The sequence below is a fragment of the Enterovirga aerilata genome, assembly GCF_013044135.1.
Classification (GTDB): domain Bacteria; phylum Pseudomonadota; class Alphaproteobacteria; order Rhizobiales; family Beijerinckiaceae; genus Enterovirga; species Enterovirga aerilata.
This window is the reverse complement of the sequence record NZ_JABEPP010000002.1, coordinates 336,679-778,232: the sequence shown is the minus strand read 5'-3', so window position 1 is coordinate 778,232 and position 441,554 is coordinate 336,679. Positions and strand designations below refer to the sequence as shown.

Annotated in this window: 435 protein-coding genes, 9 tRNA genes, 7 pseudogenes and 1 riboswitch (2 of these 452 only partly in view); of the genes and pseudogenes, 252 read left to right on the top strand and 199 right to left on the bottom strand. The window is 68.8% G+C overall.

The window, feature by feature from the left end:
• Together ettA and HJG44_RS09040 are read left to right on the top strand one after the other, a co-directional pair.
• On the top strand, positions 1-359 hold the end of the coding sequence (gene ettA / locus HJG44_RS09045; protein WP_171217993.1) for an energy-dependent translational throttle protein EttA. The gene continues 1,294 nt to the left of window position 1, outside the view; the window shows 359 of its 1,653 coding nt (coding positions 1,295-1,653); the start codon falls outside the window, past its left edge; it ends in the stop codon at positions 357-359.
• Positions 360-486: 127 nt separating this feature from the next.
• Positions 487-1,449, top strand: coding sequence for an adenylate/guanylate cyclase domain-containing protein (locus HJG44_RS09040; RefSeq protein WP_171217992.1), 963 nt, complete (start codon positions 487-489; stop codon positions 1,447-1,449).
• Between the two features lie 9 nt (positions 1,450-1,458).
• Here the strand turns inward: HJG44_RS09040 and HJG44_RS09035 are convergent, their stop codons facing one another.
• The 6 genes from HJG44_RS09035 to gltX (HJG44_RS09010) form a co-directional block, all read right to left on the bottom strand.
• Positions 1,459-2,736 (bottom strand): M16 family metallopeptidase, encoded by a 1,278-nt coding sequence (locus tag HJG44_RS09035; protein WP_171217991.1) that lies wholly within the window; start codon positions 2,734-2,736, stop codon positions 1,459-1,461.
• 28 nt (positions 2,737-2,764) lie between these two features.
• Complete coding sequence (locus HJG44_RS09030; RefSeq protein ID WP_171217990.1) at positions 2,765-4,099, bottom strand: M16 family metallopeptidase; 1,335 nt, start codon at positions 4,097-4,099, stop codon at positions 2,765-2,767.
• Between the two features lie 32 nt (positions 4,100-4,131).
• On the bottom strand, positions 4,132-4,785 hold the full coding sequence (locus HJG44_RS09025; RefSeq protein WP_171217989.1) for a hypothetical protein: 654 nt from the start codon (positions 4,783-4,785) through the stop codon (positions 4,132-4,134).
• A 28-nt stretch (positions 4,786-4,813) separates the two neighbouring features.
• Positions 4,814-5,347 carry a signal peptidase II gene (gene lspA, locus HJG44_RS09020; RefSeq protein ID WP_171217988.1) on the bottom strand — a complete coding sequence of 178 codons (534 nt, stop codon included), beginning with the start codon at positions 5,345-5,347 and terminating at the stop codon, positions 4,814-4,816.
• A gap of 121 nt (positions 5,348-5,468) precedes the next feature.
• Positions 5,469-6,755 (bottom strand): citrate synthase, encoded by a 1,287-nt coding sequence (gene gltA, locus HJG44_RS09015; RefSeq protein ID WP_171217987.1) that lies wholly within the window; start codon positions 6,753-6,755, stop codon positions 5,469-5,471.
• A gap of 134 nt (positions 6,756-6,889) precedes the next feature.
• Positions 6,890-8,350 (bottom strand): glutamate--tRNA ligase, encoded by a 1,461-nt coding sequence (gene gltX / locus HJG44_RS09010; protein ID WP_171218218.1) that lies wholly within the window; start codon positions 8,348-8,350, stop codon positions 6,890-6,892.
• A gap of 183 nt (positions 8,351-8,533) precedes the next feature.
• On the opposite strand from gltX (HJG44_RS09010), the gene HJG44_RS09005 reads away from it, so the two are divergent.
• Positions 8,534-10,864 carry a ComEC/Rec2 family competence protein gene (locus HJG44_RS09005; protein WP_171217986.1) on the top strand — a complete coding sequence of 777 codons (2,331 nt, stop codon included), beginning with the start codon at positions 8,534-8,536 and terminating at the stop codon, positions 10,862-10,864.
• On the opposite strand, the gene lexA is transcribed toward HJG44_RS09005, so the two are convergent.
• On the bottom strand, positions 10,865-11,560 hold the full coding sequence (gene lexA, locus HJG44_RS09000) for a transcriptional repressor LexA (protein ID WP_171217985.1): 696 nt from the start codon (positions 11,558-11,560) through the stop codon (positions 10,865-10,867).
• Positions 11,561-11,702: 142 nt separating this feature from the next.
• Here lexA and HJG44_RS08995 point away from each other — a divergent pair, with 142 nt between their 5' ends.
• On the top strand, positions 11,703-12,341 hold the full coding sequence (locus HJG44_RS08995) for a DUF1007 family protein (RefSeq protein WP_171217984.1): 639 nt from the start codon (positions 11,703-11,705) through the stop codon (positions 12,339-12,341).
• On the top strand, positions 12,332-13,426 hold the full coding sequence (locus HJG44_RS08990; protein WP_171217983.1) for a nickel/cobalt transporter: 1,095 nt from the start codon (positions 12,332-12,334) through the stop codon (positions 13,424-13,426). The genes HJG44_RS08995 and HJG44_RS08990 overlap by 10 nt, the downstream gene beginning before the upstream one ends.
• A 1-nt stretch (position 13,427) precedes the next feature.
• On the opposite strand, the gene HJG44_RS08985 is transcribed toward HJG44_RS08990, so the two are convergent.
• From HJG44_RS08985 to HJG44_RS08965, 5 genes are all read right to left on the bottom strand, one after another.
• Positions 13,428-14,645, bottom strand: coding sequence for an MFS transporter (locus tag HJG44_RS08985; RefSeq protein WP_171217982.1), 1,218 nt, complete (start codon positions 14,643-14,645; stop codon positions 13,428-13,430).
• 75 nt (positions 14,646-14,720) lie between these two features.
• Entirely contained in the window at positions 14,721-15,797 is a 1,077-nt protein-coding gene (locus tag HJG44_RS08980; RefSeq protein ID WP_171217981.1) for an AI-2E family transporter, read from the bottom strand.
• Positions 15,798-15,864: 67 nt separating this feature from the next.
• Positions 15,865-16,722: a carbohydrate ABC transporter permease gene (locus tag HJG44_RS08975; protein ID WP_430395053.1), complete on the bottom strand. Its 858-nt coding sequence runs from the start codon at positions 16,720-16,722 to the stop codon at positions 15,865-15,867.
• A 56-nt stretch (positions 16,723-16,778) separates the two neighbouring features.
• On the bottom strand, positions 16,779-17,714 hold the full coding sequence (locus tag HJG44_RS08970; protein ID WP_171217979.1) for a carbohydrate ABC transporter permease: 936 nt from the start codon (positions 17,712-17,714) through the stop codon (positions 16,779-16,781).
• A 123-nt stretch (positions 17,715-17,837) separates the two neighbouring features.
• Positions 17,838-19,175: an ABC transporter substrate-binding protein gene (locus tag HJG44_RS08965; protein WP_171217978.1), complete on the bottom strand. Its 1,338-nt coding sequence runs from the start codon at positions 19,173-19,175 to the stop codon at positions 17,838-17,840.
• A 312-nt stretch (positions 19,176-19,487) separates the two neighbouring features.
• On the opposite strand from HJG44_RS08965, the gene HJG44_RS08960 reads away from it, so the two are divergent.
• The gene (locus HJG44_RS08960; RefSeq protein ID WP_246736119.1) at positions 19,488-20,255 is read left to right on the top strand and encodes a VOC family protein; all 768 of its coding nucleotides are present in this window, start codon (positions 19,488-19,490) and stop codon (positions 20,253-20,255) included.
• A 54-nt stretch (positions 20,256-20,309) separates the two neighbouring features.
• Here the strand turns inward: HJG44_RS08960 and HJG44_RS08955 are convergent, their stop codons facing one another.
• Positions 20,310-21,536, bottom strand: coding sequence for a pilus assembly protein TadG-related protein (locus HJG44_RS08955; RefSeq protein WP_171217977.1), 1,227 nt, complete (start codon positions 21,534-21,536; stop codon positions 20,310-20,312).
• Between the two features lie 193 nt (positions 21,537-21,729).
• Here HJG44_RS08955 and HJG44_RS08950 point away from each other — a divergent pair, with 193 nt between their 5' ends.
• From HJG44_RS08950 to HJG44_RS24375, 7 genes and pseudogenes are all read left to right on the top strand, one after another.
• Positions 21,730-22,632, top strand: coding sequence for a dihydrodipicolinate synthase family protein (locus HJG44_RS08950; RefSeq protein WP_171217976.1), 903 nt, complete (start codon positions 21,730-21,732; stop codon positions 22,630-22,632).
• An 83-nt stretch (positions 22,633-22,715) separates the two neighbouring features.
• Positions 22,716-23,735, top strand: a complete 1,020-nt coding sequence (locus HJG44_RS08945) for a zinc-binding alcohol dehydrogenase family protein (protein ID WP_171217975.1) — start codon at positions 22,716-22,718, stop codon at positions 23,733-23,735.
• A 155-nt stretch (positions 23,736-23,890) separates the two neighbouring features.
• Positions 23,891-26,977, top strand: a complete 3,087-nt coding sequence (gene uvrA, locus HJG44_RS08940) for an excinuclease ABC subunit UvrA (RefSeq protein ID WP_171217974.1) — start codon at positions 23,891-23,893, stop codon at positions 26,975-26,977.
• A 138-nt stretch (positions 26,978-27,115) separates the two neighbouring features.
• On the top strand, positions 27,116-27,448 hold the full coding sequence (locus HJG44_RS08935; protein ID WP_171217973.1) for a hypothetical protein: 333 nt from the start codon (positions 27,116-27,118) through the stop codon (positions 27,446-27,448).
• Positions 27,420-27,758 (top strand): DUF4258 domain-containing protein, encoded by a 339-nt coding sequence (locus HJG44_RS24380; protein ID WP_430395052.1) that lies wholly within the window; start codon positions 27,420-27,422, stop codon positions 27,756-27,758. The genes HJG44_RS08935 and HJG44_RS24380 overlap by 29 nt, the downstream gene beginning before the upstream one ends.
• Before the next feature lie 13 nt (positions 27,759-27,771).
• Positions 27,772-27,987 carry a hypothetical protein gene (locus tag HJG44_RS08930; protein ID WP_171217972.1) on the top strand — a complete coding sequence of 72 codons (216 nt, stop codon included), beginning with the start codon at positions 27,772-27,774 and terminating at the stop codon, positions 27,985-27,987.
• Positions 27,988-27,991: 4 nt separating this feature from the next.
• Positions 27,992-28,228, top strand: a pseudogene (locus HJG44_RS24375) (hypothetical protein); the annotation flags it as partial.
• A gap of 7 nt (positions 28,229-28,235) precedes the next feature.
• On the opposite strand, the gene HJG44_RS08925 reads toward HJG44_RS24375, so the two are convergent.
• A complete protein-coding gene (locus HJG44_RS08925) occupies positions 28,236-28,559 on the bottom strand; it encodes a hypothetical protein (protein ID WP_171217971.1) in 324 nt (107 codons plus the stop codon).
• A 17-nt stretch (positions 28,560-28,576) separates the two neighbouring features.
• On the opposite strand from HJG44_RS08925, the pseudogene HJG44_RS23300 reads away from it, so the two are divergent.
• Positions 28,577-28,848, top strand: a pseudogene (locus HJG44_RS23300) (hypothetical protein); the annotation flags it as partial.
• Positions 28,849-28,876: 28 nt separating this feature from the next.
• Here the strand turns inward: HJG44_RS23300 and HJG44_RS08915 are convergent.
• Together HJG44_RS08915 and HJG44_RS08910 are read right to left on the bottom strand one after the other, a co-directional pair.
• Entirely contained in the window at positions 28,877-30,604 is a 1,728-nt protein-coding gene (locus HJG44_RS08915) for a retron Ec67 family RNA-directed DNA polymerase/endonuclease (protein ID WP_210260990.1), read from the bottom strand.
• A 381-nt stretch (positions 30,605-30,985) separates the two neighbouring features.
• A tRNA-Leu gene (locus tag HJG44_RS08910) sits at positions 30,986-31,055 on the bottom strand.
• A 407-nt stretch (positions 31,056-31,462) separates the two neighbouring features.
• Between HJG44_RS08910 and HJG44_RS08905 the strand changes: the two genes are divergently transcribed.
• The 18 genes from HJG44_RS08905 to lpxB all read left to right on the top strand — a co-directional run bounded on the left by HJG44_RS08905 (position 31,463) and on the right by lpxB (position 48,669).
• Positions 31,463-31,663: a hypothetical protein gene (locus HJG44_RS08905; protein WP_171217969.1), complete on the top strand. Its 201-nt coding sequence runs from the start codon at positions 31,463-31,465 to the stop codon at positions 31,661-31,663.
• Positions 31,660-31,914, top strand: a complete 255-nt coding sequence (locus tag HJG44_RS08900) for a ParE family toxin-like protein (RefSeq protein WP_171217968.1) — start codon at positions 31,660-31,662, stop codon at positions 31,912-31,914. The genes HJG44_RS08905 and HJG44_RS08900 overlap by 4 nt, the downstream gene beginning before the upstream one ends.
• A 680-nt stretch (positions 31,915-32,594) precedes the next feature.
• The gene (locus tag HJG44_RS08895) at positions 32,595-33,059 is read left to right on the top strand and encodes a hypothetical protein (protein ID WP_171217967.1); all 465 of its coding nucleotides are present in this window, start codon (positions 32,595-32,597) and stop codon (positions 33,057-33,059) included.
• Positions 33,060-33,149: 90 nt separating this feature from the next.
• A complete protein-coding gene (locus HJG44_RS08890; protein ID WP_171217966.1) occupies positions 33,150-33,887 on the top strand; it encodes a DUF4336 domain-containing protein in 738 nt (245 codons plus the stop codon).
• 154 nt (positions 33,888-34,041) lie between these two features.
• A complete protein-coding gene (locus HJG44_RS08885; protein ID WP_171217965.1) occupies positions 34,042-35,061 on the top strand; it encodes a 30S ribosomal protein S2 in 1,020 nt (339 codons plus the stop codon).
• Positions 35,062-35,144: 83 nt separating this feature from the next.
• Positions 35,145-36,098 (top strand): translation elongation factor Ts, encoded by a 954-nt coding sequence (gene tsf, locus HJG44_RS08880; RefSeq protein WP_171217964.1) that lies wholly within the window; start codon positions 35,145-35,147, stop codon positions 36,096-36,098.
• Positions 36,099-36,173: 75 nt separating this feature from the next.
• Complete coding sequence (gene pyrH, locus HJG44_RS08875; protein ID WP_171217963.1) at positions 36,174-36,899, top strand: UMP kinase; 726 nt, start codon at positions 36,174-36,176, stop codon at positions 36,897-36,899.
• Positions 36,900-36,951: 52 nt separating this feature from the next.
• Positions 36,952-37,515, top strand: coding sequence for a ribosome recycling factor (gene frr / locus HJG44_RS08870; RefSeq protein ID WP_171217962.1), 564 nt, complete (start codon positions 36,952-36,954; stop codon positions 37,513-37,515).
• Positions 37,516-37,545: 30 nt separating this feature from the next.
• Positions 37,546-38,310 carry an isoprenyl transferase gene (locus HJG44_RS08865; protein ID WP_171217961.1) on the top strand — a complete coding sequence of 255 codons (765 nt, stop codon included), beginning with the start codon at positions 37,546-37,548 and terminating at the stop codon, positions 38,308-38,310.
• A 1-nt stretch (position 38,311) separates the two neighbouring features.
• Complete coding sequence (locus HJG44_RS08860) at positions 38,312-39,166, top strand: phosphatidate cytidylyltransferase (RefSeq protein ID WP_171217960.1); 855 nt, start codon at positions 38,312-38,314, stop codon at positions 39,164-39,166.
• 11 nt (positions 39,167-39,177) lie between these two features.
• A complete protein-coding gene (dxr, locus tag HJG44_RS08855; RefSeq protein ID WP_171217959.1) occupies positions 39,178-40,365 on the top strand; it encodes a 1-deoxy-D-xylulose-5-phosphate reductoisomerase in 1,188 nt (395 codons plus the stop codon).
• Positions 40,366-40,375: 10 nt separating this feature from the next.
• On the top strand, positions 40,376-41,542 hold the full coding sequence (gene rseP / locus HJG44_RS08850; protein ID WP_171218216.1) for an RIP metalloprotease RseP: 1,167 nt from the start codon (positions 40,376-40,378) through the stop codon (positions 41,540-41,542).
• A 159-nt stretch (positions 41,543-41,701) separates the two neighbouring features.
• Positions 41,702-44,215 carry an outer membrane protein assembly factor BamA gene (gene bamA / locus HJG44_RS08845; protein ID WP_171217958.1) on the top strand — a complete coding sequence of 838 codons (2,514 nt, stop codon included), beginning with the start codon at positions 41,702-41,704 and terminating at the stop codon, positions 44,213-44,215.
• Positions 44,216-44,267: 52 nt separating this feature from the next.
• Positions 44,268-45,335: a UDP-3-O-(3-hydroxymyristoyl)glucosamine N-acyltransferase gene (lpxD, locus tag HJG44_RS08840; protein ID WP_171217957.1), complete on the top strand. Its 1,068-nt coding sequence runs from the start codon at positions 44,268-44,270 to the stop codon at positions 45,333-45,335.
• 28 nt (positions 45,336-45,363) lie between these two features.
• Complete coding sequence (fabZ, locus tag HJG44_RS08835; protein WP_171217956.1) at positions 45,364-45,831, top strand: 3-hydroxyacyl-ACP dehydratase FabZ; 468 nt, start codon at positions 45,364-45,366, stop codon at positions 45,829-45,831.
• Positions 45,828-46,643: an acyl-ACP--UDP-N-acetylglucosamine O-acyltransferase gene (gene lpxA / locus HJG44_RS08830; protein WP_171217955.1), complete on the top strand. Its 816-nt coding sequence runs from the start codon at positions 45,828-45,830 to the stop codon at positions 46,641-46,643. The genes fabZ and lpxA overlap by 4 nt, the downstream gene beginning before the upstream one ends.
• Positions 46,643-47,500, top strand: coding sequence for an LpxI family protein (locus tag HJG44_RS08825; protein ID WP_171217954.1), 858 nt, complete (start codon positions 46,643-46,645; stop codon positions 47,498-47,500). Before lpxA ends, HJG44_RS08825 begins: the two co-directional genes overlap by 1 nt.
• Positions 47,497-48,669, top strand: coding sequence for a lipid-A-disaccharide synthase (gene lpxB, locus HJG44_RS08820; RefSeq protein WP_346767124.1), 1,173 nt, complete (start codon positions 47,497-47,499; stop codon positions 48,667-48,669). The genes HJG44_RS08825 and lpxB overlap by 4 nt, the downstream gene beginning before the upstream one ends.
• 12 nt (positions 48,670-48,681) lie before the next feature.
• Here lpxB and ileS read toward each other — a convergent pair whose 3' ends face one another.
• Positions 48,682-51,651: an isoleucine--tRNA ligase gene (ileS, locus tag HJG44_RS08815; RefSeq protein WP_171217953.1), complete on the bottom strand. Its 2,970-nt coding sequence runs from the start codon at positions 51,649-51,651 to the stop codon at positions 48,682-48,684.
• Between the two features lie 199 nt (positions 51,652-51,850).
• Positions 51,851-52,843 carry a bifunctional riboflavin kinase/FAD synthetase gene (locus tag HJG44_RS08810; protein ID WP_171217952.1) on the bottom strand — a complete coding sequence of 331 codons (993 nt, stop codon included), beginning with the start codon at positions 52,841-52,843 and terminating at the stop codon, positions 51,851-51,853.
• A gap of 164 nt (positions 52,844-53,007) precedes the next feature.
• Here HJG44_RS08810 and HJG44_RS08805 point away from each other — a divergent pair, with 164 nt between their 5' ends.
• Entirely contained in the window at positions 53,008-53,391 is a 384-nt protein-coding gene (locus tag HJG44_RS08805; RefSeq protein WP_171217951.1) for a response regulator, read from the top strand.
• A complete protein-coding gene (locus HJG44_RS08800) occupies positions 53,379-54,011 on the top strand; it encodes a chemotaxis protein (RefSeq protein ID WP_171217950.1) in 633 nt (210 codons plus the stop codon). Before HJG44_RS08805 ends, HJG44_RS08800 begins: the two co-directional genes overlap by 13 nt.
• A 22-nt stretch (positions 54,012-54,033) precedes the next feature.
• Here the strand turns inward: HJG44_RS08800 and HJG44_RS08795 are convergent, their stop codons facing one another.
• Both HJG44_RS08795 and HJG44_RS08790 read right to left on the bottom strand, forming a co-directional pair.
• Positions 54,034-54,933 carry a TIGR01459 family HAD-type hydrolase gene (locus HJG44_RS08795; RefSeq protein ID WP_171217949.1) on the bottom strand — a complete coding sequence of 300 codons (900 nt, stop codon included), beginning with the start codon at positions 54,931-54,933 and terminating at the stop codon, positions 54,034-54,036.
• Positions 54,934-54,975: 42 nt separating this feature from the next.
• Positions 54,976-56,424, bottom strand: a complete 1,449-nt coding sequence (locus tag HJG44_RS08790) for an EAL domain-containing protein (RefSeq protein WP_171217948.1) — start codon at positions 56,422-56,424, stop codon at positions 54,976-54,978.
• A 202-nt stretch (positions 56,425-56,626) separates the two neighbouring features.
• On the opposite strand from HJG44_RS08790, the gene HJG44_RS08785 reads away from it, so the two are divergent.
• Positions 56,627-56,848: a heavy metal transporter gene (locus HJG44_RS08785; RefSeq protein WP_171217947.1), complete on the top strand. Its 222-nt coding sequence runs from the start codon at positions 56,627-56,629 to the stop codon at positions 56,846-56,848.
• Positions 56,849-56,933: 85 nt separating this feature from the next.
• Positions 56,934-58,286 carry an omega-aminotransferase AptA gene (gene aptA, locus HJG44_RS08780; RefSeq protein WP_171217946.1) on the top strand — a complete coding sequence of 451 codons (1,353 nt, stop codon included), beginning with the start codon at positions 56,934-56,936 and terminating at the stop codon, positions 58,284-58,286.
• 82 nt (positions 58,287-58,368) lie between these two features.
• Here the strand turns inward: aptA and HJG44_RS08775 are convergent, their stop codons facing one another.
• The 8 genes from HJG44_RS08775 to HJG44_RS08745 all read right to left on the bottom strand — a co-directional run bounded on the left by HJG44_RS08775 (position 58,369) and on the right by HJG44_RS08745 (position 67,337).
• The gene (locus HJG44_RS08775; RefSeq protein ID WP_171217945.1) at positions 58,369-58,827 is read right to left on the bottom strand and encodes a hypothetical protein; all 459 of its coding nucleotides are present in this window, start codon (positions 58,825-58,827) and stop codon (positions 58,369-58,371) included.
• A 292-nt stretch (positions 58,828-59,119) separates the two neighbouring features.
• Positions 59,120-62,590: an error-prone DNA polymerase gene (locus HJG44_RS08770; RefSeq protein WP_171217944.1), complete on the bottom strand. Its 3,471-nt coding sequence runs from the start codon at positions 62,588-62,590 to the stop codon at positions 59,120-59,122.
• Between the two features lie 25 nt (positions 62,591-62,615).
• A complete protein-coding gene (locus HJG44_RS24370; RefSeq protein ID WP_430395051.1) occupies positions 62,616-62,807 on the bottom strand; it encodes a PIN domain-containing protein in 192 nt (63 codons plus the stop codon).
• Between the two features lie 69 nt (positions 62,808-62,876).
• Positions 62,877-63,032, bottom strand: coding sequence for a PIN domain-containing protein (locus HJG44_RS23360; RefSeq protein ID WP_210260989.1), 156 nt, complete (start codon positions 63,030-63,032; stop codon positions 62,877-62,879).
• On the bottom strand, positions 63,029-63,271 hold the full coding sequence (locus HJG44_RS08760) for a FitA-like ribbon-helix-helix domain-containing protein (RefSeq protein WP_171217943.1): 243 nt from the start codon (positions 63,269-63,271) through the stop codon (positions 63,029-63,031). Before HJG44_RS08760 ends, HJG44_RS23360 begins: the two co-directional genes overlap by 4 nt.
• Before the next feature lie 49 nt (positions 63,272-63,320).
• The gene (locus HJG44_RS08755; protein ID WP_346767136.1) at positions 63,321-64,739 is read right to left on the bottom strand and encodes a Y-family DNA polymerase; all 1,419 of its coding nucleotides are present in this window, start codon (positions 64,737-64,739) and stop codon (positions 63,321-63,323) included.
• Positions 64,690-65,532 carry an ImuA family protein gene (locus tag HJG44_RS08750; protein WP_246736117.1) on the bottom strand — a complete coding sequence of 281 codons (843 nt, stop codon included), beginning with the start codon at positions 65,530-65,532 and terminating at the stop codon, positions 64,690-64,692. Before HJG44_RS08750 ends, HJG44_RS08755 begins: the two co-directional genes overlap by 50 nt.
• 98 nt (positions 65,533-65,630) lie before the next feature.
• Entirely contained in the window at positions 65,631-67,337 is a 1,707-nt protein-coding gene (locus HJG44_RS08745; protein WP_171217941.1) for a SulP family inorganic anion transporter, read from the bottom strand.
• 219 nt (positions 67,338-67,556) lie between these two features.
• Here HJG44_RS08745 and HJG44_RS08740 point away from each other — a divergent pair, with 219 nt between their 5' ends.
• A complete protein-coding gene (locus HJG44_RS08740) occupies positions 67,557-67,796 on the top strand; it encodes a hypothetical protein (protein WP_171217940.1) in 240 nt (79 codons plus the stop codon).
• Between the two features lie 22 nt (positions 67,797-67,818).
• Here HJG44_RS08740 and HJG44_RS08735 read toward each other — a convergent pair whose 3' ends face one another.
• From HJG44_RS08735 to HJG44_RS08725, 3 genes are all read right to left on the bottom strand, one after another.
• Positions 67,819-69,450 (bottom strand): B12-binding domain-containing radical SAM protein, encoded by a 1,632-nt coding sequence (locus HJG44_RS08735; RefSeq protein ID WP_171217939.1) that lies wholly within the window; start codon positions 69,448-69,450, stop codon positions 67,819-67,821.
• Positions 69,451-69,514: 64 nt separating this feature from the next.
• Positions 69,515-72,172, bottom strand: coding sequence for an MMPL family transporter (locus tag HJG44_RS08730; protein ID WP_246736116.1), 2,658 nt, complete (start codon positions 72,170-72,172; stop codon positions 69,515-69,517).
• 123 nt (positions 72,173-72,295) lie between these two features.
• A complete protein-coding gene (locus HJG44_RS08725; RefSeq protein WP_171217938.1) occupies positions 72,296-72,889 on the bottom strand; it encodes a DUF2147 domain-containing protein in 594 nt (197 codons plus the stop codon).
• Between the two features lie 446 nt (positions 72,890-73,335).
• Here HJG44_RS08725 and HJG44_RS08720 point away from each other — a divergent pair, with 446 nt between their 5' ends.
• Entirely contained in the window at positions 73,336-74,388 is a 1,053-nt protein-coding gene (locus HJG44_RS08720; protein ID WP_171217937.1) for an alcohol dehydrogenase, read from the top strand.
• A gap of 42 nt (positions 74,389-74,430) precedes the next feature.
• On the opposite strand, the gene HJG44_RS08715 is transcribed toward HJG44_RS08720, so the two are convergent.
• On the bottom strand, positions 74,431-75,009 hold the full coding sequence (locus tag HJG44_RS08715; RefSeq protein WP_171217936.1) for a L,D-transpeptidase: 579 nt from the start codon (positions 75,007-75,009) through the stop codon (positions 74,431-74,433).
• A gap of 193 nt (positions 75,010-75,202) precedes the next feature.
• Between HJG44_RS08715 and HJG44_RS08710 the strand changes: the two genes are divergently transcribed.
• Positions 75,203-75,277 (top strand) — tRNA-Val (locus tag HJG44_RS08710).
• 6 nt (positions 75,278-75,283) lie between these two features.
• On the opposite strand, the gene gph is transcribed toward HJG44_RS08710, so the two are convergent.
• Positions 75,284-75,964 carry a phosphoglycolate phosphatase gene (gene gph, locus HJG44_RS08705; RefSeq protein WP_171217935.1) on the bottom strand — a complete coding sequence of 227 codons (681 nt, stop codon included), beginning with the start codon at positions 75,962-75,964 and terminating at the stop codon, positions 75,284-75,286.
• 81 nt (positions 75,965-76,045) lie between these two features.
• On the opposite strand from gph, the gene HJG44_RS08700 reads away from it, so the two are divergent.
• Genes HJG44_RS08700 through HJG44_RS08690 form a run of 3 tightly spaced genes read left to right on the top strand, consistent with a single transcriptional unit; the run spans position 76,046 to position 77,700 of the window.
• The gene (locus HJG44_RS08700) at positions 76,046-76,474 is read left to right on the top strand and encodes a hypothetical protein (protein ID WP_171217934.1); all 429 of its coding nucleotides are present in this window, start codon (positions 76,046-76,048) and stop codon (positions 76,472-76,474) included.
• Between the two features lie 10 nt (positions 76,475-76,484).
• Entirely contained in the window at positions 76,485-77,174 is a 690-nt protein-coding gene (gene rpiA, locus HJG44_RS08695; RefSeq protein WP_171217933.1) for a ribose-5-phosphate isomerase RpiA, read from the top strand.
• Positions 77,175-77,202: 28 nt separating this feature from the next.
• Positions 77,203-77,700 (top strand): DUF2059 domain-containing protein, encoded by a 498-nt coding sequence (locus HJG44_RS08690; RefSeq protein ID WP_171217932.1) that lies wholly within the window; start codon positions 77,203-77,205, stop codon positions 77,698-77,700.
• Positions 77,701-77,712: 12 nt separating this feature from the next.
• Here the strand turns inward: HJG44_RS08690 and HJG44_RS08685 are convergent, their stop codons facing one another.
• Positions 77,713-78,675, bottom strand: coding sequence for a Bug family tripartite tricarboxylate transporter substrate binding protein (locus HJG44_RS08685; protein WP_171217931.1), 963 nt, complete (start codon positions 78,673-78,675; stop codon positions 77,713-77,715).
• 199 nt (positions 78,676-78,874) lie between these two features.
• Here HJG44_RS08685 and HJG44_RS08680 point away from each other — a divergent pair.
• From HJG44_RS08680 to HJG44_RS24365, 4 genes and pseudogenes are all read left to right on the top strand, one after another.
• Positions 78,875-78,950: transfer RNA gene (locus HJG44_RS08680), tRNA-Glu, on the top strand.
• Positions 78,951-79,814: 864 nt separating this feature from the next.
• Complete coding sequence (locus tag HJG44_RS08675; RefSeq protein ID WP_171217930.1) at positions 79,815-80,225, top strand: hypothetical protein; 411 nt, start codon at positions 79,815-79,817, stop codon at positions 80,223-80,225.
• A gap of 24 nt (positions 80,226-80,249) precedes the next feature.
• On the top strand, positions 80,250-80,555 hold the full coding sequence (locus HJG44_RS08670) for a hypothetical protein (protein ID WP_171217929.1): 306 nt from the start codon (positions 80,250-80,252) through the stop codon (positions 80,553-80,555).
• Positions 80,536-80,892, top strand: a pseudogene (locus HJG44_RS24365) (DNA polymerase); the annotation flags it as partial. The gene HJG44_RS08670 and the pseudogene HJG44_RS24365, both read left to right, overlap by 20 nt.
• Before the next feature lie 55 nt (positions 80,893-80,947).
• On the opposite strand, the gene HJG44_RS23640 reads toward HJG44_RS24365, so the two are convergent.
• Complete coding sequence (locus tag HJG44_RS23640; RefSeq protein WP_246736115.1) at positions 80,948-81,730, bottom strand: hypothetical protein; 783 nt, start codon at positions 81,728-81,730, stop codon at positions 80,948-80,950.
• A 52-nt stretch (positions 81,731-81,782) separates the two neighbouring features.
• A complete protein-coding gene (locus HJG44_RS24360) occupies positions 81,783-82,055 on the bottom strand; it encodes an excisionase family DNA-binding protein (RefSeq protein ID WP_171217926.1) in 273 nt (90 codons plus the stop codon).
• Positions 82,056-82,351: 296 nt separating this feature from the next.
• Here HJG44_RS24360 and HJG44_RS08650 point away from each other — a divergent pair, with 296 nt between their 5' ends.
• The 6 genes from HJG44_RS08650 to HJG44_RS08625 all read left to right on the top strand — a co-directional run bounded on the left by HJG44_RS08650 (position 82,352) and on the right by HJG44_RS08625 (position 86,998).
• Complete coding sequence (locus tag HJG44_RS08650) at positions 82,352-82,906, top strand: recombinase family protein (RefSeq protein ID WP_171217925.1); 555 nt, start codon at positions 82,352-82,354, stop codon at positions 82,904-82,906.
• A gap of 230 nt (positions 82,907-83,136) precedes the next feature.
• A complete protein-coding gene (locus tag HJG44_RS08645) occupies positions 83,137-83,604 on the top strand; it encodes a hypothetical protein (RefSeq protein WP_171217924.1) in 468 nt (155 codons plus the stop codon).
• A gap of 368 nt (positions 83,605-83,972) precedes the next feature.
• Complete coding sequence (locus HJG44_RS08640) at positions 83,973-84,179, top strand: TOBE domain-containing protein (protein WP_171217923.1); 207 nt, start codon at positions 83,973-83,975, stop codon at positions 84,177-84,179.
• Positions 84,180-84,189: 10 nt separating this feature from the next.
• Positions 84,190-85,221, top strand: coding sequence for an iron ABC transporter substrate-binding protein (locus HJG44_RS08635; RefSeq protein ID WP_171218213.1), 1,032 nt, complete (start codon positions 84,190-84,192; stop codon positions 85,219-85,221).
• On the top strand, positions 85,218-86,234 hold the full coding sequence (locus HJG44_RS08630) for a FecCD family ABC transporter permease (RefSeq protein ID WP_171217922.1): 1,017 nt from the start codon (positions 85,218-85,220) through the stop codon (positions 86,232-86,234). The genes HJG44_RS08635 and HJG44_RS08630 overlap by 4 nt, the downstream gene beginning before the upstream one ends.
• Complete coding sequence (locus HJG44_RS08625) at positions 86,231-86,998, top strand: ATP-binding cassette domain-containing protein (protein ID WP_171217921.1); 768 nt, start codon at positions 86,231-86,233, stop codon at positions 86,996-86,998. The genes HJG44_RS08630 and HJG44_RS08625 overlap by 4 nt, the downstream gene beginning before the upstream one ends.
• A 49-nt stretch (positions 86,999-87,047) precedes the next feature.
• On the opposite strand, the gene HJG44_RS08620 is transcribed toward HJG44_RS08625, so the two are convergent.
• The 6 genes from HJG44_RS08620 to HJG44_RS08595 form a co-directional block, all read right to left on the bottom strand.
• A complete protein-coding gene (locus HJG44_RS08620) occupies positions 87,048-88,043 on the bottom strand; it encodes a substrate-binding domain-containing protein (RefSeq protein WP_171217920.1) in 996 nt (331 codons plus the stop codon).
• Positions 88,044-88,141: 98 nt separating this feature from the next.
• Positions 88,142-88,447, bottom strand: coding sequence for a hypothetical protein (locus HJG44_RS08615; RefSeq protein ID WP_171217919.1), 306 nt, complete (start codon positions 88,445-88,447; stop codon positions 88,142-88,144).
• A gap of 58 nt (positions 88,448-88,505) precedes the next feature.
• Positions 88,506-89,549 carry a selenide, water dikinase SelD gene (gene selD, locus HJG44_RS08610; protein ID WP_171217918.1) on the bottom strand — a complete coding sequence of 348 codons (1,044 nt, stop codon included), beginning with the start codon at positions 89,547-89,549 and terminating at the stop codon, positions 88,506-88,508.
• 11 nt (positions 89,550-89,560) lie between these two features.
• Positions 89,561-90,712, bottom strand: a complete 1,152-nt coding sequence (locus HJG44_RS08605; protein ID WP_171217917.1) for a cysteine desulfurase family protein — start codon at positions 90,710-90,712, stop codon at positions 89,561-89,563.
• A gap of 46 nt (positions 90,713-90,758) precedes the next feature.
• Complete coding sequence (locus tag HJG44_RS08600) at positions 90,759-91,853, bottom strand: transglutaminase domain-containing protein (protein ID WP_171218212.1); 1,095 nt, start codon at positions 91,851-91,853, stop codon at positions 90,759-90,761.
• A complete protein-coding gene (locus HJG44_RS08595; RefSeq protein ID WP_171217916.1) occupies positions 91,853-92,395 on the bottom strand; it encodes a TlpA family protein disulfide reductase in 543 nt (180 codons plus the stop codon). The genes HJG44_RS08600 and HJG44_RS08595 overlap by 1 nt, the downstream gene beginning before the upstream one ends.
• A 214-nt stretch (positions 92,396-92,609) precedes the next feature.
• On the opposite strand from HJG44_RS08595, the gene fdnG reads away from it, so the two are divergent.
• From fdnG to HJG44_RS08520, 15 genes and pseudogenes are all read left to right on the top strand, one after another.
• A complete protein-coding gene (gene fdnG / locus HJG44_RS08590) occupies positions 92,610-95,693 on the top strand; it encodes a formate dehydrogenase-N subunit alpha (protein ID WP_171217915.1) in 3,084 nt (1,027 codons plus the stop codon).
• Between the two features lie 11 nt (positions 95,694-95,704).
• On the top strand, positions 95,705-96,658 hold the full coding sequence (gene fdxH / locus HJG44_RS08585) for a formate dehydrogenase subunit beta (RefSeq protein WP_171217914.1): 954 nt from the start codon (positions 95,705-95,707) through the stop codon (positions 96,656-96,658).
• The gene (locus HJG44_RS08580) at positions 96,655-97,347 is read left to right on the top strand and encodes a formate dehydrogenase subunit gamma (RefSeq protein WP_171217913.1); all 693 of its coding nucleotides are present in this window, start codon (positions 96,655-96,657) and stop codon (positions 97,345-97,347) included. The genes fdxH and HJG44_RS08580 overlap by 4 nt, the downstream gene beginning before the upstream one ends.
• 72 nt (positions 97,348-97,419) lie before the next feature.
• Positions 97,420-98,337, top strand: a complete 918-nt coding sequence (gene fdhE, locus HJG44_RS08575) for a formate dehydrogenase accessory protein FdhE (RefSeq protein WP_171217912.1) — start codon at positions 97,420-97,422, stop codon at positions 98,335-98,337.
• An 8-nt stretch (positions 98,338-98,345) separates the two neighbouring features.
• Complete coding sequence (gene selA / locus HJG44_RS08570) at positions 98,346-99,749, top strand: L-seryl-tRNA(Sec) selenium transferase (RefSeq protein ID WP_171217911.1); 1,404 nt, start codon at positions 98,346-98,348, stop codon at positions 99,747-99,749.
• Positions 99,749-100,543 (top strand): tetratricopeptide repeat protein, encoded by a 795-nt coding sequence (locus HJG44_RS08565; RefSeq protein WP_171217910.1) that lies wholly within the window; start codon positions 99,749-99,751, stop codon positions 100,541-100,543. Before selA ends, HJG44_RS08565 begins: the two co-directional genes overlap by 1 nt.
• A pseudogene (gene selB / locus HJG44_RS08560) lies at positions 100,540-102,372 on the top strand (selenocysteine-specific translation elongation factor); the annotation flags it as partial. The gene HJG44_RS08565 and the pseudogene selB, both read left to right, overlap by 4 nt.
• 117 nt (positions 102,373-102,489) lie before the next feature.
• Positions 102,490-102,585: transfer RNA gene (locus HJG44_RS08555), tRNA-Sec, on the top strand.
• A 53-nt stretch (positions 102,586-102,638) separates the two neighbouring features.
• Positions 102,639-103,055: a hypothetical protein gene (locus tag HJG44_RS08550; protein WP_171217909.1), complete on the top strand. Its 417-nt coding sequence runs from the start codon at positions 102,639-102,641 to the stop codon at positions 103,053-103,055.
• Positions 103,042-103,440, top strand: a complete 399-nt coding sequence (locus HJG44_RS08545) for a hypothetical protein (protein WP_171217908.1) — start codon at positions 103,042-103,044, stop codon at positions 103,438-103,440. Before HJG44_RS08550 ends, HJG44_RS08545 begins: the two co-directional genes overlap by 14 nt.
• A 7-nt stretch (positions 103,441-103,447) precedes the next feature.
• Positions 103,448-104,347, top strand: coding sequence for a LysR substrate-binding domain-containing protein (locus tag HJG44_RS08540; protein WP_171217907.1), 900 nt, complete (start codon positions 103,448-103,450; stop codon positions 104,345-104,347).
• 97 nt (positions 104,348-104,444) lie between these two features.
• Positions 104,445-104,915, top strand: coding sequence for a formate dehydrogenase subunit gamma (locus HJG44_RS08535; protein WP_171217906.1), 471 nt, complete (start codon positions 104,445-104,447; stop codon positions 104,913-104,915).
• On the top strand, positions 104,912-106,480 hold the full coding sequence (locus HJG44_RS08530) for a formate dehydrogenase beta subunit (RefSeq protein ID WP_171217905.1): 1,569 nt from the start codon (positions 104,912-104,914) through the stop codon (positions 106,478-106,480). Before HJG44_RS08535 ends, HJG44_RS08530 begins: the two co-directional genes overlap by 4 nt.
• Positions 106,481-106,490: 10 nt before the next feature.
• Positions 106,491-109,334, top strand: coding sequence for a formate dehydrogenase subunit alpha (gene fdhF / locus HJG44_RS08525; RefSeq protein ID WP_171217904.1), 2,844 nt, complete (start codon positions 106,491-106,493; stop codon positions 109,332-109,334).
• 5 nt (positions 109,335-109,339) lie between these two features.
• On the top strand, positions 109,340-109,639 hold the full coding sequence (locus HJG44_RS08520) for a formate dehydrogenase subunit delta (protein WP_171217903.1): 300 nt from the start codon (positions 109,340-109,342) through the stop codon (positions 109,637-109,639).
• A gap of 627 nt (positions 109,640-110,266) precedes the next feature.
• Here the strand turns inward: HJG44_RS08520 and HJG44_RS08515 are convergent.
• From HJG44_RS08515 to HJG44_RS08485, 7 genes are all read right to left on the bottom strand, one after another.
• On the bottom strand, positions 110,267-112,774 hold the full coding sequence (locus tag HJG44_RS08515) for an ATP-binding protein (protein WP_171217902.1): 2,508 nt from the start codon (positions 112,772-112,774) through the stop codon (positions 110,267-110,269).
• A 146-nt stretch (positions 112,775-112,920) separates the two neighbouring features.
• Positions 112,921-114,147, bottom strand: a complete 1,227-nt coding sequence (locus HJG44_RS08510; RefSeq protein ID WP_171217901.1) for a tyrosine-type recombinase/integrase — start codon at positions 114,145-114,147, stop codon at positions 112,921-112,923.
• Positions 114,148-114,623: 476 nt separating this feature from the next.
• Positions 114,624-115,595, bottom strand: a complete 972-nt coding sequence (locus HJG44_RS08505) for a Bug family tripartite tricarboxylate transporter substrate binding protein (protein ID WP_171217900.1) — start codon at positions 115,593-115,595, stop codon at positions 114,624-114,626.
• Positions 115,596-115,688: 93 nt separating this feature from the next.
• On the bottom strand, positions 115,689-117,029 hold the full coding sequence (locus tag HJG44_RS08500; protein WP_171217899.1) for a UbiD family decarboxylase: 1,341 nt from the start codon (positions 117,027-117,029) through the stop codon (positions 115,689-115,691).
• A 123-nt stretch (positions 117,030-117,152) separates the two neighbouring features.
• Entirely contained in the window at positions 117,153-117,524 is a 372-nt protein-coding gene (locus HJG44_RS08495; RefSeq protein ID WP_171218211.1) for a Rid family hydrolase, read from the bottom strand.
• A 27-nt stretch (positions 117,525-117,551) separates the two neighbouring features.
• Positions 117,552-118,571, bottom strand: a complete 1,020-nt coding sequence (locus HJG44_RS08490; protein ID WP_246736114.1) for an AMP-binding enzyme — start codon at positions 118,569-118,571, stop codon at positions 117,552-117,554.
• A 409-nt stretch (positions 118,572-118,980) separates the two neighbouring features.
• Entirely contained in the window at positions 118,981-122,727 is a 3,747-nt protein-coding gene (locus tag HJG44_RS08485) for a vitamin B12-dependent ribonucleotide reductase (protein ID WP_171218209.1), read from the bottom strand.
• A gap of 536 nt (positions 122,728-123,263) precedes the next feature.
• Here HJG44_RS08485 and HJG44_RS08480 point away from each other — a divergent pair.
• The 3 genes and pseudogenes from HJG44_RS08480 to HJG44_RS08470 all read left to right on the top strand — a co-directional run.
• Positions 123,264-123,671 (top strand): annotated as a pseudogene (locus tag HJG44_RS08480) (NADH:ubiquinone oxidoreductase subunit NDUFA12); the annotation flags it as partial.
• 159 nt (positions 123,672-123,830) lie between these two features.
• Positions 123,831-124,097: a cupin domain-containing protein gene (locus tag HJG44_RS08475; RefSeq protein WP_171218208.1), complete on the top strand. Its 267-nt coding sequence runs from the start codon at positions 123,831-123,833 to the stop codon at positions 124,095-124,097.
• An 8-nt stretch (positions 124,098-124,105) separates the two neighbouring features.
• Positions 124,106-124,759 (top strand): DUF2155 domain-containing protein, encoded by a 654-nt coding sequence (locus HJG44_RS08470; RefSeq protein WP_171217897.1) that lies wholly within the window; start codon positions 124,106-124,108, stop codon positions 124,757-124,759.
• 92 nt (positions 124,760-124,851) lie between these two features.
• On the opposite strand, the gene HJG44_RS08465 is transcribed toward HJG44_RS08470, so the two are convergent.
• The 4 genes from HJG44_RS08465 to gyrB all read right to left on the bottom strand — a co-directional run bounded on the left by HJG44_RS08465 (position 124,852) and on the right by gyrB (position 133,602).
• Positions 124,852-128,103 carry a CusA/CzcA family heavy metal efflux RND transporter gene (locus tag HJG44_RS08465; protein ID WP_171217896.1) on the bottom strand — a complete coding sequence of 1,084 codons (3,252 nt, stop codon included), beginning with the start codon at positions 128,101-128,103 and terminating at the stop codon, positions 124,852-124,854.
• 10 nt (positions 128,104-128,113) lie between these two features.
• On the bottom strand, positions 128,114-129,424 hold the full coding sequence (locus HJG44_RS08460) for an efflux RND transporter periplasmic adaptor subunit (protein ID WP_171217895.1): 1,311 nt from the start codon (positions 129,422-129,424) through the stop codon (positions 128,114-128,116).
• Between the two features lie 475 nt (positions 129,425-129,899).
• The gene (locus HJG44_RS08455; RefSeq protein ID WP_171217894.1) at positions 129,900-130,403 is read right to left on the bottom strand and encodes a hypothetical protein; all 504 of its coding nucleotides are present in this window, start codon (positions 130,401-130,403) and stop codon (positions 129,900-129,902) included.
• A 721-nt stretch (positions 130,404-131,124) separates the two neighbouring features.
• Positions 131,125-133,602 carry a DNA topoisomerase (ATP-hydrolyzing) subunit B gene (gene gyrB / locus HJG44_RS08450; RefSeq protein ID WP_171217893.1) on the bottom strand — a complete coding sequence of 826 codons (2,478 nt, stop codon included), beginning with the start codon at positions 133,600-133,602 and terminating at the stop codon, positions 131,125-131,127.
• Positions 133,603-133,940: 338 nt separating this feature from the next.
• Here gyrB and HJG44_RS08445 point away from each other — a divergent pair, with 338 nt between their 5' ends.
• From HJG44_RS08445 to HJG44_RS08430, 4 genes are all read left to right on the top strand, one after another.
• Positions 133,941-134,105 (top strand): hypothetical protein, encoded by a 165-nt coding sequence (locus tag HJG44_RS08445; protein ID WP_246736113.1) that lies wholly within the window; start codon positions 133,941-133,943, stop codon positions 134,103-134,105.
• A 67-nt stretch (positions 134,106-134,172) separates the two neighbouring features.
• Positions 134,173-134,257: transfer RNA gene (locus tag HJG44_RS08440), tRNA-Leu, on the top strand.
• Positions 134,258-134,353: 96 nt separating this feature from the next.
• Positions 134,354-136,012: a site-specific integrase gene (locus tag HJG44_RS08435; protein WP_171217892.1), complete on the top strand. Its 1,659-nt coding sequence runs from the start codon at positions 134,354-134,356 to the stop codon at positions 136,010-136,012.
• Between the two features lie 264 nt (positions 136,013-136,276).
• A complete protein-coding gene (locus HJG44_RS08430) occupies positions 136,277-136,492 on the top strand; it encodes a hypothetical protein (protein ID WP_171217891.1) in 216 nt (71 codons plus the stop codon).
• Between the two features lie 42 nt (positions 136,493-136,534).
• On the opposite strand, the gene HJG44_RS08425 is transcribed toward HJG44_RS08430, so the two are convergent.
• Positions 136,535-137,215 (bottom strand): recombinase family protein, encoded by a 681-nt coding sequence (locus tag HJG44_RS08425; RefSeq protein WP_171217890.1) that lies wholly within the window; start codon positions 137,213-137,215, stop codon positions 136,535-136,537.
• Between the two features lie 89 nt (positions 137,216-137,304).
• Positions 137,305-137,481: a hypothetical protein gene (locus HJG44_RS08420; protein ID WP_171217889.1), complete on the bottom strand. Its 177-nt coding sequence runs from the start codon at positions 137,479-137,481 to the stop codon at positions 137,305-137,307.
• Between the two features lie 381 nt (positions 137,482-137,862).
• Between HJG44_RS08420 and HJG44_RS08415 the strand changes: the two genes are divergently transcribed.
• The 7 genes from HJG44_RS08415 to HJG44_RS08385 all read left to right on the top strand — a co-directional run bounded on the left by HJG44_RS08415 (position 137,863) and on the right by HJG44_RS08385 (position 146,103).
• Positions 137,863-141,186, top strand: a complete 3,324-nt coding sequence (locus HJG44_RS08415; protein ID WP_171217888.1) for a phage tail tape measure protein — start codon at positions 137,863-137,865, stop codon at positions 141,184-141,186.
• A 356-nt stretch (positions 141,187-141,542) separates the two neighbouring features.
• On the top strand, positions 141,543-142,460 hold the full coding sequence (locus HJG44_RS08410) for a hypothetical protein (RefSeq protein ID WP_171217887.1): 918 nt from the start codon (positions 141,543-141,545) through the stop codon (positions 142,458-142,460).
• Positions 142,461-142,733: 273 nt separating this feature from the next.
• A complete protein-coding gene (locus HJG44_RS08405; RefSeq protein WP_171217886.1) occupies positions 142,734-142,925 on the top strand; it encodes a ribbon-helix-helix domain-containing protein in 192 nt (63 codons plus the stop codon).
• Complete coding sequence (locus HJG44_RS08400; protein ID WP_171217885.1) at positions 142,922-143,431, top strand: hypothetical protein; 510 nt, start codon at positions 142,922-142,924, stop codon at positions 143,429-143,431. The genes HJG44_RS08405 and HJG44_RS08400 overlap by 4 nt, the downstream gene beginning before the upstream one ends.
• Positions 143,428-143,919, top strand: coding sequence for a hypothetical protein (locus HJG44_RS08395; RefSeq protein ID WP_171217884.1), 492 nt, complete (start codon positions 143,428-143,430; stop codon positions 143,917-143,919). The genes HJG44_RS08400 and HJG44_RS08395 overlap by 4 nt, the downstream gene beginning before the upstream one ends.
• 918 nt (positions 143,920-144,837) lie before the next feature.
• Positions 144,838-145,332 carry a hypothetical protein gene (locus HJG44_RS08390; RefSeq protein ID WP_171217883.1) on the top strand — a complete coding sequence of 165 codons (495 nt, stop codon included), beginning with the start codon at positions 144,838-144,840 and terminating at the stop codon, positions 145,330-145,332.
• Between the two features lie 123 nt (positions 145,333-145,455).
• Positions 145,456-146,103, top strand: a complete 648-nt coding sequence (locus tag HJG44_RS08385; RefSeq protein ID WP_171217882.1) for a DUF4142 domain-containing protein — start codon at positions 145,456-145,458, stop codon at positions 146,101-146,103.
• 59 nt (positions 146,104-146,162) lie between these two features.
• On the opposite strand, the gene purU is transcribed toward HJG44_RS08385, so the two are convergent.
• Both purU and msrB read right to left on the bottom strand, forming a co-directional pair.
• A complete protein-coding gene (gene purU, locus HJG44_RS08380; RefSeq protein WP_171217881.1) occupies positions 146,163-147,026 on the bottom strand; it encodes a formyltetrahydrofolate deformylase in 864 nt (287 codons plus the stop codon).
• Positions 147,027-147,128: 102 nt separating this feature from the next.
• The gene (msrB, locus tag HJG44_RS08375) at positions 147,129-147,659 is read right to left on the bottom strand and encodes a peptide-methionine (R)-S-oxide reductase MsrB (RefSeq protein WP_171217880.1); all 531 of its coding nucleotides are present in this window, start codon (positions 147,657-147,659) and stop codon (positions 147,129-147,131) included.
• A gap of 231 nt (positions 147,660-147,890) precedes the next feature.
• Between msrB and HJG44_RS08370 the strand changes: the two genes are divergently transcribed.
• The 4 genes from HJG44_RS08370 to trhA all read left to right on the top strand — a co-directional run bounded on the left by HJG44_RS08370 (position 147,891) and on the right by trhA (position 152,119).
• Positions 147,891-148,385 carry a (2Fe-2S)-binding protein gene (locus HJG44_RS08370; protein WP_171217879.1) on the top strand — a complete coding sequence of 165 codons (495 nt, stop codon included), beginning with the start codon at positions 147,891-147,893 and terminating at the stop codon, positions 148,383-148,385.
• 104 nt (positions 148,386-148,489) lie between these two features.
• Positions 148,490-150,886, top strand: a complete 2,397-nt coding sequence (locus HJG44_RS08365; RefSeq protein ID WP_171217878.1) for a xanthine dehydrogenase family protein molybdopterin-binding subunit — start codon at positions 148,490-148,492, stop codon at positions 150,884-150,886.
• A 300-nt stretch (positions 150,887-151,186) separates the two neighbouring features.
• A complete protein-coding gene (locus HJG44_RS08355; protein WP_171217877.1) occupies positions 151,187-151,444 on the top strand; it encodes a CopG family antitoxin in 258 nt (85 codons plus the stop codon).
• Positions 151,445-152,119: a PAQR family membrane homeostasis protein TrhA gene (trhA, locus tag HJG44_RS08350; RefSeq protein ID WP_171217876.1), complete on the top strand. Its 675-nt coding sequence runs from the start codon at positions 151,445-151,447 to the stop codon at positions 152,117-152,119.
• Here the strand turns inward: trhA and HJG44_RS08345 are convergent.
• The 8 genes from HJG44_RS08345 to HJG44_RS08310 all read right to left on the bottom strand — a co-directional run bounded on the left by HJG44_RS08345 (position 152,077) and on the right by HJG44_RS08310 (position 158,257).
• Entirely contained in the window at positions 152,077-152,691 is a 615-nt protein-coding gene (locus HJG44_RS08345) for a nucleotidyltransferase family protein (RefSeq protein ID WP_171217875.1), read from the bottom strand. The genes trhA and HJG44_RS08345 overlap by 43 nt on opposite strands.
• A gap of 118 nt (positions 152,692-152,809) precedes the next feature.
• Entirely contained in the window at positions 152,810-153,829 is a 1,020-nt protein-coding gene (locus HJG44_RS08340) for a molybdopterin-binding domain-containing protein (RefSeq protein WP_171217874.1), read from the bottom strand.
• Positions 153,826-154,521, bottom strand: a complete 696-nt coding sequence (locus tag HJG44_RS08335) for an XdhC family protein (RefSeq protein WP_171217873.1) — start codon at positions 154,519-154,521, stop codon at positions 153,826-153,828. The genes HJG44_RS08340 and HJG44_RS08335 overlap by 4 nt, the downstream gene beginning before the upstream one ends.
• 6 nt (positions 154,522-154,527) lie before the next feature.
• The gene (locus HJG44_RS08330; protein WP_171217872.1) at positions 154,528-154,851 is read right to left on the bottom strand and encodes an XdhC family protein; all 324 of its coding nucleotides are present in this window, start codon (positions 154,849-154,851) and stop codon (positions 154,528-154,530) included.
• Positions 154,852-154,860: 9 nt separating this feature from the next.
• A complete protein-coding gene (locus tag HJG44_RS08325) occupies positions 154,861-155,190 on the bottom strand; it encodes a YnfA family protein (protein ID WP_171217871.1) in 330 nt (109 codons plus the stop codon).
• Positions 155,187-156,419 (bottom strand): vWA domain-containing protein, encoded by a 1,233-nt coding sequence (locus HJG44_RS08320; RefSeq protein ID WP_171217870.1) that lies wholly within the window; start codon positions 156,417-156,419, stop codon positions 155,187-155,189. The genes HJG44_RS08325 and HJG44_RS08320 overlap by 4 nt, the downstream gene beginning before the upstream one ends.
• A gap of 7 nt (positions 156,420-156,426) precedes the next feature.
• Positions 156,427-157,350: an AAA family ATPase gene (locus tag HJG44_RS08315; protein ID WP_171217869.1), complete on the bottom strand. Its 924-nt coding sequence runs from the start codon at positions 157,348-157,350 to the stop codon at positions 156,427-156,429.
• Positions 157,351-157,456: 106 nt separating this feature from the next.
• Complete coding sequence (locus HJG44_RS08310) at positions 157,457-158,257, bottom strand: FAD binding domain-containing protein (protein WP_171217868.1); 801 nt, start codon at positions 158,255-158,257, stop codon at positions 157,457-157,459.
• 289 nt (positions 158,258-158,546) lie between these two features.
• Between HJG44_RS08310 and HJG44_RS08305 the strand changes: the two genes are divergently transcribed.
• Positions 158,547-159,149, top strand: a complete 603-nt coding sequence (locus HJG44_RS08305) for a DUF1345 domain-containing protein (RefSeq protein WP_430395050.1) — start codon at positions 158,547-158,549, stop codon at positions 159,147-159,149.
• Here the strand turns inward: HJG44_RS08305 and tsaA are convergent, their stop codons facing one another.
• Entirely contained in the window at positions 159,150-159,632 is a 483-nt protein-coding gene (tsaA, locus tag HJG44_RS08300) for a tRNA (N6-threonylcarbamoyladenosine(37)-N6)-methyltransferase TrmO (RefSeq protein ID WP_171217866.1), read from the bottom strand.
• A gap of 65 nt (positions 159,633-159,697) precedes the next feature.
• On the opposite strand from tsaA, the gene HJG44_RS08295 reads away from it, so the two are divergent.
• From HJG44_RS08295 to metH, 4 genes are read left to right on the top strand one after another with little or no spacing between them, the layout of a single operon-like run.
• A complete protein-coding gene (locus HJG44_RS08295; protein ID WP_171217865.1) occupies positions 159,698-160,726 on the top strand; it encodes an ArsR/SmtB family transcription factor in 1,029 nt (342 codons plus the stop codon).
• On the top strand, positions 160,726-161,643 hold the full coding sequence (metF, locus tag HJG44_RS08290; RefSeq protein WP_171217864.1) for a methylenetetrahydrofolate reductase [NAD(P)H]: 918 nt from the start codon (positions 160,726-160,728) through the stop codon (positions 161,641-161,643). The genes HJG44_RS08295 and metF overlap by 1 nt, the downstream gene beginning before the upstream one ends.
• 16 nt (positions 161,644-161,659) lie before the next feature.
• On the top strand, positions 161,660-161,914 hold the full coding sequence (locus HJG44_RS08285) for a hypothetical protein (protein WP_171217863.1): 255 nt from the start codon (positions 161,660-161,662) through the stop codon (positions 161,912-161,914).
• A gap of 54 nt (positions 161,915-161,968) precedes the next feature.
• On the top strand, positions 161,969-165,706 hold the full coding sequence (gene metH, locus HJG44_RS08280) for a methionine synthase (protein ID WP_171217862.1): 3,738 nt from the start codon (positions 161,969-161,971) through the stop codon (positions 165,704-165,706).
• Positions 165,707-165,710: 4 nt separating this feature from the next.
• Here metH and HJG44_RS08275 read toward each other — a convergent pair whose 3' ends face one another.
• From HJG44_RS08275 to HJG44_RS08245, 7 genes are all read right to left on the bottom strand, one after another.
• Positions 165,711-166,142, bottom strand: a complete 432-nt coding sequence (locus HJG44_RS08275; protein WP_171217861.1) for a response regulator — start codon at positions 166,140-166,142, stop codon at positions 165,711-165,713.
• Between the two features lie 147 nt (positions 166,143-166,289).
• Positions 166,290-166,673: a septal ring lytic transglycosylase RlpA family protein gene (locus tag HJG44_RS08270; protein ID WP_171218207.1), complete on the bottom strand. Its 384-nt coding sequence runs from the start codon at positions 166,671-166,673 to the stop codon at positions 166,290-166,292.
• Positions 166,674-166,979: 306 nt separating this feature from the next.
• Entirely contained in the window at positions 166,980-167,588 is a 609-nt protein-coding gene (locus tag HJG44_RS08265; protein ID WP_171217860.1) for a thiamine phosphate synthase, read from the bottom strand.
• Positions 167,588-168,367: a thiazole synthase gene (locus HJG44_RS08260; RefSeq protein ID WP_171217859.1), complete on the bottom strand. Its 780-nt coding sequence runs from the start codon at positions 168,365-168,367 to the stop codon at positions 167,588-167,590. The genes HJG44_RS08265 and HJG44_RS08260 overlap by 1 nt, the downstream gene beginning before the upstream one ends.
• A 13-nt stretch (positions 168,368-168,380) precedes the next feature.
• Positions 168,381-168,578, bottom strand: a complete 198-nt coding sequence (gene thiS, locus HJG44_RS08255) for a sulfur carrier protein ThiS (RefSeq protein WP_171217858.1) — start codon at positions 168,576-168,578, stop codon at positions 168,381-168,383.
• Positions 168,569-169,606 (bottom strand): FAD-dependent oxidoreductase, encoded by a 1,038-nt coding sequence (locus tag HJG44_RS08250; RefSeq protein WP_246736112.1) that lies wholly within the window; start codon positions 169,604-169,606, stop codon positions 168,569-168,571. Before HJG44_RS08250 ends, thiS begins: the two co-directional genes overlap by 10 nt.
• A riboswitch (TPP riboswitch) is annotated at positions 169,595-169,696 on the bottom strand. Its footprint overlaps the gene before it by 12 nt.
• Positions 169,697-169,760: 64 nt before the next feature.
• Entirely contained in the window at positions 169,761-169,958 is a 198-nt protein-coding gene (locus HJG44_RS08245) for a hypothetical protein (RefSeq protein WP_171217857.1), read from the bottom strand.
• Positions 169,959-170,176: 218 nt separating this feature from the next.
• Here HJG44_RS08245 and HJG44_RS08240 point away from each other — a divergent pair, with 218 nt between their 5' ends.
• The 5 genes from HJG44_RS08240 to HJG44_RS08220 all read left to right on the top strand — a co-directional run bounded on the left by HJG44_RS08240 (position 170,177) and on the right by HJG44_RS08220 (position 174,961).
• Positions 170,177-170,692, top strand: a complete 516-nt coding sequence (locus HJG44_RS08240) for a (2Fe-2S)-binding protein (RefSeq protein ID WP_210260984.1) — start codon at positions 170,177-170,179, stop codon at positions 170,690-170,692.
• The gene (locus HJG44_RS08235; protein WP_171217856.1) at positions 170,689-171,705 is read left to right on the top strand and encodes an FAD binding domain-containing protein; all 1,017 of its coding nucleotides are present in this window, start codon (positions 170,689-170,691) and stop codon (positions 171,703-171,705) included. The genes HJG44_RS08240 and HJG44_RS08235 overlap by 4 nt, the downstream gene beginning before the upstream one ends.
• An 8-nt stretch (positions 171,706-171,713) precedes the next feature.
• Complete coding sequence (locus HJG44_RS08230) at positions 171,714-173,948, top strand: xanthine dehydrogenase family protein molybdopterin-binding subunit (protein ID WP_171217855.1); 2,235 nt, start codon at positions 171,714-171,716, stop codon at positions 173,946-173,948.
• Between the two features lie 62 nt (positions 173,949-174,010).
• Positions 174,011-174,259 (top strand): hypothetical protein, encoded by a 249-nt coding sequence (locus tag HJG44_RS08225; RefSeq protein ID WP_246736111.1) that lies wholly within the window; start codon positions 174,011-174,013, stop codon positions 174,257-174,259.
• Positions 174,260-174,352: 93 nt separating this feature from the next.
• The gene (locus HJG44_RS08220) at positions 174,353-174,961 is read left to right on the top strand and encodes a glutathione S-transferase family protein (protein WP_171217854.1); all 609 of its coding nucleotides are present in this window, start codon (positions 174,353-174,355) and stop codon (positions 174,959-174,961) included.
• 12 nt (positions 174,962-174,973) lie between these two features.
• On the opposite strand, the gene serA is transcribed toward HJG44_RS08220, so the two are convergent.
• Positions 174,974-176,227, bottom strand: coding sequence for a phosphoglycerate dehydrogenase (gene serA / locus HJG44_RS08215; protein WP_171217853.1), 1,254 nt, complete (start codon positions 176,225-176,227; stop codon positions 174,974-174,976).
• Between the two features lie 183 nt (positions 176,228-176,410).
• Between serA and HJG44_RS08210 the strand changes: the two genes are divergently transcribed.
• Positions 176,411-177,643: an MFS transporter gene (locus tag HJG44_RS08210; RefSeq protein WP_246736110.1), complete on the top strand. Its 1,233-nt coding sequence runs from the start codon at positions 176,411-176,413 to the stop codon at positions 177,641-177,643.
• Between the two features lie 139 nt (positions 177,644-177,782).
• Here HJG44_RS08210 and HJG44_RS08205 read toward each other — a convergent pair whose 3' ends face one another.
• Positions 177,783-178,712, bottom strand: a complete 930-nt coding sequence (locus HJG44_RS08205; protein ID WP_171217851.1) for a cupin-like domain-containing protein — start codon at positions 178,710-178,712, stop codon at positions 177,783-177,785.
• 71 nt (positions 178,713-178,783) lie between these two features.
• Positions 178,784-181,378, bottom strand: a complete 2,595-nt coding sequence (locus tag HJG44_RS08200) for a GNAT family N-acetyltransferase (protein ID WP_171217850.1) — start codon at positions 181,376-181,378, stop codon at positions 178,784-178,786.
• A gap of 214 nt (positions 181,379-181,592) precedes the next feature.
• Between HJG44_RS08200 and HJG44_RS08195 the strand changes: the two genes are divergently transcribed.
• A complete protein-coding gene (locus HJG44_RS08195) occupies positions 181,593-181,802 on the top strand; it encodes a hypothetical protein (RefSeq protein ID WP_171217335.1) in 210 nt (69 codons plus the stop codon).
• Positions 181,803-181,814: 12 nt separating this feature from the next.
• Here the strand turns inward: HJG44_RS08195 and nth are convergent, their stop codons facing one another.
• Entirely contained in the window at positions 181,815-182,549 is a 735-nt protein-coding gene (gene nth, locus HJG44_RS08190; RefSeq protein ID WP_171217849.1) for an endonuclease III, read from the bottom strand.
• A gap of 20 nt (positions 182,550-182,569) precedes the next feature.
• On the opposite strand from nth, the gene HJG44_RS08185 reads away from it, so the two are divergent.
• The gene (locus tag HJG44_RS08185) at positions 182,570-183,073 is read left to right on the top strand and encodes a DUF2244 domain-containing protein (protein ID WP_171217848.1); all 504 of its coding nucleotides are present in this window, start codon (positions 182,570-182,572) and stop codon (positions 183,071-183,073) included.
• Positions 183,074-183,094: 21 nt separating this feature from the next.
• Here the strand turns inward: HJG44_RS08185 and HJG44_RS08180 are convergent, their stop codons facing one another.
• Positions 183,095-183,781: a hypothetical protein gene (locus HJG44_RS08180; RefSeq protein WP_171217847.1), complete on the bottom strand. Its 687-nt coding sequence runs from the start codon at positions 183,779-183,781 to the stop codon at positions 183,095-183,097.
• A gap of 151 nt (positions 183,782-183,932) precedes the next feature.
• Positions 183,933-185,135, bottom strand: coding sequence for an acyl-CoA dehydrogenase family protein (locus tag HJG44_RS08175; RefSeq protein ID WP_171217846.1), 1,203 nt, complete (start codon positions 185,133-185,135; stop codon positions 183,933-183,935).
• Positions 185,136-185,303: 168 nt separating this feature from the next.
• Between HJG44_RS08175 and HJG44_RS08170 the strand changes: the two genes are divergently transcribed.
• Both HJG44_RS08170 and HJG44_RS08165 read left to right on the top strand, forming a co-directional pair.
• Complete coding sequence (locus HJG44_RS08170) at positions 185,304-186,422, top strand: Ppx/GppA phosphatase family protein (protein ID WP_346767122.1); 1,119 nt, start codon at positions 185,304-185,306, stop codon at positions 186,420-186,422.
• On the top strand, positions 186,419-187,123 hold the full coding sequence (locus HJG44_RS08165) for an RlmE family RNA methyltransferase (protein WP_171217844.1): 705 nt from the start codon (positions 186,419-186,421) through the stop codon (positions 187,121-187,123). Before HJG44_RS08170 ends, HJG44_RS08165 begins: the two co-directional genes overlap by 4 nt.
• Here the strand turns inward: HJG44_RS08165 and HJG44_RS08160 are convergent, their stop codons facing one another.
• On the bottom strand, positions 187,124-188,539 hold the full coding sequence (locus HJG44_RS08160; RefSeq protein ID WP_171217843.1) for an MFS transporter: 1,416 nt from the start codon (positions 188,537-188,539) through the stop codon (positions 187,124-187,126). It lies immediately after the preceding gene.
• Positions 188,540-188,642: 103 nt separating this feature from the next.
• On the bottom strand, positions 188,643-188,990 hold the full coding sequence (locus HJG44_RS08155) for a hypothetical protein (protein WP_171217842.1): 348 nt from the start codon (positions 188,988-188,990) through the stop codon (positions 188,643-188,645).
• Between the two features lie 169 nt (positions 188,991-189,159).
• Between HJG44_RS08155 and guaB the strand changes: the two genes are divergently transcribed.
• Together guaB and HJG44_RS08145 are read left to right on the top strand one after the other, a co-directional pair.
• Positions 189,160-190,656: an IMP dehydrogenase gene (guaB, locus tag HJG44_RS08150; protein ID WP_171217841.1), complete on the top strand. Its 1,497-nt coding sequence runs from the start codon at positions 189,160-189,162 to the stop codon at positions 190,654-190,656.
• A gap of 8 nt (positions 190,657-190,664) precedes the next feature.
• Complete coding sequence (locus tag HJG44_RS08145) at positions 190,665-191,096, top strand: MAPEG family protein (protein ID WP_171217840.1); 432 nt, start codon at positions 190,665-190,667, stop codon at positions 191,094-191,096.
• Between the two features lie 29 nt (positions 191,097-191,125).
• Here the strand turns inward: HJG44_RS08145 and HJG44_RS08140 are convergent, their stop codons facing one another.
• A complete protein-coding gene (locus tag HJG44_RS08140; RefSeq protein WP_171217839.1) occupies positions 191,126-191,278 on the bottom strand; it encodes a hypothetical protein in 153 nt (50 codons plus the stop codon).
• A 108-nt stretch (positions 191,279-191,386) separates the two neighbouring features.
• Between HJG44_RS08140 and HJG44_RS08135 the strand changes: the two genes are divergently transcribed.
• The 3 genes from HJG44_RS08135 to HJG44_RS08125 all read left to right on the top strand — a co-directional run bounded on the left by HJG44_RS08135 (position 191,387) and on the right by HJG44_RS08125 (position 194,510).
• Complete coding sequence (locus tag HJG44_RS08135) at positions 191,387-192,682, top strand: RsmB/NOP family class I SAM-dependent RNA methyltransferase (protein ID WP_171217838.1); 1,296 nt, start codon at positions 191,387-191,389, stop codon at positions 192,680-192,682.
• 73 nt (positions 192,683-192,755) lie between these two features.
• The gene (gene guaA, locus HJG44_RS08130; RefSeq protein ID WP_171217837.1) at positions 192,756-194,315 is read left to right on the top strand and encodes a glutamine-hydrolyzing GMP synthase; all 1,560 of its coding nucleotides are present in this window, start codon (positions 192,756-192,758) and stop codon (positions 194,313-194,315) included.
• Between the two features lie 118 nt (positions 194,316-194,433).
• Positions 194,434-194,510: transfer RNA gene (locus tag HJG44_RS08125), tRNA-Asp, on the top strand.
• Positions 194,511-194,545: 35 nt separating this feature from the next.
• Here HJG44_RS08125 and HJG44_RS08120 read toward each other — a convergent pair.
• A complete protein-coding gene (locus tag HJG44_RS08120) occupies positions 194,546-194,776 on the bottom strand; it encodes a hypothetical protein (protein ID WP_171217836.1) in 231 nt (76 codons plus the stop codon).
• Positions 194,777-195,062: 286 nt separating this feature from the next.
• Between HJG44_RS08120 and HJG44_RS08115 the strand changes: the two genes are divergently transcribed.
• The 26 genes from HJG44_RS08115 (at position 195,063) to dnaE (ending at position 222,464) form a co-directional block, all read left to right on the top strand.
• Positions 195,063-195,563 (top strand): low affinity iron permease family protein, encoded by a 501-nt coding sequence (locus HJG44_RS08115; RefSeq protein WP_171217835.1) that lies wholly within the window; start codon positions 195,063-195,065, stop codon positions 195,561-195,563.
• Between the two features lie 122 nt (positions 195,564-195,685).
• The gene (locus HJG44_RS08110; RefSeq protein WP_171217834.1) at positions 195,686-196,051 is read left to right on the top strand and encodes an NADH-quinone oxidoreductase subunit A; all 366 of its coding nucleotides are present in this window, start codon (positions 195,686-195,688) and stop codon (positions 196,049-196,051) included.
• Positions 196,042-196,620 carry a NuoB/complex I 20 kDa subunit family protein gene (locus tag HJG44_RS08105; protein ID WP_171217833.1) on the top strand — a complete coding sequence of 193 codons (579 nt, stop codon included), beginning with the start codon at positions 196,042-196,044 and terminating at the stop codon, positions 196,618-196,620. Before HJG44_RS08110 ends, HJG44_RS08105 begins: the two co-directional genes overlap by 10 nt.
• Before the next feature lie 2 nt (positions 196,621-196,622).
• Positions 196,623-197,228, top strand: a complete 606-nt coding sequence (locus tag HJG44_RS08100) for an NADH-quinone oxidoreductase subunit C (RefSeq protein ID WP_171217832.1) — start codon at positions 196,623-196,625, stop codon at positions 197,226-197,228.
• A 1-nt stretch (position 197,229) separates the two neighbouring features.
• The gene (locus HJG44_RS08095) at positions 197,230-198,534 is read left to right on the top strand and encodes an NADH-quinone oxidoreductase subunit D (RefSeq protein WP_171217831.1); all 1,305 of its coding nucleotides are present in this window, start codon (positions 197,230-197,232) and stop codon (positions 198,532-198,534) included.
• Positions 198,531-199,112 (top strand): Uma2 family endonuclease, encoded by a 582-nt coding sequence (locus HJG44_RS08090; RefSeq protein WP_346767121.1) that lies wholly within the window; start codon positions 198,531-198,533, stop codon positions 199,110-199,112. Before HJG44_RS08095 ends, HJG44_RS08090 begins: the two co-directional genes overlap by 4 nt.
• Positions 199,112-200,200 carry an NADH-quinone oxidoreductase subunit NuoE gene (gene nuoE / locus HJG44_RS08085; RefSeq protein ID WP_171217830.1) on the top strand — a complete coding sequence of 363 codons (1,089 nt, stop codon included), beginning with the start codon at positions 199,112-199,114 and terminating at the stop codon, positions 200,198-200,200. Before HJG44_RS08090 ends, nuoE begins: the two co-directional genes overlap by 1 nt.
• Positions 200,201-200,205: 5 nt before the next feature.
• Positions 200,206-200,436: a hypothetical protein gene (locus HJG44_RS08080; protein ID WP_171217829.1), complete on the top strand. Its 231-nt coding sequence runs from the start codon at positions 200,206-200,208 to the stop codon at positions 200,434-200,436.
• An 8-nt stretch (positions 200,437-200,444) separates the two neighbouring features.
• Positions 200,445-201,749 carry an NADH-quinone oxidoreductase subunit NuoF gene (gene nuoF, locus HJG44_RS08075; protein ID WP_171217828.1) on the top strand — a complete coding sequence of 435 codons (1,305 nt, stop codon included), beginning with the start codon at positions 200,445-200,447 and terminating at the stop codon, positions 201,747-201,749.
• Positions 201,750-201,753: 4 nt separating this feature from the next.
• Positions 201,754-202,005: a hypothetical protein gene (locus HJG44_RS08070; RefSeq protein ID WP_171217827.1), complete on the top strand. Its 252-nt coding sequence runs from the start codon at positions 201,754-201,756 to the stop codon at positions 202,003-202,005.
• A complete protein-coding gene (nuoG, locus tag HJG44_RS08065; protein WP_171217826.1) occupies positions 202,002-204,083 on the top strand; it encodes an NADH-quinone oxidoreductase subunit NuoG in 2,082 nt (693 codons plus the stop codon). The genes HJG44_RS08070 and nuoG overlap by 4 nt, the downstream gene beginning before the upstream one ends.
• A 9-nt stretch (positions 204,084-204,092) precedes the next feature.
• Positions 204,093-205,157, top strand: coding sequence for an NADH-quinone oxidoreductase subunit NuoH (nuoH, locus tag HJG44_RS08060; protein WP_171217825.1), 1,065 nt, complete (start codon positions 204,093-204,095; stop codon positions 205,155-205,157).
• Positions 205,154-205,642 (top strand): NADH-quinone oxidoreductase subunit NuoI, encoded by a 489-nt coding sequence (gene nuoI / locus HJG44_RS08055; RefSeq protein WP_171217824.1) that lies wholly within the window; start codon positions 205,154-205,156, stop codon positions 205,640-205,642. Before nuoH ends, nuoI begins: the two co-directional genes overlap by 4 nt.
• 126 nt (positions 205,643-205,768) lie before the next feature.
• Positions 205,769-206,392 (top strand): NADH-quinone oxidoreductase subunit J, encoded by a 624-nt coding sequence (locus HJG44_RS08050; RefSeq protein ID WP_171217823.1) that lies wholly within the window; start codon positions 205,769-205,771, stop codon positions 206,390-206,392.
• Positions 206,389-206,697: an NADH-quinone oxidoreductase subunit NuoK gene (gene nuoK / locus HJG44_RS08045; protein ID WP_171217822.1), complete on the top strand. Its 309-nt coding sequence runs from the start codon at positions 206,389-206,391 to the stop codon at positions 206,695-206,697. The genes HJG44_RS08050 and nuoK overlap by 4 nt, the downstream gene beginning before the upstream one ends.
• A gap of 9 nt (positions 206,698-206,706) precedes the next feature.
• Positions 206,707-208,797 (top strand): NADH-quinone oxidoreductase subunit L, encoded by a 2,091-nt coding sequence (gene nuoL / locus HJG44_RS08040; RefSeq protein ID WP_171217821.1) that lies wholly within the window; start codon positions 206,707-206,709, stop codon positions 208,795-208,797.
• Entirely contained in the window at positions 208,797-210,308 is a 1,512-nt protein-coding gene (locus HJG44_RS08035; protein ID WP_171217820.1) for an NADH-quinone oxidoreductase subunit M, read from the top strand. The genes nuoL and HJG44_RS08035 overlap by 1 nt, the downstream gene beginning before the upstream one ends.
• A gap of 5 nt (positions 210,309-210,313) precedes the next feature.
• On the top strand, positions 210,314-211,750 hold the full coding sequence (gene nuoN, locus HJG44_RS08030) for an NADH-quinone oxidoreductase subunit NuoN (RefSeq protein WP_171217819.1): 1,437 nt from the start codon (positions 210,314-210,316) through the stop codon (positions 211,748-211,750).
• Positions 211,751-211,755: 5 nt separating this feature from the next.
• A complete protein-coding gene (locus HJG44_RS08025; protein WP_171217818.1) occupies positions 211,756-212,676 on the top strand; it encodes a biotin--[acetyl-CoA-carboxylase] ligase in 921 nt (306 codons plus the stop codon).
• 53 nt (positions 212,677-212,729) lie between these two features.
• The gene (locus HJG44_RS08020) at positions 212,730-214,343 is read left to right on the top strand and encodes a ribonuclease J (protein ID WP_171218202.1); all 1,614 of its coding nucleotides are present in this window, start codon (positions 212,730-212,732) and stop codon (positions 214,341-214,343) included.
• Between the two features lie 37 nt (positions 214,344-214,380).
• Positions 214,381-214,785, top strand: coding sequence for a methylmalonyl-CoA epimerase (gene mce, locus HJG44_RS08015; protein WP_171217817.1), 405 nt, complete (start codon positions 214,381-214,383; stop codon positions 214,783-214,785).
• Positions 214,786-214,788: 3 nt separating this feature from the next.
• Complete coding sequence (locus HJG44_RS08010) at positions 214,789-215,118, top strand: DUF1467 family protein (RefSeq protein ID WP_171217816.1); 330 nt, start codon at positions 214,789-214,791, stop codon at positions 215,116-215,118.
• Between the two features lie 387 nt (positions 215,119-215,505).
• Positions 215,506-216,828 (top strand): proline--tRNA ligase, encoded by a 1,323-nt coding sequence (proS, locus tag HJG44_RS08005; protein WP_171217815.1) that lies wholly within the window; start codon positions 215,506-215,508, stop codon positions 216,826-216,828.
• Positions 216,829-216,833: 5 nt separating this feature from the next.
• Positions 216,834-218,087: a lipoprotein-releasing ABC transporter permease subunit gene (locus tag HJG44_RS08000; protein WP_171217814.1), complete on the top strand. Its 1,254-nt coding sequence runs from the start codon at positions 216,834-216,836 to the stop codon at positions 218,085-218,087.
• Positions 218,088-218,092: 5 nt separating this feature from the next.
• Positions 218,093-218,785: an ABC transporter ATP-binding protein gene (locus HJG44_RS07995; RefSeq protein ID WP_171217813.1), complete on the top strand. Its 693-nt coding sequence runs from the start codon at positions 218,093-218,095 to the stop codon at positions 218,783-218,785.
• A gap of 184 nt (positions 218,786-218,969) precedes the next feature.
• Positions 218,970-222,464 carry a DNA polymerase III subunit alpha gene (gene dnaE, locus HJG44_RS07990; protein WP_171217812.1) on the top strand — a complete coding sequence of 1,165 codons (3,495 nt, stop codon included), beginning with the start codon at positions 218,970-218,972 and terminating at the stop codon, positions 222,462-222,464.
• A 75-nt stretch (positions 222,465-222,539) separates the two neighbouring features.
• On the opposite strand, the gene HJG44_RS07985 is transcribed toward dnaE, so the two are convergent.
• Both HJG44_RS07985 and HJG44_RS07980 read right to left on the bottom strand, forming a co-directional pair.
• On the bottom strand, positions 222,540-222,968 hold the full coding sequence (locus tag HJG44_RS07985; protein ID WP_171217811.1) for a hypothetical protein: 429 nt from the start codon (positions 222,966-222,968) through the stop codon (positions 222,540-222,542).
• A gap of 127 nt (positions 222,969-223,095) precedes the next feature.
• Positions 223,096-223,740, bottom strand: coding sequence for an LOG family protein (locus HJG44_RS07980; protein ID WP_171217810.1), 645 nt, complete (start codon positions 223,738-223,740; stop codon positions 223,096-223,098).
• 86 nt (positions 223,741-223,826) lie between these two features.
• Between HJG44_RS07980 and HJG44_RS23635 the strand changes: the two genes are divergently transcribed.
• The 4 genes from HJG44_RS23635 to pssA all read left to right on the top strand — a co-directional run bounded on the left by HJG44_RS23635 (position 223,827) and on the right by pssA (position 228,945).
• Positions 223,827-225,278, top strand: a complete 1,452-nt coding sequence (locus HJG44_RS23635; protein WP_246736109.1) for a LysM peptidoglycan-binding domain-containing protein — start codon at positions 223,827-223,829, stop codon at positions 225,276-225,278.
• 77 nt (positions 225,279-225,355) lie between these two features.
• Entirely contained in the window at positions 225,356-227,281 is a 1,926-nt protein-coding gene (locus HJG44_RS07970; RefSeq protein ID WP_171217809.1) for an ABCB family ABC transporter ATP-binding protein/permease, read from the top strand.
• A 58-nt stretch (positions 227,282-227,339) separates the two neighbouring features.
• Entirely contained in the window at positions 227,340-228,041 is a 702-nt protein-coding gene (locus HJG44_RS07965) for a phosphatidylserine decarboxylase (RefSeq protein WP_171217808.1), read from the top strand.
• Positions 228,042-228,102: 61 nt separating this feature from the next.
• Positions 228,103-228,945 (top strand): CDP-diacylglycerol--serine O-phosphatidyltransferase, encoded by an 843-nt coding sequence (gene pssA / locus HJG44_RS07960; protein WP_171217807.1) that lies wholly within the window; start codon positions 228,103-228,105, stop codon positions 228,943-228,945.
• Here the strand turns inward: pssA and HJG44_RS07955 are convergent, their stop codons facing one another.
• Complete coding sequence (locus HJG44_RS07955; protein WP_171217806.1) at positions 228,946-229,299, bottom strand: hypothetical protein; 354 nt, start codon at positions 229,297-229,299, stop codon at positions 228,946-228,948. It lies immediately after the preceding gene.
• A 104-nt stretch (positions 229,300-229,403) separates the two neighbouring features.
• Here HJG44_RS07955 and HJG44_RS07950 point away from each other — a divergent pair, with 104 nt between their 5' ends.
• Positions 229,404-230,045: a Maf family nucleotide pyrophosphatase gene (locus HJG44_RS07950; RefSeq protein ID WP_171217805.1), complete on the top strand. Its 642-nt coding sequence runs from the start codon at positions 229,404-229,406 to the stop codon at positions 230,043-230,045.
• A gap of 18 nt (positions 230,046-230,063) precedes the next feature.
• Here HJG44_RS07950 and HJG44_RS07945 read toward each other — a convergent pair whose 3' ends face one another.
• Entirely contained in the window at positions 230,064-230,495 is a 432-nt protein-coding gene (locus HJG44_RS07945; protein WP_171217804.1) for a hypothetical protein, read from the bottom strand.
• 168 nt (positions 230,496-230,663) lie between these two features.
• On the opposite strand from HJG44_RS07945, the gene HJG44_RS23630 reads away from it, so the two are divergent.
• The 9 genes from HJG44_RS23630 (at position 230,664) to HJG44_RS07900 (ending at position 238,633) form a co-directional block, all read left to right on the top strand.
• Positions 230,664-230,876, top strand: coding sequence for a DNA gyrase inhibitor YacG (locus HJG44_RS23630; RefSeq protein ID WP_246736108.1), 213 nt, complete (start codon positions 230,664-230,666; stop codon positions 230,874-230,876).
• A gap of 37 nt (positions 230,877-230,913) precedes the next feature.
• Positions 230,914-230,989: transfer RNA gene (locus HJG44_RS07935), tRNA-Phe, on the top strand.
• Between the two features lie 116 nt (positions 230,990-231,105).
• Complete coding sequence (gene pcaH / locus HJG44_RS07930) at positions 231,106-231,819, top strand: protocatechuate 3,4-dioxygenase subunit beta (protein WP_171217802.1); 714 nt, start codon at positions 231,106-231,108, stop codon at positions 231,817-231,819.
• Positions 231,812-232,435, top strand: coding sequence for a protocatechuate 3,4-dioxygenase subunit alpha (gene pcaG, locus HJG44_RS07925; RefSeq protein ID WP_171217801.1), 624 nt, complete (start codon positions 231,812-231,814; stop codon positions 232,433-232,435). Before pcaH ends, pcaG begins: the two co-directional genes overlap by 8 nt.
• A gap of 32 nt (positions 232,436-232,467) precedes the next feature.
• On the top strand, positions 232,468-233,316 hold the full coding sequence (locus tag HJG44_RS07920) for a 3-oxoadipate:acetyl-CoA acetyltransferase (RefSeq protein WP_171217800.1): 849 nt from the start codon (positions 232,468-232,470) through the stop codon (positions 233,314-233,316).
• Between the two features lie 34 nt (positions 233,317-233,350).
• Entirely contained in the window at positions 233,351-234,142 is a 792-nt protein-coding gene (locus HJG44_RS07915; protein WP_171217334.1) for a glycosyltransferase, read from the top strand.
• A 518-nt stretch (positions 234,143-234,660) separates the two neighbouring features.
• Positions 234,661-234,753: transfer RNA gene (locus tag HJG44_RS07910), tRNA-Ser, on the top strand.
• Positions 234,754-235,185: 432 nt separating this feature from the next.
• Positions 235,186-237,006, top strand: a complete 1,821-nt coding sequence (locus HJG44_RS07905; protein ID WP_246736107.1) for an SLC13 family permease — start codon at positions 235,186-235,188, stop codon at positions 237,004-237,006.
• Between the two features lie 145 nt (positions 237,007-237,151).
• Entirely contained in the window at positions 237,152-238,633 is a 1,482-nt protein-coding gene (locus HJG44_RS07900) for a phospholipase D-like domain-containing protein (RefSeq protein ID WP_171217798.1), read from the top strand.
• Here HJG44_RS07900 and HJG44_RS07895 read toward each other — a convergent pair.
• The 3 genes from HJG44_RS07895 to HJG44_RS07885 all read right to left on the bottom strand — a co-directional run bounded on the left by HJG44_RS07895 (position 238,541) and on the right by HJG44_RS07885 (position 240,645).
• On the bottom strand, positions 238,541-239,566 hold the full coding sequence (locus HJG44_RS07895) for a lysylphosphatidylglycerol synthase domain-containing protein (protein ID WP_246736106.1): 1,026 nt from the start codon (positions 239,564-239,566) through the stop codon (positions 238,541-238,543). The genes HJG44_RS07900 and HJG44_RS07895 overlap by 93 nt on opposite strands.
• Positions 239,563-240,321 carry an endonuclease/exonuclease/phosphatase family protein gene (locus HJG44_RS07890; RefSeq protein ID WP_171217797.1) on the bottom strand — a complete coding sequence of 253 codons (759 nt, stop codon included), beginning with the start codon at positions 240,319-240,321 and terminating at the stop codon, positions 239,563-239,565. The genes HJG44_RS07895 and HJG44_RS07890 overlap by 4 nt, the downstream gene beginning before the upstream one ends.
• Positions 240,322-240,441: 120 nt before the next feature.
• Positions 240,442-240,645 (bottom strand): hypothetical protein, encoded by a 204-nt coding sequence (locus HJG44_RS07885; RefSeq protein ID WP_171217796.1) that lies wholly within the window; start codon positions 240,643-240,645, stop codon positions 240,442-240,444.
• A 158-nt stretch (positions 240,646-240,803) separates the two neighbouring features.
• Between HJG44_RS07885 and gor the strand changes: the two genes are divergently transcribed.
• Positions 240,804-242,195 carry a glutathione-disulfide reductase gene (gor, locus tag HJG44_RS07880; protein WP_171217795.1) on the top strand — a complete coding sequence of 464 codons (1,392 nt, stop codon included), beginning with the start codon at positions 240,804-240,806 and terminating at the stop codon, positions 242,193-242,195.
• A gap of 21 nt (positions 242,196-242,216) precedes the next feature.
• Complete coding sequence (locus HJG44_RS07875) at positions 242,217-243,347, top strand: iron-containing alcohol dehydrogenase (RefSeq protein ID WP_171217794.1); 1,131 nt, start codon at positions 242,217-242,219, stop codon at positions 243,345-243,347.
• Between the two features lie 21 nt (positions 243,348-243,368).
• Here the strand turns inward: HJG44_RS07875 and HJG44_RS07870 are convergent, their stop codons facing one another.
• Positions 243,369-244,121: an SDR family oxidoreductase gene (locus tag HJG44_RS07870; protein WP_171217793.1), complete on the bottom strand. Its 753-nt coding sequence runs from the start codon at positions 244,119-244,121 to the stop codon at positions 243,369-243,371.
• 162 nt (positions 244,122-244,283) lie between these two features.
• On the opposite strand from HJG44_RS07870, the gene HJG44_RS07865 reads away from it, so the two are divergent.
• The 3 genes from HJG44_RS07865 to HJG44_RS07855 all read left to right on the top strand — a co-directional run bounded on the left by HJG44_RS07865 (position 244,284) and on the right by HJG44_RS07855 (position 247,893).
• Complete coding sequence (locus HJG44_RS07865; RefSeq protein ID WP_171217792.1) at positions 244,284-245,669, top strand: class II 3-deoxy-7-phosphoheptulonate synthase; 1,386 nt, start codon at positions 244,284-244,286, stop codon at positions 245,667-245,669.
• A gap of 308 nt (positions 245,670-245,977) precedes the next feature.
• Entirely contained in the window at positions 245,978-247,324 is a 1,347-nt protein-coding gene (gene gltX, locus HJG44_RS07860) for a glutamate--tRNA ligase (protein ID WP_246736105.1), read from the top strand.
• A gap of 53 nt (positions 247,325-247,377) precedes the next feature.
• On the top strand, positions 247,378-247,893 hold the full coding sequence (locus tag HJG44_RS07855) for a CreA family protein (RefSeq protein ID WP_171217791.1): 516 nt from the start codon (positions 247,378-247,380) through the stop codon (positions 247,891-247,893).
• Positions 247,894-247,918: 25 nt separating this feature from the next.
• Here HJG44_RS07855 and HJG44_RS07850 read toward each other — a convergent pair whose 3' ends face one another.
• Positions 247,919-248,245, bottom strand: a complete 327-nt coding sequence (locus HJG44_RS07850) for a hypothetical protein (protein ID WP_171217790.1) — start codon at positions 248,243-248,245, stop codon at positions 247,919-247,921.
• 267 nt (positions 248,246-248,512) lie between these two features.
• Here HJG44_RS07850 and cysS point away from each other — a divergent pair, with 267 nt between their 5' ends.
• The 11 genes from cysS to HJG44_RS07795 all read left to right on the top strand — a co-directional run bounded on the left by cysS (position 248,513) and on the right by HJG44_RS07795 (position 259,615).
• Entirely contained in the window at positions 248,513-249,892 is a 1,380-nt protein-coding gene (cysS, locus tag HJG44_RS07845; protein WP_171217789.1) for a cysteine--tRNA ligase, read from the top strand.
• Between the two features lie 339 nt (positions 249,893-250,231).
• Complete coding sequence (gene ssb, locus HJG44_RS07840; protein WP_171217788.1) at positions 250,232-250,759, top strand: single-stranded DNA-binding protein; 528 nt, start codon at positions 250,232-250,234, stop codon at positions 250,757-250,759.
• 16 nt (positions 250,760-250,775) lie between these two features.
• Positions 250,776-251,900 carry a M20 family metallopeptidase gene (locus HJG44_RS07835; protein ID WP_246736104.1) on the top strand — a complete coding sequence of 375 codons (1,125 nt, stop codon included), beginning with the start codon at positions 250,776-250,778 and terminating at the stop codon, positions 251,898-251,900.
• A 185-nt stretch (positions 251,901-252,085) separates the two neighbouring features.
• Positions 252,086-254,884: a DNA gyrase subunit A gene (gene gyrA / locus HJG44_RS07830; protein WP_171217787.1), complete on the top strand. Its 2,799-nt coding sequence runs from the start codon at positions 252,086-252,088 to the stop codon at positions 254,882-254,884.
• 64 nt (positions 254,885-254,948) lie between these two features.
• Positions 254,949-255,452 (top strand): pantetheine-phosphate adenylyltransferase, encoded by a 504-nt coding sequence (gene coaD, locus HJG44_RS07825; protein ID WP_171217786.1) that lies wholly within the window; start codon positions 254,949-254,951, stop codon positions 255,450-255,452.
• Between the two features lie 29 nt (positions 255,453-255,481).
• Positions 255,482-256,042 (top strand): peptidylprolyl isomerase, encoded by a 561-nt coding sequence (locus HJG44_RS07820; RefSeq protein WP_171217785.1) that lies wholly within the window; start codon positions 255,482-255,484, stop codon positions 256,040-256,042.
• Positions 256,043-256,055: 13 nt separating this feature from the next.
• On the top strand, positions 256,056-256,523 hold the full coding sequence (locus tag HJG44_RS07815; RefSeq protein ID WP_171217784.1) for a peptidylprolyl isomerase: 468 nt from the start codon (positions 256,056-256,058) through the stop codon (positions 256,521-256,523).
• A 51-nt stretch (positions 256,524-256,574) separates the two neighbouring features.
• Positions 256,575-257,654, top strand: coding sequence for a tRNA preQ1(34) S-adenosylmethionine ribosyltransferase-isomerase QueA (gene queA / locus HJG44_RS07810; protein WP_171217783.1), 1,080 nt, complete (start codon positions 256,575-256,577; stop codon positions 257,652-257,654).
• Positions 257,651-258,859: a tRNA guanosine(34) transglycosylase Tgt gene (tgt, locus tag HJG44_RS07805; protein WP_346767120.1), complete on the top strand. Its 1,209-nt coding sequence runs from the start codon at positions 257,651-257,653 to the stop codon at positions 258,857-258,859. Before queA ends, tgt begins: the two co-directional genes overlap by 4 nt.
• Positions 258,860-258,893: 34 nt before the next feature.
• Positions 258,894-258,969: transfer RNA gene (locus HJG44_RS07800), tRNA-Lys, on the top strand.
• A 46-nt stretch (positions 258,970-259,015) separates the two neighbouring features.
• Positions 259,016-259,615 carry a hypothetical protein gene (locus HJG44_RS07795; RefSeq protein WP_171217781.1) on the top strand — a complete coding sequence of 200 codons (600 nt, stop codon included), beginning with the start codon at positions 259,016-259,018 and terminating at the stop codon, positions 259,613-259,615.
• On the opposite strand, the gene HJG44_RS07790 is transcribed toward HJG44_RS07795, so the two are convergent.
• Both HJG44_RS07790 and HJG44_RS07785 read right to left on the bottom strand, forming a co-directional pair.
• Positions 259,606-260,322, bottom strand: coding sequence for a histidine phosphatase family protein (locus HJG44_RS07790; RefSeq protein WP_171217780.1), 717 nt, complete (start codon positions 260,320-260,322; stop codon positions 259,606-259,608). The genes HJG44_RS07795 and HJG44_RS07790 overlap by 10 nt on opposite strands.
• Before the next feature lie 69 nt (positions 260,323-260,391).
• The gene (locus tag HJG44_RS07785) at positions 260,392-261,183 is read right to left on the bottom strand and encodes a helix-turn-helix domain-containing protein (RefSeq protein WP_171217779.1); all 792 of its coding nucleotides are present in this window, start codon (positions 261,181-261,183) and stop codon (positions 260,392-260,394) included.
• A 107-nt stretch (positions 261,184-261,290) separates the two neighbouring features.
• Here HJG44_RS07785 and HJG44_RS07780 point away from each other — a divergent pair, with 107 nt between their 5' ends.
• Together HJG44_RS07780 and HJG44_RS07775 are read left to right on the top strand one after the other, a co-directional pair.
• Positions 261,291-261,698: a hypothetical protein gene (locus HJG44_RS07780; protein WP_171217778.1), complete on the top strand. Its 408-nt coding sequence runs from the start codon at positions 261,291-261,293 to the stop codon at positions 261,696-261,698.
• 54 nt (positions 261,699-261,752) lie between these two features.
• Entirely contained in the window at positions 261,753-263,102 is a 1,350-nt protein-coding gene (locus HJG44_RS07775; RefSeq protein ID WP_171217777.1) for a replication-associated recombination protein A, read from the top strand.
• Here the strand turns inward: HJG44_RS07775 and HJG44_RS07770 are convergent.
• On the bottom strand, positions 263,099-264,640 hold the full coding sequence (locus HJG44_RS07770; RefSeq protein ID WP_171217776.1) for a methyl-accepting chemotaxis protein: 1,542 nt from the start codon (positions 264,638-264,640) through the stop codon (positions 263,099-263,101). The two genes, HJG44_RS07775 and HJG44_RS07770, sit on opposite strands and share 4 nt — an antisense overlap.
• Positions 264,641-264,776: 136 nt before the next feature.
• Between HJG44_RS07770 and HJG44_RS07765 the strand changes: the two genes are divergently transcribed.
• Together HJG44_RS07765 and HJG44_RS07760 are read left to right on the top strand one after the other, a co-directional pair.
• Positions 264,777-265,331: an ankyrin repeat domain-containing protein gene (locus HJG44_RS07765; protein WP_171217775.1), complete on the top strand. Its 555-nt coding sequence runs from the start codon at positions 264,777-264,779 to the stop codon at positions 265,329-265,331.
• A gap of 40 nt (positions 265,332-265,371) precedes the next feature.
• On the top strand, positions 265,372-266,448 hold the full coding sequence (locus HJG44_RS07760) for an alpha/beta fold hydrolase (protein WP_171217774.1): 1,077 nt from the start codon (positions 265,372-265,374) through the stop codon (positions 266,446-266,448).
• Between the two features lie 12 nt (positions 266,449-266,460).
• On the opposite strand, the gene HJG44_RS07755 is transcribed toward HJG44_RS07760, so the two are convergent.
• The 4 genes from HJG44_RS07755 to HJG44_RS24180 all read right to left on the bottom strand — a co-directional run bounded on the left by HJG44_RS07755 (position 266,461) and on the right by HJG44_RS24180 (position 269,535).
• Positions 266,461-268,233 carry a methyl-accepting chemotaxis protein gene (locus tag HJG44_RS07755; RefSeq protein ID WP_171217773.1) on the bottom strand — a complete coding sequence of 591 codons (1,773 nt, stop codon included), beginning with the start codon at positions 268,231-268,233 and terminating at the stop codon, positions 266,461-266,463.
• Between the two features lie 89 nt (positions 268,234-268,322).
• A complete protein-coding gene (locus HJG44_RS07750; protein WP_171217772.1) occupies positions 268,323-268,937 on the bottom strand; it encodes a nitrile hydratase subunit alpha in 615 nt (204 codons plus the stop codon).
• The gene (locus tag HJG44_RS24185) at positions 268,934-269,215 is read right to left on the bottom strand and encodes an SH3-like domain-containing protein (RefSeq protein WP_210260982.1); all 282 of its coding nucleotides are present in this window, start codon (positions 269,213-269,215) and stop codon (positions 268,934-268,936) included. The genes HJG44_RS07750 and HJG44_RS24185 overlap by 4 nt, the downstream gene beginning before the upstream one ends.
• Positions 269,212-269,535, bottom strand: a complete 324-nt coding sequence (locus HJG44_RS24180; protein ID WP_171217771.1) for an SH3-like domain-containing protein — start codon at positions 269,533-269,535, stop codon at positions 269,212-269,214. The genes HJG44_RS24185 and HJG44_RS24180 overlap by 4 nt, the downstream gene beginning before the upstream one ends.
• 95 nt (positions 269,536-269,630) lie before the next feature.
• Between HJG44_RS24180 and crcB the strand changes: the two genes are divergently transcribed.
• Positions 269,631-270,014: a fluoride efflux transporter CrcB gene (gene crcB, locus HJG44_RS07735; RefSeq protein ID WP_171218196.1), complete on the top strand. Its 384-nt coding sequence runs from the start codon at positions 269,631-269,633 to the stop codon at positions 270,012-270,014.
• 43 nt (positions 270,015-270,057) lie between these two features.
• Positions 270,058-271,287 carry an RluA family pseudouridine synthase gene (locus HJG44_RS07730; protein ID WP_171217770.1) on the top strand — a complete coding sequence of 410 codons (1,230 nt, stop codon included), beginning with the start codon at positions 270,058-270,060 and terminating at the stop codon, positions 271,285-271,287.
• Positions 271,288-271,342: 55 nt separating this feature from the next.
• Here the strand turns inward: HJG44_RS07730 and map are convergent, their stop codons facing one another.
• Complete coding sequence (gene map / locus HJG44_RS07725) at positions 271,343-272,095, bottom strand: type I methionyl aminopeptidase (protein ID WP_171217769.1); 753 nt, start codon at positions 272,093-272,095, stop codon at positions 271,343-271,345.
• A gap of 106 nt (positions 272,096-272,201) precedes the next feature.
• Between map and HJG44_RS07720 the strand changes: the two are divergent.
• The 4 genes and pseudogenes from HJG44_RS07720 to HJG44_RS07705 all read left to right on the top strand — a co-directional run.
• A pseudogene (locus HJG44_RS07720) lies at positions 272,202-272,354 on the top strand (RluA family pseudouridine synthase); the annotation flags it as partial.
• Between the two features lie 79 nt (positions 272,355-272,433).
• Entirely contained in the window at positions 272,434-273,099 is a 666-nt protein-coding gene (locus HJG44_RS07715; RefSeq protein ID WP_171217768.1) for a class I SAM-dependent methyltransferase, read from the top strand.
• 52 nt (positions 273,100-273,151) lie between these two features.
• A complete protein-coding gene (locus HJG44_RS07710; protein WP_171217767.1) occupies positions 273,152-273,814 on the top strand; it encodes an HAD-IA family hydrolase in 663 nt (220 codons plus the stop codon).
• 1 nt (position 273,815) lies between these two features.
• On the top strand, positions 273,816-274,544 hold the full coding sequence (locus HJG44_RS07705) for an ATP12 family chaperone protein (protein WP_171217766.1): 729 nt from the start codon (positions 273,816-273,818) through the stop codon (positions 274,542-274,544).
• Positions 274,545-274,557: 13 nt separating this feature from the next.
• On the opposite strand, the gene HJG44_RS07700 is transcribed toward HJG44_RS07705, so the two are convergent.
• On the bottom strand, positions 274,558-274,710 hold the full coding sequence (locus tag HJG44_RS07700) for a hypothetical protein (RefSeq protein WP_171217765.1): 153 nt from the start codon (positions 274,708-274,710) through the stop codon (positions 274,558-274,560).
• A 106-nt stretch (positions 274,711-274,816) separates the two neighbouring features.
• Complete coding sequence (locus HJG44_RS07695; RefSeq protein WP_171217764.1) at positions 274,817-274,975, bottom strand: hypothetical protein; 159 nt, start codon at positions 274,973-274,975, stop codon at positions 274,817-274,819.
• 154 nt (positions 274,976-275,129) lie between these two features.
• Here HJG44_RS07695 and HJG44_RS07690 point away from each other — a divergent pair, with 154 nt between their 5' ends.
• The 3 genes from HJG44_RS07690 to HJG44_RS07680 all read left to right on the top strand — a co-directional run bounded on the left by HJG44_RS07690 (position 275,130) and on the right by HJG44_RS07680 (position 278,061).
• Positions 275,130-276,656 (top strand): acyl-CoA carboxylase subunit beta, encoded by a 1,527-nt coding sequence (locus HJG44_RS07690; RefSeq protein WP_171217763.1) that lies wholly within the window; start codon positions 275,130-275,132, stop codon positions 276,654-276,656.
• Between the two features lie 191 nt (positions 276,657-276,847).
• Positions 276,848-277,231, top strand: a complete 384-nt coding sequence (locus HJG44_RS07685) for an endonuclease domain-containing protein (RefSeq protein ID WP_171217762.1) — start codon at positions 276,848-276,850, stop codon at positions 277,229-277,231.
• A gap of 152 nt (positions 277,232-277,383) precedes the next feature.
• A complete protein-coding gene (locus HJG44_RS07680; RefSeq protein WP_171217761.1) occupies positions 277,384-278,061 on the top strand; it encodes a hypothetical protein in 678 nt (225 codons plus the stop codon).
• Here the strand turns inward: HJG44_RS07680 and HJG44_RS07675 are convergent.
• Together HJG44_RS07675 and xth are read right to left on the bottom strand one after the other, a co-directional pair.
• Positions 278,028-278,402 (bottom strand): hypothetical protein, encoded by a 375-nt coding sequence (locus tag HJG44_RS07675; RefSeq protein ID WP_171217760.1) that lies wholly within the window; start codon positions 278,400-278,402, stop codon positions 278,028-278,030. The genes HJG44_RS07680 and HJG44_RS07675 overlap by 34 nt on opposite strands.
• 67 nt (positions 278,403-278,469) lie before the next feature.
• Positions 278,470-279,264: an exodeoxyribonuclease III gene (xth, locus tag HJG44_RS07670; protein WP_171217759.1), complete on the bottom strand. Its 795-nt coding sequence runs from the start codon at positions 279,262-279,264 to the stop codon at positions 278,470-278,472.
• 208 nt (positions 279,265-279,472) lie between these two features.
• On the opposite strand from xth, the gene HJG44_RS07665 reads away from it, so the two are divergent.
• Positions 279,473-279,712, top strand: a complete 240-nt coding sequence (locus tag HJG44_RS07665; RefSeq protein WP_171217758.1) for an META domain-containing protein — start codon at positions 279,473-279,475, stop codon at positions 279,710-279,712.
• Positions 279,713-279,745: 33 nt separating this feature from the next.
• Here the strand turns inward: HJG44_RS07665 and HJG44_RS07660 are convergent, their stop codons facing one another.
• From HJG44_RS07660 to HJG44_RS23985, 3 genes are all read right to left on the bottom strand, one after another.
• Entirely contained in the window at positions 279,746-280,846 is a 1,101-nt protein-coding gene (locus tag HJG44_RS07660) for an alkene reductase (protein WP_171217757.1), read from the bottom strand.
• Positions 280,847-280,942: 96 nt separating this feature from the next.
• On the bottom strand, positions 280,943-281,410 hold the full coding sequence (locus HJG44_RS07655) for an NUDIX hydrolase (RefSeq protein WP_171217756.1): 468 nt from the start codon (positions 281,408-281,410) through the stop codon (positions 280,943-280,945).
• A 92-nt stretch (positions 281,411-281,502) separates the two neighbouring features.
• Positions 281,503-282,297 carry a cold shock domain-containing protein gene (locus tag HJG44_RS23985; RefSeq protein ID WP_171217755.1) on the bottom strand — a complete coding sequence of 265 codons (795 nt, stop codon included), beginning with the start codon at positions 282,295-282,297 and terminating at the stop codon, positions 281,503-281,505.
• 342 nt (positions 282,298-282,639) lie between these two features.
• Between HJG44_RS23985 and HJG44_RS07645 the strand changes: the two genes are divergently transcribed.
• Positions 282,640-282,834 carry a hypothetical protein gene (locus HJG44_RS07645; protein WP_171217754.1) on the top strand — a complete coding sequence of 65 codons (195 nt, stop codon included), beginning with the start codon at positions 282,640-282,642 and terminating at the stop codon, positions 282,832-282,834.
• A gap of 2 nt (positions 282,835-282,836) precedes the next feature.
• On the opposite strand, the gene HJG44_RS07640 is transcribed toward HJG44_RS07645, so the two are convergent.
• From HJG44_RS07640 to HJG44_RS07625, 4 genes are read right to left on the bottom strand one after another with little or no spacing between them, the layout of a single operon-like run.
• Positions 282,837-284,135 carry an O-antigen ligase family protein gene (locus tag HJG44_RS07640; protein ID WP_174873176.1) on the bottom strand — a complete coding sequence of 433 codons (1,299 nt, stop codon included), beginning with the start codon at positions 284,133-284,135 and terminating at the stop codon, positions 282,837-282,839.
• A complete protein-coding gene (locus HJG44_RS07635) occupies positions 284,135-285,655 on the bottom strand; it encodes an undecaprenyl-phosphate glucose phosphotransferase (RefSeq protein WP_171217753.1) in 1,521 nt (506 codons plus the stop codon). Before HJG44_RS07635 ends, HJG44_RS07640 begins: the two co-directional genes overlap by 1 nt.
• A gap of 52 nt (positions 285,656-285,707) precedes the next feature.
• Entirely contained in the window at positions 285,708-286,895 is a 1,188-nt protein-coding gene (locus HJG44_RS07630; protein ID WP_171217752.1) for a glycosyltransferase, read from the bottom strand.
• A gap of 28 nt (positions 286,896-286,923) precedes the next feature.
• Positions 286,924-287,490 (bottom strand): polysaccharide biosynthesis/export family protein, encoded by a 567-nt coding sequence (locus HJG44_RS07625; RefSeq protein WP_171217751.1) that lies wholly within the window; start codon positions 287,488-287,490, stop codon positions 286,924-286,926.
• A gap of 201 nt (positions 287,491-287,691) precedes the next feature.
• Between HJG44_RS07625 and HJG44_RS07620 the strand changes: the two genes are divergently transcribed.
• The gene (locus tag HJG44_RS07620; protein ID WP_246736103.1) at positions 287,692-289,857 is read left to right on the top strand and encodes a GumC family protein; all 2,166 of its coding nucleotides are present in this window, start codon (positions 287,692-287,694) and stop codon (positions 289,855-289,857) included.
• 6 nt (positions 289,858-289,863) lie between these two features.
• On the opposite strand, the gene HJG44_RS07615 is transcribed toward HJG44_RS07620, so the two are convergent.
• Complete coding sequence (locus HJG44_RS07615; protein WP_171217750.1) at positions 289,864-291,045, bottom strand: GNAT family N-acetyltransferase; 1,182 nt, start codon at positions 291,043-291,045, stop codon at positions 289,864-289,866.
• A 117-nt stretch (positions 291,046-291,162) separates the two neighbouring features.
• Between HJG44_RS07615 and HJG44_RS07610 the strand changes: the two genes are divergently transcribed.
• Positions 291,163-292,209, top strand: a complete 1,047-nt coding sequence (locus HJG44_RS07610; protein WP_171217749.1) for a polysaccharide deacetylase family protein — start codon at positions 291,163-291,165, stop codon at positions 292,207-292,209.
• Between the two features lie 10 nt (positions 292,210-292,219).
• Here the strand turns inward: HJG44_RS07610 and HJG44_RS07605 are convergent, their stop codons facing one another.
• Positions 292,220-292,429 (bottom strand): DUF2842 domain-containing protein, encoded by a 210-nt coding sequence (locus HJG44_RS07605; RefSeq protein WP_171217748.1) that lies wholly within the window; start codon positions 292,427-292,429, stop codon positions 292,220-292,222.
• A 122-nt stretch (positions 292,430-292,551) separates the two neighbouring features.
• Here HJG44_RS07605 and HJG44_RS07600 point away from each other — a divergent pair, with 122 nt between their 5' ends.
• On the top strand, positions 292,552-293,673 hold the full coding sequence (locus tag HJG44_RS07600) for a COX15/CtaA family protein (protein ID WP_430395049.1): 1,122 nt from the start codon (positions 292,552-292,554) through the stop codon (positions 293,671-293,673).
• On the opposite strand, the gene HJG44_RS07595 is transcribed toward HJG44_RS07600, so the two are convergent.
• From HJG44_RS07595 to HJG44_RS07575, 5 genes are all read right to left on the bottom strand, one after another.
• Positions 293,579-295,438, bottom strand: coding sequence for a glycoside hydrolase family 15 protein (locus HJG44_RS07595; protein ID WP_171217746.1), 1,860 nt, complete (start codon positions 295,436-295,438; stop codon positions 293,579-293,581). The two genes, HJG44_RS07600 and HJG44_RS07595, sit on opposite strands and share 95 nt — an antisense overlap.
• Before the next feature lie 95 nt (positions 295,439-295,533).
• Positions 295,534-296,820 (bottom strand): O-acetylhomoserine aminocarboxypropyltransferase, encoded by a 1,287-nt coding sequence (locus HJG44_RS07590; RefSeq protein ID WP_171217745.1) that lies wholly within the window; start codon positions 296,818-296,820, stop codon positions 295,534-295,536.
• Between the two features lie 170 nt (positions 296,821-296,990).
• Positions 296,991-297,632: a PRC-barrel domain-containing protein gene (locus HJG44_RS07585; protein WP_171217744.1), complete on the bottom strand. Its 642-nt coding sequence runs from the start codon at positions 297,630-297,632 to the stop codon at positions 296,991-296,993.
• A 113-nt stretch (positions 297,633-297,745) separates the two neighbouring features.
• The gene (locus HJG44_RS07580) at positions 297,746-298,069 is read right to left on the bottom strand and encodes a hypothetical protein (protein ID WP_171217743.1); all 324 of its coding nucleotides are present in this window, start codon (positions 298,067-298,069) and stop codon (positions 297,746-297,748) included.
• An 87-nt stretch (positions 298,070-298,156) separates the two neighbouring features.
• Positions 298,157-299,332, bottom strand: a complete 1,176-nt coding sequence (locus HJG44_RS07575) for a hypothetical protein (RefSeq protein WP_430395039.1) — start codon at positions 299,330-299,332, stop codon at positions 298,157-298,159.
• A 79-nt stretch (positions 299,333-299,411) separates the two neighbouring features.
• Here HJG44_RS07575 and HJG44_RS07570 point away from each other — a divergent pair, with 79 nt between their 5' ends.
• The 3 genes from HJG44_RS07570 (at position 299,412) to der (ending at position 302,257) form a co-directional block, all read left to right on the top strand.
• A complete protein-coding gene (locus HJG44_RS07570; protein WP_171217742.1) occupies positions 299,412-300,005 on the top strand; it encodes an NnrU family protein in 594 nt (197 codons plus the stop codon).
• A 231-nt stretch (positions 300,006-300,236) separates the two neighbouring features.
• Complete coding sequence (locus HJG44_RS07565; RefSeq protein WP_171217741.1) at positions 300,237-300,896, top strand: tetratricopeptide repeat protein; 660 nt, start codon at positions 300,237-300,239, stop codon at positions 300,894-300,896.
• 11 nt (positions 300,897-300,907) lie between these two features.
• Positions 300,908-302,257: a ribosome biogenesis GTPase Der gene (gene der / locus HJG44_RS07560; RefSeq protein ID WP_171217740.1), complete on the top strand. Its 1,350-nt coding sequence runs from the start codon at positions 300,908-300,910 to the stop codon at positions 302,255-302,257.
• Positions 302,258-302,260: 3 nt separating this feature from the next.
• Here the strand turns inward: der and HJG44_RS07555 are convergent, their stop codons facing one another.
• The 8 genes from HJG44_RS07555 to HJG44_RS07520 form a co-directional block, all read right to left on the bottom strand.
• A complete protein-coding gene (locus HJG44_RS07555; RefSeq protein ID WP_171217739.1) occupies positions 302,261-303,094 on the bottom strand; it encodes a nucleotidyltransferase domain-containing protein in 834 nt (277 codons plus the stop codon).
• A 33-nt stretch (positions 303,095-303,127) separates the two neighbouring features.
• Entirely contained in the window at positions 303,128-303,871 is a 744-nt protein-coding gene (locus HJG44_RS07550) for an SDR family NAD(P)-dependent oxidoreductase (protein WP_171217738.1), read from the bottom strand.
• A gap of 15 nt (positions 303,872-303,886) precedes the next feature.
• The gene (gene purF, locus HJG44_RS07545; RefSeq protein ID WP_171217737.1) at positions 303,887-305,401 is read right to left on the bottom strand and encodes an amidophosphoribosyltransferase; all 1,515 of its coding nucleotides are present in this window, start codon (positions 305,399-305,401) and stop codon (positions 303,887-303,889) included.
• 97 nt (positions 305,402-305,498) lie between these two features.
• Positions 305,499-306,053 (bottom strand): CvpA family protein, encoded by a 555-nt coding sequence (locus HJG44_RS07540; RefSeq protein ID WP_171218193.1) that lies wholly within the window; start codon positions 306,051-306,053, stop codon positions 305,499-305,501.
• Positions 306,054-306,200: 147 nt separating this feature from the next.
• Positions 306,201-307,595, bottom strand: a complete 1,395-nt coding sequence (gene radA, locus HJG44_RS07535) for a DNA repair protein RadA (RefSeq protein ID WP_171217736.1) — start codon at positions 307,593-307,595, stop codon at positions 306,201-306,203.
• Between the two features lie 11 nt (positions 307,596-307,606).
• Positions 307,607-308,083, bottom strand: a complete 477-nt coding sequence (locus HJG44_RS07530; RefSeq protein ID WP_171217735.1) for a DUF29 domain-containing protein — start codon at positions 308,081-308,083, stop codon at positions 307,607-307,609.
• A 12-nt stretch (positions 308,084-308,095) separates the two neighbouring features.
• Positions 308,096-309,235, bottom strand: coding sequence for an alanine racemase (gene alr, locus HJG44_RS07525; protein WP_171218192.1), 1,140 nt, complete (start codon positions 309,233-309,235; stop codon positions 308,096-308,098).
• Complete coding sequence (locus HJG44_RS07520; RefSeq protein WP_171217734.1) at positions 309,222-310,709, bottom strand: replicative DNA helicase; 1,488 nt, start codon at positions 310,707-310,709, stop codon at positions 309,222-309,224. Before HJG44_RS07520 ends, alr begins: the two co-directional genes overlap by 14 nt.
• Before the next feature lie 226 nt (positions 310,710-310,935).
• Between HJG44_RS07520 and HJG44_RS07515 the strand changes: the two genes are divergently transcribed.
• Positions 310,936-311,151 (top strand): hypothetical protein, encoded by a 216-nt coding sequence (locus HJG44_RS07515; protein ID WP_246736101.1) that lies wholly within the window; start codon positions 310,936-310,938, stop codon positions 311,149-311,151.
• 44 nt (positions 311,152-311,195) lie between these two features.
• On the opposite strand, the gene rplI is transcribed toward HJG44_RS07515, so the two are convergent.
• The 4 genes from rplI to rpsF form a co-directional block, all read right to left on the bottom strand.
• Positions 311,196-311,762, bottom strand: a complete 567-nt coding sequence (rplI, locus tag HJG44_RS07510) for a 50S ribosomal protein L9 (protein ID WP_171217733.1) — start codon at positions 311,760-311,762, stop codon at positions 311,196-311,198.
• A 20-nt stretch (positions 311,763-311,782) separates the two neighbouring features.
• On the bottom strand, positions 311,783-312,772 hold the full coding sequence (locus tag HJG44_RS07505) for a DUF2232 domain-containing protein (RefSeq protein WP_171217732.1): 990 nt from the start codon (positions 312,770-312,772) through the stop codon (positions 311,783-311,785).
• 118 nt (positions 312,773-312,890) lie between these two features.
• Positions 312,891-313,148 (bottom strand): 30S ribosomal protein S18, encoded by a 258-nt coding sequence (rpsR, locus tag HJG44_RS07500; RefSeq protein WP_171217731.1) that lies wholly within the window; start codon positions 313,146-313,148, stop codon positions 312,891-312,893.
• 3 nt (positions 313,149-313,151) lie between these two features.
• Positions 313,152-313,559, bottom strand: a complete 408-nt coding sequence (rpsF, locus tag HJG44_RS07495) for a 30S ribosomal protein S6 (protein WP_171217730.1) — start codon at positions 313,557-313,559, stop codon at positions 313,152-313,154.
• Between the two features lie 320 nt (positions 313,560-313,879).
• Between rpsF and HJG44_RS07490 the strand changes: the two genes are divergently transcribed.
• The 7 genes from HJG44_RS07490 (at position 313,880) to era (ending at position 318,763) form a co-directional block, all read left to right on the top strand.
• Positions 313,880-314,086 carry a hypothetical protein gene (locus HJG44_RS07490; protein WP_171217729.1) on the top strand — a complete coding sequence of 69 codons (207 nt, stop codon included), beginning with the start codon at positions 313,880-313,882 and terminating at the stop codon, positions 314,084-314,086.
• 11 nt (positions 314,087-314,097) lie between these two features.
• On the top strand, positions 314,098-315,036 hold the full coding sequence (locus tag HJG44_RS07485) for an arginase family protein (RefSeq protein WP_171217728.1): 939 nt from the start codon (positions 314,098-314,100) through the stop codon (positions 315,034-315,036).
• 22 nt (positions 315,037-315,058) lie between these two features.
• On the top strand, positions 315,059-315,808 hold the full coding sequence (locus tag HJG44_RS07480) for a pyridoxine 5'-phosphate synthase (protein WP_171217727.1): 750 nt from the start codon (positions 315,059-315,061) through the stop codon (positions 315,806-315,808).
• 81 nt (positions 315,809-315,889) lie between these two features.
• Entirely contained in the window at positions 315,890-316,291 is a 402-nt protein-coding gene (gene acpS, locus HJG44_RS07475; RefSeq protein ID WP_171217726.1) for a holo-ACP synthase, read from the top strand.
• Positions 316,292-316,367: 76 nt separating this feature from the next.
• The gene (gene lepB, locus HJG44_RS07470) at positions 316,368-317,138 is read left to right on the top strand and encodes a signal peptidase I (protein ID WP_171217725.1); all 771 of its coding nucleotides are present in this window, start codon (positions 316,368-316,370) and stop codon (positions 317,136-317,138) included.
• Positions 317,139-317,145: 7 nt separating this feature from the next.
• Entirely contained in the window at positions 317,146-317,856 is a 711-nt protein-coding gene (gene rnc, locus HJG44_RS07465; RefSeq protein ID WP_171217724.1) for a ribonuclease III, read from the top strand.
• Positions 317,846-318,763: a GTPase Era gene (gene era / locus HJG44_RS07460; protein WP_171217723.1), complete on the top strand. Its 918-nt coding sequence runs from the start codon at positions 317,846-317,848 to the stop codon at positions 318,761-318,763. The genes rnc and era overlap by 11 nt, the downstream gene beginning before the upstream one ends.
• A 3-nt stretch (positions 318,764-318,766) precedes the next feature.
• On the opposite strand, the gene HJG44_RS23355 is transcribed toward era, so the two are convergent.
• Entirely contained in the window at positions 318,767-319,681 is a 915-nt protein-coding gene (locus HJG44_RS23355) for a hypothetical protein (protein WP_210260981.1), read from the bottom strand.
• A gap of 153 nt (positions 319,682-319,834) precedes the next feature.
• Here HJG44_RS23355 and HJG44_RS07450 point away from each other — a divergent pair, with 153 nt between their 5' ends.
• Positions 319,835-320,734 (top strand): methylated-DNA--[protein]-cysteine S-methyltransferase, encoded by a 900-nt coding sequence (locus tag HJG44_RS07450; protein ID WP_171217721.1) that lies wholly within the window; start codon positions 319,835-319,837, stop codon positions 320,732-320,734.
• A gap of 3 nt (positions 320,735-320,737) precedes the next feature.
• Here the strand turns inward: HJG44_RS07450 and HJG44_RS07445 are convergent, their stop codons facing one another.
• Positions 320,738-321,694, bottom strand: coding sequence for a hypothetical protein (locus tag HJG44_RS07445; RefSeq protein ID WP_174873174.1), 957 nt, complete (start codon positions 321,692-321,694; stop codon positions 320,738-320,740).
• A 93-nt stretch (positions 321,695-321,787) separates the two neighbouring features.
• Complete coding sequence (locus tag HJG44_RS07440) at positions 321,788-322,981, bottom strand: cell wall hydrolase (RefSeq protein ID WP_171217720.1); 1,194 nt, start codon at positions 322,979-322,981, stop codon at positions 321,788-321,790.
• Positions 322,982-323,079: 98 nt separating this feature from the next.
• On the opposite strand from HJG44_RS07440, the gene mobA reads away from it, so the two are divergent.
• Positions 323,080-323,703, top strand: a complete 624-nt coding sequence (gene mobA, locus HJG44_RS07435; protein ID WP_171217719.1) for a molybdenum cofactor guanylyltransferase MobA — start codon at positions 323,080-323,082, stop codon at positions 323,701-323,703.
• Here the strand turns inward: mobA and HJG44_RS07430 are convergent.
• Genes HJG44_RS07430 through HJG44_RS07415 form a run of 4 tightly spaced genes read right to left on the bottom strand, consistent with a single transcriptional unit; the run spans position 323,697 to position 328,537 of the window.
• Positions 323,697-324,950, bottom strand: coding sequence for a molybdopterin molybdotransferase MoeA (locus HJG44_RS07430; protein ID WP_171217718.1), 1,254 nt, complete (start codon positions 324,948-324,950; stop codon positions 323,697-323,699). The two genes, mobA and HJG44_RS07430, sit on opposite strands and share 7 nt — an antisense overlap.
• 2 nt (positions 324,951-324,952) lie before the next feature.
• A complete protein-coding gene (gene mobB / locus HJG44_RS07425) occupies positions 324,953-325,495 on the bottom strand; it encodes a molybdopterin-guanine dinucleotide biosynthesis protein B (protein ID WP_171217717.1) in 543 nt (180 codons plus the stop codon).
• A 1-nt stretch (position 325,496) separates the two neighbouring features.
• The gene (locus HJG44_RS07420) at positions 325,497-327,452 is read right to left on the bottom strand and encodes a molybdopterin biosynthesis protein (RefSeq protein ID WP_346767119.1); all 1,956 of its coding nucleotides are present in this window, start codon (positions 327,450-327,452) and stop codon (positions 325,497-325,499) included.
• A complete protein-coding gene (locus HJG44_RS07415; RefSeq protein ID WP_171217715.1) occupies positions 327,449-328,537 on the bottom strand; it encodes a MoeA family protein in 1,089 nt (362 codons plus the stop codon). The genes HJG44_RS07420 and HJG44_RS07415 overlap by 4 nt, the downstream gene beginning before the upstream one ends.
• Positions 328,538-328,556: 19 nt before the next feature.
• Between HJG44_RS07415 and HJG44_RS07410 the strand changes: the two genes are divergently transcribed.
• Positions 328,557-328,865, top strand: coding sequence for a sulfurtransferase TusA family protein (locus HJG44_RS07410; protein WP_346767118.1), 309 nt, complete (start codon positions 328,557-328,559; stop codon positions 328,863-328,865).
• Here the strand turns inward: HJG44_RS07410 and HJG44_RS07405 are convergent.
• Positions 328,840-329,439 (bottom strand): DNA-3-methyladenine glycosylase, encoded by a 600-nt coding sequence (locus HJG44_RS07405; RefSeq protein ID WP_171217714.1) that lies wholly within the window; start codon positions 329,437-329,439, stop codon positions 328,840-328,842. The two genes, HJG44_RS07410 and HJG44_RS07405, sit on opposite strands and share 26 nt — an antisense overlap.
• Before the next feature lie 79 nt (positions 329,440-329,518).
• Between HJG44_RS07405 and HJG44_RS07400 the strand changes: the two genes are divergently transcribed.
• Both HJG44_RS07400 and HJG44_RS07395 read left to right on the top strand, forming a co-directional pair.
• Positions 329,519-330,688: a mandelate racemase/muconate lactonizing enzyme family protein gene (locus HJG44_RS07400; protein WP_171217713.1), complete on the top strand. Its 1,170-nt coding sequence runs from the start codon at positions 329,519-329,521 to the stop codon at positions 330,686-330,688.
• 144 nt (positions 330,689-330,832) lie between these two features.
• A complete protein-coding gene (locus HJG44_RS07395) occupies positions 330,833-331,918 on the top strand; it encodes a UDP-glucuronic acid decarboxylase family protein (RefSeq protein ID WP_171217712.1) in 1,086 nt (361 codons plus the stop codon).
• Between the two features lie 2 nt (positions 331,919-331,920).
• Here the strand turns inward: HJG44_RS07395 and hemN are convergent, their stop codons facing one another.
• Entirely contained in the window at positions 331,921-333,273 is a 1,353-nt protein-coding gene (gene hemN / locus HJG44_RS07390) for an oxygen-independent coproporphyrinogen III oxidase (RefSeq protein WP_171217711.1), read from the bottom strand.
• A 186-nt stretch (positions 333,274-333,459) separates the two neighbouring features.
• On the opposite strand from hemN, the gene HJG44_RS07385 reads away from it, so the two are divergent.
• On the top strand, positions 333,460-333,852 hold the full coding sequence (locus tag HJG44_RS07385; protein ID WP_171217710.1) for a hypothetical protein: 393 nt from the start codon (positions 333,460-333,462) through the stop codon (positions 333,850-333,852).
• Here the strand turns inward: HJG44_RS07385 and HJG44_RS07380 are convergent.
• From HJG44_RS07380 to HJG44_RS07350, 7 genes are all read right to left on the bottom strand, one after another.
• Entirely contained in the window at positions 333,849-334,262 is a 414-nt protein-coding gene (locus tag HJG44_RS07380; protein WP_171217709.1) for a hypothetical protein, read from the bottom strand. The two genes, HJG44_RS07385 and HJG44_RS07380, sit on opposite strands and share 4 nt — an antisense overlap.
• Before the next feature lie 132 nt (positions 334,263-334,394).
• The gene (locus HJG44_RS07375; RefSeq protein ID WP_171217708.1) at positions 334,395-335,522 is read right to left on the bottom strand and encodes a 5-methyltetrahydropteroyltriglutamate--homocysteine S-methyltransferase; all 1,128 of its coding nucleotides are present in this window, start codon (positions 335,520-335,522) and stop codon (positions 334,395-334,397) included.
• A 90-nt stretch (positions 335,523-335,612) separates the two neighbouring features.
• Positions 335,613-336,632 (bottom strand): LLM class flavin-dependent oxidoreductase, encoded by a 1,020-nt coding sequence (locus HJG44_RS07370; RefSeq protein WP_171217707.1) that lies wholly within the window; start codon positions 336,630-336,632, stop codon positions 335,613-335,615.
• A gap of 113 nt (positions 336,633-336,745) precedes the next feature.
• Positions 336,746-337,276 (bottom strand): Ros/MucR family transcriptional regulator, encoded by a 531-nt coding sequence (locus HJG44_RS07365; RefSeq protein ID WP_171217706.1) that lies wholly within the window; start codon positions 337,274-337,276, stop codon positions 336,746-336,748.
• Between the two features lie 196 nt (positions 337,277-337,472).
• Positions 337,473-337,898 (bottom strand): acyl-CoA thioesterase, encoded by a 426-nt coding sequence (locus HJG44_RS07360; protein ID WP_346767117.1) that lies wholly within the window; start codon positions 337,896-337,898, stop codon positions 337,473-337,475.
• 4 nt (positions 337,899-337,902) lie between these two features.
• Positions 337,903-339,783, bottom strand: a complete 1,881-nt coding sequence (locus tag HJG44_RS07355; protein WP_171217704.1) for an AMP-binding protein — start codon at positions 339,781-339,783, stop codon at positions 337,903-337,905.
• A 14-nt stretch (positions 339,784-339,797) separates the two neighbouring features.
• Positions 339,798-341,000, bottom strand: coding sequence for an ABC transporter substrate-binding protein (locus tag HJG44_RS07350; protein ID WP_171217703.1), 1,203 nt, complete (start codon positions 340,998-341,000; stop codon positions 339,798-339,800).
• 173 nt (positions 341,001-341,173) lie between these two features.
• Between HJG44_RS07350 and HJG44_RS07345 the strand changes: the two genes are divergently transcribed.
• Together HJG44_RS07345 and HJG44_RS07340 are read left to right on the top strand one after the other, a co-directional pair.
• Positions 341,174-342,118: a 3-hydroxyacyl-CoA dehydrogenase NAD-binding domain-containing protein gene (locus HJG44_RS07345; protein ID WP_171217702.1), complete on the top strand. Its 945-nt coding sequence runs from the start codon at positions 341,174-341,176 to the stop codon at positions 342,116-342,118.
• 31 nt (positions 342,119-342,149) lie between these two features.
• Positions 342,150-343,037 (top strand): beta-keto acid cleavage family enzyme, encoded by an 888-nt coding sequence (locus HJG44_RS07340; protein ID WP_171217701.1) that lies wholly within the window; start codon positions 342,150-342,152, stop codon positions 343,035-343,037.
• A 308-nt stretch (positions 343,038-343,345) separates the two neighbouring features.
• Here the strand turns inward: HJG44_RS07340 and HJG44_RS07335 are convergent, their stop codons facing one another.
• Positions 343,346-344,005 (bottom strand): MarC family protein, encoded by a 660-nt coding sequence (locus tag HJG44_RS07335; RefSeq protein ID WP_171217700.1) that lies wholly within the window; start codon positions 344,003-344,005, stop codon positions 343,346-343,348.
• 264 nt (positions 344,006-344,269) lie between these two features.
• Here HJG44_RS07335 and HJG44_RS07330 point away from each other — a divergent pair, with 264 nt between their 5' ends.
• The 6 genes from HJG44_RS07330 to HJG44_RS07305 all read left to right on the top strand — a co-directional run bounded on the left by HJG44_RS07330 (position 344,270) and on the right by HJG44_RS07305 (position 349,632).
• Positions 344,270-345,358, top strand: coding sequence for a mandelate racemase/muconate lactonizing enzyme family protein (locus HJG44_RS07330; protein ID WP_171217699.1), 1,089 nt, complete (start codon positions 344,270-344,272; stop codon positions 345,356-345,358).
• A 102-nt stretch (positions 345,359-345,460) separates the two neighbouring features.
• A complete protein-coding gene (locus tag HJG44_RS07325; RefSeq protein WP_171217698.1) occupies positions 345,461-346,837 on the top strand; it encodes an ABC transporter substrate-binding protein in 1,377 nt (458 codons plus the stop codon).
• Between the two features lie 88 nt (positions 346,838-346,925).
• Positions 346,926-347,807 carry a carbohydrate ABC transporter permease gene (locus HJG44_RS07320; RefSeq protein WP_171217697.1) on the top strand — a complete coding sequence of 294 codons (882 nt, stop codon included), beginning with the start codon at positions 346,926-346,928 and terminating at the stop codon, positions 347,805-347,807.
• Positions 347,804-348,718, top strand: coding sequence for a carbohydrate ABC transporter permease (locus tag HJG44_RS07315; protein WP_171217696.1), 915 nt, complete (start codon positions 347,804-347,806; stop codon positions 348,716-348,718). The genes HJG44_RS07320 and HJG44_RS07315 overlap by 4 nt, the downstream gene beginning before the upstream one ends.
• Before the next feature lie 77 nt (positions 348,719-348,795).
• On the top strand, positions 348,796-349,122 hold the full coding sequence (locus HJG44_RS07310; protein ID WP_171217695.1) for a type II toxin-antitoxin system TacA family antitoxin: 327 nt from the start codon (positions 348,796-348,798) through the stop codon (positions 349,120-349,122).
• Positions 349,123-349,632 carry a GNAT family N-acetyltransferase gene (locus tag HJG44_RS07305; RefSeq protein ID WP_171217694.1) on the top strand — a complete coding sequence of 170 codons (510 nt, stop codon included), beginning with the start codon at positions 349,123-349,125 and terminating at the stop codon, positions 349,630-349,632. It begins immediately after the preceding gene.
• A gap of 36 nt (positions 349,633-349,668) precedes the next feature.
• Here the strand turns inward: HJG44_RS07305 and HJG44_RS07300 are convergent, their stop codons facing one another.
• The 13 genes from HJG44_RS07300 to HJG44_RS07235 all read right to left on the bottom strand — a co-directional run bounded on the left by HJG44_RS07300 (position 349,669) and on the right by HJG44_RS07235 (position 365,940).
• The gene (locus HJG44_RS07300; protein WP_171217693.1) at positions 349,669-350,667 is read right to left on the bottom strand and encodes a Bug family tripartite tricarboxylate transporter substrate binding protein; all 999 of its coding nucleotides are present in this window, start codon (positions 350,665-350,667) and stop codon (positions 349,669-349,671) included.
• Positions 350,668-350,696: 29 nt separating this feature from the next.
• Positions 350,697-352,448 (bottom strand): IlvD/Edd family dehydratase, encoded by a 1,752-nt coding sequence (locus tag HJG44_RS07295; protein WP_171217692.1) that lies wholly within the window; start codon positions 352,446-352,448, stop codon positions 350,697-350,699.
• A 96-nt stretch (positions 352,449-352,544) separates the two neighbouring features.
• Positions 352,545-353,075, bottom strand: coding sequence for a YidB family protein (locus HJG44_RS07290; RefSeq protein ID WP_171217691.1), 531 nt, complete (start codon positions 353,073-353,075; stop codon positions 352,545-352,547).
• Positions 353,076-353,137: 62 nt separating this feature from the next.
• Positions 353,138-354,106: an SMP-30/gluconolactonase/LRE family protein gene (locus HJG44_RS07285; RefSeq protein ID WP_430395038.1), complete on the bottom strand. Its 969-nt coding sequence runs from the start codon at positions 354,104-354,106 to the stop codon at positions 353,138-353,140.
• 115 nt (positions 354,107-354,221) lie between these two features.
• On the bottom strand, positions 354,222-354,926 hold the full coding sequence (locus tag HJG44_RS07280; RefSeq protein WP_171217690.1) for an ABC transporter ATP-binding protein: 705 nt from the start codon (positions 354,924-354,926) through the stop codon (positions 354,222-354,224).
• Complete coding sequence (locus HJG44_RS07275; RefSeq protein WP_171217689.1) at positions 354,923-355,696, bottom strand: ABC transporter ATP-binding protein; 774 nt, start codon at positions 355,694-355,696, stop codon at positions 354,923-354,925. Before HJG44_RS07275 ends, HJG44_RS07280 begins: the two co-directional genes overlap by 4 nt.
• Positions 355,693-357,576 (bottom strand): ABC transporter permease subunit, encoded by a 1,884-nt coding sequence (locus tag HJG44_RS07270; protein WP_171217688.1) that lies wholly within the window; start codon positions 357,574-357,576, stop codon positions 355,693-355,695. The genes HJG44_RS07275 and HJG44_RS07270 overlap by 4 nt, the downstream gene beginning before the upstream one ends.
• A gap of 105 nt (positions 357,577-357,681) precedes the next feature.
• Positions 357,682-358,893, bottom strand: a complete 1,212-nt coding sequence (locus HJG44_RS07265) for an ABC transporter substrate-binding protein (protein ID WP_171217687.1) — start codon at positions 358,891-358,893, stop codon at positions 357,682-357,684.
• Positions 358,894-358,940: 47 nt separating this feature from the next.
• The gene (locus tag HJG44_RS07260) at positions 358,941-359,525 is read right to left on the bottom strand and encodes an amino acid synthesis family protein (RefSeq protein WP_171217686.1); all 585 of its coding nucleotides are present in this window, start codon (positions 359,523-359,525) and stop codon (positions 358,941-358,943) included.
• Entirely contained in the window at positions 359,522-360,529 is a 1,008-nt protein-coding gene (locus HJG44_RS07255) for a UPF0280 family protein (protein ID WP_171217685.1), read from the bottom strand. The genes HJG44_RS07260 and HJG44_RS07255 overlap by 4 nt, the downstream gene beginning before the upstream one ends.
• A complete protein-coding gene (locus HJG44_RS07250) occupies positions 360,526-362,028 on the bottom strand; it encodes a 6-hydroxynicotinate reductase (RefSeq protein ID WP_171217684.1) in 1,503 nt (500 codons plus the stop codon). The genes HJG44_RS07255 and HJG44_RS07250 overlap by 4 nt, the downstream gene beginning before the upstream one ends.
• The gene (locus tag HJG44_RS23610) at positions 362,025-365,078 is read right to left on the bottom strand and encodes a molybdopterin-dependent oxidoreductase (RefSeq protein ID WP_246736099.1); all 3,054 of its coding nucleotides are present in this window, start codon (positions 365,076-365,078) and stop codon (positions 362,025-362,027) included. The genes HJG44_RS07250 and HJG44_RS23610 overlap by 4 nt, the downstream gene beginning before the upstream one ends.
• Complete coding sequence (locus tag HJG44_RS07235; RefSeq protein ID WP_246736098.1) at positions 365,068-365,940, bottom strand: FAD binding domain-containing protein; 873 nt, start codon at positions 365,938-365,940, stop codon at positions 365,068-365,070. The genes HJG44_RS23610 and HJG44_RS07235 overlap by 11 nt, the downstream gene beginning before the upstream one ends.
• A gap of 212 nt (positions 365,941-366,152) precedes the next feature.
• On the opposite strand from HJG44_RS07235, the gene HJG44_RS07230 reads away from it, so the two are divergent.
• The 4 genes from HJG44_RS07230 (at position 366,153) to HJG44_RS07215 (ending at position 370,280) form a co-directional block, all read left to right on the top strand.
• Positions 366,153-366,458: a hypothetical protein gene (locus tag HJG44_RS07230; RefSeq protein ID WP_171217683.1), complete on the top strand. Its 306-nt coding sequence runs from the start codon at positions 366,153-366,155 to the stop codon at positions 366,456-366,458.
• A gap of 171 nt (positions 366,459-366,629) precedes the next feature.
• Positions 366,630-367,757: a TRAP transporter substrate-binding protein gene (locus tag HJG44_RS07225; RefSeq protein WP_171217682.1), complete on the top strand. Its 1,128-nt coding sequence runs from the start codon at positions 366,630-366,632 to the stop codon at positions 367,755-367,757.
• 112 nt (positions 367,758-367,869) lie between these two features.
• Complete coding sequence (locus HJG44_RS07220; protein ID WP_171217681.1) at positions 367,870-368,538, top strand: TRAP transporter small permease subunit; 669 nt, start codon at positions 367,870-367,872, stop codon at positions 368,536-368,538.
• Positions 368,535-370,280: a TRAP transporter large permease gene (locus HJG44_RS07215; protein ID WP_171217680.1), complete on the top strand. Its 1,746-nt coding sequence runs from the start codon at positions 368,535-368,537 to the stop codon at positions 370,278-370,280. Before HJG44_RS07220 ends, HJG44_RS07215 begins: the two co-directional genes overlap by 4 nt.
• 20 nt (positions 370,281-370,300) lie before the next feature.
• Here the strand turns inward: HJG44_RS07215 and HJG44_RS07210 are convergent, their stop codons facing one another.
• The 4 genes from HJG44_RS07210 to HJG44_RS07195 form a co-directional block, all read right to left on the bottom strand.
• Entirely contained in the window at positions 370,301-371,032 is a 732-nt protein-coding gene (locus HJG44_RS07210) for an arginyltransferase (RefSeq protein ID WP_171217679.1), read from the bottom strand.
• A 104-nt stretch (positions 371,033-371,136) separates the two neighbouring features.
• On the bottom strand, positions 371,137-372,264 hold the full coding sequence (locus HJG44_RS23605; protein WP_246736097.1) for a lytic transglycosylase domain-containing protein: 1,128 nt from the start codon (positions 372,262-372,264) through the stop codon (positions 371,137-371,139).
• 157 nt (positions 372,265-372,421) lie between these two features.
• Positions 372,422-372,991: an NUDIX domain-containing protein gene (locus tag HJG44_RS07200; protein ID WP_171217678.1), complete on the bottom strand. Its 570-nt coding sequence runs from the start codon at positions 372,989-372,991 to the stop codon at positions 372,422-372,424.
• 29 nt (positions 372,992-373,020) lie between these two features.
• Positions 373,021-373,827, bottom strand: coding sequence for a PPK2 family polyphosphate kinase (locus HJG44_RS07195; protein WP_171217677.1), 807 nt, complete (start codon positions 373,825-373,827; stop codon positions 373,021-373,023).
• 221 nt (positions 373,828-374,048) lie between these two features.
• Between HJG44_RS07195 and HJG44_RS07190 the strand changes: the two genes are divergently transcribed.
• The 3 genes from HJG44_RS07190 (at position 374,049) to HJG44_RS07180 (ending at position 376,967) form a co-directional block, all read left to right on the top strand.
• Positions 374,049-374,909 carry a DMT family transporter gene (locus HJG44_RS07190; RefSeq protein ID WP_171217676.1) on the top strand — a complete coding sequence of 287 codons (861 nt, stop codon included), beginning with the start codon at positions 374,049-374,051 and terminating at the stop codon, positions 374,907-374,909.
• Between the two features lie 181 nt (positions 374,910-375,090).
• A complete protein-coding gene (locus HJG44_RS07185) occupies positions 375,091-376,206 on the top strand; it encodes an OpgC family protein (RefSeq protein ID WP_171217675.1) in 1,116 nt (371 codons plus the stop codon).
• Complete coding sequence (locus tag HJG44_RS07180; protein ID WP_171217674.1) at positions 376,134-376,967, top strand: SGNH/GDSL hydrolase family protein; 834 nt, start codon at positions 376,134-376,136, stop codon at positions 376,965-376,967. The genes HJG44_RS07185 and HJG44_RS07180 overlap by 73 nt, the downstream gene beginning before the upstream one ends.
• A gap of 20 nt (positions 376,968-376,987) precedes the next feature.
• Here the strand turns inward: HJG44_RS07180 and HJG44_RS07175 are convergent, their stop codons facing one another.
• Entirely contained in the window at positions 376,988-377,389 is a 402-nt protein-coding gene (locus HJG44_RS07175; RefSeq protein WP_171217673.1) for a response regulator, read from the bottom strand.
• A 276-nt stretch (positions 377,390-377,665) separates the two neighbouring features.
• A complete protein-coding gene (locus HJG44_RS07170; RefSeq protein ID WP_171217672.1) occupies positions 377,666-378,073 on the bottom strand; it encodes a response regulator in 408 nt (135 codons plus the stop codon).
• A gap of 249 nt (positions 378,074-378,322) precedes the next feature.
• Here HJG44_RS07170 and HJG44_RS07165 point away from each other — a divergent pair, with 249 nt between their 5' ends.
• The 5 genes from HJG44_RS07165 to pcaF are packed head-to-tail and all read left to right on the top strand — an operon-like array spanning position 378,323 to position 383,266.
• On the top strand, positions 378,323-379,771 hold the full coding sequence (locus tag HJG44_RS07165; protein ID WP_246736149.1) for an aldehyde dehydrogenase family protein: 1,449 nt from the start codon (positions 378,323-378,325) through the stop codon (positions 379,769-379,771).
• Positions 379,772-379,798: 27 nt separating this feature from the next.
• Entirely contained in the window at positions 379,799-380,545 is a 747-nt protein-coding gene (locus HJG44_RS07160; RefSeq protein ID WP_171217670.1) for a glucose 1-dehydrogenase, read from the top strand.
• A 16-nt stretch (positions 380,546-380,561) separates the two neighbouring features.
• On the top strand, positions 380,562-381,692 hold the full coding sequence (locus tag HJG44_RS07155; RefSeq protein WP_171217669.1) for an NADH:flavin oxidoreductase/NADH oxidase: 1,131 nt from the start codon (positions 380,562-380,564) through the stop codon (positions 381,690-381,692).
• A 52-nt stretch (positions 381,693-381,744) separates the two neighbouring features.
• On the top strand, positions 381,745-382,041 hold the full coding sequence (locus HJG44_RS07150) for a hypothetical protein (protein ID WP_171217668.1): 297 nt from the start codon (positions 381,745-381,747) through the stop codon (positions 382,039-382,041).
• Between the two features lie 22 nt (positions 382,042-382,063).
• Positions 382,064-383,266 carry a 3-oxoadipyl-CoA thiolase gene (gene pcaF, locus HJG44_RS07145; RefSeq protein WP_171217667.1) on the top strand — a complete coding sequence of 401 codons (1,203 nt, stop codon included), beginning with the start codon at positions 382,064-382,066 and terminating at the stop codon, positions 383,264-383,266.
• 18 nt (positions 383,267-383,284) lie between these two features.
• Here the strand turns inward: pcaF and HJG44_RS07140 are convergent, their stop codons facing one another.
• Positions 383,285-384,256: a S1C family serine protease gene (locus tag HJG44_RS07140; RefSeq protein ID WP_171217666.1), complete on the bottom strand. Its 972-nt coding sequence runs from the start codon at positions 384,254-384,256 to the stop codon at positions 383,285-383,287.
• Positions 384,257-384,369: 113 nt separating this feature from the next.
• A complete protein-coding gene (locus tag HJG44_RS07135) occupies positions 384,370-384,825 on the bottom strand; it encodes an outer membrane protein assembly factor BamE (protein ID WP_171217665.1) in 456 nt (151 codons plus the stop codon).
• Between the two features lie 102 nt (positions 384,826-384,927).
• Between HJG44_RS07135 and HJG44_RS07130 the strand changes: the two genes are divergently transcribed.
• Positions 384,928-385,470: a ubiquinol-cytochrome C chaperone family protein gene (locus HJG44_RS07130; RefSeq protein WP_171217664.1), complete on the top strand. Its 543-nt coding sequence runs from the start codon at positions 384,928-384,930 to the stop codon at positions 385,468-385,470.
• Entirely contained in the window at positions 385,467-386,006 is a 540-nt protein-coding gene (locus HJG44_RS07125; RefSeq protein ID WP_171217663.1) for a YceD family protein, read from the top strand. The genes HJG44_RS07130 and HJG44_RS07125 overlap by 4 nt, the downstream gene beginning before the upstream one ends.
• Here HJG44_RS07125 and sufA read toward each other — a convergent pair.
• The gene (gene sufA, locus HJG44_RS07120; RefSeq protein WP_171217662.1) at positions 386,003-386,386 is read right to left on the bottom strand and encodes a Fe-S cluster assembly scaffold SufA; all 384 of its coding nucleotides are present in this window, start codon (positions 386,384-386,386) and stop codon (positions 386,003-386,005) included. The genes HJG44_RS07125 and sufA overlap by 4 nt on opposite strands.
• Before the next feature lie 685 nt (positions 386,387-387,071).
• On the opposite strand from sufA, the gene hisS reads away from it, so the two are divergent.
• From hisS to HJG44_RS07085, 7 genes are all read left to right on the top strand, one after another.
• Positions 387,072-388,649: a histidine--tRNA ligase gene (gene hisS / locus HJG44_RS07115; protein WP_171217661.1), complete on the top strand. Its 1,578-nt coding sequence runs from the start codon at positions 387,072-387,074 to the stop codon at positions 388,647-388,649.
• Between the two features lie 92 nt (positions 388,650-388,741).
• Entirely contained in the window at positions 388,742-389,647 is a 906-nt protein-coding gene (locus HJG44_RS07110) for a hypothetical protein (protein WP_171217660.1), read from the top strand.
• Positions 389,648-389,796: 149 nt separating this feature from the next.
• The gene (locus HJG44_RS07105) at positions 389,797-391,236 is read left to right on the top strand and encodes a carbohydrate porin (protein ID WP_171217659.1); all 1,440 of its coding nucleotides are present in this window, start codon (positions 389,797-389,799) and stop codon (positions 391,234-391,236) included.
• 88 nt (positions 391,237-391,324) lie between these two features.
• On the top strand, positions 391,325-391,567 hold the full coding sequence (locus HJG44_RS07100; RefSeq protein WP_171217658.1) for a hypothetical protein: 243 nt from the start codon (positions 391,325-391,327) through the stop codon (positions 391,565-391,567).
• A gap of 84 nt (positions 391,568-391,651) precedes the next feature.
• Complete coding sequence (locus HJG44_RS07095) at positions 391,652-392,755, top strand: ATP phosphoribosyltransferase regulatory subunit (RefSeq protein ID WP_171217657.1); 1,104 nt, start codon at positions 391,652-391,654, stop codon at positions 392,753-392,755.
• Positions 392,752-393,768 carry an ATP phosphoribosyltransferase gene (hisG, locus tag HJG44_RS07090; RefSeq protein WP_171217656.1) on the top strand — a complete coding sequence of 339 codons (1,017 nt, stop codon included), beginning with the start codon at positions 392,752-392,754 and terminating at the stop codon, positions 393,766-393,768. Before HJG44_RS07095 ends, hisG begins: the two co-directional genes overlap by 4 nt.
• 32 nt (positions 393,769-393,800) lie before the next feature.
• Positions 393,801-394,280 carry an META domain-containing protein gene (locus HJG44_RS07085; RefSeq protein WP_171217655.1) on the top strand — a complete coding sequence of 160 codons (480 nt, stop codon included), beginning with the start codon at positions 393,801-393,803 and terminating at the stop codon, positions 394,278-394,280.
• 15 nt (positions 394,281-394,295) lie between these two features.
• Here the strand turns inward: HJG44_RS07085 and HJG44_RS07080 are convergent, their stop codons facing one another.
• The 3 genes from HJG44_RS07080 to HJG44_RS07070 form a co-directional block, all read right to left on the bottom strand.
• A complete protein-coding gene (locus tag HJG44_RS07080) occupies positions 394,296-396,083 on the bottom strand; it encodes an ABC transporter ATP-binding protein/permease (RefSeq protein WP_171217654.1) in 1,788 nt (595 codons plus the stop codon).
• A gap of 115 nt (positions 396,084-396,198) precedes the next feature.
• The gene (locus tag HJG44_RS07075; RefSeq protein WP_171217653.1) at positions 396,199-396,642 is read right to left on the bottom strand and encodes a MarR family transcriptional regulator; all 444 of its coding nucleotides are present in this window, start codon (positions 396,640-396,642) and stop codon (positions 396,199-396,201) included.
• Entirely contained in the window at positions 396,639-397,412 is a 774-nt protein-coding gene (locus HJG44_RS07070; protein ID WP_171217652.1) for a ferredoxin--NADP reductase, read from the bottom strand. Before HJG44_RS07070 ends, HJG44_RS07075 begins: the two co-directional genes overlap by 4 nt.
• A 170-nt stretch (positions 397,413-397,582) precedes the next feature.
• On the opposite strand from HJG44_RS07070, the gene HJG44_RS07065 reads away from it, so the two are divergent.
• The 3 genes from HJG44_RS07065 to HJG44_RS07055 all read left to right on the top strand — a co-directional run bounded on the left by HJG44_RS07065 (position 397,583) and on the right by HJG44_RS07055 (position 399,829).
• A complete protein-coding gene (locus HJG44_RS07065; RefSeq protein ID WP_171217651.1) occupies positions 397,583-398,782 on the top strand; it encodes an amidohydrolase family protein in 1,200 nt (399 codons plus the stop codon).
• Positions 398,783-398,803: 21 nt separating this feature from the next.
• Entirely contained in the window at positions 398,804-399,031 is a 228-nt protein-coding gene (locus HJG44_RS07060; protein WP_171217650.1) for a hypothetical protein, read from the top strand.
• A 165-nt stretch (positions 399,032-399,196) separates the two neighbouring features.
• The gene (locus HJG44_RS07055) at positions 399,197-399,829 is read left to right on the top strand and encodes an SGNH/GDSL hydrolase family protein (RefSeq protein ID WP_171217649.1); all 633 of its coding nucleotides are present in this window, start codon (positions 399,197-399,199) and stop codon (positions 399,827-399,829) included.
• Between the two features lie 10 nt (positions 399,830-399,839).
• Here HJG44_RS07055 and HJG44_RS07050 read toward each other — a convergent pair whose 3' ends face one another.
• Positions 399,840-400,715 carry an ATP-binding protein gene (locus HJG44_RS07050; RefSeq protein ID WP_171217648.1) on the bottom strand — a complete coding sequence of 292 codons (876 nt, stop codon included), beginning with the start codon at positions 400,713-400,715 and terminating at the stop codon, positions 399,840-399,842.
• Positions 400,716-401,007: 292 nt separating this feature from the next.
• Between HJG44_RS07050 and HJG44_RS07045 the strand changes: the two genes are divergently transcribed.
• Together HJG44_RS07045 and trmFO are read left to right on the top strand one after the other, a co-directional pair.
• The gene (locus HJG44_RS07045; RefSeq protein WP_171217647.1) at positions 401,008-401,160 is read left to right on the top strand and encodes a DUF1127 domain-containing protein; all 153 of its coding nucleotides are present in this window, start codon (positions 401,008-401,010) and stop codon (positions 401,158-401,160) included.
• A gap of 118 nt (positions 401,161-401,278) precedes the next feature.
• A complete protein-coding gene (gene trmFO, locus HJG44_RS07040; protein ID WP_171217646.1) occupies positions 401,279-402,712 on the top strand; it encodes a methylenetetrahydrofolate--tRNA-(uracil(54)-C(5))-methyltransferase (FADH(2)-oxidizing) TrmFO in 1,434 nt (477 codons plus the stop codon).
• Position 402,713: 1 nt separating this feature from the next.
• Here trmFO and HJG44_RS07035 read toward each other — a convergent pair whose 3' ends face one another.
• From HJG44_RS07035 to HJG44_RS07010, 6 genes are all read right to left on the bottom strand, one after another.
• The gene (locus HJG44_RS07035; RefSeq protein WP_171217645.1) at positions 402,714-403,547 is read right to left on the bottom strand and encodes a phytoene/squalene synthase family protein; all 834 of its coding nucleotides are present in this window, start codon (positions 403,545-403,547) and stop codon (positions 402,714-402,716) included.
• Entirely contained in the window at positions 403,547-403,933 is a 387-nt protein-coding gene (locus tag HJG44_RS07030) for an MTH938/NDUFAF3 family protein (RefSeq protein WP_171217644.1), read from the bottom strand. The genes HJG44_RS07035 and HJG44_RS07030 overlap by 1 nt, the downstream gene beginning before the upstream one ends.
• Complete coding sequence (gene secF / locus HJG44_RS07025; protein WP_171217643.1) at positions 403,933-404,874, bottom strand: protein translocase subunit SecF; 942 nt, start codon at positions 404,872-404,874, stop codon at positions 403,933-403,935. The genes HJG44_RS07030 and secF overlap by 1 nt, the downstream gene beginning before the upstream one ends.
• 11 nt (positions 404,875-404,885) lie before the next feature.
• Positions 404,886-406,493: a protein translocase subunit SecD gene (gene secD / locus HJG44_RS07020; RefSeq protein ID WP_171217642.1), complete on the bottom strand. Its 1,608-nt coding sequence runs from the start codon at positions 406,491-406,493 to the stop codon at positions 404,886-404,888.
• Between the two features lie 26 nt (positions 406,494-406,519).
• Positions 406,520-406,843 (bottom strand): preprotein translocase subunit YajC, encoded by a 324-nt coding sequence (yajC, locus tag HJG44_RS07015; RefSeq protein ID WP_171217641.1) that lies wholly within the window; start codon positions 406,841-406,843, stop codon positions 406,520-406,522.
• 120 nt (positions 406,844-406,963) lie between these two features.
• On the bottom strand, positions 406,964-408,154 hold the full coding sequence (locus HJG44_RS07010; protein WP_171217640.1) for a glycosyltransferase family 4 protein: 1,191 nt from the start codon (positions 408,152-408,154) through the stop codon (positions 406,964-406,966).
• Between the two features lie 109 nt (positions 408,155-408,263).
• Here HJG44_RS07010 and HJG44_RS07005 point away from each other — a divergent pair, with 109 nt between their 5' ends.
• The 5 genes from HJG44_RS07005 to HJG44_RS06985 are packed head-to-tail and all read left to right on the top strand — an operon-like array spanning position 408,264 to position 412,418.
• The gene (locus HJG44_RS07005) at positions 408,264-408,884 is read left to right on the top strand and encodes an anthranilate synthase component II (RefSeq protein ID WP_171218186.1); all 621 of its coding nucleotides are present in this window, start codon (positions 408,264-408,266) and stop codon (positions 408,882-408,884) included.
• 6 nt (positions 408,885-408,890) lie between these two features.
• Positions 408,891-409,913 (top strand): anthranilate phosphoribosyltransferase, encoded by a 1,023-nt coding sequence (gene trpD / locus HJG44_RS07000; protein ID WP_171217639.1) that lies wholly within the window; start codon positions 408,891-408,893, stop codon positions 409,911-409,913.
• The gene (gene trpC, locus HJG44_RS06995; RefSeq protein WP_171217638.1) at positions 409,910-410,719 is read left to right on the top strand and encodes an indole-3-glycerol phosphate synthase TrpC; all 810 of its coding nucleotides are present in this window, start codon (positions 409,910-409,912) and stop codon (positions 410,717-410,719) included. The genes trpD and trpC overlap by 4 nt, the downstream gene beginning before the upstream one ends.
• Positions 410,716-411,195, top strand: coding sequence for a cyclic pyranopterin monophosphate synthase MoaC (gene moaC / locus HJG44_RS06990; RefSeq protein ID WP_171217637.1), 480 nt, complete (start codon positions 410,716-410,718; stop codon positions 411,193-411,195). Before trpC ends, moaC begins: the two co-directional genes overlap by 4 nt.
• Positions 411,192-412,418 carry a molybdopterin-binding protein gene (locus HJG44_RS06985; protein ID WP_171217636.1) on the top strand — a complete coding sequence of 409 codons (1,227 nt, stop codon included), beginning with the start codon at positions 411,192-411,194 and terminating at the stop codon, positions 412,416-412,418. The genes moaC and HJG44_RS06985 overlap by 4 nt, the downstream gene beginning before the upstream one ends.
• Here the strand turns inward: HJG44_RS06985 and HJG44_RS06980 are convergent.
• The 4 genes from HJG44_RS06980 to HJG44_RS06965 all read right to left on the bottom strand — a co-directional run bounded on the left by HJG44_RS06980 (position 412,415) and on the right by HJG44_RS06965 (position 415,412).
• Positions 412,415-412,840 (bottom strand): HIT family protein, encoded by a 426-nt coding sequence (locus HJG44_RS06980; protein WP_171217635.1) that lies wholly within the window; start codon positions 412,838-412,840, stop codon positions 412,415-412,417. The genes HJG44_RS06985 and HJG44_RS06980 overlap by 4 nt on opposite strands.
• Before the next feature lie 100 nt (positions 412,841-412,940).
• Positions 412,941-414,140 (bottom strand): GNAT family N-acetyltransferase, encoded by a 1,200-nt coding sequence (locus tag HJG44_RS06975; protein ID WP_171217634.1) that lies wholly within the window; start codon positions 414,138-414,140, stop codon positions 412,941-412,943.
• Positions 414,141-414,195: 55 nt separating this feature from the next.
• Entirely contained in the window at positions 414,196-414,942 is a 747-nt protein-coding gene (locus HJG44_RS06970) for a glycerophosphodiester phosphodiesterase family protein (protein WP_171217633.1), read from the bottom strand.
• Positions 414,939-415,412: a RidA family protein gene (locus HJG44_RS06965; protein ID WP_346767116.1), complete on the bottom strand. Its 474-nt coding sequence runs from the start codon at positions 415,410-415,412 to the stop codon at positions 414,939-414,941. The genes HJG44_RS06970 and HJG44_RS06965 overlap by 4 nt, the downstream gene beginning before the upstream one ends.
• A gap of 115 nt (positions 415,413-415,527) precedes the next feature.
• Between HJG44_RS06965 and HJG44_RS06960 the strand changes: the two genes are divergently transcribed.
• Positions 415,528-416,364 (top strand): cell envelope integrity EipB family protein, encoded by an 837-nt coding sequence (locus tag HJG44_RS06960; RefSeq protein ID WP_171217632.1) that lies wholly within the window; start codon positions 415,528-415,530, stop codon positions 416,362-416,364.
• Here HJG44_RS06960 and HJG44_RS06955 read toward each other — a convergent pair.
• On the bottom strand, positions 416,270-417,622 hold the full coding sequence (locus HJG44_RS06955) for a DNA polymerase IV (protein ID WP_346767135.1): 1,353 nt from the start codon (positions 417,620-417,622) through the stop codon (positions 416,270-416,272). The genes HJG44_RS06960 and HJG44_RS06955 overlap by 95 nt on opposite strands.
• 11 nt (positions 417,623-417,633) lie before the next feature.
• Complete coding sequence (locus HJG44_RS06950; RefSeq protein ID WP_171217631.1) at positions 417,634-417,951, bottom strand: DUF3572 domain-containing protein; 318 nt, start codon at positions 417,949-417,951, stop codon at positions 417,634-417,636.
• 87 nt (positions 417,952-418,038) lie between these two features.
• Between HJG44_RS06950 and HJG44_RS06945 the strand changes: the two genes are divergently transcribed.
• A complete protein-coding gene (locus HJG44_RS06945) occupies positions 418,039-418,410 on the top strand; it encodes a response regulator (RefSeq protein ID WP_171217630.1) in 372 nt (123 codons plus the stop codon).
• A 15-nt stretch (positions 418,411-418,425) separates the two neighbouring features.
• Positions 418,426-419,796 (top strand): PleD family two-component system response regulator, encoded by a 1,371-nt coding sequence (locus HJG44_RS06940; protein WP_171217629.1) that lies wholly within the window; start codon positions 418,426-418,428, stop codon positions 419,794-419,796.
• Positions 419,797-420,037: 241 nt separating this feature from the next.
• Here HJG44_RS06940 and HJG44_RS06935 read toward each other — a convergent pair whose 3' ends face one another.
• The 7 genes from HJG44_RS06935 to HJG44_RS06905 all read right to left on the bottom strand — a co-directional run bounded on the left by HJG44_RS06935 (position 420,038) and on the right by HJG44_RS06905 (position 426,127).
• Positions 420,038-420,667, bottom strand: coding sequence for a hypothetical protein (locus HJG44_RS06935; protein ID WP_171217628.1), 630 nt, complete (start codon positions 420,665-420,667; stop codon positions 420,038-420,040).
• Between the two features lie 99 nt (positions 420,668-420,766).
• Complete coding sequence (locus HJG44_RS06930) at positions 420,767-421,030, bottom strand: hypothetical protein (RefSeq protein ID WP_171217627.1); 264 nt, start codon at positions 421,028-421,030, stop codon at positions 420,767-420,769.
• Between the two features lie 104 nt (positions 421,031-421,134).
• A complete protein-coding gene (gene rpmG / locus HJG44_RS06925; protein ID WP_171217626.1) occupies positions 421,135-421,302 on the bottom strand; it encodes a 50S ribosomal protein L33 in 168 nt (55 codons plus the stop codon).
• 117 nt (positions 421,303-421,419) lie between these two features.
• On the bottom strand, positions 421,420-422,178 hold the full coding sequence (locus HJG44_RS06920) for an NUDIX hydrolase (RefSeq protein ID WP_346767115.1): 759 nt from the start codon (positions 422,176-422,178) through the stop codon (positions 421,420-421,422).
• Entirely contained in the window at positions 422,159-422,614 is a 456-nt protein-coding gene (locus tag HJG44_RS06915) for a DUF983 domain-containing protein (protein WP_430395037.1), read from the bottom strand. The genes HJG44_RS06920 and HJG44_RS06915 overlap by 20 nt, the downstream gene beginning before the upstream one ends.
• Complete coding sequence (gene rnr / locus HJG44_RS06910; RefSeq protein ID WP_346767114.1) at positions 422,611-424,908, bottom strand: ribonuclease R; 2,298 nt, start codon at positions 424,906-424,908, stop codon at positions 422,611-422,613. The genes HJG44_RS06915 and rnr overlap by 4 nt, the downstream gene beginning before the upstream one ends.
• A gap of 43 nt (positions 424,909-424,951) precedes the next feature.
• On the bottom strand, positions 424,952-426,127 hold the full coding sequence (locus HJG44_RS06905) for a vWA domain-containing protein (RefSeq protein WP_171217624.1): 1,176 nt from the start codon (positions 426,125-426,127) through the stop codon (positions 424,952-424,954).
• Between the two features lie 112 nt (positions 426,128-426,239).
• On the opposite strand from HJG44_RS06905, the pseudogene purS reads away from it, so the two are divergent.
• The 3 genes and pseudogenes from purS to purQ all read left to right on the top strand — a co-directional run.
• Positions 426,240-426,473, top strand: a pseudogene (purS, locus tag HJG44_RS06900) (phosphoribosylformylglycinamidine synthase subunit PurS); the annotation flags it as partial.
• A gap of 189 nt (positions 426,474-426,662) precedes the next feature.
• A complete protein-coding gene (locus HJG44_RS06895; protein WP_171217622.1) occupies positions 426,663-427,133 on the top strand; it encodes a hypothetical protein in 471 nt (156 codons plus the stop codon).
• Positions 427,134-427,142: 9 nt separating this feature from the next.
• Positions 427,143-427,841 carry a phosphoribosylformylglycinamidine synthase subunit PurQ gene (purQ, locus tag HJG44_RS06890; protein WP_171217621.1) on the top strand — a complete coding sequence of 233 codons (699 nt, stop codon included), beginning with the start codon at positions 427,143-427,145 and terminating at the stop codon, positions 427,839-427,841.
• Here the strand turns inward: purQ and HJG44_RS06885 are convergent, their stop codons facing one another.
• Together HJG44_RS06885 and HJG44_RS06880 are read right to left on the bottom strand one after the other, a co-directional pair.
• On the bottom strand, positions 427,842-429,656 hold the full coding sequence (locus tag HJG44_RS06885) for a cation:proton antiporter domain-containing protein (RefSeq protein ID WP_171217620.1): 1,815 nt from the start codon (positions 429,654-429,656) through the stop codon (positions 427,842-427,844).
• A gap of 135 nt (positions 429,657-429,791) precedes the next feature.
• Positions 429,792-430,322, bottom strand: coding sequence for a phospholipase A2 family protein (locus HJG44_RS06880; RefSeq protein WP_171217619.1), 531 nt, complete (start codon positions 430,320-430,322; stop codon positions 429,792-429,794).
• 147 nt (positions 430,323-430,469) lie between these two features.
• Between HJG44_RS06880 and HJG44_RS06875 the strand changes: the two genes are divergently transcribed.
• Complete coding sequence (locus tag HJG44_RS06875; protein WP_171217618.1) at positions 430,470-431,315, top strand: AAA family ATPase; 846 nt, start codon at positions 430,470-430,472, stop codon at positions 431,313-431,315.
• The gene (locus HJG44_RS06870; RefSeq protein ID WP_171217617.1) at positions 431,315-431,506 is read left to right on the top strand and encodes a DUF6494 family protein; all 192 of its coding nucleotides are present in this window, start codon (positions 431,315-431,317) and stop codon (positions 431,504-431,506) included. Before HJG44_RS06875 ends, HJG44_RS06870 begins: the two co-directional genes overlap by 1 nt.
• A gap of 129 nt (positions 431,507-431,635) precedes the next feature.
• On the opposite strand, the gene HJG44_RS06865 is transcribed toward HJG44_RS06870, so the two are convergent.
• The 3 genes from HJG44_RS06865 to HJG44_RS06855 all read right to left on the bottom strand — a co-directional run bounded on the left by HJG44_RS06865 (position 431,636) and on the right by HJG44_RS06855 (position 432,769).
• Entirely contained in the window at positions 431,636-431,860 is a 225-nt protein-coding gene (locus HJG44_RS06865) for a hypothetical protein (protein ID WP_171217616.1), read from the bottom strand.
• A 187-nt stretch (positions 431,861-432,047) separates the two neighbouring features.
• Positions 432,048-432,287, bottom strand: coding sequence for a hypothetical protein (locus HJG44_RS06860; protein WP_171217615.1), 240 nt, complete (start codon positions 432,285-432,287; stop codon positions 432,048-432,050).
• Between the two features lie 89 nt (positions 432,288-432,376).
• A complete protein-coding gene (locus HJG44_RS06855) occupies positions 432,377-432,769 on the bottom strand; it encodes a hypothetical protein (RefSeq protein ID WP_171217614.1) in 393 nt (130 codons plus the stop codon).
• A gap of 228 nt (positions 432,770-432,997) precedes the next feature.
• On the opposite strand from HJG44_RS06855, the gene HJG44_RS06850 reads away from it, so the two are divergent.
• The 9 genes from HJG44_RS06850 (at position 432,998) to HJG44_RS06810 (ending at position 440,787) form a co-directional block, all read left to right on the top strand.
• The gene (locus tag HJG44_RS06850) at positions 432,998-433,252 is read left to right on the top strand and encodes a twin-arginine translocase TatA/TatE family subunit (RefSeq protein WP_171217613.1); all 255 of its coding nucleotides are present in this window, start codon (positions 432,998-433,000) and stop codon (positions 433,250-433,252) included.
• A gap of 105 nt (positions 433,253-433,357) precedes the next feature.
• Positions 433,358-433,888, top strand: a complete 531-nt coding sequence (gene tatB, locus HJG44_RS06845) for a Sec-independent protein translocase protein TatB (RefSeq protein ID WP_171217612.1) — start codon at positions 433,358-433,360, stop codon at positions 433,886-433,888.
• Positions 433,885-434,688, top strand: a complete 804-nt coding sequence (gene tatC, locus HJG44_RS06840) for a twin-arginine translocase subunit TatC (RefSeq protein WP_171217611.1) — start codon at positions 433,885-433,887, stop codon at positions 434,686-434,688. The genes tatB and tatC overlap by 4 nt, the downstream gene beginning before the upstream one ends.
• Positions 434,689-434,824: 136 nt before the next feature.
• Positions 434,825-436,318, top strand: coding sequence for a serine--tRNA ligase (gene serS, locus HJG44_RS06835; protein WP_171217610.1), 1,494 nt, complete (start codon positions 434,825-434,827; stop codon positions 436,316-436,318).
• Between the two features lie 106 nt (positions 436,319-436,424).
• Positions 436,425-437,201, top strand: coding sequence for a 5'/3'-nucleotidase SurE (gene surE, locus HJG44_RS06830; RefSeq protein WP_171217609.1), 777 nt, complete (start codon positions 436,425-436,427; stop codon positions 437,199-437,201).
• Between the two features lie 28 nt (positions 437,202-437,229).
• Positions 437,230-437,619: a GNAT family N-acetyltransferase gene (locus tag HJG44_RS06825; protein WP_171217608.1), complete on the top strand. Its 390-nt coding sequence runs from the start codon at positions 437,230-437,232 to the stop codon at positions 437,617-437,619.
• A gap of 130 nt (positions 437,620-437,749) precedes the next feature.
• A complete protein-coding gene (gene lpdA / locus HJG44_RS06820) occupies positions 437,750-439,192 on the top strand; it encodes a dihydrolipoyl dehydrogenase (protein WP_171217607.1) in 1,443 nt (480 codons plus the stop codon).
• Positions 439,193-439,277: 85 nt separating this feature from the next.
• On the top strand, positions 439,278-440,240 hold the full coding sequence (gene lipA, locus HJG44_RS06815; protein ID WP_171217606.1) for a lipoyl synthase: 963 nt from the start codon (positions 439,278-439,280) through the stop codon (positions 440,238-440,240).
• Positions 440,241-440,310: 70 nt separating this feature from the next.
• The gene (locus HJG44_RS06810; protein WP_171217605.1) at positions 440,311-440,787 is read left to right on the top strand and encodes a type II toxin-antitoxin system RatA family toxin; all 477 of its coding nucleotides are present in this window, start codon (positions 440,311-440,313) and stop codon (positions 440,785-440,787) included.
• Here HJG44_RS06810 and HJG44_RS06805 read toward each other — a convergent pair whose 3' ends face one another.
• Positions 440,788-441,285 (bottom strand): CinA family protein, encoded by a 498-nt coding sequence (locus HJG44_RS06805; protein WP_171217604.1) that lies wholly within the window; start codon positions 441,283-441,285, stop codon positions 440,788-440,790. It lies immediately after the preceding gene.
• Positions 441,282-441,554, bottom strand: partial view of a bifunctional 2-C-methyl-D-erythritol 4-phosphate cytidylyltransferase/2-C-methyl-D-erythritol 2,4-cyclodiphosphate synthase gene (locus HJG44_RS06800; protein ID WP_171217603.1) — the 3' end only. It continues 924 nt past the right edge of the window; 273 of the gene's 1,197 nt are visible here — the last part of the coding sequence; the start codon falls outside the window, past its right edge; it ends in the stop codon at positions 441,282-441,284. The genes HJG44_RS06805 and HJG44_RS06800 overlap by 4 nt, the downstream gene beginning before the upstream one ends.

Below are 441,554 nucleotides of genomic sequence, written 5' to 3'. Positions count from 1 at the left end.
ACCAGCAGAAGAAGGTCGGCCAGCTCTCGGGCGGTGAGCGCAACCGCGTCCATCTCGCCAAGATCCTGAAGAGCGGCGCCAACGTCCTGCTCCTCGACGAGCCGACCAACGACCTGGACGTCGAGACCCTGCGTGCGCTCGAGGAGGCTCTGGAGGATTACGCCGGCTGCGCCGTGATCATCAGCCACGACCGCTGGTTCCTCGACCGCATCGCGACGCACATGCTCGCCTATGAGGGAGACGGGCATGTCGAGTGGTTCGAGGGGAACTTCCACGATTACGAGGAGGACAAGAAGCGCCGCCTCGGGGTCGAGGAGCTCACGCCGACCCGGACCAAGCACAAGAAGCTGACCCGCTGAGGCGCCGGCCGGGCTCGGCCCGGGAGAGCCGCAGGCCGGCCATGGTCTCGCCCGCAGGGCTTTCACCCGTCCGTCTTCACGGAGTACAAGGTGGTGGCAGTCCGCAAGCTTGGGTGCAGACGTCCTCATGGCCAGGGATGTGACTCGGCTTCGCGTTCACGGCGAGTTGGGCGCGCGCCAGGCTCGTAACGTCGGCATTCTGTTCGCCGACATCGCCGGGAGCATGCGGCTCTACGAGGCCTTCGGCAATCGCGGCGCGCTCGCCGCGATCGAGATGTGCCTCGGGCTGATCTCGAACGTCGTCAACCAGAACGGCGGCTTCGTCGTGAAGACGATCGGGGACGAGATCATGGCGGCCTTTCCCGAGCCCGGGGCGACCTGGCTCGCGGCCGTCGAGATGCAGCGCAAGATCGATGCTCTCGCGCCGCTCAAGGGACCGCAGGGGCCGCTCCAGCACGGGCTGCGCGTCGGCTTCAACTTCGGGCCGGCGATCGAGAACAACGGCGATTTCTTCGGGACCACCGTGAATGTCGCGGCCCGCATGGTCCAGCTCGCCAAGCGCGGCCAGATCATCACGACCGGGGAGGGCGAGGCGCTCCTTCCTCCCAATCTCCGCTTCCAGACGCGCGGATACGACTGGGTCGCCGTCAAGGGCAAGCCGGACGGCGTCCCCGTCGTGGAGGTGATCTGGAAGGACCCGGGGGGCCGCACCACCGTGCTCGGCACGCAGCCCGCGCCCGGCATCCATGAGCGCATGACGGAGCTGCGCCTCTTCCTCGCCGGCAGATCCTGGATCTTCGATTCCGGCCGTGAGGCCGTGACGCTCGGGCGGGAGCCGATGAACGACGTCGTGCTTCCCGGCTCCGCCGCCTCGCGCAACCACGCGACGATCGAGCGGCGGCGCGACCGCTGGGTCCTGATCGACCACTCCTCGAACGGCACCTTCATCGCCTCGCCCGGCGACAACGTCATCCACCTGCGGCGCGAGGAGCTGATCCTGAGCCGCGAGGGGAGGATGGGCTTCGGGCAGCCGATCGACGTGAACCCTGCGGAGGCGGCAAGCTTCCTGGTCCGGACGGAGGACGCCTGAGCGGCCAGGTCAGATCCCGACAGGCCGCCCTGCGATGATGACGAGCGCCTCGGCCGCCCCGATGGTTCGGGCCGCCGCTCGTCGGACGTCCTCCTCGGTGACGGCCGCGATGAGCCGGTTCCGGCGGCGGATATAGTCGATCCCGAGCTCCTCGAAGGCGATCTGCGCGAGCTGGTGGGCGATCTTGGTCGAGGTGTCGAAGCCGAGCGCATAGGACCCGATCAGGTAGTCCTTCGCCTTGGCAAGCTCGTCGTCGCTCGGGCCTTCCTCGCTCAGCCGCCGCGTTTCGGCCGCGATCACGTCGAGGCACTCGACGACGCGCTCGTTCTTCGTCGCCGTGTAGCCCCAGGTCATGGCCGTGCGCCGGTAGCTCGCGAGCGAGGTTCCGACCCCGTAGGCCAGCCCGCGCTTCTCGCGCACCTCCTGGAACAGCCGCGACGTGAACGCGCCGCCGCCGAGGATGTGGTTCAGCACATAGGCCGGGATGAAATCCGGGTCGCGCCAGGACAAGCCGGGCACGCCGAAGCGGATGACGGATTGCGGTACGTCGAGATCGACGACGACCCTCTTGCCGCAGCCCTGCAGCTCGATGTCGGGCACCGGATCGAGCCGCGATTCCTCCGGCAGCGCGCCGAAGACATGGTCCAGCCGCAGGGCGAGCTCGTCAGCCTTCATGTCGCCCACGACCGCGATCTTCACGCGGCCGCGGCTCAGGATGCGGCTATGCAGATCGACGAGGTCGTCCCGCGTGATGGCCGCGACGCTCTCGACCGTTCCGGAAACCGGGCGTCCGTAGGGGTGGCCGGGGAAGGCTTCGGCGAAGAAGCGCTTCGTCGCGACCGTCCCGGGATCGTTCGCCTGGTAGCGCAGGCCTGCGATCGTCTGCGCCCGCACGCGCTCGACCGCATCCTCGTCGAAGCGCGGCTCGGCGAGCGCGAGCCGCAGCAGCTCGAAGGCCTCGTCGGCATGGGCGGTCAGGCTCTTCAGCGAGCCGCCGATCGCGTCGGGTCCGGTCGTGAAGCCGAGCTCGATCGCCTGGTTCGCGAGGCGTTCCTGGAAGGCATCGGAGCGGTAGGGACCGGCGCCCTCGTCGAGAAGGCGCGACAGCATCTGCGCCGCCCCGGCCTTGCCGGGGGGATCCTGCGCGGCGCCGCCCTCGAACGTGAAGGCGACCGCGACCAGCGGCACGAAGTCCGACTCGACCCGCCATGCCTCGATCCCACCGGGCGAGATGAGGGAACCGACATCGGCCGGCGAGGCGCCGGCCTCAGCGAGAGCCGCCGACATCAGGCGCCTTGTGCGGCGCGCAGCCTGCTCAGCATGACGTGTCTTTCAGGAGATAGCCGGTCACCGACCGGCGCGGCACCAGATAGCGCTCCGCGACTTCGGCGAGCTGGTCGCGGGTGACGGCTCGGATGTCGTCGGGCCAGCGGCGGACATCCTCGAGCGTCTCGCCCACCGCCAGCGCCGAGCCGTAGATCCGGGCGAGCGAGCTCTGGCTGTCGAGCGAGTAGATCGTCTCGGCGATGAGCCGCGTCTTGGCTCGCTCGATCGCGTCGTCCGTCACGCTGGCCACGCAGGTTGCGATCGCCTGGTTGAGCTCCGGCTCGATATCGGTGGGCGAGAGGCCCTCGGCGGGCACCGCGTAGACCGAGAAGCGCGACTCGTCGATCGCCGAGCCCATGTACCAGGCGCCCGCATTCACGGCGCGGCCGCTCTCGAGCACCAGCGTGCGGTAGAGGTGGGAGGTCGGCCCGCCGCCCAGCAGCTCCGCCAGGACTTCGAGCGCATGCGCCTCTCCGCCACTTGCCGTGCGCGTGGAGGGAACGAGGTAGAGACGTTGCAGCGTCGGCTGCTCCACTTTCGGATCGGCCACGCTGAGATGCCGCGACGCGCGCGGCTCCGGCTCGCGGGGCCGCTGACGCGCACCGGGGCCGCCATGCGGGGCATTGCGGCCGTAGGTGCCTTCCGCGAGGCGCACGACCTCCGAGGCCTCCACGTCCCCGGCCACGACCAGGATGGCGTTGTCCGGCGAGTAGAAGCGTCGGTAGTAGTCGAGCGCGTGGGTGCGGTTCAGCCCTTCGATCTCGTGCATCCAGCCGATGATCGGGATGCCGTAGGGGTGATGGACGAAGAGCGCGGCCGCCATCGCCTCGGAGAGCTGCGCGGAGGGGTCCGTCTCCACCCGCATCCGGCGCTCCTCGAGCACCACATCCCGCTCCGGCGCGACGACGGAATCGTCGAAATTCAGGCCGCTCATGCGGTCGGCTTCGAATTCCATCATCCGGCCGAGATGCGGGGGCGCGACGCGCTGGAAATAGGCCGTGTAGTCGAAGGACGTGAAGGCGTTCTCCTGCCCGCCGAGAGCCGAGACCACCTTGCTGAACTCGCCCGCCGGATGCCGCTCCGTCCCCTTGAACATCAGATGCTCGAGGAAATGCGCGATCCCCGACTGGCCGAGCGGATCGTCGGCCGAGCCGTTCCGGTACCAAACCATGTGGGTCACGACCGGGACGCGACGGTCCGGAATGACGACGATCTCCAGCCCATTGTCGAGGCGCGAGCGGGACAGTTCGGGCCCGCTGCGGTCGCGCGAGCCGAGCACCGCGGAATCGCGCCTCAATCCCGCAGCGCGGATGGTCTGGTCCATGTAGGTACTGATCCGGGCGGGCCGCGGCGGGTCTATTCGTCGTCGTTCGACTTGAAGGCGCGCGTCAGCCAGTTGATCGGATTGGCATCCTGCTCCTGCTGGTCGATCTTGCCCTGGAAGTCGCGGCTGACCTCCCCGCCGCGTGCGGGTTGCCGCAGGGTGGAGGGCGGATCGGTCAAGGTCCGCCGCATGGGTGCGGACGCGATCTTGTCGCCCTCGCCGGACGGACGGTTGCCGCCGAGCTCCGTCGGCGAGATCCAGACCCCGTCGCGGTCGCTGCGGTGGCTGCCGGGGCCGGGCCCGTTCGGATTGCGGCCGCTGCGAATCTCGTCGATGGAAAGGCGCGGATTGTTCTCCGACATGCGCCGAACCTCGCTCTCCGTGACCGGACGGCGCTCCTCGGCCGCGCGGCGGTTGCGCGCCACCACGTCCGGATCCTTCGGCCATTGCGGATTGTTCGAGGCATAGCTCTCGGACCCGGCCGGGGCGCGGAGCTCCATCTTGGGCGGCAGCACGAGCGGGGCGCGCTCGCGGTAGCGGATCGGGTCCTTCTCGGGGCTGATGATCCCCATCGTCCCGAGCAGATTCTTGATCGCCACGCCCTCCTGGGCATGAGCCGCGGACCCGAAGGCCAGCGTGGCGGCAACGGCGCATAGCCCGAGCCGGGCCGGATGATGTCTCGTCATGGCTGGTTCCAAGTCCCCATCGCTGCCGTCAGCCTTCAATCCGGCTTTCGTGTGACGGCTTGGCCATACCTGCATCCCGGCCCGGCCTCGCGCGCCGCCGATCCAAGATGACGGAATCATAGATGAGCCCGACCACCCCGGCAACGATGGCCATGTCGGCGATGTTGAACACGTACCAGGAATAGCCGGCAGCGTGCAGCTGCACGAAATCGAACACGGCGCCGTAGGCCGCCCGGTCGATGGCGTTGCCGAGAGCGCCTCCGGCAAGAAGGCCGAGCGCCAGCGCGAGGAAGCGCCCGCCCGCGCGCGAGACCCAGACGAGGAGGCCTATCGTGGCGACGACGGACAGGACGACGAGACTCCATCGCCCGAACTCCGTGCCCTGCTGGAACAGGCCGTACGAGATGCCCCGGTTCCAGACGACGATCAGGTTGACGAAGGGCCCGAGCGCGACCGGCTCGCGCATCGGCAGGTCGTAGCCGAAGAGCAGGTAGAGCTTGGAGGCCTGGTCGGCCGCGAAGGTCAGGATGGAGGCCGCGTAGCCGAGCCGGGCAGGGGACATGGCAGGCACCGTGCCGGAGGTCAGCGGAAGGGACGGACCGGACGGCCCGTCCGCCTGCGCGCGATCGATGCCATCCGGCTTCCCTGCTCGGTGCCGTTGCTCGCGGAAGCCGGCCGCAGCGTCAGTTCCTCTGGCCGATCGGCATGTAGTCGCGCCGGGTCGGGCCCACATAGAGCTGCCGCGGGCGCCCGATCTTCTGGGACGGATCCTCGATCATCTCCATCCACTGCGCGATCCAGCCGACCGTCCGCGCGAGCGCGAAGAGGACGGTGAACATCGAGGTCGGGAAGCCCATCGCCTTCAGGGTGATCCCGGAATAGAAATCGATGTTCGGATAGAGCTTCTTCTCGATGAAGTACTCGTCCTTCAGCGCGATCTGCTCGAGCTCCAGGGCGACGTCGAGCAGCGGATCGTCCTTGATGCCGAGCTCGTTCAGCACCTCGTGCGTGGTCCGCTGCATGATGCGGGCGCGCGGGTCGTAGTTCTTGTAGACGCGGTGGCCGAAGCCCATCAGGCGGAACGGATCGTTCTTGTCCTTGGCGCGGGCGACATACTTGCCGACATTCTCGGGCGTGCCGATCTCGGCGAGCATCTTGAGAGCCGCCTCGTTCGCGCCGCCATGGGCCGGGCCCCACAGGCAGGCGATGCCGGCCGCGATGCAGGCGAAGGGGTTCGCGCCGGAGGAGCCCGCGAGCCGCACCGTCGAGGTCGAGGCGTTCTGCTCGTGATCCGCGTGGAGGATGAAGATCCGGTCGAGCGCGCGCGACAGGACGGGGTTGACCTTGTACTCCTCGCATGGGACCGCGAAGCACATCTTCAGGAAGTTCGACGTGTAGTCGAGCGAGTTGTCCGGATACACGAAGGGCTGGCCGATCGAATACTTGTAGGCCATGGCCGCGAGCGTCGGCATCTTCGCGATCATGCGGATCTGCGCGATCATCCGCTGGGTCTCGTCCGAGATGTCGGTCGAGTCGTGATAGAAGGCCGAGAGCGCGCCGACGGAGGCGACCATGATCGCCATCGGATGCGCATCGCGGCGGAATCCGTTGAAGAAGCGCGTCATCTGGTCGTGCACCATCGTGTGGCGCGTGACGCGGTAGACGAAATCCTCCTTCTGGTTCGCGGTCGGCAGCTCCCCGTAGAGGAGAAGGTAGCAGGTCTCCAGGAAGTCGCCGTGCTCGGCGAGCTGCTCGATCGGGTAGCCGCGATAGAGCAGGATTCCCTGGTCGCCATCGATGAAGGTGATCTTCGATTCGCAGCTCGCCGTGGACGTGAAGCCCGGATCGTACGTGAAGGCGCCGGTCTGCGCGTAGAGCTTCGAAATGTCGATCACGGACGGCCCCAGCGTGCCTTCCTTGACCGGAAACTCGACCGTCTTGTCGTCAAGCGTGACCGTGCTGGTGCTCATCGAGCTCGCCTCTTCATGGGGTCCGGCCTGGAAGAGGCGACGCATCTTCCAGGCCGGGCTAGGCTCTCCGGACGCCGCCTGCTGCGCCGCCGAAGTTCAGGTGACACGCTCGGTATCGGATCGCTCTTGAGCGTTCAAGCAGCCCCTGACGCAACCTGAACGCCCGGTGAAGCGGCCGTGCTCTGGGCATCGAGGCGGGCAAGGCATTCCTCGCGGCCGAGCACCGCCATCACGTCGAAGAGACCGGGGGAGGTCGAGCGGCCGGTGAGCGCCGCGCGGAGGGGCTGCGCCACCTGGCCGAGCTTGCACCCGGTCTCCTCCGCGAAGGCCCGAACGACCTCTTCGAGCCGCGCCTGGCTCCACTCCGCCGCAGCGGCGAGGCGAGGGCGTAGCGCCGCGAGCCGCGCGCGGGCTGCATCGTCGAGCAGCGCCGACGCCTTGGCGTCCAGGGTCAGGGGCGCCGCCGCATAGAGGTAGTAGGCTGCGTCGAGCAGCTCGACGAGGGTCTTCGCCCGCTCCTTCAGGCCGTCCATGGCGGCTTCGAGCTTCGCCCGGACCTCGGGTGCGAAGCGGGGCGGGAGGCCGCGCGCCGGCCCGAGCGACGGCAGGAGATCCTCGAGGCGCTGCACGAGCTCGGCGTTCGAGGCCTGGCGCATGTAGTGACCGTTGAGATTCTCCAGCTTGGCGAAGTCGAACCGGGCGGGGGAACGTCCGATCTGACCGAGGTCGAAGGCTGCGACCATCTCCTCGTCCGAGAAGATCTCCTGGTTGCCGTGGCTCCAGCCGAGGCGGACGAGATAGTTGCGCAGCGCGACCGGCAGGAAGCCGAGATCGCGATAGGCGTCGATCCCGAGCGCGCCGTGGCGCTTGGACAGCTTCGCCCCGTCCGGGCCGTGGATGAGCGGGATATGCGCCCATTGCGGCACGGCCCAGCCCATAGCCTGGTAGATCTGGGTCTGGCGCGCGGCGTTGGTCAGGTGGTCGTCGCCCCGGATGACATGGGTCACGCCCATGTCGTGGTCGTCCACCACGACCGCCAGCATGTAGGTCGGCGTGCCGTCGGACCGCAGCAGGACGAGGTCGTCGAGATCCTTGTTCTGCCAGACGACCCGGCCCTGGACGTGATCCTCGACCACCGTCTCGCCCTCGATCGGGGCCCGCAGGCGGATCACGGGCTTCGCGTCCGCCGGCGCGCTCGCCGGATCCCGGTCGCGCCAGCGCCCGTCGTAGCGCAGCGGCCGGCCCTCGCGGCGCGCCGTCTCCCGCATCTCCTCGAGCTCGGCCTGCGTCGCGAAGCAGCGATAGGCTCGGCCCGAGGCGAGCATGCTCTCGGCGACCTCGCGATGCCGCGCGGCGCGCGCGAACTGGTAGACGACCTCGCCGTCCCAGCTGAGCCCGAGCCAGGACAGGCCGTCGATGATCGCGCGGATCGCGGCCTCCGTGGAGCGCTCGCGGTCGGTGTCCTCGATGCGGAGCAGCATCTTCCCGCCGAAGCGCCGCGCATAGAGCCAGTTGAACAGCGCCGTGCGGGCGCCTCCGATATGCAGGAAGCCCGTGGGGGAAGGCGCGAAACGGGTGACCACCGGATCGGGCATGGCGCTCATCTGTGATGCGGGAGGACGTGCGGCGGCCTCGCCGGGCCGGCGCGAAGGCGGCTCCCTAGCACCGGCGCGCCCCGACGTTAAGCCCGGACGGCTCGCGGTCGACCGCCGCGGCCGCGGGTGGCGCGGCGGGCGGGATCGGCTAGGCTCACGCCGGTCGTTGCCTCAGGTCGCGCGATGCGGGCAGGACGCCAGGAGGACGGTGGAGGTCGGGGCGCCCGCGCCGCTGCCCTGCCGCTCGGCCTTGCGGCGGCCTGGCAGGCGGGGTCGCTGCGGCGCGCCTTCGCGGCCGGCCCGGGTTGGGCGGCGGCGTCCCTCGCCAGGGAAGCGGAAGCCCGCAGGCTCTTCCCCTGGATCGCGGTCGCCTACGGCGCCGGCATAGCGCTCGCCTTCGCGGCCGACGGCCCGCTCTCCGTCTGGCCGCCGCTGGCCGCCGGAGCGGCCTGCGCGGCGGCCGCCGCGCTCTGCCGGTCGCGGCCGGTGGCGCTCGCCGTCCTGATCGGCCTCGCCGCGACCTTCCTCGGCTTCGCCGCCGCGGTGATCCGGACGAACTCCGTCGCGGCCCCGGTTCTGGCTCGGGTCCTTCCGGCCGGCTTCGAGGGTTTCGTCGAGAGCGTGGAGGAGCGGCAGGAGGGGGCGCGGCTCGTCGTCAGGCTGACGAAGCTCGACGCGGCCGAGCAGGCGACCTGGCCGGCGCGGATCCGGGTCGGAACGCGCAAGCGGGAAGCGCTTGCCTCGGGCGATTACGTCGCCGGCGCCGCCCGCCTGCTGCCGCCGCCCGAGGCGGCGCGGCCGGGAGGCTACGATTTCGCCCGCGACGCCTATTTCCGCGGGATCGGCGCGGTCGGTTCCGTGTCGGGAACCTTGCGCCGGATCGAGCCCGCACCGGTCCCGCCTCCGCTCGATCTGCGGCTCGCCGCTGCGGTCGACCATGCCCGGAACCTGCTCACGGCCCGCATCGCCGGCGCGATCGGCGGCCAGGCGGGCGCGGTGGCGGCCGCGCTCGTGACCGGCAAGCGCGGCCTGATCGACGAGCGGACGAACGACGTCCTGCGCGCGGCGGGGATCTACCACGTCGTCTCGATCTCCGGCCTGCACATGATGCTGGCGGCGGGCGTCTTCTTCTCCCTCGCGCGGGCGCTCCTCGCGCTGTCCCCGACCCTCGCGCTGACCTGGCCGATCAAGAAGATCGCCGCGCTCGTCGGGATGGCCGGGGCGACGGCCTATTGCGTGTTCTCGGGTTCGGAGGTCGCGGCCGAGCGCTCGCTCATCATGATCCTCGTGATGCAGGGCGCCATCCTCATCGACCGGCCGGCACTCTCCATGCGCAACCTCGCCATCTCGGCGCTGGTCGTCCTGACGCTCCAGCCGGAAACGCTGCTCGGCCCGAGCCTGCAGATGTCCTACGCGGCCGTGGCCGGGCTCATCGCGCTGGCCGAGTGGAGCCGCCTGCGCAGCGGGAGCGGTGAGGGGACCGATCCTGTCGGCCGGGCGCTCGCCTGGGCCGGAACGCTCGCCGTCGCCACGGTCGCCACCACGCTTGTCGCGACGCTCGCGACCGCACCCTTCTCCGGGTTCCATTTCCAGAACCTGCAGCCCTACGGGCTCCTCGGCAACGCGGCGACGCTGCCGCTCGTCTCCTTCGTGGTGATGCCCTGCGCGGTGCTCGGCACGCTCCTCTACCCGTTCGGCCTCGACCGCCCCGTCTGGGAGGCGATGGGACTGGGCGTGCGGGCCGTCCTGGCGCTGTCGGAGTGGGTCGCCTCGCTCGGCGGCTCGACCGTGACCGTGCCGGCCTTCGGCGAGGGAGCGCTCGTCCTCCTCGTCGTCGCGCTTCTCTGCGCGACGCTCTTCGGCACGGGCCTCCGCTGGCTTGCCCTTGCGCCGGCGGCGTTCGGCCTTCTCGCGGCCTGGAATGCGCCGCGGCAGGATGTCTATGTCGCCCGCGACGGGTCGGGCGCGGCGATCCGCGGCCGCGACGGCCGGCTCGTCGTCGTCGGGCGGATTCCGCCCTTCACGGCCGAGCAATGGCTGAAGGCCGACGGCGATCCCCGCCGCGGCACCGATCCGGGGATCCGCGCCGGCGCCCGCTGCGATCCGATCGGCTGCACCGTTCCTCTGCCGGACGGGCGCGTCGTGTCCTACCTGGAGGACCGGCGCGGCTTCGCCGAGGATTGCCGCCGCGCCGCGATCGTCCTGTCGCGCCTGACGGCCCCCAAGGACTGCGCCGCCGCCCTCGTCATCGACCGCGTGTTCCTGGCCGGCCATGGCGCGACCGCGATCCGGGCAGCCTCCCCGTCCTTCTCCCCGTCCTTCGCCGTCGCGACCTCGCGGCGTCCGGACGAGATCCGGCCCTGGCTGCCGGCGCCGCGCGCCGTCGCGGCACCCGCAGCACGCTCCCCCGGATCCCCGCCGGCTCGTCCTCCTCCGCCCGCTTCGGGCGCGGATCCGGCTCCGGAGCCCGAACTCCCGCCCGCCGAGGCCCCGGACGGCGATCCCGGCCCGTGATCAGTAGCGCCGCACGAGGCTCACGAGCTTGCCCTGGATCTTCACCCGGTCGGGCCCGAGGACGCGCGTCTCGTAGGCCGGGTTCGCGGCTTCGAGCGCGATCGAGGAGCCGCGGCGGCGGAAGCGCTTCAGCGTCGCCTCGTCGTCATCGATCAGCGCGACCACGATGTCTCCGGTATTCGCCGTGTCCTGCCGCTTGATCACCACCGTGTCGCCGTCGAGGATCCCGGCATCGACCATGGAATCCCCCCGCACCTCGAGCGCGTAATGCTCCCCGCCGCCCAGGAATTCGGGCGAGACCGTGATGGAATGCGAGCGGTTCTGGATGGCGCTGATCGGCGTGCCTGCCGCGATCCGGCCCATGACGGGGATCTGCATGGCGCGGCTGTCGGCGATCGGCACGGGCGGGGGTGCGGGAATCCCCTTCTGCTTGCCGAAGCCGCCCTCGACGACGCTCGGGCTGAATTTCGGCCGCGCCATCGGCTCGGGGAGCTTGATCACCTCCAGCGCCCGCGCCCGGTTCGGCAGGCGGCGGATGAAGCCCCGCTCCTCCAGCGCGGTGATGAGCCGATGGATGCCGGACTTCGATTTCAGGTCGAGCGCCTCCTTCATCTCGTCGAAGGAGGGCGGGACCCCGGTCTCGCGGACGCGCTCGTGGATGAAGCGAAGCAGCTCGTTCTGCTTGCGGGTCAGCATCGTCACCTCCGCGCGGGCGCGACTTGCGCTCGAAACAAATCGGGAACAAGGTAGCCGTTCCCGCTGTGTTCCACAAGCGTCGCTTTTCGGCCGATTTCGGTCCTTAACCGGTCGGATCGAGACTGCCCGTCATCCTCGGTCCATGCGATTCGTGACTCATCTCGGCGCCGCTCTGGCGGTCGCCCTTGCGGCTTCCCCGGCCGTCGCCCATCCGCATGTGTGGGTGAAGTCGAAGGCGACGATCCTCTACGACGCGAACGGCCGCATCACCGGCATTCGCCACGGCTGGAGCTTCGACGAAGCCTATTCCGCCTATGCCGTCCAGGGCTTTCCGAAGGGGCCCGACGGCAGGCCCGCGCCGGACAAGATGGCCGAGCTCGCCAAGATCAACATCGAGTCGCTCGCCGAACAGGGCTTCTTCACCAGCGCCAAGGCCAACGGCCAGAAGCTCGGCTTCGCCGAGCCCGTGAACTACGCGACGTCCTTCGACGGCAACGTCCTCACGCTGACCTTCGAGCTGCCGCTGCGCAGCCCGGCCAAGGCGGATCGCGCCTTCACGCTGGAGGTCTACGATCCGACCTTCTTCGTCGACTTCGCGATACCCGAAGGCGAGGACGCGGTGCGGCTCGAGGGCGCGCCGAAGGGCTGCGCGCTGAACGTGACGCGACCGAAGCCGCCCGAGCAGCCGCAATCGGTCTCCGAATCCTTCTTCAACGCGCTCAGCGCCGCCTCGCAATACGGCGCGCAGTTCGCCTCCCGGGTGCTCGTGGCATGTCCGTGAATTCGGCCGCCGCCCCGGCCGCCCCGCCCGTGCTTCCCCGGGCGGCCCGCCGCCTTCTTGTCGCCGCGGTGGCGGTCGCAGCGGTGGCCGCGCTCATCGGCCTCCTCGGACTTCTCGTCGGAGGCGATGCGCCTGCCGCGCCGCCGCCCAAGAACCCGTTCGGGACGGGCATTCGCGAGCCTGCGCCTGCCGCGACGGGCCTCGGCGGCTGGATCCTGGCGGTGCAATCGGAGTTCTACCGCTCCCTCACGGGCGCGCTGTCGGCCATGAAGCGCGACGGCGCGGCGTTCTGGAGCCTCGCGTTCGTGGGCTTCCTCTACGGCGTCTTCCACGCCGCCGGCCCGGGCCACGGCAAGGGCGTCATCTCCGGCTACATTCTGGCCACGAAGCGCACCCTCCTTCGCGGCGTCGGGCTCAGCTTCGCCGCCGCCTTCGTGCAGGCGGCGGTCGCGATCGGGCTGGTCGCGGTGATGGCGGCGGTGCTGCAGGCGAGCTCGGCCTCCATCAACGCGGCGGCGAGCGTCGTCGAGATCGCGAGCTTTGCGGCGCTTCTGCTCGTCGGGCTTGCGCTGCTGTGGCGGAAGACGGCCGGAATCGTTGCCGCACCGGAGCCTGCGCATGCGGGGCATGGGCACCATCACCACCTTGGCGGACACGAGCACCATGCCCACGCTCACCACCATCAGCATGGCGAAACCTGCGGCTGCGGGCATTCGCATGGTCCCTCCGCAGCCCAGGTCGAGAAGCTGACCGGCTGGCGCGAAAGCGCCGGAATCGTGCTGGCGGCCGGCATCCGGCCCTGCTCGGGCGCGATCATCCTCCTCGTTTTCGCGCTGTCGCAGGGATTGTTCTGGGCTGGGATCGCGGCCACGCTCGCCATGGCGCTCGGTACCGCGATCACCACCGGCGCGCTTGCCGCGCTCGCGGTCCTGGCCAAGGGCGTCGCGCTTCGGCTCGCCGGCGGGCGAGGGGAGGCGGGCGCGCGGGCGGTCGCCTGGCTCGAGGTGCTCGCGGCGGCCTTCGTCGCCGTGCTCGGCGGCGCTCTGCTGCTCGGGATGTGGGGCGCAGCCGCCGTCGCGAGCTGACTTACTCGGCCGGGACCGCCTTTGCGTCCCAGAGTTCGGGCCGCAACTCCTCCGGGCGGTGCGGGAAGAGCAGGGCGCAGCCAAGCGTGACCAGCGCCACCGCCGCGAGGACGAGCGTGACGGCCGTGAGGTTCCCGGTCCGCTCGTGCAGGAAGGCGACGAGCGGCGCCGCCGCCGCGGCGCCGAGGAAGCCCACGAAGAAGCGCACCGAATACATCTTGGCGCGCAGCGCAGGCGAAATGTAGCGCGCCGTCATCGTTTCGTTGACGGTCACCTGGCCGAAGATCGTCGCCGCACAGAGCGCAGCAAGCGGCAGGACGAGCCAACCTTGCGCGAACGAAAGCGCTGCGAGCGCCGGGCCGAGGAGCAGCGCCATCGGCATGAAGAGGCGGCGGAGCGTCGTCCGGTCGATGAGGCGGCCGACGCTGAACTGCGTGGCCGCGCCGCAGATTGTGACCAGGAAGGCGAGCGTCCCGATGAGCGGCAGCAGCGTCGCGTCGCCCGCGAGCCGCTCCTCCATCAGCTTCGGCAGGAGGAGCGTGAAGGCGTTGAAGACCAGGCCCGATACGACCGCGACCGAGAGCAGCACGACGACGGCCCGCCGCACCAGAAAGGGCGGAATGGCCGGGAAAGGCCGGGAGGCGAAATGCGCCGCCTGGTCGGGCGCCTTCTCGCGCCACCAGAGCAGCCCGAGCACGATGCCGAACAGGCCCGGCACGATGAAGGCGCTGCGCCAGCCGTAATGGCCGGCGAGGAAGGCCGTGACGATCGGCGCGGAGGCGACGCCGAAATTCCCGAAGACGCCGTTCACCCCGATCGACTTGCCGGGCGTGGCGCCCGCCGCCTCGACGAGCATGGCGGTTCCGATCGGGTGGTAGATCGCCGCGAACAGGCCCGCGCAGCCGAGCGCGGTCGCGAGCCCGACCGGCGACGAGACGAGCCCGGCCGCGATCAGCGAGGCTCCGGTGCCGAGGCAGAAGGCGATCATCAGCGCCTTGCGGCCGATCCGGGCGGCGAGCCAGCCCTGCGGCAGCGACCCGACGCCGTAGAGGACGAACATCGCGGTCGCGAGCGCCAGGACCGGACCGTATTCCGAGCCGAACTCGCCGCCCGGCCGCGCCATCACGAGGACCGCCGTCGGCAGGATCAGCAGGCTGTAATGGGTCAGGAAATGCGCCGCGTTGATGAAGGCGATCTGCCGGCCTGCTTGCGAGGACATCGGATGCGCTTCCTCCGGGCGGCCAAGGCCGCTTTCCGGCCCGTCTAGCCTGTCCGGCGACGTCGCGCCACGCGCTCAGATGCGGGGCGGCTCTGCATCGCCCTCCGTCCGGCCCTCGAGGATGCGCTCGACATAGACCCGGCGCACGACGACGATGGCGACCGCGAGCAGCGGGGTCGCGACGAGCACGCCCGGCACGCCGAAGAGCTGGCCCATCCCGAACAGGACCACGATGAGCAGGACCGGCGGGATCTCGACCTGCGACTTCTGGATGAGCGGCTGGAGGATGTTGTTCTCGCTCTGCTGGACCACGATGAAGAGGCCGATCGTCCAGAGCACGAGGGTCGGGTCGGTCCCGAGCGCCACGAGGATGGCGGTCCCGGCCGACAGGATCGGGCCGAGATAGGGGATGAACTCGACGAGCCCGGCGAAGAGGCCGAGCGCCAGCGCATAGGGGACGCCGATCGCCCAGAGCCCGACGCCGACCGCGACGCCGATCACGAGCATGAGGATGAGCTGGGCGCCGAGCCAGTTCAGGATCGTCCGGTCCAGCTCGTCGAGCAGGCGCTCGGTGAAGGGCCGGTGCCGGAGCGGAACCAGGCGGACGAAGCCGCGCCTGTACAGGCCCGGATCCAGCGCGAGGAACAGCGCGCCGACGAGCGCCAGGCCCGCATAGCCCAGCGCGGCCGAGATCGCCCCGACGATGCGGCCCGCCTGGCCGACCGTGTCGCCCGGGCTCGGCAGGCTGAGCCCGGAGCTCACCTGCTGCCAGAGCGATTGCAGCCACGGGGTCTGGCCGATGCGCTGCTCGAGTGCCTGCGCGGCTGCCGGAAGGCGCTGCACGAGCTGTCGCGCCTGGTCGGCGATCGTGGGCGCGACGAGCACCGCGGCGCCGACCGCGAGCAGGACGAGCAGGGCCGCGACGAGAAGAACGCCCCAATGCGGGGCCATGCCGGTCCAGCGATGCACGATGTCGCCGAGCGAGCGCAGCACAATCGCGAGGAGGACGGCCAGGAAGGTGATCAGCAGGAGCGTCCGGAGCGCCCAGGCGGCCGCGAAAAGCGCGGCCATGCCGAGCACCACGAAGGCAGCGAAGGCAACATGGCGGCGGAAGCCGCCCTGGCTGGGGATCGGGTCTGGGAGCTCGGCCATGGCGCTGCAATTCGCACGGGGGAAGAGCGTTCCACTACTCCGCCTATCCGAATGTTGCGCCGCGATCTCAGCCCTTGGTGGCCCCGGCCGTGAGCCCCGCGATGTAGTAGTCCATGAGGAAGGCGTAGATCACGAGCGGCGGCGCGGCGCCGAGCAGCGCGCCCGCCATGATCTGCCCCCAGTTGAACACGTCCGCCTTGATCAGGGTCGTCGCGATCCCGACCGAAAGGACGAGCTGGTCCTGGGAGGTCGTGAAGGCGAGAGGATAGAGGAACTGCGCCCAGGACACCGTGAAGGCGAAGATCGTGGCCGCGATGATGCCCGGCAGCGCGACGGGTACGAAGATCCTGAGCAGCGTCTGCGTCCAGGACGCGCCGTCGATCAGGGCCGCCTCGTCGAGCTCCTTCGGGATGGAGGCGAAGTACCCGATCATGATCCAGGTGCAGAAGGGCACGGTCAGCGTCGGATAGACGAGGAGCAGCACGTACCAGTGGTTGATGAGCTCGATCCCGGTCCAGTCGCGGAAGGTCGCGAACATCTTGAAGAGCGGGATGAAGAGCAGCGTCTCGGGGACGAGATAGGTCAGGAAGACGCCCGTCGCGAGGACGGAGGAGCCCCAGAACTTCATGCGCGAGAGCGCGAAGGCGGCCGGCACGCTGATGAGCATCGTGATGATGACGACCAGCACCGACACGATCGCGGAGTTCTTGAAGAAGGTGAGGAAGAGCGGCGAGGAGAGGAGTTCGGCGAAGTTCGCCAGCGTCGGGTTGAACACCCACCAGGGGTTCGTGGCCGCCGAGATCTCGTTGGAATGCTTCAGCGAGGTCAGCAGCATGTAGAAGGGCGGGACGAGCGCGAAGACGACGAACAGGCAGAGGAAGAAATAGGCCCAGCGCACCGCCCAGCGCCGGTCCTGGCCGGCCATGTGGGACGACGAGGTGTCGATCGCGGGAGGGGCCGGGAGCGCTGCTGCCGTCGCCATCACATCCGCTCCGCGCGCTTGTTGACGTCCCGCAGGATGAACACCGCCGCGACCGCCAGGATCGGCAGCATGAAGAGCGATACCGAGGCGCCGAGCGGGATGTCGCCGCCCTGGATGCCGAGGCGGAACGCCCAGGTCGCGAAGACATGCGTCCTGTCGATGGGCCCGCCGGCGGTCAGGATCCAGACGATGTCGAAATTGGCGAAGGTGACGATCAGCGAGAACAGGGTCGTGATCGCGATGATGTTGCGCATCATCGGCAGCGTGATGAACCAGAGCCGCTGCCAGAAGGTCGCCCCGTCGATGGCCGCGACCTCGTAGAGCTCCGCCGGGACCGATTTCAGCGCCGCCAGGTACATGATCATGAAGAAGGGCGCGCCGTACCAGATATTGACCAGGATCACCGAGAAGCGCGCCCACATGGCGTCGCCCGTCCAGGGGATCGGGCCGATCCCGAGCCCGCCCAGCACGTAGTTGAAGGCGCTGTAGGAGGGGTCGAAGAGCCAGAGCCAGGCGAGCGTCGAGAGAGCCGGCGGGATGACCCAGGGCACGAGCAGCATGCCGCGCCACTTCCGCTGCCCCTTCTCCGGGATGGCATGCACCAGATGGGCGACGACGAACCCGATCAGCGCCTTGAAGATGACGGCGCTGACCGCGAAGATGCAGGACTGCTTCACCACCATCCAGAAGGTTTCGCGGGTGAAGAGGAAGGTGAAGTTCGACAGTCCGATGAAGCGGTCCATCCGCTTGTTCAGCGTGGCGAGATGCATCGCGTAGAAGGCGGGATAGACCACCATCACGCTGACCAGGATCAGGAGCGGCAGCGTGAACAGGAAGGCGACCGTCGAACGCTGGCGCATGAAGACGCGGAGCCGCGAGCGGCTCCGCGCAGGGGCGGCGAACGTGGCCGGTTGTCGTACCGCGATCTCGGACATTGAACGATCCAGCTGCCGCCGACGGCACGGCGGTTCAGACATCCGCTCACCCCGGCGCAAGCCGGGGTCCACACACAGGGTCGAGGCTGGGTCCCGGCTTCCGCCGGGATGACCGAGGGGGTGCTATCCCCGCATGAAGCCCTCGACCTCGTTCTCGGCCCAGGCGAGCGTCGCCTCGAGCCTCTCGCCGCCGAGATTGCGGGCGACCATCTTGGTCATGACCGCCTGGTTGTAGATCTGGTTGGCGATGTTCGGCGGGGCGGGGGCCGCCGCGATCGAGAGCGTCTGGTGGTTGTGCGGGTTCGGGTAGTGGTAGAGCGTGCCCCTGGGCGGCTCGGCCTCGGCCCAGGTCTTGAGCGTGGTGAGCTTCTCCCAGGCCGGCAGGTCGTAGCCCGCGCTCACCTCGACCATCTTGGCGATGGCCTCGTGCGTGGAGAGGGCGACGAGCAGGCTCTTCGCCGCGCTCTTGTTCCGCGAGAAGGACCAGATGCCCCAGAGATAGGGAAGGTAGGGCGCGAAGCGGCCTTTCGGTCCGGCCGGCATGCCGTGCGTCCAGCACTGCCTGGCGATGTCCGGCGCGTCGCGCTTGGCCACCGCCCAGGCGCTCGGCGGGTTGCAGACCAGGGCGCCGCGGCCGGAGACGAGCCACTTGTTGTTCGAGGCGTCGTCCCAGGCGGGCGCGTCCGGCGGCAGGAAGGCCGCGAGCTTGCGCAGGTATTCCATCGTCTGCCGCACGGCATCCGACTTCACGGTGATCTTCCCGTCCTTGTCGACGAGCTCGGCCCCGAAGGACTGGAAGAACGCCCCGATCGTGTCCACCGAATCGGTCGTCTGGCCGAGCCCGATCCCGAAGGGCACGCCCGCCTTGTGGCACGCCTCCGCCGCCTTGAGGAACGTGTCCATGTTCCAGTTCTCGGCCTTGGGCGGCTGCCCGGCCGGGTACATGGCGACCACGTCGATGCCGGCATGCTGCTTCATCAGGTCGATGCGCGAGCAGGGGCCCTTGATCTGGCTGCCCGGCGTCGAAGGCACGGCCATCCAGCGGCCCTTCACCTTCGCCAGGTAGTCGACCGTGCCGTTCACGTTGCCGTTCTGCCTGATGAGCTCGGGCATGATGTCGTCGACGGCTTCGAGCTGGCCCGCATGCTCGTGGACGTACCAGGTCGGGAAGGCGAAGATGTCGTGCCCGGATTTCGCCTGCGCCTCGGCCGCGATCGTCAGCAGGTTCTTGTTCCCCTGCGACGTGATGAAATCCATCTTGAGGTCGACCTTCTCCTTCTCGGCCCAGGCCCGTGCCACCTCCTCGGTGGCCTTGTTGGCGCCCGGCACCCAGTGATCCCAGAAGGCGACCGACAGGCTGCCCGCCGCATGCGCGCCGCGCACGAAGGGCGCCGCCACGAAGGCGGCGGAGGCCGCGCTCGTCTCGAGGAACCGTCGCCGCGTGACCTTTCCATTCGCCATTGGTGTCCCTCCCGAAATCGTTGTGATCGTTGGCTGATCGGACGTTCCCGCAGCGCCGGTCGGGCGTGATCGGCGCGTGTTCCGGCTTCCCGCAAGACCTCCGGCTGTTCCGCACCGTCAATCTTGTGACGATATTTCGGCATACGCAACAGAGACTTCGGTTAAGTCAGCATTGCTGACCGATGATGCCGTGCAGCAATGCATTTCGCCAGAAATCGCGACAATCTATGCTGCGTTTGCGAAGCGCTGGTCCAGCCGCTACGCTCGCAGCCGGCGCCCGCGGCCGGGGCGGCAGCAAGAGGGGAGGGCGTGATGGCGGCTCATGAAGGCGAGTTCACCTGGTATGAGCTGATGACGACCGATCTCCCGGCCGCGCAGCGATTCTATACGGCGGCGATGGGCTGGGAGGTTCAGGACGTCTCCCGGCCGGAGATGGCCTACATCCTGTTCAGCGCGTCGGGCGTGCCCGCCTGCGGGCTCATGGACGTGCCAGAGCCCGGCATCCCGCCCGGCTTCTTCGGCTATGTCGCGACGGACGACGTCGAGCGTACGACGGAAAAGGCCAGGGCGCTCGGGGCCACGATCCACAAGGAGCCGACGGACGTCCCGGGCGTGGGCAGCTTCGCCGTCCTGAGCGACCCTCAGGGCGCCGCCTTCGGCCTGCATCAATGGTCGGATGCCGCGACGGCGCCCGGCCCGGCCCTGATGAGTCCCGGCCGGATGAGCTGGCACGAGATCATGACGACCGACTGGGAGGCCGCTTTCGGCTTCTACGGCGAGCTGTTCGGCTGGCAGAAGTCCGACGCGATCGACATGGGCCCGATGGGCACCTACCAGCTCTTCACCGGCCCGGGCGGGGGCGACGCCGTCGGCGGGATGTTCAACAAGCCCCCGCAGATCCCGCAGCCTTTCTGGCTCTACTATGTCGCCGTCCCGGCGATCGCCCCTGCCGTCGAGAGGATCCGCGCCGGGGGCGGGCAGATCATCAACGGACCCATGGAGGTGCCGGGCGGCGCCTGGATCGTGCAGGGAATCGACCCGCAGGGGGCGATGTTCGCGCTGGTCGGTATGCGCCCGTAGCCGTGCCCGGACCTCCGGGCCCGGGCCTGCCGAGGCTGGACGTTGGCGACGGAGCTAGGATTTCAGGCGCGCCGTCGAGGACGCGCTCTGGGCGCCGCCGCCGGACGCGGAGGGGATCGTCTTCGGCCCCTTGTCGAAGCTCCACTTCGTCCCGTTCAGTATCAACTTGTTGAAGACGAGCGTGACATTGCCGCTCGAGACCTGAGAGGACGAATTGAAGGTGACGTTCCGGCTCGGCAGATAGACGAGCCCGGTCCAGTCGAAGCCCTGCGACTGGTTGAAGATGAAGTCGCTCTTGGAGAGGTTCGGAGCCTCGAAGAACAGGATCCCGGCATAGGTCCCCGTCGTCGGCGCCGTGAGGGTGGTCTTCACGCCCGAATTGAACTGGAACTTCGAGCCCGAATCCGCGAAGTAGAACGTGACGCCGGCCCCGCCCGTGCAGGTGGGGCATGCCCAGACGCCGCCATTGGCGTTCCAGGTACCGTTCCGGATGATATAGAGACCCGGCAAGAAATTCACGTTCGTCGTGCTGTTGAACGTGATGTTGCAGTAAATTCCCGGGGACAGAGAGACCGTACCGCCGTTGTAGTTGGTCGATATGCAATTTCCCGAGGTATTTGGCACCGGCAGCTTGCCCGCGAACGGGTCGGACGCGGTCGCGCAATTCGTCTGCAGGTTCGGAATGGTGATCGAGTTCTGGGTCACCCTGGCGCCCTGGACGCAGACTTTCTCGAAATTGAAGGTGCTTCCCGAGTTGAACATCGCGGCCGGGTTGGCGGTCGACTTGATGTCGATCTGACAGTTGGGCGCATTGATGTTGGCCCCGCTGTTCAAGGTCAGGCCCTGCTCGTTGGACGCCAGCACGAGGACGCAGACCGCACCCGGGGCGGGTTCCGCCTTCACGGCCGTCGCCGAGACCTCGACCGGGATTGCCGACCGCCCGACCACCTGCAGGAACTGGGCCGAGACCAGGCCTTGGACCGTTCCGGTGAAGCTTCCGTCGGCGTTGGTGGAGAAGTTCGGCACAGGCGTGGCCTGACCGTAGATGTCGGCGAAGATCTTGGTCGCGAGCGCCGTTCGCGATCCTGCCTCGGCCTCAACGCCCCTCAGAACGGCGGCATCGATCGCGGCCTGAAGCCGCGTCTGTTCGGACGCGGCTCGCGAGTAGTCGACCGCGGAGCCAACGGCGGCAAGCGTGGGAAGCAGCGCCAGAGCGAAAATGACGGCTATGTTGCCGCGGGCGTCGCCCAGGAATCTTACGATGTTCGAAGCAAGCCGCATCTGCTGGCCCTCCTGCCTGCCCGGTTTACGTAGGTCATGTTGAGATCTGGTCTCCGGTTTGATTAAAATTGCGCGCTTTTCGCTGCGCCCGCTCGGTCGTTGCGGCCCGCTCCGCCCTTCCGCCTCCGCGAAAGCGGCGCCGGGACCTTCTGGCGCGCTGCTTCGCTCCGTCTTCTCTCCAGGACGACTCCGCATGAAATCCCGGCGTAGCTTCCGCGGCCTGTCCGCCTTCCCGATCACGCCCATGGACGCGGGCGGACGCGTGCTGGCCGAGGACCTCGCCAGGCTGCTCGAGCGGCTCGCCGCCGCGAGCGTCGACTCGATCGGCTTTCTCGGCAGCACGGGCTCCTACATGTACCTGTCGCGCGGGGAGCGCCGGCGCGCGGTCGAGATTGCGGCCGAGGTGCTGCGAGGCCGCGTCCCGCTGATCGCGAGCGTCGGGGCGATGCGCACCGACGAGGCGCAGGCCCTTGCCCGGGACGCCGAGGCGGCCGGAGCCGACGGGCTCCTGCTCGCGCCCGTCTCCTATACGCCGCTGAGGGACGAGGAGGTCTTCCGCCACTACGAGGCGGTCGCCGGCTGCACTGGGCTGCCGCTCTGCATCTACAACAACCCGTCGACCACCCACTTCACCTTCTCGAACGAGCTGATCGCGCGGCTCGCGCGCGTGCCGGGCATCGTCGCGGTGAAGAACACGGGATTGCCGGCTGCCGACATGCCGGCCGCGCATTCGGCATTGCGGGCGCTCGTCCCGGCGGATTTCGCCCTCGGCTATAGCGGCGACTGGAATGCGGGCGGCGCGGTGCTGGCGGGCGGCATCGCCTGGTACAGCGTGATCGGCGGGCTGCTGCCCGAGCCCTCGCTCAAGCTGATGCGGGCGGCCGAGGCCGGGGACGCGGCCGAGGTGGCGCGGCTGAACGGCCTCTTCGAGCCGCTCTGGGCGCTGTTCCGCGAGCTGTCGAGCTATCGCGTCGTCCATGCCGGCGCGAAGGCGCTCGGCCTGACCCGGGCCGACCCGCCGCTGCCCATCCTGCCGCTCTCCGCGGCCGACGAAGCCCGCGCGATGGGCGCGATCGAGGCCGTCCGGACGATCTGAGGCCGGGGCCGCCGTGCGCGGTCGAGCTTGCGCGGGCCCAGGGCAGGGCGCATCTGGCCGGCAATCCTGGTCAGGAGCCTCCCATGCGTGCGGTCGGATACCAGCAATCGAAGCCCATCGCGGACGAGACGTCACTCGTCGATATCGAGCTGCCCGATCCCACCCCCTCCGGCCGCGACCTCCTGGTCGAGGTCCGGGCGGTCTCGGTGAATCCGGTCGACACCAAGGTGCGGATGCGCGCCGCGGCCGAGCCGGACCAGTGGAAGGTCTTGGGCTGGGACGCCGCCGGCATCGTCCGGGCCGTCGGGCCGGACGCAACCCTGTTCAAACCGGGGGACGAAGTATTCTATGCCGGCGCGATCAATCGCCAGGGCACGAATTCCGAGCTTCACCTCGTCGACGAGCGCATCGTGGGCCGCAAGCCGGCGACACTCTCCTGGGCGGAGGCGGCGGCGCTGCCGCTGACCTCGATCACGGCCTGGGAGATGCTGTTCGATCAGCTCGACATTCGCCGTCCCGTTGCGGGCGCTGCGACGCCGCTCCTCATCATCGGCGGGGCGGGGGGCGTGAGCTCCATGGCCGTCCAGCTCGCCCGCAAGCTGACCGACGTCACCGTGATCGGCACCGCCTCGCGGCCGGAATCGCGGGCATGGGTGCAGGACCTCGGCGCGCATCGCGTGATCGATCATTCGAAGCCGCTCGCGGCCGAGGTCGAGGCCCTCGGGATCGGCGCGCCAGGCTACGTCTTCTCGACCACGCAGACCGGCAAGCACCTCCCTGAGATCCCGAAGCTCATCGCCCCGTTCGGTCGCTTCGGATTGATCGACGATCCCGGCCCGCTCGACGTGAGCATCTTCAAGCAGAAATGCGTCTCGACGCATTGGGAGTTCATGTTCACCCGGCCGGTGTTCCAGACGCCGGACATGGCCGAGCAGGGCCGGCTGCTGAACGAGGTCTCGCGGCTGGTCGATGCCGGGACCCTGCGCACCACGCTCGGCGAGACCTACGGCCCGATCAACGCCGCCAATCTCCGCCGCGCGCATGCGCTGATCGAGAGCGGCACCGCCAAGGGCAAGATCGTGCTCGAGGGCTTTAGCGTCTGAGTTCCATGCGCCTGGAGCAGCGCAGGCCGGCGCCGTTGTCTACGTACCCTGTTTGTTCTAGTCTCGAAGCGCCGGCCTCCTTTGTGCTCGGGCGCCGGACGCACTAGATCAGGGCTTCTCTCGGACATCGCGGGCCCTGGCCCGCCGGACCTTTCATGGCCAAGCTCGACGACCTTTTCGACCGCGCGCGCCCCGCCTTGGGCGGGCAGGACCGCGTCATCGCGGTCCGGGGCGCGCGCGAGCACAATCTCAAGAACGTCGACCTGACGATCCCGAAGGACAGGCTGGTCGTCTTCACGGGCCTGTCCGGGAGCGGCAAGTCCTCGCTCGCCTTCGACACGATCTATGCCGAAGGCCAGCGCCGCTATGTCGAGTCGCTCTCGGCCTATGCGCGCCAGTTCCTGGAGATGATGCAGAAGCCGGATGTCGACCAGATCGACGGGCTCTCGCCGGCCATCTCCATCGAGCAGAAGACCACCTCGAAGAACCCGCGCTCGACCGTCGGCACCGTGACGGAGATCTACGACTACATGCGCCTTCTCTGGGCGCGGGTCGGCGTGCCGTATTCGCCGGCCACGGGGCTGCCGATCGAGAGCCAGACGGTCAGCCAGATGGTCGACCGGATCCTGGCGCTGCCGGCCAAGACTCGCTTCTACCTTCTGGCTCCCGTCGTGCGCGACCGCAAGGGAGAGTACAGGAAGGAGATCGCCGAGTTCCAGAAGAAGGGCTACCAGCGCCTGAAGGTCGATGGCACGATCTACATGATCGACGAGGTCCCGCCGCTCGACAAGAAGTTCAAGCACGACATCGACGTGGTGGTCGACCGGCTTGCGGTCGCGCCCGACATCGCCGCCCGCCTTGCCGAGTCGCTCGAGGCCGCGCTCGAGATGGCGGACGGCATCGCGGTGATCGAGTTCGTGGATGGGGTTCCTGCACTGTCATCCCCGGCGGCGCGGAGCGCCGGGAAGGGGATCCAGGAGCGAGCGGCTGAGCGTGGATTCCCTTCCCGGGCTGCTGGGCAGCCCGCCGGGGATGACACCGTCCCCCAGCGCATCACCTTCTCGTCCAAGTTCGCCTGCCCGGTCTCGGGCTTCACCATCCCGGAGATCGAGCCGCGCCTCTTCTCCTTCAACTCCCCGACCGGCGCCTGCCCGGCCTGCGCCGGCATCGGCTCGGAGATGCGGATCGATCCCGGCCTCGTCGTGCCGAACGGCGAGATCTCGCTGAAGCGCGGCGCCATCGCGCCCTGGGCCAAGTCGACCTCGCCCTATTACGGCCAGACGCTGGACGCGCTGGCGAAGCATTACGGCTTCTCGGTCGCGTCCAAGTGGAACGCGCTGCCCGAGACGGTGCGCGAGGTGATCCTCTATGGCTCGAAGGGCGAGCCGATCCGCATGGCCTATAACGACGGCCTGCGCTCCTACGAGGTGAACAAGCCCTTCGAGGGCGTCGTGACGAACCTCGAGCGCCGCTACAAGGAGACGGAGTCGGACTGGGCGCGCGACGAGATCTCGCGCTTCATGTCCGAGACGCCGTGTCAGGTCTGCGGCGGCAAGCGCCTCAAGCCCGAGGCGCTCGCCGTGAAGGTGGACGGGCGCGACATCGCCGAGGCGACCGCGCTCTCGATCAAGGAGGCGGTCGGCTGGGTGCAGGGCCTGCCCGACCGGCTGACGCCGAAGCAGAACGAGATTGCCTACCGCATCCTCAAGGAGATCCGCGAGCGGCTGACCTTCCTGCAGGATGTCGGCCTCGACTACCTGACGCTCTCCCGCAATTCCGGCACGCTGTCGGGCGGCGAGAGCCAGCGCATCCGCCTCGCCTCGCAGATCGGCTCCGGCCTCTCGGGCGTGCTCTATGTGCTCGACGAGCCGTCGATCGGCCTGCACCAGCGCGACAACGAGCGCCTGCTCGGAACCCTCAAGCGTCTGCGCGACCTCGGCAACACCGTCATCGTCGTCGAGCATGACGAGGACGCGATCCGCGAGGCGGATTACGTAGTCGATGTCGGGCCCGGCGCCGGCATCCATGGCGGCGAGATCGTCGCCGAGGGCACGCCCGCCCACATCATGGCCGACCCGGCCTCGCTCACGGGAAAATACCTGACGGGCGAGCTCTCCGTGCCCGTGCCGCCGAAGCGCCGGCGCTACGACAGGGCGCGCACGATCAAGGTCGTCGGCGCCCGCGGCAACAACCTGAAGGACGTGACGGCGGAAATCCCGCTCGGCACCTTCACGGTGGTGGCCGGCGTCTCGGGCGGCGGCAAGTCGACCCTCGTCATCGACACGCTCTACCGGGCCGTCGCGCGCCGCATCAGCAACGCGGCCGAGCACCCGGCCCCGCACGACCGCATCGAGGGGCTGGAGCATATCGACAAGGTCATCGACATCGACCAGTCGCCGATCGGCCGCACGCCGCGCTCGAACCCCGCCACTTATATCGGCGCCTTCACGCCCATCCGCGACTGGTATGCCGGCCTGCCCGAGGCCAAGGCGCGCGGCTACGGTCCTGGTAGGTTCAGCTTCAACGTCAAGGGCGGCCGCTGCGAGGCCTGCGCGGGCGACGGCCTGATCAAGATCGAGATGCACTTTCTGCCGGACGTCTACGTCACCTGCGACGTCTGCAAGGGCAAGCGCTACGACCGCGAGACGCTGGAGGTGAAGTTCCGCGAGAAGTCCATCGCCGACGTGCTCGACATGACGGTCGAGGAGGCGACGGAGCTGTTCCGTGCCGTCCCGACCATCCGCGAGAAGCTGGCGACGCTCTGCCGGGTCGGCCTCGGCTATGTCCATGTCGGGCAGCAGGCGACGACTTTGTCCGGCGGCGAGGCGCAGCGGGTCAAACTCGCCAAGGAGCTGTCCAAGCGCTCCACCGGCCGCACGCTCTACATCCTGGACGAGCCGACCACGGGCCTGCACTTCCACGACGTCGCCAAGCTCATGGAGCTGCTGCACGAGCTCGCCGACCAGGGCAACACGGTCGTCGTGATCGAGCACAACCTCGAGGTCATCAAGACGGCCGACTGGGTCATCGACATGGGCCCGGAGGGCGGCGACGGCGGCGGCACCATCGTCGCGGAGGGCACGCCGGAGGAGATCGCCAAGAACCCCGCGAGCCATACGGGGCGCTTCCTGGCCGAGGTCTTGGCCCGCCGTCCGGTGAAGCGGGCGGGGGAGGGGGCGGAGGGGGCGGCCAAGCCGAAGAAGGCGCGGGCGAAGGCGGCCGTGCGGCAGGCGGCCGAATAAACTACTGCCGTCATGGCCGGGCTTGGCCCGGCCATCCACGTGCGGACGTTCTACGATCATTTGGATCCGTCATCCTCGGGCTCGACCCGAGGATCTCGGGCCGGTGCTGAGACGCTCACGAGCGCTCAGGGACAAGCTATGCCGAGCGCGACGTATGAGGTCTTTCGCCAGGCCATTCTCCAGCAGAAGCAGGTCGTCTGCGACTACGACGGCCACCCCCGCGAACTCTGCCCGGTGATCCTGGGGCACACCTCCGGGGAGGAGCGGGTGTTTGCCTACCAAGTCGGCGGGTCGGGCAGCAAAGGACTTCCGCCCGGCGGCGCCTGGAGATGTTTGACCCTCGCGCGCGTTGGCCGGGCGGCTCTGCGCGACGGTCCGTGGCGCGAGGGCAGCAGCCACATGAGGGAGCAGACCTGCGTGACCGAGGTCGAGCTCGACATCAATATCCACGTTCGAGGACGGCGCTTGTGAGCGACACGCTCGATCGGGTGAAGGCCTGCATCGCGCGTCGGGCGGTGCGCGCATCTCGGATCATGGCGAGGAACAAGCGACGGCGCACGTCATCTCCCCGAGAGAGATCATGGCGAGCGCCGAAGGCGCCCTCCTGGTCGAAGATCATACGGACGCCGTCAGGGGCCCGAGCGTCCTGGCACTTCATCGGTTGCACGACGGCCGACCGGTCCATGTGGTATGGACCACCTTTCGGCAGGGACGACGGAACCGGCGGTGCTGGTCACGGCCTGGAGGCCGGACCCGGCCCTCCGGTCCGCCGACTTCTTGAAGCGGAGGCGATCATGAGGCGCCGAACCACGACGAAGCTGATCCGCGACGGCCGCTACGTGGCCGAGGTCGATATCGAGCTGGAGTACAGCGACGAGCCCTGGTCGCCGACCATGTCCCTCGACGATGCCGAGAAGCTGGAGCGGGTCCGGACGGCTCTCCGCCGCGGCGACATCTCCGAGGCCGCGAAGGAGGCAAAGGTGTTCGAACTCCTGCCGCTGGCGGGATGAGATGGCCGACTGGGTCATCGACATGGGCCCGGAGGGCGGCAAGGGCGGCGGCACCATCGTGGCCTAAGGCACCCCGGAGGAGATCGCCAAAAACCCCGCGAGCCATACGGGGCGCTTCCTGGCCGAGGTCCTGGCCCGCCGCCCGGTGAAACGGGCCGCGCCGGCGGCCGAGGGGGCGGCGAAGCCGAAGAAGGGGCGGGCGAAGGCGGCCGGCGCTGGGGGGAGGCAGGCGGCGGAGTGACCCTCAACTAAGCGGATGTGGGATTCTGTCTATCGAGTTCGGTGATGTAACGTTGGATCGAACGGGCCGTTGCCTCGGCGCGCGCTTCCTGGCCGGGGCCAGGGCCTAAGCCCATGTGCTCGCGCTCGACCTCCAACAGATAACGAACCGCGTCCTCCAATGCGCCGCCGCGGCGAAGATCGCCAGCCGCTTTGAGGAGGTACCTGTCATACTCGTCGGCGAAAGGTTCTTCGTCCCAGTGCCTGTCCGGAGGAAGAAGGCCGATCGGGTCCCACTCCCTCCAGCCGATGTCGCGTAGACTCGACAACTTGATCGCCGGATCAGCGCCCATCGATCCACCCCAACTGACATGCTGTCCTGATGCTCGGACACAACCTCGAGGCCTTCAAGACGGCCGATTGGGTCATCGAGTGGGCCCGGAGGGCGGCGACGGCGGCGGCACCATCGTCGCCCAGGGCACCCCGGAGGAGATCGCCCGAAATCCCGCGAGCCATACGGGCCGGTTCCTGGCCGAAGTCCTGGCACGGCGGCCGGTGAAGCGGGCGGCGGAGACGGCTCCCGAGCCGAAGCCGGCGAAGAAGGGCCGGGCGAAGGCGGCTTTGCGGCAGGCGGCGGAGTGACGGACTTCCCTCGACCTAATTCGAAGGATTACGCAGCCGCGGCGATAGGAGCCGGCGATTTGACCGATGTTGAGGTCAGCGTCTTATAGTGAGACTTAACATCCTCGAAAGCCCGCAGGAGAGGCTCAAATCGAGCAAAATTGATTGTTGACCTGTTTGGCCACACGACCCGTGTCGCAAAAACATGCTTTCCGTAGAATTTAGTTCCGTCTTTTTCCTTGTTGGTTCTGTCAAACGACTTTCCATCGACCTTTTCGTTGAGCAAAGTGTCGTCAAATAAGTCTTCAATCGCTGTCTCTGGGTGTTTAATTTTCGGAACAGGCACAACATACAAGTTCTTAATGAGGTGATAGAACGGATCAGCGCCTGCCACCGTAGTCCCAAGGATCGCCGACACAGCTTTGAAGAATTCGGTAGAACCTTTGTCGACATCTGTCACAAGGATGAGTGGATGTGACGGCGTTGTTTTGAACATCTGAGTCCGATTGGCGTATTCTCGGACGAGTTTCTTCAGCTGATCCGTCCCTCCAGCTAGATCCTGTATGGTCGAGGTGATCTTTGTGTACTTGAACAATCGGACAGTCAATTTCTTTTCGCTATCCAGCAGGCCAGGAACTTTCGACGATAAGGCCTCTATCGCGCTGCGTATGTAGACGTTGTCCGTCTTCCCTTCGCAGATTATAGTTGGGCGATCGACGTCGTACAAATTGCAATAATCTAGGAATTGCGAATACAGCCGATAGTATCCAGGTTGATCTTTCTTCTGTAGCTTGCGATGTGACGTTTCCTGACCACGGATGTGATAGATGAACGCTAATTTGCCCTGAAGGTGACTCCTGCTCACAGGCTCGATTTTATTCTTGTCCTGTCGGAAGGCTATACCAGAAGCGAAAAGACGATCACACATGGCTCGAACAAGCTTATAGTAATCAACCGAGACATTTATTTTTCGGTTCACAACTAATCCGGTTGTCTCCTGACGCGAGTCGCGATACTGCATACGCGTTTTGCTGTGATTGATCTTGTGTCCGGAGAGATACACTGACGCTAACAGATCATTGCCGGCCGACCACTTGTTTGGGTCCCCTGGCGAAGTTGCGCCGATCACTTCCGGGAAATCTTTCTTGTTCGTTGAGAACGTCAGATCATCAGCGTAACGCGTGTACGTGCATTTGTGCCTCCTGGCGATCTTATTCAGACGCAAGTCAAGCATATGAGCAAGAAGGTTTGAAATTACTGGTGAGCATGGACTGCCCTGCGGCAGGTGGTTGTTGTGGCACGCGATCTGAGCAAGGACGGTTGCAGCCGCCGGGTGGAGCTGAAAATTCTGATCTCTCATGAAGAAGCCTCTCACCCGACCAAAATTGAAGGTCGGAAAGAAGTCTTCAAGATCGAGGTTGAAGACAAACCTCTTATTCCGGTGATTTCGAGCGTTTGTCAGAATTGAGAGTTCTCTCTTGAATCCGTGCGAGAGGATGCATGCCTTCTTTGTTCGAGACCTCTCTTGTTCAGTTTGAATCTGAAGCAATACGCTTGCCAGGCGTCTTTGCACCATTTTGAGACGTTCATTGGGGGCCATAATAGCCCGACTGCCACCGGCCCTCTTAGCAATAGAGAAGGTTCGATATCGAGCCTGAGTAGGTATCTTATACAAAACAAAAGACAGCACCGCTGGCGTAAGCCCAAGGACGCGTGCGACACTGGAGAGGTCAGTGCACGCTCGTAGTCGGAGGAGGAGCAGTGACTCGACGCTCATGAGAAGTGGCTTGCGGATACTCGTACGCGTATTCGCATTCTATGCATTGTCATTCGCCTGTTCGAAAGGCAGTTCAAAGGCTGGAGCATCGCCCAGACATTGACTTCAACGACGCCGAAGCAGCGCCGCAAAATCTATCCGCAAGCCGGGGGCAGTTAATCACATGAGCCAGAGTGCTCGCAAGACCGCGGAACGATGTTCCACAATTTGATTTCGGCGCGTGCGACGGCCTCCGTTTGAGACTACCGCCGCCGGAGCTGAAGGTGCTTGAGAATCGTTCGGCCTGAGGGTTGGCCGTGCATCTATGAGGACAACGCCGAGGACCAGCCAGGAGCGGAGGCTGACAATCCCATCTTCGCGTGATTAGGAGCGGCCAACTCACGGAGCCAGTGGGAGTCGAACCCACCCAGCGAGTTTCTAAGGCCCGCCCCCCCTCCAGGGGGATGGCCCCGTGAGACACCTCAGATGGTAAGTGACTGCCTCACAATTCAAGAGGTGGCCGAGACCAATCCTGAGACAAGATCCCGCGGGAGAGGAAAGCTGCTCCTCCGGCGGAGCGTGGCCGCCGCACCTACTCCCCCGCCCTCCGCGGCACCCCCGCCAGGCAAGCCCTCAGCGCCAGCCCGCCGCTTCCATGTCCGCGGCTGTGCAGGCTCGCCGGGATAAGGCGCGCGAACCCTCTCCCCTGGAGAGAGAGGGTGGTCGGCGGAGCCGACCGGGAGAGGGGAGTGCGAGCGGGCCAGGGATCTTCCCCCCTCATCCGCCGTCGCCATGCGACGATACCCTTCGCGGGGGCGGGCTCTTCGTTTCCTGAGCGAAGGATAGGCCGCCTCGCCGGGCATGTGCTATTCTCGCCCCATGACGAGCGTGGCCGAGATCGAGGACGCGGTTTCCCGCCTCCCCCCCGAAGACCTCGCGGCCTTTCGAGCCTGGTTCGAGGCGTTCGAGGCCGAGCGCTTCGATCGTCGGATCACGGAGGACGCCGCGTCCGGGAAGCTGGACCGGCTTGCGGAGGAAGCGTTGGCCGATCTGCGCCGGGGTGACGTTCGCGAGCTGTGAGGCATCTCGCAAGTCGGCGTTTCTGGACGGCTTACGAGCGGCTGCCACCATCCGTCCGCGAACTGGCCGATCGCAACTACAACCTCCTCAAGCGCGACCCGCAGCATCCATCCCTGCACTTCAAGAAAGTCGGTCGCTTCTGGTCCGTGCGGGTCGGACTTCGCTATCGCGCACTCGCGGTCGAACAGGATGGCGATCTCGTCTGGTTCTGGATCGGCAGCCACGCGGATTATGACAGGCTGACTGGATAAGTTCTGAGTCGGCGCCGATAGGACTATCTTGACATCCTATCCGAATTAGGATTATAAGCCCCTCGTCCTCTTCGCCGAGGGGCGCTCTCGCGAGGCGTCAACAGAGCGGAAGGGGATGCGGCGCCTGCGGGCGGGGTTCGCAGCCTCGCACTCGGGGAGCCGGACCAGCGCCGCCCTCCGGGTAATACGGCCCGGGCGCCAGTGCAGCATGGCTAGTGTTCTCTCGTCCGGCAACGAGCGAGGGGGCGGAAGAGCGGCAGGTCCGGTCCAAAATCGCCGCGCGCGCCGGGGCAACCCGGACGCGGTTGGTGACGCTGGATCCCCTTCCCGGTCCTTCGGGCCGCCGGGGATGACGGCGGAGCCGATCGCGGGGACGCCGCAAGGCGCTCTCAAACAACAAACGATCGAGTGCCCGGCGTCCCGCGCCCCCTCGATTGCTCTTTGAAGAGGTTGCGAATGGAGCCCCGCGCACCGGGACGGACGGCGCGTGCGCGCTCCGCCGCGAAGCGACGACGGATGAGGGGTTCGAACGGTGCCACCCCTCAATCCGACCCCGGCCGACGCCGGGGCCGCCCCGGATCAAGTCCGGGGCAGGCTCTTCCCCCGCAAGGGGAGAAGGAAAGGCGCCCGCTCCTCAGCATGACGACCGAAGCAGACCGCGAGCCGACGAAGGAGACCGCATGCCCGAAGCTCCCTATCTGCGCGAATACGACACGCGCATTCCGGCCTACGACCGCACGCCGGAATACCGCAGGATCCGCGCCTCCACGGTCAAGTTTTGCGACGCGGTCGGCACCCACCTGATCTGCCCGCGGCGGGCCTGCAAGCGGGAAGGCGGCTGCGCCGACCGGGACATGCGCGGGCTTCCGTTCTGCTGGGAGCACTATCGCGGCATGCTCCGCTTCCTCCTCTGCGTCGCGGCGCGGCTGCTCGGGGCCGACGGGCGCCCCGGCGCCGCCGGGAACGAGCCCCGCATGCCGCCGCTGTTCGGGGGCCAGCCGCTCCTGGCGGAACTGGCCGAGGCGGGGCTCGATCTCGGCGCCCTCGCGCGTCCGGTCGCGGACGGGCCCGACGATTGGGACTGGGAGGCGATCCCCGAGATGCGGGAGCTGTTCCGCGAACTGACCGGGGACGGGACGGCCTGAGCTCCCTGCGCGGACGCGGCCGGGTGACGGCGGGACGGAACCAGGGACGATCCCTCCGGCTTGCCGCGGCGGCAGAACCGAGGACCGCCGATGGCCAGCGCGTCAGACGTCACCTACCCGCCGCTCGACACCCTCAAGCCGCTGGCGGAGAACGTCTGGCTCGTCGATAGCGGGCCGATCCGGGCGATGGGCCTCTCCCTGCCGGTCCGGATGACCGTCGTCCGGCTCGCCTCCGGCGGCATGTGGCTCCACTCGCCGACCCGGTTCGACGAGGACCTGCGGCGCGAGATCGAGGCGATCGGGCCGATCCAGCATCTCGTGGCGCCGAACATCGCGCATTGGAGCTTCCTCAAGGAGTGGCAGGAGCATTGCCCGGGCGCGACGACCTCCGCCGCGCCGCACCTGCGCGAGCGCGCCCAGGTGAAGGCGGCCGGCGTCAGGCTCGACCGCGACCTCGGCGAGACGCCGCCGGCGGACTGGGCCGGGGAGATCGGGCAGGCGGTCGTGCCCGGCGCCCTCGGCTTCCGCGAGGTCGCCTTCTTCCACCGGCCCTCGCGCACGCTCGTCCTCACCGATCTCGTCGAAAACCTCGAGACGGCCAGGCTGCCCCTCGGCACGAAGCTCTTCGCGCTCGTCATGGGCGCGAACAGGGGAACGAGCCCGGCGCAGATCCGGCTCGCGCTCCGGCTCCGCCGCAGGGAGGCCGCCGAAGCCGTCCGCCGCATCCTCGCCTGGGCGCCCGAGCGGGTGATCTTCGCCCATGGCCGCGTCTTCGAGCGCGACGGCACGCGCGAGCTGAAACGGGCGATGGCCTGGCTGGTCGGCTGACCGCGGCCGGCCCGCCGCCTTGCCTTCCGCCCGGCCGCATTCTATATGCGCGCGCATTCCACACGCGGCAGCGGCCTCATGATTCAATGAGGCGTCCCGGTGTCCGGCACCCGCCGGACCTCATCGCTCCGCGGCGGCATAACCGGAGAGAACCTTGGCACTTCCCGATTTTTCGATGCGTCAGCTCCTCGAGGCGGGCGCGCATTTCGGCCATCAGGCCCATCGCTGGAACCCGAAGATGTCGACCTACATCTTCGGCACCCGCAACAACATCCACATCATCGACCTCGCCCAGACGGTGCCCATGCTGCACCGCGCCCTGCAGGCGGTGAGCGACACGGTGGCGAAGGGCGGGCGCGTCCTCTTCGTCGGCACCAAGCGGCAGGCCTCGGACGCGGTCGCGGAGGCGGCCAAGCGCTCGGCCCAGTACTACGTGAATTCGCGCTGGCTCGGCGGCATGCTGACGAACTGGAAGACCATTTCCGGCTCGATCAACCGGCTGCGCCAGCTCGACGAGACGCTGTCCGTCGGCGGCCCGGGCCTTACCAAGAAGGAGCGCCTGATGCTCTCCCGCGAGAAGGAGAAGCTGGAGAAGGCGCTCGGCGGCATCAAGGACATGGGCGGCGTGCCCGACCTGCTCTTCGTGATCGACACGAACAAGGAGCAGCTCGCCATCAAGGAGGCCGGCCGCCTCGGCATCCCGGTCGCGGCGATCGTCGACACCAATTGCGATCCGGACGGCATCGCCTATCCGGTCCCGGCCAATGACGATGCCGGCCGCGCGATCGCGCTCTATTGCGACCTCGTCGCCCGCGCCGCGGTCGACGGCATCGGCCGCAGCCAGGGGGATCTCGGGGTCGATCTCGGCGCCGAGGAGGCGCCGATCATCGACGACCTGCCGGCCGCCAACGCCAACGAGCCCGCCGAGCCGACGGAGGTGTTCGAGCTGCTCGCCGCCCCGCGCGGCGCGCCGGACGACCTGACCAAGCTCACGGGCGTCGGCCCGCAACTCGCCAACAAGCTCAACGATGCCGGCATCTTCCACTACTGGCAGCTCGCCGCGATGCAGCCCGAGGACGTCGCGAAGCTGGACGCGGACCTGAAGCTCAACGGCCGCATCACCCGGGACGACTGGATCGGCCAGGCCCGGAACCTGATCGAGGCCGCGGCCTGACCGGCCGCTCCGACCCGATCAGCATCTCCCATTCGAAGCCGGCTCCGAGCCGGCTTCGCCACAATTGAAGAAGGATAACGACGATGGCGACCGTCACCGCCGCAATGGTGAAGGACCTGCGCGAGAAGACCGGCGCGGGCATGATGGACTGCAAGGCGGCCCTGGGCGAGACCGGGGGCGACATCGAGGCGGCCGTGGACTGGCTGCGCAAGAAGGGGCTCGCGAAGGCGGCGAAGAAGGCCGGCCGGACGGCGGCGGAAGGCCTCATCGGCGTGGAGAGCCCCGGCCGCTCGGCCGCGATGGTCGAGGTCAATTCGGAGACCGACTTCGTCGCGCGCAACGATTCCTTCCAGGCCTTCGTGCGCGAGGCGACCAAGGTCGCCCTGATGACGCCCGCCTCGGTCGAGGCGCTGGAGGCCGCGCATATGCCGGGCTCCAAGACGACGCTGAAGGAGAAGATCCAGGAGCTCGTGGCGACCATCGGCGAGAACATGACGATCCGCCGCGTCGCCAAGCTCGAGGTGAAGGAGGGCGTGGTCGCGAGCTACGTCCACAACCAGGTCTCGGAGGGTCTCGGCAAGATCGGCGTGATCGTGGCGCTCGAGTCGGCCGGCGATGTCGGCGAGCTCTCGACGCTCGGCCGCCAGATCGCGGCCCATATCGCGGCCATGAATCCGGTCGCGGTCGACGCGTCCGGCGTCGACCCGGCCGTGGTGGAGCGCGAGTCGGCGATCCTGCGCGAGAAGAACGCCGGCAAGCCGGACAACGTCCTCGCCAAGATCGTCGAGAGCGGGCTGAAGAGCTTCTACAAGGAGAACACCCTCCTCGATCAGGCCTTCGTCTACGACCCCTCGAAGTCGGTCGGGCAGATGCTCAAGGAGGCTTCCGCCAAGGCCGGCAAGCCGGTCGAGCTGAAGGGCTTCGTCCGCTTCGCGCTCGGCGAGGGCATCGAGAAGGAAGAGACCGATTTCGCGGCCGAGGTGGCGGCGCAATCGGGAATCGGAAAGAAGCCCGACGGCGACCGCACGTCGGCCTGATCGAGCGGGGCGGCCTGAGGGCCGCCCTTTTCGTATGGGCAAGGGCAGGCCGCGCCGGTTCCCGTTCCCGAGGAGATGTGTTCCGTGACAAGGCCGTATCGGCGCGTTCTGGTGAAGCTGTCGGGGGAGGCCTTCGCGGCTCCCGACGGGTACTGGCTGTCGGCGCAGATCCTGGCGGAGCTCGCGGCCGACATCGCGGCGACCGCCGAAGCGGGGACGCAGCTCGCGATCGTGATCGGGGGCGGGAACATCATCCGCGGCGCCCGCATGACTCAGGCCGGCTGGATCGACCGCCCGACCGCAGACTCGATGGGGATGCTGGCGACGGTCATGAACTCGCTCGCGCTCGAGACGGCGCTCAACGCCGCCGGCGTCTCGGCCCGAACGATGTCCGCCGTCTCCATGCCGAGCATCTGCGAGACCTATGCGCGCCAGCCCGCGCTGCACTATCTCGATCGCGGACAGGTCGTGGTGCTGGCGGGCGGGACGGGAAATCCCTTCTTCACGACGGACACCGCGGCGGTGCTGCGCGCGGCCGAGCTCCGCTGCCAGGCGGTGCTCAAGGCGACCCAGGTCGACGGCGTCTACTCGGCCGATCCGAAGTCGAACCCGGGCGCGGTCCGCTACGACAGGCTGACGCATGACGAGGCGATCCAGCGCGACCTGAAGGTGATGGACACGGCCGCTTTCGCGCTCGCGCGGGAGTCGCGGCTCACCGTCATCGTGGGCTCCGTCCATGCCCCGAGCTCGGTCCGGGCCATCCTCCAAGGGGGCGCGCCATCCACCGTCGTCGCCCCTTGATGCGGGCCGCCCCGGCGCGTAATCCCTTAGAAATCAAGAGAGAACTTGCCCCATGGCCGTCACGACCTTCGACGTCAGCGATCTCAAGCGCCGCATGCAGGGCGCCATCAATTCGCTGAAGCACGATCTTGGCAGCCTGCGCACCGGCCGCGCGACGCCCAGCCTGGTCGAGCCGATCCAGGTCGAAGCCTATGGCGCCACGATGCCCATCACCCAGGTGGCGACGGTGAGCGTCCCGGAGCCGCGCCTTCTGTCGATCCAGGTCTGGGACCGCGGCATGGTCGCGGCCGTCGAGAAGGCGATCCGGCAATCCGATCTCGGCCTCAATCCCCAGACGGAAGGCCAGGTGATCCGGCTGCGCATCCCCGAGATGAACGAGCAGCGCCGCAAGGAGATGGTCAAGGTCGCGCACAAATATGCGGAAGAGGCCCGGATCGCGGTCCGCCACGTCCGCCGCGACGGGCTCGACACGCTGAAGAAGCTCGAGAAGGACGGCGAGATCAGCGAGGACGACGGCAAGCGGCAGGCCGAGCAGGTCCAGAAGGCGACGGACCAGGCGATCGCCGACATCGACAGCGTCGTCGCTGCTAAAGAAAAGGAAATCATGCACGTCTAATCTGAGCGAGCTCGGCCAGCAGGAGCCCGCATGCCGCCCGAATCCACGGCCTTGAACCTCGCGGTCGCCGAGCCTGCGCTCGGCCCCCTGCCGCGCCACGTCGCCATCATCATGGATGGGAACGGCCGCTGGGCGGCGAAGCGCGGCCTGCCGCGGCTCGAGGGCCATCGCCGGGGCGTCGAGGCCGTGCGCCGCACGGTGCGGGCGGCGATCGGGCTCGGGATCGAGCACCTGACCGTCTATGGCTTTTCGGCGGAGAACTGGCGCCGTCCGGCGGACGAGGTGGCGGACCTATTCGGCCTGCTGAAGCGCTTCATCCGGGTGGATCTCGCTCAGCTCCACGCCAACAACGTGCGGGTCAGCGTCATCGGCGACCGGCCGGCCCTGGCCGAGGATATCCGGCTGCTTCTCGACGAGGCGGAGGAGATCACCTGCCGCAACTCGGGCCTGAACCTCGTCGTGGCGTTCAATTACGGCGGCCGGCAGGAGATCGTGCAGGCCGTGCGGCGCCTCGCCCGGCAGGTCCGGGCGGGCGAGCTAGATCCGGAGGCGATCGACATGGGCACGATCGCGGCCGCGCTCGACACGCGCGGGATTCCCGATCCCGACCTCGTCATCCGGACCTCGGGCGAGATGCGGGTGTCGAACTTCCTCCCCTGGCAGACGGCTTATTCCGAGTTCGTCTTCCTGCCGGATCTCTGGCCGGATTTCGACGAGGACACCTTCCGTCAGGCGATCGATCAGTTCCGCGGACGCGACCGCCGCTTCGGCGGGCGGAGCGCGAAGGCGCTCTGAGGTGAGCGATCCGGGCCGCAGCGGCGGTCAGACGCGGACCTCTCCGACCCGCAGCGAGGTCGGGCGCAGAGTCGCGTCGGGCATCGTGCTCGCCGCCGTCGCGCTCGCGGCGGCCTGGCTCGGCGGGCCGGTCTTCGCCCTCTTCTGGCTTGCGGCCGGCATTGCGATCGCCTTCGAATGGATCGCCATGACCAGGGCGGAGCCGCGCGCCATCCTGGCCGCCCTTTGCGCGGCTGGGCTCGCCGGCTTGATCGTCGGCCATAAGCTCGACACGAGCCCGGCGGCGGAGGCCGGGATCCTGCTCCTTGCGCTCGGCGCCCTGGCCTTTGCTGCCGAGAGCGGCCGGGACCGCGCCTGGGCGCTCGCCGGCTTCGCCTATGCGGCGCTCGTGGCGCTCGTCCCGGTCGTGATCCGCGACCGGCCCGATCTGGGCCTCGTACCCATCCTGTGGCTCTTCGCGGTGGTCTGGACCACCGATGTGGCTGCCTATTTCGCCGGGCGGGCGATCGGCGGGCCCAAGCTCGCGCCCTCCGTTAGCCCGAAGAAGACCTGGTCCGGCTTTCTCGGCGGCCTTGCCGGGGCGACGCTCGTCGGCACGCTCGTCGTCGATCTCGGCCGGCGGTTCGGCGCGGAGTTGCCCGTCGGCCTCGTAGCGGTGGCGCTGGGCTCGGCCGTCGCGTCGGTCGCCAGCCAGATCGGAGATCTCGGCGAATCCGCCCTGAAGCGACGCTTCGGCGCCAAGGATTCGGGGCGTCTCATCCCGGGCCATGGCGGCGTCATGGACCGGCTCGACGGCTTTGCGGCGGTTGCGCTCCTCTGCGGTGTCGCGCTGGCAGGCTCGCGCCTGGCGCGCTGAGGAGAGATCGCTTGACGCATCGGATCACCATCCTCGGGGCGACCGGCTCGATCGGGAAATCGACGGCCGAAGTGCTCGCCCAGCATCCGGACCGCTTCCGCGTGACGGCTCTGGTCTCGGGCAGCGACGTACGCGGACTGGCCGAGATGGCGCATCGGCTCGAGGCCGAGTTCGTGGCGCTCGCCGACGCCTCCAAGCAGAAGCCGCTGCGTGAGGCGCTCGCCGGCAGCGGCATCGCGAGCGGGGCCGGACCCTCGGCCGTCATCGAGGCCGTGGAACGCGAGGCCGAAACCATCGTGGCAGCAATCTCCGGGGTGGCGGGGCTGGCACCGACGCACGCGGCGTTGAAGAAGGGACGGCGGATCGGGCTCGCCAACAAGGAGAGCCTGGTCTGCGCGGGCGCCGCCTTCATGCGCGATGCCGCCCGGACCGGGGCCGCGATCCTGCCGATGGATTCGGAGCACAACGCGCTCGCCCAGGCGCTCGCTTCCGGCCATCCGGACGACGTGGTCACGATGACGCTGACCGCCTCCGGCGGGCCTTTCCGGACCTGGGACGAGGCGCGGATCGCCGCCGCCACCCCGGCCCAGACCGCAAAGCACCCGACCTATTCCATGGGCGCCAAGATCAACGTCGATTCGGCGAGCCTCATGAACAAGGGGCTGGAACTGATCGAGGCTCATCACCTCTTCGGCCTTCGCCCGGACCAACTCGACGTCGTGGTCCATCCCCAGTCGATCATCCACGGCCTGGTCCACTGGCGGGACGGCGCGGTCACTGCCGGGCTCGCCAATCCGGACATGAAGATTCCGATCGCGAACTGCCTTGCGGCGGAGCGGCGGCTCACGATGAGCGTGCCGCGTCTCGATCTTGCCGCGATCGGAGGATTTACGTTCGAAGCTCCGGACGAGGCGCGTTTCCCGTGCCTGCGGCTGGCGCGGGCGGCGCTTGCCGCGGGAGGCGGCATGCCGGCGGTGCTGAACGGGGCGAACGAGGTCGCGGTGGAGGCCTTCCTGTCCGGCCGGGCCGGCTTCGGCGACATTCCGAGGGTCGTGGAGGAGACCTGCGCGGCCTTTGCCGGGCAGGCCGGATACGAGCCTGCCACCGTCGAGGATGCGCTCGCGCTCGATCGGGAAGCAAGGCGGATCGCGGCCGGGTTCCTCCCGGCCGTGTCCAGGCCCGCCGTGGCGCGGGTGTAGGGAGAGGATGATGGAATTCGTCGCGGCGGCGCTGGGCAAGACCGGAGCGTTCCTGGTCTACCCCGTCGCGTTCCTGTTCGTGCTGACCATCGTCGTCTTCGTGCATGAATACGGGCATTTCTGGGTCGGCCGGCGCTGCGGCGTCGGCGTGAAGGCCTTCTCCATCGGCTTCGGGCGCGAGCTCTTCGGCTGGGACGACAGGCACGGCACGCGCTGGAAGATCTCCGCCATCCCGCTCGGCGGCTACGTCAAGTTCGTCGGCGACATGAACGGCGCCAGCGTGCCGGACGATGCCGCCCTCGCCCGTATGCCGCCGGCCGAGCGCGCGATCAGCTTCCACACGCAATCGCTGCCGAAACGTGCGGCCATCGTGGCGGCGGGCCCGGCGGCCAACTTCCTGCTCGCGATTCTCGTCTTCGCGGGCATGGCCTATTTCGCCGGCCGTCAGGTCCTCGCGCCGCGGATCGAGACGGTGCAGCCCGGCAGCGCGGCCGAGCTCGCGGGCTTCCGGCCGGACGATCTGGTCATCTCCATCAACGGCCGGGCCATCTCGAGCTTCGCCGACATGCAGCGCCTCGTCTCGACCAGCGCCGGCGACGCGCTCGAAATCGTCGTCGAGCGCGAGGGCCGCCGCCTGACGCTTCAGGCCACTCCGACCGTCCGAGAGGTCGAGGTGCCGGGCTTCGGCAAGCAGAAGATGGGCCTCCTGGGCGTGCAGGGGTCGAAGGACCCCGCCGACCTGCGCTTCGTCCGCTACGGCCCGCTCGAATCGCTGGCCATCGGCGCGCAGGAGACCTGGAGCGTCGTCGACCGCACCTTCAACTACCTGGGCAAGCTGGTGAGCGGGCGCGAATCGGCCCAGCAGCTCTCCGGCCCGATCGGGATCATGCGGGTCTCGGGCGAGGTCGCCTCCATGGGCGGGGTCGGCCCGCTCATCTCGCTGGTCGCGATTCTCTCCGTGTCGATCGGCCTCATCAACCTGTTCCCGATCCCGCTGCTCGACGGCGGGCATCTTCTCTTCTACGCCGTGGAGGCGGTGCGCGGCCGGCCGCTCAGCGACCGCGCCCAGGAGATCGGGTTCCGCATCGGGCTGGCGATCGTCGTGATGCTGATGCTCTTCGCCACCTGGAATGACATTGTTCACCTTGGCGCGTCTTTTGCCGGCCGCGGGACGTGACAGGAAGGCAACGCGCACAGAGAATGACGCGACATTAAGCTTAACTGGGTGTCCATCGGATCGGGCACCCGCTAGAAGCGGACCCTCTCGCGGCTTGGTGAGGGGAAGCCGCCGAATTGGGCCTCGCTTCGAGAGAAGCAAGAGCGAGACGGGCAGTAGATGATGCTGATGAAGACGGTCCGACGGTTCAAGTCGGCAAGCCTTGCCGCGGCGGTCCTCGCGATGGCGGTCCTGGGTGGGGGCGTGGCCTTCGCGCAGGAGATCGTCGTCCAGGGCAACGGCCGCGTCGATGCGGAGACGGTGCGGTCCTATGTGACCGGCTCTGGCTCGCTCGAAGAGGCCCGCCGCAACATGATCCAGAGCGGCATGTTCTCGGACGTGCGCCTGTCGCGGCAGGGCAACCGCATCGTCGTGAATGTGCGCGAGGCCGTCACGGTCAACCGCGTGGTGGTCGAGGGCAATCGCAAGCTCAACAAGGACGCGCTTGAGGGCGATCTCCAGACCAAGGCCCGCCGTCCCTTCAATCAGGCGACCGTCGATGCCGACGTCGCGCGCCTGAAGGAGATCTATGCCCGCATCGGCCGCGCTGCTGCCAAGGTCTCGGCCCGCACGGTCGATCTGCCGAACGGCCGGGTCGACGTCGTGTTCACGGTCGACGAGGGCGGCAAGACCGGCGTCGCCGAGATCAACTTCGTCGGCAACGAGGCCTTTTCGTCGCGTCGCCTGCGCGAGCTGATGAACACGACGGAGATGAACTTTCTCTCGTTCCTGAAGACGAACGACGTCTACGATCCGGAAAAGATCGCGCAGGACGCGGAGATCATCCGCCGTCACTACCTGAAGAACGGTTATGCCGACTTCCAGCTCGTCTCCACGGACGTGCGCTACGACGAGGCGAAGGAAGGCTACGTCATCACGTTCACGGTCAGCGAGGGCCAGCAGTACCGCGTGGGCTCGGTCGGGTTCGACAGCCGCGTCGAGCAGGTGAGCCCGGACATATTGAAGGACGAGATCGAGACGCAGGTCGGCGAGGTCTACAACGCTGAAGACGTCGAGAAGACGCTGTCGAACATGACGAATGCCGCCGTGCGCCGCGGTCAGCCCTTCGTCATCGTGCGGCCGACCGGCGCCCGCAATCCGGCCACCCACACGGTCGATATCGGCTTCGTGGTCGAGGAGGGTCCGCGCGTCTACATTGAGCGCATCAACGTGCGCGGCAACACCCGCACGCGCGACTACGTCGTGCGGCGCGAGCTCGACATCGGCGAAGGCGACCCCTTCAACAAGGTCCTGATGGACCGCGCGGAGCGGCGCCTCAACGGCCTCGGCTATTTCAAGAAGGTCCGCATCACGACGGAGCCGGGCAGCTCGGCCGACCGCGTGGTCGTGAACATCGATGTCGAGGATCAGCCGACCGGCGCCTTCTCGATCTCGGGCGGCTACTCCACCTCGGACGGCGCCATCGGCGAGGTCGCGGTCTCGGAATCGAACTTCCTCGGCCGCGGCCAGTTCGTCCGCCTGGCCGGGCAGATCGGCCAGCGCTCGAACGGTGTCGATTTCAGCTTCACCGAGCCCTACTTCCTCGGCTACCGCTTCGCGGCCGGTTTCGACCTCTTCTCGAAGTACTCGGACCAGACGCAGTACTCGCGCTACGAGAACCGCACCACCGGCGGCCAGATCCGCATCGGCCTGCCGCTCACGGAAGAGTCCGGCGTCACGCTGCGCTACTCGCTCTACGAGCAGAGCCTGAAGATCCCGAACACGACGCGGCGCCCGTTCAACGACTGCTCCGTGCCGATCCCGGGCTACACGACCTTGAATCCAAACGGCACGGCCGCTTACCCGGCCTGCGCCTATGACGGCGAAGCTTCGATCGCGGTGAAGGAGTCCCAGGGCTCGACGCTCACCTCGCTCGCCGGCCTGACGCTCGCCTACAACACGGTCAACGACCTGCGGAACCCGCGGAACGGTCTCTATGCCGAGGCGAAGCCGGAATTCGCGGGCCTGGGCGGCGATTCCAACTTCTTCCGCATCTCCGGCGAGGCGCGGTATTACCACGAGATCTACGAGGACATTGTCGGCCTCGTGAAGATCCAGGGCGGCCACATCGAGGCCACCGGGCGGAACCGCTCCTCGAACGGCCTCCTCACCTTCGGCGGCGACCTCCGGCTCGTGGACCATTTCTTCCTCGGCCCGACGCTCGTGCGCGGCTTCGCGCCGTCCGGCATCGGACCCCGGGACATCTCGACCCCGGATTCGGCCCAGAACGCGCTCGGCGGCACGACCTATATCGGCGGCACGCTCGAGGCCCAGTTCCCGATCCCGCTCATTCCCCGGGATCTCGGCCTGAAGGGCGCGGTCTTCGCCGATGCCGGCACGCTCTTCGGCTATCGTGGCCCGCGCGGCTTCGACGTGACGCGGGACGGCCTGATCACCTGTGGCGTCGCGACGATCCAGCCGGAATGCGTGGACGTCCGCGACCGGATGGTCATCCGCTCCTCGGTGGGCGCCTCGATCCTCTGGAACTCGCCGCTCGGCCCGATCCGCTTCGACTACGCCTACGCGCTGTCGAAGGACGAGGGCGTGATCCGGACCTATCCGGGCGTCGGCCCGGTCCGGGTCGGGCAGGACCAGACGCAGGCTTTCCGGTTCTCGGGCGGCACGCGCTTCTGATCGGTACGACTTGAGGGAAGAAGGCCGGCCGCCACGCGCGGCCGGCTCCGCCATGTCCGAACCCATCTTCTTTGCGCCGGAGGCGAGCCTCTCGCTCGGCGATGTCGCGCAGATCGCCGGCGTGCCGCTGCCGGAAGGCGCGCCGGCCCTCACGCTGCGGGCGGTCGCCTCCCTCGAAGAGGCCGGCCCGTCCGACCTCGCTTATATGGACAACCCGCTCTACGTGGAGGCGCTTCGCCTGACGCGCGCCGGGGCCTGCCTCATCTCGAGTCGCTTCGCCGCCGCGGTGCCGCCCGGCACCTACCCCCTCGTGGTGCCGGCGCCCTATCGTGCCTACGCCGCCGTGCTGGCCCATCTGCATCCCTCGGCCCTCCGGCCGCGATCCCCCTTCGGCGCAAGCGGCGTCACGCCGGGGAGCTTCGTCCATCCGACGGCGCGGCTCGAGCCCGAGGTGGTGGTCGATCCGGCCGCGGTGGTCGGCCCCGGCGTCGAGATCGGCCGCGGCACCGTGATCGGGGCGGGCGCCGTGATCGGAGCCGGCTCGCGCATCGGCCGGGATTGCTCGGTCGGGCCAGGGGCAAGCGTTATGTACGCGCTTCTCGGCAACCGGGTGATCGTCCATCCGGGCGCCAGGATCGGCCAGGACGGGTTCGGCTTCGCGTTCGTGGCCGGCCGGCACCAGAAGGTGCCGCAGGTCGGCCGCGTGATCATCCAGGACGATGTGGAGATCGGCGCGGGCACGACGATCGACCGGGGCGCCACGCGCGACACGATCATCGGCGAGGGCACCAAGATCGACAACCTCGTCCAGATCGCCCACAACGTGGTGATCGGCCGCCATTGCATCATCGTCGCCCAGACCGGGATTTCCGGCTCGGCGCGCCTCGACGACTACGTGGTGCTGGGCGGGCAGGTGGGCGTGGTCGGCCATGTCCGGATCGGGGAGGGCGCCCAGATCGCGGCCTCGTCCAACGTGAATGCGGATGTGCCGCCCGGCGTGCGCTGGGGTGGCACGCCGGCGAAGCCGGTGCGGGAGTGGTTCCGGGAACTCCACACCCTCAAAAGGCTTGCATCCCGACCCGTTAACGCGAAAGAGGGCGGCGATGGCGACGCTGCTTGATTTGCCCGCTTCCGGCGGGGAGACATCGATGGCGCAGGATACCGGAGGGACGCTGGGCAGCGCCGACATCGTGCAACTGCTCGACCTCCTGCCGCACCGCTACCCCTTCCTGCTCGTGGACCGCATCGTCGAGATGCGCGGCGACGAGTCCTGCGTCGGGATCAAGAACGTCAGCTTCAACGAGCCCCAGTTCCAGGGCCACTTCCCCGGCAAGCCCGTCTTCCCCGGCGTCCTCATCATCGAGGGCATGGCGCAGACTGCGGGCGCGCTCTGCGTCTGGTCCCAGCTCGCGAACAAGAAGCCGCCGAGCAAGGTATTCTTCATGACCATCGACAATGCCAAGTTCCGCAAGCCGGTCGAGCCTGGCGATGTCCTCCGCTACCGCATGACGAAGCTGCGCAGCCGACGGAACATGTGGTGGTTTCGCGGCGAGGCCACCGTCGACGGTGCGCTCGTCGCCGAGGCCGAGGTCAGCGCCATGCTGGTAACCGAATGAGCTTCCACGGAACGATCCATCCGGCGGCGATCGTCGATCCGGCCGCCAAGATCGGGGACGATGTGCGCATCGGCCCCTATTGCATGGTGGGGCCGGATGTCGAGCTCGGGGACGGGGTGGAGCTGATCAGCCACGTCGTGGTGACAGGGCACACCAGGGTCGGCGCGCGCACCCGCATCTTTCCCTTCGCGTCGATCGGCCACGCTCCGCAGGACCTTCGCTACCGCGGCGAGCCGACAACCCTGACGATCGGCGAGGATTGCATCATCCGCGAGGGCGTGACGATGAATCCCGGCACCCCGAACGGGACCGGCAAGACCACTGTCGGCAGCAGGTGCTTCTTCCTCGCCCATTCGCATGTCGCCCATGATTGCCGCGTCGGCGACAACGTCATCCTGACCAACAACGTCATGCTCGCGGGCCACTGCAAGATCGGCGACTATGCCATCATCGGCGGGGGGGCGGGCATCCATCAGTTCGTGCGCATCGGCCCGCACGCCTTCGTGGGCGGCCTCTCGGGGGTCGAGAACGACGTCATCCCCTACGGCATGGTGCTTGGCAATCGCGCCTATCTGGCCGGGCTGAATATCGTGGGGCTGCGCCGCCGCGGCTTCTCGCGCGAGCAGATCCACGACCTCCGCCGCGCCTACCGCCTCCTCTTCGCGGACGAGGGTACGCTCGCCGAACGGGTGGACGACGTGGCCGAGGAGTTCACGGTGCATCCGACGGTGCACGAGATTCTCGACTTCATCCGCGGTGGCGGCGACCGCGCGCTCTGCACGCCGCGCGAGGCGGTCACCGCGCGGCCGTGATGGGCGCGGAGGGGAGCTCCGGGCCGGTCGCGATCCTGGCGGGTTCGGGCGAGTTTCCCCTGCTCCTTGCGGACCGTCTCGCCGCCGCCGGGCGCGAGACCCGCATCCTGGCCTTCCGCGGCTTCGCCTCCCGCGCGGTGCGCGCCAGGGCCGATGCCTCGGTCGGCCTTCTGGATGCCAAGGGCACGCTGTCCTGGCTCGAGCGCTGCGGTCCGGACTGCGTGACGCTCGCCGGCGGCTTGAGACGGCCCGATCCCGGCGCCCTCCTCGATGCCTATTCGGCGCTGCGCAGCCGGGCGGAGCTGCGCGCCATCCTGGCCCGGGGAGACGACAACCTCCTTCGAGCCGCCATCGGGCTCCTGGAGGAGCGCGGCTTTCGCCTCGTCGGCCTTACAGACCTCGCACCCGAGCTCCTCGCGCCGGCAGGCGCCTTGGGCACGCGCGTACCGGACGAGGCATCCCTAGGCTCGGTCCGGATCGGAATGGAGCTGCTGCGGAAGCTCTCGTCCTTCGATGTCGGGCAGGCTGCCGTCCTGGCCGGCGACCGCGTGCTCGCCATCGAGGGACCCGAGGGGACGGACCGCATGCTGGCCCGGGCTCGCGCGCTCCGCAGGCGCGGTTTCCTCCGCCGCCCGGAACGCGGCGGCGTGCTCGTGAAGGCGCCGAAGGAAGGGCAGGACCTGCGCGTCGACCTGCCCGCGATCGGGCCGCGGACAATGGTCAATGCGGCGCGAGCCGGCCTCTCCGGCGTGGCGGTCGCGAGCGGCCTCTCCGTCGTGCTCGACCGTGCGGAGACGGTTCGGATGGCGGACCGGCTCGGCCTCTTCCTCTTCGGCGCGGCGGGACGGGGCACGTGAGGCAAGCGAAGGTCTTCCTCATCGCCGGCGAGGAATCGGGGGACCAGCTCGGCGCCGGGCTCATGCGGGCGCTGAAGGCCGGCATCGGGGACGTGGCCTTCGAGGGGGTGGGCGGTCGCGCCATGGAGGGGGAAGGGCTGAAGAGCCTCTTCCCGCTTTCGGATATCGCGGTCATGGGGATCACGGCCGTCCTGGCCCGGCTGCCGTCGATCTATCGGCGTGGGCTGGAGGCCGTGGAGGCGGTGGTGCGCTTCCGGCCCGACGTGCTGGTCGTGATCGACAGCCCCGAATTCACCCACGCCGTGGCGCGCCGGGTCCGGCGCCGTCTGCCGGACCTGCCGATCGTCAACTATGTCAGCCCGAGCGTCTGGGCCTGGCGGCCGGGCCGCGCCCCGCGCATGCGGGCCTATATCGACCATGTGCTCGCGCTGAAGCCCTTCGAGCCTGCCGCCCATAGCCGGCTTGGCGGGCCGCCCTGCACCTATGTCGGCCACCCGCTGGTCGAGCAGCTCCACGAGCTGCGACCTGCGCCGGGAGAACGGCGGCCCATCGCCGACGATCCGCTGACCCTGCTCGTTCTTCCCGGGAGCCGCCGATCCGAGATTTCCCGCCTGATGGAGCCGTTCGGCGCAGCGCTTGCGCTGCTCCAGGAATTGGCCGGGCGGCGCTTTGAACTGCTCCTGCCCGCGGTTCCCCATCTCGTCGAGGACATCCGCGCACGCGCCGCCGGCTGGACGATGCGACCGACCATCGTGGAGGGTGAGCAGGCGAAGCGCGCGGCCTTCAGGCGGGCGAACGCGGCGCTCGCGGCTTCGGGCACGGTGACGCTCGAGCTCGCGCTTTCCGGCGTGCCGATGGTCGTCGCCTACAAGGTGTCGAAACTGGAGGAGCAGCTGAAGCACATCATCAAGGTGCCCTCGATCGTGCTGGCGAACCTGATCCTCGGGGAGAACGTGGTGCCTGAGCGCGTGCAATGGGATTGCACGCCCGAGAAGCTCGCCGGGGCGCTCCTGCCGCTGCTGGGCTCCTCGCCCGAGCGGCAGCGGCAGATCGAGGCCTTCGGGCGCCTCGACCGGATCATGGAAGCAGGCGGCATCAGCACGCCGTCGGAGCGCGCAGCCGGGATCGTCGTGGCCGAGATCGAGCGGGCGCAGCGTCGGTCGAGCTGAGCCCGCTCGCATTCATGCCGCGCGGGCGGTGTCCCACTCCCGAAGGGCGGCGGCGTCGCGCGGGGTGACGTCCGGATAGTCCGGATCGGACCCGACCTCCGGCGTGATCTTCCACGAGCGCGCGCACTTGCGGCCTTCCGCACGCTCCGGCACGACCGCGACTCCCCTGACGTCCTCCAGTCGGAACGCGTCGGCCGGCGGCTCGCCGGCGACGATCCTGATGCCGGAGGTGATGCAGACCTCGGCCAGGTCCACACCCTCCAGCGCCGCCATGATCCCCGGGTCGGAGACATAGACCAGCGGTGCAGCCTCCAGGCTCGCGCCGATGCGCTTGGCCGCGCGCTCGATTTCGAGCGCGCCGGTCACGACGCGGCGGACGCGCCGGACCTCCGCCCATTTCCGGGCGAGTTCGGGCGAGAGCCATTCCTCGGGCACCGCCGGGAAGGTCTCCAGATGCACCGATCCGCTCTCGGACGGATAGCGCTCCAGCCATGCCTCCTCGGCCGTGAAGGCGAGGATCGGCGCGATCCACACCACCACGCAGCGGAACACCTCGTCGATCACCGTGAGCGCCGCCTTGCGGGTGCGGCTCGAGATCGGGTCGCAATAGAGCGCGTCCTTTCGGACGTCGAAGTAGAAGGCGGAGAGATCGCCCGTCATGAAGGCCGACAGGAGCGCGACGACGCGGCTGTACTCGAATTCCGCATAGGCCTTGCGGATCTCGCGATCGAGCTCGGAGAGCCGGTGCAGGACGAGGCGCTCGAGCTCGGGCATCTCGCTTAGTGCGACGCGGTCCTCCTCCCGGTGATGCGCCAGCGAGCCCAGCATCCAGCGGATCGTGTTGCGCAGCTTCCGGTAGGTCTCGACGAAGGTCTTCAGGATCTCCGGGCCGATGCGCAGGTCGTCCGAATAGTCGGACGCCGCCACCCAGAGGCGCAGGATGTCGGCTCCTGACGAGGCGATCACCTCCTGCGGGGCCGTCACGTTCCCGCGCGACTTCGACATCTTCTCCCCGCGCTCGTCGAGTACGAAACCGTGCGTCAGCACATAGTCGAAGGGAGCGCGGCCGCGCGTGCCGCAGGATTCGAGCAGCGAGGAGTGAAACCAGCCGCGATGCTGGTCCGAGCCCTCCAGGTACATCACGCTGTCCTGCCCGCCGTCCATCTTGCGGCGGATGCCGGCAAGACCCGGGAAATGTACCGGATCCTCGAGCACGAAGGCGTGCGTCGAGCCGGAATCGAACCAGACATCGAGGATGTCGTCCACCTTCTCGTACTGGTCCGCAGAGTGCCCGCCGGCTGCGAGGAAGCGCGCGGCCGCTCCCTCCTCGAACCAGGCATCCGCGCCTTCGGCGGCGAACGCCGCCGCGATCGCCCCGTCGACCTTGTCGTCGCGCAGGATCTCGTCCGTGCCCCGGCGGACGAAGACGGCGATCGGTACTCCCCAGGCGCGCTGGCGCGAGACGACCCAATCCGGCCGGTTCTCGATCATGCCGGTGATGCGGTTCTCGCCGATCGCCGGGATCCAGCGGACATGGTGCTTGATCTGATCGAGCGCGCGCGAGCGGAGCGTGGTGTCGTCGCCAAGGTCCCGGTCCATGGCGATGAACCACTGCGCGGTGTTGCGGAAGAGGAGCGGCGCCTTGGAGCGCCAGGAATGCGGGTACTGATGCTTCAGCCGGCCGCGCGCCACGAGCGCTCCGACCTCCGTGAGCTTGCGGATGACCGCATCGTTCGCGCCCCCGTCCTTGCCCTTGGCGTCATAGACGCGCTCGCCGGCAAAGAAGGGCACGGTCGGAAAATACGCGGAATCCTCGTCGACCGTGTGAGGAACCTCCGGCGTGCCGCAGGCCGCGAAGGTCTCGCGATGCTTGAGGAAGGTGCCGTAATCGTCGATGCCGTGCCCGGGCGCGGTGTGGACGAAGCCGGTGCCCGCATCTTCCGTGACGTAGTCGGCGGGCAGCACCGGGACGTCGAAATCCCAGTAGCCGCCGCCCCCGACCAGGCCGCGGAACGGATGGGCGCAGCGCACGATCATGACCGGAAGGACGTCCTTCAGGCGGCGATAGCCGGCAACCCGCGCGGCCCCGAGCACCTCGCCGGCGAGCTTGTCCGCGATGACGTAGCGGGACCCTGCCCGAGCCCAGTTGTCAGGCGCAGCCTCGGTGACCTCGTAGAGCCCATAGGAGATCTCCGACCCGAAGACTATCGCCCGGTTCGCCGGGATGGTCCAAGGCGTGGTCGTCCAGATCAGGACGGCGGCGCCTTCAAGGTCGGCGTCGAGCGTCTGCGTGATCGGGAAGGCGACCCAGATCATCTGAGAGGTCTTCTCGTGGTACTCGACCTCGGCTTCCGCCAGCGCAGTCTTCTCCACGGAGGACCACATGACCGGCTTCGAGCCGCGATAGAGCTGGCCGGTGCGGGCGAAGGCCATGATCTCGCGGGCGATCTGCGCCTCGGCCGGGTAGGCCATGGTCGTATAGGGATGCGCCCAGTCGCCCTCGACGCCGAGGCGCTTGAACTCCTCGCGCTGCACGTCGATCCACTTCTCGGCGAAGGCGCGGCATTCCCGCCGGAAATCGACGATCGGCACCTCGTCCTTGTTCTTGCCCCGAGCCCGATATTCCTCTTCGATTTTCCACTCGATCGGCAGTCCGTGGCAGTCCCAGCCCGGCACGTAGTTCGAGTCGAAGCCGAGCATCTGCTGCGAGCGGGTCACGAGGTCCTTGAGGATCTTGTTCAGCGCATGCCCGATATGGATGTTGCCGTTCGCGTAGGGCGGTCCGTCATGCAGGATGAAGCGGGGCCGCCCGGCGGCCTTGCGCCGAAGCTGGCCGTAGAGGTCGATCTCCCGCCAGCGCTTCAGGAGGAGCGGCTCGCGCTGCGGCAGACCGGCCCGCATCGGAAACTCGGTCTTGGGGAGGAACAGGGTTTCGGAATAGTCGCGGATCGCCGTCGGCGTCCTCGCAAGCTGCTCGTTCATAGAAGATTGACCATAAAGGCGGCCGCCGCTGAGGCGGAGGAGGGCGGAACGGAGCGCGACCCGACCGTCGCGATCACGCGAGGGTCGGGCAGGTAATTCGCCGAATGATGACGCCGATGAACCGCATCGAGCCGGTCGTCCGCCTTCTGAGAATGCGCGCTTCTACCAGTCTGAAAGGCGCTAAGGAAGCAGAGCCCTGTCACCCGATGAAGGACCGGAGGTCGGACGAGCTGCCCCGGGCGAGCAGCTCCCGGGCTGCCGCCTCGTCCCGCTTCATCTGCGCGACGAGCGCCTCCGCGTCGGCGAAGCGCTCTTCCGATCGGATCCGGCCGACGAGCTCGATTTCGATCTCGCGACCGTAGAGATCTTCTGCGAAGTCGAAGATGTAGGTTTCGAGGAGCGGCGCCCCGTTGTCGAAGGTGGGCCGCCGGCCGAAGCTCGCGACCCCCTCCCGCACTTCGCCGGGGGCGGTCGCCGCGCGCACCGCATAGATCCCGTGGGCGAGGCGGCAGCCCGGATCGAGGCTCATGTTCGCTGTCGGATAGCCGAGGGTCCGTCCACGCTTGTCGCCGTGTCCGATCTCCCGGCGCACGAACCAGCGGTAGCCGAGAAGCGCGTTGGCGTGGGCGATGTCCCCGGCCTCCAGCGCGGCGCGGATGCGGCTCGACGAGACGGGCGCACCGTCCGCCTCAACGGTGCCGACCATGGTGAGCCCGATACCGTTCTCCCGCGCGAGCTCGGCCAGCACCGCCGGCGTTCCCTCCCGTCCCCGCCCGAAGTGGAAATCGCCGCCGACCACCAGAGCGCTGGCGGCAAGCTCCCCCCGCAGCAGGGCTGACACGAAGTCGCGCGCCGCCGTCGCCGCGAGGCTGGCGTCGAAGCGCCGGATGAACGCGACGTCGAGCCCGAGCGCGCGGAGGATCTTCAGCTTTACCGCCTCCGGCGTCAGGCGGAAATGGGCCGCGCCCGGGGCGAAGAAGGCGCGCGGATGGGGATCGAAGGTGAGGATGGCGGCCGGACGTCCCTCTCGATGCGCTCCTTCGATGGCGGTGGTGACCAGCGCCTGATGACCGCGATGCAGCCCGTCGAAATTGCCGATGGCGATCACGGCGCCTTGCAGGTGCGGCGGAACGGCGTCGCCGTCGCGGCAGACGGTCAGGTCGCGCGCAGGCTGTGTGGATGTCGTGATCATTGCCGGGTCGTCGGGAGAGGGCGAGACGCTTGGCGAATGCTGGGCCTCCGGTCAATCCCGACTGCAGGCTCGGCGATCGACTTAACGCCTCTGCAACCTACGGGCGCCTAAATGGAGCGGAACGCCGCGGTCGATCAGCGGCGACCGTTCTATGGGGCGCCAGGATGGCTTTGGACTACGGCACTCCGATCCTTGTCGTCGACGACTACGACACGATGCTCCGGATCATCCGTAACCTCCTGAAGCAACTCGGCTTCGAGGATATCGACGAGGCATCCGACGGAAAGGCCGCGCTGGAGAAGCTGAGTCGGAAGCCGTACGGGCTGGTCATCTCCGACTGGAACATGGAGCCGATGACCGGCTACGAACTCCTGCGCCACGTGCGGGCGGACGAGCGCCTCAAATCCACGCCCTTCATCATGGTGACGGCCGAGTCCAAGACCGAGAACGTGATCGCGGCCAAGAAGGCGGGGGCCAGCAACTACATCGTCAAGCCCTTCAACGCGCAGACGCTGAAGAACAAGATCGAGGCCGTGTGCGGCGCATAGCCGACATCCTCCGCCGCGCCTTCCGGCATCCCGCGACGCTCGATCTGACCCCGTCCGACATGCGCCCGGCGATGCCGGATCCGGCGGGGGAGGGACGGGGCTGCCAGCCGTCGGAGCGGCGCAAGCTCGAGCTCATCGCGCGCGAGATCGGGCAGGTGGCCGACTACGTGACCCGGCTCAAGCGGGAGATCCGGGCGCTGAAGGCCGGCGAGGTTTCCGCCAAGCGCATGCCTGCGACCATCACCGATCTGCGCGGCGTCCACGAGGCGACGAGAAGCGCGGCCGAGACGATCATGGCGGCCGCCGAGGCCATCCTGGCGCGGGACAGCAGGGACGCCGATTACCGCGCTTTCGTGGCCGACCGCGTAACCGAGATCATGCAGGCCTGCTCGTTCGAGGACCTTGCCGGTCAGCGCCTCGACCGTGCAATGGAGACCCTGCAGGACGTCGAGCGCCGGCTCGGGCGCTTCGCCAAAGCGGTCAAGATCGCCGACGCGGCGGACCGTTTCGATCGGCGGACGATCATGCGCGAAGCTCGGCGCGAGGTGCTTCTCGTCGAGGGACCTCAGAACGGCGGCGCCGCGATCAAGCAGGCCGATATCGACGAGATATTCCGATAGCGCCGGCACCGTAAGGTCGAAGTCACCAGACGAGTTCAGGGGCGAGCGCGGTCGGCTGGAAATCCTGCGCGGCGAGCCAGGCAAGTGCCTGGCTCTCGTCCACCTTGCCCGGTCGATAGCCGATATCGGCGGCATGGATCCCGCGTGCGACGAGTAGCACGTCGACGCCGAAGGAGCGTCCGCCGGCGACGTCCGTCCGGATCGCGTCCCCGATGGCGAGGATGCGTGACGCGGAGGGATCGCGGCCGATCAGCTTCGCCCCGAGAGCCGCCGCCTCCTCGTAGATCGGCCGGTGCGGCTTGCCGCCCGTATAGGTCTCGCCGCCAAGCGCCTCGTAGGCCGCGGCCAAGGCGCCGGCGCAGAGGACGAGCTGGTGTCCGCGCTCGACGACGATGTCGGGATTCGCACAGACCATCCAGAGCCCGCGCTCGCGCATCCTGCGCAGCGTTGGCGCGTAATCGGCGACGGTCTCGTGTTCGTCGTCGAAGAGGCCGGTGCAGACGACGTAGTCCGCCTCCTCCAGCGAGGCGAAGCGCACCGGTAGCCCGTCGAAGAGCGGCAGGTCGCGCTCGGGCCCAATATGGTGGAGCGGGTCGTCGCCGCGGCGGATCACGGCGGCGCGCGTCAGGTCGCCTGAGGTGACGATGGCGTCGTAGGCGGCGCGCGGAACGCCGAGCCCGTCCAGCTGCGCTGCGACCGAGGAGCCCGGACGCGGCGCGTTCGAGACCAGGATCACGCGGCCGCCACCCTCCCGATACCGCTGCAACGCCGAGCCGGCGTCCGGGAAAGCCCGCAGGCCGTCATGGAGAACGCCCCAGACATCGCACAGGAGAAGGTCGTAGCGAGGGGCAAGCGCCTCGAAACGCGTGACGAACTCGACGGAGGGGAGCTCCGCCTGGCGAGCTTGAGGCTGTGTGGACACAAGGCCGCGCTAGGAGAGGGCGGTGTCCAAGTCAACAGCGGCTCAACCTGCGCGGCGCAGGAAGTCGCGCAGCGACCCTTGAGACGGGCCGGATCCGTCCGGCTTCGGCGGCTCGGGCTCGGCGGACACCTTCGCCGGCCGGCTTGTCCGCCGCGGCTGGTCGAGGACCGCTTCGGCGGGCGTCGGAAGCCCCAGGGCGAGCCCCTGTGCGAGCGGTACGCCGACATCGATCAGTTCCGGGACGATCACCTCGTCCTCGACGCCCGCCGCCACCACCTCGATTCCACTCCTGGAGAGCGCCGCGACGAGCGTCACGATGTCGGCTTCCGGCCCCTCCGCCGCGATCGCGGCCATCAGCCGCTCGGCCGCGAGCTTCACGTAGCGCACGCCGAGACGTGCGAGCGCGGGCGGGTTCAGGTTCTCGTCGGTGATCCCGGAGAGCGCGAAGCCGACGCCGCTGCGGCGGATGCGGGCGAAGACGTCGAGCTCGGCCGCGACCTCGCGCCAGACGCCCTGGTCGATCTCGATGACAAGTCGGCGGCCGACGGCCTGGTGATCCTCGACGAGCGCCTCGAGGCGGCGGAGGAAACCCTGATCGGATAGGGAGGCGCCGGACAGGGCGACGCTCACGCGGCCATCCCCGTCCATCGTGGCGAGCCGATGCGCGAAGACGAGAGCGCGAGCGACGAGCCCGGCCTCGAAGTCCGGCAGGCGTCCGGCGCGCTGGAGCACCGGGAGGTATTCCGCAGGCAGGAAGGGCTCGCCGCTCCCCGATTGCAGGAGCGGATACAATTCGTGGATTCTCTCCCGGCGCTGCGGCAGGTTCACGACCGGGCGGACATGGAGATCGATCTCGCCGGCTGCGGCGGCGGCGAGCATGGCTGCCTTACTATCCGAGCGTGTGCCGGCAAGCGGCCCTGGCGGGGGAGGAGGCGGAACGAGGCTCTCGGACAGCGCCGCCGTAGCTGCTTCCCTGGCCGGGATGAACGAGGGCAGCATCGAGGGCGGCGAGGCCCCGGGCACGGAATACGCCTCGGGTCCGGACAGGCCGCGGTAGCTCAGGGGCGTCTCGGGCTGGTTCCGCAGCTTCAGGGCGCCGAGTTCGCGGTCCTGGGCCGCCATGGCTTCGGCAAGGCTCTTCACCACTTGGCTGAGCGAATGGACGTCCCCGGCGACGTCGTTCAGGGTCGATTTCGCCTTCGTCTCGGAGCCGTCGAGCGCGGCGAGGCTCGCCTCGATCCGGAGAAGCGTATGGGAGAGGAGATCGAGCTCTTCCGAGACCTTTTCCTGCTGCCCGCGGCTGTGGGCGGCATGCCGCTGCACCGAGGCCAGCCCGATCAGCGCCGCGGCCGCGGCGGCGAGGGCGAGCGCGCCTGCATCGACCTCCACCGGTGTCGCGACATGCAGCGCCAACCCCACGATGCAGACAAGCGCCAGACCCCCGGCCGCCGCTGCGCCGAGCGAACCGGCTCCGTCCGCCGTTCCCCGCATTCTCCCCCGAACCCCCGCCCGCTCGGGCCCCGAATCGTGGCCCCCTTCCGTTCATCGGCGAGCGCCGGGAAGCGGTAAAGAGTCCGTTCTGCAACGGTCGGGCGAAAAGGGCCGATCCCCGAAGTCCGGCGCGAATCCCGGCCTCGTGCGTTGTCCTGCGGGACCTCGCCTTACGGCGCGGCCAGGACGGCGAGGAGACGCGATGAGCGACGAACTGCGCGAGATCGAGACGAGGGTGGACGGCGTGACGCGGCCTGACTGCCTTGCCCCGATCGAGGCGGCGATCCGGAGCCTCGATCCCGAGGCGCGCGTGCGGTTCGATCCGGCGACGGGGATCGTGCACGCACTCACGCGGCGGGATACGCTCGAGATTGTCGCCGCGTTGTCCGGCGCAGGCATCGAGGCGAAGGCGATGACCCTCTGACCCTCCGGCCGTCATGCCCTGAGGACATTGGTGCCCCACGGCGAACCTGTTAGGCTCGATCGTCTTCCTATCGAGGTGGAGAGCGATGTCCCCTGCGCAGGGCCTGCGGGCCGCAAACGACGTGACCAACCCGAACGACCTCGATTCGTGGTGGCTGCCGTTCACGGCCAACCGGTCCTTCAAGGCACGTCCGCGCATCGTCGCCCGCGCCAAGGACATGTACTATTACACGGCGGACGGGCGCCAGGTGATGGACGGTTCGGCGGGTCTGTGGTGCGTCAACGCCGGCCACAATCGCGACCCGATCGTCTCCGCGATTCAGGCCCAGGCCGCCGAGCTCGACTTCGCCCCGGCCTTCCAGTTCGCGCACCCGAAGGGCTTCACGGTCGCGAGCCGGCTGGCGGAGCTCGCGCCTGGCGACCTGGACCAGGTCTTCTTCTGCAATTCCGGCTCGGAGGCCGGCGATACGGCGCTCAAGATCGCGATCGCCTATTGGCACACACAGGGGCAGGGCCAGCGCAGCCGCCTGATCGGGCGCGAGCGCGGCTATCATGGCGTCGGGTTCGGCGGCATCTCGGTCGGCGGCATCGTGGCGAACCGCAAGCTCTTCGGCTCGCTGCTGGCCGGCGTCGACCACCTACCGCACACCTATAACCGTGCCGAGCAGGCCTTCTCCCGCGGCGAGCCGGAATGGGGCGCGCATCTGGCCGACGATCTCGAGCGCATCGTCGCCCTGCACGACGCCTCCACCATCGCGGCCGTCATCGTCGAGCCCATGGCCGGTTCGACGGGCGTGCTGCCGCCCCCCAAGGGCTATCTGAAGCGCCTTCGCCAGATCTGCGACAAGTTCGGGATCCTCCTGATCTTCGACGAGGTCATCACCGGCTTCGGCCGCACAGGCTTCGCCTTCGCGGCCGAGCGCTACGGGGTCGTTCCGGACATGATCACCTTCGCCAAGGGCGTGACCTCGGGCACCGTGCCGATGGCGGGCGTCATCGTCCGCCGCGGCATCTACGACGCCTTCATGAAGGGCCCGGAGCACGTCATCGAGCTCTTCCACGGCTACACCTATTCGGGCCATCCGCTCGCCTGCGCGGCGGCGCTTGCGACCCTCGACGTGTACCGGGACGAGAAGCTGTTCGAGCGGGCCCGCTCGCTCGAGGACAAGTGGGCGGATGCGATCTTCTCGCTGAAGGGGCTGCCGAACGTGCTCGACATCCGCACCATTGGCCTTGTCGGAGCGGTCGACCTCGCCTCGCGGCCCGACGCGGTGGGCCAGCGCGGCTACGAGGCGATGGACCGCGCCTTCCAGGAATATGGGCTGATGTTCCGGGTGACCGGGGATACCATCGCGCTCTCGCCGCCGCTCATCGTCACCGAGGACCAGATCGGCGAGATCGCCGACAAGGTTGGCAAGGTGATCCGCGCGGTCGCCTGACCTGCAGGCGGGACCGTCCGGCAGCGTCCGGGCGTCTCCGCGAGCCGGGCAGGCCCGGCTCGCTTCGTTTCGGGCGCGGGGGTCAGCGGCGCTTCGGGGCGGGCTGCTGCGCCGGCGGGCCGGCACCCTCGGCGCCGAGCTGGGCCTTGATGCTGAGCGATACGAGAGGGCTCGCGACCTCCACGACCTCACCCTTGATGCCGGTCTTCGGATCGTAGGTGCCCGCCACCATCACGACCCGGCCCGCATGGGGAGCGAGATCGGCCTTCGCGCCGTCGGCGCCGAGGACGTCCACCGGCTTCGCATCGAGGCCCGCTGCGTTCTCGGCGTTGGTGTAGATCACGGCGAGCTGGGAGCCGATCACGATCCCGAGGAAGCAGGTCTCCGCCTCCGTCCGGCAGGGGAAGATCGGCGGCGGCGCCGGCGGCTGAGGCTGTGCAGCGGGCGGCCGTCCCGGCTGCGGCCGTCCGGCGGGCTGGGCCAGGGCGGCGCCTGCGGAAAGGGCGAGAACGAGTGTCGCGGCGAGGATCGAGCGGACCATTGCGTCTCCGTCAGGTTCTGGTCGGGCTTCCCCTATGCCGGCCCAAGGCGGCCGGAAGAGGGCTCCCGGGGGACGGATCGAGCGTTGCCTACGGCGGACCCTCCTCGTTGCGGGTTTCGGGCGTGCCGGCTTTCCGGCTGAACACCCGGGCACGTGCAGTCCTTCCCGCTCTGCCTCAGTCCCAGGTCCCTGGGCCTTGGCGGAGATCGCGTCTGCACCCCGGACCGGCCACGTTTGCCTCGGCCCGGCTGCAAGAGGGACCGGGCGCAAGCAATTGCGCTCGATGTCGCCGTCACCGGAAATCGCGCGTCGGGATCTTGATGCCGGAGCCGAGCCGCAGGTCCGGGATGTAGATGTCGCGTGCCTTGCGGCCGAAGGCAGATTCGGGCGAAGCCGAGTCGGGGACGGGAGGGCGCGGTCGTGCATTCCCGTCCCTCTGGTCGGGCGAGCCGCCATGCCTGGCCTCGTCGCCACGGCCGGTGCGGAGCGGGAAGGCCTCCTCGTCCTGTCGATCGCCGAGGCCGCGCAGCATGTCCGACAGATCGACGAGGTGGTCGGCCACGACATGGATCACCTCACCCTCGCGCTGTACCTTGCCGCGGACCGCGATCATGCCGGCCGACAGGATGAGCCGGCGCTGGCGCTCGAAGAGCGAGGGCCAGATGACGAGATTCGCGACCTCCGTCTCGTCCTCGATGGTGATGAACATGACACCCTTGGCCGAGCCCGGCTTCTGCCGCACGAGGACGAGCCCCGCGACCGTGACATGCCGGCCTGTCCGCATGGTCCTTAGCGCCGCGCAGGGCACGGCTCCCCTCCGGGCGAGGTCGTCACGCATGAATCCGAGCGGATGCCGCCGGAGCGACAGGCCGCGCGAGCGGTAATCCTCCACGACGTTGCGGGCTTCGCTCATGGGGGTGAGCGCGACCGGGCTCTCGACGATCTCCGGCGTGAGCCGGTTTTCGCGCGCATCCGCGGCCGCGAAGAGGGGGAGAGGCTCGTCCGCAAGACCCTTGATGGCCCAGAGGGCGTCGCGCCGGTTGAGCTTCAGCGAGCCATAGGCGTCCGCCTCGGCAAGGCGCGTCAGCGCGGTGATCGGCACCCCGGCGCGCCGCCACAGCTCCTCGATCGACGAATAGGGATGCTCGCCGCGCGCCGCGACAATCCGGGCGCCGTCCGCATTGGAGAGGCCCTTCGCCAGCCGCAGGCCGAGTCGGACGGGGATGAGAGGACGCTTGTCATCCCCGGCCGGAGCGGCGCGCCAGCGCTGCGGAGGGGAAGGGGATCCAGCCTCGGCTATGTCTTCTGGATCCCCTTCCCGGTCGCTGCGCGACCGCCGAGGATGACACGGAGCCTCCAGCCGCGTATCCCAGCCGGACAAATTCACGTCCGGCGGCAGCACCTCGACGCCATGGTTGCGGGCGTCGCGGACGAGCTGGGCGGGTGCGTAGAAACCCATCGGCTGCGAGTTGAGGATCGCGGCGAGGAAGACGTCAGGGTGGTGGCGTTTCACCCAGGCTGAAGCGTAGGCGATGAGCGCGAAGGACGCCGCATGGCTCTCGGGAAAACCGTACGAGCCGAAGCCCTCGATCTGCTTGAACGTCCTTTCCGCGAAGTCGCGCGTATAGCCGCGGTCGGTCATGCCGGCGATCAGCTTGTCGCGGAACAGCGAGACCTTGCCGGTGAGCTTGAAGGTCGCCATGGCGCGCCGGAGCTGGTCGGCCTCGCCCGGCGTGAAGCCGGCACATTCGATCGCGACCCGCATTGCCTGTTCCTGGAAGAGCGGCACGCCGAGAGTTTTCCAGAGCACGCGTTCGAGCTCCGGCGTGGGATACGTCACCAGCTCAGGATTCTCCCGCCGACGCAGATAGGGATGGACCATGTCGCCCTGGATCGGGCCCGGGCGGACGATCGCGACCTGGATGACGAGGTCGTAGAGGCACTTGGGCTTCATCCGCGGCAGCATGGCCATCTGCGCGCGGCTTTCGATCTGGAATGTGCCGAGCGTGTCGGCCTTCCGGATCATCGCGTAGGTCGCTTTGTCTCCTTGGGGAACGGTCGAAAGATCGTGCCGGACTCCTTCGACCTCCTCGATCAGGTCGAAGGCGCGGCGCATGCAGCCGAGCATGCCGAGGCCGAGCACGTCGACCTTCATGAAGGTGAGCGCGTCGATGTCGTCCTTGTCCCATTCGATGACCTGCCGGTCCTTCATGGCGGCGGGCTCGATCGGGACGAGATCGTCGAGGCGCGTCTCGGTCAGCACGAAGCCGCCGGGATGCTGCGAAAGGTGGCGCGGCGTGTCGATGAGCTGCTGGGCTAGCTCCAGCGTGAGGCGCAGGTGCCGGTCGGCGAGATTTAGGCCGAGCTCCGTCGCCTCCTTCTGGCCGACGCCCTCGCGGCTCCAGCCCCAGACGAGCCCGGCGAGCGCCGCCGTCACATCCTCCGGCAGGCCCAAAACCTTGCCGACCTCGCGCACGGCGCTGCGGGCGCCGTAGCGGATCACGGTGGCGCAGAGCGCGGCGCGATGGCGGCCATAGGTCTTGTAGACCCACTGGATCACCTCCTCGCGGCGCTCGTGCTCGAAATCGACATCGATGTCGGGCGGCTCGCGCCGCTCCATCGAGACGAAGCGCTCGAAGAGCAGGTCCTTCTCCATCGGGTCGATGGAGGTGAGCCCGAGCACGAAGCAGACGAGGGAATTCGCGGCCGAGCCGCGACCCTGGCAGAGGATCGGCGGGTCCATGCTGCGAGCCGCCTGCACGATCGCATGCACGGTGAGGAAATAGGGCGCGTAGTCGAGTTCCCGGATGAGCTTCAGCTCGTGCCGGAGCTGGCTGCTCTCCTTCTTGGGGACCTCTCCCTTATAGCGGCCGGCGGCGGCCGCCCAGGTCAGCCGCTCGAGCGTCTCCTGCGCCGAGAGGCCTGGCTCGACCACCTCGGACGGGTATTGGTAGCGCAGCTCGCCGAGATCGAAGCGGCAGGCGTCGGCGATCTCGACCGCGCGGGCGAGGGCCTCGGGATAGCGCTCGAAGAGCCGCTCGGTCTCGGCCGGGCTCCGCAGGTGCCGGTCGGCATGGTGCTCGAGCGCGAAACCGGCCTCGTCGATCTTCAGGCCGAGCCGGATGCAGGTGACGACATCCTGCAGGATGCGCCGCTCCGGGCAATGATAGAGGATGTCGCCGGTTGCCACCATCCTCACCCGCGCCGCGGCAGCCATGGCCGCGACCCCGTCGAGATGAAGCTGGTCGTCCGGGCGGAAGCGGCGGGTCAGGGCGCAGGAGGCGCGCCGTCCGAAGGTCTCGCGCAGCCGCGCGAGGTCGGCTTCCAGCGCCGCGTTCGGGCGGTCCGTCAGCAGGATCGCGTGGAGGCCCTCGCTCCATGCGGGCAGGTCGTCCCAGGTGAGATGGCACCTGCCCTTGCCCGCGCGTGCTTTGCCGACGGAGAGCAGCCGCGTCAGACGCGAATAGGCCGCGAGGTCGGTCGGATAGACGAGAAGCGAGGCGTCCCGCTCGGCCGGCGGCACCTCGTCGCCCGGCTTCAACCGCCCGGGATCTCGCACGAGATCGAGCCGCGTGCCGGCGACCATGCGCACGCCCGTCGTCTTCGCCGCCTCCCAGCAGCGCACGATCCCGGCGAGCGAGCCGCGATCGACGATCCCGAGCGCCGGGATGCCGAGGAGCGCGGCCGCCGCGAACAGCTCCTCCGGGGAGGACGCCCCGCGCAGGAAGGAGAAATGCGTGGTGACCTGGAGCTCGGGGATCATGGCCGCCGAGCCGTGCGACGTCTGTTTAGATGGTCTCGGTCCAGGGATTGCGGACCACAGTCCCGCAATCCGCAAAGTCCTTTACGTCGCGGGTTGCGATGGCGGCGCCGTGCAGGCGTGTGATCGCGGCGATCATGGCATCCGCAATCTTGTCGTGGCCACGGCGCGCTGTGATAACGGCTGCGAAATGTGGAGCTGCCTGTTCGTTGAAAGGCAGAATGTCGGTTAGAAAGGCGTGCGCAAATGCACGGCTGGCACTCGCTTCCAGCTCTCTCCGCCGCTTTCCCTACGGCAGGACGGCTATGCCGGCCAGTATCTCGGCTTTCGTTATTGCGGTCGTGGAGAGGCCTTCGTTCCCATGACGAGCCAGCCACTCGATAACTTTCGGCTCGGGGCTGACCCGCATCAGCTCCGAAATAACGTTCGTGTCGAGGATGATCACTCGAAAACCGGCGGCTTCCAACCGGACTGACGCGGTGGCAGCTCGAGATCCACTCCGCCCAGCCGTCCGAATTCCTCTCGGAACACGCGAACAAGTCTCTCGCCAGGATTTTCCTGGTCAAGTGTGACCTTGAGAATCGCCGCAGCCTCCTCCTCGACGGAGGTGCCGTGCGCGTCCGCCCGCGCCCGCAGGCGCGAGAGGAGGCTGTCCTCGAGGTTGTCGATGGTGAGGGATGCCATGCCGTCCCCTCCTGCGATGTCCAACGAACACTAACATAGGGAGGCGGCCTCACGTGAAGCGCCCGTGCAGCCACCAGCGCGTGCCCTCGGGCGTCGGCGCGTTGCGGAACAGCCAGAAGCGGCGGCCTTTCTCGTCCTCCACGCGGTAATAGTCTCGCAGCTCCGCCATCTTGGCGTCGGAGATCCACCATTCGCCGTGCACCCGCTCGGGGCCGTCGGCCGAGGCCACATTGTAGCGCACGCGCCGCCACACGAACGATTTCGGCGGGTAATCCGGCAGCAGCGCCGTCGCGCGCACCTCCTCCGGCGGGTCGATGATACGGGAGGGCCGCGGCAAAGCTTCCGGCCACGAGATGCCGGTTACCGGCGCGAGCGCGGGTACGCGCTTGACCGACCGTTCCGGCACCCTGCTCTCGACGGGCGCCGCTCGGAACACGCGCTCGGTCCCGAGCCGGACACCGAGCCTGTCGACCAGGGGCGCGAGCGCCGCCGCATCGCGGGTTTCCGCCTCGAGCGTCGCGACCGCCTCTTCCTGCCGGGCGCGGAGCGGTTCCACGCGGGCGGCGAGAAGCGCCATCTCGTCGATGCCGAAGCCCGGATCGACCGTCTGCAGACGCTCGCCGACGAGGCGAACGCAATGGGCCGGATCGCGGGTCGGCAGCGAGGCGCCGACCCGCAACGACACCGGCTGGCCGTCGACGCGGCGGAGGATCGTGTCGAGCAGGCGCAGGCCCTCGCCGCGCCGCTCCAGCTCGCGGCAGAGCTCCCCGGTCAACCGCTCCAGCGCGGCCGCGAGCGCGTCGAGATGGCCGAGCGGCTCGGGGAAGGCGCGCCGGACGCAGGGGGCCTCGCGCGGCACGATCGGCGCCAGCGGGTCCGGGGCGAGGCCGGTCACCCGTTCGTAGCGCTCGAACAGGGTACGGACGAAGCGCCGGGTCAGCTGCGCCCGGGGCAGGGCGGCGAGCTGGCCGACCCGCTCCACCCCGAGCAGCGCCAGCGCGCGGCAGGTCTCGCCCTCGAGCCGCAGGGCCGCGACCGGCAGCGGCGCGACGGCCTTCGCGGCCCCTCCCGTCGGCACGATGCCGCCCCCGCCGAACCTCGCCACGGCCCAGGCGGCACCGGGCGTGTCGGCGAGGCTGGCATGGGCCGAATAGCCGGATCGCCGGACGCGGCGCAGGAGGTCGCGCACGGCTCCCGTCTCGCCGCCGAAGAGATGGGACGAGCCCGCGATGTCGATCAGCACGCCGTCCGGTGGGTCGGCCTGGACCACGGGCGAATAGCGCCCGCACCAGCGGGCGAGCTCGCCGAGCGCCAGGAGGTCGGCCTCCGGCTCCGCCTCGACCACGACAAGGCCCGGGACGGAGGCCTGGGCATGCGCGATCGTCTGTCCAGGCCTGAGCCCGATCGCGAGCGCCGCCTCATCCGCCGCGGCGACGAGCCGCCGCGACCCGTCGCGGGCCGCGGTCACCGTCGGCCGCGACGGGGAGGGGGCGTCCGCCTCCGCCGCCCTGCGCTGCCGCCGGGCGAGGCGCGCGATCCGGTCGGTCGGGAAGCACGGCAGGAAGAGCGAGACGACCCTTGGCATCGCAGGCCTCAACGATCCAGGAATGCGGCTCGGCGCCGCGGCAGCGGAGGAGATCCACGCGCCAGCGGGCGCGGGCGAGGCCGGGCACGGGGGGCGGCGGGGAGGGGGCCGGCGCGATGCGCCAGCGGGTAAAGGCGGCGTTCGGCTCGCTTGCCGAGGCGCGCTCGGCATCGGTGTGCCAGCGCCGGAGCGCGAAGGCCGGCACGCCCGAGCTCTCGGCCGCGAGCTGCAGCCGGCGCGAGGCGACGAGCGATAGATGCGCCACCTCGCCCACGACCCCGGCGAGCCCGCCATGCCGGAGCGCCTCCTCCATGGCGGGCAGGACCTCGGCGTCCTTCCAGGTCTCGACATAGATGACCCGGTCGGGATGCAGCCCGACTGAAGCGAGGGCGGGCGCGAAGAGATCGCGCCCGCGGAGGCACCACAGGATCGTGCCCTTCGTGCGCGCCAGGCACCCCCCGATGAAGAGCGTCGCGGCCGCGACATGCTCGGACTCGAGACCGCTTTCGGCGAATTCGTGCAGGGTGCCGAGCGGCAGCCCGCGCCAGGGAAGGTGGTTGTCGATCCCCTCGATCCCGAAGGCGAGCGCCGACCTCTTCGCCCGGGCGGAGCGGTCGAGCCCGACGATCCGGCGGCGCAGATCGGACAAAGCGGCATTGTGCCCGGCATGCTCCATGCCTTGCTCGAGAAGAGGTCCCGGATAAGTGTTGTTCCTATTTTGTTCTAAATCGCTCTCCCGAGTCAATCGGCCGCGGGAGGCGAGAATCGAACGCACTACTCGGCGCCGTCTCCGTCCCGCAGGGCGCGGGCGGCTTCCATCCCTTCTTCCAAGGTGGTGCGGTAGCGCGTGACCGGCGGCCGCAGGCCGTGCGTCAGCAGCATGCGGCGGGCGGCCGGCGTCGCGCCCGTAACGTAGAGGGCTGCGCCGCTCCGCGCCGCCTTCCGGGCGAAGCCGTGCAGGGCCATGGCGGCGGTGCTGTCGAGCCAGGGCACGGCCGAGAGGTCGAGCACATAGGCGCGCGGATGCTCGCCGATCCGGTCCAGCACGGCGGAGACGGCCGCAGCGGAGCCGAAGAAGAAGGCGCCCGAGATGCGGAAGACGAGGATATCCCGGTCCGCGCCGGCGATCTCGTCGTCGCGCCGTGCTTCCGTACGCTGCCTGTCCGGCCGGTCGGGCGCGGCGATCGGCGCCGCCTTGATCTCCAACGCGCCGGACATCCGGTGGAGGAAGAGGAGGGCCCCGAGGCCGAAGCCGACGAGGATGCCTTCGGTGAGATCGCGGAAGATCACGACCAGGAAGGTTGCGACCATCACGACCGCCTCGCCGCGATGCGCGCGCAGGAGTGCCGCGATCTCGTGCTTCTCCGCCATGTTCCAGGCGACGATCGCAAGGACGGCCGCGAGGGCCGAGAGCGGGATGAAGGAGGCGAGCGGTGCGGCGACCAGCATGAAGGCGAGCAGGAAGAGGGAGTGGAGCATGCCGGCGACCGGCCCGCGCGCGCCGCTGCGCACGTTGGTCGCCGTGCGGGCGATGGTGCCGGTGACGCAGATGCCCCCGAACAGGGACGAGGCGACGTTCGCCGCGCCCTGGGCCACCAACTCGCAGTTCGACCGGTGCCGGCCGCCGCTCATGCTGTCGGCCACCACCGCCGACAGGAGGCTCTCGATCCCGCCTAGCAGCGCGAAGGAGGCCGCTGCGGGCAGGATCTCGACGATGCGGTCCAGGGAGAACGCGGGAAGCTGCGGCATCGGCAGGGAGCGCGGGATCCCACCGAACCGCGTCCCGATCGTCTCCACCGGCAGGCCGGCGAGGGCCGCGAGCACGGTCGCGAGGGCCACCGCGACGAGGAGTCCCGGCCAGTGCGGCCGGACCCGGCGCAGCGTGAGGATCGTCGCGATCGTCAGGACGGCGATGCCGAGAGCCGGGAGGCTGAGGCTCGGCAGGGCGCTCCAGATCGCCGCGAGCTTCGGCAGGAGCGGCCCCGGCTCCCTGTCGAGCCGAAGGCCGAGCAGGTCCTTGAGCTGGCTCGCGAAGATGATGACCGCGATGCCGGCCGTGAAGCCGATCGTGACCGGGTAGGGGATGTACTTGATGAAGGTGCCGAGCCGGAGGAGGCCGATCGCGGTGAGGATGAGGCCGGACAGAAAGGTCGCGAGGATCAGGCCATCGACGCCGTGGCGCTCGACCGTCGCGGCGACCAGCACGATGAAGGCGCCCGCGGGCCCGCCGATCTGGAACCGGCTGCCGCCGAGCGCGGAGACGACGAAGCCGCCGACGATCGCGGCATAGAGACCGCGGTCCGGCGTGACGCCCGAGGCGATGGCGATCGCCATGGACAGGGGGAGGGCGACGATGGCGACCGTCAGGCCGGCGACCGCATCGGCCCGCAGGTCGGCAAGGCCGTAAGGTCCGCGCAGGACGGTGACGAGCTTCGGCGTGAAGAGCTCGGTGAAGGTCGGGCGGGCGAGGGCGGCGTGCATCAGGCTCCCCGCATCTCGTCGTGGGGACAGGCCTCGGACCTCGTCTTCATCTCGAACCCGACCTCCTGCGTTCGTTCAGCCCAGACCGGGGATACGCGACATCAGGCCGAAACAGGACGGCCCCACGCAGCGCCCGAACCTTACGGTTCCCATCGGGTTAGCGTATGAACGCGCCGAGATACGAAGCAAGGTGAGTGCATGTCTTTGACCCGGATCAGAATGGCCGCTCTGGCGGTCGCGGCCGGCGTGGCGACCTCGGCCACTGCCATGAGCCCGCAGGAGGAGGCGACCTTCCGGCAGTACTGCACGAACGACTACATGCGGTTCTGCTCGATGTTCGACCCGAACACGCCGCAGGTGGAGCAGTGCTTCCAGCAGCGGCTGAAGGAGCTGTCGCCGCGCTGCCAGTCCGCCATCGCATCGTTCTCGAAGAAGAACCCGGAAGGCCGGCGCCGCTGACGCGCCGGGCCGCTCCTGGCGGCTACGCCGCGCGCCTGAAGCTTAGGGCCGCCTTCAGGCCGTGTCGTTTGGCCTGCCGGCCGGGCGCTTCGGTGCGGACGGCATAGAAGGAGGCGTTCTGCTCTCCGGCCAGTGCCTCCTGGGTGAAGCGGATCATGTGGTGGGCGACGAAGCCCATGTTGAAGACGGCCTCGACCTGCCCGCGGCGGATCGCCTCGCGGGCAGCGCGCCAGAACGCCCGGCGGTAGTCGGACAGGAGCCCGACCCGAAGCGCTATGTTGAAGCCGAGAACGAGCGCGCGCCGAAGATTGGCAAGGGTCAGCTGGCTCCGGACCGGGACCTTCACGCGGTGGGCGTAGGTCGCCTCCATCTGGTGGATGAAGCGCGCGAACAGGCGCTCCGGCGTGTAGGCGTGCGCGATGCAGCGCCGCCAGGCCGCGATCACCTCGTCGTAGGGCATCAGAAAGCGCACGTTCGATTCGCGTGAAGGGTCCGGATCGAGCCGCCCCGCCTTCTCGAGGCGGTCCCACAGCGGCGTCTTCGGCAGCGCCTGGAGCAGGTTGATGGTCAGCACGGGCACGTGCGAGGCGTCGACGAAGTCCCGCAGCCGGGCCTCGCTCTCCGGGCTGTCCGTGTCGAGCCCCATGATGATGCCCGACGTGACCTCCATGCCGTAGCTGTTGATCGTGTCGATCGATTCCAGGATCGGCAGCTTGGCGTTGTGGCCCTTGTCGATGCGCCGGAGCGCGTCCGCATCGGGGGTCTCGATCCCGACGAAGACCGTGATGAAGTTCGCCTCCCGCATCATCGCCAGGATCTCGGGCTGCTGGGCGAGATTCAGGGTCGCCTCGCAGGCGAACTGGAGCGGATAGCCGTTCGCCTTCTGCCACGCGACGAGATGCGGCAGCATGTCCCGCGTCGCCTTGCGGTTGCCGATGAAATTGTCGTCGACGAAGTAGACGACGGCCGGCCGGACCGGCTGGCGGAGGATGAGGTCGAGCTCGGCGAGAAGCTGCTCGGGCGTCTTGAGCCGCGGCTGCCGGCCGTAGAGCGCCGGGATGTCGCAGAATTCGCAGCGATAGGGGCAGCCGCTCGAGAATTGCAGGCTCCCAATCAGGTAGCGCTTGAGCGGCACCCTGTCATAGGCGGGCTGCGGGAAGTCGCAGAGCGGCAGACGCTCCTGCGTCTCGAGCCGGACCTGGCGCGGCGGGCGCGCGACGCTCTCGTCCAGGAGTGCCACGAGCTGATCGGTCGCGTCCCCCATCTCGCCAAGGTGGAGATAGTCGAACTTGCCGTACCATTCGGGCGCGCCCGATGCCGAGGGGCCGCCGAGGACGGCCACCTTACCGGCGGCCTGGGCGCGCCGCCGGATGTCGTTGATCTGCTCGACCTGGACATGCATCCCGCTCACCAGGACCACGTCGGCCCAGGCGAAGTCGCGCTCGCTGGCGGGCGCGATGTTCTCGTCGATGAAACGGACGGGCCAGCCCTCCGGGAGGTAGGCGGCGATCAGGAGAAGCCCCTGCGGCGGCATGAAGGCCTTCACCCCGCCCATCAGGGGATATGCATGCGCGAAGGTTCCGAAGGACGGCGTATAGGCGGGGAAGACGCAGAGTATCCGCCGCGTGCTCCTGACCTGGACCTGACAGCGCAATCGATCGCTCCTCTCGGATATGCGAGTCTAGCCCGGTCGGCGTGGCCGCGTCGAGGCGGCTTCGTCAGGCCTTCCGGTCAGGCTCCTGCGCGTCGGGATGCGTACGCGGCGGCCCGAGGAAGGCCGGCACCATGATGAAGGCCGCGAGCAGCGTGAAGAAGAGCGAGATCGTGAGAAGCTTGCCCATGCTCGCCGTGCCGGGATGGTTCGAGAGCCACAGGCTGCCGAAGGCGATGCCCGTCGTCAGCGAGGAGAAGAAGATGGCGCGCGTCAGGCTGGAGGCCAGCATGTCGGCGAGCCCGTCCCGCCAGGCGACCATGTAGTAGATGTGGAAGGCGACCCCGACCGCGAGCATCAGCGGCAGCGCGATGACGTTGGCGAGGTTCAGCGGCATGCCGATGAGCTGGGCCGTCTCGAGCGTCATGATGGTGGCGACCACAAGGGGACCGAGCGTCAGCGCCACGTCCCGTGGGTGACGGAGCGCGAGCGTCAGGATCCCGAACACGCCGATCAGGGCGAGGATGGCCGCGATCATGAAGGCGCGCGCGATCACCTTGCCGGATTCGACGATGTCCACGGGACCGCCGGACAGGTTCGGCGCGACCCGCTCCACGGCGGCGGTGAACTGCTCGAGCACGGCGTTGTCGTTCGCGTCGCCCTTCGGGGAAACCTCGATTCGCGCGCGGCCGTCGCGGGAGATCCAGTCGTCCCGCAGGTGCTGGGGCAGTTCCGCGAGCGTGACGCGATCCGGCGTCAGGGCGGTGCGCAGGCCGGCGAGCAGAGGCGGAAGTCCTCCCGCGATGGCCTCCTGAGCCGCCGTCCGGCGATCGGGTGGCGCCTCCGCGAGCCGCGCGAAGCTCTGCCCCAACCTGCGCAGCACCTCCCCCTGAGGGCCGGACGAGGCGGCCGGCGCCTGCAGGCTGTCTGCGGCTCGGCGGAGCGCCTGGACGAGCTCGGCATCGGTCGGCGGCGGCGCGGGCGGGCGATCGCCGATGACGTCGGCCAGCTCTTCCGCGGTCTCCCGGACCAGGCGGAGCTTCTCGTCCTGGTTGTCCGGGACGAAGGTGAGCACGGTTGCGACCCGAGCGACCTCCGGCAGCGCGGCGAGCCTCGCCGCGAGCGGGCGCGCCGTCTCCAGCGACGGCGCGAGCACGCTGATCGTGTTCGGCGTCATGCCTGGGGTGCGGGTGAGATCGAGGAAGGTCGCGACGGCCTCCGTCTTCTCGCTCCGCAGGTGCATCGGGTTCGCGTCGAATTCGAGCTTCAACAGGAAAGGCAGGCCGAGCACCACGATCGCGGTCGACGCGATGATGACGAGCTTGCGGTTCGCGAGGATCCAATGATCGATCCTGGCGAGCGCCGGTATCTCGATCGTCTCCGGCTCGGGCGGCGGCGGCAGGAGCGCGATGAGCGCAGGCAGCAGCGTCAGGCTCGCCACGAAGGCGATGATCATGCCGACGCCCGTGATCAGACCCAGCTCTGAGACGCCCGTGAAGGCGGTCGGCAGGAAGGAGAAGAAGCCGACGAGCAATGACATGGCCGCGAGCGTCAGGGACCAGCCCATCCCCCGGGCGGTGGCAAGGATCGCGGTCCTGAGCTCGTGCAGCTTGTGGCGCTCGTCGCGGTAGCGGACCGCGACCTGGATGCTGAAATCGACGCCCAGGCCGAGGAAGAGCGCGGCCACCGCAACGGAGATGACGTTGAATCGCCCGACCAGCAGCAGGCCGGCGCCCACGGTGATGATGAGCCCGGCCATCGTGGTCGCGAGCACGGCGAAGATCAGGCGCCCCGATCGCAGCGCCAGGTAGAGGATCACGGCGATCGCGACGATCGTCAGCCCGAGATGGACCGGCGCGCCGTCACGGACGGTTCCGAACTCCTCGTCCGCCAGGGGCGGCTGGCCCGTCAGCCTGACCCGCACCCCGTTCTGCTGCGCAAGGCCGAGCTCGGCCGCCGCCTGCCTGATCCGGGTGGTCGCGGCCTCGCCCGGCTGCAGCGCCTCGTAGTCGAGGATCGGCTCGACGAGGACGAACTTGCGCAGCTGGTGCGGGTCCGGCGCCCGTCCGCCTGACATGAGCTGCCGCCAGGACAGGCGGGCGGGCTGCCCGGCGAGGACGCGCTCGACGACGCCGTTGAGCTGGTCCACGAGGGACGCGTTCTCGCCGAGCGCACCTTGCCCGGCCCCGAGCTGGATCAGCCGCGCGAGACCCCGCAGGGTCGGATCGCCGGCCAGTGCCGACAGTACCGGCGCCTGCTCGCCGATCTGGGCAAGGGTCCGCTTCAGGTCCTCCAGGGGGAGGAGCAGGAGGCCGTTCTTCTCGAAATAGGGGCCACCGTCGGGCCGCCACACCTTCCTGATATTGGGGCCGGGCTTTTCGGCGAGCGCGGCGGTCAGCCGCGCGGCTGCGCTTTCGGCGAGCTCGGGCGTCTCGCCGTCGACGACGGCCAGGATGACCTTCGAGAGGTGCGGGAAGGCGGCCTGGAACTCGCTCTTGTCGCGGCTCCACGCGGCGTCCGATTGCAGCAGCTGGTCCGTCTCGGTCGTGATCGCGAAGCGGGTGACCGAGACGTAGAGGCCGATCAGCGTGAGGATCGTGGCTGCGACCACCACGATCCAGGGCTGGCGGATCGAGCCGTGGACGAGGAGCTCCGCCAGGAAGCTCGGGTCGCGCCGCTTCGCGCCAAGCGGATCCGGCTTGCCGCGTGTCGGTTGCGCTTTCAATGTCTGCCTTTCCGCGCCTTCCAGTCGCCGCGCCCCTTTCAGGGTGGAGGCCTGCGCGAAGTCAAGCGCGTCCGGGGATGAGCGCCCGCAGGCCGCGGGCGCCGGTCGCGCGATGGTTGGGGATCAGGGCTTCGGCCGCGGCTGTTCGCGGCGCTGGGCCGGCGCGGCGCTCGCCGGCGTGACCGGCGGACGGGAAGCCCATTCGGGATCGGGCGTCGGCCCGCCGGGGGTGCCCGTCGCTCCGGCGAGCTGGCCGGGAAGCACGCTGTTGGTGCGCGTCCAGATCTGCGTGCTGCACAGGAACGCGATGAGGCAGCCGCGGACGTTCAGGGTGCCCGGCTGCTCCGACCAGACCGTCACGTCGTAGCTCTTGCCGTCCTCGTTGTTGTAGATCTTGCCGACATACCGGCCCTCGTCGTTCAGGGTCAGGCCCATCATCAACTGGTGGCCCAGAACGGGGCGGTTCCGCTTGCGCGGATCCGGATTCTTGCTGTCGCGCTTCGCGGACGGGTCCTCGCCCTCCTGGGGCTTCATCCAGACGACGTACCCGCACAGGTTCTCCTGGGTCGGGCCGCATTTCTCGACGCGGATCCGCGCCCGCTCGTCCTCCGTCAGCCAGGTACCGCTCGGGTCGCGGGCAGGCGCGGCAGAAGACGGGCAGGCCGCGAGGAGACCGGCGGCGAGCCCGAACAGGGCGGCTGGGGTTTTGACCATCATGTGTTGGCTGACCCTCTTCGTCGAAACGCGGCGATGTGCCCGGCAGGGGCGCGGTTCAGAATGGCTGGGGCGGATCATCGGTTTCGCCCGCGTCCTCTCCGTCCGCTATGCGTCGATACTATGGCCGGATGTTCCGGTCCCGCCAGCAAACGTCTCCCGGGCTAGGGACGGTCCGGGCGGAGCGCGTTGCGCAAGCTCGGCGACGTGCTCCCCAGTTCCGCCGCAAGGGGCCGGAGCATACCATCTGGGCCCCAGGCCCTGCCTCTGCGGTCCGCCGGAAAGCTTAACGACGGGCCGGGAGCCCCCAAGCGGCATCGGGTCTGGCCCGCTCGGCGGGGATGAGGGTCGCGGCATCCCGGCGCTTGACTCCCGATTCTCCCCGGGAACCATCGCGCGGTCCGGCCGCAGAGCCGCGACGCGGCCTGCGGGCCGCCATGGGAGGACAGATGAAGAGCTACCAGATCACCGCCTTCGGCCGACCGCTCGAGCTCCGCTGCACGGCGGAACCGGAGCCGCAGGGCACGGAGGTGCTGGTGCGGATCGAGCGGGCCGGGGTCTGCCATTCCGATCTCCATATCTGGCACGGCTATTTCGATCTGGGGGGCGGCAAACGTTTCGAGATGACGCAGCGTATGACGCTCCCTTTCACGCTCGGCCACGAGATCGTGGGCGAGGTGATCGCGGTCGGCCCGGACGGCGATCGCGCCGCCATCGGCCGGAAGGGCATCGTGCATCCCTGGATCGGTTGCGGCTCCTGCCCGGCCTGCGATGCGGGCGAGGAGCTGCGCTGCCCGAAGCCGCGCACCATCGGCACGCGGCGGGACGGCGGCTACAGCGACCATGTCCTGGTGCCGCATGGCCGCTACATCGTGCCCTACGGCGATCTCGAGCCCGGGCTCGCCGCCACCTGCGCCTGTTCGGGGCTGACCGCCTATAGCGCGCTGAAGAAGCTGCCCCGCATGACGGCGGAGGACAGCCTGCTCGTGATCGGGGCGGGCGGTGTCGGGCTCGCCTGCGTGGGCCTGGCTGGGGCTGTCACGCCTGCCCGGGTGATCGTATCCGATGTCGGAGCGGCGAAGCGGGAGGCGGCGCTGGCGCAGGGCGCGCATGCGGCGCTCGACGCCTCCGGGCCGGAGGGCCGGGCGGAGATCCTGGAGACCGCAGGCGGGCGTCCGCCCCGGGCCGCGATCGACTTCGTCGGTTCCCCCGAGACGCTGCGCCTCGCCATGGAGGCGGTCGACCTCGGCGGGACGGTGGTCTCGGTCGGCCTCTATGGCGGCGAGCTGCCGATCTCGACCGCTTTGCTGCCGCTGCGGCAGATCACGATCCGCGGCTCCTATGTCGGCTCGCTCGAGGAGCTGCGCGAGCTCGTGGGGATCATGCAGGCGCGCAAAGTCAGGAGCGTGCCCGTGCGCACCCGGCCGATGGCCGAGGTGAACGCGATCCTGGCCGATCTCGAAGCCGGCCGGATCGTCGGGCGCACCGTCATGGCCCCGTGAGGCGGCCCGCCGCCGGAGCGGAGCGGGCCGAGGCGGTCATGCTCAGCGGACCACCACCACGCGCGTGCCGACCCGGACGCGCTGGTAGAGGTCGACCACGTCCTCGTTCAGCATGCGGATGCAGCCCGACGAGACGGCCTGGCCGATGGATTCGGGCTCGTTCGACCCGTGGATCCGGTAGAGCGACCCGCCGAGATAGAGCGCGCGGGCGCCGAGCGGGTTGTCGAGCCCGCCCTTCATATAGCGCGGCAGGTCGGGACGGCGGCGCAGCATCTGCGCCGGCGGGCGCCAATCCGGCCATTCGCGCTTCATGGTGACCGCCTTCGTGCCGGCCCAGGTGAAGCCCGGCCTGCCGACGCCGACGCCGTAGCGGATTGCCTGGCCGTTGCCGAGCACGTAGTAGAGCCGGCGCTCGGAGGTCGAGACCACCACCGTGCCGGGCGCATAGCGGCTGCGGAACGCGACCACCTCGCGCGGGATCGCCGCGGCCTGCGGAACCATGCCATGCGCGGGGCCGACCGGCTGGCGGGTGAAGGGGTCGATATCCCAGGCGGCGAGCGCCGAGGTGGAGAGCGCGGCGGCGCAGGCGAGCCCCGCCACGGACACGGATAAGCGACGCATGTGATCCTCTTCGGGACGCTCTATCGGCCGAAAGCCGTACACCGTTCCACCAAGGCATAGAGCGGGCCACCGATCTAGTGCGCCGCAAAATTGACGTTAATCCGCCACCATTCCGGACGGCCGCATTTTTTCCCCGCGAGCTGCCATTCCTTGACGCCGCTCGCATGGCGACCTAGGAAGCCGCCTCGGGTTCGGGCGCGTAGCTCAGCGGGAGAGCATTCGCTTCACACGCGAAGGGTCACAGGTTCAATCCCTGTCGCGCCCACCACCCGGATCAGCGCCAGCCGGCCGCGATGGCCGCAACTGCCGCGGGCAGCTCCTCGAAACGGTCGATCACTGCATCCGGTCCGAGTTCGCGCACCGGCGTGTCCGTGTAGCCGAAGGTCACGCCGACGACCGGAATCCCGGCCGCCTTGGCGGTCGAGATGTCGGTCTGGGAATCCCCAACCATGACGGCGCGGGCCGGATCGCCGCCTGCCTGCTCGATCGTCAGCGTCAGATGCCGCGGGTCCGGCTTGAAGTAGGGGAAGGTGTCGCGGCCGCAGATCGCGACGAAGCGCTCCGCCGCACCCAGTCCCTCCAGCAGCCGGCGCGACAGCAGCTCGACCTTGTTGGTGCAGACCGCGAGCCGGAATCCCTCCGCCGCGAGCCGCTCCAGGGCGTCGGACACGCCGGGGAAGAGCCGGCTCTCGACGCAGAGATTCTCGGCGTAATGCGCGAGGAAGTCCCGATAGAGCGCGTCCGACTTGGCCGGCGCGAGCTCGAGCCCGGCCGCCTCGAAGCCGCGCTCCACGAGCGCGCGGGCGCCGGCGCCGATCAGATCCCGGGCCGCTTCGAGCGGCACCGGCGGCACGCCTTCCCGCGCCAGGATGGCGTTGAGCGTGGCGATCAGGTCCGGCGCGGTGTCGGCGAGCGTGCCGTCGAGATCGAAGACGGCGATAGGGGGGCGAGGCATGGCGTGTGGCTAGCGGTCGCCCCCGACGCGATCAAGGCGGCCGCTATGCTAATCTCGCCTCCGATTCGAGCGGAGACGTGGATGGCCGGGCATCACAGACGGGTTCTCGCTGCGGCGGCGCTCGCGCTGGCGTTCGCCGCGCCTGCCATGTCCGCGACGTACGAGTTCGTTCCGGCGCCCCAGACCGACCTCAACCGGATCTACCGGGTCGACAAGTACTCGGGCGAGGTCAGCTCCTGCCAGTACGGGCTGCAGGAGGGCACGGTCGGCGTGACGCTCTGCTTCGGTGCGGGGGAGGGCGCGGGCCCGCAGCCGCCCGGCGAATATGGCATCGTGTCCTCGCGGCACGAGCGCGAGGGCGGCGTGTTCCGGGTCAATTACCGCACGGGCGAGATGAGCGTCTGCTACGTGTTCGACGAGAAGGTCGTGTGCACGCCGCAGACGAACCCGCCGCCGCCGGCCCGGCCCGCAGGCGCGCCCTCGGCGACCTCGGCCGTGCAGCGGCCCTGACCTTGCAGGGATGACCTCCGACGACGCCAAGCGGCGCGCGGCCGAGCGGGCCTGCGATCTCGTGCAGAGCGGGATGAAGCTCGGCCTGGGAACCGGCTCCACGGCCGCGCTGTTCGTCGCCGAGCTCGGGCGCCGGCGCATAGACATCCTCGGCGTGCCGACCTCGGAAGCGACGCGGCGGCAGGCCGAAGCGCTCGGGATTCGGCTCGCGACGCTGGACGACGAGCCCGAGCTCGACCTGACCGTGGATGGCGCGGACGAGCTCGATCCGGTGCTCAACCTGATCAAGGGGGGAGGGGGAGCGCTCCTGCGGGAAAAGCTCGTGGCGGCCGCGAGCCGCCGGATGGTGGTGATCGCGGACTCGTCCAAGCGCGTCCCACAGCTCGGGCGCTTCCCGCTTCCGGTCGAGGTGGTGTCTTTCGGGCTGGAGACCACCCGCCGGCGCATCGCGGCCTGCCTGCGCGAGCTCGAGCTTCCGGCAGATATCCGCCTCAGGCGCTCCGCCGACGACCAGCCCTTCCGGACGGATGGCGGCAACGTGATACTGGACCTGCGGCTCGGGGAGATCCCCGACCCGCACGGCCTTGCCGCGGTTCTGAAATCGACCCTCGGGGTCGTGGAGCACGGCCTCTTCGTCGCGATGGCCTCGCTCGCCTTGATCGGCGGGCCCGAGGGCGTCATTGAGATGGCCGGAAACTGACAGGCGCAGGTCAAGGAGAGCCCGTCACATGGTTTGTGCATTTCTTCGCGCGCCGGCAGCCCTGCTGGCGCTGGCGGTCTTTCTCGCCCCGGCGCGCGCGCAGGAGCCCTCCGCGAGCCATCTCGCGGCCGCGCGCGAATTCATGGATACGATCGGCGTGCTGAACCCGGTCAACGAGCTCATCCCGACCTTCACGGACCAGGTGCGCAAGCAGAACGTCGCGCGCCCGGAACTGTCCAAGGATCTGGAGGACGTCTTGAAGAGCCTGCAGCCCGAGATGCAGCTCCAGCGCCAGCAGGTCACGAATATCGTGTCGCGCACCTATGCGAAGTGGCTCACCGAGCCCGAGCTGAAGGAGCTTACGGTCTTCTTCAAGACGCCGCTCGGCGCCAAGTACAACAAGATCCAGCCGGAGCTGGTCGAGGATGTCGTGAACGACGTCCAGGTCTGGACGCAGCAGGCCTCGGAATACGTGATGGTGCGTGTGCGCGCCGAAATGGCCAAGAAGGGCCATCAGCTCCAGTAGCCGCAGCGGGCATCACTCCGCCGGCCCGCGCTTCAGCAGGCCGGCCGCTCTGAGCGCTTCCTTCACCCGCTGATGCTCCTGCCGGACGAAGGCCTGGAAGGGCTCGGGCGGAAGGAAGGCGCTCTGCCACTTGCGGGCGTTCAGGGTTTCCTGCCAGCTGGGGGAGGCCAGCGCCGCCTGGATCAGCGCCGTGAGCCTGTGCTGCTGGTCGCGGCCGAGGCCCGGCCGCGCGGCAAGGCCGCGCCAGTTCGCGAAATCGAGCGGGATGCCGGATTCCGTGAGCGTCGGAGCATCGAAGCCCGGCAGCCGGTCGGGCGAGCTCACGGCCAGCAGCCGCAATCGGCCGGATACGAGCTCGGCATGGACCTCGCTCAGGGCCAGCATGGCGGCACCGACCTTCTCCTCGGCCGCAGCCAGGCCCGCTTCGGCGCTCGTCAGGAACGGCACGTAGTTGAGGTGCTGCGCCGGGACACCCAGCGCCCGGGCGAGCAGGATCGCGGCCACATGATCAACGCCGCCGTTAGGCCCGCCCGCCCAGGCGAGCTTCGTCGGATCGGCGAGAAGCGCGGCGCCGATCTCGTGGATCGCCCTGAAGGTCGAGTTCGCCGGCACGACGATGCCGAAATAATCCGAGCTGAGCCGGGCGATGGGGGTCAGTCGGTCGAAATCGGCCGCGGAGCGGCTGAGCAGGCTCGCATCCAGCATGGTCAGGCCGGTGACGAGGAGGTCCGTTTCCGATTCGGTGGTGAGGAAGCGCGCGAGGCCAGTCAGCCCGCCGCCGCCGGGTATGTTGCTGACGGCTGCCGCGAGGCCGCCGCGCTCCGCGAGCGCAATCCGCAAGGTCTGCGCGACCTGGTCCCAGCCGGTCCCCGGCGCGGAAGGGGCGATGATGCGGATATCGGTGCCCTGCGCCGGGGCCTCGCAGGCGGTGCGGAGGAGGCCGCATAGAATGAGCGCCAGCGCTCTCGCTCTCATGCCTGTCTTCGTCACGGTCGCACGGGCAGACGCTAGACGGAGCGCGGGCAACGGACAAGGCGTGCGAATGCGCCATGCGACGCCGCGCCCTCCGGCCCGCCGTCCCGCGCCGCCCGGTCCCATATGACCTGACCCCGGACACAAGCTTGTCGTGAGACGGCGGGCGCTCTATAGGTCCGCCCTCTGCGCAAGCAGCGCCGCGCCCATCGTCTAGCGGTCCAGGACGTCGCCCTTTCACGGCGAAAACACGGGTTCGAGTCCCGTTGGGCGCGCCAGCAAGCTCAAGCACTTAGCGGTGTGAGGGCGAGCCGTGTCCCGTTTGTGTCCAGTTCTCTCATGAAGTCGCCCAGCTCTCAGGCCCGACAGAATGCGAAGCGAGGGCGTCCTAAAGCTACGGGCAAGCACTCGAAGGCTGACGAGCTAAGGCTCCTCGGAATGCGCTCTCTGCTGACGGAGGGCCAATCCACCTCGATCAGCGAGGCTGCCTGGGCCGTGCTCGACGAGGAGCCTGTAGGACCTGGCACCAGCAAGGAGGACCTCGACGCCGAGAGGAGGAGAGCGCAGGATCGTCTTCGCAAAAAGTACCCGGAGTGGATCGCAGAGCAGATTGCGAAAGACGGGCTGTCCGCCCCGGTGCGCCCTGAACCGTGCCAAGCTGTGCAACCGGGTTCAATTCCGCTGCCGGAGGTGAACCTGGCAGTTCAGGCGGTCGCGTCGCTTCCGGGAGACATTCACGAACGGGTGCGGCAGGCCCGAGACGCTGCCTTGGGTGCTGGAGGCCGGCTCGCTCAGGCCGCCGTAGCCGAATATCTGAAGCTAGCAAAGTCTCGCTAAAGCCCGAGACTTTGATTGGCGGCGCTCACGCGGAGCCGCTCAACTCGTGGTCGGCTGATCGCAGATCGTTGAACGCGTGTTGCCGGGCGAGCCGCGCGAACGACCATGAGCCGAAAGTGTCAGGGCTGCCCGCAGTTCGATCAGATGCCGGGCGGCCCGAACGCATCTTTATCGCGGCCGCGAGTATCCGGAGCGGCACCGGGCTGGTTCCGACGTCCATGCCGGGAGTTCGTCGTAGTATGTTCGCCCAAGCCTGAGAAGCTCCTGAAGCTGCCAAGACTTCTGCACAACGGCTACAGGGGTGGATGCACGACACCCAGCTCATGCTCGCGTTCGCCGACGAGAACATGATGGACAAGATGCTGGCGACCGGCGTGCGGGTCTACGTGCCCGAAATGTCCGGCTACAGCGACGAGTTCGACCGGATGATCAACAAGGACGACATGATGTCCGTCCCGCCGGACGACGTAATTGACCCGCTCACGGGCGAGCTGACCATGCCCGGTATGAAGAACTACGGCGGCGGCGACGTGGATGCCACGTACCGGCTGGCGAAGGCGCTCGACCCGATCCTGCGCCGGGACCAGAAGCAGTACCAGTGCTACCGCAAAATCCAGTTCCCGGCGCTCCTGACCTTCGCCCGCGTGGCGGAGCGGTACGGGATCATGATCGACCAGGACCACCTGGACGCGCTGGGCGTCGAGATCGCCCGCTAAATCCGCGAGAACTACCGCACCCTCATGCGGCTCATCCCGCCGAAGGTGAAGCGCGAGTGCATCGCGGCCGGCGAAGATATGTCCCTGACCCGGCCCGCCTTCCTCCAGAAGGTGCTCTTCCCGAAGGACGGCTTCGGCCTGAAGCCCCGCGTCTTCACGAAGTCCACGGCGGAGCTGGACAAGGGGCAGCGTGTCCCCTCCGTCTCGGTCAAGGATCACCTGCCCTATTTCTTCGACGAGCCCGGCGATGACGGCGTGTTCTGCCGGGCGCTCAAGGAATACATCCAGGCCGAGAAGCTGCTGAGCACGTATGTCGACACGCGCGAGTAGGGGAACGGCTTCTGGGAGTACATCGCCCCGGACGGCGCGATCTATCCGAGCTACAAGCTGCACTCGGTCGTCACCCTCCGTTCGGCCTCGGAAGCGCCCAACGGGCAGAACTTCCCCAAGCGCGGTCGGTTCGCCAAGTCCTACAACAAGGTCTTCAAGGCGCGGCCGGGCCACAAGATCATCTCGGCCGGACTTGTCCCAGATCGAGCTGCGGATCGCTGCCTGGATGGCGATGGACCCGACCATGCTCGGCATCTATCGCAACGACGGCGACATCCACACGGCTACGGCCGCCGTGTCCATGGGCGTGTCCGACGGCCAGTTCGCCCAAGCAGATGCAAGCACACGCAAACTAAATCGCTTCAAAGCGAAGGCCGGGATTGCAACCCCCGTTATCCAGGTTCTAGTGCCCCGTTCTCGTGCCGGTAGCGATCCACGATGCAAGTGTCCGCCTGGTACCGCGGCGTGCCCCCGGCGCTTGCGCGCGTCCGGGAACGTTCGACCAGCTCGTCGACTGTCAGGCCGGATCTCAGCAGTTTCGTGGTCCAGTCCCGACCGTAGCTGAAATCGGGGACATCGGTGACAATGAGGTGCCAAACGTGCCAGTGGACTACTTCGATCCCACGGTACAGGACTGGCCGGTTCCTCCGTGTGTTGGTCAAATTGCCAGTCGCATCAACGAGCCGGAGATTGCCGGGCTCATAGTGACCGTCATTATTCACTCGATCAATCTGAAGCCCTCGGTAGCTCTCAGCCGGCAGCTCTTTCAAAACGTACTCAATGAATGAGCGTCTCGAAGAGAAGCGAAGCTCGATCCCGCGACCGCCATAGTCCCGATAGGAGGGGCAATTCGGATTACGGGTACGTTGCTTGATTGCGTCGTAACGTTCCCCGATGTTCTGTCCCTTCTCGCAGTAAAGTGTCTTGCCGCGGCTGCCCTGGGTTTTGCCAGCGAGGAGGTTGTCCACCGAGATTAGTTTCTCTCTCTCTGTCGCGGAGCAACGGCACAGGACGTAGCGGTAACCCGAGCGTCTGATGATCTCTGTGCCTATCACCTCCCATGTGCCTGGTTGGGCTGCCTGGAGCCTGGCGAATATCGTCTCGTCTGAGACGTGTTTCGGATGAGCTGCGCCGGATTGAAAGCCGCCGCGCTTCTTGCTGGGTTCGATGGACATATCGGGTCTTCCGGAGGATCGATCTTGGGGGGGGGCTAAAGGGTAGGTTTCGCTAAGAGGGAACAAAGGCTTGGGGGCGTGGGCGTATCCGGTAAGGGCGCGCGTCCGTGTTGGGTTGCGAGGCAGGCCCAGAGTGGGCCTCGTTGCCGCTGAGACGCCGGAGCCAGGCATTGAGTTCGGTCGCTGGGATTAAGGTCTTGCGGCCAACCTTCAGTACGTTGATCCGCCCAGCCTTGACTTCTTCGTAGAAAAGGCTCCGGCCAATAGACGCTAAAAAACAGAACTCGCGTATAGACAGTGCAATCTTGGCTTGGTTGGGTGGCATAACAACTCTCCAGGCTCGTCCGAAGACAGCCGGAGACGTATGCCGCGACCCGCCGAAGTCCAAATGGATCTAATGGCGTTGTCGCCGGAATTAATGGCGAGGTATTCTGATTTCCTCGGATACTATGGCTTTTCCATTCCGCCCCAGGAAGGTGCCCCCCGCTGCGTCATGTTCCGAAAGAGCCTGGCCTAGCGGAACGATGAAGCACCCTCCCAAGGCTGTTCCGATAACATGGTTCTTGTATTTTGGAACGGATGTTCCTAAGGTTCTATGGACCTAATGGAACGGTTCAGACAATGCTCGTTGGTTACGCAAGGACAAGCACTCTGGAGCAAGCGGCAGGCCTAGAGGCCCAGCTTAGGGAACTTGAGGTCCTCGGCTGCGAAAAGGTATTCCAGGAGCAGGCGAGCTCGGTTGGCCCGCGCAGGGCTCTGGAGCGTGCTCTGGAGTTCACGCGCGAGGGCGACACGCTAGTCGTGACGAAGCTCGACCGTCTCGCCCGTTCCGTTCCACACATGTGGGACATCATCCGCAAGCTCCAAGCCAAGGGGGTAGGCATCCGCATCGTCAACATGGGGATCGATACAAACACCCCTACGGGCAAGCTCATGCTGAATGTGCTTGGAGGCGTTGCCGAGTTCGAGCGCGAGATGATGCTGGAGCGGCAGCGGGAAGGGATTGCCAAGGCGAAAGCCGAAGGGAAATACCGCGGTCGCAAGCCGACGGCGCGAGCCAAAGCAGAACAGATTGCGGAGCTGCACGCCGGAGGTATCAGCCTATCTGAGATCGCGCGCCGGCTGAAGATTGGGAAGACGTCCGTGCACCGGGTGCTGCAATCCGACCGTTCGTGATCTGGTCAGATTGCAGCGCGTTCAACTAGCGTCGAGCACGGGGAGCGCTGAAGCAGGAACGTAGATGGGCGACGTGTATCGTGGGTCGTCTAAATGCGCCCGGCCCTCTTCTAGGCGTGAGTGAAAATAATCGCGATCAACAAATCATTTTGTATTGATTTTGCTTGTGTTGAGACTGTATTTTGGCGCTGATTACATTGACTGCTCGGGTGCGATCGAAGGGCAATTGAGTGAAACGCGCTGATCAATCGATCCGTCCGCTTTCCGAGCAAGCGGAGACGACGCGGAAGCGATGGAACGGGGCCGGTAGGAACCCCAGCATCACGGTTCGGCAAGTCGAGGTAGCGGCGGAAGTCGCCGTTGGAGCGCAGCTCCGCTTTCCCGAGCTGACCGAAGAGGAAATCCTGGCGTTTGTAGCCGGGAACCCATGGCGCTTCGCTAGGACGATGCCCCAGTACCCGCACTGGTACTGCCTGATCGAGAAGGTGGCAGAGGAGGATCGGCTGACCTTCTGTCGCTTCGCTCGGCAAATCCGACGCCGCGGATATCGGCAGCGGTTCCGCAAGAGATGGCAGACTTACTACGACGTCGGTCCCGACAAATTCTGGGTCATAGGGTACGGCAAGCTCGACGACCCCCGCGACGTCGATGACGTGATCCTGATCAATCGCGCTCCTAAGGGGGATGCCTATCCCTGATCTGTGCGATTGACCGTGGGCTGCGCCCCGGCAGTAACCTTCGGGTCAATCTGAAGACGCTGAACCTCCCATCCTGATCCGTCGAGCGTGCAACGCGTTTCACAAAAACGGGTCTCGGACCGGCTTATTCGGGCGGTGTTGGCTTCACCCACGCCGTTACCGCCATGCCGCTTGCGGCTTCCGGTAAGCCGCGAGCGGCAGCGTGCCCGGAACCGGGCATTCGGGTTTGCGCCCAAGCCGGTCAGTCCCGGCCCAAAGAGCTTGGCTCCAAAGCGGGCAAACGCGTGCGATCAGCGATATGCACGTGAGTTCCTATTGAACTTGCAAGCTGCGGGTTGTGACATCCCCCGACGGAGATGGAGTGGGTCATGAGGCTGAGCGCGCGCAACAGGCTGAAGGGCAAGATCGTCGAGGTCACGAAGGGCCAGACCACCGCCCATGTCCGGATCGACGTGAACGGCACGATCGTCACGGCCGCGATCACCAATGAGTCCGTCGATGAGCTCGGGCTTAAGGTCGGGATGGGGGCCTATGCCGTCGTGAAGGCGTCCGACGTCATGGTGGGCGTCGACTAGGCCCGTGAAGATGTTTCCTGATCGCCGGATCGTGCTCGGCGGCTTGGCGTCCGCGCTAGCTGCCGTCGGTGGGGAAGCCGCCGAAACCGCTGTCGAGGACGCCGCTCGGCGCAGCGTAGCCCGGCCGGCTACGATCAAGCGCGTCTTTCCAGCCGGACCGCCGGCCGCGATCCTGCTCTACACGCTCGCACCCGACCTGCTGCTCGGCTGGCCGCGCGCGAACCGGGCGGAAGAGCGCGAGTTCCTGCTGCCGGATGTCGGGGGCCGGCCCGAGATCGGCCGCATAACGGGCCGGAGCAACAGCGCGAACCTGGAAGCCGTGCTCGCGGCAAAGCCCGATCTGATCATCGACGTCGGCTCGACCGGCCCGACCTATGTATCCCTGGCCGAGCGGGTCCAGAGCCAGACCGGCATCCCCTATGCGCTGCTCGACGGCACGCTCGCCCGGACTGCCGAGACCTATCGCACGCTCGGCCGGCTCCTCGGCCGGGAACGCGACGCGGAGGAGAAGGCGACCTATGCCGAAGCGCTGCTGGCCCACATAGCGCAGCGGGTCGCGACGGTGCCGGCGGACCGCCGCCCCCGCGTGTACTACGCCCGGGGACCCCGCGGCCTTGAGACCGGCCGCGGCGGCTCCATCAATGTCGAGAGCCTCGACATGCTCGGGGCCGTGAACGTCGCCGGCGGGACCGGCGGCGGGCTCGCGACCGTGTCGCTCGAGCAGGTCCTCGCCTGGGATCCGGAGGTCATCGTCACAATCGACCGCGACTTCGCGGCCTTCGTCCGCCAGGATCCGGCCTGGGCCTCGGTCAGGGCCGTTCGCGACGGGCGGGTGCATCTGTCGCCGAAGCTGCCCTTCGGCTGGGTGGATTTCCCGCCCTCGGTCAATCGCCTCATCGGGCTCATCTGGCTCGGCAAGCTCCTGTATCCCGCGCTCTTTCCCGAGGACCTCGTGGCCGAGACGCGGGCGTTCTACCGGCTCTTCTATCACGTGACGCCATCCGACGAGGGGATCGCCCGGGTTCTGGCCGGACGCGGATGAAGCACCGCTCGCCCCTTCTCGGCCCGGCGCTGGCGCTCGCTCTGCTGCTCGCCGGGATCGCGCTCGCCTTCTCGCTTGGACGCTATCCAGTGCCGCCGGGTGACCTCCTTCGCATCCTCGTCGCCCGGCTGACGAACACGCCCTCCGGCCTTCCCGCCGCGAGCGAAGCGGTGGTGCTGCAGATCCGGGGCCCGCGCGTGCTCGCCGCGATCCTGATCGGCAGTGCGCTCGCCAGCGCCGGCACGGCGTTCCAGGGATTGTTCCGGAACCCGCTCGTCTCGCCCGACATCCTCGGCGCATCATCCGGCGCAGCACTCGGCGCGGTGATCGGCATCTTCTTCTCCCTGCCGATCCTCGGCATCGAGCTTCTCAGTTTCGCGGGTGGGCTCCTCGCCGTCGGGCTCGTCTACGTGATCGGCTCCGGCCTCCGCGGCGGTGACACGGTTCTCACCATGGTCCTGACCGGCGTCGTCGTGGGCGCGCTGCTCGGGGCGGGGATCGGCCTGATCAAGTACCTGGCCGATCCCTACAACCAACTGCCGGCCATGACATTCTGGCTGCTCGGCAGCCTCGCCGGGATCGCGCCGGCGGACATCCTCACCCTGCTTGTCCCGATCCTCGGCGGCACGGCGGTCCTTCTGCTCCTGCGCTGGCGCATGAACGTGATGTCGCTGCCCGAGGAGGAGGCGCGTGCGCTCGGCGTCGCGACCGGCCCTCTGCGGGCAGCGATCGTGGCGGCGGCGACGCTCGTGACCTCGGCAAGCGTCGCGGCATCGGGCGTGGTCGGCTGGGTCGGGCTGGTGGTGCCGCATCTCGCGCGCTTCCTCGTCGGCCCGAGCTTTCCGCGCCTCCTTCCCACGGCTGCCATCCTCGGCGGCGCCTACCTTCTTCTCATCGACACCGTCGCCCGCACGGCCGCCTCGGTGGAGATCCCCCTCGGCATCCTCACGGCCGTGATCGGGACGCCCTTCTTCATCGCGCTTCTCGCGCGCATGCGGGGCGGCTGGTCGTGATCCTCCAGGCGCGACAGCTCGCCTTCGGCTATCCGGGCCGGGAGGTCGGGCGAGACGTCGATCTCGCGTTGACGCCTGGCCGGGCGCTCGCCCTTCTGGGGCCGAACGGCGGCGGCAAGACCACGCTGCTGAAGACGCTGCTCGGGCTGCTCCCCCCGCTTGGCGGAGAGGTGCTCCTAGACGGCAGGCCGCTCGGCAGCACGCCCGTGCGGGACCGGGCGCGGCTGATCGGCTACGTGCCGCAGGTCCATCTCGGCACCTTCGCGTTCTCCGTCGCGGATGTCGTCCTCATGGGGCGGACCGCCCATCACGGCCCCTTCACCCAGCCGTCCGCTCGTGACCGCGAGGTCGCAGCAGGAGCCATCGACCGCTTCGGCCTGACCGGCCTCGCGGAGCGGCCCTACACCATGATCTCCGGAGGCGAGCGCCAACTCGTGCTGATCGCCCGCGCGCTGGCGCAGGAGCCGCGCCTCGTCGTCCTCGACGAGCCGACAGCCAGCCTCGATTTCGGCAACCAGGGCCGGGTGCTCGGGGAGATCAGGTCTCTCACGCGCGCCGGCCTCGCCGTTCTCTTCACGACCCACGACCCGAACCACGCCTTGCGCGTCGCGGACGAGGTCGCGACGCTCCGGGCCGGCCGGCTCCTCGCGCACGGGCCCGCAGCCGAGGTGGTGACGCGAGCGCATCTCGAAAACCTCTACGACGCACCTGTGCGGGAGGTCGGGTCGGCTCCGAACCTCGCATTCGTACCGGACCACTCTTGACGAGCCCCGGCCGCGCATTGTGGCCCGGAGGTGAAGTGGTGTCCGCAGATCAGTCGCCGGATGTCGGCCTGAAGTAACCCGGACGGCCGTCGGTCAGGCCCACCGCCGTGACTATCGTGTCTAGTGCCGGATGAGCGAAGTCGGTTCGCCAGGCCAGGAAGTACGTCTCGCGGCCGATCGGCACGAAGCCGAGTCCGAACCGCTCGGCAACCGACCTCACGCCCATGCCGACATCCGCCTCGCCGGAGGCGACGAGCGCTCCCACGGCCTGATGGGTGAACTCTTCGTTCTCGTAGCCCGGGATATCTGATCCGGTCAGGCCGGCCTTCTCCAAGAGCTGGTCGAACCAGAGGCGGGTGCCGGAACCGCGCTGGCGGTTGACGAAGCGAAGCCCTTTCCTTGCCAGGTCCGGAATCGACCGGACCTTTTGAGGGTTCCCCGTGGCGACAAGCAGGCCCTGCCCCCTGTCGAAGAGCGCCCGCACCTGGAACTCGGGGCTCTGCAGGATCGCGGCGAACTCCCCCGCCTCGCTCCGGTCCGTCGAACCGAAATGGAAGCCGGCCGCATCCGCAGTGCCGTCCAGGAGGCTACGGGCGGCGAGCGTGCTTCCGGCGACCAGCCTGTCTACGTCCCTCATCGTGGACAGGATTTCGGCGAGCCATGGGTCGTGGCTCATGGCGATCCGCAGCGGCGATATCTGGGCGACGGCCATCGACAGGTCGTGGTCGAGTTCGGCGCTCTCTTTCGCGAGGAGCGGTGAGAAATGATCGATCGTCTGGGTGAGCCGTGCCCGAAGCGCCTCGCCATAGGCGGTCAGCGCACTGCCGTGTCCCTTGGTGCGCAGCACCAGCGGCTGACAGAGACCCTCTTCGATTTGGCTGAGGAGACGCCAAGCGGCCCGGTATGATAGGCCGAGCCGGGCCGCTGCGGCCTGGAACGTTCGCTCCTGGACGATGCCGTCGAGGAGGGCCACGACATCGTCCAGCGCTACTCGCTCGGGGAGCTTCTCGACGGAGCCGCTGAGGCTAAGCGTGAAATGAGGCATCGGCTCAGCTGTACATGATCCCTCGGTGAGAGAAACCGAGGTGTCAGCTGATCTGCACGAACCGGGCCGGAGGGTGTGAGCGCACCCTGAACCGGAGTCTAGCAGGCGGCGTTGCTCTTGCCGGAGGTCGGATCGAGCCCCTGGGCGGTGGCCGGCTGGGAGGACGAGCCGGAGGCGGACCCTTGCGGGTTGGTCCCGACATAGGCGCCGCCGAGCCCGCCGGTCCAGCCGCTCGTGCCCATACCACCCGGCGCCGTTCCGGCGTCCTTGCCCTGGCTGGGCGGGGTCGCGGGCTGAGCCGGGGCGGCCGTCGTGCAGCCCGGCTTGCTGTTCTGGGCGAAAGCTGCGGCAGGGGCGAATGCAAGACCTGCTGCCGCCAACGCGAAGACCAAACCTGCCCGCATGTTCATTTCCTCCGTGATCGGTCAAGAAACGCCAAGTTGTGGCAGGTGTTCCGGCCAGCTACGACACGCCGATACCGGCAGCCCCTTCTTTCACATGGCCGATCCGTGCGGCGAGGCCGTATCCCGCGGCCCGGATCATCGCGACGAGGTCTGCGGCCCGGTTCGCGGCGCATGCGACGAGAAGGCCGCCCGAGGTCTGCGGGTCGGTTAGGATGTGCCGCCGCCATTCAGGGAGATCGGACGGAAGCTCCACCTCCCCGCCATAGCTCGCCCAGTTGCGGTTCGATGCGCCGGTCACGAAACCACCTTCCGCCAGCGCCGCCGCCTGCTGCAACAGCGGGACTCTGTCGGCTTCGACGATGAGGCGAGCGCCCGATCCGCGCGCCATCTCCAGCCCGTGGCCGAGAAGCCCGAACCCCGTCACGTCCGTCACCGCATGCACGTCGGGGTCGCGCGCGAGTTCGAAGCCGATGCGGTTGAGGAGCGTGGTCGTGCCGATCAGCTCGTCGTAACCGGCTGGCGACAGCTCGCCCTTCTTGAAGGCGGCGGAATAGAGGCCGACACCGAGCCCCTTTGTCAGGATCAGGGCGTCGCCCGGCTTCGCGCCGGAATTCCTGCGCACGTCTTCCGGCCGGCAGGTGCCTATGACTGCAAGGCCATAGATCGGCTCGGGCGAGTCGATCGAATGACCGCCCGCAACCGGGATCCCCGCATCCGAACAGACCGAGCGCCCACCCTCCAGGATGCGCCGAACGGTTTCGGGCGCGATCTTGTCGACCGGGATGCCGAGGATCGCGAGCGCCATGACGGGCTTTCCGCCCATCGCGTAGACATCGGAGATGGCGTTAGTCGCGGCGATGCGGCCGAAATCGAAGGGATCGTCCACGACCGGCATGAAGAAGTCGGTGGTGGCGATGATGCAGGTGTTGTCGTCCACTTGCCAAACGGCGGCGTCGTCGCCGGTCTCCGTCCCTACCAGAAGCTGGCGGAAGGGCTGCGTCTCCGCCTTTCCGAGCAGTTCCTGCAAAACGGACGGGGCGAGCTTGCAGCCGCAGCCGCCGCCATGGGCAAGGCTCGTAAGGCGGACATCGTGGTGACCCATGCGTGTTTCCTTCAGGCGACCGCCACGGCGGGATGCGCGGCAAGGCGCGACCAGGTGGAGGCGAGCGCTGCCGCGGCGGCCGCGACCTCCTCGGGGCTCGACGTGCGGCCGAGCGAGAGCCGCACTGCCCCGAGCGCTTGGTCGGATGGCAACCCGAGCGCCGTGAGAATGGCCGAGGGCGTCTCGTCGCCCGCATGGCAGGCCGAGCCGTTCGAGGCGATGACGGCCGGGCAGCTTTCCAGAAGTTGTCGGCCGGAGACGTTCGGGAAGATGACGTTCAGGGTGTTCGGAAGCCGCTCCGCGGCCTCACCGACCAGCAACAGATCCGGCACTGCCTGGCGGAGTGCGTCCAGCAGCGCTTGCGCAAGCCTGCGCATCCGCTCGGCATCCTCCGATAAGCGCGACATCGCGATGCGGCAGGCCTCACCGAGGCCCGCGATGAAGGCGACGTTCTCCGTGCCGGGGCGCCGGCCGCGCTCCTGGCCTGCACCGACCAGAAGCGGCGGAAGCTCGATCCCAGCGCGCGTGTAGAGCGCACCGATGCCTTTCGGAGCGTAGAGCTTGTGCCCGGCGATCGACAGGAGATCGACCCCGAGCGCTCTGACATCGACCGGCACCTTGCCGACCGACTGCGCCGTGTCGGCATGGACCAGAGCGCCGACGGCGTGAGCACCGCGCGCGACCTCCGCCACCGGCTGAAGCGTGCCGATCTCGTTCTGGGCATGGATGATCGTGACGAGCGCCGTCTCCGGCCCGATGGCGGAGGTCATAGCTTCCGCCGCTACCCGGCCATCCGAGGAGGCCCTCGCCCGCGTCACCCGGCGCCCGCCCCGTTCGAGCAGGCTGCAGCATTCCTCGGTCGCGGGATGTTCGATGGCCGTCGTGACGATGCCGGAGCGCTCCGGCCGGAGCGCGGCCGCGCCGCGGATCGCCATGTTGCTGGCTTCCGTGCCGCCACTCGTGAAGACGACCTCGCCGGGCTCGGCCCCGATCAGGGACGCGACCTGCTCGCGCGCCCTCTCCACCGCACGCCTTGCCCGCTGGCCGAGCGGATGCGTGGTGGAGGCGTTGCCGTATTCCGCGCGGAGATACGGCAGCATCGCCTCCAGCACCTCCGGATCGACCGGCGTCGTGCCGTTATGGTCGAGATAGATCGGCCGCATGGCATCGAGCCCGGGCGGATTTCGAGGAGGTCCGCCGTTAGCCTTCCTAGACGGCCACCTCACTGGCGCGGATGACGTATCTGAAGCTATCCGGGTCGAGGCAGTCGAGCCGGGCAGTCTTGATCTCGGCCTGCGGGTACATGAGGAACTCGAGCTTCGGCCCCGCCGCTCCGGGCAGCGCGAGGTCGTGCGCGAAGTTGTAGGCGAGCCAGTTCCCCTCCCAGGCGCCGAACAGGGCCTTGCGTGCCGCCAGCACTTTCTCGTCGGAGAGCGACAGCTTGCCCGGAGGCTCCTCCAGGGCGACCTTGCGCACGTCCGCTGGATCCGCCGGAACCCAGCCGAAGCCGGACAGGAACACCTCGGCCCGGCAATGCTGCGCCTTTGTGACGATCTCGCTTCCGGCTCCCAGGCTCTTGTAGCCGAACTTCGACGGCGCGAGCCTGAGGCCATAGACATCGCGCGCCGGCAGTCCGGCGGCGCGGGCTAGGCCGACGAAGAGCGCGTTGAGGTCGGCGCATTTGCCGCCGAGATCGCCGCTCTTCAGCATGGCCGCGATATCACCGATGCCGCAGCCGCGCGTCGCGGCGTTGCGGAACGTGTTCTCGACGACCCACTCGTAGATCGCGCGCGCCTTCTCCAACTCGCCATCCTTGCCGGCGACGATCTTGTCGGCGGTTTCCTTCACGATCCCGCCGGTCGGGATGAGGTCGGTAGCTTCCAGGTAGAGCTTCCGGTCCGCATCGGAGAGGGGCCGGACGGCCGGGTCCGCCTTGCCGAGGTCGACAAGCCGGTCGCGGGTCTGCACCCGGCTCGCCACCTCGACGAACGGCGACGCCACCGAGCCCGGGAAGGTCACATGGACGAACTCGGCGCCATATTTCGGATCCTTCTTCAGGGCGGCATCGGCCCCGTTGGTGGTCCAGGTGCTTGCCATTGAGCGGAACCAGTCCGACTCGTTCACGGATGGGACTGGCACCCAGGCCTGGGACTCGCCCGAGGCGAGTTCGATGCGGGTCTTCACCTCGAAAGTGCGCCACGCGCCAGGCTTCGGTGCGAAGACGGCTCCGCTGGCACGAGCGCTGCCAAGGGCTCCGAGGACAGCCGCGGCGGCCGTTGTGCCGAGAAAATGTCTGCGATGGATCATGTTCCCCCTCCTTCATTGTTCTGACAGGTTGGTGATCGGAGCGGCGCGCCGGCCGCGACACGCTCCAACTCGTCCCGAACGGGCGCGCTTCCCCAGTCGAGTTCTCCGCGCACTTGAAGGACCGGGCGAAGCTCGCGGTCGAGCACGAAGGTTGCCGGAAGCGCGTGGACGGACCAGGCGCGCGCGACAGCGCGGCTCTCGTCCAGCAGGATCTCGAAACGAGGGGCGAAGCCGTCGAAATAGCGCTTCAACCGCATCGCGGGCTCGGCCACGCTGATCGACAGGACCCGTAACCTGTCCGGGTCCTGCGCCGCGAGCGTGTTCAGGCTCTCCAACTCCGGACGGCAGGACACGCACCAGGTCGCGAAGAAATGAACGATGGTGGCCCGCTCAGGCTTCGCGGCCAGCGCGACCGTGTCGCCCGCCACGTTCGGAAGCGAGAAGCCGTCAACCTTCGCCGCCCGGCTCATGCAGAAGCCGGGCTCGGCGCGCGCCGGAGCGGACAGGCACAGGGCAGCCACGACGGGGAGGCTGGCCAAGAAGGCCGAGAATGCACAGCCCCGCGACGCGGGAGCCCAGCTGATGGACACGTCCCGAGCTACTCAGAATCCGCCGGTCGGGTCAAGCATGTACCAAAGTCGCATATTCAAGATGTCGCTGCGGCATTTATCTTTGACCTAGAGCGATTCCGAACTAGGATCGCCGTGGGATCACAGTCTCCGTCGAGAGACGTTTCTGGGAGGACCTCCTGAGATGAACATGGAGCTCTCACGGCGCGCGTTCCTGCGCTCCGCGGGAGCAGGCGTCGCCGGGACGGCAATCGGAGCCTTCGGCTTTGGCGGGATCGAGGCAGCGCATGCCTCCTCCATCCGAGCCTTCAAGCTCACCACGATGGTCGAGACCCGCAACACCTGCCCCTACTGCTCGGTTGCCTGCGGGATCATCACTTACTCGAAGGGCGATCTCCGGAAAGGCGAGAAGGCGGAACTGGTCCACATCGAGGGCGATGTCGATCACCCGACCAACCGCGGCACGCTCTGCCCGAAGGGCGCGGCGCTGCTCGATTTCGCGAAGGCCGAGACGCGGCTGAAGTACCCGATGATCCGCAAGCCGGGTTCGGACAAGTTCGAGCGGGTCTCCTGGGACCAGGCGCTGGACCGCATCGCCCGCCTCATGAAGGACGACCGCGACCAGAACTTCGTCGCCAAGAACAACGACGGCGTCACGGTCAACCGGTGGACGACGACCGGCTTCCTCGCCGCCTCTGCCACCACGAACGAGACGGCCTTCGTCACCTACAAGGTGGTCCGAAGCGCCGGAATGCTGGTCTTCGACAACCAAGCGAGAGTTTGACACGGCCCCACGGTGTCCAGTTTGGGCCCGACTTTTGGCCGTGGCGCGATGACGAATTCCTGGACCGACATCCAGAACACGGATCTCGTCGTCATCATGGGTGGAAACGCCGCCGAGGCGCACCCGTGTGGTTTCAAGTGGGTCACGGAGGCGAAAGCCAACCGGGGCGCGAAGCTGATCGTCGTCGATCCGCGGTTCACCCGCTCGGCTTCGGTGGCGGATTTCTATGCCCCGATCCGGCAGGGCACGGACATCGCCTTCCTGCTCGGCGTGATCAAGTATTGCATCGATAACGACAAGGTGCAGTGGGACTACGTGAAGGCCTTCACCAACGCGAGCTACCTTGTGAAGGACGGCTTCTCGTATTCCGACGGCCTTTTCGTCGGCTATGACGAGAGCAAGCGCGATTACAACCGCAGCGAGTGGGACTACCAAATCGGGCCGGACGGCTACGCGCTGGTGGACGAGACGCTGCAGAACCCGCGCTGCGTCTGGAACCTGCTGAAGCAGCACGTCGCCCAGTACACGCCCGAGATGGTCGAGCGGATTTGCGGTACCCCGAAGGACAAGTTCCTGAAGGTAGCGCAGATGATTTCGGAGACGTCCTCGCCCCAAAAGGCGATGACGTCGATGTACGCGCTCGGCTGGACGCAGCACTCGAAGGGCTCGCAGAACATCCGCTCGATGGCGATGCTCCAGCTCATCCTGGGAAACATCGGCATCCGCGGCGGCGGCATGAACGCCCTGCGCGGCCACTCGAACATCCAGGGCCTGACCGATGTCGGGCTAATGTCCAACCTCATCCCGGGATACCTCACGATCCCGACTGAAAGGGAGGTCGACTTCCAGACCTACATGGGCTCGCGCGGCTTCAAGCCGCTCCGGCCCAACCAGATGAGCTACTGGCAGAACTACGGCAAGTTCTTCGTCAGCTTCCAGAAGGCCATGTGGGGCTCCGCCGCCACGAAGGACAACAACTGGGCTTTCGAATACCTGCCGAAGCTCGACGTCCCAGCCTACGACATGCTCCGCGCCTTCGAGCTGATGCACGAAGGCAAGATGAACGGGTATGTCTGCCAGGGCTTCAACCCGCTCCAGTCGATGCCGAACAAGGCGAAGCTGATCCGGGGCCTGTCCAAGCTGAAGTACCTCATCACGATGGATCCGCTGGAGACGGAGACGTCGCGGTTCTGGGAGAAGCACGGCGAGATTAACGACGTCGATCCGAAGTCGATCCAGACGGAGGTGATCCAGCTCCCGACGACGTGCTTCGCGGAGGACGAGGGTGCCCTCGTCAATTCCGGCCGCTGGCTGCAGTGGCACTGGCCGGGCGCGACCCCGCCGGGCGAGGCGAAGCACGATACCTGGATCATGGCGCAGATCCACCTTCGGCTGAAGGCGCTCTATGCCAAGGAAGGCGGCGCCTTCCCGGATCCGATCGCCAACCTGCACTGGCCCTACAAGGATCAAGGCGAGCCGCATCCCGTCGAGATCGCCAAGGAGCTCAACGGCTACGTCCTCGAGACGGTCTACGATCCGGCCGACCCGACAAAGGTCGTGTTGGAAAAAGGCAAGCAGGTCGCCGGGTTCGGCGTCCTGCGCGATGACGGCACCACGGCCTGCGGCTGCTGGATCTATTCCGGTTGCTACACGGAGGCGGGCAACATGATGGCGCGGCGGGACAACACCGACCGCGACAACACCGGCGCCCACCCGAACTGGGCCTTCTCCTGGCCGGCGAACCGCCGCATCCTGTACAACAGGGCGTCGGCGGACCTCGACGGCAAGGCCTGGGATCCGTCCCGCAAGCTCATCGAGTGGGACGGGACACGGTGGTCTGGCTACGACGTGCCGGATATCGCCCCGACCGCGAAGCCGCGGGAGGTCGGACCCTTCATCATGAACCCGGAGGGCGTCTCGCGCCTCTTCACCCGGGGCATGATGCGGGAAGGGCCTTTCCCGGTGCACTACGAGCCGTTCGAGGCGCCGATCGCGAACGTGATCGCGCCGAAGATCCGGGGCAATCCGGTCGCCCGCGTCTTCAAGAACGACATGACCCAGTTCGGCGACGCTACGGAATTCCCCTACGCGGCGACGTCCTACCGGCTCACCGAGCACTTCCACTTCTGGACGAAGCACGTCTGGGTGAACGCGGTTCTACAGCCCGAATTCTTCGTCGAGATCTCGGAGGAGCTCGCAAGGGAGAAAAGCATTCAGCCCGGCGGCTGGGTGCGGGTCTGGTCGAAACGCGGTTCCATCAAGGCCAAGGCCGTGGTGACGAAGCGCATCCGGCCGCTGATCTGCGACGGCAAGCCCGTCCATGTGGTGGGCATTCCCCTCCACTGGGGCTTCACCGGAGCCGCGAAGGAGGGGTTCGGTCCGAACGCGCTCACCCCCTTCGTGGGTGACGCCAATATCGAGACGCCGGAGTTCAAGGCGTTCCTCGTGAACATCGAACCCACCACGCCGCCGGCGGTCGCATAGGGAGGATGGCCATGGCAATCACGACCAACCCTCCCGTCGCGCCGACGCCAGCGTCCTACGGCGACAAGGACCTGCTGCGGCGCTCCGCGTCGGGGCCGCAGCACCCGGACCGGCAGCTCACGCCGGTCGCAAAGCTGATCGACGTCTCGAAATGCATCGGCTGCAAGGCGTGCCAATCGGCATGCCTTGAGTGGAACAACCTCCGCGAGGAGGTTGGGGTCAATACGGGGGTCTACGAGAACCCGCACGATCTCACGCCAGCTTCTTGGACATTGATGCGGTTCACCGAGTGGGTGAATCCCGAGACTGACAATCTCGAGTGGCTCATCCGCAAGGACGGCTGCATGCATTGCGCCGATCCGGGCTGCCTCAAGGCCTGCCCGGCCCCGGGCGCCATCGTGCAGTACACGAACGGCATCGTCGATTTCGATCGCAACCACTGCATCGGCTGCGGCTATTGCGTGAAGGGCTGCCCCTTCAACATCCCGCGCATCTCCAAGGTCGACCACAAGGCCTACAAGTGCTCGCTCTGCTCGGACCGGGTGGCCGTTGGCCAAGGACCGGCCTGCGCCAAGGCGTGCCCGACCCAGGCGATCGTGTTCGGCACCAAGGAGGAGATGAAGCAGCACGCCGACAAGCGCATCGCCGACCTGAAGTCGCGCGGCTTCAAGAATGCGGGGCTCTACGACCCGCCGGGCGTCGGCGGCACGCATGTCATGTACGTGCTGCACCACAACGACAAGCCGTCGCTCTATGCGGGCCTACCGGACAATCCCCGCATCAGCCCCCTCGTGGAGGCCTGGAAGGGGATGACCAAGTATGCCGGCCTTGCCCTGATCGGGCTCACGGCGGCGGCGGGCTTCGTCCACCATCTCGTGGCCGGCCCCAACAAGGTGACCGAGCACGACGAGGAGGAAGCCGCCCGCTTCGCTGAGGGCAAGGCGACTGACGGGAGGGTCGCATGAGCGCCTCGATCCGGGAGGCCCCCTCGCGGGCGGAGCCGAAGGTGACCGTCAGCCGCTACTCGGCGCTGACGCGCCTCAACCACTGGACGCTCGCGGGGAGCTTCGTCCTTCTGGCGCTGACCGGGCTCGCCCTGTTCCACCCCAGCCTGTACTGGCTCACGGCCCTCTTCGGCGGCGGCCAGACCACGCGCTGGCTCCATCCCTGGGTCGGGGTGGTGCTCATGCTGGCGTGGCTCGTGATGTTCCTCCGGTTCCTGCCCTACAACCTGCCGGACAGGACCGACATCGCCTGGCTGAAGGAAGGCAAGGCCATCCTCAGCGGCGACGAAGGCAACGTGCCGGAGGTCGGGCGCTACAATGCCGGCCAGAAATTCGTCTTCTGGTCCTTCGGGCTGCTCGTTCCGGCCCTGTTCCTGACCGGCCTCGTGATCTGGGACCAGTATTTCTACGGGTGGACCACGATCCCGCAGAAGCGCGCCGCGATACTCGCCCACGCGCTGCTGGCGGTCGGTATGATCTCGATCTGGATCCTGCACGCCTACGCGGCCGTCTGGGTGCGCGGAACCCTTCGGGCGATGACCCGCGGCTATGTCACGGGCGGCTGGGCCTGGCGGCATCATCGCAAGTGGCTGCGCGACATGGTGACAGGTCGCGAGAGGCGCAGAGAGGGCGTGACGCCCGCACAATGAGGTCAGGCGGGCCGGCACTCCGGCCCGTGGAGCGGTGTCCCACGTGGCCCGTGTGGTTCGTGAGGTCTTTCAATGTCGCAAGTCTATGGGCCGGCCACCAGTCCGGTGATGTCCGGCGGGGTCTCGACCCCGCCGCCCGTCCGCCTTCCGGATCCGGCAAGCCTGTTTCGGCGCCGCGCCGAGCGGTTACGTGCGCTGTCCGCAGGCCACCAGCTCGAACCCTACCTGGCCTTCCTGGCGGATCTCGCGGCCGCCCAGGATCGAGTTAAACCTGTCCAGCCCGCTCCTGTCTTGCCCGCGGCCGACGAGCTTCGCCGCTCGCGCGAGTTCCGCATGCCCGCGCTCGACAGGAGCCGGCTGGCGCGCGAGCCGGCCGTGAGCGATACGGTCGATGGCATCGTCGCGCGGCTGGAGAGCGCAACCATGCCCGAGGCGGCGCGCGCAGCGCTTGCCGTCGTGAGCGCCACCGGCCCTGTCGAGCGCGCCCAAATGGCCCAGGCAGTCCTCGACAACGCGGTGCCCTTCGAAGAAGTCGCCGAGCACGTCCTGGTCGCCGCAGCGCTCCAGGTGGTCGCGGCCTGTGTCGCCGGCGCACTCCCGGTCGGCGCCCTGACCACTCTGGAAGAATGCCTCTGTCCGGTCTGCGGCAGCGCGCCGGTCAGCTCCAGCGTGGTCGGCTGGCACGGCGCTCACGGTGCGCGCTACTGCACGTGCTCGCTCTGCAGCACGTCGTGGAACTACGTCCGCGTCCGCTGCACGGCCTGCGGCGGGACGGAGGGCATCGCCTACCAGGAGATCGAGGGCGGTCCGGACACGATCAAGGCCGAGTCCTGCGACACCTGCCGCAGCTATCTGAAGGTCTTCCACGAGGTGAAGGACCCGGCGCTCGACCCCGTTGCGGACGATGTCGGCTCGCTTGCGCTCGATCTCCTGGTTGCGGAGGCCGGCTATCGCCGGTCGGGCGTGAACCCGCTCCTCACGGGCTATTGACCGCCGCGATGGACGAGACGGCACGCCTGCGGGCGCTTCCATCCGTGGACGAGGTGCTTCGCTCGCCCGCCGGCGCCGGCGCGGTCGGGCAGTTCGGCCGACAGGCTGCACTCACGGCAGCACGGCGCTCGGTCGATTCGGCTCGTCGGGCGATCCGGGGCGGAGCTGGAATCCAGCCCAGTGCGGAGGATCTCGGGGCGGCCATGGTGGCCCAACTGGCGGACGCCGCGACCCCACGGATCCGGACCATCTACAACCTTACCGGGACGGTGCTGCACACCAATCTCGGCCGGGCTGTTCTTGCCGAGGCGGCAATCGAGGCTGCGACGCAGGCCATGCGCGAGGTGGTCGCGCTCGAGTTCGATCTGGCGAGCGGCAAGCGGGGCGAGCGCGACGATCTCGTCCGCGACCTGCTGGTCGAGCTGACCGGCGCCGAGGACGCGACGCTCGTCAACAACAATGCCGGCGCGCTGATGATCGTCCTGAGCGCGCTCGCCGCAGGACGGGAAGTCATCGTATCCCGGGGCGAGATGATCGAGATCGGCGGGGCCTTTCGCCTTCCCGACATCATGGCGCGGTCCGGCGTGAAGTTGCGCGAGATCGGCACCACCAACCGGACGCATCCTCGCGATTATCGCGACGCGGCGGGCGGGGAGACGGGCCTGATCCTCAAGGTCCACACCTCCAACTACCGGGTCGAGGGCTTCACGGCCGAAGTCACCGGGCGCGAACTCGCGCCAATCGCGCGCGAAACCGGGCTCCCGCTCGTCAACGATCTCGGCTCAGGCACCCTCGTCGACCTGACCCGGTTCGGCCTGGGCCACGAGCCGACCGTCGCCGACGCCGTGCGGGACGGGGCCGATATCGTCACCTTCTCGGGCGACAAGCTCCTCGGCGGCCCGCAGGCCGGCTTCATCGTCGGGCGGCGCGAGCTGATCGCCCGGATCAACAAGAACCCGATGAAGCGCGCGCTGCGGGCGGACAAGATCCGGCTCGCCGCGATCGAGGCGACGCTGCGCCTCTATCGCAACCCGGACAGCCTTGCCGAGCATCTTCCCACCCTCCGGCACCTCGCGCGGTCGCAGGCCGACATCCGGAGCATGGCCGACGCGATGCTTCCGCAGGCTCAGGCCGCACTCGGCCCGAGCTTCACGGTCGAGGTCCGAGACTGCATGAGCCAGATCGGCTCGGGCGCGCTGCCGCTTTCGACGATCCCGAGTGCGGGCCTCAGGATCACGGCAGCCGTATCCCGCTCCGGGCGAGTCCCCGAAGAGCTAGCGGCATCGTTCCGTGCGCTGCCGGTGCCGGTGATTGGGCGGATCGAGGACGGAGCGTTCTGGCTCGACCTGCGCTGCCTGGAGGCGCCCAAGCCGTTCCTGGCCAATCTCGCCTTCTTCGGCGGGAGCGCCTGATGAGCATCTTTGACCGCCTACTCCGACGCGAGCCGAAGCCGGAAGCGGATGCGGACGCCGTCATGGCCGAGGCGCTCGCAGTCGGGCAGGCCGGCAACTACGAAGCCGCGCTCGCGCTGTGGGGGCCGCTCGCCCATGCGGGCGTGCCGCGGGCGCAGAACAATGTCGGCGCCTGCTTTGCCGAGGGCCTTGGCGTCGCCCAGGACCTCGGACTTGCCGTTCGCTGGCTCACCCTTGCGGCCGAGGCCGGCGATCCCGTCGGACAGCGGAACCTCGCGGCTTTGTATTTCCGGGGCGACGGTGTCGAGCAGGACACCATACGAGCGGCGAGCCTCTACCGGTCGGCCGCGGAACAGGGCGACGGGCCGGCGCAGGACATGCTGAGCTGGCTTCTGCTCGAAGGAGAGGAGATCCAGCCCGATCCCGTCGAGGCACGGCGCTGGGCGGAAGCTGCCGCCGCGCAGGGCATCGCGTCGTCGATGACCCGCATCGGCATGCTCCACCACAACGCGCTCGGAACGGAGCGCAATTCCGCCGAAGCCGCCCGCTGGTGGCGGATGGGCGCGGAGCGGGGCGACGCGGACGGGCAGGCCATGCTCGGCGCGGCGCTTGTGCTCGGGTCGGGGGTCGAGCGCGACCCGGCGGCCGGGCTCGAATGGCTGCTGCGCGCCCAGGCCGGCGCGAGCGCGCTCTGCGCCCCGTTCTTCGCAGCGGCGCGGGCGGCCCTCTCGCCCGAGGAGGCGCTTGAGGCCGAGCACCGCGCCTCCCTGCCGCTGCCGGAGCCGGCGCCATGATCGTCGGCACGGCCGGGCATATCGATCACGGCAAGACGTCGCTCGTGCGCGCCCTCACCGGGGTGGAGACGGACCGCCTGAAGGAGGAGAAGGCGCGCGGCATCTCCATCGATCTCGGCTTCGCCTACCTGCCGACCCCGGACGGCGATCGGCTCGGCTTCGTCGACGTGCCGGGCCATGAGAAGTTCGTCCGCACCATGCTGGCGGGCGCGAGCGGCATCGATTTCGCGCTGCTCGTCGTCGCGGCCGATGACGGCCCGATGCCCCAGACCCTGGAGCATCTCGCTATCGTGGACCTTCTCGGCATTCGGAAGGGGTTGGTCGCCCTTACGAAGGCCGACCTCGTGGACGAATTGCAGTTGCTCGAAGCCGAAGAGGCCGTGCGGGCCGTGCTCGCCGGGACCGCGCTCTCCGGTGCCGACATCCTGCCCGTGTCCTCTGCCACGGGCCTCGGTGTGGACGCGCTCCGCGCGCGGCTCTTCGAGGAGGCGGCTGCGCACGCAGCCCGCGACGATGCCGGCCTGTTCCGGCTCGCCGTCGACCGCAGCTTCACGCTGTCCGGCGCCGGGACGGTGGTTACCGGAACGGTCATGTCCGGCCAGGTCGCGGTGGGTGACCGCGTCGTGATCAGCCCGGCCGGGACACCGGCTCGCATACGTGCCATCCACGCGCAGAACGAGCCGGCGGAGCGGGGCCGGGCCGGCGACCGCTGCGCCCTCAACCTTGCTGGCGACGGGATCGGGAAGGAGTCCGCTCGGCGGGGCGACGTCGTCTGTGCGCCCGGGCTGCACGCGCCGACGATGCGCATCGACGCGGAACTGCGACTTCTCCCGGGAGAGCCGAAGCCCATCGGCACCTGGACCCCGGTCTTCCTCCACCACGCGGCCTGCGAGGTTGGCGCGCGGGTCGTCCCGCTCGGGACGGCCCGGCTGGGGCCCGGCGAGGCAGGGCTTGTCCAGATCGTCCTTGATACCCCCATCGCCGCTGCCGCAGGCGACCGCTTCGTCCTCCGGGACACGTCCCAGCAGCGCACGATCGGCGGCGGCCGCTTCCTGGACCTGCGCCCGCCCTCGCGGAAGCGGCAGACGCCGGAGCGGCTGGCCCAGCTCGCCGCTCATGCGCTTCGCGATCCGGGCGAGAGCCTGGAGGCGCTGCTCGACCTCCCGCCCTGCTATGTCGATCTGACGGCATTCGCTCGTGACCGGCTCCTCGGCGAAGAGGCTCTCCGCGCCATCGCCGCCCGACTCGAAGTCGTGCCGCTCACCCTTTCCGGCACGACCATCGGCATCGGGGCAGGCGGCTTCTACCGGCTGCGGACGGCGAGCTCGGCCACCCTTGCGGACCACCATGCCGCCAATCCCGACCTGATGGGCCTGGGTATCGAGCGGCTCCGGACGAGCGTCGAGCCGCGCCTGCCGGCCCCAATCTTTCGCGCAGCATTGAGCCAACTAGCGGCCTCAGGTGCGGTTGTATTGGAGGGCGCCTGGGCCCGCCTGCCGGGGCATACGGTCAGCCTGTCGCCCGAGGATGAGCGCCGATGGGAGCGGATCTCGGCGCTTCTCGGCGGTACTGAGCGGTTTCGCCCGCCGCGGGTGCGCGACATCGCCGGGACGCTGGCGCTTCCCGAGCCCGACATCCGCCGCCTCCTGAAGCTCACCGGCAGGCTTGGGCGCGTCGACGAGGTGGCGCATGACCACTTCTTCCTGCGCGAGACCGTTGCCGAGATGGTGGACATCATCTCCCGCCTGTCAGGCGCGGCGCCGAAGGGTGAGTTCACGGCCGCCGCCTTCCGCGACCAGGTCGAGAACGGCCGCAAGGTTGCGATCCAGATCCTGGAATTCTACGACCGCCACGGCGTCACGCTCAGGCGTGGCGACCTGCGGCGCGTCAATCCGCACAGGCTCGACCTCTTCCGCACCTTAGGGGCGGAGGAGGCCGGTGAGCCCGAAAGAGAAGCGTCCCCGGTGGGGCGTCCGGACTTCAAATCCGGGAGGGGCCGCGAGCCGGTCTCTGGTGGGTTCGACTCCCACTCTCTTTCGCCAACATCTACGGTGGCGCTTTGAACAGGGCGGCAGCTTTCGTCGAGGAGCTCCGGATGGCTGCGACCGGCGCGAACGGCGCCGAAGCCGCCTTGCGGGAGGATTTCGCTCGGCGTATCGCGGCTCTTGCAGAGGAGCGCGCCTTCGCCTTCCGGCGCTTGAACCTGCTCACCGCGATCACCGATAGCGTCACCCGGGCCGACGACGAGGACATGGCGGCGGTCTACGGGCTCAGCCATCTCCGCCACCGCCTCGGCTGGAGCGAGACGGAGGGCGTGCGGGACGAGGTCCTGGAGCGGTTTGCTCCGGTCTGCCGGGCTCTGCACGCCGCGAGCCGTCCCGAGCCCGACCCGGAAGCTGATCCGGGCGCGGAGCTCGCCCGGTTCGAGGCCTGGTACCGCGAGCGGGTCGGCTCCTCCTTCTGGGTGCTGTTCGAGAACCCGATGCCGGAGACGCCGCTTGTCGACTTCTAGACAGAAGCGCACCGTTCCCGAATTCGAGACATGGCTGCGCAAGGAATTCGCCGAGGACGGCTCGTTCACTGCGCTGACAGTGCTTGTCGAGATCGGCGAGACGCAGGTCACGCCCGTGTCGTCGACATTCTTCAATGTCATCGGGCCTGACGTGTCCTGGGCGGAACTCGTCGCGCTCTTCGCCGGCTCGGGACAGAAATGGGACGGCGCGGCGTTCTTCCCGGCAAGGGACGGCGACGGCGACCCGCTCGACAACACGATGGCGCGCATCCGATTGCGCGAGGTCGAACTGCGCCTCGGCGAGGACCGCCTCGTGCTGAACGAGGGCCACTTCTTCGACAAATGGGGCCGCCGACTCCAGGTCGAGGAGATGACTCGCCAGTGACGGCTCGGTGATCGACAAGCTCGAATTCCTCCTGGCGCTGGCGCGGGAGCGTCACTTCGGCAAGGCCGCAGAGGCTTGCAGGGTGACGCAGCCGACGCTCTCGGCCGGTATCAAGTCGCTGGAGGACCAGATGGGCGTGCTGATCGTGCAGCGCTCCTCGCGCTTCCAGGGGTTCACCCCGGAGGGGGAGCGCATCCTGGACTGGGCGCGCCGCATTGTCGGCGACGCCAAGGCCATGAAGCAGGATGTCGACGCCCTGAAGCGCGGCCTGCATGGCCATGTCCGCATCGCCGTGATCCCGACGGCCCTGCCGATGGTCGCGCGGCTCACCACGCCCTTCCGGGAAAAGCATCCGGGCGTGCGCTTTACGATCCTGTCCAGCACCTCCATCGAAATCCTGACGCTGCTGGAGAACCTCGAGATCGATGCCGGGCTGAGCTATCTCGACAACGAGCCGCTGGGCCAGGTGCGGACCGTCCCGCTCTATGACGAGCGCTATCGCCTGCTCACCGCACGCACCGCCGAGTTCGGGGACCGGAGCAGCGTGACCTGGGCGGAGGTCGGCCGGCTTCCGCTCTGCCTGCTGACGCCGGACATGCAGAACCGGCGCATCATCGACCAGATGCTGCGCAATGCCGGGATCGAGCCCGAGCCGACGCTGGTCTCGAACTCCACAATCGTGATGGTGTCCCATGTGCGGACGGGCCGCTGGTCGAGCGTGCTGCCGCCCATCCTGGCGGAGAGTATCGGCCTGCCGGACACTGTTGCATCCATCCCGATCGTCGAGCCGGACGTGACCCATTCCGTCGGCCTGATCGTTCCGCACCGCGAGCCGACGACCCCAATGGTGGCAGCGCTGGTGCGGGAGGCGCGTCAGCTGGCGCGTCAGCTCGAAGCTGAGCGCTGATAGAGATGTTCTATCGCACAACGGAACAGCTGCATTGATCTGACGCCGCTTCGCCCGTCTCCTCAGCAGATCAGAGCCATTCTGATCAGGACGGGACATGAAGTACGAGCCCTGGGATCCCGCGCTCGCAGCGGAGATCATCGGCAGGCACGCCTCGCTGGACGGGGCGACGCTGCCGATCCTGCACGCCCTTCAGGAGACCTTCGGCTACGTCGACCGGGAAGCCGTCCCGATGATCGCGGAAGCCCTAAATCTCTCCCGCGCCGAGATCCACGGCGTCGTTACGTTTTATCATGATTTTCGATCGGCCCCGGCCGGCCGCCATGTCGTGAAGCTCTGTCGGGCCGAGGCGTGCCAGTCCGTGGGCGCGGTCGAGCTGGCCGATCACGCCAAGCGCAGGCTCGGCGTCGACTGGCACGGCACGACGTTCGACAGCCGCATCACCTTGGAGCCCGTCTTCTGCCTCGGCCTTTGCGCCTGCGGGCCGGCGGCCCTGATCGACGGCGAGCCGGTCTCGGGGCTCGATGCGGCAGCCTTCGACGCCGCCGTGGCGGAGCTTCGGGCATGATCCGCATCTTCGTCCCGAAGGATGCTCAGGCGGTCGCGCTCGGAGCGGACAAAGTCGCACGCGAGGTCGAGCGCGTCGCCGCGGAGCGCGGCGAGACGGTGACGATTGTCCGAACCGGCTCGCGCGGGCTGTTCTGGCTGGAGCCGATGGTCGAGATCGAGACTGCGGACGCCCGCATCGCCTACGGGCCCGTGAAGCCGACCGATGTCGTCTCGCTCTTCAATGCAGGCTGGCTCGCGGCCGGCGAGCACCCGATCCGAGTCGGTCGCCCCGAGGAGATCCCCTATCTCGCCCGCCAGACGCGCCTCACCTTCGCGCGCTGCGGCCTCGTCGATCCGCTCTCGCCCGACGATTACGTGGCCCATGGCGGCTATGCCGGCCTGAAGCGCACGCTGGAGATGCTCGGCCGCCCAGAGGGTCAGACCGCAATCGTCGACGAGGTAAAGGCCTCCGGCCTTCGTGGCCGCGGCGGCGCGGGCTTTCCGACCGGCATTAAGTGGTCAACCGTGCTCCTCGCGGAGGCCGACCAGAAATACGTCGTCTGCAACGCCGACGAGGGCGACAGCGGCACCTTCGCCGACCGCATGCTGATGGAGGGCGATCCCTTCTCCCTGATCGAGGGCATGACGATTGCGGGCCTGGCGGTCGGGGCCACGAAGGGTTTCATCTACATCCGGTCCGAATACCCGCACGCCTTCCGCACGATGACGGACGCGATCGCGGCGGCCACGAAGGCCGGCTATCTCGGATCCTCCGTCATGGGCTCGGGCCGGGCCTTCACGCTGGAGACGCGGCTCGGCGCTGGCGCCTATATCTGCGGCGAGGAGACCTCGCTGCTCGACAGCCTCGAAGGCAAACGCGGCATGGTGCGGGCCAAGCCGCCGCTGCCCGCCATCAAGGGCCTCTTCGGCAAGCCGACGATCGTCAACAACGTGCTCTCGCTCGCGACCGTGCCCTGGATCATGGCGAACGGCGCCAAGGCCTATGCGGATTTCGGCATCGGTCGCTCACGCGGCACGCTCGCCTTCCAGCTCGCCGGCAACATCGCGCGCGGCGGGCTGGTGGAACTGCCCTTCGGGCCTCCTCTCAGGGAGCTGATCGAGGAGTTCGGCGGCGGCACCCGCTCAGGGCGCCCGCTCCGGGCCGTGCAGGTCGGCGGACCGCTCGGCGCCTATTTTCCGCAGGAGCTGCTCGATACGCCGCTCGACTACGAGGCTTTCGCCGCCAAGGGCGGCATGGTTGGGCATGGCGGCATCGTCGTGTTTGACGATGCCGTCGACATGGCCGCGCAGGCTCGCTTTGCCTTCGAGTTCTGCGCAGCCGAAAGCTGCGGCAAGTGCACGCCTTGCCGCATTGGCTCGACCCGCGGCGTCGAGACGATCGACAAGGTTACGGCCGGGATCGAACCGGAGAAGAACCTGACGCTCGTCCGCGACCTCTGCGAGGTCATGACCGACGGCTCGCTCTGTGCCATGGGCGGCCTCACGCCACTGCCCGTGCTGAGCGCGCTGAACCACTTTCCCGAGGATTTCCGTCGAGCGCCCGCGCTCATGGCCGCGGAGTAGGAGCACGCCCATGGCTCTGATCAAGGAGCTCGACACCGGCACGCCGATCCGGCTTGCGGCGACCACCGTGACGCTCACGATCGACGGCCAGGAGGTCACAGTGCCGATTGGCACCTCCGTGATGGCCGCTGCGGCCACGATGGGCACGCAAATCCCAAAACTCTGTGCCACCGACATGCTGGAGCCGTTCGGCTCCTGCCGGCTCTGCCTGATCGAGGTCGAGGGGCGGCGCGGCACGCCCGCCTCCTGCACGACCATCGCGGAGGACGGCATGGTGGTCCGCACCCAGACGCCGAAACTGGCGAAGCTCCGGCGCGGCGTGATGGAGCTCTACATCTCCGACCACCCGCTCACCTGCCTGACCTGCTCGGCGAACGGCGATTGCGAGCTGCAGACGCAGGCGGGTGCGGTCGGCTTGCGCGACGTGCGCTACGGCTACGAGGGCGAGAACCATCTGGACGCGCCGACCGACGCGTCAAACCCTTACTTCGCCTTCGAGAGTTCGAAGTGCATCGTCTGCAACCGCTGCGTCCGGGCCTGCGAGGAGGTGCAGGGCACGTTCGCGCTTACGATCCAAGGGCGCGGCTTCGGCTCGAAGGTCTCGCCCGGCGGGACAGACTTCTTCTCGTCGGAATGCGTCTCCTGCGGCGCCTGCGTGCAGGCCTGCCCGACCGCGACGCTGAACGAAAAATCCGTGATCGAGATGGGGGTGCCGGAGCACTCGGCGGTGACGACCTGCGCCTATTGCGGAGTCGGCTGTTCGTTCAAGGCCGAGATGCAGGGCGACAAGGTCGTCCGCATGGTGCCCTACAAGGACGGCAAGGCCAACGAGGGCCATTCCTGCGTGAAGGGCCGCTTCGCCTATGGCTACGCGACCCATAAGGACCGGATCACCAAGCCGATGATCCGCGAGACGATTACCGACCCCTGGCGGGAGGTGACCTGGGCGGAAGCGATCGACCGCGCGGCCTCCGAGTTCAGGCGCATCCAGGCGAGCTACGGGCGTGACGCGATCGGCGGCATCACGTCATCCCGCTGCACCAACGAGGAGACCTACCTCGTCCAGAAGCTGATCCGGGCAGGGTTCGGCAACAACAACGTCGATACCTGCGCCCGCGTCTGCCATTCGCCGACCGGCTACGGCCTGAAGGTCACGCTTGGCACCTCGGCCGGCACCCAGGATTTCCGCTCCGTCGCGCAAGCCGATGTGATCCTGGTGATCGGGGCCAACCCGACCGACGGCCACCCGGTCTTCGGCTCGCGCATGAAGAAGCGCCTTCGGGAGGGTGCGCGCCTCATCGTGGCGGATCCCCGCCGCATCGACCTCGTGAAGTCGCCGCACGTGCGGGCCGACTACCACCTGCAGCTCAAGCCCGGCGCGAATGTCGCCCTCATCAACGCAATCGCGCATGTTGTTGTCACGGAAGGCCTCGTGGATGAGAACTACGTCCGGACGCGCTGCGACCTGAACGATTTCGAGACCTGGGCACGCTTCATCGCCGAGGTGCGCAACTCACCGGAAGCCGTGGAGGAGATCACAGGAGTTCCGGCTGCCGATGTCCGGGCCGCCGCGCGCCTCTACGCGACCGGCGGCAATGCCGCGATCTATTACGGCCTCGGCGTCACCGAGCACTCGCAGGGCTCGACCATGGTGATGGGCATGGCGAATCTGGCCATGGCGACGGGCAATATCGGCCGCGAGGGCGTCGGCGTAAACCCGTTGCGCGGCCAGAACAACGTCCAGGGCTCCTGCGACATGGGCTCGTTCCCGCACGAGCTCCCCGGCTACCGACACGTCTCGGACGACGCGACGCGTGAGATGTTCGAGGGGCTCTGGGGCGTGAAGCTGCAGAGCGAGCCGGGCCTCCGCATTCCCAACATGCTGGACGAGGCCGTGCAGGGCCGCTTCAAGGGCATCTACATCCAGGGCGAGGACCCGGCGCAGTCCGACCCCGACACGCAGCATGTCACGGCAGGCCTGCGCGCCATGGAATGCGTGGTCGTGCAGGACATCTTCCTGAACGAGACCGCCAAATACGCCCACGTCTTCCTGCCCGGCTCGTCGTTCCTGGAGAAGGACGGCACCTTCACCAATGCCGAGCGCCGCATCTCGCGCGTCAGGAAGGTCATGTCGCCGATGGCGGGCTATGCGGACTGGGAGGTGACGCAGCTCCTCTCGAATGCGCTCGGCTATCCGATGAGCTACCGCCACCCGAGCGAGATCATGGACGAGATCGCGGCGCTCACGCCGACCTTCTCGGGCGTCTCCTTCGCCAAGCTCGACCAGGTCGGCTCGATCCAGTGGCCCTGCAACGAGGCGGCACCGAACGGCACGCCCATGATGCATGTCGACCGTTTCGTGCGCGGGCTCGGCAAGTTCATGATCACCGAGTTCGTGCCGACGGAGGAGCGGACGGGCGCGAAGTTCCCGCTGATCCTCACCACCGGCCGGATCCTCAGTCAGTACAATGTCGGCGCGCAGACCCGCCGCACGGAGAACTCGCGCTGGCACGAGGAGGACGTGCTCGAGATCCACCCCTTCGATGCGGAGCTGCGCGGTATCGCGGACGGCGACCTCGTTGCGCTGGAGAGCCGCTCGGGCGACATCGCGATCAAAGCGCGCATCTCCGAGCGCATGCAGCCGGGCGTCGTCTACACGACCTTCCACCACGCCAAGACCGGCGCGAACGTGATCACGACTGATTACTCGGACTGGGCAACCAACTGCCCCGAATACAAGGTGACGGCAGTGCAGGTCCGGAGGACGAACCGACCCTCTGACTGGCAGGCGAAGTTCTACGACGAGGAATTCTCCCTCAAGCGCATCGGCGGCTACCTGGACGCGGCGGAGTGAGCGGGATGGACCACGCTCCCACGGACCCCGCCACGAAGCTCGTGCGGATGGCCAACCAGATCGCCTCGTTTTTCCGCTCCTACCCGGACGAGGAAGCCGCCGCAGGCGTGCACGACCACATCGTGGCCTTCTGGTCTCCCGTGATGCGGCGTGACCTCCTTGCCTATGTCGACGCAGACGGAAGTGGCCTCGACCCGCTTGTCGAGCGAGCTATGCACCGGATCGGCAAGGGCCCGAGCCCGACGGCGCGCGAAGCGGCGGGACCAGACGAAGTCGGACAACTCGGCGCCGGCGACGCTGGATAGTCAACGTCGTGGACCAATTCGCCACGGCCGAATGGAGAGCTATCATTTCTTGCGCTCAGGTCCGCTTCCCCCGGGTGCCTCTCCGAAGCAGACGGACCGCTCTCGGCCAGGATGGGTCGCGAACGCGGGAGCAGGTTGCCAGTTAGCGATGTTCTGACCGAGTTGGGTCGAGAGCGGTCGCCTTCCTGACGTCCGCTCTGATACCTTGCCTGCCTCACAGCTGACGCTACTTAAGCGAGGAATTGGCGCTGCGGCGGTTGGGGCGCTGCACCGATCCAGGTTGGGTGCGAAAGTGCCTCGGCGGGCGTTTGCGGTTTCGGGACGCCTGCGGCAGATTGCAGACTTGGTACACAACACCGGCACCAACGCCTCAGTCTGTACCTGCTCATGTGATTGATGTTGTTGACGTTCTGCCGGCGCGGTTCTCCTCCCCTCAGCTCTACCAAGTTGCAACTGGTTTCAAAACCAACCGTTGAGTGACAGGAACTCGCCAGGATCGAATTGCGCGGGGAGCGGACGAAAGCTCCGAACGAACGATCCTGCTCAGTGGAGTGGCGCACTGCCTGCGGGCTCAGGCAAGCCTGCCGACAACTCTCCTTGCCAAACGGAGGGCCCTATGGGGTGAGCCTAATGAGCCTCTCCTGGACGCTGTGTGGTGCTGTGAGGCCTCCGCCGGTGGTCGTCGCGCGGGAAGGCCCGACGTGGGTGAGGGCGGTCGCCCGCGCAAAGCCCACGGATGTTCCTGCGAGCTTCAGCGAGTTGCCCGTACAGTGCTCCTTCAGGGATCGTCAAACGCGCTGCATCCACCTTGAGCAGGTACCGAAGGAACACGTCCCGAAGCTCGATGAACGCCGTACTGTTCTTCGTGTAGGAACGTCGCCGGATGGCATCGCGGGTCGAGAGCTCATTCACACCGGCCGTGAGCGCCATCTGCTCGATGTAGACGGTCGATGACAGGACGAGCTCAATGTGAGCCAGTCCGCTCTCCTTAATCGCGATCTTGTCCGCCATCCCAAGATCCTGGAGATTGGGATCTAGAGCTTCGACAAGCCGCCGCTCGTACAATCGCCGCACGCAGTGAAGGACTAGCTCTTCGGCGACGCCGCACGCCTCGAAGTACTCGCAGAGATCCGTGATCAACCAGTGCCGCTCCTCGACGCTGTCGCTCCGGATGCTGTTCATGCGTTGGCGAAGGATCCAGAGCACGTAGAAGGAGAGGAGAGGGGACCCAGGGCGCTGAGGGTTACTGTAGAAGAGGTTTGAGACGAACTCGTTCTCAGTCTCCGAGAAGCGGTCATACTCACCCTTAATGAGCGCACGATGGGTGCGGAACTTGTCCGTCGTGACGGTTGGGCCGCCGAACTTGGATCGTATAATGTCGTCGATCTTGATCTCTGGCGAGAGGAAGATCCGCTCTGCGAGCTTAAGCATGCGGCGGATGTCGAAATTACCCAGGCGCCCGATCAGGCCCGATACGAAATCGTTCTCAACGAACACTTTCTCAACTGCCTCGGCGAGCATCTGAAGGTTGTTAACTTCGACCTGGAACCCTTTAGACGAGAAGTACGCCCGCGCAGCGTTTGGCTCCTTCCGGAGCTTCCCTTTCAGGAAGCTGACGCGGCGAGAGATGATCTCCTTCGCCTCGGGGACGGGGAGGTAGAAGCTCTTAGCCGCATAGCTTTGGAGGGCTCCAGCCTTTGACAGGCGCCAGACCGTCCGGTCCGTGATAGGGACGATGTTGAACACCGGCGCTGCGCTCTCGAGCGAATGAGCTAGCTGGTAGACCGCATCCTGCACTTCGACCGGAAACTGGTCCGTGTTGTCGAAAATCAGGCAGGGCAGCTTGCCTTGACCTCGGGTCGCCCAGTCGAGCAGGAGCCGGACATACTCGTCCGGCTCCTTCTCTCGCCGTTTTTCCATGTGCTCACCGAACTGGATTTTGAACTCGTCCTTGTCCTTCTGGTAAAGCGGCCGACGAGCGCCGTTCCGCCACCGCTGGTATTCCTTAAAGAAGATGCCTTGAAGGTCCTCGTAATGGGGTGGGGTATTGGCGCACACCCCGGCCTCAAGCGTCTCGCGCAGCTTGAGGATTGCCCAAACTACGATCTTGTCAGGGTCGCCGTGGTAGTCTCCAAGGTCGACCCGCGCGACGACACATCTCTCGCGCACGCTGGAAGGTAGGATCTGGTCGAAGAACCTGTCGATGAAGGTCGATTTGCCGGACCCTTTGTTGCCGATCAGCAGCACGGTTTCAGACCGGCGCGAAGTCATGGTCCGCTCTAGTTCTGCCTGAAGGGCACCTCCGTGCTCCGTGTTCAGTGACGAGATGTTGTTCAGGACCTTCTGGATGATTTTCTGGAGTTCTAGGTCGGCCTTCCGGCTTTCCCCTGTCTCGACGAAGCAGTCGCGAAGCATCTCTCGATCCTGCTCGTCAGAGAGGCGAGAGAAGAACTGTGAAAATAGAAGCGAAGCGTCGTGCGCCAATGGGTCGCGCGGACGCATGCGAGCCTCGGCGGGGTCGAAGGCGAAGAACTGCTGCTCGGCATCTCCGACCGCCAGGCCTTCCGCATCCTTCAGGTGAGCCAAGTGCCGACGGTCGAGAACAGGTCTGGGCCCAAGCAATTCGGCAAAGCGCCCAAAAGTCTCAATGACAGACGTAAGGGTTGGAAACAGAATACCCTTGCCCTCCAGAGGAGGCCTGCCGTCGGTTCGCGAGGCGCGGAAGAAGAGCCAAGTCTCGCCATCGGTGACCGCCGCGACGGCAACACCCTTCTCCGTAGCGTAACCGAGCGCCTGGCGTATCCCAGGTACGAGCGGCTTCACCACGGGACCGGAAAGGCTGACGAACGAGACCTCATTAGACTTCGTGGCGGGTGCCAAGAGGCCGGCCTTCTTCGCCTCGATGACCATCGCACCGCGGCGATCTCCGACCGTGAGCAGGTAATCGATGAAGCCGGACTCGGTGTGAGGCTCCGTGAACACCGCTTCGCGCTTCCAGCCCATGACCTCGAAAAGAATTCTGTCGAGAGCCTTGAGGCGGGTATCAGCCTCATTGGGGTGTTCCGCCAAAGCCGCCCGTATGTCCGGCTCGAGCGTTCGAAGGGTTAGAAAAGCCCGGTCCGTTTCTGCCGACATCAAGCCCCGTCGCATCTGTGCTCGGAAGAGCGAGGCGGACTACAGCTACGCTCACCGCCTAGTGGTGAACCGAAGATGATCATCTTGGCGGCGTGGCGCAATGGGGCGCTCCACTGCTCGCCGCCATGTCCAGGGCAGTCGGGTTGCTACTGGTTTGGAAGGTGGTCAGCTTCACCCATGTCGAGGAGCGCCGAACGAGCAATAGCATCCGCATGGTCCGCGAGCATGGCAGAGTAGTTCCTTTCGATCATCTGGACTGAGGTATCGTGGTGAACCGCGACAACCCGCACTGGAGTTCCTCGCAGAAGTTGGCGGGTGATGCTTGAATGGCGGAGCGCGTACATAGTGACGTCCTCCAACTTTATGGGTCGCACATCCTCATCGGTCAGCTCAGCGAACCGTATCGCTCTCGCGAACAGGCGCGTGTGGTCTGAGCGGCGCCAAGAACTTCTAGCGTGTTTAAGGAGCAGAGGCTCTTCACCCTCTCGACCGCTCGCGTGAGCCGCGAGCCGGCGGGCGAGCGAGCTTGCAATTGGAACGGGGCGATGTCGCACTTTCTTTACGCCCCGACCTTTCTTAGCACTTGGCATCATGAGGCGCGGCGCCGTGGTATCTCCCTGCAGATCCTGTACCCGCAGCCCTGCGATTTGAGAGTAGCGCGCTCCCGTTATCTCCGCGACCTCAACGAGCAGTCCGAACGGTTCGCTCACGCGATAGGATGCATCGACGATCTTGCGGATGACATTATCGGGAACCACGACGTTTCGGGGTACACTCGCATCTGGGAGCGCCTTCAGCCCTCGGTCCCATTCCTCCGCGTTTGCGAGCCCTTGCTCCCGCCCAGCCATGAAATTTAGGGCCGCCTTAAGTGCGGTGCTCACCCTGTTCACCGTAGAGGGCTGTCGCTTCCCGGCGAGTTCATCGCGCCACCTGCTCAGGTCCCGCGCCGTGAGCTTCGCGATCGGCATATCTAGAAGCTCAGGGGAGAGGTGGCCGCGTAACCGCGCTACGTTAGCGACGTCGGCATTTCTGATGCGAAGGTCCGCCTCGTATCCCTGGAGCGCAGCCCCCAACGTCACCGATCTGCTTCTTCCTGGAGCCGCCGCGACACTAAGAGCGCGGGCTTGAGCTTGGGCGAACGTCATCACGTGTTCGCCATCAGCCGCCTGGTAGTCGTCGGCTAAGCCGACGCGTTCCTGCCTAGAACCGCCGCGGCCATCCGACTTGCGGGCAATCCAAGTGCCGGCCCCCTGATTGCGTCGGTACCCTAAGCTGATCCCGTCGCCGAGGCTCTCGAACCGCGGCTTCTTCGATACGGCCCATGCAAGACGCTTCGCCTTGATTGCCAGTTCGGAAGCCTTCGCCCGCGCCATCCTTCGGTCCTGTGTCCTGCCGAGTGTCCAGTCGACGTTGGTAGATTGTCACGAGCGACAATGGACGTGAGCGGACTGTGTGTCTAGGACTGTCAGGACGTTAGCGGAAGATAGCGTACCTCTAGGAGCAACGGTCGGCGCCCTTTCACGGCGAAAACACGGGTTCGAGTCCCGTTGGGCGCGCCAGCTACGCCAGTCAGTTTCCAGCGATCGTACGGGAACTTCACGGAAAAGCTGCTGCCGTACGAGGAGGTTCGTGCGCGTTCGCGGAGATGGAGCGTCGAGCTTGCGGTCCGAGTTACATGGCTGGTTGGCCTACCTCCGTCTGTTTTCGGATGGGACGATGATTCTCGGCCTGAAACTGAGCGGGTTCGCACCAACCACCCCGGCTTGCTCGAGCGGAGCGCGGATGGGTGCGCGAGTGTCCGGGTTTGGGGATGCGGCAACCGCGCTCGAGACAGCGAGAGCTGATCCGCTCATTCGGACTTGATTGCCGCTTTGCCGATGATGTCGCGCCACTTGATGATCTCGGCCGAGACGAAGGCCTTGAACTCGTCCGACGTGCTGCTTCCCGGCTCGGTGCCGATCTCGACGAGCCGCGCCTGAACCGCAGGATCCGCAACCGCGGCCGCCGTCTCCCGCTGGAGCCGTTCGATGATAGCGGCCGGGGTTCCCTTCGGCACCGCTAGACCGAACCAGCCGTAGGATTCGTAGTTTGCGACGCCCGCCTCCTCCATCGTGGGAACATCCGGCAGCGAGCGGCTCCGCTTCTTGGTGGTGACGGCCAGCGCCTTCAGCTGGCCGGCCGCAAGCTGCCCCACGACGTTCGGGATGAGCTGGAAACTCGCCGGCACGTCGCCCGACACGAGATCGACGGCGATTTGGCTCCCCGAGCGATATGGCACGTGGACCATCCGGGTCCCGGCCACGACGTCGAAATACGCGCCGGCAAGATGCTGGGACGAGCCGCGGCCGACTGAAGCGTAGCCGATCTGGCCTGGGCGAGCCTTCACGAAGGCAATGAACTCTTGGACGTTCGCCACGGGGATTTTCGTGGGGTTCACGACAAGCACGTTCACGAGCTGGGCAACCAGCGAGATGAACTCGAAATCCCGCTCGGGATCGTATGGCAGGGTGTCGAGCGTTCTATTGATCACGAACGGGCCGGGGGCCGCAAAGACCAGCGTATAGCCATCCGGCTCGGACTTCGCGACTGCGTCGGTCCCGATATTGCCGCCTGCTCCCGCCTTGTTCTCGACAAGGACGCGCTGTCCGAGTTGGGCGGACAGCTTCTCGGCCACGATCCGGGCGATCGTGTCGCTGGCGCTTCCAGGGCCGAACGGCATGACAAGCCGAATCGGGCGTGACGGGTAGGTGTCGGCCGCGGTGGGCCCGGCGAATGCCGCGACCGCGAGCCCTATCCAGGCGGATGTCAGCAACGACCTCATTGAGCGGCGCATTCCCTAGTCCCTCTTGTTTGCGTTACTTGCCGATCGGGCAGCTTGGTCGGCGATGGCTGGATCGCCGCTGTCCTCTCAGTGTTAGTCGGCCAGACGCTCGCGCCAGGCCTGCACGGCGGAGACGTCGTCCAGGACGGACGCGAGCTCCAGCTCGCGCTCGCCCGGAACGCGAATGCGCTTGAAGCGGAATTCGGGCGCCTCCAGCGGCACGGTGGCGTCGAGACCCATCTTGGCCCCGACGCCGTCGCGGGTGGACGGGTCGAGCTTCGAGCCCTGGGAATGCCCAATGAGGACGAGATCGCGATCGGCCTGGAAGCGGGTCGCGACCACCCATTCGACCTCGGTCGGATTGTGGATGTCGACGTCCTCGTCGACCACGACCACGTGCTTGATGTCGTAATGGCCCGCGAAGGCGCCCAGGATGACGTTCTTCGCCTCGCCTTCCGAGCGCTTCTTCATCTTGACGTAGAGGTGGTAGCGGCACACGCCGCCGCGGGCGAGATGCACGTCGAGCACGCTCGGAAAGCTCCGCTGCAGATGGGCCAGCATGGTGGCCTCGCGCGGGATCGCGCCAAGCAGCAGATGCTCGAGCCCGCCGCCCACGATCGTGTGGAAGACGGGGTTATTGCGGTGGGTGACCGCGTCGATCTCGATCACGTGCCGCTTGGCGCGCTCGCCGTAATATTGCGGGAACTCGCCGAACGGACCTTCGAGCTCCCGGTCATGCGCGAGGATGCGGCCCTCGAGCACGAACTCGGACTCGGCCGGCACGCGCACGTTGTTTGTGACGCATTTGACGACATCGAGCGGCTTTCCGTGCAGCGCGCCGGCGACTTCGAGCTCGTCGGCATCCAGCGATAGGATAGCCTGCGAGGCGAGCAACGTGAGCGGATCGACCCCAACGACGATCGCGACCTCCAGGTCGTGACCGGCCGCGACCGCCATGTGGTAGAACGCCATGGTATGGCGGGGCAGGAGCAGCACGCCGAGCCGGTTCGGCTCGATCAGCTGCAGCCGATGGATCGCGACGTTCTGCACCCCGGTCTGCGGGTTGCGCGTGATGAGCAGGCCGGCCGTGATGTAGGGGCCGCTGTCGTGCTCGTTGTGGGTCGGCATCGGCATGAGGCGCTTCAGATCGACATGGCGATGCACGACGTCCTGGGCGGGCCCGGTCTCCACTTCCTTCCATGCGACCGGGGCGAGCGCCGCGGCCTGGAAGGTGCCGATCACCTCGTCGGGTCCGACTCCCATCGCTTCCGCCATCCAACCGCGATCGGAAATGAGGCCGGACACGACCGGGACGGGATGCTGGTCCGGGCTCGGAAACAGGGTCGCCTTGTTGCCGTCGAGCCTCTTGGCGATCGCGGCCACCTCGAAGGTCAGAGCGGAACCCGGGCGGGCCACGGCGAGGCGGTTCGCCATCGCCGAAATGAACGACGCCCGTCCCCCTTGTTGATGAGGACGAAGCCGAGTGCGATCAGGCCATAGACAGCTCCGGCCGTGACCGAGCCGACGAGGATCTGGGCGAGCACCGGCGCGTCTCTGTCAGAGGGCGGCGATGCCCTTCATCTCGATGAGGGCGTCCGGGCGAACCAGCCCGCTCACGACCACCCCGGTCGCCGCCGGCCAGGGCGGGTCTTGGAAAAGCTCGCGGCGCAATTGCGCGGTCGTCTTGTAGTCCTCGAGCGAGAGCACGTACTCGGTTGTCTCGACGATGTTGGCGAGGGATCCTCCGACGCTCGCGAGTACGGCCTCGAACTTTCTGAAGATCTGCCGGGTCTGGGCCACGATGTCGCCGGGCCCGACGATGTTGCCCTTCTCGTCGGTCGCCGTCGTTCCGGACAGGAAGATGAGATTCCCCACCCGGACGGCCGGCGAGAAGGTGAAGCCTTTCGGCCAGGTCGGGTTCGGGAGGATCGGTTCTAGATTGGCATACTTGCCCCTTCAAGCTCGCTCGCGCAGCGTGAAGTGTTGGATCTTTCCGGTTTCGGTTTTCGGCAGGCTCTGCACGATTTCGAGCTCGCGCGGATATTGGTGCCGCCCGAGATTGGTCTTCACGAGCTCGACCAGGGTCGCCGCGAGCTCATCGGACCCGACATAGCCGTCGCGCAGCGTGACGAAGGCCTTGACGATCTGGCCGCGTGCCTCGTCGGGCTTGCCGACCACCGCCGCCTCAGCGACGGCAGGGTGCTTGAGCAGCGCGCTCTCGATCTCGAAGGGGCCGATGCGGTAGCCGGCGCTCTTGATCATGTCGCCGACCCGCCCCTCGAACCAGAAGTAACCCTCCTCGTCCATGCGCCCGAGATCGCCGGCCACGATCCAGCCGCTCTGGACTAGCGCTTCCGACGCGGCGGGGTCGTTCCAGTAGCGCAGCCAGTAGCGGCAATCGGGAACCACCTTTCCGTTCAGGGGCTCGCCGCAGCTCGAGATCGCCCGGACGGCGATCGGTGCGGCCCGAACCGCCTCCTCTCCGAACGCCATCAGGCTCCGGAGGAGCGTCGGCGTAGTTGCGAGGTTGGTGACCCGGTAGCGCGCCAGGACCGAGAGGCACGTCTCGGCAGTGGGGTTCGCCTCGAGACAGACGAGGGTCGCGCCGGCGGCCAGCCCGCCCAGGTAGCACACGAACCCATGGCCCCAGCCCGGATCGCCCGTCGGCCACAGGATATCGCCTTCGCGGAGATCGAGCCCGTACCGGATGTATGGCCGGACGGCGGCAAGGAAGTTGACGGCGATGAGGCCCCCTTTCGGCGGCCCCGTCGAGCCCGACGTGTAGATGATGGCGGCCGGGTCCTCCCGGTCGCGGTATTGGGCCGGGGCTGGAATCGGCTCCGCCGCGAGCAGACCCTCGGTCGAAATGTCTTCGTCGAGGTGATCCCAGCGCAGGCCATAATGCCCGATTTCCACTTTTGTGCGGTCCCCGGGGCGGCGGTCAGCAGGCGCGGGAATCAGGGCGTCTCTCGTCAAAGCGAGCCACCGCTTCGATGAGAGCTGGGTAGATCCTCCACGTCCATCCTGCCGGACCGCACTCTCCTTCAGCCAGCGCGGACGTCCAGAGGTTCCCCTTGGAATACCTTGCGGGCTGAATATCGAGGAGGTCGGCTACCTTATGGCCGAGGGAACCATATTTGCTGTTCACCTGCCGCCAACTCTGGAGACCGGCAAGTGCCGCCAACGCTTTCGTGGAGGTCAAGCCTCCGGGAGCGTTGGCGTGCGACCGGAGCAGCCGCCAATGGTCTGCTTGAACAAAAGGCTGCCCAAGGGCAAAGGCGTACGCGTCAGAATCAGGCACAAGGGCCGCTCGGTATACGGACATAAGACCTCTTGATGCTACCGCGCCCGCCGCGCCGCCGCCGCCCCCGCCCCTATGCGTCCCTCAACTGCACCCCGTCGTTGATCCACACGTATCGCACTTCAGGCACGTCCCGTTCCGCACGAGCGTGAAGTTCGCGCATTCGGGGCAGGCTTCGCCCTCGTAGCCCTTCATGCGCGCCTCGGTCCGGCGGTCGGCGGTCTTGGCCTGCGCGGTCGCGGCGGCACGGATGGCCGGGGCCGCCTCGGGATTCGCCAGGAAGCCGACCTGCGGCTGATCGAGGAGCGGCAGCTCGGGCTCGGCTTTGAGCGCGGTCGCACCCTGGACCATGCCGCCCGCCCCGCGCCCGCCGGCGAGAACCTGGAAGCGGTCGGTCCGGCCGCGCACGAAGCCGGTCGAGATCGGCGCCGCGACGGCCGCGGGCGCCGCGACCTCGCCCGGGCCGGCGGGCGCCGGGCGGCCTCCGGCGGGACGCCCCTCGCTCTCGCCCGAGCCCAGCACGTCGTGGCCGATCTCCTCAGGGTTCACATGGCCGAGATCGGTCCGGCCGAGATAGGAGATCGCGAGCTCGCGGAAGACGTAGTCGAGGATCGAGGTCGCGTTCTTGATGCGCTCGTTGCCCTGGACGAAGCCGGCCGGCTCGAAGCGCGTGAAGGTGAAGGCCTCCACGTATTCCTCGAGCGGCACGCCGTACTGGAGCCCCAGGGAGATCGCGATGGCGAAATTGTTCATCATCGCCCGGAAGGCCGCGCCCTCCTTGTGCATGTCGATGAAGATCTCGCCGAGGCGCCCGTCCTGGTACTCGCCGGTGTGGATATAGACCTTGTGGCCGCCGACGACCGCCTTCTGGATGTAGCCGGTGCGGCGGTCCGGCATCTTTTCGCGCGTGCGGACCGGCACTTCCACCCGCTCGACCCGCTCGATCACCTTCTCGACGATGCGCTCGGCGACCGCCGCGGTGCGGGCGGCCGAGGGCTGCGCGAGGAGGGCCTCGACGGCCTCGTCGACGTCGTCCTCGTCATCCGCGACCAGGGCCGAGTTCAGCGGCTGCGACAGCTTCGAGCCGTCGCGGTAGAGGGCGTTGGCCTTGAGCGCCAGGCGCCAGGAGAGGCGGTAGGCGTTCTTGCAATCCTCGACCGTGGCGTCGTTCGGCATGTTGATGGTCTTGGAGATCGCGCCCGAGATGAAGGGCTGCGCCGCCGCCATCATGCGGATGTGGCTCTCGACCGAGAGATAGCGCTTCCCCAGCCGCCCGCAGGGATTGGCGCAGTCGAAGACCGGGTAGTGCTCCGGCTTCAGATGCGGGGCGCCTTCCAGGGTCATCGCCCCGCAGACATGGATGTTGGCGGCCTCGATGTCGGCCTTCGAGAAGCCGAGGAAGCGGAGCAGCTCGAAGGACGGGTCGTCCAACTTCTCGGCGGGCACGTTCAACGTCCCGGTGAGGAAGTCCGCGCCGAGCGACCACTTGTTGAACACGAACTTGATGTCGAAGGCGCTCTTCAGCCCGGCCTCGACCGCCTCGATCTTCTCGTCCGTGAAGCCCTTTGCGCGGAGCGTCGTCGGGTTGATCGCCGGCGCCTGCTTCATGGAGCCGTGGCCGACCGCATAGGCCTCGATCTCGGCGATCTCGTGCTCGCGGTAGCCGAGGGCCCGGAGCGCATCCGGCACGGCGCGGTTGATGATCTTGAAATAGCCGCCGCCGGCGAGCTTCTTGAACTTCACGAGCGCGAAGTCCGGCTCGATCCCGGTCGTGTCGCAATCCATCACGAGGCCGATCGTGCCCGTCGGGGCGATCACGGTCGCCTGCGCGTTGCGGAACCCGTTCTTCTTGCCGAGCACGAGGGCGCGGTCCCAGGCGGCGGCGGCGCGCTGGACGAGATCGGCCTGCGGGCAGTTGGCGCGGTCGAGCGGGACCGGGTTCTGGTTCAGGAACTCGTAGCCGAGCTCCTCGCCATGGGCTGCGCGGCGGTGGTTGCGGATGACGCGCAGCATCGAATCCGCGTTCTCGGCGTAGCGCGGGAAGGGCCCGAGCTCGCCTGCCATCTCGGCCGAGGTGGCGTAGCTCACGCCCGTCATGATCGCGGTGAGCGCGCCGCAGAGCGAGCGGCCCTCCGGCGAATCGTAGGGCAGGCCCATGGTCATCAGCAGGCCGCCGATATTGGCGTAGCCGAGGCCCAGCGTGCGGTACTCGTAGGAAAGCTGCGCGATCTCCTTGGACGGGAACTGCGCCATGGTGACGGAGATCTCGAGCACGATCGTCCAGAGCCGGACGAGGTGCTCGTAGGAATCGACGTCGAAGCGGCGGGTCTCGCGATCGTAGAAGGTCAGAAGATTAGCCGAGGCTAAGTTACAGGCCGTGTCGTCCAGGAACATGTATTCGGAGCACGGATTGGACGCCCGGATCCGCCCGCCCGCCGGGCAGGTGTGCCAGTCGTTCATCGTCGTGTTGAAGTGCAGCCCCGGATCGGCCGAGGCCCAGGCCGCGTAGCCGATCTTCTCCCACAGGTCGCGTGCCTTTACGGTCTTGGCGATCTTCCCGTCCGTGCGGCGGATCAGCTTCCAGTCCGCGTCAGCTTCCACCGCGCGCAGAAAGTCGTCGGTGAGCGAGACGGAGTTGTTGGAGTTCTGGCCGGAGACGGTGAGGTAGGCCTCCGAATCCCAGTCGGTATCGAAGACCGGGAAGTCGAGATTCGTATGGCCCATCCTGGCCATCTGGATCACGCGGCGGATGTAGTTGTCCGGAACCTGGGCGCGGCGGGCGAGCTTGATCTCGCGCTTCAGCGCCGGGTTCTTCTCGGGATCGTAGCAGCTGTCGCCCTCGCCCTCGCAGTTGACGCAGGCCTTCATCACGGCCTTGAGGTGCTTGGAGGCGATCTTGGAGCCGGTGACGAGGGCGGCGACCTTCTGCTCCTCGCGCACCTTCCAGTCGATATAGGTCTCGATATCGGGGTGATCGATGTCGACCACGACCATCTTCGCCGCGCGGCGGGTCGTGCCGCCCGACTTGATGGCGCCGGCGGCCCGGTCGCCGATCTTAAGGAAGGACATGAGGCCGGAGGACTTGCCGCCGCCGGACAGCCTCTCGCCCTCGCCGCGCAGGCGGGAGAAGTTGGAACCGGTGCCCGAGCCGTACTTGAACAGGCGCGCCTCGCGCACCCACAGGTCCATGATGCCGCCCTCGTTCACCAGGTCGTCCTCGACGCCCTGGATGAAGCAGGCATGCGGCTGAGGGTGCTCGTAGGCCGAGTCGGACTGCTTCAGCTTGCCCGTGAACGGGTCGACGTAGAAATGGCCCTGGCCGGGTCCGTCGATGCCGTAGGCCCAGTGCAGGCCGGTATTGAACCATTGCGGCGAGTTCGGCGCGCACATCTGCGCTGCGAGCATGAAGCGCAGCTCGTCGTAAAAGGCGCGCGCATCCTCCTCGGCCGTGAAGTAGCGGCCTTTCCAGCCCCAATAGGTCCAGCAGCCGGCAAGGCGGTCGAAGACCTGGGTGGCCGAGATCTCCGAGCCGTACCGTTCGGCCTCGGGCAGTTCTGCCAGGGCGACCTCGTCCGGCACGGAGCGCCATAGCCAGGACGGGACGGCGTTCTCTTCCACCTTCTTGAGCCGCGCCGGGACTCCGGCCTTGCGGAAGTACTTCTGGGCGAGCACGTCGGCGGCGACCTGAGACCAGGCTTCCGGGACCTCGATGCCTTCCAGTCGGAAGACGACCGAGCCGTCCGGGTTCTTGATCTCGCTGACGGCTTTTCGGAACGGGATCGCCGCGTAGGGCGAGGTGTTGGCCGTGGTGTGTCGCCGCTCGATCCGCATCCCAAATCCCCTGAACACGTCCGGTCCGCTCGGGCCGGAAACGTGGAACTGCCCCGCTCAGAGCCTTCTGCCGGCGGGCAGGATCCCGCGATCCCCGGCGCGGGCCGGGACCGGGTCGTCCGTGACGAGAAGACTGAAGGTTGCCTGCCGGCCGGCCCCGCGCCGTCCTGTAGACGGTGATGAGCTAGCCCGAGTCGCGACCGAGCGACAAGATGCAAACATGACACTGATCCCCAAATGTGGGGTCCGTCCACCCACGCAACCTACGACATATAGTGATTTCTGGCCCTGTTAACAAAACCCTAAGAAGCTGAGATTCGTCGCGTTTCCAGCCCGGAGAGCTTGTGGACAAGAGCTTTCGCGGTGTGGGGCAGGCCGGACAGATCGGAGTCGGATTCGCCTGGGAAGCCCATTCGGCGGTGCGACTCGGAGCGGGCGCGAGGCCGGGGAGGCGTTCCGCGCATGGGCAGCGTCATCGCCTGTCCTGGACAGGGCGGGCATCGGCCGTCATATGTCGCGAAACCCGCGACCGGCACATGACGCTCAAAGAATTCCTGACCCGCACCTTTACGTGGTGGAACGGCCAGACCTGGGGCACCTGGCTCTATACCCGCCGGAAGGGCGAACTCGTTGGCACCGACCAGTTCGGAAACCAGTACTACCGCGCCACCGACCATGTCATCGACCCCTCGATCGGGCCGGAGCGGCGCTGGGTGATCTATAACGGCGAGGCGGAGGCCTCGCGGGTGCCGCCCGGCTGGCGCGGATGGCTCGCGCATACGCACGACATCCCGCCGACCGAGCAGGGCTGGGTGCCGCGCGAATGGGAGAAGCCCTACGTGCCGAACGCGACCGGCACCCCGGGCGCGTACCGGCCGCAGGGTTCGACGCTCGCAGCTGGCGAGCGCCCGCCGGCGACCGGCGACTATGTGGCGTGGTCGCCCGATGGATGGACGCCGTTCGGACATGACGCGGACGGCAAGTCCCCGGACGGACGCGACGTGCCGCGACCCGAGGCCCATCCCGGCACACATGGCGTCGGCATGCGCCAACCGCATGCAGGGTGATCAGCCGTGACGCGCGAGAAGGCCGTTCCCGAAGTGATGGTCGACAACGACAGGGTCGTCGTCACCAAATGGAGCTTCGCAGAGGGTGCCGAGACCGGCTGGCATCGGCACGGGCACGACTATGTCGTCGTGCCGCTCGACGACGGGAAGCTGATCCTGGAGGAGCCGGGGGACGTGGTGCGCGAGGCCCCCCTCGGCTTCGCCAAGCCTTACTTTCGTCCCGAGGGGGTGGAACACAACGTGGTGAACGGGTCGGGGAAGCCCTTCGCGTTCCTCGAGATCGAGATCAAGCGGCAGAGCTGAACCTTTCGATGCGGCACCTCAGAATCGCGACGGCAGGCTTGGCCGCGCTCGTCGGCGCCCTTGCGGCCGCGCCAGCCTCGGCGGACAAGATCAAGAACCCCACCGCCGTCTTTAACGGCCTCGACAAGATCACCGGCCGCATCATCTCCTTCGAGGTAGCGGTCGACGAGACCGTGCAGTTCGGGGCGCTGCAGATCACGCCGCGCGTCTGCTATTCGCGCCCGCCCACAGAGCCGCCCCTGACGGACGCCTTCATCGAAGTGGACGAGGTCACGCTCGAGAACACCTACCGGCGTATCTTCACCGGCTGGATGTTCGCCGCGAGCCCCGGCCTGCACGCAATCGAGCACGCAGTCTACGACGTGTGGCTGACGGACTGCAAAGGCGGAACCGCGATCATTGCCGAGCAGAAGGAGGGCGAGGACGCGCCCGTCGTCGCCTCACGGCCGGAGCGCGAGCAGGGCCGGCGTGGGCGGAGCGAGGCGGTCCGCGAGTCGCGCCGCACCAACGCGTCCGGTCAGATCGACGTCGCTGAGCCGCAAGGGCGCGAGGTCCGGCCCGCCCAGGCGCCGAGCCGGCGCTTCTTCCCGACCAACCAGCCCTCCGCGCCGCCGCCTCCGTCGCCAATGCAGGGGTATGGCGGGTTCAACCCGGGCCGTTAGCTCCCGTTCTCGACAAGGGCCGCGTCGGCAAGTAGTTGCGGACCTGAAACCAATCCCAAACCGGTCACCTCCGTCGGTCATGAGCCGCTACGTTACTCAGCGGCTTCACGGAGCGAGCGGTGCTCGCGCTCCGGCCCAGCCTGGATGTGCTTTCCCGTTTCCGCCGTCCCGAACAGGGCGTAGAGCGCCGGCAGGACGAGGAGCGTCAGCAGCGTCGCGCTGATCAGCCCGCCGATGACGACGGTCGCGAGCGGCTTCTGCACCTCGGCGCCGGTTCCGGTCGCGAGCGCCATCGGTACGAAGCCGAGCGACGCGACGAGAGCTGTCATGGCAACGGGGCGCAGGCGGGTCATCGCGCCTTCGAGGATGGCGTCGAGCTTGGGCCGGCCTTCCTCCACGAGTTGCCGGACGTAGGTCAGCATGACGAGGCCGTTCAGGACGGCGACGCCGGACAGGGCGATGAACCCGACAGCCGCCGACACAGAGAACGGCATCCCGCGGAGCCACAGGGCTGCGATTCCTCCCGTCAGGGCGAGCGGCACCGCACTGAAGACGAGTAATGCGTCCTTGGGCGAGCCGAGCGCCTGGTAGAGCAGCAGGAAGATCAGGAAGAAGCAGCCCGGGACCACAATGGCGAGGCGTTGGCGCGCGGCCGCGAGGTTCTCGAACTGCCCGCCCCAGGTGATCCAGGCTCCAGGAGGTAGCTGAACCGAGGACGTGACCTTGGCCTGCGCCTCTGCGACAACCGAGGCAATGTCGCGCCCGCGCACGTTGGCGGTGACCACGATCCGGCGCTTTCCGTTCTCGCGGCTGATCTGATTCGGGCCTTCAGAGAACGAGAAGGACGCGACCTGCTTCAGCGGCACGGAGGCGGCCTTGCCGGACGCTCCGGCCGGCAGCGGCACGGGCAGGTTCTTCAGAGCCTCCAGGTCGTCGCGAACGGCATCGGGTAACCGGACGACGATCTCGAAGCGCCGGTCGCCCTCGAAGAGCACGCCCGCCTCACGCCCGCCGATGGCGGCCCCGACCACGTCCTGCACGGCGAAATGGCTGAGCCCGAGCCGCGCGATCTCGGCCTTGTCGATGCCGATCTCCAGGAACGGCAGGCCAGTCACCTGCTCGACCCGAACGTCCTGTGCCCCCTGCACCGAGCGAAGGGCCGTCGCGACCTGGTTCGCGGCCGGCAGCATGGTCCCGAACTCCTCGCCGAAGACCTTGACGGCGAGGTCGCCGCGCGTCCCCGCGAGGAGCTCGTTGAAACGCATCTGGATGGGCTGCGTGAACTCGTAGTTGTTGCCCGCGAGCTTGCCGACCTTCGCCTGGATCTCGGCGATAAGCGCGTCCTTGGACAACGACGGGTCTGGCCATTCTTCCTGCGGCTTGAGGATGATGAAGGTGTCCGAGACGTTCACCGGCATCGGATCCGCCGCGACTTCGGCCGTGCCGGTCTTGGCGAACACGAACGCGACCTGCGGGAACGAACTCACGGCCTTCTCGACCGCGAGCTGCATGTCCTGCGACTGCGTCAGGGAAGTCGACGGGATGCGCATCGCGTGCATGGCGATGTTCTTCTCGTCGAGTTGCGGGATGAACTCCTGGCCGAGGCGCATGAACAGGAGCCCGCTGGCCAGGAAGAGCAGGACGGCGCCCGTCACCACGAGGGTGGGGTGCCGCACGGCGCCATGGAGCGCCGGCCGGTAGGCGGCCTTGAGCCAGCGGACGAGGAAGACGTCCTTCTCCTGCACCTTGCCCGTGATCACGATGGCGATGAGCGCGGGCACGAAGGTGAGGGAGAGGACGAAGGCCGCCGCGAGCGCGATGATCACGGTCAGCGCCATGGGGGCAAACATCTTGCCCTCGACGCCCGTGAAGGTGAGGAGCGGCACGTAGACGAGGATGATGATGGCCTGCCCGTAGACGGAGGGCTTCACCATTTCCTCTGCCGAGCGCCGCACAGTCGCGAGTCGCTCCTCCAGGCTCAGCTTGCGGCCGAGCTCGTGCTGCTTCTCGGCGAGATGGCGCAGCGAGTTCTCGGCGATGATCACCGCCCCGTCGACGATGAGCCCGAAGTCGAGCGCGCCGAGCGACATCAGATTGGCGCTGATCCGGCCCTGCACCATCCCGGTTACGGTCATGAGCATGGCGACCGGGATGACGAGCGCGGTGATCACGGCCGCACGGATGTTGCCGAGCAGCAGGAAGAGGACAGCGATGACGAGGAGCGCGCCCTCGGCCAGGTTCTTCGCCACCGTCCGGACTGTCGCCTCGACCAGCTGCGTTCGGTTCAACACCGTCTTGGCTTCGACGCTCGGCGGCAGCGAGCGCGCGATCTCCCTCATGCGGGCGTCCACGGCGGCCGCGACCTCGCGGCTGTTGCCGCCGATGAGCATCAGCGCGGTCCCGACGACGGCTTCCTTGCCGTTCTCGGAGGCCGAGCCGGTGCGGAGCTCGCGCCCGACGGAGACGCTCGCGACATCCTTGACGCGGACCGGCACGCCGGCGCGCGTCGCGACGACGACATTGCCGATCTCGTCGACGCTCTCCAGGCGTCCGGCCGAGCGCACGACATAGCCTTCGCCGTTGCGCTCCAGATATCCGGCGCCGCGGTTCTGGTTGTTGGTCTCGACCGCCTCGGCGACGTCCTTGAACGATAGGCCGAGGCCGATGAGCTTCGCCGGGTCGGGCTGGACGTGGTACTGCTTCTTGTACCCGCCTATGACGTCCACCCCGGCGACGCCCCGGACCGTCCGCAGCTGCGGACCGATGATCCAGTCCTGTACCGTCCGGAGATAGGCCGCGCGCTCGATATCGGACCGGAGCCGCTGGCCCTCGGGCGTCAGATAGCTGCCGTCCGATTGCCAGCCGGGCTGTCCGTCCTTCACGGGCCGTTCGTCGCCTGGCTCCTTGAAGTGGACGGTCCACATGTAGATCTCGCCGAGCCCGGTCGAGATCGGCCCCATATGGACCTCGGCGCCGGGCGGGAGGCTCGCCTTGGCCTCGGACAGGCGCTCGTTAACCTGCTGTCGCGCGAAGTAGAGGTCGGTGCGCTCGCTGAACACGGCCGTGACCTGGGCGAAGCCGTTGCGGGAGAGCGAGCGCGTGTATTCGAGGCCCGGGATGCCGGCGAGCGCCGTCTCGATCGGGTAGGTGACCTGTTTCTCGACGTCATACGGCGAGAGGGACGGCACGACCGCGTTGATCTGGACCTGGTTGTTGGTGATGTCCGGAACGGCGTCGATGGGCAGCTTGGTCAGCGACCACACGCCGACCGCACAGGCGACGAGCGAGACGAGGAGCACCAGCCAGCGCTGGCGCACCGAGAAGTCGAGGATGCGGCTGATCACTGTCCCGCCCTCAGTGCACGTGCTCGGCCTCGGCCTTGCCGAGTTCCGCCTTGAGGACGAACGAGTTCGCGGCCGCGATCTTCTCGCCCGGGTCGAGCCCGAAGACGATCTCGACCGAGACATCGTCGCCCTTCCCGAGCACCACCTCCCGTTTCTCGAACCCCTTCTCGTTCCGGACGAACACGACCTGCTCGCCGCCGATGGCCTGCAGGGCGCTCCGCGGCACCTTCATGTCGACCGGCTCCTCCGATACGAGGACCTGTGCGGTCACGTAGGAGCCCGGCCGCCAAGCCATGTCCTTGTTGTCGACCGCCGCAATGACGCGGGCCGAGCGCGTCTCCTGGTTCAGGATCGGGCTGACAAAGACGATCTTGCCGTGGGACGGCTCGGAGCCGTTGCCGGCCGAAATCGCCACCTCTTGACCCTCGCGGATCAGCGCGAGATCGCCGCTCGGGACAGAGAGGTCGATCCAAACGGACGAGAGGTCGGCTACGACGTAGAGTTCCTTCTCCTCGCTCTCGCCACCGATGGGCGCACCGAGGTCGACCCGACGTTCGATCACGCGGCCCGTGATGGGCGAGCGGATCTCATATTTCTGCAGTCCCGAGAGCCGCGAGACGGTTCGCCTCAAAGGAGCGTCCGGTGCGGCCGACACGGTCTGGACCGGGCCGAAGCGGCGGGCCAATTCGGCCACGTCCGCCTCGGAAAAGCCGAGCGCCTGGAGCTTCTGGGAGGCGAGCTCGATCCTGAGCTGCGCCTCCGTGAAGGTCTGGCGAGCGCGCAGATATTGCTGCTCGGCCGAGATGCGCTTGTCCCAGAGCGCCTGCTCGCGCTCGAACAGCGTCTGCTGCAGCTCGAGATTGGTCCGGGCGGCAAAGAACTCGCTACGCGCCTCGGCAACCTCGCGGCTGTCAAGGACGGCCACCACCTCGCCTCTCGTGACGGTCTCGCCCAGGCGCTTACGCATTTCGGCAACCGTGCCGACGACCCTGCCGGCGATGCGGGCGACGCGGTCGGCATCCGTCGTGACGGTCCCCGGGACGGAGATCTTCCGCGTGAGGGTGCCGGCGCTGACCTCCTCGACGGCGATCTTCGCGCTCTCGATCTGCTCGGCCGTTAAGACGACGTGGCCTTCGGGAGCCTCATCGTCCTCGTGCCCGTCCCCGTGCCCGTGGCTGTGACCGTGACCATGATTGCTGGCTGGCGGGGGTGGGAGGAGAATCCCGGCAAGCTGCCGGACAGGAGCGGAGACGCTTGGCACGAAGGTGCCGACAACGAGCCCCAGCCCGACAAGGGCGAAGCACAGCAGAACATTTTTCATGAGATCCTGACCCGATAGCGCGGCAAGGTGTCGGCGCGGACCGCCGATGCGGGCCGCGTCGCGCAGGGGGCCGGCTCAGCCGGCCCGGGTCAGGTTCGAGGTGGCCTTGGTGGCGGGTTCGTTGGCCAAGTTGGCCGCGTGGACGCGACGACCACGAACGGCGCCGCACCTATGACAGAGACTGAAGCGAGCGCCCTCAAGGTGAGGGTCGCCGGCTGGTGATGGCAGGCGCAGCAATGGCCGCGAGCCTCGGCACCTTGGTCTCCGCACGGGTCCGGAGGGGCGTCGGACAGAGCGGCGATGCCGGCTTGCTCCGCGGCGGCCGGCAGGCCCGCAAAGGCCGGGTGGACGGCCGCGAGCAGGAAAGCGGCGCAGAGCAGCAAGGCGAGCGCCCGCCGCCAGGAGGCGGCTGCCTCCCGGAGCGACCTGCTCCACCCATGTTGTCCGAACCGGCTCATGCTCGCGGCTTATATGACTACTTCGTATCGAGATTGTAGCGGGCTTTGCCGACTTCGGCTGGACCCTTCTTCAGCGTGAGCGACGCGCGGAACTTGCCATCCACGGGAAAGTCGATCTTCGCCGCGAGCTTGTTGTCCCCTGCCGGCTTGAGCTCGACCGTCTTCTGCTGGTTGCCCCTGGCCAGGACCGTCGCTGTCGCGGCGTAGGACGATGCGTCGATCTTCCGCTCCTGCTCGTCCACGAGGAAGAGCGTCACATCCGAGCCCTTCACCAGGAGCTCGCCCTCGACGGGCCCGATCTGCTGGATCTGGCCGCCGTTCGGGGCGGCGTGGGAGTGACCGTGGCCGCCTTGCGCGAAGGCGTAGTCGCCGATCGCGAGCAAGCAAGCGGCGAGGAAGCCGGTGCGGAGGAGGTGGCGGGTGCGTGACTTCTCCGAGCGGATGGTCAGGTCTGTGCCGGCAAGAGATGCGGGCGAGCTTTTCCGGTTTCTTGAAGGTGTGGCGAGCGAGCCAGGCGTCATCGGACGATCCTTGAAGCTGGTGCGCCTCTCCGGCCGGAGGGCGCGCGCGAAGGGGAGACTTCAGGCGGGACCTTGTCCCGCAAGCGAGGTCAGGCCCGCGGTGGCTTCAAGGGTGGCGAGGGCCGTAGACCGGGATCGAGCCGCTCTCGACCAAGATCGAAAGCCGAGCCGGTGGCATGCCGGACAGGCGCCCCTGCCTGCTCCGATACCCGGCCTGCTTTCAGGCAGTGACACTGGGCTTCGGAAGGGCCGTGTTCGGCCGTATCGGGATCAAGCGGGACGGAAAGGCTTCCGAGCGCTGGCGCGACGGTAGCGGCATAGCTGGGCGACGAGCCGAGAAGCGCGAGCACGGCTGACAACACGAGAACGAGACGGAGCGCGGCAGCGCTGAAGCGCGTACGGGTCGCCCTCCTTGTCCGTCCCGGAATCATCCGGCCAAGATAGGGTGGGGCGCCCGAAGCATCAATGTGGCCGCGCTGTCCCGGTCGCGCCCGCCACCGCGCGACCCCGGACCCTGGACACGCGAGAAGCATTGTGCGGCAGGCTTGGCGGAACCGGGGCCCACGGCGACCGCACCTCCCGGGGGCCATCGCGTTGCTGGCCGGCAACCGCAACGTAGCTACCTGCCAAAGCAGGATTGAGGGCTAGGCCTTTGCCAGCGCAGGCACGTTCGTGCGCGTTCTCCTAGCGACCAAATCGAACCGGACGATGCCGGTCCGCCTCAGACGTCCAGGTTCGCAACCGAAAGCGCGTTCTCCTGGATGAACTCGCGGCGCGGCTCGACGACGTCGCCCATGAGCTTGGTAAAGAGATCGCCGGCGTCCTCGGCGTCCCTCACCCTGACCTGGAGGAGCGTCCGCACCTCCCGGTCGAGCGTCGTCTCCCAGAGCTGCTGAGCGGTCATCTCGCCCAGGCCTTTGTAGCGCTGCAGGGTGATGCCCTTCCGGCCGAAGGCCATCACGGCATCGAAGAGCGAGAGCGGGCCGAAGATGGGCGTGTCCTCGCCCTTGCGGACGAGCATTGCGGGCCGCCCATAGAGTTCCGCCAGCGCGGTCGCCCGCTCGCTCAGCTTCCGGGCTTCCTGCGAGGCGACCAGCGACTGATCCAGGTGCAGCGCCTGCTTCACGCCCCTGACGATCCGCGTGAGAACGTAGCCTCCGCCGACCGCCTCGCCCGTCCAGCCGCGTTCCAACTCGTCCGACTTGAGGTCGAGCCGGGCAGCGAGGGCCTGCGCCGCCGCGGCGCCCCGCTCCGGGTCGTCGGCGATCTCGGGGCGCAGCGCGCCCGCGATCGCCGCCTGCTCGACCGCGCCGCGGTCGTAGCGGCTGTGCAGCGACGAGATCACCGTCCGGACCCCGCGCGCCTCCTCGATCAGCGAGCGGAGCTGGGCGCCGCCGAATTCGTGGCCGCTCTCCAGCCTGAGTACCGCGCCCTCGATCCCGCCGTCGATGAGGTACTCCTCGAGCGCACGTTCGTCCTTCAGGTAGATGTGGCTTTTCCCCCGCGACGCCTTGTAGAGCGGCGGCTGCGCGATGTAGAGATGACCGCGCTCGATGAGATCGGGCATCTGGCGATAGAAGAAGGTCAGAAGAAGCGTGCGGATATGCGCGCCGTCGACATCCGCATCGGTCATGATGATGATGCGGTGATAGCGCAAGCTGTCGATGTTGAAGCTGACCCCACGCGTGGTCCCGCGATCGTCGTCCTTCTTGCCGGCTACGTCGATGCCGACGCCGAGCGCGGTGATGAGCGTGCCGATCTGGTCGGACGAGAGCATGCGCCCGGGCTGGACGCGCTCGACATTCAGGATCTTGCCGCGGAGGGGCAGGACCGCCTGGAAGGAGCGATCGCGGCCCTGCTTGGCCGAGCCGCCTGCGGAATCGCCCTCCACGAGGAGCAGCTCGGACTTCGCCGGATCGCGCTCCTGACAATCGGCGAGCTTTCCGGGCAGCGAAGCGAGGCCAAGCGGGTCCTTGCGGATCGTCTCGCGCGCTTTGCGGGCGGCTTCGCGCGCCTGCGCGGCGCGCACGACCTTCCCCACCACTTTCTGCGCTTCGGAAGGATGCTCCTCGAGCCAGGTCGAGAGGCCCTCGTTCAGGATGCTCTCCACGACGGGCCGGACCTCGGAGGAGACGAGGCGGTCCTTCGTCTGCGACGAGAATTTGGGATCCGGCACCTTCACCGAGACGACGGCGGTCAGGCCCTCGCGGCAATCGTCGCCGGTAAGCGTGACCTTCTCCTTCTTCGTCAGGCCGGAGGATTCGGCATAGCCGTTCACCTGGCGGGTGAGGGCGCCGCGGAAGCCGGTCAGGTGCGAACCGCCGTCGCGCTGCGGGATGTTGTTCGTGAAGCAGAGCACCGTTTCGTAGAACGAGTCGTTCCACCAGAGCGCGACCTCGGCCGTGATGCCGTCGCGCTCGGCCCTGACCACGATCGGCCTGTCGAGGAGCGGCGTCTTCGAGCGGTCGAGATAGCGCACGAAGGCCTCGATCCCGCCCTCGTACAGCAGCTCCTCGCGCCTGACGTCGGCATGGCGCGCATCCGTCAGCACGATCCGGACGCCGGAATTCAGGAAGGCGAGCTCGCGCAGGCGCTTTTCGAGCGTCGGGAAGTCGAACTCCACGATGCTGAAGGTCTCGGGCGAGGGGAGGAAGGTCACCTCGGTGCCGCGCTTCCCGTTCGCGGGCCCGACCACCTTGAGCGGCGCAACGGGATTGCCGTTGCGGAACTCCATGGAATGCTCCTCGTCGCCGCGCCAGATGCGCAGGCGCAGCCATTCGGACAGTGCGTTGACGACCGACACGCCGACGCCGTGCAGGCCGCCGGAGACCTTGTAGGCGTTCCCGCTCTCGGCCGTGTTGTTGAACTTACCGCCGGCATGGAGCTGGGTCATGATGACCTCGGCCGCCGAGACGCCCTCCTCCGGATGGATCCCGGTCGGAATGCCGCGGCCATTGTCCGACACCGTGCAGGAGCCGTCCGGGTTGAGCGTCACGGTGATCAGGTCGGCATGTCCCGCGAGCGCCTCGTCGATCGCGTTGTCGACGACCTCGTAGACCATGTGATGGAGGCCGGAGCCGTCGTCGGTATCGCCGATATACATGCCGGGCCGCTTGCGGACGGCATCCAGGCCCTTGAGGACCTTGATGGATTCGGCGCCGTACTCGGCGTCGGGCAGCTTGCGGGCGGGTTCGGCCATGATGATCCTTCGCGCCCCGGTCGGACGGGGCGCGCGCGGCGGGTCGCGTGTCTCGATTCGATGTGCCCTATGTAATCGCTCGAACGAAGTTTTTCACCCAGTACGCGCGTGCGCGCACCCGTACAGGCACCCGCGCGGGAAGCGCGGGAACTGACGGGCTTGGAGCTGTCGGGATGGTCACGGCTTCGTGTGCTCCCGCGCGGGACCATGCGCCCGGGCCGGCGTTGGCCTCCCGAGACGGTTCGGGACGGGATCATGGCAGGCCTCAGCGATCGCGCGCTCGCGGTCTTCGCCTTCGCGGCGTACCATCAGCTCGAGAACGGCCAAGCCGTGACAAGGTGATCCGCAGGGACGGGAGCGGGCACAAGGCGGACGACCGGGCGGTGAGCGAGCTCGAGCGCCTGGGTCTCGCCCGCCCGGACGGCAACGACATCGTCTTCACCGAGAGCGGGCTCGCCATGCTCGCCGACGCCGTGAAGGGATTGCGGTCAGCCTCGGCCTGACGAGACCGGGAGCCATTGACGCTGGGCCTCCGGGACCCTAAACGACCCAAAGTCGCTTCGGCGGCTGGCCCAGGTGGCGGAATTGGTAGACGCGCTGGTTTCAGGTACCAGTGGTGCAAGCCGTGGAGGTTCGAGTCCTCTCCTGGGCACCAACCACTCTCTAAGTGGTTGATTTCGCTCTCTCAGACGTGAGATCGCATCGCGACCGGTATACATGACCGGGATACGCGACGCGAATGAGCCTGAGGATGACGCGACCGACGCGGCGATCTGACTCCAGCTACTTCCAGTTCCAGCACAGGGTACCGCTCGATGTCGTCCAGAAGGCGCGCGGGCGAAGCATCACCTTCAACTTCCCTGCGATGGGGCTCGATGACGAGCACACGACGACTGCCAAGTTGGGCGTGCACGTCAAGTTCTCTCTGAAGACCCGTGATCCCGACGTGTCGAAGGCAAGGAGCGGCCTAGCCGAGGAGCAACTTCGGCGCGTTTACGATGCACTTCGACAAGGGCCGAGGCGCCAGACGAACAAGAACCTCGTAGCGCTGTCGGGCGCCGCCTACAGGCTGTTGATAACTAAGTTCGGCGACGATCCAGGCCTGCCAGACGGCTGGATTGCCTTCAAGGGCATCAACCGAGCCGTGTTCGAGGGCAGAGTCCCTGGCGCCCCACCGATCGATCTGCTGAACCTGCCGGACCGCGACCTGAAGTTAGCGAGGGAGGCCTTCGGTCGCGATCTCACCACTGCCATCAACTCCCTGCCTGACAACACCTTTGCAGGGCTGGAGAGCCGCTTCGGACAGGTCGCTGACGACATCCTCGCGATGCATGGTGTTGAGCTTGTGGAGGACGACCGACCGCGCCTCTTGTACCTGATCGGAACGGCCGCATACGACGCTGGCAGGCGCCTGCGACAACACGCGCGGGGCGACTACAGCGAAGACCCGAGCGAGAAGCGCTTTCCGCCCTACGAGGCTGCGCCGCCAGCGATCGCGCTCACAGACCTGTTCAATCGGTGGAAGGCTGAAAGGCAGCCGCCAGCGTCGACCCTGGCGACTTGGAGAGGGGTCGTACGCTCGCTTGAGACCTTCGTCGGCAACAAGGCCGCCGGAGCGATCGACGAGAACGACATCCTTCGATGGAAGGACGATCTTCTCACGGGCGATCGCCCGAAGTCGGCGAAGACCGTGAAGGACAGCTACCTCGTCGCGATCAAGACGGTGTTCAACTTTGGGGTGAGTAACCGGCTCGTGCCACAGAACCCGGCCAAGGACGTCAGGGTTCTACATCGGCGCCGGGCAGGTGAAACGAAGCTGCCCTACGATGACGATGAGGTGAGGGCGCTTCTGCAATTGGCCGCAGGCGAGCGTCACCCTTCGAGGCGATGGCTGCCGTACCTGGCGGCATTCAGCGGCTCACGGATCGGAGAGGTCGCGCAGCTTTGGGGACGTCGGATCATCGAGCGAGACAGCATAGTGATCATGCAAATCCGTCCGGCAGAAGACGGCGGGCGCCTGAAGAACCTCGACTCCGAACGTGACGTTCCGATCCACCACAGCCTGCTCGACGCAGGCTTCATGGGCTTCGTCCGAGACCGAGGGGAAGGGCCACTCTTCTACGAACGCAGCTCCGGCAATCGCGAGAAGGAGCACGCTACGGCCGGAGTAACGAACCGGCTAGGCCAGTGGATCAGGGCGTCAGGTTTCGATGATCCACGGAAGCAGCCTAGCCACGCCCTGAGGCATTGGTTCAATTCGGCCGGCCAGCGTGTCGGCTTGTCCGACGCATTAGTGGACGCGATCTCCGGTCACGCTCCGAAGACCGTCGCCGATCGCCACTACCGGCATGCCGACATGGCCATGAAGCTCAATGCGGTGAACCGGATCGCGGCGCTGGTGTGGCCGTGACGGCGTTCTTTCAGGGACGGGTGCCGAAGTGTTTCATATCGATCGCAGAGCTGAGGTCGTTGAGCGACTCGCGGGCGCGGTCGAAGTCAAGGAGGAGACACCGGCCGGCTTCAAACCTGTAAGCAGACCGTGTGACACGGTCCGGCTTGCACCATTGATGAACAACCGGTCGCGAACTTCCTGCGCGGTCAGAGAGGGGAGCGTTGAGCGCGTGCGGCCCCGGATGTACGGACCTGTGCTCCGCTCCCCGAGTTATCACCGATCATGATCATGCGTGCCATCGCCATTCTCGTCATCGCGACCCTGATGTTCGCTCCGGCATCCGCGAGTGATCGTGATCAGGATCGCGCGCTTCAGCGCCAGGCCGACAGCCTGGAGAGGATCGAGCGCGTTCAGCGTGAGCGTGCCCGTGATGAGGATCGCGTCAGGCGCAACGCCGCCCGTGACGCCCGATCCCTTCGCCGCTTCGATCAGCGCTAAGTCACTGATTTCAAAGGATGCAAAATTGCGTTGCCCGACAGCTCAGGCCCCGAGGCGGTCGATGACCCGCTGAACCTGCACCGCTGACCATTCCCCACCGCGCGCGGTGGGGATGCCGCGCTTGTTCAGCTCGACGGCCATCTGCCGGAGCGAGGTTGTTCCGTTCGCCTTGATGTCGGCGAGGGTGTCCCGGAGATCGGCGGCACGGTGAGCTGCCTTCGCCTGGCGGGCGATGATGCTGTTCTCCCGGCCGGTCGCGCTCACGCTGGCCAGGTTGCCACGGTCGCCCCCGAGCTGGCGCCCCCTGGCCTTCGCGGCGGCGAGGGCCGCCCTGGTCCGGTCGGAGATCGCCTTGGCCTCGTGCTCGGCCACGGCGGCCAGGATATGGACGGTGAGGCGGTTCGCCTGGGGGAAGTCGACGGCGGTGAACTCGACACCCGACTCCATCAGGTTGGAGACGAACGCGACGTTGCGCGCCAGCCTGTCGAGCTTCGCGATGATCAGCGTGGCCTTGTGCAGGCGGCAGAGGCGGATGGCCTCTTGCAACTTGGGGCGGTCGGAGCGCTTGCCGCTCTCGATCTCGACCACTTCGTCCACGAGCTGCCAGGAGCCGCCGTTGAGGTAGTTCCTGACCGCTTCCTTCTGCGCATCGAGCCCGAGGCCTGACGCGCCCTGCCGCGCGGTGCTGACCCGGTAGTACGCCACGAATTTCCCGTTGGCCATCTGGCGCTCCGAACCCGAAACGTAACGTTCTACGTTCGTTGCACCAAACGTAACGGCATCCTCGATCGTGATGCAACAGGTATGAAGTCCTAGTGCATCGTCTCGGGGTCGTGGACCGGCGCCGCCAGCGCGAGTCGGTCAAGGAGATCGAGAAGGGCGTCGGCGCCCGCCTTCAGGGCGAGGCCAACCAACTCGTCTGTCGCATGCGGGTAAGCCCGCAGGAGCATTACCGCCACCGTTTCAATCCACCGCTCGAATTCGTTCACGTCATCGTCTCCAAAACGATGTCGCATGTACCATGAGCATCCACAAACACAAGAGAAGATGTAGAATTGCATTTATGAAGACAAGTGCAAACACATCCGCTTGCCTTTCTCCTTGTCTGATCAAGTACATGGCATCACTTCAGCATCCGATTTGCATTTGTCTTTGTGCAAGTCGGATTTTTTTATCGCGAGCACCCGGTGGGCATGGGTGAGGGGCGTACCTGTCCGATGCCCCAGGCGACGGTAATACGGAAGAGCAGAAGGGGGTACGTCACAGAAAGAGGCCGGGTATTTCGAAAACGTTTTCACACGCGAGCACCTAAAAGGCTCGTATACCTCACGCTCGATCGAGATGACGAGCACAACGAATGATCGATCTACATGACAACGACTGACGTGAAGATCATCCTGGAGGCCGAAGATCGCGCCTCCGCGGTGGTCGACGGCCTGCGAAGACAGTTCCGGGCCTTGCAGCGCGACCTTGCGCGATCCTTCAAGCCGAACGTGGACGCCATCCGGCGCAGCTTCGCGGTACACGCTGACCGGCAAGTACGCCGTGACGCCGCCGCCGCGTTCAGCTCGGTCGCGGCGAAGATTCGGCTGCAACAGAGGATGTACCGACAGAGGGCGGCCGAGGAGAAGGCGGCCGAGCGAGCCCGTCGCCAGGCCTTCACGGCCGATCTCCGCACCTTCCGGCAGCGGATGGCCTTTAGTACCCGCATCGCCAGACAGCGGGCCGAGGAAGAGCGCCAGGGCGAGCGCGAGCACCTGGCCAGGGTTCGGCGCCTGGAACGTGAGCACGGCCTGGCTCGCAGGTACGCCGTGGGCCGGGCCGGTGATGCCTTAGGGTACGGTCGGGGCACGGTAGATCGCCTGACGCGCGGTCCTGCGATCGCAGCCGGGATCGGAGCTGCCGGCGCCGGCCTCGCCGCCCGTCGCATCCTGACCACGGAGGCCGATGTTGATAGCGCGCAGATCAACGCGCAGATCTACGGCGGGTTGACCCGGGAAGCGGTTCGCGAGCTGCGCAACCAATGGGCCGCACCGCTGGCGGAACAGCTCGGTTCCACCACTGCGGGCCTACTGAAGGCGTTCACAGACGCCCAGAAGGTGGGAGTTGAGGCTGAAGGCGCCCGCGCCTTCGCGGAGCTGTCGACCAAAACGAGCGAAGCCTGGGAACTACCTTTCGAGACGGTCACGGATGTGCTCGGCACGATCAACTCGATCCTCACGAGCGGAGGTGCGGCCTTCAGCTTCGATCGGTTGAAGAGCGTGGCGAACGCCATGCAGCACCTGGCGGCGAAGATGTCGACGACGCCGGAGAAGATGATTTCGTTCATGCAGCGGGGCGCTGGCGCATCGCAGCTCCTCGGCATGTCCCAGGAAGCAGGTCTGGCCTTCGGCGCTGCAAGTACATCGCTCGGCAACGAGGCCGGATCGTCTGGGCGGATGTTCGACTACATCGCCGGCAGGATCACGTCGCTGCCTCGGATCATGCGCGGCAAAGGCGAGGACGCGAAGGATGCGAACAAGCTCCTGCGGTCGCTCGGCTACGGCGGCATTGCCGGGCTCCGGGCGAAGCAGCGTGAGAACCCGGACGAGTTCGTCTTCGACTTCATCGAGCGCTTCAACAAGATCCAGGACACGACCAAGCGCAACGAGGCTATCCGGTTCTTCGCGGGCCAGGAGTGGCTGGGCGAGTTCGGCCGCATGGTCACGGGCTCCGCCAAGGTCAGGGAGGCTCAGAAGCTCGCCAAAGAGTCGAAGAACCTCGACGCCATCGGCGATGTCTGGTCCCTGCACCAGACCAAGCTGGCCTTCGTCTTCAAGCAGTTCCGCGCGGGGTTCCTGAACATCTTGGGCGAGTTCGGGACGGTGCTATCGCCGATCGCGCGCCAGGTTGGTGATTATTTCCTCCGTTGGTCGCAAGAGCTGCGCGGCGGCGGCCTCCAGGCGCGCTTCAAGGCAGCCATGGACGGCTTCGTGGAGGGCCTGGGGTTCCGGGACGTGCCGGACCTCCTCAAGGGCATCTTCGGGGAGCCGGGCAAGGGCGATGCCGGATCGATCGCGTCCTGGGGCAAGTTCGCCAAGGGCTTCGCCGCCGGCATCCGCGATGTCGGGGAGGCCATCGTGGCCAGCCTGAAGGCGATCTCCGGCGGCAGCTCGGACCCCGAGGTGCTGGGGCGCTGGGCAGCTCGCATCATGGGCTTCAGCGTAGCGTTGCGCGCCGCGAGCCCCGCAATCGACATCCTGAAGGGCCTCGGCGCTGGCATCCTTGCGGTGGCGCAAACCATCCTGGCCGCCTGGGGCACCTTGAAGGTCGTGCGTGCAATCGGGGCCCTGGGCGCTGTCGGCGGCGCTGGCGCGGCCGTCGCCGGCACGGTGGGGCTCCCCATCGTCATCGCAGGCCTGGCGGGGATCGCGGCCCTGGCCGTGACCATCATGAACTGGGATGCGATCCGGAGTTGGTTCAAGGGCGCGTTCAGCAGCGGCACGCCCGATGCGGACAAGAGCCCCATCGAGAAGCCGAAGGCGGACCTGAAATGGTGGGAGATGGACCCGCTGTTGCATCGCCAGAGCTACGATGCTGGCGGCGACTACCGGGCGATGATCCGCAAGGCGGCGTTCGGTGACCTGGCGGACTCCGTCGAGCGTCTCGGCAGCAATGTCGGCCGTCTCGGGGCCTCGATCCAGATGGCGTCTGTCGGGACCGCGAAGGCGTTCACCGGCTCCTCTTTCGGATCGGCATCGCCCTCGATCTCCGGATCGATGTCGCCGACCGGGGCCGGCGATCCCGCCAGGCAGTTCGGGCGGAGCTTCTTCACGCCCGGCTTCTCGCCGCCCGCGTGGATGGGCACGCCCCGGCCGGGAACGGGCCGGGATGCAGCTCGCCGCGCTTCCGGGGGCACCCTGCCGCCGGACAGCCCGGTCGCACCGTTCAAGGGCTCGCAGACCTTCGACTCCATGTCGCCGCGCATCATGGGCGATCTCCAGCGCGACTTCGGCCTCGGCAAGGAAGATGCCGCCGCGATCCTCGGCAACCTCGGCCACGAGTCGGGCGGTTTCCGCTTCCTCCAGGAGCTGAAACCCATGGTCCCCGGGTCGCGGGGCGGTTGGGGCTGGGCACAGTGGACCGGACCGCGCCGTCGCGCATTTGAGCGCTATGCGGCCGAGCGCGGTCTCGATCCGAAGTCGTACGAGGCGAACTACGGGTTCCTTCGGCACGAGCTGAAGGGCGACTATGCCAAGACGCTGGAGCGGATGAAGAGCACGCCGGGGCTGGGGGCGAAGACGAGGGTCTTCGAGAACGGTTTCGAGCGCGCCGGCATCAAGCACTACGCCAGCCGGGAGAAGTGGGCCAGGCGGGCCATGACGATCTCACCAGAGACGGTCGCTGGCCTGAAACCTCCACAAATCGCGCAGGACGGCCGTTCTGGCCTTGGGGGCAGCGATTTACAGCCGCCAGCCTCTCGCGGGCCGTGCCGACGCCCCAGGGCATCGCGGCTGGGCATCCCACGCCACCGTCCAGGCCTGCCGATGTCGGTGGAGCTGCCGGTGGGCAGGGATCGTCCTCGCCGGCCCCGGTCTTCCACATCACGAACACCTTCAACGGGGCGCAGAACCCTGAGGAGCTGGCGAATGCCGTGCAGCGTCGGATCTCGGAAGCCTGGCACTACAGGGCGCACGATCTCGAGGCGGACATGACGTGATCGGGGCTAAGTCCTTGATTTCGTTCGGCTGAATTTTCAGCTGCCTGCGATGGCGGGTGCTTCGGCCCTCGTCCACCCGGTGACGTACGAGAAGCTGGAGTCGACGGCCGTGATCGGTCAGGATAGGGGGTTGAGCTTGTCGCATTGCGACGTACCCCACGAAAAGAAACCCCATTTCGGGAATGTAGAATAGGGAGGAAAGACGAATTCGCGTGTGATTTCAGGCAGTTACATGGGTGCCGATTTTCGCGAAATGCGGCCTGCAGGGGCCGAAGAAATCAGGAAAATAAGCCCCGCTGCGCGTGATCCCTGGCAGGAGACGCAGCGGGGCCGGAAAGGCTCATAATCAGCGTGTTCAGCTATAGCACATCCACGCCGAAAGGCAACCCATCCGTTGCGTTTTCGACCTCGATCCTGACCGGAATCGGGGCCGGAAATGTGCCAATAATCGGTACAGAAAACGAAGGCCTTCAGGTTGAAGCGCGGGGCACCTCCGCAACCGAAATCTTGCTGGCCGGGCAGGTACTTGACCCGTTCACGACGGGCAGCGACCACGACCCGGCCGCCAACGATCCCTATATAGGTCTTGGTCTCTCCCCGACTCCACGCCCCAAATCCAAGCGCCGGAAGCGCCGTTCCCGCCGGGTCAGGACCAGGGACAACAAGCGCATCCGGAAGGTGTCGCTGGAGATGTCGAAGGACGATGCTGTAGCCGTCGAAGACGGGTTCGAGCACGCCACCCGGATCGGGAGACCGTTGAACGCCTTCCTGACCATTCGCCCGGCGGCAAACGACAACCTGACCGTTGAAGATCGCTTCAGGAGTTGGAAGTCGACCTACAACGCCTTGTGCCAGTGCTGCCGCGATGGCGGCTTCAAGCTCACCGCGATCTACGCGAGGGAGTCGAAGCCGGACACCGATGGCCAGGGGGATCATTGGCACCTGCAAATGCACATCCCCGACGATGAGGCGTGGCAGCGGGTCGAGCTGGCGATGGGCCGGCGCTTCCCTGGGGTCAACGAGGTTGATCTACGGCCAATCGATCAAGAGGTTCGATGGTCGGAAATCGGCGCGATCCCCTACAAGGCTTGCACCTACCTGACGAAGGCTTGCAGCAAGCGGAAGCGGCAGCTCGGCCACTTCTACCAGCGCAGCGGTCCCGTCTACGGCGCTCGATCCGGCATGACCACGGACATCAACGCCAAGGCGATTCGGGCCTGGGATGCGCGGCGCGAGCGCTTGCGGGACGAAATGCCGATGGCGGCTTGATCGAGGCGGCGCAAAATTGCACCCAATGTTTTCAATGACTTAGCTCATGCGTCAACAAACCGCAGGGAATACAATTTGACACCTCCCCTCTAATGAGGTATACGGAAGCAGTCATACTGGCGGAAGTGCAGCCAGAACGATGAGGCCCCTTGTCGGGGCTTTTTTCATGCCCGGATTCCGGGCCTCCATCACCGACAAGCCGACGTTGCGGCACCCTGGGCAGCTCTCTGCATTGGGGCGCTTTCGCATGTCCACGCCATAGGAACAAATACCATGAAGATCTACGAGGACGCGCCCGTCAGCGCGAAGGTCCCGTGCGGACTCATCCCCATCATCGACAACCTCGCCGCGCGGCTCCGCATCCGCCGATCCGACCTCATCCGGAAGGCGCTCGCCGACTACTTGTCCGCTGCCGGCGCTCCCTTGCCGTCGCAAATGCGCCTCGCCCTGCGAGGTGCGCGATGACGACGGAAAGCACCCGATGGGAGCTGCCGAACTCCGCTGAGATCGTCGCGGCGGAGCTGGGATATCAAGACTTCAGGCTCTCGGCGGTCGGAGAAGCCGCCGCGGCCGCCATCCGCCTGGAGTTCGATGCCGAGGCCCGGAAGGTCCGCGTGCTCGATGACGCCGGGCACCCGATCGTCGCTGTCGAGAACGGCGTCACCCGAGAACTGGAATTGCATGAACACCTCAAGGGCCTCGCGCGGACGAAGCCAGAGTGGTTCGAGAAGCACGTTACCGGCGCCACGGCCACAAACCCTTGGTCGAAGTCGACCTGGAACGTCACCAAGCAGGCGATGATGACGCGAGCCGATCCGGAGGCGGCAAAGCGGATGAAGGCGCAAGCGGCCGAGGCCGATGGCACTTCCAACCCCTGGACTCCGCAAGGTCGGAACCTGACGGCGCAGATGAAGATCACCCTCTCGAACCCCGCGCTGGCCGCGAAGCTGAAGCAGGAGGCCGGCCAATGACAACACCACGCGACCCCATCACCATCCGCGCGGACATCGCCCGCCAGCTCGCCGCCTCACGCGATCTCGATCCGGAGCGCTACGTCGCCAGCCCGAGGCTCCGCCGCGAGGCCGAAGAGCTGATCTCCGATTTTCGGCGAGCCCCTGTCGCACCATCGAGCCGGCTGGAGGAGTTGTGCGCGGAAGCGCTCGCGGCCGAGAAGACCGAAGACGATGCCCGACGCGCCCGCTTCGCCGCCAGGCAGGCCATAGAGGACGCCAAGAAGGCAGCGGAGCCCAAGCCGGACCCGACTTTGCGGCGCTTGCTCGTTGCCGACATCGCCACCGGCCGTCCGTTCTGGATCACGCTACCTGTCGAGCACGTCGAAGTCGTCGGCGACGCCCCGGTTGCGAACCAACACAGAAGCGTTCCGAGGGGAAGACCGATCACGGCAGATGACCGCTTCGGGATCGTGCTCGCCAAGACGGCCGAGGCTGCATCCCAGTAGGCGTGCTGCCGGTTGTGTTCGGGTAGCGCGACCGGTATACACGCTGCCGGTCGTGAGGCTCAGCCGCAGAGCGAAATCAGTACCTTGGGAGGGGATCGATACGAGTCCTCTCCTGGGCACCAACGATCTCGTCTTGCTCGGAATCGTTGTGCCGCTCTGATGCGCCGCCCGACGCGGTGGTTTGGGACGATGCCGCCATGACTGCGTGGTTGAGGGCGGCGGGCCGCCACCCCGGCTTCCGTTCACTGTCTGATCTGACCAGGGATGCCGGGCAGGGCCGCCGGCCGCCGGCACGGATTCTGGTTTCTGGCGTAGGCGCGGCGCGGTTGCGCGCGTCACCCGCGGTTTCTCCCCAGGCCTCAGCTCGCCCGGCCTGCCGTAGGCGCCGGGACCTACCGCGGTGGTGCCGGTCCGCTGCCTGCTCCGGCGCGAGGCTCTTGTCGTGATCGGCTTCTGGCCCGGCGCCAGTTCCCAGGGCCGGCCATAGGCTCCGGGCCCTCCGGCCGTCGTGCCGCTACGTTGAGTGTTCTGCGCGAGTGCCGAGGCTGCTAGCACCGACGACAGGCCGAGGGCGGCGAGGGTCCGGGCCATGTGTCTCATCGCTTTTCCTCCCATGAGGCCGAAACGAAGCTGCTCCGTCCGCAGGCGGAACGGTGCCGGGCGCGACAGGTTGCCTCATTCTTGATGCGGTACCCCGAACGGACGGGGCATGGGGAGGGGAGGCGTATTCGCGCTGGAATGCCCTGTCCGTAAGCCTGCGGGAAGGGTGCACGCGCGCGGAAACCACATCCGGTCTGCGCCATTGACCTTGCGGAACGGCTAAGCTTCAAGCGACGTTCTGGATGCGGGGCCTGCGAGTCCGGGGCGGTCATGCACAGGTATCGGCGCTCACGCGCGGTCTGGTACGGAGCGGCGCTCATGGCGTCGGTCTGCCTTTCGCCCGCTGCCCAGGCGGCGAGCCTCTTCGATGCCATAGGAGCGATCTTCGGAGCCGATCCGGAGCCGCCGCGCGCATACCAGCCGAGGCAGCGCGGCTGGTACGACGAGGGCGAGGCGCTCGATGTCACCGTCCGCCCGCGGCGGCATCAGCCGCGGCGCGAGCGCCGCGTGATACGCAAGGAGAAGCCGGTCTCCGTGCCGGCCGCCAATCTCGATCCCGCCAAGAACCCGAACTGGTATCTGGAGGACCCGACCCTCAGGCGCGGCGACATCGTCGTTCTCGCGGGCGAGGTGCTGGTCTTCGAAGGCAGCGGACGCGGCCCACATGCGCGGGAGGACTTCACGTCGCTCGACCGCTCGCGGCTGTCCAAGGCCGAGCGGGAGCGGGTCGGCGCCATGGCGGGTCTTCCGCCTGTCCCGGCGCCGCTCGCCGGAGCGCGCAACAAGACCGCCACGGTTGCAGACGAGCGCTGACGCGCGTGCGTTTTCGAACGCGCGCTCGCAACTACTGGGCCGGGGGAACTCGCGGCCAAGACGACGATTGGCTGGTCACGCAACATCTGTGTCGTGACACAGTCGATCGGAGCAAATCCCACAATGAATCGCCGTCAGTTCATCGCGGGCCTGATGCTCGCAACCTCGCCGCTCGCCATCACCCACACTGTCGCGCAGCCGGCGCCGCCACCAGGCGCCATCCCGGCCCCGACCTATCTGGCTATGGCCGCAAAGGGCGGGATGCTCCTGGAGGAGACGGCGCGCGATGCCTTCGCCAAGACGCAGGATGCGCGCGTAAAGAGGTTTGCGCGGGCCGAGGTCGTGGAGCAGGTGAACCTGACCGACAAGCTGACCGCGAACACGCCTTCCGGCCTGATGGCGGGCGCGGCCGCGGGCACGCCTCCCGGCGGCGTGGTCGGCGGCCTCGTTGCGGCGCCCTTCGTGGTGGCGGGCGCTGCGGTCGGAGCTGCCGGGACATTGCTCGGCCTCGGCGGCCAGCCGGTTCCGATGACCGGCGATGCCCAGAAGGCGGACATGATTGCCCGCATCCAGAGCACCGCGGCCGGTCCGCAATACGATGCGCTGTTCGTGCAGACGCAGCTGATGGGCCATCACGAGGCCTATGCCGTCCACAGCAGTTACGCGCAGAACGGCGACGATCCGGCGCTCCGCAGGGTCGCGCGCGGTGCGCTTCCGCTTCTTCGCCTGCACATCGCGCAACTTACCCGGATGCAGGGCCCGCAGGGCTGAGGGGCGCGCCGGGTCATTCCGGCCGAGGCCGCCGGCGCGATCCGGCGGCCTTTCGCTTCTCAGCCGGTGAAGACGACCGTCTTGCGCCCGTTCAGGAGCACGCGATCCTCGAGATGGTTCCGTACCGCCCGGGCGAGCACGCGCCGCTCGATATCGCGGCCTTTCCGGATCAGGTCCTCCGGCGTGTCGCGGTGGCTGATCCGCTCCACGTCCTGCTCGATGATCGGACCCTCGTCGAGGTCGCTCGTGACGTAATGGGCGGTCGCGCCGATGAGCTTCACGCCGCGTTCGTGCGCTTGATGATAGGGCTTCGCTCCCTTGAAGCCCGGCAGGAACGAGTGGTGGATGTTGATGCAGCGGCCGGCGAGCTTGGCCGCTAGACCGTCCGATAGGATCTGCATGTAGCGGGCGAGCACTACGAGGTCCGTCCCCGTCTGGCGGACGAGATCCCAGATCTGGGTCTCCTGCTCCATCTTCGTGTCGCGCCGGACCGGCAGGTAGTGAAAGGCGATGTCGCCGAAATCGAGATGCGCGTAGGTCTCGCGCGGATAGTTGGCGACGATCCCCGTGATTTCCGCCGGCAGCTCACCGATGCGCCAGCGGTAGAGCAGGTCGGCGAGGCAATGATCGAAGCGCGAGACGAGGATCATGACTCTCCGCTTCGCCTGGGCGTCGCGCAGCGACCACGTCATGCCGAATTCGTCGGCGACGCGGGCGAACGCCGCCTTGAGCTCGCCCGGCGCGGCGCTGCCGGCCGGGTTGAACACCACGCGCATGAAGAAGAGGCCCGTCTCGACGTCGTCGAACTGCTGGGCGTCGAGGATGTTGTAGCCGGCCTCGAATAGCCGCGCCGAGACGGCGGCCACGATGCCGGGCCGGTTGCGGCAGGACAGAGTCAGGACGGACGTGGTCGCCTCGCTCACGGGGCGGCGCTCCTCGGGCACGGTGAAGGGGAGAGCGCCCCTGTGCGGCCGCGGCAGGCTGCCGTCAAGCGCCGGCTGCGCGGGCGGTCATGCGCGCGCGGGTCAGGCGGTGATCCGGTCGCCTCGCCCGAGCGGGTCGCGGAGCGGCTGCCCGTCGGGCACGAATTCCAGGGAGACCGAGTTGATGCAGTAGCGCAGGCGCGTCGGCGCCGGCCCGTCCGGGAAGACATGGCCCTGGTGGCTGTCGCAGCGGGCGCAGCGCGTCTCGATGCGCACCATGCCGTAGCTCCTGTCCTCGATCGCGAGGACATGGGTTTGGTCGAAAGGGGCATAGAAGCTCGGCCAGCCGGTCCCGCTCTCGAACTTGGTTTCGGCCTTGAAGAGCGGCAGCCCGCATTCGCGGCAGCAATAGACGCCCTTCTCCTTGTTGTTCAGCAGCCCGCCGCAGAACGGGGCTTCGGTGCCGTGATGGAGAAGAACGCGCTTCTCCTCGGGCGAGAGATCGGCCTCGAGCCGGGCGCGCTCCTTGGGCGAGGGTGGACGGAGATCGAACCCGGAAGGCGAGCGCTCCGGGACCGCGCTTCGGTCCGTCTCGGGCGGGTTCTCGCGGCGGAACAGGTCGAGCACGCTCATTAGGCCTCTCCGGCGGGGATCAGGTGGGAGGAGCGAAGATGGTGCCGGGCAGCCATCGTGACAAGCGGGCCGGCTTCGGCCCGAGCCCTGCGACGATCGTCGGCCAAGTCTGCAGGCGAGGCGGCTTGACCGTGCCGCTCCGCCTCCGCAATGTCGGATCGGAACAGTTCGCAAGAGCCGGGCCCGTGCGGAAGCCGGCCGGAAGCCGCAGGCGGCTCTGGGGAGAGACACATGGCGTCCGTATCGATGACGGTGAACGGCAAGGCGGTCACGGCTGACGTCGACCCGCGCACGCTGCTCGTCCAGTTCCTTCGCGAGAACCTGCGGCTGACCGGCACGCATGTCGGCTGCGATACGAGCCAGTGCGGCGCCTGCGTCGTCCATCTCGACGGCGAGGCCGTGAAGGCTTGCACGGTTCTCGCGCTGCAATGCGAGGGCGCCGACATCCTCACGATCGAGGGGCTTGCGAAGGGGTCCGAGCTGCATCCGATGCAGGCGGCCTTCCGCGAGCATCACGGGCTGCAATGCGGCTTCTGCACGCCGGGCATGATCATGACCGCCGTGGACATGGTGAACCGGCTTGGCCACGAGCTCGACGACCACACCATCCGCGAGGAGCTCGAGGGCAATCTCTGCCGCTGCACGGGCTACCACAATATCGTGAAGGCGATCGGGGCCGGCGCCCGTGCCATGGGCAGCCAGCCGCTGCAACAGGCGGCCGAGTAGCGCGGTGGCGTTCCCTCTCCCGATCGGGAGAGGATCGGGTCCGGGGTGCGCAAGGTACGAACCAACCTCCCGGAGAGGAGGGGACGAGATGATCGGAGGAGACAATGGCCGGAACAGGCGTCGGCGCGCGGGTGCAGCGCCTTGAGGACAAGCGCTTCATCACCGGGCGCGGGCGCTATACGGACGACATCAACCGGGACGGCCAGCTCTACGCCTGCTTCCTTCGCTCCCCGCACGCGCATGCCCGCATACTCTCGATCGATACCTCCGAGGCGCTAGGCGCGCCGGGCGTCGAGGCGATCTATACGGGTAAGGACCTGCGCAAGTTCGTGCCGACCTCCGACGATCTTCTCGAGGACGAGGTCGGCGGCCTAATCTGCGGCTGGATGATCCACTCGAAGGACGGCTCGCCCATGAAGGCCGGCGCACATCCGGCGCTCGCCAAGGATTACGTGCGGTATGTCGGCGACCATGTCGCCGTCGTGATCGCGACCACGCTTCGGCAGGCACAGGACGCGGCAGAGAAGATCCGCGTCGACTACGAGGTGCTCCCTGCCGTGGTCGACGCCGGCGAGGCCCAGAAGCCAGGGGCACCCGAAGTCCATGCGGGAATCGAGCGCAACACGGTTTTCGAGTGGGAGCTCGGCGACAAGGCGAAGACCGAAGCGGCCTTCGCATCGGCCGCCCATGTCACCAGGCTCGACATCGTCAACAACCGGCTCGTCCCGAACCCGATGGAGCCGCGTGCCGCGATCGGAGAATACGATCCCGGCGAGGATTCCTTCACGCTCCACGTCACCAGCCAGAACCCGCATGTGGCCCGGCTCGTGCTCTCGGCCTTCGTGGGCCTCGCGCCCGAGCACAAGCTTCGTGTCGTCGCCCCCGATGTTGGCGGCGGCTTCGGCTCGAAGATCTTCATCTACGCCGAGGAGGTCGTCTGCCTCTGGGCCGCTCGGCGGCTCAAGCGGCCGGTGAAGTGGACCTCGGACCGGACGGAGGCCTTCCTCGCGGACGCGCATGGGCGCGACCACGTCACCCGGGCCGAACTCGCGACCGACGGGGACGGCCGGATCACCGGGCTCAGGGTCAAGACGATCGCCAATATGGGCGCATATCTCTCTACCTTCGCGTCGTCGGTGCCGACCTATCTCTACGCGACGCTGCTGTCCGGCCAGTACGCCATTCCTGCGATTTATGCGGAGGTGGACGCGGTCTACACGAACACCGCACCCGTCGACGCCTATCGGGGGGCGGGACGGCCGGAGGCGACCTTCGTGGTCGAGCGCTTGGTCGAGGTGACCGCGCGCGAGCTCGGCATGGATCCGGTCGAGTTCCGGCGGCGGAACTTCGTCAAGAGCTTCCCGCACCAGACGCCCGTGATCATGATGTACGACGCGGGCGATTATGACGCGGCTCTCACGAAGGCGCTGCAGATCGCCGACGTCTCCGGCTTCCCAGCGCGGAAGAGCGAGAGCGAGCGGCGCGGCAAGCTCCGGGGGCTCGGCTATTCCGCCTATATCGAGGCCTGCGGCATCGCTCCCTCCCAGGCGGTCGGTTCGCTCGGGGCCGGCGTCGGACTCTGGGAATCGGCCGAGGTGCGGGTGAACCCGACCGGCAATATCGAGGTGCTCACCGGCTCGCATAGCCACGGCCAGGGCCACGAGACCACCTTCGCGCAGCTCGTCTCCGACAGACTCGGGGTGCCGATCGAGACCGTGAAGGTCGTGCATGGCGATACGGACAAGGTGCAGTTCGGGATGGGCACCTATGGGTCGCGTTCCGGTGCGGTCGGCATGTCCGCGATCTCGAAGGCGCTCGACAAGGTCATAGCCAAGGGCAAGAAGGTCGCCGCGCATGTGCTCGAGGCGTCGGAGGACGACATCGAGTTCAAGGACGGCAAGTTCGGCGTTGCCGGCACCGACAAGGCGATCGACTTCGCCTCCACCGCGCTTCAGGCCTATATCGCGCACAAGTTCAATGGCGCGGAGCTCGAGCCCGGGCTGAAGGAAGGGGCGTTCTACGATCCGACGAACTTCACCTTCCCGGCTGGTGTGCATGTCTGTGAGGTGGAGATCGACCCGGATACGGGCGTCACGACGATCGAGCGGTTCACGGCCGTCGACGATTTCGGCAATGTCATCAACCCGATGATCGTCGAGGGCCAGGTGCATGGCGGGATCGCCCAGGGCGTGGGCCAGGCGCTCCTTGAAGGTGCGCGCTACGATGCGGACGGCCAGCTCGTGACGGCGAGCTTCATGGACTACACGATGCCGCGCGCCGCCGACCTGCCGCCGCTCAAGGTCGGCATGACGGTGACGCCGGCTCCGTCCAACCCGCTCGGCATGAAGGGCTGCGGCGAAGCGGGCGCGATCGCCGCGCCGCCCGCGGTCATCAACGCGATCACGGATGCGCTCGGGCACGAGGACGTCACGATGCCCGCGACGCCGGCGGTGGTCTGGCGGGCCGCGCAGCGGGCCAGGATGCCGATGGCGGCGGAGTAGGGCACGCCGGGCCGCTTGACGTATGATGACGACGGGGCTCTCGGTTTCGACTGGGACGCCGGCAACATCGCGAAATGCATGAAGCACGGCGTCTCCCTCCAAGAGATCGAGGAAGTGCTGCACAGCCCTCGTCTGCGAAGGCGGCGTGACCATATTCATTCCGGACGCGAGGAACGCTGCAGGGTTTCGCCGCGACCGCGGAGGGACGTCACATCTTCGTCGTCTTCACGCGGCGTCATAGGCAGGGCATGATGCTGATCAGGCCGATCAGCGCACGCTACATGCACAGGTCAGAGGTCGATGCACTCCAAAAGGAAGATTCCGGATTTCGCGACCGACGAGGAAGCTGAGGAGTTCGTCGCCACGGCGGACCTGACGGAGTATGACCTTTCTGAATTCGTTGTAGCGCCCATCAAGTTTGTGCGGCCCGCGCCGAACACCTTCGTGCCCGACGACCTGCTGGAGAAGGTCAGGAAGCGCGCCGACCAGCAGGGTGTGTCGCCGGATTACTTCATCGAGCGAGCGCTCGAAGAAGCCGTCGAGGACACGCACTGCTAGATGATCGACCACGACGGACGCCCGCTTCACCTCACCTGGGACTATACCCGGGCGGAGATGATCGCCGACGCGGTCGTGCATGGGATCGGCATCGCCTTCGGCGTGATCGGCGGGGTTGCGATCATCATCCTTGCCGCCGTGTTCGCGGGCTGGGCGCAACTCGCGGCCGTGACGGTCTACGCCGTGGGGCTTGTTGCGCTGCTGTCGGTCTCGGCGGCGTACAATCTCTGGCCCGTTTCCCGGACGAAGTGGCTCCTGCGCCGCTTCGACCACGCCCTGATCTACGTCCTGATAGCTGCGACCTACACGCCCTTCATCACCCGCTTTCCCCATGGCTTCGACCGCTACGCGCTGCTGTTCGGGGTGTGGGCCGTCGCGATCGCCGGTGCGGTCCTGAAAATCGCGCTTCCTGGCCGGTTCGATCGGCTGTCGATCGTGCTCTGCATCCTGCTGGGGCTCTCAGGCGGGCTCGCCTGGAACACGGTCTCGTCGGCTCTGCCGCCCTCGACCGTCTGGCTGATGGTGGCCGGCGGGACCGTCTACATTGCGGGTGTGATCTTCCACGTCTGGGATGGGCTTCGATTCCAGAACGCGGTCTGGCACGCCTTCGTGCTCGTCGCGAGCATCCTGTTCTATTCGGCTGTGCTGGACGGGGTCGTGTTCGCGCAAGCCTGAAGGCGCGCGAGCGCTTCCCGCGTATCGACGTCGAGCGTGGTGGCGTCGGATTCGGCCGGGAGTTCCACCACGTCGGGAAGACGCCGGAGCAGCGGTCCGGCGCCTCTGTCCCCGGTGAGCCCCGCGATCTCGCCGGCGAGCGCCGCGGAGAGAAGGACAGGATTGCCGCGCCGTCCGGCCGCAACCGGGACGGCCGCGCTGGGGCGACCCGACCTCTCCCAGGTTTCCGCCAACTCCCGGAGGAGGAGAGGTGTAACCTTCGGCATGTCCCCGAGGAGCACGAGGGCCGCTGCGGCGTCTGGCGGCAGCGCCGCGAAGCCGGCCTTCAGCGAGGTCGAAAGCCCCTCCGCGTAGGCGGCGTTCGGGACGAAGGTGACCGGAAGGTCGGCCAAGACGGCGCGGATCTCCGATTCGCGATGGCCGACGACCACGAGGGTCGGAAATCCTGCCAAGAGCGCCGCCTCGACGGCGTGTCGGACGAGAGGTTTGCCGTCGAGCTCGGCGAGCAGTTTCGGGCTTTCGCCGAACCGGGTGCCGCGTCCCGCAGCTAAAACGATCGCCGCGACGCTCATCCAGACGGGCCGTCATTCCGAGGCCGCCAAGCGGAATCCGGAACCCGCGACGTCGATCCGGAGCCCCTCCGCGGGTTCCAGGCCCGGCACGTTGCGCCGACCCGGAATGACAGGCGACTCACGCCTCCTCCTCCCTCTCGCCGCCTTCCCGTGGCTGGCCGCGCGAGACGATCTCCATGAGAAGCCCCCCGACACCGAGCTTCGTGATGTCCGCCCGAGTGACCGGGATCCCGGCGAGAAGCCGCTGCAGCACCCAGTCGAAGCCGTTCTCCTTGGGGGAGCGTGCGCAGCCGGGTGCGCCGATGACGGGCTTCTCGCCGATGCGGCCGATGAGGAGGAGGTTGCCGGGATCGACCGGCATGCCGAAATGCTCGACGGCACCGCCTGCCGCCTCGATGGCGGAGGGGATCACGTCGGCCCGGTCGGCGATGGCCGAGGCGCCGAACACGACCACCATCTCGGCATCGCTCCCGATCTGGCGCCGCAGCTCCTCGGCCAGCGGCTCGGCCGCATGCGGGGTCGACGCTTCCGCCACCACCGTCGCGCCGGCCGGCGCGAGCCGATTCCGCAGCGCGCCCAGGGTCTTCACGACGACGCTCGGCTTCAGCCCCGGCAGCATCGTCGAGATCGCGCCGACCTTGGTCAGCCGATAGGGCGCGACATCGATCGCGCCGGGCGACGCTGCCCGGAGCGCCGCGTCGAGAACCCGGCCCGGAACCGCATAGGGGATGATTTTCACCGTCCCGACCATCTCGCCCTCGACCACGGGCTTGTAGGCCTGGAGGGTCGCGAGCGTGACGCTCTCGTCCACGGCATTGATGCGGTCGACCGCCGGCACGTCGACGGTGAGCACCCCGGCGCGCGCGGCATAGAGATTCGCGCGTCCGGTGAAAGGGCGCTCGACGCGCAGGTTCTCGCCGGCGACGGCTTCCGCCAGCCGCAGCGCAGCCGCATCCTCGCCGATGTCGTCCGGATCGAGGCGGACCGCGACGACCGTGGCATGCCCGGCGGCCTTCAGCGCGGCGGCCTGTTCGGCCGAGATCGTCGCTCCTTTCCGGATCACCAGTCCGGGCAGTCTCAGGCTGTGGGCGGAGATCGAGCCGGCCGCCTCTTCGACCGGGACGGGTCCGAACTTCACGGCGTGCGGCGCCGGTCGCGCCTGAGCTCGGAGACGAGCTCGGCCAGGATCGAGACCGCGATCTCGGCCGGCGATACGGCCCCGATATCGAGCCCGATCGGCGCATGGATACGGGCGATATCGGCCTCGCCGAACCCGGCCGCCTGGAGCCGCTCGACGCGCTTGGCATGCGTCCGGCGCGAGCCGAGCGCGCCGATATAGAAGCACTCCGCGCGGAGTGCCGCCTCAAGAGCCGGGTCGTCGATCTTGGGATCGTGCGTCAGGCAGGCCAGGGCCGTGTAGCGGTCGAGCCCGCCGAGCTTCGGCAAAGCCTCGGACGGCCATTCGGCGAGCACAGGCACGTCCGGGAAGCGCTCCGGCGTGGCGAAGGCCGTACGGGGATCGACGATCGTCACGTCGAGATCGAGCCCCTTCGCCATAGGGGCGAGCGCCTGGCTGATATGGACCGCGCCGATCGCGACGAGCCGCACGGGCGGCATCTGCACGGTCAGGAAGAAGCTTCTGCCGTCGACCTCGATCGTCCCGCTCCTGCCGGTGCGGAAGCGCTCGGCGAGTTCCTGGGCGAGCGGGTCGGAGGCGGCCTCGTACTCCCGGACAAGCCGCGCCTCGCCGGTTGCGACGTCGGTGACCAGGATCGCAGCACGGCGCGCCGCGCGCTCGGCGTTCAGCGCCGAGAGGAGCGAGAGATCCATGAGCGGCTACGCGACCTTCTCCACATAGACTTTGATCCGGCCGCCGCAGGAGAGGCCGGCGCGCCAGGCGGTCTCGTCCGCCACCCCGAATTCGAGCATGCGAGGCTTGCCGTCGCCGATCACGTCCATGGCTTCCGTGATGACGTCGCCCTCGACGCAGCCCCCCGAGACGGAGCCGAGGAAGTTGCCGTCTCCGTCGATCACGAGATGGCTGCCGACCGGGCGGGGCGCCGAGCCCCAGGTCTCGACCACGGTCGCAAGCGCCACCTCGCGCCCGGCCCGCTTCCAGGCCTCGGCCTCGTTCAGGATATCGCTGTCGCTGGAGAGCATGGGCAAACCTCAGGCAGGTCTTGGTCCGAAGATAATGATCGCGGCGCCCGCGAGCGAGAGGCCCGCACCGATGAGGTCCCAGCGGTCGGGCGCGAAACCCTCGACGGTCCGCAGCCAGATAAGCGAGGCCGCGATGTAGACGCCCCCGTAAGCGGCGAAGGCGCGACCTGCCGCGTCGGCCTCGACCAGGGTCAGGAGATAGGCGAAGGCTGCGAGCGCCGCAAAGCCGGGCAGGAGCCACCAGGAGGGCGCCGAAAGGCGGAGCACCGCCCAGACCGAGAAACAGCCTGCGATCTCGGCGAGCGCCGCGGTCCCGTAGATCGCGATCGTGCGGATCATGCAGCCGCTGCGGCGCGGAGCCAGCGGGCGGGGTCGGCCGCGCGTTCGCGTTCGCGGCCGAGCGCCCGCACCAGCCCCTCCATCGAGCCCAGATTGTGGATGGGCCTGAACTCGTCGACATGCGGCAGCATCGCCCGGATCCCGCCGGCCCGCGCCTGGAACGCGTCGAAGCGCAGTAGCGGGTTCAGCCAGATCAGGCGCCCGCAGGACCGGTGAAGCCGGTCCATCTCGAAGGCGAGGTCGTCGCCGACCTCCCGTTCCAGTCCGTCGGTGAAGAGCATCACGACCGCGCCCTGGCCGAGGACGCGGCGGGACCAGAGCCGGTTGAACTCATGCAGGGCGGGCGCGATCCGCGTGCCGCCCTCCCAGTCCTTCACCCGGGCGGAGGCCCGGGCGAGCGCGTCGTCCGGGTCGCGATGGGCGAGTTCGCGGGAGATGTTGGTAAGCCGGGTGGCGAAGACGAAGGAATGGACCCGCCGCCGCTTCTCCGTGAGCGCATGGAGGAAGTGGAGGAACAGCCGGGAATACTCGGCCATGGAGCCGGAGATATCGACGAGGGCGACGAGCGGCGGCGGGCGCTCGGCCGGCGACCGGAAGGCGAGGTCGATCGAGTGGCCTCCCGTCCGGAGCGAGCGACGCAGCGTGCGGCGAAGGTCGACGACGCGTCCGCGCGGGTCGGCCGTGTGGCGGCGGGTGCGGCGGCGATCCTCCGGTAGAAGCAGCGCCTCGATCAGCCGCTTCGCCTTCGCGATCTCGGCCGCGCTCATCTGGGCGAAGTCCTTGGAACGGACGACGTCGCGGTCGGATGCGGTGAGCCTGGCCGAGACCTCGCGCTCCTGCCGTTCCTCCGGGACCGCGCGTCCTTGGGGGCGGATCGCCTCCATCACCCGCGTTTCGCCCGGCTTCGGCTTGTCCGTACGCTTCTCCGCCGGGGCGACCGGCGACATCTCGGCGATCAGCTTCTCGACGAGACCGCGCCGGCGCCAGAACACCCGGAAGGCGGCATCGAAGACGGGACTCTGCTCGTGCCGTGTCACGAAGACGGCGTGCAGGGTCCAGTAGAGATCCTGCCGCCCGCCGAGGCCGGCCGCCTCGACCGCCTCGATCGCGGCGACCACGTCGCGCGGGCCGACGGGCAGGCCGGCCGCCCGAAGCGCGCGCCCGAAATGCGCGACGTTCTCGGCCATCCGGCCGCCGGGGGCGATAGCCTCCACCCTCACTCCCCTCATCCAGCCCTCAACGGGCGGATGCCAGCTCCGCGCGCAGGTCGTCGATGACCTTGCGGATCTCGGAGCTCTGCATGCGCTGGATGTCGTCCTGGTACTTCAGCAGCACGCCGAGCGTATCGGCGACGATGTCCGGATCGAGCGCGACCGTGTCGAGCTCGATCAGGGCTTGGGCCCAGTCGAGGGTCTCGGCGACGCCGGGCGCCTTGAACAGCTCCTTGCCGCGGAGCTTGCCCACGAAGGCGACGATCTCGCGGGACAGCCGTTCGGGCGCGTTCGGAACGCGGGCATGTAGGATCGCGAGCTCGCGCGCCGCGTCCGGGTAATCGACCCAATGGTAGAGGCACCGCCGCTTCAGCGCATCGTGGATCTCGCGGGTGCGGTTGGACGTGATGACGACGATCGGCGGTTCGGCCGCCCGCACGGTGCCGAGTTCCGGCACCGTGACCTGGAAGTCGGACAGGATCTCCAGGAGATACGCCTCGAAGGCCTCGTCGGTCCGGTCGAGCTCGTCGATGAGGAGGACCGGCGGGCCGCCCTCGTGCGGCTCCAGCGCATCGAGGAGCGGACGGCGCACCAGGTACCGCTCGGAGAAGAGATCGGATTCGAGCGTGGCGCGGTCGACGCTGCCGCCCGCCTCCGCGAGCCGGATCGCCATCATCTGCCCGGCGTAGTTCCACTCGTAGACCGCGGAAGCCACGTCCAGCCCCTCGTAGCATTGCAGCCGGATGAGCTTCCGCCCGAGCACATGCGAGAGGACCTTGGCGATCTCCGTCTTGCCGACCCCCGCCTCGCCTTCGAGGAAAAGCGGGCGCTTCAGCCTGAGCGCCAGGAAGAGGACGGTGGCGAGCGCGCGGTCGGCCACGTAGCCGCCGCGTTCGAGAACCGTGAGCGTGTCGTCGATCGAGGAGGGGAGGGAGGCGCGATCACTCATCCGCTGTCATGCCCGGACTCGTCCCGGGCATCCCGGTCGGAGAGATGCCTCCGCCTCACAGGTCGGAATGGCCGGGTCAAGCCCGGCCAGGACAAGGCCGGCAGGCCTATTTCGCCGCGGCGACCGCGCGGCGGGCCATGACGCCCACGAGATGCGCCCGGTATTCCTGGTCGGCGTGGATGTCCGACGCCATGCCGTCGGTCGGGACCTTGATGTCCTTGATCGCGTCGGGCGAGAAGTTCCCCTTCAGCGCGTTCTCCATCTCGGCCATGCGGAACACGCCGTCCGCGCCCGCCCCGATCACTGCGACGCGGACCTCGCCCGCCGCGGTTTCGGCCACCGCCACTCCGCACAGCGCGTAGCGCGAGGCGGGATTGCGGAACTTCTGGTAGCCCATCCGCCTCGGGATCGGGAACTCGACCGCGGTCACGATCTCCCCGTCCTCCAGGGCGGTGGAGAAGAGACCGGTGAAGAACTCGTCGGCCGGGATGCGACGGGAATCGGTCACGATCGTCGCAGCAAGCGCCATCGCGGCGGCCGCGTAATCGGCCGAGGGATCGTTGTTGGCGATCGAGCCGCCGATCGTGCCCCGGTGGCGCACGGCCGGATCGCCGATCGTGCCGACCATCTCGGCGAGCGTCGGGATGGCGGCCTTGACCACGTCCGAACCGGCCACCTCGCGGTGCTTCATGAAGGCGCCGATCACCAGGGTGTCGCCCTTGCGCTCGATCCCCCGCATGCCCTCGACGCCCGAGAGATCGATCAGGGCGGCCGGGCCGGCCAGGCGCAGCTTCATGGCAGGAAGAAGCGTATGTCCGCCGGACAGGAACTTGCCGTCGGGATGCTCGGCCAGCATGGCCTTGGCTTCCTTGAGGCTCGTCGGCTTCAGATATTCGAAAGCGTACATCGCTCCTCCCGCCCGTGACGCGGCGCCCCGGATAACCCGCAGCATGCCATGATCGCAGGCCGCGCTCCAGAGGCGCTGCCGTTCGCCATACGAGGTGACAGCGCTCATGGTCCTCTGCCGCGAGGGGCCGATTGACGGCTCCCATGCCTCCGCAGGAAAGGTGCGAGAGCCGGCTGCATGGCGCGTCGGGAGCGAGTGACAGCGGATGACGAACGCAGCCGCGCGGCCTTCCCGTTCGCACGGGCAGCTCCGGCGAGCGCTCCGGATCTTCACCGGCCGGCCGCGGCTGATGGCGGCGATCGGGGCGGCTGTCCTTGCCGGCTGCTTCCTTCCCGAGCTTCGAACCTCGACGAGAATCCTGATGGCCTACGACATCGGCGTCGGACTTCACGTCATGCTCGTCTGGTCGATGATGGCGCTCTCGAGCCACGCCGACCTGCAGCGCCGTGCCGACAAGGAGGATGTCGGTGCGGTGATCGTGCTGGCGCTCACGATGATAGCGGCGATCGCCAGCTTCGTCGCGATCGGCGTCGAACTCCACAGCGTGAAGGATTTGCAGGAGGGAAGGGCGCCGCCGCGCCTTGCCCTCGCCGCCGGCACGATCCTCCTGTCTTGGCTGTTCGTGCACACGACCTTCGCGCTGCACTATGCCCATGACTACTACGCAGGGGCGGACGATCGCCAGGGGCTCAGGTTTCCCGGCGAGCACAGACCAGACTATTGGGACTTCCTCTATTTCTCCTTCAATCTCGGCGCCGCCTCCCAGACCTCCGACGTGGTGATCGAGGCGCCTCGCATGCGCCGCTTCGTGCTCGCCCACACGATCCTGTCGTTCCTCTTCAACACGACGATCCTGGCCCTCGCCATCAATGTCGGGGCGAGCCTGCTCTGATCATAGGGCAGGGGGAGCCATCATCGCCTCCGGCCGCGAATCGACGGAGGGCAGGTAGGGCTTGATGTCGAGGAGGGGCGTGCCGTCCAGGCAGTCGAGCCCGACCACCTTCAGGCTCGTTCCGTCCCGGCCGATCAGCTGCACGACCGAGAGCGCGACCGGGTTCGGCCGGACGGGCGAACGGACCGAGAATGTGCCGCGCGGCCGCTCGTGATGACGCGGCACCTGGATCGCGAGATCGCGCCGCGCCCTGTCCATCCAATAGAGCAGGATGAGATGCGAGGCCGCTTCCACTCCGGTCAGCGCCTCGGCGTAGCGCGGCTCGACCTCCACGGTGCAGACCGCGTCCGAGCCCCTGGCGTTCTTCGGGCACTCCGACCGGTCCCGCCAGGGTGTCCGGATCCGGCCGATGAAGTAGAGCCCGGCGTCGAAGCCGGAAGGCAGCGCCAATGGTCTCTCGCCCGGGCGAAGCTCGTCCCTCATCGCCCGGCGCATGCTCCGCGGCCGACCGCTTGCCGAGGATCTGGATTAGATATAAACATATCTTTATGTCTCCTCAGAGCATTCCGCCCCGCCGGCTCAGACTTGACAGCGCGCTCGGCGCGCTGCGCGCCGCTGCCGAGGATACCCGCATCCGCATCCTCGCGCTCCTGGCGGAGGGCGAGCTCTCCGTCTCGGATCTCACCGACATCCTCGGCCAGTCGCAGCCGCGCATCTCGCGGCATCTCAAGCTGCTCGTCGAGGCGGGCCTGCTGGAGCGGCACCGCGAAGGAGCCTGGGCCTTCTTCCGGCTGGCCGAGCGCCCGGAAACGGCGTTTCTGCTCCGGCCGATCCTGGAGGCTCTCGATCCCGCGGATGCCCAGCTTTCGCAGGACCGCGAGCGCCTGGCCACCGTCCGCGAGCAGCGCGCGGTGGCCGCCCAGAGCTTCTTCGCCCGGCTGGCGCCACGTTGGGATACGCTCCGCTCCCTCCATGCCGCCGAGGAGGCGGTCGAGGCGGCTATCCTCGATGCAGTCGGCCCCAAACACATCCGGTCGCTCCTCGATCTCGGGACCGGCACGGGCCGGATGCTCCAGCTCCTCGGGCCGAGGGCGGCGCGCGTCGTCGGGCTGGATGCGAGCCACGCGATGCTCTCGGTCGCCCGCGCGAATCTGGAGCGGGCGGGACTCGCCGGTGTGGAGCTCAGGCAGGGCGACATCTACGCACCTCCGCTCGTGCGGGAGAGCTTCGACCTGGTCATCATCCACCAGGTGCTGCACTACCTCGACGATCCGGCCCGCGCGGTCGCTCAGGCGGCCCGGCTGCTCGCGCCGGGGGGACGCCTTCTCATCGTGGATTTCGCGCCGCACAGGCTCGAGTTTCTGCGCGACACGGAAGGTCATCGCCGCCTCGGCTTCACGCCTGCCCAGATGGCGGGATGGATGGAGGAAGCCGGGCTGGCTCCCGCTCTCGTCCGCGACCTGCCTCCGCCGGCGGGCGGAGGCGCCGACAAGCTCACCGTTTCCATCTGGCTCGGCGAGGATTGCCGGGCCGTGTCCGACTGGCCGCTCGCGGCCGACGCCAAAGAGGTGGCCTGATGTCCGCGCTCGCCTTCCGCCCGAGCCGCCATTCGACGAGGCCGGTGAAGGTCTCGTTCGAGTTCTTCCCGCCGAAGACGGCCGAGATGGAAGCTTCGCTCTGGTCGGCGATCGAGCGGCTCGCACCGCTTCGCCCGAGCTTCGTCTCGGTTACCTATGGCGCCGGCGGGTCGACGCGCGAGCGGACCCACAACACGCTCGCACGCCTCGTGACCGAGACGAGCCTCAGGCCGGCGGCCCATCTCACCTGCGTGGCGGCGACCAAGGACGAGGTGGATGACGTCGTGCGCTCCTATTGGGCCGCCGGGGTACGCCACATCGTGGCGCTGCGCGGCGATCCGGTGAGCGGCCCGGGGACGCGCTACCAGGTCCACCCCGGCGGCTACGAGCAGACCTGCGACCTGGTGGCGGGAATCCGCCGCATCGGCGATTTCGAGGTCTCCGTCTCGGCCTATCCGGAGAAGCACCCAGAGGCGGCCTCGCTTGAGGCGGATATCGATGCACTCAAGGCCAAGGTCGATTGCGGCGCGACGCGCGCCATCACGCAGTTCTTCTTCGATAACGACCTCTATCTGCGCTATCTCGACCGGGTCCGGGCGCGTGGGATCGACATTCCGATCGTGCCGGGCATCCTGCCCGTGCAGAACTTCAAGCAGGCCGCGAACTTCGCGGCCCGGACGGGCGCTAGTGTGCCCGATTGGCTCGCCGCACGCTTCGAGGGGCTGGAGAACGACGTCGAGACGCGAAAGCTCATCGCCGCCGCCGTCGCGGCCGAGCAGGTGCTCGACCTGGTCGATCGCGGCGTGACCGATTTCCACTTCTACACCATGAACCGCGCGGATCTCGTCTTCGCGATCTGCCACTTGCTGGGTCTCCGGGCGCAAGCGGCCCCGGAACCCGCGCGAGCGGCCGCGTAGCATAGGAGGGGCCACCATGGACGACGACATCCGGGCCGAGCTGATTGCCGAGATCGAGAGCTTTCGGGCGGAGCTGAAGCTGCGGGCTGAAGCCCATGCGCGTCGACTGAATGCGGTTGGAGCTCTCGATTTGCCGGCGCCCGAACTTGCGCGCCTTGATCTTCCTGAAGCGCGGACGCTGATCGCAAAGCGCTACGCCGAGGTGAAGTACGAGCATCGCCTCGCAGAGGTCGAACGGCGCCTGGCGGAGCTCGAGGCGCGAGATGGCTGATCCCGATAACCTCGATGCGCTCGAAAAGCGGGCCTGAGCCCGCGGAGTCACAACGTGAAGCTTCATCCTGAACACGACATCGCTCAGGCGATCCGCGATGCCGCGCGCGAGCGCATCCTCGTGCTGGACGGCGCGATGGGAACCGAGATCCAGGCGCTCAAGCTCTCGGAAGGCGATTTCCGGGGCGAGCGCTTTCGCGACCATCCGCACGACCAGAAGGGAAACAACGACCTTCTGATTCTGACCCAACCCGATGCCGTGCGCGACATCCACCTCGCCTATTTCCTGGCCGGGGCGGACATCGTCGAGACGAACACCTTCTCGTCCACCCGCATCGCCCAGGCCGATTACGGGCTCGAAAGCGCCGTTCACGACCTCAATGTCGAGGGCGCGCGCCTCGCCCGGCAGGCGGCCGATCTCGCGCAGGCCAAGGACGGCCGCCGCCGCTTCGTCGCCGGCGCGCTCGGCCCGACCAACCGCACGCTCTCCATCTCGCCGGACGTGAACAATCCGGGCTTCCGGGCCGTCACCTTCGACGAGGTGCGCGAAGCCTACGAGGAACAGGTGCGGGGCCTTATCGAAGGCGGGGCGGACCTGATCCTCATCGAAACGATCTTCGATACGCTGAACGCCAAGGCCGCGATCGTGGCCTGCCGGCGCGTCTTCGAGGAGATCGGCGCGACGCTGCCGATCATGATCTCGGGCACGATCACGGACCTGTCCGGCCGCACGCTCTCCGGCCAGACGCCGACCGCATTCTGGCACTCGATCCGGCATGCGAACCCGCTGACGGTCGGCTTGAACTGCGCCCTAGGCGCGCGCGAGATGCGGGCCCATATCCAGGAGATCGGGCGCGTCGCCGATACGCTCGTCTGCGCCTATCCGAATGCCGGGCTGCCGAACGAGTTCGGCCTCTACGACGAGAGTCCGGACGCCACGGCGGGCTTCATTCGCGAGTTCGCCGAAGCCGGCCTGGTCAATGTCGTCGGCGGCTGCTGTGGCACGACGCCAGCCCATATCCGGGCGATCGCGGAGGCGGTCGCGGGCGTGGCGCCGCGTCTCGTCCCGAGCTTCGAGCCCGCGATGAGGCTCTCCGGCCTCGAGCCGTTCACGCTCACGAGGGAGATCCCCTTCGTGAATGTCGGCGAGCGCACGAACGTCACTGGCTCCGCCAAGTTCAGGAAGCTGATCACCAACGGCGACTACGCGGCGGCGCTCGACGTCGCACGCGACCAGGTGGCGGGCGGCGCCCAGGTGATCGACGTCAACATGGACGAGGGCCTGCTCGATTCCGAGAAGGCTATGGTCGAGTTCCTGAACCTCGTGGCGGCCGAGCCAGACATCGCCCGCGTCCCGGTGATGATCGACTCCTCGAAGTTCCACATCATCGAGGCAGGCCTGAAATGCGTTCAGGGCAAGCCCATCGTGAACTCGATCTCGATGAAGGAGGGTGTCGAGAAGTTCAAGGCCGAGGCCCGGATCTGCCGCGATTACGGCGCAGCCGTGGTCGTCATGGCCTTCGACGAGCAGGGTCAGGCCGACACGAAGGCGCGCAAGGTGGAGATCTGCACGCGCGCCTACCGGATCCTCGTCGACGAGGTCGGCTTCCCGCCCGAGGACATCATCTTCGACCCGAACATCTTCGCCGTCGCGACAGGCATCGAGGAACACAACAACTACGGCGTCGACTTCATCGAGGCGACGCGCGAGATTACGAGGACGCTTCCACACGTCCATATCTCGGGTGGCGTGTCGAACCTCTCCTTCTCCTTCCGCGGCAACGAGCCGGTGCGGGAGGCGATGCACGCCGTGTTCCTGTACCACGCGATCCAGGCCGGCATGGATATGGGCATCGTCAATGCCGGCCAACTCGCCGTCTACGAGAACATCGATCCGGAGCTGCGCGAGCTCTGCGAGGATGTCGTCCTCAACCGTCGTCCGGACGCGACCGAGCGCCTGCTCGAGGCGGCGGAGCGTTTCAAATCGGGCGGCTCCGGTCAGGCGAAGGTGCAGGACCTCGCCTGGCGCGAATGGCCGGTCGAGAAGCGGCTCGAGCACGCGCTGGTCAACGGCATCACGGATTTCATCGCGGAGGACGTCGAGGAAGCGCGCCTATCCGTTGCGCGGCCGCTCCACGTGATCGAGGGGCCGCTGATGAGCGGCATGAACGTCGTCGGCGACCTCTTTGGTGCGGGTAAGATGTTCCTGCCGCAGGTGGTGAAATCCGCCCGCGTGATGAAGCAGGCCGTTGCCTATCTGATGCCCTTCATGGAGAAGGAGAAGGAGGAGACCGGGCTGTCGCAATCCTCTGCGGCCGGCAAGGTGCTGATGGCCACCGTGAAGGGGGACGTCCACGACATCGGCAAGAACATCGTCGGCGTCGTCCTCCAGTGCAACAATTACGAGGTCATCGACCTCGGCGTGATGGTGCCGGCGCAGAAGATCCTTGACACGGCCAAGGCCGAGAAGGTCGACATCGTCGGCCTCTCCGGCCTCATCACGCCATCGCTCGACGAGATGGCCCATGTCGCGGCCGAGATGGAGCGGGAAGGCTTCGACATCCCGCTCCTCATCGGCGGGGCGACGACGAGCAGGGTCCATACCGCGGTGAAGATCCACCCGAACTACAAGGCCGGGCAGGCGGTCCACGTGAACGACGCGAGCCGGGCCGTCGGGGTTGTCTCGGCGCTGCTCTCGGACGACCAGAAGGTCTCGTATATCGACAACGTCCGGGCCGAGTATCGCAAGGTCGCCGAGGCGCATGCCCGCTCCGAAGCGGACAAGCAGCGCGTGCCGATCGCGACGGCACGCGCCAACCGCCCGAAGATCGACTGGTCCGCATACCGGCCGACTAGGCCGAGCTTCATGGGCACGCGCGTGTTCCGGACCTACGATGTCGGCGAACTCGTGCCCTATATCGACTGGACGCCCTTCTTCCAGACCTGGGACCTGAAGGGTCGCTTTCCGGCGATCCTGGAAGACGAGGAGCAGGGGGCGTCGGCGCGCCAGCTCTACGAGGACGCGCAGGGCATGCTCTCCCGCATCGTCACGGAGCGCTGGTTCAACCCCAAGGCGGTGATCGGCTTCTGGCCTGCGAATGCCGTCGGCGACGACATCCGCCTCTACACGGGCGAGAGCCGGAGCGAGACGCTCGCGACCCTGCACGGCCTGCGCCAGCAGCTTCAGCGCCGGGACGGCCGGCCGAACCTCTGCGTCTCCGACTTCGTGGCCCGCGAGGGGACGGTCGGCGACTATGTCGGCGCCTTCGTGGTGACGGCAGGGATCGAGGAGGGCCGGATCGCGGAGCGGTTCGAGCGCGCCAACGACGACTACCGCTCGATCCTGGTCAAGGCGCTCGCCGACCGCATTGCGGAGGCCTTCGCCGAACGCATGCACGAGCGCGTCAGGCGGGAATTCTGGGGCTATGCGCCCGACGAGAACCTATCCTTCGAAGACCTGATCCGGGAGGAGTACCGGGGCATCCGACCGGCGCCGGGCTATCCTGCGCAGCCCGATCATACCGAGAAGGCGACGCTGTTCGATCTCCTCCAGGCCGAGCGCCGCATCGGCGTGAAGCTGACGGAAAGCTTCGCGATGTGGCCGGGCTCCTCCGTCTCGGGCCTCTACATCGCGCATCCCGAGGCGCATTATTTCGGGGTGGCGAAGGTCGAGCGCGACCAGGTCGAGGATTATGCGGCCCGCAAGGGAATGAGCGTCGTCGAGGTCGAGCGCTGGCTCTCGCCGATCCTGAACTACGATCCAGCTGCCTACCGGCTCGAGGCCGCCGAGTAGCTGTTCACGAGTCGCCCGCGAGCCGTGCGATCGCGGCGATCACTTCCGACGGCCGGTACGGCTTGGCGATGTACAGGCTGTTCGGGACGCGTCGCGGACGTTCCTCGCTGTAGCCCGTCGTGTAGAGCACCTTCAGCGCCGGGTTGCGCCGGTGCGCCTCTTCCGCGAGGGCCCAGCCGTCCATGCGGCCGGGCATGCGGATATCCGTGAAGAGGATGCCGACGAGATACCGGTCGAGGATCTCGATCGCCTCCTCGGCCGAGCCCGCTTCAAGGACGATGAAACCGGCTTCATCGAGTTCTCCGACGATCATCTCCCGGATAAGCGCCTCGTCCTCGACGACGAGAACCGTCCGTGCTCCGAGGTCGATGGAGGCTCCAGGCGGCGAGGCGTGCAGGGTGCCCCCGCTCACCCGCAAGGCAGGCTCGGTTCTCATCGCACGCGGGTTCCCGTAGGGTTCGGGTCGTCGCTCATACTACCCCCAGTATCCGGGATGGCCGGCCCAGGGCAATCCCCCCGGGACCGATCCTAAGCAGCCCGCTGCGAGCGGACCGGCCTGGAATGGCGGGCCGGCCGGTACCGGTCAGAGCGCGACGAGCTGCACGCGAGTGGTGCCCCCCATTCCGATCGCGGCCGCCGAGGCGCGCGACAGGTCGATGACGCGGCCACGGTGGAAGGGGCCCCGGTCGTTGATGCGCACCACGACCGAGCGTCCGGTCGCTTGGTTCACGACCTTCACCCGCGTGCCGAACGGCAGAAAGCGATGTGCGGCCGTGAGGTCGTTCGTGTTGAAGCGTTCTCCGCTGGCGGTCTTGCGGCCATGAAAGCCGGGCCCGTACCAGCTCGCCATCCCGCTCTGGAGGGTACCCCCATCCCTAACATGGGCGTCGTGCCGCGCCTCGACGGCCGGCCTTCTGTGGATGGTGTGTCTCTTCTTCCTATACCCGGCCTCGGCATCTGAAGCCATCATCGTACCGACCGTAGCAAAAGTTACCGAGCAGGCAACAAGCAAATCAACCTTCTTCAACACCACGTCCTTCGTTGTTTCGGAGGGCGCGGAGGATCAAGATTGGATTGGCGAGAAAAAGGCAGGCAGAAACGAGCCCGAAAAGCCCTGAAATGGCCTGGGTTTAAACGAGCTATGTTGATGATGATCTACATGGATCGGGGGAGAATTTGAACAGATTGTGTCATGCCGCGGTGCAGCATCATGTGCCACTTCAACGAAGACACTGAACTCGGGTTCCAACGCCGACGCGGCGAGGACGCGCGCTCAGGACCGGGCCAGGTCGAGCCAGGCCCGGACGCGCGCGTCCGGATCGGGGTGCTGGGTCACGTCGCTCACCACCGCGATCGTATCGGCCCCGGCCGCGAACACGCCTGGGCCGCGTTCCAGCGTGATGCCGCCGATCGCGACGAGCGGTATCCTGCCCAGGCGCCGCTTCCATTCGCCGATCCGGGCGAGTCCCTGGGGGGCGAAGCGCATCGCCTTGAGCGTCGTCGGGTAGATCGGCCCGAGCGCGACGTAATCCGGATCGTGGCGCAGCGCCGTCTCCAGCTCCTCGTGGTCGTGGGTGGACAGCCCGAGCGTCAGCCCGGCCTTGCGGATCGCCGCGACGTCGGCCTCGGCTAGGTCCTCCTGGCCGAGATGCACGTGCTCGGCCCCTGCCGCGATCGCCGCTTCCCAATAGTCGTTCACGACGACGCGGGTCGGCGTGCCGCGCGTGATCGCGAGCGCGTCGCGGACGATGGCGAGAGCCGCCTCCGGGCCGAGGTCCTTGGCCCGGAGCTGCACCGTGCCGACACCCAGCGCCGCGAGCCGGCGAACCCAGTCCAGGGTGTCGACGACCGGGTAGAAGCGGTCTGGATACCGCTGCGCCATCAGCCGGCCGCGTGCCAGAAGGGCGTCCCCACGACGGGCGTCGAGGGAGACGCGAAGTCGCGCGGCGGCATGAGGCCTGCCTCGTATCCCGCCCGGCCGGCTTCGACCGCGAGCGCAAAGGCGCGCGCCATGCCGACCGGGTCGTCGGCCTTGGCGATCGCCGTGTTGAGCAGCACGCCGTCATAGCCGAGTTCCAGGGCCGCGGCCGCGTGGGACGGTGCGCCGAGCCCCGCATCGACAATGAGAGTGATGTCGGGCAGCCGCGCACGGAGCGTCTGGAGGGCCGCCCGGTTCGTGATGCCCTGGCCGCTGCCGATCGGCGAGGCCCAGGGCATCACGACGCGGCAGCCCGCATCGACGAGGCGGTTGGCGACCGTCGCGTCCTCCGTCGTGTAGGGGAACACCTCGAAGCCGTCCCGGATGAGGATGCCGGCGGCTTCCACGAGCGCCACGACGTCCGGCTGCAGGGTCTCGTCGTCGCCGATCACCTCCAGCTTGATCCAGGGCGTCCCGAAAAGCTCGCGCGCGAGCTCGGCCGTGGTCACCGCCTCCTTGACGGTGCGGCAGCCGGCCGTGTTCGGCAGAACCTTCACGCCGAGCGACTGGATGATGCGCCAGAAGGAATCGCCAGCACGGCCGCCGCCCGCCTCCCGCCGCAGCGATACGGTCACGATCTCGGCGCCGGAGGCCTTGAGCGCCGCCTCCATCACGGCGGGGGAGGGATAGAGGGCGGTTCCGATGAGGAGGCGCGAGGCGACCTCCTGGCCGTAGAGATTCACGTCCGTCCGTCTCCTATCCGCCCTGACGCGGGGTCAGGATCTCGACGCTGTCGCCCTCGGCGAGCGGCGTGTCTGCCCATTTCGCGCGCCGAACCACCTCCTGGTTCACGGCAACCGCGAAGAACGAGCCTTCGTAGCCGAGCGCCTCCAGCAGAGCAGCGACGTTGCCGGCCTCCACCTCCCGTCGCTCGCCGTTGACCGTCAGGACCACCGCATCACCTCGTTGTCGCGCGTGCCGTGCGCGACATAGTTCGCAACGATCTCGCCCAGGGCGGGCGCGATCAGGAAGCCGTGCCGGTAGAGGCCGTTGACCGCGATCCGCCGACCCGTCACCACGATGCGTGGGGCGTGATCGGGGAAGGCGGGACGGAGCGCGGCGCCGAGCTCGATGATTCGCGCCTCGCCGAAGGCCGGGTGGAGCGTATAGGCGGCCGTCATCAGCTCGAGCGCCGAGCGGACGCTCACCCCGGACGCATCCTCGCTCTCGATCGTCGTCGCCCCGATGAGGAAGCGGTTGCCGGTCCGGGGAATGACGTAGATCGGCCAGCGCGGATGCATGAGGCGGACAGGCCGGGAGAGGGCGATCTCGGCCGTCTCGATCAGGACGGTCTCGCCCTTCACGCCCCGGAGCTCCGGCTGGGCATCACGCGCCCCGAGCCCGCGGCAATCGACGATCGTCCCGTCGAGCTCGGCCGGTCGGACCGGCGAACCGAAGCGGATCTCGGCGCCGAGCCCGCGCAGCCGGGCATGCAGGGCCGGCAGGACGACGCGCGGCTCGACATGGCCTTCCCCGCGGAAGAACAGGCCCTCGCGGAAGCGGCCGGCGAGAGCGGGCTCCATCTCGGCGATGCGCTCTGCGCCGACACGTTCGTAGCCGGCGGTCTGTCGGGCCAGTCGCTCGAGATCGGCCCGGTCGCGCGGATGACAGACGACGAGCGACCCATTCAGCGGCGTATTGGGCAGGACAGAGCGCCACAGGTCGATAGAGCGATGGCCCAGCCGCACGACCGCCGGTTCAGCGCCGTCGCTCTCGCAATCCGGCGCCAGCATGCCGCCCGCCCAGTGGCTTGCGGCCCCAACCATCTCGGCCGTTCCGGCCTCGTGGATCGTGACCGGATGGCCGGCCTCGGCGAGAAGCAGCGCCGCCCAGGCGCCGGCGATGCCGGCGCCGACGACGGTCACGGGCTCGCCCGGCCGGGGCGGCCGCGGCATGAGATGGGTTCCGGTCGTGTCAGGCATCTCCGTCCCTCCGCCGATGCGAGTCGGATCAGGTTCAAAGGGTTCGGCACCGCCGTCTCAGCCCCGCGCGGGGCACCCCTCGGATGGCCGCAATGTGCGCCTTCGGGCCGTCTTTCACAAGCCCGTCACGAACCGCGTCGTCCGGACGCGGCGCCTAAGACCCGTGCTGGGCGCCCAGTCGTTCGAGCAGCTCGGCCACATCGACGTCGTCCAGCTTCTCGCCGTAGTGGAACGCCATGCCGGCCGCGACCGCCACGGGCCCATGTGCCGTCTGCACCGTAACGGGCTCCAGGCAGATCCAGGTGCCGTCGGGCTGCTTCTCGAAGCGGTTCAGGATTTCGTAGCTGTCCATGAGCGCGGTGCCGTCCTCCCTGGCGGGTGAGGAACGCCCGAACCGCGTCGTCCGTTGCCTGTCGCCGGAAGCGGCGGGGCCGAGATCGCGGCCGCCGTGCCGGCTGACGACGTTCCAGGACCCTGCGGGAACGTCGGGCAGTTTGGAGTCTTTATGAGGTGCGCGGTCGAGCCGCTCTCGGCGACCCCGCCCTGCCGCCCGCACCCAGGAGCTCAGCATTGTCGCCCTCGCAGGAAGCTTCGGCCGACGCGGCCGGGATTCCGGTCACCCTGACGGTGAACGGCACGACCCACCGACTGACGGTGCAGCCGACCGCCGTGCTCCTCGACGTCCTGCGCGAGCGGCTCCAACTCACCGGGACGAAGAAGGGCTGCGACCACGGCCAGTGCGGCGCCTGCACGGTGATCCTCGACGGCCGCCGTGTGAATTCCTGCATGGTCCTCGCCGCCATGAAGGACGGCTCGAGCGTGACCACGATCGAGGGTCTCGCCGAGGATGGCCGGCTCCATCCGATGCAGCAGGCCTTCATCGAGCACGACGCGTTCCAGTGCGGGTACTGCACGCCCGGACAGATTATGTCGGCTGTCGCGCTTCTCGAGGAGGGCAGGGCCAACACCGTGGAAGAGATCCGCGAGTACATGAGCGGCAATCTCTGCCGCTGCGGCGCCTATGTGAACATCGTCGCGGCGATCCAGCAGGTGCTCGCCACCGGGCGCCGGAGCGCGACACCATGAACAACTTCGAATATCTCCGGGCGGAGACGCTGGACCAGGCGGTCGCGGCGGCAGCCGCGAATCCAGCCGCCAAGTTCATCGCCGGCGGGACGAACCTCGTCGATCTCATGAAGTACAATGTCGAGCGCCCCGAGCGGGTGATCGACATCACGCGCCTGCCGCTGCGGGAGATCGCCCCGACCGAGGAGGGCGGGCTCCTGATCGGGGCGCTCGTGCCGAACAGCGACCTCGCCTATGACGAGCGCATCCAGGCTTGCTATCCGCTGCTCGCGAGCGCGATCCTGGCGGGCGCCTCGCCTCAGCTGAGAAACTCGGCGACGACGGGCGGCAACCTGCTCCAGCGCACCCGCTGCTACTACTTCTACGACCCGGGCACGCCCTGCAACAAGCGCGAGCCCGGGACAGGCTGCCCGGCGATCGAGGGTCAGAACCGCATCCATGCCATCCTGGGCACGAGCGAGCACTGCATCGCGACGCATCCCTCGGACATGTGCGTCGGGCTCGCCGCGCTGGAAGCGGTGATCCACGTCCAAGGTCAGGGCGGGGCACGCCGGATCCCCATCGGCGAGTTCCACCGCCTGCCCGGGGACACGCCGCATATCGACACGACGCTCCGGCACGACGAGGTCGTCACGGGCGTGGAACTACCCCCGTCGGATTACGGCTCGAACCACACCTACCTGAAGCTCCGCGACCGGCTGTCCTACGCCTTCGCGCTGGTCTCGGTCGCAGCGGCTCTCAAGATCGAGGACGGCGTGGTCGCGAAGGCGCGGCTCGCGCTCGGGGGCGTTGCCCACAAGCCGTGGCGAGATACTGCCGCCGAGGCGCTCTTGGTCGGCAATCCGCCTGGTCGCGAGCGCTTCGCGGCCGCCGCCGAAGAGGTGCTCCGGGACGCCCGGGGCTATGCGCACAATTCCTTCAAGATCGAGCTCGCGCGCCGCGCGATCATCCGCGCGCTGGAGCAGGCCGCCGCCGGCACCCCGCAATCGCAGACCGACAAGCGCATCCGCTGAGACCGACCATGCCGAACCCAGAAGCCTATGTCGGCCGGCCGACAAGCCGGGTGGACGGCCCCGCCAAGGTCACCGGCGCGGCCCGTTACGCCGCCGAATACTTCGCACCGGACCTCGCCTATGGGGTCGTCGTGTCGAGCGCGATCGCGCGCGGCAGGATCACGGCGATCGATACCGCCGCCGCGCTCGCGGTTCCGGGCGTGATCCACGTCTTCACCCACGAGAACCGGCCGCGGACGGCCTGGCTCGACTACAATTACCGCGACGAGGTCGCCCCGCCCGGATCGCCCTTCCGCCCGCTGCACGGCCCTGAGATCCAATTCAGCGGCCAGCCCGTCGCGCTCGTCGTGGCGGAGAGCTTCGAGGCGGCGGGCTATGCCGCCTCGCTCGTCAAGGTGGAGTACGAGGCGGCCGGGCATGTCACCGATCTCGAGGTGAAGCGCCACGAGGCCTATGTGCCCAAAAAGAAGCGCGCGGGCGTGAAGCCTCCGCCGGAGCCGCGCGGCGATCCCGAAGGCGCCTTCGGCGCGGCGCCCGTCCATGTCGACGGGGACTACACCCATGCCATCGAGCACCATAACCCGATGGAGCCGCACGCCTCGACGGTGGTCTGGGAGGGCGACGGCAAGCTCACGATCTACGACAAGGTCCAGGGCTCGCAGAACAGCCAGAAATACGTGGCGAGCGTCTTCGGCCTGAACGCCGACGACGTCCGGGTCGTGAACGCCTATGTCGGCGGGGCCTTCGGCAGCGGCCTCAGGCCGCAATACCAGCTCTTCCTCGCCGTGATGGCGGCCCTGGAGCTGAAGCGCTCGGTGCGCGTGGTCCTCACGCGCGACCAGATGTTCACCTTCACGCACCGGCCGCATGCGCTGCAGACGATCCGCCTCGGCGCGGACGAGGAGGGCCGGCTCATGTCGGTCCGCCACGACGTGGTGCAATCGACCTCGCAGTTCGAGGACTACCAGGAGAACATCGTCAACTGGTCGGGCCTGATGTACCGCTGCGACAACGTCGCGCTCACTCACAAGCTCGCCCAGATCGACACCTACACGCCGGGCGACATGCGGGCGCCGGGAGCGACGACGGGCGTCTTTGCGCTCGAGATCGCCATGGACGAGCTCGCCGAGAGGGTCGGAATCGACCCGGTCGAGCTGCGGCTCCGCAACTATGCCGAGAAGGACCAGGACGAGAACAAGGAGTTCACGTCCAAGGAGCTGCGCGAGTGCTACCGGATCGGGGCGGAGCGCTTCGGCTGGTCGCGCCGGAATCCGGCGCCGCGTTCCATGAGGGATGGGCGTGAGCTCGTCGGCTGGGGAATGGCGACGGGCTGCTGGGAGGCGTATTTCCAGAAGACGAGCGCCCGCGCCAGGCTGGCGGCCGGCGGCGAGCTCGAGATCGCCACGGCTTCGAGCGACATCGGCACCGGTACCTACACGATCCTGGCCCAGCTCGCGGCGGACGACCTCGGCGTGCCGATCGAACGGGTGGCGGTGCGGATCGGCGATTCCTCCCTGCCCGCCTCGCCGATCGAGGGCGGATCATGGACCGCGGCTTCGGCCGGCGCCGCCGTCCAGGCAGCCTGCGGTGCAGTCCGGGAGAAGCTCCTCGGCCTTGCCCGGTCGATCGACGGCTCGCCCCTGGCGAATGCCGGCATCGAGCATGTCGCCTTCCGTGACGGGCGGATCGAGCTTGCGGGCGACCCCGAGAGGTTCGTCACCCTGGCGGATGCCATGCAGGCAGGCGGGGTCGAGCACGTGGAGGCGGAGGAGACGGTCTCGCCCGACATCCTCACGAGCATGCGCTATTCCATGTACACGCATTCGGCGATCTTCGCCGAGGTGAAGGTCGACGAAGAGCTCGGCATTATCCGGGTGACGCGCATCGTGAATGCGGTCGCGGCCGGCAGGATCCTCAATCCGAAAACGGCCCGCTCGCAGGTTCTGGGCGGGATCGTGATGGGAGTCGGGATGGCGCTCGAGGAGGAATCCATGCTGGATCACAATCTCGGCCGCTTCATGAACCACAACTTCGCCGAGTACCACGTGCCCGTGAACGCCGACATCCACGACATCGACGTAATCTTCGTGCCGGAGCACGACGACAAGGCGAATCCGCTCGGCGTGAAGGGGCTTGGCGAAATCGGCATCGTCGGCACGGCTGCCGCGATCGCGAACGCGATCTACCACGCGACCGGCAAGCGCATCCGCGCGCTGCCGATCACACCCGACAAGCTCCTGTAGCACGGCCTGGCCGGGAACGCGGCGGCGCAGCATCCGTTGCCTATCAGCTAAGGAGGGGGTTGATGACGAACGACGGGCCGACCAGCGCACCTGCGGCTCTGAAGACGTGGCTCGAGGGTCTTTCCTCGGAGGAGCGGGAAGCCCTGCGCCGGACCGGGCAGGCGCTTGCGGATCTCGCCGCGGCGGATGCGCCCGGCGACCGCAAGCCGGGCGAGGATCTGCGCGAACGGCAGGACAAGCTCCTGGACGAGGCCGTCGAGGAGACCTTTCCGGCGAGCGACCCGATCGCGCCGACGCGCATCACCAGATAGGCGCGACGAAATAGGGGCGAAACAGCCCCCCGGCTATCCGCCCCGAAATGTGCCGCAGGGCCTAACGAACCCCGGCCGGGAGGGCGGATTTCGATGATCACGGTCTATGGCGCGCCGCCGACGCGTGCCCTGCGCGTCGTGTGGATGCTCGAGGAGATGGAGCTGCCCTACGAACTGCGCGCGGTCGACTTCGCCAGGCGTCTGGAGGATTCCGAGTTCATGGCGGCAAGCCCGACCGGCGCCTTCCCGGCGCTCCGCGACGGCGACACCCGCCTGATGGAATCCTGCGCGATCCTCGAATATCTCGGCGCGAAATTCGGTCCCACGCCGCTCGCCCCGGGCATCAATGCTCCGAACTACCCAGCCTACATCTCCTTCCTTCACTTCGGCGAGACGTCGCTTGCGGCGCCGCTGAACGTGACGGTCGGCTCGCGCTTCTTCGGCCCCGAGGCGGAGAGGGAAAACTTCGGCGCACGGCTCGCGGTCGCCAAGTCGGCGGCCTTGCTCGGCCCTCTGAGCCGAGGCCCCTACCTCGCCGGCGACTTCACGGCCGCGGACATATCCTGCGGCTGGGCGCTCGGGCTCGGCCACTGGCTCGGCTTCCACGACCGGCTCGCCCCACCGCTCCAGGCCTATGTGGCGCGGCTGGCGGAGCGTCCCGCCTACCAGCGGGCGATGAGCAGGGCGCAGCCGCTCGTCTGACGGCGGCCGATCTTACCGGCGCTCGTATAGGAGGCGGGCGCGGATCGTGCCCTCCAGCGCGCGGATCTCCTCGAGGATCTCCGTCGCCTCCTCGTGGCCCGTACCATCGGATTCGATGACGACGTATCCGACCTCGCCGTCCGTCTGGTAGTATTGCGCCGCGATATTGATGCCGCGCCTCGCGAACACGTCGTTGAGGCGCCCGAGCATGCCGGGCAGGTTGCGCTGGACCTGCATGAAGCGCGTGCCGATCGGCCGCGTCGGAAGCTGGACCTGCGGGAAATTCACCGCGCCGACGGTCGAGCCGACATCCGAGTAATCCACGAGCTTGCGGGCGACCTCGGCCCCGATCCGCTCCTGCGCCTCCTCGGTCGAGCCGCCGATATGCGGGGTGAGGATGACGTTGTCCAAGCCCTGGAGCGGCGTCGTGAAGGGGTCGTTGTTCGACGCGGGCTCGACCGGGAAGACGTCGATCGCCGCTCCGCGCAGGTGCCCGTCCTTGAGGGCGGCTGCGAGCGCGTCGAGATCGACGACCGTCCCGCGCGAGTTGTTGATGAGGTAGGCGCCCTTCTTCATCGCACGGATCTGCGCTGCGCCGATCATCCCGTGCGTCTGCGGCGTCTCGGGCACGTGGAGGCTCACGACGTCGCTCGCCGCGAGGAGCTCCTCGAGGCTTCCGACCGGCTCCGTGTTGCCGTGCCGGAGCTTGTCGGTCAGGTCGTAGAAGATCACCCGCATGCCCATCGCCTCGGCGAGGTTGGAGAGCTGCGAGCCGATATTGCCGTAGCCGACGATGCCGAGGGTCTTGCCGCGGACCTCGTGCGAATTGGCCGCCGACTTGTCCCAGCGCCCCTCATGCGCAGCCCGCGAGCGGGGCGCGATGCGGCGCAGCAGCATCACGATTTCGCCGATGACGAGTTCCGCCACACTGCGGGTATTGGAGAACGGGGCGTTGAAGACCGGAATGCCCCGGCGGGCGGCGGCCGGAAGATCGACCTGGTTCGTCCCGACCGAGAAGCAGCCGACCGCGATCAGCCGCGGCGCGGCTGCGAAGATCTCCTCCGTCAGGTGCGTGCGCGACCGGATGCCCAGGATATGGACACGGGCGAGCTGCTCCTTCAGTGCCGCGGGATCGAGCGCCCGGCTGGTGCGGACGACGTTGGTGTAACCGGCGTTCCGCATGATCTCGAGGGCCGAGTCGTTGACGCCCTCCAGCAGGAGCACGTGGATCCGGTCTTTCGGCAGGGAAAGGCGTTCGATGGTCATGACAGGGCTCGGGGGGAGGGGTCGCGGCTTAGACGTTGCACCGCCGGCCGTCCAGTCTGGCGGGCACGGGGCAGGCATCGCGCGAGCGGGCTGCCTCGCCGCATCTTCGACGCGCAGAAAACGGGATGTCGGGCCGACCCCGGGATGCGAACTGGACGGCCGCCGCAATCCGGATTTCGCCTTTTGCCGAGCTACGCCTCTCCCACACTGCCGGCCGCCTTCCGGCGCCTCGCCTGGTCGAATCTCGCCGCGCAATCGGCCGAGCAGATCGCCCTTGCCGCTTCGCCGATCATCGCCGTCCTGGCCTTCGGGGCGGACGAGGGCGAAGCAGGTCTGCTCCAGGTCGCCCAGACGCTGCCCTTCGTGCTCTTCGCGATTCCCATCGGGCTGCTTGCCGACCGCGTGTCGCGGCCCGGCCTGATGGCGGGCGCGGAAGCGCTCCGCGTCGTCTCGCTCGTCGCGATCATCGCCTGCGCCGCAGGCGGCTGGCTGAACCTGCCGGTCCTGGCCCTTCTCGGTTTCGTCGGTGCCTGCGGCACGGTCGGCTACAGCGTCGCGGCCCCCGCCCTCGTGCCCGCCCTCGTGCGGCCGCAGCAGCTTCCGGCCGCGAACAGCCGCATCGAGCTCGCCCGGACCGTCGCCTTCATGGCGGGTCCGGCACTCGGCGGCGCGCTCGTCGGCTGGGCCGGAGTGTCCTTCGCCTTCGGCTGCGCGGCGGCACTCTCGGTCGCCGCGGTGCTCCTGCTCCTCGGCGTCCGGGAGCCCGGCCGTCCGGCGGCGGTGCTCGGGAGGCAGCCGCTCAGAGATATCGCGGAGGGGGCCCGCTTCGTCTTCACGCACCCGCTGCTGCGCCCGATCTTCGTCACCCAGATCGTGTTCAACACCGCCTTCTTCGTCGTGCTGGCCGTCTTCGTGCCCTACGCGGTCCGGCATCTCGGGCTGTCGGCGGCCGGCATCGGGATCGTGCTCGCGGCCTACGGGGCGGGCATGATCGCGGGCGCGCTTCTTTCGCCCCGCCTCGTGCACGGGCTGCGTTTCGGCACCGTGCTGGGCCTCGGCCCCGTCGCCGGCTTCGCCGCCTCCGCCGTGCTTGCGCTGACCATCTGGCTCCCCTGGCCGTGGCTCGCGGGCTTCGGCTGGCTCCTGCTCGGAATCGGCCCGATCCAGTGGACGATTTCGACGACGACGCTGCGGCAACTCGTGACGCCGGCGGACCTTCTCGGCCGCGTCTCGGCCATCAACATCACGAGCTACGGCGCCCGGCCGCTCGGGGCGGCGATCGGCGCCGGCGTCGGTGCGGTCGCCGGGGCCGAGACGGCGCTGCTGCTGGCCGCCTTCCTGTTTCTCGCCCAGGCCGCCATGGTCTGGGTCTCGCCGCTCGTCAGGCTCAAGGAGCGGCCCGCGATGGCCGCTTGAGCGGGCCGATGAGGCGGTGGTGACGCGGGCAATCGCATCGGGAGCCTGAGATCAGGTGCAGGGCGATGACCCGCACCCGGTTGAGTCCCCTGACGAGAGTTCGCCGCTTCCTAGCAGACGATTGCGAGACCGCCGGCCCTCAGCCCTTGCGGCCGGCGAGGTAGTAGTTGGCGTTTCGTCCGAAGAGCGCGCCGCGGATGAGGTTGCGCAGCGCCTCGCTCCCCCGCAGCGGCTCGATCGGCGCGCGCAGGGCCGTGTAGGCGGCCGCCTTCAGGCTGTCGAGGGCCGGGTTGGTCCCGAGCGGCTTCTGCGGAAATCCCCACTTCCGGAGCAGCCCGTTCATGAACAGCACCTTGTTCGAGCGGCGCACCTCGGCCGACTTCCAGGTCATCGCCATCGAGATGGAATAGCTGTCGCCCGTGCGGACCCAGTGCGGCCAGAGATAGGGAACGAAGCAGCCGTCGCCCGCCTTCATGCTGAACACCGTCGCGCGGCTCTCGAATTCCTCGCGGTAGGGCAGGTTGCGGTGCATGGAGGGCGTGATCTCGAAGGCTTGGGGCGGCACGACGGTGCCGTCCCGGTTGTCGATCACGTGGAAGAACTTGTCCCCGTGGATCTGGACGAAGAAGTTGTCCTCCGGATCGGAGTGGAAGGGCGTCGTCGCGTTTGGCGACGAGACGAAGACGAAGCCTTCGAGGTTCGTGAAGCCGGCATCGCCGGCGTCGCGGTGGCCCATGTCGCGCGCGACGCCGTCCAGAACCTCCTGCAGGAGAGCCTTGTATTCCGGGAAGCGCTCGACCCGCTTCAGCACCATCCAGGCGTTCGCCTCGCGGATGCGGCGGACGACTTCCGTCGGGGGAAGGTCGACGAGCGGCGTCTCCTCCGGCTTCTGGTCGATCCCGACCTTGCCCGAATTGTACTCGACCCCGTCCGACGGCATGCGGCCCGCCACCTCCACGAGCTTCTCCAGCGAGAAGAGCGGATGGCCGGCGAGGCGGTGGCGCAGCGCGAAGGGCCGGTGCGGAAAGGCGCCGCGGCCTTCGGCGGCAAGCTCGATCAGAGAACCCATCTTGATGCTCCCGTCCATGGCCGTCCGCCATGTTCGCGCACCGGAGATAGCCCGCTCGCCTCGCGTGCGGCTTAAGCTCCCGCTTCCGTCGCGCTCTTGTTGTGATCGTCCTTTCCCGCCGATTGCCGCGATCGACGCAATTTGAGCCGAATCCGCTTCAGGCGGCTGACGGCCTGCTCGCGGCGGCGCTCCATCGCGACGGCCGCGCGGAAGGCGGCGCCGCCCCCCGGCCGGGTCGCCACCACAATCGAGGTCACGGCGAAGCGCTCCGTCCAGATCCGGTCGATCATCGGATGGTCGGCGACCGCAATGGAATCCGCATCCGCGATGCCGTGATCATCGAGGAGGTGCGCGGTCAGGTCGAGCGTGAGGAGAAGGCCGGGCGAGAAGCGGGCGAAGTTCTCGTCGTATGCCGTCTTGACGTAGAAGGCGCGCCGGCCATGCTCGGCGAGAAGTCCGACCGCGACCGGCAGACCGTCCAGCGAGAGGGTGCCGATACGAAATTCGCCGCGTAGCGACAGGGCGAGGGCGGCCTCGCGGAAGAACGCCTCCGCGCCTGGCGCATGGACCAGGGCCGTGCCGGCCCGGCCCTTCCAGCCGGCCGCCTCGATCCGGATGAAGGCGCCAAAGGCTGCGGCGATCTCGTCCGGCCCTCGGGCGACCCGGAAGACCAATTCCCCCTCTTCGGCGAGGCGCCGGCGCTGCCGGTCGGCTTCCTTGCGCCGCCGCGTCTCCAGCGTCGCCCGGATGTACTGGCCGCCCGGAAGGGGGCTGCGGAGCATGGCGCGCTGATGGGTCCCGAGGATCGCCCGCTGCAGCCCGTCGCGGGCGCAGATTTCGTCGAGCGTGGCCGCGACCGTCCCGTCCGGGTGGAGGAAGGGCAGGACGAGGCCGACTTGGCCGTGCCGCGCAAGCGCCCGGAGCATGGCCCGCAGCGTCTCGCCGGGTCGATCTGGGTCGACGAGCGGCGTCGAGAGCGTGCCGTAGAAGCCGGCCGCGCGCCGGACGGGCAGCACGTTCAGATAGCGCCTGCGCGCGGGAAGGATCGGCAGGGCACCGACCAGGCGGCGGCCGGTGCCGGTGCCGCGCCAAACGGCCACGAGCCGCACCCCGCCGCCGCCCGGAAGATGACGCATGCCGGCAAGCGCCAGTTCGGGCGTGTAGAAGACGTTCGGCTCGAGCGCCCGGTCGGCAAGGTCGCGCCATTCGGCGGCGATCCGCTCCGCCTCCTCGGGCCGCAGGATCTCGGCGGAGAGAGCGTCCGCATTCCCGTCCGCCGCTGCCGTCCGGAGCCGGGCCGGCGAGAGGACGAACATGTCGAGCCCGAGCCGGCTGCGGGCCGCGCCATAGAGCATCGCCGCCCGAAGGCCGGTCGCGAGGGCTGTCGCGAGGGCGGCGCCGGACAGCCCGAGCGGGGGGATCAGAAGCAGCGCGAGGAACAGGTTCGCGACGAAGGATGCGCCGTAGATCCAGGCCGTGACCCGGCCGTGATCGGCCATGGCGAGGGCGCGGTCGGCGGGGCCGACCGCGGCGCCGAGGACGAGACCGAGCCCGAGGATGGCGACGATCGGATACCCGGCCGAGAAATGGGTGCCGAACAGGGAGAGAAGCGGGGCGCCGAGAAGCGCGAGGACGAGCGCGACGCCGAGCGTCGGCCAGAAGGTCCAGCGGACGGTCTGGGCGGCGAGATCGGCCATGCCGGCCCGGTCGGCCAGCGCCATGTGTTCGGCGAAGCGATGGGCGCTCGTGTTCGACACGCCGTAGGAGACGAAGGAGGCGATCGCCACGATCTTGGTCGCGGCGAAGTAGAGCGCGATCTCCTCCGGCCCGACGAACAGCTTCAGCACCAGGATGTCGGTCGACCCCAGCAGGAGCGTGAAGCTCGTCACGATGAGCAGCGGCCAGGAGACCTCCATCCAGCGCCGGAGGTCGAGCCGCTGCGGGCCGGGCGGAATTCGGACAAGAAGCCGGCGCTGCAGCACGATTCCCTGGACCAGCGCGGTGACGGCCACGGAGGCGAGCGTCGCCGCCATGACGTTCACGGCCGTGCCGCCGAGCCCGGAGAGCCAGACGAGGCCGGAGAAGGCGAGGAGCAGGGCTGGACGGAGGAGATAGTCCGCCGCCAGTCCGAGATCGACGTAGTCGTAGGCGCGCGCGATGCCCGTCTGGATGTCCATCAGGACATAGACGGGCAGGACGGCCAGTCCGATCAGCGCGACCGGGAGATAGGCCGTCCCCTCGCCATGGGTGACGATGGCCAGCACCAGGCCGGCGAGAAGCGCTCCCCCCATGCAGGGCAGGAGTGCGAGGCTTCGCGCCGCCCGGAGAAAGCCGCGCAGCCCCGCCATGTCGCCGCGGGCCGTGTAGTCGGGGATGAACTTCAGCGCCGCGACCGGCAGGCCGAGCGACCCGATCCCGCCCGCGAGCAGGAGCCACACCCAGACATAGGCGTAGATGCCGTAATCCCTGTCGCCCATCCAGCGGGCGAGCAGGATCTGGGTCGCGAAGCCGATCCCGGCATTGAAGACGCGGGCAAGGAAGGCGGAGGCCGCGAGCCGCCGCGCCGCGCCCGCCTCGCTTCCGTCCGTCACGAACGCGAAGGTCCGCCGGACGGCATGCGATGCGGCGCCGGCCGGCCCGACCAGGCTTTCGCTCCTGAAGCTCATAAGTCCGGATCGTAGGCGAGCGGCCTAAACGTTCCGTCGCCGCGACCCGCGAGAAGATGCATGTGGCGCGAGGGCCGTTAACAGGCCGTTGCCGCGCCATGCCTTGCTGGCATGCCAGAGCCCGCGGCACGGCACTTGCTGCATTGCAGCATAACCCTATCTTGTTGGGGTCAAGGGGGAACGCCCATCGGCAAACCTTGAGAGGTCAGATCCGATGGCTACAACAACCATGAATTCCTCCGTTCTCGGGTCGGCTGCCGCTGGCGGCCGGAGCTTCGGGACGATCCGCACCTTCCTCGAGATCGCCGGGGCGGCCATCCGCTGCGCCTCCGCGGTCGAGGCCGGCCGCCGGCCGAACAGCCGCGACCTGAAGACGCTCGGGATCGGCGAGGCGCTTCCGCACACGCAGCTTTTCGGGCGCTGATCCGGATCGGGCTCAGGGCAGCGTCTTCGCCGGATAGCGGCAGAGATCGTTGATCAGGCAGCGCGGGCACTCGGGCGTGCGCGCCTTGCAGACGTAGCGGCCGTGCAGGATGAGCCAGTGATGCGCATGCGCCAGGAAGCGGTGCGGGATGCGCTTCTCCAGCCGCGCCTGCACCTCGTCCGGCGTCCTGCCGATCACGATCGGGATGCGATGCGACACGCGGAAGACATGCGTGTCGACCGCGATCGTGGGCTCGCCGAAGGCGACGTTCAGGACCACTGACGCGGTCTTCCGGCCCACCCCGGGAAGGGCTTCCAGCACGGCGCGCGCCGGCGGAACGACGCTGCCATGCTCCTCCAGGAGGATGCGCGAGAGTGCGATGACGTTCTTCGCCTTGGTCCGGTACAGCCCGATCTTGCGGATGTACTCGGCGAGCCGTTCCTCGCCGAGAGCGACCATCTCGGCCGGCGTCCTCGCGACCTTGAACAACTCGGCCGTGGCCAGGTTCACGCTCTTGTCGGTCGCCTGGGCCGACAGCACCACGGCCACCAGCAGCGTATAGGGATCGGTGTGTTCGAGCTCGCCCCGCGGGCTCGGGTTTGCCGTCTCGAACCGCGTCAGGATCTCGATCAGCGTCGCGTCGTCGACGGGGTTGGCGACCTTCAGCCGCCGCCCCGGCGCTGCGGCCACGGGGGCGGCGCTGCGGCCGCGGATCTTCGGCGTCGTCGACGGCTTCCGGTCGGCCATGGGCCGGTTATATTTCGGCCATGGAGAGCGGCAAGCCCGGCCGGGCTCACGACGATCCGAAGCCCGTTTTCGCGGCCGTCATCCGGCCGCATCGTTCGCTCGGGCGGAACGGCTTCCGCGTCATGATGATTCTCTGCGCCGGGGTGGCCGGCGCGACGGCGATCCGCTTTGCGACGCTCGGCTTCTGGCCGGTCGGCGGTTTCCTGATGCTCGACCTTGTCGGCCTCTACCTCGCCTTCAGGATCAGCTACCGGCGCGGCCGCGCCTTCGAGGAGGTCGTGCTGACGCCTATCGAGCTGATGTTCCGGCGCGTCACCCATCGCGGCGACGCACGCGAATGGCGGCTGAACCCGCTCTGGACCCGGCTGCACCGGGAGACGGACGAGGATTACGGGCTGCAGAGGCTCGCGCTCGTCTCACGCGGGGAGCGCATCACGATCGCGGGCGAGCTGTCCCCGCCCGAGCGAGAGCATTTCGCCGACGAGTTCGGCAACGCCCTCGCGCAGGTGAAGCGCGGGTACTGAGCCCCGCGCTCAGGGCGGTTCTCAATTCGCCGCGTCGAGGCTCGCGCGGAGCTTGCGGGCATCCTCGGCGCTGCGGGCATATTGCTCCCAGGCCGATTTGACCCACAGGAAATCCGCAAAGAGGGTGACCGCGACCTTCTCGAGCTCGTCCAGCGCGCGGCCGTTGAGCATGAAGAGCCGGTGCATCTTGGCCGGATCCTCGTCGAGCTTGCGCGCGTCGAGCGCCTCGCGGAGCGCCTGCGCGGTCTCCTGGACGACCGGCACGATGCGGGCGAACTTCTCGTAGGCCGCGTCGCGCTCGCGCTCGGCGGTCTGGAGCTGGTAGCGGTGCTGCTCGAGAAGACGTGCCATGGTCGCGGATTGCCGGCTGCGCCGCTCGAGGTCCTCCCCGACGGCCATGAAGGTGTCCCACACGGTATCGGCCGGCTCCGGATCCTCCTCCGTGCCGGTGATGGCCTTCACCTCTTCGAGGTAGTCGACCTCGCGTTCGGCCGGCTCGCTCTCCGATGCCGCCGCCACGGCGCCCGCGGGGGACACGGCGTTCTCGCCCCCCTCCTTCCTCCGCTTCGGGCGAAGCAGAGGCCGGAGCGCGTCCAGGACCGAACTCTCCATCTCGGCCTGAGGACCTTCGCCGGATACCTCCTCCGGCGAGACCGGACCGGAGCTCTCGGCCTCCGATGGCGAGCTACCGTAGAGCTCAGCGTTCATTGATGACTCCTCCAAGTTACCGTTGCCGGACACTTGTCGGCGGAGTCGAAAACTTCAACCAATGACGCGAGTTAGGGTAAAAGATGGTGGTAGATTTTGTTGCTTAATGCCCGGGTCGCGGCAGCTTCTTGGAGGAGCTGTCCGAGCCCCGCTAGAGCAGTCCGGGCGCCATGCGCTTGGCGACTTCCTCCAGCATGACCTCGGTCGCGCCGCCCCCGATCGCCTGTACGCGGGCATCCCGGGCCATGCGCTCGATCGCCGATTCCCGCATGAAGCCCAGCCCGCCGTGGAACTGCAGGCATGCATACATCACCTCGTTGACGAGCTCGCCGCAATAGGCCTTGACCATGGAGACCTCGCGGGTGGCATCGGCCCCCTGCGCGTCGAGCCAGGCCGCATGGTAGACGAGTTGCCGGCCCGCCTCGACCTTCGCCTGCAGCATGGCGAGCCTCTGCCGGATGGCCTGCTTGTCCCAGAGCACGCCGCCAAAGGCCTTTCGGCTCATTACCCATTCGAGGGTGAGGTCGATCGCGGCCTGGGCCTCCCCCATGGCCATGGCGCCGATCACGGTGCGCTCGTTCTGGAAGTTGCGCATGATCGCGTAGAAGCCCTGGCCCTCGGCGCCGAGCAGGCTGGACGCCGGGACGCGGCAATCCTCGAAGAAGAGCTCGGCCGTATCGGAGGAGCGCCAGCCGTGCTTGTCGAGCGCGCGACCGACGCGCAGCCCGGGCGTGCCCTTCTCCACGAGGAACATCGAGACGCTGCGCGAGGGCCGCTCCTCCTCGCCGCCCGTCTTCGCGGCGACGCAATAGAGATCGGCATACACCCCGTTGGTGATGTAGATCTTCGAGCCGTCGATCACATAGTCGCCGCCTTCCCGGCGCGCCCGGGTGCGGATGCCTTTCACGTCCGAGCCGGCGCCCGGCTCGGTGATGGCCACCGCGCAGATCTTCCGTCCGGCTACGATGTCGGCCATGTGCGCGCGCTGCTGTTCGGGCGAGCCGGCATTCGCGACGTGGACCGACGCCATGTCGGTATGGACCAGGACCGTGATGGCGAAGCCCGAGAAGGTGGAGCGTCCGAGTTCCTCGGCGAGAACTACGGTTGCGAGCGTGTCGAGTTCGGAGCCGCCGAACTCCGCCGGGTACCGAATGCCCAGGAAGCCGAGCTCGCCCATCCGCCGCAGCACCTCCCGCGGCACGAAGCCCTGCTCCTCCCATAGATGGCCGTTCGGCTTCACCTCGTCCTCGACGAAGCGCCGAACCTGTGCGCGCAGCATCTCGTGCTCCTCGCGAAAGTAGGGCGAACGGCGCGACGAGGTTTCGGGGGCGGCGATACGGGCGTGGGCGGTCATGGCGTAGCTCCGATGGGAGGCGTCATAGACCTTCGGGCCGGTCCCGCAAGGGGAGCGGCTCCGCCACACCCCCTGGGAGTTTCGGCTTGGCATGATCACATTCCCATTGATACAGTGACTTCAAGTCACAGGCGCGGGCATCCGTCCGCGCATCCGGGAATCGCAACCGTGCAGGATGGAGGCGGACAGCTCGCCCACGCCGGTGCCGCCGAGCGGGCACATCGTACCGCCGACGATCATACGCCGGCGCAGCGGCGCCCTTCTTCCCGTACCGGACCGCACTCCCATGTCCGCCGCGCAGCCCGGGCCTATGCGGCGCTGGATCTCGGCACGAACAACTGCCGGCTTCTCATCGCAGAGCCGTCCTATCACGAGTTCCGGGTCGTCGACGCATTCTCGCGCATCGTGCGCCTGGGCGAGGGGCTCGGCATCGGCGACAGGCTGAACGAGGAGGCGATCGACCGTACGATCGCGGCGCTCCGGATCTGCCGGGCCAAGATCGACGCCCGCAACGTCGTCCGCTCGCGCCTGATCGCCACCGAGGCCTGCCGGCTTGCCTCGAACGGGCCGGCCTTCATCCAGCGCGTCCGCAGCGAGGTCGGGATCGAGATCGAGGTCGTCGACCGGCAGACGGAGGCGACTCTCGCCGTGATGGGCTGCGCCTCGCTGGCGCACCCCAAGGCCGGCGCCGTTATCATCTTCGACATCGGTGGCGGTTCGACGGAGGTCGCCTGGCTCGACGGCCAGACCGGCTCCTCGCTCCTCTGTCCCAGCGAGCGCATCCGCGCCTGGGATTCGCTCCCGGTCGGGGTGGTGACGCTGGCCGAGCGGCACGGCGGACAGCGCGTCACGCCCGAGATCTTCGAGGACATGGTGGACGAGGTGTCCGGCCGGCTCCTTCCGTTCGCGCTGAAGGCCGGTGCGGCGGCCGCCGCGCCGAACTTCCACCTGCTGGGCACGTCCGGGACGGTGACGACGGTCGGCGGCATCCATCTCGGGCTCGATCGCTACGACCGGCGCCGGGTTGACGGCATGTGGATGCGGGACGACGAGATCTCGGCCGTCATCGACCGGCTGCTCGCGACCAATATCGACGAGCGCGCGCAGAATCCCTGCATCGGCCGCGATCGCGCTGACCTGGTCCTTGCGGGCTGTGCGATCCTCGAAGCAATCCGCCGCGCCTTTCCGGCGCCATATCTGCGGATCGCCGATCGCGGCCTGCGCGAGGGCATCCTCATGAGCATGATGCGCGAGGACAAGGTCTGGTCGCGCCGGGGCTCGGCTTGAGCGCGGACAAGGGCGGTTCGCGGGCTCCGGGTCGGCAGAGGGTCAGGAAAGGCGGGAACCGTACGCCGGCCCAGCGCGCCTGGCTCGAGCGGCAGCTCAACGACCCCTATGTCGCGCGCGCGAAGCGCGAGGGCTATCGCTCCCGCGCGGCCTACAAGCTCCTGGAGATCGACGACAAGTTCCGCCTGTTCAAGCCGGGCGGGCGCGTGGTCGATCTCGGCGCAGCTCCCGGCGGCTGGTCGCAGGTCGCGGCCCAGCGCGTGAGCCGGGCGGGGGGCAAGGGGAGGGTGGTCGGAATCGACCTCCTCGACATGGACGCTCTCCCCGGCGTCGATTTCGAGAAGCTCGACTTCATGGACGAGCGCGCCCCCGAGCGCCTGAAGGAGATGCTCGGCGGGGGCGCCGACGTCGTGATGTCCGACATGGCCGCCAACGCCACCGGCCACAAGAAGACGGACCACCTCAAGATCATGGGGCTTGCGGAGGCGGCGGCCGAGTTCGCCCGCGCGGTGCTGCAGCCTGGCGGCGCGTTCCTGGCCAAGGTCCTGCAGGGCGGGACGGAGAACGCGCTCCTCGCCGACCTGAAGCGCGACTTCGCGCAGGTCCGGCACGTGAAGCCGGCCGCGAGCCGCTCCGATTCGGCCGAGCTCTACGTTCTGGCGACCGGCTTTCGCGGCGGCGGGACGGATGGCGACCCGTAGCTAGGCGCTGTCGGCCATCGGCTTTGCCGCGATGGCGGCCCGGCCGGCCATCTCGGCCCCGGCATCGGGATCGAGCCTCGCGAAGAACAGCGCCGACGAGGCCGAGATCAGGCCGACGGCCAGAAAAGCCGGCCAGAAATCGGCCGCCGCGAGCTCGCTTCCATGCCCGACCTGGATTGCGAACTGGAGCACGCCCGCCCCGACGGCGATCCCGGCGCTCAGCGCCACCTGCTGCGTGACGCTGACGAGGCTCGTCGCCGCGCTCATCCGGTCGGTCGGGACATCCGCATAGACGATCGTGTTCAGGGCCGTGAACTGGAGGGACCGGAAGCAGCCGCCGACCAGGAGGATCGCCAGGATCAGGACGGCGGGGGTTGCCGGCGTGAACAGGCCGTTGGCGGCGATGAAGGCCGACGCGACCATCGCGTTCCAGACGAGGACCTGACGGAAGCCGAAGCGTCTCAGGATACGGGCCGCGAGCCCCTTCATCACCATCGCGCCCGCGGCCGACGCGAAGGTGAGGAGGCCCGAATGAACCGGGCTCAGTCCGAATCCGAGCTGCACCATGAGCGGAAGCAGGAAGGGAATCGCCCCGACCCCGATCCGGAACAGGACCCCGCCGATCAAGCCGTTGCGCATGGTGGGCAGCCTGAGCAGCGCGAGATCGACCAGCGGCGCAGGGGCGCGCAGCGCATGCCGGACATAGAGGGCGACCAGCGCTCCCCCGAGTAGCCCCGCAGCGATCGAAGCCCCGATCGGGATCAGATGGCGCCCGCCGGTCGAGAAGCCGAGCATCAGAAGCGCGAGGCCGAAGCCGAAGGTCAGGAACCCGAACCGGTCGAGCGGGCGCCGCTCCTCCTCGCGGACGTCCTGCATGAAGCGCGTCGCGAGCAGTATCCCGACCAGTCCGACGGGCAGGTTGATGATGAAGATCCAGCGCCAGTCGAAATAGGTGGTGATGAAGCCGCCGAGCGGCGGTCCGAGGACGGGGCCGATGAGCGCCGGCATCGTTACCCAGGCCATCGCATTGACCAGTTCGCCGCGCGGAACGCTGCGCAGGAGGACCAGCCGGCCGACCGGCACCATCATGGCTCCCCCCATCCCCTGGAGGAATCGGGCCGCCACGAACCCGGCCAGCGAGCCTGCGGCCGCGCAGGCAAGCGAGCCGGCCATGAAGACGCCGAGCGCCGCCCGGAAGACGTTGCGGGCTCCGTACCGGTCCGCCATCCAGCCCGAGACCGGGATGAAGACGGCGAGGCTGACGAGATAGGAGGTGAGGGCGAGCTTCAGCGCGATCGGGTCCTGCCGGAGGTCGGCCGCGATCGCCGGGAGCGCCGTGGAGAGCACCGTGGAATCGGTGTTCTCCATGAACAGCGCGGTCGCGACGATGATCGGGATGAGGCGTTCGCGACGCATTTGGTCGAGGCGCTTCTCGGCGCGCGGAAAGCACGCGGGCGGACCGGCTCTGCCAGATCCGGCCGAGCCGGGCGTAACCTAACCGTCCCGGCGGCCGCCGCTGCTATTGTTGCGTGAAGAAGGTGAGGAGTACCTTTCCCTTCTCGCCGATGAGGCAGACGAAGCGGTGCGGCTTCTCGGTTCTGTTCTTCTCCAGATAAGCCTCGCCCATGATCACGCCCTTGACGGGCGTGTCCTCGACCTTGGTGTCGGCCTTGGCGATGGTTACCGCGTCCGGGTCGATCAGGACGTCCGTCACGGCCGGGCTGCGTTCCTTGAGGGCGAGGAGGCCAGTCGTCTTGCACGCCTCGAGCTCGGCGTTGGGCGGCGTGCGAGGCACCTCCTGCGCCTGCGCGGCGCCCGTCATGGCAAGGGCGAAGAGCCCGGCACGGAAAGCTTGGATCGACGTCATGTGAGTTCCGGCGAGGTTGACCCGGAACAAGCCGGGCCGTTCCGTCCGGTTCCGATCGACCGAGTCGCTGGCGCAGCCGTCATCGGCATGCTACGGACCCGCGCCAACTCTCGGACCGGATGCTGCGGCGCGCAACGCGGCGCCCCGGCCGAGCCGATGAGGGTTGGCGATGATCGAGAACGGCGCTTCCAACGGGTTTGTCGAAGGTCTCACCTTCGACGACGTGCTCCTGCGGCCGGGCCGTTCCGAGGTGCTGCCGGCCGATACGGATGTCCGGACGCGGCTGACCCGCTCGATCGGCCTCAACATCCCGATCATCTCCTCCGCCATGGACACGGTCACCGAGGCGAACATGGCCATCGCCATGGCGCAGAACGGCGGGCTCGGCGTCATCCACCGCAATCTCGAGGCCCCGGACCAGGCCGAGCAGGTCAGGCTCGTCAAGAAGTACGAGTCGGGCATGGTGATGAACCCGATCACCGTCTTCCCGGACGAGACGCTGGCGGAGGCATTGGCGACCATGAAGCGCCACCGCATCTCCGGCATCCCGGTCGTCGAGCGCGGGCCCAATGGGTCCAAGGGCCGGCTCGCCGGCATCCTGACGAACCGGGACGTCCGCTTCGCCAACGATCCCGGCCAGCCAGTCTCCGAGCTGATGACGAAGGACCGGCTGATCACGGTGCGCGAGGGCGTGAGCCAGGACGAGGCGAAGCGCCTCCTGCACCAGTTCCGGATCGAGAAGCTGCTCGTGGTCGATGACCACTTCCGCTGCATCGGCCTGATCACCGTGAAGGATATCGAGAAGCAGGTCGCCTATCCGAACGCAGCCAAGGACGAGCAGGGCCGGCTTCGCGTCGCCGCGGCGACCACGACCGGGGAGGGTGGGTTCGAGCGCTCCGAGCGGCTGATCGATGCGGGCGTGGACGTGATCGTGGTGGACACGGCCCACGGGCATTCGGTGTCCGTCCTGAACGCCGTGACGCGGGTGAAGAAGCTGTCCAACTCCGTCCAGGTCATCGCCGGCAACGTGGCGACCCGAGAGGGCGCCCGGGCGCTGATCGACGCCGGGGCGGATGCCGTGAAGGTAGGTATCGGCCCGGGCTCCATCTGCACGACCCGCATGGTGGCGGGCGTCGGCGTGCCCCAGCTCACGGCCATCCTGGAGGCCGTCGAGGCGGCTTCGGCGGCGGATGTGCCGGTCATCGCCGACGGCGGCATCAAGTTCTCGGGCGATCTCGCCAAGGCGCTCGCCGCCGGCGCCTCCTGCGCCATGATCGGCTCGCTGCTGGCCGGGACCGACGAGGCGCCGGGCGAAACCTTCCTGTACCAGGGCCGCTCCTACAAGTCGTATCGCGGCATGGGCTCGGTCGGCGCGATGGCGCGCGGCTCGGCCGACCGTTACTTCCAGGCGGAGGTCCGCGACACGCTGAAGCTCGTGCCCGAAGGGGTCGAGGGGCAAGTCGCCTACAAGGGGCCGGTCGCGAATGTCCTCCACCAGCTGTCGGGCGGGCTGCGCGCCGCGATGGGCTATGTCGGGGCGGCCGATCTGGCCGAGTTCCGCGAGAAGGCGCGCTTCGTCCGCATCACCAATGCGGGTCTTCGCGAGAGCCACGTCCACGACGTGACGATCACGCGCGAAAGCCCGAACTATCCGACGCGGGTCTGACAACGGGTATGAGCATCCCGGCCATCCTCCTGCCGGTCTTCGTCCAGGTCGCGCTGACATTCGCGCTCCTGCTGTGGACCGGCTCGCGGCGGCTGCACGCGCTGCGGGGCCAAGAGGTGCGCCCTCCCGATGTCGCGCTGAGCCAGAAGGCCTGGCCTGCGCCGGCGCAGCAGGCTGCGAACGCCTTCGGGAACCAGTTCGAGCTTCCCGTCCTCTTCTACGTGCTCGTCGTCCTGGCCATTTTCGCCCGGAAGGCCGACCTGCTCTTCGTCGTCCTGAGCTGGATCTTCGTTGCGACCCGCTTCGTCCATGCGGGCATCTACCTGACGACGAACTACATCCCCCATCGCTTCGGCGCCTTCCTTGCCGGAGCAGTGGTGCTGATGATCATGTGGATCGTCTTCGCGGTCCGGATCCTGGCCGGACCCTGGCCCGCGTGAGGCTCGACCCCACGCGGGGCGGGCGCGGCTCAGTATCGGCGGCCGGTCTCGAGCTGCGTCTTGGCGTCGAGCTGCGGCTTGCCGGGCGGGGGATAATCCGGCGCGGGCGGCGGGTTCGAGGCGCAGGCCGCGATGGCGAGGGTCAGGGCGGCCGCAACCGAGAGCCGCAACAAGGTGATCATGACGAAACGTACTCCGGAAGTCCGGAACGAGCGCTGGCAACGGCTCCTCCGGACGGCGAGCGAGCTTTGCCCCCAAATGGTGAGTCTGTCCTTACCGGAGCGCGGCCGGTGACGCCCGCGGCACGGATTTCCGCCGCGATCGAGGTCCTGGCCGAGATCGAGACGAGGCGCCGCCCGGCGGCCGATGCGCTCAAGGACTGGGGCATGTCGCACCGCTTCGCCGGTTCCGGCGACCGCGCCGCGATCGCGGGCCTCGTCTATGACGCGCTCCGCCGGAAGGCATCTGCTTCCTGGCTGATGGGTAGCGAGGGGGCGCGGGCGGTGGTGCTCGGGACGCTCCGGCTCGAGCGCGGGATCGCTGCCGCCGAGATCGGGCGGCTCTTCTCCGGCGAGCGCTTCGCGCCGGCGCCGCTGTCGGACGAAGAGCGCGGCAGGCTCGAAACCGGGAGCCTGGAGCGAGCGCCGCCCCATGTCGCGGGCGACTTCCCCGAATGGCTGACCTCGTCTCTCGCGGCCGTCTTCGGCGAGGAGCTCGCGTCCGAGATGGGCGCGCTCGCCCGGCGCGCGCCCCTGGACCTGCGGGTCAACACGCTCAAGGGCTCGCGTGAGCTGGTCGGGGCGGAACTCGCCCATCTCTCGCCGGTTCCGACGCCGCATTCCCCGCTCGGCCTGCGGATCGCGCATGGTCCGGGCGAGAGGGCGCCCTCCATCCAGTCCGATCCCGTTTTCCTGAAGGGGCAGGTGGAGATTCAGGACGAAGGCTCGCAGCTCGCTGCGCTCCTTGCGGCGCCGCGGCCGCGCGACCAGGTCGTCGATCTCTGCGCGGGCGGGGGCGGCAAGACGCTCGCGCTGGCGGCCGCGATGGACAATCACGGCCAGATCTACGCCACCGATGCCGACCAGCGCCGGCTCGCGCCAATCCATGCCCGTCTCGAGCGGGCCGGCGTGCGCAACGTCCAGGTCAGGACACCCCGCGGCAAGGCGGATGCCGTGCAGGACCTCGCTGGACGGGCGGATCTCGTCCTCGTCGATGCGCCGTGCACGGGCACGGGCACCTGGCGCCGCAATCCGGATTCGAAATGGCGGGTCCGCCCCGGCAGCCTGGAGGTGCGCCTCAAGGAGCAGGCGGCGGTGCTCGACCGGGCCGCCGCGCTGGTCCGGCCCGGCGGCAGGATCGTCTACGTCACCTGCTCCGTCCTGCCGGAGGAGAACGACGGGGCCGTCGCGGGCCTGCTGGAGCGCCGGCCCGGCCTCGCCGCGATCTCCGCGGCGGAGACGCTGACGGCCGCCGGCTTCGGGCAGATGGCAGACGCCCTCCGCTTCACCCGATACGGGCTCCAGATGTCGCCGTTGCGGACGGGGACGGACGGGTTCTATGTCGCCGTGATCCAGCGCACGGCATGACCGGCATCTCGGCGCCGGGATCCATTGCTCCGGCCGGATTGCCTCGCTCCTCGCGACCTCCTAGGTGCTCGGGATGACTGAACCCAGCCACGACAAGATCCTCATCGTCGATTTCGGCTCGCAGGTGACGCAGCTGATCGCGCGCCGTGTCCGCGAGGAGGGCGTCTATTGCGAGATCGTCCCGTTCCAGAAGGCGGCCGAGGCCTTCCGTGAGCTGAAGCCCAAGGGCGTGATTCTCTCCGGCGGGCCGGAATCGGTGACGCTCGAGACGAGCCCGCGGGCGCCCCAAGAAATCTTCGCGAGCGGCACGCCCGTCTTCGGCATCTGCTACGGCCAGCAGGCCATGGCGGCGCAGCTCGGCGGGGAGGTCGAGGGGGGCCACCACGCCGAGTTCGGCCGGGCCGAGATCGAGATCATGGCGGACAGTCCGCTGTTCCGGGGCGTCTGGCACGTGGGGCGCAAGTACCCGGTCTGGATGAGCCACGGCGACCGCGTCACCAAGCTTCCGGACGGCTTCGAGCCGCTCGCCTTTTCCGAGAACGCGCCCTTCGCCGTCGTCGCCGACGAGGCCCGCAAGTTCTACGCGGTCCAGTTCCATCCCGAGGTGGCCCATACGCCGCAGGGCGAGCTCCTCATCCGCAACTTCGTGCGCGACATCGCGGGCTGTTCAGGCGACTGGACCATGGCGGCCTTCCGCGAGGAGGCGATCGGGCGCATCCGCGAGCAGGTCGGAACGGGCCGGGTGATCTGCGGCCTGTCGGGCGGCGTCGATTCGGCGGTCGCGGCCGTGCTGATCCATGAGGCCATCGGCGAGCAGCTGACCTGCGTCTTCGTCGACCACGGGCTGCTCCGGCAGGGCGAGGCCGAGGAGGTCGTGGGCCTCTTCCGCGACCATTACAACATCCCGCTCGTTCATGTCCGGGCGGAGGAGACCTTTCTGAAGGCTCTGGAGGGCGTCACCGACCCGGAGGCGAAGCGGAAGACCATCGGCCGGCTCTTCATCGAGACCTTCGAGGCCGAGGCGAAGAAGATCGGCGGAGCGGAATTCCTGGCGCAGGGCACGCTGTATCCGGACGTCATCGAGAGCGTATCCTTCACGGGCGGGCCCTCGGTCACCATCAAGAGCCACCACAATGTGGGCGGGCTGCCCGAGCGCATGAACATGAAGCTCGTGGAACCGTTGCGCGAGCTGTTCAAGGACGAGGTGCGTGCGCTCGGGCGGGAGCTGGGACTGCCGGACGCCTTCGTCGGCCGGCATCCCTTCCCGGGGCCGGGGCTCGCCATCCGCTGCCCCGGGGAGATCACGCGCGAGAAGCTCGAGATCCTGCGCAAGGCGGACGCGGTGTACCTCGACGAGATCCGCCGGGCCGGGCTCTACGATCAGATCTGGCAGGCCTTCGCGGTGCTGCTGCCGGTCCGCACCGTCGGCGTCATGGGCGACGGGCGCACCTACGACTACGTCTGCGCGCTTCGCGCGGTCACGTCCGTGGACGGCATGACGGCCGATTTCTTCCCCTTCGACATGGCCTTCCTCGGCCGGGCGGCGAACCGGATCGTCAACGAGGTGAAGGGCATCAACCGGGTCACCTACGACGTCACGTCGAAGCCGCCCGGCACGATCGAGTGGGAGTGAGGGAGCGCCCGCGGCCGAGTTGCTGACGTCGCAGCGCGGATGGTGCCGATCCGCTTGACAATGGGGTCGTGGGCCACCTAAACGGCGGGCCTCCCCGAACGGGGACCAGCTACCCCGCGCGGGCGTAGCTCAGTTGGTTAGAGTGCCGGCCTGTCACGCCGGAGGTCGCGGGTTCGAGCCCCGTCGCCCGCGCCATATCGTCTTTCATAGCTTCCGGCGCATTCGCGCGATCAGCCAACGCGGGTCCGAACCTGTGCGTCCGCGAAGGCGCTGGGCAGCGCGCCGCGAACGCGGCGGACGACTTCGGCCTGGTCCGCCCCGCTCTCGATCGCGACCTCGACGGACGGGGTGCCGCTCGCCATGCTCGTGCTGTAGCTCAGGATCGTGCCCTCGCGGACGAGGCCGTTCAGGGCGATGTTCAGTTCGCCCCAGCCAGTTGGCGCCTTGGTCTTGCGGCTCATTCCTGTTCTCTGGTTGTGGCCGGGCCGTGCCCGGACGGAGAGACGAAAACGCCCGCGCGAGACAGGTCCCGGCGGGCGCATCATCCTGGTTCACAGCGCCGGACCATCTGCCGGGACGGGCGAAGACAGGTTGCCGGGACGGGCTCAAGCGTGGCGCGAGCTGCGCCCCGGACAGTACCGATATGGGGTGTGGCCAGCCTTTCGCAAGGGTCGTTTCGGCGCGTGCCGCTTCCAGCTTGGTGCGGAATCGGCCAGACAGCGCTCCACCGCAGCCGAGGCGCAGCCGATGACGAGCTTCAACCAGCATTTCGTCCGGTTCTCGAGCTTCATCGCCCACGCCACGGGTAGGCCGCTCACCTTCGCGCTGGCCGTGCTGCTCATCGTCGTCTGGGCCGTCACGGGACCGATCTTCGGTTACTCCGACGCATGGCAGCTGGTCGTGAATACCGGCACGACGATCGTCACATTCCTCATGGTCTTCCTCATCCAGAACACGCAGAACCGGGACGGAGCGGCGATCCAGACCAAGCTCGACGAGCTCATCAGGGCGAGCGCGGCGCAGAACGTCTATATCGGGATCGAGCATCTGACCGACGAGGAGCTCGACGAGCTCCGTGCCAAATGCGAGGCCCGGGCGAAGGCGGAGGTCGCCGGCGAGCGGGCGACCCGGGCCGTCTCCAGGAGAAGGCGGAGCGCGCCGTCGCGAAGGCCACGGGAGCGGGTTAGGGCCCGGCTGGCAGGCTGCCGGAACGCGCTTGTGCGGCGCAGCGGCGGCTTGTCACTTTAGAACCGCTGCGATAATCGACCGCCTGCCTTTGCGGACGGTCGGGCTCACGGCCATATCTGCCTCGAAGACAAGCAACCCAACGCGTTCCGGCCCCTCGACCTGTCCGCGTTCGCAGGTGGCGAATGAACGCAGTCGTATCGGACTACCTCCCGCTCATCATCTTCATCGGCGTGTCGCTCGCGATCGCCGCGGCGCTCCTGGTCGCCCCGTTCCTCCTGGCCTACAAGCGGCCCGACCCGGAGAAACTCTCCGCCTACGAATGCGGCTTCAATGCGTTCGACGACGCCCGCATGAAGTTCGACATCCGATTCTACCTGGTCGCCATCCTGTTCATCATCTTCGACCTGGAGGTCGCGTTCCTGTTCCCCTGGGCGATCACGTTCGGCGATCTCGGCTGGTACGGCTTCTGGTCCATGATGATTTTCCTTGCCGTCCTGACGGTCGGCTTCGTCTACGAATGGAAGAAGGGAGCGCTGGAATGGGACTGACCGCCTCCCAGACTGCCATCGCGCCGGCGCCGCGCGGCATCATCGATCCCTCGACGGGCAAGCCGGTCGGGCAGACCGACCCGTTCTTCCGGGAGGTCAACGCGGAACTTGCGGACAAGGGCTTCGTCGTCACGACCGCGGAGGACCTGATCACTTGGGCGCGCACGGGCTCGCTCATGTGGATGACGTTCGGCCTCGCCTGCTGCGCGGTCGAGATGATGCAGATGTCGATGCCCCGCTACGACGCCGAGCGCTTCGGTTTCGCGCCGCGGGCGACACCGCGGCAATCCGACGTGATCATCGTCGCAGGGACGCTGACCAACAAGATGGCGCCGGCCTTCCGCAAGGTCTACGACCAGATGCCGGAGCCGCGCTACGTCATCTCGATGGGCTCGTGCGCCAATGGCGGCGGCTACTACCACTATTCCTACTCGGTGGTGCGCGGCTGCGACCGCATCGTACCGGTGGACATCTACGTACCGGGCTGCCCGCCGACCGCCGAGGCGCTGCTCTACGGCGTGCTGCTGCTGCAGCGGAAGATCCGCCGCGTCGGCACGATCGAGCGCTGACCATGGCACAGGACCTCGCTCAGCTCGGGCACCACATCGCCGACCGGCTCGGCCCGGTCGTGACCGGGCACGCCGTCTCCTATGGCGAGCTGACGATCGTGGTCGAGCGCGCGGCCATCGTGGAGGCGATCACCTTCCTGCGGGACGATCCGGCCTGCCGGTTCATCTGCTTCATCGACCTGTGCGGCGCCGATTATCCCGGCCGCGAGCGCCGGTTCGACGTCGTCTATCACCTGCTGTCGCCGCATCTGAACCAGCGCATCCGGATCAAGGTCGAGACGGACGAGGTCTCTCCTGTCCCGTCGATCATCGGCGTCTTCCCCGCCGCGGACTGGTACGAGCGGGAGGCCTACGACCTCTACGGCATCCTGTTCACCGGCCATCCGGACCTGCGCCGCATCCTCACCGATTACGGCTTCGAGGGACATCCGCTGCGCAAGGACTTCCCGATGACGGGCTTCGTGGAGGTTCGCTACGACGATACCGAAGGCCGGGTGGTCTACGAGCCTGTGAAGCTGCAGCAGGAATTCCGCAGCTTCGATTTCCTCTCGCCCTGGGAGGGCACGGACTACGTCCTGCCGGGCGACGAGAAGGCGAAGGCTGGCTGACATGGCGCTTGATGACAACGGGCTTGCGGCTCGACGGGACGAACTGCTCGACACGCGCCCGCATCCCGAGACGAGTGTCGCGCTCCGCGACAACGGCGCGCAGCTTCCGGGCGCGGGCAAAGAGCACGAGATCCGCAACTTCTCGATCAATTTCGGCCCGCAGCACCCCGCCGCGCACGGCGTGCTGCGTCTCGTCCTCGAGCTCGATGGCGAGGTCGTCGAGCGGGTCGATCCGCATATCGGGCTGCTTCACCGCGGCACCGAGAAGCTGATCGAGTACAAGACCTACGTTCAGGCCAACCCTTATTTCGATCGGCTCGACTATGTCGCGCCGATGAGCCAGGAACACGCCTATTGTCTGGCCATCGAGAAGCTGCTCGGCATCGAGGTGCCGAAGCGCGGCCAGCTCGTGCGCGTGCTGTTCCTCGAGATCAGCCGCATCCTCTCGCACCTCCTGAACGTGACCACGCAGGCGATGGATGTCGGCGCGCTCACGCCCCCCCTCTGGGGCTTCGAGGAGCGCGAGAAGCTGATGGTGTTCTACGAGCGCGCCTCGGGCTCGCGCATGCACGCAAACTACTTCCGCCCCGGCGGGGTGCACCAGGACCTGCCGCCCGAGCTGATCGACGACATCTGGGACTGGTGCGACCCGTTCCTGAAGGTCTGCGACGACCTCGATGCGCTCTTCATCGGCAACCGCATCTTCAAGCAGCGCAACGTCGATATCGGCGTGGTCTCGCTGGAGGATTGCTGGCGGCTCGGCTTCTCGGGCGTGATGGTCCGCGGTTCCGGCGCGGCCTGGGACCTGCGCAAGGCCCAGCCCTACGAGTGCTACGAGGAACTCGAATTCGACATCCCCGTCGGCACGAACGGCGACAATTACGACCGGCAGGTGATCCGGATGCTGGAGATGCGGGAATCGGTCCGCATCATGAAGCAGTGCCTGCATAAGCTCCGCTCGCCCGAGGGTGGCGGGCCGGTTACCTCGGTCGACGGCAAGGTCGCGCCGCCGAAGCGCGGCGAGATGAAGCGCTCGATGGAGGCGCTCATCCACCACTTCAAGCTCTATACCGAGGGCTTCCACGTCCCGGCTGGCGAGGTCTACGCCGCGGTCGAGGCGCCCAAGGGCGAGTTCGGCGTCTATCTGGTCGCGGACGGCACGAACAAGCCGTATCGCTGCCGGATCCGGGCCCCGGGCTTCGCCCATCTCCAGGCGATGGACTTCATGTGCCGCGGCCACATGCTGGCCGACGTCTCCGCCGTGCTCGGCTCCCTCGACATCGTGTTCGGCGAGGTGGACCGGTGAGCGCGCGCATCGTGTCCGGCGATCGCATGACCGTCGAGCAGTACCTCGAATGGGCCGAGCGCCAGCCCGAGGGGCGATACGAGCTTGTGGACGGAGTGCCGCACAGGATGTCACCCGAGGCCAACCGTCATCTTCTCGTGAAGGGGGCGGCGTTCGAGTGCTTCCGTGAGGCTGTCAGGAAGGCTCGCCTCGATTGCAAGGTGCTGCCGGACGGCGGCACGGTCGTCATTCACACTCACAAGGCGCGCGAGCCCGACCTCTTGGTCGTCTGCGGATCGGCGCTCGATCTCGATTCGATGATCGTCGGCGAGCCCGTGATCCTCGTGGAGGTCACGTCGCCCTCGACTGTCCGGACCGATACGGGCGACAAGCTGATCGAGTACTTCTCGCTGGAGACAGTGCAGCACTACCTGCTGGTTCACCCTTCCGAACGGAAGGTCGTTCACCATCGCAGGACCGACACCGGCAAGATCGAGACCGCGATTGTCAGTGCCGGGCCGGTGCGATTCGACCCTCCGGGTTTCGAGGTCGAGGTCGAGCGCTTCTTCGAAGACCTGCCTCCCGCAAAGGCACATTGATGGCCATCCGTCGTCTCGCTCCCGCCGAAATCCAGCCCGCGACCTTCGCCTTCACGGAGGAGAACGAACGCTGGCTCGAGAAGCAGGTCGCCAAGTATCCGGACGGCCGCCAGGCTTCCGCTGTGATCCCGGCGCTCTGGCAGGCCCAGAAGCAGAACGGGGGCTGGCTGCCGCAGAAGGCGATCGAGGCCGTCGCCGCCCGCCTCGGCATGCCGCTCATCCGCGTGCTGGAGGTCGCGACCTTCTACACGATGTTCAACCTGGAGCCGGTCGGGCGCTACTTCATCCAGCTCTGCGGCACCGTACCTTGCCACGTGAAGGGTGCGCTCGACTTGAAGCAGGTCCTGCTCGACCGGGTCGGCGACCCGCATCACGTGACGACGGACGGGTACTTCTCCTGGATCGAGGTCGAGTGCCTGGGCGCCTGCTGCAACGCTCCCATGGTCCAGATCAATGACGACTATTTCGAGGACCTGACGCCCGATCTGCTGATCAAGCTTCTGGACGACCTGAAGGCCGGGCGCGAGGTGAAGCCCGGCCCGCAGAACGGCCGGGTCTCATCCGAGCCCAAGGACGAGGTGAAGACGCTCACGGATCCGGCGCTCTACGACGGCTCGGTCGTGGGCAGCTGGCGTGCGCGCTTCAAGGACGAGCTGTCGGGTGCGCCGAGCGTGGCGACCACCGGCGAGCATCAGGCCGCCACCGCGACCGGGCCGGGCGATCCCAAGGCGGCGAAGCCGGATGCCGGGCGCCCGATCGAACGGCCCGTGGCGGACACGCCTGCCTCGCGTTCGGCTGCAGGCGAGACCCCGGTCAAGCCCGCCGACCAGGCCGATGCGGCCCGATCGGATTCGACGGGTGCCGTCTACCCGGGCCCGGAGACCTCGACCCGCCCGCAGCAGAGCGACAAGTCCTACACGGTGACGCCGTCCAAGCCGGAGGAGGGCAGGGTGGCCGCGGACGCAAAAGGCACGACGCCCGTCGCAGGCACGCCCCCATCCGAAACGGCCGACCGCCGGGACGGCTCGGACACCAAGCCCGTCGGATCCAGCCCGGACGTGTCTCCGGGCGTGGCGCCGAAGGAGTGACGCGTATGGCCGAAGTCACGAACGAGCCGATCTACGAGGTCCTGAAGAGCATCCAGACTCGGCTCGGGAATTTGGAGGACGGGCAGCGCGAGATAAAAACCGAACTGCAGGCGTTGCGTGGCCACATGCTCGCGATGCAGACGGACATCTCCAACCTCTATGCCGGGCAGGCGAAGGTCGAGCTTCGGCTCGGACGTATCGAGCGTTGCCTCGAACTCTCCGACGCGACCGTCTAGGGACAATCATGGCGCTCGCCGACAAAGACCGCATCTTCACCAACCTCTACGGCTTCCACTCGCCGGGGCTCGAGGCCGCGCGCCGGCGCGGGGCGTGGGACGGAACCAAGTTCTTCCTCGACAAGGGGGTGGACTGGATCATCGAGGAGATGAAGTCCTCCGGGCTGCGCGGCCGCGGCGGCGCGGGCTTCCCGACCGGGCTCAAGTGGTCGTTCATGCCGAAGCAGTCGGACGGGCGGCCGCACTACCTGGTCGTGAACGCGGACGAGTCGGAGCCCGGAACCTGCAAGGACCGGGAGATCATGCGGCACGACCCGCATCTCCTGATCGAGGGCTGCCTGATCGCATCCTTCGCGATGCGTGCGCATGCCTGCTACATCTATGTGCGCGGAGAATACATCGCCGAGCGGCAGGCATTGCAGCGGGCGGTGGACGAGGCCTACGAGGCCCGCCTGATCGGCAAGGACAACGTCCACGGCTACCCGTTCGACCTCTACGTCCACCACGGCGCGGGCGCCTATATCTGCGGCGAGGAGACGGCGCTGCTCGAGAGCCTCGAGGGCAAGAAGGGGATGCCGCGGCTGAAGCCGCCGTTCCCGGCCAATATGGGCCTCTACGGCTGCCCGACGACCGTAAACAACGTCGAGTCGATCGCGGTCGCAGGCACGATCCTGCGCCGCGGCGGCGCGTGGTTCGCCGGGCTCGGCACGAAGAACAACACCGGCACCAAGCTCTTCTGCGTCTCGGGGCACGTCAACAAGCCCTGCAACGTGGAAGAGGAGATGGGCATCACCTTCCGCGAGCTCATCGACCGCCATTGCGGCGGCATGCGGGGCGGCTGGGACAACCTTCTCTGCTCGATCCCCGGCGGCTCGTCGGTTCCCCTGGTGCCGGCCGAGCAGATCATCGACGCGCCGATGGATTTCGACACGCTCCGGAACCTGAAGTCGGGCCTCGGCACGGCGGCCGTGATCGTGCTCGACAAGTCGACCGACATCGTCCGGGCGATCGCGCGCATCTCCTATTTCTACAAGCACGAGAGCTGCGGCCAGTGCACGCCGTGCCGCGAGGGCACGGGCTGGATGTGGCGCGTCCTCTCGCGCATGGCCGAAGGCCGGGCGCAGAAGCGCGAGATCGACATGCTGCTCGAGGTCACGACGCAGATCGAGGGCCACACGATCTGCGCCCTAGGCGACGCCGCGGCCTGGCCGATCCAGGGCCTCATCCGGCACTTCCGGGGCGAGATCGAGAAGCGCATCGATCTCTACTCGAACAATCCCCATTCCGAGCCCGTCCTCATGGCGGCGGAGTAGTTCGATGGCGGACGAGCCCGAGAACATCGTGCTCCGTCTCCTGCGGGAGATCAGGGACACGCAGGACAAGCACTCTGCACTGCTTGAGGACCACAGCAGGCAGTTCAAGGAGATCAGGCGCGAGCTGCACGATTGGCAGGAAACAACCGCGACCACACTCGGTTTCGCTGGTCACGCCAACGTTCGGATCGAGTCTTTGCAGAAGCAGGTTGATGAGCTGACGGCTCGTCTCGACCGGCTCGAGAGGCAGCATTGACCAAGATCGTCGTCGACGGCACCGAGGTTGAGGTTCCGCCGGAATACACATTACTGCAGGCCTGCGAGGCGGCGGGCGCCGAGATTCCGCGCTTCTGCTTCCACGAGCGGTTGTCCATCGCCGGCAACTGCCGCATGTGCCTCGTCGAGCTGAAGGGCGCGCCGAAGCCCGTCGCGTCCTGCGCCTGGGGCGTGCGCGACTGCCGGCCGGGCCCGAACGGCGAGCCGCCGACCGTCCTCACCAAGTCGCCGCTGGTGAAGAAGGCGCGCGAGGGGGTGATGGAGTTCCTCCTCATCAACCACCCGCTCGACTGCCCGATCTGCGACCAGGGCGGCGAATGCGACCTCCAGGACCAGGCCATGGCCTACGGGGTCGACACCTCGCGCTTCCACGAGAACAAGCGCGCGGTGCACGACAAGTATATCGGCCCGCTGGTCAAGACCTCGATGAACCGCTGCATCCATTGCACGCGGTGCATCCGCTTCGTCGCGGAGGTGGCGGGCGTGCCGGATCTCGGCGCGACCGGCCGCGGCGAGGACATGGAGATCACGACCTATCTCGAACACGCCATGGGTTCGGAGCTGCAGGCGAACGTGGCCGATCTCTGCCCGGTCGGCGCGCTCACGCACAAGCCGCAGGCCTTCAACGTCCGTCCGTGGGAGCTCGCGAAAACCCCGTCCGTGGACGTGATGGATGCGGTCGGCTCGAATATCCGGATCGACTCCCGCGGCAAGGAGGTGATGCGGGTCCTCCCGCGCGTGAACGAGGACATCAACGAGGAGTGGATATCGGACAAGACGCGCCAGCACGTGGATGGGCTGCGCCTCCAGCGCCTCGACCGCCCCTTCGTGCGCGAGAACGGTCGCCTGAGGCCGGCCTCATGGAACGAGGCCTTTGCGGCGATCGCCGCCCGGGTGAAAGGGACCGACCCGAGCCGCATCGGCGCCATTGCGGGCGATCTCGCCGGCGTCGAGGAGATGTTCGCGCTGAAACTCCTCATGGAGAGCCTCGGGTCGAAGAACATCGACTGCCGGCAGGACGGCTCGGTTCTGTCGCCCGCACATGGCCGCGGCTCGTACCTGTTCAACCCGACGATCGCGGGCATCGACGATGCGGATTCGATCCTCATCATCGGCGCGAACCCGCGCCTTGAGGCTTCGATCATCAACCAGCGCATCCGCAAGCGCTGGCGGACATCGCCGCTTCCCATCGCGCTGATCGGCCCGAAGGTCGATTTGACCTATCCCTATGAATATCTCGGGGCCGGGCCGGATACGCTCGTCGAACTCGTCGGCGGGCGGCACAGCTTCAACCAGGCGCTGTCGAAGGCCGAGCGGCCGCTGATCGTCGTCGGGGCGGGCGCGACCTCGCGGGCGGACGGGGCGGCGATCCTGGCCGCCGTCGCGCAGCTCGCCTCAGCGATCGGCGCCGTCAAGGAAGGCTGGAACGGCCTCGCGATCCTGCACAATGCCGCCGCCCGCGTCGGCGGACTCGATCTCGGCTTCGTCCCGGGGGAGGGCGGCCTGGCCGCGCCGGCCATGGCGAGCGGGGGCGTGGACGTGCTCTTCAACCTCGGCGCGGACGAGATCGACATCGCGCCCGGAGCCTTCGTGATCTACCAGGGCACGCATGGCGATCGCGGCGCGCACCGGGCCGACGTGATCCTGCCGGGTGCCGCCTATAGCGAGAAGTCCGCGACCTTCGTGAACACGGAGGGTCGCGTGCAGATGACGAACCGCGCCGTCTTCCCGCCGGGCGACGCGCGCGAGGATTGGGCGATCCTGCGTGCGCTGTCGGACGTGCTCGGGAAGCGCCTGCCCTTCGACAGCCTCGCCGTGCTCCGCCGCACCCTCTATGCGCAGCATCCGCATCTGGCGCGGATCGAGGAGATCGCCCCGGCCGATGGCGGGTCCGTGCTGAAATATCTCTCGGCTCTCGGGGGCTGGCCCGGCCGCGATCCATTCGCGCCCGCCATCCGCGACTTCTACCTGACCAATCCCATCGCCCGCGCCTCGCGGGTCATGGCCGAGTGCTCGGCCCTCTTGGGCGCGCCCTCCGCGCTCCAGGCGGCCGAGTAGGATCGCCCCATGAGCGTCACCGACATCCTCCTCACGGTCCTGCTGATCGCGCTCAAGAGCGTCGTCCTTCTGGTCGCGCTCCTCGTCTTCATCGCCTTCGCGCTCTATGCCGACCGGAAGATCTGGGCCGCCGTGCAGCTCCGCCGCGGCCCGAATGTCGTGGGGCCTTTCGGCCTGCTGCAGAGCTTCGCGGACCTCACCAAGTTCTTCTTCAAGGAGCCGGTGATCCCGGCCTCGGCGAACAAGGGCATCTTCCTCCTCGCGCCGCTCGTCTTCGCCACGATCTCGCTCGCGGCCTGGGCCGTCATCCCGCTGAATGCGGGCTGGGCGATCGCCGACATCAATGTCGGCATCCTCTATCTCTTCGCGGTCTCGTCGCTCGGCGTCTACGGCGTCATCATGGGGGGCTGGGCGTCGAACTCGAAATATCCGTTCCTCGGCGCGCTCCGCTCGACGGCCCAGATGGTCTCCTACGAGGTCTCGATCGGCTTCGTGATCATCACGGTGCTGATGTGCGCCGGCTCGCTGAACCTGACCCGGATCGTCGAGGCTCAGAACACGTCCCTCGGCATCTTCGGCTGGTACTGGCTCTGGCTCTTCCCGATGTTCGTGGTCTTCTTTATCTCGGCGATGGCCGAGACGAACCGGCCGCCATTCGACCTGCCGGAGGCCGAATCCGAGCTCGTGGCCGGCTACATGGTCGAATATTCCTCGACGCCGTTCCTCATGTTCATGCTCGGCGAGTACGTGGCGATCATGACCATGTGCGCCCTGGGAACGATCCTCTTCCTCGGCGGCTGGTTGTCGCCGATCCCGTTCCCGCCCTTCACCTGGATCCCGGGCGTGATCTGGTTCGTGCTGAAGGCAAGCTTCCTGTTCTTCCTCATCGCGATGGTGAAGGCCTTCGTGCCGCGCTACCGCTACGACCAGCTCATGCGCCTCGGCTGGAAGGTCTTTCTTCCCCTCTCGCTCGTGATGGTGGTCGTCGTTGCGGGCGTTCTTAAGCTGACCGACCTAGCCCCGCGCAGCCCTGTCGTGCCCGAGCCGGTTGCGACGAGAGGAGTCGAACAATGAACGTCGCCCAGGCGGCAACGTCCCTCCTCCTGAAGGAGTTCGTCGTGGCCTTCGTGCTGTCGATGAAGTACTTCTTCAAGCCGAAGGCGACGATCAACTATCCCTTCGAAAAGAATTATTACTCGCCCCGTTTCCGCGGCGAACACGCGCTGCGCCGCTATCCGAACGGCGAGGAGCGCTGCATCGCCTGCAAGCTCTGCGAGGCGATCTGCCCCGCCCAGGCCATCACGATCGAGGCCGGCCCGCGCCGGAACGACGGCACGCGCCGCACGACGCGCTACGACATCGATATGGTGAAGTGCATCTATTGCGGCATGTGCCAGGAGGCCTGCCCGGTGGACGCCATCGTGGAGGGGCCGAACATGGAGTTCTCCGTCGAGACGCGGGAGGAGCTTCTCTACGACAAGCGGAAGCTGCTCGAGAACGGCGACCGCTGGGAACGCGAGATCCAGCGCAACATCCGCATGGACGCGCCTTACCGCTGAGGCGATTGGCGAGCAGCGAATAGTGAGTGGTGGGATGAAGACTCCTCAGATATGGACGCGCAGGGCGGCTAGGCCCCGCGCCCGAGCCATTCGCCATTCGCCATTCGCCATTCGCGGCGTCCACCCATGACAGCCTTCTTCTTCTACATCTTCGCGACGATCACCGTCGCGTCGGCCGTGATGGTGGTCGCCTCGCGCAACCCCGTCCAATCGGTGCTGTTCCTGATTCTCGCCTTCGTGAACGCGGCCGGGCTGTTCGTGCTGCTGCACGCGGAGTTCCTGGCGATGATCCTGGTCGTCGTCTATGTCGGCGCGGTCGCGGTGCTGTTCCTGTTCGTCGTCATGATGCTCGACGTCGACTTCGCCGAGCTGCGCCAGGGCTTCCAGCAGTACCTGCCGGTCGGCGGCCTGATCGGCCTCATCTTCTTGGTCGAGATCCTGCTCGTCGTCTCCACCTGGGCGGTCAGTCCCGAGGCATTGCGCGTGCCGATCGCCGCGAACCCGCCGGCCGAGGCCGTCACCAACACCGAGGCGATCGGGCGCGTCCTCTACACGCGCTATTCCTACTTCTTCCAGGCGGCCGGGCTGATCCTGCTCGTCGCGATGATCGGCGCGATCGTGCTGACGCTGCGCGAGCGGGTCGGCGTCAGGCGGCAGGACATCGCCAGGCAGGTGGCGCGGACGCCCGAGGAGGCCGTGCAACTGCACAAGGTGCCCTCGCGCCAGGGGCTCGGGGAGGTCACGCGATGACGATCGGGCTTGGGCATTTCCTGACGGTCGCGGCGATCCTCTTCACGATCGGCGTGCTCGGCATCTTCATCAACCGCAAGAACGTGATCGTCATCCTGATGTCGGTCGAGCTCATCCTGCTCGCGGTCAATATCAACCTCGTCGCCTTCTCGTCGCACCTGAACGACGTGGTGGGCCAGGTCTTCGCGCTTTTCGTGCTGACGGTGGCCGCCGCCGAGGCCGCGATCGGCCTTGCGATCCTCGTCACCTTCTACCGCAATCGGGGTTCGATCGCGGTGGAGGATATCAACATGATGCGGGGCTGATACCGCCCGATGTACCACGCGATCGTCTTTCTTCCGCTCGTCGGCTTCCTCGTCGCGGGCATCTTCGGCCGGGTGATCGGGCCGCGGCCGAGCGAGATCGTCACGACGGCGCTCCTCGCCGTCTCGGCCTTCCTGTCCTGGATCGCCTTCGTCTCCGTCGGCTTCGGCTCGGGTGCGACACGCGTCCAGGTCGCGACCTGGATGGTGTCGGGCGACCTCGTGGTCGACTGGGCGTTCCGTATCGACACGCTGACGGCCGTGATGCTCGTCGTGGTGACGACGGTCTCAGCCCTCGTGCACCTTTATTCGATCGGCTACATGCACGAGGATCCGCACCGGCCGCGGTTCTTCGCCTATCTGTCGCTCTTCACCTTCGCCATGCTGATGCTGGTGACGGCCGACAACCTCGTGCAGATGTTCTTCGGCTGGGAGGGCGTCGGCCTCGCGAGCTACCTGCTGATCGGCTTCTGGTACGAGAAGCCGTCCGCCAACGCTGCGGCGATGAAGGCCTTCATCGTCAACCGGGTTGGCGATTTCGGCTTCGCGCTCGGCATCTTCCTCGTCTTCGTGCTGTTCAACTCGGTCTCGTTCGACCAGATCCTGCCCCGCGCAGGCGAGCTGAAGGAGGCGACATTCCGCTTCCTCGGCCATGACTGGAACGCGATCACGCTCGCCTGCCTGCTCCTCTTCATGGGCGCGATGGGCAAGTCGGCGCAGTTCCTGCTGCACACCTGGCTGCCGGACGCGATGGAGGGTCCGACCCCCGTCTCGGCCCTGATCCACGCAGCGACCATGGTCACGGCTGGTGTCTTCATGGTGGCGCGGCTCTCGCCGCTCTTCGAGCTCTCCCCCGACGCGATGACCGTCGTGACCGTCATCGGGGCGATCACGGCCTTTTTCGCTGCGACGGTCGGGCTGGTGCAGAACGACATCAAGCGGGTCATCGCCTATTCGACCTGCTCGCAGCTCGGCTACATGTTCGTCGCCCTCGGGGTCGGCGCCTTCGGGGCCGGCATCTTCCACCTCTTCACGCACGCCTTCTTCAAGGCGCTGCTGTTCCTCGGGGCCGGCTCGGTCATCCACGCGATGCACCACGAGCAGGACATGCGGAACATGGGGGCGCTCCGCCGCTACATCCCCTTCACGGCCGCCATGATGGCGATCGGCACGCTCGCGCTCACCGGCTTCCCGTTCACGGCCGGCTACTACTCGAAGGACGCGATCATCGAGGCGGCCTACACGTCGCATGGCGGCGGCGCGGCGCTCGCCTTCATGGCGACGGTCATCGCCGCCTTCATGACCTCGTTCTATTCCTGGCGCCTCTTCTTCATGACCTTCGAGCAGGCGCCGCGCTGGGGCGGCTCGCACGACGCGCATGCCCATGCGTCAGGTCATGCCGGCTCGCACCATGCGGATGGTGCGCCGGGACATCACGAGGGCGTCGCCCACGACAACAAGGGGCACGACGTCGAGCCGGCCTCGCATTCCGACCTCGAGCCCGGCCATCATGCCGACCACGCGCATCATCACCGGCCGCACGAGAGCCCGCTCGTGATGCTGATTCCGCTCGGCGTGCTCGCCTTCGGGGCGATCTTCGCCGGCATGATCTTCTCGCGCTTCTTCATCGGCCACGATGCCGAGCATTTCTGGCGCGGATCGCTCGGGGCAAGCCAGTACAAGGTCCTGGAGGAGATGCATCACGCCCCGCTCTGGGTCGTGCTGTCGCCCGCTGTCATGATGATCGGCGGCTTCCTGCTCGCCTTCCTGATGTATATCAGGCGTCCGGACCTGCCGGCTCGGGCCGCGGCCCAGAACCCGATCCTGTACCGGTTCCTGCTCAACAAGTGGTATTTCGACGAGATCTATGACTTCGTCTTCGTGCGCGGCGCCAAGGCGCTTGGGCGCTTCCTCTGGAAGCAGGGCGACGGCGCGGTGATCGACCGGCTCGGGCCTGACGGCATCTCGGCCCGCGTCGTCGACGTGACGCGCGGGGTCGTGCGGCTGCAGACCGGCTATGTCTACCACTACGCCTTCGTCATGCTGATCGGGGTCGCGGCCCTGATCACCTGGTACCTTCTCACCGGCGCGGGGGCGCATTGATGTTCGGCCTCGGCATCCTCGCCGGTCTCCTGATCGTTCCGCTCGTCGGCGCGGCGATCATCCTGTCGCTGCGGGGCGACGACGCGGATGTGCGCTCGAACGCACGCTGGATCGCGCTCTTTGCGACGGTCGCCACCTTCCTGCTGTCGCTCGTTGCCTGGGGCCGCTTCGACCCGTCGACCTCGGCCTTTCAGCTGACCGAGACGCATGCCTGGCTGGCGGAGACGATCCGCTTCAAGCTGACCGTCGACGGCTTCGCGATGCCGTTCATCCTGCTCACGACCTTCCTGATGCCGTTCTGCATCCTGGCCTCCTGGGAGGCGATCGAGCATCGGGTGAAGGCGTATTACGTCTGCTTCCTCGTCCTCGAGACGACGATGATCGGCGTCTTCGCGGCGGGCGACCTGGTCCTGTTCTACCTGATGTTCGAGGCCGGCCTCATGCCGATGTTCCTCATCATCGGGATCTGGGGGGGCAAGCGGCGCATCTACGCCTCGTTCAAGTTCTTCCTCTACACGCTGCTCGGCTCGGTGCTGATGCTGCTCGCGATCATCGCGATGTACTGGCACGCCGGCACGACGGACATCCAGGCGCTGCTCCAGCATCGTTTTCCGGCCTCGATGCAGACCTGGCTCTGGCTGGCCTTCTTCGCATCCTTCGCGGTGAAGATGCCGATGTGGCCGGTCCATACCTGGTTGCCGGATGCGCATGTGGAGGCACCCACCGCGGGCTCGGTGATCCTGGCCGGCATCCTCCTGAAGATGGGCGGCTACGGGTTCATCCGCTTCTCGCTGCCGATGTTCCCGGACGCGTCGCTGTACTTCCAGCCGCTCGTCTACGCGCTCTCGATCGTGGCAATCATCTACGCCTCGCTCGTCGCGCTGATGCAGGAGGACATGAAGAAGCTCGTTGCCTACTCGTCCGTGGCGCATATGGGCTTCGTGACCATGGGCCTGTTCTCCCTAAACCCGCAGGGGGTCCAGGGCGCCATGTTCCAGATGATCTCGCACGGCCTCGTCTCGGGCGCGCTCTTCCTCTGCGTCGGCGTCGTCTACGACCGGATCCATACCCGCGAGATCGCGGCCTATGGCGGCCTCGTGAACCGGATGCCGCTCTATGCGGTCGTCTTCCTCATCTTCACGATGGCGAATGTCGGTTTGCCGGGCACGTCCGGGTTCGTCGGCGAGTTCCTGACCATGATGGGCGCCTTCCGGTCCAACCCGTGGGTGGGGTTCTTCTCGGCCTTTGGCGTGATCCTGTCGGCTGGCTACGCCCTCTGGCTTTACGCCCGCGTCGTCTACGGCCCGCTCGAGAAGCCGGCGCTCCGTGGGATCCTCGACCTCAACCGGCGCGAGATGATCACCTTCGCGCCGCTCGTGCTGCTCACGATCTATTACGGCGTGCAGCCAGGCCCCATCCTCGACACCTTCGCGCCCCCAACCGAGGCCCTGATCAGGGGCGTCGAGACCGCCATGTCGGCGGTCAAGACCGCGGCGCTCTCTGGTAACTGACGAACATGCAGAGCTTCGCGGCATCGAGCTTCGGCCTCGCCACGCCCGAGATCATCGTGGCGGTGGGCGCCCTCGTGCTCCTCATGGTCGGCGCGTTCTCGGGGCGGCGCGCGACCAACATCGTCGGCACCGGGGCCTTCGTTGTGCTGCTTCTGGCGCTGATCGCCGTGGCTTTCTTGCCGCCTTCGAAGAACGCGATCCTGGGCGGAGCCTTCATCGCGGACGGCTTCGCCAAGTACATGAAGGTGCTGGTGCTGATCGGGTCGGCCGCGGCGCTCGCCCTCTCCTCCGACTACATGGAGCGCGAGGGCTTCATCCGCTTCGAGTTCCCGGTCCTCATCCTGCTGTCGACGGTCGGGATGATGATGATGGTGTCGGCGAACGACCTCATCTCGCTCTATCTCGGCCTCGAGCTCCAGAGCCTCGCGGCCTATGTGGTCGCCGCGATCCATCGCGACGATGCGCGCTCGACCGAGGCGGGGCTCAAGTACTTCGTCCTCGGGGCGCTGTCCTCGGGCATGCTGCTCTACGGCGCCTCTCTCATCTACGGCTTCACCGGCACGGTCTCCTTCCCCGCCATCGCGGAGGTGGTGCGCGGCGAGGCCGCGATCGGGCTGATCCTCGGCATCGTCTTCGTGGCCGCGGGCGTGTGCTTCAAGATTTCGGCCGTGCCGTTCCACATGTGGACGCCCGACGTCTACGAGGGCGCGCCGACGCCGGTGACGGCCTTCTTCGCGTCCGCGCCCAAGGTTGCGGCCATGGCGATGGCGGTGCGCGTCTTCGTCGGCGCCTTCCCGGAGATCATCCATTCCTGGCAGCAGATCATCGTCTTCGTCGCCATTCTGTCGATGGCGCTCGGTTCCTTCGCGGCTATCGGCCAGCGCAACATCAAGCGCCTGATGGCCTATTCCTCCATCGGCAATGTCGGCTACGCGCTGATCGGGCTTGCGGCCGGTACGCCGGAGGGCATCCAGGGGGTCATCGTCTACATGGCGATCTATCTCGCCATGACGCTCGGGGCCTTCGCGGTGATCATCGGCATGCGCCGCGGCGACCGCTACCTTGAGACCATCGACGAGCTCGCGGGCGCCGCGACGACGCATCCGTGGCGCGCCTTCGCGCTCGCCATGATGCTGTTTTCGCTGGCCGGAATCCCACCTCTCGCCGGCTTCTTCTCAAAGTTTTACGTCTTCGCGGCCGCCGTGCAAGCCGGGCTCTATACCCTCGCCGTCATCGGAGTCGTGACGAGCGTCATCGGCGCCTACTACTATATCCGGGTCGTGAAGGTGATGTATTTCGACGAGCCGCGTCCTGCTTTCGAGCGCATGGCGCCGGGCGCCGAGGCCGTGCTCATCGCCTGTAGCGTGGTGGTGACGCTGTTCTGGATCGTGCCTGCGCCGCTCGTGAATTCGGCGGCAGCGGCCGCCCGGTCGCTGTTCTGAGCCGGATGGCGTTCGCGCTTGCGCCGGAGGCTGCCGCCTCGGGCTATGGCCTCGTCGCGCACGAGACGATCGGGTCCACGAACGTGGATGCGATGGCGCGGCTCCACGCCGGCGCACCGGCTCCGTTCTGGGTCGTGTCGCGCCATCAGAACCAGGGCAGGGGTCGTCGTGGCGCCGCCTGGGAGACGCAGGCCGGCAATCTCGCCGCGAGTCTGGCACTCACCACCCGCGCAGAGCCGGCCGTGGTCGCGACGCTCGGATTCGTGGCGGGGTTGGCGCTGGTGCGAGCGCTGGACGCCGTGTGCGCCCTTCCTTCTCCCCTTGCGGGAGAAGGTGGCCCCGGCGTCAGCCGGGGTCGGATGAGGGGTGAGGACGGAGCGGGCGACCCCTCATCCGTCGTCCCTTCGGGCCGACACCTTCTCCCGCAAGGGGAGAAGGAAGGGCGGCGGTTCCGCCTCAAATGGCCGAACGACGTCCTGGCGGATGGCGCGAAGCTGGCCGGCATCCTGCTCGAGACCGAAACTCTCGGGGAGGCCAGGGCGGTCGTGATCGGAATCGGGGTCAATGTCGCGCATTCCCCAAAGGGGCTGCCCTATCCTGTGGCCTCGCTCCGCTCGCTTGGCCATGCGGTCGGGCCGGAGGAACTCTTCACAAGACTCAGCGCCGAGTGGGTCGAGACCGCCGGGATCTGGGACGAGGGGCGGGATTTCGATGCGATCCGTGATCTGTGGCTCGCGCGTGCGGCCGGGCTCGGCGAGCCGATCTTCGTGCGGTCAGGGACGATCGTGACGTCCGGCACCTTCGAGACCATCGATGGCCACGGCCAGCTCGTGCTGCGGACCGCCGAAGGCGAGATCCGGACGATCAGCGCCGGCGAAGTCCATTTCGGTACGGCCGCGACCGCGCGTCCGGAGGTAGCAGCGTGAACCCGAACGACGAACTCGTCTTCCTGCCGCTCGGAGGGGTCGGCGAGATCGGCATGAACGCCGCGCTCTACGGCTTCGGCCCGGAGCGGCGGCGGAAATGGATCCTGGTCGATTGCGGGATGGGCTTCGCGAGCGAGGAGCACATGCCGGGCGTCGACCTGATGTACCCGGACCTCTCCTTCATCGAGGCGCGGAAGCAGGATCTCCTCGGCATCCTGATCACGCACGCGCACGAGGACCATATCGGGGCCCTCGTGGAGATGTGGCCGCGTCTGCGCGCACCGGTCTACGCGACGCGCTTCGCGGTCGGGCTGATCGAGACGCGCAAGCTCAACGAGCCCGGCGCGCCGAAGATCGACCTGAACGAGATCGCGCCCGGAGGCAGGCTGCAGCTCGGGCCCTTCTCGATCGAGTATGTCCCGGTCTCCCACTCGATCCCCGAATCGAATGCGCTCGCGATCCGCACGCCGGCGGGGCTCGTCGTCCATACGGGCGACTGGAAGATCGATCCGACGCCCTATCTCGGCGGTACGACCGAGGAATCCGCCTTCCGCGCCCTCGGCGACGAGGGCGTGCTCGCGCTCGTCTGCGATTCGACGAACATCGTTCGGGACGGCGTCAGCCCGAGCGAATCGGAGGTCGCAGCTTCCCTGAAGCAGCTGATCGCCGGTGCTCCGCACCGGGTGGCGATCACGACCTTCGCGTCGAACGTGGCACGCATGCGCGCGGTCGCCGAGGCCGCCCAGGCCTGCGGCCGCGAGGTGGTGGTGGTGGGCCGCGCGATGGACCGGGTCGTCGATGTGGCGGAGGAATGCGGCTATCTCGCCGGCCTGAACGAGTTCAGCCCGCCCCAGGCCTACGGCTATCTCGACCGCAGCCGGGTGGTGGCGCTCCTCACGGGCTCTCAGGGCGAGCCGCGCGCGGCGCTCGCCCGCATCGCGGAAGACGAGCACCCCGACATCGCGCTCTCGGCCGGCGACCGCGTGATCTTCTCCTCGCGCACCATCCCGGGCAACGAGAGCGCGGTGAACGCCATCATCAACAATCTCGTCCGGCGAGGCATCGAGGTGCTGACGGACCGCACGCATCTCGTCCACGTCTCCGGCCATCCCCGGAAGGGCGAGGTTGCCCGGATGTACGAGTGGACGCGGCCGCGGATCGCCGTCCCCGTCCACGGCGAGGATCTCCATCTCGGCGTCCATGCCGATTTCGCGCGGCGCCAGGGCGTGCCGCACGTCGTCAAGGCGCGGAACGGCACCGTCGTGAAGCTCGCGCCGGGCGAGCCCGAGATCGTCGAGCATGTCTCGGCCGGCCGCCTTTACCGCGACGGCGACGTGATCGTCGGCCAGCTCGACAAGGCGATTCCGGAGCGGCGCAAGCTCTCCTTCGCGGGCATCGTGTCCGTCGCGATCGCGATCGACGAGCGCGGCGAACTCGCGGGCGATCCGGCTGTGGAGCATATGGGCATCCCCGAGCGGACGCGCTCGGGCGACACCTTCGCCGAGCTCATCGACGATGCGATCGCCGAGACGCTGAACGGCATGCCTCGGGCGCGCCGGCGCGACTCGCAAGCGGTCGAGGAGGCCGTCTCGCGCGCCGTCCGCGGCGTCGTGCGCGCGCATTGGGGCAAGAAGCCTGCCTGCCACGTCCTCGTCGTCGAGGTATAAGGCTCCTGCAAAGCTTGGGACCGGAGGCGGAGGGGCGATGATCGGGCGGCTCAACCATGTGGCGATCGCCGTGCGGGATCTCGCCGCGGCGACCCGCATCTATCGCGACACGCTCGGCGCCGAGGTCTCCGCGCCGGTGCCGCAGCCGGAGCACGGCGTGACGGTCGTCTTCGTGAACCTGCCGAACACGAAGATCGAGTTCCTGGAGCCGCTGGGTGAGAACTCGCCCATCCGGGCCTTCCTCGATCGCAACCCGGACGGGGCGATCCATCACCTCTGCTACGAGGTCGAAGACATCCATGCCGCCCGCGACAAGCTGGTCGGGCAGGGCGCGCGCGTGCTCGGCGGCGGCGAGCCGAAGATCGGCGCGCACGGCAAGCCCGTGCTCTTCCTCCACCCGAAGGATTTCTGCGGCACGCTGACCGAGCTCGAGCAGGCCTGAACGATGATGCCGGTCGGCTGGGCCGCACGCTCCCTTCTCACGACTATCCTTGCCGTCGTGGCGCTGGCCGGGCTCGGGATCTATGCCGGCGTGCTGCTGAAGCTCACGGTGACCGGCGCTCTGGGCCTCTATTTCGTGGTCTGGTGGACCATCGTCTTCGCCATTCTGCCTGTCCGCATGCGGACCCAGGCGGAGATCGGTGAGGTCACGGCCGGCACGGAGCCCGGCGCGCCGGCGGATCCCGCGCTCCGCGAGCGCGCGATCTGGACCACGATCGCGGCGGACGTCGTATTCGTGCTGGTGGCGGCCCTCTTCCCCCTGGCGGGCCTCTGAGGATCGCGTCGCGCCCAAAACAAAAGAGCAAGGCTGTAGAAGCCCTGCTCTTGGCCTTGCGGCAGATCGACGATGACCTCGGTCTCTCATAAAGCCGCTTGTCGGGCGGCGGGACCGAAGCTTGGCTTCCTCCCAGGACTTGGACCCGGCGCACGCTCTTGTCCGGGTGCGGCCGATGCGCTCTTGTCTATGGCACCCGGATGACGCTGTCACCCTGAATCTACTCCAGCTCGACGAAAGTTTAGGTCTGTCCGCTCCCGAAGCTTGGCTTTTCCGGTGCTTTCTTTCCCGTCTTGCATTCCCGGACGGATGGTCTGATAGCGAAGCGCACGAGCGCCGCTGACGCGCTTAAGCCGGCGTTTCCGCTCGATCCTCCATCTCTCTCCCATGCGCCTGTCCCGCTTCCTCCTGCCGATCCTGCGCGATGCGCCCCGCGAGGCGGAGATCGCCTCGCACCGCCTGATGCTGCGTGCGGGCATGATCCGCCAGCAATCGGCCGGCATCTATTCCTGGCTCCCGCTCGGTTATCGTGTGCTGCGCAAGATCGAGGCGATCGTCAGGGAGGAGCAGAACCGCTCCGGCGCCCTCGAGCTCCTCATGCCGACCATCCAGTCGGCCGATCTGTGGCGCGAATCCGGCCGCTACGACGCCTATGGCAAGGAGATGTTGCGCATCCAGGATCGCCATGAGCGCGACATGCTGTTCGGGCCGACCAACGAGGAGATGATCACCGACATCTTCCGCGCCTACGTGAAGTCCTATCGCGACCTGCCGATGAACCTCTACCATATCCAGTGGAAGTTCCGGGACGAGGTCAGGCCGCGCTTCGGCGTGATGCGCTCGCGCGAGTTCCTGATGAAGGACGCCTATTCCTTCGATCTGGACCAGGCGGGGGCCCGCCATTCCTACAACAAGATGTTCGTCGCCTATCTGCGCACCTTCGCGCGGCTCGGGCTCAAGTCGATCCCGATGCGTGCGGAATCGGGCCCGATCGGGGGCGACATGAGCCACGAATTCATCATCCTGGCCTCGACCGGCGAGAGCGAGGTGTTCTGCCACAGGGACTATCTCGGCTTCGACACCCCGCCGGCGGATACCGACTTCGACAGCCGGGAGGGGCTGCAGGCCATCGTCGACCGCTGGACCTCCCTCTATGCGGCAACCTCCGAGATGCATGATGCCGGCGAGTTCGCAAATCTCGCCGAGAGCGACCGCATGTCCGCCCGCGGCATCGAGGTCGGCCATATCTTCTATTTCGGCACCAAGTATTCCGCCCCAATGGGCGCGCGCGTCACGGGCCCGGACGGCACCGAGCACGATGTCCACATGGGTTCCTACGGCATCGGCCCGAGCCGGCTCGTCGCCGCCATCATCGAGGCGAGCCACGACGATGCCGGGATCGTCTGGCCGGACGCGGTGGCGCCTTTCCAGGTCGGACTCCTGAACCTGCGGGTCGGCGATTCGGCCACGGACGCGGCCTGCGCCGACCTCTATCGGGGGCTCGTCGCGGCCGGCTTCGACGTGCTCTACGACGACCGCGACGACCGGCCCGGCGCCAAGTTCGCGACGGCCGATCTCATCGGCCTACCCTGGCAGCTGATCGTCGGGCCGAAGGGTCTGGCCGAAGGCAAGGTCGAGCTCAAGCGCCGTGCAACCGGCGAGCGCGAGACATTGTCCCCGGCCGATGCGCTGCGGCGGATCACCGGCTGACCCGGATGGCGGACCCGAGACGGACCGCGACCCTGCCTTTCGCGCCCTACGAATGGCTTCTGGCGGGGCGCTATCTCAAGACGCGGCTCATCGCGCTCCTGTCGTTCCTCGGCATCATGCTCGGGGTCGCGACCCTCATCATCGTGCTCTCGGTGATGAACGGCTTCCGGAAGGAGCTTCTGGAGAAGCTCGTCGGCATCAACGGCCACATCTTCGTGGCTCCCATCGACAGCCCGCTCACCGACTATCCCGAGGTCGCCGAGCGCCTCTCCAAGGTCTACGGCGTGCGCCGCGCGGTGCCCTTCGTCGAGGGACAGGTCTTCGCCTCCTCCCCCTATAACGGCTCAGGCGCGCTCGTCCGGGGGGTGCGTGGCGAGGACATGCCGAAGATCACGGCGGTCGCCGAGAACCTGCGCCAGGGAACGCTGGAGAACTTCGACGCTTCCGGAGGCGTGGCGGTCGGCCGGCGGCTCGCCGAAGCTTTGGGGCTTCAGGCCGGCGACAGCATCTCGCTCCTGACCCCGCGCGGGGCATCGACGCCATTCGGGACGACGCCGCGCATCAAGGCCTTCCCGATCGTCGCCGTCTTCGAGATCGGCATGTCGGAGTTCGACGCGACCTTCATCTATATGCCGATGGTGGAGGCTCAGGCCTTCTTCAACCGGGAAGGCGACGCGACGCTGATCGAGGTCTTCCTCGACGATGCCGACCGGGTCGACGAGGCCCGCTATGCCATCGAGCAGGCGGCGGAACGGCCGGTGCTCCTTACCGATTGGCGCCAGCGCAACCGCACCTTCTTCTCGGCCCTCGAGGTCGAGCGCAACGTGATGTTCCTGATCCTCACGCTCATCGTCCTCGTGGCGGCCCTGAACATCATCGCCGGCCTCGTGATGCTCGTGAAGGACAAGTCGAGCGACATCGCGATCCTGCGCACCATGGGGGCGACCCGCTCGGCCGTGATGCGCATCTTCGTCGTCACGGGCGCCTCGATCGGCATCGTCGGGACGCTGGCCGGCGTGGCGCTGGGCCTCCTCGTCTCGCTCAACATCGAATCCCTTCGGCAATTCATCTCCGGCCTCACGGGCGCGAACCTGTTTCCGGCTGAGCTCTATTTCCTGTCGCGGCTGCCCGCGGTGGTGGACCCGACGGAGGTCACCACCGTTGTCGTGCTCGCGATGGCGCTCTCCCTTCTCGCCACCATGTACCCGTCCTGGCGCGCGGCGCGGCTCGATCCCGTCGAGGCGCTGCGTTACGGCTGACCGGCATGGCGGAGGAGGCAATCCCGGCGCTGCGCCTCGCGCGGGTCGAGCGCCGCTATCCCGAGGGCGAAGGATTTCTCGAGATCCTGCGCGGAGTGGAACTGGCGTTGATGCCGGGCGAGATGGTCGCGCTGGTTGCGCCCTCCGGAGCGGGAAAATCGACCCTGCTGCACGTCGCGGGCCTTCTGGAGAAGCCCGACGGCGGCGATGTCGTGATCGGCGGTCGCTCGACCGCGGCGATGAGCGATGCCGAGCGCACCCGCACGCGGCGGGAGGAGATCGGCTTCGTCTATCAGTTCCACCATCTCCTGCCCGAATTCACGGCGCTCGAGAACGTGGTCATGCCGCAGATGATCCGGGGCCTGTCCCGCAAGGAGGCGAAGGGGAGGGCGGCCGAGCTTCTGGCCTTTCTCGGTCTCGGCGAGCGGCTGACGCACCGGCCGGCGAAGCTTTCGGGAGGCGAGCAGCAGCGGGTGGCGATCGCAAGAGCCGTGGCCAATGCGCCGCGCCTGCTTCTGGCGGACGAGCCCACGGGCAACCTCGATCCGCAGACCTCGCGGCACGTCTTCTCGACGCTGGTCTCGCTCGTGCGCGCCTCCGGCCTCGCGGCGCTGGTGGCGACCCACAATCTCGAGCTTGCCGAGCGGATGGATCGCCGGCTCACCTTGCGGGACGGCCTGCTCGTCGAGCTCGACTGACCGCAACCCGGCCAGGCGAGCGGATGCTCCGCGGGCACGCGGTCGGCGGTCAGGAACTGCAGCGCTCTCGGCCAGCATGGCGCCAGCCTGAACCGGCCGCCGAATCTGGGGACGCCCGGCCCGGCGGGATCGACTCGCCGCGGCGCACGGGCGAAAGATGCCGGCCCGCTCCGAATCCGAGACCATGGCGCGCATTCTCCGAGACGTCGGCTTCGTCCATCTGCACCTCCACTCGTCCTATTCGCTGCTGGAAGGCGCGCTGAAGATCGCCGACCTGCAGAAGCTCGCAGAGAAGGACCGGCAGCCGGCGCTGGCCCTCACCGACACCAACAATCTCTTCGGCGCGCTCGAATTCTCCGAAAAGCTCGCCGGAAAGGGCATCCAGCCCATCGCGGGCATCCAGCTCTCGGTATGCTTCGAGGATCCGGAGCCGAATGCCCGCCAGCCCGGGGTCAGGACGTCGAACATCGTGCTGCTTGCGGCCACGGAGGAGGGCTACGGCAACCTGATGAAGCTCGCGAGCCGGGCGCAGTTCGACGTTCCGCTCGGCGATCCCCCGCATGTCCGGGCGGATCGCCTGAAGGAGCATGCGGCCGGGCTCTTCGCGCTGACCGGCGGCTTCACGGGCCCGCTCGATACGGCGCTCCGCGACGGGGGCAGGGCGGATCTCGCCGCACGCCGGCTCGGGCTGCTGCAGGATGCGTTCCGGGACGCCCTCTATGTCGAGATCGGGCGTCACGGCCTCGACGCGGAGCGGATGGTCGAGGGCCAGCTCATCGATATGGCGGATGCGCGCGGCATCCCGATCGTGGCGACGAACGAGCCCTTCTTCGCCTCCGCCTCCGATTTCGAGGCCCAGGATGCGCTCCTCGCGATCGCCGAGGGCCGGCTCGTTTCCGACGACAACCGCCGCCGGCTCACGCCCGAGCACCGCTTCCGCACCCGGGCCGAGATGGCGGAACTCTTCGCCGACCTGCCGGATGCGCTGCAGGCGAGCGTCGAGATCGCGATGCGCTGCCATTTCCGCGTCAGGACCCGGAAGCCGATCCTGCCGAGCTTCGGCACGGGGGAGGGGACGGAGCCATTCGACGAGGCGGCCGAACTCGCCCGGCAGGCCGAGGAGGGACTCGAGGCGCGGCTTGCCGCGCATGGACCGGCGCCCGGCTACACGGCCGCGGATTATCGCGAGCGCCTCGGCTACGAGCTCGGCGTCATTACCCGGATGAAGTTCCCGGGCTACTTCCTGATCGTCGCCGACTTCATCAAATGGGCGAAGGAGCACGACATTCCGGTCGGGCCCGGCCGCGGCTCGGGGGCGGGCTCGCTCGTGGCCTACGCGCTGACCATCACCGATCTCGATCCGATCCGCTTCGGCCTGCTCTTCGAGCGCTTCCTGAACCCCGAGCGCGTCTCGATGCCGGATTTCGACATCGACTTCTGCGTCGACGGGCGCGAGCGCGTGATCGAATACGTCCAGCATCGATACGGCGAGCGGCAGGTCGCGCAGATCATCACCTTCGGCACCCTGCTCGCCCGCGGTGTCATGCGCGATGTCGGCCGCGTGCTGGAAATGCCCTACGGGCAGGTCGACAAGCTGACCAAGCTCGTCCCCAACAATCCGGCAAATCCCGTCACGCTCGACCAGGCGATCGCGGGCGAGCCGAAGCTGCAGGCGGCGGCCCGGGAGGAACCTGTCGTCGGCCGCATGCTCGAGATCGCGAAGAAGCTGGAGGGCTTGCATCGCCACGCCTCGACGCACGCCGCGGGCGTCGTGATCGGCGACCGGCCTCTCGAAGAGCTGGTGCCGCTCTACCGCGACCCGAAGACGGGCATGCGGGTGACCCAGTTCAACATGAAATGGGTCGAGCAGGCGGGGCTCGTGAAGTTCGACTTCCTCGGGCTCAAGACCCTGACCGTGCTGAAGAAGGCGGTTGAGCTGATCCGGGCGAAAGGCGTCGATATCGATCTCGCGACGATCCCGCTCGACGACAGGAAGACCTACGAGCAGCTCGGGCGTGGCGAGACGGTGGGCGTGTTCCAGGTGGAATCGGCCGGCATGCGCAAGGCGCTCTGCGAGATGGAGGCCGACCGCATCGAGGACCTGATCGCGCTCGTCGCGCTCTACCGCCCGGGCCCGATGGCCAACATCCCGGTCTATTGCGCGCGAAAGCTCGGGCGCGACCCGGACCCGGAGGAGACCTGGTACCCGCATCCGAAACTCGCGCCGATCCTGCGCGAGACCTTCGGCATCATCGTCTACCAGGAGCAGGTGATGGAGGTCGCCAAGCTCCTCGCCGGCTATTCGCTCGGCGGCGCGGACATGCTGCGCCGCGCGATGGGCAAGAAGATCAAGGCGGAGATGGATGCCCAGCGCGACATTTTCGTGCGGGGCTGCACCGAGCGCGGGCTGGAACGCGAGACCGCGGACACCATCTTCGACCTGCTCGCCAAGTTCGCCGATTACGGCTTCAACAAAAGCCACGCGGCAGCCTACGCGCTCGTCGCCTACCAGACCGCGTACCTGAAGGCGAACTATCCGGTCGAGTTCCTGGCGGCCTCCATGACCATGGATATCGACAACACCGACAAGCTGGGCGAATTCCGGCGCGAGGCGCAGCGCCTCGGGATCAAGGTCGAGCCGCCCTCCATCAATCGCTCTGGCGTGGTGTTCCAGGTGGAGCGCGGCGGCGAAGGCCAGGGCGGCATCCGCTACGCGCTCGCGGCCATCAAGGGGGTCGGCCGGGGCGCGGTGGAGGCCCTGGTCGAGGCGCGCGGCGACAAGCCGTTCAGAACCCTCACCGATCTCGCGCAGCGCATCAACCCGCGCGTCCTGAACAAGCGCACGCTAGAGAACCTCATCGCGGCCGGCGCCCTTGACGAGCTCGAACCGGACCGCGCCCGGGCGACGGCGGCGGTCGATGCGATGATGGGCTTGGCGCAGCGCGCGGAAGACATGCGCACGGGCGGCGCGCTCGACATGTTCGGCGGCGTTGCGGATCCCGGAATCGAGCTCAGGGTGCCGCTCCATCAGGCCTGGCCCGCCGCCGAGCGGCTGCGCAAGGAATACGAGGCGGTCGGCTTCTTCCTGTCCGGCCATCCGCTCGACGAATACGGTGAGCTTCTGAAGAAGCTGCGCGTCCAGAGCTGGGCCGAGTTCTGCCGCACGGCCAAGGCGAATGGCGGCTCCGTCGGCCGCGTCGCGGCGAGCGTGCTCGACCGGCAGGAGCGCCGCACCAAGAGCGGCTCGAAGATGGGTATCGTGAACCTGTCGGACCAGACGGGCCACTACGAGGCGATCATCTTCTCGGAGGGGCTGACGACATATCGCGATCTGCTCGAGCCAGGCCGCGCCGTCCTGCTGGTCCTGCAGGCTGGCGTCGAGGGCGAGGACGTCCGCGCCCGCATCCAGTCTGCGGAGCCGCTCGACGATGCGCTCGCCCGGCACCGCAACGACATGCGCATCTTCTTACGCGACCCGCGGCCGATATCGAGCGTGCAGGACCGGTTGCGGGCCCGCGGCGGCGATGTCCGCGGCGAGGGCGAGGTGTCCCTCATCCTCATCCTCGACGAGGGCGAGCGCGAGGTCGAGGTGAAGCTGAAGGGCCGCTACCCTGCCTCCCCGGCCATCGCGGGTGCGTTGCGGGCGGTGCCGGGCGTGGTCGACGTCCAGATCGCGTAGGGGAGGGAGGGGGGCGCAGCCCTCTCCGGCCCATCGCTGGAAGGCGAGGCGACGGAGCTGGTCTGGTCGGTCCCGTCAGTTCACGAATCGGACCTTCCGGTCCTTGCAGATGTCCTGCTCGTGCAGGTCGGCCTCGCCGGCCCGCTGGAACGTCGCCGAGATCGTCACTGTGCAGGACTTGAGTGCCGGCAGGCGCAGTGTCACGGTCTGCCCCGATCCGAGTTCTTTCGCCAAACGTGCCGTCTTGCCCTCCGCCGAGACTTCGAGCGCGGTGAGCGCCGAGCCGCTGTCGTTCGTGATGCTGAGCGCACGCGCCGGCGTGGGTCCTTTAGGCTTCACCTTCGCCCGCGGCCTCGCCGCGGGAGCCGCCTCCTCGGCCGGCGGGGTCAGCGGTGCAGCCCCGCTCCCGGATGCCGGCGGCTCGAAGAGCGAGGTTTGCGCCTGCACGCCTCCCGCGATCAGCAGGCAGCCGCAGGCGATTGCGAGCGATTTCCATCCCGACATGTCTTCAACCCCCTCGGCGGAACCCAAATAAGCAGAGCCCCCGCCCGGCCAAGGTGACCATAACCGTCCGGTGCGGTCCAGACCGGCCGGAACGCTGTCCAGCGCCGATCCTGCGGTGCGCAGCGGGTCAGAAATGCTCCTCGATGAAGGCTGCGTTCTCCTGCCCGCCCCGGCGGCGATAGCTCGCCTCCATCATCGGGATGAGATCCTCGACCTTCTCGGCTACCCCGTAATTCAGCTCCAGACCAGCTCGGATGAACCCGTTCAGCCGCATATGGGCGAGGAGATCGATCAGCGGACGCCAGAAGCCGTTCACGTCGAGGAGGAGGATCGGCTTGGTGTGACGCCCGAGCTGCGACCAGGTCATCTGCTCCACCAGCTCCTCGAGGGTCCCGACGCCGCCCGGCAGAGCGACGAAGGCGTCCGAGCGGTCGAACATGAGCTGCTTGCGCGTATGCATGTCCGGGACGATGATCGTCTCCTGCGCTGCGTCCAGCATGTTCTCGCGCCGGCGCAGGAAGTCCGGGATGATGCCCGTGACATGCCCGCCGTGACGCAGCACTGATCTGGCCGTGATGCCCATCAGGCCGACGTCCCCGCCGCCATAGACGAGCCCCAGCCCGGCTTCGGCGAGGAGCCGGCCGAGTTCCTCTGCGGCTTTGGCGAAGGCCGGATCCGCGCCCGGGCTCGACCCGCAATAGACGCAGACGTTGCGCAGCGCGCTTCCGCCGCCATTCGGCAAGCCTTCGCGGGCCGCGTCGTGATCGGGCATGCTATCTCCTTGTTGCCGCTCGTTTCCGGTCGTAACTTGTAGACGAGAGTGCAAGCTTCCAAGCCGAACGTGCGATTGGGAACGACATGAGCGTGGGTCCCGCCAGGACGATTATCTCGGTCCTGGCGATTCTGGCATTCGCCGCGGGGCTGGGCTGGCACTTTTCCCGCGAGCGCACGGCCGCGCCGCCACCCCAGATCGCCGGTCGGACCGTGGAGCAGGCGCCCCGGACGGATCCTCCGGGTAGCCGGCCGTCCGGGGCGGTCACCGCTCCGGCGGCGCCGGCGCAGCAATCCGCGGCTCTCCCGCCTCAACCGGCCCCGGGGCAGGCCGCTCCGGTCGGTGCCGGGCAAGCGGAGGGTCCGAAGCTAGGCGAGGCGGCGAAACCCGCGGAGGCGGCCGCGTCCGAGCCCAAGCTTCCTTCGTTCGACGTCGTCCGGGTGGAGCCCACAGGCGAGAGCGTGATCGCGGGGCGCGCCGCGCCGAGTGCGACCGTCGAGCTCCTCCGCAACGGCCAGCCTTTCGCGCGCGTGGTCGCGGACGCGTCGGGACTTTTCGCCTTCGTGCCCCCGCCTCTTCCGGCCGGCTCGCATGAGATCGTACTCCAGGCGACCTCGTCGGAGGGCGGCCGCATGCGGTCCGCGCAGAGTGTGACCGTCGTGATCGCACCCGACCGGAAGCAGACGCCGCTCGTGACGGTTACGGCGCCCGACCAGCCGACCATCGTGCTGTCGAAGCCGGACGAACCGGCCGCCTCGACTCCGGCCGTCGCCGCCGCGGGAAACTCCGCTGCGCCAGCTGTTCCCGCGGGAGCGCCATCCGCTCCGGCCAAACGGCCCGAGATCCGCATCGCCACGGTGGAGACGGAAGGGACGGGTCGGCTCTTCATCTCCGGCCAAGCCGCACCCGGCGCGACGATCCGTCTTTATCTGAACGATGCCTTCGTGGCGCCGAGCGGGACGGGCCCGGACGGGCGCCTGTCCTTCTCCATCGAGCGCGGTATCAAGCCGGGCGACTATCGCATCCGCCTGGACGATGTGGATCCCGTGACAGGCGCCGTGAAATCGCGCGCCGAAGTCCCCTTCACCGTGCCGGCTCCGCCGCCGGTCGCGGTCGCCGGCGCCCCCGTGGGCCGGGCCACGGATTCTGCCGGCTCCACGGCACCGGGCTCGCCGCACACCGGCGACCTCACGGGACGGCAGCCGGAGCGCGCCCCTGCCCCGGGTTCCGTGGTCGCGGGGCTCCAGCCCGGGACCGGGCGGGGAGGATCCTCCTCGGGTTCGGCAGCGCCCCAGGCGGCCGCCTCTCCGAACGCGATCGCCCTCGCCGATCCCGGCCAGGTCGTCGTACCCGAGGTCAATACGGCCATCGTCGCGCGCGGCGACAATCTCTGGCGCATCTCCAAGCGCGTCTACGGACGCGGCCTCCGCTACACCGTCATCTACGGAGCGAACTCGCCGCAGATCCGCAATCCCGATCTGATCTATCCGGGCCAGGTCTTCGTGCTTCCGGCCGACGAGGCGGCGAAGACGCGCTGATGGTCACCCTGGGTGGGGGGCGGCAGGTGCAAGGCGGCGCGCCCTGACCTATATCCCGGGCCTACCGGACAGGACGAATGCTCGCACCACCCTCGGCCATCGAGGCGCCGCAACCGCGCCCGGGCCTCGTCGCCACGCTCTTCAGATTGTGGCCCTATCTCTGGCCGACGGGCCGGCCGGAGCTGCAGCGGCGCGTATTCCTCGCCTTCGGCCTCCTGCTGATCGCGAAGGGCGTGACCATGGTCACGCCCTTCGCCTTCAAATGGGCCACGGACGCGCTCGTGCTCGCGACGGGGAAGGGGGGACCCGGAGAGGCCGCGAGCCTGCCGGACTGGATCGCCGGGCTGCCCTGGGGCGCCTGGGGGGCGCCGCTTGCGCTGACCGTCGTCTACGGCGTCTCCCGCGCGCTTCAGGCGCTGCTGACGCAGGTGCGCGACGGTCTCTTCGCCAAGGTCGCGATGCATGCCGTGCGGCGGCTCGCCCAGAAGACCTTCGAGCACATGCATGCGCTCTCGCTCCGCTTCCACCTGGAGCGCAAGACGGGCGGGCTTACGCGGGTGCTGGAGCGCGGGAGGAACGGCATCGAGGAACTCTCGCGCCTCTTCGTGCTCCAGCTCATCCCGACGATCGTCGAGTTCGCGCTCGTGATCGGAATCCTCGCCTGGGAGTTCGATTGGCTCTATTCGGCCGTCGTCGTCGTGATGGTCGCCGTCTATCTCGCCTATACCTACAAGGCGACCGAGTGGCGGATCTCCATCCGCAAGCAGATGAACGACTCCGATACCGACGCCAATGTGCGGGCCGTCGACTCGCTTCTGAACTACGAGACGGTGAAGTATTTCGGTGCGGAGCGCCGCGAGGCCGAGCGCTACGACCGCTCCATGCAGCGCTACGAACGGGCATCCACCCAGACCTACACGTCCCTCGCCGTCTTGAATTCGGGACAGGCCGTGATCTTCTCGGCCGGAATGACGGTGGTGATGCTGCTCGCTGCGCGCGACATCATGGCGGGGAGGGCGTCGGTCGGCAGCTTCGTGCTGGTGAATGCGATGCTGGTCCAGCTCTACATCCCGCTCAACTTCATGGGCATGCTGTACCGCGAGATCAAGCAGGCGCTCATCGACATCGACGACATGTTCCGGATCATCGAGCAACATCCCGAGATCCAGGACCGGCCGGGCGCGCAGCCCCTCGTGGTGAGGGAGGGCGAGGTCCGGTTCGAGGACGTGCATTTCGCCTACACGTCCGCCCGGCCGATCCTGAAGGGGATCAGCTTCGCGGTGCCGGCCGGGCGCACGGTGGCTATCGTGGGCCCCTCGGGAGCCGGCAAGTCGACGATCTCGCGCCTCCTGTTCAGGTTCTACGAGCCGACGAGCGGGGGCATCCTCATCGATGGGCAGGACATTTCGGAGGTGCAGCAGGCAAGCCTGCGCGCGGCGATCGGCATGGTCCCCCAGGACACCGTGCTGTTCAACGACACGATCGGGTACAACATCGCCTATGGTCGCGACGGCGCCCGTCCGGAGGATATCGCGGAGGCCGCCCGGCTCGCGCAGATCGACGGCTTCGTGCGCGCGCTGCCGGAAGGCTACGACACGCCGGTCGGCGAGCGCGGGCTCAAGCTATCGGGCGGCGAGAAGCAGCGCGTCGCGATTGCCCGAACGATCCTCAAGGCCCCGCCGATCCTGATCCTCGACGAGGCGACCTCGGCGCTCGATTCGTTCACCGAGAAGGAGATCCAGGACGCCCTCGAGCGCGTCTCCCGGGACCGCACGACCATCGTCATTGCGCACCGGCTTTCGACCGTCGTCGGAGCCGACGAGATCATCGTCCTGGATGGCGGCGTGATCGTCGAGCGCGGCACCCATGCCGATCTCCTGGCCAGGGATGGCGTCTATGCCGCGATGTGGGACCGGCAGCGCAAGGCGGCCGAGGCCATGGAAACGCTGCAGCAGACGCAGGCGCAAGAGGCGCCTTCGCTGCGCGTGAGCGTGGCCGGTTGATTCTGGAGAGGAGGCCTGCGATCCGCGGGCCGGCAGGACGGCACCAGCAAAGGGCGACATGACCGATATCTACGAATCGATCCGGCGGCTTTTCGTGCCGATCCGCCGCGAGGGCTATCCCTTCATCGCCATCGCGTTTGCGGCCGCGGTGCTGCTCGGGTTCGTCTGGGCGCCGCTGTTCTGGATCCTGCTGATCGTCACGCTGTGGGTCTGCTACTTCTTTCGCGATCCCGAACGGGTGACGCCAGTTCGTGAGGGCCTGGTGGTCTCGCCGGCGGATGGACGCATTAGCATGATCACCAACGCGGCTCCGCCGCCCGAGATGGGGCTGCCGGAGGCCCCGATGCTCCGCATCTCGGTGTTCATGAACGTGTTCGACTGCCACGTGAACCGCTCGCCCGTGACGGGACGCATCATCCGCGTCGCGTACACGCCCGGGCTCTTCCTCAACGCCGATCTCGACAAGGCGAGCGAGGACAACGAGCGCAACGCCCTTGTGATCGAGACCGGGGGCGTGTCGGTGGGCGTGGTGCAGATCGCGGGGCTCGTTGCCCGACGCATCGTGGACTGGGTCAAGGAGGGTGACAGCATCACGACGGGCCAGCGCTTCGGCCTGATCCGGTTCGGCTCGCGGGTAGACGTCTACCTCCCGCCGACCGCGCAGGTGCTCGTCGGCGTGGGCCAGAAGGCGATCGCCGGCGAGACGGTGCTCGCCGACATCCTGGGCAACGAGGCCCCGCGGACCTATCTCGCGTCATGAGCCTGCCCCCTCGCTTGTCCGAGGGTCCCCGCGCCCCTAGCCTGCGCCCGAGCCAAGCCGCATGAGCGACATCTTCCAGCCCTTCGTCCCGGATCCGGTCGAGCCCCGGCGGCGCCTGTTCAACCGGCCGGTACCTTTCCGGGTGATCGCGCCGAACCTCATCACGCTCGTCGCGCTCTGCCTCGGGCTGACCGCCATCCGGCTTGCCTACGAAGGCAAGCTCGAGCCTTCGGTCCTGGCCATCGTGGTCGCGGCGTTGCTGGATGGCGTGGACGGGCGCGTGGCACGCCTCCTCAAGGGAACCTCCCGGTTCGGGGCGGAACTCGATTCGCTTGCCGATTTTGTCAATTTCGGCGTGGCGCCCGCGCTCGTGCTCTACAGCTTCGTCCTCCACGACGCGAAGGCATTCGGCTGGATCGTCGCGCTCATCTTCGCGATCGCGACCGGGCTGCGTCTCGCCCGCTTCAACGTCATGATCGAGGATCCGGACCGACCCGAATGGAAGAAGGACTTCTTCGTCGGCATGCCCGCTCCGGCGGGCGCAGGGACGGTGCTCCTGCCGATCTATCTCCACTTCCTCGGCTGGCCGGCCGAGTGGCAGTTCCTGCCGGTCGTCCTCGGCTACGTGCTGGTGATCGCGCTCCTCATGGTCTCGACCATCCCGACCTATTCGGGGAAGACGATGGGCAAACGCATTCCGCGCGATTGGGTGCTGCCCATCTTCGTGATGACGGTCGCGGTGTTCGGTCTCGTCGTGAGCTTCCCCTTCGAGGCGCTCGTCATCATCACGATCTTCTATCTCGCGACCATCCCGCTCGGGGTGGTGCATTACCAGCGGCTCCGGCGGCAGCATGCGGCGCCGGCCGCCGTCCTCCCTGCCGAAGGGGACCGCGTCGAGATCTGATCAGTACCGCCCGAGGCGCGCCGCGTTCGCCCGGACGCGCGCGTGACCGGGCCTCGAGGCCGCCCGGACCAGCACGAGGGCCTCGTGCGCCATCCCGGCCGGGGTGACCGGGGCCGCAAGCGCGCGCCACATCATCGCATTCCAGGCCATGCAGGCTTCCATCGCGCCTTCCCAGGCCGCCACGACCTTCTCGGAGGTGGCGCCATGCCATTCCGCGAGACCGTCCGCGCTGGGTCTCACGAGGCAATGCGCTAGGATCGGCAGGCGCGCGGCGATCGTGACCGCGCTGTTCGCGGCCGCCTCGCCGGCCTCCAGCGCCGTCTCCACGAGGGCGTGCGTGAGATTGCGGGACATGGGGCCTCCGTGCCGTTCGGCCGTGCCGGCCGTCGCGAGTTCACAAGCGCGCCGGGGCTCTCTAAGTTCCGGGCCGAAGCGAGGTGCAGGGACGTCGAGCGGGAATGGTTTCCGAAAGGGCTGCGGCCGATCCGGAAGGCGGCAGCCTGCCGCCCCGTCTCGTCCTCGCGTCCGCCTCGCCGCGACGGCTGGCGCTGCTCGCCCAGATCGGTCTCGTTCCGGACGAGGTGCGTCCGACCGATCTCGACGAGGCGCCGCTGAAAGGCGAACTGCCTCGCCACCATGCGCGCCGGCTCGCCCGCGCGAAGGCCGAGGCTGCGGCCGGAAGCGGGGAGGGCTCCTTCCTCCTTGCGGCCGATACCGTCGTCGCGGTCGGGCGGCGGATCCTCCCGAAGGCGGAAACGGCCGAGGAGGCGCGCCGCTGCCTGGAACTCCTTTCAGGCCGGGCGCACCGCGTCTTTACGGGCATCTGCCTGCGCACGCCTGCTGGACGCGTTCGCGAGCGGCTCGTGGAGACGCGGGTCAGGTTCAAACGCCTCTCCGCGCCCGAGCTTGCCGCCTATCTCGCGTCCGGCGAATGGCGCGGCAAGGCCGGCGGCTACGCCATCCAGGGGCTCGCCGGCGCCTTCGTGCTGGGCATAGTAGGGTCCTACGGCGCGGTGGTGGGGCTGCCTCTCTACGAGACGGCCTGCCTCCTGGAGGGCGAGGGTTATCCCGTGCGTCGCGCCTGGGCCCAGGGCGAATAGGCCGCGGCCGCGCAGCGCTCAGAGCCGCTGCGGCCAGGTCCGCTGGCAGGTTCCGACGACCTTCTCCAGAACGACGTCGTCCCCGGCCTCGCCGGCCGCGCGTTCCTCGGCCGTCTTGCCGCGCAGGATCGTGGTCTCGAACTCGCTCGTGATCCGGTTCACGACGAAGCTCTGGCGCTCGGCTTCCTTGGGCCAGCCGGCAATGCGCGTCGTGAGCTCGCCGAGGACCTGGTAATCGTCCGATCGGAGCACCCGCAGGTCGTAGATGTTGGCGGTCGTGATCCACTTCACGCTCGGCGGCGGGAACGGCAGGTAGGGCAGAGACGGTCGCACCATCAGAAGGTATCGCCCCGTCGGCGTCGTGCAGTTGAGCGAGAACTCGCTGCTGCAGCCCGCGAGCGGCAGGACGATCGCAAGGAGAAAAGCCGTTCGCTTCAGAGCATCGATCATGGACCGCCCGGATTGCCGCGGCGCGAACCTAGCGGGATCGGCCGCCCCATGCCTAGATATCGGAGGGGACCGGAGAGAGTAGGCGGGGCTTTCGGCCCGTCCGCCGCCTCTGGTGCATCCGGTCGGAAGAGACCGGGTCAGCGGGACCATCCGAAGGACAACCTCGCCTTGACGAAGCCCAGGACCGAACCAGCCTGCCCGATCTGCGGCGCGCCGCGCTCGCCGCGCTTCCGCCCCTTCTGCTCGGCCCGCTGTGCCGATGCGGACCTGCAGCGCTGGCTCAGCGATGCCTATGTGATCCCGGTGGCCGAGGACGAGGAGCAAGCTGCCGCGAACGAGGCCGATGACCTCGCTGGACAGAGCGAGCGAGGCCGCCTATAAGCCCGGCCTCCGCTTCGGACGCGCGCCGGGGCCGGACGCCCAGGTAGCTCAGTTGGTAGAGCATGCGACTGAAAATCGCAGTGTCGGTGGTTCGATTCCGCCCCTGGGCACCATCTCTTCCTGACCTCGCTCGTTTCGCTACGATTGCCTGAGCCCCTCGGTGACGAGGCTTGCGTCCGCCTCTGTAAGGGGCGAAAGCAGCCTCGAACGCGGGACCAGGGAGGCGGGGTTGAGCCGGACGATCTATCCGAGGGAGAGCCTGTCGGGCGATCCCCCCTATCTGCATGCGGACTACGCCTCCACGAGGAAGCGCTCGCCCTCCAAGCCCCTCGTCATCATCCCGCACACGCTCTCGGAACTGACCGGTCCCGTCTACGGCCACGAGACCGTGCAGGAGGGGGATAACGACCTGACGCGTCAGCATCTCGGCGAGCCCCTCGGCGAGCGCATCGTCGTGACCGGCCGCGTGCTCGACGAGGACGGGCGGCCGGTCCCGAATACGCTGATCGAGCTCTGGCAGGCCAACGCGGCGGGGCGCTACATCCATGTGCGGGACCAGCATCCTGCGCCGCTCGATCCGAACTTCACCGGAGCGGGGCGGGTGGTGACGGATTCGGAAGGCCGCTACCGCTTCACCAGCATCAAGCCCGGCGCCTATCCCTGGCGCAACCATCCGAATGCCTGGCGGCCGGCCCATATCCACTTCTCGCTTTTCGGGCCCAGTTTCCTGACGCGGCTCGTGACCCAGATGTACTTCCCGGGCGATCCGCTCTTCCCGTTCGACCCAATCTTCAACTCGATCGCGGACGAGCGCGCGCGGAACCGCCTGATCGCCCGCTTCGACATCGAGACCACGGAGCCCGAATGGGCGCTCGGCTACCAGTTCGACTTCGTCCTGCGCGGGCGGAACGCGACCCCGCTCGAGGATCCGCACGATGACTGAGGCGCGCCGCTACGGCGTCCAGCCAGGGAACCCGGACGGCGTCACGCCGTCCCAGACCGTCGGGCCGTTCTTCGCCTATGTGCTGACACCGCACGAATACGGGACGCGGGAGATCTTCTCCAAGGACATCGTGACGCCCGACGCGGTCGGGCATCCGATCCGGATCGAGGGCTACGTCATCGACGGAGACGGCGAGCCGATCATCGATGCCATGCTGGAGATCTGGCAGGCGGACGGGGACGGCCGCTACGCCGGGGCGGCTCCGCAGCATGGGGCGAACACGGCCTTCAAGGGCTTCGGCCGCAGCGACGTCGACTCGAACGGCTTCTTCGCCTTCCGCACCGTCAAGCCGGGCCAGGTGCCGGGGCCGGACGGGACGACGCAGGCGCCGCACATCAATGTCGGGGTCTTCGCGCGCGGCCTCCTGAAGCGGCTCTTTACCCGCATCTATTTCCAGGGCGAGCCCGCCAACGCGACCGATCCCATTCTCGCTCTCGTCCCCAAGGAGCGGCGGCACACGCTCATCGCGGCCCGCCGCAGCCGGGGGGACGATACGGTCTACACCTTCAACATCCGCCTCCAGGGCGAGGACGAGACCGTCTTCTTCGAGGCGTGAGCGCGCCCAGGCATCCATTCCAGGAGATAGCCATGAACCCCGTCGTCATCGCGGTCGCGATCACCGGCTCGGTGCCGCGCAAGAAGGACAACCCGGCCGTCCCGACCACGCCGGCCGAGCAGATCGAATCCACCCACCAGGCCTACGAGGCCGGGGCGACGCTCGTGCATATCCACGTCCGGAACGATGACGAGACGCCATCCTCCGATCCGGCGCGCTTCCAGGCCGTGCAGGAAGGGGTTCTCAAGCATTGCCCGGGGATGATCATCCAGTTCTCGACCGGCGGGCGCGGGCGGGACCAGGCCGCGCGCGGCTCGTCGCTCTACCTGAAGCCCGACATGGCCTCGCTCTCCACCGGATCGGTCAACTTCCCGACCATCATCTATGAGAACCACCCGACCCTGGTGGAGGACCTCGCGACCAGGATGCGGGACAACGGCATCCTGCCCGAGATCGAGATATTCGACCTCTCCCACATCCATGCCGCGCGGCGGCTGGTCGATGCCGGACTGATGAACGACCGCCCCCATGTCCAGTTCGTCATGGGGGTGAAGAACGCGATGCCTGCGGAGGAGCACCTCCTCGACATCCTGCTCGGCGAGACCAGGCGCATCCTGCCGCATGCGACCTGGACGGCTGCCGGGATCGGCCGCAACCAGTCGGTCGTGATGGACTGGGCGCTGGCGCGCGGCGCCGACGCGGTCCGCACCGGGCTCGAGGACAATGTCCGGGTCAGCAAGGAGCGGCTTGCGGCGAGCAATGCCGAGCTCGTGGGCATCGCTGCCGACGCCGTGCGCCGGCACGGCCGCCGGGTCGCCACGCCGGAGGAGGCACGGCGGATCCTGGGGCTCCGCCCCGCCGAGGCGGCGCGCGCGGCCTGACCGCTCCGCTCAGAGCATCACGGAGGTCGAGGGCGTGAGCGGCGGCCTGCCGCTGTCGGTCTTCGTCATCGCCCGGAACGAGGCGGACCGGATCGGGGACACGCTGCGGGCTGTCCGTGATCTCACGGACGATCTCGTGGTGGTCGATTCGGGCTCGACGGACGGAACAGTGGCGATCGCGCGTTCGCTCGGCGCGCGCGTCATCCACAACGACTGGCCCGGCTACGGGCCGCAGAAGCGCTTCGCCGAAGAGCAATGCCGACACGACTGGCTGCTCAACCTCGATGCCGACGAGGTTGCCCCGCCCGAGCTGAGGGCCGAGATCCGGGCGCTCTTCGCAAGGCCGGGCGGACCTGACCGGGACGCCTACCGGATCGGGATCCCGGAAATCTTTCCGGGCGAGACGAGGCCGCACCCGCTCGCCTACACGCTCTGGCCCGTGCGGCTCTATCGCCGCAGTCGCGGCCGCTACGCTGCCTCGACGGTGCATGACCGGGTGGAGCTTGCGCCGGAGGCGACGATCGGGCGACTCCATCACAAGCTGCACCACTTCTCGGTGCGCTCTCTGGGCGACCAGCTCGACAAGCTTAACCGCTATTCCGACCAGCAGGCCGCCGACCTGCACGCGCGCGGCGTGACGATTCCGACCTGGCGGATCTTCGTCGAATTCCCCGCTGCTTTCCTCAAGGCCTATCTCGGGCGCCGTCACTTCGTCCGCGGCACTTACGGCTTTCTCACCGCGACTAACTACGCAATCTCCCGGCACCTTCGCCTCGCAAAGTACTACGAGCGGCGCCGACTCGCTCGCCGCAGGCTGTCCGACTGATTCGACCTGCAGGTCCGAAGCCTTCGAACAGGCTCGACGTTCCCGGAATGGGGTATGCCAAATACCAGACCATGACAGAGGAGGGGCTTCGAGAACCTCGTCCGAGTGACGCCTACGTAGCCCGTTAGGTGCGGGCCACGCGAGATGCTCCGCGCCGACATCCCAGGACATTCGGGGCGCAAAAGCCCCGACCGGCATGCCTAAACCGCGGGTGTGCCTGGGAGAGACAACAAGGCCCGGAAACGCTGAGGATACATGGCTACAGTCGCTGCTGCCCGCCACGCGCGGGTGCGAATGCCCAAGGGGCGTAGCGGCCCTTCCTGCCCTGTTCGTCCTCTGGCCCATGCTGCGCAGAACGCGGTGGCTGCGGAGTGCGGAGCGGGCCGCGGTTGCGATGCCCATCGCGCCGGAATGGGGCTGCGGCGGACCTGAGCGCCGGAGAAGTCGCGAGAGGGCGAAGGCGGCCGGCCGCCTTCGTTGACGCGAGGGCGGCCGGCATGCGAGGAACGCCGCCCGACGGAGACGTGGCCGAGAGGCTGAAGGCGGCGGTTTGCTAAACCGTTATACGGCCAAAAGCCGTATCGAGGGTTCGAATCCCTCCGTCTCCGCCACACGCACGGGAGATTTCGGCCGAAGTCGCCCGCCCGCATCCTCAAAGCAGTACGCTCATCTCGGAGCCGTGGCGGCCGATCCGCGCGGAGGGCTCTACGCCGTCCGCTTCATCACGACGCTCGGGGCCGGCTCCGGACCATGCTTAGACGTGCAGATCGCTACCAGCCCGAAGCTTGCCTCGATTCGGCTTGGAGACGTTCAGCCTCGCGCTGCATGCAACGTCGCCGAGAACCCGCCGACGCCGATCGGCATCCCGCCGCACGCCACAAGATCGAATGCCGCGCCACGCGCGGATGCTGGTAGAGCCTGAGCCGGCGCTGCGGTAGGCGAGCAGACATCTTGAAATCGGGTTTCCCACCTTTCCCGCCGCGATGAGCCGTGCCGGTCCGAACGCCCGCTCCTACGCGGCATCCTGCGGGAGTGCGTGATTGATGTCGCAGCTCGCGCAAGTCCTGCTGCTGCTCGGCGCGGCCGTCATCATGTTCGCGCTGAACCGCCCGCGCATGGATGTGGTCGGGCTCATCGTGATGACGGCGCTCCCGCTCACCGGCGTGCTCACGATGAGCGAGGCGCTGGCCGGTTTCGGGGACCCGAACGTGGTTCTGATCGCGGCCTTGTTCGTCGTCGGCGAGGCGCTCGTGCGGACGGGAGTCACGCAGCGGCTCGGCGACTGGCTGACCGTCCGGGCACGGGCCAGCGAAGGACGGCTCGTCGCGCTTCTGATGGCCGCCGCCGCCGGGATCGGCTCGTTCATGTCCTCGACCGGCGTGGTCGCGATCTTCATCCCGATCGTGCTGCGGATCGCACGCACCGCCCGCATTCCACCGGGACGTCTGATGATGCCCTTGTCGGTTGCGGCGCTGGTGAGCGGCATGATGACCCTCGTGGCCACGCCCCCGAATCTCGTCGTCCACGCGGAGCTGACGCGTCAGGGCTATCCGGGCTTCGGCTTCTTCAGCTTCACGCCTTTCGGCATGCCGATCCTGATCCTTGCCATCCTCTACATGCTGTTTGCACGCCGCTTTCTGGCCCCGGGCGGGGCAGCCGACATCCCCGCGTGTGTCGCGCTGCGGAACTGGGTGGAGGAGTACAGCCTGGCGGGCCGCGAGCGGCGCCTGCGCGTAAAGGCCGGGTCGCCGCTGGCCGGAACCCGTCTCGATGCGCTTGATCTCCGCGCAAGCGCGGGCATCAACATCATCGCGATCGAGCGTGACACCCGCTTCCGGCGCAAGCTCATCCAGCCGCAAGCCGATACCGTTCTCGCCGAAGGCGATGTCCTCCTCCTGGACCTCCGCAAGGGAAGTCTCGACCTCCGCGATTTCGCACGGACCCACGCCCTGGAGGAGCTTCCGGTCTCCGGGGAATGGTTCACCGACGTGGCACAGGAGATCGGAATGGCGCAGCTTGTCGTTCCGCCCACCTCCCGCCTGATTGGCAAGACGGTGGTCGAGGCGCGGTTCAGGACGACCTACGACCTTGCCGTGATCGGGATGAAGCATGGACCGCGGCCCGTCACCACTGCTCCCCTGAGCGAGCCGATTCGGGCCGGCGACACGTTGCTTGTTGTCGGTCGCTGGAAGGCCATCCGGCGCATCCAGGCCGAGCGCAGCGATCTCCTGCTGCTGGATCTCCCGGCGGAAGCGGAGGAGGCGCTGCCCGACCGTCACCGGGCTCCGCTGGCCCTTGCCGTTCTGGCGCTTGTCGTCATCCTGATGGTCTGGGGCGTGGTGCCGAACGTCCAGGCAGCCCTTCTCGGGTGCCTCCTCCTCGGCCTGTTCCGCTGCATTGACATGGCCGGGGCGTACCGGTCCATTCACTGGCAGAGCCTGATCCTGATCGTGGGAATGCTGCCGTTCTCGCTGGCCCTGCAGCGCACCGGCGGGGTGGAGATGGCCGCTCGGGCGCTGCTGGACGTGGTCGGTGGCTCCGATCCGCGGCTGCTCCTTGCTGCGCTCTTCGCCGCGACGGCAGGGCTCGGGCTCTTCATCTCGAACACGGCGACGGCGGTGCTGATGGCGCCCGTCGCCCTCGCCATTGCGGCCGATCTCGACCTCTCGCCGCAGCCCTTCGCGATGACGGTCGCGCTCGCGGCCTCGACGGCCTTCATGACCCCGGTTTCGTCTCCCGTGAACACGCTGGTCCTCGGCCCTGGGAACTATCGTTTCGGGGATTTCGTGCGCATCGGGGTGCCGCTCGCGCTCATGACCATGATCGTCAGCGTCGTTCTCGTCCCGCTGCTCCTGCCGTTCTGAGCCGCGCCTACTGCGGCGTGGGGCCGCCTTCGTTACGCCTCTGCGCTTCAGCCATGGTTCCCGCGGTGCTCGGGAACGGTCGCGCCGCTCGCCGCTTGTTCTGGCGACGAATAGTCAAGCTCGGGCCGATGCCGGCGCGGAGATCATGGAAACCCACATCTCGCCTTCTCGATCCGAACCGCCCATCCTCCAGCCGGGCCGCAATTGCTGGCGCATCGCCGAGGCCGAGCGGGCCGCGATCCTGATCGACGCGGCCGCCTATTTCGGGCGGCTGGAGGAGGCACTGCTGCGGGCGCAGCGGTCCGTCGTGATCATCGGCTGGGACTTCGACGGCCGCATCCTGCTCAGGCCGGACAGGGGGCAGGACGCGCAGCCGCTCGGGCCCTTCCTCCGCGCCCTCGTGGAGGCGAAGCCCGAACTCGAGATCCACATCCTCGTCTGGAGCGTCGCGGTCCTGCATGCGCCGGGCTCGCCAGTCGAGCTCCTCGTCGGGGCGGAGTGGCAGAACCATCCGCGCATCCACCTGAAGCTCGACACCGAGCACCCGCTCTATGCCGCGCATCATCAGAAGATCGTCACGGTGGACGACCGTCTCGCCTTCGTGGGCGGCATGGACCTCACCGTCTCCCGCTGGGACACCCCGGAGCATGATCCGGAAAATCCTCTGCGGAGGGATCCGGACGGCAAGGCCTTCCCGCCAGTCCACGACGTCCAGATGGTGGTCGACGGCGAGGCGGCCCGGGCTGTGGTGCAGGTCGCGCACGCCCGCTGGCTGTATGCGACCGGGCAACATCTGCCGGTCGTCGAGGCGGAGCACGACGTCTGGCCAGATGCGATCGCGCCGCATTTTCGCCAGTGCTGCGTCGGGATCGCCCGCACGGCCCCGGGCTGGGGTGAGGCGCCGGCCTATGCGGAGGGCGCGGTCCTCACGGTGGACACGCTGAAGGCCGCGAAACGGTGCATCTATATCGAGGCGCAGTATCTCACGGCCGACTTCCTTGGCGACATCCTCGAGGAGCAACTCCGGCGACCCGCGGGCCCGGAGATCGTGGTCGTGCTGACGCGCGTCTCCCACGGCCTCGCCGAGCGCTGGGTGATGGGCCACAACCGCGACCACCTGCTGCGCCGACTGCGGCGCGCCGATCGCCACGACCGGCTCAGGGTCTACTATCCGGTCGTTCCCTCGAAAACGGGCGGGAGGGACGTTCTCGTCCATGCGAAGGTGGCCATCGTCGATAACCGGCTGCTGCGGGTCGGCTCCTCCAACCTGAACAACCGCTCGGTGGCGCTCGACACGGAATGCGACCTCGCTATCGAGGCGCGGAGCGAACTCGTGCGGGAGCGGATCGCCGATTTCCGGAACGCTCTGCTTGCGGAGCATCTCGGCGTGTCGCCGGAGGCGGTGCGCGACGCCGTGCGGCAGGAGGATTCGCTCGTCCGCGCCATCGACCGGCTGAATGGCGGGCCACGCCGCCTGTGCCCCTTCGAAGTCGACCAAAGTCAGGCTCCGGCGCGGCAGGTCTTCGGGACCGCCTTATTCGACCCGAAGCGCCCCTTCCGCCTGCTGCAGCCGGTGGTCCGGCTTCTCTCGTCTCTCCGGGCGCCGGCGATCAGACGCCGCGCCTGAGCGGCGGAACGCCACCTCCGCGATCACGAAGACCAGCGAACCGATCGCGAGCGGGACGAGGAAGTAGATCACCCGGAATGCGATCAGCGGTCCGATCAGGCTCGTGCCTGGCAGGAGATACATGACGGCTGTCTCGATGACGCCGAGACCGCCGGGCACATGCGTCAGCAGCGTCATCACGTTGCCTGTCACATAGGCCGTGGCGACATCGAGATAGCGCGCCTCCGAGGCTGCCGAGACGGCCGCGCCGAGGCAGGCCGCGACGAGCGCGAAATTGACGGTGCCCAGAGCCGTCTGCGCGAGCGCCAGGCGTAGCGGGGGCATCTCCACCCGCCATCCCCGGATCACGATCCCGCGCCGGAACTTCGCTGCAAGCAGGAGGTAGAGGCAGGCGAGCGCGAGGCAGCCTGCTCCGACCAGGCGCACCGTCCCGTGCGCGAGGCCCGTGAAGGAGGCCGGGATGTCGGGCTTCAGGAGCAGCGCGGCTGCCCCGAGCACCAGGAGGCCGGTCCCGACGGTCGCGCCGCAGAAGATGACGACCTTGGCGACATCACCCGCCGACAGTCCCCAGCGCGAATAGTAGCGATAGCGGAAGGCGCCGCTGCTGAGTCCCGCAAAGCCGATCGAGTGTCCGAGCGATAGGCTGACGAAGGATGCGAGCGCCGCCCGCGGATAGGGCAGGGGTTTGCCGACATAGCGTAGGGCGAGCCAGTCGAAGCCCGTCAGGCACAGATAGCTCGCTGCGGCGAAGAGGGCTGCAAGCGCGAGGTTCGAGACAGGAATCGCGCGCAGCGAAGCGGTTATGTCCTCGACCGTGTAGCGGCTCAATCCGCGATGGATCAGGTAGCCGGCGAGCGCGAGCCCGGCGAGGGCGAGGACATAGCTCAGGATACGTCGCTTGCGGCCGGATGCAGGTGGAGGCGACGGGCTCAATGGACCGTCCCCGGGTTGCGGCTCGCGCCGGGGACGAGCCCGAATTCGACGAAGAGCGGCAGGTGGTCGGACGCCACCCGGGCGAGCGGCGTTCGGATCGTTTCCACCCTGAGGACCTCGACCCAGCCATTCACGAAGACATGGTCCAGCCGTAGGAATGGCAGCCTGCTCGGGAAGGTCGGCCGGGGCCGACCGGCCGAGAGCGACTGGGCGTCCCGCAGCCGCTGTGCGATGCGCCGATACGCGCGGGAGGAAGGGACGGCATTGAGGTCGCCGACCAGCATGAGCGGGGCAGAGGGCAGCGCGGAGCCGATCCAGTCCGGGCCGAGCAGCGCATCCACCTGGATCAAGCGCTCCATCCCGCGCAGGCCGAGATGCGTGTTGACGATCTCGCAAGGCCGCCCGCCGATCTGGGCCGTCACCCACAGGGCGCCCCGCGGCTCCAGCTCCTGGTGCAGGGGCGCCGGAAGTGGACCTGCCTTCACCAGGCGGGAGGGCCGGGTGGTCAGGATGGCATCGCCATACTCCTCCTCGAAGACCCGGAGCGCCGGGTGGAAATGCAGTTCCATGCCGAGCGCCGCGGCGATCGCCTCCGCCTGGTCGATGCGGCCCGTCCGGGCGCGCCGGACATCGAGCTCCTGCAGGGCGACGACATGCGGATCACAGGAGGCGATCACCTCCGCGATGCGCTTCGGCTCGACCCTGCCATCCGTCCCGAGGCAGCGGCGGACGTTGTAGGTGACGATGCGATACACACGGCTCCTCTTGCGGCGCAGCGCGCGGGGCCGCGTCGCCCGCTTTCAACCGGAGCAGGGGCGCCGCGTTCCTTGCACGAGGCCCGGCTCAGATTCCGAAAGCCTCGCTCGGGAGGAGGGTCAGCGGAACCGGAGGAGCCGGTCGGCGATCTCGGAGAGATGCGGGCATGGCGGCAGGGTGCCGGCTTGGCTGGCCCGGCTGCAGCGCTGGGGCGCGTCGCGCACGTCGTACATGTAGGGGCTGTTCGATCGCGTCTGGTGCGCGCGCGGCGCGTACCCGCATTCGGGGCAGATCCAGGGGAGCTCTTTCGGCCTGCGTGGCACGGTGCCTCACGGTTTCGCTGCCCGGGCAAACAGATACGGCGTTCCGGGGGTTCCAGCCTTGCCGCAACCCGCCAGGGGTGCTTGCCCTCGTGAGCCATCGCCACTAGCCATCGCGCCGCAGAACGGCCGGCTCGAGATGCCCGGCCGCAAGGTGGTCCATGGCTGATCTGGAGGTCGATCTTTTCGTCATCGGGGCGGGCTCCGGGGGCGTACGCGCTGCGCGCATCGCGGCCGGCTACGGCGCCAAGGTTGCAATCGCCGAGGAATACCGGGTCGGCGGGACCTGCGTGATCCGCGGCTGCGTGCCGAAGAAGCTGATGGTCTATGCCGGCCGGTTCCGCGACGAATTCGAGGACGCGGCCGGGTTCGGCTGGGAGGTGGGCGAGACGCGCTTCGATTGGGCGAGGCTGAAGGCGAACCGCGATGCGGAGATAGCGCGCCTGGAGCGGATCTACCACTCGCTGCTCCAGGGCTCGAATGTCGAGACCATCTCCGAGCGCGCCGTCGTCGAGGACGCGAACACGGTGCGGCTCGTCCAGTCGGGCCGGACGGTGCGGGCCGGCCATATTCTGATCGCCGTCGGGGCGCATCCGACCATGGAGCCGCCCATTCCCGGAGGCGAGCTCGGCATAACCTCGAACGAGGTCTTCGAACTCGAGGCCCTGCCGCCCCGCATCCTGGTCGTGGGCGGCGGATATATCGCGGTCGAATTCGCGGGGGTGTTCGACGGGTTGGGCTCGCGCACATCCCTTCTCCACCGCGGCGACAAGCTGCTGCGCGGCTTCGATGAGGATGTGCGCGATGCGCTTGGCAAGGCCTATGCGGAGCGCGGCATCGATCTTCGGCTTGGGACGACCATCAGCCGGATGGACCGGCGCGGCGGCTGCATCGCGGTCACGCTGTCGGACGGGACGGTGATCGAGGCGGACCAGGTGCTCGTCGCGACCGGGCGGCGGCCGAACACGAAGGGGCTGGGCCTGGAGAAGGTCGGGATCGAACTCGATCCGGTCGGAGCGATACCGGTCGACGGCTATTCGCGCACGGCCGTGCCGACGATCTCCGCCGTCGGCGACGTGACGAACCGGGCAAACCTGACGCCGGTGGCCATCCGCGAAGGCCATGCCTTCGCGGACACGCTCTTCGGCGGCAAGCCGACGCTGGTCGAGCACGATCTCATCCCGACCGCCGTGTTCTCGACGCCCGAGATCGGCACCGTCGGCCACGGCGAAGACGCAGCGCGCCGCCTCTACGGCGAGGACAAGGTCGTGATCTACAAGGCCGCCTTCCGACCCATGAAGGCAACGCTGTCGGGCCGGAGCGAGCAGGTGCTGATGAAGCTCGTCGTCCATGCCGAGACGGACAAGGTGCTCGGCGTCCATGTCGTCGGCGAGCATGCGGGCGAGATGATCCAGCTTGCGGGCGTCGCCATGTCCATGGGCGCGACCAAGGCCGATTTCGACCGCACGGTCGCGGTCCATCCGACCGCGGCCGAGGAGCTCGTCACCATGCGCACGCCGTTCGTCACCAAGCGGCCGGTCGCGGTCGGGTAGCTCTCTTCCAAGGACAAGTTGATGGCGCTGATCACCTATCTGACCACGATCCGCTTCGGAGACGGGGTCCTGGAGGAGTTGCCCGAAGACTTCGCCGCACTCGGCATCGCGCGGCCGCTGATCGTGACGGACAGGGGCGTCGCCGCAACGGGGCTCCTGGAGCGGCTTTTCGCGGTCCTGCCGGCCGGCATGCCACGCATCGTCTTCGACGAGGTGCCGTCGAACCCGACGGAGGCGGCGACGCTCGCCGCGCTCGATCGGTACAGGGCAGAGGCCTGCGACGGCCTGATCGGCTTCGGCGGCGGCTCGCCCATCGACCTTGCCAAGGCGGTTTCCATCCTGGCGACCCATCCCGGCCCGCTCGCCCGCTACGCGGCGATCGACGGCGGCATTCCGCTGATCACGCCCACGGTCGCGCCGGTCATCGCAATTCCGACGACGTCCGGGACCGGCAGCGAGGTCGGCCGCGCCGCTCTCATGAACCTGGAGGACGGCCGCAAGGTCGGGCTCATCAGCCCGCATCTCATCCCGAAGCGGGCCGTCTGCGAGCCGGACCTGACGCTCGGGCTTCCACCGAGGCTGACGGCTGCGACCGGCATGGACGCCCTCTCGCACTGCATCGAGACCTTCCTGTCGCCGCGCTTCAACCCGCCTGCGGACGCGATCGCGCTGGACGGCGCAGGACGGATCGTTCGCAACCTGGAGAAGGCGGTCGCGGATGGTCAGGACCGCGAGGCCCGGTCGGAGCTGATGATGGGCGCGCTTCAGGGTGGCATGTGCTTCCAGAAGGGTCTTGGCGCGATCCACGGCCTTTCGCATGCGCTCGGCTCGCTGAAGAACCCGCCCCTGCACCATGGCACCCTGAACGCTGTGCTGTTGCCGCCGGTCCTGCGCTTCAATGCCGGGTCCGCGGACGACAAGTATCGCCGCCTCGCGCTCGCGATGGGACTGGCGGCTGACGCCGACCTCGCGGAGTACATCGACGGGCTGAACGCCCGCATCGGCATGCCCAAGACCTTAGGGGAGATGGGTGTCCCCGAGGCGGTGCTGCCCGAGATGGCCGAGAAGGCCGAGCGGGACCACTCGACCCCGACCAATCCGCGACCTGTCGCGGCCGCCGATTACCTGCGGATCATGCGCGAGACGATGTGATTCCCCGAAATTGGCGGGGCTTCAACCCCGCCCGACAAAGGGCATCTTGGTCGCCATCACGGTCATGAACTGCACGTTGGCCTCGATCGGCAAAGACGCCATGTAGGCGACTGCGCTTCCGACATGTTCGGGGTCCATGACCGGCTCGGGGCGCACGGAGCCGTCGGCCTGCGGCACGCCGGCCTTCATGCGCCCGCCCATCGCCGTATCGGCGTTGCCGATATCGATCTGTCCGCAGGCGATGTCGTAGGCGCGGCCGTCGAGCGAGGTCGACTTCGTCAGGCCTGTCACGGCATGCTTCGTCGCCGTGTAGGCAATGGAGAACGGCCGCGGCGCATGCGCCGAGATCGACCCGTTGTTGATGATGCGCCCGCCGCGCGGGCTCTGATCCTTCATGATCCGGAACGCGTGCTGCGTGCACAGGAACATGCCGGTCAGGTTCGTGTCGACGACGGCCCGCCAGGTCTCGAGCGGCAGGTCCTCGATCGGCACGGCCGGCGCACCGCGGCCGGCATTGTTGAAGAGGAGATCGAGCCGGCCGAACGTCTCGCGGACTTGCCGGAACAGGTTCTCCACGTCGTCCGGCAGCGTCACGTCGCTCGGGACCACGAGCGTGCGGCCAGGTTCTGCCTGGCCGGCAACCTCATCGAGCGGCTCGCGGCGGCGGCCCGAGAGGACGACGGACCACCCGTCCTTCAGCAGCGCCAGCGACGCCGCCTTCCCGACGCCGGTTCCCGCGCCCGTGACGAGGGCGATCTTCCCCGATCCGTTCATGCCCGATACCTCACGCCTTGCCCCGAGCGGCTCTTAGGCTCTCCCGGCGCCCCGCGACAGAGCCTTTAGAACGTCCCGAGCCTCGCTATCGCCGCCTTGTGCTGTATAAGCGCCTGTCTTCCACGAGCGGCGAGCCGCCCAGGAGATGAACGGGAGAAAGTGATGAGCGAGCGGTGGGCACCTGACAGCTGGCGGCAGCGTCCGATCCAGCAGGTGCCGTTCTATGCGGACGAGGAGGCGCTCGGAGCCGTGGAGGCCCAGCTCGCCGGCTTTCCGCCGCTCGTTTTTGCAGGCGAGGCGCGCAAGCTCAAGCGGGCCTTGGGCAAGGTGGCGGCCGGCGAGGCTTTCCTGCTCCAGGGCGGCGATTGCGCCGAGAGCTTCGCCGAGCATTCGGCGGACAACATCCGCGACTTCTTCCGCGTGTTCCTGCAGATGGCGGTCGTCCTGACCTTCGCGGGCGCCTCGCCCGTCGTGAAGGTCGGCCGCATCGCTGGCCAGTTCGCCAAGCCGCGCTCGGCGCCGACGGAGACGATCGACGGGATGGAACTGCCGAGCTATCGCGGCGACATCATCAACGACAACGCCTTCACGGAGGAGGCGCGCCGCCCCGATCCGCGCCGGCAGATCGAGGCCTACCGGCAGTCGGCCGCGACGCTGAACCTGCTGCGCGCCTTCGCAACGGGCGGCTACGCCAATCTCGACAACGTCGACCGCTGGATGTTGGGCTTCGCGAAGGACTCGGCGCAATCGTCCCGATACCGTGAGCTGGCGGACCGCATCTCCGAGACGCTTGCCTTCATGCGGGCCATCGGCATCGACCCGGAGGTTCATCCGGAGATGCGAACGACTGACTTCTACACCAGCCACGAGGCCCTGCTTCTCGGCTACGAGCAGGCCCTGACGCGTGTCGATTCGACCACCGGGGACTACTACGCCACCTCCGGCCACATGCTCTGGATCGGCGATCGCACGCGGCAGCCGGACCATGCGCATGTGGAATATGCGCGCGGGATCAGGAACCCGATCGGGCTGAAATGCGGGCCCTCGCTCACCGCGGACGGGCTCCTGCGGCTTGCGGACATCCTCGATCCGGAGCGGGAGCCCGGCCGTCTGACGCTCATCTGCCGCTTCGGCGCCAGCAAGGTCTTCGAGCACCTGCCCGGTCTGATCCGGGCCATGAAGCGCGAAGGCCGCATGCCGATCTGGTCCTGCGATCCGATGCACGGCAACACGGTGAAGTCCGGAAACGGCTACAAGACCCGGCCCTTCGAGCTGATCGTGGGCGAGATCCGGTCCTTTTTCGCCGTCCATCAGGCGGAGGGGACGCATGCCGGCGGGGTGCATCTGGAGATGACGGGCAAGAACGTTACGGAATGCACGGGCGGGGCGCGCGCCGTCACGGACCAGGATCTCGGCGACCGCTATCATACCTTCTGCGACCCGCGACTGAATGCCGAGCAGGCGCTGGAGATAGCCTTCATGACGGCCGAGCTGATCAAGCAGGAGCGGCTCGCCCGGGGCGTCCAGATCCCGGTCGCGGCCGAGTAGCGCCTAAGAAAAAGGGGCGGTTCGGCACCGCCCCTTTTCCCGTTCCGGTGCCCTGCCGAGAATAGCGGTTCAGCTGAGCCAGTTCGTGAACAGCGCGATCAGGATGATGATCGGCAGCGGGATGCCGATCAGCCAGAGAAGGCCGCCCTTGAGCATGTCAGTCTCCCATTCGAAGATGCCGGAACAACTGCGGCAAGCTTGACCGGTTCCGCGCGACCCGGGGCAGTGCCCGGCCTTCCGCGCCTTCCCAACTCGGACCACCGCCGTCGGCGGTCGCGGCGGGAGACATCGCCGCCCCAAGCGGCTACATGCCGGCCATGGCTCCCGTCCTGCGTTTCGCCCCGTCCCCGACGGGCCTCATCCACATCGGCAATGCCCGCACGGCCCTTCTCAACGCCCTCGTGGCGCGGCGCGAGGGCGGCATCTTCGTGCTCCGCTTCGACGACACGGACGCCGAACGCTCCCGGACCGAGTACGCCGAGCAGACCGAGGCCGATCTCGCCTGGCTCGGCATCCGTCCCAACCTCGTCGTACGTCAGTCGGAGCGGATGGAACTGTATGCGGAGGCGTCCGAGCGCCTGAAGGCGGCGGGCCGGCTCTATTCCTGCTACGAGACCGCGGAGGAGCTCGATCGTCGCCGCCGCATCCAGCTCGCCCGCGGCCAGCCGCCGATCTACGACCGCGCCGCGCTCTCTTTGACGGACGAGGACAGGCGAGCGTTGGAGGAACAGGGCCGGCGGCCGCATTGGCGCTTCCGCCTCGAGCCGCGCGTGGCCGGGTGGGAGGATCGCGTGCGCGGTCCGTCGCATGTGGACTGCGCTTCGCTCTCCGACCCGGTGCTGGTGCGCGAAGACGGCACCTACCTCTACACCCTGCCGTCCGTCGTGGATGACATCGCGCTCGGCATCACGGATGTGGTCCGGGGCGAGGACCACGTGACCAATACGGGCGTGCAGATCCAGCTCTTCGAAGCGCTCGGGGCGAGGCCGCCCGCCTTCGGCCACCACAACCTGTTGACCACGATGAGCGGGGAGGGGCTCTCGAAGCGCTCGGGCGCGCTCTCGCTGCGGCAACTCGCCGAGGACGGCTACGAACCGCTTGCGGTGGCCGCGCTCGCAGTGCTCGTCGGCTCCTCCGAGGCCGTGCGGCCCGTCGCCGATCTCGACGAGCTCGCGTCCCTCGTCGACCTGGCGCACATCTCGCGCGGCCCGGCCAAGTTCGACGAATCCGAGCTCGACGCGCTGAACGCGCGCTTCGTGCATGCCATGCCGTACGAGACCGCCCGGCCGCGGCTCGAGGACCTCCATATCGGCGGCGGCGAGGAGTTCTGGAACGCGGTGCGCGCCAACCTCTCCCGCTTCGGCGATGCGCTACGCTGGTGGGGGATCGTGGAGGGGCCGGTCTCACCCCAGATCGAGGATCCGGCGCTGATCGCGGCCGCCCTCCGCCTCCTCCCGCCCGAGCCCTGGGACGCGACCACCTGGAAGAGCTGGACGGATGCCGTGCGGGCTGAGACGGGGCTGAAGGGCCGGGCGCTGTTCCTTCCGCTCCGCCTCGCGCTCACCGGGCTCGACCACGGCCCGGAACTCGCGGCGCTTCTCCCCCTCATCGGGCCCGAGAGGGCGAAAGCCAGGCTGGCGGGCGAAGTTGCCTGACACTCGCGAAGCTTGGCCACCGATCCCATATTTCTCTCGCTGAGGAGGACGCGATGCGGCACTGGGTTGCGGGGATCGTGGTGGGGCTTGCGGCGGTGCTGGCCATCGGCACGGCCTCGGCCGAAGGTCCCGACGAGATATTCAAGAAGTCGACCGTCTGGCGCGCGCTGACGCCGAACGACAAGCTCGCGGTCTACGGCATCGACGATCCGGAGGTGGAGGGCGTCGCCTGTCACTACACCGTGCCGGAGAAGGGAGGCGTGAAGGGGACGCTCGGCCTGGCCGAGGAGCGGTCCGAGATCTCGCTCGCCTGCCGCCAGGTCGGGCCGATCCGCTTCAAGTCGAAATTCGAGCAGGGCGATGTCGTGTTCAGCGAGCGCCGCTCGCTGGTCTTCAAGAAGATGCAGATCGTGCGCGGCTGCGACGCCAAACGCAACGTGCTCGTCTACCTCGTCTATTCGGACCGGGTGATCGAGGGCTCGCCGCAGAACTCCACCTCGACCGTGCCGATCATGCCCTGGGGGCAGCAGACCGACACGCAGCGCTGCGGCGAATTCGTGAAGGGCTGAGCGGGCGCCCCTTCCGCGCCCGCCTTCAGCGGCCGCAGGTGATCGAGATCGGGCGGTTCTCGGGCAGGCTCGAACGGGCCAGGCGGGCCTTGATCGAGCCTGTCACCTCCGTCGGGTCGGCCTCGCCGAAGGTGATCGCGCGGGTGTAGCCCTGCGCCGCGCACCACTGGTCGGCCACCACCTTGCCGCAGGCGGGCGTAGTGCACTCGGCCACGCCGTAGCTGTCGTCGGCCGGGATGACGAAGGTGGCGCTGAGGGGCGCTTCGCCGGAGACGACCGCAGGCATGTCCAGGAGCGTAGCTCCGCCCAGCACGGAAGCGACCAGCCCGAGCATGGCGAACCTGCGACGCATCGTGAACATCCTCTGGGCCGACCGGCCGCATTTGTGTCAAACTTTTGGCCGTCGGCCGTGAAGAAAGCTTTAAGTGGCGGACCGCTGGGCGGAGGTGCGCAGCCACACCTAAAGGCAGCCGCGAGCCGCCGCTCTTGACGGATTCGGCCCCGACCGGCAATGCGCGGCACCCCTCCTGGCCACGATCCCTCGGCGGCTGTTGCCGTATTGCACCGCAATGCGCCGGCTCGCACGGTGGGGCAGGGGAGTTGTCGGAGTTCCTGTAGAATGACCGCGCCGCTCAGGCTGACGAACACGCTGACGCGCCGGAAGGAGGAGTTCCGGCCGATCGATCCGGCAAATGTGCGGATGTATGTCTGCGGCCCGACCGTCTACGACTTCGCCCATATCGGAAACGCCCGGCCGATCATCGTCTTCGACCTGCTGTTCCGGCTGCTGCGGCACCTCTACGGGCCCGGGCACGTCACGTATGTCCGCAACGTCACGGACGTGGACGACAAGATCAATGCTCGGGCGGCCGAGCGCGGAATCTCCATCCGCGAGCTCACGGACGGTACCCTTGCGCAGTTCCACGAGGACATCCGGGCGCTCGGCGTGCTTATGCCGGAGGACGTGAACGTCCCGGGCGAGCGGCCCCGGATGGTCGAGCCGCGCGCGACCGACCATGTCGAGGAGATGCGGCGGCTAATCGAGCGGCTCGTCGCCTCGGGCCATGCCTATGTGGCGGAGGACCACGTTCTGTTCGACGTGCCCTCCATGCCGGATTACGGCTCGCTCTCGAAGCGTCCGCTCGACGAGATGGAGGCTGGCGCGCGCGTCGACGTGGCGCCCTACAAGCGCTCGCCGCTTGATTTCGTTCTCTGGAAGCCGTCGAAGGCGGGCGAGCCGTCATGGCCCTCGCCGGCCGGCATCGCGGCACCGGGCCGGCCTGGCTGGCACATCGAGTGCTCCGCGATGTCCTGGAAACATCTTGGCGAGACTTTCGACATCCATGCCGGCGGGCTCGACCTCATCTTCCCGCATCACGAGAACGAAATCGCGCAGTCGCGCTGCTGCTTCGGCACGCCCGTGATGGCCAATTACTGGCTGCATAACGGCTTCCTGCAGGTCGAGGGCGACAAGATGTCGAAGTCGCTCGGCAACTTCGTGACGATCCGGGATGCCCTGCGCGACTGGCCGGGCGAGGTGATCCGCCTCAACATGCTGAAGACGCATTACCGCCAGCCGATCGACTGGACCGTGCGCGGGCTGGAGGAGAGCTGGAAGACGCTCGCGTCATGGCGGGGAAGGGCGGGGCTTGAGCCGGCGGCACCGGATGAACGGTTCGCACCGAGCGTGCTCGATGCGCTGCTCGATGACCTGAACACGCCCAAGGCGATTGTCGAGCTGCACGAACTGGAGCGGGATTCGGAGAGCCTCCTGTGGCCGACGCTGCGGGCCCTCGGCTTCCGCGGAGAGCTCGAGAATCCGAAGGCCGCTGAGATCGATGCGGCGGCGGTTCAGGAGAAGATCAAGCGTCGCCTCGCTGCGCGGGCCGCGAAGAACTGGGCCGAGTCCGACCGCATTCGCGACGAGCTGAAGGCGATGGGCGTGCTGCTCAAGGACAACAAGGACGGGACGACGACCTGGGAGGTCGCCCGGCCCTGATGGCGCCGCGCCGCACCTCCCTCAGTGATAGGCGATCAGCCAGCCGACGCTCGCGAGCGGGGCGATCACGCCCAGAACGAAGCAGACGATGAAGTTCGGCATCTCGACACCCGAATCCGGAGCGCCAGCGGCGCGATGGTTGCCGGGTGAACGGGCGCGGCCGTTCCGATGTTCCAGCTTGGGACATCGTCATAGGCTTGACACGGTGCCGCACATCTGCATGTTCATTAGAACAAACTGAGAACTTTCTGCTAAAGCGCCTGTGGGCGGCGGCTGTTCCGGCTTGTTCGCGGAACGGCTTGGGCAGATAAGGCTCAAGGTCAGGAAAGGTGGTGTGTCATGGCCGGCAGCGTCAACAAGGTCATCCTCGTCGGCAATCTCGGCCGCGATCCGGAGGTCCGCCGAATGGGATCCGGCGACCCGGTCGTCAATCTGCGAATCGCCACCTCCGAGACCTGGAAGGACAAGAACACGGGCGAGCGCAAGGAGAAGACCGAGTGGCACTCGGTCGTGATCTTCAACGAGAATCTCGGCCGGGTCGCCGAGCAGTATCTGCGCAAGGGCTCGAAGGTCTATGTCGAGGGCCAGCTCCAGACCCGCAAATGGACGGACCAGTCCGGCCAGGAGAGATATACGACCGAGATCGTGCTCCAGCGCTTCCGGGGCGAGCTGACGATCCTGGACAGCCGCGGGGGGGGAGCCGGGTCGGATTACGCCGACGAGCCCGGCCAGGTCAGCCGCGGCGGCGAGTTCGGCCGCTCCGGGCCGATGGAGAAGCGGCCCGCCATGGCAGGCGGCGGGGGAGGGGGCGGCGGCGGTTCGCGCGGCGGCTACGCGAACGACCTCGACGACGACATTCCTTTTTAGGCCAAGGTTCCGCCCCTTGCTTCCGACGGACCATGCGGCAGCGGTCGCTGGCATCTCGGTCTGGGCTGCGATCGAGAGCCCGACCCACGATGCGGCGGGCGTGAACCGCGCCATGGATCTCGTGGCCGCGGAGGCCGGCGCGGCCGCGATAGCGGCCGAACGCATTGCGGGTCGGGACGGGCTCGGCGACAGCCTCCTGCTCCGGGCGGGCCCGCGGACCGGGGATCGCGGGATACTGATCCTCTCCCATCTCGACACCGTCCATCCGGTCGGGACCCTCGCGCGCGACCTGCCGATCCGGGTCGAGGGCGACCGCCTCTACGGGCCGGGCGTGTACGACATGAAGGGCGGCGCCTGGCTCGCCTTCCAGGCATTCAGGGAGGTTGCGCGCGAGGCCTCTGCGCGGCTGCCCCTGACCTTCCTGTTCACCCCGGACGAGGAGATCGGCTCCCCGACCACCCGCTCGCTGATCGAGGATCTCGGGCGAAAGGCGGCCTATGTCCTCGTGACGGAGCCGGCGCGCGACGGCGGCAAGGTGGTCACGGCGCGCAAGGGCGTCGGGCGCTTCACGGTCGAGATCGAGGGCCGCCCAGCACATGCGGGCAGCCGGCACCCGGACGGGCGCAGCGCGATCCGCGAGGCGGCGCACCAGATCCTCGCGGTCGAGGCCCTGACCGATTACGAGCGTGGCGTGACGACGAATGTCGGGACGGTCGCGGGCGGCACGGCGGAGAACGTCGTGCCCCAGCGCTGCCGCTTTACGGTCGATCTCAGGGTGGTCACGGCCGCGGACGGCGAGCTCTACGGAGAGAAGATCCGGGCCCTCCGACCCGTCGACCCGGATATGCGGGTTCAGGTGAGCGGGGGCATGAACCGCCCGCCCTACGAGTGCTCATCCGAGACGGCTCGCCTGTACGGGCGGGCGCGCGAGATCGCAGCCGAGCTGGGCTTCGATCTCGGTCAGGTTCCGCGGACGGGGGGCGGCTCGGACGGCAATTTCACGGCCGCGCTGGGGGGCGCCACCCTGGACGGCCTCGGGATCGACGGTGACGGCGCGCATACGCTCGCGGAATACGGCCTCATCTCCTCCGTTCGGCCCCGGATGGCCCTGATGACGAACCTGCTGCGGCGCCTGAGCTGATTCGGGCTTCCAGGCTGAGCCTGGCTCGTTGCCGGAGGCTGTCCGGGTTCCCATATGAGGTCGAGCCCAAGGCGTTGGCCTACCTTACGGAAATTGCGCTTGGACCTGTGGGCGGACATGGTCCGGCGGTGGCCGTCCGGTCCCGGATCGGCTAACGCGCGCAAGCGGAAATCGGACACGACCTTTTGGCTGACGAGACGGACAATACGGGCGAGCCGGGCTTCAATCCGGCCGCGGACATCAAGCCGGTGTCGATCACCGACGAAATGAAGCGCTCCTATCTCGATTACGCGATGAGCGTGATCGTGAGCCGGGCGCTGCCCGACGTGCGGGACGGCCTGAAGCCCGTGCACCGGCGCATCCTGTTCTCGATGCACGAGAACAACTACACGCCGGACCGGCCCTACAACAAATCCGCCCGCGTGACCGGCGACACGATGGGCAAGTACCATCCACACGGCAATCTCGCGATCTACGACGCGCTGGTGCGCATGGCCCAGCCCTTCTCGATGCGGCTGCCGCTTATCGACGGGCAGGGCAATTTCGGCTCGGTCGACGGCGATCCGCCTGCGGCGGAGCGTTACACCGAGGTGCGCCTGGAGCGAGCCGCGATGCCGCTCCTCGACGACCTGGACAAGGACACGGTCGACTTCCAGCCGAACTACGACGGCCGCGAGAAGGAGCCGGTCGTCCTCCCGGCCAAGTACCCGAACCTGCTCGTGAACGGGGCGGGCGGCATCGCGGTCGGCATGGCGACCAACATCCCGCCGCACAATCTCGGCGAGGTGGTGGATGCCTGCATCGCCTATATCGACGATCCCGCCATCACCCTCGAGGCCCTGATGGAGATCGTCCCGGGGCCGGACTTCCCCACCGGGGGCTCGATCCTGGGCCGGGCCGGGATCCGCTCCGCCTACCAGACCGGGCGCGGCTCGATCCTGATGCGCTGCAAGTGGGACACGGAGGAGATCCGCGATCGCGAGGCGATCATCATTTCCGAGATTCCCTATCAGGTGAACAAGCTCACCCTGATCGAGCGGATCGCCGAGCTGGTGCGGGAGAAGCGCGTCGAAGGCATCGCCGCGATGCGCGACGAATCCGACCGCGACGGCATGCGCATCGTACTCGAACTGAAGCGCGAGGCGCTCGCCGAGGTCGTGCTGAACCAGCTCTACCGCTACACGCCGCTCCAGACGAGCTTCGGCGCCAACATGGTGGCGCTGAATGGCGGCCGGCCCGAGACGATGACGCTGCAGGACATGGTCCGCGCCTTCGTCGAGTTCCGCGAGGAGGTGGTCAGCCGCCGCACGAAGTTCCTGCTCGGCCGCGCCCGCGACCGCGCCCACGTCTTGTGCGGCCTGGCGATCGCGGTCGCCAATATCGACGAGGTGATCCGGCTGATCCGCACCGCGCCCGACCCGAACACGGCTCGCGAGCAGCTCATGGGGCGCGACTGGCCCGCGGCCGATATCGGGCCGCTGATCGCACTCATCGACGATCCGCGCCACAAGCTCGCGGCGAACAACACCTATCGCCTCTCCGAGGCGCAGGCCCGCGCGATCCTCGACCTCCGGCTGCAGCGCCTGACGGCGCTCGGCCGCGACGAGATCGGCGAGGAGCTCCACAAGCTGGCCGCGGAGATCTCGGACTACCTGGAGATCCTGCGCTCCCGCGAACGCATCATGGGCATCATCAAGGACGAGCTGCGGGCGATCCGGGACGCCTTTGCTACCCCGCGCAGGACGCAGATCCTCGACTGGGACGCCAATGTCGAGGACGAGGATCTGATCCAGCGCGAGGACATGGTGGTGACCGTGTCGCACGCCGGCTACATCAAGCGCGTGCCGCTCTCCACCTACCGGGCGCAGAAGCGGGGCGGGAAGGGCCGCTCCGGCATGCAGACGCGGGATGAGGATTTCGTCACGCGCCTTTTCGTGGCGAACACCCACACGCCGATCCTCTTCTTCTCCTCGCGCGGCCAGGCCTACAAGGAGAAGGTGTGGCGGCTGCCGCTCGCCGCGCCGAACGCGCGCGGCAAGGCCCTCATCAACATGCTGCCCCTGCAGGAGGGTGAGCGCATCACGACGATCATGCCGCTACCCGAGGACGAATCGTCCTGGGAGCGGCTGGACGTGATGTTCGCCACCGCCCGCGGCAACGTGCGGCGCAACAAGCTGTCCGACTTCGTCCAGGTGAACCGGAACGGCAAGATCGCCATGAAGCTCGACGAGGGCGACCGCATCGTCGGGGTTGCGACCTGCCGCGAGGAGGGCCAGGGCTATCCGGGGCACGACGTGCTCCTCACGACGGCGGGCGGTCAATGCATCCGCTTCCCCGTCTCCGAGGTCCGCGTCTTCAAGGGCCGTGACTCCACGGGGGTGCGAGGCATCACGCTGGCGGAGGACGACGAGGTGATCTCGATGTCCATCCTCCAGCATTTCGAGGCGACCCCGGAGGAGCGCGCGACCTACCTGAAGGATTCGATGGCGCGCCGGCGTGCGCGGGGCGCGGAGCCGGTCGACGAGAGCGCCGTAGGCACGGATGGCGCGGAGGAGGATGTCTCCACCGAAGTCGAGCTCGGCGACAAGCGCATCGCGATGGAACTCGCCGAACAGTTCGTCCTGACGGTGTCCGAGAAGGGCTTCGGCAAGCGCACCTCCTCCTTTGCGTACCGGACCACGCGGCGGGGCGGGAAGGGCATCGTCGCCATGGCCATGGCCGAGCGGAACGGCCGTATCGCCGCCTCCTTCCCCGTCGGCGAGAACGACCAGATCATGCTCGTGACCGATGGCGGGCAGCTGATCCGCGTTCCCGTGGACGGGATCCGCATCGCCGGACGCTCGACCCAGGGCGTTACGATCTTCAGCACGGCCGCGGGCGAGAAGGTCGTCTCGGTCGAGCACCTGGAAGGCGAGGAGGACGAGACCCCGCCGCCGGAGGCTGACGAGATCGCCGAGGGCGGCGCGCCGGACGGCTCCGTCTAGCGGGACCGCGGAGGTCCGAAAGCGGGCTTGCCCGCTTTCGGGGGAGCCGCTAACGCGCAAGCCCATGCCGCGCACAGCACTCTATACCGGCACCTTCGACCCGGTCACGAACGGCCATCTCGACGTGGTGCGCCGCGCCGCGCGCATCGCCGACAAGGTCGTCGTCGCGGCGGGAATCCACTCCTCCAAGACGCCGATCTTCACGGTCGAGGAGCGGCTCGAGATGCTGCGCGAGGCCTGCGCTCCTGCGGTCGAAGAAGCAGGCGCCGAGTTCGAGGTCGCGACCTTCAGCGGTCTTGCTATCGAAGCCGCGCGCCGGCATGGGGCCACGATCATCGTGCGCGGCCTGCGTGACGGCACCGATCTCGATTACGAGATGCAGATGGGCGCCATGAACGAGACGATGGCGCCCGACATCCATACGGTCTTCGTCCCGGCTTCGCCTGCCGTCCGCCCCATCACGGCCACTCTCGTACGGCAGGTGGCGCAGATGGGTGGCGACGTCTCCGCCTTCGTGCCGCCGGGCGTGGCCCGGCGCATCGAGGCCAGGTTTCAGAGCCGCCGCTGAGCCTCAACCCAGGATCACGGGATCACGGAATGACGGGACGCAATCTCACCCGCCGCGGCGCTGCGGCCCTGGTCGTCGGAGCGCTCGCTGCGCCGGCCCTGGCGCAGGGCGCGGCCGACCCGCAGAACACGGTCTATCTGGAGACCAAGGACGGCCGGATCACGATCCGCCTGCGGCCGGACCTTGCCCCCAAGCACGTGGCGCAAATCAAGACCCTCGTGAAGCGCGGCTTCTACGACGGGCTGAGCTTCCACCGTGTCATCGACGGGTTCATGGCCCAGACGGGCGACCCGAAGGGGAACGGAACGGGTGGGTCGGACCTGCCGAATATCCCCGCCGAGTTCACTTCCACTCCCTTCAAGCGGGGCACGGTCGGAATGGCCCGCTCGTCCGACCCGAATTCGGCGAACTCGCAATTCTTCATCTGCTTCGGCGATGCAGGCTTCCTCAACAACCAGTACACCGTCGTCGGCGAGGTCACGTCGGGCCTCGACGTGCTCGACAGGATCAAGAAGGGCGACCGGGCCAGCAACGGCGCCGTGAGCAACCCCGACAAGATCGTCCGCATGCGCCTCGCAGCGGACGTATAGAAGGACACTATCCATGGCCGACCCGGAGAACACGCTCGTCCTCGAGACGACCAAGGGCAGGGTGGTGATCGAGCTCCGTCCCGATCTTGCCCCGAACCATGTCGAGCGCATCAAGACTCTCGCCCGCCAGGGCTTCTACGACGGCGTGCCGTTCCACCGCGTCATCGACGGGTTCATGGCCCAGAGCGGCGATCCGACCGGCACCGGCACCGGAGGGTCGGACCTCCCAGACCTCAAGGCCGAGTTCAACGCCGAGCCGCATGTCCGCGGAATCTGCTCCATGGCGCGGACCAGCAACCCGAACTCCGCCAATTCGCAGTTCTTCATCTGCTTCGACGACGCCCGCTTCCTCGATCGCCAATACACGGTCTGGGGCAAGGTGACCGAGGGCATGGAGAATATCGACAAGATCAAGCGCGGCGAGCCCGTCCGCGACCCGGACCGCATCACCTCCATGCGCGTGATGGCCGACGCAGCCTGATCTCATCGGGCAGAAGGAGTACGGCGCGGCTTCGTCCGCCGCGCCGGAACCATGCGTGTCGATGCGTTCGATTTCGAGCTGCCGGCTGAGCTGATCGCGCTCCGGCCGGCGGAGCCGCGGGAGGCGGCGCGGCTTCTCGTGGTGCCGCCCGAAGGGCCGTTCCGGAACCTGAATGTGCGCGACCTGCCGGACCTCCTGAGGCCCGGCGACGCGCTCGTCGTCAACGACACCAGGGTCGTTCCGGCCCGGCTGCGCGGGGTCCGGGTGCGCGGCGACCATGCGGCGCGGATCGAGATCATGCTGCATCAGCGTCTCGGCCCGGATCGCTGGCGGGCCTTCGCGAGACCCGCCAAACGCATCGAGGCCGGGGAGCGAATCCGCTTCGGCGAGGCCTCGGAGAGCATCGCCTGCTTTCTCGGCCAGCTTGATGCAGAAGTTGAGGAAAAGACCGAAGGGGGCGAGATCACCTTGCGTTTCGCCTTCTCGGGTCCTGCTCTCGACGAGGCGGTCGCGGCGCTCGGCGAGGTTCCGCTGCCGCCCTACATCGCCGGCCGGCGCCCCGCGGACGAGCGGGACCGGACCGACTACCAGACGATGTTCGCGGAGGAGGACGGCGCGGTGGCCGCGCCCACGGCGGGCCTGCATTTCACGCCGGAGCTCCTGGCCCAAGTGCAGGCGAAAGGTGTGGCCGTGCACAAGGTCACGCTCCATGTCGGCGCGGGCACCTTCCTGCCGGTGAAGGCCGAGCGCACGGAAGAGCACCGCATGCATGCGGAGTGGGGCAGCGTGGACGACGTCACCGCCGCGGCCCTGAACGAGGTCCGCAGGCGGGGCGGGCGCATCGTGGCGGTCGGGACCACATCGCTGCGGCTGCTGGAGAGCGCCGCAGGCCAGGATCACAGGATCGCAGGCTTTCAAGGCTGGACGGACATCTTCATCACGCCCGGATACCGGTTCCGGGCCGTCGATTGCATGATGACGAACTTCCATCTGCCCCGCTCGACCCTGTTCATGCTGGTCTCCGCCTTTTCAGGGCTCGAGCGGATGCAGGCTGCCTACCGGCACGCGATCGCGGCCGGGTACCGGTTCTACTCCTACGGCGACGCATGCTTCCTGGAGCGGCGCGCGTGACGGATGCGTTCTCCTTCGCAGTCTCCGCGACCGACGGAGAGGCCCGCAGAGGCACGATCGCGACCCCGCGCGGCGAGATCCGCACGCCCGCCTTCATGCCCGTCGGCACGGCGGGAACCGTCAAGGCGATGCTGCCCGAGCAGGTCCGGCAGGCAGGCGCGGACATCGTGCTCGGCAACACCTACCACCTGATGCTCCGCCCCGGCGCCGAGCGCGTGGCGCGGCTCGGCGGACTGCACCGGATGATGAACTGGGAGCGGCCGATCCTCACCGATTCGGGCGGCTTTCAGGTGATGTCCCTTTCGGGGCTGCGGAAGATCGACGAGCGCGGCGTGACCTTCCAGTCGCATATCGACGGATCGCGGCACGAACTCTCGCCCGAGCGCTCCATCGAGATCCAGGGACTGCTCGGCTCCGACATCCAGATGCAGCTCGACGAATGCGTGAAGCTGCCCTGCTCCGATGAGATCGCCGAAAAGGCGATGCATCTCTCGCTTCGCTGGGCCGAGCGCTGCCGTGTCGCCTTCGGCGAGCAGCCCGGACGCGCGATGTTCGGCATCGTGCAGGGCGGCGCGGTGGAGCGGCTGCGGGTCGAGAGCGCGCGGGAGCTGACCCGGCTGGACCTAAAGGGCTACGCCATCGGCGGGCTCGCGGTCGGCGAGCCGCAGGCCGTGATGCTGAGCATGATCGAGGCCGTGATGCCGCACCTGCCTGCGGCGAAGCCGCGCTATCTCATGGGTGTCGGCACGCCCGACGACATCGTCGAGGCAGTCCGGCGCGGCGTCGATATGTTCGACTGCGTGATGCCGACCCGGGCCGGCCGCCACGGCCAAGCCTATACCCGCTACGGCCGGCTGAATCTGCGCAACGCCGTCCATGCGGACGATCCGCGCCCGCTCGACCCGGCTTCGGCCTGCCCGGCCGCGAACACCTATTCCCGGGCCTATCTCCACCATCTCGTCCGCGCGGGCGAGATCCTGGGCATGGTGCTGCTGACTTGGGCTAACATCTGGTATTACCAGGACTTGATGGCGGGTCTTCGCAAGGCGATAGAGGAAGGGCGCCTGTCCGACCACATCGCGTCGGTGAAGGCCGATTGGATCCGCGGCGCACCACCCGGACCGAGAGCGTCGTGCCGATCGGAGGCCGCCGATGGCGACGCAATCCTCGCACTTTCCGACGGGACGGTGCGGCGGGGCATTTGACCCGGTCCCCTCATGCCCCTATCTGGCGCGGACCGAGCGCGTAGCTCAGCTGGTAGAGCAACGGACTTTTAATCTGTAGGTCCTGGGTTCGAGTCCCAGCGCGCTCACCATTCACCACCTGGCGGGTATCCGGACGGCGACGGGACAGGGTCGGTCATGCTGCGCATCGCCTCCCTCGCCTTGGCCGCAACCACCATCGCGGCAGCCGCGCTTGGCCAGAGCCTCGAGTTGCGGCCGACCGTTCCGGCCGAACCGCGCTCCCCTGCAGAATGCGGCCCGCGCGCTGCGCTCTACGGGGCAGGTAAGGTTCGAGTCTGGGTCTTGCGGAAAGGCACGCTGCGGGAGGAGAACCCGCTCCGGCCGCTCTCCCCCGAGACCCTGACCGTGCTCCAGGTCGTCGTGAACGGGCGGTCGGCGACGGCTTTCGGACCGAATTTCGAGGAGATGCGTCAGGGGGGTGCACCGGCGCGCCTGGAAGAGGCGAGCGGCTCCTCGATCGCCTGGGAGAGCGGCAAGGAGAACCTGCCCGCAAGCTTCCGCGTCGTCTCCGAGGACGGACGGGTGCTGCTCGGGCCGCTCACCTTCCAGTCCTGCGCGGACGCGCCGGCGGTCGCGGCCGAGAAGCCGGCCTCCAGGACCCGATCGGGAGGGGGCGAAGCGCGGCGGCCGGCCCGGGATGCCGAGAGCCGTCCGGGCCTCCCGCAGGGTGCCATACCGTCTGACGGCGGGGGCGGGCTCTCGCTGCCTCAGCCCTGAGGGGCATGCCGCGCCGGGCCGCCCTCGGGCCAGCCATGTCGGTTCACCACGCCGATCCGCCAGCCGGATCCCGTCTCGCCGGAATAGTGGTCGAGCCGGGTCAGCGAGCAATTCTCGACCGCGAAGGCCAGGGCGGCCTGGGGAGCCAGATCGAGCGCATGCGCGATCGCCCCGCGGATCGTGCCGCCATGGGCCACCGCCACGATGTCACGCCCCGCATGCTCCGCCGTGAGCCGCTCGATTGCGGCTGCGACGCGCCGGCAGAGATCGGCGAAGCTCTCGCCCTCCGGCGGGCGCTCCTCGGCCGGCGCGAACCAGTAGCTTGCCGCCATGGGCTGCCGGTCGGCGAAGAAGCCGGCCCGGTCCTGACCCTGCCACGCCCCGAGATTCTGCTCCGCGAAGTCCGGCACGACGATCGGCTCGGGCGGCGCGGTACCCTCCGCGAGGTAACCGGCCTGCCACAGTGCCAAAGCCGTCTGGTGAGTGCGGCGGAGATGGCTGGTGACCCAGACAGCATCCTTCGGCAACTCGGCTGCCAGCCGCTCGAAGATGTGCGTGTCCCCGCAATCGCAGGCGATGTCCGACTGGCCGTAGATGCGTCCGTCATCGCTCCGGACCGGCGCATGCCGAACCCACCACCAGCGGGTACGTACAAAGGCGGTCCGGCCGGAGCCTGATGAGAGATGCTGGGTCGGGTCGCTCGTCACGTGATCTCCTGCAGCCGCAGGTTCTCATCCCCGATCGGCCTCCGGCAGGCAACTCGGACGAGGCGCAAGTCAGGCAGAAGTAACCCGGCGCAGGGCCTCGGCCGTGGCTGCGTCGGCGGGAAAGAACGTCTCCAGGGCCAGCTCGGACAGGGTCACGTCGATCGGCGTTCCGAACACCGTCGTGCAGGAGAGGAGCGACAGCGTGCCGGTCGGAGATGCGAGCCGCAGCGGGACCGCGAGCCCGGCATAGTCGGGCTTGCTTTCCTCTCCCGCGGGCGGGGCGGGATAGGTAGAAAGCTCGTTGAGAAGCCGGATCAGGACCGGATCGCCCGTTATCGCGATCTGGTCGCGCAGGCGGTGGAGCAGATGCTCCCGCCATTCGGGGAGGTTCTCGATCTGCGGGGCGAGCCCGCCGGGGTGCAGGCTGAGCCGCAGCACGTTCACGGGTGGCTGGAGCAGGGTGGGCTCGCTCACGCCGGCGAGAAGAGGCGCCACCGCCGCGTTCGACGCGGCAAGCCGCCAGTGCCGGTCGATCGCGATGGCGGGATAGGGCTCGTGTCCCTTGAGAATCAGCTCGACGACTTCGCGCGCCGGCTTGAGCGCGGGGTCGTCCAGGCTCCGCTCCGGGTAGCTCGGTGCGTAGCCGGCCGAGAGCAGCATGAGGTTGCGCTCGCGCAGCGGCACGGAGAGCCGCTCGGCGAGCCGCAGCACCATGTCCCGGCTCGGGGCCGAGCGGCCGCTTTCGAGGAAGCTCAGGTGCTTCTGCGAGATTTCCGCCTCGAGAGCGAGATCGAGCTGGCTCATGCGGCGGCGCTGCCGCCACATCCTGAGATGATCCCCGATCGGCCGGATGCTCGTCATGGAGAGGAGGTTAGCCGAGGGACGAACCGCAGACGATTACCTCCGGCGTAATCGACGCCCCAGACGGGCAGAGCGATCCTGGCTCCGCAACAGCAAGGAGCCCTGACATGATCTCTCGCCCGAACGCCTTCCTCCGTATCGCTCTTTTTGCGGATGCCGCGGCGAGCGGCGCGACCGGCCTCCTGATGGTCGCCGGGGCCGGTCCGCTCTCCCGGCTGCTCGCCCTTCCGGAGCCGCTCTTGCGCTGGGCCGGGATCCTGCTCCTGCCCTTCGCGATCCTGGTCTGGCGCGTAGCGCGCCCAGCGACGCCGACCAGGTCCGCGATCGTCGCGATCATCGTGGTGAACGCCGTGTGGGTCGTCGACAGCTTCTCGCTCCTTCTCAGCGGCTGGGTCGCGCCGAACGCTCTCGGGACGGCCTTCGTGGCGGCACAGGCCCTCGCCGTCGGCGCGCTCGCGGCCGCGCAGGCGGTGGGCCTGCGCATGGCCGCACGGCCGCACACCGCCGCAGCCTGACGGAGTTCGCGCGGCAAGGCTTGCACTCCGGGCGGGGAGGGGGACATTGAGCGGATGTCCGACCTCTTCGCCGCAGCTCGCCTGGATCAGTATGCGCCGCGGCCGCTCGCCGACAGGATGCGGCCGCAGCACCTCTCCGAGGTCGTCGGCCAGGACCACCTGGTCGGCTCCGATGGCGCCCTGTCCCGGCTCATCGAGTCCGGCTCGCTCGGCTCCCTCGTCTTCTGGGGACCGCCGGGCACCGGCAAGACGACGGTCGCCCGTCTCCTTGCCGGCGAGACGAAGCTCCACTTCGAGCAGATCTCGGCGATCTTCTCCGGCGTCTCGGACCTGAAGAAGCTGTTCGAGGCGGCCCGCGCGCGGCGCTCCATGGGGCAGGGGACGCTGCTCTTCGTCGACGAGATCCACCGCTTCAACCGCGCCCAGCTCGACGCCTTCCTGCCCGTCATGGAGGACGGCACGATCACGCTCGTCGGGGCGACGACCGAAAACCCCTCCTTCGAGCTGAATGCCGCGCTCCTGTCCCGGGCGCGGGTGATGATCTTCCGCGCGCTGGACGAGGCTGCGATCGCGCAGCTTCTCGCCCGCGCCGAGGAGATCGAGGGCAGGAAGCTGCCGCTCGACGAGGAGGCGCGCGCCTCGCTGGCCCGCATGGCCGATGGCGACGGCCGCGCCGCCCTGACGCTGGCGGAGGAGGTCTGGCGCTCCGCCAAGCCGGGCGAGGTGTTCGACGCCGCCCAGCTGCAGGAGATCGTGCAGCGGCGCGCGCCGATCTACGATAAGGGGCAGGAGGGGCACTACAACCTCATCTCCGCCCTGCATAAGACGATCCGCGGCTCGGATCCCGACGCCGCGCTCTACTATCTCGCCCGCATGCTGGATGCGGGGGAAGACCGGCTCTTCATCGCGCGGCGGCTGGTGCGGGCCGCCATCGAGGATATCGGCATCGCCGACCCGCAGGCGCTCGTCGTCGCGAACGCCGCCAAGGACGCGTTCGACTTCCTCGGCTCGCCGGAAGGCGAGCTCGCGCTCGCGCAGGCGGCCGTCTATCTCGCGACAGCGCCCAAATCGAATGCCGTCTACACGGCGTTCAAGGCGGCGACGCGGGTCGCGAAGGAGCACGGCTCGCTCATGCCGCCCAAGACCATCCTGAACGCGCCGACCAGGCTGATGAAGGGCGAGGGCTACGGCGCGGGCTACCGCTACGACCACGACGAGCCCGACGCCTTCTCGGGGCAGGATTTCTGGCCCGAGAAGCTCGGAAGGCAGACCTTCTATCGGCCGACCGGCCGCGGCCTGGAGGCTCGCATCACGGAGCGCCTCGCCCGTTGGGCGGAACTGCGCGAGGAGCGGCGGGCCGAGGATCGGTCAGCCCGGCGGGGCAGCCGGGCGGCGAAGGATTAGAACTCTTCCCAGTCTTCCTCCTCGACCGCGACGGAAGCGACCTTCACGGCCGCCGCGCTGCCGGAGCGGAGGATGCTGCCGCGAGCCGGAGCTTGGCGCGGCGCCGCAGACTGCGGCCGCGATCGCTGCGGCTGGATGCCGATATCGAACCGTCCCATGAGCTCGCTCAGCTCGCCCGTGGCCGCGCCGAGGGAGCGGGTGGCCTTCGTCGTCTCCTCGACGATCGCGGCGTTCTTCTGGGTCGCCTGATCGATCTGCCGCATGGCGGCATTGACCTGGTGCAGGCTGGAGGCCTGGTCCTCCGCGTGCCGGGCGATCTCGACGACGATATCGTTCACCGCCCCGATCTCGGCGACGATGCGCTCCAGCGCCTTGCTGGTATGGCCCACGAGCTCCACGCCCTGATCCACCTGCCCGGTCGAGGTCGAGATCAGGGTCTTGATCTCCTTCGCGGCCTCCGCCGAGCGCTGGGCAAGGGCGCGCACCTCGGAGGCGACCACCGCGAAGCCCTTCCCGGCCTCGCCAGCACGCGCGGCCTCCACGCCCGCATTCAGGGCGAGCAGGTTCGTCTGGAAGGCGATCTCGTCGATCACGCCGATGATCTGCGAGATCTGCCTGGACGAGCTCTCGATCCCGCCCATCGCCGTGATCGCGCGGCGGACAACCTCGCCGCTCGCCTCCGCTCGGCTCTTCGCCGTCGCGACCGCCTCGCGCGCTCTCTGGGCACCCTTGGCGGTCTGGGCGACGGTCGAGGCGATCGTATCGACCGCCGCCGCGGTCTCCTCGAGATTGGCGGCCTGCTCGGCCGTGCGCCGCGAAAGGTCATCCGCCGCCACGGAGATGTTCCCGACGCCGTCTTCGATGACGGAGACCGCCGACACGATGCTCGCCATCACGCGCTGGAGCTCGCCGATTGCGGCGTTGAGATCTGTCCGCAATGCATCTGCCGCGCCCGGAAGCTCGATGTCGGTCCGGGAGACGAGGTCGCCCGAGGCGAGCCGCGACAGGCCCGCGCCGATCGTCTCGCGAATGGCTTCCAGCCGCTCGGCCTGCTCGGCCCGAGCCGCCTCGATCTGCGCCTGCGCCTCCTTCTGGGCCGTCATATCCTGCAACGTCTCGACGACGGCCACGATGGCGCCGGTCTCGTCCGTGATCGGGCAGGCATCGATCGCGAGATAGCGGCGCTTCCCGTTCGGCAGGTCGCACCAGTTCTCGACGCTGCGCGCGCCGCTCACGGCCGAGCGGCCCTGCGCGGCGTAGAGGCTGCCCGCCTTGCTCTCCTCCCTGTTGAAGACCAGATCGGCAAGGCACGGCCGCTGCGCCGCGTAGAAGCCCTTCCAATGGTCCTTCGTGCCGAGGACGGAGCCGGCCGGAAGGCCGGTCAGGCGCTCGCAGGCCTCGTTCCACACCAGCACGCACCCGTTGCGGTCGAGCACGAACATCGGGACTGCCATCCGCATCACGGCGTCGAGCCCCACTTGGGCCGCGTCCTGCGCCGAGTCCCGGCGGAGCCTGATCAGCTTCGTCAATCCCAGCATGCGCAGCTTTCCACGATATGCGGATAATGCAGCCCAGGGTTTAGGAAAGCGTGAACCCGCGGCGGGCCCGCCGCGCGGCTTGCCTGGTCGGCCGGGCTGGGCCAATTCGTCGGAAAATGCTTGCGCGAGTTCCGCGATGCCCGGCGAAACGCAGAACCCACCGGCTTTCGACGAGGCGACCATCGCCTTCGCGGGACGCTGCTTCAATCTCGCGCGCGGCGGTTATGCCGCGGAACTCGAGCAACTGGTGGCGCAGGGCCTGCCGCCGAACCTCACGAACGACAAGGGGGACACGCTCCTGATCCTGGCCGCCTATCACGGCCATCACGAGACGGTGGCCATGCTGCTCGCGCGCGGCGCGGATCCCGATCGCCACAACGACCGCGGCCAGACGGCGCTCGCGGCCGCCTCCTTCAAGGGGGCGGAACGGGTGGTCTTGGCCCTCCTCGACGGCGGCGCCGCCGTCGATGCCTGCGGACCCGACGGTCGGACTGCCCTCATGGTCGCGGCGATGTTCGACCGGACGGGGATCGTCGATCTGCTGCTCGCACGCGGCGCCGATCCGGATCGCGTCGATGCGGAGGGCCGCAAGGCGATCGACCTCGCGATGACCATGAAGGCCTATGGGACCCCGCGTCGTCTCGCTGCGGCCTCGGCGGAGCGAATCGACAGCGCCAAGTCGCAGCGCTAGCCTCGATCCGGCTCTGGCAGAGGGGCCTGCGCAGGTCGGCATGTCGGGCTTCCCCGCCAGAGCGTTGCGGGCGCTGTGTTTCCTGGTGGCGGCGCTCGGGCTCGGTGCCTGCGCCCAGCTTCCTCCCGCGCAGGGTCGGGACGAACTCGTCCTCGGCATAGGGGGGCGCCATTCGGTCGAACCCGCTCCGCCGCATGCGGAGCTGTTTCTCGATTACGCGCTCCTGGCGGACCAGAGCTACGCGGACAGTCTCTACGACATGCGCGTCGCCCCGCCCTTCGATGTCGGGCCGGATACCTATTGCGCGGCGCGGCGGCGCCCGGGCGATCCATGCCGGGATGTCGAGGGCCTGACGGATCACGCCATCGCCCGCCTGAAGCGCTGGCGGCGGATCTATGCCGAGAAGGAGGCAGAATCCTTCCCGTGCCCGCCGGGCCGGGCAGGCTGCCAGGCGCCGCTGCCCGGCCTCGGCGTGCAGGTCTGGGTGAAGGCAGGCCGCGTGTGTCCGGAGGCCGCGATCGTGTTCCGCGGGACGGACGGGCAGACGGCGGACGACTGGTTCTCCAACCTGCGCTGGTTGCTCCGCCTCCTGCCGCTCTACGACCAGTACGACCAGGTGCAGGACTACACGCCTGCTTTCGTCCGGGTCATCGAGAGGGAGCGCTGCTTCGTCCGGGGGCGCACCCGGATCGTGGCGATCGGGCACTCGCTCGGCGGCGGGCTGGCACAGCAGGCGGCGTTCCGTGACGGGCGCGTCCGCCGGGTCTCGGCCATCGATCCGAGCTTCGTCACGGGCATCGAGGACCTCGACCCGAGGCTCGTCGCGGCGAACTCACAGGGGCTCGGCATCGACCGGCTGTACGAGCGCGGCGAGATCCTGTCCTATCCGCGCTTTCTCCTGCAGCAGCTCGATCCGCCGCGGGAATGCGATCCGCTCGTGCGCACGATCCGGCTCGACACGCTGCGCGGCAACCCGATCGAGCAGCATTCGCTATCCAGCATGGCGACCTCGCTCCTCGCCTGGTCGAAGGAGCGGCGCGCGAAGGGCCTTCGGGCCGACCTGCCGCTCCCCGGCCCGACGCCCGCAACATGCCGCGTACGGGTCGCGCGGCGCTGAAAGGGCCGGCAGTCAATACGCATACCCCACCCGGAGCGCACCCCAGTGGCGTCCGAAGGGCCGGATCGGAGCATCCACCTCGCGCGTCATCACGGCCGTCTCGCCGCCCATGTCGCGCGCATAGGACTGGACGAGGAAGGCCCGCATCGAGCGCGCCGCCGTGATGCCTGCGCGATCGTCGAAAATCCGCTTGTTCCGACTGTGCGCGATGTTCCAGAGCGGATCCTCCGGGCGCTGCGGGTGCGAGTAGCGGCGGTTGTGGACGGGGCAATAGCCGTTCCGGTCGACCGCGATGCAGAACAGGATATTCGCGTCCGAGGCCATGACGCGCTCGAGGACCACGGGGAGCTCCGCTTCCAGCACGGCTGTCGCCGGGCTGTCGAACTGCTTCGGGTTCGATCCGAGAATCTCGTGATAGGAGGCCGCGAACAGGTCCGCCTTCGGGAGCCGCCCGGAGCCGACGAGCCGTTCCAGGACTTCCTTCACCTCGCGGGCGGCCCCCTGGGCGGTCGCGATCATGGGCGCGTAGTCGCGCTCGGTCCGCTCGAGCAGAGCCGCAAGACGCTGCTGGGTCGCCGCCTCGATGTCCTTGAAGGCGCAATGAAGGCCGAGGGTGGAGCGGCCGACGGCGCGGATCGGGAAGCGGCCGAGGTCGCCGATCTCCACGGCGAGGTTCTCGGAGTCCAAGCTCGTCTCTGCCGGGCAGGCGATGAGCGCGCCGCCCGACCCGAGATCGATGGTTCTGACGGGTACGGGCAGCCGGCCCGGGGACAGGAGCCGGGCCGGGAGCTCGATCGGGAAACGGTGGGTACGCCGTCGGTCTCCGACCGTGCTGTGCCGGAGCACGGTGACGAAGCGGCGCTTCAGCCCGGATGCCAGCGCGTCGGCTTCCGACAGCGCCTGATGCGCATGGGTGACGCGCGCCGTCGCGGCCCTGGCCGCGGCGCTCGCAGCCTCGGCCCGCGCGTTGACCTGGTCGACATAGGACGAACTCTCGACGGCGCGTTCTGCGATCTGCCCGATCGAGTAGGTCTGCTCCGTCACAGCCGAACGCACCATTCCGAAAATGGGCTCCACGTCGCGCACGCTGGCTACGACGCGCTGGATGGCCTCGGCGGAGGCGGTCGCGCTCTGACGGACATTGTCGATGCGGCCGCGGATGTCGCCGATGGCGCGGCCCGCTTCGACGGAGAGTGCCTTGACCTCGCCCGCCACGACCGCGAAACCGCGTCCGGCTGGGCCGGCGCGTGCCGCCTCTATCGTGGCGTTCAGGGCCAGGAGATTCGTCTGCTGCGCGATCGCCGCCACCGTGTTGATGATCGACACGATCTCGGTGCTTGCCTGGACGAGGGCCGCCATCAGCTCCTCGGCGCTGCGGGAGCTTGCCACGGCCTCCGCGAGCGAGCCCTGCGCGAGCTGCATGGCGCGGTCGATCTCACCCGCGCTCCCGGCGAACTCCTCGATCAAGGCGGCGAGGGAGGCACTCTGGGCGGCCGCGTCGCGGCTGGCGGCGCGCAGCTCGGCGGCGACATCGCTGATCCGGCCGAGCTCCGCTTCCGCGCCGGCCGAGTCCCGCGCGGCCCGCTCGACGGCGGACGTGACCTGGCGGATGCCTTCGAGAACGTCCTCCTCGACGGCATCGAGCGTGTCGGCGTCGAGATCGGAGCGGGACGGCTGGGGCGGCGTGACGGTCTGGGGGTAGGCAGGAGCGAGCGGAGCCGGGTCCAGCGCCCTCATCCGGACGGCGTCCTTCCGCCGCGTCGCAAATCCCAGCAATGCCCGCATCGCGCGTCTCTCCGAGACACCGAGCTAGGTCAGTACGGTGAAGGACAGTTTAAGCCCGCGAGGATCGCGTGTCGTTCGAGCTTGCGCCCTTACCGCGCCGGCAGGCTCGCGCGGCCCGGCCTGCGGCCCGGAGAGGGCACCGTCACCCCGATCATGTCCCCTTCGGTGACGAGCGCGGCGAGCGCCTCCTCCGACCAGCCCTCCGTGCCCTCCGGCCGCATCGGGAGCACCATCCAGCGGTAGTCCGCGGTCGAATCGACGACCCGCAGCCTGGTGCTCGCCGGGAGCACCGTCCCCCATTCGGCGAGCACGCCCCGCGGGTCGCGGACGGCGCGCGCCCGGTAGGCGGAGGACTTGAACCAGAAGGGCGGATAGCCGAGCACGGCGCGAGGGTAGCAGGAGCACAGCGTGCAGACGACGAGATGGTGCAGGCCCGGCTCGTTGGCGAGCACGCCAAGGGGAGGCGAGCCCCGCATGAAGGCCCCGACCGCCTCGGCGGCCGCCGTGCCGTCTCGCAGCATCAGCGCGCGGTAATCCTCGTCCATCCAGGCCTTTGCGACCATGCGGGCGCCCTGTGCCGGCGAGGCCTGTTCGGTGATTGCGACCCGTTCGGCGAGCTCGGCCGGTGTGATGAGCCCCTTCTCGCAGAGCAGCCCGGACAGCGCCGTGAAGAGCGCGCCGCTCTCGGCCTCGAGCACGTTCATGCTGCCTCCAGCCAATGGTCGTAGATCTCCACCACGAGCTCGTCACCGCTGGCGTCGGGCCAGAGCTGCTTCAGCGGAAACGCGACATGGTAGAGCGCCCGCGTCGCAGCCGGGCGCGCAAAGGCGATGTCCTCCGGATTCGGAAAGTCGCCGAGGTGACGCACCACCGTACCGGTCTCGCCTCTGACGTAATGCGGCGTGCGGATATGGACGGGGCCGTCCGCCTCCGGCCAGGCATCCTTGACGCGGACGCGGGCGCCGGGCGCGAAGGCCGTCACGTTTCTGCTTCCAGTCGAGCGCGCAGCTCCGCCTCCGTCACCACGCCCTTGCGCAGGAGGTTGGCGGTCATCGAACGGATCCAGCGCTGATAGTAGCTGAGGCGATCGTATGCGTCGGCCGGGATCTCCTCGATGCCGCGCCGGAGCTCGTCGACCGTCATCAGGCCCTTCAGCGACAGCATCTGCCGGAGGGCATCGACCTGCTTGTCGAAATCCGTCAACGCGTGCGGCTCGGTGTCGACGCCTTCGCAGAGGTATTTCGATACGCCGCCCATGTCGTGATGGGCGCGGCGGGGGTCCGCTTCCTTGGCCTGGGTCATCGCTCGTCCCTTTGGGTCCGAACCTAGCGCCGTACGCGGGGTTCCTTCAATGCACCCCGCTTGGATCGGTGCCCGGCTCGGGCTACGGCTTCTCGATGCAGGCTACGCTGCTCGTCTTCGTCGGCGCCGGGATCGGCGGAGCCCTTCGGCACGGCGTCAATCTCGGCTGCGCGAGGCTATGCGGAACGGCGTTCCCGTGGGGGACGCTCGCCGTCAACGTGGTCGGCTCCTTCCTGATGGGCCTGATTGCGGGCTGGCTGGCGTTCCGCGTGGAGGCCGGGTGGGCGCAGCCGGTCCGGCTCTTCGTTGCGACGGGCATTCTCGGCGGCTTCACGACCTTCTCGGCCTTCTCGCTGGATGCCATGCTGCTTTGGGAGCGTGGTGAAGCGGCTCTCGCGGCCGGCTATGTTGCCGGCTCGATCATCCTGTCGATCGGGGCGCTCGCGCTCGGGCTCGCCCTGCTGCGCGGGCTCGCGTGAGGCATCCATGGCCGACTGGCCTGGGCGATGCTAGGGATGTCGCATGAAGGGATCGAGACTAGGCGGCAGCGAGCCTCGCGGCAGGGCCGGACGGCCACGTCCGGGTGGACGCGCCGCCGGCCGCCCGGCATCGCCGCGGACGGAAGCGCGGGCCCGGCCGCTCGGCCCGCGGCCCCCTTCGTCGGTACGGGAGTCCGGGGGCGCCGAGCGGCCCGGTGCCGAAGCTCCGGCCCTGGCTGACGGTGCCGGGCAGAAGCTCGGGGAGGCGTCCGCTGCGAACGGGGTCCAGACCGTGGCGGTCGCACCGGACGAGACGGGGATGCGCGTCGATCGGTTTCTCACCGCTCGTTTCCCGGATCTCTCCTTCGCGCATATCCAGCGGATCGTCCGGAAGGGCGAGCTCCGCATCGACGGCAAGCGCGCCAAGCCGAGCGACCGGCTCGAATCCGGCCAGCAGGTCCGAATCCCGCCGCTGAGGCTCGACGCGAAGCCGCCGGCGGCCCGTGCCGCGGATGCGGACTCGAAGGACGCGGTCTTCTTCCGCCAGAACGCCCTCTACGAGGATGACGACGTCCTGGTGATCAACAAGCCGTCCGGCCTCGCCGTGCAGGGCGGATCGGGGACGAAGCGGCACGTCGACGGGATGCTCGAGGCGCTGCGCGACAGGCAGGGCCAGAAGCCGCGCCTGGTGCACCGGCTGGACAAGGACACCGCCGGCTGCCTCGTGATCGCCAAGACGCGGTTCGCCGCGACCGCGCTCGCTAAGTCCTTCAGATCACGGGCGACACGGAAGATCTACTGGGCGCTGGTGGCCGGCGTCCCCCGGACGCGGCAGGGCCGCATCTCGACCTATCTGGCGCGCGAGGAGCTGGGCGAGGCGGACAGCCGGATGGCGGTCTCCAGGCACGGCGCCGAGGGCGCGAGCCACGCCCTGACCTATTATGCCGTCGTCGATCAGGCCGGGCAGAAGCTCGCCTGGCTGTCGCTGAAGCCGGTCACCGGCCGCACGCACCAGCTCCGGGCGCATGCGGCCCATATCGGCCATCCGATCGTCGGGGACCCGAAATACTTCAACGTCGAGAACTGGGAATTGCCCGGCGGCATCCAGAACCGGCTCCATCTCCTCGCCCGCCGCATCGTCGTGCCGCATCCGCGGACGGGCAAGCCGATCGACGTGACCGCGCCGCTCCCCGCCCATATGCAGCAGAGCTTCTCGCTCCTCGGCCTCGACACCTCGCGCTACGATCCGATCGAGGACGCCCCGGAGAGCTGAGGATCGCGCCGGCTTCGGGCTGCGTCCTTCGGGTCGGCTCCGGCCGCCGGCCTCACTATTGTCCCGGCATCGTGAGGACCAGCGGTCCGTTCCGTGTGGCGACGACCGTGTGCTCGTACTGGACCGTGAGGGCGCGCGGCCGGCTGTAAAGCGTCCAGGGATCGTCGCCATCCGCAGCGAACTCGGCGCCGAGAGACAGGAACGGCTCGACCGTGAAGACCAGGCCCTCCCGCATGATCCGGCGCTCGGAGGCGTCGGGCCAGGTTGCGATCTCGGTCGGCTCCTCGTGCAGCGACAGGCCAACCCCGTGGCTGGCGAGGTTGCGCACCAGCGTGTAGCCGTTCTTCCGCGCGAAGGCGCCGACGGCGCGGCCAATGCCGGCGAGCGGCTTGCCGGCGCGGACCTCGCGCAAGCCGGTCCACATGGCCCGGCGCCCGTCCTTGCACAGCCGCTCGACCGCGCGCGTCACGGGCGGGACCGCGAAGGATGCGCCGGTATCGGCGAAGTAGCCGTCCTTCTCGGCCGACACGTCGATGTTGACGAGGTCGCCCGGCCCGATCTTGCGCGCGCCCGGGATGCCGTGCGCGATCTCCTCGTTGACGCTGATGCAGGTCGCTCCAGGAAAGGCGTAGACCATCTCCGGAGCGGGACGTGCTCCGGCCGCTTCCATGACGTCCCGCCCGATCTGATCGAGTTCGCCTGTCGTCACGCCCGGCTCGAGGGCCTTGCCAATGGCCTGGAGCGTGTCGGCGACGATGCGCCCGATCTGCTTCAGACCGGCCAGGTCGTCTTCGCTCGACACCGTCATGCGGGCTCCTTCTGCAGAGCCGTCGCGGCTCCGATCGGCGCTTCTGCCATCCCTGCGCCGCTCGGCAAAGCGCGGCGGGTGCAGACCAGTGCGAGGCCGGGTCGCGCTCTCGGGCCGCCGCATCGTCGTGCCGCATCCCCGGACGGGCAAGCCGAACGACGTGACCGCGCCGCTCCCGGCCCATATGCAGCAGAGCTTCTCGCTCCTCGGCCTCGACACGTCGCGCTACGATCTGATCGAGGACGCTCCGGAGAGCTGAGGGCGGAGGTCCGCGGCGGCGGGCTACCCGGTGGACCAGAACGTTCACGCCGTCCAACATCGGTATGTTATAACAGGGCATGGACGCGTTCTCTGATCCGCAATCGGTGGCCCGCTACGCCGAAAACCCGCCCCGCCTGGTTCCCGGCTATGCCGACCTGCAGAAGATGACCCTGCTCCTCCTCGAGGAGCGCGCGCCGAGCAACGCGCAGGTACTCGTCCTGGGCGCGGGCGGCGGCCTCGAACTCAAGGTCTTCGCCCAGGCCCAGCCCGGCTGGTCGTTCCTCGGGGTCGATCCGTCCGCCGCGATGCTGAACCTCGCGCAGATGACCCTGGGAGACCTCTCGGAACGCGCACAACTCCATGAAGGGCTGATCCACAGCGCGCCGGAGGGCCCGTTCGATGCGGCGACCTGCATCCTGACCCTGCACTTCGTCGAGCGTCGGGAGCGGTTGACCACGCTCGAGCAGGTCCGGCGTCGGCTGAAGCCCGGTGCGCCCCTTGTGGTCGCCCATTTCAGCATCCCGCAGGGCGAGCTTGATCTGTGGCTCTCGCGGTATGCGGCCTTCGCGATCGCCTCCGGCGTAGAGCGCTCGCAGGCGGAGAACGCGCGATCCGAGATTGCGGAGCGGTTGCCGATCCTCGCGCCCGAAGACGACGAGCGGCTCCTGCGGGATGCCGGCTTCAGCGGAACCAGCCTCTTCTACATGGGATTCGCGTTCCGCGGCTGGGTCGCCTACGCGTGAGCTCCCCGGGGGGCAGGTCGCGCTTTCCGAAGCCGGGCACTACATCGTCCCCATGCACCTCGTGATCCTCGATGTCGACGGCACCCTCGTCGACAGCCAGCAGCTCATCGTGGCCGCCCAGCGCGAGGCCTTCGCCGCCTGCGGGCTCGAGCCGCCCACGCGGGAGCGCTCGCTCTCGATCGTCGGCCTCTCCTTGGTCGAAGCGTTCACGGCGCTGGTCGGACCGGCCGGTCCGGTCGAGGAGCTCGCCGAGGAATACCGTCGGGCCTTCGCGCGGCTTCGCGCCGACCCGGCCTGCATCGAGCCGCTCTTCCCCGAGGTCGAGGAGGTGATCGCCCGGCTCGCCGCGCGGGACGACCTCCTGCTCGGCATTGCGACCGGCAAGTCGCGGCGCGGCGTAGCCCATATCCTGGAGCGGCAGGGATGGCGGCGCGCCTTCTCCACCATCCAGACGGCCGACGACGCGCCATCCAAGCCCGACCCCGCCATGATCCTGCAGGCCATGGCCGAGACCGGGATCGGTCCGGAGGCGACCGTCATGGTCGGCGATACGACCTTCGACATGGCGATGGCGCGGGCGGCCGGCGTGCGGCCGATCGGCGTCTCCTGGGGCTACCATCCGGTCGCCGCTCTGGAGGAGGCTGGCGCCGGCACGATCATCGACCGCTTCTCGGCCCTGGAGCCGCTCCTCCCGCTGCGCGCGGAGGCCGCCTGACATGGCCGGGACGCCGATCCCTGCCGCGACCAGGCGCTTCTACGAGCAGGCCGGCATCGCCGAGGACGAGGGCGGCTTCGCGCTCACGCTGGACGGGCGCCGCGCCCGCACGCCCGGCCGGGCGCCGCTCACGCTGCCCACCCGGGCGCTTGCCGAAGCGATAGCGCGGGAATGGCAGGCCCAGGGCGCGAGCATCGACCCGACCACGATGCCGCTGACCCGGCTCGCGAATTCCACCATCGACGGCGTCGTGCCGCGGGCGGAGGAGGTGCGGGCGGATCTCGTCCGCTATGCCGGGTCGGACCTCGTCGTCTATCGCGCCTCAGGGCCGGACCGGCTGGTCGCCGAGCAGGCCGCCGCCTGGGACCCGGTCCACGCCTTCGTGCGCGACAGCCTCTCGGCGCATTTCGTGCTGAGCGAGGGCGTGATGTTCGTGGAGCAGCCGGCCGAGGCGGTGGCGGCGGTGCGCGAGGAGATCGCCCGCGAGACCTCGCCCTTCGCGCTCGCGGCGCTGCACGTCATGACGACGCTCACGGGCTCGGTGCTGATCGCCCTGATGCATGCCGCCGGCCGCCTCCCGGCGGAGGAGGCCTGGCGCGCGGCCCATGTCGACGAGTTCTTCCAGGAGAGTCGCTGGGGCGAGGACCACGAAGCCTCCGAGCGGCGGAAACAGCGCGAGGCGGAGTTCCGGGCCGCCTCGCTCTTCCTCCAGCTGTCCCGCGCCGGCTAGCGCGGGCGGGGGCTCACATCGTCGACAGCGATGCGATGGTCGAGGCGGCGCTCACGGCCGCCACGACCGCGAGGCCGAGGGGAAGCAGCGGAACGCGCGCGGCCTCGACGCCGAGGTTCTTCATCTCGGCCCTGAGGCGGGCCGATCGGGCATCTCGTCTTTTCATTCTTCCTTCTCAGGCGCGCCGGCGGATCGGCGCAGTCAGCGGCTGATATGATGTTGCGCCGCACAAACTTCATCGGCCTTGGCGCATATGCCGCGTTCGGGCAGGTTCACAGTCCGGAGAGCGTCAGCACCACGGAGGCCGCGTCGGCTGCGGCCACCAGCCCGAGAACCAGGGCGGGATAGGACGGGCGCCGGTTGAGCCGGAGCTGGCGCATCTCGGCGCGGATCGCGGCATGGTGGGGATCGGACGCGGATAGGTGGGACATCGTCGCCTCCTCGGTCCCGGAAAGCCGGTCCTCCGCCGGCCTTGCCGACCAGACCACACGGCGCTCCGGCCGGAGGTGCGGCGGCGCACCTCGCCGTTTGTCCCCGCTCCCCGACATGCTACGCAGCCCTCGGCAGGAGACGAGACGCAGGCCCATGAAAGAGATGCTGGAGCTTTTGGCCGAGCGGCGCGCGGCGGCGCGGCTCGGGGGCGGCGAGAAGCGGATCGCGGCCCAGCACGGGCGCGGCAAGCTCACCGCGCGCGAGCGGCTGGAGCTCCTGCTCGACCATGGCTCCTTCGAGGAGTTCGACATGTTCGTGCAGCACGGCTGCACGGATTTCGGCATGGCGGAGGTGAAGATCCCGGGCGACGGCGTCGTGACCGGCTGGGGCACGATCAACGGCCGCACCGTCTTCGTCTTCTCCAAGGACTTCACCGTGTTCGGCGGCTCGCTGTCGGAGGCGCATGCCCGCAAGATCACCAAGATCCAGGACATGGCCCTGAAGGCGCGGGCGCCGATCATCGGCCTCTTCGACGCGGGCGGCGCCCGCATCCAGGAGGGCGTGGCGGCGCTCGGCGGCTATGGCGAGGTGTTCAAGCGCAACGTGATCGCCTCGGGCGTCATCCCGCAGATCTCGCTCATCATGGGACCCTGCGCGGGCGGCGACGTCTATTCGCCCGCCATGACGGACTTCATCTTCATGGTCCGCGACACGTCCTACATGTTCGTGACCGGCCCGGACGTCGTGAAGACCGTCACCAACGAGATCGTGACGGCGGAGGAACTCGGCGGCGCCAAGGTCCACACGACCAGGTCCTCGATCGCGGACGGCGCCTACGACAACGACGTGGAGGCGCTCCTCCAGATGCGGCGGCTCGTCGACTTCCTGCCCGCCAGCAACACGGAGCCCGTCCCGGTCTGGGAGAGCTTCGACGACGTCGACCGGCTCGACCGCTCGCTCGACACGCTCGTGCCGGACAACCCGAACAAGCCCTACGACATGAAGGAGCTGATCCTGAAGGTCGTGGACGAGGGCGACTTCTTCGAGATCCAGGAAGCCTTCGCCAAGAACATCATCACGGGCTTCGGCCGCATCGAGGGGCACACGGTCGGCTTCGTGGCCAACCAGCCGATGGTGCTGGCCGGCGTGCTCGATGCCGACGCCTCGCGCAAGGGCGCCCGCTTCGTGCGCTTCTGCGACGCCTTCAACATCCCGATCGTCACCTTCGAGGACGTGCCGGGCTTCCTGCCCGGCACGGCGCAGGAATATGGCGGCCTGATTAAGCACGGCGCGAAGCTGCTCTTCGCCTATTCGGAGGCGACCGTGCCGCTCGTCACCGTCATCACGCGAAAAGCCTTCGGCGGCGCCTACGACGTGATGGCGTCCAAGCATGTGGGCGGCGACGTCAACTATGCCTGGCCGACGGCGCAGATCGCCGTGATGGGCGCCAAGGGCGCGGTCGAGATCATCTTCCGCGGCATGGATGCGGAGGGCATCGCGCAGAAGACGAAGGAATACGAGGACCGCTTCCTGTCGCCCTTCGTCGCGGCCGAGCGCGGCTATATCGACGAGGTGATCATGCCGCACTCGACCCGCCGCCGCATCGCCCGCGCCCTCGCCATGCTGCGCGAGAAGAAGGTCGAGATGCCGCTGAAGAAGCACGACAACATCCCGTTGTAGGCTTTGCCGGAACGGTCGTGCGCGTCCCTTCTCCCCTTGCGGGAGAAGGTGGCCCCCGGGCTTGTCCCGGGGGTCGGATGAGGGATTTGCGCGCTGGATCACCCCTCATCCGTCGTCGCTGCGCGCCGACACCTTCTCCGCAAGGGGAGAAGGGAGGCAGCGGCACGGTTTGCGCGCGATCGGATGAGGGCATGCCTCATCGCCGGATCCCGGACCATTCCCGCCGCTTCGCGGGCGAGCAGAGGCGCGAGCCCACGCGCGCGGAGGAGATGCTGTGGCGCGAGCTTCGGGGCCGGCACCTCGCGGGCCTGAAATTCCGCCGGCAATGCCCGATCGGCCGGTATGTCGTCGACTTCGTCTGCTTCGACGCGAGGCTGATCGTCGAGCTGGACGGGCGGCCGCACGACGACCCGGGGCAGCGCGCGCACGATCGGGCCCGTGACGCCTGGCTCCGCGCCGAGGGTTTTCGGGTTCTGCGCTTTCCGAACGATCTTCTGCTCGGAGGCTCGGGGGACCTCGTGCTGGAGGCGATCCGGAAGGCGGCCGCGGAGCACCGCTCATCCGACCTTGGCTGACGCGCTCCGGGGCGCTCCTTCTCCCGCAAGGGGAGAAGGGGAGGCGCCGGCAGGCGGGCGGACCGGCTTGCCCGCTGCCTGTACATAGGAAAACAAGCCTTGACAGCCCATCGTCATAGGCCTACGTTCCTAGTCACGCCGGAACCGCCGCCATGCCCTTCGCACCCAAAGCCCCGATCGACCTGGCCCTGAAGGAGCGCATCCGCATCGCCTATTACGTCGAGGAGCGGTCGATCGCCGAGGTCGAGGCGATCGCGGGCGTCGGGCGGGCAACCCTGTATCGCTGGTTCCACGCCTGGGGCTGGCCGCTGCGCAAGCCGATGCGGAGCCGGGCGGCGGGGCAGAACGGTGCGCCCGTCTTCAGGCCGGCGGGGCAGGAGGCAGGCGCCGGCCCGATCGCCGCCGCTCCCGGCGAGCCTCCGGCCGGGGCGGGATGGCAGCCGGCGACAGGGCGTGTCTCCCTGAAGGTGCGCCTGCGGCGGCTCGTCGAGCACCGGATCGCGGTCCTGGAGCACGAGACCATGTCGGGAGCCGCGATCGACCCGGAGGCGAATGCGCGGGCGATCGAGCTCAATGCCCGCACGCTCGCCACCATCGAGAAGCTCGACGGCGAGGCCGATCTCTGCCCGAATTGCAGGGACGAGCCGCCGGCGCGGTCGCTGAACGAGCTCAGGGACGAGCTGCGCCGGCATCTCGAGCGGATCGCCGGCGAGGAGGACGAGGATGACGAGGCGGAGGGACTTCCGCCGCTCGGCTGGGACGACGAGGAGGAGGGCGCCGATGCAGGCCCTGCCGCTCACTCCTCCGGCGGGGCGGCGGCGGGTTCCTGACCGGCGCCGCGCAGATAGCGCGGCACCATCTTGCGGGCCGCGAGCGCCGCGTAGATCCCGGCGCCGAGAAGCGCGACGCCGAGCCCGAGGGCGAGCGCCGCGCGCGTGCCCGGGACGGCGGGAAGCTCGACGCCCCCGAAGCGGTTCCCGATGGCGCGCTCGGCCTTGGCCCGACTGCGCTCGCGGACGCGCAGCGACACCTCGAACAGGTCCTCCGCCCGGCGGACGATCCTGATGCCGTTGCGGGCGAAGCCGGCCTGCGTCAGCCGGCCGGCGATCTCGTGCGCCTCCTCCAGCGTCTCGGCCCCGGCCGAAACGAGCGCCAAGCCCTCGCGCGCCATCGAACCTCTCCAGCCTCTCCCGTCGCGTCACAAGCGCCCGCAGCCGCGCATTGTTCCCGCGTCGCGGTCAGGCCGCCGGGATGTCGAGCGCGACCGAGACCGGGACGTGGTCGGACGGCTTGTCGAGCGCGCGCATGCGCTTGTGGATCTCCACGCCCTGCAGGCGGTCCGCGGCCTGGGGCGAGAGGAGCAGGTGGTCGATGCGGATGCCCTTGTTCTTCTGCCAGGCGCCGGCCTGGTAGTCCCAGAAGGTGTAGAGCCCGGAGCGGTCGTCGCAGGCGCGCAGCGCATCCGTGTAGCCGAGCCCGAGGATGCGGCGCCAGGCGGCCCGGCTCTCCGGCTGGAAGAGCGCGTCGTTCGCCCAGGATTCCGGATCGGACACGTCCCTGAATTCCGGGATGACGTTGAAGTCGCCGGCCAGCACCGTCGGCTCCTCGAGGGCGAGGAGCCCGGCCGCGTGGCGCTCCAGCCGCTCCATCCAGGCGAGCTTGTAGGAGAACTTCTCCGTTCCGATCGGATTCCCGTTCGGCAGGTAGATGGAGGCGACGCGCACCGCGCCGCCGCCGGGGATCGAGACCACCGCCTCCAGGTAGCGCGACTGCGCGTCCTCGTCGTCGCCCGGCAGGCGCGGCGTCACGTCCGCGAGCGGCAGCCGGGACAGGATCGCGACCCCGTTGAAGCCCTTCTGCCCGTGCACGGCGACATTGTAGCCGAGCTCCTCCACCTCGAGGCGCGGGAAGGCCTCGTCGACGCATTTGATCTCCTGCAGGCAGAGCACGTCCGGCTTCGCCTCGGTGAGGAACTTCTGCAGGTGAGCGAGACGCTGCTTCACCGAGTTCACGTTCCAGGTCGCGATGAGCATGGCCGCCTTCACGGGCCGCGGGCGCGGCCGATCGCTGTCGTGAAGCGGTCCGAACGGGTCCGGTCAAGCCCGCCCCCGGCCGCCCGGGAATTCGCCCGCTGTTGAAGGGAGGTGACAGGAGCGGCCGTTCTGGCCCGCGGCCTGCCGGGAGCGTTGCGCGGCGCCGCAGCGCGGGGCAGGTTCGGGCGATCTCCGAGGCCCCGCCGACATGCCAATCCTGAAGCTCGCCCCCGTCCTGGCAGCAGCCGGCCTGCTCGCCGGCTGCGTCTCCTCGACCGACTACGCCTATCCGGTGACGGGCGATCCCGTGAACCCGACGCCCGTCCCGGGCTACCGGGTGCAGTGCGACTCGGTCCCGACGGTCCCGAATCTGTTCGGCGACGACCACGTCACCGGCTGCCGGCAGATCATCGGGCCGGCGAGCGACGTCGTCGTCGCCAAGGGCTGAGAAGCGGAGCCGCCGCCGGCCCGTTCAGGCGCCTCAGGCCGCCTTCGCGGCCGCGAGCGTCGGGTAGTCGGTGTAGCCGCGCTCGTCCCCGCCGTAGAAGGTCGTCTGGTCCCACGCGTTCAGCGGCGCGCCGATGCGGAGCCGCTCGACCAGGTCGGGGTTCGAGATGAAGGCCTTGCCGAAGGCGATCGCGTCCGCCCGGCCGGACCGGACGGCCTCGATAGCAAGCTCGCGGGTATAGCCGTTATTGGCGATATAGACCCCGCCGAAGGCCTCCCGGAGCGCCGCGTAGTCGAAGGGCAGGTTGTCGCGCGGCCCGCCGGTCGCGCCCTCGATGACGTGCACGAAGGCGAGCTTCATCTCGCCGAGCTTCCGGGCGACATGCTCGAAGAGCGGCTGCGGGTTGGAATCCGCGATGCCGTTCGCGGGCGTCACCGGCGAGAGCCGGATGCCGACCCGGCCGGGGCTCCAGGCCTTGGCGACGGCCTCGGCCACCTCCAGCGTGAAGCGCGCCCGGTTTTCGATCGAGCCGCCATAGGCGTCCGTGCGCCGGTTGGCGCCGTCCTTCATGAACTGGTCGAGGAGGTAGCCGTTGGCGCCGTGGATCTCGACCCCGTCGAAACCCGCCTCGCGCGCCCGCTCGGCCGCCCGGGCGAAGTCCCGCACGATGCCCGGGATCTCCTCGATCGCGAGCTCCCGCGGCGGCGACACCTCGGCGAAGCCGCTCTCGATGTAGGTGCGCGTCCTGGCCGGGATGGCGGAGGGGGCGACCGGCGCCGCCCCGTCCGGCTGGAGCGATACGTGCGACACGCGGCCGACATGCCAGAGCTGGATCACGATCCGCCCGCCCGCGGCATGGACGGCGTCCGTGACCTTCCGCCAGCCGGCGACCTGGGCGTCGGTGTAGATGCCGGGCGTCCAGACATAGCCCTGGCCCTGCCGCGAGATCTGCGAACCCTCGCTGACGATGAGCCCCGCCGAGGCGCGCTGGCGGTAGTACTCGACGTTGATGTCGCGCGGTGCATCCGTGCCGGGCGCGGCCCGGTTGCGGGTCAGCGGCGCCATGACGATGCGGTTGGCGAGCGTGATCTCGCCGGCCTGGAGCGGTCGGAAAAGAGGTGAAGCGTCGGACATGTAAGCCTCTGCAGCAATTTCTGCTGCAGTGCGATATAGGTCGCGGACGCGCCGTGGGAACTGCCCGGGATGCAGGGCTGCCTCCGCACGGGCTGCTTACATGCGCCCGAGCGCGGTCGCGAGCCGGTCCAGAAGCGGCGCCTGGGCGGCCAGGATGCGCGTCCGGGCCTGCGCGAGGGAGAACCAGGCGGCCCGGTCGATCTCGGGCACGTCGATCGAGCGGCCGCTGCGCGGCGGCCAGACGATGGCAATCATGTTGCTGCGGATCGCGCTGACATCGAGGTCGCCCGCGAGCGCGAAGGCGACGACCGTCTTGCCCCCGGCCTGGCGGATCTCGCCGAGCTCGATCAGCTCGCCGTCCGGGGCAGCGGTCCCGAGCTCCTCGGCGAATTCCCGCAGCGCGGCCGCGCGCGGCTCCTCGCCGGGATCGATCTCCCCCTTCGGGATCGACCAGGCGCCCGCGTCCCGCTTCGCCCAGAACGGCCCGCCGGGATGGACCAGCAGGACCTCCGGCCCGTCCGGACCGGAGCGGTGGAGAAGGATGCCGGCGCTGCGCTTCGGCATGGAACGGTTCCGGCAGGACGGCGGCATGAAAAAGCCCGCTCTCGCGAGCGGGCTCGTTCCGGATCGGGAGGCCGGCAGCGCCGGCCTCGGGATCAATCGACCACGTCGATCGTGGCGACCTCGCGGCCCTTCTGGCCCTGGGTGACGCCGATCTGCACGCGCTGGCCTTCCTGGAGGTCGGCGAGGCGCGCGCGCTCGAGCGCGGAGCGGTGGACGAACACGTCGCGGCCGCCATCGTCGGGCGCAATGAAGCCGAAGCCCTTGGCCGGGTTGTACCATTTCACGACGCCGGTCATGTTTTCGACCGGGCCGGTCTCGCGCGGGGCGCTCGGGAAGGACCGGCGCGGGCCGCCGAAGCCGCCGCCGCCACCCCCGCCGCCTCCGAACCGGTCGCCGCCGCCGCCGTAACCGCCGCCGCCACCGCCACCGCCACCGCCACCGAAGCGATCGCCGCCGCCACCCCCGCCGAACCGGTCACCGCCGCCGCCGAAACCGCCGCCCGGACGACGCGCCTGGCGAGGCTCCGCCGTCGAGGTGTCGACGCTCACGACCTCGGTCACCTGGGGACCGCGCTGGCCGGCGGCCACGCGGACCACCAGCTTCGTGCCCGGCTCGAGCTCGGTATGGCCCGTCGCCTCGACCGCGCGGATATGGAGGAAGGCGTCCCCCGAGCCGTCGGAAAGCTCGGCGAAGCCGAACCCCTTCTCCGGGTTGAACCACTTGACCGTCGCTTCCTGCTCCGGGCCCGACGGAGCCGCCGGGCCTCGGCTCATCGGCCGGGACGACGATGGGGGCGGGGAATCGTAGGGGCTGGGACCGCGATCGGCTCCAAAATCGTCCCCGAAACCGCGCCGTCGCTGGTCTCGGAAGTCTCGTCCTCTGCTCATCTGATAGAACTCGTGCGAAGGCCTGCTCGGCTGGTTGACGCTGACCGGATCGTCCCTCACCGCTGTGCGGAATTCGGGTGCGAGAGTCGTCTTTGACTGCGGCTCCGGGTCGAAAGCGCCTGATCGGGATCAGTGTAAAGCGTAGGAAGGCGAGACACGACGTGGATCGGCGGCGACGTCCCATCATCGGGGCAGCGTGGGAACAGGTCAAGGCTTCGCGGCGGGCTTCGCCGTCGATTTTTGTGCGACTTCCGGCGTAAGGTCCGCATTTTCCCGTCCAGCGCGGATGCAACCGCCCGCCCGCGGCATTGTTGACCTGCAGGTTTAAGCCTGGAGGGAACGATGGCCAATTCGGCACGGGGAGGTACCCCGACCGGGACGGGCGGGCTCAATCCCGGAGACGATGCGAAGCCCGGGACCCCGGGAAGCGGCGAGAACACGTGCCCGGCCTGCGGCGGCTCGGGCCGCGTCGAGAACGCGCCGTGCCAGGAATGCGGCGGCACGGGCGTGGTGACCGAAGGGATCGGCGGCGGCTGAGCTCAGGCGGCCCGCGGCAGGAGAGCCGCGGACCGGGCGGCTCCCTGCCCGGGATCCGGGACGGCGGATCGCGAGGCGAGCCAGCGGCGTCTGCCGGCTTCCAGTCCCCAGACCATCCCGAGCATGATGTAGACGTGGCGCCAGTGGTCGATGTCGATCTGCAGGGCCTGCAGGAAGAACATCAGGACCGCCGGGAAGACGATCTGGGCCTGGCGCTGGTACGGCGATGCGGTCAGGCACAGGCGGAACCCGACGAAGATCGTCACCAGGACGAGGCCGATGAAGGCGAGGCCGCCCGTCCAGCCGCCATTGGCGAAGCCGCCGATATAGGAATTGTGCGGCTCGAGCCCGAAGACCAGCCGGAACCGGAGCGGGCCGAAGCCTTCCGGCCTCTCGATCAGCATGGGGATGGAGCGGATCTGGTTGCCGAAGCGACCGGTCACGCCCTGGTCGTAGCTCTGCGTGAGCCGCGCGCGGTCCGCGAAGCGCTCGCCCACATCCCCGACGGAGAGGAGCCCGAGCAGCAGCAGCGTTGCGAGGCCGACGCCCACGAGCCCGAGCGCCACGATGCGCCGGCGCACCCGAAGCGGGTTCGTCCGGAAGGTCATGAAGGTCATGACCGCCGTGCCGAGAACCAGCGCCGCCCAGGCTCCTCGCGAGAACGACAGGAACACGCCCGCCAGGAGGAGGAGCAGGCCGGCCGTGGCGAGGATCGGATGGCGGCCGTCTCCGGTCATCAGCCCGCGCAGGAGATAGAGGACGCCCAGGACCAGGAAGGATCCGAGGACGTTCGGGTCCTGGAAGACGCCGGCGGCGCGGCCGTCCATCACGAAGAGGAGGCCGGTATCCTTGAAGTAGGACAGGATGCCGGCTCCCGCCGCAAAGATGCAGCTCGCCAGATAGGCCTTGAGCGTCAGCTCGACCCGCCGCTCCGTCTGATGCGCGAAGAACATCACGAAGAAGATGGCGGTGACCATCAGATAGAGGGACTGGATGGTCCACAGCGTCGGGTCGGGCTCGGCGAAGTAGGGCACGAGCGCGGCGACGAGGGAAACCTTGTAGAAGAGGAGGAGCGCGACGAAGGGCAGCGAGGAGCGGTGCAGGCGCACGCCCAGCACGAACCAGACGAGCATCGCCGGGATCGCCGCGAAGTCGTAGGGCGAGGGCCGCAGGAAGGTGAAGCAGGTGAAGAAGATGAAGAGCGCGAACAGGAGATAGCCCGCGCTCTCCAGCACCTTCCGGGCCGGCTGGGCCCGGAAGCCCGGCATCGGCTCCGGTCCGGCTGTCATGACGGCCGACATCAGTACGCGTTCTCGGTCTTGAGCAGCGAGAAGGGCGTGGCGAGCAGGATGTAGAGGTCGAAGAACACCGACCAGTTCTCGATGTAGTAGAGGTCGTGCTCGACGCGCCGCTGGATCTTCTCGGGCGTGTCCGTCTCGCCGCGCCAGCCGTTGATCTGGGCCCAGCCGGTGATCCCCGGCTTCACGCGGTGGCGCGCGAAATAGCCGTCCACGACCTGGTCGTAGAGCCGGTTCTGCGCGTTCGCCTTCACGGCATGCGGCCGCGGGCCGACGAGCGACATGTCGCCCTTGAAGACGACGTTGAAGAGCTGCGGCAGCTCGTCGATCGAGGTCTTGCGCAGGAGGCGTCCCACCCGGGTCACGCGCGGATCGTCCTTGGTGACGAGGCGCGACGCGGCCGCATCGGTCTGGTCCACGTACATCGTGCGGAACTTGAAGACCTCGATCAGCTCGTTGTTGAAGCCGTAGCGCTTCTGCCGGAACAGGACCGGCCCGCGGGAATCCAGCTTCACCGCGAGCGCCGCCGCGATCAGCAGCGGGCAGGTGAGGAGCAGGATGAGGCTGCCCGCGACCTTGTCGAAGATCCATTTGAGGACGAGGTCCCAGTCGGCGATCGGCCGGTCGAAGACGTCGAGCACCGGGACGGAGCCGATATAGGAATAGCTTCGCGGCCGCAGGCGCAGCTTGCTCGCATGCGCCGAGAGCCGGATGTCGATCGGCAGCACCCAGAGCTTTCCGAGCATCTGCAGCAGGCGGTTCTCGGCCGAGATCGGCAGCGTGAAGATCACGAGATCGAGCGGGGTGCGGCGCGCATAGTCGACGAGGTCGGAGACCGTGCCGAGCTTCGGGTGTCCGCCGATGACCGGAGGCGAGCGGCTGTCGTCGCGGTCATCGAAGACGCCGACGATGCGGATGCCCGTCTCGGGCTGGGCGTCGAGCGCCCGGATGATCTCGTTCGCGGGATCGCCGCCGCCGACGATGGCCGTGCGCCGCTCGAAACGGCCCTCGCGCGTCATGCGGCGCACCAGGATGGCGAGGCCGATCCGCTCCAGGATGAGCGCGGCCAGTCCGGCCAGGTACCAGCTCCCGAGCCACACGCGGGAGAGCGATTGGCCGGCCTTGAGAAAGAAGACCAGCGCGATCGCGCAGAGGAACACGAAGGACCATGCGCCGGCGAGCTTGAGCCCGGTCGGGATCAGCGAGCGCAGCGCGGTGACCGTGTAGACGCCGACGGCCTGGAACGCGAGCGCCGCGAGCCCCGTGATGGCGACGAGCGCCACCCCGTAGGTCCAGCCCAGGGTGACGTGGCCCTTCAGGTAGGCGAAATGGACGAGGATGCCGGTCCCGGCGACGAGGACGAGTTCCAGCCCCCGCACGAGGCCCGCCAGGACGAGGGGGGAAACGCGGTCCGGGCGCGGATGCTCGACCTGGATCGAGGCGGAGTTCGGAGCGTCGCGGCGTGACGCGGCGGCCGCCGTCTCCCGGGCGGCGCCGATGACGTCTCGAACATGTAGGCCCATGCCAACCGTCCCTGCCGAGCCCTCCCCGGGCCACGAAGCGTTCAGGACGATCTTAGGGAACGAGCCTTTCGGAAGGCTCAACGCGATCGGCGAGTTCTGCGGCTATCCCGCGCCGGATCCGGGCGTCGCGATAGCCGTCGAGCACGCCCTCCACCATCCGGTCGATGCGGAAGCCGGCCCGGACGTAATCCGCAAGGGCGGCGGCCTTGGCCCGGCGCACCTCCTCGGGCTCGGAGAGCGAGGACAGGATCTTGGCCGCGAGCGCGGTCGCATTCTCGGGCGGTATCAACTCCTCGGAGAAGGGGCCGAAGATCTCGCCGATCCCGCCCACATCGGTGCAGATGAGGGGCTGGGCGGCGGCCGCCGCCTCCAGCACGACGTAGGGCAGGGATTCCGCCTTGGACGGGACGACCATCACGCGGGCGCGGGAGAGGGCGCCGCGGATCGTCTGCGGCGGCACGAAGGCGATCGAATCCCAGACGCCCGCTTCCTGCGCGCGCGCCTTGAGCTCGCCCTCGCTCGGCCCGGAGCCGACCGCGAGAAGCGTCAGCCTGACGCCGTTGTCGCGGCGGATCATGGCGAGGGCGTCGATGAGCGTGTCGATGCCCTTCGCAGCCCGGAATTCGCCGATATAGATGAGGTCGAACGGGTCGGCCGCGGGCTGGATCGGCTCGAACTCGGTGTCCGCGATGCCGTTGTAAACGACCCGCACGAGCTTGTCCGTCGCCCCGACGGAGCTTTCGAAGCGACGCTTCACATAGGCGCTCTCGAACAGGAACACGTCCGTCCGCCTGGCCAGGATGCTCTCGGCCGTCATGTAGATGCGGTGGGAGAGGGTGCCGGGGTTGTAGTTGAAGCTCCCGCCATGGGGCGTGTAGGCGCGGACGGTCCGTCCGTCGAGCGCCGGCAGGCCGACGGCGCGGGCATAGACGCCGCCCTTCGAGCCGTGCCCGTGCAGCACGTCGGGCTTCGCGGAATTGTAGAGCGCCGTCAGCCGCAGCAGCGCGAGCGCGTCGAGCGGGTGGGGGAGGCGGCGCATCGGCAGCCGCGTGACGCCGAGCGCAAGGCTCTGGCGCAGCTCCTCGAACGCCTCCTCGGCCCGGCTCCCGCCCGTCGACGAATCGCAGAAGATGCCGACCTCGTGCCCGCGCGCGACCTGCCCCCTCGCCACGTCCAGGACGTGCCGGAACAGCCCGCCGACGGGCGCGCGGAAGACGTGGAGGATGCGGAGCCTGGTCACGGGCGGGCCGGTCCGCCCTCGGGCGGGTTCAGAACCAGCGCTCCTTGATCACGATCGTGTCGCCCGGCCGGACCGGATAGGTGATGGGCACCTCGGCCGTCTGGATGCCGCGCGCCGTGCGGCGCGTCACCTCCGCATAGTCGCGCTGCGCGCGCGGGGTGAAGCCGCCCGCGATGGCGACCGCCGTCTGGACCGTCATGCCGTTCACATAGGGGAACTGGCCGGAGGTCGTGACCTCGCCGAGGATGAAGAACGGCCTGTAGGTGTCGACCTCGACCGTGACCTTCGGCTCGCGGATATAGCCGGCCTTGAGCTTCGCCTCGATCGCCGCGCCCGCTCCGGCCGTCGTGAGCCCCCCCACCGGCACGGCCCCGATCAGCGGCATGGTGATCCGGCCGGACGCGTCGACCTGGTAGATGTTCGACAGCGAATCCTGCCCGAACACGATGATGCGCAGCTTGTCGCCGGTCGCGAGGAGATAGCCCTCGCCGCCGGCCCGCGGCGCCGTCGCGATCGATCCGGTGGCGTGGGGCTGCATGCATCCGGCAAGCGGCAGCGCCGATGCGAGGAGGAGGAGAGCTCTGCGCCTGTTCATGCAGCACCGGACGAAGACGAAACCAGCGCCTCCTCCTACCGTCCGCATGGTTAACAGAGGGTTGTGTGGCCGATCCGCGCCCGAGTTGAAGAAGAGCCGGCGCTCCGGCGCAGCTGTCTGCGAGCTTAACTCGGTTTCAACCTTAATCGGCTGTGATCCCGGCCGTTCTTCGCGTGCTCCGAGGGATCGGGAACTCAGTCCATGGCTCAGACCTATGTCGCCCCCTATCCCGCTCCGGTGGCGAGCGGGGAGGCGACGATCGCCGATCTGCTCAGGTCGATGCGGACGCATTGGCGCTATATCGCGATCCCGACCATCCTGGTCTTCATCGCGGCGACGATCTTCGTGAACGTCGTGTCGCCCCGCTACACGGGCGAGGCGAAGCTGATCCTGCAGACCGCGGACAGCTACTATACCCGCCCGGGGCAGGACCGCGGCGCCGACCAGACGCAGCTGATCGACGAGCAGGCCGTCGCCAGCCAAGTGCAGGTCGTGATGTCCCGCGACATCGCGCGCGAGGCGATCCGGCGCCTCGAGCTCGTCGGCAATCCCGAATTCGACCCCGGCGTGCGCGACGTCGGTCTGCTCCGCGGCCTGATGATGATGCTCGGCCTCGCCAAGGATCCGAGCGTCCGCGCGCCGGAAGACCGCGTGCTGGAGAAGTATTACGACGCGCTTCTCGTCTATCCGGTGGGCAAGTCGCGGATCGTCTCGATCGAGTTCCGCTCGAAGGATCCGGACCTTGCCGCGAAGGCGGCGAACACGATCGCCGAGCTCTACCTGGCCCAGCAGGAAGACGCGAAGAAGGATCTGGCCCGCTCCGCCTCCACCTGGCTCGGGCAGAACATCGATGCGCTCCGCACGCGCGTTGCGGATGCCGAGGCCAAGGTGGAGGCGTTCCGCGCCAGGACGGGGCTCCTCATGGGCAGCGGGACCAACACCCTTTCGGCCCAGCAGCTCTCGGAGCTCTCCGCCCAGCTCGCCCAGGCGCGGACGGCCCAGAGCGACGCCCAGGCGAAGGCGCAGCTCGTCCGCGACCTGATCCGCGACGGGCGCGCCTTCGAGATCCCGGACGTGGCGAACAACGAGCTGATCCGGCGCCTGATCGAGCAGCGCATCAACCTGCGTGCGCAGCTCGCGCTCGAGCTGCGCACGCTGATGCCGCAGCATCCGCGCATCAAGGAGCTCAACGCGCAGCTCCAGGATCTCGAGGGCCAGATCCGCGGCGCGGCCGAGCGCACGGCCCGCACGCTGGAGAACGATTCCCGGATCGCGGGCGGCCGCGTCCAGGCGCTCCAGGCCGCCATCGACGAGCAGAAGCAGGTGGTCGTCCAGGCCAACGAGAACGAGGTCCAGCTCCGCGCGCTCGAGCGCGAGGCGCGCACCCAGCGCGAGCAGCTCGAATCCTACCTGACGCGCTATCGCGAGGCGACGGCCCGCGACGCCGAGAACGCCGCGCCGCCGGACGCGCGCATCGTGTCCCGGGCCGTGGTGCCGCAGAACCCGTCCTTCCCGAAGAAGCTCCCGATCGTCGCGATCACGACCTTCGCGACCCTGATGCTCTCGGCAGGCGCGATCGTCGCTCGCGAGCTCCTCGGCTCGGGCGCCCCCCGTCCGATGGTGCCGGTTCCGGCGCCCGCCCCGGCGGGCGCGCCCGTCGGGCCGGCGGGTTCGGGACCGCTCGACCGGCCCGGGACCTCCGACATCCGCCCGGAACCCCTTCGGCCCGGCACGCCGGACGCCGCCCCGGCGAGGGCCGAGGCCCTCCCGCCGCCTCCGCTGCGGGGTTCCCGCTACGATTTCGGCAACCTCATCGAGCGGCTCGAACGGATCAAGGTCGAGGATCGCGCCCGGCGCCTGCTCGTCACGGGCGTCGACCGGGGCCCCGAGGCCGTCGATGTCGGCCGGGGCCTCGCGCTGACGCTCGCCGGGATCGGGCGCACGATCCTCGTGGAGATCGATCCGGACGAGCAGGTCTCGGCGGAGAAGGGCTTCACCGACCTCGTCGCCGGAGAAGTCTCCTTCGCGGACGTGATCGGACGCGAACCCGGATCGAAGCTGCACCGCATCCCGGTCGGCACGCTCAAGTACGATACCGTCGCGGCCGAGCCGGAGGCGCTCGACGTCACGCTCTCGGCGCTGGAGAAGACCTATGACTGGGTCGTCTGCGTCTTCCGCGTGAACGTCCGGACGGATCTCGTCCGCCTCTTCGCGCCCCGGGTCGACGCCGTGGTCATCGCGTCCAATCTCGAGCCGGCCAGCCAGGATCTGGTCCGGACCTACGAGGAGGCGCGGGAGGCCGGCGCCTCCGACGTCATGGTGGCGCGCGAGCAGGCCGTGCCGGAGATGGGCGAAGAGGCGGCCTGATCGGGGTCAGGCGGCCGCCTTCGCCCTGCGCAGCCGCGCAACGAGCTGCATCGCGCGCGGGTTTCGCTTGATCCGCCGCTTCAGCCCGGCGAGGCCCCGCCGGGCGAGCGCGTACAGCCGCCCGCGGGCGCTGACCGGCAGGAATACGTCGACGAGCGGCACGGCCTCGTTGCAGAAGGTCCGCTTGTAGCGGGCCTCCCCGACTCCGAGGTCGAAATGGCGGCGCCCGCGCAGGCACTGCTCGCGCACGACCCTGGACACCAGGATGTCGCCCGGGCTGAACTTCGTCGCTTCCTTGCAGGCTTCGAAGGAGATGAACATCCCGGAGAGGCGGTTCGGATCCGCCGCGCCGCCGAGCACCGCGGCGACGCGATCGCCGACGAGAAGGCCGTAGAGCTCGATCGCCGGGCATTCCTCCGCGAGCCGGTCCAGCGACGCGCGGCGGATGAAGGCGCGCACGGCCGGATCGCGGAACGGGTCGGGAATGCCGAGATCGCGGAAGCGCTCCTCCTTCTGCCGGAAGAACGCCTCGAGCAAGCGCTCGACCGTCGCCTCGTCGCGCGCCTGGAGAAAGGTGACCTCGCCGAGCTTGGCGAGCCCGCGCTCCTTGTTGCGGAGGCGCTTGCGGGCCTCGTTGGACATGGAGCGCTGGGCGGTCGCGTCGGGATCGGCCTCGAGCCGCACCTCGTAGCCGTCGCTCGGGCTCGGCGTGCCGAAGGCCGCGAGCGGGTTCGCCATCCCGTCCCACAGACGGGGAGCGCTGGCGAAGGCAAGGACGTCGGCGCCGATCGCGGCCCCGATCCGGCGCAGCCCCTCCAGGAACTCGGCTGCGCCGAGCTCGGCCCAGAAGAGCGGCAGGTTGAAGTTCGCGTGTTTCCCCCCGATCGGGGCCGCGATCCGGAGGCCGGCGCGCCGCTCGACAGAGACGGGGAGGATCAGGGCCGGCCGGCCGCTCGCGTCGCGGAGGAGGGCGACCCGTATGTCGGCACCCGGCATCACCGAGGCGGCAAAGGCGGCGATCCAGTCGTAGCGCTGGTAGGGCGAGAGCGAGGCACCGCCCGCCTCCGCGGCGCGCCAGGCCTGCTCGGCGGCGGCGAGCCCCCGGATCACCTCGACGCGGAGCGGCTCGCCGCTGCCCGCCCCGGCGATCAGGGAAGCGGGGGAGGGGACCGCCGCGATGGTCGACATGAAAAGCCCTTCTGGCCGCGCCGGGGAACCCGCCGGGCGGGCCGATCTCGGCCGGGACGGTAACGGAGCTTTGTTAAGTGGCGGCTAAACCGATGGCGGGCGTTCGGCGCAGGCGAGATGGATACCGGCCTGAAGCATCGGGTGATCGGGGCCGGGTTCCGGGCCATCGCGGCCGTGCGGGCGGACCGCTGGCTCGCCCCGATGGCCCGGGGCTGCGGCGTCATCCTGACCTTCCACCATGTCCGGCCGGCGCGGGAGGATGCGTTCCAGCCGAACGCGCTCCTCTCGATCACGCCTGAGCATCTCGACCTCACCCTGCGGCTCGTGCGCGATTCCGGGTTCGAGATCGTCTCCCTCGACGACGTTCCGGAGAGGCTGCGGGCCGGGCGCGAGGCACAACCCTTCTGCGCGCTCACCTTCGACGACGGCTACCGCGACAACCGCGAGCACGCGCTTCCCGTCCTGCGGCGGCACGGCGCGCCCTGGACGCTCTTCGTCACGTCCGACTACGCCTCCGGCCACGGGCGGCTGTGGTGGCTCGAACTGGAAGAGGTCGTGCGCCGGAGGCCAAGCCTGATGCTGGACGGCCGCGAGTTGCCGGCGCGCGGGCCGGAGGAGAAGCAGGCGGCTTTCGCGCATGCCTATGCGGTGCTCCGGGCCGGGCCGGAACAGGTGCTGCGCGACACGATCGCGGCCTGGTGCGCCGAGAGCGGCGTGGACATGACCGAGCTCGTCCGAAGGGAATGCATGGGCTGGGACGAGCTTGCCGAACTCGCTCGGCAGCCGGGCGTAGCCATCGGCGCCCACACCCTCAGCCATCCCATGCTCGCCAAGCACGATGCCGGCCGGGCCTGGCTCGAGATCGAGGGCGGCCGGGCCGCCATCGCGGAGAAGCTGGGAGCCGAGCCTCGCCACCTCTCCTATCCGGTCGGGGATCCCGGCTCGGCCGGCCCCCGGGAATTCGAGCTCGCCGCCCGGGCCGGATACGCGACCGCCGTCACCACCCGTCCCGGCCACGTCTTCCCCGAGCATGCCGCGCACCTCACGGCCCTGCCGCGCGTCTCCGTGAACGGGCTCCACCAGAGCGAGGCGGCGGTCCGGGCGCTCCTGTCGGGCGTGCCCTTCCTCGCCTGGAACCGCGGCCGGCGCCTCGACGTGGCGTGAGCAGCCGCGCTCAGCTTCGCGAGCCGCCCTCCATCCAGCGGATCAGCGGCATGAGCGGCAGGATCCAGATCGTGCCGAGGAGGAAATAGGCGATCGTCTGGACGAGCTTGGGCGCATTCACGATGCGGCTGTCGGCGATCGCGATGGCGACGAGCGCATAGACGGCGACGAAGACGAGGATCGTGATCGTGCCGACCAGCGTGCGCAAGCGGCGGGGCATGGGAGAGCCTTTCTGACGAGGCGCAGGTGCGGCTCCGGCGTTCGTTGCCGGGCCAGATGGCCGGTTCTATGTGTCGGCCCGTCCGCACCTGCAAGGGCGGTCCTGGGGAGCACGTGATGGCGATCGCAAGCGCGGAGACGGGTGGCAGGGTGGCAGCCGGCGCCGCCGCGCGCGGCGCGACCCGTGCCGTCCGCATCTGGCTCTACGCGCTCGCGGCGCTCGTCGTCGTGATGGTCGGGATCGGCGGCGCGACCCGGCTCACGGGCTCGGGCCTTTCGATCACCGAGTGGAAGCCCGTGACGGGGGCCGTCCCGCCGCTCTCGGATGCGGGATGGCAGGCCGAGTTCGAGAAGTATCGGGCCTCCTCGCAGTACCAGAACCTGAACCGGGGCATGGAGCTGCCGGAATTCAAGACGATCTACTGGTGGGAATGGAGCCACCGGCAGCTCGGGCGCCTGATCGGGATCGCCTTCTTCGTCCCGCTGCTGGCGTTCTGGTGGAAGGGCGCCCTGACCCGGCGCGTGGCGCTCGCGCTTCTCGGCATCGGGATCCTCGGCGGCCTGCAGGCGGCCGTCGGCTGGATCATGGTGGCCTCCGGCCTGCAGCCCGGCATGGTCGCGGTGGCGCCGATCAAGCTGATGCTGCATCTCCTGCTCGCGAGCCTGATCCTGGTCCTGCTCGTCTGGGTCGCCGCAGGGCTGCGCGTCCGGCGGCCGGACGGACAGGCGGCGCAGGCCTTCGGCCCCGCCATCATCTTCCTCGGCTTCGTCCTCCTGCAGATCGCGCTTGGCGGCCTCGTCGCCGGGTCCAGGGCCGGGCTCACCTACAATACCTGGCCGCTGATGGACGGGCGCTTCATCCCGCCCGTCGAGGCGCTTCTCTCCGCGACGCCGGTCTTCGAGAACTTCGTCGACAACCCGCTGACGGTGCAGTTCCAGCACCGCATGGTCGCCTATCTCCTGGTTCTGTTCGCCATCTGGCATGCCTGGAGCCTGCGGCGGACGGCTCCGGGCAGCGCCGCCGCGAGGAGCGCGACCGGGCTTGCCCTGATGTCCCTCGCCCAGATGGCGCTCGGGATCGTGACCCTGCTCCTCGTCGTGCCGCTCTGGGCGGGCCTCGCCCACCAGCTCTTCGCCATGGCCATCCTGGTCATGGCGACCGTGCATGCACGGCTGTCGCTGCCGGCTGCGGCGGCTCGGCCCGTTGCGACGCCAGCGCCTGTCCCAGCCGGTGCGCTGCGGTGACGAGCCCGACATGGGAGAAGGCCTGCGGGAAATTGCCGAGCTGACGCCCTGAGCGGGGGTCGTATTCCTCCGCGAGCAGCCCGACATCGTTGCTGATCGCGAGAAGCCGCTCGAACAGCGCGCAGGCATCGTCGAGCCGGCCGACCTGCAGATACGCGACGACGAGCCAGAACGAGCAGGCGAGGAAGGCGCCCTCGTCGCCGGGGAGACCGTCGACGCTCTCCGCCGGCCGGTAGCGCAGGACGAAGCCGTCGACGAGGAGCTCGCGCTCGATCGCCTCGATCGTGCCGCGGATGCGCGGATCGTCGTCCGGCAGGAATCCCAGGATGGGCAGCAGGAGCAGGCTCGCATCGAGATGGGGCGAGCCGTAGGACTGGACGAAGGCCGCCTGCGCGGGGTCGTAGCCGCGGCTGCACACGTCCCGGTGGATCTCGTCCCGGATCTCCCGCCAGCGGTCGAGCGGAGCGTCGTCGAGCCCGAACTCCTCGGCGCTCCTGATGCAGCGGTCGAAGGCGACCCAGGCCATCACCTTGGAGAAAGTGAAGTGGCGCGACGGCCCCCGCACCTCCCAGATGCCCTCGTCCGGCTCGCGCCAGAGCGATTCGAGGCTGTCCAGCATGGAGCGCTGCAGCGCCCAGGCCTCCTTGCTCTCCCGCAATCCGCCATGGCGGGCGCCGTGGAGCAGCGCCATGACCTCGCCGAAGACGTCGAGCTGCAGCTGCCCCGCCGCGGCATTGCCGATCCGCACCGGCCGGGAGCCCTCGAAGCCGGGCAGCCACTCCACCTTCCATTCCAGAAGCCTGCGCTCGCCGGCCAGGCCGAACATGATCTGCATCTGGTCGACGCTGCCCGCCATGGCCCGGACCAGCCAGTCGCGCCAGGCCTCCGCCTCCTCGAAATAGCCGCTGCTCATGAAGGCGTAGAGCGTCATGGCGGAGTCGCGGAGCCAGCAATAGCGATAGTCCCAGTTCCGCGGCCCGCCCGGCCATTCCGGGAGCGAGGTGGTGGCCGCGGCGACGATGCCGCCCGTCGGCGCGTAGGTGAGCGCCTTGAGGGTCACGAGCGACCGGACCACGGCGTCGCGCCAATGGGGCGCGAGCCGCATGCCGCCGTTCAGCGCGTCCGGATCGTAGTGGCCGGCCCAGTCGGACCAGAAGCTCTCCGTCTCCTCCAGGGCCAGGAAGGGATCGATCGGGTTGGGGCAGGGATGGTGCGAGGGGCCGTAGGTCAGGACGAAGGGAATGCTCTCGCCCGCCGCGACCGTGAATTCGGATACGGTGCTCATCCCCTCGCCGTGGGTCTCGGCCGGGGTGCGCAGCACCACCATGTCGGGTCCGGCGATCGCCCGCAGCGTGCCGTCCTCCAGGCGCGTCACCCAGGGGATGGTATGGCCGTAGCCGAAGCGGATCGTGAGATCCATCCGCAGCCGGACGGCGCCGGCCTCGCCGCGGACGATCCTGACGACGTCCGAGTAGTTGCCGCGCGGCGGCATGAAGTCGATCAGGGTGACGACCCCGTCCCCGGTCTCGAAACGCGTCTCGAGGATGAGCGTGTTGCCCCGGTAGCGCCGCGAGGCGGACCAGCCCGCACGCTCGGGCGCGATCTGCCAGTGACCGTGCTCGCGGGTGCCGAGGATCGCCGCGAAACAGGCATCCGAATCGAAGCGCGGCCAGCAGAGCCAATCGATCGAGCCGGCGCGATCGACGAGGGCAGCCGTCTCGCAATCGCCGATCAGCGCGTAATCCTCGATCCTTTGCTTCTGCATACCGGGGCGCAATTCCGTCGAGGGTCAGGCGCGCCCTCACGGGGCCGACAAGCCTGCGGGCGGAATTGCGTTCCCGCCCGCGTCGGAGAAGCGTGTCAGGCGCCCGAGGCGAGGGCCTGGTCGAGATCGGCGATGAGGTCCTGGGGATCCTCCAGGCCGATCGAGAGCCGCACCACGTCCGGGCCGGCGCCGGCGGTCATCTGCTGGGCCTCGGTCAGCTGGCGATGCGTCGTCGAGGCCGGATGGATCACGAGCGAGCGCGTATCGCCGATATTGGCGAGATGCGAGAACAGCTTGAGGTTGGAGACGAGCTTCACGCCCGCCTCGTATCCGCCCTTTACGCCGAAGGTGAAGACGGCGCCGGCGCCCTTGGGGCAGTAGCGCTGGGCCAGCGCATGGTACCTGTCGGAAGGAAGGCCCGGATAGCTCACCCAGGACACGCGCTCGTGCGTGGAGAGGAACCGCGCGACTTCCAGCGTCGAGTCCGAGTGCCGCTGCATGCGGAGGGGAAGCGTCTCGATTCCCTGCAGGATCAGGAAGGCGTTGAAGGGCGAGAGCGCCGGGCCGAGATCGCGCAGGCCGAGCACGCGGCAGGCGATCGCGAAGGCGAAGTTGCCGAAGGTCTCGCCCAGCACCATGCCGCCATATTCCGGGCGCGGCTTGGACAGCATCGGGTAGCGGTCGTCGCCCGACCAGTTGAACGAGCCGCCGTCCACGATCAGGCCGGCGATGGAATTGCCGTGCCCGCCCAGGAACTTGGTCGCCGAATGCACGACGATGTCTGCGCCGTACTCGAAGGGCCGGATGAGGTAGGGCGTCGCCATGGTGTTGTCGACCACGAGCGGGATGCGGTGCTTCCTGGCGATCTTCGCGATCGCCTCGATGTCGACGATCACGCCGCCCGGATTGGCGATGGATTCCAGGAAGATGGCCTTGGTGCGCTCCGTGATCGCCGCCTCGAACGAGGCCGGGTCGTCCGCGTCCGCCCAGGCGACGCTCCAGCCGAAGTTCTTGTAGGAGTGGTTGAACTGGTTGATCGAGCCGCCATAGAGCTTGTTGGCGGCCACGAACTCGTCCCCCGGCTGCATCAGGGCGTGCATGGTCAGGAATTCGGCCGCGTGCCCCGAGGCGACGGCGAGGGACGCCGTCCCGCCTTCGAGCGCCGCGACGCGCTCCTCGAGCACGGCATTCGTCGGGTTGCCGATCCGGGTGTAGATGTTGCCGAAGGCCTGCAGCCCGAACAGCGAGGCCGCGTGGTCGACGTCGTCGAAGACGAAGGACGTGGTCTGGTAGATCGGCGTCGCGCGGGCGCCCGTCGCGGCGTCGGGCGCGGCCCCGGCATGGATGGCGAGGGTATTGAAGCCGGGCTGCCGGTCTGCCATGGGGTCCTCCAATCTGTATAACGAACTCGGCGTTCGAAGTACCGAACGTCCGGGCCCGCGGTCAAGTTGGCGGCTGAATAGTCGAAGCTCCTTCCCGTGGCGAGGTGCCGGACGCGAAAGAGCCCGGCCTTTCGGCCGGGCTCCCGCTCGCAAGCTGACGGGGTCGACGCCTACTGGCGCGGCGCCGTGCCGGTGCCGCGGTTGGACTGCGTCTCGCCATACCACTTGAAGGCGGGCGCGTTCTGCAGATCGGCCTTCGACATGCGGACCTTGCCGTGGTCCGGATAGCCGTTGGCGGCCGCGGTCTCGGCGCCCGAACGCGCCGGCGCGGCGGCGGTCGAGCCGGTCACGCTGGCGTCGCGGGAGGCGGTGGTGCCCGTCCCCGTGCCCAAGGTGCCGCCGGCCGTGCCGGCCGTGCCGCTCGCCGCCGCCGTGCTGGCGGGCCGCTCGTTCACCCACTCGACCGCCGCGAAGGGAACCGCCACGTTCTTCTCGCCGATGCCGAGGAAGCCGCCGACGCCGATCACGACCGCCTTGGCGTTGCCGGAGCCGTCGATGAGGATCTCGTTGACGTCGCCGATGCGCTGGTTGTCCTGGCCGTAGATGGCGAGGCCGACGAACTTGGAGGCGCGGAACTGGCCCTGGTCCTGCTGCGTCAGGAACTGCGCCGAGCCGGCCGCGCCGGCGCCCATCGTAGCGCTCGGGGCGGGCGACGAGGTGGCGGGTGCCGGGGTCGTATCGGTCTGCGCGAGCGCAACGCCCGTCATCAGGGTCGACGACAGTAGCAGTGCCGCAGCGCTTCTCTTGATCATGTTCTCCTCCGGTGATTGGTGCCCGAGCGGCCATCTCGACGCATCGGGCGCACGACGAACCAACGGCCGAGAGCGGCCGCGGTTCGCCAGAGTTCCTGAATTTCGGGCCGCCCTCAGCGCGGGACGTTGACCGAGCCGGTGCTCGACGTGCCGGAATTCCCCTGTCCGCCCTTCGCCGACTGCCCCGTGCCCGAGGTCGCCGCGCCGCCGATCCGGCCCGCGCCCGTATTGGCGGTGTTGCCGCTGCCCTGCACGGTCGAGCCGGCGGCGGGTGCGGCCGCCCCGGTTCCCTGAGTCGCGCCCGTTCCCGCGCTCGAACCCGTCGTCTGCGAGCTGCCCATCCCGGGATTGCCCGCGCCCTGGGCCGCGGCGCCCGCGAGCGGCGCGATCGCGAGAAGTCCGGTGACGGCGAGCGCCGCCGAGAGATGCTTCGTCATCCATGCCTCCTGGCCGGAGAGCCCGGCCGTGTCGTCAGGGAGGCAACGAGCGGCGGCGGAGCGGCGTTCCGGAGGCGCGAGCCTCGGTCAGGGCCAGACCTGGATCGCCACGCGCCGGCGCTGGAGGTCGCGGTCGGAGGTGATCTGGCAGCCGTCCACCCTGAGCGTGGCGTAGTACAGCTGCGCGGAAGCACCGACATCGTCGAAGTTGCGGCCCTCCGCCTCGGGATCGATCAGGGACGGATAGGAGATGAGCCGGCCGCCCGAGGTACAGGGGTCGTCATAGAGCGTCCGGCCGGCGAGAAGCAGGCGCGGCTTGTCCCAGGTCAGGAGGTCGCGCGAGGACGTCGTGTAGAAGCCGGCCTCCGGAAACAGGTCCGCATTCGCGGAGGCCTGGAAGACCGCGATCCAGGCGCCGCTGGGCCGGTGCCGCACGACGGAGCCGACCGGAGCGGGGAAGGGCCAGATGGTCCTGCACGGCTTCGTTCCCGCGCCGTCCCGGTAGGGGTCGCCGAAGCGGAGCGAGAAGCCGGTTCCGTCGAAGGCGCGCCAGGACGACGGGTCGGAGGGATCGCTCGTCCGGAAGAGACACGCGCCGCCTTCCTGCCCGGCCCAGCCGGTGGTGGAGGACAGGAAGTAGCGCGAGCGGCCCTGGCCGAAGATGTTGGACGGGTTGAAGAAGCCGCGATGGCGGCCCTGGCCGACCTCCTGCCGGAAGGGCGCCGCGGCGACGACCTTCGGCGGCTCCGGCCGGTCGAAGCTGCGGCCGCCGTCCCGCGACGAGACCGCGACCACGGTGTTGTACCAGCAGGCGAGATACTCCTTCCGGCTGCAGCGGCCCGGATGGGTGTTCGCCTGGTATTCGTGATGGACCAGGGCCTCCACCCTGCGGCCGTCCTCCGTCCAGGTCGCGGCGATCCAGCTCGCATCGTCGTAGGCCGCGGGATCGGGATCGCCTTTCGACGGCATGGCGGGGGTGCAGTCGATCCTCAGCCGGGCGAAATCCGGCCCCCGCAGAGCGCGGTTCTTGGTGTGCAGCCCGAACATGACGATGCCGCCCTCCGCGTCGCGGAAGGCGCGCGCCGGCGCGTCCGGCACGTCGTCGCCGTCGCATGCGTCGCGCATGGCCGAGAAGACGGTCTCGGCCCCGCCGACGAGCGTCACGGCCGCGAGCGGCGGCTCGCCGGCCGCGCGCGCCTGTCCCGCCGCAAGCGCGGCCGACAGCAGCAGGAGGGGGCCGGCTCCGGCCCGGCGCATCGGCATGCCGGTCTCCGAGGAGATGTGAAGTTCGCGACCCCGACGCTATCGGCTATGGTTCAACGACACCTTTCAGGGACCTCAGATGGCGATCCTCATCCTCGGGCTCGCGATGTTTCTCGGCACGCATGCCTTCACGATGGCGCGGGAGCGCCGCGCGGCCATGATCGCGCGGATCGGGGAGGGGCCGTACAAGGGCCTCTACTCGCTCCTGTCGGTGGCCGGGATCGCGCTCATCGCCTACGGCTTCGGGCAGTACCGCGCGGGCGAGTGGATCAACGTCTGGTATCCGCCGCTCTGGACGCGGCACCTCGCGCTCACGCTCAACATCCTCGCCTTCATCTGCCTCGTGGCCGCCTACGTGCCGGGCCGCATCAAGCAGGCGCTGAAGCACCCGATGCTTGCGGGCGTGAAGATCTGGGCGCTCGCCCACCTCGTCGCGAACGGCGATCTCGGCTCCATGCTGCTCTTCGGTGCGATCCTCGCCTGGGCGGTGATGGCGCGGATCAGCGTCAAGCGCCGCCGGGACGAGGTCCGCGACCATGCGGGACCGGCGGTCGAGCCTGCCGGCTGGCGGAACGACGCGATCGCCGTCGCGGTCGGGCTCGCCGCATGGTTCGCCTTCGCCCGCTGGCTCCATCCCTGGCTCATCGGGGTGCCGGTCTGGCCTGGTGCCTGAAACCCACACTGGCCGTCCGGCTGCGTACAAGCAAAAATTGCAGGAACCATGCGGGCGAATCCGGGTTAGGCTTCACGCACGACGGTCCATGTGGTCCAACCGTCGCTCAATCCCCCGCCGGCTCCGTCCGGCGGGGTTTCTTTTTGTGCCGTGACGGCCTGCCTCGCCATGGACGGGAGGGTGTGTTAGCCACGCCGGCTTCCGGGCCCATGCGCCCCGCCTGAGACGGACATGGACGAGTTCATTCGCGAGGTCGACGAGGAATACCGTCGGCAGCGCATCGCAGAGATCTGGAAGCGCTACAGCGCGCTCATCGTCGGGATCGCCTTCCTCCTCGTCGCCGGCGTCGCCGGCTGGCGCTACTGGCAGCATGTCGAGCTGCAGCGCTCCGAGGCCGCCTCCGCCCGCTACGACGCGGCCCTCCGGCTCGCGCGCGAGGGCAAGGCGGAGGAGGCGCAGAAGGCCTTCGACGCGGTCGCTGCCGAGGCGCCGGGCGGCTACCGGCTCCTCGCCCGTTTCCGCGCCGCCGGGGAGGCGGCCAAGGCCGATGCGGCGGCCGGGGCCAGGGCCTACGACGCCATCGCGAGCGACGGCGCCGTCGACGGCTTCATGCAGGACCTGGCGCGGCTCCGGGGCGCGATGCTGCGCCTGGACGGGAGCGACGCGCAGGCGGCCGCCGACCTGGAACGGCTCGCCACGCCCACCAATCCCTGGCGACATACGGCGCGCGAGCTGCTCGGGCTCGCCGCCCTGAAGCGCGGCGAGACGGAGGCGGCGAGCCGCTGGTTCGACCAGATCGCGGCCGATCGCGAGACGCCGCAGGGGCTCCGGTCGCGACTCGAGATCTACACGGCGCTTGCCGCGGGCGGGCCCGTGCAGACCACGCAATAGGCGCGAGGCCGATGCGGACGGTCGCGATCATCGGCCGGCCCAATGTCGGCAAGTCGACCTTGTTCAACAGGCTGGTCGGGCAGAAGCTCGCGCTGGTGGACGACCGGCCGGGCGTGACCCGGGACCGGCGCGAGGGCGAGGCCGAGCTCGGCCATCTGTCCTTCCGGATCATCGACACGGCGGGCCTGGAGGAGGCGGAGCCGGGCTCGCTGTCCGACCGCATGCGGCGGCAGACCGAGGCGGCGATCGACGAGGCGGACCTCGTCCTGTTCCTGGTCGATGCCCGGGCCGGGATTCTTCCGGCCGACGAGACCTTCGCCGAGCTCGTGCGCCGGTCCGGCAAGCCCGTGGTGCTGCTCGCCAACAAGGCCGAGGGCCGCGGCGGGATGGCCGGCGCCTACGACGCCTTCTCGCTCGGGCTCGGCGATCCGGTCCCGCTCTCGGCCGAGCACGGCGAGGGCATGGGGGACCTCCTGGAGGCGATCGAGCCCTTCCTGGAAACCGGAGAGGACGAGGACGACGAGGACCGCGCCGGCAAGCCGCTGCGCGTCGCGATCGTCGGACGGCCGAATGCGGGCAAGTCCACCCTGGTCAACCGGATGATCGGCGCCGAGCGGCTGCTGACCGGCCCGGAAGCCGGCATCACGCGCGACACGATCTCGGTCGACTGGCGCTGGCGCGACCACCCGATCCGCCTCTTCGACACCGCCGGCCTCAGGAAGCGGGCGCGCGTCGAGGACAAGCTCGAGAAGCTCTCCGTGGCGGACGCGCTGCGGGCGATCCGCTTCGCGGAGGTCGTCGTGGTGCTGCTGGACGCCACGATCCCGTTCGAGAAGCAGGACCTGTCGATCGTCGACCTGATCGAGAGCGAGGGCCGCGCGATCGTCATCGGGCTCAACAAGTGGGACCTCGTGGCGGACAGGCCGGGGCTCCTGAAGGAGCTCCGCGCGGATGCCGAGCGGCTCCTGCCGCAGGTGCGCGGCGCCCCCGTCGTGCCGCTCTCGGGCCTCGCGGGGGAGGGGATCGACCGCCTGATGGGTTCGGTCGTGCAGGCGGCCGAGGTCTGGAGCCGCCGCGTTCCGACCGCGAAGCTCAACGACTGGCTCGCGGCGGCCCTCTCGGCCCATCCGCCGCCGGCCGTCTCCGGCCGCCGCATCAAGATCCGCTACATGACGCAGGTGAAGGCGCGCCCGCCGCATTTCGCGCTCTTCGGCAACCAGCTCGACGCCTTGCCGAGGGCCTATACGCGCTATCTCGTGAACGGGCTGCGCGAGACCTTCGAGTTGCCGGGCGTGCCGATCCGGCTGTCGCTGCGCTCGGGCAAGAACCCCTTCGAGGGCAAGAAGAAGACCTGGGACTGAGCCTTACTGGACCGGCGGAGAGGCCAGGCCTTTCCTTTCGGCGTAGCGGAGCAGGGCTTCGAAGGCGCGCAGCGCGACGGGAACGGCCGCGACGACCTCGTTGATGGCGCGCGCCTGTTTTGCGGGCTGGCCGGGGTAGTTGTGAGCGACCGCATTCCGGGCGTCGGCGATCGTCTTGAAGTCGATGTCGTCCGGCAGGATGCCGAGCGCTTGCGCCCGCTCCCGCTGCGCGTCGCGCCTCCGCGAGGGCAGCGCCCCATCGCTCGCGAGCAGGAGCGTCCGAATGAGCTGATCCTGGATGGTGGCGACCAGGTTTCCGAACTGAAGGAGAAGGCTGTCCGCCAGCAACCGCTCCAGTCGGGAGAGGCCGCGGACCTTGTCTTCGTCGAGGGGCAGCTTGGGTCGAAGGTCGTCCAGCACTTCCGTCAGACGTTTGCGGGTCAGGAGGCCCGACGCGATCGCCTCCTCCACCATCTCTCGGCAGGCGTCGTGCATGATGCGGGCCCTCGTCTTCGGATCGAGGTCCGGCGGCAGCAGGATGGGGGTGCCGGTCAGGACCCGGCCGGTCAGGACCGCGATCTCGTCGATGGCGCGGCGCCGTCCGCTGCCGTCCACCACATGCACGTCCACATCGGCGGCAAGTCGCTCCTCGAGGGAGTGGCGGAACTCTTGCGCGAAGGGGAGGCGGTCCCGAGTCGTCGTCACGTGCAGGTCGATGTCGCCGCCTTCGAAGTCGTCGCGCAACCGCGACCCGAACAGCCGCACCACTGCGCCGTCGCCGAAATGAGCGCGGGCGCAGTCTCGAATGACCGCGATCTCATGCGGCGTGAGCCTCATGGCCCGGCAATGTGTCGCGGCAGGCTCCGGCTTTCAAGCCGGCATCCGCGGCGTCAGCAGCCGGTCCTGCGGGAAGTCGTAGATCTTGCCCGTCTCCGCCCAGCTCGGGGAAGCGAGGCGGACGATGTGCGGCGCGAGGTCCTCGGGCGTGCGCAGCGTCTGTGGGTCCTCGCCGGGCATGGCGGCCGCGCGCATGCGCGTCCGCAGGGGGCCGGGATTGACCAGCATGACCTTGACCGGGGTGGTCGCGGTCTCGGCCGCGTAGGTCCGGGCGAGCGCCTCCAGCGCCGCCTTCGAGACGGAATAGACGCCCCAATAGGCCGTGCACTTATGCGCCGCCCCGGAGCTGACGAAGATCGCGCGGCCGGCATCCGACATGCGCAGGAGCGGGTCGAGCGAGCGGATCAGGCGCCAATTGGCCGTGACGTTCACGGCCATCGTCCCGTCCCAGGTCTTCGGGTCGTAATGCCCGAGCGGCGCGATCCCGCCGAGGATGCCGGCATTGCCGAACAGGATGTCGAGCTTGCCCCAGCGCTCGTTGATCCCGGCGCCGAGCCGGTCGAGCGCATCGAAATCCATGAGGTCGACCGGCACGAGCGTCGCCGTCCCGCCGCGCGCCCGGACGGCGTCGTCGAGCTCCTCCAGCGCGCCCTGGGTGCGGGCGAGGGCCACGATATGCGCTCCCGCCTCCGCGAGCGCGAGGGCGGCGGCGCGGCCGATGCCGCGCGAGGCGCCGGTCACGACCGCGATGCGGCCGGCGAGGTCCTTCTCCGCCATGCGAGGGTGCTACGCTCAGTCGGCTTCGGCGAGGATCGCGAGCTTCTTCGGGGAAGCGACCGCGAGATCGGTCAGCGGGGTCGGGTAGTCCCCGGTAAAGCAGTGATCGGTGAATTGCGGCCGGATGGGATCGCGCCGCTCGTGCCCCATCGCCCGGTAGATGCCGTTCACGGACAGGAACGCGAGGCTGTCGGCCCCGATATAGGCGCGCATCTCCTCGAGATCCATGGTGGCCGCGAGGAGCTTCTCCTTCTCGGGCGTGTCGATGCCGTAGAAGTCCGGATGCGTGATCGGCGGGCTCGAGATGCGGAAATGCACCTCCCTGGCGCCGGCGTCCCGCATCATCCGCACGATCTTCACCGAGGTCGTGCCGCGCACGAGGCTATCGTCCACGAGCACGATCGACTTGCCCTCGACGACCGCCCGGTTCGCCGAATGCTTCATGCGGACGCCGAGCTCCCGCACCGACTGCGTCGGCTCGATGAAGGTTCGCCCGACATAGTGGTTGCGGATGATGCCGAGCTCGTAGGGGATGCCGCTCGTCTGCGAGAAGCCGAGCGCTGCCGGGACGCCGGAATCGGGCACCGGCACGACGACGTCCGCATCCGCGGGCGCTTCGCGCGCGAGCTCGGCGCCGAGCTCCTTGCGGACCGTGTAGACCGGCAGCCCGTTCACGACGGAATCGGGCCGGGCGAAATAGATGTATTCGAAGATGTCGGGCCGCGCCGGCTGCTTCGGCCAGGGGCGGAGCGACTGCACGCCGTCCTCCGAGATGACGACGACCTCGCCGTTCTCGATGTCGCGGACGAAGCGGGCTCCGATCATGTCGAGCGCGCAGGTCTCGGACGCGAGGATGTAGCGGCCGTCGAGTTCGCCGAGCACCAGAGGCCGGATCCCGAGCGGATCGCGCGCCCCGATCAGCTTGGTGTTGGAGAGCGCGACGAAGGAATAGGCGCCTTCGATCTCGCGCAGCGCATCCACGAAGCGGTCGACGATGAAGGGCTTGCGGCTGCGCGCCACGAGATGGAGCACGACCTCCGTGTCGGTCGTGGACTGGCAGATCGCGCCGTCGCGGATGAGCTGGCGCCGCAGCGAGATGCCGTTCGTCAGGTTGCCGTTATGCGCGACCGCGAAGCCGCCGCCCTCGACCTCCGCGAAGAGCGGCTGCACGTTGCGCAGCACCGTCTCGCCGGTGGTCGCATAGCGCACATGCCCGATCGCCGCATGGCCGCGCAGGCGCTCGATCGTGTTCCGGTCGGAGAAGTTGTCGCCGACGAGACCGAGCCTGCGCTCGAGATGGAAGAGGCGCCCGTCGTAGGACACGATGCCCGCGGCTTCCTGGCCCCGATGCTGCAGCGCATGGAGCCCGAGCGCCGTGATCGCCGCCGCGTCCGGGTGGCCGAAGATGCCGAACACGCCGCATTCCTCGTGCAGCCTGTCGCCATCCAGGTCGAGCGTGTCGGATTCGTGCGCTTCGGCGCGCGACGCTGGGGGCAAGATCCCGTCCTCTCGCAGCGGTAAAGCGGTCATGTAGTGCCAATGCGGCCGCGACGCCAGCACGGCACGGGATATTCGGCGCGATTTCGGAGCGGGACGGTGCGTGGCGCGGAGGCGGATCGGGCCTGGCTCAGCCGCGGCTCGGCGCCGGCGCGCCGGGCGTCACCGTCCCGTCCTCGCGCCGCTTCTTGAGCTGCTCCATGATCCCGTCTGGGTTCGGCAGCATGCCGATGAGCGTGTTGCCGGTATTCTCCAGCATCGGCCGCGACCGCGCCGTCGTCGCCCAGTCCGGCATCTTGCCCTGGACGAGCCAGGCCAGGAACACCCAGCCGACCACGCAGATCAGGAGGCCGCGTGCGGCCCCGAACACGAAGCCGAGCGTGCGGTCGAGCGCGCCGATGCGCGAATCGAGGATGAAGTCGGAGAACTTCACCGTGACGATCGAGACGATCAGCAGCGTGACGATGAAGATGCCGGCGATCGCCGCGACGAGAGCCACGGTCGGGTTGGCGATGTGCTCCTTGATCTTCGGCAGCACGAGCGGGTGGAGAAACCAGGCCGCAGCGGCCGCCGTGACCCAGGCCACGATCGCCAGGACCTCGCGAGTGAAGCCGCGCACGGCCGCGAGCAGCGCCGAGATGATCACGACGCCGATGACGACGAGATCGAGAATCGAAATGGGCAGCGAGGCCGGCATGAGGCGGTCCGAAGGTGAATCGGGGCGGCGGAACTTGTACCTGGCGGAGGCCGGCTTATAGCCGCTGCGCTGCGAAGCGTCATCAAATCCTGCGGATGCGCGCGGTTTTCCCGCAGGGAATGTGGGCTTCCCGCACTACTCGGCGGCCGCGCGCCGCCGCGTTCCGGCGATCCGGGCCGCCAGATCGGCCACATGGGCGAGCCCGATCGAGGCGGGGCTGCGCTCCTCGCGCTCGCCGGACGGGTTCGGGCAGAAGGCCTTCGAGAAGCCGAGCTTCGTGGCCTCCTTGATGCGGGCCGAGCTCTGCGTGACCGGCCGGATGGAGCCGGAGAGCCCGATCTCGCCGAAGAAGACGCTTTCGGGCGGCAGCGCGGAGCCCGTGAGGGAGGAGACGAGCGCGGCCGCCGCCGCGAGATCCGCGGCCGGCTCGGAGACGCGGAGCCCCCCCGCGACGTTCAGGTAGACGTCGTGGCCGCCCAGGCGCACGCCGGCATGGGTCTCGAGCACGGCCAGCACCATCGAGAGCCGGGCCGGGTCCCAGCCCACGACCGCGCGTCGCGGCGTGCCGAGCGAGGTCGGCGCGACGAGGGCCTGGATCTCGACGAGGAGGGGGCGCGTGCCCTCCATCCCGGCGAAGACGGCGGCGCCCGGCGTCGCCATGTCGCGCCCGGCCAGGAACAGCTCGGACGGGTTCGGCACTTCGGCGAGGCCGCGGTCGGTCATCTCGAAGACGCCGATCTCGTCCGTCGGTCCGAAGCGGTTCTTGGCGGCCCGCAGGATGCGGAAGTGATGCGCCGAATCGCCCTCGAAGGAGGCGACGCAATCGACCATGTGCTCGACCACGCGCGGACCTGCGATCTGCCCGTCCTTGGTCACGTGGCCGACGAGGATGAGCGCCGTCCCGTGCGTCTTGGCGAAGCGGATCAGCGCCTGGGCGCTGCCGCGGACCTGGCTCACCGTGCCGGGGGCGGATTCGACGGTCTCCGTCCACATGGTCTGGATCGAATCGATGACCGCCAGCCGTGGGGCGGGGCCCTGCGACAGGGTCGCGACGATGTCCTCCACATTGGTCTCCGCCGCGAGCTCGACGGGTGCGCCGGCGAGCCCCAGCCGCTCGGCCCGCATCCGGACCTGCGCGACCGCCTCCTCGCCCGAGATGTAGGTCACCCGGTTCCCGCCGCTCGCCAGCGCGGCCGCGACCTGGATGAGCAGCGTCGACTTGCCGATGCCGGGATCCCCGCCGATCAGGATGACGGAGCCCGGGACGAGCCCGCCGCCCAGGACGCGGTCGAACTCGCCGTTGCGGGTGAGGGTCCTCGGCGGCTCGCGGCTCTCGCCGGTGAGCGCCTGGAGCGGGAAGACCCGGCCCTTCGCACGCGACGGCCGTGTCGCGGCCGGACCCGCCAGCGGACCCGCCGCTCCGCTCTCCTCGACGACGGTGTTCCAGCCGCCGCAGGCCTCGCACTTGCCGCGCCAGCGGTTATAGACCGCGCCGCAGCTCTGGCAGGTGAAGGTCGGGTGCTTGGCCATCGGACTTCGGATCACTCGTCCGGCCAGGAAACCGGCCGCTTCAGAATGTCGTCCAGGCTATACGGGCAGGACGGGGGCAGGCTCCGCTCAGGCCTGTCCATTTCGCCGGCGGCTTCGATGCGAGCACGCCTGTAGGCGCCCTCGACGGCTTCGTCCTGACGCGACCGCAAAGACGGGCTTCGGGCAAGGATATCGGCGACCTCCTGCCGGTGCGAGCGGATCGACGCCACCCAGCTGCGGGACCGCCGCTCGGGCCGGTGATCCCACTTCAGCAAGTGGACGAGGATGATCCTGAAAGAGCTGCGCAGGGCGTTGAAGACCTCGTTCTCCAAATCGCCGATCTCCTCTGCGAGGGCGGCCCAATCGAGCTCGGAAGCGGACGCCTTCTCGAGAGCGGCCCGCTGCTGAACCGTCCACGCGTAGAAGTCGGTCTCGTAGAGAGCCGACGGCGACCGGCCTTCGAGGTGCCTCGCGATCTTCGCGGACATGACGCGGCTCCTTCACGCCATCGGACTATAGCGGCGCTCGTAGCGCCGGCCCAAGCCGGTCAGGATCTCGTAGCCGATCGTGCCGGCCCGGCGGCCGACCTCGTCGAGGTCGAGCGCGTCCCCGATGAGGACGGCGGTACCGCCCCGCCGCGCGGCCTTCGCGGGCGCCTCCGTCACGTCGAGGACGATTAGATCCATGGAGACCGCGCCAACGAAGGGGCAGAGCGTCCCGCCGACGAGAGCCGCCCCGCGATCGATCCCGGCCGCCGCGGCCTCGTCCGTCCCGCCGGCGCTGCGCGGATAGCCATCCGCGTAACCGACCGAGATCGTGGCGAGGCGCCGGGGGGAGGGCGCGGACCAGCGGCCATTGTAGCCGACGCGCTCGCCGGGCCCGATCTCGCGCACTTGGACGATCCTGGCCTCGAGCCGGACGACCGGCCGCATGGGGTTCGGCCGGCCCGGCGTGGGATTGCCGCCGTAAAGCGCGTAGCCCGGCCGGGCGAGGTCGTGAACCGGGCGCCCGGGGAGGAACAGGCCGGAGCAATTGGCGAGCGAGGCCGGGACGCCCGGCAGGATGCTTCGAGCGGCCTCGAAGGCCGCGATCTGCTTGGCGCTGATCGGGTCGGCGGGATCCTCCGCCGCGACCAGGTGGCTCATCAGGAGCGCGGGCTCGAAGTCGCGGATGAGCGGTCCTGCCGCAAGCTCCCCGAGCTCCTTCGCGGAGAGGCCCAGCCGGTTCATGCCCGTATCGACATGGATCGCGGCAGGGCGCGGCCCGCCGGCCGCGACACAGAATGCGGCCCATTCCGCAATCTCGTCCAGCGACCCGAGCACGGGGTGAAGCTCCGGGGCGAGGTAGCTCGCCGCGCTGCCGGGCAGGAGCCCGTTCAAGACGTAGACCGTTGCGGCTGGTGCCTCCGCCTTGACGCGCTTCGCCTCGCTCACATGGGCGACGAAGAAGGTCCTGCATCCGGCGGCCCACAGCGTGCGCACCGCCGGTTCGATCCCGATCCCGTAGGCGTCCGCCTTCACCACCGCGGCACATTCGGCCGGCGCCGCGCGCTCGTGCAGCAGCCGCCAGTTCGCCGCGAGCGCGCCGAGATCGATCGTGAGCGTCGCGGGCGCGACGGGGATCGGCTCAGTAGTGATCAGGCAGCTTCTCCTCCTGCGCGAGGTCGGTGAAGCGCGTCACGTCCGCCTGGAAGGCGAGCTTGATCGTCCCCGTCGGCCCGTGCCGCTGCTTGCCGATGATGACCTCGGCCTTGCCGTGGATCTCGTCCATGGTGGCCTGCCACTTCATGTGCTCCTCGGTGCCCATCTTGGGCTCGCGCTTGTCGAGGTAGTATTCCTCGCGGAAGACGAACATCACGACGTCCGCATCCTGCTCGATCGAGCCGGATTCGCGCAGGTCCGAGAGCTGGGGGCGCTTGTCGTCGCGCGATTCCACCTGGCGGGAGAGCTGGGAGAGCGCCAGGATGGGCACGTTCAGCTCCTTGGCGAGGGCCTTCAGGCCGGTCGTGATCTCCGTCACCTCCTGCACGCGGTTGTCGCCCTTCTTCCCGGCGCCGGAGAGGAGCTGGATATAGTCGACGACCAGGAGGTCGAGCCCGCGCTGGCGCTTGAGCCTCCGGGCCCGGGCGACGAGCTGCGCGATCGAGATGCCGCCCGTCTGGTCGATGTAGAACGGGATCGTCTGCATCTCGCGGGCGGCGGCCGTGATCTTGTAGAAATCCTCCTCGCGCATGTCGCCGCGCCGGATCTTGTAGGACGGCACGCCCGACTGCTCGGCGATGATGCGGGTCGCGAGCTGCTCGGCCGACATCTCGAGGGAGAAGAAGCCGACGATGCCGCCGTTCACGGTCTTGACCGAGCCGTCCGGCTGCTTCTCGCCGCGATAGGCCTTGGCCACGTTGAAGGCGATGTTGGTGGCGAGCGCCGTCTTGCCCATGCCGGGACGGCCGGCGAGCACGATCAGGTCCGAGTGCTGCAGCCCGCCCATCTGCCGGTCGAGATCGGCAAGCCCGGTCGAGATGCCGGAGAGGCGCCCCTCGCGCTTGAAGGCGGCCGCCGCCATGTCGATCGCCGAGGTGAGCGCGTCCGAGAAGCGCTGGAAGCCCCCCTCGAACCGGCCCGTCTCCGCGAGCTGGTAGAGGCGGCGCTCGGCCGCCTCGATCTGGTCGCGCGGCGAGGTCTCGACGGGCGCGTCGTAGGCGGTGTTCACCACCTCCTCGCCGATCAGGATGAGGTTCCGCCGGGTCGCGAGGTCGTAGATCGTACGGCCGTAATCCTCGGCGTTGATGATCGTCGTCGCCTCGGCCGCCAGCCTTGCGAGGTATTGCGGCGGCGTGAGCCCGCCGAAATCGAGCTCGCTGATATGGGTGCGCAGCGTGACCGGCGTCGCGACCTTGCCGGCTTTGATGAGGGTCGCGGCGACCTCGTAGATCTTCCTGTGGCCCGGGATGAAGAAATGCTCGGGAGCCAGGAAGTCGGAGACGCGGTAGAAGGCGTCGTTGTTGACCAGGATCGCGCCGAGGAGCGCCTGCTCCGCCTCGACGTTGCTCGGCTGCTCGCGGAACTCCCGCTGCGGCGGATCGAGGCGGGTGACGACGGCGTTGGCGGAGGGCATCAGCGGAGGCGGCGTGCTCGAAGGATCATGCGGGCGTGGATGCCCCGATTCGGGTTAGCGTCCTTGCGCATGGGAGCCACATTCCCCGCTGATCACAGCGGTGCACCGGAAAGAGCAGATGGCGAAAACTAGAACAAAAGTAGAACTACTGCAAGCGCTGGCGGCGGTCGCGGCTCTCTGCGCGCCCGGCGCAGCCGCGTCTCAGGAGCGGGTGGCGGCGCCTGCCATGCCATGCGCGAGCGTTGCCGCCCTGGTGGAGGCCCGCGGGGCGGCCGTGCTCTCGACCGGCCCGATGTCCTACGAGCGGGTGGTCCGGGACCAGAGCTTCTGCGAGCTCGAGACGACGACGGCGCCCGCCTATGTGCCGAGCGCCGACATCCGGCAGTGCTTTGCCGGCTATCGCTGCCGCCCGATCGAGCGGGGCGAGGGGCGGAGCGACTGATAGCCGCCCCGCCATCCCCGGCCGACCGGGCCGGACAGCCCGAATCAGAGCTCGGCGCGGTCGCCGGCCTCGGCGAGCGCCGCGCCGACCTCGAGGCCCAGCTCGTCCAGGTCCAGCTCCTCGCGGGCGAGCACGCTCTCGCCGCGGGCCTGGCGCTCGGCCTCTTCAGGGCTGCGGGCGACGTTGATCGTGATCTGCACCTCGACCTCCGGATGGAGGGAGACCGGGACGGTGTGCAGGCCGATCGTCTTGATCGGGGTGTTGAGCACGAACTGGTCGCGCGAGACGGTGAAGCCCTCGGCCGTGACCGTATCGGCGAGGTCGCGCGGGGAGACCGAGCCGTAGAGGACGCCCGTGTCGCCCGCCTGGCGGATGATCGTGAAGCTCTTGCCGTTCAGCGCCTCGCCGACCTTCTCGGCGTCGCGCCGGCGCTCCAGGTTGCGGGCCTCGAGCTGGGCGCGCTGGGTCTCGAAATGCTGGAGATTCGCCTTCGTGGCGCGCAGCGCCTTGCCGCGCGGCAGGAGGAAGTTGCGGGCATAGCCGTCGCGGACGTTCACGGTCTCGCCCATCTGGCCGAGCTTGGCCACGCGCTCGAGCAGGATCACTTGCATGGGGGTTCTCCTAGTCAGTCTCAGGTTGGTGAGGGCGGCCCGTTCCGCCCGGGAGGCTTGTGGCGGGTGAGGTTGCGCCTGAGGGGCGCCGCCGTATCGATCATCCCGACGACCGCGAGCAGCGGCAGGACGATGTGGCCGAGCAGGATGGCGAAGAGATAGAGGAGGGCGAGGATGGCCGGCCGTCCCTGCTTGCCGAGGGTCGCCAGATGCGCGAGCCCGAGCCCCTGCAGGGCGAACATCATGGCGAGGCCTCCCGCGAGGGCGCGCCCGGCGACGCCGAGCCAGCCGGAGGCCAGCGCGGCCACGATGCCGGCTCCGAGCAGCACGAGCGCCAGCTGGGGCATGACGATGTCCGGGACGGGCGTCCAGGGCCGCGGCAGGCGGCCCGACATCGCGACGGCCTTGGCGCCGAGCCAGAGATTGAGCGCGAGCGTCACGCTGAACACGGCGGCCGCGACGATCGGCGTCACGAAGACGAGCAGGCTGACGAGCGTCTCGGTCGGCACGCCGCCGATCGTGCCGGCCGGGCCCTGGCGCGGCATGCCGAGCTCGCTGCGCAGGAGGGCCTCGGTGGCGCGCCGGAGCGTCTCGACGAACTGGGCGTGGTCCCCGCCGCCGAGCCCGATCGCGGCCGCGAGCGCGACGAGGCTGCCGGTCACGCCCGTCCAGAGGAGAAGGCGGCCGGCGGGCATCCATTCGACCGCGCCCGCCCGGTCGGGCCTCGCCCGGCCCATCAGGGCGAGATAGGCGAGCCACCAGGCCGGGAGCGCCGGACCCAGTGCGAAGGCGAGGCCGGCGCTGCTGCGGAGGAGGAACGAGGTCGCGAGCGCTCCGACCGCGACGCCGAGAAGGCCGACGAGATGGTGCCAGCCGAGCGCGACGATGAGGATCGGAAGCGGCGCGAGATAGGACAGCACCATGCCGGCCGGCGAGCCGACGGCCACCACCCCGAACAGGAGCGCGGACACGAGGCCCGCTCCGAAGCCGAGAAGAAGAAACTGTCCCATTCTGCCGCTGTCCCGCCGCTCGCGCGGGGTTAGAGACGGCACGCAGGCCGCCCCAGCGGGCCGGGCGGGGTCGCCCGGCCTCGGAGGATCCGGCGCCGCAAGCGCCGCCGGACGAGCCCTACTGGATCACGTAGGGCAGGAGGCCGAGAAAGCGCGCGCGCTTGATCGCCTGGGCGAGCTCGCGCTGCTTCTTGGCCGAGACCGCCGTGATCCGCGACGGCACGATCTTGCCGCGCTCGGACACGTAGCGCGAGAGCAGCTTCGTGTCCTTGTAGTCGATCTTGGGGGCGTTCGGCCCCGAGAACGGGCAGGTCTTGCGCCTGCGGAAGAAGGGCCGACGGCCGCCGCCGGCACCCGCGCCACCAATCGCCGCCATCGCTCAGACTCCCTCGGCCGCTTCAGGGCCGTAACCGTAACCTTCCTCGTCCCGGCGGCGCCGCTCTCTGTCCTTGCGCTCGTCGCGGTCGCGCTTCTGCATCATCACCGACGGGCCTTCCTCGATCTCCTCGACGCGCAGCGTCATGAAGCGGAGGACGTCCTCGTTGATGCGCATCTGGCGCTCCATCTCGGCGACGGCCGCGGCCGGCGCGTCGAGGCCGAGCATGGTGAAATGCGCCTTGCGGTTCTTCTTGACCCGGTAGGCGAGCGATTTCACGCCCCACATCTCGGCCTTGACGACGTTGCCGCCGCCAGCCTCGATGACGCCGCGGAACTGCTCGATCATCGCCTCGACCTGCTGGGCCGTGACGTCCTGGCGCGCCAGGAATACGTGTTCGTAAAGAGGCATGTACCTGAGCCCTCTCCCTTGTCGGAGGCTCCCGGCCGCATTGCGGCAGGAAGCCGGTTCGCGCATCCGTCCGGCGCCAAGCCCTTCGAGCCCACGGGGCTCGAGCGGTTCTTCGAAGGCGGAGACACGGGACGACGGGCTCCGGAGAGCCCTGCCTGACCACAGCGATGCGGAAGAGGCCGTCCGTTCAGCCCCCGGCCGAGGCGAACGCGAAGGCGCTCACATAGTCGAGATGGCGCGCGCGGGCAAGCAGAAAGGCCGCTGCAGGCACTGCTTCCGCAGGGGCTTCGATCGCGGGGCGGACATGCTAGGTTCGCCCGATGACCGTCTCGCAGCACGACCTGGCCCATCTCGCCGCCCTGATCGAGGCCGCGCAAGCCCATGCCGGCCGGCTCGGGCCGGAGGTGCGTGCCGTCTGCGGCCTCCTGGAGGAGGCGCTCACGATCGTGCGGGAGCTGCAGTCGAATGGCGGCAAGGCCGACGAGGGCCTGCGGCCGCAAGAGCTCACCACCGAGAACGACGAGTAGCGTCCGCCCTCATGGCCGGCAATTCGGAGGGACCGCGCGGGTTCGCGGGGCTGGAGGGCGGCGATCTCGCCGACCTCGCCGGGGTTGCGGTCGCGCTGCTCGGGATCGACGAGGCCTCGCCCTACGAGCCGGGCAGGCCGAGCCATTCCGCGGGAGCGGCTGCGGCGATCCGCAAGGCCTCGGCCGGTCTGCCGGCGAGGCGCCAGTTCGACTTCGACATCGACCGCGTCCTTCTCGGGCCGGGCCGGGAGCGCCTGATCGTCGATCTCGGCGATCTCGACACCGATCCGGGCCGCCCGGAGGAGAACCGGGCGCGGATCGAGGCGGCGATCCGCAAGATCCTGCTGTCCGGCGCCGTGCCGGTCGTGATCGGCGGCGACGATTCGGTGCCGATACCTGTTCTTCGCGCCTATGAGGGAAGCGGCCCGCTCACGGTCCTGCAGATCGACGCACATGTCGACTGGGGCGACGTGATCGAGGGGAACCCGCTCGGCTACGGCTCCATCATGCGCCGGGCCGCCGAGATGGACTGGGTCCGCGCCGAGGTGCAGGTCGGGATCAGGGGGCTGGGCAGCGGCACGCCGGACCAGATCGAGGACGCGCGCGCCTGGGGGAGCCGCATCGTGACCATGGCCGAGTTCAGGCGCCTCGGGGCGGAGGCGGTCGCGAGCCTCGTCCCCGAAGGCGCTCCCTGCTTCGTGACGATCGATCTCGACGGGCTCGACCCCTCGATCATGCCCGCGGTGAACATGCCCGGTCCCGGCGGGCTGCTCTACGGCGAGACGCTCGCCCTGCTCCAGGCGGCGGCGCGGCGCGCCCCGATCGCGGGCATCTGCATGGTGGAATTCGTGCCCGCGCGCGACGATCCGCACGGGCTCGCGGCGCTGACCGCGGCGCGGCTCCTCCTGTCCGCGATCGGCCTCGTGCCGCTTCCGGGAGGATCGGCCTGACATGGTTCGTTCGGAGGCAGGGATGCAGCCGCTGCGGCTCGGCGTGAACATCGACCATGTCGCGACGCTCAGGAATGCGCGCGGCGGGTTCTATCCGGATCCGGTCCGGGCCGCGCACGAGGCCATCATGGCCGGCGCGGACGGGATCACCGCCCATCTGCGCGAGGATCGCCGCCACATCCGCGACGAGGATATCGAGCGGCTAAAGCGCCAGATCCTGACGCCGCTCAACTTCGAGATGGCGACGACCGACGAGATGGTCGCGATCGCCCGCCGCGTCAGGCCCCATGCCGCGTGCCTCGTGCCGGAGAAGCGCGAGGAGCGCACGACGGAAGGCGGGCTCGACCTCCAGGGTGCGCCCGAGCGGCTGGCAACCGTCATCTCGGCCCTGAAGGATGCGGGGATGCGGGTCTCCCTCTTCGTCGAGCCGGAGCCCGCCGTCATGGAGCTCGCGCACCGGCTCGGCGCGCCGGTGGTGGAGTTGCACACCGGCGCCTATGCCGAGGCCTTCATCGCGGAGGAGCGCTCGCGGACCGAGGCGGAGCTCGACCGCATCCGCCGCGCCGCGGCGCACGGGGCCTCGCTCGGGCTCGAAATCCATGCCGGGCATGGCCTGACCGAGCAGAATGTCGGGCCGGTCGCCGCCATCCCCCAGATCGTCGAGCTGAATATCGGCCATGCGCTCATCGGCGCGGCGATCTTCGTCGGGCTCGGGGAGGCGATCCGCGCCATGCGGGCCGCCATGGAGCGCGGCCGCGCCGGCGCGCGCTAGCCTGTTCCGAATCGGCTGCGGCGGCCCCATATGGAGCCACTCAGGACAGCCGGCGAAGTCCGGCCTCGGGGCAGAGCGGGAATGATTATCGGCATCGGGTCCGACCTCTGCGACATCCGTCGCATCGAGAAGTCCCTGGCGCGGTTCGGCGAGCGCTTCACCGGCCGCATCTTCACGAGCGGCGAGCGCGCGAAGAGCGAGGGGCGGGCGAACCGCGCCGGCTCCTATGCGCGGCGCTTCGCGGCCAAGGAGGCCTGCTCCAAGGCGCTCGGGACGGGCATGCGGGCCGGCGTCTTCTGGCGCGACATGGAGGTCGTGAACCTGCCCGGCGGCAAGCCCACGATGCGGCTGACCGGAGGGGCGCTCGAGCGCCTGTCGCGCATGGTGCCCGACGGCCACGAGCCGGTGGTCCACGTGTCGCTCACGGACGATCCGCCGCTCGCGCAGGCCTTCGTCGTGATCGAGGCGGTGAAGCGGTCCTGATCGGCCGCATTGCCGCCCGGTAGGGCATAGTCTAGAGCGCGAGGGGCCCGCCGGGAGCGCCGGCCGGAGGATCAGCATGGCTCGGGTGGATACGGGCGCCAAGATCAGGACCAAGGACGAGGGCGGGCTGCTCGAGACCGTGAAGGTCGTCGTTCAGGCGCTCCTGATCGCGCTCGTGGTCCGGACGCTGCTGTTCCAGCCCTTCAACATCCCGTCGGGCTCGCTCGTCCCCACCCTCCTCGTCGGCGACTACCTGTTCGTCTCCAAATACTCCTACGGCTATTCCAGGCACTCGATGCCGTTCAGCCCGCCTCTCTTCTCGGGGCGGATCTGGGCGTCGGAGCCGCAGCGCGGCGACATTGCGGTCTTCAAGCTGCCCAAGGACAACTCGACGGACTACATCAAGCGCGTGATCGGGCTTCCCGGAGACAAGATCCAGGTCGTCGACGGCGTGCTGCACATCAACGGCAAGGCCGTCGTGCGCAAGCGCGTCGAGGACTACCGTACGACCGATCCCTACGGCCGGCCGGTGAGCGTCCCCCAATACGACGAGACCCTGCCGAACGGCGTGACGCACCGCGTCATCGAGCGGGACGGCGACCACGGCTATTGGGACAACACCTACGTCTATACCGTTCCGCCCGGCCATTTCTTCATGATGGGCGACAACCGCGACAACTCCACGGATTCGCGCGACGAATCGAGCGTCGGCTTCGTTCCGTTCGAGAACTTCGTCGGGCGGGCGGAGATCATATTCTTCTCCATCGACGAGAACGCCTCGGCCTGGCGGATCTGGGAATGGCCCTGGACGGTGCGCTGGGGCCGGATCCTCGATCCCATCCGCTGAGCCCGGGATGGCGCGTCGCAGCAAGCCCGACCCGTCGGGGCTCGAGACACGGCTCGGACACTCCTTCCGCGATCCGCTGCTCCTCGAGCGCGCGCTGACGCATGTGAGCGCGGCGGCCGGCGAGGCAGGCCAGAGCAATCAGCGTCTCGAGTTTCTCGGCGACAGGGTGCTCGGCCTGGCCGTAGCCGAGATGCTCTACGCGACCTTCCCGGCCGCGGCCGAGGGCGAATTGTCCCGCCGCCTCTCCGATCTCGTCCGCCGCGAGACCTGCTTCGATCTCGCCGAGCGCTGGGAACTCGGCGCCTTCCTCCGGCTGGGCTCGGGAGAGGGCAAGGCGGGCGGCCGGCGCAACCCGGCGACCCTCGCCGACGCGACGGAAGCGGTGCTCGGCGCCGTGTTCCTGGACGGCGGCTACGAGGCCGCCAGGGGCGTCGTCGAGCGCGCGCTCGGCGAGCAGATCCGTGCCAGGACCACCCCGCCCCGGGACCCGAAGACGGCGCTGCAGGAATGGGCGCAGGCCCGGGGCAAGGCGACCCCGACCTATGCGGTCGTGGAGCGCTCCGGCCCCGACCACGCGCCGCATTTCTCGGTCGTCGCCCGGATCAAGGGCGTCGAGGAGGCGGTCGGGAACGGCAAGTCGAAGCGGGAGGCCGAGCAGAAGGCGGCCCTCGCGATGCTGACCCGCGAGGGCGTCTGGACGAGCGAAGATGCAGCCTGACCAACCGACCGCACAGACGCGCTGCGGCTTCGTCGCCCTCATCGGAGCGCCGAACGCCGGAAAGTCGACGCTCCTGAACAGCCTCGTCGGCGCGAAGGTCTCGATCGTCTCGCGCAAGGTGCAGACGACGCGCCAGCTCGTGCGGGGCATCGTGATCGAGGGCACCGCCCAGATCATCTTCGTGGACACGCCCGGCATCTTCCAGCCGAAGCGCCGGCTCGACCGCGCCATGGTGACCACCGCCTGGAGCGGCGCCGGCGACGCCGACGCGATCGGGCTCCTGGTCGATGCCCGCCGGGGGCCAGACGAGAACGTGGAGGCGCTGCTTGCGCGGCTCGCCGGGATCAGGCGGCCCAAGGTCCTGATCCTGAACAAGGTCGACCTGATCCAGCGCGACAGGCTGCTCGCGCTCGCTGCCGAACTGAACGGGCGGCTCGCCTTCGAGCACACCTTCATGATCTCGGCCCTCACGGGCGACGGCGTGGAGGATCTGAAGCGGAGCCTCGCCGGGCTGATGCCGCCGGGCCCCTGGCTCTATCCCGAGGACCAGATCACGGACGCACCGCTGCGCATGCTCGCGGCCGAGATCACGCGCGAGAAGATGTTCGAGCGGCTCCACGACGAGCTGCCCTACCAATCCACCGTCGAGACCGATTCCTGGGAGGAGCGGCCGGACGGTTCCGTCCGGATCGAGCAGACGGTGTTCGTGGAGCGCGAGAGCCAGCGCAAGATCGTGCTGGGCGAGAAGGGGCAGACCATCAAGGCGATCGGCCAGGCGGCGCGCCGCGACATCGCCGAGGCGGCGGAGGCGCCCGTCCACCTCTTCCTGCACGTCAAGGTCCGCGAGAACTGGAGCGAGGATCCCGCCCGCTACCGCGAGATGGGGCTCGAATTCCCGCGCCGCTGAAGGTCAGCGCACCCGGATGATCCGCACGCGCGCGCCATAGGCCTCCGTCACGCGGCCGCCGCTCGCCGCGAAGCTGTAGGCCCGCACATTCGCGGCGCTGCCGGCAGGCGCGGCGATCGGCCGGAGCTGCGCGGGTGCGGCCGGCTGCCGAGGCTCGGCGTAGCGGCTGCGGCGGGGAGCCGCCTTCGGACGCTCGTCGCGCCGCACGGGGCGGCTCCCCTGTTCGGACGGCTTGGCGCGCCGCTCCGGCTCGGGGCGAGGCGAAGACGGTTCGGCAAGGGGCCGGTCCGGCTGGGCGACGCGCGCCGGCGCCGTCGCGGGCGGAGGCTCGGCGGGGCGGAGCGGTTCCGGACCCGTCGAGGCAGAAGGCTCAGACGAGGGCGCGGCTGCGGGCGCCTGCGCCGTCGCCCGAGGTTGCTCCTCGGGCGGGGCCGGCGACGGCTCCGGCGCCTGGGCGACCTGGGCGGGCTGTTCCGACGTGGGCTCGGTCCGGCGATTCGGCTGAAGTTCGATGATCTCGGCGCTTGCCGCGGGGCGAGGCTCCGCCTTGGGGGCGATGGCCGGAGCGGCGGGCTCCGTCTCGGCTTGCCGAACGGGGTGAGCCTCGCTCGGCCCCGGCGGCACGGCGGCTGCGGGCTCTCGGGCCGACGGTTCGACCCGTTGCGGGGCGACCTCCGGGACCGCCTGGGGAACAGGAGGAGCGATGGGCGCCGGCGGAGTTGCTTCGGCCAGCCGGGCCGGAGGCTCGCGCCAGCCCTGCGACAGACGGAGGAAGGTCGAGCCCGCGGTGGCAAGCCCGAGCCCGCAGATCGCGACGGCGGCGTAGCGGAAGGCAGGCGAGCGACGGACCGCCTCGATCCGGTTCCCCGGTTCGGACGCAGTCGGATCGTAGCTCCGCGGATACTCGGGTGCTGGCATGGAACTCGCCGGACGGGAGGGTGGCGCGAGGGCCTAGATACGCGCTCCGGCCCGATGTGGAAACGACCTCTCGACGGCCTTCCGCCGTCAGGAAACGGGTGTCCGGGAGGGCGTGGCGTGGGCTAGTCTGCGCCAAGGCTCAAGGACAGGATCATGCTCGATCTCATGCCGACCGCGCGGCACGCGCCTGCACCGGATCTCTGGCGGGAGGAGCCCGCGACCCCGGATTACGAGCGCGTCCGCCGCATCGTCTCCTTCATCTCCGAGCGCTGGCGGGACCAGCCCTCGCTGGACGAAATCGCCGCCCATGCCGGGCTCTCGACCACCCACGTCCATCACCTCTTCCGGCGCTGGTGCGGGCTCACGCCGAAGGATTTCCTCGCCGCGATCACGCTCGACAACGCCCGGGCGCTGCTCGCCGATTCGGCCTCGGTCCTCGACACCAGCTACGAGGTCGGCCTTTCGGGGCCGGGCCGGCTGCACGACCTCTTCGTGACGCACGAGGCGATGACGCCAGGCGAGTACAAGGCCGGGGGTGCCGGGCTCGATATGGCCTACGGCTTCCACCCATCGCCGTTCGGCGAGGCGATCGTCGTCGCCACCGAGCGCGGAATCGCGGGGCTCGGCTTCGTCGACGACGGGGACCGGGGGCATGCCCTCGCCGACATGCGCCGGCGCTGGCCGCGGGCATCGTATCGCGAGGATGCGGGCGCGACGGCGGCCTATGCCCGCCGCATCTTCGAGCCGGCGCTCTGGCGCGGCGACACGCCGCTGCGCGTGGTGCTGATCGGGACCGATTTCGAGATCCGCGTCTGGCAGACGCTGCTGCGCATCCCGCTCGGCCGGGCCACGACCTATTCGGGGATCGCGTCGCATATCGGCCGGCCGAGCGCCGCGCGGGCGGTCGGCGCGGCCGTGGGCAAGAACCCCATCTCCTTCGTCGTGCCCTGCCACCGGGTGCTCGGCCGCTCGGGCCAGCTCACCGGCTACCACTGGGGCCTGACCCGGAAGCAGGCGATGCTGGGCTGGGAGCGCGGCCGGATCGCCGGCTGAGCCTCAATCCTCGCCCGGCTGGCGCTGCATCAGCTCGTCGGTGGAGGGGAGCGCGTACGGGTCGGTCTGCTGCCGCCGGCGGGGCCGCGGCTCGGCCGAGGCGGTCGAGACGCCGATTCCGAGGCGCGTGGCGAGGGAGAGCGCCCGGGCTTCGGTGAACTTGGCGTTGCAGAAGCTCGTCGTCCCCTCGCGCGCATAGGAGCGGCACATCATCTCGCGGTCGGACGAGAAGGCGGCCTGCTCGGCGATGATCGGCCGCGCATTCTCCGGCCGCGCCCGGCTCGCCAGGACCTTGTAGTTGTCCCGCACGATCCTGTCGGCCGAGGCGCGCATGGCCTCGTAGTCCCGCACCTTCGGCATCAGCTGCGCCGGCTCCGGCCCCCACATCCCGCTCGGATCGGCCTGGCAGGACACGCTCTGGAAGACGCAGATGTCGGACGGGCCCTTGATCAGGACGGCCTCGTCCAGGATGTCGAACTGCAGCGGGCAGGTCGGGTCCTGGAGCTGGTAGCGGGGGGCGCCCTCCGGCCGGCCCTGCGCGACCAGCGGCGCGCCGTCCCCGCCCGCCAGCGGGATCGTGCAGGTTTCGACCGATTGCGCCGAGCGGCGCCCCACGAGCGTCATCCGCACCCGAAGATCGCCGCGCGATGTCCGCTCGATCCTGAGGCTTCCGTTCGAGCCGTTCTGCTTGAGATCGCGGCCGAGAACCGAATCCTCGCTCGGCGCCTTCACGGAGCCGACGCGCGGAAGGGCAGGGCCCGCCGGCGCGGAGGGGCGGCGGGGCTCGTCGAACGGCATCTCGGGCGGGGGCGCAGGCTCCGGCCGCTGGTAGGCCGGCGGCTGCTGCGGCGGCCGGGACGGCTTGATGCCGAACAGCAGCTCGAAGATGTTCTGCGCCTGCGCACCGCCCGCCGCGGCGGTCAGCGCGGCCACGAGAATTGCGAGGCCTATGCGTCTCATATCGGGGAGCGGTCGCGCAGGTCTGCGCCGAAACTATGGCCTCCTAGCATATCGGCCGGCCCAAGTCGTGGCGCGGAGGCCACATCCGCCAGGTCAGGTCTGCCCGGGGCGGAGCTGGTAGAAGATGTGCCGGCCGATGACGTCCATCTTCTTGAGCCGCTTGGCCCAGTACGGCCGCACATAGTCGGCGTGGTAGTGCGTCGCGCCGCCGACATCGGTGAGGTAGGTGCGGCCCTCGGTGACGTCGCGCGCCACCCGCTTCGCGGTCTCCCACGCCTCCGCGTCCGTCACCCGCAGGGCCTTGCCCTCGCAGGCGAAGGTGAACTGGCAGGCGAGGTGGCGGTGGCGGTTCTGGTACACGACCCCGCAGACGGAGGCCGGATAGAGCCCGCTGCGGACACGGTTGAGGACGACCTGGGCCACGGCCGCCTGGCCGTCCTCGGGCTCGCTGCGGGCCTCGAAATAGACCGCCTCGGCGAGGCAGCGCTGCTCGCGTTCGAGGCTCCCGGGCGCGATCAGGTCCGCGTAGCGCGGCCGCGCCTCGGGCTGCTGCGCCTGGGGCAGGAGGGGCAGCGATACGGGCGCGGCCGCGATGGCGAGCGGGACGTTGTCCACGGCAGCCGGCGTCGTCGAGGCGAGTGCGAGCGCGCGGGAGGTCGTGGGCGTCGCGCCGTCGCCGGAAAGCCGCGCCGGCCCGCGCGAGGCGCCGGTCGAGCCGGCGGCGGCCGCCCTCGGCGACTGGACGGAGCTGGAATTCCGGGTGGTGACGGTCGGGTCCTCGCCGGACCAGGGTTCGAGCGAGCGGGACGCCTCCCAGTCGGGACCCTCGACCGATCCCGGCATCAGGACGGTCGGGGGAAGGATGCGCTCGTCGCGCGCGAAGGCGAGGCGCTGCGAGACGGGCGGCGACAGCCGCGCAAGCTCGATTCCGCGGCGGCTCAGGCTCGGCCTGAGGGCCGGGAGGGCAGCGCCCTTGCGGGAGCGGGTGACCTCGGGCAGGGCCTGCACGTCAGCCTTCGCCTCGTGGCGGAGCTGCGCGAGAGCCGCTTCCGGGACGACCTCGTCGAGCCGGATGGCGGGAAGGCGCAGGCTCGCGCTCGCGACGATGCCCGCGGGCGAGACGAGCCGGGCTTCCGGCAGCGCGCCCTGGCGATAGGCGGGGCCGGCGCTGATGCCCGCCTTGGGGTCGTTGCTCGCGACCGCCGTGAACGACACCAGGAGCCCCGCGGCGAGAGCCCAGGGCACGACCGTGGCGCAGGCCCAGCGCAGGTTCGAGTGACGCCCCATCTCCGTCCCAAGCCCGCCGGCAGGACCCCGGCGACAGGCTCGAATTTTCCGCAAACAGGGTTGCGGAGCGGTTAAGGAAAGCCGGAGAGGCGGAACCGATGACGACCCATCCTGACACGCTCGGCGTCGTGCTCGCCGGCGGGCTCGCACGCCGGATGGGCGGCGGCGACAAGGGTCTGAGCCTCATCGAGGGCCGGACGATCCTGGAGCGGCTGGTCGAGCGGCTCGGGCGGCAATGCGCGGGCGTGATCCTGAACGCCAACGGCGATCCGGAGCGATTCGCGTCCTTCGGCCTTCCCGTCGTGCCCGATTCGGTTCCCGGCTTCGCCGGGCCGCTCGCCGGCGTGCTGGCCGGACTCGACTGGGCCGCGGCGCACAGGCCCGACCTCGGCTGGATCGCGACGGCGGCCGCCGACACGCCCTTCCTGCCGCAGGACTTCGTGGCCCGGCTTCATGCGGCCCGCTCGGCGGCAGGCTCTCCGCTCGCCTCGGCGGCCTCGGGCGGCCGGACGCATCCGGTCAACGGCCTCTGGCCCGTTGCGCTTCGGGACGACCTGCGGCGGGCGCTCGTGCAGGAGGGCGAGCGCAAGGTCGGGCGCTGGACGGCCCGGCACGGAGCCGCGACCGCCGAATGGTCGGGCAGCCCGGATCCCTTCTTCAACGTGAATGCGCCGGAGGATCTCGAGGAGGCGCGCCGGCTCGCGGCGGGACGCGCTCAGTAGAGCACGGCGTAGGGATAGAAGCCGACCGGGTCGCCGGGCACGATGCCCGTCGCATCCTCCCGCAGCTCGACCAGCCCGTCGGTCTCCGTGAGCGAGGTGATCACGCCGGCGCCCTCGCGCGGGTGCTTCTCGGCCCGGAGCCGCCCGTCCCCGCCGCGGGTCAGCCGCACGCGGACATATTCCCGCCGGCCCTCCTTCTTCCGGTAGGCGAAGCCGGCCGCGACCTCGACGGGCTCGGGCGCGCGGAATTCCTCGCCGGCAAGGCGGGCCACGAGCGCCCGCCCGAGGAACGCGAAGGTGACGAAGGCGGCAGCGGGATTCCCGGGCAGGCCCATGAAGGCGCTTCCGGCCACGACGCCCATCGCTACCGGCCTGCCCGGCTTGATCCCGATCCGCCAGAAGGTCAGCGCCCCGGCGCTCTCGACGGTGGCGCGGACGTGGTCCTCCTCGCCGGTCGAGACGCCGCCGGAGGTGAGGATGAGGTCGTGGCATGCGGCCGCCTCGGTCAGGGCCGCATGCATCGCCTCCCGGCGGTCGGGCACGATGCCGAGATCGCTCACGGTGCAGCCGCTGCGCCGGAGCAGGGCGGCGAGCATCGGCCGGTTCGCGTCGTAGAGCTGGCCCGGCCGGAGCGGTTTGCCCGGAGCCGCGACCTCGTCGCCGGTCGACAGGACCGCGACGCGGAGCCGCTGCCGCACGGGCGCATCGGCCAGTCCGAGCGCCCCCAGGAGGGCGAGATCGGCCGGCCGGAGCCGCCGCCCCGCCGGGAGGGCGAGCGCGCCTGCGGCCAGATCCTCGCCCGCGAGGCGGCGGTTGGCGCCGCGCTTCAGCCCTTTCGGAAGGCGCGCGCGATCCGGTCCTTCCAGAACCACGTCCTCCTGCATGAAGACCGTGTCGAAGCCGGCCGGCATGGGCGCGCCGGTGAAGATGCGCACAGCCCCTGCGGTCTCCGCCGCCGCAGGCCGCGCGCCGGCCGCGATCCGGCCGGAGATCGGAAGCACCGTGTCGTCCGCCGGCGAGAGATCGCCGAACCTGACCGCGTAGCCGTCGACGGCGGAGTTGTCGAAGGGCGGCAGGTTCACCCCTGCGGTCAGGGGCTCCCCGAGAACACGGCCGTCGGCCTCCGCCAGCGGCACCCGCTCGGTGCCGACGATGCAGGCGACGCGCGCGGCGATCAGCGCCAGCGCCTCCTCCATCGGCAGCAGCCGGTCGCCGGCGGCGAAACAGTCGTTCGTGAGCTGCGCCATGGTCAGGCAGGCGAAGGCTCGGCCGCGAGCCGCGCGAGAACCTCCGGCAAGGGAAGCGCGTGGGCGGTCGCCGCCTCCGCGATGGCCGGCACATCGTCCAGATGCATGGCGGGAACCGGCAGGCCGGGCGGCGCCTCGGCATCCGTCGCCAGGGCGACGATCCCCGGGAATTCGGGGAAGAGGAAGGGCCGGCCATTCGCCGTGCGATGCACCTCGATCTTGGGGTGGGGCTCCCGCTTGAACCCCTCGACCACGACGAGGTCGACCGGCGACAGGCGGCCGAGAAGCTGCGCCAGCGGGGGCTCCGGCTCGTCCCGGAGCTCGTGAACGATGGCGTAGCGTCGGCTGGAGGCGACGAGCACCTCCGTCGCGCCCGCCTCGCGGTGGGTGTGCGAGTCCTTGCCGGGCTGGTCGATGTCGAAGGCGTGGTGGGCGTGCTTGAGGGTGGATACGGACATGCCTCGTCGCCGCAGCTCCGGAATGAGCCTGGCGACCAGCGTCGTCTTTCCGGCGCCGCTCCAGCCGGCGAGCCCGATGACACGCATGTCAGCTCTCCGCGGCCGGCCGGAAGCCGAGCTTCCGCAGCGAGGCGAGGGTCGCCGGCTCCTCGAGCGCGGCCAGGAAGGCGGCGACGCCGCGCCGCCCGCGCCGGGACGAGACGAGCGCGAAGTCGAAATGCTCCTCCGCGATCGGAATGAAGCCCAGGCCGTAGAGCTCCGCGACCGGCCCGATCGCGACGCCCCAATCCGCCCGGCCGCGCGCGATCGCCGCCGCGACCGCGTTGTGCGAGCGCGGCTGGTTCGAATAGCCCTCCGGCCGAGCACCGCCGAGCAGCCCGTCGATGACGATGCGCGTGCCGGCGCCGGCATTGCGGTTGACCATGTGGCAGTCCGGATCGGCCAGGGCCGAGGCGACCGCCTCGGCGGGCGAGCGGCCCTCGAAGCGCGGGTCTCCACGCCGGTAGACGAAGCCCTGCATGCGCCGCCAGCCTTCTACCAGCTCCATCCCCGGCGCCAGATAGGGGCGGTTGTAGATGCCGGTTGCGGGATCGAGGAGGTGGATGGGCGCGATGTCGCACTCGCCTCGCCTCGCCGCCGCGAGGCCGCCCTGGCTGCCGACCGCCATGAGCCGCGCCCTGATCCCATCCTCTGCCAGGCGCGAGATGATCGGCTCGAGCCCGAGGCAATGGCTGCCCATGATCACGAGGTCGGGCTCGGTCACGTGCGGTGTGAAGAGCGTCACCTCGCTGCGCGTGCCCGCCGCGACGGCATCCGCAAGCGCCTCGACCGTGATGAAGCCGTCGGCCTGGGAGAAGGCCGTCACCGAGCCCGAGCCCTTCCCGAGCGGGTAGGCGGCCAGGCCGTCCTCCAGCCCCAGCAGCGAGACCATGACGAATTCGGTGCGGCCGAGCTCGGACGGCACGCGCATCGGGATCGTCGCCTGCACCTTCGCCGCGCTGCGGGGCGGCAGGCCGGCCAGGCGGCGCAGGCTCGGCGCCACCATGTCGTGGAAGGTGAACATCGCCGAGGTCGGGAAGCCCGGCAGGATCACGACCGGCTTGCCCGCGCAGACTGCCAGGAGCAGCGGCTTTCCGGGCTTCAGCGCCACGCCATGCGCGACGATGCCGGGGGGGCCGAGCTCCGCGACGAGGCGGTAGGTGAGGTCGCCCGCGCCTTTCGACGTGCCGCCGGAGAGCACGATCATGTCGCATTCGGCATGGGCGCGCCGGATGGCGCCCCTGAGTCGGTCCGGATCGTCCGGGACGGCGCCGTAGGATACCGGCTCGCCGCCGTTCTCGGCGACCGCCGCTGCCACCACGGGCCCGTTCGAATCGTAGATGGAAGCAGGCCCGAGCGGCTCTCCGGGTGCGACGAGCTCGTCGCCCGTCGAGAGGATCCCGACGCGAGGCCGCCGCCAGACCTCGATCTCGGCCACGCCGCAGGCCGCGAGCACGCCGATCTCGCGCGAGCCGACGATCGTGCCGCGCCGGACCAGCGTCTCGCCGGCCGTGATGTCCGAGCCCGCGAAGGACAGGAAGGCTCCGGGCGAGATCGGTCGACGCACCTCGATCCCGTCGGGGCCCGCCGGCTCGGTCGTTTCGACCATGATCACCGCATCCGCCCCCCGCGGGACCGGCCCGCCGGTCGCGATCGGGGTCGCGGTCCCGGGCTCCACCGCGACAGCCGGCACGACTCCGCAGGCGATGGTCTCCGGGTTCAGCCTGAGGCGGACGGGCAGCGCGGCGGACGCATCGGCGAGATCGGCCGACCGCACGGCGAAACCGTCCACCAATGCGCGATCGAAGGGCGGCACGTCGATCGCGGCCGGGATGTCGGACGCGACCACCCTGCCGAGGGCGCCGGAAAGAGCGACGCGCTCGGTTCCGACCGGCCGGGCCTGCAGCGCCGCCTCGAAGCGGCGCAGCGCTTCGTCGCGCGGCAGGACGTGGAGGAACTGCTCCTGCGCCGCGCCGGCGGGAAGATCGCGGGGGAGGCTGTTCACGGCCGGAATCGCTCCGCCTCGATCGTCTCGCCCGCCGCAAAGCCTTCGCTCTCCGGCGGGACGATGAGCCATGCCTCGGCAGCCGCGATGGCCGCGAGCGGAGGATCGCCCGTCGCGAGGGGTTCGAGCCCTCCGGGCGCGCGGCGCAGCAGCACGAGCTCGGCAATCCCGACCGACGAGGCGACCTTGCGGGCCAGGGGGCCCCGTTCGACCAACCCCGGCTTGGCTCCGGCGAGCTGACGGAGGACCGGCAGGCCGAGCCCGAGGAAGACGCCCAGCGCATCCGCGAGCCGCGGCTGGGCCAGCAGGACCGGACAGGTGCCTTCCACTAGGGCGGCGCCGTCCTCGCCCGGCCACAGCGCGAGCCGGGCGGCGACAAGCCGGCCGCCCGCCTCCGGCAGGGCCTTCGCTTGTTCTTCCACAGCCTCGATGACGATGGCGAGATCGTAGCCGGCACTCTCGCCCGGACCGATCTTCGGCGCGAGCCGGACCTCCGCGCCTGCCTCGCGCGCGAGCGCCGCGACGAGCCCGGCCGCATCGCCCCGTCCGGCCACCAGAACCTTCGGACGACGGATCAAGGCCTCCTGGAGCCCGGCGGCTCCCGCGACGGCCACGTCCACCGGCCGGAGCGCAAGGCCGGCCTCCCTGAGCACCGTGCCGGCGGCGGCATCCTCGCCGCGGCGCCGCGCCCAGAAGCCCGGCGCGACGCTCTCCTGGACCTCCACCAGCCCTGCGGCGATGCTGACGGCGTCCTCCGGCAGCACGGCGTCGGCCCCGCTCGGAAGAACATCCCCGGGCCCGACCAAAGTCGGGACGGATGCGAGGGGCAGGGGAGAATAGGGCCCCGCGCCGGTCGTATCGGCAGCCGCGACCGCATAGCCGCGCCGCAGAGCCACCGCGCGGGGCGGAACCGGCGAGGGCGCGACGAGCGCGGCGGCGAGCACGCCGCCTTCGGCTTCCCCCAACGGCAGGCGCCGCACCGCCACGGGCGCGAGATCCCGCGTCAGCTCCGCGAGCACGCGGGCCGCCGGGACGAGCAGGCCGGGGGACGCCGGGAAGGGTCTTCCGAGTACGAGGGCAGTCATGATCCGAAAGAATTCTGGCATGCCAGACTGGCGCCGCAAACCTCCATGCGGCATGTGGCCCATCGCCATGTCCCGGACGGATGCGACGCGCCTCGACCTGCGCGGTCTCAAATGCCCCCTGCCGGCGCTGAGGACGCGCGCCGCCCTGGCGCGTCTCGCGCCGGGGGAGGCGCTGGTCGTCGAGTGCACCGACCCGCTTGCCGGAATCGACATCCCGCACCTTCTTCGCGAGACCGGGGACAGCCTGGAAGGGCAGGCGCGGGATGGCACGGCGCTCGTCTTCCGCATCCGCAAGGCGGGTGTCAGACCTTCGGGAAAGGACGGCTGAGAAAGCGCGAACCTGCGAGGCCGAAGCGCCAGGGCAGCTCGGCCGCCTTGCTGATTCCGATCCGCGGCCCGGCCACGATGGGCGGTTCGCAGCCTCGCGGGAGCACCGCGAAAGGCGGCTCCGCGAGGGGCAGTCCGTCATGTGCGATGGTGATCCCGAGCGCCTGGGTCAGCCTCCCGGGCCCGGCACAGAGCGCGCGCGGCTCGTCCAGGTTCCGGCGGGCCCGCATGGTGTCGAGTCCGGCCCGCGGCTCGAGCGCCCGCACGAGCACGGCGCTGCCGTGGCCGGCCTCGCCGCAGACGAAGTTGAGGCACCAGTGGATCCCGTAGGAGCGATACACATAGGCGCGGCCGGGCGGGCCGAACATGGCCGCGTTCCGCCGCGTCGGCCCGGAGAAGCTGTGCGAGGCGGGGTCCTCGCGGTCATACGCCTCCGTCTCGACGATCACCCCGCCGACACCTGCCACGAGGAGCGTCGCGCCGATCAGCTCGCGCGCGACGGTCACGACGTCGCGTGCGAAGAAGCGTTCGTCCAGGGAGACCGCCCCGGTCGCGGCCTGCGGCGCGCACGGCATTGATCTTTCACACCTTGCATCGATAGGGACGGGATGGGAGCGGCGCCGCCCTCTCCAGCCAAGAAGCCGAAAGAGCGCGATGTCCGTTCGTATTCTCGACGTGAAGGAGGTGACGCAGCCGATCGCCTCGCCGATCCGCAACGCGTATATCGATTTCTCGAAGATGACGACGAGCCTCGTCGCCGTCGTCACCGACGCCGTCCGGGACGGCCGCCGCGTCGTCGGCTACGGCTTCAACTCGAACGGCCGCTACGGCCAGGGCGGGCTGATCCGCGAGCGCTTCCGGCCGCGCATCCTGGAAGCCGCGCCCGAGAGCCTTCTCGACGAGAGCGGCGAGAACCTGGACCCGGACAAGGTCTGGGACACGATGATGCAGAACGAGAAGCCGGGGGGGCACGGCGAGCGCTCGGTCGCGGTCGGGACCATCGACATGGCGGTCTGGGACGCGGTCGCCAAGATCGAGGGCAAGCCCTTGTTCCGGCTCCTGGCGGAGCGCTGCGCCCGCGAGGCCGATCCGAAGGTCTTCGTCTATGCCGCGGGCGGCTACTACTATCCGGGCAAGGACGACTCGATGCTGCGTGCCGAGATGCGCAGCTATGTCGAGCGCGGCTACACCGTCGTGAAGATGAAGATCGGCGGCGCGTCCCTCGACGAGGATCGCCGGCGGATCGAGGCCGTCCTGGACGAGATCGAGGGCGACGCCCAGCTCGCCGTCGATGCGAACGGCCGCTTCGATCTCGTCACCGCGATCGACTACGCCCGGATGCTCCGGGACTACCCGCTGTTCTGGTACGAGGAGGCGGGCGATCCGCTCGACTATGCGCTGCAATCGGCCCTGTCGGAATTCTATCCGGGCCCGATGGCCACGGGCGAGAACCTCTTCTCGCACCAGGATGCCCGCAATCTGCTGCGCTACGGCGGCATGCGGCCGGACCGGGACTGGCTGCAATTCGACTGCGCGCTCTCCTACGGCCTGTGCGAATACCTGCGCACGCTCGAGGTCCTCTCCGGAATGGGGTGGTCACCCTCCCGCTGCATCCCCCATGGCGGCCACCAGATGTCGCTCAACATCGCGGCCGGGCTTCGGCTCGGCGGAAACGAGAGCTACCCGGACCTGTTCCAGCCCTATGGCGGCTTCCCGGACAGCGTGAAGGTCCAGGACGGGCACATCGTCATGCCGGAGCTGCCGGGAATCGGCTTCGAGGGCAAGGCGGACCTCATCCGCGTCATGCGCCAGCTAGCGGAATAGGAACTTCATCGTATCTGATCGAGGCGGAACAAGTCGCGCCAGCTTGAACTTACCCTAGCCATTCGCTCACAGTTTCGCGGACCGCGAGTGGTCGAGACCCGCGGCACGTTACGCGTGCCGCGCAAGGCGGAGGATCGGGGTCGCATGCGTTATGGCTCGACGAAGAGAGTGCTCGTGACCGGCGGGGCCGGTTTCCTCGGCTCCCACCTCTGCGAGAGGCTCCTCGCCCAGGGCCACGAGATCCTCTGCGTCGACAACTTCTTCACGGGCACGCGCCGCAACATCCAGAAGCTGCTCGACCACGATCGATTCGAGCTGCTGCGCCACGACGTGACCTTCCCGCTCTATGTGGAGGTGGACGAGATCTACAATCTGGCCTGTCCAGCCTCGCCTATTCACTATCAGTTCGATCCCGTACAGACAACGAAAACGAGCGTGCACGGCGCGATCAACATGCTGGGTCTCGCCAAGCGCCTGCGCGCCAGGATCATGCAGGCTTCGACGTCGGAGGTTTACGGCGATCCGGAGGTGCATCCGCAGCCGGAGAGCTACTGGGGCCGGGTGAACCCGATCGGCATCCGCTCCTGCTACGACGAGGGCAAGCGCTGCGCGGAGACGCTGTTCTTCGACTACCACCGCCAGCACCGGGTGGAGATCAAGGTCGCCCGCATCTTCAACACCTACGGGCCGCGCATGCACCCGAACGACGGGCGGGTGGTCTCGAACCTCATCGTCCAGGCGCTCAAGGGCGAGGACATCACCGTCTATGGCGACGGCTCGCAGACGCGGTCCTTCTGCTACGTCGACGACCTGATCGAGGGCTTCCTCAAGCTGATGAACACCCAGCCGGAGGTGACCGGTCCGGTCAATCTCGGCAATCCGGGCGAGTTCTCCATCGCCGAGCTCGCCGAGATCGTCCTCGACCTGACCGGCTCGCGCTCGAAGGTGGTCTACAGGCCGCTTCCCGCCGACGATCCGCGCCAGCGCCGGCCCGACATCTCCGTCGCGAGGACGGAGCTCGGCTGGGAGCCGCAGATCCAGCTCCGGGAAGGCCTCGTGCGGACGATCGCGTATTTCGAGGAGTTCCTGCGCGAGGAGGGCACGCTCAAGCTGACGGCGCCGAAGCGCGCGCCCGCGCTCAAGGCGGTCGCGCACGGCAACGGGGCGGCCGCGGCGACACCGAAAGCCGCGCGGCCGACGGTGGTCCCGGGCGGACGCGCCGTGCTGTAAGCTCAAACGGCCGGGCTGTGCGCCCGGCCGGACTGGCCGAGATGGGCGTCGAAGGCCGAGGCGACGGTGCGGACAAGGAGCCGCGCCTCCTCCGCCACGGTCACGACCGGGCCGCGGATGCGGATCAGCCCGTCCGCCTCGAGCGCGCGCAGCTTCGGCAGGCTGCCGAGGAACGTCTGCGGCAACGCGCCGTGCTCCGCGCAGAGCGGCGCGAGATCGACCTCGCCGTCGCACATGATCCGTTCGATGACCTTTGCGCGCAGGCGGTCGTCCGGGGTCAGCGGACAGCCTTTCGCGGTCGCGAGCCCACCCTCCCGGATCCGTTCCAGATAGCGCGAGACGACGACCTCGTTCTGCACGTAGCCCTGCGGCAGCCGTCCGATCGCCGAGGCGCCGAACCCGATCAGCACGTCGGCATCGTCCGTCGTGTAGCCCTGGAAATTCCGGCGAAGCCGGCCTGCCGCATGCGCCCGCGCCATCTCGTCCTCCGGGAGCGCGTAGTGGTCGAGCCCGATCCGGCGGTAGCCGGCGGCCACGAGCGCCTCCGCGATCGCCTCGGCCTGTTCGTGCCGCGCCTCGCCGTCCGGGAGCGCCGCCTCATCGATCCTGCGCTGGTGCTTCTTGAAGGACGGTACATGCGCGTAGCCGAACACGGAGAGCCGGTCCGGCCGTAGCTCCAGGCAGCGCCGGACGGTGTCGCGGCAGGATCGCGCCGTCTGGCGAGGCAGGCCGTAGATCAGGTCGAGATTGATGCCCCGGATGCCGGCCGTCCGCAGCGCGTCGACCGCGCGCGCCGTCTGAGCGAAGCTCTGCACGCGCCCGATCGCAGCCTGGACGGCCGGATCGAAGCTCTGCACCCCGAGGCTCGCCCGCGTGACGCCCGCCGCTCCGAGCGCCGCGATCATGCCGGTCGCGAGGGTCCGCGGATCGATCTCGACCGCGACCTCCGCATCGGCCGCAAGGCGGTACCGGGCGCGCAGGAGCGCGGCCAGAGCGACGAACTCCTCCGGCCGCATGATGGTCGGCGTGCCGCCCCCGAAATGGACGTGCCCGACCGCGAGCGGGAGGCCGATCCGGTCCGCAACCGTGCCGATCTCGCTCCGGAGCCCGGCAAGATATGCGGCGATCGGCTCGTCCCTTTTCGTGATCGACGTGTGGCAGCCGCAATACCAGCACATCGCGCGGCAGAACGGGACGTGGATGTAGAGCGAAGCGCGCAGGTCGCCGGCGAGGGAGGCGAGCCAGCCCTCGTAGGACGCCGTATCGATCGCCGGCGAGAAGTGCGGGGAGGTCGGGTAGCTGGTGTAGCGCGGCAGGCGTTCCTCGCCGTAGCGCGCATGCAGGTCGTCTTTCATCTCTGGCCAGGGTTCCGGCGCCGCCTGCGCCTTCTCCGTCCTGATGGGAGCTCGCCGCGCGGGCGGCGTTGATCCTCCGCAAATTCCGGAGCCGCACCACGCTTGCGCCAGATCAAGGTCGGCTCGCGCGCCGCGGATAGCCTTGCCGCGAGGCTGGCGGGGTGCCGGGCGCGGGAGGGACGCGGGATGAGCATGGCCACGACGCTTCGGTCCTGGTGGACGGACCGGAAAGCTGAAACCGAATTCAACCATCTCGGGTCGGGCGAGCGTGCCGCGATTGCGCGCGACGTCCGGCTTCCGGAGGAGATGCTGAGCCGCATCGTCGAGCACGGCGGGACGGGACGGCTCGAGCTGTCGCAGCTCCTTTCGGAACTCGGCATGGACGAGGGGGAGATCGCGCGGGAGCATCCGGGCGTGATGCGCGATCTCGAGGCGACCTGCGCAGGCTGCGACGGGCGGAGCCGGTGCCATCGCAACCTGGAGCGCGGCACCGCGGCAGAAAACTTCGAAACCTACTGCCCCAATGCCGTGACGATCGAGGCGCTTCTCGTCCAGAAGGCGCGCCGGGCCGGGTTCTAGCCCCCGTCGGCCGGGCCGGCCGCCTCGCCGGCGGGCTCGGCCTTCGTCTTCGGCTTCGGCTGGCGACGGCGCGGCGCGGCCTTGGCAGCCTTGGGCTTGCTCTCCGCGGGATCGGATCCGGCAATCAGGTTCTGGGCGGCATCCGTCACGAACCCGGCGATCGCGCCGGCCGCCGCCTGGGTCGCGTCCGACATGATCGAGTGCGGGCGGCTCCGCCGACGGCCGTCCTCGTCGCGCGTGCCGTGGCGCTCCCCTCGATCCTTGACCAGCGCCGCGGCCGCCGCCGTCGCTGCCGCGACGAGCGCATCCGCCAGGATCTCCCGGCCCGCGCGACTGCCGACCAGGGTTTCGAGCACGCCCGACTTCCTGAGCGCCTTCGGCACCTTCAGGCCGGCAACCTTCTTGGGCACCCTTGTCTTCCCGGACTTGGCCATCTGAACTCAACTCCATGGGCCTGAGCGGCCCTACCGGTGCGGCACCGGGACAGCCTTAGCGGCGTCCTGTGACACATGCGTGTCACAGGAGCGTCACCTTCGAGCGATTCAGGCAGCCTTGGCGGGCGTCGCCGAACCGCCCCAGACCTCGCCGGCGACGGCGACGATCATCTCGAGCTTCGACCACTGCTCCTCTTCCGCGAGGGTATTGCCCTCCTCCGTGGAGGCGAAGCCGCATTGCGGGGACAGGCAGAGCTGGTCGAGATCGGCGAACTTCGCCGCCTCCTCGATGCGCCGCTTCACGTCCTCGGGCTTCTCGAGCGTGCCGGTCTTCGAGGTCACGAGGCCGAGCACGACCGTCTTGCCCTTCGGCAGGAAGCGGAGCGGCTCGAAGCCGCCCGCGCGGTCCGTGTCCCACTCCATGAAGTAGCCGTCGACCGGCATCGTGTTGAAGAGCAGGTCGGCGATCGGCTCGTAGCCGCCGGAGGCGACGAAGGTGGAGCGGAAGTTGCCGCGGCAGAGATGCATGGTGACCGTCAGGTCGGCCGGCTTGTCCTTGAGCGCCTCGCGAACCATCCCGGCATAGATCTCGGCCTGCTTCTCCGGATCGTCCCCGCGCTGCGCGAGCATCTGCCGCTGCTCGGGATCGCAGAGATAGGCGAAGGAGATGTCGTCGAGCTGCAGGTAGCGGCATCCGGCATCGTAGAACGCATGGATCGCCTTGTTGTAGGCGCGTCCAAGGTCGGCATAATATTCGTTCATGTCGGGGTACAGGCCGGCATTGATCATCTGCCGCCCACTCCGATAGTGGAGCATGCTGGGCCCCGGAATGGTCATCTTCGGCATCCGGCTCGTATTCTCCTTCACGAACCGGAAATGCTCGAGCATCGGGTGCGCGGTGAACCCGATCTTGCCGACGACGCGCAGGCCTTTCGGCTTCAGCTGCGCGCCCTTGAACTGGACGCCCTGCTCGAGCCAGACACCTTGAACCCCGTCGAGTTCCTCCAGGAAGTCGTAATGCCAGAAGGCCCGGCGGAATTCCCCGTCCGTGACGGCCTGCAGCCCGACCTCCTCCTGCTTGCGGATGACCTTGCGGATCTCCTCGTCCTCGACGGCCTTGAGCGCAGCCGCGTCGATCTGGCCGGCGGCGTGCTTCTCGCGCGCCTCCTTGAGCGGGGCGGTCCTCAGCAGACTGCCGACCATGTCGGCGCGGAACGGCGGTCGTTGTCTCGTCAAGGGCGAAGCCTCCTGTTGCTGAGCGGCATTCATGGCCGCTCCGAAGTGAGCCCTCTTAGCGCCGCCCAGGGGAGGGGGAAAGCTGACCGCTCACGCGGCGAGCGCGCGGGGCAGGCTGAAGGCTTCCGCCAGGAGCGTGTACGAGCGCCGGCGCGCGGCCTGATCGTGGATCGCCGAGGTGATCATGATTTCGTCGGCCTGGGTCGAGCGCGCGAATTCGAGCAGGCGGTCGCGGACCCGGTCCGGCGTGCCGACGAACATCCGCGCGCGGTTGCGCTGGATACGCTGGCGGTCCCAGTCCGTGTAGCGGACGGCCGCGGCCTCTTCCGGGCTCGGCAGCGGGCCGAACTCGCCGCTCTCGCGCCGCAGCCAGGACAGGTCCTGGCTGGAGGCGAGGCGCTCCGCCTCCTCCGCGGTCTCGGCGGTGACGGCCGACACGGCCAGGATGGCGTGCGGCCTCTCCCGCCATTGCGACGGCACGAAGCCGCTGCGATAGGCGAGCATGGCGTCCTGCACGTCGTGCGTCGCGAAATGGTGCGCGAAGGCGAAGCCCATTCCGATCTGCGCCGAAAGCCGCGCCGAATAGCCGGAGGAGCCGAGGAGGAAGATCGGCGGCAGGCGGACGTCGGACGGCATTGCGGTGACGCGCCTGAACGGATGCCCCTCGGGGAAGCCGCCCGTGTCCCAGAGGATCAGCTCCTGCAGCCGCTCCAGGAACTCGTCGCCGCCACGCTCTTCCTGGTGGCGCCGAAGCGCGACCGCCGTGACGCCGTCCGTGCCCGGCGCGCGGCCGAGGCCGAGATCGATGCGTCCCGGAAAGAGGCCCTCCAGCATGCGGAACCGCTCGGCCACCATGAGGGGCGCATGGTTCGGCAGCATCACGCCGCCCGAGCCGACCCGGATGCGGGAGGTTACGGCGGCGATCTGGCCGATCATGATCTCGGGCGCGGGGCTCGCGACGGAGGGCAGGTTGTGGTGCTCGGCGAGCCAGTAGCGCGAGAAGCCGAGCGCGTCGCAGTGACGGGCGAGGTCGATCGAGTCGCGCAGCGCCGCGCTCGGCGGGAAGCCGGACCTGACGAAGGAGAGGTCGAGGACGGAAAGCGGGATCATGGCCGCAAGATAGGCCGTGCGGCCTCGCCCTGCGAGATGCGGGACCAAAAGGAAAGGGCCCGGCGGGGAGCCGAGCCCTTGTCGTCGATGAGGGCGGGCCTTGCGCGCCCTGCTCAGCTGCCGCCGTTCGCCTTCGACCGGCCGCGGCGCTTCGGAGTGGCCGGGGTGGCCGGGGTGGCCGGAGCGACCGGAGCGGCCTCTGGGGCGGCAGCCCCGGATCCGGCCTCCTCGGCCTTCTTCCGGCGCTGCTGGCCGAGGCCGAGCGCCTTGGCGAGCTCCGAACGCTGCTTCGCATAGTTCGGGGCGACCATCGGATAATCCTTCGGCAGGCCCCACTTCTCACGGTATTCCTGGGGCGTGAGCCCCCGGCCGGACAGGTGCCGCTTCAGCGACTTGTACCGGCGGCCGTCCTCGAGGCTGATCAAGTAATCCGGCGTGATCGTCTTCTTGATCGGTATCAGGGGAGTCGGCTTCTCCGGCTCCGGAGGCTTCTTTTCCTCGAGCTTGCGCAAGGCCATGTGCACCGAGGCGATCACCTCGGGAAGCTCTGCCGAGGGAATCTTGTTGTTGGCCACGTAGGCCGAGACAATCTCGCTCGTGAGCTCCACCAGTTCTTGCGGTTGAATGTCCGTGGCGGATTCCATGTTTGAACTCTCGTCGATTCGCGTGCGCGACGTACTTTGACGGGGGTGTGTATAGGGCCTTTCCGGAAGATATCTAGACTGAAAGCGCGGAGAGACAGAAGATTTTTGCGCCCGAGCACATGTTCGCATTGGAACCCAAGAAGGGCAGGGGGATTGGCAAAGTTGTCGCGGCCCGCGTCGCCCGGCCGCGGCGTTCTCAACCGCCTCTCAGCTTCCCGGCGACCGCCTCGGGCAGGGCCTCCGCGCGCAAGCGTTCGGGATGATCGCGGTCGCGCATTGTCCAGACCCGCGTCTCCTCGCCCTCCACGGCCAGCCGTCCCGCATTCGTCAACTTGTGGCGGACGCGAAAGCTCGATCGGCCGAGGCCGATGATCCCTGACGCGATCTCGACCACGTCGCCGAAGCGGGCCGGCGCCAGGAAGCGCGCCCGCGTGTCGACGACGGGCGTGCCGGCCATCGCGTACTCGGCCATCATGGCGGCCTTGTTCAGCCCGAGCGCCGCCTCCAGCAGGAGTGCCGTCGACCAGTCGAAGAACTCGAAATAGCGCGGGTTGAAGACGATGCCCGCCGGGTCGCAATGGCCCCATTCCACCGTCAGGCTGCGCCGATGCGTGAACCCCACGATCTCAGGCGTCTCCGGGCCTGATGACGCGGGGGGAGGGGGGCTCGGCATAGAGTTCCTCGACGAGGGCGGCGCGGTTCCGCAAGGTCGCGCGCTGATTGATGGAGCCTTTGTCTGTCACCTCGTTGAGGTCGATGGAAGGCGGCTTGTCCAGGAGCAGCGCTCCCGCGATGCGGTTCGACGATCCCGTCGAGGCCTGGGCGAGGCGCGACAGGACGCGCGCGAACGCCGCCCGCACCCGCTCGTCGGCAAGAACTTCGGCCGCCGGAACGGCGGCGTCGAGATCGGGGCAGAGCGCGCGGCACTCCTCCATGTCCGGCACGATCAGCCCCATTACGGCGTCGCGGCCCTCACCCGCGATGGCGATGTCGCGCGCAAGCGGAGCGGCAGCGTTGAGGAACTGCGCCCGGAGTGGCCCGACCGACACCCAGACGCCCGTGGTCAGCTTGAAATCCTCGTTCAGCCGGCCGTCGAAATAGAGGCCGATCTCGGGCTTGGCCGGATCGACGAAGCGCAGCGCGTCGCCGAAGCGGTAGAATCCCTCCTCGTCCCGCGCCGCCGCGCTCAGCTCGGGATTGCGCCAGTAGCCGGGCGTGACGTTCGGCCCGCGCACGCGGGCCTCCAGCTTGTCCTCGACCGGAGCAAGCTTCAGCTCGACGCCGCGGACGGGCAGGCCGACGCGGCCGGAGCGGCACTGGTCCGGCCGGCAGACGAGGGCGAAGGGCGCCGTTTCCGTCGCGCCGAGCCCGGTGAGCATCGGGATCCGCTCGCCCGCATGCGAGACCGAGATCCCGTCGAGCGCGTCCCAGATCGGCTGCGGCAGGCCGGCGGCCGCGAAGAAGGTAAGCTTCAGGCGCCGGTAGAAGCTCTCCCTCAGGGCGTCGTCGTTGCGGAGATGCGGGATCAGCGATTCATAGCCCTTAGGGACCGTGAAATAGGCGGTCGGCGCGATCTCGCGCAGGTTCCGGACCGTCTCCCCGATCAGGGCGGGCGTCGGACGACCGTCGTCGATATAGAGGGAGCCGCCGTTCGAGAGCACGATGTCGAAGTTGTGGCTGCCGCCGAAGACGTGGTGCCAAGGGAGCCAATCGATCAGGACCGGCGGCTCCTCGGTGAGAAACGGGAAGCTCGCCTGGAGCTGCGCGGCGTTGGCGCAGAGCATGCGATGGGTGGTGACGACCGCCTTCGGCAGCCCGGTCGAGCCCGAGGTGAAGAGGAACTTCGCAATCGTATCCGGGCCGACGCCCTGATGCGCCGCCGCGATCTGCTGCCCTCGGCCAGCCTCGAACTCCGCCAGGAAGGTCGCCTTCCGGTCGACGAGCGTACCCTCGCGGATCACCACCTCGACATCGGGCGGCAGCGTCGCGGCGATCGCCGGCCCGAAAGCGGCGGCTTCGCCCGCATAGACGAGACCGGGCGTGAGCAGGGAGAGGATGTCGCGCAGGCGCTCGTAGGCGCCCCCGAAGGCCGAATAGGCCGGCGAGACGGGCGCATAGGGGACCCCGACATGCATCGCGGCGAGCGCGAGGGCGGCGTGATCGAGATCGGCGCCCGACAGGATGACGAGCGGGCGCTCGGCCGAGAGCCCGCGCGACAGCAGCGCCGCTCCGAGGCGCTCGGCGCGGCTCAGCGCATCCCCGTAGGTGAGGCGCTGCCAGGCGCCGCTCCGGTCGCGTTTGGCGACGAAGGTCCGGTCTGTAGCCTCGCTCGCGAAGCGGACGAGCCAGTCGGTCACCCGCGCCGCATAGGGCCCGAGCGGCTCCTCGCAGCGCACATAGACCGTGCCGTCCGCCCGCCGGTCGAAGATGTGCCGGTCCGTCGCGAGCCGGACGGACCGGAACGGATGGCCGGACGGCGCCGGGTCGGCCGCGCGCTCGGCGGACACGGCTTCGGTCCCGCTCACCCCTTCACGAGCGGGCAGTTGCCCTCCGCCATCGGCCGGAACGCCTTCTCCGGCGGCACCGTCGCGACGAGCTTGAAGTAGTCCCACTTTCCGCTCGACTCGGCGGGCGTCTTCGCGGTGAACAGATACATCGGATGGAGCTTGCGCCCGTCCGGGCGGATCGAGCCCTTGCCGAAGATCGGATCGTCCGTCGGCATGGACTTCATCGCCTCCACGACCGCCCGCCCGTCCGAGACGCTGCCGAGCTTCTCGGCCGCCTTGAGGTAGTGCGCGACGGCCGAATAGACGCCCGCCTGCATGTCGTTCGGCGCGTTCCCTCGCGGATGGCGTTCCATGAAGCGCTTGGCGAAGGCGCGCGTGCCGTCGTTCATGTCCCAGTAGAACGGCATCATCAGATAGACGCCCTGCATCGAGGCGAGCCCGAGCGCCGGCACGTGGTTCACGTTCAGGATGAGCCCAGCGAGCCGCTGCTTCGGCGCGAGCCCGAACTCGCCCGCCTGCTTGATCGTGTTCGTGGTGTCGTCGCCCGCATTGGCGATGGCGACGACGTCGGCGCCGGAACTCTGCGCCTGGAGCAGGAAGGAGGAGAAGTCCGAGGTGCCGAGCGGGTGCCGCGCCTGGCCGAGCACCTCGCCGCCCAAGGCCCTCACCTCGTCCGCGGATGCGGCTTCGAGGTCCTTGCCGAAGGCGTAGTCGGCCGTGATGAAGAACCACTTCCTGGCCCCCTGCTCGACGAGCGCCTTCGGCAGCCCGTGGCCATAGGCCCAGGTGTCGTAGGTCCAGTGGACCGTGTTCGGCGAGCAGGCCTTGCCGGTGAGGTCCGCGGTGCCGGCGCCGGAGCCGATGAAGACCTTGTTCTTCTCCCGCGCGAGATTGGCGACCCCGAGCGCGATCGCCGAGTTCGGAACGTCGACGATGACGTCGACGCCGTCCTGGTCGAACCACCGCCGGGCGAGGCCGACCCCGATATCCGTCTTGTTCTGGTGGTCGGCGGACACGACCTCGACCGGCACGCGCAGCCGCTTGCCGTGGTCCTCGACCGCGAGCTGCGCCGCGATGACGGAGCCGATGCCCTGATAGTCGGAGAAGACGGTGGATTGATCGTTCAGGACGCCGATCTTCACCGGCTTGTCCTGCGCGGATGCGGCGCCTGCGGCGAGCGCCGCCGCGAGCGTGGCCGCGATGCCCAGCTTCCTCATCGGCCTTCCTCCCGAGCCTATGTCGTCGGACGGTCGCCGCCCGATGATGGGCAGGCCGTCTCTTCGCGCAGTCCGGTGCGCGGATGCCGGAAGATCACGCAGGCCGGTTGCTTTGGCAACCGTCATCGGGCGAAATGCCGGAGCCGGACGGGAGAAGCCGGCCGGGAGGGCGCATGATCGCACGCGCGGTCGAACGGGTGGCGGTGGTCGGCACCGGCGTCATCGGCGCGAGCTGGGCGGCCCACTTTCTCGCCCGCGGGCTCGACGTGATCGCGACCGACCCGTCCCCGGACGCCGAGAGCCGCCTCCGTGCGGATGTCGACGCCGCCTGGCCGGCCCTCGTCGAACTCGGCCTCGCCCCGCACGCATCGCGCAGCCGGCTCCGTTTCGTTCCCGAGCTCGAGTCCGCGGTGGCGGATGTCGATTTCGTCCAGGAGAACGGCCCCGAGCGGGAGGACGTGAAGCGCGAGCTGTTCCGGCGCATCGGCGAGGCCGCCGCGCCCGACGTTATCCTGGCCTCGAGCTCCTCGGGCTTCGGACCGAGCGTGTTCCAGGACGCCGCGCGCAATCCCGAACGCGTGCTCGTCGGGCATCCGTTCAACCCGCCGCACCTCGTTCCGCTCGTTGAGGTGGTGGGCGGTCGCGCGACATCGGACGAGGCGCTCGAGGCCGCCATGGCGTTCTACGCGGCCGTCGGCAAGCGCCCGATCCGCATCCGGCGGGAACTCGTCGGGCACGTCGTCAACCGCATCCAGGCGGCGCTCTGGCGCGAGGCCTTCCATCTGGTGGAGAGCGGCGCGGTCACGGTCCCCGAGGTGGATGCCGCCATCGCCCACGGGCCGGGCCTGCGCTGGGCGCTCATGGGACCCTGCCTTCTCAACCACCTCTCGGGCGGCCCCGGAGGCCTGAAGCACACGCTGGATCATCTCGGGCCGCTGATGGAGCGGATGTGGGCCGATCTCGGCACGCCCCGGCTGACGCCCGAGCTGAAGGCCGCCCTCGTCGCCGGCGTGGGGCAGGAGCTTGCCGCGATCGACCCCGCCGCCATGCTCGCCGAGCGTGACCGGCTGCTGGTCGGGCTCCTATCCGCCAAGGCGAAAGCGAACAATCTTCCGTGATCCCCGGCCCGCGGGCCCTCAGGAGAGAAGCATGTCCAAGGTGATCGTGACGGTGGCCCCGACCGGCGGGATGGCGTCCAAGGCGCAGAACCCGAACCTGCCGACCCAGCCGGCGGAGATCGCCGAGTCGGTCCACAAGTCCTGGAAGGCGGGCGCCGCCATCGCGGCCCTCCATGCCCGCAGGCCCGACGACGAGGCGACCTGCAACGCCGAGATCTACAAGGACATCAACCGGCGCGTCCGCGAGAGGACGGACATCATCATCAACAACTCGACCGGGGGCGGCTCCAACGGCGACATGCTGCTCGCACGCCCCGACGGGCTCTTCGAGAGCAACTTCGAGGAGCGGCTCAAGGGCTGCGATGCCGGGGCCGAGATGGCGACCTTCGACGGCATGACCTTCGCCGACGTGCATGGCGGCCGCGAGATCCTCGTCGTGACGACTCCCTCCCGCTGCGAGTTCCTGGCCAAGCGCATGCAGGAACGGGGGATCAAGCCGGAATGGGAGGTCTTCGGCCCGACCCACATCCTGCAGGACGTCACGCGCCTGATCGAGAAGGGCTACGACAAGCCGCCCTACTACATCAACATGGTGCTGGGCGCCGACAAGGGCTTCCAGGGCGCCATGCCCTACAGCCACGACATCCTGGCCGCGATGATCCGGCTTCTGCCCCCGCAGTCCATCTTCTGCGTCTCTGCCATCGGCCCCGCGCAGCTCCCGGCGACCACGCAGGCCATCCTGCTCGGCGGCCACGTGCGGGTCGGGCTGGAGGACAACAACTACTACGCCCGCGGCAAGCTCGCGACGAACGAGATGCTGGTCGAGCGTACTGTCCGCATCATCCACGAGCTCAACATGGAGCATGCCTCGCCGGCCGAGGCGCGGGAGATCCTCGGCCTGCCGCCGGTGAAGATCTGAGGGCAGGACACCCCGTTTAACGGCTTCGGTTCCGCCCTATACTGTCGCCGACGCGAAGGAGGCCGGATTGCCCCAGCCGAGCCACCAGGCTTCAGAGAGCAGAGCCGACCGTGCTGCGCGGCTCGCCCGGGAGCGGGAGCTGATCCGGGAAGCCGAAGCCGATCTCGCCGCGGGCCGCTTCACGGAGGGCCCGGAGGCGGAGGCGCTCCTGGAGCGTCTGCGCTCCGGACTGGCGAAGCCAGCGGACGCGGACAGGACCGCTCCCGCCTCTGACGTCCGCCGCAACGGTCGTGCTCGAGAACCCGACGTCAGGGATTTGCAGGAACCGCTCTCAGAAAATCCGTAAGTCCGTTCAGGGCGATCTGCGTTCCGACGCAGAGGAGCAGGAAGGCCGAGAGGCGCGACACGATCCGCGCCCCGGACTGGCCGAGAAGGCGCACGAGGCGATCGGCGGAGCCGTAGGCGAAGGCGACCGTCAGCGCCATCGCGACGGCCGCGCTGGATGCCGCCAGGACGAAGAGCGGATAGCCCGGAGCCCCGGCCGGCACCGTCGCTCCGAGCGCCACCGCGACCGAGATCGTGCCGGGCCCGGTGGTGAAGGGAAGGGTGAGCGGGAAGAAGGCGATCGCTTCCAGGCCCTCGGCTTCCTGCGCCTGGCCGGTCTTCGCCTCCTCGCGCTTCTCGGGCTGATGCAGCAGCTGCCAGGCGAAGCTCGCGACGATGAGGCCGCCCGCGATCCGCAGCGCCGCGATGGTCACCCCGAAGAAGGACAGGATCGCGCCGCCGAACCAGAGCGCGCCGACCATGACCAGCGCGGAGTAGAAGCCGATGCGCCTGGCAAGCGCCACCCGTTCGTCATGCGAGCGGCTTGCCGTGACCTGGCTGAAGATGACCGCGCCCCCGATCGGATTGATGATCGAGAACAGCGCCGAGTAGACGAGAAGGAAGTTTTGGACCGAGCCGGACATCGCCCGCACCTGCTCCCGCTGGGAGGCGGGCGCAAGAACATAGCCGGAGCCCGCCCGTGACGCTCGTCCCCGCGCCAGGCCTCGCCTGGCTGAGGACGAGCCTCTCCCTGGCGTCTGGCGCCCGTCGCCCCGACCGCGTGGTTCTCTCGGTGTTCGGGCGGGGCCTGACCTCCCGGCGGAGATCTGGCCAGGACCTGCGCCGGATGCTTCCATGGCGGCGTGCAATGCGCGGAGCCGGGTGAGCGCCGGCCGGGAGGAACGGGAATGGCGAAGCTCGTCGCGGTCGAGCCTGGGTTCTACCGCATCCCGCTGCCCGAGGTCCTGACCGACTCGATGCATGGCGAGATGCGCGCCTTCGAGCTGAACACCGTGCGGGTGCGGGACGCGGAGGGGGCGGAGGGCGTCGGCTACACCTTCACGGTCGGCCGCAACGGGGCGGCCGTCGATGCGGTGCTCCGGCGCGAGATCGCGGAGCTCGCCGAGGGGGAGGATGCGGATGCGATCGAGCGCCTGTGGCACAAGATCTGGTGGGCGACGCATTACGGCGGGCGCGGCGGGCCGACCGTGCTCGCGCTCTCGGCCTTCGACATCGCCCTCTGGGACCTGAAGGCGAAGCGCGCCGGCCTGCCGCTCTGGAAGCTGCTCGGCGGCTTCGACCCGAAGGTGCCGGTCTATGCCGGCGGCATCGATCTCGACCTGCCGCTCGACGCCCTCCTGCGGCAGACCGACGGCAACCTCGCCAAGGGTTTCCGGGCCATCAAGATGAAGGTCGGGCGCAAGCACCTGCACGAGGACGTCGAGCGGGTCGCGGCGATGCGGGAGCATCTCGGCCGCGGCTTCCCGCTGATGGCGGACGCCAACATGAAGTGGTCCATCGACGAGGCGATCCGGGCGGCCCGCGCGCTCCAGCCCTACGGGCTCGTCTGGCTGGAGGAGCCGACCATACCCGACGACCCGGCAGGCCATGCCCGCATCCTGCGGGAGGGCGGCGTGCCGATCGCGGCCGGCGAGAACCTGAGGACCATCTGGGAGTTCCGGCTCTATATCGGCGCGGACGCCCTCAGCTTCCCCGAGCCGGACGTGACGAATTGCGGCGGCGTCACCCCCTTCATGAAGGTCGCCCACCTCGCCGAAGCCTTCAACCTGCCGGTCACGAGCCACGGCGCGCACGACATCACCGTCCATCTCCTCGCGGCCTGTCCGAACCGCTCGTATCTGGAGGCGCACGGCTTCGGCCTCGATCGCTACATCGCCGATCCCCTGGCCATCCGCGACGGCTTCGCGCTTGCGCCCGACCGGCCCGGGCACGGCATCCAGTTCGACTGGGACGGTCTGGACCGCATCCGAGGCTGACGCGACGACGCATCGTCCCAGGGGGGAATTGCGCCGCGCCACGCTCCCGTGCTGAACTCGCGCGACCCGCCCACCGAACGAGGCGGTCTCAGGAGGAAGCACATGAGGCGAGGCATCGCTGGGGCGCTGTCGCTCGGCGCGTTGATGCTGGCCGCGATGCCGGCCGTCGCGCAGGAGAAGACGCTCACCGTCTGGTTCAGCAAGGGCTTCTACCGGTCCGAGGACGAGTCGCTCTGGGCCACCATCAAGAAGTTCGAGGAAAAGACCGGGATCAAGGTCGAGCTGTCGCAATACGCGATCCAGGACATGATCCCGAAGACCGTCGCGGCGCTCGATTCCGGCTCGCCGCCGGATGTCGGCTATGCCGACACCTACAACAATCAGGCCGCGGGCAAATGGGCCTTCGAGGGCAAGCTCGAGGACCTGACCGACATCCTGCAGCCGATGATGGGGCGCTTCGCGCCGCAGACCGTCGAGCACATGCTGCTCTACAACGACCAGACCAAGAAGAAGGCCTATTACGGCTTCCCGATGAAGCGGCAGACGCTCCATACGGAGATCTGGGGCGACATGCTCGAGAAGGCCGGATTCAAGGCGGGGGACATCCCGACGGGCTGGAGCGAGTACTGGTCGTTCTGGTGCGACAAGGTCCAGCCGGCCTATCGCCAGGCCTCGGGAACGCGGACCTACGGCATCGGCGCGCCCATGGGCGTGGAATCGACGGATTCCTTCCAGTCCTTCTACGCCTTCATGGACGCCTACGACGTGAAGCTCGTGGACAATGACGGCAAGCTCCTCGTCGACGATCCGAAGGTGCGCGACGGTCTCGTCAAGGCGCTGAAGGATTACACCGATCCTTACGTCAAAGGCTGCGTGCCGCCATCGGCGACGACCTGGAAGGATCCCGACAACAACGTCGCCTTCCACAACAAGACGACGGTGATGACGCACAACTTCACCATCTCGATCGCGGCGAAATGGTACGAGGATTCCGTCAATCCGAGCGCCACGCCCGAGCAGCGCGAGGCCGCCAAGAAGGCCTACGAGGAGCTCATCATCACGGCGCCCTTCCCGAACAGGCCGGACGGCAAGCCGATGACGTATCGCGCCGACGTGAAGCACGGCGTCGTCTTCTCCGGCGCCAAGAACAAGGCGGCCGCCAAGGAATTCGTGAAGTTCATCATGGAGGAGGACAACCTGCGGCCGTATATCGAGGGCGCGCTCGGCCGCTGGTTCCCCGTCACCAAGGACTCGATCGAGAGCCCGTTCTGGCAGGCCGACAAGCACAGGAAGGCGGTCTACAACCAGTTCAAGTCGGGCACCGAGCCCTTCGACTACGTGAAGAACTACAAGTTCACGCTCCTGAACAACGAGAACGTGTTCGCCAAGGCGATGAACCGGGTCGTGAGCGAGAAGGTCCCGGTCGAGAAGGCTGCGGACGAGATGCTTGCCCGCATCAAGCAGGTGGCGGCGCAGTAGCGCCACGCCGCCGAGGCCGGCGAAAGCCCGGCATCTGCTGATCGCCCCGTCCCGGCTCTTGCCGGGGCGGCGAGGGAGGGAGGAGCCGATGTCCGCAGCGCTTGCCACCGCGGCCGGCCGCGTCGCGCCGGCGAGCGCGCGTCGGCCGTTCCGCCTTTCGCCGTGGCAGACCTGGGGCGCGATCCTGCTCGCGCCCTACCTGCTCGTCTTCGTGTTCTTCGTCGTCTATCCCGTCGGGTACGGGCTCTGGCTCGCGCGGCACCCGGCGAGCTACGCCCATCTCGTAGCCGACCCGATCTTTGCCGGCACGGTCGTCAACACGCTCGTCTTCCTGATCGTCGGGATCAACGTGAAGATGGCGATCGCCCTCTTCCTCTCGGGCTTCTTCACCCACGAGCGGCGCTGGATCCGCTGGCTCTCCGTCCTCTTCATCCTGCCCTGGGCGGTGCCGTCCATCCCGACCATCCTGTCGGTCCGGTTCATGCTCAACCCGGAATGGGGGATCGTGAACCACATCGTCTTCTCGCTGACGGCCGAGGACGGGCCGAACTGGCTCAACGACCCGCGGCTCGGGCTGACGCTCGCCATCGCGGTCCATATCTGGAAGTCGCTGCCCTTCTGGACTCTCATCCTCCTCGCGGGGCGGCTGTCGATCTCGTCCGATCTCTACGAGGCGGCCTCCGTCGACGGCGCGACCGGCTGGCAGAAGTTCCTGCACGTCACCTGGCCGTCGATGCGGACGCTCTACGTCACCTGCACGATCCTCTCGATGATCTGGACGCTGGGCGACTTCAACAGCGTCTATCTCCTCACCGGCGGCGGCCCGGCCGACCTGACCCATGTGCTGGCGACGCTCGGCATCCGCTATCTCCGGCTCGACCAGGTCGACCTCTCCATGGCGGCCGTGGTCTGCGCCATGCCCTTCGTCCTGCCGCTCGTCTATGTCCTGATGCGGAGGCTCTCCAAATGAGCGCCGGGATCGCAGGCGCGCCCGCCGCCACCGCGCGGGCGCTCGATCTATCGCCGCGCCGCCGTCCGGATTGGCTCAAGGCCGCCGGGAAGGAGGCCAAGCTCCTCCTCGTCGGCATCCCGGTTCTCCTCTGGACCCTGATCCCGATCTACCACCTCGCGCTGTTCGCGTTCTCTCCCAAGGAATCGGCGTTCTCGGGGGCGCTCTTCCCGACCCATCCGACCCTCCGGAACTTCGCGATCGTCTTCGGCGAACGCCACTATTTCCTGTCCCATTTCTGGCGCCAGCTCTGGAACTCGGTCCTAATCGCCTTCACCACGGGCGTGCTGACGCTCGTCATCGCCACCGCGGCGGCCTTCGCGATCAGCCGGCTGAAGGTGCGCGGCGGCCGGACGGTGATGAACCTGGCGCTCTTCACCTATTTCATCCCGGCGGCCTTTCTCGCCGTCCCCATGTACAAGACCATGGGGGCCTACGGCCTGCTGAACACCAAATGGGCGCTGATCCTGGCCATGGTCACGATCGCCAGCCCCTATGCGATCTGGGTCCTGAAACAGGCTTCCGACAAGCTTCCCCTCGAGCTCGACGAAGCGGCCATCATGGACGGCGCCTCGCCGCTCCAGCTCTTCCGGCTCGTCTACCTGCCGCTCATGGCCCCCTCGCTCGTGGCGATCGGCATCTACGCGCTGCTGCTCGCCTGGAACGAGTATCTGTTCGCGTTCCTGCTGCTGTCCGGCGACCGGGACCTGACCCTGCCGGTTGCGCTCGGCAACTTCCTGGCGGCCGACGACAGCCCCTGGGAGCTCCTGATGACCACGGGGCTGATCTATGCCCTGCCGCCGGCCGCGATCTACTACACCTTCCGGCGCTACATGGTCGGCGGGCTGACGGCGGGCGCCGTGAAGAGCTGAGGCGAGAACCGGCTTCCCGCCAGTCCGTATCGAGCGCTGCGTATTGACGTTGTAGATACGCGCTTGCATGATGCGGCATGGCAGGCTCTTCATCGCCGGAAGGCTCCGGCTCCGCCCTGGCGGAACGCTCCTCCGCCACCGAGGCGAGAGGCAGCATCAATCTTCGCATCGAGGCCGGGACTCGCCGTCTGATCGACGAGGCGGCGGCGATCCTCGGCAAGACCCGGACCGAGTTCATGATCGAGAGCGCCCGGCGCGAGGCGATGGACGTGCTGCTCGACCGGCGCTTCTTCGCCCTCGACCCGGCGCGCTACGATGCCTTCCTGGATGCCCTCGACAATCCTCCCGCGCCGGGGCCGAAGCTGCGCTCCCTGCTGCGCCGCGTGCCGGCCTGGGAGAAATAGTTGCGGCAGCCCGGGTCTCGCCTGTCGGCCCCTGCCTCCCTGAGCGCCGAGCACGATCTTTCGGCTTTCGATTGTGGCGAGCCGGTCCTGAACGATTGGCTCCGCCAGCGCGCCTTCAAGAACGAGAGCCGCTTCTCGCGAACCTATGTCGTGTGCGAGGGCAGCCGCGTGACAGCCTATGTGTCGATCTCCGCGGGATCGGTCGAGCGGACGGCCGCGCCGGGACGACTCCGCCGCAACGCGCCTGACGCCATCCCGGTCTCGGTCATCGGTCGGCTCGCGGTCGACCGCGCATATGCCGGAAAGGGACTCGGCGCCGACATCCTGTCGCACGCGCTGCGCCGGATCGCGGCCGCCTCCCGGAGCATCGGCATCGGCGCGGTGCTGGTCCACGCCAAGGATGAGGCCGCCAAGTCATTCTACATGCGATGCGCCGAATTCATCGCGTATCCGGAGGACAGCCGCACCCTGTTCCTCCCGATCGAAACCGTGCTCGCCGGGTTCGATTGAGCCGCCGCGCAGCCGACACCGCGCAGCGCTGGGCGGCTATTGCGGCTCGATCCCGGCGGATCTGACGATGTCCCTGTACTTGTTGCGCTCGGCTGCCGAGAACATCGTGAATTCGTCCGGGGTGTTCGGCGATGCGACCGCGCCCACCGCCTTGAGCTTCGCCTGCACGTCCGGCGTCGAATAGATCGCCTTCACGTCGGCCGCGATCCTGTCGATGATCGGCCGCGGCACGCCGGCCGGGGCGAAGAGCCCATGCCATGTCGAGACATCCAAGCCGGGGATGGTCTCGGCGATGGCGGGGATGTCCGGTGCCGTCGGGCTCCTGTCCTTGCTGGTCACCGCGATGGCCCGGACGGTGCCGGCCTCGGCCTGCGGCCAGGCGAGCGTCATGTTGTCGAAGGCGAGATCGATATGTCCGCCGGCGATCGCGTTCATGATGTCGCCCGACGAGCGGTAGGGCACGTGGGCCATCTTCGTACCCGTGATGTTCGCGATCATCTCGGCGGGGAGGTGGTTGGAGGCGCCGACGCCCGATGAGCCGTAGCTCAGCTTGCCCGAATTCTGCTTCAGGTACTCGATGAATTCCGGGAAGGTCTTCACCGGCATCTTCGGGCTGACGACGAGCAGGTTCGGCAGCGTCGCGAAGAGGCTGATCGGCTGGAAATCCGTCTCGGGATTGTAGCTCAGCCGCTTGTAGACGAAGGGCGCGATGGCATGGGTGCTCGCCGTCCCGACGAGCAGCGTGTAGCCGTCCTTCGCCGCCTGCGCGACGGCGCCTGCCCCGACCGTCCCACCGGCGCCTGCCTTGTTCTCGACGATGAAGGGCTGGCCGTATTTCGCCTGCATCGCCTGCGCGAAGATGCGCCCGAACATGTCGGTCGTACCGCCCGCCGTAAACGGCACGACGACGATCACCTGGCGCTGCGGCCAATTCTCTTGTGCTACGGCCGGCAGCGCGGACGAGGCGAATGCCGCGGCTGCACCCGTTCCGAGCGCGACGAAGCGCCTACGCGTGAGATCCTTCTCCCTGGTCATGCATTCCTCCCCTTATTGCCGTCGTTGATCTATTTGTCCGTGCCGTCGACCGCCGGGACCTCCTCGACGAAGGCCTGGTCGTCGCCGGCGCCCGTCATGAAATCGAAGTCGCAGCCCTGGTCGGCCTGCAGCACGGTATCGTGCAGCAGCCGCGCATAGCCGCGCCTCGCCCAGTCCGGACGTGAGCGCGGGGGGAGGGCGGCGCGGCGCGCGGCCAGTTCCCCGTCGGGGACGAGCAGGTCGATCCGGCGTCCCTCGACGTCGAGGCGGATCCGGTCGCCAGTCCTGACCAGCGCAAGCGGCCCGCCGACGGCCGATTCGGGCGCGATGTGGAGCACGATGGTGCCGAAGGCGGTGCCGCTCATGCGCGCGTCCGAGATGCGCACCATGTCCTTCACGCCGGCCCGGGCGAGCTTTCTCGGGATCGGCAGATAGCCGGCCTCCGGCATGCCCGGCGCCCCGACCGGCCCGGTATTGCGGAGCACCAGGACGTCCTCCGCCGTGACGTCGAGATCCGGGTCGTCGATCCGGGCCGCCATGTCCTCGACGTTCTCGAACACGACCGCGCGGCCGGTATGCTGCAGCAGCTTCGGGCTCGCGGCCGAGTGCTTGATGACGGCCCCGCGCGGGGCGAGGTTGCCGCGCAGCACCGCCATGGCGCCGATCGGCTTGATCGGATCGGCGCGCGGGCGGATCGCGTCCTGTCCAGGCACCTCCTCGGCCGCCGCAGCCACATCGCGCAACGTGCCTCCGGCCACCGTCCTGGCGTCCAGGTCGAGGATGTCGCCGAGCTCGCGCAAGAGCTTCGGCACCCCGCCGGCATGGTGGAAATGCTCCATATAGTGCCGACCTGAGGGTTTCAGGTCGATCAGAACCGGGACCTCGCGGCCGATCCGGTCGAATTCCTCAAGGTCGATCCGCTCCTTCGTGCGGTTCGCGATCGCGGTGAGGTGGATCAGGCCGTTCGTCGAGCCGCCGATCGCCTGAAGCACGATCTGCGCGTTGCGGAAGGCGGAGGCGGTGAGGATCTCGGAGGGGCGCGGGCCGCCGGAGACCGCCATCTCGGCCGCGCGCTTGCCGCTCGCCTCGGCGATGCGGATGCGCTCGGCATGGGGCGCCGGGACGGTCGCGCTCATCGGCAGGGAGAGGCCGAGCGCCTCCGTGATGCAGGCCATGGTCGAGGCCGTGCCCATCACCATGCAGGTTCCGACCGATGGCGCCAGCCGTCCGTTCACCGTCTCGATCTCCTGCTCGTCGATCTCGCCGGCGCGATGCGCGGCCCAGAGGCGCCGGCAATCCGTGCAGGCACCGAGCACCTCGCCCTTGTGGTGGCCGACGACCATCGGGCCGACCGGAACGACGATCGTCGGCAGATCGACGGATGCCGCAGCCATGATCTGGGCCGGAAGCGTCTTGTCGCAGCCGCCGATGACCACGACCGCATCCATCGGCTGAGCACGGATCATCTCCTCGGTGTCCATCGCCATCAGGTTGCGGAGGTACATCGAGGTGGGGTGCGCGAAGCTCTCGTGGATGGAGATGGTGGGGAAGACCATCGGCATCGCGCCGGCGAGCATGACGCCGCGCTTCACCGCCTCGACGAGCTGCGGCACGTTGCCGTGGCACGGATTGTAGTCGGAATAGGTATCCGTGATGCCGACGATCGGCCGCTCGAGCGCGTCGTCGGAATAGCCCATCGCCTTGATGAAGGCCTTGCGCAGGAACAGCGAGAAGCCCGCGTCGCCGTAGCTCGTGAGGCCCTTGCGCAAACCCTTGGACATCGCTCCTCCCGGCCCGGCATTCCGCCTGGCAACTTGAGCCGGAAGGTTAGCGGGATTGGCGGTCGCGGGCCACCATGGAGGAGGCCTCGCCGCCCGTCAGTATTGCGGAAGACGGCCGTCCGGCGTGTAGCGATCGACCGCATTCGGCAGTTCGCGCGTGAGCCGGTCGAGCAGCTCCTCGCGCGAGAGGCCGGTGCGTTGAGAGAGGGTCTGCAGCACGTCCGGGCCGATCGCCTGTTCGAGCTCGTTCGGCGCGATCTCGCGGTTCGGGCCTGTCCCCAGCCAGGATTCCACGGTGTCCCGCTGCCCCGCCTGGGCGAAGCGCTCGCGGATCTCGTTGAGACCGCTGCCCAGGAAGCTGCCGGGATCCTGTCCGATATGGCCGCCGGTTGCGCCCGGGCCGGCGCTTCGGTCACTGCCGTCCATCCCGCCGCCGAGCAGGCCCCCGAGGAGCCCGCCGAGCCCGCCCTGGTCAGCCTGGCCGGGCTGCGGTCCGCCCTGGGGGGCCGGGCCGCCGCCCTGGGTCAGCCCGCCAAGCATCTCGGCGATCTTGTCGCGGTTCTGATAGCCGGCGACGGCCAGAAGGCCGAGCAGGGCCGTCATCGACGGAAATGGACTGTTGCTCATCGCGTGCCTCGCCTTCTGTTCCTCGAACGTCGGGAGCAACAACGGCGAATCTTCGGCGGGGTTCAGCCGCCCGCGACTCCCTGCGTATTGACGTACAGCGCGTAGACGGACTGGCTCGCCGCCATGAACAGCCGGTTCCGCATCGCGCCGCCGAAGCAGACATTCGCGCAGCGCTCCGGCAGGCGGACGCGGCCGATGGGCCGGCCCTCGGGATTGAAGACCATCACGCCGTCCAGCTCGGGCGAGCCCATGCCCCAGCCGCACCAGAGATTGCCGTCGACATCGACCCGGAACCCGTCCGGCGTGCCGGGGCCCGCGTCGATGAAGGTCCGGCGGTTGGTTATGGCGCGCCCGCCTTCCGCGACGTCGTAGGCGAGGATCAGCCGGTTGGGCGTGGCGCGGGACTCGACGACATAGAGGACGCTCTCGTCCGGCGAGAAGGCGAGGCCGTTCGGCCCGCGCAGATCCTCGGCCACGACGCTCAGCTCGCCCGTCGCTGGATCGAGCCGGTAGACGTTCTGCGGCAGCTCGGGCTCGGCGATCCTGCCCTCGTAATTGCCCAGGATGCCGAAGGCGGGATCCGTGAACCAGACCGAACCGTCCGACTTCACGACCACGTCGTTCGGCGAGTTGAGCCGCTTGCCCTGATGGCTCTCGGCCAGGACCGTGACCGAGCCGTCATATTCGGTCCGGGTCACCCGCCGTGCATGCTCGCAGGTGACGAGCCGGCCCTGCCGGTCCCGCGTGTTGCCGTTCGCCCAGTTCGACGGCTTGCGGAAAACGGAGGTCGCGCCCGTCTCCTCGTCCCAGCGCATCATGCGGTCGTTCGGGATGTCGCTCCAGACGAGCTGGCGCTGGTCGCCGAACCAGACGGGCCCCTCCGCCCAGCGGAAGCCCGTCGCGAGCCGCTCCACGGCGGCGCTGAAGATCCGGTACTTCAGGAAGCTGTCGTCCAGGATCTCGATCGCCGGATCCGGGTAGAAGCTCGCCGGCTGCCACATGAGCTCGCTCTCCTCCTGCTCAGCCGTCATGGCCGGGCTTGGCCCGGCCATCCACGACCCGGCCGGAGCGCGGCTCACGCAGGTGGAGCCGATTAGCTGCCTGAGATGGCCGGGCCAAGCCCGGCCATGACGCGCGTCTCGATCCTCACACCGCGAGATACGCCTCCTTCACCTCGGGATTGGCCTGCAGCTCAGCGATCGTGCCTGAGAACCGCACCCTGCCGCGCTCGATGATCACCGCGCGGTCCGAGATGAGCCTGGCAAAGTGCAGATTCTGCTCGGAGATGAGGAGGCTCAGCCCCTCGCGCTTCATCGCAAGGATGGCCGTCGCCATGTCCTCCACGATCTTCGGCGCGAGCCCCTCCGACGGTTCGTCGAGCAGGACCAGTCCCGGATTGCCCATGAGCGTGCGGGCGATGGTCAGCATCTGCTGCTCGCCGCCGCTCATCCGCCCGCCGGGCCGGTTGCGCATGGCGGCGAGGTTCGGGAAGAGCGCGTAGAGCTTCTCCGGCGTCCAGACGGGGGCGCCGGGCCGGGCAGGTTGGCGGCCGACCTCGAGATTTTCTTCCACTGTCAGCTCCGTGAAGATGCGCCGGTCCTCCGGCACGTAGCCGAGCCCGGCGCGGGCGATCTCGTGGGTCGGCCGGCTGGCGAGCTCGCGCCCCTCGTAGACGATGCTGCCGGACCGGCGCTCGAGGAGGCCGACCAGCGACTTGAAGGTCGTCGACTTGCCCGCCCCGTTCCGGCCGAGCAGCGCCACGACCTCGCCTTCGCCGACGGAGAGGTCGAGATCGAAGAGGATATGCGCCGGCCCGTACCAGGCGTTGAGGTTGGAGACCTGGAGCTTCATGCCGCCGCTTCCGATCCGAACAGGTGGCCCTCCCCGAGATAGACCGCGCGCACCTTCGGGTCGCGCCGGACGGTCGCCGGCGTTCCTTCCGCGATGATGCGGCCGCGATCGAGCACCATGATCCGGTCGGCATGCTCGAAGACGACGTCCATGTCGTGCTCGGTGAAGAGGATGCCGATGCGCCGGGCGCGGGCGATCTCGGCCGCAAGCCGCATCAGCTCGACCCGGTCGGCCGGCGCCATGCCGGCCGTGGGCTCGTCCATCAGAAGGAGCGAGGGCTCGTTGGTCAGCGCGACCGCGAGCTCGAGCCGCTTGAGGTCGCCATAGGCGAGCTCGCCCGAGGGCCGCTCCGCGGCATCGCGCATGCCGACCAGCGCCAGGAGGTCGTCGGCTTCCGCCGCGAGGGTCCGTCCGGCGAAGCCGGTCATGCGGGCGAGCGCCCCGTGCCGGGCCAGGAGCCCGACCTGGACATTCTCGCGCACGCTCATCGAGCCGAACGTGGCCGTGATCTGGAAGGTGCGGCCGACGCCCAGCGCCCAGACGCGGCGCGGATCGAGCCCCGTCGTCTCACGGCCCTCGATCCGGATGCGGCCGAAATCGGGCCTCACCTGCCCGTTCAGCATGTTGAAGCAGGTGGACTTGCCTGCTCCGTTCGGGCCGATCAGCGCGAGAAGCTCGCCGCGCTCCAGCGTGAAGGATACGTCCTGGACGGCCTTCACCCCGCCATAGGATTTCGACAGGTGGTCGACGGAGAGGAGGGGAGCGCTCATTCGGCAGGCCTCAGCGCGGCTGCTCCGATCGAAGACGCGCGGGCGCGGCGGAGCCGGGGCAGCAGCGCCTGCAACGAGCCGACGATGCCGCGCGGGAAGGCGACGACCAGGACGACGATGAAGAGGCCGAGGACCAGCTTCGAATAGTCGGTCTGACTCATCAGGACGACGCTCAGCGCCCGGTACACGAGCGCTCCGACGACTGCGCCCGAGACCGTCTCGACGCCTCCGAGCAGAACCATCACCAGCCCGTCCACCGAAAGCGGGATGCCGAGATTGTCCGGGAAGACGCTGCCCTTCAGGAAGGCGAAGAGGGCGCCGGCCAGCGCCGCGAAGCCGCCCGCGATCACGAAGGCGGTCCATTGCACGCCGCGCCGGCCGATGCCGATCGCCTCCGCCCGCAGCGCCGAGTCACGCACCGCCCTCAGCGCATAGCCGAATGGCGAGAAGACGATCGCCCGGATCGCCGCCACACCCGCCGCCGCGAGGGCGAGGGTGATCCAATAGAAGACGGCCGGGCTCGACGCCCAGGCGGGTGGCCAGATCCCGAGGAGCCCGTTGTCGCCGCCCGTGACGCTCGTCCACTGGAAGGCGACCGACCAGGCGATCTGCGCGAAGGCCAGCGTCAGCATGGCGAAATAGACGCCCGAGAGCCGCACGCAGAACCAGCCGAAGATTGCGGCCCCGAGCGTGCCGAGCGCGATGCCGCAGGCAAGGGCGGCCGGGAAGGGAAGGGCGAGCGATTTCGCACCGAGCGCGGCCCCGTATGCGCCGAGCCCGAAATAGGCCGCGTGCCCGAAGGACGCGATGCCGCCCGCGCTCATCAGGAGCTGCAGGCTCGCGGCGAAGAGGGCGAAGATCAGGATCTCCGTCCCGACCGAGAGGACGTAGCTGCCGGCGACGAGCGGCAGGAGCGCCGCGGCGGCGAAGAGCGCCGCCATGCCGAGCCGCTCGGCACCGGAGAGGGGCCGCCACGGCCGGATCAGCCCGCCGATCGCCGCGCGAGGCGGGCCTTCGGGCTTCCCGAACAGGCCATGGGGCCGCACCACGAGCACGACCGCCATCACCAGGAAGACGAGGACGAGCGAGATCGTGGGCATGACGAGGATGCCGAAGGCGTTGAGCTCGGAGACGAGCAGCGCCGCCAGATACGCCCCGCCGACGCTGCCGAGGCCGCCGATCACCACCACCACGAAGACCTCGACGATGATGCGCAGGTCCATCGTGTGGCTCACCGCGTCGCGGGGGAGCTGCAGCGCGCCGCCGAGCGCGGCCAGGAAGACGCCGAGCGCGAACACCCCCGTGAACAGCCAGCGCTGGTTCACCCCGAGCGCCGCGACCATGTCGCGATCCTGCGTCGCCGCGCGGACCAGGACGCCGAAGCGCGTCTTGTGGAACAGGAGCCAGAGCCCGCCGAGCACGAGCGGCCCGAGTGCGATGAGGAGGAGGTCGTAGCTCGGGACCGACTGGCCGAGGATGTCGACGGAATGCCGGAAGCCGGGCGCGCGCCGGCCGACGAGATCCTCCGGACCCCAGATCAGGACCGAGAGGTCCTGCACCATCAGGGTCACCCCGAAGGTGGCGAGAAGCTGGAAGAGCTCCGGCGCGCGGTAGATGCGGCGCAGGAGCACGATCTCAACAAGAGCGCCGATCGCGGCGACCGCGAGCGCGGCGGCGATCAGCCCGCCCCAGAAGCCGAGCGCGCCGGACCAGCGCTCGGTCAGCGTGTAGGCGATATAGGCGCCCAGCATGTAGAACGCGCCGTGCGCGAAGTTCACGATGCGCGTCACGCCGAAGATGATCGACAGGCCGGACGCGACCAGGAAGAGCGACGACGCCCCCGCGAGGCCGGTCAGGAACTGGACGACGAGGAAATCCACCAACTGCTCCTGAGCTTGTCATGGCCGGGCTTGGCCCGGCCATCCCGATCCGTCTTGCCGTCCAATCGGGGTCGCCGGGACAAGCCCGGCGATGACAGCGCCGCCTCAGCTCTGCGGCCGCATCTTCTTCACCTCCTCGTCGGAGGGCAGGTACTTGGCGCCGTCGCGGTAGACGGCATCGACCATGACGCCGCGACCGTCCTTCACGGCCGTCTTGCCGACGAAGGCCCCGAGCGTCGCCTGATGGTCGATGGCCCGGAACATCGACTTGCCGAAAGGCGTGTCGAATTCGAGCCCCCGGGCGGCCGCGATCAGCTTCTCCGTGTCGGTCGAGCCGGCCTTGTTGATGATGGCGACCGCCGACTGGATGAGCGCATAGCCGACCACAGAGCCGAGACGCGGATAGTCGTTGAACTTGGCCTGGTAGGCCTTGAGGAAGGCGTCGTGCTCGGGCGTCTTGACGCTGTCCCAGGGATAGCCGGTGACGATCCAGCCTTCGGGCGTCTCGTCCTTGAGCGGGTCGATATATTCCGGCTCGCCGGTCAGGAACGAGACGACGGCGCGGTCCTTGAACAGCCCGCGGGAATTGCCTTCCCGTACGAGCTTCACGAGGTCGGGCCCGAAGGTGACGTTGAGGATCGCGTCCGGCTTCATGGCCGCGACGGCCTGCACGACGGGGCCGGCGTCGATCTTGCCCTGCGGCGGCCATTGCTCGCCGACCCATTCGATGTCGGGCCGCTTGGCGGAGAGCAGCTGCTTGAACACCGCCACCGCCGACTGCCCGTATTCGTAGTTCGGCGCGATCGTCGCCCATCTCTTGGCCGGAAGCTTCGCGGCTTCCTCGGCCAGCATCGCGGCCTGCATGTAGTTCGAGGGGCGCAGGCGGAAGGTGTACTTGTTGCCGGCCGACCAGACGATCGCGTCCGTCAGCGGCTCGCCCGCCAGATAGAACATCTGTTTCTGCTTGGCGAAATCGGCGAGCGCCAGACCGATATGCGAGAAGAAGGCGCCGGCGAGCATGTCGACCTTGTCGCGGGAAACGAGCTCGTTCGCGGCGGTCACGGCGTCCGCCGGCCGCCCGCCGTCGTCCTTGGAGATGACGACGAGCTTCTTGCCGAGCACGCCGCCTGCCTTGTTGATCTCCTCGACCGCGAGCTGCCAGCCCTTGCGGTAGGGCTCGGTGAAGGCGGGAAGGCCGGAATAGGAGTTGATCTCGCCGATCTTGATCTCGCCCTGCTGGGCGAGGGCGGCCGGGGCGGCTGCCCCCAGCGCGACGGAGGCGGCCAAGGCCGCAAGCCAAACAGATCCTGTCCTCATGCCCGTGTTCCCTTCTGCTGAAGCCTGATTGGAACCCGCCAGGAGGCCTATCGCAAGCCGTCCTCGCCCTTGATCTCGGCCACCTTGAGCCCGCCCACCCGCGGCAGCGGCCGGCCCGAATCCGTCACGGCAACCGCGACGACGATCTCGTCCGCCCGCGGCGCATCCGCAACCCGGACCTCCATGCCATCGAAATGGCTGCGCACGAAGGCGGCGTCCTTGTGCCCGAGGGGGATGTCGAACGGCACGCCCGGTCCGCCCCGCTTCTTGGACGAGGGAATGAGCGCGGCCCCCTTGCCAAGCACTTTCCGGGCCGGAGCGCCGAACTTCGGGTGCAGGATGGCCGCGGCGTGCTCGAGCTCGCCGTTCTCGCCGACCGCCGCCGCCTTGCCGTAGCTCTGGGCCTGCGGACCCTCGATGCCGAGCGCCTGCACGGCTCTTTCCGTGAGGAGGTGGCCGAGCTCCTCGCCGATGTCCATGAGCTCGGTCAGGTCTTCGACGTAGCGGCCCGCAAAAGGGTTCTCGATGACCGCCAAGGCGGCGGCGCGCCGAGCCGGCGGCGAGACCTGCCGGCCCATCTCGGTCAGGGTCTCCTCGACCAGTGTCACGATCTTGCGGATCTTGGCTTTCATGGGACCAGCTCGCGCCTTCCCTCCCCCTTGCGGGGAGGGCGGACTCGGGCGCCAGCCCGAGCCGGGTGGGGGTGGAACAAGGTAGGGTGCGACGGTCGAGATACATTCGTCTCGACCCCCACCCCGGTTCGCGCCTGCGGCGCGACTCGGCCCTCCCCGCAAGGGGGAGGGTAGGCGCCCGCTACTCTCGTCTCGCCTTGCAGATGCAGGGCGGCGGCGCGGATCAGGCCCCGCGCGACCAGCCGCTCCGCGCAGACGAGGCCGCGCGACAGGGCCTCGTCGATCTCCGCCTCTGCGAGCGGCCCGACATCCCGCGTGACCGGGCGCTCGCCGAGATCGGAATCGCACTGCACGTCGCAGGCCGGGACGCGGCTCACGGCCGGATGGCCCGGGAGGTCGACCGCATTGGCCACCACCGTCGCGGCCGCATCCGCCGCCGCGGCGGTGTCGGCCAGGACCGTCACGGCATCGGCGATCCCGAGCGAGAAGGAGCGCCCGCGCCAGCCGCTCGTGGCGATGCCGCGGACGGGGTGGCCGGCCAGGATCGTGGCCGATCCGAAGAGACTGGGCCGGTCGGGCCGGTCCACGAGGCCGACCCGCACCCTCTCGCCCGGCGCGAGGTGGAGCGCGATATCGCCGCCATTGTTCACCGAAGCACGGGCGAGCGGGCTCGCGGCGACCATGACGTCGACGATCTCCTGCGCGACGGCTCCGGCGACCGCGGCCATAGGCGTGATGAAGCACTCGGGCCCGTAAGGCGCGATGGCCGCCTGCATGCGCCGCGCGATCGGGCTCGCGAAGAGGCGGCCCGGTCGGAACGGCGCGCGGAGTTCCGTCAGCTCGGCGCAGAGCTCGTCGAGGATGGGGCCGAACCGCCCGGCAGCCGCAGCGTAGGCAACTCGGATCGCGTCGGGCTCGCCGACCGCCTCGACCACGAGGTCGATCGGGCCGTCCTGCAGGTGCAGCCGGCGGCCGTCCGGGAGCATGCGGGACTGCGCCCTCATCCGGCGAGCCTGCGCGGATCGGTGGGGCCGAGCGGCCAGGGATTGTCCCGGCGAGGCTGAACGGAGCGCCGCTCCGGCGAGAGGCCACGCACGTCCGAAAGCCGCCGCACCTCGGCCATATGGCCGCCGAGCCGCTCGTAATCCTCGAGCTTCAGCGTGAACTCGATCGGGGCCACGAGGGCGGGCGTCGGCACGTAGCCGAAGGCGTTTTCGGGCACCCGGGTCACGTCGACCATGAAGGTGATGCCGCCGCCCGGCCAGACATAGGTCGGCGCGCCGCCGCAGGTGACGAGCGTCAGGGTGTCCTTTACCGAGCGCGTCAGCCGGACCGGGTTCTCCGTCACGCCGGACCGGAGCGAGCCGCCCGCACCCGCCATGAACAGCACGGTCGAGAGCGCCGGCTCGCAGTTCTCGCGGATGAGCTCGACCGAGCGGCGGAGCTGGTCGGGCATCTCCGCCTCGACCGGACGCAGCGCCTCGTCGAGCACGTAATAGGCAGAATGCTCCCCCGTGGTGGAGGTCATGAGCATGGTGAGCTCGGGCCGGGCTACCTTCGGGTCGAAGGGCAGCAGGATCGAGAGCGGGTCGGAGATGTTCGTTCCGCCCCAGCCGGTCCCCGGCTCCGCCACCTGGAAGTAGCGGCCGGGCGTCGAGCGCCGTCCCCGGATCTTGATGCCGGTATCCGGGATGCCGAGGAGCTTGCCCGCCTGGTGCTCGGACAGGATGCCGGTGATGTGGTCGTCCACGACCACGACCTCGTCGACGAAGCCCTCCCATTGCTTGGCGAACATGCCGATCGTGGCCGAGCCGCAGCCGACCCGCATGCGCTGCTCGAGCTGCCCGTTGACGACCGGCGGCCTTCCGGCCTGGACGGTGACGGTCGAACCCTCGTCGATCGCGAGCTCGACCGCCTGGCCGTTGCAGAGCGCAAGCAGCGTGTCGCAGGTGACGCGGCCCTCCTTCTTCGAGCCGCCCGTGAGGTGGTGCACGCCGCCGAGGGACAGCATCTGCGAGCCGTATTCCCCCGTCGTGACGTGCCCGACCGGCTCGCCCGAAGCGCGCACGATGGCGCGCTCGGGGCCGAGATGGCGGTCGGTGTCGATCTTCACCTTCACGCCGCAATAGCTGAAGATGCCCTCGGTCACGACCGTGACCATGTCGACGCCCTCCACCGCGGAGGCGACGATGAAGGGCGCGGGCTTGTAGTCCGGATAGGTCGTGCCGGCGCCGATCGCCGTGACGAAGGTCGTGGGCTCGCCGACGACGCGGCCGTCCCAGGCATCCGCATTGGCGGAGAACGGCACGACGTTGCCGCCCGCCTCGACGACGCGCTCCAGCACGATATGCGGGTCGACCCGGATCAGCTCGCCGTCGCGGTTGGCATAGCGGTCGCAGGCGCCGGCCTGCCCCGGCCGGATGTAGCACATGACCGGGCAGGCATCGCAGCGGATGCGGTCGTCCGCGGGTTTTGCGGCAGGGGAGGTGAGTTCGGCGCTCATGGGAAGCTCGCCGCTGATCCTCCCCCTGCAGGGGGAGGTGTCGGGCCTGCCAGGCCCGACGAAGGGGGATGACGGGGAATCCCACCCCGGTCGGCTTCGCCGACTCGGCCCTCCCCTGCAGGGGAGGGATCAGGGGCGGAGCGCTCCCTCATCGCCGTCAAGACCCTGTCCGGTGTCGCCGGCACGCGGCGGATGCGGGCGCCGGTCGCGTCGTAGATGGCGTTCAGGATCGCGGGTGCGGTCGGGATTAGCGCCTGCTCGCCGATGCCCTTGGCCCCGAACGGGCCGGCCGGGGAGGCGGCCTCGATCAGGATCGATTCGACCGGCGGCACGTCGCCGGCGCTCGGGATGAGGTAATCGTGCAGGTTCTCGCCTCGGCCCGGGAAGAACTCCTCCATGAGGGCGAGGCCGAGCCCCTGCGCGACGCCGCCCTCGATCTGCCCCTCGACCAGGGTAGGATTGATGGCGCGGCCGACATCGTGCGCGGCGGTGATCTTCAGCACCCTTACCGTGCCGAGCCGGGTATCGACCTCCACCTCGGCCATGTGCGCGCCGAAGCCGTAGAGTCCGTAGGGCTCGCCCTGCCCGTCCTGGTCGAGCGGGGTCGTGGGCGGGTCGAACGTCCGCTCGGCCGCGAGCACGTAACCGTGCTCGTCCACCGGCAGGTCGGCCAGCGGGATGCGCCGATGGTGCTCGCCGTCCTCGACGCAGATCTCGTCCTCCCTGGGCACGATGCGGGCGTCCTCGCCCGCATTGGCGAGGCGCAGGATCTCGGCCCGGAGCGCCCGGGCGGCGAGTTCGGTCGCCTTGCCGGTGATGAAGGTCTGGCGCGAGGCGGAGGTCTTGCCGCAATCGGGCGTGAGGTCCGTGTCCGCCGAGACGTAGTCGAACGCATCGAGCGGTACCCCAAGAGCGTCCGCCGCGACCTGCGGGATGACGGTGTTCGAGCCCTGGCCGATATCGACGGCGCCCTGGTGCAGCACGACCCGGCCGTCCGGCCGGATGCCGATCCGCATCGTGGACGGGTTCGACATGGAGGTGTTGCCGCAGCCGTACCACATGCCCGCGACGCCGACCCCACGGCGGAGATGGCTTGCCCGTAATCCCTCCCCTTTAAGGGGAGGGCGGACTCGGCCGCAGGCCGAGCCGGGTGGGGGTGGCGCAGACGGCAACTCGGTCGGTTCCTCCTGCTCGACCCCCACCCCGGGCGGCGCTTCGCGCCTGCTCGGCCCTCCCCTCAAGGGGGAGGGATTACCGTCGAGCTCGTCCGAACGAGCATTCCACGCCGCCGCCTCCTCTCTCGCCCGCTCCCAATGGGGGCGGAGAGCCTCGAGGCAGGCGCGGATGCCGACGCCCTCGCCGAGCACCTGCCCGGTGACGGTCGGCTGGTCGCCCGTGAGCGCGTTCAGGATCCGGAACTCGAGCCGGTCCATGCCGATCCGGTCCGCGAGCTCGTCGTAGAGCTGCTCAACGGCGACCGAGGCCTGAGGCACCCCGAAGCCGCGGAAGGCGCCGGCGGGCACGAGATGCGTGTGCACGGCGCGGGTGAGGGCGCGGTAGTTCGGGACGAGATAGGGGCCGGAGGCATGGACCGGCACGCGGTTCGCGACCGTCGGGCCCCAGGAGGAATAGGCGCCTGTGTTGAAGTCGCCCGCGAAGTCGAGCGCAACGATCCGGCCGTCGCGGGTGGCACCGGCCCGGACCGTCATGCGGCCGGGATGGCGCTTGGTGGTGGTCATCATCGATTCCGGCCGAGAATAGGTCATCCGGACCGGGGCGCCCAGCGTCCAGGCGGCGAGCGCCAGGAAGGGCTGCACGGAGAGGTCGAGCTTGGTGCCGAAGCCGCCGCCGACGGCGGTCGGGATGATCCGGACCTGCTCCGGGGCGATGCCGAGGATGGTCGCGGTATCGTCGCGGTCCATGTAGGGGGCCTGCGTGCAGGCAATGACCTCGATACGGTCTCCGACCCGGCGGGCCCAGCCGGCCTCCGGCTCGATCGGCGCATGCTCGACGAAGCCGGTCTCGAACTCCCCCTCCACGACAGCATCGGCGGCGGCGAGCCCGGCTTCGACATCGCCGCGGACGACGCGGCCGCGGACCAGCACGTTGCCGGGCCGGTCCGAATGGACGAGTTCCGCGCCGGGCGCGAGCGCGGCGTCCAGCGTTGTATGGGCCGGAAGCTCCGTCCAGGTCACGGGGAAGGCGGCAAGGTCGAGCTTCTCGACCGCGCTCGCTTCGCCCACCACGGCCGCGACGGCCTCGCCCCGGAACCGGGCCTCGCGCTCGGCGAAGACCGGCTGGTCGGCGAAGGGTGGGATGACGCCGTAGCGGTTCCGGCCCGGGACGTCGCGGGCGGTCAGGATCGCGGCCAGCCCGTTTACGGCGGCATAGCCGTCCAGATCGCCGAAAACGAAGGCGGCCCGGTGATACGGGCTGCGGACGACCCGCAGCAGAAGCGCGTCGGCCGGCACGGCGTCCGCTCCGAACGGATCGCGGCCCTCGACCTTGCGGATGCCATCGAGGCGCTCGACCCGACCGCCGACCGCACGCCCGGGCAGTGGAGCAGGGCAGGGCGGAGCCGTGGCGGCATGGTCGAGCACGGCCGCGAGGATCTTGCGGTAGCCGGTGCAGCGGCAGAGCACCCCGCCGATCGCATCCGAGATCTCCGTCTCGCTCGGGGCGGGATTGCGGTCGAGCAGCGCGGTGGCGGCGACGATCATGCCGGGCGTGCACATCCCGCACTGGGCCGCGCCATGGCGCAGGAAGGCGCGCTGCAGGCGCTGGGCCGTCCCGCTCGCCGCCGTCAGCCCCTCGATCGTGGTGACATTGCGTCCGTCCGCCTGTCCGCACGGGACGAGGCAGCCGCAGACCGGCTCGCCGTCGAGCAGCACCGTGCAGGCGCCGCAATCGCCCGCGTCGCAGCCGACCTTGGTCCCCGTGAGCCCGAGCTCCTCGCGCAGCACCCGCGTCAGCCGCGCCATCGGGGGCGAGGCGCTCGCAACCGGGCGGCCGTTCAGCACGAAGCCGATATGCCTGCCTTCATGCCGCATGGGCGCGCTCCGGACGGCAGAGATCGAGCGCGCGGCCGATCAGCTCGCGCGCGGCTTCGAGCCGGTAGGCGGCGCTGCCGCGGACGTCGTCGATCGGCGACAGCGGAGCGAGATGCCTGCCCGTCACCAGCGAGGCGAGGTCCTCGTGCCATGAGCGGCCGACGAGGTCCCTCTCGAGCGCCCCGAGTCGCTGGGCAGCGGCCGAGCAGGATCCGACCGCGACCGCCGCCTCTCGGATGCGGCTCCCCCCATCGGCCGCGAGCCGGACCGCGACCATGGCAATCGAGATCACGAGGTAGCGACGGCTGCCGAGCTTCACGAAGGCGGAGCACCCGCCGGCGCTTGCCCGCGGGACGATGACGGCCGACAGGATCTCGTCGGGCCGGCGCGCCGTCCGGCGGTTCCCGAGCACGAAGTCTGAGAGGGGCAGCCGCCGCAGGCCGGTCCGGCTCGCGAGCTCGATCTGTGCATCCAGGATCAGGAGCGGAGGCACGCCGTCCGCGGCCGGCGACGCATGGCAGAGATTGCCCGCGATCGTCGCCACGTTCTGGATCTGCACGGACCCGACCTCGCGTGCGGCGGCACGCAGCGCATCGAAAGCGGGGGGCAGGTCGGCCCGGGCGAGCTCGGACCAGGTCGTGCGCGCCCCGATGCGGATCTCGCGCCCGCCCTGCTCCACACCCCGGAGCCCGTCGATGCCCGAGATGTCGAGTACGGCCTCCGGAGAGGGACGATCGACGAGGGCCGGGTAGATGTCGGTGCCGCCGGACAGGATCTGCGCCGGCCGTTCCGCGAGGAGGTCGCAGGCTTCCTTCAGCGTATTGGGCCGGAGATACATGGACCGGGCGGCCTCGATTTTCATTTGTACACTAACAATCTCCCGCCGGCCCGAACGGCTGTCAAGCGAGGAAGCGCCCGACTTTCGGGCGGTCTGCTGCCTCTCGCGGCAAAGCGGCACCGTGCCAAAACTGAACGTTCGGACGGCACCGCATTCACCGAAGCGATAGCTCGCCCATGCGAAGCTCGCATTCCGAGCCGGCCAGGATCGCAGCCGCCGGCAGATGGAGGATTGACATGGCTTCCACCAAGATCGTCGCTGCCGCTGCGGTTGCGGCCCTCACGGTTGCGGCGGCCGCGCCGGCGGAGGCGGGCGGCTATTATCGCCGCGGCTGGAATCCCGGCGCCGCCGCCGCCGTCGGCATTCTCGGGGGCATCGCCGCAGGCGCGGCCATCGCGTCCGCGGCCCGTCCTGCTTATGCCGCGCCGCCGGCCTATTATGCTCCGCCCCCGCCGGATTACGCCGAGTGCTACGTCGTCCACCGGCGAGTCTGGGTCCCGGGCTGGGGCTGGGACGTCCGCCCGCGCGAGATCTGCGAGTAGCGGATCGGTTGCGACAGGCGGGACCGGGCTCCGGCGCCCGGTCCAGCCTGCGCGCACCCAAGACGAAAAGCTTAGGCCTCGGCTGCCCTGGAGCGCTTGTCACGGGCCGCTCTTGGTTCTTAGTTGCTCCGCCAATCGGTCCGGCAAGGACCGGAACGGTGGGAGGAACCAATGACCCAAGGTAAGGGTAGCCGGCGCAGGTTCTTGAAAGGAGCGGCCGTCGCGACCGCCGCAGGGCTCGCGGCTCCGGCCGTCGCGCAGGCGCAGGGCCCGATCACCATGCGCTGGCAGTCGACCTGGCCCTCGAAGGACATCTTCCACGAATACGCGCTGGACTTCGCCAAGAAGGTCAACGACATGACCGGCGGCGACCTCAGGATCGAGGTCCTGCCCGCCGGCGCGGTGGTCCCGGCCTTCGGCATCCTGGACGCGATCTCGAAGGGCACGCTCGACGGCGGCCATGGCGTTTGCGTGTACCATTACGGCAAGCAGCCGGCTCTTGCCCTGTGGGGCTCGGGGCCGGGCTTCGCGATGGACGCCAACATGCTCCTCGCCTGGCACAAATACGGCGGCGGCAAGGAACTCCTCGACAAGCTCTATGCGTCGATCGGCGCGAACGTGCAGTCGTTCATGTACGGGCCGATGCCCACTCAGCCGCTCGGCTGGTTCAAGAGGCCGGTCGCGCGGCCCGACGACCTGAAGGGCCTGAAATTCCGCACCGTCGGCATCTCCATCGACGTGTTCCAGGGCATGGGGCTCGCCGTGAACGCCCTGCCCGGGGGCGAGATCGTCTCGGCCATGGACCGGGGCCTCCTCGATGCGGCGGAGTTCAACAACGCCTCCTCGGACCGGGTGCTCGGCTTCCCGGACGTCTCGAAGGTCTGCATGCTGCAGAGCTACCACCAGAACGCCGAGCAGTTCGAGATCCTGTTCAACAAGACGAAGTTCGACGCGCTGCCCGAGCGGATGCGCGCCCTCATCTCCAACGCCGTCGAGGCGGCGTCGGCCGACATGTCCTGGAAGGCGATCGACCGCTATTCGAAGGACTACGTCGAAATGCAGCAGAAGGACGGCGTCCGCTTCTTCAAGACGCCAGACGCGATCCTCAAGCAGCAGCTCGAGGTCTACGACGAAGTGGTGCGGAAATACGCAGCGTCCAATCCGCTCTTCAAGGAGATCATGCAGTCGCAGATCGCCTATGCCGAGCGGGTGACGCGCTGGGAGCAGGATACGGTGGTCAACCGCCGCATGGCCTTCGACCATTACTTCGGACAGAACGCCGCAGCGAAGAAGCTCTGAGGGATCGTCCGGTCGGAAGGCGCCGTTCGGGGAAACCTGAGCGGCGCCTTCTCTCGACCGGAGGGCCGGGCCGCCTCGTCTGCATGACGGCCCTTCCACTGAAAGCCCCGCGATGACGGTCCAGCGCTTCCTGCTCATCGTCGACGAGATCAGCACCTGGATCGGCAAGGCCGCGGCCTGGCTGATCATCGGGCTGATGGCGCTCGTCTGCGTCGAGGTGCTCAAGCGCTACGCGTTCAACATGCCGACCGCGTGGATCTTCGACGCCTCGAACATGTTCTACGGCACGCTCTTCATGCTGGCCGGCGCCTATACCTTGGCGCAGAACGCGCATGTGCGGGGCGATTTCCTCTACAGCTCCATGAGGCCACGCACCCAGGCGGCCTTCGATCTCGTCCTCTACATCGTCTTCTTCCTTCCCGGCATCGCCGCCCTGATCTACGCGGGCTACGATTACGCCGCCCATTCCTGGCGCATCGCCGAACATTCGAGCGTCACCGCGGGCGGGCCGCCGCTCTACCACTTCAAGGCGGTGATCCCGATCGCCGGGGCCCTCCTGATGCTGCAAGGGCTGGCCGAGATCGTCCGCGCGATCGTCTGCCTGAGGACGGGCGAGTGGCCGGCCCGGCTCAAGGACGTCGCCGAGATGGACGTCGTCGGCGAGCAGCTCGCCGGCAGCGAGCACGTCGACGAGGAGGCCCGCCGGGTAGCGATGGAGCGCGCCCATCGGATCGACGAGGCCGCGCGGCAGCGCGGCATGGGGGACAATCTTCAGACATGAGCGACCCCGCCCTCGGCCTTCTCATGCTCTCGCTGATCGTCGTCGTGATCCTGATGGGGTTCCCGACGGCCTTCACGCTGATGGGCCTCGGCATGTTCTTCGGCTTCTACGCCTTCTACAACCCGGCCGAGCACTGGATCGACAACCGCGTCTTCGACCTCATGGTCCAGCGGACCTACGGGGCGATGACCAACGACGTCCTGATCTCCATCCCGCTCTTCGTCCTGATGGGCTACGTGATGGAGCGCGGCGCCCTGGTCGACAAGATGTTCTACTCGATCCAGCTCGCCTTTCGCCGTGTGCCTGCGTCGCTGGCCGTCGCGACGCTGATCGTGTGCACCTTCTGGGGCATCGCCTCCGGCCTTGTGGGCGCCGTCGTCGTGCTGATGGGCGTGATCGCCCTGAACCCGATGCTGCGGGCCGGGTACGACGTGAAGCTCGCCTCGGGCGTCATCACGGCCGGCGGCACGCTCGGTATCCTGATCCCGCCCTCGGTGATGATCATCGTCTACGCGGCGGTGGCCGGCCAATCCGTCGTCAAGCTCTATGCGGCGGCGATGTTTCCGGGCTTCTTCCTGTCCTTCCTCTACCTCGTCTACATCCTCGGCTGGGCGCTCCTCCAGCCGAAGATCGCCCCGCCGCTTCCGCCGGAACAGAACCGGGTCCCGGTGCCGGACTGGATGCGGCGCTTCCAGGCCGCCTATTCACCGAACATGCTGGCCGGCCTCCTCAAGGCGCTGGTCTCGCCCTTGCGGGCGTCTTCCCTGGACGATCACGGCAGGCCGCTCGGCTATTGGGGCATCGTCAGGAATTTCGGCGCGTCGCTCGTCCCCGCCGGTCTCCTCCTCGGGACCTTATGGCTCCTGTGGTGGTACGTCGTCATCCACCAGCAGGGCAGGGCCGAGGAGGAACTCCCGGCTGAGCTTCAGCCGCTGGGCTCGGTCGCGTCCGCACCCACGACGCCCGCCGCGTCCGGCCCGTCCGACGGCTTCTATATCTCTTTCGCGATCGCCGCCGTCTTCGCGGCCGTCATCCTCGTCCGCTACTACCGCCGGATGACCCCGGAGCGGCTGCAGGTGATCAAGCTTCTGACCGCCTCGGTGATGCCGCTCGCGATCCTGACGGTCGTCGTCCTGGCCGTCATCCTGTTCGGCATCACCACCGCGACGGAGTCGGCCGCGGTCGGCGCGGCGGGCGCGTTCCTGCTCGCCCTCCATGCCCGCACGCTCGACTGGAAGCGCACCAAGGAGGCCGTGTTCCTGACCGCGAAGACAACCGCCATGGTGTGCTGGCTCTTCGTCGGCTCGGCGCTCTTCTCCGCCGTCTTCGCCATCCTCGGCGGACAGGCGCTGATCGAACGATGGGTGCTCTCGCTCGACCTCTCGCCGACCCAGTTCATGATCCTGTCGCAGGCGATCATCTTCCTGCTCGGCTGGCCGCTCGAATGGACGGAGATCATCATCATCTTCGTCCCCATCTTCCTGCCGCTGCTCAAGCATTTCAGCATCGACCCGATCCTGTGGGGGGTGCTGGTCTTCGTGAACCTGCAGGCGGCGTTCCTGTCCCCGCCGGTCGCGATGTCGGCCTTCTACCTGAAGGGCGTGGCGCCCAAGCACGTGACCATCAACCAGATCTTCGCCGGCATGATGCCCTACATGCTGATCGTGATCCTCTGCATGGTGATCATGTATCTCTGGCCCGGTCTGACGCTCTGGCTCCCGAACTACCTCTACGGGAACTGAGCGGGCGCCCTCCCGGGCGCTCAGTCGAACCTGGCCCAGCCGGTCGGCAGGAGCCGCTCCTGCGGGCGGTAGCGGGCCTTGTATTCCATCTTGCGCGAGCCTTCGACCCAATAGCCGAGATAGAGATAGGGCAGGCCGAGCGCCCTGGCGCGCGCGATGTGGTCGAGGATCATGAAACTGCCGAGGCTGCGCTTCGGCAGGGTGGGATCGAAGAAGGAATAGACCATCGAGAGCCCGTCCGGCAGGAAGTCCGTGAGGCTCACCGCCATGAGCGGCCCATCCCGTCCCGCCTCGTCCGCGCGGCGGTATTCGATGATCCCGGTCTCGACATGGCTGTCCTCGACCATCATGGCGTAGTCGAGCACCGTCATGTCGACCATGCCGCCCTCGCCGTGCCGCGCGTCGAGATAGCGGCGGAACAGCGCATATTGCCCGGCCGAGGGCTGGTTCGGCGTGGGCGCGCCGACGAGGTCGCGATTGAGCCGGAGCACGCGGCGCATGTTGTCCGACGGCTGGAACTCGTCAACCACGACCCGAACCGACACGCAGGCGCGGCAGCCCTCGCAAGCCGGCCGGTAGGCGATCGTCTGCGAGCGCCGGAAGCCGCCCTGGGTCAGGATCTCGTTGATCTCGCGCGCGCGCCGTCCGACGATATGCGTGAAGACCTTCCGCTCGCGCTGGCCGGGCAGATAGGGGCAGGGCGAGGGCGCCGTGAGGTAGAATTGCGGTGCGTCGCGGGGATGCGAGGTCACGTGGACTCAGGCGTCGAGGTTCACGGCGCCGATCATCCCTCGCCCGGGGCCATGACTGCAAGCCGCTTGAAGCCGCAAGGCCGCCGCGGCGGCCGAAGGACCCGTCAGCGCGCGCCGGTGAAGAGGGAGCGGGCGCCGGCCGCAGGGGCGGGCGGGCTCGCCTGCTCGATGGCCGCGGCGGCATCCGCCTGCTTCTGCAGGCGCTCGTTGTTGCGGCCCCTGAGCGCGAGCCGCGCATTCCGGCGCTTCGCCTCGTAGTAGTAGCCGCGCGCATAGTGCTGGACGGCGCGGTCGAAGCTGCCGTCGGACAGCCTGTAGGCCCCGGCGAGATACTTCACCGCATAGGTGAGGTTCGTCTCCGCATCGAGCAGGCCAGCAGCTGGGCCGTCATAGCCGAGCCCGCGCGCGGTCGCATGCTTGATCTGCATGAGGCCCATCGCGCCGCCGCGGCCGACGGCGCGCGGATTGTACTTGCTCTCCCGCACCACGACGCGGTGCACGAGCGCGGCCGGCACGTTGTTCAGCTTGGCATGGTAGGCGATGCGCTCGTCCAGGAAGTCGCGGCCGGTCCGGATCATCGGCTCCTCGGCGGGCTCCGCGGGCGCGGTCTGAGCCGGGGTGCCGAAGAGAGCGCCGAACAGCGAGCGGGGCTGCGCGGGCGGGGCCGGCTGCGGCTCGGGGAGTGCGGCGACGGCGGCCGGCTCGAGATCGGTCGGGAAGGCGGGCCGCTCCGGGGGCAGGACGGCTGCGACCGCGAGGGCGGGAGCCGGGATCTCGGCGAAATCGGGCCGGGGCGGCGGGACCGGGCCGGTCTCGGCCTCGCCTGCAGCCTGCTCTGTAGGAGGCTGGGCCTGCCGGGCGGCCTCGGTCGGGAAGGATGGCCGGAGCGGCGGCAGCGTTTCGACGGACGCGACCTGGACCGGCTCTTCCGCGACCGCAGGGGCTGGCGGCGAAGACGCGGCCTGAAACTGCGCCGGGAGCGGTGGCTGGGCGCCCGCGATGGCGCTTACGAACTGGCCCGGCGCGGCGGGCCCGACGCTTTCGTCCTCACCCCCGGGACGGGCCGGCGGCAGCACGCTCACCTTGCGGGGCACCGGCTTCGCCGCCGGGCGTGCAGGCTTCGCCTCGCTGGCCAGACCGGCGGGCTCACCCTGAAACTCCTCGGCCGCGAGCGTCGTGGCGGAGAGGGCGAGCCCGGCTGCGGCGCAGCCGAGAAGGGCAAGACGAACCATTCATTCACCGTAACCTGTGCGGGCCGGACCGTCAGGACGAAATCGGGCCGGAAAGCGGCAGGGCTGCCCTTATCCCTGAGTTCCGCCTGGGGATCGACACCTTTTTGCCGCCCGGCGTGGCCGATATGCCACGGCTTCGCGATCCGATCGGGTCGACTCAGCCGAGGAAGAGATCCGGTCGGCGCAGCCGCAGGGTCTGCACCAGCAGGAGCGTCTTCATGTCGTCGAGCCGGCCGTCATCGGCCATTGCGGCGAGTTCGCCGAGCGGGAGCTCCAGCTTCGTGATGTCCTCGTGCTCCGTCGCGAGGCCGCCGCCCTCGCCGCGGACGTCGGATGCCGAGTAGGGGGCGAGGAAGAGATGCATCCGCTCGGTCGAGATGCCGGGCATGGACCACACCGTCGAGACCGGCTCGAGCTCGGCCAGGTGAAGGCCCACCTCCTCCTCCGCCTCGCGCCGCGCATCGGCCACCGGGTCGTCGCTGTCCAGCAGCCCGGCCGGGCATTCGAGGAGGTCCTGCCCGCCAGAGACGAAGAGCACCGGCGTCCGGAACTGGCGGACCATCATGGCGACCCGCCGTTCGGGGTCGTAGGGCAGCACGGCGACCGCGGCGCCGTGATCCTCGAGCTCGCGCCGGATTTCACCGCCGTCCGGCTTGCGCAGGGTGGCGAGGAGAAGGCTGCACCAGCCTTCGTGCTTCGGCTCGGTTCTGACGATGGCGTAGGGCATGATCGCTTCCGGGAACGCGGCTGGGGCGGTCAGACCACCCTGAATTCCTCCGGATCCCAATCCGGATTGGGATAGCGCGGGTTCATCTCCTCCAGCGTGCGCCGCACGATGGAGGCGATTGCGGCGTTGCGCGCCCATTTCTTGTCGCTCGGGATCACGTACCAGGGCGCGAGCTCGGTCGAGCAGCGCGAGAGCACCTGCTCGTAGGCGTGCATGTAGTCGCTCCAGAGCCCCCGGTCCTCCAGGTCGCCGGGATCGAACTTCCAGTGCTTGCGCGGGTCCTCCAGCCGCGCCTTGAGCCGCTCGGCCTGCTCGTCCTTCGAGATATGGAGCATGAACTTCAGGACCTTCGTCGAGCTCGCGATCATGTCCTCGAAGGCGTTGATCTGGTTGTAGCGGTGCTCGATCACATGCGCGGGCGCCAGCTTGCGCACGCGCCCGATCAGAACGTCCTCGTATTGCGAGCGGTTGAAGATGCCGATCGTCCCGCGGCGCGGGCAGGCCTTGTGCACGCGCCAGAGGAAGTCGTGCGCGAGCTCTTCCGGCGTCGGCCGGTTGAAGGCCGTGACGACCACCCCGACAGGGCCGGTCGCCCGGAACACGGCCCGGATCGTCCCATCCTTGCCGCTGGTGTCCATGCCCTGGAGAACGATCAGGAGCGCGCGCTGTCCTTCGGCGAAGAGCCGGTCCTGAAGCCCGTCGATCTCGATGGCGTCCTCGAGACGCTTGCGCGCCTCCTCCTTGGTGCCGATCCGGGAGGTGTCGCCCGGGTCGATTCGGGAGAGGTCCACCTTCGAGCCGGGCTCGACGACGAAGTGTTTTCTGAGGTCGTTCATGATCCCGGCCGGGGTTTCCGCACAGAGCCGGATTCCTTAGACGAGCCGCAGCGCGGTTTCACCCGGCTTCCGCTGTGACGAGCCTGTCGATCGAGGCGAGCCGGGGGTCTGCGTCGAACCCGTTTTTCGATCCCGCCTGCCTCGACCCTCGGACGGCGCTTCTGCAAAAGGGCCGGCCAGGGGTCGGGGAGAGGCATGGATCAGATCAAGGCTCGGCGGGCATGGTCGCGCTGACGGCGCTCGCCTCCGCCGCCTGCTACGCCCTGGCGCTGGTGCTGGCGCAGATCGGGCTGCGCGGGCAATCGGTCCTGGCCGGCGCGACCGTGAGCCTGCCGACGACCGCGCTCGTCCTCTGCCTGATCGGCCTGGTGCGGCTGGACCCTGCCGGCTTCGAGCCGCGTGCCGCGGCGATCTTCGCGGGAACGGGGCTGTTCTTCCCGGTCGCGGTGACGCTTCTCTCCTTCCAGGGGAACCGGTTGCTCGGCCCGAACCTGGCCGGCGCGCTGGGAAACGCGACTCCTGTCTTCGCGGTGGCGTTCGGCATCCTGATTCTCAGCGACCACCTCACGGCTCAGGGAGCGGTCGGCCTCGCCAGCATCCTCGGCGGGGTGGCGCTCCTCTCGATTCGAGGCAGGCTGGAGACGCGGACCTGGTCGGCGGTCTCCCTCGCGATTCCGCTGGCCGCCGCGGTCATCCGCGGCACCGCGCAGCCCGTCGTGAAGCTCGGCCTCGCCTTCTGGCCGGATCCGCTGGCCGCAACCGTCATCAGCTACGCCGCGTCGGCCTTCGTCATGCTGGCCGTCTCGTTCTGGCTGGGCCGCGGCAGGCCGCTCCTGCCCGACCTCAAGGCCGCGCCGCTCTTCGGCTGCGTCGGCCTGCTGAACGGGGCTTCGGTCCTTCTTCTCTACTCGGCCCTGTCGATCGGCCGCGTGAGCGTCGTCGCGCCGCTCGTCGCGATCTACCCATTGTTCACGCTCGCCTTCAGCACGGTGCTGCTGCGGGGCGAAAGGCTCCATGCCCGGCTGGTCGCTGGGATCGCGGCGACGGTCCTCGGCGTCGTGCTGCTGCTCGCGAAAGGCTGAGCCCGCTCACATTGCGGGAGCGGCGGTGGCGAGCGGACCGTGAGGTGGAAAGGCGGCCCGCGAAGAAGTGAACGGGTTCTGCAACGGCTCGACCTCACGTACATTCGGTCCGAGCGGCGGCAGATCGCAACGCCGCCGGGTGGGCGGAAAGCCAAGTTGGGCCGAGGACCGGACGGACCGGATGCGTAAGGCGAACGAGGTTGATTTCTGGCGCGGTCTCGCGCTCGTCTCCATCTTCATCAACCACATCCCGGGCTTCACCTTCGAGCGGCTGACCCATCGGAACCTCGGCCTCTCGGATTCGGCCGAGCTGTTCGTGTTCCTGGCCGGCTGGTCGCTCCGCCGGCTGTCCGATGGCGTCACGGAGAATTTCGGCCTCGGCCGGCTTGTGCTGCGATTGGGGCAAAGGGCGGTGACGCTCTACGCCGCCCAGATCCTGATCACCATGATCGCCATCGGGCTGATCGCCGCCGCCGCCCTGCTCCTGGAGAACCCGCTGCTGCTCGAGTGGCACAATGCCGCCGCCGTGTTCCAGGACCCCGTTCCGGCCCATGTCGGGCTGATCCTGCTCTCGCATCAGCTCGGCTTCTTCGACATCCTGCCACTTTATGTGACCCTGATGCTGGGATCGCCGGCGCTTGCGGTGATCCACCATCTCCAGCCTCGGCTCGTGCTGCCGCTTTCGCTCCTGATCTATGCGGTGGCGCTCACCTTCGAGATCAACCTCCCGACATGGCCGGTCGAAGGCAACTGGTACTTCAATCCCTTCGCCTGGCAGCTCGTCTTCGTGCTCGGCTTCAGCCTTGCGGGGCAGTCGCCGGTCCGGGCCGCCATCCGCCGGCACCGTCCCGCCGTGCGCGGCGCGGCCGCAATCCTGCTGCTGGTCGGGCTGGTCGTGGCCAAGACGAACTGGGCGCCCGATCCGACCGAGGTACCCTGGCCGCCGCTCTTCTTCATCTTCGACAAGACCTTCCAGACGCCGGCCCGCCTCATTCATTTTCTCGCGCTCGTCGCCGCGTTCGGAGGCACGTTCTACCTGGTGGCGCGGCATCTCCGTCCGGTCGCGCTCTTCCTGTCGATGCTCGGCCGGAATTCGCTCAACGTGTTCTGCGTGGGATCGCTGCTCAGCATCGCCGCGCAGATCCTGCGCTTTGCGCTCGGAGGTGATATATTGATCGATCTCCCTATCCTGTTGATCGGGATAGCCCTTCTGGGGTTTACGGCATGGCTGTCCGAGTTGCGCGCACGGCTTCAGGAGCGCTCCGCGCGCTTGCCGCTGCCTCCCTCTGCTGCCTGACGGCGCTGCCGGGCAGCGCCGCGGCGCAGGTTGCGGAAGCGCCGCCTCCGCCTCCACCCCAGCTCAGCCGGCTGTGCGAGGCGCCGAGTGCGGACATCACGAGCGCCGCACCGCTTCCGCGCACGGTCGAGAAGCTGCGCAAGGGCGGCGAGCTGCGCGTCCTGGCCATCGGAACCTCCGCCGTCGGCGGCGCAGGCAGCCCGCCCAAGAACTACCAGGCGCAGGTGGAGGCGATCCTGGAGCAGGCGTTCAAGGGCCTGAACGTCGTGATGGTGAACCGGGGCGTATCCGGCGAGGTCGCAGCGCTCACGGCCGAGCGCATCAAGCTCCAGGTCGCGCTGGAGAAGCCCGACGTCGTCCTCTGGCAGGTCGGTACGAACGACGCCCTGGCCCGGGTCTCGGCCGAGGATTTCGAGCGGTCCGTGCGCGAGACCGTCCAATGGCTCAAGGAGCACCGGGTGGACGTCATCCTGGTCGGCCTGCAGTACAGCCCCAAGCTCGCCGCGGACGAGAACTATGCCGCGATCCGCGGGGCGTTGCGGCAGGTCGCGGCGAGCGAGAACGTGCCGCTGGTCCGGCGCTACGCCGCGATGGAATTCCTCGAGCGGGGCCGCAAGGGCGAGATCGCGCCGATCGACACCACGGATCTGAACGACCTCGGCTATCGCTGCATGGCCGAGCACATCGCCCGGGCCATGGTGGTGAGCGCCTTCCCGAAGGCGGTTCTCTCGCCGGGGCCGAAACCCGCTGCGCCGGAGTGATGGCCGTGTAGACGGCCGTCTCAGGCAACGCGGCGGTCGATCCCGTCGGCCGGCATCCGGTAGCGCAGCTCGCCGATCATCCCGACGATCTGCTGCGGCTGATAGGGCGTGCGGATCGAGGGCGCGCCCTTGACCTTCGCTTCGTCCGGGATGCGATGCGGCGCGCGCGAGGCGTAGATCACGTCGATCCGGGGATGGAGCAGGCGGGCCGCCTTGGCCACTGCGAGCCCGCTGAGGTCGCCGCCGATATCGGCATCGACCACGAGGACGTCCACGCGCCGCTCGGATTCCAGGATCCCCATCGCCTCCGCCCCATCGCGGGCGAGAAGCGGCTCGTAGCCGTACATGTTGAGTCCGTTCGCGGTGATCTGACGGGTAAGGCCGTCACTCGCGACGAGAAGTACGCTCAGTGGCCTGCTCACGGTCCATCTCCGAAACACTCGCTCGAAGCAATGCGGATGCCGGGGGGCTCTGGGGAGCTAGAACGGCGGCGATCGCTCCAGAGGTTGACGATGTGTCAACTCGACCACTCAACCTCTAACGATTGGTAAAATATTCGGATGGCCGGGGTCTCTGCCCGGCGGTGTGGCCGAAGGGCCGCTATCTGGGAAACCGGAGAAGGCGAAGCGGCCGCGGGACGCGCGCGAGCCGGCGCGCCAATGCTGCGGCCCGCCGGCGCCCCTGCGATGCTTCGAAAGCTAAAGCCGGACGGCGTGGACCGAATGGTCGGCGCGCGCCGCGCGCTCGGCCGCTGCCGCGATGTCCAGCGGCCGCCAGGGCTTCGGAACGTAGACGCAGTTCGGTGGGAGATCGCCGAGGCGCCCGCCCGGGGCGCCCGAGGTGACGATGACGCTGATGCCGGGCCAGAGAACGGATACGCTGCGCGCAAGCGACACGCCGTCCATGGGGCCCGGCAGATTCACGTCGGCCACCAGGACGGTGACCTCGCCGCTCCGGTCCCGCAGGTGCTGGATCGCATCCTCGGCCGTCTGGACCTGCCGAACGCTGAGATCGAGCTCCTCCAGCAGCGCGGCGCCGAGTTCGCATTGCGCGAGATCGTCCTCGACGATGAGCGCGATCGGCTTGCGGTGCGGCGCATAGGTCATCGGTTCGCCTCCGTCGCCCCGGAATGCGCGCGCCAACCTGTGGAGCCGGCGCGAGTCGGTTGCTCCGACCTTGTCCGATTATTCTTCAGAGTGGCCCATCCCGTCCGCTCGATCAACCCCGCCGGCGAGAAGCCATGCGCCGAGCACCATTGACGGCTCCTCTGGGCCTGACCAGAAGCAGGCCGCAGCACCCGTTTGGTCGGCCGGAGGAGGGAGGTCGCCATGAACCAGCCTGTCACGACAGCCGCGATGAGCGTCCGGCCGCTCTGGCTCAACCTGATCGGCGGCGAGCGCCGTCCGGCCGCGGACGGCCGGACCCTCGACGTCCTGTGTCCCTCCGACGGGCTGCCCTTCGCGGCGATCGCGCGCTCGGGCGCTCCGGATGTGGATGTCGCCGTCCACACCGCGCGCGCCGCGTTCGACGGCGCCTGGGGCCGGCTCACAGCGACGGAGCGCGGACGTCTCCTGGTGAAGCTCGGCGAGGCCATCTCGGCCCGGGCGGACGAACTCGGCGAGCTGGAATCGCGCGACACCGGCAAGCCCCTGTCGCAGGGCCGGGCGGACGCCCTCGCCTGTGCGCGCTATTTCGAGTTCTACGGGACGGCGGCCGACAAGCTGCACGGCGAGACGATCCCGTTCCTGAACGGCTACACGGTCGCGGTCGTGCGGGACCCGCACGGGGTGACGGGCCATATCGTGCCCTGGAACTACCCGATGCAGATCTTCGGCAGGTCGGTCGGCGCGTCCCTCGCCTGCGGCAATGCCTGCGTCGCCAAGCCGGCCGAGGATGCGGGCCTGACCCTGATCCGGATCGCCGAGCTCGCCCTCGATGTCGGCTTCCCCGAAGGTGCCCTGAACGTCGTCTCGGGCGTTGGGGAGGAGGCGGGCGCGGCGCTCGCGAGCCATCCCGGGATCGACTTCATCTCGTTCACCGGCAGTCCGGAAGTCGGCGCGCTTGTTCAGGCCGCTGCCGGCCGCAACCATATCGGCTGCACGCTCGAGCTCGGCGGCAAGTCGCCCCAGCTCGTCTTCGCGGATGCCGATCTGGAGGCCGCGGCGCCGGTCCTCGTGAAGGCGATCGTCCAGAACGGAGGTCAGACCTGCTCGGCAGGAAGCCGCGTTCTCGTGGAGCGCAGGGCCTATGACGAGGTCGCCGGGCGCGTCGCCGAGCTCTTCGCTGGGGTGCAGGCCGGGCCGCATGACCGCGACCTCGATCTCGGCCCGATGGTGAATGCCGGCCAGAAGGCGCGGGTGGAGCGCTTCGTCGGCGCGGCGCGGATGGCCGGGGTGCCGGTCCTCGCCGAGGGACAGGTCGTCCCCGATGCGCCGGCCGGCGGCTTCTACGTGAAGCCGACGCTCTTCGGTCCCGTGCCGCGGGCGAACGATCTTGCCGTCGAGGAGGTGTTCGGCCCCGTCCTCTCCCTCCTGCCCTTCGAGGACGAGGCCGATGCGATCCGGCTCGCCAACGGCACGCCCTATGGTCTCGTTGCGGGCGTCTGGACGGGCGACGCGCGGCGCTCCATGCGGGTCGCCCGCGCGATGCGCTGCGGCCAGGTCTTCGTGAACGGCTATGGTGCCGGCGGGGGCATCGAGCTTCCCTTCGGGGGCGTGAAGAAGTCCGGCCACGGACGCGAGAAGGGGTTCGAGGCGCTCTACGAGTTCTCGGCCTCCAAGACGATCGTGCTCAACCACGGCTGATCGGGCAGATAGGGCAGGGAGGACGCAGTGAGGCTCCGCAACAGAACCGCGATCGTCACGGGCGCGGCCCAGGGTTTCGGCTACGGCATCGCCGAGGCTTTCATTCGCGAGGGCGCGCTCGTCGCCATCCTCGACATCAACGGCGAGGCGGCGCAGCGCGCGGCCGAGGCCCTCGGGCCGGCCGCGACCGCGTTCCGCTGCGACGTTGCCGATTCCGCAGAGGTCGCGCAGGTCGCGGAGGCCGCGATCCGGGGCCTCGGCGGGCTCGACATCCTGGTCAACAATGCCGGGACGACCCATCGCAACCGGCCGATGCTCGAGGTCGGCGAGGAGGAGTTCGACCGGATCTTCGCCGTGAACGTGAAGTCGATCTATCTCTTCGCCAAGGCGGTGATCCCGCATTTCCGGGAGCGGGGACGGGGCGTCGTCCTGAATATCGGCTCGACCGCCGGTATCCGGCCGCGCCCCGGGCTCACCTGGTACAATGCCTCCAAGGGCGCGGTGAACCTGATGTCGAAATCGATGGCGATCGAGCTCGCCCCAGACAAGATCCGGGTGAACGCCATCGCGCCGGTGGCGGGCGACACGCCGCTGCTCGCGAGCTTCATGGGCGAGGACACGCCGGAGAAGCGGGCGGCGTTCCAGGCGACGATTCCGTGGGGCCGGCTCTCGACGGCGCAGGACATCGCCAACGCCGCCCTGTTCCTCTGCTCGGACGAGTCGGAGATGGTCACGGGCGCCGTGCTGACCGTCGATGGCGGCCGCTGCATCTGACCCCGGCAGGAGTCCAATGAGCCAGCTTTTCTCGCCGGTCCGGATCGGGCCCCAGGAGTTCGCGAACCGGATCGTGATCTCGCCGATGTGCCAGTACAGCGCCATCCACGGCGATGCGAACGACTGGCACATGGTCCATCTCGGCTCGCTGGCGATGTCGGGGGCGGCGCTCCTCGTCCTGGAGGCCACGGCCGTCGAGGAGATCGGCCGTATCAGCCATGGCGATCTCGGGCTCTACGGCGACGAGAACGAGGCGGCGCTGCATCGCGTCCTCGGTTTCTGCCGCAAGCACGGCTCGGCCAAGCTCGGCATCCAGCTTGCGCATGCGGGGAGAAAGGGATCCGCGCAGGCGCCCTGGGAGGGAGGCCGGGCGCTCGGGCCGGAGGGCGATCCGTGGGAGACCGTCGCGCCCTCGGCCCTGCCGTTCGCGGAGGGATGGCACACGCCGCGCGAGGCGAGCGAGGAGGATCTCGACCGCATCGTCGCGGCCTTCGCGGCGGCGGCGGAGCGCGCGGTCCGGCTCGGCTTCGAGGTGATCGAGGTCCATGCCGCGCACGGCTATCTCCTGCACCAGTTCCTCTCGCCCGTGTCGAACCGGCGGGCGGACCAGTATGGCGGCAGCCTCGCCAACCGCATGCGCTTTCCGCTTCGCGTCTTCGAGGCCGTGAGCGCAGCCTGTCCTCCGGAGGTGGCGATTGGAGCGCGGATCACCGGCTCCGACTGGATCGAGGGCGGCATCGACATCGAGGAGGCGGTCGCCTTCGCGGCCGAGCTGAAGGCGCGCGGCTGCCACTATGTCGACGTGACGAGCGGCGGCATCGCGCTGAACGCCAAGATCCAGATCGGGCCCGGCTATCAGGTGCCCTTCGCGGCCGAGGTGAGACGCCGGGTCGGCATGCCGGTCTGGAGCGTCGGGCTGATCGTGACGCCGGAGCAGGCCGAGGATGTCGTGGCGAGCGGGCAGGCCGACATGGTCGCGCTCGCCCGCACGGTGCTCGACGAGCCGCACTGGCCCTGGACGGCGGCGCAGGTGCTCGGTGGCGAGGTCGTGCGGCCGCCCCAGTACCAGCGCGCGGCCCCGGCGGTCTGGCCCGGCGCGGCCTACAAGCGAACCGGCCGGGCCGGGCCGCGCCTTGCAGCGGAATGATGCGCCGGCCCGCGGCGGCGTATAGGATGCCGGACCACGACGGCGAGGCGGGATGAGCGGACAGGGTACTCTCGAACGCCGGGTGACCACCCTCGAGCAGGAGCCCGAGGGCGGGAAGCTCGTCACGCGCCACATCCTGGAACAGACCCGCCGGAACGGCGACGACATCGCCGCCATTCGGACCCAACTCGCCCGGATGGAAGCTCGCCAGGACCGGACCGATGCGGAAATTCGTGCGATCCGAAGCGACGTCGCCGGATTGAAGAACGACATGGAGTCGCTTCGTTCCGAATTGCCCGGCATGGTCGCCGAGACGATGCGCGAGGTTCTGCGCGAACGGGATCGCTGACGCGCAAACAGGGATTCAGAACATGGCCGAAGTCTTCGTCTGCGACGCGGTTCGCACCCCGATCGGGCGCTATGGCGGAGCGCTCGCCTCCGTCCGGGCCGACGATCTCGCCGCCATCCCGATCCGGGAGCTGGTCCGGCGCCGGCCCGGGATCGCCGAGGCGATCGACGAGGTGGTGCTCGGCTGCGCCAACCAGGCGGGCGAGGACAACCGGAACGTCGCCCGCATGGCGGCCCTGCTCGCCGGGCTCCCGGAGCGGACGCCGGCCGCGACCATCAACCGCCTCTGTGCGTCCGGCATGGATGCGATCGGCGCGGCTGCGCGTGCGATCAAGGCCGGCGAGGCCGATCTCTGCATCGCGGGCGGGGTCGAATCGATGACCCGCGCGCCCTTCGTCATGGGCAAGGCGGCGCAGGCCTTCCAGCGCACGGCCGAGACCTACGACACCACGATCGGCTGGCGCTTCATCAACCCGCTGATGAAACAGCAATACGGCGTCGATTCCATGCCGGACACGGCCGAGAACGTCGCCGAGGAGTTCCAGGTCGGCCGTGCCGACCAGGACGCCTTCGCGTTCCGCTCGCAGCAGCGCGCCGGGCGGGCGCAGGCCGCGGGGATCTTCGCGGCCCAGATAGTCCCCGTGGAGATTCAGGGGCGCAAAGGGGACGTCGTCAGGGTCGAGAAGGATGAGCATCTGCGCCCGGACACCACCCTCGAGGCCTTGTCGAAGCTCAAGCCGATCCGTGCCGGCGGCAGCGTCACGGCGGGCAACGCCTCCGGGGTCAACGACGGCGCCGCGGCCGTCATCCTGGCCTCCGAGGCCGCCGTGGAGCGCCACGGGCTCACGCCGCGGGCGCGGATCCTCGGTCTCGCTTCCGCCGGGGTGCCGCCGCGGATCATGGGGATCGGCCCCGTTCCGGCCACCGGGAAGCTGATGGAGCGGCTCGGGCTGAAGATCTCGGATTTCGATCTCATCGAGCTCAACGAGGCCTTCGCCTCGCAGGTGCTCGCCTCGCTCCGCCAGCTCGGCGTGCCGGACGATGCCGAGCACGTGAACCCGAATGGCGGCGGGATCGCACTCGGCCATCCGCTCGGCATGTCCGGCGCGAGGATCGCGACGGATGTGGTGCAGGAGCTGAATCGCCGCGGCGGCCGGCTCGGGCTCGCGACGATGTGCGTCGGCGTCGGCCAGGGCGTCGCGATGGCGCTCGAGAGCGTGCAGTAGGGGCCGCCGGCCGGCGGCTCAGTGCAGGATCTTGCGCTTGAGCAGCCGGTTCCGATCGGTCGAGGGGACGGCGACGTCGTAGACCCGGCCCATGCGGTGGATCCTGAGCGGGACCTGCACGCCCGCCTGACCCAGCGACCAGACCTGGCGGTACAGCTCCGCCAGCGTCGCCACCTCCGTTCCGGCGACGGCCAGGACGATGTCGCCGACATGCAGGCCCGCAGTCTCGGCCGGCCCGCCCTCCGCAAGTCCCGCGACGACCACGCGGCCGTCGACCTCGGTCGCGTAGACGCCGAGCCACGGCCTCACCGCCCGGCGCGGCGCTCCGGTCGCCAGCATGTCGGCCAGGACCGGCTTGAGGAGGTCGATCGGGACGATCATGTTGAGGTTCTCCTCCGTCCCGCCGCGATCCTGCTGGAGCTGCAGCGAGCCGATGCCGAGGAGGTGTCCGCTCCCGCCGATGAGCGCCGTCCCGCCCCAATGCGGGTGAGGGGGGCTGGTGAAGATCGCCTCCTCCAGAAGGTACTCCCAGTAGCCGGCGAATTCCTGCTTCGCGATGACGCGCGCGGCGACCGAGCGCTGCCGGCCTCCGGCCCCGGCGACCACCACGCCGTCGCCGATCCTGACCTCCGCGGAGGAGCCGAGAGGGAGCGGCGGGACGTCGATGCGCCCGAGCGCCTGGACGAGGCCGAAGCCGCTCTCGGGGTCGTAGCCGAGCACGTCTCCGCCGACCACCCGCCCGTCGTTGAGCGTGAGCCAGATCGTCGAGGCCTCGGTGATGAGATAGCCGATCGTCAGGACCAGCCCGCGCTCCCCGATCAGGACGGCGTTGCCGGCCCGCTCGGTGCCGAGCGTATCCGCCGTGAAGGCGTCAGGCGGGATCGCCGAGCTCAGGGCCATCACGGCGCCGAGCGCCCGGTCGAGGTCGAAGTCGTAATCCTCCGGCCGCGGCTGGGCGGCCCGGGGAATCTTCCATTCGGCAGACGGCATGAACCTCTCGCGCCCGAAACGGCCGAGCTTGCGGCCCGGCGATCTACGGAACTGAGGTCGCGCCCTGCCGTTCCACGCGACTCGACGAAAAGCCGGGCGCGGAGGCCGGCCCGTCAGCTGTGCGGGATGAAGGTCCCGAGCCCGCGGAAGAGCTGGCTCACGAAATTCGCCTCCTGCCCGCCGGCCTCGGTCTTGCGGGAGATGAAGTCGAACACCTTGCCGTCCTGCATCCCGTAGAGCGCGACGCGCTCGACCCGGAGCCCGTTGTTGAAATAGATCGCCGTGACGCGCTGGTCGGTCACGGTGTCGCCCATGAAATGGAGCGTGCGGCTCTTCACCTGGCTGATGTAGTACCAGCTCTTGTTTCCGACCGTGGAGACGGTGGAGGGCGTGCCCATGATCTGCAGCACCTGCTCGGCCGGCATGCCGGGCTTCACCTGGGCGAGGGCGCGCTCGTCCAGCACGTAGCCGTGATGGAGGTCCTCGCCGACCATGCAGCCCGAGACCGTGAGCCCCAAGAGCGTCGCCGCCGCGATCCGTCCAACGAAGCTCCTGCCCCGCAGCCGCATGAATCCCCCTTTTCCGGCCTTCGCCGCATGGTTCCGCGGCGGGTGAGCTACCGGGCGGTTATGGCTTTGACAAGGCGGTCGGGTTCGGGCTCGGTGGAGAGCATGTTCGGGTTCAGGCGGAAGAATTCGGGGCGGGAGCTCGTCGAAGGGCTGCATGCCCGCGTGGTGGAGGCCTCGCGCCGTCCGGAGCTGTATGTCGAGGCGGGGCTGCCCGACACGATGGAGGGCCGCTTCGAGGCGCTGACGCTGCACGCGCTGCTGGTGCTGAGGCGGCTGCGGCAATTGCCGCCGCCCGCGGACGACGTCGCCCAGGAGCTGGTCGATGCCGTCTTCGCGCATCTGGAGATCGCGCTCCGCGAGATGGGGATCGGCGATTTCGGCGTGCCGAAGCGGATGAAGAAGCTCGCCCAGGCCTTCTTCGACCGCACGGCCAAGTACGACGCGCTCATCGCCTCAGGCGATGCGGGGGGCCTCGCGGCGGAAATGGCGGGCCGGCTCGGGGCCGAGCCGGCGCGGCTCCGGCCCTTCGCCGATCTCGTCCTCGCGAGCGAGGCCCGGCTGGCCGTGGCCGATCTCGACGCGATCCTTGCCGGGCCGCCCTTCGCGTCCGCGAGCCCGGCCGCAGCCGCGGAGGCGAGCCGATGACACCCGACGATGTCGCGCCGCTGTCGCGGCCCTTCTCCGTCCTGCACCTGCCGCCGCAGGGAACGGAGGTCGAGGTCGAGACCACGGCCGAGGAGCGCGGCGCGCTCGCGCGGGATCTCGGCCTGCCCGCCATCGAGGCGCTCTCGGCCCGCTTCCATGTCCGGGGCACGCCGGCGCGGGTCCATGTCCGCGGCCGCGTGAGCGCCACGATCGTGCAGAGCTGCGTCGTGACGCTCGAGGATTTCGCCTCGGAGCTGGCGGAGGAGGTCGAGGTGACCTTCCGGGCGCCGGCGGCGGACGGGAAGCGCTTCGACCCGGCCGAGGAGGTCGAGGCCGATCTCGACGCGCCCGATGATCTCGTCGGCGACCGCATCGACCTCGGCGCGATCACGGCCGAGTTCCTGGCGCTCGGGCTCGACCCCTATCCGCGCAAGCCCGGCGTGGAATTCGCGGCGGACCCGGAGGAGGGTGCCGAGGGGGCGGGCGGCTCGCCCTTCGCGGCGCTCGCCCGCCTGCGGCAGGAGCGAGGCTCCTAGCCCGCCGGCGCCGCGGCCCCGGGAAGCGCGGCGGGCGTGATCGCGACCGATTCGCCGCAGCCGCAGGCGGAGGTCTGGTTCGGGTTGTTGAACACGAAGGTCGAGGAGAGCTTGGTGGTCTGAAAATCCATCTCCGTCCCGAGCAGGAACAGGATCGCCTTCGGGTCGATCAGAACCTTCACGCCCTTGTCCTCGACCACCTCGTCGGTCGGGCGGATCTCCTCGGCATATTCCATCGTGTAGGACATGCCGGCGCAGCCGCCATTCTTCACGCCGACCCGGAGCCCCGCGATCGGCTTCGGCGAGCGCGCGATGATCTCGCGCACGCGGTTCGCGGCGGCGTCCGTCAGGCTCACGACCTTCATGCGCGGCAATGCCATGCGCCTTGTCCTCTGGCACGGGCGGAGCGAAGCGCTCCCTGTCGCTCACGATGTAGCGCTCGGGCGGGCTTTTTTGAAGGCGGACCGGGATAGGAGCGTCTGGCGACGTTCGCCCACGCGCTGTCCGTCCCCGGTGCGAGGTCGGTCACCGCAGGTGCTGTCAAAGAGCCCTTCCCGAATCCTATGAGGGGAGCGGGACGCCGGTTCTCCGGGTCTTCGGACGAAGGAGCGGACTCCTCCATCCTGCGCGCGTCGGCCGCCAACGCGACCGGTGCGCACGCGGCTCCCTCGCCGGAGGGGAGGGCTAGCCCTATAGGAATAAAAGCAAGTTTTGTCAACCCCGCCTTCCTGGCGAGCGCAGCGAAGCCATCCAGGCCTTGCGCAAAGGCTGGATTGCTTCGTCTCGGCTCCTCGCGATGATGGCGGCCATCCCGGCTGGCCGAAGCGTCGGACAGCGCTCCTGTCATCCCCGGCGGGCGCGTAGCGCCCGGGAAGGGGATCCAGACAGCCGGCGGGAGGTACGTACGCCCCTGGATTCCCTTCCCCTCCGGCGGTTCCGCCGCCCCGGCCGGGAATGACGGTGGCGTGGCTCGGCGCCGTCCCCGACGAGCGCGGGCCGGTGCAGATTGCTCCCTCACGCCCCGCGCCGTAAGAGGCGCTGTTCTCAACAGAAACAGCTTTGACCATGTCCAAGGCCGACAGGCTGAAAGCCCGGCTGCCGCGCGGCTTCGCCGACCGCCCCGCCACCGATCTCGCCGCCACGCATCGCATGCTGGAGAAGATCCGCGAGGTCTACGAGCTCTACGGTTTCGAGGCGCTGGAAACGCCCTTCGTCGAATACACGGAGGCGCTCGGAAAATTCCTGCCCGATCAGGATCGCCCGAACGAGGGCGTGTTCTCGTTCCAGGACGACGACGAGCAGTGGCTGTCGCTGCGCTACGACCTGACCGCGCCGCTCGCGCGGCATGTCGCGATGCGGCTCGACGAGCAGAACATCACGCTGCCCTTCCGCTCCTACCGGGCCGGCTGGGTCTTCAGGAACGAGAAACCCGGCCCCGGCCGCTTCCGGCAGTTCATGCAGTTCGACGCCGACACCGTCGGCTCCGCCTCGGTCGCGGCCGATGCCGAGATCTGCATGATGGCCGCCGACGCCTTGGAAGCCGTCGGCATCAAGCGCGGCGACTACGTCATCAAGGTCAATAACCGGAAGGTTCTGGACGGCGTGCTCGAGGCGATCGGGCTCGGCGGCGAGGACAAGGCCGGGCAGCGGCTGACGGTGCTGAGGGCGTTGGACAAGTACGATCGGCTCGGAGAGGAGGGTGTCAGCCTCCTACTCGGAGACGGACGCAAGGATGAGAGCGGCGATGTCACGAAAGGTGCGGGCCTGAACAGCGACCAAATACACCGGATCCTTTACCTTTTTGGCGCTCGCGGCGACGCTGACGCACTTGTGAACTTTCAAATCCATCACGGCGAGGAGGTCCCTCACGAAGAGGGAGGTCGAGCCATCCAGCTCGAAGCGGCGCTGTTTCACAGGTTAGGTATCGCCACACACGGCTCCGAAGTCGGCGAGGCAGGTCTCAATGAACTCAAGATAATAGCTGAATACATCAGAGCTGCCGGTTATGGTCCAGACCGTGTCATCATCGACCCCTCCGTCGTCCGCGGGCTCGAATACTATACCGGCCCGGTCTACGAGGCCGAGCTCACCTTCGAGGTGAAGAACGACGAGGGTCAAACCGTGCGCTTCGGTTCGGTGGCCGGGGGCGGGCGCTATGACGGGCTCGTCGGGCGCTTCCGGCCCGAGCCCGTGCCGGCGACGGGGTTCTCGATCGGGGTCTCGCGCCTTCTCTCGGCGCTGCAAATCGTGAAATCGCCGATCGTCACCGGCGAAGAACAGCTCGGCCCGGTGGTCGTGCTCGTCATGGACCGCGACCGCATCGCCGATTACCAGCGCATGGTCGCCGAACTGCGCAACGCCAAGATCAGGGCCGAATTGTACTTGGGCGGCGCAGGCATGAAGGCGCAGATGAAATACGCCGATCGCCGCCGCGCGCCCTGCGTCGTCATCCAGGGCTCGAACGAGAAGGCGGCGGGCGAGGTGCAGATCAAGGATTTGATCGAAGGCGCCGAGCGCGCACGGGCCGACGCGGCGGGCGCATCCAATGCCGAATACCGGGCCGCACGGCTCGCGCAGGTCTCCGTTCCCGAACAGAACCTTGTGGAAGAGGTCCGAAAAATCGTCTCTCGCCGGAACCATTAAGTCTCTTCCGTCCTGAATACTTGAAAGCCTGGGAACCTTGGCCTAACGGGCGCTGTTACCCACGGCCAAGCTTGAGAGCAGGAGTCCGCCACATGGCGAAGAGAACGAAGACGAGCGGCGAGACGAAGGCTCCCGCCCGCGGCAGAAAAAGTGCCGAGGAGATGTCGGCGGCGAACGGGAACGGCGAGAACGGCAGGACCGAGGCGAAGGGCCGGGCGGCGAGGTCACGCAGCGCGAAGTCGAACGACAGCACGTCTGCCGAGGCGGCTCCCGCGAGGACGGCGCGCGGCGCCGCGCGGGCCAAGAGCGGCACAACCTCCGCGCGGAGCGGCGGGCGGCGGGCCAAGGCCGAAGAGGGCGTAGTCGCGAAGGCCACCCGGGGGGCGAAGGCCGCGGTCGAGACCGTGACCGAGCCGGTCGCGACCGCCGCCAGGCGCACGGGCCGCGCCGCGACGGGCGCCCGCAGGTCGGTCACGCGGAGCGCCGTGCGCGCGGTGCCGGAAGCGCCGAGCCTGCCGACCGGCGATGTCGGCCAGTTCGTGAAGAGCGTCGGCAGCCAGATCGTCGGCGCGCTGAACACCGATGTCGGCCGCGTGATGGTGGCGGAACTCCTGGTCTATGTCGCCAAGTCGCTCACCAAGGCGGCGGCGAATACCGAGACGGGCAAGGACGCGACCGACGCGCTGGTGAATGCCGGCGCGAAGATCGGCGCCGCTGCCGCGAGCGCAGGCGCGAAGTTCGTCGAGACCGGCGCGACCGCCGCGACCTCCGGGGCGGATGCCGCGAGCGGCGCGGCGAGCTCCGCGAAGGACCTCGCCCGCGAGGTCGCCCAGGTCGCGGTGAGCACGGTCGGCTCCGTCGTGGCGGAGGCGGCCACGAAGGTCATCAAGGGGCGCGGGCGCAAGCGCGGCTCCGCCGGGGACAGCGTCGCAGGCGGCGGAGCGGGATCCGCTCCGGCTCCCGCGCAGAGCGGCACGCCGCGTCCGCCGCAGATCTGACCGCAGGGGCGGCCCCGCGCGGGCCGCGGCTGGTGTGGCCCGTTCGGCACATCGGTGCGCGAACGGGCTCGCCGGCCATTTTCCGGGTATAGCAAAGGCTAAATTCGGGTACCGTCCGCGTCGTCCCAACCCGAGTCGCGGGCGCTCACGTGGTCGTCAGGTCCTTCCTCCTCGCCGCCGCCGTGCTGGCGCTCGCCGGCCCGGCTCTCGCGCAGGGCGAGGGCGCGGCCGGGGAGCAACCGGGGGATGCGGTCGCATCCGATCAGCCGGGCTCCCAGCCGCCGGCGGACTCGATCCAGAGCGCGCTCCGTCCGGCCGGGGATCCGGGCGGGCTGCGCGGCACGCTCGCCGCGCGCGGGATCGCGTACAGCCTGACCTATATCGGCGAGGGGCTGGGCAACGTGTCCGGCGGGCAGCGGCGCGGCGCGACCTATGCGGGCCGCCTCGACGGGCAGCTCGACATCGATCTCGGCCGCCTCGCCGGCTGGGGCGGCGCCACCGTCCACACGAATGTCTACCAGATCCACGGCCGCGGCCTGTCGCGCGATCATCTCGGCAACCTGCTCGCGGTGAGCGGCATCGAGGCGCTGCCCTCCACGCGTCTCTACGAGCTGTGGCTGGAGCAGCGGCTCTTCGACGGCCGGCTGTCCGTGCGGGCCGGGCAGCTCGCGGCGGATACCGAATTCGTCGTCAGCCAATACGCTGCTCTGTTCATGAACTCGACCTTCGGCTTCCCGGGCCTCCTGGCCGCCGACCTGCCGAATGGCGGCCCGGCCTATCCGCTCGCGACGCCCGGCATGCGGGCGAGGTTCGCGCCGGACGAGAGCTGGTCGGCGAGCGTCGGCCTCTTCAACGGCGCGCCGGCGGGCCCGCGCTCCGCCGACCCCCAGCGCGACAATCCCGACGGCCTTGCGTTCCGGACGCGCGATCCGGCGCTGGTCATGGCGGAGCTCGCCTGCAGCTACGATGCCGGGATCGCCGGCGCGGCGCTGCCGGGCACCGCCAAGCTCGGCGCCTGGGGGCATCTGGCGCGCTTCGATCACCAGCGCCTGGCCGAGCCCGGTCCGGGCGCCGCGGCGCCGCTCCTGGCCGATCCGACGAGCTCGGGGATCGGCCGAAGGCTGCCCGGAAACGTGGGCGGCTATCTCGTCGTCGACCAGCTTCTCTACCGCCCGCCGGGGAGCGAGGACGGCGGGCTCGGCATGTTCGCGCGCCTTCTCGGCGCGCCGGGCGACCGCAATCTCGTCGGCTTCTACGCCGATGCCGGGCTGACCTATAAGGGCCTGCTGCCCGGGCGGCCGGACGACACCGTCGGCGTGAGCTTCGCCTACGCGCGGGTCTCCGACGCCGCGCGGGCCTTCGATGCCGATCTCGGCGTCTTCGCCCCGGGCGCGTTCCGGCCGCAGCGCAGGAGCGAAGCCGTGCTCGAAGCGACCTACCAGGCGCAGATCGTCCCGGGCTGGACCGTGCAGCCGGACTTCCAGTACATCCGCCGGCCCGGAGCCGGGATGGCCGATCCGCGCAGCCCGACGGGCGCCGCCGTGAAGGATGCAGCGGTGTTCGGCCTGAGAAGCTCCATCCGCTATTGAGATCGCAATCCCGCCGAGCTTGCACCTGCGGGTATACGCGCCGTTAAGCACCGCTATCCCATCTTCGTGACGGAGGAGGATGCGGGGAATGCGACGGCTCAAGCTCGCGCCGGCCGGTGATTTCGGGTTGGGCGAGGCGAAGCGCGGGCCCGTGACGCTCGGGGTTGCGGGCCTCATCACCACGTTCGCCGTCCATGCCACGCTGATCGCGAGCCGGGCGATCGCATGGTGGGTCGTGACCGCCCGCATCGAGGCCGACCTTGCCCGCGAGCGTTCCGAGGTCCCGCCGTCGGGGTCGCCGCGCAGGGCCGTCTGGGCGAGGCTGCTCTAGCCTCCCGCACCCCCAAGGCCTCACTGACGTCGAAAGTCGTCGATCCGGAGGCCGATCTCGGCTATCGGGACGGCCTCGACGCCCATGATCCCTTCCGTCTCAGCTCATGACGAGCTCGTCCGGCTCTTCGCCCGGCGCGGCTCCACCCTGGTGGACACGCCGATCCTCCAGCCCGCCGCGCTTTTTCTGGAGCTCTCCGGCGAGAGCATCCGCCGCCGCCTGTTCGTGACGCAGGACGGGGAGGGACGCGAGTTCTGCCTCAGGCCCGAGCACACGATCCCGGTCTGCGTGGCGCATGTCCGCTCGGGGCGGGACGCGGGCGAATACTGCTATCTCGGCCCCGTGTTCCGGCAGCGTGCCGGCGAGCCGAGCGAATTCCTCCAGGCCGGCGTGGAGTCGATCGGCAACCGGGACGCGGCCGCCGCCGATGCCGAGGTGTTCGCGCTCGCCATGGCGGCGCTCGATCTCTATGGGCGCCGCGGCGTGGAGGTGCGGATCGGCGATATGGGCCTGCTCGAGGCCGTGCTCGACGCGCTCGCCGTGGCGCCGGCGGCGCGGCGCCGGCTCGTTCGGCAGCTCTCGGCGGGGCGCGGCATCGAGGCGGCGCTCGCGGAGGAGCCCAGGCCGGCGGGGGCCGATTACGCGGGCCTCCTCGGCGCGATCGAGGGCCAGGATCCGCGCGCCGCGAAGGCCTTCGTGGAGGACGTGATCTCCATCGCCGGGATCTCGGCCGTCGGCGGCCGGAGCGCGGCCGAGATCGCGGAGCGCTTCCTGTCGCGCGCGGCGAATCGCTCGGGCGGGCTTGCGGGCGAGGCGCGCGAGGTGCTGCGCCGCTATCTCGCGATCCGCGGCGATCCGGGCGGCGCGGCGCGCGCCATGCGCGAGCTCGCGCGCGGCGCCGGGCTCGATCTCGGGCCGGCGCTCGGGCGCTTCGAGGCCCGCTGCGAGGAGATGGCGCGGCGCGGGGTCCCGCTCGACGGCGTGACCTTCGCGGCCGATTCCGCACGCAACATGGACTACTACACCGGCTTCATCTTCGAGATGCGCGATTCCGCGGCGCCGCCCGGGCGCTTCCTGGTGGCCGGCGGCCGCTACGACCGGCTGCTGGAGCAGCTCGGCGCGGCCGCTCCCATGCCCGCGGTGGGTTGCTCCTTCTGGCTCGACCGCCTTGCCGGAGGCGCCGCATGAGCGACGCCCCGCTCGTTCTCGCGGTCCCGTCCAAGGGGCGCCTGCAGGAGAACGCCTCCGCGTTCTTCGCGCGCGCGGGCCTGCCGCTCACCCGCACCCGCGGCACCCGGGACTATCGCGGCACGCTCGCCGGCGTGCCCGAGGTCGAGGTGCTGTTCCTGTCCGCGGCTGAGGTCGTGGCGCAGCTCGCCTCCGGCGGCGCCCATCTCGGCGTGACGGGCGAGGACCTCCTGCGCGAGGGCGTACCGGACGCGGATGCGACGGTGCAGATCGTCACCGGGCTCGGCTTCGGCCACGCCAACGTCGTGGTCGCGGTGCCGCAGGCCTGGATCGACGTGCGCACCATGTCGGACCTCGACGAGGTCGCGTCCGACATGCGCTCGCGCCACGGGCGGCGGCTGCTCGTCGCGACGAAATACTTGAACCTGACGCGCCGCTTCTTCGGCGAGCACGGGATCGCCGACTACCGCATCGTCGAGAGCCTCGGGGCCACCGAAGCGGCGCCGGCGAACGGCGTGGCGGACCTCATCGTCGACATCACGACGACCGGGGCCACGCTCGCGGCCAACGGCCTCAAGGTCGTGGACGACGGCCTGATCCTGCGCTCGGAGGCGAACCTCATGGCCTCGCTCGCGGCGCCCTGGGGCGAGGGCGCCCGCCGCAGCGCGCGTCAGCTCCTCGCCCGGATCGCCGCCGAGGAGCTCGCACGAACCACAAGGGAAATCCGTGCGACCCTTGCGGGCGGGGCGGCGATGGCGGAGAGCATCGGGCGGCAGTTCGGCGCCACGCTGCCGGACGGGACGGAGAACCGGGCCGAGACGGTGCTGCGCTGCCCGAGCGGACAGGTGTTCGACGTCGTGGAGGCGCTCATGGCGGCAGGTGCGGCGAACGTGACCGTCCGGACGCTCGACTACGTGTTCGAGCCGGCCAATCCGCTCGCCGACCGGCTCTTCGCGCGGCTCCCGGCCGACGCGGCAGCTGATCACGTTGTTTCGATCGGGCGCAGCTTCTAACCTGCACGAGGTTCCTGGACATGGGGAGGACGATGCGTTCGGTCGGGTTTGCGGTCGCGGCGGCAGCGCTGCTCGGCGGCGTGACGGAGGTCGCGGCGCAGGGCGTCGGCTTCGGGCGCCGGACGAATCAGGAACAGCACCAGCCGGGCTACCAGCGGCCGGCGCAGAAGGAAGAGAAGCGCTTCCCGCTCGGGCAGTCCTGGATCGCGGTCAGCATCAACGGCAAGCCCTATGGCGGCACGGAGCGGCCGACCTTCCGGCTCGACGACCAGTTCCGGCTGCACGGCTTCGGCGGGTGCAACACCTTCTCGGCGACAGCCTATCCGCTTCGCGAGCAGGGCATCGCGGTCGGCCCGATCGCGATGACCAGGAAGAGCTGCGACAAGGGCGTGATGGCGGCCGAGATGCAATACCTCACCGCGCTCCGCACCTCGGCCAAATGGGACACGGTCGTCGGCTCGCTGGTGATCAAGGGACCGAACGGCGAGATCAAGTTCGAGCGCTCGCTCTGACGCCTCGGCTCCCGCTCAGGCCGGAGCCGGCTCCGGCCTCGTATCGACCGGCCTGAAGAGTTTGTCGGCGCCCGGGCGCATCTCGATGCGGCGCTCGTGGTGCTCGATCAGCGTCGAGCGATGGCCGATCGACACGATCGTGGTGTCTGGCAGGCGCTCGGCCAGCACCCGGTAGATCACCTCCTCGGTGTTCTCGTCGAGCGCGGCCGTCGCCTCGTCCAGGAACAGCCAGTCGGGCTTCGCCAGGAGAGCGCGCGCGATGGCGACGCGCTGCTGCTCGCCGAGCGACATCGTCTGGTTCCAGGCTTCCTCCTCGTCGAGCCGGCCGGCGAATTGCCCAAGCCGCACGGCGTGGAGGGCGTCCACGATCGCCTCGTCCGGATAGGCGTCCTCGGATGCCGGATAGGCGAGGGCGCCGCGCAGGGTGCCGACGGGGATGTAGGGCCGCTGCGGCAGGAGCATGATCCGCGCGCCCGCGGGCTTGACGACCTCGCCTTCGCCGAAGGGCCAGATCCCCGCGATGGCCCGGAAGAGGGTGGATTTGCCGGAACCGGAAGGGCCGGTCACGAGGGCGCTCTCGCCCGCGCGGAAGACGAGCCTGTCGGCCCCGACGATCCGCCGGCCGTCCGGCAGGGCGAGCGCCAGGCCGCTCAGCTCGACCGTGCTGCCGCCGTGGCTTCCGATCCGAAGCGGGGTGACGGAGGCCGCCTCCGTCTGCGCGATCGCAGCGTCGAAGCCGCTCAGCCGGTCCACGACCGCCTTGTAGTCGGCGATGGTCGTGTAGAACGTGATGAAGAACGACATCGTCGATTCGACGCGCGCGAAGGCGCCCGCCGTCTGCGTCAGCCCGCCGAGCTGGATCTGGCCGGCGAAGTAATAGGGCGCCACCAGGATATACGGGATCACGGCATTGAGCTGGCCGTAGCTCGCCGTGAAGGCGATCAGCTTCTTGCGGCGGCTGACGATCGCCAGGAAGTTGTCGATTACGTTGCCGAAGCGCTGCCCGAAGCGGTCGCGCTCGGCGCGCTCGCCGCCGAGCAGCGCGACCTGCTCGCCGTATTCCCTGAGCCGCGCCAGCGAGAAGCGGAAATCCGCCTCGTAGCGCTGCTGCTCGAAATTGAGTCGGATCAGCGGCCGCCCGATGAGATGCGTCAGCCAGGTCGCGAAGGCGCTGTAGATCAGAGCGCCCCAGACGAGGAAGCCCGGCACCCGCCAATCCGTCCCCGGCACCGAGAACTCGGACGAGATGTTCCAGAGGATGACGGAGAACGAGATGAGGTTGGAGACCGCGGAGAGGATGGACAGCGTGAGATAGGCCGTCCGCTCGGTGAAGCGGTCGACGTCCTCCTGGATGCGCTGGTCCGGGTTGTCGGCGCCGGTGCCCGCGAGTTGCATCCGGTAATGCGTGTGGTTCTCCAGCCAGCGATGCGTGTAGCGGGCCGTGAGCCAGCGGCGCCAGCCGATCAGCAGGTAGGATTGCAGCACGTACTGGATGATCGCGCTCGCGATGAAGATCGCCGCCCAGAAGCAGAAGACGGTGAAGAGCAGCGTCCAGAACGTGGTCGCGTCCCTGGCCTGGATGGCGTTGAACCAGTCGCGGTTGAAATACGAGAGCCGGACATTGATCGCGACCTGCCCGAACTCGATCGCGATCACCGTGACGGCGAGCGTCAGGGCGACCCAGCGCTCCTGGATGCGGAAGGCCGGGAGGGGCCAGAGCCGGACGGTCGTGACGTCGCGCGTCGCGAAATAGGGGTAGAGGAGCCGCCAGATCTGCAGGATGGCCTGCCACAAGCCGCGCATTCTCGATCACTCCGGGGCAGCGGCGCCCCGGTGCGGGCGCGTTGCAGGATCAGTCCCATTAGCGGGAACCGGGGGCGACACAACGGGTCGCGCGGCTGCGCTGTGTCGCAGCGCCTCAGCGCAGGCGGCGGAGCAGGACGAGAAGCTGGTCCCGCTCGCGCGGCGCGAGCGGTCCGAGCGTCTCCTCCGTCACGCGTAGCGCCTTCTGCGCATTGGCACGGTAGAAGTCGCGTCCGGCTTCCGTCAGACGCACGACCACGCGGCGCCGGTCGTCCGGGTCGGCGCTCGTCTCGGCGAGGCCGCGGCGCACGAGCCGGTCCACTACGCCCTTGATGGTCGCGACATCCATGGCGACCAGACGCCCGAGCAGGTTCTGCGAGCATTCGCCCCGCTCGGCGAGCTTGGCCAGAGCCGCCCATTGCATCGCGGTCAGGTCGTCGCCGAAGGCGGCCGCGAAGATCAGCGCATGCCGCTGCTGGACTTGCCGGAGGATGAACCCGACCTGCTCGTCGAGGCGATAGGCCGTCTCCTCGGCCAGGAGGTCGGCCGCGCCCGTCACTTCTCCACGAAGGCCTTCTCGATGACGTAGTCGCCCGGCTCGCCCGTATTGCCTTCCTTGAAGCCCTGGCCCTCGAGCAGGCCCTTCAGGTCGGCGAGCATCTGCGGGCTGCCGCAGAGCATGACGCGATCCTGGGCGCGGTCGAGCGGCGCCAGGCCGATATCCTCGAACAGCTTGCCCGAGGTGATCAGATCCGTGATGCGGCCGCGGTTGCGGAAGGGCTCGCGGGTCACGGTCGGGTAGTAGATCAGCTTCTCGCGCACGAGCTCGCCGACGAACTCGTCGTTCGGCAAGGCCTCCGTGATCGTCTCGCCATAGGCGAGCTCGGCCACCTGGCGGCAGCCATGGAGAAGGACGACCTTCTCGTAGCGCTCGTAGGTCTCCGGGTCCTTGACGATCGCCAGGAACGGAGCGAGCCCGGTGCCGGTCCCGAGGAGGTAGAGGTTGCGCCCGGGATGGAGGTTGTCGAGGACGAGCGTGCCGGTCGCCTTGCGGCTGACGATGATCGGATCGCCGACCTTCAGGTGCTGCAGCTTGGAGGTAAGCGGGCCGTCCGGCACCTTGATGGAGAAGAACTCCAGCTTGTCCTCGTAATTGGCGGAGACGACGCTGTAGGCACGCAGCAGCGGCTTGTCGCCGACCTTGAGGCCGATCATCGTGAACTCGCCGTTCCGGAAGCGGAAGCTCGGATCGCGCGTGGTGGTGAAGCTGAACAGCGTGTCCGTCCAGTGGTGGACGCTGGTCACGCGCTCTTCGTTGAAATTGCTCATGCCCTGGCAAACCCGGCTTCGAAGCCGCCTCGGCGGCCGATCCTGAACCGGAACGCGCCGCCCGGGCGACGCGATCCACTTTGCACGACGGGAATTGTTAGTACACTAACGATCCCAGCCGCTCAATACGTGATGCTGCGGCGCTTATAATCGCATCCGGACGGTGAACAATGGCCCACGACGCCCAGACCACGCTCGATCCGAACGCCAAGACGGTCATCCGCAATATCGGGCTGATGCTCTCGGGCGATCTCGATCGTCCGATCCTGGATGCCGACACGATCGTCGCAGTCGGCGGACGGATCGCGGCGGTGGGGCGGGGAAAGGACGTCGACCAGGAGGGCGCGACGATCGTGATCGACGCCAAGGGCTCGCCGATCGCGCCCGGTCTCATCGACAGCCACGTCCATCCGGTCGCCGGCGATTGGACGCCGCGGCAGAGCCAGCTCAACTGGATCGACTCGACCCTCAACGGCGGCGTCACCACCATGATCTCGGCGGGCGAGGTCCATACGCCCGGCCGCCCGCGCGATCCGGTCGGCGTGAAGGCCATGGCGATCTACGCCCAGCGCTGCTTCACGGCGTTCCGGCCGGGCGGAATGAAGATCCATGCCGGCGCCCCGGTGATCGAGCCCGGCCTGGAGGAGAGCGATTTCAAGGAGCTGGCGGAAGCCGGCGTGAAGCTCCTCGGCGAGGTCGGGCTCGGCAACGTCAAGGACGGGCCGACGGCGCGGAAGATGGTCGCCTGGGCGCGGAAATACGGCATCCAGTCCACGATCCATACGGGCGGGCCGTCCATCCCGGGCTCGGGACTGATCGATTCCAGCGTCGTGCTGGAGGCGGACACGGATGTCGTCGGGCACATCAACGGCGGGCACACGGCGCTGCCGGACCGGGAGATCCGCTGCATCTGCGAGGGCTGCGCGCGGGGGCTCGAACTCGTTCATAACGGCAACGAGCGCGCGGCCCTCTACACGCTGCGCGTCGCCCGCGAGATGGACCAGCTCGGGCGCGTCATCCTGGGGACGGACGGGCCGGCGGGCTCCGGCGTGCAGCCGCTCGGCATCCTGCGGATGATCTCGATGCTCTCGTCGCTCGGCGACATCCCGGCCGAGGTCGCGTTCTGCCTGGGTACGGGCAACACGGCCCGGATGCGCTCGCTCGATTGCGGCATCATCGAGGTCGGCCGGGCGGCGGATCTCGTGCTGCTCGACCGCGCGCAGCACTCGGCCGGCAGGGACCTGCTCGAATGCGTGCGCCTCGGCGACCTGCCTGGGATCGGGATGGTGGTGATCGACGGCATCCCGCGCATCGGCCGGTCCCGCAACACGCCGCCGGCCGACAGGCTACCGGAGATCGTCGCGCATTAGGCGGGCGGCGGGCATGTGAGCTTGGCGCATAACGAACGCCTCAAGCTGACGGCGAACTATCTGAACACGGCCGCCGGTACGTGCTTCGCGGCCGGCGTGGTGGCGCCCTTTGCCCCGCTCACCTTCGGGTTCTCCGGCGGCGGCAGCGTGTCTACGTTGACATTCGGCCTGGGCGTCGCGACCTTCCTCACAGCGTCGGGCGCGCTGCATCTTGCCACCCGCTCGATCCTTAAAGACCTGAGGCCATGAGCTCGTTCGAGATTTTCGCAGTCATCATCGTTCCGGCCATCGCCGTCGCGTTCGGATGGGGCATCGCCTTGTGGGCTCGTCACGCGGACTGAAGACGTTCGTTCCGGACCGCAACCACGCCCGAGCTCGGCCGTTGGCGCAGGCTGCCGCGCCTGACGGATCCTCATGCCCCACCTCGTCCTCCTCGGGGACTCGATCTTCGACAACAAGGCCTATGTCGCGGGTGGACCGGACGTCGTCGCCCAGGTGCGCGACGACCTGCCGGCCGGCTGGACGGCGACGCTCTGCGCCGTGGACGGCGCCACCACGGCAGGGGTGCGGAGCCAGCTCGCGCGCGTTCCGGCCGACGCCACGCATCTCGTCCTCAGCATCGGCGGCAACGATGCGCTCGGCCAGTCCGGAGTGCTGGCGCGCGGCGCCCGCTCCGTCGCGGAGGTGCTGGAGACGCTCGGCGAGATCGGCCGCGGCTTCGAGCGCGACTACCGGGCGATGCTGGACCTCGTGCTCGCCCGCGGGCTCCCGACCGCGCTCTGCACGATCTACAATCCGAGCTACCCGGAGCCGGCGCGCCAGCGCATCTCGGTCGCGGCGCTGACCTTCATGAACGATCCGATCGTCCGGATCGCGGCGGAGCATGGATTGCCGCTGATCGACCTGCGCCTCGTCTGCACCGATCCGGCCGATTACGCGAACCCGATCGAGCCCTCCTCGCGCGGCGGCGAGAAGATCGCGGCCGCGATCTCGGGCCTCGTGCTGAACCACGACTTCCGCACGCGCCGGTCCGTGATCGTGCGGTAGCGCCGGCCGCTCAGCGGGCGGCGCCGAGCCGTCCGGCAAGGTCCTGGATGTACTGCCAGGCGGTCCGGCCCGAGCGGGCGCCGCGCGTCGTCGCCCATTCGAGCGCCTCGGCGCGGATCACCGCCTTGTCCTGGTCGATCCCGAGATGGGCGGCATAGCCGAAAACCATGTCGAGATACTCGTCCTGGCTGCACTTGTGGAAGCCGAGCCAGAGCCCGAACCGGTCGGACAGCGAGACCTTCTCCTCGACCGCCTCGCCGGGATTGATGGCGGTCGAGCGCTCGTTCTCCATCATGTCGCGCGGCAGGAGGTGGCGGCGGTTCGAGGTCGCGTAGAAGATGACGTTGTCGGGCCGGCCCTCGATCCCGCCCTCCAGCACCGCCTTCAGCGACTTGTAGGAGGTGTCGTCGCTGTCGAAGGAGAGATCGTCGCAGAACACGATGAAGCGGTGCGGATCGGCGCGCAGCAGCGTCATCAGCTCGGGCAGCGTGTCGATATCCTCGCGGTGGATCTCGATGAGCTTGAGCGGCCGCTCGGGCCGGTTCGGGGCCGCGTTGATCTCGCCATGCACCGCCTTCACGAGCGAGGACTTCCCCATGCCGCGCGCGCCCCAGAGAAGGGCGTTGTTGGCGGGCAGCCCGCGCGCGAAGCGCTCCGTGTTCTCCAGAAGCGTGTCCCGCATCCGGTCGATGCCGCGCAGCAGCGCCATGTCGACCCGGTTCACGCGCGCGACGGGGGACAGGTGCCGGGTCGGCGCGTGCCAGACGAAGGCATCTGCGGCCGTCAGGTCCGGGACGGGCGAACACGCCGGCGCGATCCGGTCGAGCGCCTCGGCGATCCGGGTCAGGAGTGCGAGGGCGGCGGTCTCGGTGGCGGGCGACATCATGCTTCCGGCTCTGGGGGAGGGCACCATTAGCCAGGGGGCACGGGCTCGTGCAACCTAAGTGCCTGCCTAGGCGGGCAGCATGCGCTGCACAATATCGCGTCAGCCTCGATTTGCATCAGACGCATGAGAGCCGTTGGGCAACGGGGAAGATCGTTACAGGATTGTTGCGAACGTATGCATCTGTTGCATGTCTGGACGGGAATTTGGTCGGTTCTTGGATCGGCCCGCCTGTTCTATATGCACTGCAACACGGTCGGGCATCGGGCTCGACCGCGATTTCCGAGCCACACCGATGTTCACCTCCGTCATCCTCTCCAAGATCCGCGAATATCTCCGTTATCGCGAGACCGTCCGCGAGCTGTCGCGCCTGTCCGACCGCGAGCTCGAGGATATCGGCATCGCCCGCTATCAGATCGAGGGCGTTGCCCGCGGAGCCGCCGTCTAATTCCCCCCAGTGGTCCTGGATTAGACGGCATCGAACGCCCGCCCTCCAGGCGGGCGTTTTCGCGTCCGGAGGTCGCATCGGCTTGCCGGCCGGCCCGCTGATCCGCTAACCCGCCGGGATGGTCGGAGGCAGGATCCACATCGTGGGCGGCGGGCTCGCCGGGTCGGAAGCCGCCTGGCAGGCGGCCGAGGCCGGGGCCGAGGTCGTGCTTCACGAGATGCGCCCGGTGCGGGCCACGGAAGCGCACAGGACCGACGGGCTCGCCGAGCTCGTCTGCTCCAACTCCTTCCGGTCCGACGACGCGGAGGCGAATGCGGTCGGCCTCATCCATCAGGAGATGCGGCGGCTCGGCTCCCTCGTCATGCGCGAGGCGGACCGGCACAAGGTGCCGGCGGGCAGCGCGCTCGCGGTCGACCGCGACGGCTTCTCGGGCGCCGTGACGGCCGCCATCGCGGCGCATCCGCGGATCAGCATCCTTCGCGAGGAGGTGGCCGGCCTGCCGCCCGAAGACTGGGGCCGCACGATCATCGCCACCGGGCCGCTGACCTCGCCGGCGCTGGCTGAGGCGATCCGCGACCTCACGGGGGAGGGCGAGCTCGCCTTCTTCGATGCCATCGCGCCGATCGTCTATCGCGAGACGATCGACATGGGGGTCGCCTGGTTCCAGTCGCGCTACGACAAGGCCGGGCCGGGCGGCACGGGGGCCGACTACATCAACTGCCCGCTCTCGCGCGAGCAATACGAGGCCTTCGTCGACGCGCTGATTGCGGGCGAAAAGACCTCGTTCAAGGAGTGGGAGGCCTCCACGCCCTATTTCGACGGCTGCCTGCCGATCGAGGTGATGGCGGAGCGCGGCCCCGAGACCCTGCGCTGGGGGCCCATGAAGCCCGTCGGCCTCACCAATCCGCACAGGCCGGACGAGCGGCCCTATGCGGTCGTGCAGCTCCGCCAGGATAATGCGCTCGGCACGCTCTTCAACCTCGTCGGCTTCCAGACCAAGCTGAAGCACGGCGAGCAGGTGCGCATCTTCCGTACCATCCCGGGGCTGGAGCACGCCGAATTCGCCCGCCTCGGCGGCCTGCACCGCAACACCTACATCAACTCGCCGAAGCTCCTCGACGGCACGCTTCGCCTCAAGCTCCGCCCCGATCTCCGCTTCGCGGGCCAGATCACCGGCTGCGAGGGTTACGTCGAGAGCGCCGCCGTCGGGCTGATGGCCGGGCGCTTCGCGGCCGCCGAGGTGCTCGGGCGCGCCGTCGAGCCGCCCCCTCCCACCACCGCCATCGGGGCCCTGATCAACCACATCACGGGCGGGCATATCGCGGCCGAGCCGGACGAGGAGGTCTCGGCCGCGAAGCCGCGCTCCTTCCAGCCGATGAACGTCAATTTCGGCCTGTTCCCGCCGCTCGAGCGCGCGCCGAAATCGCCGGACGGCAGGCGCCTGCGCGGCTCGGAGAAGGCGCTGGCCAGGAAGCGCGCGCTGACCGACCGCGCCCGGGCGGATCTGAGCCGGTGGCTCGGCGAGGAGCCGCTCCCCCAGGCGGCGGAATAGGTCAGCCGCGCGAGGCCAGCCACAGCCGGGCGATCCTGGTCCAGGCCGGGCGGTCGATGACCGTCCCGAACGGATCGTAGCCGGGCTTCTCCATGCGGGCGAGATAGCCGGGCACGAGCGCGACGGGCAGGAAGGCGGGCCGGATCTCGGCCGTCACGCTCCCGCGCAGTTCCTCGAATCGCGCCATGTGCCTGCGCGCGAGCGCCCGCGCGTCTGCGAGCGCGGCGAGAAAGCCCGGCCCGCCGCGGCCCATGACGATGTCGTCGCGCGTGACGCCGTGCCGCTCCAACATGTCGCGCGGGATGAAGACCTGGCCGCGGCGCGAGTGCCAGGGCAGGGCGCGCAGCAATCCCGTCACGCCATAGGCCAGGCCCGCATGGCCGGCCGCCTCCGCCCCGCCCGGATCGCGGCCATCCGCCAGGATCAGCGAAGCGAGTCGGATCAGGGCCGACGAGGTCTCGCCGAGGTAGCCCTCCAGGTCGCCCGTGCCGGGCATCGGGTCGTCGTAGAGATCGAAGGTCCGTGCCTCGACGAGGTCGAGGAAAGGCTGGACCGGGAGGCGGAAGCGGTCGATTGCCGCCAGGAGCGCTGCCGCCACCGGATGATCGGCAACGCTGCCGCGCGCCTCGCCCGCGAGCGCGTCGCGCCACCATTGCAGCCGGATCTCGCCGGGCATCGGGCCGGAGATCGCGTCCCGGATGCGTGCGACCTCGCCGGAGAAGGCGTAGAGCGCGAAGAGGTAAGGGCGCTTGTCGGCCGGCGCGAAGAGCGTGGCGAAATAGCGGTCCGGATCGCCTTCCCGGACCAGCGCCTCGCAATGTGCCTCGGCGGTCATCAGACCGCGATGAGGGCGGCGCCGACCCGGCGGTTCTCCGCCACGAGCACGTTGTAGGTACGGGCTGCGGCGCCGGTCTGCATGGCGTCGACCGAGATGCCTGCTTCGCGGAACGGCCGCCGCAGCTCCGGCGGGAGCGGCACGATCTCGAGGCCCGTCCCAACGAGGAGGAAGTCGATCCTCGGCACCTCGCTGAGCGCCGGCTCCAGGTCCGCCGGGGTGAGCTCCCGCGCGGAGGCGACGCGCCAGGCGACGATCCCGGACGGCAGGGCGAGGATCGAGCCCTTGTGCGACATGCCGGCGAAGCGGAAGCCGCCCTGGCCGTAGGAATCGATCTGATGGCGCCCGGGCGCGAAGCCGTGCCCGAGGCGGGGGTCCTCGGCCACTACTCGGCGGGCTGCGCGAGCGCCGCCTCGCCCGCGCCCGCGCGCTGCCGGCTCCTCAGCCCGATATAGATGAGCGAGGGCGAGGAGATGAAGATGGCCGAATAGGTGCAGATGAAGACGCCGGCCAGCATCACCTGGGCGAAGCCCTCGATCGCGCGGCCGCCGAAGATGACGAGCGCGACGAGGGCCAGGATGGTCGTCATCGACGTGATCGCGGTGCGCGACATCGTCGTGTTGATGGAGAGGTTCAGGAGTTCGACGGTCGGCATCTGCTTGTAGCGGCGCAGGAGCTCGCGCGTCCGGTCGAACACGACGACGGTCTCGTTCAGCGAGTAGCCGACGATCGTCAGGATCGCGGCGATCGAGGTCATGTTGAACTCGTGCTGGGTCAGCACGTAGAAGCCGACCGTCAGCACGATGTCGTGCAGCGTGCCGATGATCGCGGCCACGGCGAGTTCGCGCTCGAAGCGGAACCAGAGATAGGCCAGGACCGCGAGCACGGAGAGGATGACGCCGATCGTGCCGGCCTGGACGAGCTCGCCCGAGACGCGCGGGCCGACCGTCTCCACCCGCTCGAACTCGTAGTCGCTGCCGAAGGCGTCCCGCGTCTTCTCGACCACCGCCGTCTGCGCGGCCTCGCCGCCCGGCTGGATGCGGAAGCGCAGCGAGACCCCGCCCTGGGTGCCGTATTCCTGCACCTCGACCTCGCCGAAGCCGAAGCCGCTCGCCGCCTCGCGGATCGGGCCGACATCGGCCTTGCCGTCCTTGGCCCGCATCTCGATGAGCGTGCCGCCCGTGAAGTCGATGCCGTAGTTCAGCCCGACGGTGAGGAACGTGACGACGATCGCGATCGAGATCGCCGCCGAGAACGGGAACGAGAAATGCCGGAGCCGCATGAAGTCGAAGCGGGTCTCATCCGGCCAGAGGCGGAGCAGGCGCACGGGTCTCGGTCCTAGAACGGAATGGCCTTGGGGCGGGCGTAGGCGTACCAGAGCGCGATCATCATGCGGGTCAGCGTCACGGCCGTGATCACGGTCGTGAGGATGCCGAGGATGAAGACCACGGCGAAGCCGCGCACCGGCCCCGACCCCATGAAGAACAGGATGAGGGCCGCGATCGCCATCGTGGAATTCGAGTCGATGATCGTCGCGAAGGCCCGATCGAAACCGGCCTGGATGGCGGAGACGACCGATCTTCCCGCTCTCGCCTCCTCGCGGATGCGCTCGTAGATCAGCACGTTGGAATCCACCGCCGTCCCGATTGTCAGGACGATGCCGGCGATGCCGGGCAGCGTCAGCGTCGCTTCGAGCACGGACATGAGGCCGAAGATCAGGCCGACATGGACGATCAGGGCGATGTTGGCGATGAAGCCGAAGACGCCGTAGGTGGCGAACATGTAGGCCGCGACCAGTAGCGTCGCGATATAGGTCGCCATCTTGCCGGCCTCGATCGAGTCCTGGCCGAGGCCCGGCCCGATCGTGCGGCGCTCGACGATGTTGAGCTTCGCCGGCAAGGCGCCGGAGCGCAGCAGCACGGAGAGGTCGTTCGCCTGCTGCACGGTGAAGCGGCCCGAGATCTGCCCGGACCCGCCCGTGATCGGCTGGAGGATCCGCGGGGCCGAGATCACCTCGTTGTCGAGCACGATGGCGAGCGGGCGGCCGACATTCTGCGTCGTCGCCTCGCCGAAGCGCTGCGCCCCGCGCAGGTTGAAGCGGAAATTGACGATCGGCTCGTTCGTGCGCGAATCGAAGCCGGGCTGCGCGTCCGTCAGGTCCTCGCCGGAGACGATGACCCGGCGCTCGACCGGCACGCGCTGGCCGCCGGAATCGCGCGACGGCATGAGCTCGGTATCCGTCGACCCGCTGTCGCCGAGGAGGCGGAATTCCAGCTTCGCCGTCCGGCCGAGGATTTCCTCCAGCCGCGTCGGGTCCTGCAGGCCCGGCACCTGGACGAGGATGCGGTCGGCGCCCTGCCGCTGGATGGATGGCTCCGTCGTGCCGAGCTGGTCGACGCGGCGGCGCACGACCTCGATCGACTGGTCCACCGCCCGACGGACGCGGTCGGCGATGCCCTGCTCGGACAGGGTGAGCTGGACGAGGCCGCCCTCGCCCTCGGTCACCTCCACCGTGCGGGCGCCGGTCTGGCCGAGGATCGCGTTGGTGATCGGCTGCGACAGTTCGCGCAGCTTCGGCACGAGCCGCGCGCGGGCCGCCTGGTCGCCGACCCGGAGCTGCACGCCGCGCGGCGTCGTCTGGATGCCTCCCTCGGCCGCGACCCCGGTCTCGCGCAGCACGCGCCGCACGTCGTCGCGCAGGGCCACCACCTGCGTCCGGACCAGGTCCGGCTGGTCGACCTCGAGCAGGATGTGGGAGCCGCCCTGGAGGTCGAGCCCGAGCACGATGGCACGGTGGGGAATGAGCCAGGAGGGAACCCAGGACGGAATCGCGGCGCGATAGGCGTCGCGCTGCTCCTTCGACATCATGCTCGGCACCGCGAGCAGAAGCCCGAGCAGGATGACGCCGAGCGTCAGGATCGTCTTGGTTTTCGAGTACCGCAGCATGGCGCCGTCGCCGAATCCCCTGGCCGTCAGGCCTTGACCGGCTCGCCCTTGGTGCGAACCTCCGCGATCATGGTGCGGATGAGCCTCACCCGCACGCCGTCCGCGATCTCGACCTCGATCTCCGGATCGTCCGTGACCTTGGTGACCCGGCCGACGATGCCTCCGGTCGTCACCACCGTGTCGCCGCGCCGCACCGCCTTGATCATGTCCGCATGCTCCTTCGCCCGGCGCTGCTGCGGCCGGATGATGAGGAACCACATGATCACGAAGATCAGCACGAACGGCACGAACTGGATGAGCGTGTCGGTCGCGGGCAGCCCCGGTGCTTGCGCGAAGGCGGGCGTGATCAAAGGTTGCTCCTCAAAGGCACGGAATCTGAACAGGGGCTGAGCTGCGCCGCCTATCACGACGGCCGTTCCGGGAGCAAATGAGGTTGCTGACGCGTCCGCGCAAGCAACGAAGCGACGTCCTTACGCGCCTCCCGCCCGAGCCTCCTCGAAAACCCGCTCGTACTCTGCCAGGACCCGATCGGGCTGCAGCCGCGCAAGCCTCGCGGCCAAGGCGGCGGGGCCGATCGCCCGGTCGGCGCGGTCCGCGATGCGGGCGGCGAGGACGCGCGCGAGATCCTCTGCCGAGCCCGCGTCGAAGAGCCACCCGGTCTCGCCCTCGTCGATCTCCTCCGGGATGCCGCCGGCGCGCGACCCGAGCACGGGGACGCCGTGGCTGAAGGCCTCGAAGGTTACCCGCGGCTGGGGGTCCGGCCAGATCGAGGGGAGGACGAGGAGATCGATCTGCGGGAAGAACGCCTCCGCGCCCGTCCAGCCAAGGAAGCGGACATTCGGGCCCGAAGCGGCCTCGAGCGCCGAGACGTAGCTCTCCTCGCCCGTGCCGGCGATGGCGAGCGTCCAGCCGTCCTGCGGCAGCCTGCGCAGCGCCTCGAGCAGGAGATGCGCCCCCTTGTCCGGGATCAGGCGGCCGAAATAGCCGAGCCGGAGCGGGCCGGGCCGGGCGGGCGGGCGGGCGCGGAAGGCGAGTCCCTGGAAGACGTTCGGGATCACGGCCGTCCGGGCGTTCGGGAAGAAGCCCCAGTCGAGATGCCGTTGCAGCGTGAAGCGGCTGACACCCACGACCGTGCCGACGAGCCGCGACAGGCGCCTGCGCGGGCGGGCGAGAAGGCTGCAGGTCATGCAGGGCGAGGCGCAGAGCCGCCCGTCGCGGAAGGCCGAGCCGCGCGGGCACATGGTCCCGTATTCGTGAAGGTAATGCACGATCGGGACGCCCCGCCGCGCCGCCTCGCGCCAGACGAGCTGCGACAGCCCGACGACCACATGCGTGTTGAGGATATCGGGCTTCTCCCGGTCGAGGATGCGTCCGAATGCCTCCGCCATGAGCGGGTTCGCGCTGTCGAGCGCGTGCCAGGCGAGCCGGAGCGGAGCCGGGCGGCGGCGTCCGTCGAAGCCGAAATAGAGGTTCCGGTTCGGGAGCGCATGGACCCGCACGCCCCGATCCTCGGTCTCTCGGAGCTCGCGCCCGGCATGGTGGACGACGAGCGCCACCTCGTGGCCGCGCCCGGCGAGGGCATGCGCAAGGTCGAGCACGGCCGCCTCCGCGCCGCCCCTGATCGTGGCCGGATGGCCTGTATTGGCGAGAAGGATGCGCATCGCGGGCCGGGACGGGCGCTAGCACGGGACCGGTTAGCGCCCGCTGAAGGATATCCTTGACCGAGCCGCCATGCGGGCGGCAGATGGGAGCCTGCCCGCCTCTCCGCCGATGCCCAAGGTCCTCGTCCTCGACAACTACGATTCCTTCACCTGGAATCTCGTCCACCTCATCGGCCCGCTCGCGGACTCGATCGAGGTCGTGCGCAACGACGAGGTGACCCTCGCCGAAGTCCGGGCGCTGGCGCCCGATGCGATCGTCGTGTCGCCGGGGCCCTGCACCCCGAACGAGGCGGGCATCTCGCTCGACCTCATCCGGGAGGTCGCGCCGGAGGTGCCGACGCTCGGGGTCTGCCTCGGGCTGCAGGCGATCGGCCAGGCCTTCGGCGGCGAGGTCGTCCGGGCGCCTGCGCCCATGCACGGCAAGGTGGACGAGATCCGCCACCGGAGCGAGACGCTGTTCCGCGGCATCAACGGCCCCTTCCGGGCGACGCGCTACCACTCGCTCGTCGTCAGGCGGGACACCTGCCCGGAGGAGCTCGCCGTCACGGCCGAGACCGCGGATGGCTGCATCATGGGCCTCTCCCACCGGGCGCTGCCGATCCACGGCGTGCAGTTCCATCCGGAAAGCGTGTCGTCCGAGCACGGCCGGCTGATGGTCGGGAACTTCCTGGAGCTTGCCCGAACGTGGAATGCGGCGCGGCGTGACAAGCTTGACCGCGCCGTGCATTGACGCGGCATGGACTCGTTCAAGCCCTATCTGGCCAAGGTCGCGACCGGCGCCGCGCTCACGCGCGAGGAGGCGCGCGAGGCTTTCGAGACGCTGCTCTCCGGCGAGGTGACGCCCGCGCAGGCGGGCGGCTTCCTGATGGCGCTGCGCGTCCGGGGCGAGGCGCTGCCTGAGATCATCGGGGCGGTCGAGGCGATGCGCGGCCGCATGCTGCGCGTCACCGCGCCGGCGGGGGCAATCGACATCGTCGGCACGGGCGGGGACGGGTCCGGCAGCTACAACATCTCGAGCCTCGCGGCGATCATCGCGGCCGGCGCTGGCGTGACCGTCGCCAAGCACGGCAACCGCGCCGCCTCGTCCAAGTCCGGGGCGGCGGACGTGCTCGGCGCGCTCGGCGTCCGGCTCGGGCTCGATCCGCGCGGCCTTGAGCGCTGCCTCGCCGAGGCGAGGCTCTGCTTCATGTTCGCGCAGACGCACCACGCCTCCATGCGCCACGTCGCGCCGGCCCGCGTCGAACTCGGCACGCGTACCCTGTTCAACCTGCTCGGGCCGCTCGCGAACCCCGCCGGCGTGAGGCGGCAGGTGCTCGGGGTGTTCTCCAGCGCCTGGCTCGAGCCGCTGACCCGCGCGCTCGGGGAACTTGGGAGCGAACGGGTCTGGGCCGTGCACGGCTCCGACGGGCTCGACGAGATCACGACCACCGGGCCGACCGAGGTCGTCGCGCTCGAGAACGGGAGCATCCGCTCCTTCACGATCACGCCGGAGGAGGTGGGCATCGCGCGCGCCCGGCCGGAGGACCTGAAGGGCGCCGATCCCGAGCACAATGCACGCGAGCTGCGCGCCGTTCTGGACGGGGAACGGACCCCGTACCGCGATGTCGCAGTCCTGAACGCGGCCGCGGCCCTCGTCGTTGCCGGACAGGCGGACGATCTCAGGGAGGGGGTCGCGCAGGCGGCGGCCTCCGTCGACGGCGGCGCCGCGAAGGCTGCGCTGGAGCGCCTGGTCACGGTGTCGAACGACGGATCTCCATGAACGACATCCTGAGCGAGATCGCCGCCTACAAGCGGCGCGAGATCGAGGCCGCCAAGGAGCGGATCGATCCCGACGAAATGGAGGACCGCGCCTTCGCGGTGCCGAAGCCGCGCGCCTTCATGGCGGCGATCCGGGAGAAGCTGGCCGAGCGGCGGCCGGCGCTGATCGCCGAGATCAAGAAGGCGAGCCCGTCGAGGGGCCTGATCCGGGAAGAGTTCGACCCGGCCGCGCTCGCCAGGGCCTACCAGGAGGGCGGCGCGACCTGCCTCTCCGTCCTGACGGACGAGCCCTCCTTCCAGGGCCGGCCGGAATACCTGCAGCAGGCGCGCGGGGCCTGCTCGCTCCCGGCGCTCCGCAAGGACTTCATGTTCGATCCCTACCAGGTCTTCGAGGCCCGGACCTGGGGCGCCGACTGCATCCTCGTCATCATGGCGGCCGTGACCGACCACGAGGCGCAGGCGCTGATCGGGACGGCCGAGGCCATCGCCATGGACGTGCTGGTCGAGGTCCACGACGAGGCGGAGCTCGAGCGGGCGCTCAGGCTCGACGCCGACCTGATCGGCATCAACAACCGCGACCTGCGCAGCTTCCGGACGGACCTCGCCACCTCGGAGCGGCTCGCCCCGATGGTCCCGAAGGACCGCATCGTCGTGGCCGAGAGCGGGATCGCGAACCCGGCCGACATCGCACGGCTGCAGGCCTGCGGCATCCACGCCTTCCTGGTCGGCGAGAGCCTGATGCGGCAGGCGGATGTCGCCGAGGCGACGCGCCGGCTCCTTTCGCCGGCTCTCGTCGAGGTCGCGTGAGCGAGCTCACCCATCTCGACCGGACCGGCGCGGCCAACATGGTCGACGTCTCGGAAAAGCCCGGGACGGCGCGCCTCGCCCGGGCCGAGGGCCGGGTGGTCATGCTGCCCGAGACGGTCGCGCTGATCCGGGCCGGGGACGCCAAGAAGGGCGATGTGATCGGCACCGCGCGGCTCGCCGGCATCATGGCGGCCAAGCGCACGCACGAACTGATCCCGCTCTGCCACCCGCTCCTCCTGACCAAGGTGAAGGTCGAGTGCGATCTCGACGATGCTCTGCCCGGCGTGCGGGTCGCGGCCGAGGTCGCGGTCACCGGCCAGACCGGCGTCGAGATGGAGGCGCTGACCGCGGTCTCCGTCGCGTGCCTCACGCTCTACGACATGGTCAAGGCCGCCGATCGCGGCATGCGCATCGAAGGGATCCGGCTCCTGTCGAAGAGCGGCGGCCGTTCCGGCGAGTACCGGGCCGAGCCGTGACCGCGCTGATCTCCGTCGAGGAGGGCCTTCGGCGCATCCTCGCGAGCGTCGCGGAGCCGGTCGAGGCGGAGAGGGTCGGGATCGAGGCGGCGGCCGGGCGGACGCTCGCGGGCGATCTCGCGGCGCTTCGGACGCAGCCGCCCTTCGCGGCCTCGGCGATGGACGGATACGCCGTCCGCGCGGCCGATCTTGCGGCGCTGCCGGCTCGGCTCAGGGTGGTGGGCCGGAGCGTGGCGGGGCGCGGCCATGCCGGCCGGGTCGGGGCAGGGGAGGCGGTCCGCATCTTCACCGGCGCGCCCATCCCGGAGGGCGCCGACGCCATCGTCATCCAGGAGGATACCGATCTCGGGCAGTCCGAGGTGGAGATCCGCGCCGCCGCGGCCGCCGGCCGCTTCATCCGCCCGGCCGGGCTCGACTTCCGGGCCGGGGACGTGCTGATCCGGGCGGGCGAGCGCATCGATGCGCGCCGGCTCGCGCTCGCGGCCGCGATGGGCCATCCGGAGCTGCCTGTCCGGCGCAAGCCGCGCGTCGCGATCCTGGCGACGGGCGACGAGCTCGTCCGTCCGGGCGAGCCCGCGGGCCCGGACCAGATCGTCGCCTCGAACCCCTATGCGCTCCGCGCGATCGTCGAGCGGGCGGGCGGCGAGGCGATCGATCTCGGCATCGCTCGAGACACGCTCGAGGACCTGCAGCGCGCGATCGGCGCGGCCCGGGACGTCCGGGCCGATCTCCTCGTCACGCTCGGCGGCGCCTCGGTCGGCGAGCACGACCTCGTGCAGACGGCGCTGGCACAGGGCGGGATGGAGCTCGGGTTCTGGCGTGTCGCGCTCAGGCCGGGAAAGCCGCTCATGCATGGCCGGCTCGGGCCCATGCTTCTCCTCGGCCTGCCCGGCAATCCCGTCTCCTCGATCGTGTGCGGGATCCTGTTCGTCGCGCCCGCGATCAGGGCGCTGCTCGGCGATCCGCGCGCCGGGGAAGATCCGTCGGAAGCCGGCATCCTCGGCCGCGACCTCCCGGCGAACGACACGCGCCAGGACTACATGCGCGCGAAGCTCGAGCGAGCGCCCGAGGGCGAGCTCGTCGCCACGCCGGAACAGCGGCAGGATTCCTCCATGCTCGCCACCCTGGCCGCCTCCGAGGCGCTGGTCGTGCGCACCCCGCACGCGCCTGCCGCGAAGGCGGGCGAGCGCTGCCGCCTCATCCGGCTCGATCGCTTCTGCTAGGCCTTCAGGGCGGCTCGGATCTTCTCCGCGTTCGCGGCCAGCACGTCCCTGGGCGCCATCTCGCCCGTATGCGGGCGCAGCGACACGCCGTTCCAGCGCGGCAGGACGTGGACATGCATATGGAACACGACCTGTCCGCCGGCCGGCTCGTTGAACTGCTGGATCGAGAGGCCGTCGGCACCGAGCCCGGCGACCGCCGCCCGCGCGACCTTCTGCACGCTGGCGAAGAGGGCGGCGAGATCCTCCTGGCCGAGGTCGAAGAAGGTGCGGGCCGGCGCCTTCGGGATCACGAGGACGTGCCCGTCGGTGCGCGGCATGATGTCCATGAAGGCGAGGGTCTTGGCGTCCTCGTAGACCTTCTCGGCCGGCATCTCGCCGCGCAGGATCTTGGCGAAGACGTTCGACGGGTCGTAGGCGCTCATGGGCTCCGCTCGGGCGATGTGGCTGCGCGGGCTGCTTAGCGCATCGTCCGCCGATGTGGGAACCGGCGTCGCGGGAAGACCATGCGCGGCCCGGATGGCTTCAGCCTTCGGCGCAATCCGGCTCGACCGGCCGCTCGCCTCTCCGGAACGGGACGGCTTCCTCGTATTCCTCCTGCGCCTGATCGATATACAGCCGCTCGCGGCGGAGATAATCGGCGATGGCGCGCCGGAAGCCGGGATCGGCGATGCCGTGCGCCGAATAGGTGGTGACCGGGCGATAGCCGCGGGCGAGCTTGTGCTCGCCCTGCGCCCCGGCCTCGACCCGCTTCAGCCCGTGCGCGAGGGCGAATTCGATCGCCTGGTAGTAGCAGACCTCGAAATGCAGGAAGGGGTGGTTCTCGATCGCGCCCCAGTTCCGGCCGTACAGCGCGTCCCGCCCGATGAAGTTGATCGCGCCCGCGACGTAGCGGCCGGCGCGCTTCGCCATGACGAGCAGGATGCGGTCGGCCATCCGCTCGCCGATCAGGGAGAAGAAGCGGCGGTTGAGATACGGCCGCCCCCATTTCCGGGAGCCCGTATCCATGTAGAAGGCGAAGAAGGCGTCCCAATGCGCCTCCGTGATCGCGCTGCCCGTGATCCATTCGATCCCGATGCCGGGCGCCAGCGCGTCGCGCCGCTCGCGCCGGATCGCCTTGCGCTTGCGCGAGGCGAGCGCGCCGAGGAAGCCGTCGAAGCTGCCGAAGCCGTCGTCGAGCCAATGGAACTGCTGGTCGGTGCGGATCAGGAAGCCCGCCTCCTCGGCGGCCTGCCGGTCGCCGGCCTCCAGGAAGGTCAGGTGGAGGGAGGACGAGCCCGTCCGCTCGCGCAGCGCCTCAAGGCCGGACAGCAGGATGCGGCGCATCGCGGCCCCATCCTGGCCCGGGCCCACCAGGAGGCGGGGTCCGTTCACGGGCGTGAACGGCACGCTGACCTGGAGCTTCGGGTAGTAGCGTCCGCCGGCGCGCTCGTAGGCTTCGGCCCAGCCGCGGTCGAAGACGTATTCGCCCATGGAGTGGGACTTCAGGTAGCAGGGCGCCGCGGCGGCGAGGCCGGCGCCCGCGCGCGACACGACCAGATGCGCAGGCGACCAGCCGGTACGTCCGCCGACGCAGCCGGAATCTTCGAGCGACGCCAGAAATTCATGTGATACCAGCGGGTTGTCCGTCCCCGCTAAGGCGTTCCACTCGGAAGCGGGCAGGTCGGAAAGCCCGGTGGCCACCGCGATCGTCAGCCCCGGTTCCGTATCTTTGGAGGCGCTCATCCGGAAGTCCCCGCCTGCGAGGGATCGGTGGGCAGCAAGAAGCCCCTGCAGACGCTCAAGCAGGCACGAAGCCTTCGAACACGATCTGGTCCGCATGGGGGAGGGCGCGGCAGGCCTCCTCCCCGGACCGGATCGTCCAGGTCATCACGGGCACGCCGGCGAGCCGCCGCGGCAGGAAGGCGGCCGCGCAGGGCAGATCGAGGTGCCGCCAGGAGACGAAATCGGGCCGGGTCTCGTCCCAGTGGAGCAGGTCGGTCATGGCGCGCAGGCGCTCGGGCGGAAGCTGTGCGGCATCGCCGGCATCGTAGCGCGATTGCCCGACGATGCCGCGGGGCAGATCCGGCGCAATGCGTCGCACCAATCCGATGATCGCAGGATCAAAGGATTTCACGACATGGCGTCCGCGCCGCCCGGTCAGAATCTCCACCGTTCGGCGCGCCAGCCGCTCGTCGCCGTCGAAGCGGCTCTTGATCTCGACGACGAGCGGGGTGCGGTCGCCGATCCGGTCCAGGAACTCCGTAAGCGTCGGAATCCGGTCCTCGCTGCCGCCGATCCCGAGCCTGCCGAGTTCGGCCGCGCTCCGCTCCCGCACCGGACCCGCTGCACCGGTCAGGCGATCCAGATCGTGGTCATGGAAGACCATGGCCTCGCCATCGGCCGAGAGCTGCACGTCGCACTCGATCGCGAACCCGGCCGCGATCGCGGCCTCGGCCGCCGAGACGGTGTTCTCGAAGCGGTGCGCGGCATCGTGCAGGCCGCGATGCGCGATCGGCCGCTCGGTCAGCCAGGCGGGAGCGGTCATTCGACCTCGAAGGTCGCCTCGACCTCGACGGCCGCCCCGAGCGGCAGGCCGGCGACCCCGATGGTCGAGCGGGCATGGCGGCCCTTGTCGCCGAACACCTCCACCATCAGGTCGGAGGCGCCGTTCATGATCCCGGCATGGCCGGTGAAGTCGGTCTGCGCGGCGATGAAGCCGCCGAGCCGGACGCAGCGCGTGACCCGGTCGAGGTCACCGACGGCTGCCTTGAGCTGGGCGATGACGTTGATGGCGCAGAGCCGGGCCGCCTCCTTCGCGGCCTCGGCGGAGACGTCCATGCCGACGCGTCCGACATGCTCGGACGCAAGCTTGCCGTCCGGTCCCAGGCAAAGCTGGCCCGAGATCGTCACGAGCCGCCCCGCCACGACGAAAGGCACGTAGTTCGCAACCGGCGCCGCCGGCCGGGGCAGCTCGATCCCGAGCCTGGTCAGCGCCGCCTCGATCTGTCCTGCCACGTCCGACTCCCCGTTTCCGCCGGATTTCTGGACGACACGCATCGGGCCTGCAAGCGCGCGTTGCCGCGCGCCGCCCGGCATCCCTATCTTCGGCCATTCGGCTCCCGGAGACATCATGCGGTTCTCGGTCGTTCTCGGTTCGACGGCGCTCCTGCTCGCGCTCCCCGCCCAGGCACAGGTCGCGGCGGAGAAACCGCCCCACCTCGCGCCGCACCGGGTGGTCTACGATCTCTCCCTCGCATCGAGCCGGGGGGCCCGGACGATCGAATCGGCCCGCGGCCGCATCGCCTTCGACTTCACGGGGGATGCCTGCGAGGGCTATGCGCTCAAGTTCCGCCAGGTCACCGTGATGCAGAGCGCGGAGGCGGGCACCAAGACCTCCGACCTGCGCACGGCCAATTTCGAGAGCGGCGACGGGCGGACCTTCCGCTTCCGCAACGACACGGGCTCGGGCGAGGGTCCGGGCCAGAGCGTCGACGGCAGCGCCGAGCGCAAGCCGAACGGGCCGCTCTCCGTCCGGCTCAAGTCGCCGAAGCGGGACAATGTCTCGCTCGACGGCGACGCGGTGTTCCCGAACACCCAGATGCGCGACCTCATCGCGGCGGCCCGCGCCGGAAAGACCACGCTCGCAATGAAGATCTTCGACGGGTCGGACGACGGTCGCACCGTCTACGAGACCCTGTCGGTGATCGGGAAGCGGATCGAGCCGGGCAACCTGGAGGGCCTGGAGGAGCCCGCCCGGCAGGAAGGCCTCGCCAAGCTGGCTCGCTGGCCGGTCACGATGAGCTACTTCAAGCCGGGCCGGAGCGACCAGACGCCGATCTACGTGCTGAGCTTCGACCTCTACGAGAACGGCGTCAGCCGGGCTCTCCGCCTCGATTACGGGGATTTCGCCCTGAAGGGGGAGATGACGCGGCTGGAGCTCCTGCCTGAGAAGCCGTGCCAGCGCTGACGAAGGGAAAGGCGAGGCCCTTCTGCACGGCTGCCGCTCCGAATTTCTCGCGGATGCGGTCGATCGCCGCCTCGACCTTCACCTCCTCGGCGAGGTGCAGGTCGGCGAGATCGCCGCGATCGGCCTCCTCGGCCGGGCAGAGGTCGGAGGCGCCGACCCCGATGAGCCTGAAATAGGTCCCGTCCGCCTCGTCCCGGAGCATCGCCCGCGCGGGCTCGAAGAGGCGCCGGGCCAGCTGGGTCGCCGGCAGGCCCGACCGCGTCCGGGTCGCGAGCCGGAAGTTCCGGTCCTTGAGCTTCAGGACGACGCTACGGCCGGCGAGCGACGAGCGCTTGAGCCGGAGCGACACCTTCTCGCAGAGCCGCCACAGGATCGGCTCGAGCTCCTCGAAACGGGCGATGTCGGCGTTGAACGTGGTCTCCGCCGAGACGCTCTTCGCCTCGCGGCGCGGCTCGACCTTGCGGGCATCCTCGCCGCGGGCGAGGCGGGCCAGGCGCTCGCCGTCCCGTCCGAGCAGGCGGATCAGTTCCTCGGGGCGGCGGTCGCGGAGGTCGCGCACGAGGCGGAGGCCCGCCTTCTGCAGCCGCGCCTCGGTCTGCCTGCCGATGCCGGGCAGGATGCCGACGGGGCGAGGCGAGATGACGTCGAGCGCGTCGGACCGACCGAGGACGGAGAAGCCGCGCGGCTTCTCCTGGTCGGAGGCGATCTTGGCCAGGAACTTGTTGTACGAGAGCCCGACCGAGACCGTGATGCCGATCTCGCGCTCGACCCGCCGGGCGAAGCGCACGAGCGTGCGGGCCGCACCCGCGCCATGGACGCGCTCCGTCCCGGTGAGGTCGAGGAACGCCTCGTCGATCGAGATCGGCTCGACGAGAGGCGTCAGCTCCAGCATGAGCCGGCGCACCTCGCGGCCCACGGCCGAATACTTGTCGAAGTTCGGCCGGATGACCGTCGCGTGAGGGCAGGCCTTGAGCGCCTTGAACATCGGCATGGCGGACCGGATGCCGTAGGTCCGGGCGATGTAGCAGGCGGTGGCCACGACGCCGCGCGTCCCGCCGCCTACGATCACCGGGACGTCGCGCAGAGCCGGATCGTCCCGCTTCTCGACCGCCGCGTAGAAGGCGTCGCAGTCCACATGAGCGATGGCGAGGCGGTCGAGCTCCGGGTGGCGGAGCAGGCGAGGGGAGCCACAGCGGGCGCAGCGTTCGCCTTCCGGCGTGTCCTCGCCGGCTTCGCAGTCCCGGCAGATCGTCGGGATCCGCGCCACGTTCAGGGCTCGAACGTCGCCTCGGGCGAGAGCCTCGCGCGGGCGGCGGCGATCTCGGCCGGGTCGAGCCCGATCTCGCCCGCGATGGCGAGGAGAAGTTCCTCGTCGGACGAGACATGGTCGAGAATCGCCGCATAGAAGCCGGGCTGCGCGGCCGCCTGCCGGATGGTGTCGGGCCGCAATCCCGTCACGGCCAGGAAGCCCGCCAGCCTTTCCGGCTCGGCAATGAGGCGATTGAACGCAGCGAGCGCCACATTTTCGGCGTGACTTGTATCATTTGAGCCGCGCCCAGTGTGTCGACCGGTGAATTTGCCTTTCATCAACATGTCTTCTCTAGCCTCGTCGGCGCCCGGAGAAGGCGGAGCGAGCGGCCGGCCGAGCCTCCTTTCGGGATCAGGACACGTCCGATGAAGAAGACCGTGCTCATTGTCGAGGACAACGAGCTCAACATGAAGCTCTTCGGCGACCTGCTCGAGGCGCACGGCTACGCAACCCTCAAGACCGGCAACGGAATCGAGGCCATCGAGCTCGCCCGCGCGCATCATCCGAATCTCATCATCATGGACATCCAGCTTCCGGAAGTCTCGGGCCTCGATGTCACGCGCTGGCTGAAGGAGGACGAGGAGCTCCGCTCGATCCCGGTCATCGCCGTGACCGCCTTCGCGATGAAGGGCGACGAGGAGCGGATCCGTGAAGGCGGCTGCGAGGCCTATCTGTCCAAGCCCATCTCGGTCGCCAAGTTCCTGGAAACCGTCCGCACCTATCTGAACGCTGCGTAGAGTTGGGGAGAGGCGATGTCGGCCCGCGTGCTTGTGGTGGATGACATCCCCACCAATGTGAAACTGCTCGAGACCAAGCTGTCGGCCGAATATTTCGACGTCCTGACCGCCTCCAACGGCCCGGACGCGATCGCGATCTGCGAGCAGGGGCTCTGCGACATCGTCCTTCTCGACGTGATGATGCCGGACATGGACGGGTTCGAGGTCTGCCGCCGCCTCAAGAACTCGCCCATGACGGCGCATCTTCCGGTCGTCATGGTGACCGCGCTCGACCAGCCGAGCGACCGCCTGCGCGGCCTCGATGCCGGTGCCGACGACTTCCTGACGAAGCCCGTCGACGACACGGCCCTCTTCGCGCGGGTCCGCAGCCTCGTGCGGCTCAAGGCGGTGACGGACGAGCTTCGCGCCCGCCTCATGGCGTCCCGGCACGGCTTCGGCGACCCGCTCGCGGCCGCGACAGCCGAGACGGGGCAGAACGGCCACGTCCTGATCGTCGACGACCGCGCGAGCTCCTACGAGCGCCTCTCGGCCGCGCTGTCGCAGTATCACCGCGTCGAGGTCGAGGCGGATCCGCATCAAGCGATGATGCGGGCGGCCGAGAGCGAGTACGACGTCGTCCTGATCAGCCTGGGCCTGCAAGGCTTCGACGGGCTGCGCCTCTGCAGCCAGCTCCGCTCGCTCGAGCGGACGCGCCATGTGGCGGTCGTGCTGATTGCCGACATGGACGACCGGGGCCGCGTCCTGCGCGGGCTCGACATCGGCGCGCATGACTTCCTTGTCCGGCCGGTCGACCGCAACGAGCTCGTCGCGCGCGTCCGCACGCAGGTCAGGCGGAAGCGCTTCGCGGAGCGGCTGCGCGACGGCGTGCAGCTCTCGATGGACGCCGCCATCACGGATGGCCTGACCGGGCTGCACAACCGCCGCTACCTCGACATGCACCTCGCCAACCTCTTCGAGGATGCCGTCCGCCGTGGGGCCGATCTCGCCCTGCTGCTCCTCGACATCGACCGGTTCAAGTCGGTCAACGACCGCTACGGCCACGATGTCGGCGACGAGGTGCTGCGCGAATTCGCGACCCGCATCCGCACGCTGACGCGCGGGGTCGATCTCGTGGCGCGCTATGGCGGCGAGGAGATCGTGGTGGTCGTCCCCGACGCCTCGCTCGACGAGGCCCGGATGGTCGCCGAGCGCATCCGCGAGCGCGTGGGCTCCAGCCCGTTCGCCTACGCGAACCGCACCCGCAACCTGGACGTGACCGTCTCGATCGGGGTCGCGGCCAGGCAGCTCGGCGACGGAAGCGCGGGCGAGCTCGTGAAGCGGGCCGATATCGCGCTGTACAGGGCCAAGGAAGCCGGGCGGAACAGAGTCATCGCCGCCGCCGCATGACGCGGCCGCCAAGATCCGCCGGACCTTAACCTTGACAAGCGTTTAACGGCGCGCGGCCGTTCTGTCGTATTGGTTTCGCTGAGCGAGGGCTGTACTTTGCCCCTGTACCGGCGAAGCCCGAAAGGGCGACGCCCGAGTAGCCCTCCGACGCTCAGGTCCGCCGCATCTCCTGGGTTTCGAGGGCTAGGCCGGTTCGGGAGCGGCACCAGCCTCCTCATCGCCGCTCCCGGCCGGCCACCTTTCACCTGGCTTGCCGCTGCTTGGGGCCGAGGCCCGCCTCGAACAGGTCCTCGGCTTGCGCCGGCTTCGGCACCGGCGAGGCCGCGGCCGGCCCGGCATCCGGCCGGGCCTGCGGCTGGCTCTCCGGACGCGCCAGGGAGAAGCAGCCGATATCCTTCGCGCCCTCCATCGTGCTCAGGCTCTTCTCGAAGTGCAGCGCGGGGCTGTGGCGGAAGCGCCAGGCATCCACGGCGTCCAGGCCGTCCCGCGTCACGATCCCGAAGACCGGGCCGGGCGAGCGTCCGCGGGCCCGCAGAAACGGGAAACGGCCGCTCTCGTCATGGGCGAAGACCGCGACGGCCGTGATGCCCCCGAGCCGTTCCGGGCGGGGCAGGGCGAAGTAGTTGATGCCCTCCGCCATGTGGAAGGCGAGCGCGCTCGCCGCATTGCGCCGGATCAGGAGGCGGATCAACTCCGCCGCGCGGGGCGGGGCGTCGCATTCGAGCTCGCGCAGAACGACCGCCGCGAAGTCGAACCGGGCATCCTCCTCGTAGCAGCGGATGCGCTCTGCGGAATCCCGGATTGCCGTGCAGGCCGGGGCCGGCGGGGGCGCCTGGGCCTCGGCGCTTCCGGCCCAGAGGGCCGCGCACATAACCGCCCACGCCCACCGCGCCCGCATCGTGCTCCCCGCTCGCCCGCCGGGATCGTAGCGTGGCGGCCTGCGCCTTTCATCGCCTCCGTTCGGAGAAGGTCAGGCCTTGCTCTCGGCCGGAGCGGGGCGGGTGATGGCGTCCACCGTCGCGAGCGCGAGCTCCCGGAGCGCCTCGACGGGGATCGGCACCCCGACGCGCTGCTCGCCCGAGGCCGTGTGGAACCACACCACCGCGATCCGGTCGTGCTTGGAGACGGCGATGTCGCGGCCGCAGAGCGGCAGGTGGAAGAGACCGGGACCGTCGAGCGCGATCTCGACCGGCGGCGCGTCGGACACCTGTCCGTTCAGGGGATCGCTCATCATTCTTCCTTCCGCCCTCGCGGGCGGCCTTGCGCGGGCAAGCCTGAAACGAAAAAGCGCCCAAAGGGGCGCTTCTCAAGTGAAATCAACCTCTTAGGAGGCGATATTCACTTGATCTTGGCTTCCTTGAACTCGACGTGCTTCTTCGCGACCGGGTCGTACTTCTTCATCGACAGCTTGTCGGTCATGGTGCGCGAGTTCTTCTTCGTGACGTAGTAGTAGCCCGTATCGGCGGTCGAGACGAGCTTCACCTTGATGGTGACGGCCTTGGCCATGACGATCTCCTGAATGGGGTAGCGCACGCGCAAGGCGGCGCAGCCGGGCCCGGCCGGCTCAAATCGTGCTCCTTCCTCGCCGAAATGGGCGAAAAGGTCAAGGACGGGGACGGGGAATCACGCCGGGCCGAGCAGCTCGCGGACGAAGCGCTTCTGCCGCTCGTAGTAGAACGGGACCGGGAGCTCGTGCCCGAAGCCTTCCTCGGCGCGGCGTTCCAGCTCCTGCAGCATGACCACCGTGATCGGAGGGAGATCGAGCTTCATCGCCTCCTCGACTTCGACCCAGAGGAGCTCGACCAGTTCCTTGTCCGGTCCGACGAAGCCCGGCTCCTCCAGCGCGATCGCCTCGCGGTCGATGGCGAAGAAGCGCGTGTCGAAGCGCTTCGGCCGGCGCGGCGGCGTGATCGCGCGCCCAATGAAATGCACCGCGCCGAGATCGGGCAGGATGCCCCGCTCGAAGAACGATGCCCAGGAACCCGCGCGCGGGCCGGCCGGCATCGATTCGGCCCTGCGGCCGATCATGAGCCCGGTCTCCTCATAGGTCTCGCGGATCGCCGTCAGCGCGAGGGCGCGGCCGCGCGACGGGGAGGGCCGCACCGTACGGGCGATCAGCGCCGCCTCGACCGGAGGCGGCAGCGCGCCTTCCGCCGGCATGCGGCGGTCATCCGCCTCGATCCGGCCGCCTGGGAACACGAACTTGCCCGGCATGAACTTGTGGCCGTGGTGGCGCTTGCCCATCAGCACCTTGGGGGCGGCGCCGCCCCGGTCGATCACGATGAGGGTCGCGGCGTCCCTCGGTCTCTGGTTGGGCCAGCGTCGCTCGCGCGCGACGCTCGATACGTATTCCGTCAGCCGCTCAGCGTGCCCGTCGCTCACCCTCGTCTCCTGCCCGGCTCTGGACTGCCGCATCCGCCGGCGGGCGCCCGAAGCCATGCATCCCTAGCGCGTATTGCAGGCCGACGACAGCGCCCTTCACGGGTTGCAGAAGAGCGAGGCAGAGCACGATCGCCAGGCTCGGCCAGAGGAGAGCGTGGACGGCGAGCGGCAGGCCCTCCAGCTTCATCTCCGTCACGTAGATGCCGTAGCCGAGGAGATGCCCGACGATGAACATGACGATGTAGGGCGGGAAATCGTCCGCCCGGTGATGGTGGAATTCCTGTCCGCAGGCCGAGCAGGCGTGCTCCACCTTCAGGAACCTGCCGAAGAGCCGCCCTCCGCCGCAGCGCGGGCAGCGGCAGGTGAAGCCCCGCCGGACGGCCGCAAGACCATCCGGAGCGGCCGGGGCGGCTCCATAGACCCGCATCTCGGTCATCTCCCGCTCCGCTTCCGCTTCGGGCCGCCGCCCATATCCACGACCCGCTTCCTAGCGCCGGAGGCTCGGGAAGGCTTGGCCGCGCCGCCGCGGCGCTTCGTCCGGCCCGCCCCTTCGCTCAGGAGCTCGAAGCGGAGCGCGCCGGCGACCGGCGCCGCCTCCACCAGCTTGACCTCGACCGTGTCGCCGAGCCTGTAGGTCTCGCCCGTGCGGTCGCCAACGAGGGCATGCTGCCGCTCCTCGTACCGATAATAGTCCGCCCCGATCGTCGAGGCCGGCACGAACCCGTCGGCACCCGTGTCGGAGAGCTTCACGAACAGCCCGGACTTGGTGACGCCGGAGATGCGGCCTGTGAAGGTCGCGCCGATCTGGTCGGCGAGGTGGAAGGCGATGAGCCGGTCGATCGTGTCGCGCTCCGCCGCCATGGCGCGGCGCTCGGCGGCCGAGATCTCCTCGCCGATCCGCGAAAGCTGCTCGGTCGTCGTCCCGGCCGGGAGCCCGTCCTCGCCGAAGCCGAAGGCCCGGATCAGCGCCCGATGCACGACGAGATCCGCATAGCGGCGGATCGGCGAGGTGAAATGCGCGTAGCGGCGCAGGTTCAGGCCGAAATGGCCGAGATTCTCGGCCGCATAGACCGCCTGGGCCTGCGAGCGCAGCACGACCTCGTTGATGAAGGGCTCGTGCTCGGAGCCGGCGAAGGCGCGCAGAATGCCGTTGAAGAGGGCGGGCTTGAGCGCGCCGGCCTTCGGCAGCTTGTGCCCGACCGAGGCCAGGACCTCGCCGAGCGCCCGCATCTTCTCGAGCGACGGCTCGTCGTGGACGCGGTAGACGAGCGGCGAGTTCGCCTTCTCCAGCGCCTCGGCCGCCGCGACATTGGCGAGGATCATGAATTCCTCGATCAGCCGGTGCGCCTCCAGCCGCTCGGGCACGTGGACGCGCTCGACCCGGCCCTCTGCGTCCAGCACGATCTTGCGCTCGGGCAGGTCGAGGAAGAGCGGGCCGCGCCTGTCGCGCGCGCGGCCGAGCGCCGCGTAGGCGGCCCAGAGCGGCTTCAGGACCGGCTCGAGCAGCGGACCCGTGACGTCGTCCGGCCGGCCGTCGATGGCGGCCTGCGCCTGCCCGTAGGAGAGGCGCGCGGCCGACCGCATCATGATCCGGTGGAAGGAATGGCGCTTCTTGCGCCCGTCGGCGGCGATCGTGATCCGGGCCGCAAGCGCCGGGCGGGGCTCGCCCTGCCTGAGCGAGCAGAGGTCGTTCGAGATGCGCTCCGGCAGCATCGGCACGACCCGGTCGGGGAAATAGACCGAGTTGCCGCGTTTCAGCGCCTCGCGGTCCAGCGCCGAGCCTGGCCGGACATAGGCCGCAACATCCGCGATGGCGATCCTCAGGACGAAGCCGCCCGGGTTGTCCGGATCGGGATCCGGCGCGGCGTGGACGGCGTCGTCGTGGTCCTTGGCGTCCGGGGGATCGATGGTGACGAGAGGCAGGTCGCGCCAGTCCTCGCGGCCCTTGGGGCCGGCCGGCTTGGCGCTCTCCGCCTCGGCCAGCACCTCGGTCGGGAAGACGTGCGGGATGTTGTGCGCATGGAGCGCGACGAGGCTCACGGCCTTCTCGGACTTGAGCGAACCCAGGACCTCGCGGATCTTCGCCTGAGGCAGGCCGAAGCGGCTCGACCGGACGAGCGCGCCGGATACGAGGTCGCCCTCCCGGGCGCCGTTCCGGTCGGCCTCGGCGACCATGACCTCGCGGCCCTGCGCCTTCTTGTCGACGGGCACGATCCGGCCGCCGCCGGACGGCAGCGCCTTGAACACGCCGAGGATGTCGGTGCGCTCCTTCTGGAGGACCTTGACGATCCGCCCGGCATGGGCGCCGCCTTCGCCCGGCCGCGGATCGATGCGGACGAGGGCGCGGTCGCCGATCCCCGCTGCGCGCAGGCCGGGCGGCACGCGCCGGCCGGGTACGATGACGATCCTCGGCTTGCTGCCGGTTTCTCCGTCCCACTCGGCCGGCTCGGCGACGAGCTCGCCGTCGCGGTCGCGTCCGGTGATCTCGGCGACGAGTACGGCCGGGAGGGCGCCGTTCGCCCGGAGCCGCTTGCCGCGGCGCGCGAGGGTGCCGTCGTCCTCCAGCTCGCGCAGCCTGTCCTTGAGCCAGAGCCGGTCGGCGCTGCCGAGCCTGAAGGCCCGTGCGATCTCGCGCTTGCCGACCTTGCCGGGCGCGCTCGCGATGAAGGCGGCCAGCTCCTCGCGCGAGGGCAGGGGAGCCGGGCCTGTCTGATGATGTCGTGATTTCACTCTGCGCCTGAGGTGGTGCCTGCGGCCTCTTGGCGCAAGGTTCTCACCTGACCAGCTCGCGCATGGCGGCGTCGAGCCCTTCGATGGTCAGCGGATACATGCGGTTCGACATGAGCTGGCGCACGAGCCCGATCGACTGCGTGTAGCTCCAATGGTTCTGCGGCACGGGGGATAGCCAGACCGCCTTGTGGAAATGGTTCAGGAGGCGCTCCATCCAGACCTGCCCGGCCTCCTCGTTCCAGTGCTCGACCGACCCGCCGGGCATGACGATCTCGTAGGGGCTCATCGAGGCGTCGCCGACGAAGACGGCGCGGTAGTCGGACGGATAGGTCCGGATCACGTCCAGCGTCGGGATGACCTCGGAATGCCGCCGCCGGTTCTCCTTCCACAGCCGCTCGTAGGGGCAGTTGTGGAAGTAGAAGTGCTCGAAATGCTTGAACTCGAGCCGCGCGGCGGAGAACAGCTCCTCCGCCTTCTCGATATGCCAGTCCATCGAGCCGCCGACGTCGAGGAAGAGCAGGACCTTCACGGCGTTGCGCCGCTCCGGCCGGAGCTTCACGTCGAGATAGCCCTTGTTGGCCGTCTCGCGGATCGTGCCGTCGAGGTCGAGCTCCTCGGCCGCGCCCGTGCGGGCGAAGCGGCGCAGGCGCCTGAGCGCGATCCGCATGTTGCGCACGCCGAGCTCGACATCGTCGTCGTAGTCCTTGAAGTCGCGCCTGTCCCAGACCTTCACGGCCCGGAAGTTGCGGTTCTTGTCCTGGCCGATCCGTATCCCTTCCGGGTTGTAGCCATACGCGCCGTAGGGCGAGGTGCCGCCGGTCCCGATCCATTTCGAGCCGCCCTGGTGGCGGCGCTTCTGCTCCTTGAGGCGCTCCTTCAGGGTCTCCAGGAGCTTGTCCCAGCCCATCGCCTCGATCTGCCTCTTCTCCTCCTCGGTGAGGTATTTCTCGGCGATCTTCCGGAGCCATTCCTCCGGGATCTCGGCCTTCTCGAGGGCGGCGCCGAGCGTCTCGATGCCCTTGAAGACCTGGCCGAAGACCCGGTCGAACTTGTCGAGGTTGCGCTCGTCCTTCACGAGCGTGGCGCGGGCGAGATAGTAGAACTCCTCCACCCGCTTCTCGGCGAGATCCCTGTCGAGCGCTTCCATGAGCGTCAGGAACTCGCGCAGCGTGACCGGCACCTTGGCCGCGCGCAGCTCCGTGAAGAAGTTGAGGAACATGCGCCCTCTCTAGAACGCGGGAGCGGCCCGCTCAATCGGCTCCGTCCGCTCCGGGATGACAAGGCGCGCGCCGGCGCGCTAAGAGCGGACCTTCCCTCAGCCCGGGTCCCCGATGAAAGCGCGCGTCACCGTCACCCTGAAGTCCGGAGTGCTCGACCCCCAGGGCAAGGCGATCGAAGGCGCGCTCGCCTCGCTCGGCATCCGCGGCATCCTGGGCGTGCGGCAGGGCAAGGTCTTCGACGTCGAGCTCGCGACCGAGGATGCCGGGGAGGCGGAGGCGACGCTCCGGCAGGCTTGCGAGAAGCTCCTCGCGAATACGGTCATCGAGAACTTCCACTACGAGGTCGAGACGCCGGGGCAGAACGGCGGCGGGCGGCGCGGGCGCGAGACCGCCCCGGCGACGCTCTCGCCGGACGATCCGACCGTGGAGGCGGCCGATGACGCCGAGATGCCGATCGAGGGTCATCCATAGTCGTCTTGACCCGCTTCTCCGCTTGCGTACCACTACCAGTGGTTGCGTTACCGGGGGCGGCATATGGAGTTCGCCAAGCAGGTCGATGCCAAGATCAAGGAATGCGGTGAGAACGCTTCGAGATACAGGAAGAAGGCGAGCAGAGCGTCGGGCTACGCCAGGCTGATCGACGTCGCGATCGCGCTCCTCGGCGTCCTAGGAAGCGCCAATGCCGTGACGCTCTTTCTTCAGCATTGGGCGGACCTGGAGAGCTTTCTGAAGAGCTATGTCGGGCTGGCGCTCACCCTCGGACACCGCGAGCAGTTGATGAGTGCGCTCGCATCCGCCCCGGTGTTCCTGATCAGCCTGAAACGGTTCTTGGGCTTGCCGAGCAAGGCCGAGGACTATTCCAGGAAGGCCTCTGGATATCAGCGGTACGAGAACGTATTCAGCAACTACCGCCGGGTCATCGGCGAGGCACCTCCGAGCGATCAGGTTCGCGCGTTGTTCAACAGCGATGTGGCCTCCTTCGAGGGGTTCGAGACAGCAGTCTGAGATCGGTACATGAAAGCCGCCGTCATCCTCTTCCCGGGCTCCAACCGCGAGCGCGACGTCGAGCGGGCGCTCCGCCTCGCCGGAGCGGATGTGCAGCGGGTCTGGCACGCCGAGCACGAGCTGCCGGCCGGGACGGACCTCGCGGTCCTGCCGGGCGGCTTCTCCTACGGCGACTATCTGCGCTGCGGCGCGATCGCGGCGCGCTCGCCCGCCATGGACGCGGTGCGGGCGCATGCGGCGCGCGGCGGGCTGGTGCTCGGCATCTGCAACGGCTTCCAGATCCTGTGCGAATCCGGGCTCCTGCCCGGGGCCCTGATGCGCAACGCCAAGCTCCGCTTCATCTGCCACCGCCAGCATGTCCGGGTGGAGCGCGCGGATACGGCCTTCACCCGCAACTACGCCCCCGGGCAGGTGATCGACATCTGCGTGGCGCATGGGGAGGGCAACTATACGGCGGACCCGGCGACGCTCGCGCGGCTCGAGGGCTATGGGCTCGTCGCCTTCCGGTATTGCGACCCGAACGGCGAGGTGACGGTCGATTCGAACGTCAACGGCTCGACCAACTCGATCGCCGGCATCTATTCGCCGAACCGGAACGTGCTCGGCCTGATGCCGCACCCTGAGAACTTCGTCGATCCGCTCGTCGGTGGCACCGACGGCCTGCCGCTCTTCCAGAGCCTGGTCGGCCGGATCGCCCAGGCGGCCTGATCAGCGCTTTCCGGCCGACCGGCGGGCGCGGAACTCGCCCGCGCGCCGGGGCGCGCCCTCGGGTGGCGCAGCCTCGCCGGCGGGCTCCCCCCGGAGGGCCCGGCGGAACTCGTCGCGGCGCTCGTGGATGGAGGCGATCACCGGCCCCATGGCGATGCCGATATCGACGAGCAACGCCTCCGAGAGCTGAAGGCTCGCCTCGATCGTCTCCGGCACCGCGTCGGTCACCCCGAGCCTGTAGAGCTCGGCGGCGTGGCGGGCGTCGCGCGCCCGCGCCACGATCGTGAGGTCCGGGCGCCAGGCCCGCACGGTTTCCACCACGGCCTGGCTCGCGCTTGGGACGTCGAGCGTGACGACAAGCGCCCGCGCCGTGTCGAGGCCGCAGGTCCGCAGGAAGAGCGGCGAGGAGGTGTCGCCGTAATAGACCGGCTGGCCCGCCTCGCGCTGCGCGAAGACGAGGGCGGGGTTGGAGTCGATCGCCAAATACGGCACGCCGTGGCGCTTCAGCATGTCGGCGATGAGCTGCCCGACGCGGCCGAAGCCGGCGATCACCACCCGGCCGGGCTCGGCGGGAGGGTTGGGCAGGTTCACGGCCGGGGTCTCGGGCGCGATGCGGCGGCTGAGGGGCCGGGCGACGCGGGCGAGCGGCGGGATCAGGATCATCGTCACCGTGGTGATGAGGAGGAGCGGCTGCGCCACCTCCTGCGGCAGGAGCTGTACGCCGAGCGCCGCGCCGACCAGCACGAAGGCGAACTCTCCCCCGGGAGCCAGCAGGAGCGCCATCTCGACCCCGACCCGTCCGGGCAGACGGAAGAGGCGCGCCAGCCCCCAGGTCAGGACGGCCTTGACCAGGAGCAGGCCGCCGGCCGCAAGCACGATCGTCACGGGCGCGTCCAGCAGCGCCGTCACGTCGAGCCCCATCCCGACGGACAGGAAGAACACGCCGAGCAGCAGCCCCTTGAAGGGATCGACCACCGCCTCGATCGCCCGGCGGTATTCGGTCTCGGCGAGGAGCAGCCCGGCCACGAAGGCGCCGAGCGCCATGGACATCCCGCTCGCGGCCGCCAGCAGGGCCGCCACGATCACCATGAGGAACGAGGCAGCCAGGAACAGCTCGGAGCTGCGCGTCTGCGCCACCATGTGGAAGAGCGGCCGCATGGCGAGGCGCCCGAGGACCACGATCACGGCCAGCGCCACGGCGGCCTGCCCGAGCGCCAGGACGAGGTTCCAGGCGAGGCCGCCATCGTCCGGCGCCCCGAGCGCCGCGATGGTGAACAGGATCGGGGCGACCGCGAGATCCTGGAACAGGAGCACGGCAAAGGTGGCGCGGCCCGTGGGCGAGCCGAGTCGCTTCTGCGCCGCGAGGACCGGGACGACGATCGCCGTGGAGGAGAGCGCCAGCGCCAGCCCGCTCAGCACCGCCGCGACGGGCGTGATGCCGAGCAGCATGCCGATCCCGCCGATCGCGAGCGCGCAGGTCGCGACCTGCGCCGCGCCGAGCCCGAATACCAGGCGGCGCAGGACGCGGAGCCTGTCCCAGGAGAGCTCGATGCCGATCGTGAAGAGGAGGAACACCACCCCGAGCTCGGCTAGATGGGACACCTCACCCCGGTTCGGGATCGTCACCCAGGTCAGCCAAGGCAGCTCGGGCGCGAACCGCCCGAGGCCGTAGGGACCGAGGAGCGCGCCGGCGCCGATGAAGCCGAGGACCGGGCTGATCCGCAGCCGCGTCGCCAGCGGCACGACGATCCCCGCCGTCGCAAGGAAGAGGATGACCTCCTTGTAGGACGCGATATCCGCCGCCGGCGCCGCCATCCCGCCCTGCCTGTCCCCGCTCGGCCGCGCCGCGGCAGGTCCCGCCGCATCCCGAGTCGTCCTACGCTAGATCATCAACTCCGGACGCGGGAAGAACATCCGCGGCTCTGAATGCGTGCCCGCGGGAGATGCCTGTCAGGGAGCGCGGCACGGGATGGCGGGTGCGGCCTGCAGGATGCCGGCGGCGCGCGCCCGCAGCTCGCGCGAAACCGTCTTCAGCTCGGCCACCCGATAGGCTTCCAGGCGCAGCGTCTCGTTGCAGCTGCACGACCGGTTCGTCAGGTCGAAGCACTCGTCGTGCCGCTTGCAGACTTCGTCGAGCGGGTCCGTCGAGAGCAGCTCGTCGCCCCGGTTGCCGCGGCCGCAGAAATTGCCGTGGAACAGGTCGGCGCCCGTGACGGTCGCGGCGACGTCGCCGCCCGGGAGCCGTTCGTGGGAACGGCGGTCCCCCGTATTCAGCTCGTTCGCCGGACCGCCCGCGCGGCTGGGTTTCTTCTGGAAGCTCGGGACGAGCGGCTTGTCGGGCGTCTGCGCCGCGACCGGCGCGTCGTATTGCAGGGCGCCCGCGTCCGTCGTCTCGTCGGGAAGCGGGTGTTCCTGCTGCGCCGCCGCGCCGAGCGGGACTAGGCTCGCGACGAGCGCCAGCGCGCGTATCCAACGGGTCACTCCTTGCCTCCTGATCGGTGGATGCCTGCAAACCCGCGATCCGCCCGGGAGGTTCACTCCCGGTTCGGGGCGAGGCGCCGCATTCCGGCATCGCTTGTTCCCGGCCTGCGCCTTGCCTATGACCGCCGGGACAGGAACGGATCGAGCATGCGCTTCACGGGCACGGAGAACTACGTCGCGACGGACGACCTGAACGTCGCGGTGAACGCCGCGATCGTGCTGGAACGGCCGCTGCTCGTGAAGGGAGAGCCCGGGACGGGCAAGACGGTGTTGGCCGAGGAGATCGCGCGCGCGCTTGGTGCGCCCCTCCTCACCTGGCACGTGAAATCGACCACCAAGGCGCAGCAGGGGCTCTACGAATACGACGCCGTCTCCCGCCTGCGCGACTCGCAGCTCGGCGATCCGCGGGTATCGGATATCCGCAACTATATCCGTCGCGGGAAGCTGTGGGACGCCTTCGTCTCCGAGACGCGGCCGGTGCTCCTGATCGACGAGATCGACAAGGCCGATATCGAGTTCCCGAACGATCTTCTCCTCGAGATCGACCGGATGGAGTTCCACGTCTACGAGACGGGCGAGACCGTCCGGGCGGCGAAGCGGCCGATCGTCGTCATCACGTCGAACAACGAGAAGGAGCTGCCCGACGCGTTCCTGCGCCGCTGCTTCTTCCACTACATCCGCTTCCCCGACCCGGACACGATGGCCCGCATCGTCGAGGTGCATTACCCGGGCATCAAGCGCCGGCTGGTGGAGGAGGCGCTCCGCCTCTTCTTCGAGGTGCGCGAGGTGCCCGGGCTGAAGAAGAAGCCCTCCACATCCGAGCTCCTCGACTGGCTGAAGCTCCTCATGAGCGAGGATATCGGGCCGGAGCAGCTGCGCGAGCGCGACCCGCGCAAGCTCATCCCGCCCCTGCACGGGGCGCTCCTGAAGAACGAGCAGGACGTGAGCCTGTTCGAGAAGCTGGCCTTCATGGCCCGACGCGAGGCACGGTGATGGACGAGGACCGTTTCAACATCGAGCTCAGGAAATTCCTGAAGCAGGTCGGCGTGACGTCGCAGCGCGAGATCGAGAAGGCGGTGCGCGAGAGCGGCGCGTCCGGCCGCTCGATCCGCGTGAAGATGGTGCTGACCTCCGAGGACGTGCCGCTGAACCACGTCGTCGAGGACACGATCGAGCTGGAATAGGGCCCGCTCTCCCGACCGACCCCGGCCGGGGCTGCAACGGCCCGGAAGCGCGACTCCCGGGAGCGCACGGGTGAGGAAGAAGGAGCGCGGAGCCGCTCCCGAGACGAAATCGATGAAAGAGCCGCGAGCTTAGTCGTCCAGCCCCTTCCTGTGTTCCGCCATCGCTGCGCGGTGCGCCTTCACCTCGGCTTCGATGAGGCCGCTCATGGTCCGGTTCATCCGCCCAAGCGTGTCGTGAGCCTCCTGAAGCCGGATATCCGTGACCTCTTTCAGGCGACGGCTTTCGGCGATCGCCCTGTCGGCACGGTCGAACAGCTCGTCTCTTCGGCTCGATAGATCGGAAGCGCCGGACATACCCACCCCCTTCGTTGCAGGCGGGAGCGCACGTCTCTCTCAGGCGTCGGTGCCTACGGGTTCGTTGCCGACGATGCCCAAGCTTCTGCTCATCCGAGGCGAGACGCAACTCGGCTCGCGGAGTGCATGATCGCAAAAGAAAAGGCCCGGGTGGACCCGGGCCTTCCAGACGGGTTGCCGCAGGGGCTCAGCAATCCGTCTTGGTCTTGGTGACCTTGTCGCCCATGTCGTTGGTCTTGGTCACCGATTTGGTCTCGCAGCCGACGCTGCCGGTGGTCTCGACCTTCTTCTTCACCACGGTGCCGTCCATCGTGTCGCGCTTGATGACGGTGGTCTCTTCCGCCGGCTTCTCGCGGATGATGGTCGTCTGGGCGAAGGCGGTCGACCCGATCAGGGTCGCGGCCAGTGCAAGGGTCACGGCTTTCATCGGATCTCTCCGGATGGTTGAACGATGGCCTCAGAACGCCCGTCCGGAAGATTACGTTCCCGTGATCCCGGCCAAAGTGCCGCAGCGGGTCAGAAGCGCATGCCGACGCCCGGCCGGCCGTTGTTGAAGGTCGGCGTGACGGCGCGCGGATCGTCTTCCAGCTCGAAGCGGCCCGGCTGGGAGCGGGGAGGGCGGCTGTCGATGCGGCCCGCATAGCCGCCGTCCTCCGCGGCGGCGGAGGGCGCCCGCAGCTTGCGCCGCGGCGCCGAGGCCCGGCTCTCGGCCGCTGCCCCGGCCTCGCCCTCGGCCGGCCGGCGGGTGCCCCGCTGCGGCGCCTTTCCGTCCGCCGGCCTCGTGCTCTCGCGCAGCGAGGGCGGCGGCGGGACTGCGCCGGGCGTCAGCGCGTATTGCGCCTGGGCGGCGCCGGCGAGAAGGAGTGCGCCTGCGGCCGCCGCGAGCGCGAGATTGTGTCGGACCGTCATCGAAGGCTCCAGGGCGCCGTTGGCGCGTCGCATCGGGATGTAGCATCTCCGGCTCCCAGATCGAAGGCGGGGGGCGCTGCGCGGCCATGCGGGGGCGGTAACCACCGAGACCGATCGGCCGAAAGGCGATAGCGCCGCAGGCAGGATATCCTTGTTTTCGCCGCGCCCCGCCCCTAGTTTGCCGCGCGATACGGAGCGCGAGGCCGCAGGGCCGCGAGGGAGATCGCCATGGGTGGCGCGAGCATCTGGCACTGGGTCGTCGTCGGCGGGGTCGTCATGCTGCTCTTCGGACGCGGCAAGATCTCCGAGATGATGGGCGACGTCGCCAAGGGCATCAAAGCGTTCAAGAAGGGCATGTCGGAGGACGACGCCGCTCCGGCCTCGACGGCCGCGCCGGCACCGAACGAGCCTGTGCGCACCATCGAGCACCAGAACGCGCAGGGCGCCGGCACGGGTTCGACGCTGAACGCCAAGGTCGGCTGACGGACGTCGCGGCCGGGCTTCCGGCTCGGCCGATGAGCCGCCGCGCCGCAGCCCCCCGTCCGCCCGCGCACCGACGGGCGGGCCGAGTTCCGAGATGACCCGTCCATGTTCGACATGAGCTGGGGCGAGGTGATGGTGATCGGCGCAGTCGCCCTCATCGTCATCGGCCCCAAGGACCTGCCCAAGGCGCTGCGTACGGTCGGCCAGATGACGGCCAAGGTCCGCCGGCTCGCGTCCGAATTCCAGGGCCAGTTCAACGAGGCGATGCGAGAGGCCGAGCTCGACGAGGTCCGCCGCGAGGTCGAGGGGATCAACCGGCAGGTCTCCTCCGCGACGAGCGGCGCCTTCAACCCCATCCAGACCATCCGCGACGAGCTGAAGACGGCGGTGGAGGCGAAGACGGCCTCCTACGAGGCGGATGCGGGCGCGGCCGGCGCGGCTCCGGTCGCCGCCGTCGAGGAGGCGGGGCCGATCCCGCAGATCGGGCCGATGCCGGAGCCGGCGCTGCCGCCGCCCGATCCCGTCGTGCCCATTCCCCCCGAACTGACGGGCCCGGGCCTTGAGCCGGCGCCGGCCGAGACGCCGGCTGCGGCGAACGCGCCGGAGCCCGCACCCCTCAAGAGTGCCCAGGCGTGAGGACCGCGGAAGACGAAGCGGAGATCGAAGCCTCTCGAGCCCCGCTGATCGAGCACCTGATCGAGCTGCGCGCGCGCCTGATCCGGGCACTCATCGCCTTCGTCGTGATGTTCTTCGCCTGCTTCGCGGGGGCGCGGCACATCTACAACATCCTGGTGCAGCCCTATGTCTGGGCGGTGGGCAACCCGGACCATGCCCGCATGGTCTATACCCACGCGCTCGAGTTCCTGTTCACGCAGATCCAGGTCGCGGTGTTCGGCGCCGGCTTCCTCGCCTTCCCGGTGATCGCGACGCAGATCTACAAGTTCGTCGCGCCCGGCCTCTACCGGAACGAGCGGCAGGCCTTCCTGCCCTATCTCGTGGCGACCCCGATCCTGTTCCTGCTCGGCGCGCTCCTCGTCTATTTCATGGCGATGCCGCTGCTCATGCGCTTCTCCGTCGGCATGCAGCAATTCGCGGCTTCCGACCAGCCGAACATCGAGTTCCTGCCGAAGGTGAACGAGTATCTCTCGCTCATCATGACGCTGATCTTCGCCTTCGGGATCTGCTTCCAGCTCCCGGTCGTGCTCACCCTGCTGGCCCGTGCCGGGATCATCGATTCGAAGTTCCTGAAGGAGAAGCGCCGCTACGCGATCGTCATCGTCTTCGTGATCGCGGCCGTGCTGACGCCGCCGGACGTCATCAGCCAGCTCGCGCTCGCGATCCCGACGCTCGCCCTCTACGAGGCCTCCATCCTGGCGGTGGTCATGGCCGAGAAGAAGCGCGCGAAGGCTGACGCGGCGGCGGCGAGCGCGGCCTGATCCACGCATCATGGCCGGACTTGTCCCGGACACCCCGATGTGAAAAGCGGAGCGCTTCTCCGATCCTCGGATCGGGTCCGAGGACGATGGCCGGGACAAGCCCGGCCATGACAAGCAAGAGCGCATCCGCTCCGCCATGCACGACATCCGCCTCATCCGGGAGAACCCGGCCGCCTTCGACCAGGCCCTCGTCAACCGCGGGCTGGAGCCGCTCTCGGCCGAGTTGATCCGGCTCGACGACGCGCGCCGCGCCGCGATCGCGCAGGCGCAGGCCGCGCAGGAGAAGCGGAATGCGCTGTCGAAGGAGATCGGCGCGGCCAAGAAGGCTAAGGACGAGGCGCGCGCTGCCGAGCTGATGACGGAGGTGGCGCGGCTGAAGGACGCCATTCCGGAGGCGGAAAGGCGCGAGAAGGAGGCGACGGCTGCTCTCGAAACGTGTCTCGCCGAGATCCCGAACATCCCGCTGCCCGAAGTGCCGGTCGGACCGGACGAGACGGCGAATGTCCAGCGCGAGGAGCACCGCTTCGAGGGCGCGCGCCAGGTCGGCAGCGGCAGGCAGCATTTCGAGCTCGGCGAGGCGTGGCGGGGTCCCGGCGGACCGCTGATGGATTTCGAGACGGCCGCGAAGCTGTCCGGCTCGCGCTTCGTCGTGCTGCGCGGCCAGCTCGCCCGGCTGGAGCGCGCGCTCGGCCAGTTCATGCTCGACCTGCACACGACCGAGCACGGCTACACGGAGGTCTCGCCGCCCCTGATGGTGCGCGACGAGGCCATGTTCGGGACGGCGCAGCTGCCGAAGTTCAAAGAGGATCAATTCACAGCAACGCGGATCATAACCAACGAAGAGCTGCCGGATGTTCTGGGCGAAGCTCTCAGAGTGCCAGGATCCGACTTCCGGACCGTTGATGCTGGCGAGGGACAAACGTCTTGGCAGGTCAAGCCGCCTGAAGGCGGCTGGTTCAACATACAAGAAGGTTTCATCGAAGCACTTCTGGCGAAGATCGGACTACACTGGCTCATCCCCACCGCCGAAGTCCCCCTCACGAACCTCGTCCGGGAGTCGATCCTCTCCGAGGAGGAGCTCCCGCTCCGCTTCACGGCGCTGACGCCCTGCTTCCGGGCGGAGGCCGGCGCGGCGGGGCGCGACACGCGCGGCATGCTGCGCCAGCACCAGTTCACCAAATGCGAGCTCGTCTCGATCACGACGCCTGAGACCTCGGCCGAGGAGCACGAGCGCATGCTGGCCTGCGCCGAGCGGGTGCTCCAGCTTCTCGACCTGCCGTTCCGGGTGATGACGCTCTGCACCGGCGACATGGGCTTTGCGAGCCAGAAGACCTACGACATCGAGGTCTGGATGCCGGGGCAGGGGACCTATCGCGAGATCTCGTCCTGCTCGGTCTGCGGCGACTTCCAGGCCCGCCGCATGAACGCGCGCTACCGGCCGAAGCCGGAGGCCGGCGGAAAGCCCGGCGCGCCGCGCTTCGTCCACACGCTGAACGGCTCGGGCGTCGCGGTCGGCCGCGCGCTGATCGCGGTGCTGGAGAACTACCAGGAGCCGGACGGCTCCGTCACGGTTCCGTCGGCCCTGGTCCCCTATATGGGCGGGCTGACGCGGATCGGCGGGGAGGGGTGAAAACCCTAGAAGCCCGCCTTGTCATGGTCGGGCTTGACCCGACCATCCAGACGGACCGCTGGAGCTGGATCCTCAGGTCGAGCCCGAGGATGACAGAGGAGCAAACGTGCGCATCCTGGTGACGAACGACGACGGCATCCACTCGGAAGGGCTGGAGGTGCTGGAGAGGGTCGCGGGCGAGCTGTCGGACGATGTCTGGGTCGTCGCGCCGGAATTCGACAATTCCGGCGTCTCCCACTCGCTTTCCCTCTCCGATCCGCTGCGCCTGCGCCAAGTTGAGGGGCAACGCTTCGCCGTGAAGGGCACGCCGACCGATTGCGTGATCATGGCAACGCGGCACATCATGCGCGAGCGGCGGCCGGACCTCGTCCTGTCCGGCATCAACCGCGGCTCGAACGTCGCCGAGGATGTCGGCTATTCCGGCACGGTCGCGGGCGCCATGGAGGGGACCGTGCTCGGCATCCCGTCCGTCGCCCTGTCCCAGGCCTATGGCAAGAGCGGGCGCGACAGGATCAGGTGGCATTGCGGCGAGCGTCACGGGGCGGCCGTGATCCGCATGGTGCTGGCGGCCGGCATCCCGCAGGGCACGCTCGTCAACATCAATTTCCCGGATTGCGAGCCCGAGGAGGTGCGCGGCATCGCGGTCACCGCCCAGGGCAAGCGCGACAACGAGCTTCTCGGCATCGAGGAGCGGCGCGACGGCCGCGGCAACCCCTATTTCTGGATCGGCTTCTCCCGGATGCCGTTCACGCCGGGCAACGGCACGGACCTGAAGGCGCTCGCGGAGGGCAAGATCTCCGTCACGCCGCTCCGGCTCGACATGACGGACGAACCGACGATGACGCATTTCGCCCAGGCCTTCGCAGAACGGAAGGCGGGGTAGGGCGTTTCTCCGCCGAACGGAGACGCCCATGCTGAACCTGCATCCGCCCTTCCGCCGCGCCCGTCCGGGGGACACGGACATGATCCGCGCCCTCCTCGGCGAGCGCTCCGGCGCGGCGCCCGGCGAAGCGGTGGTCGCAGAGGAGGACGGGGAGGTCACCGCCGTGCTCGACGGGCGGCCGGACGGCGGCGCCTGGCGGGTGGAGGCGCTCGCCGTCTTCCACGAACGGGTCGCCGAACTCGGGCCACGCGTGCTCCGCATTGCCGACGCGCTCGCCGCCGAGGACGGGCTCGGCTCGGTGGTGCTCGATCCGGCCTCGCTCGACCCGCAGATGCGCGCGCTTCTCGAGGAGGAGGGGTTCCGGCCCGCGGATGGCGGCGCAGGCCTGATGGAGCGGCCGGTCGTGCCGCAGGGGTGAGCACCCCCATGTCATGGCCGGGCTTGACCCGGCCATCCAGCCGCCCTTCAACGAAGGTCAGGACAGCTCGACGCAGGTCGGGGATGGCTGGGCCGAGCCCGGCCATGACACCGATGGGTAGGACACGCACATGGCCGGCGAGTACGACGTCATCATCATCGGGGCGGGGCCGGGCGGCTATGTGGCCGCGATCCGCTCGGCGCAGCTCGGCTTCAAGACCGCGGTCGTCGACCGCGAGCATCTCGGCGGCATCTGCCTCAACTGGGGCTGTATCCCGACCAAGGCGCTGCTGCGCTCGGCCGAGATCTTCCACTACATGCAGCATCCGGGCGATTACGGCCTCAAGATCGAGGGCACGGTCTCGGCCGATATCGGCGCGGTCGTGAAGCGCTCGCGCGGCGTCTCGAGGCGGCTCGCGGACGGCGTCGCCTTCCTCATGAAGAAGAACAAGATCGACGTGATCTGGGGCGAGGCCGCCATCGAGGCCGCCCCGACGGGCGGCGGCCCCGGCAAGGTCACTGTCAAGGAAACGAAGCGGGCGGAGCCGCCGAAGGGCGCGCTGGGGGCCGGCTCCTACTCGGGCAAGCACATCGTCGTCGCGACCGGCGCCCGGCCGCGCGCTCTGCCCGGGATCGAGCCCGACAAGAAGCTGATCTGGACCTATTACGAGGCGATGGTGCCGGAGAAGATGCCGAAATCGCTCCTCGTCATGGGCTCGGGCGCGATCGGCATCGAATTCGCCTCCTTCTACCGCACCATGGGGGCGGAGGTGACGGTGGTCGAGCTCCTGCCGCAGATCCTGCCCGTCGAGGATGCCGAGATCGCCGCCTTCGCCCGCAAGCGCTTCGAGAAGCAGGGCATCAAGTTCCTGACCGGCGCCAAGGTGACCAAGGTCGAGAAGGGCTCCGACCAGGTCACGGCGACGATCGAGGACGGCAAGGGGGGGACGCAGACGATCACGGCCGAGCGGCTGATCTCCGCCGTCGGGGTCGTCGGCAATATCGACAATCTCGGGCTCGAGAAGCTCGGAGTGAAGATCGAGCGCGGGGTGGTGGCGACGGACGGGCTCGGCCGCACGAATGTCCCCGGCATCTACGCCATCGGCGACGTCGCCGGCCCGCCCATGCTCGCCCACAAGGCCGAGCACGAGGGCGAGCGCTGCGTGGACGCCATCAAGGGGCTCCATGCCGAGCCGCTCGACAAGGGCAAGATCCCGGGCTGCACCTATTGCCATCCCCAGATCGCGTCGGTCGGCCTGACGGAGGCGAAGGCCAAGGAGCAGGGCTACGACATCCGGGTCGGCCGCTTCCCCTTCGTCGGGAACGGCAAGGCCATCGCGCTCGGGGAGGACCAGGGGCTGGTCAAGACCATCTTCGACAGGAAGACCGGCCAGCTCCTCGGCGCCCACATGGTCGGCGCAGAGGTGACCGAGCTCATTCAGGGCTTCGTCGTCGCGATGAATCTGGAGACGACGGAGGAGGAGCTGATCCACACCGTCTTCCCGCACCCCACGCTCTCCGAGACCATGCACGAGAGCGTGCTGGATGCGTATGGCAGGGTGATTCACACCTAGGCCAGAAGGAACAGTCACCGGCGTTTGCCCGCCGGGCATGTGGCGCATACATAGGGCGGGAGCCTCCGCGGCTCGGACCGATCCCATGGCCGTCGTTCTCGATCTTCTCGCCCGCGACCAGCGCCCCCGCCACCCCGAAAAGGCGAAGCGGCCGGACAGCCCGATCCAGCGCAAGCCGGACTGGATCCGCGTCAAGGCGCCGGGCTCGCCCAAATGGGCCGAGACCAACCGCATCGTGCGCGACAACAAGCTCGTGACGGTCTGCGAGGAGGCGGGCTGCCCGAATATCGGCGAGTGCTGGGAGAAGAAGCACGCCACCTTCATGATCATGGGCGACACCTGCACGCGGGCCTGCGCCTTCTGCAACGTGCGCACCGGCCTGCCGGAGGCGCTCGACCCGGAGGAGCCCGCCAAGGTCGCCGATGCCGTCGCGAAGCTCGGCCTAACCCATGTCGTCATCACGTCCGTCGACCGCGACGACCTGCCCGACGGCGGCGCGGCCCATTTCGCCGAGATCATCCGGCGCATCCGCGAGGCCTCGCCCGGAACGACCGTCGAGATCCTGACGCCCGACTTCCTGCGCAAGGCCGGCGCGCTCGAGGTCGTAGTCGCGGCCAAGCCCGACGTGTTCAACCACAATCTCGAGACGGTCCCGTCCCGCTACCTCACGGTGCGGCCCGGCGCGCGCTACTTCCACTCGGTGCGGCTGCTCCAGCGCGTGAAGGAGCTCGATCCGGACATCTTCACGAAATCCGGCATCATGGTCGGGCTCGGCGAAGAGCGGAACGAGGTCCTGCAGCTCATGGACGACCTCCGCTCGGCCGATGTCGACTTCCTCACCATCGGCCAGTACCTGCAGCCGACCCGCAAGCACCATCCGGTGATCCGCTTCGTGCCGCCGGACGAGTTCAAGGCCTACGAGACGAGCGCCTATGCGAAGGGCTTCCATCTCGTCTCGGCGACGCCGCTGACGCGCTCCTCGCACCATGCCGGCGAGGATTTCGCCAGGCTGCGCGAGGCGCGCCGGCGGGCGGCTGCGACGGCCTGAACGGGAACAGCCTGGGCAAGCCGGCCGTTCGCTTCTGGACATCGGAGCCTGGCCGGACCAGATAGCCGCGATGCCGTCCTTCCGCACGACCCGGCGCGTCCCGCACAAGCCGGAGGAGATGTTCGAGCTCGTCGCCGACGTCGAGCGCTATCCCGAATTCCTGCCGCTTTGCACCGGCCTGCGCGTCATCCGGCGGACGAAGGACGAGCAGGATCGCGAGACACTGGTCGCCGAGATGAGCGTCGGCTACCGCTCGATCGCCGAGCGCTTCACCACGCGCGTGATGCTCGACCGCAAGGCGCTCGACATCCACGTCTCCTACATCAACGGGCCGTTCCGCTACCTGGAGAACCGCTGGGAGTTCCGGCCGGGCGAGGGCGGAGGCTGCGCCGTCCATTTCTCGATCGACTACGAGTTCCGCTCGATGGCGCTGGGGCTGCTGATGGGCGCGATGTTCGACCGCGCCTTCCGCCGCTTCACGGACGCTTTCGAGAGCCGGGCGGCCGATGTCTATGGGCGGCCCACCGCCGGCCCCGCGCAGGGCTGATCAGGGCCGGGCGGCGCCCTCCAGCAGCCCGAGCGCGTCCCCGACCGCCGCCTCGCGCACGGCGGATCGGCCGAGATCGCCGTAGCGCCGCTCGAGGTGGCGGGTCTGCCCGCCCCGGACGGCGAGCCCGAAATGGACGAGCCCGACCGGCTTCGCGGCGGTCGCGCCGCCCGGCCCGGCGATCCCGGTGATCGCGACCGCGAGATCGGCCCCGGAGCGGGCGAGGGCGCCCTTGGCCATGGCGCGGGCGACCTCCTCGCTCACCGCGCCGTTCCGGTCGATCAGGGCGGGGTCGACGCCGAGCATTCCGGCCTTGGCGCCGTTCGAATAGGTGACGAAGCCGCATTCGACGACGTCGGACGAGCCGGCGATCTCGGTCAGGAGCGCGGCCACGAGACCGCCCGTGCAGGATTCGGCCGTCACGACCCGCCAGCCCTTCGCCCGGCAGGCGGCGAGCAGCGCCTCGGCGCGGCGGAGCAGGGCAGGGGAGGCGCTCATGCCCGCTCCGGCATCCGGATGGTGGCGGCGGCCTGGGCCGCAAGGCCCTCCTCGCGGCCTGTGAAGCCCATCTTCTCCGTCGTGGTCGCCTTGATGGACACGTTCTCCACCGGGACGCCTGCGATCGCCGCGATCCGCTCGCGCATCGCTTCGCGATGCTGGCCGATGCGCGGCCGCTCGCAGAGGACCGTGACGTCGAGATGGTCGATCCTGCCGCCGCGCGAGCGCACCTCCTTGGCGGCGTGATCGAGGAAGCGGTCGGACGATGC

What these genes read in the sequence shown, in the direction of transcription:
- HJG44_RS09040 (WP_171217992.1), top strand. Translation starts at nt 487, where the DNA reads ATGGCCAGGGATGTGACTCGGCTTCGCGTTCACGGCGAGTTGGGCGCG.
- HJG44_RS09035 (WP_171217991.1), bottom strand. Translation starts at nt 2,736, where the DNA reads ATGTCGGCGGCTCTCGCTGAGGCCGGCGCCTCGCCGGCCGATGTCGGT.
- HJG44_RS09030 (WP_171217990.1), bottom strand. Translation starts at nt 4,099, where the DNA reads ATGGACCAGACCATCCGCGCTGCGGGATTGAGGCGCGATTCCGCGGTG.
- HJG44_RS09025 (WP_171217989.1), bottom strand. Translation starts at nt 4,785, where the DNA reads ATGACGAGACATCATCCGGCCCGGCTCGGGCTATGCGCCGTTGCCGCC.
- lspA (WP_171217988.1), bottom strand. Translation starts at nt 5,347, where the DNA reads ATGTCCCCTGCCCGGCTCGGCTACGCGGCCTCCATCCTGACCTTCGCG.
- gltA (WP_171217987.1), bottom strand. Translation starts at nt 6,755, where the DNA reads ATGAGCACCAGCACGGTCACGCTTGACGACAAGACGGTCGAGTTTCCG.
- gltX (WP_171218218.1), bottom strand. Translation starts at nt 8,350, where the DNA reads ATGCCCGATCCGGTGGTCACCCGTTTCGCGCCTTCCCCCACGGGCTTC.
- HJG44_RS09005 (WP_171217986.1), top strand. Translation starts at nt 8,534, where the DNA reads ATGCGGGCAGGACGCCAGGAGGACGGTGGAGGTCGGGGCGCCCGCGCC.
- lexA (WP_171217985.1), bottom strand. Translation starts at nt 11,560, where the DNA reads ATGCTGACCCGCAAGCAGAACGAGCTGCTTCGCTTCATCCACGAGCGC.
- HJG44_RS08995 (WP_171217984.1), top strand. Translation starts at nt 11,703, where the DNA reads ATGCGATTCGTGACTCATCTCGGCGCCGCTCTGGCGGTCGCCCTTGCG.
- HJG44_RS08990 (WP_171217983.1), top strand. Translation starts at nt 12,332, where the DNA reads ATGTCCGTGAATTCGGCCGCCGCCCCGGCCGCCCCGCCCGTGCTTCCC.
- HJG44_RS08985 (WP_171217982.1), bottom strand. Translation starts at nt 14,645, where the DNA reads ATGTCCTCGCAAGCAGGCCGGCAGATCGCCTTCATCAACGCGGCGCAT.
- HJG44_RS08980 (WP_171217981.1), bottom strand. Translation starts at nt 15,797, where the DNA reads ATGGCCGAGCTCCCAGACCCGATCCCCAGCCAGGGCGGCTTCCGCCGC.
- HJG44_RS08975 (WP_430395053.1), bottom strand. Translation starts at nt 16,722, where the DNA reads ATGGCCGGCCAGGACCGGCGCTGGGCGGTGCGCTGGGCCTATTTCTTC.
- HJG44_RS08970 (WP_171217979.1), bottom strand. Translation starts at nt 17,714, where the DNA reads ATGTCCGAGATCGCGGTACGACAACCGGCCACGTTCGCCGCCCCTGCG.
- HJG44_RS08965 (WP_171217978.1), bottom strand. Translation starts at nt 19,175, where the DNA reads ATGGCGAATGGAAAGGTCACGCGGCGACGGTTCCTCGAGACGAGCGCG.
- HJG44_RS08960 (WP_246736119.1), top strand. Translation starts at nt 19,488, where the DNA reads ATGGCGGCTCATGAAGGCGAGTTCACCTGGTATGAGCTGATGACGACC.
- HJG44_RS08955 (WP_171217977.1), bottom strand. Translation starts at nt 21,536, where the DNA reads ATGCGGCTTGCTTCGAACATCGTAAGATTCCTGGGCGACGCCCGCGGC.
- HJG44_RS08950 (WP_171217976.1), top strand. Translation starts at nt 21,730, where the DNA reads ATGAAATCCCGGCGTAGCTTCCGCGGCCTGTCCGCCTTCCCGATCACG.
- HJG44_RS08945 (WP_171217975.1), top strand. Translation starts at nt 22,716, where the DNA reads ATGCGTGCGGTCGGATACCAGCAATCGAAGCCCATCGCGGACGAGACG.
- uvrA (WP_171217974.1), top strand. Translation starts at nt 23,891, where the DNA reads ATGGCCAAGCTCGACGACCTTTTCGACCGCGCGCGCCCCGCCTTGGGC.
- HJG44_RS08935 (WP_171217973.1), top strand. Translation starts at nt 27,116, where the DNA reads ATGCCGAGCGCGACGTATGAGGTCTTTCGCCAGGCCATTCTCCAGCAG.
- HJG44_RS08930 (WP_171217972.1), top strand. Translation starts at nt 27,772, where the DNA reads ATGAGGCGCCGAACCACGACGAAGCTGATCCGCGACGGCCGCTACGTG.
- HJG44_RS08925 (WP_171217971.1), bottom strand. Translation starts at nt 28,559, where the DNA reads ATGGGCGCTGATCCGGCGATCAAGTTGTCGAGTCTACGCGACATCGGC.
- HJG44_RS08915 (WP_210260990.1), bottom strand. Translation starts at nt 30,604, where the DNA reads ATGAGCGTCGAGTCACTGCTCCTCCTCCGACTACGAGCGTGCACTGAC.
- HJG44_RS08905 (WP_171217969.1), top strand. Translation starts at nt 31,463, where the DNA reads ATGACGAGCGTGGCCGAGATCGAGGACGCGGTTTCCCGCCTCCCCCCC.
- HJG44_RS08895 (WP_171217967.1), top strand. Translation starts at nt 32,595, where the DNA reads ATGCCCGAAGCTCCCTATCTGCGCGAATACGACACGCGCATTCCGGCC.
- HJG44_RS08890 (WP_171217966.1), top strand. Translation starts at nt 33,150, where the DNA reads ATGGCCAGCGCGTCAGACGTCACCTACCCGCCGCTCGACACCCTCAAG.
- tsf (WP_171217964.1), top strand. Translation starts at nt 35,145, where the DNA reads ATGGCGACCGTCACCGCCGCAATGGTGAAGGACCTGCGCGAGAAGACC.
- pyrH (WP_171217963.1), top strand. Translation starts at nt 36,174, where the DNA reads ATGTGTTCCGTGACAAGGCCGTATCGGCGCGTTCTGGTGAAGCTGTCG.
- frr (WP_171217962.1), top strand. Translation starts at nt 36,952, where the DNA reads ATGGCCGTCACGACCTTCGACGTCAGCGATCTCAAGCGCCGCATGCAG.
- HJG44_RS08865 (WP_171217961.1), top strand. Translation starts at nt 37,546, where the DNA reads ATGCCGCCCGAATCCACGGCCTTGAACCTCGCGGTCGCCGAGCCTGCG.
- rseP (WP_171218216.1), top strand. Translation starts at nt 40,376, where the DNA reads ATGGAATTCGTCGCGGCGGCGCTGGGCAAGACCGGAGCGTTCCTGGTC.
- bamA (WP_171217958.1), top strand. Translation starts at nt 41,702, where the DNA reads ATGATGCTGATGAAGACGGTCCGACGGTTCAAGTCGGCAAGCCTTGCC.
- lpxD (WP_171217957.1), top strand. Translation starts at nt 44,268, where the DNA reads ATGTCCGAACCCATCTTCTTTGCGCCGGAGGCGAGCCTCTCGCTCGGC.
- fabZ (WP_171217956.1), top strand. Translation starts at nt 45,364, where the DNA reads ATGGCGCAGGATACCGGAGGGACGCTGGGCAGCGCCGACATCGTGCAA.
- lpxA (WP_171217955.1), top strand. Translation starts at nt 45,828, where the DNA reads ATGAGCTTCCACGGAACGATCCATCCGGCGGCGATCGTCGATCCGGCC.
- HJG44_RS08825 (WP_171217954.1), top strand. Translation starts at nt 46,643, where the DNA reads ATGGGCGCGGAGGGGAGCTCCGGGCCGGTCGCGATCCTGGCGGGTTCG.
- ileS (WP_171217953.1), bottom strand. Translation starts at nt 51,651, where the DNA reads ATGAACGAGCAGCTTGCGAGGACGCCGACGGCGATCCGCGACTATTCC.
- HJG44_RS08810 (WP_171217952.1), bottom strand. Translation starts at nt 52,843, where the DNA reads ATGATCACGACATCCACACAGCCTGCGCGCGACCTGACCGTCTGCCGC.
- HJG44_RS08805 (WP_171217951.1), top strand. Translation starts at nt 53,008, where the DNA reads ATGGCTTTGGACTACGGCACTCCGATCCTTGTCGTCGACGACTACGAC.
- HJG44_RS08790 (WP_171217948.1), bottom strand. Translation starts at nt 56,424, where the DNA reads ATGCGGGGAACGGCGGACGGAGCCGGTTCGCTCGGCGCAGCGGCGGCC.
- HJG44_RS08785 (WP_171217947.1), top strand. Translation starts at nt 56,627, where the DNA reads ATGAGCGACGAACTGCGCGAGATCGAGACGAGGGTGGACGGCGTGACG.
- aptA (WP_171217946.1), top strand. Translation starts at nt 56,934, where the DNA reads ATGTCCCCTGCGCAGGGCCTGCGGGCCGCAAACGACGTGACCAACCCG.
- HJG44_RS08775 (WP_171217945.1), bottom strand. Translation starts at nt 58,827, where the DNA reads ATGGTCCGCTCGATCCTCGCCGCGACACTCGTTCTCGCCCTTTCCGCA.
- HJG44_RS08770 (WP_171217944.1), bottom strand. Translation starts at nt 62,590, where the DNA reads ATGATCCCCGAGCTCCAGGTCACCACGCATTTCTCCTTCCTGCGCGGG.
- HJG44_RS08760 (WP_171217943.1), bottom strand. Translation starts at nt 63,271, where the DNA reads ATGGCATCCCTCACCATCGACAACCTCGAGGACAGCCTCCTCTCGCGC.
- HJG44_RS08750 (WP_246736117.1), bottom strand. Translation starts at nt 65,532, where the DNA reads ATGGAGCATGCCGGGCACAATGCCGCTTTGTCCGATCTGCGCCGCCGG.
- HJG44_RS08745 (WP_171217941.1), bottom strand. Translation starts at nt 67,337, where the DNA reads ATGCACGCCGCCCTCGCCCGCCCGACCTTCACCGAGCTCTTCACGCCG.
- HJG44_RS08740 (WP_171217940.1), top strand. Translation starts at nt 67,557, where the DNA reads ATGGCCGCTCTGGCGGTCGCGGCCGGCGTGGCGACCTCGGCCACTGCC.
- HJG44_RS08725 (WP_171217938.1), bottom strand. Translation starts at nt 72,889, where the DNA reads ATGATGGTCAAAACCCCAGCCGCCCTGTTCGGGCTCGCCGCCGGTCTC.
- HJG44_RS08720 (WP_171217937.1), top strand. Translation starts at nt 73,336, where the DNA reads ATGAAGAGCTACCAGATCACCGCCTTCGGCCGACCGCTCGAGCTCCGC.
- HJG44_RS08715 (WP_171217936.1), bottom strand. Translation starts at nt 75,009, where the DNA reads ATGCGTCGCTTATCCGTGTCCGTGGCGGGGCTCGCCTGCGCCGCCGCG.
- gph (WP_171217935.1), bottom strand. Translation starts at nt 75,964, where the DNA reads ATGCCTCGCCCCCCTATCGCCGTCTTCGATCTCGACGGCACGCTCGCC.
- HJG44_RS08700 (WP_171217934.1), top strand. Translation starts at nt 76,046, where the DNA reads ATGGCCGGGCATCACAGACGGGTTCTCGCTGCGGCGGCGCTCGCGCTG.
- rpiA (WP_171217933.1), top strand. Translation starts at nt 76,485, where the DNA reads ATGACCTCCGACGACGCCAAGCGGCGCGCGGCCGAGCGGGCCTGCGAT.
- HJG44_RS08690 (WP_171217932.1), top strand. Translation starts at nt 77,203, where the DNA reads ATGGTTTGTGCATTTCTTCGCGCGCCGGCAGCCCTGCTGGCGCTGGCG.
- HJG44_RS08685 (WP_171217931.1), bottom strand. Translation starts at nt 78,675, where the DNA reads ATGAGAGCGAGAGCGCTGGCGCTCATTCTATGCGGCCTCCTCCGCACC.
- HJG44_RS08675 (WP_171217930.1), top strand. Translation starts at nt 79,815, where the DNA reads ATGCACGACACCCAGCTCATGCTCGCGTTCGCCGACGAGAACATGATG.
- HJG44_RS08670 (WP_171217929.1), top strand. Translation starts at nt 80,250, where the DNA reads ATGCGGCTCATCCCGCCGAAGGTGAAGCGCGAGTGCATCGCGGCCGGC.
- HJG44_RS23640 (WP_246736115.1), bottom strand. Translation starts at nt 81,730, where the DNA reads ATGTCCATCGAACCCAGCAAGAAGCGCGGCGGCTTTCAATCCGGCGCA.
- HJG44_RS24360 (WP_171217926.1), bottom strand. Translation starts at nt 82,055, where the DNA reads ATGCCACCCAACCAAGCCAAGATTGCACTGTCTATACGCGAGTTCTGT.
- HJG44_RS08650 (WP_171217925.1), top strand. Translation starts at nt 82,352, where the DNA reads ATGCTCGTTGGTTACGCAAGGACAAGCACTCTGGAGCAAGCGGCAGGC.
- HJG44_RS08640 (WP_171217923.1), top strand. Translation starts at nt 83,973, where the DNA reads ATGAGGCTGAGCGCGCGCAACAGGCTGAAGGGCAAGATCGTCGAGGTC.
- HJG44_RS08635 (WP_171218213.1), top strand. Translation starts at nt 84,190, where the DNA reads ATGTTTCCTGATCGCCGGATCGTGCTCGGCGGCTTGGCGTCCGCGCTA.
- HJG44_RS08630 (WP_171217922.1), top strand. Translation starts at nt 85,218, where the DNA reads ATGAAGCACCGCTCGCCCCTTCTCGGCCCGGCGCTGGCGCTCGCTCTG.
- HJG44_RS08620 (WP_171217920.1), bottom strand. Translation starts at nt 88,043, where the DNA reads ATGCCTCATTTCACGCTTAGCCTCAGCGGCTCCGTCGAGAAGCTCCCC.
- HJG44_RS08615 (WP_171217919.1), bottom strand. Translation starts at nt 88,447, where the DNA reads ATGCGGGCAGGTTTGGTCTTCGCGTTGGCGGCAGCAGGTCTTGCATTC.
- selD (WP_171217918.1), bottom strand. Translation starts at nt 89,549, where the DNA reads ATGGGTCACCACGATGTCCGCCTTACGAGCCTTGCCCATGGCGGCGGC.
- HJG44_RS08605 (WP_171217917.1), bottom strand. Translation starts at nt 90,712, where the DNA reads ATGCGGCCGATCTATCTCGACCATAACGGCACGACGCCGGTCGATCCG.
- fdxH (WP_171217914.1), top strand. Translation starts at nt 95,705, where the DNA reads ATGGCAATCACGACCAACCCTCCCGTCGCGCCGACGCCAGCGTCCTAC.
- HJG44_RS08580 (WP_171217913.1), top strand. Translation starts at nt 96,655, where the DNA reads ATGAGCGCCTCGATCCGGGAGGCCCCCTCGCGGGCGGAGCCGAAGGTG.
- fdhE (WP_171217912.1), top strand. Translation starts at nt 97,420, where the DNA reads ATGTCGCAAGTCTATGGGCCGGCCACCAGTCCGGTGATGTCCGGCGGG.
- selA (WP_171217911.1), top strand. Translation starts at nt 98,346, where the DNA reads ATGGACGAGACGGCACGCCTGCGGGCGCTTCCATCCGTGGACGAGGTG.
- HJG44_RS08565 (WP_171217910.1), top strand. Translation starts at nt 99,749, where the DNA reads ATGAGCATCTTTGACCGCCTACTCCGACGCGAGCCGAAGCCGGAAGCG.
- HJG44_RS08550 (WP_171217909.1), top strand. Translation starts at nt 102,639, where the DNA reads ATGGCTGCGACCGGCGCGAACGGCGCCGAAGCCGCCTTGCGGGAGGAT.
- HJG44_RS08535 (WP_171217906.1), top strand. Translation starts at nt 104,445, where the DNA reads ATGAAGTACGAGCCCTGGGATCCCGCGCTCGCAGCGGAGATCATCGGC.
- HJG44_RS08530 (WP_171217905.1), top strand. Translation starts at nt 104,912, where the DNA reads ATGATCCGCATCTTCGTCCCGAAGGATGCTCAGGCGGTCGCGCTCGGA.
- fdhF (WP_171217904.1), top strand. Translation starts at nt 106,491, where the DNA reads ATGGCTCTGATCAAGGAGCTCGACACCGGCACGCCGATCCGGCTTGCG.
- HJG44_RS08520 (WP_171217903.1), top strand. Translation starts at nt 109,340, where the DNA reads ATGGACCACGCTCCCACGGACCCCGCCACGAAGCTCGTGCGGATGGCC.
- HJG44_RS08515 (WP_171217902.1), bottom strand. Translation starts at nt 112,774, where the DNA reads ATGTCGGCAGAAACGGACCGGGCTTTTCTAACCCTTCGAACGCTCGAG.
- HJG44_RS08510 (WP_171217901.1), bottom strand. Translation starts at nt 114,147, where the DNA reads ATGGCGCGGGCGAAGGCTTCCGAACTGGCAATCAAGGCGAAGCGTCTT.
- HJG44_RS08505 (WP_171217900.1), bottom strand. Translation starts at nt 115,595, where the DNA reads ATGAGGTCGTTGCTGACATCCGCCTGGATAGGGCTCGCGGTCGCGGCA.
- HJG44_RS08500 (WP_171217899.1), bottom strand. Translation starts at nt 117,029, where the DNA reads ATGGCGAACCGCCTCGCCGTGGCCCGCCCGGGTTCCGCTCTGACCTTC.
- HJG44_RS08485 (WP_171218209.1), bottom strand. Translation starts at nt 122,727, where the DNA reads ATGCGGATCGAGCGGCGACACACCACGGCCAACACCTCGCCCTACGCG.
- HJG44_RS08475 (WP_171218208.1), top strand. Translation starts at nt 123,831, where the DNA reads ATGGTCGACAACGACAGGGTCGTCGTCACCAAATGGAGCTTCGCAGAG.
- HJG44_RS08470 (WP_171217897.1), top strand. Translation starts at nt 124,106, where the DNA reads ATGCGGCACCTCAGAATCGCGACGGCAGGCTTGGCCGCGCTCGTCGGC.
- HJG44_RS08460 (WP_171217895.1), bottom strand. Translation starts at nt 129,424, where the DNA reads ATGAAAAATGTTCTGCTGTGCTTCGCCCTTGTCGGGCTGGGGCTCGTT.
- HJG44_RS08455 (WP_171217894.1), bottom strand. Translation starts at nt 130,403, where the DNA reads ATGACGCCTGGCTCGCTCGCCACACCTTCAAGAAACCGGAAAAGCTCG.
- gyrB (WP_171217893.1), bottom strand. Translation starts at nt 133,602, where the DNA reads ATGGCCGAACCCGCCCGCAAGCTGCCCGACGCCGAGTACGGCGCCGAA.
- HJG44_RS08435 (WP_171217892.1), top strand. Translation starts at nt 134,354, where the DNA reads ATGACGCGACCGACGCGGCGATCTGACTCCAGCTACTTCCAGTTCCAG.
- HJG44_RS08430 (WP_171217891.1), top strand. Translation starts at nt 136,277, where the DNA reads ATGATCATGCGTGCCATCGCCATTCTCGTCATCGCGACCCTGATGTTC.
- HJG44_RS08425 (WP_171217890.1), bottom strand. Translation starts at nt 137,215, where the DNA reads ATGGCCAACGGGAAATTCGTGGCGTACTACCGGGTCAGCACCGCGCGG.
- HJG44_RS08415 (WP_171217888.1), top strand. Translation starts at nt 137,863, where the DNA reads ATGACAACGACTGACGTGAAGATCATCCTGGAGGCCGAAGATCGCGCC.
- HJG44_RS08405 (WP_171217886.1), top strand. Translation starts at nt 142,734, where the DNA reads ATGAAGATCTACGAGGACGCGCCCGTCAGCGCGAAGGTCCCGTGCGGA.
- HJG44_RS08400 (WP_171217885.1), top strand. Translation starts at nt 142,922, where the DNA reads ATGACGACGGAAAGCACCCGATGGGAGCTGCCGAACTCCGCTGAGATC.
- HJG44_RS08395 (WP_171217884.1), top strand. Translation starts at nt 143,428, where the DNA reads ATGACAACACCACGCGACCCCATCACCATCCGCGCGGACATCGCCCGC.
- HJG44_RS08390 (WP_171217883.1), top strand. Translation starts at nt 144,838, where the DNA reads ATGGCGTCGGTCTGCCTTTCGCCCGCTGCCCAGGCGGCGAGCCTCTTC.
- HJG44_RS08385 (WP_171217882.1), top strand. Translation starts at nt 145,456, where the DNA reads ATGAATCGCCGTCAGTTCATCGCGGGCCTGATGCTCGCAACCTCGCCG.
- msrB (WP_171217880.1), bottom strand. Translation starts at nt 147,659, where the DNA reads ATGAGCGTGCTCGACCTGTTCCGCCGCGAGAACCCGCCCGAGACGGAC.
- HJG44_RS08370 (WP_171217879.1), top strand. Translation starts at nt 147,891, where the DNA reads ATGGCGTCCGTATCGATGACGGTGAACGGCAAGGCGGTCACGGCTGAC.
- HJG44_RS08365 (WP_171217878.1), top strand. Translation starts at nt 148,490, where the DNA reads ATGGCCGGAACAGGCGTCGGCGCGCGGGTGCAGCGCCTTGAGGACAAG.
- HJG44_RS08355 (WP_171217877.1), top strand. Translation starts at nt 151,187, where the DNA reads ATGCACTCCAAAAGGAAGATTCCGGATTTCGCGACCGACGAGGAAGCT.
- trhA (WP_171217876.1), top strand. Translation starts at nt 151,445, where the DNA reads ATGATCGACCACGACGGACGCCCGCTTCACCTCACCTGGGACTATACC.
- HJG44_RS08345 (WP_171217875.1), bottom strand. Translation starts at nt 152,691, where the DNA reads ATGAGCGTCGCGGCGATCGTTTTAGCTGCGGGACGCGGCACCCGGTTC.
- HJG44_RS08335 (WP_171217873.1), bottom strand. Translation starts at nt 154,521, where the DNA reads ATGGATCTCTCGCTCCTCTCGGCGCTGAACGCCGAGCGCGCGGCGCGC.
- HJG44_RS08330 (WP_171217872.1), bottom strand. Translation starts at nt 154,851, where the DNA reads ATGCTCTCCAGCGACAGCGATATCCTGAACGAGGCCGAGGCCTGGAAG.
- HJG44_RS08325 (WP_171217871.1), bottom strand. Translation starts at nt 155,190, where the DNA reads ATGATCCGCACGATCGCGATCTACGGGACCGCGGCGCTCGCCGAGATC.
- HJG44_RS08320 (WP_171217870.1), bottom strand. Translation starts at nt 156,419, where the DNA reads ATGAGGGGAGTGAGGGTGGAGGCTATCGCCCCCGGCGGCCGGATGGCC.
- HJG44_RS08315 (WP_171217869.1), bottom strand. Translation starts at nt 157,350, where the DNA reads ATGAGTGATCGCGCCTCCCTCCCCTCCTCGATCGACGACACGCTCACG.
- HJG44_RS08310 (WP_171217868.1), bottom strand. Translation starts at nt 158,257, where the DNA reads ATGTACGCTTTCGAATATCTGAAGCCGACGAGCCTCAAGGAAGCCAAG.
- HJG44_RS08305 (WP_430395050.1), top strand. Translation starts at nt 158,547, where the DNA reads ATGGCGGCGATCGGGGCGGCTGTCCTTGCCGGCTGCTTCCTTCCCGAG.
- tsaA (WP_171217866.1), bottom strand. Translation starts at nt 159,632, where the DNA reads ATGAGGGACGAGCTTCGCCCGGGCGAGAGACCATTGGCGCTGCCTTCC.
- HJG44_RS08295 (WP_171217865.1), top strand. Translation starts at nt 159,698, where the DNA reads ATGTCTCCTCAGAGCATTCCGCCCCGCCGGCTCAGACTTGACAGCGCG.
- metF (WP_171217864.1), top strand. Translation starts at nt 160,726, where the DNA reads ATGTCCGCGCTCGCCTTCCGCCCGAGCCGCCATTCGACGAGGCCGGTG.
- HJG44_RS08285 (WP_171217863.1), top strand. Translation starts at nt 161,660, where the DNA reads ATGGACGACGACATCCGGGCCGAGCTGATTGCCGAGATCGAGAGCTTT.
- HJG44_RS08275 (WP_171217861.1), bottom strand. Translation starts at nt 166,142, where the DNA reads ATGAGAACCGAGCCTGCCTTGCGGGTGAGCGGGGGCACCCTGCACGCC.
- HJG44_RS08270 (WP_171218207.1), bottom strand. Translation starts at nt 166,673, where the DNA reads ATGGCTTCAGATGCCGAGGCCGGGTATAGGAAGAAGAGACACACCATC.
- HJG44_RS08265 (WP_171217860.1), bottom strand. Translation starts at nt 167,588, where the DNA reads ATGGCGCAGCGGTATCCAGACCGCTTCTACCCGGTCGTCGACACCCTG.
- HJG44_RS08250 (WP_246736112.1), bottom strand. Translation starts at nt 169,606, where the DNA reads ATGCCTGACACGACCGGAACCCATCTCATGCCGCGGCCGCCCCGGCCG.
- HJG44_RS08245 (WP_171217857.1), bottom strand. Translation starts at nt 169,958, where the DNA reads ATGGACAGCTACGAAATCCTGAACCGCTTCGAGAAGCAGCCCGACGGC.
- HJG44_RS08235 (WP_171217856.1), top strand. Translation starts at nt 170,689, where the DNA reads ATGAACAACTTCGAATATCTCCGGGCGGAGACGCTGGACCAGGCGGTC.
- HJG44_RS08230 (WP_171217855.1), top strand. Translation starts at nt 171,714, where the DNA reads ATGCCGAACCCAGAAGCCTATGTCGGCCGGCCGACAAGCCGGGTGGAC.
- HJG44_RS08225 (WP_246736111.1), top strand. Translation starts at nt 174,011, where the DNA reads ATGACGAACGACGGGCCGACCAGCGCACCTGCGGCTCTGAAGACGTGG.
- HJG44_RS08220 (WP_171217854.1), top strand. Translation starts at nt 174,353, where the DNA reads ATGATCACGGTCTATGGCGCGCCGCCGACGCGTGCCCTGCGCGTCGTG.
- serA (WP_171217853.1), bottom strand. Translation starts at nt 176,227, where the DNA reads ATGACCATCGAACGCCTTTCCCTGCCGAAAGACCGGATCCACGTGCTC.
- HJG44_RS08205 (WP_171217851.1), bottom strand. Translation starts at nt 178,712, where the DNA reads ATGGGTTCTCTGATCGAGCTTGCCGCCGAAGGCCGCGGCGCCTTTCCG.
- HJG44_RS08200 (WP_171217850.1), bottom strand. Translation starts at nt 181,378, where the DNA reads ATGAGCTTCAGGAGCGAAAGCCTGGTCGGGCCGGCCGGCGCCGCATCG.
- HJG44_RS08195 (WP_171217335.1), top strand. Translation starts at nt 181,593, where the DNA reads ATGGCTACAACAACCATGAATTCCTCCGTTCTCGGGTCGGCTGCCGCT.
- nth (WP_171217849.1), bottom strand. Translation starts at nt 182,549, where the DNA reads ATGGCCGACCGGAAGCCGTCGACGACGCCGAAGATCCGCGGCCGCAGC.
- HJG44_RS08185 (WP_171217848.1), top strand. Translation starts at nt 182,570, where the DNA reads ATGGAGAGCGGCAAGCCCGGCCGGGCTCACGACGATCCGAAGCCCGTT.
- HJG44_RS08180 (WP_171217847.1), bottom strand. Translation starts at nt 183,781, where the DNA reads ATGAACGCTGAGCTCTACGGTAGCTCGCCATCGGAGGCCGAGAGCTCC.
- HJG44_RS08175 (WP_171217846.1), bottom strand. Translation starts at nt 185,135, where the DNA reads ATGACCGCCCACGCCCGTATCGCCGCCCCCGAAACCTCGTCGCGCCGT.
- HJG44_RS08160 (WP_171217843.1), bottom strand. Translation starts at nt 188,539, where the DNA reads ATGCGTCGCGAACGCCTCATCCCGATCATCGTCGCGACCGCGCTGTTC.
- HJG44_RS08155 (WP_171217842.1), bottom strand. Translation starts at nt 188,990, where the DNA reads ATGACGTCGATCCAAGCTTTCCGTGCCGGGCTCTTCGCCCTTGCCATG.
- guaB (WP_171217841.1), top strand. Translation starts at nt 189,160, where the DNA reads ATGATCGAGAACGGCGCTTCCAACGGGTTTGTCGAAGGTCTCACCTTC.
- HJG44_RS08145 (WP_171217840.1), top strand. Translation starts at nt 190,665, where the DNA reads ATGAGCATCCCGGCCATCCTCCTGCCGGTCTTCGTCCAGGTCGCGCTG.
- HJG44_RS08140 (WP_171217839.1), bottom strand. Translation starts at nt 191,278, where the DNA reads ATGATCACCTTGTTGCGGCTCTCGGTTGCGGCCGCCCTGACCCTCGCC.
- guaA (WP_171217837.1), top strand. Translation starts at nt 192,756, where the DNA reads ATGACTGAACCCAGCCACGACAAGATCCTCATCGTCGATTTCGGCTCG.
- HJG44_RS08120 (WP_171217836.1), bottom strand. Translation starts at nt 194,776, where the DNA reads ATGAGCCGCAAGACCAAGGCGCCAACTGGCTGGGGCGAACTGAACATC.
- HJG44_RS08115 (WP_171217835.1), top strand. Translation starts at nt 195,063, where the DNA reads ATGACGAGCTTCAACCAGCATTTCGTCCGGTTCTCGAGCTTCATCGCC.
- HJG44_RS08110 (WP_171217834.1), top strand. Translation starts at nt 195,686, where the DNA reads ATGAACGCAGTCGTATCGGACTACCTCCCGCTCATCATCTTCATCGGC.
- HJG44_RS08105 (WP_171217833.1), top strand. Translation starts at nt 196,042, where the DNA reads ATGGGACTGACCGCCTCCCAGACTGCCATCGCGCCGGCGCCGCGCGGC.
- HJG44_RS08100 (WP_171217832.1), top strand. Translation starts at nt 196,623, where the DNA reads ATGGCACAGGACCTCGCTCAGCTCGGGCACCACATCGCCGACCGGCTC.
- HJG44_RS08095 (WP_171217831.1), top strand. Translation starts at nt 197,230, where the DNA reads ATGGCGCTTGATGACAACGGGCTTGCGGCTCGACGGGACGAACTGCTC.
- nuoE (WP_171217830.1), top strand. Translation starts at nt 199,112, where the DNA reads ATGGCCATCCGTCGTCTCGCTCCCGCCGAAATCCAGCCCGCGACCTTC.
- HJG44_RS08080 (WP_171217829.1), top strand. Translation starts at nt 200,206, where the DNA reads ATGGCCGAAGTCACGAACGAGCCGATCTACGAGGTCCTGAAGAGCATC.
- nuoF (WP_171217828.1), top strand. Translation starts at nt 200,445, where the DNA reads ATGGCGCTCGCCGACAAAGACCGCATCTTCACCAACCTCTACGGCTTC.
- HJG44_RS08070 (WP_171217827.1), top strand. Translation starts at nt 201,754, where the DNA reads ATGGCGGACGAGCCCGAGAACATCGTGCTCCGTCTCCTGCGGGAGATC.
- nuoH (WP_171217825.1), top strand. Translation starts at nt 204,093, where the DNA reads ATGAGCGTCACCGACATCCTCCTCACGGTCCTGCTGATCGCGCTCAAG.
- nuoI (WP_171217824.1), top strand. Translation starts at nt 205,154, where the DNA reads ATGAACGTCGCCCAGGCGGCAACGTCCCTCCTCCTGAAGGAGTTCGTC.
- HJG44_RS08050 (WP_171217823.1), top strand. Translation starts at nt 205,769, where the DNA reads ATGACAGCCTTCTTCTTCTACATCTTCGCGACGATCACCGTCGCGTCG.
- nuoK (WP_171217822.1), top strand. Translation starts at nt 206,389, where the DNA reads ATGACGATCGGGCTTGGGCATTTCCTGACGGTCGCGGCGATCCTCTTC.
- nuoL (WP_171217821.1), top strand. Translation starts at nt 206,707, where the DNA reads ATGTACCACGCGATCGTCTTTCTTCCGCTCGTCGGCTTCCTCGTCGCG.
- HJG44_RS08035 (WP_171217820.1), top strand. Translation starts at nt 208,797, where the DNA reads ATGTTCGGCCTCGGCATCCTCGCCGGTCTCCTGATCGTTCCGCTCGTC.
- nuoN (WP_171217819.1), top strand. Translation starts at nt 210,314, where the DNA reads ATGCAGAGCTTCGCGGCATCGAGCTTCGGCCTCGCCACGCCCGAGATC.
- HJG44_RS08025 (WP_171217818.1), top strand. Translation starts at nt 211,756, where the DNA reads ATGGCGTTCGCGCTTGCGCCGGAGGCTGCCGCCTCGGGCTATGGCCTC.
- HJG44_RS08020 (WP_171218202.1), top strand. Translation starts at nt 212,730, where the DNA reads ATGAACGCCGCGCTCTACGGCTTCGGCCCGGAGCGGCGGCGGAAATGG.
- mce (WP_171217817.1), top strand. Translation starts at nt 214,381, where the DNA reads ATGATCGGGCGGCTCAACCATGTGGCGATCGCCGTGCGGGATCTCGCC.
- HJG44_RS08010 (WP_171217816.1), top strand. Translation starts at nt 214,789, where the DNA reads ATGATGCCGGTCGGCTGGGCCGCACGCTCCCTTCTCACGACTATCCTT.
- proS (WP_171217815.1), top strand. Translation starts at nt 215,506, where the DNA reads ATGCGCCTGTCCCGCTTCCTCCTGCCGATCCTGCGCGATGCGCCCCGC.
- HJG44_RS08000 (WP_171217814.1), top strand. Translation starts at nt 216,834, where the DNA reads ATGGCGGACCCGAGACGGACCGCGACCCTGCCTTTCGCGCCCTACGAA.
- HJG44_RS07995 (WP_171217813.1), top strand. Translation starts at nt 218,093, where the DNA reads ATGGCGGAGGAGGCAATCCCGGCGCTGCGCCTCGCGCGGGTCGAGCGC.
- dnaE (WP_171217812.1), top strand. Translation starts at nt 218,970, where the DNA reads ATGGCGCGCATTCTCCGAGACGTCGGCTTCGTCCATCTGCACCTCCAC.
- HJG44_RS07985 (WP_171217811.1), bottom strand. Translation starts at nt 222,968, where the DNA reads ATGTCGGGATGGAAATCGCTCGCAATCGCCTGCGGCTGCCTGCTGATC.
- HJG44_RS07980 (WP_171217810.1), bottom strand. Translation starts at nt 223,740, where the DNA reads ATGCCCGATCACGACGCGGCCCGCGAAGGCTTGCCGAATGGCGGCGGA.
- HJG44_RS23635 (WP_246736109.1), top strand. Translation starts at nt 223,827, where the DNA reads ATGAGCGTGGGTCCCGCCAGGACGATTATCTCGGTCCTGGCGATTCTG.
- HJG44_RS07970 (WP_171217809.1), top strand. Translation starts at nt 225,356, where the DNA reads ATGCTCGCACCACCCTCGGCCATCGAGGCGCCGCAACCGCGCCCGGGC.
- HJG44_RS07965 (WP_171217808.1), top strand. Translation starts at nt 227,340, where the DNA reads ATGACCGATATCTACGAATCGATCCGGCGGCTTTTCGTGCCGATCCGC.
- pssA (WP_171217807.1), top strand. Translation starts at nt 228,103, where the DNA reads ATGAGCGACATCTTCCAGCCCTTCGTCCCGGATCCGGTCGAGCCCCGG.
- HJG44_RS07955 (WP_171217806.1), bottom strand. Translation starts at nt 229,299, where the DNA reads ATGTCCCGCAATCTCACGCACGCCCTCGTGGAGACGGCGCTGGAGGCC.
- HJG44_RS07950 (WP_171217805.1), top strand. Translation starts at nt 229,404, where the DNA reads ATGGTTTCCGAAAGGGCTGCGGCCGATCCGGAAGGCGGCAGCCTGCCG.
- HJG44_RS07945 (WP_171217804.1), bottom strand. Translation starts at nt 230,495, where the DNA reads ATGATCGATGCTCTGAAGCGAACGGCTTTTCTCCTTGCGATCGTCCTG.
- pcaG (WP_171217801.1), top strand. Translation starts at nt 231,812, where the DNA reads ATGACTGAGGCGCGCCGCTACGGCGTCCAGCCAGGGAACCCGGACGGC.
- HJG44_RS07920 (WP_171217800.1), top strand. Translation starts at nt 232,468, where the DNA reads ATGAACCCCGTCGTCATCGCGGTCGCGATCACCGGCTCGGTGCCGCGC.
- HJG44_RS07905 (WP_246736107.1), top strand. Translation starts at nt 235,186, where the DNA reads ATGTCGCAGCTCGCGCAAGTCCTGCTGCTGCTCGGCGCGGCCGTCATC.
- HJG44_RS07900 (WP_171217798.1), top strand. Translation starts at nt 237,152, where the DNA reads ATGGAAACCCACATCTCGCCTTCTCGATCCGAACCGCCCATCCTCCAG.
- gor (WP_171217795.1), top strand. Translation starts at nt 240,804, where the DNA reads ATGGCTGATCTGGAGGTCGATCTTTTCGTCATCGGGGCGGGCTCCGGG.
- HJG44_RS07875 (WP_171217794.1), top strand. Translation starts at nt 242,217, where the DNA reads ATGGCGCTGATCACCTATCTGACCACGATCCGCTTCGGAGACGGGGTC.
- HJG44_RS07870 (WP_171217793.1), bottom strand. Translation starts at nt 244,121, where the DNA reads ATGAACGGATCGGGGAAGATCGCCCTCGTCACGGGCGCGGGAACCGGC.
- HJG44_RS07865 (WP_171217792.1), top strand. Translation starts at nt 244,284, where the DNA reads ATGAGCGAGCGGTGGGCACCTGACAGCTGGCGGCAGCGTCCGATCCAG.
- gltX (WP_246736105.1), top strand. Translation starts at nt 245,978, where the DNA reads ATGCCGGCCATGGCTCCCGTCCTGCGTTTCGCCCCGTCCCCGACGGGC.
- HJG44_RS07855 (WP_171217791.1), top strand. Translation starts at nt 247,378, where the DNA reads ATGCGGCACTGGGTTGCGGGGATCGTGGTGGGGCTTGCGGCGGTGCTG.
- HJG44_RS07850 (WP_171217790.1), bottom strand. Translation starts at nt 248,245, where the DNA reads ATGCGTCGCAGGTTCGCCATGCTCGGGCTGGTCGCTTCCGTGCTGGGC.
- cysS (WP_171217789.1), top strand. Translation starts at nt 248,513, where the DNA reads ATGACCGCGCCGCTCAGGCTGACGAACACGCTGACGCGCCGGAAGGAG.
- ssb (WP_171217788.1), top strand. Translation starts at nt 250,232, where the DNA reads ATGGCCGGCAGCGTCAACAAGGTCATCCTCGTCGGCAATCTCGGCCGC.
- coaD (WP_171217786.1), top strand. Translation starts at nt 254,949, where the DNA reads ATGCCGCGCACAGCACTCTATACCGGCACCTTCGACCCGGTCACGAAC.
- HJG44_RS07820 (WP_171217785.1), top strand. Translation starts at nt 255,482, where the DNA reads ATGACGGGACGCAATCTCACCCGCCGCGGCGCTGCGGCCCTGGTCGTC.
- HJG44_RS07815 (WP_171217784.1), top strand. Translation starts at nt 256,056, where the DNA reads ATGGCCGACCCGGAGAACACGCTCGTCCTCGAGACGACCAAGGGCAGG.
- queA (WP_171217783.1), top strand. Translation starts at nt 256,575, where the DNA reads ATGCGTGTCGATGCGTTCGATTTCGAGCTGCCGGCTGAGCTGATCGCG.
- HJG44_RS07795 (WP_171217781.1), top strand. Translation starts at nt 259,016, where the DNA reads ATGCTGCGCATCGCCTCCCTCGCCTTGGCCGCAACCACCATCGCGGCA.
- HJG44_RS07785 (WP_171217779.1), bottom strand. Translation starts at nt 261,183, where the DNA reads ATGACGAGCATCCGGCCGATCGGGGATCATCTCAGGATGTGGCGGCAG.
- HJG44_RS07780 (WP_171217778.1), top strand. Translation starts at nt 261,291, where the DNA reads ATGATCTCTCGCCCGAACGCCTTCCTCCGTATCGCTCTTTTTGCGGAT.
- HJG44_RS07775 (WP_171217777.1), top strand. Translation starts at nt 261,753, where the DNA reads ATGTCCGACCTCTTCGCCGCAGCTCGCCTGGATCAGTATGCGCCGCGG.
- HJG44_RS07770 (WP_171217776.1), bottom strand. Translation starts at nt 264,640, where the DNA reads ATGCTGGGATTGACGAAGCTGATCAGGCTCCGCCGGGACTCGGCGCAG.
- HJG44_RS07765 (WP_171217775.1), top strand. Translation starts at nt 264,777, where the DNA reads ATGCCCGGCGAAACGCAGAACCCACCGGCTTTCGACGAGGCGACCATC.
- HJG44_RS07760 (WP_171217774.1), top strand. Translation starts at nt 265,372, where the DNA reads ATGTCGGGCTTCCCCGCCAGAGCGTTGCGGGCGCTGTGTTTCCTGGTG.
- HJG44_RS07755 (WP_171217773.1), bottom strand. Translation starts at nt 268,233, where the DNA reads ATGCGGGCATTGCTGGGATTTGCGACGCGGCGGAAGGACGCCGTCCGG.
- HJG44_RS07750 (WP_171217772.1), bottom strand. Translation starts at nt 268,937, where the DNA reads ATGAACGTGCTCGAGGCCGAGAGCGGCGCGCTCTTCACGGCGCTGTCC.
- HJG44_RS24180 (WP_171217771.1), bottom strand. Translation starts at nt 269,535, where the DNA reads ATGACCCAGGCCAAGGAAGCGGACCCCCGCCGCGCCCATCACGACATG.
- crcB (WP_171218196.1), top strand. Translation starts at nt 269,631, where the DNA reads ATGCAGGCTACGCTGCTCGTCTTCGTCGGCGCCGGGATCGGCGGAGCC.
- HJG44_RS07730 (WP_171217770.1), top strand. Translation starts at nt 270,058, where the DNA reads ATGAAGGGATCGAGACTAGGCGGCAGCGAGCCTCGCGGCAGGGCCGGA.
- map (WP_171217769.1), bottom strand. Translation starts at nt 272,095, where the DNA reads ATGACGGTGTCGAGCGAAGACGACCTGGCCGGTCTGAAGCAGATCGGG.
- HJG44_RS07715 (WP_171217768.1), top strand. Translation starts at nt 272,434, where the DNA reads ATGGACGCGTTCTCTGATCCGCAATCGGTGGCCCGCTACGCCGAAAAC.
- HJG44_RS07710 (WP_171217767.1), top strand. Translation starts at nt 273,152, where the DNA reads ATGCACCTCGTGATCCTCGATGTCGACGGCACCCTCGTCGACAGCCAG.
- HJG44_RS07705 (WP_171217766.1), top strand. Translation starts at nt 273,816, where the DNA reads ATGGCCGGGACGCCGATCCCTGCCGCGACCAGGCGCTTCTACGAGCAG.
- HJG44_RS07700 (WP_171217765.1), bottom strand. Translation starts at nt 274,710, where the DNA reads ATGAAAAGACGAGATGCCCGATCGGCCCGCCTCAGGGCCGAGATGAAG.
- HJG44_RS07695 (WP_171217764.1), bottom strand. Translation starts at nt 274,975, where the DNA reads ATGTCCCACCTATCCGCGTCCGATCCCCACCATGCCGCGATCCGCGCC.
- HJG44_RS07690 (WP_171217763.1), top strand. Translation starts at nt 275,130, where the DNA reads ATGAAAGAGATGCTGGAGCTTTTGGCCGAGCGGCGCGCGGCGGCGCGG.
- HJG44_RS07685 (WP_171217762.1), top strand. Translation starts at nt 276,848, where the DNA reads ATGCCTCATCGCCGGATCCCGGACCATTCCCGCCGCTTCGCGGGCGAG.
- HJG44_RS07680 (WP_171217761.1), top strand. Translation starts at nt 277,384, where the DNA reads ATGCCCTTCGCACCCAAAGCCCCGATCGACCTGGCCCTGAAGGAGCGC.
- HJG44_RS07675 (WP_171217760.1), bottom strand. Translation starts at nt 278,402, where the DNA reads ATGGCGCGCGAGGGCTTGGCGCTCGTTTCGGCCGGGGCCGAGACGCTG.
- xth (WP_171217759.1), bottom strand. Translation starts at nt 279,264, where the DNA reads ATGCTCATCGCGACCTGGAACGTGAACTCGGTGAAGCAGCGTCTCGCT.
- HJG44_RS07665 (WP_171217758.1), top strand. Translation starts at nt 279,473, where the DNA reads ATGCCAATCCTGAAGCTCGCCCCCGTCCTGGCAGCAGCCGGCCTGCTC.
- HJG44_RS07660 (WP_171217757.1), bottom strand. Translation starts at nt 280,846, where the DNA reads ATGTCCGACGCTTCACCTCTTTTCCGACCGCTCCAGGCCGGCGAGATC.
- HJG44_RS07655 (WP_171217756.1), bottom strand. Translation starts at nt 281,410, where the DNA reads ATGCCGAAGCGCAGCGCCGGCATCCTTCTCCACCGCTCCGGTCCGGAC.
- HJG44_RS23985 (WP_171217755.1), bottom strand. Translation starts at nt 282,297, where the DNA reads ATGAGCAGAGGACGAGACTTCCGAGACCAGCGACGGCGCGGTTTCGGG.
- HJG44_RS07645 (WP_171217754.1), top strand. Translation starts at nt 282,640, where the DNA reads ATGGCCAATTCGGCACGGGGAGGTACCCCGACCGGGACGGGCGGGCTC.
- HJG44_RS07640 (WP_174873176.1), bottom strand. Translation starts at nt 284,135, where the DNA reads ATGTCGGCCGTCATGACAGCCGGACCGGAGCCGATGCCGGGCTTCCGG.
- HJG44_RS07635 (WP_171217753.1), bottom strand. Translation starts at nt 285,655, where the DNA reads ATGGGCCTACATGTTCGAGACGTCATCGGCGCCGCCCGGGAGACGGCG.
- HJG44_RS07625 (WP_171217751.1), bottom strand. Translation starts at nt 287,490, where the DNA reads ATGAACAGGCGCAGAGCTCTCCTCCTCCTCGCATCGGCGCTGCCGCTT.
- HJG44_RS07620 (WP_246736103.1), top strand. Translation starts at nt 287,692, where the DNA reads ATGGCTCAGACCTATGTCGCCCCCTATCCCGCTCCGGTGGCGAGCGGG.
- HJG44_RS07615 (WP_171217750.1), bottom strand. Translation starts at nt 291,045, where the DNA reads ATGTCGACCATCGCGGCGGTCCCCTCCCCCGCTTCCCTGATCGCCGGG.
- HJG44_RS07610 (WP_171217749.1), top strand. Translation starts at nt 291,163, where the DNA reads ATGGATACCGGCCTGAAGCATCGGGTGATCGGGGCCGGGTTCCGGGCC.
- HJG44_RS07605 (WP_171217748.1), bottom strand. Translation starts at nt 292,429, where the DNA reads ATGCCCCGCCGCTTGCGCACGCTGGTCGGCACGATCACGATCCTCGTC.
- HJG44_RS07595 (WP_171217746.1), bottom strand. Translation starts at nt 295,438, where the DNA reads ATGCAGAAGCAAAGGATCGAGGATTACGCGCTGATCGGCGATTGCGAG.
- HJG44_RS07590 (WP_171217745.1), bottom strand. Translation starts at nt 296,820, where the DNA reads ATGGCAGACCGGCAGCCCGGCTTCAATACCCTCGCCATCCATGCCGGG.
- HJG44_RS07585 (WP_171217744.1), bottom strand. Translation starts at nt 297,632, where the DNA reads ATGATCAAGAGAAGCGCTGCGGCACTGCTACTGTCGTCGACCCTGATG.
- HJG44_RS07580 (WP_171217743.1), bottom strand. Translation starts at nt 298,069, where the DNA reads ATGACGAAGCATCTCTCGGCGGCGCTCGCCGTCACCGGACTTCTCGCG.
- HJG44_RS07575 (WP_430395039.1), bottom strand. Translation starts at nt 299,332, where the DNA reads ATGCCGATGCGCCGGGCCGGAGCCGGCCCCCTCCTGCTGCTGTCGGCC.
- HJG44_RS07570 (WP_171217742.1), top strand. Translation starts at nt 299,412, where the DNA reads ATGGCGATCCTCATCCTCGGGCTCGCGATGTTTCTCGGCACGCATGCC.
- HJG44_RS07565 (WP_171217741.1), top strand. Translation starts at nt 300,237, where the DNA reads ATGGACGAGTTCATTCGCGAGGTCGACGAGGAATACCGTCGGCAGCGC.
- der (WP_171217740.1), top strand. Translation starts at nt 300,908, where the DNA reads ATGCGGACGGTCGCGATCATCGGCCGGCCCAATGTCGGCAAGTCGACC.
- HJG44_RS07555 (WP_171217739.1), bottom strand. Translation starts at nt 303,094, where the DNA reads ATGAGGCTCACGCCGCATGAGATCGCGGTCATTCGAGACTGCGCCCGC.
- HJG44_RS07550 (WP_171217738.1), bottom strand. Translation starts at nt 303,871, where the DNA reads ATGGCGGAGAAGGACCTCGCCGGCCGCATCGCGGTCGTGACCGGCGCC.
- purF (WP_171217737.1), bottom strand. Translation starts at nt 305,401, where the DNA reads ATGACCGCTTTACCGCTGCGAGAGGACGGGATCTTGCCCCCAGCGTCG.
- radA (WP_171217736.1), bottom strand. Translation starts at nt 307,595, where the DNA reads ATGGCCAAGCACCCGACCTTCACCTGCCAGAGCTGCGGCGCGGTCTAT.
- HJG44_RS07530 (WP_171217735.1), bottom strand. Translation starts at nt 308,083, where the DNA reads ATGTCCGCGAAGATCGCGAGGCACCTCGAAGGCCGGTCGCCGTCGGCT.
- HJG44_RS07520 (WP_171217734.1), bottom strand. Translation starts at nt 310,709, where the DNA reads ATGCCCTCCGCCAACGCCGTCGTCACCCGCCTCGATCCGCCGCAGCGG.
- HJG44_RS07515 (WP_246736101.1), top strand. Translation starts at nt 310,936, where the DNA reads ATGCCATGCGCGAGCGTTGCCGCCCTGGTGGAGGCCCGCGGGGCGGCC.
- rplI (WP_171217733.1), bottom strand. Translation starts at nt 311,762, where the DNA reads ATGCAAGTGATCCTGCTCGAGCGCGTGGCCAAGCTCGGCCAGATGGGC.
- HJG44_RS07505 (WP_171217732.1), bottom strand. Translation starts at nt 312,772, where the DNA reads ATGGGACAGTTTCTTCTTCTCGGCTTCGGAGCGGGCCTCGTGTCCGCG.
- rpsR (WP_171217731.1), bottom strand. Translation starts at nt 313,148, where the DNA reads ATGGCGGCGATTGGTGGCGCGGGTGCCGGCGGCGGCCGTCGGCCCTTC.
- rpsF (WP_171217730.1), bottom strand. Translation starts at nt 313,559, where the DNA reads ATGCCTCTTTACGAACACGTATTCCTGGCGCGCCAGGACGTCACGGCC.
- HJG44_RS07490 (WP_171217729.1), top strand. Translation starts at nt 313,880, where the DNA reads ATGACCGTCTCGCAGCACGACCTGGCCCATCTCGCCGCCCTGATCGAG.
- HJG44_RS07485 (WP_171217728.1), top strand. Translation starts at nt 314,098, where the DNA reads ATGGCCGGCAATTCGGAGGGACCGCGCGGGTTCGCGGGGCTGGAGGGC.
- HJG44_RS07480 (WP_171217727.1), top strand. Translation starts at nt 315,059, where the DNA reads ATGCAGCCGCTGCGGCTCGGCGTGAACATCGACCATGTCGCGACGCTC.
- acpS (WP_171217726.1), top strand. Translation starts at nt 315,890, where the DNA reads ATGATTATCGGCATCGGGTCCGACCTCTGCGACATCCGTCGCATCGAG.
- lepB (WP_171217725.1), top strand. Translation starts at nt 316,368, where the DNA reads ATGGCTCGGGTGGATACGGGCGCCAAGATCAGGACCAAGGACGAGGGC.
- rnc (WP_171217724.1), top strand. Translation starts at nt 317,146, where the DNA reads ATGGCGCGTCGCAGCAAGCCCGACCCGTCGGGGCTCGAGACACGGCTC.
- era (WP_171217723.1), top strand. Translation starts at nt 317,846, where the DNA reads ATGCAGCCTGACCAACCGACCGCACAGACGCGCTGCGGCTTCGTCGCC.
- HJG44_RS23355 (WP_210260981.1), bottom strand. Translation starts at nt 319,681, where the DNA reads ATGCCAGCACCCGAGTATCCGCGGAGCTACGATCCGACTGCGTCCGAA.
- HJG44_RS07450 (WP_171217721.1), top strand. Translation starts at nt 319,835, where the DNA reads ATGCTCGATCTCATGCCGACCGCGCGGCACGCGCCTGCACCGGATCTC.
- HJG44_RS07445 (WP_174873174.1), bottom strand. Translation starts at nt 321,694, where the DNA reads ATGAGACGCATAGGCCTCGCAATTCTCGTGGCCGCGCTGACCGCCGCG.
- HJG44_RS07440 (WP_171217720.1), bottom strand. Translation starts at nt 322,981, where the DNA reads ATGGGGCGTCACTCGAACCTGCGCTGGGCCTGCGCCACGGTCGTGCCC.
- mobA (WP_171217719.1), top strand. Translation starts at nt 323,080, where the DNA reads ATGACGACCCATCCTGACACGCTCGGCGTCGTGCTCGCCGGCGGGCTC.
- HJG44_RS07430 (WP_171217718.1), bottom strand. Translation starts at nt 324,950, where the DNA reads ATGGCGCAGCTCACGAACGACTGTTTCGCCGCCGGCGACCGGCTGCTG.
- mobB (WP_171217717.1), bottom strand. Translation starts at nt 325,495, where the DNA reads ATGCGTGTCATCGGGCTCGCCGGCTGGAGCGGCGCCGGAAAGACGACG.
- HJG44_RS07415 (WP_171217715.1), bottom strand. Translation starts at nt 328,537, where the DNA reads ATGACTGCCCTCGTACTCGGAAGACCCTTCCCGGCGTCCCCCGGCCTG.
- HJG44_RS07410 (WP_346767118.1), top strand. Translation starts at nt 328,557, where the DNA reads ATGCCAGACTGGCGCCGCAAACCTCCATGCGGCATGTGGCCCATCGCC.
- HJG44_RS07405 (WP_171217714.1), bottom strand. Translation starts at nt 329,439, where the DNA reads ATGCCGTGCGCGCCGCAGGCCGCGACCGGGGCGGTCTCCCTGGACGAA.
- HJG44_RS07400 (WP_171217713.1), top strand. Translation starts at nt 329,519, where the DNA reads ATGTCCGTTCGTATTCTCGACGTGAAGGAGGTGACGCAGCCGATCGCC.
- HJG44_RS07395 (WP_171217712.1), top strand. Translation starts at nt 330,833, where the DNA reads ATGCGTTATGGCTCGACGAAGAGAGTGCTCGTGACCGGCGGGGCCGGT.
- hemN (WP_171217711.1), bottom strand. Translation starts at nt 333,273, where the DNA reads ATGAAAGACGACCTGCATGCGCGCTACGGCGAGGAACGCCTGCCGCGC.
- HJG44_RS07385 (WP_171217710.1), top strand. Translation starts at nt 333,460, where the DNA reads ATGAGCATGGCCACGACGCTTCGGTCCTGGTGGACGGACCGGAAAGCT.
- HJG44_RS07370 (WP_171217707.1), bottom strand. Translation starts at nt 336,632, where the DNA reads ATGATCCCGCTTTCCGTCCTCGACCTCTCCTTCGTCAGGTCCGGCTTC.
- HJG44_RS07365 (WP_171217706.1), bottom strand. Translation starts at nt 337,276, where the DNA reads ATGGAATCCGCCACGGACATTCAACCGCAAGAACTGGTGGAGCTCACG.
- HJG44_RS07350 (WP_171217703.1), bottom strand. Translation starts at nt 341,000, where the DNA reads ATGAGGAAGCTGGGCATCGCGGCCACGCTCGCGGCGGCGCTCGCCGCA.
- HJG44_RS07345 (WP_171217702.1), top strand. Translation starts at nt 341,174, where the DNA reads ATGATCGCACGCGCGGTCGAACGGGTGGCGGTGGTCGGCACCGGCGTC.
- HJG44_RS07340 (WP_171217701.1), top strand. Translation starts at nt 342,150, where the DNA reads ATGTCCAAGGTGATCGTGACGGTGGCCCCGACCGGCGGGATGGCGTCC.
- HJG44_RS07335 (WP_171217700.1), bottom strand. Translation starts at nt 344,005, where the DNA reads ATGTCCGGCTCGGTCCAAAACTTCCTTCTCGTCTACTCGGCGCTGTTC.
- HJG44_RS07330 (WP_171217699.1), top strand. Translation starts at nt 344,270, where the DNA reads ATGGCGAAGCTCGTCGCGGTCGAGCCTGGGTTCTACCGCATCCCGCTG.
- HJG44_RS07325 (WP_171217698.1), top strand. Translation starts at nt 345,461, where the DNA reads ATGAGGCGAGGCATCGCTGGGGCGCTGTCGCTCGGCGCGTTGATGCTG.
- HJG44_RS07320 (WP_171217697.1), top strand. Translation starts at nt 346,926, where the DNA reads ATGTCCGCAGCGCTTGCCACCGCGGCCGGCCGCGTCGCGCCGGCGAGC.
- HJG44_RS07315 (WP_171217696.1), top strand. Translation starts at nt 347,804, where the DNA reads ATGAGCGCCGGGATCGCAGGCGCGCCCGCCGCCACCGCGCGGGCGCTC.
- HJG44_RS07310 (WP_171217695.1), top strand. Translation starts at nt 348,796, where the DNA reads ATGGCAGGCTCTTCATCGCCGGAAGGCTCCGGCTCCGCCCTGGCGGAA.
- HJG44_RS07300 (WP_171217693.1), bottom strand. Translation starts at nt 350,667, where the DNA reads ATGACCAGGGAGAAGGATCTCACGCGTAGGCGCTTCGTCGCGCTCGGA.
- HJG44_RS07295 (WP_171217692.1), bottom strand. Translation starts at nt 352,448, where the DNA reads ATGTCCAAGGGTTTGCGCAAGGGCCTCACGAGCTACGGCGACGCGGGC.
- HJG44_RS07290 (WP_171217691.1), bottom strand. Translation starts at nt 353,075, where the DNA reads ATGAGCAACAGTCCATTTCCGTCGATGACGGCCCTGCTCGGCCTTCTG.
- HJG44_RS07285 (WP_430395038.1), bottom strand. Translation starts at nt 354,106, where the DNA reads ATGACGGCTGAGCAGGAGGAGAGCGAGCTCATGTGGCAGCCGGCGAGC.
- HJG44_RS07280 (WP_171217690.1), bottom strand. Translation starts at nt 354,926, where the DNA reads ATGAAGCTCCAGGTCTCCAACCTCAACGCCTGGTACGGGCCGGCGCAT.
- HJG44_RS07275 (WP_171217689.1), bottom strand. Translation starts at nt 355,696, where the DNA reads ATGAGCGCTCCCCTCCTCTCCGTCGACCACCTGTCGAAATCCTATGGC.
- HJG44_RS07265 (WP_171217687.1), bottom strand. Translation starts at nt 358,893, where the DNA reads ATGAGGACAGGATCTGTTTGGCTTGCGGCCTTGGCCGCCTCCGTCGCG.
- HJG44_RS07260 (WP_171217686.1), bottom strand. Translation starts at nt 359,525, where the DNA reads ATGAAAGCCAAGATCCGCAAGATCGTGACACTGGTCGAGGAGACCCTG.
- HJG44_RS07255 (WP_171217685.1), bottom strand. Translation starts at nt 360,529, where the DNA reads ATGAGGGCGCAGTCCCGCATGCTCCCGGACGGCCGCCGGCTGCACCTG.
- HJG44_RS07250 (WP_171217684.1), bottom strand. Translation starts at nt 362,028, where the DNA reads ATGAGCGCCGAACTCACCTCCCCTGCCGCAAAACCCGCGGACGACCGC.
- HJG44_RS23610 (WP_246736099.1), bottom strand. Translation starts at nt 365,078, where the DNA reads ATGCGGCATGAAGGCAGGCATATCGGCTTCGTGCTGAACGGCCGCCCG.
- HJG44_RS07235 (WP_246736098.1), bottom strand. Translation starts at nt 365,940, where the DNA reads ATGAAAATCGAGGCCGCCCGGTCCATGTATCTCCGGCCCAATACGCTG.
- HJG44_RS07230 (WP_171217683.1), top strand. Translation starts at nt 366,153, where the DNA reads ATGGCTTCCACCAAGATCGTCGCTGCCGCTGCGGTTGCGGCCCTCACG.
- HJG44_RS07225 (WP_171217682.1), top strand. Translation starts at nt 366,630, where the DNA reads ATGACCCAAGGTAAGGGTAGCCGGCGCAGGTTCTTGAAAGGAGCGGCC.
- HJG44_RS07220 (WP_171217681.1), top strand. Translation starts at nt 367,870, where the DNA reads ATGACGGTCCAGCGCTTCCTGCTCATCGTCGACGAGATCAGCACCTGG.
- HJG44_RS07215 (WP_171217680.1), top strand. Translation starts at nt 368,535, where the DNA reads ATGAGCGACCCCGCCCTCGGCCTTCTCATGCTCTCGCTGATCGTCGTC.
- HJG44_RS23605 (WP_246736097.1), bottom strand. Translation starts at nt 372,264, where the DNA reads ATGGTTCGTCTTGCCCTTCTCGGCTGCGCCGCAGCCGGGCTCGCCCTC.
- HJG44_RS07200 (WP_171217678.1), bottom strand. Translation starts at nt 372,991, where the DNA reads ATGCCCTACGCCATCGTCAGAACCGAGCCGAAGCACGAAGGCTGGTGC.
- HJG44_RS07195 (WP_171217677.1), bottom strand. Translation starts at nt 373,827, where the DNA reads ATGAACGACCTCAGAAAACACTTCGTCGTCGAGCCCGGCTCGAAGGTG.
- HJG44_RS07190 (WP_171217676.1), top strand. Translation starts at nt 374,049, where the DNA reads ATGGTCGCGCTGACGGCGCTCGCCTCCGCCGCCTGCTACGCCCTGGCG.
- HJG44_RS07185 (WP_171217675.1), top strand. Translation starts at nt 375,091, where the DNA reads ATGCGTAAGGCGAACGAGGTTGATTTCTGGCGCGGTCTCGCGCTCGTC.
- HJG44_RS07180 (WP_171217674.1), top strand. Translation starts at nt 376,134, where the DNA reads ATGGCTGTCCGAGTTGCGCGCACGGCTTCAGGAGCGCTCCGCGCGCTT.
- HJG44_RS07170 (WP_171217672.1), bottom strand. Translation starts at nt 378,073, where the DNA reads ATGACCTATGCGCCGCACCGCAAGCCGATCGCGCTCATCGTCGAGGAC.
- HJG44_RS07165 (WP_246736149.1), top strand. Translation starts at nt 378,323, where the DNA reads ATGAGCGTCCGGCCGCTCTGGCTCAACCTGATCGGCGGCGAGCGCCGT.
- HJG44_RS07155 (WP_171217669.1), top strand. Translation starts at nt 380,562, where the DNA reads ATGAGCCAGCTTTTCTCGCCGGTCCGGATCGGGCCCCAGGAGTTCGCG.
- HJG44_RS07150 (WP_171217668.1), top strand. Translation starts at nt 381,745, where the DNA reads ATGAGCGGACAGGGTACTCTCGAACGCCGGGTGACCACCCTCGAGCAG.
- pcaF (WP_171217667.1), top strand. Translation starts at nt 382,064, where the DNA reads ATGGCCGAAGTCTTCGTCTGCGACGCGGTTCGCACCCCGATCGGGCGC.
- HJG44_RS07140 (WP_171217666.1), bottom strand. Translation starts at nt 384,256, where the DNA reads ATGCCGTCTGCCGAATGGAAGATTCCCCGGGCCGCCCAGCCGCGGCCG.
- HJG44_RS07135 (WP_171217665.1), bottom strand. Translation starts at nt 384,825, where the DNA reads ATGCGGCTGCGGGGCAGGAGCTTCGTTGGACGGATCGCGGCGGCGACG.
- HJG44_RS07130 (WP_171217664.1), top strand. Translation starts at nt 384,928, where the DNA reads ATGTTCGGGTTCAGGCGGAAGAATTCGGGGCGGGAGCTCGTCGAAGGG.
- HJG44_RS07125 (WP_171217663.1), top strand. Translation starts at nt 385,467, where the DNA reads ATGACACCCGACGATGTCGCGCCGCTGTCGCGGCCCTTCTCCGTCCTG.
- sufA (WP_171217662.1), bottom strand. Translation starts at nt 386,386, where the DNA reads ATGGCATTGCCGCGCATGAAGGTCGTGAGCCTGACGGACGCCGCCGCG.
- hisS (WP_171217661.1), top strand. Translation starts at nt 387,072, where the DNA reads ATGTCCAAGGCCGACAGGCTGAAAGCCCGGCTGCCGCGCGGCTTCGCC.
- HJG44_RS07110 (WP_171217660.1), top strand. Translation starts at nt 388,742, where the DNA reads ATGGCGAAGAGAACGAAGACGAGCGGCGAGACGAAGGCTCCCGCCCGC.
- HJG44_RS07100 (WP_171217658.1), top strand. Translation starts at nt 391,325, where the DNA reads ATGCGACGGCTCAAGCTCGCGCCGGCCGGTGATTTCGGGTTGGGCGAG.
- HJG44_RS07095 (WP_171217657.1), top strand. Translation starts at nt 391,652, where the DNA reads ATGATCCCTTCCGTCTCAGCTCATGACGAGCTCGTCCGGCTCTTCGCC.
- hisG (WP_171217656.1), top strand. Translation starts at nt 392,752, where the DNA reads ATGAGCGACGCCCCGCTCGTTCTCGCGGTCCCGTCCAAGGGGCGCCTG.
- HJG44_RS07085 (WP_171217655.1), top strand. Translation starts at nt 393,801, where the DNA reads ATGCGTTCGGTCGGGTTTGCGGTCGCGGCGGCAGCGCTGCTCGGCGGC.
- HJG44_RS07080 (WP_171217654.1), bottom strand. Translation starts at nt 396,083, where the DNA reads ATGCGCGGCTTGTGGCAGGCCATCCTGCAGATCTGGCGGCTCCTCTAC.
- HJG44_RS07070 (WP_171217652.1), bottom strand. Translation starts at nt 397,412, where the DNA reads ATGAGCAATTTCAACGAAGAGCGCGTGACCAGCGTCCACCACTGGACG.
- HJG44_RS07065 (WP_171217651.1), top strand. Translation starts at nt 397,583, where the DNA reads ATGGCCCACGACGCCCAGACCACGCTCGATCCGAACGCCAAGACGGTC.
- HJG44_RS07055 (WP_171217649.1), top strand. Translation starts at nt 399,197, where the DNA reads ATGCCCCACCTCGTCCTCCTCGGGGACTCGATCTTCGACAACAAGGCC.
- HJG44_RS07050 (WP_171217648.1), bottom strand. Translation starts at nt 400,715, where the DNA reads ATGATGTCGCCCGCCACCGAGACCGCCGCCCTCGCACTCCTGACCCGG.
- HJG44_RS07045 (WP_171217647.1), top strand. Translation starts at nt 401,008, where the DNA reads ATGTTCACCTCCGTCATCCTCTCCAAGATCCGCGAATATCTCCGTTAT.
- trmFO (WP_171217646.1), top strand. Translation starts at nt 401,279, where the DNA reads ATGGTCGGAGGCAGGATCCACATCGTGGGCGGCGGGCTCGCCGGGTCG.
- HJG44_RS07035 (WP_171217645.1), bottom strand. Translation starts at nt 403,547, where the DNA reads ATGACCGCCGAGGCACATTGCGAGGCGCTGGTCCGGGAAGGCGATCCG.
- secD (WP_171217642.1), bottom strand. Translation starts at nt 406,493, where the DNA reads ATGCTGCGGTACTCGAAAACCAAGACGATCCTGACGCTCGGCGTCATC.
- HJG44_RS07010 (WP_171217640.1), bottom strand. Translation starts at nt 408,154, where the DNA reads ATGCGCATCCTTCTCGCCAATACAGGCCATCCGGCCACGATCAGGGGC.
- HJG44_RS07005 (WP_171218186.1), top strand. Translation starts at nt 408,264, where the DNA reads ATGCCCAAGGTCCTCGTCCTCGACAACTACGATTCCTTCACCTGGAAT.
- trpD (WP_171217639.1), top strand. Translation starts at nt 408,891, where the DNA reads ATGGACTCGTTCAAGCCCTATCTGGCCAAGGTCGCGACCGGCGCCGCG.
- trpC (WP_171217638.1), top strand. Translation starts at nt 409,910, where the DNA reads ATGAACGACATCCTGAGCGAGATCGCCGCCTACAAGCGGCGCGAGATC.
- HJG44_RS06980 (WP_171217635.1), bottom strand. Translation starts at nt 412,840, where the DNA reads ATGAGCGCCTACGACCCGTCGAACGTCTTCGCCAAGATCCTGCGCGGC.
- HJG44_RS06975 (WP_171217634.1), bottom strand. Translation starts at nt 414,140, where the DNA reads ATGAGCGCCTCCAAAGATACGGAACCGGGGCTGACGATCGCGGTGGCC.
- HJG44_RS06970 (WP_171217633.1), bottom strand. Translation starts at nt 414,942, where the DNA reads ATGACCGCTCCCGCCTGGCTGACCGAGCGGCCGATCGCGCATCGCGGC.
- HJG44_RS06960 (WP_171217632.1), top strand. Translation starts at nt 415,528, where the DNA reads ATGCGGTTCTCGGTCGTTCTCGGTTCGACGGCGCTCCTGCTCGCGCTC.
- HJG44_RS06950 (WP_171217631.1), bottom strand. Translation starts at nt 417,951, where the DNA reads ATGAAAGGCAAATTCACCGGTCGACACACTGGGCGCGGCTCAAATGAT.
- HJG44_RS06945 (WP_171217630.1), top strand. Translation starts at nt 418,039, where the DNA reads ATGAAGAAGACCGTGCTCATTGTCGAGGACAACGAGCTCAACATGAAG.
- HJG44_RS06940 (WP_171217629.1), top strand. Translation starts at nt 418,426, where the DNA reads ATGTCGGCCCGCGTGCTTGTGGTGGATGACATCCCCACCAATGTGAAA.
- HJG44_RS06935 (WP_171217628.1), bottom strand. Translation starts at nt 420,667, where the DNA reads ATGTGCGCGGCCCTCTGGGCCGGAAGCGCCGAGGCCCAGGCGCCCCCG.
- HJG44_RS06930 (WP_171217627.1), bottom strand. Translation starts at nt 421,030, where the DNA reads ATGATGAGCGATCCCCTGAACGGACAGGTGTCCGACGCGCCGCCGGTC.
- rpmG (WP_171217626.1), bottom strand. Translation starts at nt 421,302, where the DNA reads ATGGCCAAGGCCGTCACCATCAAGGTGAAGCTCGTCTCGACCGCCGAT.
- HJG44_RS06915 (WP_430395037.1), bottom strand. Translation starts at nt 422,614, where the DNA reads ATGACCGAGATGCGGGTCTATGGAGCCGCCCCGGCCGCTCCGGATGGT.
- HJG44_RS06905 (WP_171217624.1), bottom strand. Translation starts at nt 426,127, where the DNA reads ATGTTCCTCAACTTCTTCACGGAGCTGCGCGCGGCCAAGGTGCCGGTC.
- HJG44_RS06895 (WP_171217622.1), top strand. Translation starts at nt 426,663, where the DNA reads ATGGAGTTCGCCAAGCAGGTCGATGCCAAGATCAAGGAATGCGGTGAG.
- purQ (WP_171217621.1), top strand. Translation starts at nt 427,143, where the DNA reads ATGAAAGCCGCCGTCATCCTCTTCCCGGGCTCCAACCGCGAGCGCGAC.
- HJG44_RS06885 (WP_171217620.1), bottom strand. Translation starts at nt 429,656, where the DNA reads ATGGCGGCGCCGGCGGCGGATATCGCGTCCTACAAGGAGGTCATCCTC.
- HJG44_RS06875 (WP_171217618.1), top strand. Translation starts at nt 430,470, where the DNA reads ATGCGCTTCACGGGCACGGAGAACTACGTCGCGACGGACGACCTGAAC.
- HJG44_RS06870 (WP_171217617.1), top strand. Translation starts at nt 431,315, where the DNA reads ATGGACGAGGACCGTTTCAACATCGAGCTCAGGAAATTCCTGAAGCAG.
- HJG44_RS06865 (WP_171217616.1), bottom strand. Translation starts at nt 431,860, where the DNA reads ATGTCCGGCGCTTCCGATCTATCGAGCCGAAGAGACGAGCTGTTCGAC.
- HJG44_RS06860 (WP_171217615.1), bottom strand. Translation starts at nt 432,287, where the DNA reads ATGAAAGCCGTGACCCTTGCACTGGCCGCGACCCTGATCGGGTCGACC.
- HJG44_RS06855 (WP_171217614.1), bottom strand. Translation starts at nt 432,769, where the DNA reads ATGACGGTCCGACACAATCTCGCGCTCGCGGCGGCCGCAGGCGCACTC.
- HJG44_RS06850 (WP_171217613.1), top strand. Translation starts at nt 432,998, where the DNA reads ATGGGTGGCGCGAGCATCTGGCACTGGGTCGTCGTCGGCGGGGTCGTC.
- tatB (WP_171217612.1), top strand. Translation starts at nt 433,358, where the DNA reads ATGTTCGACATGAGCTGGGGCGAGGTGATGGTGATCGGCGCAGTCGCC.
- serS (WP_171217610.1), top strand. Translation starts at nt 434,825, where the DNA reads ATGCACGACATCCGCCTCATCCGGGAGAACCCGGCCGCCTTCGACCAG.
- HJG44_RS06825 (WP_171217608.1), top strand. Translation starts at nt 437,230, where the DNA reads ATGCTGAACCTGCATCCGCCCTTCCGCCGCGCCCGTCCGGGGGACACG.
- lpdA (WP_171217607.1), top strand. Translation starts at nt 437,750, where the DNA reads ATGGCCGGCGAGTACGACGTCATCATCATCGGGGCGGGGCCGGGCGGC.
- lipA (WP_171217606.1), top strand. Translation starts at nt 439,278, where the DNA reads ATGGCCGTCGTTCTCGATCTTCTCGCCCGCGACCAGCGCCCCCGCCAC.
- HJG44_RS06810 (WP_171217605.1), top strand. Translation starts at nt 440,311, where the DNA reads ATGCCGTCCTTCCGCACGACCCGGCGCGTCCCGCACAAGCCGGAGGAG.
- HJG44_RS06805 (WP_171217604.1), bottom strand. Translation starts at nt 441,285, where the DNA reads ATGAGCGCCTCCCCTGCCCTGCTCCGCCGCGCCGAGGCGCTGCTCGCC.